This window comes from Pseudomonas anguilliseptica (assembly GCF_900105355.1).
In the GTDB taxonomy this organism is placed as follows: Bacteria; Pseudomonadota; Gammaproteobacteria; order Pseudomonadales; family Pseudomonadaceae; genus Aquipseudomonas; species Aquipseudomonas anguilliseptica.
In genome coordinates, this window is record NZ_FNSC01000001.1 from 971,111 (window position 1) to 1,425,970 (window position 454,860).

The 454,860-nt window shown below is 60.4% G+C and carries 429 protein-coding genes, 10 tRNA genes, 6 rRNA genes, 1 other RNA gene and 31 pseudogenes (2 of these 477 only partly in view); 224 read left to right on the forward strand and 253 right to left on the reverse strand.

Annotated elements, in window-relative coordinates:
• The 60 genes from BLW24_RS04635 to tyrS form a co-directional block, all read right to left on the reverse strand.
• Positions 1-448 carry the 5' end (the start) of an IS5 family transposase gene (locus BLW24_RS04635; protein ID WP_090375775.1) on the reverse strand. 533 nt of this gene lie to the left of the window's left edge, so only the first 448 of its 981 coding nucleotides appear in the window; it begins with the start codon at positions 446-448; the stop codon falls past the left edge of the window.
• Positions 449-661: 213 nt separating this feature from the next.
• Complete coding sequence (rplQ, locus tag BLW24_RS04640) at positions 662-1,048, reverse strand: 50S ribosomal protein L17 (protein WP_090377325.1); 387 nt, start codon at positions 1,046-1,048, stop codon at positions 662-664.
• A 42-nt stretch (positions 1,049-1,090) separates the two neighbouring features.
• Positions 1,091-2,092, reverse strand: coding sequence for a DNA-directed RNA polymerase subunit alpha (locus BLW24_RS04645; protein WP_090255780.1), 1,002 nt, complete (start codon positions 2,090-2,092; stop codon positions 1,091-1,093).
• 22 nt (positions 2,093-2,114) lie between these two features.
• Positions 2,115-2,735, reverse strand: coding sequence for a 30S ribosomal protein S4 (gene rpsD / locus BLW24_RS04650; RefSeq protein WP_090377329.1), 621 nt, complete (start codon positions 2,733-2,735; stop codon positions 2,115-2,117).
• 17 nt (positions 2,736-2,752) lie between these two features.
• Positions 2,753-3,142 carry a 30S ribosomal protein S11 gene (gene rpsK / locus BLW24_RS04655; RefSeq protein ID WP_013789773.1) on the reverse strand — a complete coding sequence of 130 codons (390 nt, stop codon included), beginning with the start codon at positions 3,140-3,142 and terminating at the stop codon, positions 2,753-2,755.
• Positions 3,143-3,172: 30 nt separating this feature from the next.
• Positions 3,173-3,529 (reverse strand): 30S ribosomal protein S13, encoded by a 357-nt coding sequence (gene rpsM / locus BLW24_RS04660; protein ID WP_090377333.1) that lies wholly within the window; start codon positions 3,527-3,529, stop codon positions 3,173-3,175.
• A 131-nt stretch (positions 3,530-3,660) separates the two neighbouring features.
• Entirely contained in the window at positions 3,661-3,777 is a 117-nt protein-coding gene (gene rpmJ / locus BLW24_RS04665) for a 50S ribosomal protein L36 (protein ID WP_002555468.1), read from the reverse strand.
• Positions 3,778-3,803: 26 nt separating this feature from the next.
• Complete coding sequence (gene secY / locus BLW24_RS04670; RefSeq protein WP_090377336.1) at positions 3,804-5,132, reverse strand: preprotein translocase subunit SecY; 1,329 nt, start codon at positions 5,130-5,132, stop codon at positions 3,804-3,806.
• Positions 5,133-5,567: a 50S ribosomal protein L15 gene (gene rplO / locus BLW24_RS04675; protein WP_090377339.1), complete on the reverse strand. Its 435-nt coding sequence runs from the start codon at positions 5,565-5,567 to the stop codon at positions 5,133-5,135.
• A gap of 3 nt (positions 5,568-5,570) precedes the next feature.
• Positions 5,571-5,750, reverse strand: coding sequence for a 50S ribosomal protein L30 (gene rpmD, locus BLW24_RS04680; protein ID WP_090377342.1), 180 nt, complete (start codon positions 5,748-5,750; stop codon positions 5,571-5,573).
• Between the two features lie 2 nt (positions 5,751-5,752).
• Positions 5,753-6,253, reverse strand: a complete 501-nt coding sequence (gene rpsE, locus BLW24_RS04685) for a 30S ribosomal protein S5 (protein WP_090377346.1) — start codon at positions 6,251-6,253, stop codon at positions 5,753-5,755.
• Between the two features lie 3 nt (positions 6,254-6,256).
• Positions 6,257-6,607, reverse strand: coding sequence for a 50S ribosomal protein L18 (gene rplR, locus BLW24_RS04690; protein ID WP_090377349.1), 351 nt, complete (start codon positions 6,605-6,607; stop codon positions 6,257-6,259).
• 10 nt (positions 6,608-6,617) lie between these two features.
• Positions 6,618-7,151 (reverse strand): 50S ribosomal protein L6, encoded by a 534-nt coding sequence (rplF, locus tag BLW24_RS04695; protein WP_090377352.1) that lies wholly within the window; start codon positions 7,149-7,151, stop codon positions 6,618-6,620.
• Between the two features lie 12 nt (positions 7,152-7,163).
• A complete protein-coding gene (gene rpsH, locus BLW24_RS04700; RefSeq protein ID WP_069519903.1) occupies positions 7,164-7,556 on the reverse strand; it encodes a 30S ribosomal protein S8 in 393 nt (130 codons plus the stop codon).
• A 182-nt stretch (positions 7,557-7,738) separates the two neighbouring features.
• On the reverse strand, positions 7,739-8,044 hold the full coding sequence (rpsN, locus tag BLW24_RS04705; RefSeq protein WP_090377355.1) for a 30S ribosomal protein S14: 306 nt from the start codon (positions 8,042-8,044) through the stop codon (positions 7,739-7,741).
• 13 nt (positions 8,045-8,057) lie between these two features.
• Positions 8,058-8,597, reverse strand: coding sequence for a 50S ribosomal protein L5 (gene rplE, locus BLW24_RS04710; RefSeq protein WP_090255796.1), 540 nt, complete (start codon positions 8,595-8,597; stop codon positions 8,058-8,060).
• A 20-nt stretch (positions 8,598-8,617) separates the two neighbouring features.
• Positions 8,618-8,932 carry a 50S ribosomal protein L24 gene (gene rplX, locus BLW24_RS04715; protein WP_009397501.1) on the reverse strand — a complete coding sequence of 105 codons (315 nt, stop codon included), beginning with the start codon at positions 8,930-8,932 and terminating at the stop codon, positions 8,618-8,620.
• Between the two features lie 11 nt (positions 8,933-8,943).
• Positions 8,944-9,312: a 50S ribosomal protein L14 gene (gene rplN, locus BLW24_RS04720; RefSeq protein ID WP_090377358.1), complete on the reverse strand. Its 369-nt coding sequence runs from the start codon at positions 9,310-9,312 to the stop codon at positions 8,944-8,946.
• Positions 9,313-9,335: 23 nt separating this feature from the next.
• The gene (gene rpsQ, locus BLW24_RS04725) at positions 9,336-9,602 is read right to left on the reverse strand and encodes a 30S ribosomal protein S17 (protein ID WP_090255823.1); all 267 of its coding nucleotides are present in this window, start codon (positions 9,600-9,602) and stop codon (positions 9,336-9,338) included.
• Positions 9,603-9,604: 2 nt separating this feature from the next.
• Positions 9,605-9,796, reverse strand: coding sequence for a 50S ribosomal protein L29 (gene rpmC / locus BLW24_RS04730; RefSeq protein ID WP_090377361.1), 192 nt, complete (start codon positions 9,794-9,796; stop codon positions 9,605-9,607).
• Positions 9,796-10,209: a 50S ribosomal protein L16 gene (gene rplP, locus BLW24_RS04735; protein WP_090255798.1), complete on the reverse strand. Its 414-nt coding sequence runs from the start codon at positions 10,207-10,209 to the stop codon at positions 9,796-9,798. The genes rpmC and rplP overlap by 1 nt, the downstream gene beginning before the upstream one ends.
• Positions 10,210-10,221: 12 nt before the next feature.
• Positions 10,222-10,908 carry a 30S ribosomal protein S3 gene (gene rpsC / locus BLW24_RS04740; RefSeq protein WP_069519907.1) on the reverse strand — a complete coding sequence of 229 codons (687 nt, stop codon included), beginning with the start codon at positions 10,906-10,908 and terminating at the stop codon, positions 10,222-10,224.
• Between the two features lie 13 nt (positions 10,909-10,921).
• Positions 10,922-11,254 carry a 50S ribosomal protein L22 gene (rplV, locus tag BLW24_RS04745; RefSeq protein ID WP_090377364.1) on the reverse strand — a complete coding sequence of 111 codons (333 nt, stop codon included), beginning with the start codon at positions 11,252-11,254 and terminating at the stop codon, positions 10,922-10,924.
• Between the two features lie 11 nt (positions 11,255-11,265).
• Positions 11,266-11,541, reverse strand: a complete 276-nt coding sequence (gene rpsS, locus BLW24_RS04750) for a 30S ribosomal protein S19 (RefSeq protein ID WP_010486981.1) — start codon at positions 11,539-11,541, stop codon at positions 11,266-11,268.
• A gap of 16 nt (positions 11,542-11,557) precedes the next feature.
• Positions 11,558-12,382, reverse strand: coding sequence for a 50S ribosomal protein L2 (gene rplB, locus BLW24_RS04755; RefSeq protein ID WP_090377367.1), 825 nt, complete (start codon positions 12,380-12,382; stop codon positions 11,558-11,560).
• 14 nt (positions 12,383-12,396) lie between these two features.
• On the reverse strand, positions 12,397-12,696 hold the full coding sequence (gene rplW / locus BLW24_RS04760; protein ID WP_090377370.1) for a 50S ribosomal protein L23: 300 nt from the start codon (positions 12,694-12,696) through the stop codon (positions 12,397-12,399).
• A complete protein-coding gene (gene rplD / locus BLW24_RS04765; RefSeq protein ID WP_090377373.1) occupies positions 12,693-13,295 on the reverse strand; it encodes a 50S ribosomal protein L4 in 603 nt (200 codons plus the stop codon). The genes rplW and rplD overlap by 4 nt, the downstream gene beginning before the upstream one ends.
• A 12-nt stretch (positions 13,296-13,307) precedes the next feature.
• The gene (gene rplC / locus BLW24_RS04770) at positions 13,308-13,943 is read right to left on the reverse strand and encodes a 50S ribosomal protein L3 (RefSeq protein WP_090377376.1); all 636 of its coding nucleotides are present in this window, start codon (positions 13,941-13,943) and stop codon (positions 13,308-13,310) included.
• 83 nt (positions 13,944-14,026) lie between these two features.
• Complete coding sequence (gene rpsJ, locus BLW24_RS04775; protein ID WP_010486970.1) at positions 14,027-14,338, reverse strand: 30S ribosomal protein S10; 312 nt, start codon at positions 14,336-14,338, stop codon at positions 14,027-14,029.
• A 140-nt stretch (positions 14,339-14,478) separates the two neighbouring features.
• Positions 14,479-15,672: an elongation factor Tu gene (gene tuf / locus BLW24_RS04780; protein ID WP_090377379.1), complete on the reverse strand. Its 1,194-nt coding sequence runs from the start codon at positions 15,670-15,672 to the stop codon at positions 14,479-14,481.
• 31 nt (positions 15,673-15,703) lie between these two features.
• Positions 15,704-17,809, reverse strand: a complete 2,106-nt coding sequence (fusA, locus tag BLW24_RS04785) for an elongation factor G (protein WP_090377382.1) — start codon at positions 17,807-17,809, stop codon at positions 15,704-15,706.
• A gap of 31 nt (positions 17,810-17,840) precedes the next feature.
• On the reverse strand, positions 17,841-18,311 hold the full coding sequence (gene rpsG, locus BLW24_RS04790) for a 30S ribosomal protein S7 (protein WP_010490886.1): 471 nt from the start codon (positions 18,309-18,311) through the stop codon (positions 17,841-17,843).
• 133 nt (positions 18,312-18,444) lie between these two features.
• A complete protein-coding gene (gene rpsL / locus BLW24_RS04795; protein WP_090377384.1) occupies positions 18,445-18,816 on the reverse strand; it encodes a 30S ribosomal protein S12 in 372 nt (123 codons plus the stop codon).
• Positions 18,817-18,967: 151 nt separating this feature from the next.
• Positions 18,968-23,167, reverse strand: coding sequence for a DNA-directed RNA polymerase subunit beta' (gene rpoC, locus BLW24_RS04800; protein ID WP_090377387.1), 4,200 nt, complete (start codon positions 23,165-23,167; stop codon positions 18,968-18,970).
• A gap of 64 nt (positions 23,168-23,231) precedes the next feature.
• Positions 23,232-27,305 (reverse strand): DNA-directed RNA polymerase subunit beta, encoded by a 4,074-nt coding sequence (gene rpoB, locus BLW24_RS04805; protein ID WP_090377390.1) that lies wholly within the window; start codon positions 27,303-27,305, stop codon positions 23,232-23,234.
• A gap of 219 nt (positions 27,306-27,524) precedes the next feature.
• Entirely contained in the window at positions 27,525-27,890 is a 366-nt protein-coding gene (rplL, locus tag BLW24_RS04810) for a 50S ribosomal protein L7/L12 (RefSeq protein WP_090377394.1), read from the reverse strand.
• Positions 27,891-27,969: 79 nt separating this feature from the next.
• Positions 27,970-28,470 (reverse strand): 50S ribosomal protein L10, encoded by a 501-nt coding sequence (gene rplJ / locus BLW24_RS04815; RefSeq protein ID WP_090377397.1) that lies wholly within the window; start codon positions 28,468-28,470, stop codon positions 27,970-27,972.
• A 200-nt stretch (positions 28,471-28,670) separates the two neighbouring features.
• Positions 28,671-29,366, reverse strand: a complete 696-nt coding sequence (gene rplA, locus BLW24_RS04820; RefSeq protein ID WP_090377400.1) for a 50S ribosomal protein L1 — start codon at positions 29,364-29,366, stop codon at positions 28,671-28,673.
• A complete protein-coding gene (gene rplK / locus BLW24_RS04825) occupies positions 29,366-29,797 on the reverse strand; it encodes a 50S ribosomal protein L11 (protein ID WP_090377404.1) in 432 nt (143 codons plus the stop codon). Before rplK ends, rplA begins: the two co-directional genes overlap by 1 nt.
• Positions 29,798-29,913: 116 nt before the next feature.
• Positions 29,914-30,447, reverse strand: coding sequence for a transcription termination/antitermination protein NusG (gene nusG, locus BLW24_RS04830; protein WP_090377407.1), 534 nt, complete (start codon positions 30,445-30,447; stop codon positions 29,914-29,916).
• A gap of 9 nt (positions 30,448-30,456) precedes the next feature.
• On the reverse strand, positions 30,457-30,825 hold the full coding sequence (gene secE, locus BLW24_RS04835; protein WP_090377410.1) for a preprotein translocase subunit SecE: 369 nt from the start codon (positions 30,823-30,825) through the stop codon (positions 30,457-30,459).
• 43 nt (positions 30,826-30,868) lie between these two features.
• A tRNA-Trp gene (locus tag BLW24_RS04840) sits at positions 30,869-30,944 on the reverse strand.
• Positions 30,945-30,998: 54 nt separating this feature from the next.
• The gene (gene tuf / locus BLW24_RS04845) at positions 30,999-32,192 is read right to left on the reverse strand and encodes an elongation factor Tu (RefSeq protein ID WP_090377413.1); all 1,194 of its coding nucleotides are present in this window, start codon (positions 32,190-32,192) and stop codon (positions 30,999-31,001) included.
• Positions 32,193-32,275: 83 nt separating this feature from the next.
• Positions 32,276-32,351, reverse strand: a tRNA-Thr gene (locus tag BLW24_RS04850).
• A gap of 26 nt (positions 32,352-32,377) precedes the next feature.
• Positions 32,378-32,451, reverse strand: a tRNA-Gly gene (locus BLW24_RS04855).
• Positions 32,452-32,475: 24 nt separating this feature from the next.
• Positions 32,476-32,560 (reverse strand) — tRNA-Tyr (locus tag BLW24_RS04860).
• A gap of 141 nt (positions 32,561-32,701) precedes the next feature.
• A complete protein-coding gene (locus BLW24_RS04865; RefSeq protein ID WP_090377417.1) occupies positions 32,702-33,373 on the reverse strand; it encodes an SPOR domain-containing protein in 672 nt (223 codons plus the stop codon).
• A gap of 8 nt (positions 33,374-33,381) precedes the next feature.
• Positions 33,382-34,128 carry a pantothenate kinase gene (locus BLW24_RS04870; protein ID WP_090377419.1) on the reverse strand — a complete coding sequence of 249 codons (747 nt, stop codon included), beginning with the start codon at positions 34,126-34,128 and terminating at the stop codon, positions 33,382-33,384.
• Positions 34,118-35,083 (reverse strand): bifunctional biotin--[acetyl-CoA-carboxylase] ligase/biotin operon repressor BirA, encoded by a 966-nt coding sequence (gene birA / locus BLW24_RS04875; RefSeq protein WP_090377422.1) that lies wholly within the window; start codon positions 35,081-35,083, stop codon positions 34,118-34,120. Before birA ends, BLW24_RS04870 begins: the two co-directional genes overlap by 11 nt.
• Before the next feature lie 143 nt (positions 35,084-35,226).
• Positions 35,227-35,342: ribosomal RNA gene (gene rrf, locus BLW24_RS04880) — 5S ribosomal RNA — on the reverse strand.
• Between the two features lie 133 nt (positions 35,343-35,475).
• Positions 35,476-38,366, reverse strand: a 23S ribosomal RNA gene (locus tag BLW24_RS04885).
• A 244-nt stretch (positions 38,367-38,610) separates the two neighbouring features.
• Positions 38,611-38,686: transfer RNA gene (locus tag BLW24_RS04890), tRNA-Ala, on the reverse strand.
• Between the two features lie 31 nt (positions 38,687-38,717).
• Positions 38,718-38,794, reverse strand: a tRNA-Ile gene (locus BLW24_RS04895).
• A 65-nt stretch (positions 38,795-38,859) separates the two neighbouring features.
• Positions 38,860-40,396, reverse strand: a 16S ribosomal RNA gene (locus tag BLW24_RS04900).
• Between the two features lie 372 nt (positions 40,397-40,768).
• A 5S ribosomal RNA gene (gene rrf / locus BLW24_RS04910) occupies positions 40,769-40,884 on the reverse strand.
• A gap of 133 nt (positions 40,885-41,017) precedes the next feature.
• Positions 41,018-43,908: ribosomal RNA gene (locus BLW24_RS04915) — 23S ribosomal RNA — on the reverse strand.
• Positions 43,909-44,152: 244 nt separating this feature from the next.
• Positions 44,153-44,228, reverse strand: a tRNA-Ala gene (locus tag BLW24_RS04920).
• Positions 44,229-44,259: 31 nt separating this feature from the next.
• Positions 44,260-44,336: transfer RNA gene (locus BLW24_RS04925), tRNA-Ile, on the reverse strand.
• Positions 44,337-44,401: 65 nt separating this feature from the next.
• Positions 44,402-45,938, reverse strand: a 16S ribosomal RNA gene (locus BLW24_RS04930).
• Together the 16S, 23S and 5S rRNA genes with 4 tRNA genes alongside form the textbook arrangement of a ribosomal RNA operon.
• Positions 45,939-46,603: 665 nt before the next feature.
• On the reverse strand, positions 46,604-47,806 hold the full coding sequence (gene tyrS, locus BLW24_RS04935) for a tyrosine--tRNA ligase (RefSeq protein ID WP_090377428.1): 1,203 nt from the start codon (positions 47,804-47,806) through the stop codon (positions 46,604-46,606).
• A 212-nt stretch (positions 47,807-48,018) separates the two neighbouring features.
• On the opposite strand from tyrS, the gene BLW24_RS04940 reads away from it, so the two are divergent.
• Positions 48,019-49,437, forward strand: coding sequence for a peptidoglycan DD-metalloendopeptidase family protein (locus BLW24_RS04940; protein WP_090387630.1), 1,419 nt, complete (start codon positions 48,019-48,021; stop codon positions 49,435-49,437).
• A gap of 3 nt (positions 49,438-49,440) precedes the next feature.
• Positions 49,441-50,532, forward strand: a complete 1,092-nt coding sequence (locus BLW24_RS04945; protein WP_090377433.1) for an anhydro-N-acetylmuramic acid kinase — start codon at positions 49,441-49,443, stop codon at positions 50,530-50,532.
• A 78-nt stretch (positions 50,533-50,610) separates the two neighbouring features.
• Here the strand turns inward: BLW24_RS04945 and erpA are convergent, their stop codons facing one another.
• The 4 genes from erpA to argC all read right to left on the reverse strand — a co-directional run bounded on the left by erpA (position 50,611) and on the right by argC (position 53,223).
• Complete coding sequence (gene erpA, locus BLW24_RS04950; protein ID WP_090256106.1) at positions 50,611-50,961, reverse strand: iron-sulfur cluster insertion protein ErpA; 351 nt, start codon at positions 50,959-50,961, stop codon at positions 50,611-50,613.
• Between the two features lie 76 nt (positions 50,962-51,037).
• The gene (locus BLW24_RS04955) at positions 51,038-51,448 is read right to left on the reverse strand and encodes a bactofilin family protein (RefSeq protein ID WP_090377436.1); all 411 of its coding nucleotides are present in this window, start codon (positions 51,446-51,448) and stop codon (positions 51,038-51,040) included.
• 9 nt (positions 51,449-51,457) lie between these two features.
• Positions 51,458-52,189 carry a DUF6776 family protein gene (locus BLW24_RS04960; protein ID WP_244161083.1) on the reverse strand — a complete coding sequence of 244 codons (732 nt, stop codon included), beginning with the start codon at positions 52,187-52,189 and terminating at the stop codon, positions 51,458-51,460.
• Entirely contained in the window at positions 52,189-53,223 is a 1,035-nt protein-coding gene (gene argC / locus BLW24_RS04965) for an N-acetyl-gamma-glutamyl-phosphate reductase (protein ID WP_090377439.1), read from the reverse strand. Before argC ends, BLW24_RS04960 begins: the two co-directional genes overlap by 1 nt.
• Before the next feature lie 146 nt (positions 53,224-53,369).
• On the opposite strand from argC, the gene hemJ reads away from it, so the two are divergent.
• The 4 genes and pseudogenes from hemJ to BLW24_RS04985 form a co-directional block, all read left to right on the forward strand.
• Positions 53,370-53,798 carry a protoporphyrinogen oxidase HemJ gene (hemJ, locus tag BLW24_RS04970; protein WP_090377442.1) on the forward strand — a complete coding sequence of 143 codons (429 nt, stop codon included), beginning with the start codon at positions 53,370-53,372 and terminating at the stop codon, positions 53,796-53,798.
• Positions 53,799-53,819: 21 nt separating this feature from the next.
• Positions 53,820-54,782 carry an NAD(P)H-dependent flavin oxidoreductase gene (locus tag BLW24_RS04975; protein WP_090377445.1) on the forward strand — a complete coding sequence of 321 codons (963 nt, stop codon included), beginning with the start codon at positions 53,820-53,822 and terminating at the stop codon, positions 54,780-54,782.
• A complete protein-coding gene (locus BLW24_RS04980; protein ID WP_090377448.1) occupies positions 54,779-56,074 on the forward strand; it encodes an alanine racemase in 1,296 nt (431 codons plus the stop codon). The genes BLW24_RS04975 and BLW24_RS04980 overlap by 4 nt, the downstream gene beginning before the upstream one ends.
• Before the next feature lie 107 nt (positions 56,075-56,181).
• Positions 56,182-56,688, forward strand: a pseudogene (locus tag BLW24_RS04985) (DUF805 domain-containing protein); the annotation flags it as partial.
• A gap of 141 nt (positions 56,689-56,829) precedes the next feature.
• Here the strand turns inward: BLW24_RS04985 and BLW24_RS04990 are convergent.
• Positions 56,830-57,153, reverse strand: a pseudogene (locus BLW24_RS04990) (transposase); the annotation flags it as partial.
• Positions 57,154-57,200: 47 nt separating this feature from the next.
• On the opposite strand from BLW24_RS04990, the gene tnpB (BLW24_RS04995) reads away from it, so the two are divergent.
• Positions 57,201-57,596 carry an IS66 family insertion sequence element accessory protein TnpB gene (tnpB, locus tag BLW24_RS04995; protein WP_244161054.1) on the forward strand — a complete coding sequence of 132 codons (396 nt, stop codon included), beginning with the start codon at positions 57,201-57,203 and terminating at the stop codon, positions 57,594-57,596.
• Positions 57,597-57,614: 18 nt separating this feature from the next.
• Complete coding sequence (gene tnpC, locus BLW24_RS05000; protein ID WP_090377453.1) at positions 57,615-59,171, forward strand: IS66 family transposase; 1,557 nt, start codon at positions 57,615-57,617, stop codon at positions 59,169-59,171.
• Positions 59,172-59,216: 45 nt separating this feature from the next.
• On the opposite strand, the pseudogene BLW24_RS05005 reads toward tnpC (BLW24_RS05000), so the two are convergent.
• Positions 59,217-59,882 (reverse strand): annotated as a pseudogene (locus tag BLW24_RS05005) (IS5-like element ISPst7 family transposase); the annotation flags it as partial.
• On the opposite strand from BLW24_RS05005, the gene BLW24_RS05010 reads away from it, so the two are divergent.
• Both BLW24_RS05010 and BLW24_RS05015 read left to right on the forward strand, forming a co-directional pair.
• A complete protein-coding gene (locus BLW24_RS05010; RefSeq protein WP_208600140.1) occupies positions 59,768-60,394 on the forward strand; it encodes a DUF805 domain-containing protein in 627 nt (208 codons plus the stop codon). The pseudogene BLW24_RS05005 and the gene BLW24_RS05010 overlap by 115 nt on opposite strands.
• 57 nt (positions 60,395-60,451) lie before the next feature.
• A pseudogene (locus BLW24_RS05015) lies at positions 60,452-61,223 on the forward strand (SDR family NAD(P)-dependent oxidoreductase).
• Here BLW24_RS05015 and BLW24_RS05020 read toward each other — a convergent pair.
• Positions 61,224-62,704: pseudogene (locus tag BLW24_RS05020) on the reverse strand (AAA family ATPase).
• A 57-nt stretch (positions 62,705-62,761) separates the two neighbouring features.
• Here BLW24_RS05020 and BLW24_RS05025 point away from each other — a divergent pair.
• The 3 genes from BLW24_RS05025 to coq7 all read left to right on the forward strand — a co-directional run bounded on the left by BLW24_RS05025 (position 62,762) and on the right by coq7 (position 64,665).
• A complete protein-coding gene (locus BLW24_RS05025; RefSeq protein ID WP_090377456.1) occupies positions 62,762-63,100 on the forward strand; it encodes a histidine triad nucleotide-binding protein in 339 nt (112 codons plus the stop codon).
• The gene (locus BLW24_RS05030; RefSeq protein ID WP_090377459.1) at positions 63,085-63,924 is read left to right on the forward strand and encodes a formylglycine-generating enzyme family protein; all 840 of its coding nucleotides are present in this window, start codon (positions 63,085-63,087) and stop codon (positions 63,922-63,924) included. The genes BLW24_RS05025 and BLW24_RS05030 overlap by 16 nt, the downstream gene beginning before the upstream one ends.
• Before the next feature lie 93 nt (positions 63,925-64,017).
• A complete protein-coding gene (coq7, locus tag BLW24_RS05035; RefSeq protein WP_090377462.1) occupies positions 64,018-64,665 on the forward strand; it encodes a 2-polyprenyl-3-methyl-6-methoxy-1,4-benzoquinone monooxygenase in 648 nt (215 codons plus the stop codon).
• A gap of 69 nt (positions 64,666-64,734) precedes the next feature.
• Here the strand turns inward: coq7 and BLW24_RS05040 are convergent, their stop codons facing one another.
• Entirely contained in the window at positions 64,735-65,160 is a 426-nt protein-coding gene (locus BLW24_RS05040; RefSeq protein WP_090377466.1) for an OsmC family protein, read from the reverse strand.
• Between the two features lie 232 nt (positions 65,161-65,392).
• Between BLW24_RS05040 and crp the strand changes: the two genes are divergently transcribed.
• Complete coding sequence (crp, locus tag BLW24_RS05045; RefSeq protein WP_090377469.1) at positions 65,393-66,037, forward strand: cAMP-activated global transcriptional regulator CRP; 645 nt, start codon at positions 65,393-65,395, stop codon at positions 66,035-66,037.
• Between the two features lie 61 nt (positions 66,038-66,098).
• Here crp and trpC read toward each other — a convergent pair whose 3' ends face one another.
• The 7 genes and pseudogenes from trpC to rpe form a co-directional block, all read right to left on the reverse strand.
• Entirely contained in the window at positions 66,099-66,935 is an 837-nt protein-coding gene (gene trpC / locus BLW24_RS05050) for an indole-3-glycerol phosphate synthase TrpC (RefSeq protein ID WP_090377473.1), read from the reverse strand.
• A complete protein-coding gene (gene trpD / locus BLW24_RS05055; RefSeq protein WP_090377476.1) occupies positions 66,932-67,981 on the reverse strand; it encodes an anthranilate phosphoribosyltransferase in 1,050 nt (349 codons plus the stop codon). The genes trpC and trpD overlap by 4 nt, the downstream gene beginning before the upstream one ends.
• Positions 67,981-68,574 carry an aminodeoxychorismate/anthranilate synthase component II gene (locus BLW24_RS05060; RefSeq protein ID WP_090377479.1) on the reverse strand — a complete coding sequence of 198 codons (594 nt, stop codon included), beginning with the start codon at positions 68,572-68,574 and terminating at the stop codon, positions 67,981-67,983. The genes trpD and BLW24_RS05060 overlap by 1 nt, the downstream gene beginning before the upstream one ends.
• An 11-nt stretch (positions 68,575-68,585) precedes the next feature.
• The gene (trpE, locus tag BLW24_RS05065; protein ID WP_090377482.1) at positions 68,586-70,079 is read right to left on the reverse strand and encodes an anthranilate synthase component I; all 1,494 of its coding nucleotides are present in this window, start codon (positions 70,077-70,079) and stop codon (positions 68,586-68,588) included.
• A gap of 214 nt (positions 70,080-70,293) precedes the next feature.
• A complete protein-coding gene (locus tag BLW24_RS27105) occupies positions 70,294-70,518 on the reverse strand; it encodes a hypothetical protein (RefSeq protein WP_420875027.1) in 225 nt (74 codons plus the stop codon).
• Positions 70,507-71,030 (reverse strand): annotated as a pseudogene (locus BLW24_RS05070) (HAD family hydrolase); the annotation flags it as partial. The pseudogene BLW24_RS05070 and the gene BLW24_RS27105, both read right to left, overlap by 12 nt.
• The gene (gene rpe, locus BLW24_RS05075) at positions 71,027-71,701 is read right to left on the reverse strand and encodes a ribulose-phosphate 3-epimerase (RefSeq protein ID WP_090377485.1); all 675 of its coding nucleotides are present in this window, start codon (positions 71,699-71,701) and stop codon (positions 71,027-71,029) included. The pseudogene BLW24_RS05070 and the gene rpe, both read right to left, overlap by 4 nt.
• Positions 71,702-71,837: 136 nt before the next feature.
• Between rpe and BLW24_RS05080 the strand changes: the two genes are divergently transcribed.
• Positions 71,838-72,872 (forward strand): alpha/beta hydrolase family protein, encoded by a 1,035-nt coding sequence (locus BLW24_RS05080; RefSeq protein ID WP_090377489.1) that lies wholly within the window; start codon positions 71,838-71,840, stop codon positions 72,870-72,872.
• 173 nt (positions 72,873-73,045) lie between these two features.
• Here the strand turns inward: BLW24_RS05080 and BLW24_RS05085 are convergent, their stop codons facing one another.
• The 4 genes from BLW24_RS05085 to BLW24_RS05100 form a co-directional block, all read right to left on the reverse strand.
• On the reverse strand, positions 73,046-74,026 hold the full coding sequence (locus tag BLW24_RS05085) for an IS5 family transposase (protein ID WP_090375570.1): 981 nt from the start codon (positions 74,024-74,026) through the stop codon (positions 73,046-73,048).
• Positions 74,027-74,254: 228 nt separating this feature from the next.
• A complete protein-coding gene (locus BLW24_RS05090; RefSeq protein ID WP_090377492.1) occupies positions 74,255-75,016 on the reverse strand; it encodes a DnaJ domain-containing protein in 762 nt (253 codons plus the stop codon).
• A gap of 1 nt (position 75,017) precedes the next feature.
• Positions 75,018-75,689 carry an N-acetylmuramate alpha-1-phosphate uridylyltransferase MurU gene (gene murU, locus BLW24_RS05095; protein WP_090377494.1) on the reverse strand — a complete coding sequence of 224 codons (672 nt, stop codon included), beginning with the start codon at positions 75,687-75,689 and terminating at the stop codon, positions 75,018-75,020.
• Positions 75,686-76,702 (reverse strand): aminoglycoside phosphotransferase family protein, encoded by a 1,017-nt coding sequence (locus BLW24_RS05100; protein ID WP_090377497.1) that lies wholly within the window; start codon positions 76,700-76,702, stop codon positions 75,686-75,688. Before BLW24_RS05100 ends, murU begins: the two co-directional genes overlap by 4 nt.
• 125 nt (positions 76,703-76,827) lie before the next feature.
• Between BLW24_RS05100 and BLW24_RS05105 the strand changes: the two genes are divergently transcribed.
• The 15 genes and pseudogenes from BLW24_RS05105 (at position 76,828) to yfiB (ending at position 94,204) form a co-directional block, all read left to right on the forward strand.
• Entirely contained in the window at positions 76,828-79,599 is a 2,772-nt protein-coding gene (locus BLW24_RS05105; protein ID WP_090377500.1) for an LPS-assembly protein LptD, read from the forward strand.
• Positions 79,574-80,872, forward strand: coding sequence for a peptidylprolyl isomerase (locus BLW24_RS05110; protein WP_090377503.1), 1,299 nt, complete (start codon positions 79,574-79,576; stop codon positions 80,870-80,872). Before BLW24_RS05105 ends, BLW24_RS05110 begins: the two co-directional genes overlap by 26 nt.
• A 172-nt stretch (positions 80,873-81,044) precedes the next feature.
• Positions 81,045-82,046, forward strand: coding sequence for a 4-hydroxythreonine-4-phosphate dehydrogenase PdxA (pdxA, locus tag BLW24_RS05115; RefSeq protein WP_090377506.1), 1,002 nt, complete (start codon positions 81,045-81,047; stop codon positions 82,044-82,046).
• Between the two features lie 108 nt (positions 82,047-82,154).
• Entirely contained in the window at positions 82,155-82,958 is an 804-nt protein-coding gene (gene rsmA / locus BLW24_RS05120; protein ID WP_090377509.1) for a 16S rRNA (adenine(1518)-N(6)/adenine(1519)-N(6))-dimethyltransferase RsmA, read from the forward strand.
• A gap of 41 nt (positions 82,959-82,999) precedes the next feature.
• Positions 83,000-83,380: a Co2+/Mg2+ efflux protein ApaG gene (gene apaG / locus BLW24_RS05125; RefSeq protein ID WP_090377512.1), complete on the forward strand. Its 381-nt coding sequence runs from the start codon at positions 83,000-83,002 to the stop codon at positions 83,378-83,380.
• A complete protein-coding gene (locus BLW24_RS05130; RefSeq protein ID WP_090377516.1) occupies positions 83,380-84,201 on the forward strand; it encodes a symmetrical bis(5'-nucleosyl)-tetraphosphatase in 822 nt (273 codons plus the stop codon). The genes apaG and BLW24_RS05130 overlap by 1 nt, the downstream gene beginning before the upstream one ends.
• Positions 84,198-84,527, forward strand: a complete 330-nt coding sequence (gene glpE / locus BLW24_RS05135; protein ID WP_090377519.1) for a thiosulfate sulfurtransferase GlpE — start codon at positions 84,198-84,200, stop codon at positions 84,525-84,527. Before BLW24_RS05130 ends, glpE begins: the two co-directional genes overlap by 4 nt.
• A 416-nt stretch (positions 84,528-84,943) precedes the next feature.
• Positions 84,944-86,866: a PrkA family serine protein kinase gene (locus tag BLW24_RS05140; protein ID WP_090377523.1), complete on the forward strand. Its 1,923-nt coding sequence runs from the start codon at positions 84,944-84,946 to the stop codon at positions 86,864-86,866.
• Between the two features lie 96 nt (positions 86,867-86,962).
• Positions 86,963-88,234: a YeaH/YhbH family protein gene (locus BLW24_RS05145; protein ID WP_090377526.1), complete on the forward strand. Its 1,272-nt coding sequence runs from the start codon at positions 86,963-86,965 to the stop codon at positions 88,232-88,234.
• A complete protein-coding gene (locus BLW24_RS05150; protein ID WP_090377528.1) occupies positions 88,231-89,799 on the forward strand; it encodes a SpoVR family protein in 1,569 nt (522 codons plus the stop codon). The genes BLW24_RS05145 and BLW24_RS05150 overlap by 4 nt, the downstream gene beginning before the upstream one ends.
• Positions 89,800-89,861: 62 nt before the next feature.
• Positions 89,862-90,374 carry a DUF4136 domain-containing protein gene (locus BLW24_RS05155; protein WP_090377530.1) on the forward strand — a complete coding sequence of 171 codons (513 nt, stop codon included), beginning with the start codon at positions 89,862-89,864 and terminating at the stop codon, positions 90,372-90,374.
• A 102-nt stretch (positions 90,375-90,476) separates the two neighbouring features.
• The gene (locus BLW24_RS05160) at positions 90,477-91,709 is read left to right on the forward strand and encodes a multifunctional CCA addition/repair protein (RefSeq protein ID WP_090377533.1); all 1,233 of its coding nucleotides are present in this window, start codon (positions 90,477-90,479) and stop codon (positions 91,707-91,709) included.
• A 203-nt stretch (positions 91,710-91,912) separates the two neighbouring features.
• Positions 91,913-92,455 (forward strand): regulatory sequestration protein YfiR, encoded by a 543-nt coding sequence (gene yfiR / locus BLW24_RS05165; RefSeq protein ID WP_090377537.1) that lies wholly within the window; start codon positions 91,913-91,915, stop codon positions 92,453-92,455.
• Positions 92,452-93,701 (forward strand): annotated as a pseudogene (gene dgcN, locus BLW24_RS05170) (diguanylate cyclase DgcN/YfiN). The gene yfiR and the pseudogene dgcN overlap by 4 nt, the downstream one beginning before the upstream one ends.
• 14 nt (positions 93,702-93,715) lie before the next feature.
• Positions 93,716-94,204, forward strand: a complete 489-nt coding sequence (gene yfiB / locus BLW24_RS05175; RefSeq protein WP_090377539.1) for an outer membrane lipoprotein YfiB — start codon at positions 93,716-93,718, stop codon at positions 94,202-94,204.
• Here the strand turns inward: yfiB and folK are convergent, their stop codons facing one another.
• The gene (gene folK, locus BLW24_RS05180) at positions 94,205-94,744 is read right to left on the reverse strand and encodes a 2-amino-4-hydroxy-6-hydroxymethyldihydropteridine diphosphokinase (RefSeq protein WP_090377542.1); all 540 of its coding nucleotides are present in this window, start codon (positions 94,742-94,744) and stop codon (positions 94,205-94,207) included.
• Positions 94,735-95,091, reverse strand: a complete 357-nt coding sequence (gene folB / locus BLW24_RS05185; RefSeq protein WP_090377545.1) for a dihydroneopterin aldolase — start codon at positions 95,089-95,091, stop codon at positions 94,735-94,737. Before folB ends, folK begins: the two co-directional genes overlap by 10 nt.
• A gap of 74 nt (positions 95,092-95,165) precedes the next feature.
• Here folB and plsY point away from each other — a divergent pair, with 74 nt between their 5' ends.
• Positions 95,166-95,735, forward strand: coding sequence for a glycerol-3-phosphate 1-O-acyltransferase PlsY (gene plsY / locus BLW24_RS05190; RefSeq protein ID WP_090377548.1), 570 nt, complete (start codon positions 95,166-95,168; stop codon positions 95,733-95,735).
• 24 nt (positions 95,736-95,759) lie between these two features.
• Here the strand turns inward: plsY and tsaD are convergent, their stop codons facing one another.
• A complete protein-coding gene (tsaD, locus tag BLW24_RS05195; protein ID WP_090377551.1) occupies positions 95,760-96,785 on the reverse strand; it encodes a tRNA (adenosine(37)-N6)-threonylcarbamoyltransferase complex transferase subunit TsaD in 1,026 nt (341 codons plus the stop codon).
• A 204-nt stretch (positions 96,786-96,989) separates the two neighbouring features.
• Between tsaD and rpsU the strand changes: the two genes are divergently transcribed.
• From rpsU to BLW24_RS05250, 10 genes and pseudogenes are all read left to right on the forward strand, one after another.
• The gene (gene rpsU / locus BLW24_RS05200) at positions 96,990-97,205 is read left to right on the forward strand and encodes a 30S ribosomal protein S21 (RefSeq protein WP_003296736.1); all 216 of its coding nucleotides are present in this window, start codon (positions 96,990-96,992) and stop codon (positions 97,203-97,205) included.
• A 140-nt stretch (positions 97,206-97,345) separates the two neighbouring features.
• Positions 97,346-99,328 carry a DNA primase gene (gene dnaG, locus BLW24_RS05205; RefSeq protein WP_090377554.1) on the forward strand — a complete coding sequence of 661 codons (1,983 nt, stop codon included), beginning with the start codon at positions 97,346-97,348 and terminating at the stop codon, positions 99,326-99,328.
• A 66-nt stretch (positions 99,329-99,394) separates the two neighbouring features.
• The gene (rpoD, locus tag BLW24_RS05210; protein ID WP_090377557.1) at positions 99,395-101,239 is read left to right on the forward strand and encodes an RNA polymerase sigma factor RpoD; all 1,845 of its coding nucleotides are present in this window, start codon (positions 99,395-99,397) and stop codon (positions 101,237-101,239) included.
• Positions 101,240-101,344: 105 nt separating this feature from the next.
• Positions 101,345-105,085 (forward strand): bifunctional diguanylate cyclase/phosphodiesterase, encoded by a 3,741-nt coding sequence (locus BLW24_RS05215; protein ID WP_090377561.1) that lies wholly within the window; start codon positions 101,345-101,347, stop codon positions 105,083-105,085.
• Positions 105,086-105,100: 15 nt separating this feature from the next.
• Positions 105,101-105,177: transfer RNA gene (locus BLW24_RS05220), tRNA-Ile, on the forward strand.
• Positions 105,178-105,354: 177 nt separating this feature from the next.
• Positions 105,355-105,672, forward strand: a pseudogene (locus BLW24_RS26360) (PAAR domain-containing protein); the annotation flags it as partial.
• Between the two features lie 1,130 nt (positions 105,673-106,802).
• Complete coding sequence (locus BLW24_RS05235) at positions 106,803-107,105, forward strand: putative Ig domain-containing protein (RefSeq protein WP_139272637.1); 303 nt, start codon at positions 106,803-106,805, stop codon at positions 107,103-107,105.
• A 295-nt stretch (positions 107,106-107,400) separates the two neighbouring features.
• Entirely contained in the window at positions 107,401-107,661 is a 261-nt protein-coding gene (locus BLW24_RS05240; RefSeq protein ID WP_090377567.1) for a helix-turn-helix transcriptional regulator, read from the forward strand.
• A gap of 2 nt (positions 107,662-107,663) precedes the next feature.
• Positions 107,664-108,998: a type II toxin-antitoxin system HipA family toxin gene (locus tag BLW24_RS05245; RefSeq protein ID WP_090377570.1), complete on the forward strand. Its 1,335-nt coding sequence runs from the start codon at positions 107,664-107,666 to the stop codon at positions 108,996-108,998.
• Positions 108,999-109,185: 187 nt separating this feature from the next.
• Complete coding sequence (locus BLW24_RS05250; RefSeq protein WP_090377573.1) at positions 109,186-109,956, forward strand: nuclease-related domain-containing protein; 771 nt, start codon at positions 109,186-109,188, stop codon at positions 109,954-109,956.
• 256 nt (positions 109,957-110,212) lie between these two features.
• Here the strand turns inward: BLW24_RS05250 and BLW24_RS05255 are convergent, their stop codons facing one another.
• Positions 110,213-111,193, reverse strand: a complete 981-nt coding sequence (locus tag BLW24_RS05255) for an IS5 family transposase (RefSeq protein ID WP_090375425.1) — start codon at positions 111,191-111,193, stop codon at positions 110,213-110,215.
• A 114-nt stretch (positions 111,194-111,307) separates the two neighbouring features.
• On the opposite strand from BLW24_RS05255, the gene BLW24_RS05260 reads away from it, so the two are divergent.
• The 3 genes from BLW24_RS05260 to BLW24_RS05270 all read left to right on the forward strand — a co-directional run bounded on the left by BLW24_RS05260 (position 111,308) and on the right by BLW24_RS05270 (position 112,550).
• Positions 111,308-111,853 carry a YfbU family protein gene (locus BLW24_RS05260; RefSeq protein ID WP_090377576.1) on the forward strand — a complete coding sequence of 182 codons (546 nt, stop codon included), beginning with the start codon at positions 111,308-111,310 and terminating at the stop codon, positions 111,851-111,853.
• A gap of 194 nt (positions 111,854-112,047) precedes the next feature.
• Entirely contained in the window at positions 112,048-112,293 is a 246-nt protein-coding gene (locus tag BLW24_RS05265; RefSeq protein ID WP_090377579.1) for a DUF1496 domain-containing protein, read from the forward strand.
• Between the two features lie 38 nt (positions 112,294-112,331).
• Positions 112,332-112,550, forward strand: a complete 219-nt coding sequence (locus BLW24_RS05270; protein ID WP_090377582.1) for a hypothetical protein — start codon at positions 112,332-112,334, stop codon at positions 112,548-112,550.
• A 220-nt stretch (positions 112,551-112,770) separates the two neighbouring features.
• Here the strand turns inward: BLW24_RS05270 and BLW24_RS05275 are convergent, their stop codons facing one another.
• A complete protein-coding gene (locus BLW24_RS05275; protein WP_090377585.1) occupies positions 112,771-113,751 on the reverse strand; it encodes an IS5 family transposase in 981 nt (326 codons plus the stop codon).
• 219 nt (positions 113,752-113,970) lie between these two features.
• Here BLW24_RS05275 and BLW24_RS05280 point away from each other — a divergent pair.
• The 3 genes and pseudogenes from BLW24_RS05280 to BLW24_RS05290 form a co-directional block, all read left to right on the forward strand.
• Positions 113,971-114,450 (forward strand): annotated as a pseudogene (locus tag BLW24_RS05280) (AAA-type ATPase lid domain-containing protein); the annotation flags it as partial.
• Positions 114,451-114,857: 407 nt separating this feature from the next.
• Positions 114,858-116,258 carry a GntP family permease gene (locus BLW24_RS05285; RefSeq protein WP_090377592.1) on the forward strand — a complete coding sequence of 467 codons (1,401 nt, stop codon included), beginning with the start codon at positions 114,858-114,860 and terminating at the stop codon, positions 116,256-116,258.
• A 106-nt stretch (positions 116,259-116,364) separates the two neighbouring features.
• Entirely contained in the window at positions 116,365-117,924 is a 1,560-nt protein-coding gene (locus tag BLW24_RS05290) for an acyl CoA:acetate/3-ketoacid CoA transferase (protein WP_090377595.1), read from the forward strand.
• 200 nt (positions 117,925-118,124) lie between these two features.
• Here BLW24_RS05290 and speB read toward each other — a convergent pair.
• Positions 118,125-119,092 (reverse strand): annotated as a pseudogene (gene speB / locus BLW24_RS05295) (agmatinase).
• Positions 119,093-119,102: 10 nt separating this feature from the next.
• Positions 119,103-120,182 (reverse strand): extracellular solute-binding protein, encoded by a 1,080-nt coding sequence (locus BLW24_RS05300; protein ID WP_090377598.1) that lies wholly within the window; start codon positions 120,180-120,182, stop codon positions 119,103-119,105.
• Between the two features lie 176 nt (positions 120,183-120,358).
• Here BLW24_RS05300 and BLW24_RS05305 point away from each other — a divergent pair, with 176 nt between their 5' ends.
• Together BLW24_RS05305 and BLW24_RS05310 are read left to right on the forward strand one after the other, a co-directional pair.
• Positions 120,359-121,288 (forward strand): ion channel, encoded by a 930-nt coding sequence (locus BLW24_RS05305; protein WP_090377601.1) that lies wholly within the window; start codon positions 120,359-120,361, stop codon positions 121,286-121,288.
• Positions 121,289-121,357: 69 nt separating this feature from the next.
• Complete coding sequence (locus BLW24_RS05310) at positions 121,358-122,263, forward strand: LysR family transcriptional regulator (protein WP_090377604.1); 906 nt, start codon at positions 121,358-121,360, stop codon at positions 122,261-122,263.
• 39 nt (positions 122,264-122,302) lie between these two features.
• On the opposite strand, the gene BLW24_RS05315 is transcribed toward BLW24_RS05310, so the two are convergent.
• From BLW24_RS05315 to BLW24_RS05325, 4 genes are all read right to left on the reverse strand, one after another.
• Positions 122,303-122,491 carry a hypothetical protein gene (locus tag BLW24_RS05315; RefSeq protein ID WP_090377607.1) on the reverse strand — a complete coding sequence of 63 codons (189 nt, stop codon included), beginning with the start codon at positions 122,489-122,491 and terminating at the stop codon, positions 122,303-122,305.
• A gap of 222 nt (positions 122,492-122,713) precedes the next feature.
• Positions 122,714-123,106 (reverse strand): hypothetical protein, encoded by a 393-nt coding sequence (locus tag BLW24_RS26950; protein ID WP_338062046.1) that lies wholly within the window; start codon positions 123,104-123,106, stop codon positions 122,714-122,716.
• Positions 123,039-124,637, reverse strand: coding sequence for a M48 family metallopeptidase (locus tag BLW24_RS05320; RefSeq protein ID WP_338062047.1), 1,599 nt, complete (start codon positions 124,635-124,637; stop codon positions 123,039-123,041). Before BLW24_RS05320 ends, BLW24_RS26950 begins: the two co-directional genes overlap by 68 nt.
• A gap of 17 nt (positions 124,638-124,654) precedes the next feature.
• A complete protein-coding gene (locus tag BLW24_RS05325) occupies positions 124,655-125,251 on the reverse strand; it encodes a LemA family protein (RefSeq protein WP_090377610.1) in 597 nt (198 codons plus the stop codon).
• 197 nt (positions 125,252-125,448) lie between these two features.
• On the opposite strand from BLW24_RS05325, the gene BLW24_RS05330 reads away from it, so the two are divergent.
• Genes BLW24_RS05330 through BLW24_RS05340 form a run of 3 tightly spaced genes read left to right on the forward strand, consistent with a single transcriptional unit; the run spans position 125,449 to position 127,350 of the window.
• Entirely contained in the window at positions 125,449-126,039 is a 591-nt protein-coding gene (locus BLW24_RS05330; RefSeq protein ID WP_090377613.1) for a TetR/AcrR family transcriptional regulator, read from the forward strand.
• Complete coding sequence (locus BLW24_RS05335; protein ID WP_090377616.1) at positions 126,036-126,914, forward strand: alpha/beta hydrolase family protein; 879 nt, start codon at positions 126,036-126,038, stop codon at positions 126,912-126,914. Before BLW24_RS05330 ends, BLW24_RS05335 begins: the two co-directional genes overlap by 4 nt.
• Positions 126,915-126,942: 28 nt before the next feature.
• The gene (locus BLW24_RS05340; RefSeq protein ID WP_090377619.1) at positions 126,943-127,350 is read left to right on the forward strand and encodes a PaaI family thioesterase; all 408 of its coding nucleotides are present in this window, start codon (positions 126,943-126,945) and stop codon (positions 127,348-127,350) included.
• Here BLW24_RS05340 and BLW24_RS05345 read toward each other — a convergent pair.
• Positions 127,339-127,584 carry a hypothetical protein gene (locus BLW24_RS05345; protein WP_090377621.1) on the reverse strand — a complete coding sequence of 82 codons (246 nt, stop codon included), beginning with the start codon at positions 127,582-127,584 and terminating at the stop codon, positions 127,339-127,341. The genes BLW24_RS05340 and BLW24_RS05345 overlap by 12 nt on opposite strands.
• A 198-nt stretch (positions 127,585-127,782) precedes the next feature.
• Between BLW24_RS05345 and BLW24_RS05350 the strand changes: the two genes are divergently transcribed.
• Positions 127,783-128,439, forward strand: coding sequence for an endonuclease I family protein (locus BLW24_RS05350; RefSeq protein ID WP_090377624.1), 657 nt, complete (start codon positions 127,783-127,785; stop codon positions 128,437-128,439).
• A 149-nt stretch (positions 128,440-128,588) separates the two neighbouring features.
• On the opposite strand, the gene hutC is transcribed toward BLW24_RS05350, so the two are convergent.
• The 6 genes from hutC to hutI form a co-directional block, all read right to left on the reverse strand.
• Positions 128,589-129,305 carry a histidine utilization repressor gene (gene hutC / locus BLW24_RS05355; protein WP_090377627.1) on the reverse strand — a complete coding sequence of 239 codons (717 nt, stop codon included), beginning with the start codon at positions 129,303-129,305 and terminating at the stop codon, positions 128,589-128,591.
• Positions 129,306-129,386: 81 nt separating this feature from the next.
• Entirely contained in the window at positions 129,387-130,922 is a 1,536-nt protein-coding gene (gene hutH / locus BLW24_RS05360; RefSeq protein WP_090377630.1) for a histidine ammonia-lyase, read from the reverse strand.
• Positions 130,919-132,601: a urocanate hydratase gene (hutU, locus tag BLW24_RS05365; RefSeq protein WP_090377633.1), complete on the reverse strand. Its 1,683-nt coding sequence runs from the start codon at positions 132,599-132,601 to the stop codon at positions 130,919-130,921. The genes hutH and hutU overlap by 4 nt, the downstream gene beginning before the upstream one ends.
• 52 nt (positions 132,602-132,653) lie before the next feature.
• The gene (locus BLW24_RS05370) at positions 132,654-133,979 is read right to left on the reverse strand and encodes a YjiH family protein (RefSeq protein WP_090377637.1); all 1,326 of its coding nucleotides are present in this window, start codon (positions 133,977-133,979) and stop codon (positions 132,654-132,656) included.
• Positions 133,980-134,099: 120 nt separating this feature from the next.
• A complete protein-coding gene (gene hutG, locus BLW24_RS05375) occupies positions 134,100-135,053 on the reverse strand; it encodes a formimidoylglutamase (RefSeq protein ID WP_090377642.1) in 954 nt (317 codons plus the stop codon).
• Positions 135,043-136,278: an imidazolonepropionase gene (hutI, locus tag BLW24_RS05380; protein WP_090377645.1), complete on the reverse strand. Its 1,236-nt coding sequence runs from the start codon at positions 136,276-136,278 to the stop codon at positions 135,043-135,045. Before hutI ends, hutG begins: the two co-directional genes overlap by 11 nt.
• 266 nt (positions 136,279-136,544) lie before the next feature.
• On the opposite strand from hutI, the gene BLW24_RS05385 reads away from it, so the two are divergent.
• Both BLW24_RS05385 and BLW24_RS27110 read left to right on the forward strand, forming a co-directional pair.
• A complete protein-coding gene (locus BLW24_RS05385; protein ID WP_090377649.1) occupies positions 136,545-137,138 on the forward strand; it encodes a HutD/Ves family protein in 594 nt (197 codons plus the stop codon).
• Between the two features lie 1,359 nt (positions 137,139-138,497).
• A complete protein-coding gene (locus BLW24_RS27110) occupies positions 138,498-139,202 on the forward strand; it encodes a methyl-accepting chemotaxis protein (RefSeq protein ID WP_420875028.1) in 705 nt (234 codons plus the stop codon).
• Between the two features lie 198 nt (positions 139,203-139,400).
• Here BLW24_RS27110 and BLW24_RS05395 read toward each other — a convergent pair whose 3' ends face one another.
• Entirely contained in the window at positions 139,401-141,179 is a 1,779-nt protein-coding gene (locus tag BLW24_RS05395; protein ID WP_090377655.1) for an acyl-CoA dehydrogenase C-terminal domain-containing protein, read from the reverse strand.
• Positions 141,180-141,621: 442 nt separating this feature from the next.
• On the opposite strand from BLW24_RS05395, the gene BLW24_RS05400 reads away from it, so the two are divergent.
• A complete protein-coding gene (locus BLW24_RS05400; protein ID WP_090377658.1) occupies positions 141,622-143,406 on the forward strand; it encodes a ShlB/FhaC/HecB family hemolysin secretion/activation protein in 1,785 nt (594 codons plus the stop codon).
• A gap of 93 nt (positions 143,407-143,499) precedes the next feature.
• Positions 143,500-148,489, forward strand: a pseudogene (locus BLW24_RS27380) (hemagglutinin repeat-containing protein).
• 4 nt (positions 148,490-148,493) lie between these two features.
• Here the strand turns inward: BLW24_RS27380 and BLW24_RS05410 are convergent.
• Positions 148,494-149,459: a LysR family transcriptional regulator gene (locus BLW24_RS05410; RefSeq protein WP_090377661.1), complete on the reverse strand. Its 966-nt coding sequence runs from the start codon at positions 149,457-149,459 to the stop codon at positions 148,494-148,496.
• 95 nt (positions 149,460-149,554) lie between these two features.
• On the opposite strand from BLW24_RS05410, the gene BLW24_RS05415 reads away from it, so the two are divergent.
• Together BLW24_RS05415 and BLW24_RS05420 are read left to right on the forward strand one after the other, a co-directional pair.
• The gene (locus BLW24_RS05415; protein ID WP_090377664.1) at positions 149,555-149,944 is read left to right on the forward strand and encodes a nuclear transport factor 2 family protein; all 390 of its coding nucleotides are present in this window, start codon (positions 149,555-149,557) and stop codon (positions 149,942-149,944) included.
• Between the two features lie 4 nt (positions 149,945-149,948).
• Positions 149,949-150,698, forward strand: coding sequence for an alpha/beta fold hydrolase (locus tag BLW24_RS05420; protein WP_090377667.1), 750 nt, complete (start codon positions 149,949-149,951; stop codon positions 150,696-150,698).
• A gap of 47 nt (positions 150,699-150,745) precedes the next feature.
• Here BLW24_RS05420 and BLW24_RS05425 read toward each other — a convergent pair.
• From BLW24_RS05425 to bioB, 9 genes and pseudogenes are all read right to left on the reverse strand, one after another.
• Positions 150,746-152,039 (reverse strand): annotated as a pseudogene (locus BLW24_RS05425) (GGDEF domain-containing protein).
• 324 nt (positions 152,040-152,363) lie between these two features.
• Entirely contained in the window at positions 152,364-154,169 is a 1,806-nt protein-coding gene (locus BLW24_RS05430; protein ID WP_090377670.1) for a phenylacyl-CoA dehydrogenase, read from the reverse strand.
• Between the two features lie 165 nt (positions 154,170-154,334).
• The gene (locus BLW24_RS05435) at positions 154,335-155,027 is read right to left on the reverse strand and encodes a putative metalloprotease CJM1_0395 family protein (RefSeq protein ID WP_338062048.1); all 693 of its coding nucleotides are present in this window, start codon (positions 155,025-155,027) and stop codon (positions 154,335-154,337) included.
• A gap of 153 nt (positions 155,028-155,180) precedes the next feature.
• On the reverse strand, positions 155,181-155,486 hold the full coding sequence (locus BLW24_RS05440; protein WP_090377676.1) for a hypothetical protein: 306 nt from the start codon (positions 155,484-155,486) through the stop codon (positions 155,181-155,183).
• A 96-nt stretch (positions 155,487-155,582) separates the two neighbouring features.
• A complete protein-coding gene (gene bioD, locus BLW24_RS05445) occupies positions 155,583-156,272 on the reverse strand; it encodes a dethiobiotin synthase (RefSeq protein WP_090377679.1) in 690 nt (229 codons plus the stop codon).
• 63 nt (positions 156,273-156,335) lie between these two features.
• Complete coding sequence (gene bioC / locus BLW24_RS05450) at positions 156,336-157,142, reverse strand: malonyl-ACP O-methyltransferase BioC (RefSeq protein WP_090377682.1); 807 nt, start codon at positions 157,140-157,142, stop codon at positions 156,336-156,338.
• Positions 157,135-157,866: an alpha/beta fold hydrolase gene (locus tag BLW24_RS05455; RefSeq protein WP_090377686.1), complete on the reverse strand. Its 732-nt coding sequence runs from the start codon at positions 157,864-157,866 to the stop codon at positions 157,135-157,137. The genes bioC and BLW24_RS05455 overlap by 8 nt, the downstream gene beginning before the upstream one ends.
• Positions 157,859-159,040: an 8-amino-7-oxononanoate synthase gene (bioF, locus tag BLW24_RS05460; RefSeq protein WP_090377690.1), complete on the reverse strand. Its 1,182-nt coding sequence runs from the start codon at positions 159,038-159,040 to the stop codon at positions 157,859-157,861. Before bioF ends, BLW24_RS05455 begins: the two co-directional genes overlap by 8 nt.
• Before the next feature lie 108 nt (positions 159,041-159,148).
• Positions 159,149-160,204 carry a biotin synthase BioB gene (gene bioB / locus BLW24_RS05465; protein ID WP_090377694.1) on the reverse strand — a complete coding sequence of 352 codons (1,056 nt, stop codon included), beginning with the start codon at positions 160,202-160,204 and terminating at the stop codon, positions 159,149-159,151.
• 80 nt (positions 160,205-160,284) lie between these two features.
• On the opposite strand from bioB, the gene BLW24_RS05470 reads away from it, so the two are divergent.
• The 5 genes and pseudogenes from BLW24_RS05470 (at position 160,285) to BLW24_RS05490 (ending at position 165,011) form a co-directional block, all read left to right on the forward strand.
• On the forward strand, positions 160,285-161,019 hold the full coding sequence (locus BLW24_RS05470) for a ComF family protein (RefSeq protein ID WP_090377697.1): 735 nt from the start codon (positions 160,285-160,287) through the stop codon (positions 161,017-161,019).
• A 55-nt stretch (positions 161,020-161,074) separates the two neighbouring features.
• Positions 161,075-162,049: a serine/threonine protein kinase gene (locus BLW24_RS05475; protein ID WP_090377701.1), complete on the forward strand. Its 975-nt coding sequence runs from the start codon at positions 161,075-161,077 to the stop codon at positions 162,047-162,049.
• Between the two features lie 35 nt (positions 162,050-162,084).
• The gene (locus BLW24_RS05480) at positions 162,085-162,657 is read left to right on the forward strand and encodes a DUF4166 domain-containing protein (RefSeq protein WP_167360324.1); all 573 of its coding nucleotides are present in this window, start codon (positions 162,085-162,087) and stop codon (positions 162,655-162,657) included.
• Between the two features lie 140 nt (positions 162,658-162,797).
• Positions 162,798-163,692 (forward strand): annotated as a pseudogene (rarD, locus tag BLW24_RS05485) (EamA family transporter RarD).
• A 227-nt stretch (positions 163,693-163,919) separates the two neighbouring features.
• Positions 163,920-165,011: an IS630 family transposase gene (locus BLW24_RS05490; protein WP_090376034.1), complete on the forward strand. Its 1,092-nt coding sequence runs from the start codon at positions 163,920-163,922 to the stop codon at positions 165,009-165,011.
• A 222-nt stretch (positions 165,012-165,233) separates the two neighbouring features.
• Here the strand turns inward: BLW24_RS05490 and BLW24_RS05495 are convergent, their stop codons facing one another.
• The gene (locus BLW24_RS05495; RefSeq protein WP_090377708.1) at positions 165,234-165,752 is read right to left on the reverse strand and encodes a glycine cleavage system transcriptional repressor; all 519 of its coding nucleotides are present in this window, start codon (positions 165,750-165,752) and stop codon (positions 165,234-165,236) included.
• A gap of 21 nt (positions 165,753-165,773) precedes the next feature.
• Positions 165,774-166,220, reverse strand: coding sequence for a GNAT family N-acetyltransferase (locus BLW24_RS05500; RefSeq protein WP_090377712.1), 447 nt, complete (start codon positions 166,218-166,220; stop codon positions 165,774-165,776).
• A gap of 297 nt (positions 166,221-166,517) precedes the next feature.
• Between BLW24_RS05500 and BLW24_RS05505 the strand changes: the two genes are divergently transcribed.
• Positions 166,518-168,716, forward strand: coding sequence for a malate synthase G (locus BLW24_RS05505; protein ID WP_090377715.1), 2,199 nt, complete (start codon positions 166,518-166,520; stop codon positions 168,714-168,716).
• 109 nt (positions 168,717-168,825) lie between these two features.
• Here BLW24_RS05505 and BLW24_RS05510 read toward each other — a convergent pair whose 3' ends face one another.
• Positions 168,826-169,854 carry an IS30 family transposase gene (locus BLW24_RS05510; RefSeq protein ID WP_090375993.1) on the reverse strand — a complete coding sequence of 343 codons (1,029 nt, stop codon included), beginning with the start codon at positions 169,852-169,854 and terminating at the stop codon, positions 168,826-168,828.
• A 319-nt stretch (positions 169,855-170,173) separates the two neighbouring features.
• Between BLW24_RS05510 and BLW24_RS05520 the strand changes: the two genes are divergently transcribed.
• Positions 170,174-171,766: a response regulator gene (locus BLW24_RS05520; protein ID WP_090377721.1), complete on the forward strand. Its 1,593-nt coding sequence runs from the start codon at positions 170,174-170,176 to the stop codon at positions 171,764-171,766.
• 13 nt (positions 171,767-171,779) lie between these two features.
• On the forward strand, positions 171,780-173,453 hold the full coding sequence (locus tag BLW24_RS05525; protein WP_090377724.1) for a sensor histidine kinase: 1,674 nt from the start codon (positions 171,780-171,782) through the stop codon (positions 173,451-173,453).
• Positions 173,454-174,001: 548 nt separating this feature from the next.
• Here BLW24_RS05525 and tnpC (BLW24_RS05535) read toward each other — a convergent pair.
• The 4 genes and pseudogenes from tnpC (BLW24_RS05535) to BLW24_RS05550 all read right to left on the reverse strand — a co-directional run bounded on the left by tnpC (BLW24_RS05535) (position 174,002) and on the right by BLW24_RS05550 (position 178,603).
• A complete protein-coding gene (gene tnpC / locus BLW24_RS05535) occupies positions 174,002-175,558 on the reverse strand; it encodes an IS66 family transposase (RefSeq protein WP_090375563.1) in 1,557 nt (518 codons plus the stop codon).
• 18 nt (positions 175,559-175,576) lie between these two features.
• Positions 175,577-175,972, reverse strand: coding sequence for an IS66 family insertion sequence element accessory protein TnpB (gene tnpB, locus BLW24_RS05540; RefSeq protein ID WP_244161054.1), 396 nt, complete (start codon positions 175,970-175,972; stop codon positions 175,577-175,579).
• Positions 175,973-176,018: 46 nt separating this feature from the next.
• A pseudogene (locus BLW24_RS05545) lies at positions 176,019-176,924 on the reverse strand (IS5 family transposase); the annotation flags it as partial.
• A gap of 251 nt (positions 176,925-177,175) precedes the next feature.
• Positions 177,176-178,603 carry an aspartate ammonia-lyase gene (locus BLW24_RS05550; RefSeq protein WP_090387633.1) on the reverse strand — a complete coding sequence of 476 codons (1,428 nt, stop codon included), beginning with the start codon at positions 178,601-178,603 and terminating at the stop codon, positions 177,176-177,178.
• 354 nt (positions 178,604-178,957) lie between these two features.
• On the opposite strand from BLW24_RS05550, the gene BLW24_RS05555 reads away from it, so the two are divergent.
• The 3 genes from BLW24_RS05555 (at position 178,958) to BLW24_RS05565 (ending at position 181,674) form a co-directional block, all read left to right on the forward strand.
• Entirely contained in the window at positions 178,958-179,863 is a 906-nt protein-coding gene (locus BLW24_RS05555; RefSeq protein ID WP_090377730.1) for a LysR substrate-binding domain-containing protein, read from the forward strand.
• A gap of 447 nt (positions 179,864-180,310) precedes the next feature.
• Positions 180,311-180,970 carry a tetratricopeptide repeat protein gene (locus BLW24_RS05560; protein ID WP_139272639.1) on the forward strand — a complete coding sequence of 220 codons (660 nt, stop codon included), beginning with the start codon at positions 180,311-180,313 and terminating at the stop codon, positions 180,968-180,970.
• Positions 180,922-181,674, forward strand: coding sequence for an SEL1-like repeat protein (locus BLW24_RS05565; protein WP_090377736.1), 753 nt, complete (start codon positions 180,922-180,924; stop codon positions 181,672-181,674). The genes BLW24_RS05560 and BLW24_RS05565 overlap by 49 nt, the downstream gene beginning before the upstream one ends.
• A gap of 129 nt (positions 181,675-181,803) precedes the next feature.
• Here BLW24_RS05565 and BLW24_RS05570 read toward each other — a convergent pair.
• Both BLW24_RS05570 and BLW24_RS05575 read right to left on the reverse strand, forming a co-directional pair.
• Positions 181,804-182,915 (reverse strand): annotated as a pseudogene (locus BLW24_RS05570) (polyamine ABC transporter substrate-binding protein).
• Between the two features lie 110 nt (positions 182,916-183,025).
• Complete coding sequence (locus BLW24_RS05575; RefSeq protein ID WP_090377739.1) at positions 183,026-184,060, reverse strand: histone deacetylase family protein; 1,035 nt, start codon at positions 184,058-184,060, stop codon at positions 183,026-183,028.
• A gap of 337 nt (positions 184,061-184,397) precedes the next feature.
• Here BLW24_RS05575 and BLW24_RS05580 point away from each other — a divergent pair, with 337 nt between their 5' ends.
• Complete coding sequence (locus BLW24_RS05580; RefSeq protein ID WP_090375778.1) at positions 184,398-185,489, forward strand: IS630 family transposase; 1,092 nt, start codon at positions 184,398-184,400, stop codon at positions 185,487-185,489.
• Positions 185,490-185,542: 53 nt separating this feature from the next.
• On the opposite strand, the gene BLW24_RS05585 is transcribed toward BLW24_RS05580, so the two are convergent.
• Complete coding sequence (locus tag BLW24_RS05585; RefSeq protein ID WP_090377741.1) at positions 185,543-186,535, reverse strand: AraC family transcriptional regulator; 993 nt, start codon at positions 186,533-186,535, stop codon at positions 185,543-185,545.
• Positions 186,536-186,636: 101 nt separating this feature from the next.
• Entirely contained in the window at positions 186,637-187,287 is a 651-nt protein-coding gene (locus tag BLW24_RS05590; protein WP_244161087.1) for a hypothetical protein, read from the reverse strand.
• Positions 187,288-187,736: 449 nt separating this feature from the next.
• On the opposite strand from BLW24_RS05590, the gene purE reads away from it, so the two are divergent.
• The 5 genes and pseudogenes from purE to BLW24_RS05615 all read left to right on the forward strand — a co-directional run bounded on the left by purE (position 187,737) and on the right by BLW24_RS05615 (position 191,011).
• A complete protein-coding gene (gene purE / locus BLW24_RS05595; RefSeq protein WP_090377747.1) occupies positions 187,737-188,228 on the forward strand; it encodes a 5-(carboxyamino)imidazole ribonucleotide mutase in 492 nt (163 codons plus the stop codon).
• Positions 188,229-188,231: 3 nt separating this feature from the next.
• Positions 188,232-189,317 (forward strand): 5-(carboxyamino)imidazole ribonucleotide synthase, encoded by a 1,086-nt coding sequence (locus BLW24_RS05600; RefSeq protein WP_090377750.1) that lies wholly within the window; start codon positions 188,232-188,234, stop codon positions 189,315-189,317.
• Between the two features lie 54 nt (positions 189,318-189,371).
• The gene (locus tag BLW24_RS05605; protein WP_090377752.1) at positions 189,372-190,130 is read left to right on the forward strand and encodes a substrate-binding periplasmic protein; all 759 of its coding nucleotides are present in this window, start codon (positions 189,372-189,374) and stop codon (positions 190,128-190,130) included.
• Positions 190,131-190,198: 68 nt separating this feature from the next.
• Positions 190,199-190,443 (forward strand): annotated as a pseudogene (locus BLW24_RS05610) (GlsB/YeaQ/YmgE family stress response membrane protein).
• Positions 190,444-190,477: 34 nt separating this feature from the next.
• Positions 190,478-191,011 (forward strand): DUF3299 domain-containing protein, encoded by a 534-nt coding sequence (locus BLW24_RS05615; RefSeq protein WP_090377755.1) that lies wholly within the window; start codon positions 190,478-190,480, stop codon positions 191,009-191,011.
• A gap of 47 nt (positions 191,012-191,058) precedes the next feature.
• On the opposite strand, the gene BLW24_RS05620 is transcribed toward BLW24_RS05615, so the two are convergent.
• A complete protein-coding gene (locus tag BLW24_RS05620) occupies positions 191,059-191,700 on the reverse strand; it encodes a hypothetical protein (protein ID WP_139272640.1) in 642 nt (213 codons plus the stop codon).
• 113 nt (positions 191,701-191,813) lie between these two features.
• Between BLW24_RS05620 and BLW24_RS05625 the strand changes: the two genes are divergently transcribed.
• Complete coding sequence (locus BLW24_RS05625; RefSeq protein ID WP_090375546.1) at positions 191,814-192,905, forward strand: IS630 family transposase; 1,092 nt, start codon at positions 191,814-191,816, stop codon at positions 192,903-192,905.
• Here BLW24_RS05625 and BLW24_RS05630 read toward each other — a convergent pair.
• Entirely contained in the window at positions 192,850-194,040 is a 1,191-nt protein-coding gene (locus BLW24_RS05630) for a hypothetical protein (protein ID WP_167360325.1), read from the reverse strand. The two genes, BLW24_RS05625 and BLW24_RS05630, sit on opposite strands and share 56 nt — an antisense overlap.
• 13 nt (positions 194,041-194,053) lie before the next feature.
• On the opposite strand from BLW24_RS05630, the gene BLW24_RS05635 reads away from it, so the two are divergent.
• On the forward strand, positions 194,054-195,097 hold the full coding sequence (locus BLW24_RS05635) for an IS110 family RNA-guided transposase (protein ID WP_090375479.1): 1,044 nt from the start codon (positions 194,054-194,056) through the stop codon (positions 195,095-195,097).
• Positions 195,098-195,336: 239 nt separating this feature from the next.
• Here BLW24_RS05635 and BLW24_RS05640 read toward each other — a convergent pair whose 3' ends face one another.
• Both BLW24_RS05640 and BLW24_RS05645 read right to left on the reverse strand, forming a co-directional pair.
• A complete protein-coding gene (locus BLW24_RS05640) occupies positions 195,337-195,699 on the reverse strand; it encodes a hypothetical protein (RefSeq protein ID WP_090377764.1) in 363 nt (120 codons plus the stop codon).
• Positions 195,700-195,749: 50 nt separating this feature from the next.
• The gene (locus tag BLW24_RS05645) at positions 195,750-196,202 is read right to left on the reverse strand and encodes a hypothetical protein (RefSeq protein WP_167360326.1); all 453 of its coding nucleotides are present in this window, start codon (positions 196,200-196,202) and stop codon (positions 195,750-195,752) included.
• 103 nt (positions 196,203-196,305) lie between these two features.
• Between BLW24_RS05645 and BLW24_RS05650 the strand changes: the two genes are divergently transcribed.
• From BLW24_RS05650 to BLW24_RS05660, 3 genes are all read left to right on the forward strand, one after another.
• Positions 196,306-197,286, forward strand: a complete 981-nt coding sequence (locus tag BLW24_RS05650) for an IS5 family transposase (protein ID WP_090375775.1) — start codon at positions 196,306-196,308, stop codon at positions 197,284-197,286.
• A 164-nt stretch (positions 197,287-197,450) separates the two neighbouring features.
• Entirely contained in the window at positions 197,451-198,662 is a 1,212-nt protein-coding gene (locus tag BLW24_RS05655; protein WP_090377770.1) for a dicarboxylate/amino acid:cation symporter, read from the forward strand.
• 292 nt (positions 198,663-198,954) lie between these two features.
• Positions 198,955-199,737, forward strand: coding sequence for a substrate-binding periplasmic protein (locus BLW24_RS05660; protein WP_090377774.1), 783 nt, complete (start codon positions 198,955-198,957; stop codon positions 199,735-199,737).
• Positions 199,738-199,756: 19 nt separating this feature from the next.
• On the opposite strand, the pseudogene pdxR reads toward BLW24_RS05660, so the two are convergent.
• Positions 199,757-201,158: pseudogene (pdxR, locus tag BLW24_RS05665) on the reverse strand (MocR-like pyridoxine biosynthesis transcription factor PdxR).
• 92 nt (positions 201,159-201,250) lie between these two features.
• Between pdxR and BLW24_RS05670 the strand changes: the two are divergent.
• Genes BLW24_RS05670 through BLW24_RS05680 form a run of 3 tightly spaced genes read left to right on the forward strand, consistent with a single transcriptional unit; the run spans position 201,251 to position 202,990 of the window.
• Positions 201,251-201,835, forward strand: coding sequence for an FMN-binding negative transcriptional regulator (locus BLW24_RS05670; protein ID WP_090377776.1), 585 nt, complete (start codon positions 201,251-201,253; stop codon positions 201,833-201,835).
• Between the two features lie 16 nt (positions 201,836-201,851).
• Positions 201,852-202,295, forward strand: a complete 444-nt coding sequence (locus BLW24_RS05675) for a GNAT family N-acetyltransferase (protein WP_090377779.1) — start codon at positions 201,852-201,854, stop codon at positions 202,293-202,295.
• A gap of 14 nt (positions 202,296-202,309) precedes the next feature.
• Complete coding sequence (locus BLW24_RS05680) at positions 202,310-202,990, forward strand: GNAT family N-acetyltransferase (RefSeq protein WP_090377783.1); 681 nt, start codon at positions 202,310-202,312, stop codon at positions 202,988-202,990.
• Positions 202,991-202,999: 9 nt separating this feature from the next.
• On the opposite strand, the gene BLW24_RS05685 is transcribed toward BLW24_RS05680, so the two are convergent.
• Entirely contained in the window at positions 203,000-203,818 is an 819-nt protein-coding gene (locus tag BLW24_RS05685) for a helix-turn-helix domain-containing protein (protein ID WP_090377786.1), read from the reverse strand.
• A 152-nt stretch (positions 203,819-203,970) separates the two neighbouring features.
• Between BLW24_RS05685 and BLW24_RS05690 the strand changes: the two genes are divergently transcribed.
• The 5 genes from BLW24_RS05690 (at position 203,971) to BLW24_RS05710 (ending at position 209,054) form a co-directional block, all read left to right on the forward strand.
• Positions 203,971-205,413, forward strand: coding sequence for an alanine/glycine:cation symporter family protein (locus tag BLW24_RS05690; protein ID WP_090377789.1), 1,443 nt, complete (start codon positions 203,971-203,973; stop codon positions 205,411-205,413).
• 88 nt (positions 205,414-205,501) lie between these two features.
• Entirely contained in the window at positions 205,502-206,488 is a 987-nt protein-coding gene (locus BLW24_RS05695; protein WP_090377792.1) for an asparaginase, read from the forward strand.
• 170 nt (positions 206,489-206,658) lie between these two features.
• The gene (locus BLW24_RS05700; RefSeq protein WP_244161088.1) at positions 206,659-206,985 is read left to right on the forward strand and encodes a hypothetical protein; all 327 of its coding nucleotides are present in this window, start codon (positions 206,659-206,661) and stop codon (positions 206,983-206,985) included.
• Positions 206,986-207,073: 88 nt separating this feature from the next.
• Positions 207,074-207,529: a GNAT family N-acetyltransferase gene (locus tag BLW24_RS05705; RefSeq protein WP_208600142.1), complete on the forward strand. Its 456-nt coding sequence runs from the start codon at positions 207,074-207,076 to the stop codon at positions 207,527-207,529.
• A 169-nt stretch (positions 207,530-207,698) separates the two neighbouring features.
• Positions 207,699-209,054, forward strand: coding sequence for an 8-oxoguanine deaminase (locus BLW24_RS05710; RefSeq protein WP_090377796.1), 1,356 nt, complete (start codon positions 207,699-207,701; stop codon positions 209,052-209,054).
• Between the two features lie 86 nt (positions 209,055-209,140).
• Here the strand turns inward: BLW24_RS05710 and BLW24_RS05715 are convergent, their stop codons facing one another.
• On the reverse strand, positions 209,141-209,545 hold the full coding sequence (locus BLW24_RS05715; RefSeq protein WP_090377800.1) for a hypothetical protein: 405 nt from the start codon (positions 209,543-209,545) through the stop codon (positions 209,141-209,143).
• 74 nt (positions 209,546-209,619) lie between these two features.
• Positions 209,620-210,681 carry a hypothetical protein gene (locus tag BLW24_RS05720; RefSeq protein WP_090377803.1) on the reverse strand — a complete coding sequence of 354 codons (1,062 nt, stop codon included), beginning with the start codon at positions 210,679-210,681 and terminating at the stop codon, positions 209,620-209,622.
• 251 nt (positions 210,682-210,932) lie between these two features.
• Here BLW24_RS05720 and BLW24_RS05725 point away from each other — a divergent pair, with 251 nt between their 5' ends.
• Together BLW24_RS05725 and BLW24_RS05730 are read left to right on the forward strand one after the other, a co-directional pair.
• Positions 210,933-211,436, forward strand: coding sequence for a response regulator transcription factor (locus tag BLW24_RS05725; protein WP_167360327.1), 504 nt, complete (start codon positions 210,933-210,935; stop codon positions 211,434-211,436).
• A gap of 59 nt (positions 211,437-211,495) precedes the next feature.
• Complete coding sequence (locus tag BLW24_RS05730; protein WP_090377810.1) at positions 211,496-211,834, forward strand: hypothetical protein; 339 nt, start codon at positions 211,496-211,498, stop codon at positions 211,832-211,834.
• Positions 211,835-211,913: 79 nt separating this feature from the next.
• Here the strand turns inward: BLW24_RS05730 and glsB are convergent, their stop codons facing one another.
• From glsB to BLW24_RS05755, 5 genes are all read right to left on the reverse strand, one after another.
• On the reverse strand, positions 211,914-212,822 hold the full coding sequence (gene glsB / locus BLW24_RS05735; protein WP_090377813.1) for a glutaminase B: 909 nt from the start codon (positions 212,820-212,822) through the stop codon (positions 211,914-211,916).
• Positions 212,823-213,037: 215 nt separating this feature from the next.
• Positions 213,038-213,340, reverse strand: coding sequence for a DUF3240 family protein (locus BLW24_RS05740; protein ID WP_090377816.1), 303 nt, complete (start codon positions 213,338-213,340; stop codon positions 213,038-213,040).
• Positions 213,341-214,282, reverse strand: coding sequence for a sodium-dependent bicarbonate transport family permease (locus tag BLW24_RS05745; protein WP_090377819.1), 942 nt, complete (start codon positions 214,280-214,282; stop codon positions 213,341-213,343).
• Between the two features lie 321 nt (positions 214,283-214,603).
• Positions 214,604-216,418 carry a sodium-extruding oxaloacetate decarboxylase subunit alpha gene (oadA, locus tag BLW24_RS05750; protein WP_090377823.1) on the reverse strand — a complete coding sequence of 605 codons (1,815 nt, stop codon included), beginning with the start codon at positions 216,416-216,418 and terminating at the stop codon, positions 214,604-214,606.
• Between the two features lie 16 nt (positions 216,419-216,434).
• Positions 216,435-217,856 carry an acetyl-CoA carboxylase biotin carboxylase subunit gene (locus tag BLW24_RS05755; protein ID WP_090377826.1) on the reverse strand — a complete coding sequence of 474 codons (1,422 nt, stop codon included), beginning with the start codon at positions 217,854-217,856 and terminating at the stop codon, positions 216,435-216,437.
• A gap of 205 nt (positions 217,857-218,061) precedes the next feature.
• On the opposite strand from BLW24_RS05755, the gene BLW24_RS05760 reads away from it, so the two are divergent.
• From BLW24_RS05760 to BLW24_RS05770, 3 genes are all read left to right on the forward strand, one after another.
• A complete protein-coding gene (locus BLW24_RS05760) occupies positions 218,062-219,042 on the forward strand; it encodes an IS5 family transposase (protein ID WP_090375326.1) in 981 nt (326 codons plus the stop codon).
• Between the two features lie 199 nt (positions 219,043-219,241).
• On the forward strand, positions 219,242-220,189 hold the full coding sequence (locus BLW24_RS05765) for a LysR family transcriptional regulator (protein ID WP_090387635.1): 948 nt from the start codon (positions 219,242-219,244) through the stop codon (positions 220,187-220,189).
• Positions 220,190-220,258: 69 nt separating this feature from the next.
• Positions 220,259-220,939: a GntR family transcriptional regulator gene (locus tag BLW24_RS05770; RefSeq protein WP_244161089.1), complete on the forward strand. Its 681-nt coding sequence runs from the start codon at positions 220,259-220,261 to the stop codon at positions 220,937-220,939.
• Between the two features lie 124 nt (positions 220,940-221,063).
• Here BLW24_RS05770 and BLW24_RS05775 read toward each other — a convergent pair whose 3' ends face one another.
• On the reverse strand, positions 221,064-222,071 hold the full coding sequence (locus tag BLW24_RS05775) for an acetoacetate decarboxylase (ADC) (RefSeq protein WP_090377830.1): 1,008 nt from the start codon (positions 222,069-222,071) through the stop codon (positions 221,064-221,066).
• Between the two features lie 420 nt (positions 222,072-222,491).
• On the opposite strand from BLW24_RS05775, the gene BLW24_RS05780 reads away from it, so the two are divergent.
• The 13 genes and pseudogenes from BLW24_RS05780 (at position 222,492) to BLW24_RS05840 (ending at position 235,309) form a co-directional block, all read left to right on the forward strand.
• The gene (locus BLW24_RS05780; protein WP_090377833.1) at positions 222,492-223,433 is read left to right on the forward strand and encodes a 4-hydroxyproline epimerase; all 942 of its coding nucleotides are present in this window, start codon (positions 222,492-222,494) and stop codon (positions 223,431-223,433) included.
• Positions 223,430-224,533: an NAD(P)/FAD-dependent oxidoreductase gene (locus BLW24_RS05785; RefSeq protein ID WP_090377836.1), complete on the forward strand. Its 1,104-nt coding sequence runs from the start codon at positions 223,430-223,432 to the stop codon at positions 224,531-224,533. The genes BLW24_RS05780 and BLW24_RS05785 overlap by 4 nt, the downstream gene beginning before the upstream one ends.
• On the forward strand, positions 224,526-224,762 hold the full coding sequence (locus BLW24_RS05790; RefSeq protein ID WP_090377839.1) for a (2Fe-2S)-binding protein: 237 nt from the start codon (positions 224,526-224,528) through the stop codon (positions 224,760-224,762). The genes BLW24_RS05785 and BLW24_RS05790 overlap by 8 nt, the downstream gene beginning before the upstream one ends.
• Positions 224,759-226,003: an NAD(P)/FAD-dependent oxidoreductase gene (locus tag BLW24_RS05795; RefSeq protein ID WP_090377842.1), complete on the forward strand. Its 1,245-nt coding sequence runs from the start codon at positions 224,759-224,761 to the stop codon at positions 226,001-226,003. Before BLW24_RS05790 ends, BLW24_RS05795 begins: the two co-directional genes overlap by 4 nt.
• Positions 226,004-226,068: 65 nt before the next feature.
• Positions 226,069-226,833, forward strand: a complete 765-nt coding sequence (locus BLW24_RS05800) for an AraC family transcriptional regulator (protein WP_090377845.1) — start codon at positions 226,069-226,071, stop codon at positions 226,831-226,833.
• Between the two features lie 265 nt (positions 226,834-227,098).
• Positions 227,099-227,917 (forward strand): ABC transporter substrate-binding protein, encoded by an 819-nt coding sequence (locus BLW24_RS05805; protein ID WP_090377848.1) that lies wholly within the window; start codon positions 227,099-227,101, stop codon positions 227,915-227,917.
• 25 nt (positions 227,918-227,942) lie between these two features.
• Positions 227,943-229,712, forward strand: a pseudogene (lhpI, locus tag BLW24_RS05810) (cis-3-hydroxy-L-proline dehydratase).
• Positions 229,712-230,377: an amino acid ABC transporter permease gene (locus tag BLW24_RS05815; protein WP_090377852.1), complete on the forward strand. Its 666-nt coding sequence runs from the start codon at positions 229,712-229,714 to the stop codon at positions 230,375-230,377. Before lhpI ends, BLW24_RS05815 begins: the two are co-directional and overlap by 1 nt.
• A 10-nt stretch (positions 230,378-230,387) precedes the next feature.
• Positions 230,388-231,038, forward strand: a complete 651-nt coding sequence (locus tag BLW24_RS05820; protein ID WP_090377855.1) for an amino acid ABC transporter permease — start codon at positions 230,388-230,390, stop codon at positions 231,036-231,038.
• Positions 231,031-231,753: an amino acid ABC transporter ATP-binding protein gene (locus BLW24_RS05825; RefSeq protein ID WP_090377858.1), complete on the forward strand. Its 723-nt coding sequence runs from the start codon at positions 231,031-231,033 to the stop codon at positions 231,751-231,753. The genes BLW24_RS05820 and BLW24_RS05825 overlap by 8 nt, the downstream gene beginning before the upstream one ends.
• Position 231,754: 1 nt before the next feature.
• Positions 231,755-232,696 (forward strand): proline racemase family protein, encoded by a 942-nt coding sequence (locus tag BLW24_RS05830; RefSeq protein ID WP_090377861.1) that lies wholly within the window; start codon positions 231,755-231,757, stop codon positions 232,694-232,696.
• Between the two features lie 121 nt (positions 232,697-232,817).
• Positions 232,818-233,753 carry a dihydrodipicolinate synthase family protein gene (locus tag BLW24_RS05835; protein ID WP_090377864.1) on the forward strand — a complete coding sequence of 312 codons (936 nt, stop codon included), beginning with the start codon at positions 232,818-232,820 and terminating at the stop codon, positions 233,751-233,753.
• Between the two features lie 80 nt (positions 233,754-233,833).
• A complete protein-coding gene (locus BLW24_RS05840; RefSeq protein ID WP_090377867.1) occupies positions 233,834-235,309 on the forward strand; it encodes an aldehyde dehydrogenase (NADP(+)) in 1,476 nt (491 codons plus the stop codon).
• Between the two features lie 72 nt (positions 235,310-235,381).
• Here BLW24_RS05840 and BLW24_RS05845 read toward each other — a convergent pair whose 3' ends face one another.
• Positions 235,382-236,389, reverse strand: coding sequence for an Ldh family oxidoreductase (locus BLW24_RS05845; RefSeq protein ID WP_090377871.1), 1,008 nt, complete (start codon positions 236,387-236,389; stop codon positions 235,382-235,384).
• A 134-nt stretch (positions 236,390-236,523) separates the two neighbouring features.
• On the reverse strand, positions 236,524-236,994 hold the full coding sequence (locus BLW24_RS05850; RefSeq protein WP_090377874.1) for a hypothetical protein: 471 nt from the start codon (positions 236,992-236,994) through the stop codon (positions 236,524-236,526).
• A 330-nt stretch (positions 236,995-237,324) separates the two neighbouring features.
• Between BLW24_RS05850 and BLW24_RS25870 the strand changes: the two genes are divergently transcribed.
• The 3 genes from BLW24_RS25870 to BLW24_RS05860 all read left to right on the forward strand — a co-directional run bounded on the left by BLW24_RS25870 (position 237,325) and on the right by BLW24_RS05860 (position 240,541).
• Positions 237,325-237,498: a hypothetical protein gene (locus tag BLW24_RS25870; RefSeq protein ID WP_167360328.1), complete on the forward strand. Its 174-nt coding sequence runs from the start codon at positions 237,325-237,327 to the stop codon at positions 237,496-237,498.
• A gap of 40 nt (positions 237,499-237,538) precedes the next feature.
• Positions 237,539-238,519: an IS5 family transposase gene (locus BLW24_RS05855; protein WP_090375425.1), complete on the forward strand. Its 981-nt coding sequence runs from the start codon at positions 237,539-237,541 to the stop codon at positions 238,517-238,519.
• 192 nt (positions 238,520-238,711) lie between these two features.
• Entirely contained in the window at positions 238,712-240,541 is a 1,830-nt protein-coding gene (locus BLW24_RS05860; RefSeq protein WP_208600144.1) for a M14 family zinc carboxypeptidase, read from the forward strand.
• Between the two features lie 59 nt (positions 240,542-240,600).
• On the opposite strand, the pseudogene BLW24_RS26370 reads toward BLW24_RS05860, so the two are convergent.
• Both BLW24_RS26370 and hexR read right to left on the reverse strand, forming a co-directional pair.
• A pseudogene (locus BLW24_RS26370) lies at positions 240,601-240,828 on the reverse strand (PA3496 family putative envelope integrity protein).
• Positions 240,829-241,070: 242 nt separating this feature from the next.
• Positions 241,071-241,937, reverse strand: a complete 867-nt coding sequence (hexR, locus tag BLW24_RS05870) for a transcriptional regulator HexR (RefSeq protein WP_090377877.1) — start codon at positions 241,935-241,937, stop codon at positions 241,071-241,073.
• 111 nt (positions 241,938-242,048) lie between these two features.
• On the opposite strand from hexR, the gene zwf reads away from it, so the two are divergent.
• Positions 242,049-243,536: a glucose-6-phosphate dehydrogenase gene (gene zwf / locus BLW24_RS05875; RefSeq protein ID WP_167360329.1), complete on the forward strand. Its 1,488-nt coding sequence runs from the start codon at positions 242,049-242,051 to the stop codon at positions 243,534-243,536.
• Here the strand turns inward: zwf and BLW24_RS05880 are convergent, their stop codons facing one another.
• Positions 243,537-243,947 (reverse strand): hypothetical protein, encoded by a 411-nt coding sequence (locus BLW24_RS05880; RefSeq protein WP_244161090.1) that lies wholly within the window; start codon positions 243,945-243,947, stop codon positions 243,537-243,539.
• Between the two features lie 108 nt (positions 243,948-244,055).
• Between BLW24_RS05880 and tnpB (BLW24_RS05885) the strand changes: the two genes are divergently transcribed.
• The 3 genes from tnpB (BLW24_RS05885) to BLW24_RS25530 all read left to right on the forward strand — a co-directional run bounded on the left by tnpB (BLW24_RS05885) (position 244,056) and on the right by BLW24_RS25530 (position 246,654).
• Complete coding sequence (gene tnpB, locus BLW24_RS05885; RefSeq protein WP_244161054.1) at positions 244,056-244,451, forward strand: IS66 family insertion sequence element accessory protein TnpB; 396 nt, start codon at positions 244,056-244,058, stop codon at positions 244,449-244,451.
• A gap of 18 nt (positions 244,452-244,469) precedes the next feature.
• On the forward strand, positions 244,470-246,026 hold the full coding sequence (gene tnpC / locus BLW24_RS05890) for an IS66 family transposase (protein ID WP_090375563.1): 1,557 nt from the start codon (positions 244,470-244,472) through the stop codon (positions 246,024-246,026).
• 202 nt (positions 246,027-246,228) lie between these two features.
• Positions 246,229-246,654: a hypothetical protein gene (locus BLW24_RS25530; RefSeq protein WP_139272642.1), complete on the forward strand. Its 426-nt coding sequence runs from the start codon at positions 246,229-246,231 to the stop codon at positions 246,652-246,654.
• Between the two features lie 277 nt (positions 246,655-246,931).
• Here the strand turns inward: BLW24_RS25530 and BLW24_RS05895 are convergent, their stop codons facing one another.
• The 3 genes from BLW24_RS05895 to BLW24_RS05905 form a co-directional block, all read right to left on the reverse strand.
• Positions 246,932-247,975: an IS110 family RNA-guided transposase gene (locus tag BLW24_RS05895; RefSeq protein WP_090377883.1), complete on the reverse strand. Its 1,044-nt coding sequence runs from the start codon at positions 247,973-247,975 to the stop codon at positions 246,932-246,934.
• A 488-nt stretch (positions 247,976-248,463) separates the two neighbouring features.
• Positions 248,464-249,069 (reverse strand): hypothetical protein, encoded by a 606-nt coding sequence (locus tag BLW24_RS26375; protein ID WP_244161091.1) that lies wholly within the window; start codon positions 249,067-249,069, stop codon positions 248,464-248,466.
• A 25-nt stretch (positions 249,070-249,094) separates the two neighbouring features.
• A complete protein-coding gene (locus BLW24_RS05905) occupies positions 249,095-249,319 on the reverse strand; it encodes a hypothetical protein (protein WP_090377886.1) in 225 nt (74 codons plus the stop codon).
• Positions 249,320-249,515: 196 nt separating this feature from the next.
• Between BLW24_RS05905 and BLW24_RS05910 the strand changes: the two genes are divergently transcribed.
• Positions 249,516-250,496, forward strand: coding sequence for an IS5 family transposase (locus BLW24_RS05910; RefSeq protein WP_090375326.1), 981 nt, complete (start codon positions 249,516-249,518; stop codon positions 250,494-250,496).
• A gap of 135 nt (positions 250,497-250,631) precedes the next feature.
• Here BLW24_RS05910 and BLW24_RS05915 read toward each other — a convergent pair whose 3' ends face one another.
• Complete coding sequence (locus tag BLW24_RS05915; RefSeq protein WP_139272643.1) at positions 250,632-251,219, reverse strand: hypothetical protein; 588 nt, start codon at positions 251,217-251,219, stop codon at positions 250,632-250,634.
• A 107-nt stretch (positions 251,220-251,326) separates the two neighbouring features.
• Here BLW24_RS05915 and BLW24_RS05920 point away from each other — a divergent pair, with 107 nt between their 5' ends.
• Positions 251,327-252,307, forward strand: a complete 981-nt coding sequence (locus tag BLW24_RS05920; RefSeq protein ID WP_090375775.1) for an IS5 family transposase — start codon at positions 251,327-251,329, stop codon at positions 252,305-252,307.
• Positions 252,308-252,525: 218 nt separating this feature from the next.
• Here BLW24_RS05920 and BLW24_RS05925 read toward each other — a convergent pair whose 3' ends face one another.
• The 5 genes from BLW24_RS05925 to BLW24_RS05940 all read right to left on the reverse strand — a co-directional run bounded on the left by BLW24_RS05925 (position 252,526) and on the right by BLW24_RS05940 (position 257,509).
• Positions 252,526-254,217 (reverse strand): DUF3987 domain-containing protein, encoded by a 1,692-nt coding sequence (locus BLW24_RS05925; RefSeq protein ID WP_090377892.1) that lies wholly within the window; start codon positions 254,215-254,217, stop codon positions 252,526-252,528.
• Positions 254,214-255,086 (reverse strand): toprim domain-containing protein, encoded by an 873-nt coding sequence (locus BLW24_RS05930; RefSeq protein WP_090377895.1) that lies wholly within the window; start codon positions 255,084-255,086, stop codon positions 254,214-254,216. The genes BLW24_RS05925 and BLW24_RS05930 overlap by 4 nt, the downstream gene beginning before the upstream one ends.
• The gene (locus BLW24_RS25875; RefSeq protein ID WP_167360330.1) at positions 255,074-255,214 is read right to left on the reverse strand and encodes a hypothetical protein; all 141 of its coding nucleotides are present in this window, start codon (positions 255,212-255,214) and stop codon (positions 255,074-255,076) included. Before BLW24_RS25875 ends, BLW24_RS05930 begins: the two co-directional genes overlap by 13 nt.
• Before the next feature lie 5 nt (positions 255,215-255,219).
• The gene (locus BLW24_RS05935) at positions 255,220-255,444 is read right to left on the reverse strand and encodes a helix-turn-helix transcriptional regulator (RefSeq protein WP_090377899.1); all 225 of its coding nucleotides are present in this window, start codon (positions 255,442-255,444) and stop codon (positions 255,220-255,222) included.
• A 553-nt stretch (positions 255,445-255,997) separates the two neighbouring features.
• Positions 255,998-257,509, reverse strand: coding sequence for a tyrosine-type recombinase/integrase (locus BLW24_RS05940; RefSeq protein WP_139272644.1), 1,512 nt, complete (start codon positions 257,507-257,509; stop codon positions 255,998-256,000).
• Between the two features lie 265 nt (positions 257,510-257,774).
• On the opposite strand from BLW24_RS05940, the gene rfbB reads away from it, so the two are divergent.
• From rfbB to rfbD, 4 genes are read left to right on the forward strand one after another with little or no spacing between them, the layout of a single operon-like run.
• A complete protein-coding gene (gene rfbB / locus BLW24_RS05945; RefSeq protein ID WP_090377907.1) occupies positions 257,775-258,842 on the forward strand; it encodes a dTDP-glucose 4,6-dehydratase in 1,068 nt (355 codons plus the stop codon).
• Positions 258,839-259,705 (forward strand): glucose-1-phosphate thymidylyltransferase RfbA, encoded by an 867-nt coding sequence (gene rfbA, locus BLW24_RS05950; RefSeq protein ID WP_090377910.1) that lies wholly within the window; start codon positions 258,839-258,841, stop codon positions 259,703-259,705. The genes rfbB and rfbA overlap by 4 nt, the downstream gene beginning before the upstream one ends.
• Positions 259,706-259,707: 2 nt before the next feature.
• Positions 259,708-260,253, forward strand: coding sequence for a dTDP-4-dehydrorhamnose 3,5-epimerase (gene rfbC, locus BLW24_RS05955; RefSeq protein WP_090377914.1), 546 nt, complete (start codon positions 259,708-259,710; stop codon positions 260,251-260,253).
• Positions 260,250-261,128, forward strand: a complete 879-nt coding sequence (gene rfbD / locus BLW24_RS05960) for a dTDP-4-dehydrorhamnose reductase (RefSeq protein WP_090377917.1) — start codon at positions 260,250-260,252, stop codon at positions 261,126-261,128. The genes rfbC and rfbD overlap by 4 nt, the downstream gene beginning before the upstream one ends.
• Here rfbD and BLW24_RS27125 read toward each other — a convergent pair.
• On the reverse strand, positions 261,125-261,988 hold the full coding sequence (locus tag BLW24_RS27125) for a methyl-accepting chemotaxis protein (protein WP_420875029.1): 864 nt from the start codon (positions 261,986-261,988) through the stop codon (positions 261,125-261,127). The genes rfbD and BLW24_RS27125 overlap by 4 nt on opposite strands.
• A pseudogene (locus BLW24_RS27130) lies at positions 261,989-262,933 on the reverse strand (MCP four helix bundle domain-containing protein); the annotation flags it as partial.
• Here BLW24_RS27130 and BLW24_RS05970 point away from each other — a divergent pair.
• The 5 genes from BLW24_RS05970 (at position 262,918) to dctM (ending at position 269,446) form a co-directional block, all read left to right on the forward strand.
• Entirely contained in the window at positions 262,918-264,732 is a 1,815-nt protein-coding gene (locus BLW24_RS05970) for a sensor histidine kinase (protein WP_090377923.1), read from the forward strand. The pseudogene BLW24_RS27130 and the gene BLW24_RS05970 sit on opposite strands and share 16 nt — an antisense overlap.
• Entirely contained in the window at positions 264,729-266,123 is a 1,395-nt protein-coding gene (locus tag BLW24_RS05975) for a sigma-54-dependent transcriptional regulator (protein ID WP_090377926.1), read from the forward strand. The genes BLW24_RS05970 and BLW24_RS05975 overlap by 4 nt, the downstream gene beginning before the upstream one ends.
• A 293-nt stretch (positions 266,124-266,416) precedes the next feature.
• Complete coding sequence (gene dctP, locus BLW24_RS05980; RefSeq protein ID WP_090377929.1) at positions 266,417-267,406, forward strand: C4-dicarboxylate TRAP substrate-binding protein DctP; 990 nt, start codon at positions 266,417-266,419, stop codon at positions 267,404-267,406.
• 127 nt (positions 267,407-267,533) lie between these two features.
• Positions 267,534-268,163 carry a TRAP transporter small permease gene (locus BLW24_RS05985; protein ID WP_090377931.1) on the forward strand — a complete coding sequence of 210 codons (630 nt, stop codon included), beginning with the start codon at positions 267,534-267,536 and terminating at the stop codon, positions 268,161-268,163.
• Positions 268,163-269,446, forward strand: coding sequence for a C4-dicarboxylate TRAP transporter large permease protein DctM (gene dctM / locus BLW24_RS05990; RefSeq protein ID WP_090377934.1), 1,284 nt, complete (start codon positions 268,163-268,165; stop codon positions 269,444-269,446). The genes BLW24_RS05985 and dctM overlap by 1 nt, the downstream gene beginning before the upstream one ends.
• 193 nt (positions 269,447-269,639) lie before the next feature.
• Here dctM and BLW24_RS05995 read toward each other — a convergent pair whose 3' ends face one another.
• The 5 genes from BLW24_RS05995 to BLW24_RS06015 are packed head-to-tail and all read right to left on the reverse strand — an operon-like array spanning position 269,640 to position 274,487.
• Positions 269,640-270,857 carry a 2-octaprenyl-3-methyl-6-methoxy-1,4-benzoquinol hydroxylase gene (locus tag BLW24_RS05995; RefSeq protein WP_090377937.1) on the reverse strand — a complete coding sequence of 406 codons (1,218 nt, stop codon included), beginning with the start codon at positions 270,855-270,857 and terminating at the stop codon, positions 269,640-269,642.
• Between the two features lie 14 nt (positions 270,858-270,871).
• A complete protein-coding gene (locus BLW24_RS06000) occupies positions 270,872-271,354 on the reverse strand; it encodes a DUF4442 domain-containing protein (RefSeq protein ID WP_090377940.1) in 483 nt (160 codons plus the stop codon).
• Between the two features lie 3 nt (positions 271,355-271,357).
• Entirely contained in the window at positions 271,358-272,545 is a 1,188-nt protein-coding gene (gene ubiH, locus BLW24_RS06005; protein ID WP_090377943.1) for a 2-octaprenyl-6-methoxyphenyl hydroxylase, read from the reverse strand.
• Positions 272,546-272,548: 3 nt separating this feature from the next.
• Positions 272,549-273,883: a Xaa-Pro aminopeptidase gene (pepP, locus tag BLW24_RS06010; protein WP_090377946.1), complete on the reverse strand. Its 1,335-nt coding sequence runs from the start codon at positions 273,881-273,883 to the stop codon at positions 272,549-272,551.
• Positions 273,884-273,932: 49 nt separating this feature from the next.
• On the reverse strand, positions 273,933-274,487 hold the full coding sequence (locus tag BLW24_RS06015) for a YecA/YgfB family protein (protein WP_090377949.1): 555 nt from the start codon (positions 274,485-274,487) through the stop codon (positions 273,933-273,935).
• A gap of 276 nt (positions 274,488-274,763) precedes the next feature.
• Between BLW24_RS06015 and BLW24_RS06020 the strand changes: the two genes are divergently transcribed.
• The 4 genes from BLW24_RS06020 to BLW24_RS06035 all read left to right on the forward strand — a co-directional run bounded on the left by BLW24_RS06020 (position 274,764) and on the right by BLW24_RS06035 (position 276,142).
• On the forward strand, positions 274,764-274,970 hold the full coding sequence (locus tag BLW24_RS06020) for a TIGR02449 family protein (RefSeq protein ID WP_090254694.1): 207 nt from the start codon (positions 274,764-274,766) through the stop codon (positions 274,968-274,970).
• Positions 274,970-275,284 (forward strand): cell division protein ZapA, encoded by a 315-nt coding sequence (locus tag BLW24_RS06025; protein WP_090254691.1) that lies wholly within the window; start codon positions 274,970-274,972, stop codon positions 275,282-275,284. The genes BLW24_RS06020 and BLW24_RS06025 overlap by 1 nt, the downstream gene beginning before the upstream one ends.
• A gap of 33 nt (positions 275,285-275,317) precedes the next feature.
• Positions 275,318-275,496, forward strand: a non-coding RNA gene (ssrS, locus tag BLW24_RS06030) — 6S RNA.
• A gap of 49 nt (positions 275,497-275,545) precedes the next feature.
• Positions 275,546-276,142, forward strand: a complete 597-nt coding sequence (locus BLW24_RS06035) for a 5-formyltetrahydrofolate cyclo-ligase (RefSeq protein WP_090377952.1) — start codon at positions 275,546-275,548, stop codon at positions 276,140-276,142.
• Positions 276,143-276,190: 48 nt separating this feature from the next.
• Here BLW24_RS06035 and BLW24_RS26790 read toward each other — a convergent pair whose 3' ends face one another.
• Positions 276,191-276,325: a hypothetical protein gene (locus BLW24_RS26790; protein WP_256665141.1), complete on the reverse strand. Its 135-nt coding sequence runs from the start codon at positions 276,323-276,325 to the stop codon at positions 276,191-276,193.
• 172 nt (positions 276,326-276,497) lie between these two features.
• Here BLW24_RS26790 and BLW24_RS06040 point away from each other — a divergent pair, with 172 nt between their 5' ends.
• Positions 276,498-276,947, forward strand: coding sequence for an EVE domain-containing protein (locus BLW24_RS06040; protein WP_090377957.1), 450 nt, complete (start codon positions 276,498-276,500; stop codon positions 276,945-276,947).
• Between the two features lie 28 nt (positions 276,948-276,975).
• On the opposite strand, the gene BLW24_RS06045 is transcribed toward BLW24_RS06040, so the two are convergent.
• On the reverse strand, positions 276,976-277,392 hold the full coding sequence (locus tag BLW24_RS06045) for a flagellar basal body-associated protein FliL (protein WP_090377959.1): 417 nt from the start codon (positions 277,390-277,392) through the stop codon (positions 276,976-276,978).
• A gap of 157 nt (positions 277,393-277,549) precedes the next feature.
• On the opposite strand from BLW24_RS06045, the gene BLW24_RS06050 reads away from it, so the two are divergent.
• From BLW24_RS06050 to BLW24_RS06120, 16 genes are all read left to right on the forward strand, one after another.
• Positions 277,550-278,527, forward strand: coding sequence for an NADPH:quinone oxidoreductase family protein (locus BLW24_RS06050; protein WP_090377961.1), 978 nt, complete (start codon positions 277,550-277,552; stop codon positions 278,525-278,527).
• 95 nt (positions 278,528-278,622) lie between these two features.
• Positions 278,623-278,928, forward strand: coding sequence for an EthD family reductase (locus BLW24_RS06055; RefSeq protein WP_090377964.1), 306 nt, complete (start codon positions 278,623-278,625; stop codon positions 278,926-278,928).
• 185 nt (positions 278,929-279,113) lie between these two features.
• Complete coding sequence (locus BLW24_RS06060; protein ID WP_090377967.1) at positions 279,114-279,737, forward strand: TetR/AcrR family transcriptional regulator; 624 nt, start codon at positions 279,114-279,116, stop codon at positions 279,735-279,737.
• Between the two features lie 252 nt (positions 279,738-279,989).
• The gene (locus BLW24_RS06065; protein WP_090377970.1) at positions 279,990-280,742 is read left to right on the forward strand and encodes an AfsA-related hotdog domain-containing protein; all 753 of its coding nucleotides are present in this window, start codon (positions 279,990-279,992) and stop codon (positions 280,740-280,742) included.
• Positions 280,726-281,412: an HAD family hydrolase gene (locus BLW24_RS06070; RefSeq protein ID WP_090377973.1), complete on the forward strand. Its 687-nt coding sequence runs from the start codon at positions 280,726-280,728 to the stop codon at positions 281,410-281,412. Before BLW24_RS06065 ends, BLW24_RS06070 begins: the two co-directional genes overlap by 17 nt.
• A 292-nt stretch (positions 281,413-281,704) precedes the next feature.
• Positions 281,705-282,709, forward strand: coding sequence for an aldo/keto reductase (locus BLW24_RS06075; protein ID WP_090377976.1), 1,005 nt, complete (start codon positions 281,705-281,707; stop codon positions 282,707-282,709).
• 65 nt (positions 282,710-282,774) lie between these two features.
• Positions 282,775-282,924 (forward strand): FAD-dependent oxidoreductase, encoded by a 150-nt coding sequence (locus BLW24_RS25535; RefSeq protein ID WP_139272645.1) that lies wholly within the window; start codon positions 282,775-282,777, stop codon positions 282,922-282,924.
• Positions 282,925-282,978: 54 nt separating this feature from the next.
• Positions 282,979-283,959, forward strand: a complete 981-nt coding sequence (locus tag BLW24_RS06080) for an IS5 family transposase (RefSeq protein ID WP_090375326.1) — start codon at positions 282,979-282,981, stop codon at positions 283,957-283,959.
• A 122-nt stretch (positions 283,960-284,081) separates the two neighbouring features.
• On the forward strand, positions 284,082-285,542 hold the full coding sequence (locus BLW24_RS06085) for an FAD-dependent monooxygenase (protein WP_090377979.1): 1,461 nt from the start codon (positions 284,082-284,084) through the stop codon (positions 285,540-285,542).
• 11 nt (positions 285,543-285,553) lie between these two features.
• A complete protein-coding gene (locus BLW24_RS06090) occupies positions 285,554-286,816 on the forward strand; it encodes a condensation domain-containing protein (RefSeq protein WP_167360331.1) in 1,263 nt (420 codons plus the stop codon).
• Positions 286,813-287,637: an alpha/beta fold hydrolase gene (locus BLW24_RS06095; RefSeq protein ID WP_090377985.1), complete on the forward strand. Its 825-nt coding sequence runs from the start codon at positions 286,813-286,815 to the stop codon at positions 287,635-287,637. The genes BLW24_RS06090 and BLW24_RS06095 overlap by 4 nt, the downstream gene beginning before the upstream one ends.
• On the forward strand, positions 287,634-288,626 hold the full coding sequence (locus BLW24_RS06100) for a zinc-dependent alcohol dehydrogenase family protein (RefSeq protein WP_090377988.1): 993 nt from the start codon (positions 287,634-287,636) through the stop codon (positions 288,624-288,626). Before BLW24_RS06095 ends, BLW24_RS06100 begins: the two co-directional genes overlap by 4 nt.
• A gap of 11 nt (positions 288,627-288,637) precedes the next feature.
• Positions 288,638-289,609 (forward strand): EamA family transporter RarD, encoded by a 972-nt coding sequence (gene rarD / locus BLW24_RS06105; protein WP_090377991.1) that lies wholly within the window; start codon positions 288,638-288,640, stop codon positions 289,607-289,609.
• A gap of 19 nt (positions 289,610-289,628) precedes the next feature.
• Positions 289,629-291,086, forward strand: coding sequence for a hypothetical protein (locus BLW24_RS06110; protein WP_090377994.1), 1,458 nt, complete (start codon positions 289,629-289,631; stop codon positions 291,084-291,086).
• A 12-nt stretch (positions 291,087-291,098) separates the two neighbouring features.
• Positions 291,099-291,782, forward strand: coding sequence for a hypothetical protein (locus BLW24_RS06115; RefSeq protein ID WP_090377996.1), 684 nt, complete (start codon positions 291,099-291,101; stop codon positions 291,780-291,782).
• A gap of 116 nt (positions 291,783-291,898) precedes the next feature.
• Positions 291,899-292,543, forward strand: coding sequence for an acyl-homoserine-lactone synthase (locus BLW24_RS06120; protein ID WP_090377999.1), 645 nt, complete (start codon positions 291,899-291,901; stop codon positions 292,541-292,543).
• Positions 292,544-292,573: 30 nt separating this feature from the next.
• On the opposite strand, the gene BLW24_RS06125 is transcribed toward BLW24_RS06120, so the two are convergent.
• On the reverse strand, positions 292,574-293,338 hold the full coding sequence (locus BLW24_RS06125) for a helix-turn-helix transcriptional regulator (RefSeq protein WP_167360332.1): 765 nt from the start codon (positions 293,336-293,338) through the stop codon (positions 292,574-292,576).
• A gap of 15 nt (positions 293,339-293,353) precedes the next feature.
• On the opposite strand from BLW24_RS06125, the gene BLW24_RS06130 reads away from it, so the two are divergent.
• On the forward strand, positions 293,354-294,445 hold the full coding sequence (locus BLW24_RS06130) for an IS630 family transposase (protein ID WP_090375546.1): 1,092 nt from the start codon (positions 293,354-293,356) through the stop codon (positions 294,443-294,445).
• A gap of 346 nt (positions 294,446-294,791) precedes the next feature.
• On the opposite strand, the gene BLW24_RS06135 is transcribed toward BLW24_RS06130, so the two are convergent.
• The 4 genes from BLW24_RS06135 to trxA form a co-directional block, all read right to left on the reverse strand.
• Complete coding sequence (locus tag BLW24_RS06135; protein ID WP_090378005.1) at positions 294,792-295,775, reverse strand: CDP-6-deoxy-delta-3,4-glucoseen reductase; 984 nt, start codon at positions 295,773-295,775, stop codon at positions 294,792-294,794.
• Positions 295,775-297,241, reverse strand: coding sequence for a 4-hydroxy-3-polyprenylbenzoate decarboxylase (ubiD, locus tag BLW24_RS06140; RefSeq protein ID WP_090378009.1), 1,467 nt, complete (start codon positions 297,239-297,241; stop codon positions 295,775-295,777). The genes BLW24_RS06135 and ubiD overlap by 1 nt, the downstream gene beginning before the upstream one ends.
• Before the next feature lie 135 nt (positions 297,242-297,376).
• Positions 297,377-298,636, reverse strand: coding sequence for a transcription termination factor Rho (gene rho / locus BLW24_RS06145; RefSeq protein WP_090378011.1), 1,260 nt, complete (start codon positions 298,634-298,636; stop codon positions 297,377-297,379).
• Positions 298,637-298,893: 257 nt separating this feature from the next.
• Positions 298,894-299,220, reverse strand: coding sequence for a thioredoxin TrxA (gene trxA / locus BLW24_RS06150; protein ID WP_090241426.1), 327 nt, complete (start codon positions 299,218-299,220; stop codon positions 298,894-298,896).
• Between the two features lie 279 nt (positions 299,221-299,499).
• Here trxA and ppx point away from each other — a divergent pair, with 279 nt between their 5' ends.
• The gene (ppx, locus tag BLW24_RS06155; protein ID WP_090378014.1) at positions 299,500-301,002 is read left to right on the forward strand and encodes an exopolyphosphatase; all 1,503 of its coding nucleotides are present in this window, start codon (positions 299,500-299,502) and stop codon (positions 301,000-301,002) included.
• 59 nt (positions 301,003-301,061) lie between these two features.
• Here ppx and ppk1 read toward each other — a convergent pair whose 3' ends face one another.
• The 3 genes from ppk1 to BLW24_RS06170 all read right to left on the reverse strand — a co-directional run bounded on the left by ppk1 (position 301,062) and on the right by BLW24_RS06170 (position 305,779).
• Positions 301,062-303,266, reverse strand: a complete 2,205-nt coding sequence (ppk1, locus tag BLW24_RS06160) for a polyphosphate kinase 1 (protein WP_090378017.1) — start codon at positions 303,264-303,266, stop codon at positions 301,062-301,064.
• 18 nt (positions 303,267-303,284) lie between these two features.
• Positions 303,285-304,298: a porphobilinogen synthase gene (gene hemB, locus BLW24_RS06165; RefSeq protein ID WP_090378020.1), complete on the reverse strand. Its 1,014-nt coding sequence runs from the start codon at positions 304,296-304,298 to the stop codon at positions 303,285-303,287.
• A 245-nt stretch (positions 304,299-304,543) separates the two neighbouring features.
• Positions 304,544-305,779 carry a sterol desaturase family protein gene (locus tag BLW24_RS06170; protein ID WP_090378023.1) on the reverse strand — a complete coding sequence of 412 codons (1,236 nt, stop codon included), beginning with the start codon at positions 305,777-305,779 and terminating at the stop codon, positions 304,544-304,546.
• Positions 305,780-305,974: 195 nt separating this feature from the next.
• Here BLW24_RS06170 and elbB point away from each other — a divergent pair, with 195 nt between their 5' ends.
• Both elbB and BLW24_RS06180 read left to right on the forward strand, forming a co-directional pair.
• Positions 305,975-306,637: an isoprenoid biosynthesis glyoxalase ElbB gene (gene elbB, locus BLW24_RS06175; protein ID WP_090378026.1), complete on the forward strand. Its 663-nt coding sequence runs from the start codon at positions 305,975-305,977 to the stop codon at positions 306,635-306,637.
• 129 nt (positions 306,638-306,766) lie between these two features.
• On the forward strand, positions 306,767-307,237 hold the full coding sequence (locus BLW24_RS06180) for a thioesterase family protein (protein ID WP_090378029.1): 471 nt from the start codon (positions 306,767-306,769) through the stop codon (positions 307,235-307,237).
• A 3-nt stretch (positions 307,238-307,240) separates the two neighbouring features.
• On the opposite strand, the gene BLW24_RS06185 is transcribed toward BLW24_RS06180, so the two are convergent.
• The gene (locus BLW24_RS06185; RefSeq protein ID WP_090378032.1) at positions 307,241-307,693 is read right to left on the reverse strand and encodes a YaiI/YqxD family protein; all 453 of its coding nucleotides are present in this window, start codon (positions 307,691-307,693) and stop codon (positions 307,241-307,243) included.
• A gap of 63 nt (positions 307,694-307,756) precedes the next feature.
• Positions 307,757-309,649, reverse strand: a pseudogene (locus BLW24_RS06190) (FTR1 family protein).
• A 121-nt stretch (positions 309,650-309,770) separates the two neighbouring features.
• Between BLW24_RS06190 and BLW24_RS06195 the strand changes: the two are divergent.
• Positions 309,771-310,544: an SDR family NAD(P)-dependent oxidoreductase gene (locus BLW24_RS06195; RefSeq protein WP_090378034.1), complete on the forward strand. Its 774-nt coding sequence runs from the start codon at positions 309,771-309,773 to the stop codon at positions 310,542-310,544.
• Between the two features lie 15 nt (positions 310,545-310,559).
• On the opposite strand, the gene rhtB is transcribed toward BLW24_RS06195, so the two are convergent.
• From rhtB to BLW24_RS06215, 4 genes are all read right to left on the reverse strand, one after another.
• Positions 310,560-311,189, reverse strand: a complete 630-nt coding sequence (gene rhtB / locus BLW24_RS06200; RefSeq protein WP_090378037.1) for a homoserine/homoserine lactone efflux protein — start codon at positions 311,187-311,189, stop codon at positions 310,560-310,562.
• Positions 311,190-311,268: 79 nt separating this feature from the next.
• Positions 311,269-312,036, reverse strand: coding sequence for a TerC family protein (locus BLW24_RS06205; RefSeq protein ID WP_090378040.1), 768 nt, complete (start codon positions 312,034-312,036; stop codon positions 311,269-311,271).
• A 6-nt stretch (positions 312,037-312,042) separates the two neighbouring features.
• The gene (locus BLW24_RS06210; protein ID WP_420875030.1) at positions 312,043-312,597 is read right to left on the reverse strand and encodes a mechanosensitive ion channel domain-containing protein; all 555 of its coding nucleotides are present in this window, start codon (positions 312,595-312,597) and stop codon (positions 312,043-312,045) included.
• 29 nt (positions 312,598-312,626) lie between these two features.
• Positions 312,627-314,537 (reverse strand): ATP-binding cassette domain-containing protein, encoded by a 1,911-nt coding sequence (locus BLW24_RS06215; RefSeq protein ID WP_090378044.1) that lies wholly within the window; start codon positions 314,535-314,537, stop codon positions 312,627-312,629.
• Between the two features lie 97 nt (positions 314,538-314,634).
• On the opposite strand from BLW24_RS06215, the gene BLW24_RS06220 reads away from it, so the two are divergent.
• Both BLW24_RS06220 and BLW24_RS06225 read left to right on the forward strand, forming a co-directional pair.
• Positions 314,635-315,615 (forward strand): IS5 family transposase, encoded by a 981-nt coding sequence (locus tag BLW24_RS06220; protein ID WP_090378047.1) that lies wholly within the window; start codon positions 314,635-314,637, stop codon positions 315,613-315,615.
• Between the two features lie 436 nt (positions 315,616-316,051).
• Positions 316,052-316,516 (forward strand): TIGR02444 family protein, encoded by a 465-nt coding sequence (locus BLW24_RS06225; protein ID WP_090378050.1) that lies wholly within the window; start codon positions 316,052-316,054, stop codon positions 316,514-316,516.
• Here BLW24_RS06225 and BLW24_RS06230 read toward each other — a convergent pair.
• The gene (locus tag BLW24_RS06230; RefSeq protein WP_090378053.1) at positions 316,513-317,388 is read right to left on the reverse strand and encodes an AlgP family protein; all 876 of its coding nucleotides are present in this window, start codon (positions 317,386-317,388) and stop codon (positions 316,513-316,515) included. The two genes, BLW24_RS06225 and BLW24_RS06230, sit on opposite strands and share 4 nt — an antisense overlap.
• Positions 317,389-317,513: 125 nt before the next feature.
• Here BLW24_RS06230 and BLW24_RS06235 point away from each other — a divergent pair, with 125 nt between their 5' ends.
• Positions 317,514-318,158: an FKBP-type peptidyl-prolyl cis-trans isomerase gene (locus BLW24_RS06235; RefSeq protein WP_090378056.1), complete on the forward strand. Its 645-nt coding sequence runs from the start codon at positions 317,514-317,516 to the stop codon at positions 318,156-318,158.
• A 12-nt stretch (positions 318,159-318,170) separates the two neighbouring features.
• On the opposite strand, the gene rsd is transcribed toward BLW24_RS06235, so the two are convergent.
• The 8 genes and pseudogenes from rsd to BLW24_RS06270 all read right to left on the reverse strand — a co-directional run bounded on the left by rsd (position 318,171) and on the right by BLW24_RS06270 (position 325,458).
• Complete coding sequence (rsd, locus tag BLW24_RS06240) at positions 318,171-318,644, reverse strand: sigma D regulator (protein ID WP_090378059.1); 474 nt, start codon at positions 318,642-318,644, stop codon at positions 318,171-318,173.
• A 196-nt stretch (positions 318,645-318,840) separates the two neighbouring features.
• Positions 318,841-319,383, reverse strand: coding sequence for a DUF3833 domain-containing protein (locus BLW24_RS06245; protein ID WP_090378062.1), 543 nt, complete (start codon positions 319,381-319,383; stop codon positions 318,841-318,843).
• Between the two features lie 23 nt (positions 319,384-319,406).
• Entirely contained in the window at positions 319,407-320,657 is a 1,251-nt protein-coding gene (locus BLW24_RS06250; RefSeq protein WP_090378065.1) for a heme biosynthesis HemY N-terminal domain-containing protein, read from the reverse strand.
• A complete protein-coding gene (locus BLW24_RS26380; RefSeq protein WP_420875031.1) occupies positions 320,654-321,817 on the reverse strand; it encodes a uroporphyrinogen-III C-methyltransferase in 1,164 nt (387 codons plus the stop codon). Before BLW24_RS26380 ends, BLW24_RS06250 begins: the two co-directional genes overlap by 4 nt.
• 33 nt (positions 321,818-321,850) lie before the next feature.
• A pseudogene (locus BLW24_RS26385) lies at positions 321,851-322,603 on the reverse strand (uroporphyrinogen-III synthase); the annotation flags it as partial.
• Positions 322,603-323,541 carry a hydroxymethylbilane synthase gene (hemC, locus tag BLW24_RS06260; protein WP_090378071.1) on the reverse strand — a complete coding sequence of 313 codons (939 nt, stop codon included), beginning with the start codon at positions 323,539-323,541 and terminating at the stop codon, positions 322,603-322,605. The pseudogene BLW24_RS26385 and the gene hemC, both read right to left, overlap by 1 nt.
• A 91-nt stretch (positions 323,542-323,632) precedes the next feature.
• A complete protein-coding gene (locus tag BLW24_RS06265; RefSeq protein WP_090378074.1) occupies positions 323,633-324,379 on the reverse strand; it encodes a LytR/AlgR family response regulator transcription factor in 747 nt (248 codons plus the stop codon).
• On the reverse strand, positions 324,376-325,458 hold the full coding sequence (locus BLW24_RS06270; protein WP_090378077.1) for a sensor histidine kinase: 1,083 nt from the start codon (positions 325,456-325,458) through the stop codon (positions 324,376-324,378). Before BLW24_RS06270 ends, BLW24_RS06265 begins: the two co-directional genes overlap by 4 nt.
• A 254-nt stretch (positions 325,459-325,712) precedes the next feature.
• Here BLW24_RS06270 and argH point away from each other — a divergent pair, with 254 nt between their 5' ends.
• From argH to BLW24_RS06300, 6 genes and pseudogenes are all read left to right on the forward strand, one after another.
• Entirely contained in the window at positions 325,713-327,107 is a 1,395-nt protein-coding gene (gene argH, locus BLW24_RS06275; RefSeq protein ID WP_090378080.1) for an argininosuccinate lyase, read from the forward strand.
• Positions 327,108-327,136: 29 nt separating this feature from the next.
• Entirely contained in the window at positions 327,137-327,379 is a 243-nt protein-coding gene (locus BLW24_RS06280) for a hypothetical protein (RefSeq protein WP_090378083.1), read from the forward strand.
• Between the two features lie 6 nt (positions 327,380-327,385).
• Positions 327,386-327,865, forward strand: coding sequence for a GNAT family N-acetyltransferase (locus BLW24_RS06285; protein ID WP_090378084.1), 480 nt, complete (start codon positions 327,386-327,388; stop codon positions 327,863-327,865).
• A 24-nt stretch (positions 327,866-327,889) separates the two neighbouring features.
• Positions 327,890-328,159, forward strand: coding sequence for a hypothetical protein (locus BLW24_RS06290; RefSeq protein WP_208600146.1), 270 nt, complete (start codon positions 327,890-327,892; stop codon positions 328,157-328,159).
• A 177-nt stretch (positions 328,160-328,336) separates the two neighbouring features.
• Complete coding sequence (locus BLW24_RS06295; protein ID WP_090254617.1) at positions 328,337-328,582, forward strand: TIGR02647 family protein; 246 nt, start codon at positions 328,337-328,339, stop codon at positions 328,580-328,582.
• Between the two features lie 177 nt (positions 328,583-328,759).
• A pseudogene (locus tag BLW24_RS06300) lies at positions 328,760-331,613 on the forward strand (class I adenylate cyclase).
• Positions 331,614-331,619: 6 nt separating this feature from the next.
• Here the strand turns inward: BLW24_RS06300 and BLW24_RS06305 are convergent.
• The 5 genes from BLW24_RS06305 to BLW24_RS06325 all read right to left on the reverse strand — a co-directional run bounded on the left by BLW24_RS06305 (position 331,620) and on the right by BLW24_RS06325 (position 334,765).
• A complete protein-coding gene (locus BLW24_RS06305) occupies positions 331,620-332,420 on the reverse strand; it encodes a lipase family protein (RefSeq protein ID WP_090378090.1) in 801 nt (266 codons plus the stop codon).
• Between the two features lie 39 nt (positions 332,421-332,459).
• Positions 332,460-332,870 (reverse strand): nucleoside diphosphate kinase regulator, encoded by a 411-nt coding sequence (rnk, locus tag BLW24_RS06310; protein ID WP_090378094.1) that lies wholly within the window; start codon positions 332,868-332,870, stop codon positions 332,460-332,462.
• Positions 332,871-332,988: 118 nt separating this feature from the next.
• On the reverse strand, positions 332,989-333,198 hold the full coding sequence (locus tag BLW24_RS06315) for a DUF1289 domain-containing protein (RefSeq protein ID WP_090387639.1): 210 nt from the start codon (positions 333,196-333,198) through the stop codon (positions 332,989-332,991).
• Positions 333,176-333,508, reverse strand: coding sequence for an iron donor protein CyaY (gene cyaY, locus BLW24_RS06320; RefSeq protein ID WP_090254611.1), 333 nt, complete (start codon positions 333,506-333,508; stop codon positions 333,176-333,178). Before cyaY ends, BLW24_RS06315 begins: the two co-directional genes overlap by 23 nt.
• A 216-nt stretch (positions 333,509-333,724) precedes the next feature.
• Positions 333,725-334,765 carry an AraC family transcriptional regulator gene (locus tag BLW24_RS06325; protein ID WP_090378097.1) on the reverse strand — a complete coding sequence of 347 codons (1,041 nt, stop codon included), beginning with the start codon at positions 334,763-334,765 and terminating at the stop codon, positions 333,725-333,727.
• A gap of 147 nt (positions 334,766-334,912) precedes the next feature.
• Between BLW24_RS06325 and lptM the strand changes: the two genes are divergently transcribed.
• From lptM to BLW24_RS06355, 6 genes are read left to right on the forward strand one after another with little or no spacing between them, the layout of a single operon-like run.
• Positions 334,913-335,038 carry an LPS translocon maturation chaperone LptM gene (gene lptM / locus BLW24_RS06330; RefSeq protein WP_090387640.1) on the forward strand — a complete coding sequence of 42 codons (126 nt, stop codon included), beginning with the start codon at positions 334,913-334,915 and terminating at the stop codon, positions 335,036-335,038.
• A 9-nt stretch (positions 335,039-335,047) separates the two neighbouring features.
• The gene (gene lysA / locus BLW24_RS06335; RefSeq protein WP_090378101.1) at positions 335,048-336,295 is read left to right on the forward strand and encodes a diaminopimelate decarboxylase; all 1,248 of its coding nucleotides are present in this window, start codon (positions 335,048-335,050) and stop codon (positions 336,293-336,295) included.
• 5 nt (positions 336,296-336,300) lie between these two features.
• Positions 336,301-337,131: a diaminopimelate epimerase gene (gene dapF / locus BLW24_RS06340; protein WP_090378104.1), complete on the forward strand. Its 831-nt coding sequence runs from the start codon at positions 336,301-336,303 to the stop codon at positions 337,129-337,131.
• A complete protein-coding gene (locus tag BLW24_RS06345) occupies positions 337,128-337,826 on the forward strand; it encodes a DUF484 family protein (protein ID WP_090378107.1) in 699 nt (232 codons plus the stop codon). The genes dapF and BLW24_RS06345 overlap by 4 nt, the downstream gene beginning before the upstream one ends.
• A gap of 41 nt (positions 337,827-337,867) precedes the next feature.
• Positions 337,868-338,764, forward strand: coding sequence for a tyrosine recombinase XerC (gene xerC, locus BLW24_RS06350; RefSeq protein ID WP_090378110.1), 897 nt, complete (start codon positions 337,868-337,870; stop codon positions 338,762-338,764).
• Complete coding sequence (locus BLW24_RS06355) at positions 338,761-339,456, forward strand: HAD family hydrolase (protein WP_090378113.1); 696 nt, start codon at positions 338,761-338,763, stop codon at positions 339,454-339,456. The genes xerC and BLW24_RS06355 overlap by 4 nt, the downstream gene beginning before the upstream one ends.
• A gap of 300 nt (positions 339,457-339,756) precedes the next feature.
• Here the strand turns inward: BLW24_RS06355 and sutA are convergent, their stop codons facing one another.
• The 4 genes from sutA to glnK all read right to left on the reverse strand — a co-directional run bounded on the left by sutA (position 339,757) and on the right by glnK (position 343,342).
• A complete protein-coding gene (gene sutA / locus BLW24_RS06360; protein WP_090378116.1) occupies positions 339,757-340,068 on the reverse strand; it encodes a transcriptional regulator SutA in 312 nt (103 codons plus the stop codon).
• 258 nt (positions 340,069-340,326) lie between these two features.
• Complete coding sequence (locus BLW24_RS06365; protein ID WP_090378120.1) at positions 340,327-341,577, reverse strand: ammonium transporter; 1,251 nt, start codon at positions 341,575-341,577, stop codon at positions 340,327-340,329.
• A gap of 77 nt (positions 341,578-341,654) precedes the next feature.
• Entirely contained in the window at positions 341,655-342,968 is a 1,314-nt protein-coding gene (locus tag BLW24_RS06370; protein ID WP_090378123.1) for an ammonium transporter, read from the reverse strand.
• A 35-nt stretch (positions 342,969-343,003) separates the two neighbouring features.
• Complete coding sequence (gene glnK / locus BLW24_RS06375; protein WP_021700071.1) at positions 343,004-343,342, reverse strand: P-II family nitrogen regulator; 339 nt, start codon at positions 343,340-343,342, stop codon at positions 343,004-343,006.
• Between the two features lie 427 nt (positions 343,343-343,769).
• Between glnK and BLW24_RS06380 the strand changes: the two genes are divergently transcribed.
• Together BLW24_RS06380 and BLW24_RS06385 are read left to right on the forward strand one after the other, a co-directional pair.
• Complete coding sequence (locus BLW24_RS06380) at positions 343,770-344,039, forward strand: accessory factor UbiK family protein (RefSeq protein WP_090378126.1); 270 nt, start codon at positions 343,770-343,772, stop codon at positions 344,037-344,039.
• A gap of 39 nt (positions 344,040-344,078) precedes the next feature.
• Positions 344,079-345,578, forward strand: coding sequence for a YifB family Mg chelatase-like AAA ATPase (locus BLW24_RS06385; RefSeq protein ID WP_090378129.1), 1,500 nt, complete (start codon positions 344,079-344,081; stop codon positions 345,576-345,578).
• A 57-nt stretch (positions 345,579-345,635) separates the two neighbouring features.
• Here BLW24_RS06385 and BLW24_RS06390 read toward each other — a convergent pair whose 3' ends face one another.
• Together BLW24_RS06390 and BLW24_RS06395 are read right to left on the reverse strand one after the other, a co-directional pair.
• On the reverse strand, positions 345,636-346,424 hold the full coding sequence (locus tag BLW24_RS06390; protein ID WP_090378132.1) for a gamma-glutamyl-gamma-aminobutyrate hydrolase family protein: 789 nt from the start codon (positions 346,422-346,424) through the stop codon (positions 345,636-345,638).
• A 325-nt stretch (positions 346,425-346,749) separates the two neighbouring features.
• Complete coding sequence (locus BLW24_RS06395) at positions 346,750-347,694, reverse strand: LysR substrate-binding domain-containing protein (RefSeq protein WP_090378135.1); 945 nt, start codon at positions 347,692-347,694, stop codon at positions 346,750-346,752.
• A gap of 138 nt (positions 347,695-347,832) precedes the next feature.
• On the opposite strand from BLW24_RS06395, the gene BLW24_RS06400 reads away from it, so the two are divergent.
• A complete protein-coding gene (locus tag BLW24_RS06400; protein ID WP_090378138.1) occupies positions 347,833-349,230 on the forward strand; it encodes a NorM family multidrug efflux MATE transporter in 1,398 nt (465 codons plus the stop codon).
• Here BLW24_RS06400 and BLW24_RS06405 read toward each other — a convergent pair.
• From BLW24_RS06405 to BLW24_RS06425, 6 genes are all read right to left on the reverse strand, one after another.
• On the reverse strand, positions 349,211-350,131 hold the full coding sequence (locus BLW24_RS06405; protein ID WP_090378141.1) for an SdiA-regulated domain-containing protein: 921 nt from the start codon (positions 350,129-350,131) through the stop codon (positions 349,211-349,213). The two genes, BLW24_RS06400 and BLW24_RS06405, sit on opposite strands and share 20 nt — an antisense overlap.
• An 88-nt stretch (positions 350,132-350,219) precedes the next feature.
• Positions 350,220-350,567, reverse strand: coding sequence for a NirD/YgiW/YdeI family stress tolerance protein (locus BLW24_RS06410; protein ID WP_090378143.1), 348 nt, complete (start codon positions 350,565-350,567; stop codon positions 350,220-350,222).
• Positions 350,568-350,650: 83 nt separating this feature from the next.
• Entirely contained in the window at positions 350,651-351,019 is a 369-nt protein-coding gene (locus tag BLW24_RS27135) for an SdiA-regulated domain-containing protein (protein WP_420874982.1), read from the reverse strand.
• Positions 350,929-351,573 carry an SdiA-regulated domain-containing protein gene (locus BLW24_RS06415; protein ID WP_420874983.1) on the reverse strand — a complete coding sequence of 215 codons (645 nt, stop codon included), beginning with the start codon at positions 351,571-351,573 and terminating at the stop codon, positions 350,929-350,931. Before BLW24_RS06415 ends, BLW24_RS27135 begins: the two co-directional genes overlap by 91 nt.
• A gap of 150 nt (positions 351,574-351,723) precedes the next feature.
• A complete protein-coding gene (locus BLW24_RS06420; RefSeq protein ID WP_090378146.1) occupies positions 351,724-352,389 on the reverse strand; it encodes a fumarylacetoacetate hydrolase family protein in 666 nt (221 codons plus the stop codon).
• Positions 352,390-352,549: 160 nt separating this feature from the next.
• Positions 352,550-353,944 carry an FAD-binding oxidoreductase gene (locus tag BLW24_RS06425; protein ID WP_090378149.1) on the reverse strand — a complete coding sequence of 465 codons (1,395 nt, stop codon included), beginning with the start codon at positions 353,942-353,944 and terminating at the stop codon, positions 352,550-352,552.
• 185 nt (positions 353,945-354,129) lie between these two features.
• Here BLW24_RS06425 and serA point away from each other — a divergent pair, with 185 nt between their 5' ends.
• Positions 354,130-355,359 carry a phosphoglycerate dehydrogenase gene (gene serA, locus BLW24_RS06430; protein ID WP_090378152.1) on the forward strand — a complete coding sequence of 410 codons (1,230 nt, stop codon included), beginning with the start codon at positions 354,130-354,132 and terminating at the stop codon, positions 355,357-355,359.
• A 166-nt stretch (positions 355,360-355,525) separates the two neighbouring features.
• Here serA and BLW24_RS06435 read toward each other — a convergent pair whose 3' ends face one another.
• Positions 355,526-356,026, reverse strand: a complete 501-nt coding sequence (locus BLW24_RS06435; RefSeq protein ID WP_090378156.1) for a 2-thiouracil desulfurase family protein — start codon at positions 356,024-356,026, stop codon at positions 355,526-355,528.
• A 221-nt stretch (positions 356,027-356,247) separates the two neighbouring features.
• Here BLW24_RS06435 and BLW24_RS06440 point away from each other — a divergent pair, with 221 nt between their 5' ends.
• On the forward strand, positions 356,248-356,805 hold the full coding sequence (locus BLW24_RS06440; RefSeq protein WP_090378159.1) for a DUF6160 family protein: 558 nt from the start codon (positions 356,248-356,250) through the stop codon (positions 356,803-356,805).
• A gap of 20 nt (positions 356,806-356,825) precedes the next feature.
• On the opposite strand, the gene BLW24_RS06445 is transcribed toward BLW24_RS06440, so the two are convergent.
• On the reverse strand, positions 356,826-357,449 hold the full coding sequence (locus tag BLW24_RS06445; RefSeq protein ID WP_090378162.1) for a 2OG-Fe(II) oxygenase: 624 nt from the start codon (positions 357,447-357,449) through the stop codon (positions 356,826-356,828).
• A gap of 104 nt (positions 357,450-357,553) precedes the next feature.
• Between BLW24_RS06445 and BLW24_RS06450 the strand changes: the two genes are divergently transcribed.
• Positions 357,554-358,321, forward strand: coding sequence for a hypothetical protein (locus BLW24_RS06450; protein ID WP_090378165.1), 768 nt, complete (start codon positions 357,554-357,556; stop codon positions 358,319-358,321).
• Positions 358,322-358,439: 118 nt separating this feature from the next.
• Here the strand turns inward: BLW24_RS06450 and bipL are convergent, their stop codons facing one another.
• The gene (gene bipL / locus BLW24_RS06455; protein ID WP_090378168.1) at positions 358,440-359,372 is read right to left on the reverse strand and encodes a phospholipase BipL; all 933 of its coding nucleotides are present in this window, start codon (positions 359,370-359,372) and stop codon (positions 358,440-358,442) included.
• 85 nt (positions 359,373-359,457) lie between these two features.
• On the opposite strand from bipL, the gene BLW24_RS06460 reads away from it, so the two are divergent.
• Positions 359,458-360,066 (forward strand): DUF6436 domain-containing protein, encoded by a 609-nt coding sequence (locus BLW24_RS06460; RefSeq protein ID WP_244161092.1) that lies wholly within the window; start codon positions 359,458-359,460, stop codon positions 360,064-360,066.
• Here the strand turns inward: BLW24_RS06460 and BLW24_RS06465 are convergent, their stop codons facing one another.
• Together BLW24_RS06465 and BLW24_RS06470 are read right to left on the reverse strand one after the other, a co-directional pair.
• The gene (locus tag BLW24_RS06465) at positions 360,067-360,843 is read right to left on the reverse strand and encodes a substrate-binding periplasmic protein (protein WP_090378174.1); all 777 of its coding nucleotides are present in this window, start codon (positions 360,841-360,843) and stop codon (positions 360,067-360,069) included.
• A gap of 34 nt (positions 360,844-360,877) precedes the next feature.
• Positions 360,878-361,919: pseudogene (locus tag BLW24_RS06470) on the reverse strand (AraC family transcriptional regulator).
• Positions 361,920-362,034: 115 nt separating this feature from the next.
• Between BLW24_RS06470 and BLW24_RS06475 the strand changes: the two are divergent.
• From BLW24_RS06475 to tnpC (BLW24_RS06490), 4 genes and pseudogenes are all read left to right on the forward strand, one after another.
• Positions 362,035-364,410: a penicillin acylase family protein gene (locus BLW24_RS06475; protein ID WP_090387641.1), complete on the forward strand. Its 2,376-nt coding sequence runs from the start codon at positions 362,035-362,037 to the stop codon at positions 364,408-364,410.
• Positions 364,411-364,426: 16 nt separating this feature from the next.
• Complete coding sequence (locus BLW24_RS06480; RefSeq protein ID WP_090378177.1) at positions 364,427-365,911, forward strand: M20 family peptidase; 1,485 nt, start codon at positions 364,427-364,429, stop codon at positions 365,909-365,911.
• A gap of 170 nt (positions 365,912-366,081) precedes the next feature.
• Positions 366,082-366,477 (forward strand): IS66 family insertion sequence element accessory protein TnpB, encoded by a 396-nt coding sequence (tnpB, locus tag BLW24_RS06485; RefSeq protein WP_244161054.1) that lies wholly within the window; start codon positions 366,082-366,084, stop codon positions 366,475-366,477.
• An 18-nt stretch (positions 366,478-366,495) separates the two neighbouring features.
• A pseudogene (gene tnpC, locus BLW24_RS06490) lies at positions 366,496-367,677 on the forward strand (IS66 family transposase); the annotation flags it as partial.
• Between the two features lie 45 nt (positions 367,678-367,722).
• On the opposite strand, the gene tnpC (BLW24_RS06495) reads toward tnpC (BLW24_RS06490), so the two are convergent.
• Together tnpC (BLW24_RS06495) and tnpB (BLW24_RS06500) are read right to left on the reverse strand one after the other, a co-directional pair.
• Complete coding sequence (gene tnpC / locus BLW24_RS06495) at positions 367,723-369,279, reverse strand: IS66 family transposase (RefSeq protein ID WP_090375474.1); 1,557 nt, start codon at positions 369,277-369,279, stop codon at positions 367,723-367,725.
• An 18-nt stretch (positions 369,280-369,297) separates the two neighbouring features.
• A complete protein-coding gene (tnpB, locus tag BLW24_RS06500) occupies positions 369,298-369,693 on the reverse strand; it encodes an IS66 family insertion sequence element accessory protein TnpB (protein WP_244161054.1) in 396 nt (131 codons plus the stop codon).
• A 50-nt stretch (positions 369,694-369,743) separates the two neighbouring features.
• Here tnpB (BLW24_RS06500) and BLW24_RS06505 point away from each other — a divergent pair.
• A pseudogene (locus BLW24_RS06505) lies at positions 369,744-370,125 on the forward strand (IS66 family transposase); the annotation flags it as partial.
• Between the two features lie 46 nt (positions 370,126-370,171).
• Positions 370,172-370,975 (forward strand): annotated as a pseudogene (tnpC, locus tag BLW24_RS06510) (IS66 family transposase); the annotation flags it as partial.
• 223 nt (positions 370,976-371,198) lie between these two features.
• On the opposite strand, the gene BLW24_RS06515 reads toward tnpC (BLW24_RS06510), so the two are convergent.
• The 5 genes from BLW24_RS06515 to BLW24_RS06530 all read right to left on the reverse strand — a co-directional run bounded on the left by BLW24_RS06515 (position 371,199) and on the right by BLW24_RS06530 (position 376,654).
• Entirely contained in the window at positions 371,199-371,753 is a 555-nt protein-coding gene (locus BLW24_RS06515) for a hypothetical protein (protein ID WP_090378181.1), read from the reverse strand.
• 199 nt (positions 371,754-371,952) lie between these two features.
• A complete protein-coding gene (locus BLW24_RS25540; RefSeq protein ID WP_139272647.1) occupies positions 371,953-372,447 on the reverse strand; it encodes a hypothetical protein in 495 nt (164 codons plus the stop codon).
• Positions 372,448-372,868: 421 nt separating this feature from the next.
• Positions 372,869-374,299: an IS1182 family transposase gene (locus BLW24_RS06520; protein WP_090387642.1), complete on the reverse strand. Its 1,431-nt coding sequence runs from the start codon at positions 374,297-374,299 to the stop codon at positions 372,869-372,871.
• A 391-nt stretch (positions 374,300-374,690) separates the two neighbouring features.
• Positions 374,691-375,275 (reverse strand): YceI family protein, encoded by a 585-nt coding sequence (locus tag BLW24_RS06525; RefSeq protein WP_090378184.1) that lies wholly within the window; start codon positions 375,273-375,275, stop codon positions 374,691-374,693.
• Positions 375,276-375,436: 161 nt separating this feature from the next.
• Entirely contained in the window at positions 375,437-376,654 is a 1,218-nt protein-coding gene (locus tag BLW24_RS06530) for a hypothetical protein (protein WP_090378187.1), read from the reverse strand.
• Between the two features lie 1,267 nt (positions 376,655-377,921).
• Between BLW24_RS06530 and BLW24_RS06540 the strand changes: the two genes are divergently transcribed.
• On the forward strand, positions 377,922-378,812 hold the full coding sequence (locus tag BLW24_RS06540) for a hypothetical protein (protein ID WP_090378193.1): 891 nt from the start codon (positions 377,922-377,924) through the stop codon (positions 378,810-378,812).
• 29 nt (positions 378,813-378,841) lie between these two features.
• The gene (locus BLW24_RS06545; RefSeq protein WP_090378196.1) at positions 378,842-379,519 is read left to right on the forward strand and encodes a hypothetical protein; all 678 of its coding nucleotides are present in this window, start codon (positions 378,842-378,844) and stop codon (positions 379,517-379,519) included.
• Between the two features lie 31 nt (positions 379,520-379,550).
• Here the strand turns inward: BLW24_RS06545 and BLW24_RS06550 are convergent, their stop codons facing one another.
• From BLW24_RS06550 to BLW24_RS26795, 14 genes are all read right to left on the reverse strand, one after another.
• Positions 379,551-380,699 (reverse strand): site-specific integrase, encoded by a 1,149-nt coding sequence (locus tag BLW24_RS06550; protein ID WP_090378199.1) that lies wholly within the window; start codon positions 380,697-380,699, stop codon positions 379,551-379,553.
• Positions 380,696-380,908 carry a DUF4224 domain-containing protein gene (locus BLW24_RS06555; RefSeq protein ID WP_090378202.1) on the reverse strand — a complete coding sequence of 71 codons (213 nt, stop codon included), beginning with the start codon at positions 380,906-380,908 and terminating at the stop codon, positions 380,696-380,698. The genes BLW24_RS06550 and BLW24_RS06555 overlap by 4 nt, the downstream gene beginning before the upstream one ends.
• Positions 380,909-380,923: 15 nt before the next feature.
• Complete coding sequence (locus BLW24_RS06560) at positions 380,924-381,382, reverse strand: hypothetical protein (protein WP_090378204.1); 459 nt, start codon at positions 381,380-381,382, stop codon at positions 380,924-380,926.
• Positions 381,379-381,969: a phosphohydrolase gene (locus BLW24_RS06565; RefSeq protein ID WP_090378209.1), complete on the reverse strand. Its 591-nt coding sequence runs from the start codon at positions 381,967-381,969 to the stop codon at positions 381,379-381,381. The genes BLW24_RS06560 and BLW24_RS06565 overlap by 4 nt, the downstream gene beginning before the upstream one ends.
• Positions 381,966-382,535: a 3'-5' exonuclease gene (locus BLW24_RS06570; protein ID WP_090378212.1), complete on the reverse strand. Its 570-nt coding sequence runs from the start codon at positions 382,533-382,535 to the stop codon at positions 381,966-381,968. The genes BLW24_RS06565 and BLW24_RS06570 overlap by 4 nt, the downstream gene beginning before the upstream one ends.
• Positions 382,532-383,020: a hypothetical protein gene (locus BLW24_RS06575; RefSeq protein WP_090378215.1), complete on the reverse strand. Its 489-nt coding sequence runs from the start codon at positions 383,018-383,020 to the stop codon at positions 382,532-382,534. Before BLW24_RS06575 ends, BLW24_RS06570 begins: the two co-directional genes overlap by 4 nt.
• Before the next feature lie 77 nt (positions 383,021-383,097).
• On the reverse strand, positions 383,098-383,919 hold the full coding sequence (locus BLW24_RS06580; protein WP_090378218.1) for a DUF2303 family protein: 822 nt from the start codon (positions 383,917-383,919) through the stop codon (positions 383,098-383,100).
• A 43-nt stretch (positions 383,920-383,962) separates the two neighbouring features.
• A complete protein-coding gene (locus tag BLW24_RS06585) occupies positions 383,963-384,307 on the reverse strand; it encodes a hypothetical protein (RefSeq protein ID WP_090378221.1) in 345 nt (114 codons plus the stop codon).
• A gap of 41 nt (positions 384,308-384,348) precedes the next feature.
• Positions 384,349-384,585 (reverse strand): pyocin activator PrtN family protein, encoded by a 237-nt coding sequence (locus BLW24_RS06590; RefSeq protein WP_090378224.1) that lies wholly within the window; start codon positions 384,583-384,585, stop codon positions 384,349-384,351.
• Positions 384,582-384,950 carry a hypothetical protein gene (locus BLW24_RS06595; protein ID WP_090378228.1) on the reverse strand — a complete coding sequence of 123 codons (369 nt, stop codon included), beginning with the start codon at positions 384,948-384,950 and terminating at the stop codon, positions 384,582-384,584. The genes BLW24_RS06590 and BLW24_RS06595 overlap by 4 nt, the downstream gene beginning before the upstream one ends.
• Positions 384,947-385,231, reverse strand: coding sequence for a phage antirepressor KilAC domain-containing protein (locus BLW24_RS06600; RefSeq protein ID WP_090378231.1), 285 nt, complete (start codon positions 385,229-385,231; stop codon positions 384,947-384,949). Before BLW24_RS06600 ends, BLW24_RS06595 begins: the two co-directional genes overlap by 4 nt.
• A gap of 11 nt (positions 385,232-385,242) precedes the next feature.
• Positions 385,243-385,809 (reverse strand): deoxynucleotide monophosphate kinase family protein, encoded by a 567-nt coding sequence (locus tag BLW24_RS06605; RefSeq protein WP_090378234.1) that lies wholly within the window; start codon positions 385,807-385,809, stop codon positions 385,243-385,245.
• Positions 385,806-385,985 (reverse strand): hypothetical protein, encoded by a 180-nt coding sequence (locus BLW24_RS06610; RefSeq protein WP_090378237.1) that lies wholly within the window; start codon positions 385,983-385,985, stop codon positions 385,806-385,808. Before BLW24_RS06610 ends, BLW24_RS06605 begins: the two co-directional genes overlap by 4 nt.
• A 103-nt stretch (positions 385,986-386,088) precedes the next feature.
• Positions 386,089-386,841: a S24 family peptidase gene (locus BLW24_RS26795; RefSeq protein WP_090378240.1), complete on the reverse strand. Its 753-nt coding sequence runs from the start codon at positions 386,839-386,841 to the stop codon at positions 386,089-386,091.
• Between the two features lie 111 nt (positions 386,842-386,952).
• On the opposite strand from BLW24_RS26795, the gene BLW24_RS06620 reads away from it, so the two are divergent.
• The 34 genes and pseudogenes from BLW24_RS06620 (at position 386,953) to BLW24_RS27385 (ending at position 412,034) form a co-directional block, all read left to right on the forward strand.
• Positions 386,953-387,201 carry a helix-turn-helix domain-containing protein gene (locus tag BLW24_RS06620; RefSeq protein WP_090378243.1) on the forward strand — a complete coding sequence of 83 codons (249 nt, stop codon included), beginning with the start codon at positions 386,953-386,955 and terminating at the stop codon, positions 387,199-387,201.
• A gap of 166 nt (positions 387,202-387,367) precedes the next feature.
• Positions 387,368-387,856 carry a phage regulatory CII family protein gene (locus tag BLW24_RS06625; protein WP_090378246.1) on the forward strand — a complete coding sequence of 163 codons (489 nt, stop codon included), beginning with the start codon at positions 387,368-387,370 and terminating at the stop codon, positions 387,854-387,856.
• On the forward strand, positions 387,849-388,052 hold the full coding sequence (locus BLW24_RS06630; protein ID WP_090378249.1) for a TraR/DksA C4-type zinc finger protein: 204 nt from the start codon (positions 387,849-387,851) through the stop codon (positions 388,050-388,052). Before BLW24_RS06625 ends, BLW24_RS06630 begins: the two co-directional genes overlap by 8 nt.
• Positions 388,049-388,240, forward strand: coding sequence for a hypothetical protein (locus BLW24_RS06635; RefSeq protein ID WP_090378252.1), 192 nt, complete (start codon positions 388,049-388,051; stop codon positions 388,238-388,240). Before BLW24_RS06630 ends, BLW24_RS06635 begins: the two co-directional genes overlap by 4 nt.
• A pseudogene (locus BLW24_RS06640) lies at positions 388,237-390,961 on the forward strand (bifunctional DNA primase/polymerase). Before BLW24_RS06635 ends, BLW24_RS06640 begins: the two are co-directional and overlap by 4 nt.
• Positions 390,962-391,041: 80 nt before the next feature.
• A complete protein-coding gene (locus tag BLW24_RS06645; protein WP_090378255.1) occupies positions 391,042-391,641 on the forward strand; it encodes a hypothetical protein in 600 nt (199 codons plus the stop codon).
• Between the two features lie 247 nt (positions 391,642-391,888).
• Positions 391,889-392,251: a phage holin, lambda family gene (locus BLW24_RS06650; RefSeq protein ID WP_090378258.1), complete on the forward strand. Its 363-nt coding sequence runs from the start codon at positions 391,889-391,891 to the stop codon at positions 392,249-392,251.
• A complete protein-coding gene (locus tag BLW24_RS06655) occupies positions 392,241-392,567 on the forward strand; it encodes an HNH endonuclease (RefSeq protein ID WP_090378261.1) in 327 nt (108 codons plus the stop codon). The genes BLW24_RS06650 and BLW24_RS06655 overlap by 11 nt, the downstream gene beginning before the upstream one ends.
• A gap of 117 nt (positions 392,568-392,684) precedes the next feature.
• Positions 392,685-393,215 carry a phage terminase small subunit P27 family gene (locus tag BLW24_RS06660; RefSeq protein ID WP_090378264.1) on the forward strand — a complete coding sequence of 177 codons (531 nt, stop codon included), beginning with the start codon at positions 392,685-392,687 and terminating at the stop codon, positions 393,213-393,215.
• Entirely contained in the window at positions 393,178-394,920 is a 1,743-nt protein-coding gene (locus BLW24_RS06665) for a terminase large subunit (protein WP_090378267.1), read from the forward strand. The genes BLW24_RS06660 and BLW24_RS06665 overlap by 38 nt, the downstream gene beginning before the upstream one ends.
• Positions 394,921-394,967: 47 nt before the next feature.
• Positions 394,968-396,191 (forward strand): phage portal protein, encoded by a 1,224-nt coding sequence (locus tag BLW24_RS06670; RefSeq protein ID WP_167360333.1) that lies wholly within the window; start codon positions 394,968-394,970, stop codon positions 396,189-396,191.
• The gene (locus BLW24_RS06675; RefSeq protein WP_090378273.1) at positions 396,163-396,873 is read left to right on the forward strand and encodes a head maturation protease, ClpP-related; all 711 of its coding nucleotides are present in this window, start codon (positions 396,163-396,165) and stop codon (positions 396,871-396,873) included. Before BLW24_RS06670 ends, BLW24_RS06675 begins: the two co-directional genes overlap by 29 nt.
• 66 nt (positions 396,874-396,939) lie before the next feature.
• Positions 396,940-398,154 carry a phage major capsid protein gene (locus BLW24_RS06680; protein WP_090378276.1) on the forward strand — a complete coding sequence of 405 codons (1,215 nt, stop codon included), beginning with the start codon at positions 396,940-396,942 and terminating at the stop codon, positions 398,152-398,154.
• A 59-nt stretch (positions 398,155-398,213) separates the two neighbouring features.
• Complete coding sequence (locus BLW24_RS06685) at positions 398,214-398,438, forward strand: hypothetical protein (protein ID WP_090378278.1); 225 nt, start codon at positions 398,214-398,216, stop codon at positions 398,436-398,438.
• Between the two features lie 2 nt (positions 398,439-398,440).
• Positions 398,441-399,022, forward strand: a complete 582-nt coding sequence (locus tag BLW24_RS06690) for a head-tail connector protein (RefSeq protein WP_167360334.1) — start codon at positions 398,441-398,443, stop codon at positions 399,020-399,022.
• Entirely contained in the window at positions 399,019-399,339 is a 321-nt protein-coding gene (locus BLW24_RS06695; RefSeq protein WP_090378285.1) for a phage head closure protein, read from the forward strand. The genes BLW24_RS06690 and BLW24_RS06695 overlap by 4 nt, the downstream gene beginning before the upstream one ends.
• Positions 399,336-399,797, forward strand: a complete 462-nt coding sequence (locus tag BLW24_RS06700) for a hypothetical protein (protein WP_090378289.1) — start codon at positions 399,336-399,338, stop codon at positions 399,795-399,797. Before BLW24_RS06695 ends, BLW24_RS06700 begins: the two co-directional genes overlap by 4 nt.
• Positions 399,794-400,411 (forward strand): phage tail terminator protein, encoded by a 618-nt coding sequence (locus BLW24_RS06705; protein WP_090378292.1) that lies wholly within the window; start codon positions 399,794-399,796, stop codon positions 400,409-400,411. The genes BLW24_RS06700 and BLW24_RS06705 overlap by 4 nt, the downstream gene beginning before the upstream one ends.
• Before the next feature lie 2 nt (positions 400,412-400,413).
• Positions 400,414-400,587: a DUF2635 domain-containing protein gene (locus BLW24_RS06710; RefSeq protein ID WP_090378295.1), complete on the forward strand. Its 174-nt coding sequence runs from the start codon at positions 400,414-400,416 to the stop codon at positions 400,585-400,587.
• 5 nt (positions 400,588-400,592) lie between these two features.
• The gene (locus tag BLW24_RS06715; RefSeq protein ID WP_244161093.1) at positions 400,593-402,068 is read left to right on the forward strand and encodes a phage tail sheath subtilisin-like domain-containing protein; all 1,476 of its coding nucleotides are present in this window, start codon (positions 400,593-400,595) and stop codon (positions 402,066-402,068) included.
• Between the two features lie 15 nt (positions 402,069-402,083).
• The gene (locus tag BLW24_RS06720) at positions 402,084-402,443 is read left to right on the forward strand and encodes a phage tail tube protein (protein WP_090378301.1); all 360 of its coding nucleotides are present in this window, start codon (positions 402,084-402,086) and stop codon (positions 402,441-402,443) included.
• Complete coding sequence (locus BLW24_RS06725) at positions 402,434-402,751, forward strand: hypothetical protein (RefSeq protein ID WP_090378304.1); 318 nt, start codon at positions 402,434-402,436, stop codon at positions 402,749-402,751. Before BLW24_RS06720 ends, BLW24_RS06725 begins: the two co-directional genes overlap by 10 nt.
• Positions 402,752-402,883: 132 nt before the next feature.
• On the forward strand, positions 402,884-404,473 hold the full coding sequence (locus tag BLW24_RS06730; RefSeq protein ID WP_090378306.1) for a tape measure protein: 1,590 nt from the start codon (positions 402,884-402,886) through the stop codon (positions 404,471-404,473).
• 158 nt (positions 404,474-404,631) lie between these two features.
• A complete protein-coding gene (locus tag BLW24_RS06735) occupies positions 404,632-404,868 on the forward strand; it encodes a hypothetical protein (protein WP_090378309.1) in 237 nt (78 codons plus the stop codon).
• Positions 404,869-404,923: 55 nt separating this feature from the next.
• Positions 404,924-406,042: a DNA circularization protein gene (locus BLW24_RS06740; RefSeq protein ID WP_090378313.1), complete on the forward strand. Its 1,119-nt coding sequence runs from the start codon at positions 404,924-404,926 to the stop codon at positions 406,040-406,042.
• A 13-nt stretch (positions 406,043-406,055) separates the two neighbouring features.
• Entirely contained in the window at positions 406,056-407,153 is a 1,098-nt protein-coding gene (locus tag BLW24_RS06745; RefSeq protein ID WP_090378316.1) for a phage baseplate assembly protein, read from the forward strand.
• Positions 407,153-407,671 carry a phage baseplate assembly protein V gene (locus BLW24_RS06750; protein WP_090378319.1) on the forward strand — a complete coding sequence of 173 codons (519 nt, stop codon included), beginning with the start codon at positions 407,153-407,155 and terminating at the stop codon, positions 407,669-407,671. The genes BLW24_RS06745 and BLW24_RS06750 overlap by 1 nt, the downstream gene beginning before the upstream one ends.
• Positions 407,668-408,108, forward strand: a complete 441-nt coding sequence (locus BLW24_RS06755; RefSeq protein WP_090378322.1) for a phage GP46 family protein — start codon at positions 407,668-407,670, stop codon at positions 408,106-408,108. Before BLW24_RS06750 ends, BLW24_RS06755 begins: the two co-directional genes overlap by 4 nt.
• A complete protein-coding gene (locus tag BLW24_RS06760; RefSeq protein WP_090378325.1) occupies positions 408,101-409,162 on the forward strand; it encodes a baseplate J/gp47 family protein in 1,062 nt (353 codons plus the stop codon). Before BLW24_RS06755 ends, BLW24_RS06760 begins: the two co-directional genes overlap by 8 nt.
• On the forward strand, positions 409,153-409,746 hold the full coding sequence (locus BLW24_RS06765) for a YmfQ family protein (RefSeq protein ID WP_090378327.1): 594 nt from the start codon (positions 409,153-409,155) through the stop codon (positions 409,744-409,746). Before BLW24_RS06760 ends, BLW24_RS06765 begins: the two co-directional genes overlap by 10 nt.
• Positions 409,746-410,996: a hypothetical protein gene (locus tag BLW24_RS06770; protein ID WP_090378330.1), complete on the forward strand. Its 1,251-nt coding sequence runs from the start codon at positions 409,746-409,748 to the stop codon at positions 410,994-410,996. Before BLW24_RS06765 ends, BLW24_RS06770 begins: the two co-directional genes overlap by 1 nt.
• Positions 410,997-411,008: 12 nt before the next feature.
• On the forward strand, positions 411,009-411,344 hold the full coding sequence (locus BLW24_RS06775) for a hypothetical protein (RefSeq protein ID WP_090378333.1): 336 nt from the start codon (positions 411,009-411,011) through the stop codon (positions 411,342-411,344).
• Between the two features lie 73 nt (positions 411,345-411,417).
• Positions 411,418-411,837, forward strand: a pseudogene (locus BLW24_RS06780) (DUF7338 family protein); the annotation flags it as partial.
• 74 nt (positions 411,838-411,911) lie between these two features.
• Complete coding sequence (locus BLW24_RS27385) at positions 411,912-412,034, forward strand: hypothetical protein (protein ID WP_477742884.1); 123 nt, start codon at positions 411,912-411,914, stop codon at positions 412,032-412,034.
• On the opposite strand, the gene BLW24_RS06785 is transcribed toward BLW24_RS27385, so the two are convergent.
• A complete protein-coding gene (locus tag BLW24_RS06785) occupies positions 412,031-412,480 on the reverse strand; it encodes a hypothetical protein (RefSeq protein ID WP_090378339.1) in 450 nt (149 codons plus the stop codon). The genes BLW24_RS27385 and BLW24_RS06785 overlap by 4 nt on opposite strands.
• Before the next feature lie 106 nt (positions 412,481-412,586).
• Between BLW24_RS06785 and BLW24_RS06790 the strand changes: the two genes are divergently transcribed.
• The 4 genes from BLW24_RS06790 to BLW24_RS25880 all read left to right on the forward strand — a co-directional run bounded on the left by BLW24_RS06790 (position 412,587) and on the right by BLW24_RS25880 (position 414,771).
• Positions 412,587-413,072, forward strand: coding sequence for a glycoside hydrolase family 24 protein (locus BLW24_RS06790; RefSeq protein ID WP_090378342.1), 486 nt, complete (start codon positions 412,587-412,589; stop codon positions 413,070-413,072).
• On the forward strand, positions 413,069-413,578 hold the full coding sequence (locus BLW24_RS06795; RefSeq protein ID WP_090378345.1) for a DUF2514 family protein: 510 nt from the start codon (positions 413,069-413,071) through the stop codon (positions 413,576-413,578). The genes BLW24_RS06790 and BLW24_RS06795 overlap by 4 nt, the downstream gene beginning before the upstream one ends.
• 147 nt (positions 413,579-413,725) lie before the next feature.
• Positions 413,726-414,529: a DNA adenine methylase gene (locus BLW24_RS06800; protein ID WP_090378348.1), complete on the forward strand. Its 804-nt coding sequence runs from the start codon at positions 413,726-413,728 to the stop codon at positions 414,527-414,529.
• Between the two features lie 65 nt (positions 414,530-414,594).
• Complete coding sequence (locus tag BLW24_RS25880; RefSeq protein WP_167360335.1) at positions 414,595-414,771, forward strand: hypothetical protein; 177 nt, start codon at positions 414,595-414,597, stop codon at positions 414,769-414,771.
• A gap of 86 nt (positions 414,772-414,857) precedes the next feature.
• On the opposite strand, the gene BLW24_RS06805 is transcribed toward BLW24_RS25880, so the two are convergent.
• From BLW24_RS06805 to BLW24_RS26400, 15 genes are all read right to left on the reverse strand, one after another.
• Positions 414,858-414,933: transfer RNA gene (locus BLW24_RS06805), tRNA-Thr, on the reverse strand.
• A gap of 293 nt (positions 414,934-415,226) precedes the next feature.
• A complete protein-coding gene (locus BLW24_RS06810) occupies positions 415,227-416,456 on the reverse strand; it encodes a methyltransferase (RefSeq protein ID WP_090378352.1) in 1,230 nt (409 codons plus the stop codon).
• Positions 416,457-416,491: 35 nt separating this feature from the next.
• The gene (locus BLW24_RS06815) at positions 416,492-417,259 is read right to left on the reverse strand and encodes an ABC transporter permease (protein WP_090378354.1); all 768 of its coding nucleotides are present in this window, start codon (positions 417,257-417,259) and stop codon (positions 416,492-416,494) included.
• On the reverse strand, positions 417,256-417,951 hold the full coding sequence (locus tag BLW24_RS06820; RefSeq protein ID WP_090378358.1) for an ABC transporter permease: 696 nt from the start codon (positions 417,949-417,951) through the stop codon (positions 417,256-417,258). The genes BLW24_RS06815 and BLW24_RS06820 overlap by 4 nt, the downstream gene beginning before the upstream one ends.
• 50 nt (positions 417,952-418,001) lie before the next feature.
• On the reverse strand, positions 418,002-418,760 hold the full coding sequence (locus tag BLW24_RS06825) for an ABC transporter substrate-binding protein (protein WP_090378363.1): 759 nt from the start codon (positions 418,758-418,760) through the stop codon (positions 418,002-418,004).
• 19 nt (positions 418,761-418,779) lie between these two features.
• Entirely contained in the window at positions 418,780-419,553 is a 774-nt protein-coding gene (locus BLW24_RS06830) for an ABC transporter ATP-binding protein (RefSeq protein ID WP_090378366.1), read from the reverse strand.
• A gap of 175 nt (positions 419,554-419,728) precedes the next feature.
• Positions 419,729-420,457, reverse strand: coding sequence for a M48 family metallopeptidase (locus BLW24_RS06835; protein ID WP_090378368.1), 729 nt, complete (start codon positions 420,455-420,457; stop codon positions 419,729-419,731).
• Positions 420,457-423,582 carry a type I restriction endonuclease subunit R gene (locus BLW24_RS06840; protein WP_244161094.1) on the reverse strand — a complete coding sequence of 1,042 codons (3,126 nt, stop codon included), beginning with the start codon at positions 423,580-423,582 and terminating at the stop codon, positions 420,457-420,459. The genes BLW24_RS06835 and BLW24_RS06840 overlap by 1 nt, the downstream gene beginning before the upstream one ends.
• A gap of 136 nt (positions 423,583-423,718) precedes the next feature.
• Positions 423,719-425,707: an ATP-binding protein gene (locus BLW24_RS06845; protein ID WP_090378371.1), complete on the reverse strand. Its 1,989-nt coding sequence runs from the start codon at positions 425,705-425,707 to the stop codon at positions 423,719-423,721.
• 426 nt (positions 425,708-426,133) lie between these two features.
• Complete coding sequence (locus BLW24_RS06850; RefSeq protein WP_090378373.1) at positions 426,134-426,799, reverse strand: YecA/YgfB family protein; 666 nt, start codon at positions 426,797-426,799, stop codon at positions 426,134-426,136.
• A 246-nt stretch (positions 426,800-427,045) separates the two neighbouring features.
• Entirely contained in the window at positions 427,046-428,311 is a 1,266-nt protein-coding gene (locus tag BLW24_RS06855) for a restriction endonuclease subunit S (protein ID WP_090378376.1), read from the reverse strand.
• Positions 428,301-429,815: a type I restriction-modification system subunit M gene (locus BLW24_RS06860; RefSeq protein ID WP_090378379.1), complete on the reverse strand. Its 1,515-nt coding sequence runs from the start codon at positions 429,813-429,815 to the stop codon at positions 428,301-428,303. Before BLW24_RS06860 ends, BLW24_RS06855 begins: the two co-directional genes overlap by 11 nt.
• A 19-nt stretch (positions 429,816-429,834) precedes the next feature.
• Positions 429,835-430,188: a virulence RhuM family protein gene (locus BLW24_RS06865; protein WP_090378383.1), complete on the reverse strand. Its 354-nt coding sequence runs from the start codon at positions 430,186-430,188 to the stop codon at positions 429,835-429,837.
• Positions 430,189-430,417: 229 nt separating this feature from the next.
• Positions 430,418-430,777 (reverse strand): NYN domain-containing protein, encoded by a 360-nt coding sequence (locus tag BLW24_RS26395; RefSeq protein ID WP_244161095.1) that lies wholly within the window; start codon positions 430,775-430,777, stop codon positions 430,418-430,420.
• Positions 430,778-430,917: 140 nt separating this feature from the next.
• Positions 430,918-431,151 carry a hypothetical protein gene (locus BLW24_RS26400; RefSeq protein WP_244161096.1) on the reverse strand — a complete coding sequence of 78 codons (234 nt, stop codon included), beginning with the start codon at positions 431,149-431,151 and terminating at the stop codon, positions 430,918-430,920.
• Between the two features lie 343 nt (positions 431,152-431,494).
• Here BLW24_RS26400 and BLW24_RS06875 point away from each other — a divergent pair, with 343 nt between their 5' ends.
• Complete coding sequence (locus tag BLW24_RS06875; RefSeq protein ID WP_090375570.1) at positions 431,495-432,475, forward strand: IS5 family transposase; 981 nt, start codon at positions 431,495-431,497, stop codon at positions 432,473-432,475.
• 328 nt (positions 432,476-432,803) lie between these two features.
• On the opposite strand, the gene BLW24_RS25885 is transcribed toward BLW24_RS06875, so the two are convergent.
• Positions 432,804-434,114, reverse strand: coding sequence for an N-6 DNA methylase (locus BLW24_RS25885; protein WP_167360336.1), 1,311 nt, complete (start codon positions 434,112-434,114; stop codon positions 432,804-432,806).
• A 28-nt stretch (positions 434,115-434,142) separates the two neighbouring features.
• Here BLW24_RS25885 and BLW24_RS06885 point away from each other — a divergent pair, with 28 nt between their 5' ends.
• Positions 434,143-435,171 (forward strand): IS30 family transposase, encoded by a 1,029-nt coding sequence (locus tag BLW24_RS06885; RefSeq protein WP_090375993.1) that lies wholly within the window; start codon positions 434,143-434,145, stop codon positions 435,169-435,171.
• Here BLW24_RS06885 and BLW24_RS06890 read toward each other — a convergent pair.
• The gene (locus tag BLW24_RS06890) at positions 435,137-435,532 is read right to left on the reverse strand and encodes a type I restriction-modification system subunit M N-terminal domain-containing protein (RefSeq protein WP_167360337.1); all 396 of its coding nucleotides are present in this window, start codon (positions 435,530-435,532) and stop codon (positions 435,137-435,139) included. The two genes, BLW24_RS06885 and BLW24_RS06890, sit on opposite strands and share 35 nt — an antisense overlap.
• A gap of 278 nt (positions 435,533-435,810) precedes the next feature.
• On the opposite strand from BLW24_RS06890, the gene tnpB (BLW24_RS06895) reads away from it, so the two are divergent.
• Positions 435,811-436,206, forward strand: coding sequence for an IS66 family insertion sequence element accessory protein TnpB (tnpB, locus tag BLW24_RS06895; protein WP_244161054.1), 396 nt, complete (start codon positions 435,811-435,813; stop codon positions 436,204-436,206).
• Positions 436,207-436,224: 18 nt separating this feature from the next.
• On the forward strand, positions 436,225-437,781 hold the full coding sequence (gene tnpC, locus BLW24_RS06900; protein ID WP_090378389.1) for an IS66 family transposase: 1,557 nt from the start codon (positions 436,225-436,227) through the stop codon (positions 437,779-437,781).
• Here the strand turns inward: tnpC (BLW24_RS06900) and BLW24_RS06905 are convergent.
• From BLW24_RS06905 to BLW24_RS06960, 13 genes and pseudogenes are all read right to left on the reverse strand, one after another.
• A complete protein-coding gene (locus BLW24_RS06905) occupies positions 437,733-438,038 on the reverse strand; it encodes a hypothetical protein (RefSeq protein ID WP_090378392.1) in 306 nt (101 codons plus the stop codon). The genes tnpC (BLW24_RS06900) and BLW24_RS06905 overlap by 49 nt on opposite strands.
• A gap of 149 nt (positions 438,039-438,187) precedes the next feature.
• Positions 438,188-439,444: an MFS transporter gene (locus tag BLW24_RS06910; RefSeq protein ID WP_090378395.1), complete on the reverse strand. Its 1,257-nt coding sequence runs from the start codon at positions 439,442-439,444 to the stop codon at positions 438,188-438,190.
• A gap of 66 nt (positions 439,445-439,510) precedes the next feature.
• Positions 439,511-439,918, reverse strand: coding sequence for a YbaN family protein (locus BLW24_RS06915; RefSeq protein ID WP_244161097.1), 408 nt, complete (start codon positions 439,916-439,918; stop codon positions 439,511-439,513).
• Positions 439,911-440,504, reverse strand: coding sequence for a biliverdin-producing heme oxygenase (locus BLW24_RS06920; RefSeq protein WP_090387644.1), 594 nt, complete (start codon positions 440,502-440,504; stop codon positions 439,911-439,913). The genes BLW24_RS06915 and BLW24_RS06920 overlap by 8 nt, the downstream gene beginning before the upstream one ends.
• Positions 440,505-440,589: 85 nt before the next feature.
• Positions 440,590-441,957 carry a TolC family outer membrane protein gene (locus tag BLW24_RS06925; protein WP_090378402.1) on the reverse strand — a complete coding sequence of 456 codons (1,368 nt, stop codon included), beginning with the start codon at positions 441,955-441,957 and terminating at the stop codon, positions 440,590-440,592.
• A 2-nt stretch (positions 441,958-441,959) separates the two neighbouring features.
• On the reverse strand, positions 441,960-443,321 hold the full coding sequence (locus tag BLW24_RS06930) for an HlyD family type I secretion periplasmic adaptor subunit (protein WP_090378405.1): 1,362 nt from the start codon (positions 443,319-443,321) through the stop codon (positions 441,960-441,962).
• A complete protein-coding gene (locus BLW24_RS06935; RefSeq protein ID WP_090378408.1) occupies positions 443,305-445,080 on the reverse strand; it encodes a type I secretion system permease/ATPase in 1,776 nt (591 codons plus the stop codon). Before BLW24_RS06935 ends, BLW24_RS06930 begins: the two co-directional genes overlap by 17 nt.
• 157 nt (positions 445,081-445,237) lie before the next feature.
• Positions 445,238-446,047 carry a heme acquisition protein HasA gene (locus BLW24_RS06940; RefSeq protein WP_090378411.1) on the reverse strand — a complete coding sequence of 270 codons (810 nt, stop codon included), beginning with the start codon at positions 446,045-446,047 and terminating at the stop codon, positions 445,238-445,240.
• A gap of 123 nt (positions 446,048-446,170) precedes the next feature.
• Positions 446,171-448,342 carry a TonB-dependent hemoglobin/transferrin/lactoferrin family receptor gene (locus tag BLW24_RS06945; protein WP_338062096.1) on the reverse strand — a complete coding sequence of 724 codons (2,172 nt, stop codon included), beginning with the start codon at positions 448,340-448,342 and terminating at the stop codon, positions 446,171-446,173.
• Positions 448,228-448,851 (reverse strand): STN domain-containing protein, encoded by a 624-nt coding sequence (locus tag BLW24_RS26405; RefSeq protein WP_244161098.1) that lies wholly within the window; start codon positions 448,849-448,851, stop codon positions 448,228-448,230. Before BLW24_RS26405 ends, BLW24_RS06945 begins: the two co-directional genes overlap by 115 nt.
• A gap of 97 nt (positions 448,852-448,948) precedes the next feature.
• Positions 448,949-449,926: pseudogene (locus BLW24_RS06950) on the reverse strand (FecR family protein).
• Positions 449,927-449,993: 67 nt separating this feature from the next.
• On the reverse strand, positions 449,994-450,506 hold the full coding sequence (locus BLW24_RS06955) for an RNA polymerase sigma factor (protein ID WP_090387645.1): 513 nt from the start codon (positions 450,504-450,506) through the stop codon (positions 449,994-449,996).
• A gap of 133 nt (positions 450,507-450,639) precedes the next feature.
• Positions 450,640-453,533 (reverse strand): annotated as a pseudogene (locus BLW24_RS06960) (EAL domain-containing protein).
• A 210-nt stretch (positions 453,534-453,743) separates the two neighbouring features.
• On the opposite strand from BLW24_RS06960, the gene uvrD reads away from it, so the two are divergent.
• Positions 453,744-454,860: the 5' portion of a DNA helicase II gene (uvrD, locus tag BLW24_RS06965; protein ID WP_090378417.1), read on the forward strand. The gene runs 1,088 nt beyond the window's last position; 1,117 of the gene's 2,205 nt are visible here — the first part of the coding sequence; it begins with the start codon at positions 453,744-453,746; its stop codon lies off the right edge, out of view.

Below are 454,860 nucleotides of genomic sequence, written 5' to 3' on the forward strand. Positions count from 1 at the left end.
AACTCGGCGCATTGATCAGCGTGGCATCGACGATGGTGCCTTGGCGCAATGACAAACCGCGGTCACCCAAATAGCCATTGATGACGGCCAAGATGCCCGCAGCCAGTTCGTGTTTCTCCAGCAATCGGCGGAAGTTGAGGATGGTGGTTTCGTCGGGAATGCGCTCCAGGCTCAGACCCGCAAACTGGCGCAGGATGGTGGTCTCGTACAGAGCCTCCTCCATCGCCGGGTCGCTGTAGCCGAACCAGTTCTGCATCAAATGAACCCGTAACATCGCCATCAGCGGATAGGCTGGACGTCCGCCTTCACCCTTGGGGTAATGCGGTTCGATCAAGGCAATCAAACCCTTCCACGGCACAACCTGATCCATCTCGATCAGGAACAGCTCTTTGCGGGTTTGCTTGCGCTTGCCGGCGTACTCGGCGTCGGCGAAGGTCATCTGCTTCATCGGAAAACTCGGCGGGTGGAGTTCAGGTATTTTGCCAAATTCAGGAAGTCTTCTTCAGGGTTTCCTTAGCAAGCGGCAAACATGAACAATGCTGGCGGCCCACAGCCGACGGGTCAAGCACAGCGCACAGACGCGCATGACAACGTCAAAATGGGCTTATTCCAACCATAAAAAAACCGGGCCAAGGCCCGGTTTTTTTATACAACCTACGACTTACTCAGCGTCTACAGCTGCACCAGCGACCGGACGGTCAACCAGCTCAACATAAGCCATTGGAGCATTGTCACCAGTGCGGAAGCCGCACTTGAGGATACGCAGGTAACCGCCCTGACGGGTGGCGTAGCGCTTGCCCAGGTCGTTGAACAGCTTGCCTACGATGGCTTTCGAACGAGTACGGTCGAAGGCCAGACGACGATTGGCAACGCTGTCTTCTTTAGCCAGAGTAATCAGCGGCTCGGCAACGCGACGCAGCTCTTTGGCTTTCGGCAGAGTAGTTTTTATCAGCTCATGCTCGAACAGCGATACCGCCATGTTCTGGAACATGGCCTTGCGGTGTGCGCTGTTGCGGCTGAGGTGACGGCCACTTTTACGATGACGCATGGTTCAATTCCTTACCAAACTCACGTTCGGTGATGATGACGATCAGGCAGTCGCCTTATCGTCTTTCTTCAGACTTGCCGGCGGCCAGTTGTCGAGGCGCATACCGAGGGACAGACCGCGAGAAGCCAGAACATCCTTGATTTCGGTCAGGGATTTCTTGCCCAGGTTCGGCGTTTTCAACAGTTCTACTTCGGTGCGCTGAATCAGATCGCCGATGTAGTAAATGTTCTCTGCCTTGAGGCAGTTGGCCGAACGTACAGTCAGCTCCAGGTCATCAACCGGACGGAGGAGGATCGGATCGATCTCATCTTCCTGCTCGATAACAACAGGCTCACTGTCACCCTTGAGGTCGACGAACGCAGCCAACTGCTGTTGCAGAATGGTCGCGGCGCGGCGAATAGCCTCTTCAGGATCCAGAGTACCGTTGGTCTCCAGGTCGATAACCAGTTTGTCCAGGTTGGTACGCTGCTCAACACGAGCGTTTTCCACCACGTACGACACACGGCGTACCGGGCTGAACGAAGCATCCAGCTGCAAGCGACCAATGCTGCGGCTTTCATCTTCATCGCTCTGACGCGCGTCAGCCGGCTCATAGCCGCGACCACGAGCTATGGTGAGCTTCATGTTCAGCGCGCCAGTGGAAGCCAGGTTGGCGATTACGTGGTCGCCATTGACGATTTCGACATCGTGATCCAGCTGAATATCGGCGGCGGTAACTACGCCCGAGCCCTTCTTCGCCAGAGTCAACGTCACTTCGTCACGACCGTGCAGTTTGACAGCCAGACCTTTCAGGTTGAGCAGGATTTCAATGACGTCTTCCTGAACACCTTCGATGGCGCTGTACTCATGGAGTACACCGTCAATCTCGGCCTCGACTACTGCACAGCCAGGCATGGAGGACAACAGGATGCGACGCAGCGCGTTGCCCAGGGTATGGCCAAAGCCACGCTCGAGAGGCTCGAGAGTGATCTTGGCGCGGGTCGAACTGACCACCTGCACATCAATGTGGCGGGGGGTCAGGAACTCATTTACCGAAATCTGCATGGATGCACCTATTTTCTAGCCCTTACTTGGAGTAGAGCTCGACAATCAGGCTTTCGTTGATGTCAGCGGAGAGATCACTGCGCGCCGGGACGTTTTTGAACACGCCAGACTTCTTCTCAGTGTCTACTTCTACCCATTCAACGCGGCCACGCTGGGCACACAGCTCAAGAGCTTGAACAATGCGCAGCTGATTCTTCGATTTCTCGCGAACTGCAACAACGTCACCAGCTTTAACCTGGCAGGACGGTACGTTGACAGTTTTACCGTTTACGCTGATCGACTTGTGCGATACCAGCTGACGGGATTCAGCGCGAGTAGCGCCGTAGCCCATGCGGTAAACCACGTTATCCAGGCGGCATTCGAGCAGTTGCAGCAGGTTCTCACCAGTAGCGCCTTTCTTGCCGGCAGCTTCTTTGTAATAACCGCTGAATTGACGCTCAAGCACACCGTAAATGCGACGAACTTTTTGCTTTTCACGCAGCTGGGTGCCGTAGCCGGACTGACGGCCACGGCGCTGACCGTGAATACCTGGGGCTGCTTCGATGTTGCACTTCGATTCCAGAGCGCGTACACCGCTTTTCAGGAAAAGATCTGTGCCTTCACGACGAGACAGTTTGCATTTGGGACCAATGTAACGAGCCATTTCTCACTGTCTCCTGATTACACGCGACGCTTTTTCGAAGGACGGCACCCGTTATGCGGGATTGGCGTCACATCGGTGATGCTGGCGATCTTATAGCCACAGCCGTTCAATGCACGGACAGCGGACTCACGACCTGGACCTGGACCCTTGACGTTAACGTCGAGGTTCTTCAGACCATATTCCAGCGCAGCTTGACCAGCACGTTCTGCAGCCACCTGGGCGGCGAACGGGGTGCTTTTACGCGAGCCGCGGAAACCCGAACCACCAGAGGTAGCCCAGGACAGAGCGTTGCCCTGACGGTCAGTAATGGTCACGATTGTGTTGTTGAAAGAGGCGTGGATGTGGGCGATGCCATCAACCACCGTCTTTTTGACTTTCTTACGAGTACGAGCAGCAGGTTTTGCCATGACTAGATTCCTGTCGATGCGCGAATGCGATTACTTGCGGATCGGCTTACGCGGGCCCTTACGGGTACGCGCGTTGGTCTTGGTACGCTGACCGCGAACCGGCAGACCACGACGATGACGCAGGCCGCGGTAGCAACCCAGGTCCATCAAGCGCTTGATTTTCATGTTCACTTCACGACGCAGGTCGCCTTCGGTATTCACCTTGGCTACTTCGCCACGCAGCTGCTCGATCTGCTCGTCAGAGAGATCTTTGATCTTTGCAGCCGGATTAACGCCGGCGGCAGCACAGACTTTCTGTGCAGTTGTGCGACCAACACCATAGATGTAGGTCAACGAGATAACAGTGTGCTTGTTATCCGGAATGTTAACGCCTGCAATACGGGCCATTCAGTGGAACTCCAATTGACAGCTACCTACGCCCCGGAAGCCAAGAAATAGGGCGCAAGATATTAACGCTGTAAAAACAAATAATCAACCCGGCAGCGCACTAGCTGCCGGGCTTGTCACTTCACTCACACTCAGCCTTGGCGCTGTTTGTGACGCGGCTCCGCGCTGCAAATGACGCGAACAACACCTTCGCGACGAATAATCTTGCAGTTGCGGCACAGCTTTTTCACCGATGCACGAACTTTCATCACCAACTCCTCGAACCTTATGGACTTCAGCGCAGCATGCCGCTGCCGTAGCCCTTCAGGTTGGCTTTCTTCATCAGGGATTCGTACTGGTGCGAAACGAGGTGCGATTGTACTTGCGACATAAAGTCCATCACAACCACTACCACGATCAGCAACGAGGTCCCGCCAAGATAGAACGGTACGTTGGCAGCCACCACCAGGAACTGGGGCAACAAGCATACGGCCGTCATGTACAGAGCACCGAACATGGTCAAGCGAGTCAACACGCCATCGATATAGCGCGCCGATTGCTCACCGGGACGGATACCCGGAATAAAGGCACCGGACTTCTTCAGGTTCTCCGCTACGTCTTTCGGGTTGAACATCAGCGCTGTATAGAAGAAGCAGAAGAAAACAATCCCCGCACTAAACAGCAAAATGTTCAACGGCTGACCAGGAGCGATAGCCTGTGAAATATCCTGCAGCCAGCCCATACCTTCAGACTGACCAAACCAGGCACCCAGCGAGGCCGGGAATAACAGAAGGCTGCTGGCGAAAATAGCCGGGATAACCCCCGCCATATTCACCTTCAACGGCAAGTGGCTGGTCTGCGCAGCAAAGACCTTGCGACCCTGCTGACGCTTGGCGTAGTGCACCGCAATGCGACGCTGACCACGCTCAATGAACACCACGAAACCGATAATCGCTACTGCCAGCAAACCGATGGCAATCAGGGCAAAGATATTGATATCACCCTGACGAGCAGACTCGAAAGACTGCCCAATCGCCGACGGCAGACCGGCCACGATGCCTGCAAAGATCAGCATCGAAATACCGTTGCCAACACCACGCTCAGTGATTTGCTCGCCCAGCCACATCATGAACATTGCACCCGCCACAAAGGTGGTGACTGCAACGAAGTGGAAGCCGAAATCAACTGTAAACGCTACGCCCTGACTCGCCAGGCCGACGGACATGCCGACTGCTTGGACAATAGCCAGGACGAGGGTGCCGTAGCGGGTGTACTGGCTAATCTTGCGACGGCCAGCCTCACCTTCCTTCTTCAACCGCTCCAGCTGCGGGCTGACAGCGGTCATGAGCTGCATGATGATCGACGCCGAAATGTACGGCATGATCCCCAGTGCAAAAATACTCATACGCTCCAGCGCGCCGCCGGAAAACATGTTGAACAAGCTAAGAATGGTCCCCTCATTCTGTCGAAACAGGTCCGCCAGCCGATCAGGGTTGATACCAGGAACCGGGATGTGTGCACCTATCCGATAGACGATGATCGCCATGAACAGAAAGCGCAAACGAGCCCAAAGCTCGGATAACCCGCCATTGCTGAGCGCTGAGAGAGCACCTTGCTTAGCCATTTATTCCTCGAACTTACCGCCAGCTGCTTCGATAGCCGCGCGCGCACCTTTGGTGGCGGCGATACCTTTAAGGGTGACTGCCTGAGTAACTTCACCGGACAGCATGACTTTCACACGCTGTACGTTTTGGTTGATCAGGTTGGCATCCTTCAGCGACTGCAGAGTAACAATGCCGCCTTCGATTTTATTCAGCTCGGAAGTACGCACTTCAGCGCGATCCATAGCCTTCAAAGAAACGAAACCGAACTTAGGCAGACGGCGGTGCAGAGGCTGCTGGCCGCCTTCGAAACCCGGAGCAATGGTGCCACCGGAACGGGAGGCCTGACCCTTGTGGCCACGACCACCAGTCTTACCCAAACCGCTACCGATACCACGGCCCGGACGGTGCTTCTCGCGACGGGAACCCGGCGCAGGACTCAAATCGTTCAGGTACATGAATTAACCCTCGACTCGCAGCATGTAGTAAGCCTTGTTGATCATCCCGCGATTCTCGGGAGTATCCAGCACTTCTACGGTGTGACCGATGCGACGCAGACCCAGCCCCTTAACGCAGAGCTTATGGCTGGGGATACGGCCGGTCATGCTTTTGATCAGCGTGACTTTTACGGTATTAGCCATGATTAGAGAATCTCCTCGACACTCTTGCCACGCTTAGCCGCAACAGAACCTGGCGACTGCATAGCTTTCAAACCTTTGAAAGTGGCGTACACCACGTTCACTGGGTTAGTCGAGCCGTAGCACTTAGCCAGAACGTTCTGCACGCCAGCCACTTCCAGAACAGCACGCATAGCGCCGCCAGCAATGATGCCGGTACCTTCAGAAGCAGGCTGCATGTACACCTTGGAGGCGCCATGAGCAGACTTCATTGCGTACTGCAGAGTGGTGCCGCTCAGATCAACCTGGATCATGTTGCGACGAGCAGCTTCCATCGCTTTCTGGATGGCAGCAGGCACTTCACGGGACTTGCCACGGCCGAAACCGACGCGACCCTTACCATCACCCACCACGGTCAACGCGGTGAAAGTGAAGATACGGCCACCCTTAACGGTCTTGGCAACGCGGTTAACCTGTACCAGCTTCTCGATATAGCCTTCGTCGCGCTTTTGGTCGTTATTTGCCATAACTTAGAACTCCAGCCCGCCTTCACGAGCAGCATCAGCCAGCGCCTTGACGCGGCCGTGGTACTTGAAGCCAGAACGGTCGAATGCAACCTGAGTTACACCAGCGGCTTTCGCACGCTCGGCAACCAGCTCACCAACTTTCTTGGCCGCGTCGACGTTGCCAGCGACGCCGTCACGCAGTGCTTTGTCCAAGGTAGAGGCGCTGGCCAGAACCTTGCTGCCGTCGGCCGAAATGACCTGGGCATAGATGTGCTGCGAAGAGCGATACACGCAGAGACGCACGGCTTCGAGCTCGTGCATTTTCAGGCGTGCTTTGCGAGCGCGACGCAGTCGAGTAACTTTTTTGTCGGTCATTTGCTATGCCCTACTTCTTCTTGGCTTCTTTACGGCGGACGACTTCGTCAGCGTAACGAACACCTTTGCCCTTGTAAGGTTCAGGACGACGGAAGTCACGAATCTCCGCAGCGACCTGACCAACCAGTTGTTTGTCGACACCCTTGATCAGGATCTCGGTCTGGTTCGGGGTTTCAGCAACGACACCGTCCGGCAACTCATAGTCGATCGGATGGGAGAAGCCGAGAGCGAGGTTCAGCACCTGACCTTTGGCTTGCGCTTTGTAACCAACGCCAACCAGCTGCAGCTTGCGCTCGAAGCCAGCGCTAACACCGATCACCATATTGTTGACCAGGGCGCGAGTGGTACCGGCCATTGCACGAGTCTGCTGATCGCCATTGCGAGCAGCGAAACGCAGCTCACCAGCTTCCCGCAGGACTTCAACGGACGAGTGAACGTTCAGTTCGAGAGTGCCCTTGGCACCCTTTACCGAAAGCTGTTGGCCGGCGAGTTTGATCTCAACACCAGCGGGCAGCTTTACGGGGTTCTTAGCAACGCGAGACATGCTTATCCCCCCTTAGAACACTGTGCAAAGCACTTCGCCGCCGACACCGGCAGCGCGCGCAGCGCGGTCCGTCATCACACCCTTGTTGGTGGAGACGATGGATACACCGAGACCGCCACGAACTTTCGGCAGATCATCGACGGATTTGTATTGGCGAAGGCCTGGACGGCTCACGCGCTTAACTTCTTCGATAACCGGACGGCCTTCGAAGTATTTCAGCTCGATGGACAGCTGCGGCTTAACTTCACCGCTGATCTGATAACCCGCAATATAACCTTCGTCTTTCAGAACTTTGGCTACAGCCACCTTCAACGTGGAAGACGGCATGCTTACGACGGACTTTTCAGCCATCTGGGCATTACGGATACGAGTTAGCATGTCCGCTAACGGGTCCTGCATACTCATGGGCTAGACGCTCCTGATACAAAAAGAATTAGCCTTGCGGCTACAGTCGCTGAGAATTCTGAGAAAAATTGAACCCAGGCTCAGGCGAGCCGAGCATTCTAGAGACTGATCAAAAATGAATCAAGCCCCAAAGGGGCCTGATTCACAGATAAGACAAAGCCGGCGCTAGGCCGGCTTTGTTTTTACCAGCTGGCTTTAACCAGACCTGGTACATCACCACGCATTGCAGCTTCACGCAGCTTGATACGCGACAGACCGAACTTGCGATAAACGCCGTGCGGACGACCGGTAACGCGGCAGCGGTTACGCAGACGCGAGGCGCTAGCGTCACGCGACTGCTTCTGCAGTGCAACTTGAGCTGCCCAACGCGCTTCTGGACTGGCGTTCAGATCGGCGATGGTAGCTTTCAGCTCAGCACGCTTTTTAGCGTACTTGGCTACCGTTTGCTGACGCTTCAGCTCGCGGTTTTTCATGCTGGTTTTGGCCATGATCCAACTCCAATCAGTTGCGGAACGGGAATTTGAAAGCACGCAGCAAGGCGCGACCTTCATCATCCGTACGGGCAGTGGTGGTCAGGGTAATGTCCAGACCACGCAGAGCATCGATCTTGTCGTAGTCGATTTCCGGGAAGATGATCTGCTCTTTAACGCCCATGCTGTAGTTGCCGCGACCATCGAAGGACTTGGCATTCAGGCCGCGGAAGTCACGCACGCGCGGCAGGGAGATGGACAGCAGACGATCCAGGAACTCGTACATACGCTCACGGCGCAGAGTTACTTTAACGCCGATCGGCCAGCCCTCACGAACCTTGAAGCCTGCAATCGACTTACGAGCATGAGTCACAACGACTTTCTGACCGGTAATCTTTTCCAGGTCGGCAACAGCGTGCTCGATGATTTTCTTGTCACCGATTGCTTCGCCCAGGCCCATGTTCAGGGTGATCTTGGTGATGCGCGGAACCTCCATCACGTTAGCAAGCTTAAGTTCTTCCTTAAGCTTGGGAGCGATTTCTTTCCGGTAAATCTCTTTTAGTCGTGCCATGGTCTTCTACCTAGCAGTGTTCAAGCATCAACCGCTTTTTGGGTCGACTTGAAGACACGAATTTTTTTACCGTCTTCTACTTTGAAACCAACACGGTCAGCCTTGTTGGTTTCGCCATTGAAGATGGCCACGTTAGAAGCGTGCAATGGCGCTTCTTTCTCGACGATACCGCCCTGAACGCCCGACATCGGGTTCGGCTTGGTATGGCGCTTTACCAGGTTGATCCCACCAACGACCAAACGGTCGTCAGCGAGAACCTTGAGCACCTTGCCACGCTTACCTTTGTCTTTACCGGCGATCACGATGATCTCGTCGTCACGACGAATCTTTTGCATGTCGGATCTCCTTAGAGCACTTCAGGGGCGAGCGAGACGATCTTCATGAACTTCTCAGTACGAAGTTCACGAGTCACTGGCCCAAAAATACGAGTGCCAATTGGCTCTTGCTTGTTGTTCAGCAGAACAGCAGCGCTGCCATCAAAGCGAATGATCGAGCCATCAGGACGACGAACGCCGTGACGAGTGCGGACTACAACAGCAGTCATCACCTGGCCTTTCTTCACTTTACCGCGCGGAATTGCTTCCTTAACGGTGACTTTGATGATGTCGCCGATGCCAGCATAACGGCGGTGCGAACCACCCAGCACCTTGATACACATAACGCGACGAGCACCGCTATTGTCAGCGACGTCGAGCATGGATTGAGTCTGAATCATATAATTTCTCCGACCCTTAGCCCTTAGACGTCCACTGCGCGTTCGAGGATCTCAACCAGCGCCCAAGACTTGGTCTTGGCAACGGGACGAGTTTCGCGAATGGAAACTTTGTCACCGATCTTGCTCTGGTTGGTTTCGTCGTGTGCGTGCAGCTTGGTCGAACGCTTGACATATTTGCCGTAGATAGGGTGCTTAACGCGACGCTCGATCAATACGGTGATGGTCTTGTCCATCTTGTCGCTGACGACACGGCCGGTCAGCGTACGGACTGTTTTTTCGGCTTCAGCCATGATCACTTACCTGCCTGCTGGTTGAGCACAGTTTTCACACGAGCGATGTCGCGCTTAACTTGCGAGAGCAGGTGAGACTGCCCCAACTGGCCAGTTGCTTTCTGCATACGCAGATTGAACTGGTCGCGCAGCAGGCCGAGCAGTTGCTCGTTCAGCTGCCGTGCTGATTTTTCACGAAGTTCATTCGCCTTCATCACATCACCGTCCGCTTAACAAAAGTGGTGGCGAGCGGCAGCTTTGCAGCAGCCAGGGCAAAAGCCTCACGCGCCAACTCTTCGGAAACGCCTTCGATCTCATACAGGACTTTGCCTGGCTGGATCTGGGCTACCCAATATTCAACGCTACCCTTCCCTTTACCCATCCGCACCTCAAGAGGCTTCTTGGAGATCGGCTTGTCCGGGAAAACGCGAATCCAGATTTTCCCGCCACGCTTAACGTGACGAGTCAGAGCACGACGAGCGGACTCAATCTGACGGGCGGTGAGACGACCACGGGCAACAGACTTCAGCGCAAACTCGCCGAAGCTGACTTTGCTACCGCGCTGAGCCAGACCACGGTTGTGGCCGGTCATCTGCTTACGGAACTTCGTACGCTTTGGTTGCAACATTTTGCGTACTCCTTACTTAGCAGCTTTTTTACGAGGCGCAGGCGCTTGAGGTTTCAGTTCTTCTTTAAGGCCACCGATTACTTCGCCTTTGAAGATCCAAACCTTGACACCGATCACACCGTAGGTGGTGTGCGCTTCGTACGTGGCATAGTCGATATCGGCACGCAGGGTGTGCAACGGCACACGACCTTCGCGATACCATTCGGTACGTGCAATTTCAGCACCACCGAGACGACCGCTCACTTGGATTTTGATGCCCTTGGCACCAATACGCATGGCGTTCTGTACAGCGCGCTTCATAGCGCGACGGAACATCACACGACGCTCCAGCTGCTGAGCTACGCTCTGCGCAACCAGCATACCGTCGAGCTCCGGCTTGCGGATCTCTTCGATATTGATGTGCACAGGCACACCCATTTGCTTGGTCAGGTCCTGACGCAGTTTCTCAACATCTTCACCTTTCTTACCGATAACGATACCGGGACGAGCGGTGTGGATGGTGATACGTGCAGTTTGAGCCGGACGAGCAATGTCGATACGGCTTACGGACGCGCTTTTTAGTTTGTCTTGGAGATACTCACGCACCTTCAGATCAGCGAACAAATAGTCCGCATAAGTCCGACCGCTGGCGTACCAGACGGAGGTGTGCTCCTTGACGATTCCCAGGCGAATGCCAATGGGATGTACTTTCTGACCCATCTGATCGACTCCGTTACTTGTCCGCAACCTTGACAGTGATATGGCAAGACCGCTTGACGATGCGATCAGCGCGGCCTTTGGCACGCGGCATGATGCGCTTCAGCGAACGCCCTTCGTTGACGAAAACGGTGCTGACCTTCAAGCCATCAACGTCTGCGCCTTCGTTGTGCTCGGCGTTGGCTACAGCCGACTCCAGCACTTTCTTGATGATCTCGGCGGCTTTCTTACTGCTGAAAGCCAGAAGGTTGAGCGCTTCGCCCACCTTCTTCCCGCGGATCTGGTCGGCGACCAAGCGGGCTTTCTGGGCGGAGATGCGAGCGCCCGACAACTTAGCGGCTACTTCCATTTCCTTACCCCTTAACGCTTGGCTTTCTTGTCAGCCACGTGCCCACGATAGGTACGAGTGCCGGCAAATTCGCCCAGTTTGTGACCGACCATGTCTTCGTTCACGAGAACTGGGACATGTTGACGACCGTTGTGTACAGCGATGGTCAGACCGACCATTTGTGGCAGGATCATCGAACGACGCGACCAGGTTTTCACCGGCTTGCGATCGTTCTTTTCCACCGCCACTTCGATCTTCTTCAGTAGGTGAAGATCAATAAAAGGACCTTTTTTCAGAGAACGTGGCACTGTCGTATCCCTCTATTTACTTGCGACGACGGACGATCATGTTGTCGGTGCGTTTGTTACCACGAGTCTTCGCGCCCTTCGTCGGGAAGCCCCATGGAGACACCGGATGACGACCACCAGAGGTACGACCTTCACCACCACCGTGTGGGTGGTCAACCGGGTTCATGGCAACACCACGAACGGTTGGGCGAACGCCACGCCAGCGTCTGGCACCAGCTTTACCCAGCGAACGCAGGCTGTGCTCGGAGTTCGAGACTTCACCCAGGGTCGCACGGCACTCAGCCAGGACTTTACGCATTTCACCGGAACGCAGACGCAGGGTCACGTAGACGCCTTCACGCGCAATCAGCTGAGCCGAAGCACCAGCGGAACGAGCGATCTGAGCACCTTTGCCCGGCTTCAGTTCGATACCGTGAACAGTGCTACCAACTGGAATGTTGCGTAGTTGCAGACTATTGCCCGGCTTGATCGGAGCCATGATGCCAGCTACCAGCTGATCGCCAGCACTCACGCCTTTAGGGGCGATGATGTAGCGACGCTCGCCGTCTGCATACATCAGCAGAGCGATGTGTGCGGTACGGTTCGGATCGTATTCAATACGCTCGACAGTGGCTGGAATGCCATCTTTGTCGTTGCGACGGAAATCGACCAGACGGTAATGCTGCTTATGGCCACCACCAATATGACGGGTGGTGATACGACCATTGTTGTTACGACCGCCAGTCTTCGACTTTTTCTCAAGCAGCGGAGCGTAAGGAGCGCCTTTATGCAGCTCCTGATTGACCACCTTGACCACAAAACGGCGGCCAGCGGAAGTCGGCTTGCATTTAACGATTGCCATGATGCACCCCTTCCTTACTCAGCACTGCTGGCGAAATCGAGATCTTGGCCTGGCTGAAGCGAAATGATCGCTTTCTTCCAGTCGTTACGCTTGCCCAGACCGCGAGCGTTGCGCTTGGTCTTACCGAGAACATTCACGGTATTCACAGCAGCAACATTCACGCCGAACAGGCTTTCGACAGCCTTCTTGATTTCCAGCTTGGTTGCATCGGTTGCAACCTTGAAAACGAACTGACTTTTCTTGTCAGCGAGAACCGTGGCCTTCTCGGAGATGTGCGGGCCCAGCAGCACTTTAAATACGCGTTCCTGGTTCATCCCAGCAGCTCCTCGAATTTCTTCACGGCAGAAACGGTGACCAGCACCTTTTCGTACGCGATCAGACTGACCGGATCGGAACCTTGCACGTCACGAACATCAACGTGTGGCAGGTTACGCGCAGCCAGGTACAGATTCTCATCAATAGCATCGGACACGATCAGCACATCGGTCAGACCCATGCCATCCAACTTGCCCAACAGTTCTTTGGTCTTCGGAGCTTCAACACTGAAGTCTTCGACGACGATCAGACGATCAGTACGAACCAGCTCAGCAAGAATCGAGCGGATGGCCGCGCGATACATCTTCTTGTTCAGCTTTTGATCGTGATTCTGCGGACGAGCCGCGAAGGTCACACCACCGCCACGCCAGATCGGACCACGACTGGTACCTGCACGGGCACGACCGGTACCCTTCTGACGCCACGGGCGCTTACCGCCACCGGATACGTCGGAACGAGTCTTCTGCTGTTTGCTGCCCTGACGGCCGCCGGCCATGTAGGCCACAACTGCTTGGTGAACCAGGGTCTCGTTGTATGCGCCGCCAAAAGTGGCTTCGGATACTTCGATTGCTTGAGCGCCATTTACATTTAATTGCATGTCAGCTTCCCCTTAACCGCGAGCCTTGGCCGCTGGACGTACAACCAGGTTGCCGCCAGTAGCGCCAGGAACAGCACCCTTGACCAGCAACAGATTGCGTTCAGCGTCAACCCGCACTACTTCCAGGGACTGCACGGTCACGCGCTCAGCGCCCATATGACCGGACATTTTTTTGCCCTTGAATACGCGACCCGGAGTCTGGCACTGGCCAATCGAACCCGGAACACGGTGGGACACGGAGTTACCGTGAGTGTTGTCTTGGCCGCGAAAGTTCCAACGCTTGATGGTACCGGCAAAGCCTTTACCTTTGGACTGACCGGTGACATCCACCAGTTGACCAGCTTGGAATATTTCAGCGTTGATCAGATCACCTGCTTGGTACTCGCCTTCTTCAAGACGGAATTCCATTACAGTGCGACCTGCCGCGACATTCGCCTTAGCGAAGTGACCGGCTTGCGCCTTGCTGACACGCGAAGCACGACGCTCACCGACAGTGACTTGCACTGCACGATAACCATCGGACTCTTCAGTTTTGAATTGAGTGACGCGATTCGGCTCGACCTCAATGACCGTGACCGGAACGGAGACACCTTCTTCGGTGAAAATGCGGGTCATACCGCACTTACGACCGACTACACCAATAGTCATGTTGTAACCTCATGAGTGTACGGGGCTTTCACCCGCTATGGCCGCCCATTTCAGAGCGTTACACGACTAAAACCTAAACGGTCTTAGCCGAGGCTGATCTGCACTTCCACACCAGCCGCAAGATCAAGCTTCATCAGCGCGTCAACGGTTTTATCCGTTGGCTGGACGATGTCCAGAACACGCTTATGAGTACGGATCTCGAACTGATCACGCGCGTCTTTATTGACGTGTGGCGAGGTCAGCACGGTGAACCGCTCTTTGCGGGTAGGCAGAGGAATAGGACCACGCACCTGAGCACCAGTACGCTTCGCGGTTTCCACGATTTCCTGGGTTGATTGATCGATCAGGCGATGGTCAAAAGCCTTCAACCGAATACGGATTTGTTGGTTTTGCATTTTGACCTCAGATTCCAAGCTGCTATTCCCAACGGACGCAATACGCCCGTTAAAAGGAGGCGTGATTCTATAGACGCCCCTAGCAGGTGTCAACCCAATAAAAAAGCCCCCGCAAGCGGGGGCTTTTCTCAAATCATCACTTACGCGATGATTTTGGCTACGACGCCGGCGCCGACGGTACGACCGCCTTCACGAATGGCGAAACGCAGACCTTCTTCCATTGCGATGGTCTTGATCAGAGTGACAGTCATCTGAATGTTGTCACCTGGCATTACCATCTCAACGCCTTCCGGCAGCTCGCAGTTACCAGTTACGTCAGTAGTACGGAAGTAGAACTGAGGACGGTAGCCCTTGAAGAACGGAGTGTGACGACCGCCTTCTTCTTTGCTCAACACATACACTTCTGCAGTGAAGGTGGTGTGCGGCTTAACCGAACCTGGCTTGACCAGAACCTGACCACGCTCTACGTCGTCACGCTTGGTGCCGCGCAGCAGAACGCCGCAGTTCTCGCCAGCACGACCTTCGTCGAGCAGCTTGCGGAACATTTCAACACCAGTACAGGTAGTCTTGGTGGTGTCACGCAGACCAACGATCTCGATTTCTTCCTGGATCTTGACGATACCGCGCTCGATACGGCCAGTTACCACGGTGCCACGACCGGAGATCGAGAACACGTCTTCGATTGGCATCAGGAACGGCTTGTCGATTGCACGAACTGGCTCTGGGATGTAGCTGTCCAGAGTTTCAACCAGCTTCTTAACAGCACTGGTGCCCATTTCGTTGTCGTCTTGGCCGTTCAGAGCCATCAGAGCGGAACCGATGATGATCGGAGTGTCGTCACCTGGGAAATCGTAAGTGCTGAGCAGGTCGCGCACTTCCATTTCAACCAGCTCCAGCAGCTCAGCGTCGTCAACCATGTCGGCCTTGTTCAGGAACACGACGATGTACGGAACACCTACCTGACGGGACAGCAGGATGTGCTCACGAGTTTGCGGCATCGGACCATCAGCGGCCGAGCAAACCAGGATAGCGCCATCCATCTGCGCAGCACCGGTGATCATGTTTTTTACGTAGTCCGCGTGACCTGGGCAGTCAACGTGTGCGTAGTGACGCACGGACGAATCGTATTCAACGTGAGCGGTGTTGATGGTGATACCGCGAGCTTTTTCTTCTGGGGCACTGTCGATCTTGTCGAAGTCAACCTTGGCCGAACCGAATACTTCGGAGCAGACGCGGGTCAGAGCAGCGGTCAGAGTGGTTTTACCGTGGTCAACGTGACCGATAGTGCCAACGTTGACGTGCGGCTTGTTACGTTCAAATTTTTCTTTAGCCACGACAATTAACTCCTAGCTTAAAGGGGCTGAATCAGCCTTGTTTTTTGGTTACCGACTCGACGATGTGCGACGGAGCCGTATTGTATTTTTTGAATTCCATGGAGTAGCTTGCGCGCCCCTGAGACATGGAACGGACGTCGGTCGCATAACCGAACATCTCACCCAGCGGAACTTCAGCACGAATCACCTTGCCGGAGATAGTGTCTTCCATACCCAGGATCATGCCACGACGACGGTTAAGGTCGCCCATCACATCACCCATGTAGTCTTCTGGGGTAACAACCTCTACCGCCATGATCGGCTCGAGCAACTCACCACCACCCTTCTGGGCCAGTTGCTTGGTCGCCATGGAAGCAGCCACTTTGAACGCCATCTCGTTAGAGTCGACGTCGTGGTAGGAACCATCGAACACGGTAGCCTTCAGGCCGATCAGCGGATAACCGGCAACAACGCCGCTCTTCATCTGCTCTTCGATACCCTTCTGGATAGCCGGGATGTATTCCTTCGGAATCACACCACCCACCACTTCGTTCACGAACTGCAGACCTTCCTGACCTTCGTCAGCAGGCGCAAAGCGAACCCAGCAGTGACCGAACTGACCACGACCACCGGACTGACGCACGAACTTGCCTTCGATTTCACAGTTCTTCGTGATGCGTTCACGATAGGAAACCTGAGGCTTACCGATGTTGGCTTCAACGTTGAACTCGCGGCGCATGCGGTCGACCAGGATGTCCAGGTGCAACTCGCCCATACCGGAGATGATCGTCTGACCAGTCTCTTCATCAGTTTTAACGCGGAAAGATGGATCTTCCTGAGCAAGCTTGCCCAGAGCGATGCCCATTTTTTCCTGGTCGTCCTTGGTCTTAGGCTCTACGGCAACCGAAATAACCGGCTCCGGGAAGTCCATGCGAACCAGGATGATTGGCTTGTCAGCGCTGCACAGAGTCTCACCAGTGGTGACGTCCTTCATGCCGATCAAGGCCGCGATGTCACCAGCGCGTACCTCCTTGATTTCTTCGCGGGCGTTTGCGTGCATTTGCACCATACGACCCACGCGCTCTTTTTTGCCTTTAACCGAGTTGATCACGCCGTCACCGGAGGCCAACACGCCCGAGTAAACGCGAACGAAGGTCAAGGTACCCACGAATGGGTCGGTAGCGATCTTGAACGCCAGAGCCGAGAACGGCTCGCTGTCGTCCGCATGACGCTCCATTTCCTCTTCCTCGTTATCCGGGTTGGTACCCTTGATAGCAGGAATGTCGGTTGGTGCAGGCAGGAAGTCGATAACGGCGTCGAGAACCAGGGGAACACCCTTGTTCTTGAAGGAGGAACCACAAACAGCCAAGACGATCTCACCCGCGATAGTACGCTGGCGCAGAGCAGCCTTGATTTCCTCATTGGTGAGCTCTTCACCTTCAAGGTACTTGTTCATCAGTTCTTCGCTGGCTTCGGCCGCAGCCTCAACCATGTTGCCGCGCCACTTCTCGGCCTCTTCCAGCAATTCAGCTGGAATGTCCTTGCGAACAGGGACCATGCCTTTGTCAGCATCGCTCCAATAGACAGCTTGCATGTTGATCAGATCGATCTGACCCTGGAAGTTGTCTTCAGCACCGATAGCCAACTGAATCGGCACCGGAGTGTGACCCAGACGCTGCTTGATCTGACCGATCACGCGCAGGAAGTCAGCACCGGCACGGTCCATCTTGTTGACGTAAACAAGACGCGGAACACCGTACTTGTTGGCCTGACGCCATACGGTTTCCGACTGAGGCTCAACGCCCGAGGTACCACAGAACACAACAACAGCGCCGTCGAGTACGCGCAGCGAACGCTCTACTTCAATAGTGAAGTCAACGTGGCCGGGGGTATCGATGACGTTGAAGCGGTGCTCGTCTTTGTACTGCTTCTCGGAACCTTTCCAGAAGGCGGTAATGGCAGCGGAAGTGATGGTAATACCACGCTCCTGCTCCTGCACCATCCAGTCTGTGGTCGCGGCGCCGTCATGCACCTCGCCCATCTTGTGGCTTTTACCGGTATAGAAAAGCACACGCTCGGTGGTCGTGGTTTTACCCGCGTCCACGTGAGCCACGATACCGATGTTACGGTAACGGTTAATCGGTGTAGTACGAGCCATAAAGCCCTCGCAAATTTAGAAGCGCGATAAGTTAGAAGCGGTAGTGCGAGAAAGCCTTGTTGGCTTCAGCCATACGGTGCACGTCTTCACGCTTCTTAACTGCAGCACCTTTGCCTTCAGCGGCATCCAGCAATTCGCCAGCCAAACGCAGAGCCATAGACTTTTCGCCACGCTTACGGGCGAAATCTACCAGCCAGCGCATGGCAAGAGCGTTACGGCGGGACGGACGAACTTCGACCGGAACCTGGTAAGTAGCACCGCCTACACGGCGCGACTTCACTTCGACCAGCGGAGCGATGGCGTCGAGAGCTTTCTCGAAGATTTCCAGGGGATCGCTGTTCTTACGCTCTTTAACCTTGTCCAGGGCGCCATAAACGATACGCTCGGCAACGGCTTTCTTGCCGCTTTCCATCACGTGGTTCATGAACTTGGCCAGGATTTGGCTTCCGTATTTTGGATCGTCAAGCACTTCGCGCTTGGCTGCTACACGACGTCTTGGCATTTGATAAGCCCTCAAACGGTCTTCAGGTTAGCCCGGGACTGCATCGCTAGATGGATGCCCGACCTTACTCTTATCGACTCAGATAAATAAAAAACTGTAATTCGGTGCACGCACCGGGCACTTCAGACGCCGATTACTTTGGACGCTTGGTACCGTACTTCGAACGACCCTGCTTACGGTCTTTAACGCCAGAGGTATCCAGCGAACCGCGCACGGTGTGGCAACGCACACCTGGCAAGTCTTTTACACGGCCGCCACGAATCAGAACGACGCTGTGCTCTTGCAGGTTGTGGCCTTCACCGCCGATGTACGAGGAAACCTCGAAACCGTTGGTCAGGCGTACACGGCATACTTTACGCAGTGCCGAGTTAGGTTTTTTCGGCGTAGTGGTATACACGCGAGTGCACACACCACGACGCTGCGGGCAGTTCTGCAGCGCAGGCACGTCGGATTTCTCGACGATACGCTTACGCGGCTGACGTACCAGCTGGTTGATAGTTGCCATCTTAAGCTCCACTGTTGTCTTGCGACGCTATTGCCCTACAAACAAAATGGCAGAGCACATGCCCTGCCAAATTTAGGGGTGCATGAGTCTAAAGAGACTCACGGCCCCAGTCAAGACAAAGCCCCGCTAGCAAGCTAGCGGGGCTTTGAACTTAATTGCTGCTGGAGTTCAGCGCTTCGGTCAGTGCGGCTTCCACTTCACTGGCGCTGACACGTACTGGCTGGGCCGCATCACGCTTGCGCTTGCGCTCGCTGTGATATGCCAGACCGGTACCGGCTGGGATCAGACGACCCACAACCACGTTTTCTTTCAGACCGCGCAAGTAGTCGCGCTTGCCAGTAACCGCCGCCTCGGTAAGAACGCGAGTGGTTTCCTGGAAAGAAGCCGCCGAGATAAACGACTCGGTGGACAACGACGCCTTAGTGATACCCAGCAGAACGCGGGTGTACTTGGCGACGAACTTGTCTTCTGCAGCCAGACGCTCGTTCTCACCCAGTACCGCAGTCAACTCCATCTGGTCGCCCTTGATGAAGGAGGAATCACCCGACTCAGCCACCTCAACCTTGCGCAGCATCTGGCGCAGGATGGTTTCAATGTGCTTGTCGTTGATCTTCACGCCCTGCAGGCGGTACACGTCCTGGATCTCGTTGACGATGTACTTGGCCAGCGCGCTGACACCCAGCAAACGCAGGATATCGTGCGGGTCGCTCGGACCGTCGGAGATAACTTCACCCTTGTTGACCTGTTCACCTTCGAACACGTTCAGGTGACGCCACTTCGGAATCAGCTCTTCGTACGGATCGCCACCGTCGTTCGGGGTAATGACCAGACGGCGCTTGCCCTTGGTCTCTTTACCGAACGCGATGGTGCCGCTGATTTCAGCCAGAATCGAGGCTTCTTTCGGACGACGCGCTTCGAACAAATCGGCAACGCGCGGCAGACCACCGGTGATGTCACGGGTCTTCGAGGTTTCCTGAGGAATACGGGCGATAACATCACCGACCGCAACCTGCGCACCGTTCGCCACACCTACCAAGGCGTTGGCCGGCAGGAAGTACTGAGCCGGCACGTCGGTACCTGGCAGCAGCAGATCCTTGCCATCTTCACCAACCATCTTCACTGCAGGACGGATGTCCTTGCCGGCAGCCGGACGATCTTTCGGATCGAGGACTTCGATGTTGGTCAAACCGGTCAATTCGTCCGTCTGACGTTTGATGGTGATGCCTTCTTCCATGCCCACGTAGGTCACGGTACCTTTCATTTCGGTAACGATCGGGTGGGTGTGCGGGTCCCACTTGGCGACGATTGCGCCAGCGTCGACCTTGTCGCCTTCCTTCACGGAAATCACGGCACCGTACGGCAGCTTGTAGCGCTCGCGCTCACGACCGAACTCGTCAGCAATCGCCAGCTCACCGGAACGCGATACCGCGATCAGATTGCCGTCGAGACGCTCAACGTGCTTCAGGTTGTGCAGGCGTACCGCACCGCCATTCTTCACCTGTACGCTGTCGGCAGCGGAGGTCCGGCTGGCCGCACCACCGATGTGGAACGTACGCATGGTCAGCTGGGTACCCGGCTCACCGATCGACTGGGCAGCAATAACCCCGACCGCTTCACCAATGTTGATCTGGTGACCACGCGCCAGGTCGCGACCGTAGCACTTGGCGCAGATGCCATAGCGGGTTTCACAAGTGATCGGCGAACGCACGATCACCTCATCGATACTGTTCAGTTCGATGAATTCAACCCACTGCTCGTCCACCAGGGTACCGGCTGGAACGATGACGTCCTCGGTGCCCGGCTTAAACACGTCACGGGCGATTACACGACCCAGTACACGCTCACCCAGCGGCTCAACCACGTCACCGCCTTCAATGTGCGGCGTCATCAGCAGGCCGTGCCCGGTGCCGCAATCGATCGCGGTAACCACCAGATCTTGCGCTACGTCTACCAGACGACGAGTCAGGTAACCGGAGTTAGCTGTTTTCAACGCGGTATCCGCAAGACCCTTACGAGCACCGTGCGTCGAGATGAAGTACTGCAGAACCGACAGACCTTCGCGGAAGTTCGCGGTGATCGGCGTTTCGATGATCGAACCGTCTGGCTTGGCCATCAGACCACGCATACCAGCGAGCTGACGGATCTGCGCAGCAGAACCCCGCGCACCGGAGTCGGCCATCATGTACATCGAGTTGAACGACTCTTGCTCAACGGTCTTGCCTTCGCGATCAACCACTTTCTCTTTCGAGAGGTTGGCCATCATCGCTTTGGACACTTCATCGTTAGCCTTGGACCAGAGGTCGATCACCTTGTTGTACTTCTCGCCCTGGGTTACCAGGCCGGAGGCGTACTGCGATTCGATCTCTTTAACTTCCTCGGTGGCGGCGTCAATGATGCGCGCCTTCTCATCCGGGATAACGAAGTCGTTCACACCGATCGACACACCAGAGATGGTCGAATAAGCGAAACCGGTATACATCAGCTGGTCAGCGAAGATCACGGTGTCTTTCAAGCCAACGGTGCGGTAGCACTGGTTGATCAGCTTGGAGATCGCCTTCTTCTTCATCGACTGGTTGACCACGTCATACGACAGGCCGTCCGGTACGATCTGGAACAGCAGCGCACGGCCGACAGTGGTGTCGACGATACGGGTGTTCTTGGTGATGGTGCCGTCGCGGTCTTTGATCACTTCGTTGATGCGCACTTTTACGCGAGCATGCAGCGAGGCTTCGCCACCACGGAAAACCCGGTCAACTTCCTGCAGGTCAGCGAATACGCGGCCTTCGCCCTTGGCGTTGATCGCTTCGCGGGTCATGTAATACAGACCCAGTACCACGTCCTGCGAAGGAACGATGATTGGCTCACCGTTGGCAGGCGACAGGATGTTGTTGGTCGACATCATCAGTGCGCGCGCTTCCAGCTGGGCTTCCAGCGTCAGCGGTACGTGCACGGCCATCTGGTCACCGTCGAAGTCGGCGTTGTACGCGGCGCAGACCAGCGGGTGCAGCTGAATCGCTTTACCTTCGATCAGAACCGGTTCAAACGCCTGGATGCCCAGACGGTGAAGGGTTGGTGCACGGTTGAGCAGCACGGGGTGTTCGCGAATCACTTCAGCGAGAACGTCCCAAACCTCTGGCAGCTCGCGCTCGACCATCTTCTTCGCAGCCTTGATGGTGGTCGCCAGACCACGCATTTCCAGCTTGCCGAAAATGAACGGCTTGAACAGCTCGAGCGCCATCTTCTTCGGCAGACCGCACTGGTGCAGACGCAGAGTCGGGCCCACGGTAATTACGGAACGACCGGAGTAGTCCACGCGCTTACCGAGCAAGTTCTGACGGAAACGACCTTGCTTACCCTTGATCATGTCAGCCAAGGATTTCAGCGGACGCTTGTTCGAGCCAGTGATGGCGCGACCGCGACGACCGTTGTCGAGCAAGGCGTCGACCGCTTCCTGCAGCATGCGCTTTTCGTTGCGCACGATGATGTCCGGTGCGGACAGATCGAGCAGGCGCTTCAAGCGGTTGTTACGGTTGATCACGCGGCGATACAGATCGTTGAGATCCGAAGTCGCGAAACGGCCACCGTCGAGCGGAACCAGCGGACGCAGATCTGGCGGCAGAACCGGCAGAACGGTCAACACCATCCACTCAGGCAGGTTGCCCGAGCCGAGGAAGGCTTCCATCAGCTTCAGACGCTTGGACAGCTTCTTGATCTTGGTTTCCGAGTTGGTTTGCGGAATTTCTTCGCGCAGACGGCCAATCTCGTGCTCCAGGTCGATCGCGTGCAGCAGTTCGCGAACGGCTTCAGCACCCATACGGGCGCCGAAGTCATCACCGAACTCTTCGAGGGCTTCGAAGTACTGCTCGTCGTTCAGCAGCTGGCCTTTTTCAAGGGTGGTCATGCCCGGGTCGATAACGACATAGCTCTCGAAGTAGAGCACGCGTTCGATATCGCGCAGGGTCATGTCCATCAGCAAACCGATACGGCTCGGCAGCGACTTCAGGAACCAGATGTGGGCAACCGGCGAAGCCAGTTCGATGTGCGCCATGCGCTCACGACGAACCTTGGCCAGTGCAACTTCAACGCCGCACTTCTCGCAGATCACGCCGCGATGCTTCAAGCGCTTGTACTTACCGCACAGGCACTCGTAATCCTTTACCGGGCCAAAGATCTTGGCGCAGAACAGGCCGTCACGCTCAGGTTTGAACGTACGGTAGTTGATGGTTTCCGGCTTTTTAACTTCACCGAACGACCACGAACGGATCATCTCAGGCGAAGCAAGACCGATGCGAATGGCATCGAACTCTTCGACTTGACCCTGGTTTTTCAGCAAATTCAGTAGGTCTTTCAAGGCCTTTCCTCCTGGCGGAGCAGAGAGCAGGCTAGGCAGCCCCGCTCTCGATTCGCGTCACGTGTTATTCGGTTTCCAGATCGATGTCGATACCCAGCGAACGGATCTCTTTGATCAGTACGTTGAAGGACTCGGGCATGCCCGGCTCCATACGGTGATCACCGTCCACGATGTTTTTGTACATCTTGGTACGGCCGCTCACGTCGTCCGACTTCACGGTCAGCATTTCCTGCAGGGTGTAGGCGGCGCCGTAGGCTTCCAGTGCCCAGACCTCCATCTCACCGAAGCGCTGACCACCGAACTGCGCCTTACCACCCAGCGGCTGCTGGGTAACCAGGCTGTAGGAACCCGTGGAACGCGCGTGCATCTTGTCGTCCACCAGGTGGTTCAATTTCAGCATGTACATGTAGCCAACGGTGGTCGGACGCTCGAACTGGTTACCCGTACGACCGTCGATCAGGCGCATCTGGCCGCTTTCTGGCAGGTCAGCCAGTTTCAGCATGGCCTTGATCTCGCTTTCCTTGGCACCGTCGAACACCGGAGTGGCCATCGGCACACCGCCTTTGAGGTTGTTCGCCAGCTTGAGGATTTCCTGATCGCTCAGCTCATCCAGGCTTTCCTGACGACCGCCGATCTCGTTGTATATCTGCTGCATAAACTTGCGCAGTTCGGCGACCTTGCGCTGCTCTTCGAGCATGCGGTTGATCTTCTCGCCCAGACCTTTGGCCGCGAGGCCCAGGTGGGTTTCGAGGATCTGCCCGACGTTCATACGCGACGGTACGCCCAGCGGGTTTAGTACGATGTCCACCGGCGTGCCGTGGATGTCGTGCGGCATGTCTTCGACCGGCATGATCACCGAGACCACACCCTTGTTACCGTGACGACCGGCCATCTTGTCGCCCGGCTGGATGCGACGACGGATTGCCAGGTAGACCTTGACGATCTTCAGCACGCCTGGAGCCAGGTCATCGCCCTGCTGCAGTTTGCGCTTCTTGTCTTCGAACTTGTCGTCGAGCAGCTGACGGCGATCGGAGATATAGGCCTGAGCCTTCTCCAACTGCTCGTTCAGCGCATCGTCAGCCATGCGCAGCTTGAACCACTGGCCGCGCTCGAGGCCGTCGAGGAACTCATCGGTAACTTCCGCGCCCTTCTTCAGGCCAGCGCCGCCTTCGGCTTTCTTGCCTACCAGAGCAGAACGCAGACGCTCGAAGGTTGCGCCTTCAACGATGCGGAACTCTTCGTTGAGGTCCTTGCGGATCTCGTCGAGCTGGCTCTTCTCGATCGACAGGGCACGCGCATCGCGCTCCACGCCATCACGAGTGAAGACCTGCACATCGATAACGGTACCTTTGGTGCCAGTCGGCACACGCAGGGAGGTGTCTTTAACGTCAGACGCCTTCTCACCGAAGATCGCACGCAGCAGCTTCTCTTCCGGAGTCAGCTGGGTTTCGCCTTTCGGCGTGACCTTGCCAACCAGAATGTCGCCAGGGCCGACTTCAGCACCGACATACACGATGCCTGCTTCGTCCAGCTTGTTCAGTGCCGATTCACCGACGTTCGGGATATCGGAAGTGATTTCTTCTGAGCCGAGCTTGGTGTCACGCGCCACACAGGTCAGTTCCTGAATGTGGATGGTGGTGAAGCGATCTTCTTGCACCACGCGCTCGGAGAGGCAGATGGAGTCTTCGAAGTTGAAACCGTTCCACGGCATGAACGCCACGCGCATGTTCTGACCCAATGCCAGCTCACCCATATCGGTGGACGGACCGTCGGCCAGGATGTCGCTGCGCTCAACCTTGTCACCTTTGCTGACCAGAGGACGCTGGTTGATGCAGGTGTTCTGGTTGGAGCGGGTGTATTTGGTCAGGTTGTAGATGTCGACACCGGCTTCGCCAGTTTCTACTTCGTCATCATTGACGCGAACCACGATACGGCTGGCGTCGACGGAATCGATCACACCACCGCGGCGAGCCACGACGCAGACACCGGAGTCACGGGCGACGTTACGCTCCATACCGGTACCGACCAGCGGCTTGTCAGCGCGCAGGGTTGGTACAGCCTGACGCTGCATGTTCGAACCCATCAACGCGCGGTTGGCGTCGTCGTGCTCGAGGAACGGAATCAACGAAGCGGCAACCGAAACTACCTGCTTCGGCGATACGTCCATCAGGGTGACGTCTTCAGGCGCTTTAACGGTGAATTCGTTGAGGTGACGTACGGCTACCAGCTCGTCGACCAGCTGACCTTTGTCGCTCATGGTCGCCGAAGCCTGGGCGATCACATGATCGGCCTCTTCGATGGCGGACAGGAACACGATCTCGTCGGTGACCAGGGTGTCCTTCACCACGCGGTACGGGCTTTCCAGGAAGCCGTACTGGTTGGTGCGAGCATAGGCCGCCAAGGAGTTGATCAGACCGATGTTCGGACCTTCAGGGGTCTCGATCGGGCACACACGGCCGTAGTGGGTCGGGTGTACGTCACGGACTTCGAAGCCTGCACGCTCACGGGTCAGACCGCCCAGGCCAAGAGCCGAAACACGGCGCTTGTGAGTGATCTCGGAGAGCGGGTTGTTCTGGTCCATAAACTGCGAAAGCTGGCTGGAACCGAAGAACTCCTTCACCGCCGCCGCTACCGGCTTGGCGTTGATCAGGTCCTGCGGCATCAGGCCTTCGCTTTCGGCCATCGACAGACGCTCTTTAACCGCACGCTCAACACGTACCAGACCAACGCGGAACTGGTTCTCGGCCATTTCGCCGACGCAACGCACACGACGGTTACCCAGGTGGTCGATGTCGTCGACGATGCCTTTGCCGTTACGGATATCAACGAGAGTCTTGAGCACCTCGACGATATCTTCCTTGCTCAGCACACCCGAACCTTCGATTTCGGCGCGACCGATACGACGGTTGAACTTCATGCGACCAACGGCCGACAGGTCGTAACGCTCGGCGCTGAAGAACAGGTTGTTGAACAGGGTCTCGGCAGCATCCTTGGTTGGCGGCTCGCCAGGACGCATCATGCGGTAGATCTCGACCAGCGCTTCCAACTGATTGGTGGTGCTGTCGATCTTCAGGGTATCGGAGATGAACGGACCGCAATCAATGTCGTTGGTGTACAGCGTTTCGATGCGCACAACCTGAGCCTTGACCACTTTGGCCAGGATCTCGACGTTCAGCTCGGTGTTGCACTCAGCGATAATTTCGCCGGTAGCCGGGTGCACGATTGCCTTGGCCGAGGTGCGACCGATTAGGTAGTCGATAGGCACTTGCAGCTCTTTGATGCCGGCCTTGTCCAACTGATTGATATGGCGCGCGGTAATCCGGCGGCCTTGCTCAACGATGACCTTGCCCTTGTCATCGAGGATATCGAGGACGGCAATTTCACCACGCAGACGCTGCGGAACCAGTTCCAGATTCAGGGTTTCGCCCTTAACGTGGAAAACGTTGGTCGCGTAGAACGCTTCCAGCACTTCTTCAGTGCTGTAGCCCAGCGCGCGCAGCAGTACGGAAGCCGGCAGCTTGCGACGACGGTCGATACGCACGAACACGGCGTCCTTCGGATCGAACTCGAAGTCCAACCAGGAACCGCGGTAAGGAATAATCCGCGCCGAGTACAGCAGCTTGCCCGAGCTATGTGTCTTGCCACGGTCGTGGTCGAAGAACACACCTGGGGAGCGGTGCAACTGGGAGACGATAACGCGCTCGGTACCGTTGATAACGAAGGTACCGTTCTCGGTCATGAGCGGAATTTCGCCCATGTACACTTCTTGCTCTTTGATGTCCTTGATCGCTTTGTTCGACGATTCTTTGTCGAAAATGATCAGACGGACTTTTACCCGCAGCGGTACGGCATAGGTTACGCCGCGCAGCGTACATTCCTTGACATCAAAAGCCGGCTCGCCCAAGCGATAACCGACATATTCCAGAGCAGCATTGCCGGAATAGCTGATAATCGGGAAAACAGACTTGAAGGCCGCATGCAGGCCAATGTCGCGGAACTGGTCCTTGGTCGCCCCTGCCTGCAGGAATTCGCGATACGAATCCAGCTGGATGGCCAGGAGATAAGGCACATCCATGACATCCGGCAACTTGCTAAAGTCCTTGCGGATACGTTTTTTCTCAGTATATGAGTAAGCCATCAGCGTTCCCCAGCTTGGTCACCTGCTTATTTGGCCCCTCCGACGGGAGTTGCCAGAAACTCTTGCAAACCCTAGGTTTGCGCCGCCACATCGGGCGGGTATTTCGCGCCCCAGGCCAGCTGATGATTCGCCGACCTAGAACGGAAAAAGGCCGGTGGCAAAAGCCACCAGCCATCAGCCTTTCGCTCAACGCTTGGGCTGTAGACGCAAGGTCGTCGCTTACTTGAGCTCGACTTTGGCGCCAGCTTCTTCCAAAGCAGCTTTGGCTTTGTCAGCTGCGTCTTTCGCAACAGCTTCCAGAACCATGGCAGGAGCGCCGTCAACCACAGCCTTGGCTTCTTTCAGGCCCAGACCGGTCAGTTCACGAACTGCCTTGATCACGTTAACTTTCTTCTCGCCAGCGTCGGTCAGCATGACGTTGAATTCAGTTTGCTCTTCAACAACAGCGGCGGCAGCAGCTGGGCCAGCAGCAGCAACAGCAGCGGTTACGCCGAAGGTTTCTTCCATTGCTTTGATCAGCTCAACAACTTCCAGAACGCTTTTCTGGCCAATTGCTTCGATGATTTGTTCGTTAGTCAGAGACATGACTTTAAATCCTGTATTGGGGTGACAGCCTACGCAGCCATCAAATTAAACATATGATTTTGAAAGAGTTTGCGATGCCTTAGGCAGCGGTAGCTTCTTTCTGGTCGCGAATGGCCGCCAGAGTACGAGCCAGCTTGCTGGTAGCGCCTTGGATCACGCTCATCAGCTTCGCAATGGCTTCGTCGCGAGTTGGCAGCGAAGCCAACACGTCGATCTCGTTTGCTGCGAGGAACTTGCCCTCGAACGCAGCTGCCTTGATCTCGAACTTGTCCTGACCCTTGGCGAACTCTTTGAAAATACGAGCAGCAGCGCCCGGATGTTCCTTGGAGAATGCAATCAGGGTCGGGCCTTTGAACACGTCGTTGAGGACCGAGTAATCGGTGCCTTCAACAGCGCGCTTGAGCAGGGTATTACGTACAACACGTACGTATACGCCAGCTTCGCGGGCCTCTTTACGGAGTCCGGTCATAGCGCCTACAGTCACACCGCGGGCATCAGCCACAACAGCGGACAGGGCGACTTTGGCAGCCTCGTTGACTTCAGCGACGATGGCCTTCTTGTCTTCGAGTTTAATTGCCACGGGTTTAACTCCTGCTTGTTACCGTTTCATCTGGCCGAAGCCGGATGTCGTTTTGGTGTCTGATTCGGTAAGGAACCGGGAGCACCATCTGCGTAGGCTGTTGGTTTAAGACTCGCGCCACCTACGGTCTTGGACAGCCCCCGCAAAGCAGGGACCCCAAAGTGTCGAAGCAGCGCAATCGCTTACGCCGCCTCTATGTATTACGCGTCGAGCGAGCTTTGATCGATGACCAGACCTGGGCCCATAGTGGTGCTCAGGGTTACGCGCTTGACGTAGATGCCTTTCGAAGTCGATGGCTTCAGACGCTTGAGGTCAGAAATCAGCGCTTCAACGTTCTGCTTCAGCTTCTCGGCGTCAAAACCAACTTTGCCGACTGAACCGTGGATGATGCCGTTCTTGTCAGTACGGAAACGTACTTGACCAGCTTTGGCGTTTTTCACAGCGGTAGCCACATCAGGGGTAACGGTACCGACTTTCGGGTTCGGCATCAGGCCACGCGGGCCGAGCACTTGACCCAACTGACCCACAACGCGCATTGCATCCGGGGAAGCAATTACTACGTCATAGTTCAGGTCGCCACCTTTCATTTCGGCAGCCAGATCGTCCATACCTACGCGATCAGCACCGGCAGCCAGAGCGGCTTCAGCAGCTGGGCCCTGGGTGAAAACTGCAACGCGAACGCTTTTGCCCGAGCCGTTCGGCAGAACGGTGGCGCCACGTACAACTTGGTCAGATTTACGCGGATCAACACCGAGGTTGACAGCGATATCTACGGACTCAGAGAACTTGACTGCAGACAGTTCAGCCAGCAGAGCGGCAGCTTCAACAAAGCTGTAAGCCTTACCAGCTTCAACTTTCTCAGCGATTGCCTTTTGACGCTTGGTCAACTTAGCCATTACACACCCTCCACGTTGAGGCCCATGCTACGAGCGGAGCCGGCGATAGTACGCACAGCTGCATCCATATCAGCGGCAGTCAGATCAGCCTGTTTGGTTTTGGCGATCTCTTCCAACTGAGCACGAGTCACGGCGCCAACCTTAACGGTGTTCGGACGAGCCGAACCGCTGGTCAGGCCAGCAGCCTTCTTCAGCAGAACCGAAGCAGGGGGGCTTTTGGTTTCAAAGGTGAAGCTACGGTCGCTATAAACAGTGATGATCACTGGAGTCGGCAGACCAGGCTCCATGCCCTGAGTACGGGCGTTGAACGCCTTGCAGAATTCCATGATGTTCACGCCATGCTGACCCAGAGCTGGGCCGACGGGTGGCGACGGGTTGGCTTGTGCAGCCTTTACTTGCAGCTTGATATAAGCCGTAATCTTCTTAGCCATGAGCTACTCCAGTTTTGGGTTCTAGCGCCTTTCGGCTCCCCAGTTATTGCCTATTTATCCCAGTGACGACAAAACCCCGCAGCCTATGGCTGCGGGGTAAGGGATGCGTATGTCAGTTATGCTTTTTCGACCTGACTGAACCCCAGCTCGACCGGTGTAGAGCGACCAAAAATAGTCACCGCCACCTGGATTCGGCTCTTCTCGTAATTAACTTCTTCAACAACACCACTGAAATCAGCGAACGGACCATCGGTCACGCGCACCATTTCGCCCGGCTCGAACAATGTTTTTGGCTTCGGCTTGTCACCGCTATCGGCAACACGACGCAGAATGGCATCAGCTTCTTTTTCAGTGATCGGCGCAGGCTTATCTGCAGTACCACCGATGAAGCCCATGACGCGCGGGGTATTCTTGATCAAATGCCAAGTCGCCTCACTCATCTCCATCTGCACCAGCACATAGCCAGGGAAGAACTTACGCTCACTCTTGCGCTTCTGACCGTTCCGCATCTCCACTACTTCTTCAGTGGGGACCAGAATCTCGCCAAAAACGTCTTCCATACCAGCGAGCTTCACGCGCTCGACCAACGAGCGCATAACATGCTTCTCGTAACCCGAGTAAGCATGCACGACGTACCAACGCTTAGCCACGGGACACCCTTAGCCGACAATCAACGAAACAAGCCAACCAAGCAGGGAATCTAAACCCCACAACAACAGCGCCATAACCAAAACAACAGCCACAACAATCAGAGTTGTCTGCGTGGTTTCCTGGCGAGTTGGCCAAACGACCTTACGAATTTCAACGCGAGCTTCTTTTGCCAACACCCAAAAAGCCTGACCTTTTGAGGCTTGCAGTGCAATTACACCAACCAATGCGGCAATAACCAGCAAAGCCAGAACACGATACAGAATAGGCTCAGCAGAGAAATACTGATTACCGACTACGCCTGCGATTACCAGAGCAGCAACTACGAGCCATTTAAGCAGATCGAAGCGAGAGTCTTTGGCTTCAGCCTTAACATTCATCTACTAGTATCCTGTAAAAAGACGCGCCAAATTCTAGGGAAAATGGCAGGTCAGGAGGGAATCGAACCCCCAACCTACGGTTTTGGAGACCGTCGCTCTGCCAATTGAGCTACTGACCTAAAAACTGAATCAGGCCGACCATTATGCCGGCCCGATCAAAACAGATCAATCGATTACGCGATGATCTTGGCTACGACGCCAGCGCCGACGGTACGACCGCCTTCACGAATGGCGAAACGCAGACCTTCTTCCATTGCGACGGTCTTGATCAGAGTGACAGTCATCTGAATGTTGTCACCCGGCATCACCATCTCAACGCCTTCCGGCAGTTCGCAGTTACCAGTTACGTCAGTAGTACGGAAGTAGAACTGAGGACGGTAGCCCTTGAAGAACGGAGTGTGACGACCGCCTTCTTCTTTGCTCAACACATACACTTCTGCAGTGAAGGTGGTGTGCGGCTTAACCGAACCTGGCTTGACCAGAACCTGACCACGCTCTACGTCGTCACGCTTGGTGCCCCGCAGCAGAACGCCGCAGTTCTCGCCAGCACGACCTTCGTCGAGCAGCTTGCGGAACATTTCAACACCAGTACAGGTAGTCTTGGTGGTGTCACGCAGACCAACGATCTCGATTTCTTCCTGGATCTTGACGATACCGCGCTCGATACGGCCAGTTACCACGGTGCCACGACCGGAGATCGAGAACACGTCTTCGATTGGCATCAGGAACGGCTTGTCGATTGCACGAACCGGCTCTGGGATGTAGCTGTCCAGAGTTTCAACCAGCTTCTTAACAGCGCCGGTGCCCATTTCGTTGTCGTCTTGGCCGTTCAGAGCCATCAGAGCGGAACCGATGATGATCGGAGTGTCGTCGCCTGGGAAATCGTAAGTGCTGAGCAGGTCGCGCACTTCCATTTCAACCAGCTCCAGCAGCTCAGCATCGTCAACCATGTCGGCCTTGTTCAGGAACACGACGATGTACGGAACACCTACCTGACGGGACAGCAGGATGTGCTCACGAGTCTGAGGCATCGGGCCATCAGCGGCCGAGCAAACCAGGATAGCGCCGTCCATCTGAGCAGCACCGGTGATCATGTTTTTTACGTAGTCGGCGTGACCCGGGCAGTCAACGTGTGCGTAGTGACGCACGGACGAATCGTATTCAACGTGAGCGGTATTGATGGTGATACCACGAGCTTTTTCTTCTGGGGCGCTGTCGATCTTGTCGAAGTCAACCTTGGCCGAACCGAATACTTCGGAGCAGACGCGGGTCAGAGCAGCGGTCAGAGTGGTTTTACCGTGGTCAACGTGACCGATAGTGCCAACGTTGACGTGCGGCTTGTTACGCTCAAACTTTTCTTTAGCCATTTTGACTGCCTCCCAGAGAAGAATTGACTCAGCATCACCGCCATAAAACAAAGGCAGATACTTGCATATCTGCCTTTATTAGATGGAGCTCACGAGCGGACTCGAACCGCTGACCTCACCCTTACCAAGGGTGTGCTCTACCAACTGAGCTACATGAGCGAAACACACTGCAAGAACAACAATACTGGAGCGGGTAGCGGGAATCGAACCCGCATCATCAGCTTGGAAGGCTGAGGTTCTACCACTGAACTATACCCGCGGAGCCTGCAACTCTCGCTAAATCTGGTGGAGGGAGAAGGATTCGAACCTTCGAAGTCGATGACGTCAGATTTACAGTCTGATCCCTTTGGCCACTCGGGAATCCCTCCAAACGGGGCGGCATTCTCATTCGATGCCGACCTACTGTCAAGCAATTTCTCATTAAAAAACCTGAGGTTAGCTACATTGACAGCAACTTCGCAGAACACTTGTAAGCGCCACCCTGCGAAGCGGGCGCCATTCTATGCATTCTACTGAGGGCTTGCAACCCCCTCGCACGGCATTAATTGCTGCTCTAAGCCTTTGAAGTCAAAAGCCAAACGCTGCAGCAAAGAATCATCCGCCAGACGTCGACTCTGCGGCGATATACGCACCCAGAAACTGCGGTGCGCGCGCGTTAGCTCACGCAAAGACGGCTCATACCCAGCATCACGCAAGCGCTGCATGACACTCTGCGCTGAATCACTACGCGGAAATATCCCCAAGGAAATCCCGTTGGCCAAATCTCCCTGGGTAATGATGTAGCTATCAATTTTTCTCGCCTGCAGCTCACGCAATTGGCGCAACGACGCTTGCCGAGAAGCTAAAGGCGGCAGGTATACCCAGTAATCGACGCCCGCCGCCGCATCCATACTCTGCACCCGCGACTGAATATCCAGGCTCAACAAACGCTGCTCGACGGCAGACGCATCAGCCATTAACTCAAAACTACCAAGAAACAGACAAACCGCCTCAACAGGCTGAACCTCTGCCACCTCTCGCCGCGGCGGCGCGCTCGACTCACTGAGCAGGCGAATATCGCGCTTACTGTCTTGCGCCATATTTAGCGGCGCAATTTCAGTAACCCGCAAAGGGGCCTGCTGCTGATGCCACACGTAATAGAGCAAATTCAGCACAACCAACCACAAGAACATCCAGCGCATGCATGACCTCAATCTATGGGGCAAGCGATTGCCAAGCCGATAAACACCAGATCTGGCACAACTCGCGCGCCCGGAATAACACCCATCACCAGGGGAGCATCCCCGCCGGTGAGGAAAACATCAAAGTCACTGCCCAGCAGCTCTGCCGCCATCGTTACCTGGCCACTTACAAAACCACGCAGCATTAACAAGCCCCCACGCTCAACAGCCTCAGCTGTCGCCCGCCCCGGCACCAAATCCTCTAGCGCCTTGGCCGCCTCATCGCTGTCATAGCGTGTTCTCCGGGTATGGGTTCGCAACTGCGTGCGCATCAACGGCACACCAGGACAGATAAACCCGCCCAAATGCGTACCATCTACCATTACAAAATCCGAAGTAACCGCGGAACCAAGGTCAATAACCAACACGGCCTTGCGCGATAGCTGGTAAGCCGCCACCACTGCCAGCCAGCGATCAAGTCCCAGACGCTCGTACTCCTCATAGCCGTTACGCACACCCAGCAAGGACACACCAGGACGAGCAGCACGACACCGGACAGTAAAAGTCTGCTCAATCAGTGAAATCAGCTGCGCAGTCTCATCGTCGCTACGCACACTCACCAGACGACAGGTGCGTAACTGCACAGCTTGCTCGCGGACAACATCCATAAGCAGTTGATCCGACTCAACAACGCCACCTGCGCTCGAGGTGGATTGGTTATCACTGAGCAAGCGCCACTTGATAAAGGTATTACCGCAATCGAGCTCAAGAATCATCACGCAACCTCAGGCTGAGCTCACCACCGCTAAAGCTTCGCTCAAGCCCATTAACACGAAGGCGAATGGCGCCAGAATGATCCACCCCTAAAACCTCACCCTCGATAGGCTCACCGCCAGCCGTTAACGCAACCGATCGCCCCTGCCAAAGGTGACAAGCCTGCCACTCATCCTGCAAAGCAGCGAATCCCTCACGCAGCTGTATATCCAGATAGCGTGATAACTGGCGGTTCAACTCGCCAGCCAGCTCATTGCGATTCAACAGACGACCCAGCTCCGCACGCATAGAAGTCCAAGGCTGACCGATAGCGCCAGACTCTGCTGCGAGCATATTTACATTCAGACCAATCCCGATGACCACATGGCAAACATCAGCCGGATCACCAGACAGCTCCAACAGGATGCCTGCCAACTTGCGCTCGCCAACCAGGACATCATTAGGCCACTTCAACCCGGCTGCAGCCACGCCAAAACCGCGAATAACCTGCAGCAGTGCCAAGCCGACAGCCAGACTCATGCCCTCAAGCTGGCGCATACCGCCTTCAACGCGAACAACCAGGCTGTAATACAGATTCTCCCCGAAAGGACTTACCCAGCTACGCCCCCGCCGCCCCCGACCACTGGTTTGTCGCTCAGCAAGCACGTAGTACGGCAACGATTGCGCAGCAGGCAAAAGCCGCAACGCCTCTGCGTTGGTCGAGTCCACACTGGGCATAACACACGCACGCCACCGCGGTGCATCCACTTGAGCATTCAGCCAATCCACATCCAACAACTGCAGTGGCGTCGCCAGGCGGTATCCACGCCCGCGCACCTTGTGCAACGGCAACGACAGCTCCGCCTGCAGAGCCTGCAGCTGCTTCCACACAGCAGAGCGACTGATGCCTAACGCGGCACCGAGCGCCTCACCGGAGTGGAAGCGCCCGTCCTGAAGAAGCTTTAACAATGCAAGCATGCGAGCCCCGCCTAGCAATAAGGCACGCATGATAACGACGCGCCGTTTAGCTGCCTATCAAAGGCGCACCTGCGCCTGGTTCGTTTTCGCGGCGCATAGTAAAACCCCCGACCAGTTTCCTGATCGGGGGTTTTGATGTAGGTGCTTGACGATGACCTACTCTCACATGGGGAAACCCCACACTACCATCGGCGATGCATCGTTTCACTACTGAGTTCGGGATGGGATCAGGTGGTTCCAATGCTCTATGGTCGTCAAGCGATTCAGCTGGGATGTCGCGGTTAGGCGCTATCCCGAATTGGGCATGTGATGTCTTAGTTTGTAGTTTCGCAAATTTTCGGCTGTTGCAGTCTTCATAGAGACACACAAACATCAAATTGTTTGGGTGTTATATGGTCAAGCCTCACGGGCAATTAGTATTGGTTAGCTCAACGCCTCACAGCGCTTACACACCCAACCTATCAACGTCGTAGTCTTCGACGGCCCTTTAGGGAACTCAAGGTTCCAGTGAGATCTCATCTCGAGGCAAGTTTCCCGCTTAGATGCTTTCAGCGGTTATCTTTTCCGAACATAGCTACCCGGCAATGCCACTGGCGTGACAACCGGAACACCAGAGGTTCGTCCACTCCGGTCCTCTCGTACTAGGAGCAGCCCCTCTCAAATCTCAAACGTCCACGGCAGATAGGGACCGAACTGTCTCACGACGTTCTAAACCCAGCTCGCGTACCACTTTAAATGGCGAACAGCCATACCCTTGGGACCGGCTTCAGCCCCAGGATGTGATGAGCCGACATCGAGGTGCCAAACACCGCCGTCGATATGAACTCTTGGGCGGTATCAGCCTGTTATCCCCGGAGTACCTTTTATCCGTTGAGCGATGGCCCTTCCATACAGAACCACCGGATCACTAAGACCTACTTTCGTACCTGCTCGACGTGTCTGTCTCGCAGTCAAGCGCGCTTTTGCCTTTATACTCTACGACCGATTTCCGACCGGTCTGAGCGCACCTTCGCACTCCTCCGTTACTCTTTAGGAGGAGACCGCCCCAGTCAAACTACCCACCATACACTGTCCTCGATCCGGATAACGGACCAGAGTTAGAACCTCAAGGTTACCAGGGTGGTATTTCAAGGATGGCTCCACGCGAACTGGCGTCCACGCTTCAAAGCCTCCCACCTATCCTACACAAGTAAACTCAAAGTCCAGTGCAAAGCTATAGTAAAGGTTCACGGGGTCTTTCCGTCTAGCCGCGGATACACTGCATCTTCACAGCGATTTCAATTTCACTGAGTCTCGGGTGGAGACAGCGCCGCCATCGTTACGCCATTCGTGCAGGTCGGAACTTACCCGACAAGGAATTTCGCTACCTTAGGACCGTTATAGTTACGGCCGCCGTTTACCGGGGCTTCGATCAAGAGCTTCGCGTTAGCTAACCCCATCAATTAACCTTCCGGCACCGGGCAGGCGTCACACCCTATACGTCCACTTTCGTGTTTGCAGAGTGCTGTGTTTTTAATAAACAGTCGCAGCGGCCTGGTATCTTCGACCGGCATGGGCTTACGTAGTAAATACTTCACCCTCACCGGCGCACCTTCTCCCGAAGTTACGGTGCCATTTTGCCTAGTTCCTTCACCCGAGTTCTCTCAAGCGCCTTGGTATTCTCTACCTAACCACCTGTGTCGGTTTGGGGTACGGTTCCTAATTACCTGAAGCTTAGAAGCTTTTCCTGGAAGCATGGCATCAACCACTTCGTCACCTAAAAGGTAACTCGTCATCAGTTCTCGGCCTTGATTTCCCGGATTTACCTAAGAAACCAGCCTACCACCTTAAACACGGACAACCAACGCCGTGCTGGCCTAGCCTTCTCCGTCCCTCCATCGCAGTAATTAGAAGTACGGGAATATTAACCCGTTTCCCATCGACTACGCATTTCTGCCTCGCCTTAGGGGCCGACTCACCCTGCGTCGATTAACGTTGCGCAGGAAACCTTGGTCTTTCGGCGTGGGAGTTTTTCACTCCCATTGTCGTTACTCATGTCAGCATTCGCACTTCTGATACCTCCAGCAAGCTTATCAACTCACCTTCACAGGCTTACAGAACGCTCCTCTACCGCTCAACTTACGTTGAACCCGTAGCTTCGGCGTATGGTTTGAGCCCCGTTACATCTTCCGCGCAGGCCGACTCGACTAGTGAGCTATTACGCTTTCTTTAAAGGGTGGCTGCTTCTAAGCCAACCTCCTAGCTGTCTAAGCCTTCCCACATCGTTTCCCACTTAACCATAACTTTGGGACCTTAGCTGACGGTCTGGGTTGTTTCCCTTTTCACGACGGACGTTAGCACCCGCCGTGTGTCTCCCGTGCTGACACTTGCTGGTATTCGGAGTTTGCATCGGTTTGGTAAGTCGGGATGACCCCCTAGCCGAAACAGTGCTCTACCCCCAGCAGTGATACACGAGGCGCTACCTAAATAGCTTTCGAGGAGAACCAGCTATCTCCGAGCTTGATTAGCCTTTCACTCCGATCCACAGGTCATCCGCTAACTTTTCAACGGTAGTCGGTTCGGTCCTCCAGTCAGTGTTACCTAACCTTCAACCTGCCCATGGATAGATCGCCCGGTTTCGGGTCTATACCCAGCGACTAAACGCCCTATTAAGACTCGCTTTCGCTACGCCTCCCCTATTCGGTTAAGCTCGCCACTGAATATAAGTCGCTGACCCATTATACAAAAGGTACGCAGTCACCCAACAAAGTGGGCTCCCACTGCTTGTACGCATACGGTTTCAGGATCTATTTCACTCCCCTCTCCGGGGTTCTTTTCGCCTTTCCCTCACGGTACTAGTTCACTATCGGTCAGTCAGTAGTATTTAGCCTTGGAGGATGGTCCCCCCATATTCAGACAAAGTTTCTCGTGCTCCGTCCTACTCGATTTCATTGATAAGAGAATTTCGTGTACGGGGCTATCACCCACTACGGCGGCACTTTCCAGAGCCTTCCACTATTCTCAAATCAACTTAAGGGCTAGTCCCCGTTCGCTCGCCACTACTAAGGGAATCTCGGTTGATTTCTATTCCTCAGGGTACTTAGATGTTTCAGTTCCCCTGGTTCGCCTTACACACCTATGTATTCAGTGTGTAATAACCAGCTTATGCTGGCTGGGTTCCCCCATTCAGAGATCTCCGGATCAAAGTCTGCTTGCCGACTCCCCGGAGCTTATCGCAGGCTACAACGTCTTTCATCGCCTCTGACTGCCAAGGCATCCACCGTATGCGCTTCTTCACTTGACCATATAACCCCAAGCAATCTGGTTATTGCCTCTAACGTGAAGACGACATTCGCCGAAAATTTGCAATTGAGAACTACAAATTTTACCTTGACCAGATTAATTACCAGTGAAAGTAATTAATCAGTCACTTCTATCACATACCCAAATTTTTAAAGAACGATTTGTTACTGATCAAAGACCAGAAATCAACATTCATCTACTTGCAGTAGGAACGTTCATTTCTGAACTCTCAACGAGGCTGTATATGGTGGAGCCAAGCGGGATCGAACCGCTGACCTCCTGCGTGCAAGGCAGGCGCTCTCCCAGCTGAGCTATGGCCCCATATTCTTACAAGGCCAAACCCCACAACAATTGGTGGGTCTGGGCAGATTCGAACTGCCGACCTCACCCTTATCAGGGGTGCGCTCTAACCAACTGAGCTACAGACCCAATCGTCTTTCGCAATGAATCAAGCAATTCGTGTGGGAACTTATGAAGAAGCTGAAGTCTTCGATTAAGGAGGTGATCCAGCCGCAGGTTCCCCTACGGCTACCTTGTTACGACTTCACCCCAGTCATGAATCACACCGTGGTAACCGTCCCCCTTGCGGTTAGACTAGCTACTTCTGGTGCAACCCACTCCCATGGTGTGACGGGCGGTGTGTACAAGGCCCGGGAACGTATTCACCGTGACATTCTGATTCACGATTACTAGCGATTCCGACTTCACGCAGTCGAGTTGCAGACTGCGATCCGGACTACGATCGGTTTTATGGGATTAGCTCCACCTCGCGGCTTGGCAACCCTTTGTGCCGACCATTGTAGCACGTGTGTAGCCCTGGCCGTGAGGGCCATGATGACTTGACGTCATCCCCACCTTCCTCCGGCTTGTCACCGGCAGTCTCCTTAGAGTTCCCACCATAACGTGCTGGTAACTAAGGACAAGGGTTGCGCTCGTTACGGGACTTAACCCAACATCTCACGACACGAGCTGACGACAGCCATGCAGCACCTGTGTCTGAGCTCCCGAAGGCACCAATCCATCTCTGGAAAGTTCTCAGCATGTCAAGGCCAGGTAAGGTTCTTCGCGTTGCTTCGAATTAAACCACATGCTCCACCGCTTGTGCGGGCCCCCGTCAATTCATTTGAGTTTTAACCTTGCGGCCGTACTCCCCAGGCGGTCAACTTAATGCGTTAGCTGCGCCACTAAAATCTCAAGGATTCCAACGGCTAGTTGACATCGTTTACGGCGTGGACTACCAGGGTATCTAATCCTGTTTGCTCCCCACGCTTTCGCACCTCAGTGTCAGTATCAGTCCAGGTGGTCGCCTTCGCCACTGGTGTTCCTTCCTATATCTACGCATTTCACCGCTACACAGGAAATTCCACCACCCTCTACCGTACTCTAGCTCAGGAGTTTTGAAAGCAGTTCCCAGGTTGAGCCCGGGGATTTCACTTCCAACTTACTGAACCACCTACGCGCGCTTTACGCCCAGTAATTCCGATTAACGCTTGCACCCTTCGTATTACCGCGGCTGCTGGCACGAAGTTAGCCGGTGCTTATTCTGCCGGTAACGTCAAAACAATAACGTATTAGGTTACTGCCCTTCCTCCCAACTTAAAGTGCTTTACAATCCGAAGACCTTCTTCACACACGCGGCATGGCTGGATCAGGCTTTCGCCCATTGTCCAATATTCCCCACTGCTGCCTCCCGTAGGAGTCTGGACCGTGTCTCAGTTCCAGTGTGACTGATCATCCTCTCAGACCAGTTACGGATCGTCGCCTTGGTGAGCCATTACCTCACCAACTAGCTAATCCGACCTAGGCTCATCTAATGGCGCGAGGTCCGAAGATCCCCCGCTTTCTCCCGTAGGACGTATGCGGTATTAGCGTCCGTTTCCGAACGTTATCCCCCACCACAAGGCAGATTCCCAGGCATTACTCACCCGTCCGCCGCTCTCAAGAGAAGCAAGCTTCTCTCTACCGCTCGACTTGCATGTGTTAGGCCTGCCGCCAGCGTTCAATCTGAGCCATGATCAAACTCTTCAGTTCAATACTGCTTGGGTTTTGAAAAAACCCTAAACTTAGCTCAGCAATCGCAAAAAACTCTCAAATTAACGAGTGTTACTTGTGATGCTGATAATCTTGCGACTAGCAGTCTTACCTCACAAGCACCCACACGAATTGCTTGATTCAGTTTTTAAAGAGCGGGTGGTTAAGTCTTTCACCTCAACCGAGGCGCGCATTCTACAGCAGCCTCATCTTGCGTCAAGCTATTTTTCGAAGTTCTTTTTAGAAAAGCTCTTTCTACTCAATCACTTGCATTACAACTTGTCAGCACTCGCTCTGATCGCTCAAAACTTCATGCTTGTACTAATAGTAAAACCCCCGACCGTTTTCACGGTCGGGGGTTTTGGTGTAGGTGCTTGACGATGACCTACTCTCACATGGGGAAACCCCACACTACCATCGGCGATGCATCGTTTCACTACTGAGTTCGGGATGGGATCAGGTGGTTCCAATGCTCTATAGTCGTCAAGCGATTCAGCTGGGATGTCGCGGTTAGGCGCTATCCCGAATTGGGTATGTGATGTCTTAGTTTGTAGTTTCGCAAATTTTCGGCTGTTGCAGTCTTCATAGAGACACACAAACATCAAATTGTTTGGGTGTTACATGGTCAAGCCTCACGGGCAATTAGTATTGGTTAGCTCAACGCCTCACAGCGCTTACACACCCAACCTATCAACGTCGTAGTCTTCGACGGCCCTTTAGGGAACTCAAGGTTCCAGTGAGATCTCATCTCGAGGCAAGTTTCCCGCTTAGATGCTTTCAGCGGTTATCTTTTCCGAACATAGCTACCCGGCAATGCCACTGGCGTGACAACCGGAACACCAGAGGTTCGTCCACTCCGGTCCTCTCGTACTAGGAGCAGCCCCTCTCAAATCTCAAACGTCCACGGCAGATAGGGACCGAACTGTCTCACGACGTTCTAAACCCAGCTCGCGTACCACTTTAAATGGCGAACAGCCATACCCTTGGGACCGGCTTCAGCCCCAGGATGTGATGAGCCGACATCGAGGTGCCAAACACCGCCGTCGATATGAACTCTTGGGCGGTATCAGCCTGTTATCCCCGGAGTACCTTTTATCCGTTGAGCGATGGCCCTTCCATACAGAACCACCGGATCACTAAGACCTACTTTCGTACCTGCTCGACGTGTCTGTCTCGCAGTCAAGCGCGCTTTTGCCTTTATACTCTACGACCGATTTCCGACCGGTCTGAGCGCACCTTCGTACTCCTCCGTTACTCTTTAGGAGGAGACCGCCCCAGTCAAACTACCCACCATACACTGTCCTCGATCCGGATAACGGACCAGAGTTAGAACCTCAAGGTTACCAGGGTGGTATTTCAAGGATGGCTCCACGCGAACTGGCGTCCACGCTTCAAAGCCTCCCACCTATCCTACACAAGTAAACTCAAAGTCCAGTGCAAAGCTATAGTAAAGGTTCACGGGGTCTTTCCGTCTAGCCGCGGATACACTGCATCTTCACAGCGATTTCAATTTCACTGAGTCTCGGGTGGAGACAGCGCCGCCATCGTTACGCCATTCGTGCAGGTCGGAACTTACCCGACAAGGAATTTCGCTACCTTAGGACCGTTATAGTTACGGCCGCCGTTTACCGGGGCTTCGATCAAGAGCTTCGCGTTAGCTAACCCCATCAATTAACCTTCCGGCACCGGGCAGGCGTCACACCCTATACGTCCACTTTCGTGTTTGCAGAGTGCTGTGTTTTTAATAAACAGTCGCAGCGGCCTGGTATCTTCGACCGGCATGGGCTTACGTAGTAAATACTTCACCCTCACCGGCGCACCTTCTCCCGAAGTTACGGTGCCATTTTGCCTAGTTCCTTCACCCGAGTTCTCTCAAGCGCCTTGGTATTCTCTACCTAACCACCTGTGTCGGTTTGGGGTACGGTTCCTAATTACCTGAAGCTTAGAAGCTTTTCCTGGAAGCATGGCATCAACCACTTCGTCACCTAAAAGGTAACTCGTCATCAGTTCTCGGCCTTGATTTCCCGGATTTACCTAAGAAACCAGCCTACCACCTTAAACACGGACAACCAACGCCGTGCTGGCCTAGCCTTCTCCGTCCCTCCATCGCAGTAATTAGAAGTACGGGAATATTAACCCGTTTCCCATCGACTACGCATTTCTGCCTCGCCTTAGGGGCCGACTCACCCTGCGTCGATTAACGTTGCGCAGGAAACCTTGGTCTTTCGGCGTGGGAGTTTTTCACTCCCATTGTCGTTACTCATGTCAGCATTCGCACTTCTGATACCTCCAGCAAGCTTCTCAACTCACCTTCACAGGCTTACAGAACGCTCCTCTACCGCTCAACTTACGTTGAACCCGTAGCTTCGGCGTATGGTTTGAGCCCCGTTACATCTTCCGCGCAGGCCGACTCGACTAGTGAGCTATTACGCTTTCTTTAAAGGGTGGCTGCTTCTAAGCCAACCTCCTAGCTGTCTAAGCCTTCCCACATCGTTTCCCACTTAACCATAACTTTGGGACCTTAGCTGACGGTCTGGGTTGTTTCCCTTTTCACGACGGACGTTAGCACCCGCCGTGTGTCTCCCGTGCTGACACTTGCTGGTATTCGGAGTTTGCATCGGTTTGGTAAGTCGGGATGACCCCCTAGCCGAAACAGTGCTCTACCCCCAGCAGTGATACACGAGGCGCTACCTAAATAGCTTTCGAGGAGAACCAGCTATCTCCGAGCTTGATTAGCCTTTCACTCCGATCCACAGGTCATCCGCTAACTTTTCAACGGTAGTCGGTTCGGTCCTCCAGTCAGTGTTACCTAACCTTCAACCTGCCCATGGATAGATCGCCCGGTTTCGGGTCTATACCCAGCGACTAAACGCCCTATTAAGACTCGCTTTCGCTACGCCTCCCCTATTCGGTTAAGCTCGCCACTGAATATAAGTCGCTGACCCATTATACAAAAGGTACGCAGTCACCCAACAAAGTGGGCTCCCACTGCTTGTACGCATACGGTTTCAGGATCTATTTCACTCCCCTCTCCGGGGTTCTTTTCGCCTTTCCCTCACGGTACTAGTTCACTATCGGTCAGTCAGTAGTATTTAGCCTTGGAGGATGGTCCCCCCATATTCAGACAAAGTTTCTCGTGCTCCGTCCTACTCGATTTCATTGATAAGAGAATTTCGTGTACGGGGCTATCACCCACTACGGCGGCACTTTCCAGAGCCTTCCACTATTCTCAAATCAACTTAAGGGCTAGTCCCCGTTCGCTCGCCACTACTAAGGGAATCTCGGTTGATTTCTATTCCTCAGGGTACTTAGATGTTTCAGTTCCCCTGGTTCGCCTTACACACCTATGTATTCAGTGTGTAATAACCAGCTTATGCTGGCTGGGTTCCCCCATTCAGAGATCTCCGGATCAAAGTCTGCTTGCCGACTCCCCGGAGCTTATCGCAGGCTACAACGTCTTTCATCGCCTCTGACTGCCAAGGCATCCACCGTATGCGCTTCTTCACTTGACCATATAACCCCAAGCAATCTGGTTATTGCCTCTAACGTGAAGACGACATTCGCCGAAAATTTGCAATTGAGAACTACAAATTTTACCTTGACCAGATTAATTACCAGTGAAAGTAATTAATCAGTCACTTCTATCACATACCCAAATTTTTAAAGAACGATTTGTTACTGATCAAAGACCAGAAATCAACATTCATCTACTTGCAGTAGGAACGTTCATTTCTGAACTCTCAACGAGGCTGTATATGGTGGAGCCAAGCGGGATCGAACCGCTGACCTCCTGCGTGCAAGGCAGGCGCTCTCCCAGCTGAGCTATGGCCCCATATTCTTACAAGACCAAACCCCACAACAATTGGTGGGTCTGGGCAGATTCGAACTGCCGACCTCACCCTTATCAGGGGTGCGCTCTAACCAACTGAGCTACAGACCCAATCGTCTTTCGCAATGAATCAAGCAATTCGTGTGGGAACTTATGAAGAAGCTGAAGTCTTCGATTAAGGAGGTGATCCAGCCGCAGGTTCCCCTACGGCTACCTTGTTACGACTTCACCCCAGTCATGAATCACACCGTGGTAACCGTCCCCCTTGCGGTTAGACTAGCTACTTCTGGTGCAACCCACTCCCATGGTGTGACGGGCGGTGTGTACAAGGCCCGGGAACGTATTCACCGTGACATTCTGATTCACGATTACTAGCGATTCCGACTTCACGCAGTCGAGTTGCAGACTGCGATCCGGACTACGATCGGTTTTATGGGATTAGCTCCACCTCGCGGCTTGGCAACCCTTTGTACCGACCATTGTAGCACGTGTGTAGCCCTGGCCGTGAGGGCCATGATGACTTGACGTCATCCCCACCTTCCTCCGGTTTGTCACCGGCAGTCTCCTTAGAGTTCCCACCATAACGTGCTGGTAACTAAGGACAAGGGTTGCGCTCGTTACGGGACTTAACCCAACATCTCACGACACGAGCTGACGACAGCCATGCAGCACCTGTGTCTGAGCTCCCGAAGGCACCAATCCATCTCTGGAAAGTTCTCAGCATGTCAAGGCCAGGTAAGGTTCTTCGCGTTGCTTCGAATTAAACCACATGCTCCACCGCTTGTGCGGGCCCCCGTCAATTCATTTGAGTTTTAACCTTGCGGCCGTACTCCCCAGGCGGTCAACTTAATGCGTTAGCTGCGCCACTAAAATCTCAAGGATTCCAACGGCTAGTTGACATCGTTTACGGCGTGGACTACCAGGGTATCTAATCCTGTTTGCTCCCCACGCTTTCGCACCTCAGTGTCAGTATCAGTCCAGGTGGTCGCCTTCGCCACTGGTGTTCCTTCCTATATCTACGCATTTCACCGCTACACAGGAAATTCCACCACCCTCTACCGTACTCTAGCTCAGCAGTTTTGAAAGCAGTTCCCAGGTTGAGCCCGGGGATTTCACTTCCAACTTACTGAACCACCTACGCGCGCTTTACGCCCAGTAATTCCGATTAACGCTTGCACCCTTCGTATTACCGCGGCTGCTGGCACGAAGTTAGCCGGTGCTTATTCTGTCGGTAACGTCAAAACAATAACGTATTAGGTTACTGCCCTTCCTCCCAACTTAAAGTGCTTTACAATCCGAAGACCTTCTTCACACACGCGGCATGGCTGGATCAGGCTTTCGCCCATTGTCCAATATTCCCCACTGCTGCCTCCCGTAGGAGTCTGGACCGTGTCTCAGTTCCAGTGTGACTGATCATCCTCTCAGACCAGTTACGGATCGTCGCCTTGGTGAGCCATTACCTCACCAACTAGCTAATCCGACCTAGGCTCATCTAATGGCGCGAGGTCCGAAGATCCCCCGCTTTCTCCCGTAGGACGTATGCGGTATTAGCGTCCGTTTCCGAACGTTATCCCCCACCACAAGGCAGATTCCCAGGCATTACTCACCCGTCCGCCGCTCTCAAGAGAAGCAAGCTTCTCTCTACCGCTCGACTTGCATGTGTTAGGCCTGCCGCCAGCGTTCAATCTGAGCCATGATCAAACTCTTCAGTTCAATACTGCTTGGGTTTTGAAAAAACCCTAAACCTAGCTCAGCAATCGCAAAAAACTCTCAAATTAACGAGTGTTACTTGTGATGCTGATAATCTTGCGACTAGCAGTCTTACCTCACAAGCACCCACACGAATTGCTTGATTCAGCTGTTAAAGAGCGGTTGGTTAAGCCTTTCGCCTCAACCGAGGTGCGCATTCTACAGCAACCTCATCTTCCGTCAAGTGATTTCGAAAATTTCTTTTCAATCTCAACCACTTGCGCTTTCGATCGACATCTAGCTTATCGTCAGCGGAAGGCGAATTCTACAGCGCTTCAAACCGCTGTCAACCGCCTCTTTTACCGCCCTCGATCACCTCGACCGAACCTCTCCAGCCTTAAACACTACCCCTGAAGAGGATGCGCATTCTACGCAGCTTTCGCTGCTTTGCAACCCCTTATTTAAATCTAACTTCTTGTTTTATAAGAAGCTTAAGGAGCCGCATACGCCTGAACAGCTGCGCATTATAGGGACTGGCAAAAGAAGATCAATCGATTGTTATGCTTTTGTTTCAAAAGCCGCTAATCAAGAGCCACGACTACTCCACACCCATGCGCCGACCGCAAAAACGACAAAGCCGTTGAAGCTGACGCTTCAACGGTTTTGTCGAACCTACTGCATCTAGCGCATCACGAATCGAGCTTAAGCGTAATACGTGCAAACGCCTTCTTGCCGGCCTGACAGACATGCACGGCTCCCATCTTATATATAAAGAAGCGATCCACCACCTCTCCATCCACACGCACACTGCCGGAACCCAACAGATCGCGCGCCATAGCAGCGTTCTTCACCAGACCTGCCTTATTAAGGAGCGCGGCAATCGGCATATCCCCAACAGACAACACCTCAATCCCTGGCAGATCATCAGGCAGCTCACCACCCTTCATTCGATTGCCCGCCGAGCGATGAGCACTGAGCGCCGCCTCTTCGCCATGAAAGCGCGCAACGATCTCTTCGGCCAGCTTGATTTTGATGTCACGGGGATTGGCGCCCTTCTCGACATCGCACCTGAACTGCTCGATCTCCTCCATGGAGCGGAAACTGAGCAGCTCAAAATAGCGCCACATCAAAGCATCGGGCATGGACACCAGCTTGTTGTACATGACACCAGGGGCTTCCTGGATACCTATATAGTTGCCCAATGATTTGGACATCTTCTTCACGCCATCCAACCCTTCAAGCAGCGGCATGGTGACGATGCACTGTGACGCCTGCCCATAGGAACGCTGCAACTCGCGCCCCATCAGCAGGTTGAATTTCTGATCAGTGCCACCCAGCTCAACATCTGCCTGCAGAGCGACCGAGTCATAACCCTGCACCAGCGGATAGAGGAACTCATGGATTGCGATCGGCTGATTGGTCGAGTAGCGCTTACTAAAATCATCTCGCTCAAGCATCCGCGCAACGGTGTACTGCGAAGTCAGACGAATAAAATCTGCCGGCCCCATCTTATCCATCCAGGTGGAGTTGAACGCGACTTCGGTTTTCGCCGGGTCGAGTATCTTGAACACCTGACTCTTGTAGGTCTCCGCGTTTTCCAGAACCTGCTCGCGGGTCAACGGCGGGCGAGTCGCGCTCTTGCCGCTGGGATCACCAATCATCCCTGTGAAGTCACCGATCAGGAAAATCACCTGATGCCCCAGCTCCTGGAACTGACGCAACTTATTAATAAGCACTGTGTGTCCGAGGTGCAGATCCGGTGCCGTTGGATCAAAACCGGCTTTGATACGCAGCGGCTGACCACGCTTGAGTTTCTCAACCAGCTCAGCCTCAACCAAAACCTCTTCCGCGCCACGCGCGATCAGCGCCAACTGCTCTTCAACCGACTTCATGACAGGACTCACGACCACTCAAAACAAAAGGGAACCAACCATACAAGATCGCAGACAAATCACAAGTTCTGCCCGCCACCCACCTACACTAAGACCACCTCGCGACAACCGGGGTTGCCTAGCTAGCGATTTGGTTATATTTTATACAGTTAATGCATATTCATCATTTCGTTTATCTATTTCTTTTCATTTTTAAAGTCAAAAAGCAGCCTATGACCTCTCCAGCTAAAGCGCCGCCCCTGTACCCGAAAAGCCATATTCTGGCGGCCAGTGGCGTCGCCGCCTTACTGAGCCTAGCCCTACTGGTATTTCCCTCCCGCGAAGTTGAAGCCCAAAAAACCTACATCAATCTTGAGCTAGACAACGGTTCCGAGTTCGCCGAGCTACAGGGCGAGCCGAACTTAGACGCCCTACCGTCGCCCAACAAAAGCCAGTCACCTTTCGCCAATACGGCAGCCACAGAACGCCCCACAGACGATGAGCTGAAGACTGCGCAGGTCGAAAAACCGCAGGAAGAAATCGACCCACTCAAGCACATCATTCGCGTGGAAAACGGCGATACGCTGTCCACGGTATTTGCCAAGGTCGGACTGAATGCCACCACGCTGCATGACGTGCTCAATAGCAGCAAGGAAGCCAAGCAGCTGACACGCCTCAAGGTAGGCCAAGCGCTCGAATTCAATCTGAACACAGACGGTCAACTCCAAAGCCTGCACAGTAAGCTCAGTGAGCTGGAAAGCATTGCCCTGACGAAAAGCGACAAGGGTTTCAGTTTCAAGCGCGAACTGGTCAAACCTGAAGTTCAGACCACCTACAGCCACGGCGTGATCAACAGCTCACTGTTTCTCTCAGCCAAGCGCGCTGGCCTGTCGCATAGTCTGACCATGGATCTGGCCAACGTATTCGGCTACGACATCGACTTCGCCATGGATATTCGCGAAGGTGACGAATTCGAGCTGATCTACGAGAAGAAAGTGGTCAACGGCAAGCAGGTCGGCACCGGCAATATCCTATCGGCACGCTTCACCAACCGCGGCAAGACCTACACCGCCGTGCGCTACACCAACAAGCAAGGCAACAGCAGCTATTACAACGCCAATGGCGAGAGCATGCGCAAAGCCTTTATTCGCACCCCGGTGGATTTTGCCCGCATCAGCTCGCGCTTCTCCACAGGCCGTCGCCACCCTGTTCTAAATAAGATTCGTGCACACAAGGGCGTCGATTACGCAGCCCCGCGCGGCACGCCAATCAAGGCCGCCGGCGATGGCCGCATCACTCTGGCAGGCCGTCACGGCGGTTACGGCAATGCAGTAATCATCCAGCATGGTCAACGCTACCGCACCCTGTATGCCCACATGAACGGCTTTGCCAAGGGCATCCGCAGCGGCGGCAACGTCAAACAGGGCCAAATCATCGGTTATATCGGCACCACCGGCCTGTCTACCGGGCCGCATCTACACTATGAGTTCCAGGTCAACGGCGTGCACGTCGACCCGCTGAGCCAGAAGCTGCCAATGGCCGACCCGATCCCCAGCAGTGAGAAAGCCCGCTTCATGCAGTTGAGCAAACCGCTGATGGCGCAAATGGACAAAGAGAAGTCCACGATGCTTGCCCTCAATAATCAGCGCTAAGCCATGCCCCTCTACCTCGGCGTGATGTCCGGTACCAGCCTGGATGGCCTGGACATCGCACTGATCGAGCAGGAACACAGCACCCGCCTGCTTGGCACCCGCTACCTGCCCATGCCAGACGAACTGCGTAGCAGCTTACTCAGCCTGTGTGCATCCGGCCCGGATGAACTGGCCCGCGCGGCAATAGCCGAACAGCAGTGGATCGCGCTCGCCGCGCAAGGCATCAATGAGCTGCTAATCCAGCACGACATACCCGCACGCAGCGTTCGCGCCATTGGCAGCCATGGCCAGACCATACGTCATGAGCCTGCACGCGGTTTCAGCATTCAAATCGGCAACCCCGCCCTGCTCGCGGAGCTGACCGCCATCAGCGTGGTCAGTGACTTTCGCCGCCGCGATGTAGCGGCAGGCGGTCAGGGCGCGCCACTGGTTCCAGCGTTTCACCAGGCATTATTCGCCAGCGAAGGCACTACCCGTGCGATCCTGAATATTGGCGGTTTCAGCAACCTCAGCCTGCTTGAGCCTGAGAGCCCGGTACATGGCTTCGACTGCGGCCCGGGCAATGTGCTGCTGGACGCCTGGATTCAACGCCACCAAGGCCTGCCATACGACCAGGATGGTCATTGGGCTGCCAGCGGCCAGGTACAGATGCAGCTTCTGCAAGCCTTGCTAAGCGATCCCTACTTCCAGACCCAGGGCCCGAAAAGCACCGGGCGTGAGCTGTTCAACCTTGCCTGGCTGGATCAACACCTGCACAACCTGCCGGCGTTTGCTAAGGCTGACGTGCAGGCAACCCTGCTGGAACTGACCGCTATCAGCATTACCGCAGCACTCAAGGCTGCTCAGCAGAACACCGAGATGCTACTGGTGTGTGGTGGTGGCGCGCATAACCACACACTGATGCGCCGCCTGGCGCAGCTGCTGCCTAATAGCCAGGTGAGCAGCACCGATGCGCATGGCGTGCCCGCCGACTGGGTCGAAGCTATGGCCTTTGCCTGGCTGGCGCACTGCTGCCTGGAAGGCATTCCCGCCAACCGGCCTAGCGTCACCGGCGCTCGCGGCCTGCGAGTACTTGGCGCGATCTACCCCGCCTGATCACCTGCTCAAATCTGCTGTACGCAGAAACGAAAACGCCGTGCACAGGGCACGGCGCTAGCTTGAACAGCCTGCAACTCAGATCGAGAACGAAGAACCGCAACCGCAGGTGGTGGTGGCGTTCGGGTTGTTGATGACAAATCGCGAACCTTCCAGACCTTCCTGATAATCCACCTCAGCACCCGCCAGGTACTGGAAGCTCATCGGGTCAACCACCAGACTCACGCCTTCGCGCTCGATGATGGTGTCATCCTCGGCCACTTCTTCATCGAAGGTGAAGCCATACTGGAAACCGGAACAGCCGCCTCCCGTTACAAACACGCGCAATTTCAGGCGCGGGTTGCCTTCCTCATCGACCAGGCTCTTCACCTTGTTCGCCGCGCCCTGCGTAAATTGCATAGCACTGGGGGTGAAGGTTTCGACGCTCATGCTGATTAACTCCCGGCGCTACGCGCCATACTGCATTCTGATCGGCATTATCCGCTTACCCGAGAAAAGCGGTCAACTATTGTGCGGCATCCAGCGTTTCTGGTAATTCCAAAGGCCGTGCCTCGTCCTGCAAGCGACAGAGACGACCTTCGATCTGCGCGCCCATGGCCATCTCCATCAGGGCGTAATACAGATTGCCACGTACCCGCGCCCGCGCGCCCAACTCAAGATGACCGCTGGCGTGCACATCGCCGACTACTTCGCCATCAATCACTATATGGGGGGCGCGTATCTCACCTTCAACCCTCCCCTGCACGCTCACGCGCACCATACCTTCGCTGGCCACCAGATTACCCATGACCTTGCCATCGACCTGCACCGCACCCTGAAAGCGCAAATCGCCATACAGTTCGGCACCCACCGCAATCAGGCTGGTCTTACCCGCGAAACGCTGCACGTCAGTGCGCGCCTTATCTTTATTCCACATAAGGAACAGCTACTCCTCTTTGTTCCATTTAAATGTGCGCAACAACGGCTTCTCGCCTTTTACATCGGCACGCACCTTGATCTCGCGCGGGATAAACCCTTCAGGCAACTTTAGCTCGGCAAATCGCCCAGCCTCGGGAATGGCCTGAAAGTGCTTGAAGGCAAAGGCAATCGGTTGCTCAGGCAGGGCAGCGGGCAAGTCTGCGCCCAATGCCGCCAGCTCAAGCGTGACATCCTGCTCGCCGTGCTTGCCGACAATCGACACCTGCAACTGGCCTTCCAGCGGCGTCTCACCTTTACCCACACGACTGAGGAGTATCTTGTAGCGGAAATGCTCAGGCCTGTCCGTGGCCTGTAGCTCAAAGGTCTTGATGCGCAAACCTTCACGACGGCTGGCGGGGGCCAACACGCCTTTGTAGAAGGCCAGATCCTGCTGTTGTTTATAGATTTGCTCTTCGAGCAGCTTGATAGTCAGACGGTTCTGCTCGTTGGCTTGCTGGCTGAGCTTTTCTGCACTGCTGAGCACGACCACACGCTGACGCAACTCATCGACCTCGCGCACCAATTGTTCATCACGCACTGGCGCGGCTGGCTGCCCCACCACCACTGCAGGCTGACTGTACTGCTGCCACCAACCACCAACATAGAAGGCCAACGGAATGCACAGCACCAGCAGCAACCCAAGCATGCGCCGCCGCCGCGTACGCCCCGGATCGCTTGGACGAACCTCCCAGCCCGCCATCAGGGCAACATGCCCGCGTGGGACAACCCCAGGCACTCATCGAGGCCGAAGAGAATATTCATATTCTGCACCGCCTGGCCCGACGCACCTTTGACCAGGTTGTCGATCACTGACAGCACTACCACCAGATCGCCGTCCTGCGGACGATGTACGGCAATCCGACACACATTGGCGCCGCGCACGCTGCGGGTTTCCGGGTGGCTGCCAGCGGGCATCACATCGACGAAGGGCTCGTTGGCGTAACGCTGCTCGAACAACGCCTGCAGATCCACCGAACGGTCGACCACAGTGGCATAAAGTGTGGCGTGAATACCGCGAATCATCGGTGTCAGGTGCGGCACAAAGGTCAGACCGACATCTTTACCGGCAGCCCGGCGCAGACCTTGGCGAATCTCGGGCAGATGCCGATGACCTTTGACCCCATAGGCTTTCATGCTTTCGCCGGCTTCACTGAACAGCGAACCCACGCTGGCACCACGCCCGGCGCCGCTGACACCCGACTTGCAGTCGGCGATCACTTGCGTGGTATCGGCCAGGCCGGCCTCCAGCAGCGGAATCAGCGCCAGCTGCGCGGCTGTCGGATAGCAGCCTGGTACGGCAATCAGACGCGCCTGCTTGATGGCTTCACGGTTGACTTCCGGCAGACCGTAGATCGCCTCAGGAAGTAAATCCGGCGCACCGTGGGGCTGGCCGTACCACTTGGCCCACTCATCCGCGTCCTGCAGGCGGAAGTCGGCAGACAGGTCGATCACCTTGGTGCCGGCGGCCAGCAGCTCACCGGCCAGGGCATGAGCAACACCATGCGGCGTGGCGAAGAACACCACATCACAGGCGCCCAGGGTAGCCACATCCGGCACGCTGAACGCCAGGCTGCCGTAATGACCGCGCAGGTTCGGGTACATCTCGTCGACACGCATGCCGGCCTCGGAGCGCGAGGTAATCACCTCGACCTGCGCTTGCGGATGTTGCGCCAACAAACGCAACAACTCGACACCGGTATACCCCGTGCCGCCGACGATTCCGACCTTGATCATCACTTGCCCCTTTGCAATACCAGCAGTGGAAAGCTGCCGATGATACGGCCGCTTCGGCCAGGGGCCAACACTTGAGCGCCGCGAGTGATGACGGAGACGGTCATGCCCACTACTATCGGGGCACTTTCCTGCAACGAGTGCGCACAATGCTCTACCTATGGCTCAAGGCCCTGCACATCATCGCCATGGTCTGCTGGTTCGCCGGCCTGTTCTACCTGCCGCGCCTGTTCGTCTACCACGCCATGAGCACCGACGAGATCAGCCGCGAGCGCTTCTGCATCATGGAGCGCAAGCTCTATCGCGGAATCATGTGGCCGTCGCTGATTCTTACCGTCGGACTGGGCCTGTGGCTACTCAGCCTCAACCCGAGCTACTACTTCAGCCAGGGCTGGATGCACGCCAAGCTAAGTCTGGTCGCACTGCTGGTGGTCTACCAGTTTATATGCGGCGCACAACTCAAAGCCTTTGCCCGCGGTGAGAACCAGCGCAGCCATGTGTTCTACCGCTGGTTCAATGAAGCGCCCGTGCTGGCTCTGCTTGGCATTGTCATTCTGGTCGTGGTGCGCCCTTTCTAAATACATCAAGAGGATTACTGCATGTCGCTGCCAACTTTGCTCGAACAACGCCTGCGCCTGCCTGTCGTCGCGGCGCCGATGTTTCTGGTATCCAACCCGCAACTAGTCTTGGCCTGCTGCAACAGCGGCATCGTCGGCAGCTTCCCCGCCCTGAACCAACGTGAGAGCAGCGGCTTCAAGGATTGGCTGCAGGAAATCGAAGCCGGCCTGACCAACGCAGCAGCACCTTATGCGGTTAACCTGATCGTACATGGCAGCAACCCACGCCTGCAGGCGGACCTGGCGATCTGCGTCGAGCAGCGCGTGCCTATCGTGATCACTAGCCTGGGTGCGGTGAAGGAAGTGGTCGATGCGGTACACAGTTACGGCGGCTTGGTGTTCCACGACGTAACCACCCGCCGGCATGCCGAGAAAGCCGCAGAAGCTGGCGTCGACGGCCTGATCGCGGTAGCCGCTGGCGCAGGCGGACATGCCGGCACCTGGAGCCCGTTTGCGCTGATCGCCGAAATCCGCCAGTTCTTCGACAAGACCCTGCTGCTGGCCGGCTGCCTTAACCAGGGCAACGAAGTGCTGGCCGCACAACTGCTTGGCGCCGACCTTGCGTATCTCGGCACCCGCCTGATCGCCACCCAGGAAAACGCCGCGTCCGCGGCTTACAAGCAGATGATCCTTGACGCCAAAGCCGCCGACATTATCCACACCCCAGCAGTCTCTGGCGTCCCAGCGAGCTTTATGCGCCAGAGCCTGGAGCTGGCCGGTTACGACCTCAAGCAGCTGCAGAACAAAGGCGAGGTCAACTACGGCGAAAAGCTCAAACCCATGGACGAAGAAGCCAAAGCTTGGAAAACCGTGTGGTCGGCCGGCCAAGGCGTCGGCAATATCCGCGACCTGCCCAGCGTCGAGCAACTGATCACCCGCCTCGACAACGAATACCGCGCCGCCCTCACGCACAGCCTGCAGCTGCAACAACGCTGGGCGCGATGAAGCGACGCAATCTGCTCGGCCTCGGCGCGCTGGGGTTATTGGGCGCTTGGGCGTTGCGCCCGAACGATCTAGGCCAGCCCCACGCGCCCTACTTTGGCGCACTAAACCAGTTACTGCGGCGTGCAGGAGCCGGACTGCCGCTGCTGGTAGTGGACCTAAAGCGTCTTGAGCAGAACGCCGAGCTGCTTGCCAGACAGCTCGGCAGCCAACTGCCGCTGCGCATAGTTGCCAAATCACTGGCCTCCACAGGCTTACTCGACTACCTGGCGAAGAAGCTCACCACCCAGCGGTTTATGGTGTTCCACCAGCCGCAGATTAATCAGCTCGCAGTGAACTTCCCCCAGTCAGACCTGCTGCTCGGCAAACCCTTGCCCAGTGCAGCGGCCCTGAGCTTCTACCAGCACCTGCCACAAGGCAGCGGCTTTGTCCCCGCCGAGCAGCTGACCTGGCTGATCGATAGCCAGACCCGCCTGCAGGAATACGCCGCCCTGGCCAACGCTCTCAACCAGCCGCTGCAGATTGCCTTTGAAATCGATATCGGCCTGGCCCGTGGCGGCTTTGCCACACCCGCCGAACTCGGGGCCGCACTTACCTGGCTGCGTAACACCCCGAACCGACTGCGCATTCGAGGCTTGATGGGTTATGACGCGCACCTTGCCCATACGCCGTTCTGGACAGACCCAACCAGCGCCTTTACCCAAAGCTCCGCACGCTACCGCGTATTTATCACCAGCGCCGCCTCATTCAGCGAGCTGTGGCCGCAACAACCGCTGCTCAATGGCGCAGGCAGCCTGACCTATGCCCTGCACGCTCAGCGCGATACGCCACTGAATGAAGTCGCGGTCGGTTCTGCACTGCTCAAGCCCAGCGACTTTGACAGCCCACTGCTCAGTGCCCAGCAAGCTGCGCTATGGATTGCCAGCCCGGTGCTAAAAGCATTGCCTGGGCAGCTTCCCTTTCTCGAGCGATCCCATCAGCTGCTGCAGCGCTGGAACCCCAATCGCCAACAGGTTTATTACCTGTATGGCGGGCAATGGCCAGCCACACCGGTATCACCCACAGGGCTCAGTTATGACACCCTGTACGGCCGCAGTGCCAACCAGGAACGCCTGATCGGCTCAGACGGCACAGGCTTACAGGTCGACGACTGGGTGTTTCTCCGCCCGCAACGCTCGGAGGGCCTGTTCGAGCTGTTCAACCAGCTCGTTCTTCTGCGCAACGGCCGCCTGGTCGGCAGCTGGTCGGCAGCTGGTCGGCAGCTGGTCGGCAGCTGGTCGGCCAGCGGAGCGTGAACCATCTCTAGGCCCGTACACATTTGCGCGTAGGCAGCTTGTTTACTGGCCTGCAGGCCGGCTAGCCTGTAGCGCAACTCCATTCTGGCACCGACAAGGACGCCGATATGACCCAAGCCCGCTTCAAGATTGTGTTCAACGGCGAGCTGATGCCCGACGTCAGCCTGGAAACAGCCAAAGAGAACCTCGCTCGCCTGTTCAAGAGCGACCTGACCCGGATCAACTCGCTGTTTAACGGCGGCAATGTTGATATCAAGCGCGACCTTAGCGAGAACGAGGCCGACCAGTACCTCAAGGCCTTGCAGAGCGCCGGCGCCAAAGTGCGCAAGGAACAGGATCTGACCGCCAGCCTGAGCCTGGTGGAAACCGATGATCACCGTACGGAAAGCAGCGAAGCTGAAAGCAACGTACCGATGACCTGCCCCAAGTGCGGCCACCAGCAAAGCAAAGCTATCGAATGCTCGGCCTGCGGCATCGTTATCGAGAAATTTATCGCCCGCCAGGCCATGCTCGCAGAAAGCCAGCCAGAAGTGGTTAGCGCTGCGGCCACCCCCTATGCCACGCCGAAAGCAGCCGTGGCGGAAACGCTGCCGGAGTTCGGCGAGCTAAGGATGGTCTGAAGTAGCCATGTATTTCTGGCTGACTTCAGCCCCCGCCGATTTTGAAAGCGGCAAATCGATCAAAAACGATCAGATTACCCATTCATTTCTGTGTTTTTAGCCGCCGCGAGTAGCTCGCGGCAGCCATTTCCCGCATTACAGGCGCACCTCTCCTGCATTGGTCAGTAAATGTCGGCGTGCCATCCACAGGTTCGACAGCGCGAACAGCGTCACCAGTTGCGCCGTGTTCTTGGCCAAGCCACGGAAGCGTGTCTTTACATAACTGAACTGACGCTTGATCACCCGGAACGGGTGCTCAACCTTGGCGCGCACCTGGGCCTTGGCCTTCTCGATCTTGCGTTTGGCTTTGTACAGCGGGCTGCTCTTACCCAGCTTCTTATAGGTGCTGCGGCGGGCAGCAACCTGCCAGATCACCTCGCGCCCATCATGTTCGGGGCGCTTTTCGACACCGGTATAACCGTAAGCGCTCCATAAACCTCATCTACAAATGATCCGCAGGCCAGCCAATGCTGAGCTCCAATTTCTTTCTGGAGCCAGCCGTCATGATGCGCCCCGACGCCAAAGTCGAAAAAGTCTATCTATACCCCAAGCCGGTGGATTTCCGAAAATCCATCGATGGCCTGGCCGCCCTGGTCGAGCTGGATATCAAGGTGGCGGTGTTCGACCCGGTGCTGTTCGTCTTCCTCAACCGCGCGCGCAGCCGGGTGAAGATTTTGTATTGGGAGCGCAACGGCTTTTGCCTGTGGCTCAAGCGATTGGAGGCTGAACGCTTCAAGTCGCATCCGGAACCTGGCGAAGATGCGATCGTGCTGACGGCCCAGGAGTTGAACTGGTTGTTGGACGGTATCGACCTGTGGCGCAACCGGCCGCACCAGGTTTTGACCCCTAGGTTCGTCACCTGAGCCGGTATAATCCACGGCATGATTTCTGTGCCCGAAACCCTTCCTGATGACCCCGCCGCGCTCAAGCAATTGCTCGCTGAGGTGTTGTCGTCGGCGCAGGAATTGGCCAAGGACAAGGATGGGCAGATCGAGCGCCTGCGCGAACAAAACGCGCTGTTGATCCAGCGCCTGTTCGGCCGTAAATCCGAGCAGAGCAGCGACCCGGATTCACCGCAGCTAGAGATGTTCAACGAAGCGGAAAGCCTGGCCGAAGCGGCGGCTGAAGCTCCGGCCGCTGAGGTCGAGGAAGAAGTCGTTGCGCCGACCAAGCGCCGCGGCAAGCGCAAGCCGTTACCGGCCGAACTACCGCGTGTCGAGGTCATCCACGAACTGCCCGAACACGAACTGACCTGCGAATGCGGTTGCCGCAAGCAGGCCATCGGCGAAGAAACCAGCGAGCAGCTGGAAATCATCCCGATGCAGGTTCAGGTGATCCGCCACATTCGCAAGACCTATGCCTGCAAGGCCTGCGAAAGCGCGCCGGTCACCGCTGACAAGCCGGCCCAACTGATCGAGAAAAGCCTGGCCAGCCCGAGCGTGCTGGCGATGCTGCTGACCAGCAAATACGCCGACGGCATCCCACTGTATCGCTTCGAAAAGATGCTCAGTCGCCATGGCATCGACATCCCCCGGCAGACCCTGGCGCGCTGGGTGATCCAGTGCGGCGAACTGCTACAACCGTTGCTCAACCTGATGCGCGACAGGCTGCTGGACAGTCCGGTGATCCACTGCGATGAAACCCGCGTGCAGGTGCTCAAGGAGCCTGGGCGCGATCCGAGCAGCCACTCCTGGATGTGGGTGCAGACCGGTGGCCCGCCTGGCAAACCGGTGATCCTCTTCGACTACACAACCAGCCGCGCGCAGGAGGTGCCGCTGCGCCTGCTCGACGGTTATCGCGGCTACCTGATGACCGACGATTACGCCGGCTACAACGCCGTGGCCGCACAACAAGGTGTTGAGCGCCTGGCCTGCTGGGCGCATGCGCGGCGCAAGTTCGTCGAAGCGCAAAAGGTGCAACCGAAGGGCAAAACCGGGCGTGCCGACATCGCGTTGGGGATGATCAACAAGCTCTACGGCATCGAGCGCGAACTTAAGGATGCCAGCGATGAACAGCGCTACCGGGGCCGCCAGCAGCACAGCCTACCGCTCCTCGATCAGCTCAAGACCTGGCTGGAGAAAACCCAGCCGCAGGTCACGGCGCAGAATGCCCTGGGCAAAGCAGTGAACTACCTGGCGAGCAACTGGAGCCGACTCGAACGCTACATCGAGGCTGGCCACCTGCCGATCGATAACAACGCTGCCGAGCGCGCGATCCGGCCCTTCGTCATAGGTCGCAAGAACTGGCTGTTGAGCGACACGCCGAAAGGCGCGACCGCCAGCGCCCAACTCTACAGCCTGGTGGAAACCGCCAAGACCAATGGCCAGGAGCCCTACGCCTGGCTGCGCCATGTCCTCGAACGCCTGCCGCTGGCCAACAGCGTTGAAGCCTACGAAGCGCTGCTGCCTTGGAACTGCCAACCAACGACGCCACTGTAAAACGCAAAACCTCTCCAGAGGGAGGTGGGGTCTATGGAGCGCTTACGTATAACCCGCATCGGCGCACACCACGTTTTCCTCGCCGTGCAGCAACTTGTCGACCTGAGTGACATCCGCCACGTTGGCCGCCGTGCCTACCACGCTGTGTACCAGCCCCGACTCGTCATCCACGCCAATGTGCGCCTTCATGCCGAAGTAGTATTGGTTGCCCTTCTTGGCCTGGTGCATCTCTGGGTCGCGTTTGCCGTCCTTGTTCTTGGTCGAACTCGGCGCATTGATCAGCGTGGCATCGACGATGGTGCCTTGGCGCAACGACAGGCCACGGTCGCCAAGATAGCCATTGATGACGGCCAGGATGCCGGCAGCCAACTCATGTTTCTCCAGCAGACGACGGAAGTTGAGGATGGTGGTTTCGTCGGGGATACGTTCCAGACTCAGCCCGGCGAACTGCCGCAGGATAGTGGTCTCGTACAGCGCTTCTTCCATCGCCGGGTCGCTGTAGCCGAACCAGTTCTGCATCAGGTGCACACGTAGCATCGCCATCAGCGGATAGGCCGGCCGACCGCCTTCACCCTTGGGGTAATACGGTTCGATCAGTGCGATCAAACCCTTCCACGGCACCACCCGATCCATCTCGATCAGGAACAACTCTTTGCGGGTCTGCTTGCGTTTGCCGGCGTACTCGGCATCGGCGAAGGTCATTTGCTTCATCGGAAAACTCGGCGGGTGGCGTCCGGGCATTTTGCCAAAATCAGGAAGTCTTATTCAGAGTTTCCCTAAAGGCTTTTGCCACCGACGGACGCATCGGCCGCTTGCGCTACCTGGCGTGGTCGATGGTGCTGATGCTGGCTTGCTTGCCGCTGTTCGGCATCGCCGGCGGTTTCTTCGCCGCGTCGGAAATTCTTGGCGGCCTGCTGATGGTCGTGGTGGGTATCGCCGTGGCGGTGGTCGGCATCATGTTCGGCGTGCAGCGCCTGCATGATATCGGCTGGTCGGGCTGGCTGCTGCTGGTCACCCTGGTGCCGATTGTTGGCGGGGTGTTCTCCCTGCTGATGTTTATCATCCCCGGCAGCACCGCCGCCAACCGCTTTGGTCCACCGCCACCACCGAACAGCCGTGCGGTGAAAATCCTCGCCCTGCTCTGGGTGGCGATCATCGTCCTCGGCATCGTGGCCGCCATCGCGATACCAGCCTATATGGGCTATTCCAACGCTGGTCTGTAACCCACTGGCAACCTTGCGCGGTACATGGGGTCGAAAGGCCCCATCACGGAGAACCCTATGACCCGTTACGCGCTTATCACCGGAGCCTCCAGTGGCATTGGCCTAGCCCTGGCCGAAGCCCTGGCCCGGCGCGGCCGCAATCTGATTCTGGTGGCGCGCCAGCGCGATGCGCTGGAAAGCATTGCCTGCGAACTGACTCAACGATTTTCCGTAGAGGTGCTATTTCGCATCTGCGACCTTAGCCAACCGCTGCAGGCCAGCGGTCTGCTGCATGAGCTGGAACAGGGTGAACGCAGTATCGACCTGCTGGTAAACAACGCCGGCATTGGTACCTCAGGCGCTTACGTGGCTCAGGACTGGCCGCGCGAACAACAACTGATCGAACTCAATATCCTGGCCCTAGCGCGCCTGTGCCACGCCATCGGCACCATCATGGCCGGCCAGGGCAGCGGGCAGATTCTTAATGTCGCCTCGGTTGCCGGCTTTCAGCCGGGGCCGGGCATGAGCAACTACTACGCGAGCAAGGCCTACGTGCTGCACTTCTCCGAAGGCCTGCGCGAAGAGCTTAAAGCGTACGGCGTCAAAGTATCCGTACTCTGCCCGGGGCCGACCCGCAGTGCGTTTTTCCGCACAGCCCAGATGGATGTGCAAGCCCTGCAGGGCAGCAAGCTGATGATGAGCGCCGAAGAAGTGGCGCTCATCACCCGCGATCATCATCCCTGGCTGGCGCAACCGCCTGATTGCCCTTAGCCCTCGGCTGGGACCGCGCTGGCTGGTACGGCGAATCAGCGCACGGCTTAATCGCCAATTCGGCAAGCCGGCCACCTAGCTAGCCGGCGTTGACCGTGCGTCCGTCCGCCCAGGCGCGCAGCGCGGCAAGGTCTTCAGCCATCACCACCGACAGCGGTGCGGTGCCTTGAATACTCTGAAGCAGCAAAGCCTGGTTGACCGTTTGCTGCTGAGCTTGCGCGGCATACAGGGCACTGACCACCGCCTGCTCGATCTCCGCACCGGAAAAGCCATCGCAAGCGGCGGCCAGCTGAGTCAGATCAAACGCCGTCACCTCCAGCTCACGCCGCGCCAAGTGAATACGGAAGATTTCGGCCCGCACTGCCGCGTCCGGCAAATCGACAAAGAACAGCTCATCGAAGCGCCCCTTGCGCATCAGCTCCGGCGGTAGCCGGGAAATCGCGTTGGCCGTGGCCACCATAAATACCGGCGCCTTGCGCTCGGCCATCCAGGTCAGCAAGGTGCCGAGTACACGCTGACTGACACCTCCATCATGGTCACCGCTGGCCAGCCCCTTCTCGATTTCGTCCATCCACAGCACACAGGGCGCCATCTGCTCGGCCAACTTGAGCGCTTCGCGCAGGTTGCGTTCGGTCTCGCCGAAGAACTTGTTGTACAGGCAGGCAAAGTCCAGACGCAGTAGAGGCAAGCCCACAGGCCGGCGATGGCCTTGGCGGCCAGGCTCTTGCCGCCGCCCTGTACGCCAACCAACAGCACCCCCTTGGGCAGATCGACGCCTTTGCCTTCGAGAAAGATGCTTTGCCGATCGCCCAGCCAGCGCTTGAGATTGCTCAGCCCGCCGACCTCGGCGAAACGTGCGGTGTCGTACTCGAAACTCAGCACGCCATCGAGATCGAGCAGCTTGAATTTGGTCTTGTTCAGCTCCGGCAGGTCTTCCTGGGTGATCGCGCCGTCATCGCAGATCACATTGCGCGCTAATGCACGCGCTTCGGCATGGCTGAGACCACGCAGGTTTTTCACCACCTGTTGCAAGGTGCGGTTATCGGTGCGCACTCGCGCGTTGCGGTTACGCGCGCTCCAGCCGGTGGCCTCGTCGCGCACGATGGCCAGCAGCTCTTCCTCGGAAGGTAGCGACAGACTGAAGCGCGAAGCGTAACGCTGCACCTCAGGCGGCAACTTGCAAGCATGGGACACCAGCACCAGCGTCGGCTTGCTGGGCAGCTCATTCATGGCGATTTCCTTGAGCAGGCGCACCAGCTTGGGGTTGTCGTCAAGAAACGGATGCAGGTCGCACATCACATACAGCGTCGGCTGCGTATCAGCCTTGATCAGACGCAGAGCAGTTTCAGGCTCCAAGGTTGTGCTGTCGACCGGCTCCTGAATGGAATAGCCCACACGCTGCAAGCCCTCGGTCACCGACCACACCTGCAGGCCAAGACTACGGCGCACCGCCAGGCTGGTCAGGGTTTCCAGCACTCGTGGCTCATCCCAGGACTCGATCAGCACCAGCTTGGTCTTGGAATCCAATACCAAGCCCAGGTCATGAATATCGTTTTTCACCCACGCTCCTTGTCCACTAAACTCGGGCCTCGTTAAATACCGGCCAGGAGACTGCCCATGGACTGTCTATTTTGCAAGATCGTCGCTGGTGCAATACCGGCGCGCAAGCTTTATGAAGACGATCAGGTGATTGCCTTTCACGATATTGGCCCGCAGGCACCGGTGCATTTTCTGGTTATCCCGAAAAAACACATCAGCACCCTCAATGACCTGACTGAGGCAGACAAGCCGTTGGCCGGGCATATTCTCTTTATCGCCCAGCGTCTGGCCAAGGCGCAAGGCTGTGAGGAAGGCTTTCGCGTGGTGATGAACTGCAGTGACCTGGGCGGCCAGACGGTGCACCACATCCATATGCACGTGCTGGGTCAAAGGCAGATGGCATGGCCACCGGGTTGAGTCGTTCATTACTCGGCACACTGACCTTGCTTGCTCTGTTGATTGGCAATCCAACGCAGGCGCATACGGTTGGTAGCGTATTCAGCGACGCCTTGCCCAAGGGCAAGCAAGGACCGCAGCTGGTTGTGCTGCCTGCCGGGCGCTATCTGTTGGGTGATCACAGTGGCCGCGGCAACCATAACGAACGCCCGCTGACGCCGATAAAAATCAACCGCCCCTTCGCCATAGGCCGCTACGAAGTCAGTTTCGCTGACTGGCAGCAGTATGCCGACGCCACCGCTACGGCCATGCCGGATAACGAGGGCTGGGGGCTGTCGGCGCAGCGACCGGTGATCCATGTGTCCTGGCATCAGGCCCAGGCCCAGGCCTATAGCCAATGGCTGTCGAAGGTCACCGGCCAGCGCTATCGCCTGCCCACCGAGGCCGAGTGGGAATACGCCGCCCGCGCCGGCAGCACCAGCTATTACTGGTGGGGCGAGCAGCTCGACAGCCCGGAAACCCGCCCGCGCGCGCATTGCCGCGGCTGCGCCACTTCGCGCCTGATCCAGAGCAAAACCGAGCGCGTCGGCCAGTTCACCGCCAATGCCTTCGGCCTGCATGACACCGCCGGCAACGTTTGGGAATGGACCGCCTCGCGCTTCGCTAGCCCCTTCGACGGCAGCGAGCAACAGGCGGCCAGCCTGCTCGACAACAGCCCGCGGGTCGTGCGCGGTGGCGCCAGGAACAGTGGCCCGAGTTACCTGCGCAGCAGCCAGCGCGATATGAAGCAGCCGCAACACAAGGATTACGCCCTGGGTTTTCGCGTGCTGCGTGAATTGCCTTGAGGTCAACGCGTGGCAAGGCTGCGACGAAACGTCAACAGACCTTCTCCCGCGCGTGGAGTAAACTGAGCGCCGTCATCATCGCCGGAGGTCCCTATGGCCAGCGAACGTCACTTCTCACCCGTTGATCGCCTGCTGCTGCAAGCCGATGCTGCCTTGCGCACCTTGCTGCCCTTCAGCGGCCAGCCGACGCGGCCCTCACCGGCCATCGTGCAACCGGAAGCCGAGCTGGATGAACAGCAGGCCCAGCATGTTGCGGGTTTGATGCGCATCAACCATACCGGCGAAGTCTGCGCCCAGGCGCTCTACCAGGGCCAGGCCCTTACCGCCAAGCTGCCGCAGGTGCGCCAGGCGATGGAACATGCGGCTGATGAGGAAATCGACCATCTGGCTTGGTGTGAGCAACGCATCCGTCAACTCGATAGCCAGCCCAGCATTCTCAACCCGCTGTTCTACGGCCTGTCATTCGGCGTTGGTGCAGCGGCCGGGCTGATCAGCGACAAGGTCAGCCTGGGGTTTGTCGCCGCCACCGAAGATCAGGTGGTCAAACACCTCGATGAACACCTGCAGCAGATCCCACTGGAAGACCAGAAGTCCCGGGCGATTCTTGAGCAGATGCGTGTCGATGAAGAGCAACACGCCTGCAACGCACTGGACGCCGGCGGCTTGCGCTTCCCGGCGCCAGTGAAGTTCGGCATGAGCCTGCTGGCCAAGGTGATGACCAGCACCACCTACCGCGTGTAAGACTGAATCGCAGGCACAGAAAAGGGCACCGAGGTGCCCTTTTTCATGTCGCCAGGTATCTACAACCGCTTACTCGCCCAACTCGACAATCTCGTAGTCGTGGGTGATTTCGACGCCGCCGCGGCCCAGCATGATCGAGGCCGAGCAGTACTTCTCGGCCGACAGCTCAACCGCACGCTTGACCTGAGCCTCCTTCAAACCACGGCCCTTGACCACGAAATGCAGGTGGATCTTGGTAAATACCTTGGGCTCTTCCGTAGCACGCTCCGCTTCCAGAAAAGCTTCACAGCTTTCTACCGCTTGGCGGGACTTATTCAGGATGCTGACCACATCGAAGTTGCTGCAGCCACCCAGACCAATCAGCACCATCTCCATCGGCCGCACACCCAGGTTGCGTCCACCGCTCTCTGGCGGGCCGTCCATTACCACCGCATGGCCGCTGCCCGATTCTCCGATAAACAGGGCTTCGCCTGCCCACTGAATACGCGCTTTCATTACTCGGGCTCCGCTGTTAAAAAGGAAGGCAGCTTAGCACAGCACCGTTACAACCTCTTTGGGTGCCAAGAGAGCCAAAAGCTCGTGCTGAGTGTTAGCCAGGTCGCAAAACAACACCTAGTCTTAGACTGGTGGTTAAGCTGATAGCTAATTACTGGCACACTTGTACAGATAACTATTATTAGAACTTCAGCCGCACAACGGCTTACCTTTATAAATTCGGGATTCAGGCATGGTAGCTATTACCCTCACACCTAAAATAAAAAATCTCGACAAGCTTCTCGCGCATTGCCACCGCCGTCGCTACACCGCCAAGAGCACCATCATCTATGCGGGCGATCGCTGCGAAACGCTGTTCTTCATCGTCAAAGGGTCGGTCACTATCCTAATCGAAGACGATGATGGTCGTGAAATGATCATCGCTTACCTCAACTCCGGCGACTTCTTCGGAGAAATGGGCCTGTTCGAAAAGGACGGTACCGAAAAAGAACGTAGCGCCTGGGTGCGCGCCAAGACCGAGTGCGAAGTGGCAGAGCTGAGCTACGCCAAATTCCGCGAGCTGACCCAACAAGACCCCGATATTCTCTATGCCCTGGGCAGCCAGATGGCTGAACGCCTGCGCAACACCACGCGCAAGGTCGGCGACCTGGCCTTCCTCGACGTCACCGGCCGTGTTGCCCGTACCCTGCTCGATCTGTGCAAGCAACCCGACGCCATGACCCACCCGGACGGCATGCAGATCAAGATCACCCGTCAGGAAATCGGTCGTATCGTTGGCTGCTCCCGCGAGATGGTCGGTCGTGTGCTCAAAGCACTGGAAGAACAAGGCCTGGTCAGCGTCAAAGGCAAAACCATGGTGGTGTTCGGCACGCGCTGAACCCCCAGCTGCAGCCATAAAAAAGCCGACGCATGCGTCGGCTTTTTTATGTGTCGTGGTTTCAGTCCACGTCAGGGGCAGCGATCACCCGCTTGCGCTCGGGAAAGAACAGTCGTTCCAGTTCAGCCCCTGGATTATCAGCACGCATAAACGCTTCGCCAACCAGAAAGGCATACACCTCGCTGATTTCCATCAGCTCGACATCGGCACGATTAAGGATGCCACTCTCGGTCACCACCAGGCGATCACGCGGAATGCGCGGCAGCAGGTCGAGGGTGGTTTCCAGGCTCAGTTCGAAGGTGTGCAGGTTACGGTTGTTGATCCCCACCAGCGGTGTATCCAGGGTCTTCAGCGCCCGCTCCAGTTCGTCGCCGTCGTGCACTTCCACCAGCACATCGAGATCGAATGCCTTGGCCGTCGCAGCCAGCTCGGCCATCTGTGCGTCTTCCAGCGCTGAGACAATCAACAACACGCAGTCGGCCCCCAGGGCACGAGCCTCCACGATCTGGTAAGGATCGATCATGAAATCCTTGCGAATCACCGGCAGCGAGCACGCAGCACGGGCTTCCTGCAGATAACGATCCGCACCCTGAAAGAAGTCGATATCGGTCAGCACTGACAGACAGGTGGCACCGCCGGCCTGATAGCTCTGGGCAATCTCGGCAGGCACGAAATGCTCGCGCAGCACACCCTTGCTTGGCGAGGCCTTTTTGATTTCGGCGATCACCGCCGGCTGCTTGCGCTTGGCCTGGCTGATCAGCGCCTCGGCAAAGCCGCGCACCGGATCGGCAGCACGGGCTTGCTGCTCAAGCTCGGCCAGCGAAACAACGGCGCGGCGAGCGGCGACTTCCTCAGCCTTGCGCGCAAGAATCTTCTCCAGAACGGTTGGAATACTCACCAGGCATTCTCCTCTTTGAATACAGCGGTAAAGGACACCAACTCCTGCAACTTCTCCCAGGCCAGGCCGGTGTGCAAGGCGTCATGGGCCAGCTGCACGCCCTGCTTGAGGCTGCTCGCCAGATCCGCCGCATACAGCGCCGCGCCGGCATTCAGGGCAATCATGTCGGCCGCTTTCTGCCCGGCGTCGGTCTTGCGTTTGCTCAGGGCATCACGAATCAGCGCCAGCGAAGCCTCCGGGCTTTCCACCGCCAAGCCGACCAGGCTCTGACTCTTCAGCCCGAGGTCTTCCGGCAACACCTCGTATTCGGTGATCTGCCCATCTTTCAGCTCGGCGACATGGGTCGCCGCCGCCAGACTGAATTCATCCAACCCATCGCGCGAGTGCACCACCAGGATGTGCTGACTGCCCAGGCGCTTGAGCACCTCGGCCAGCGGTCGGCACAGCGCCTGACTGAACACGCCCACCACCTGATGCTTGACCCCAGCCGGATTGGTCAACGGGCCAAGCATATTGAAGAGAGTACGCAGCCCCAGCTCACAACGCGGCACGGCGGCATATTTCATCGCCGAGTGATGCACCTGGGCAAACATAAAGCCGACACCGACGCTCTCGATGCAACGCGCCACCTGCACCGGCGTCAGACTCAGGTAGATCCCTGCGGCCTCCAGCAGGTCGGCGCTGCCGCTCTTGCCAGAAACGGCGCGATTGCCGTGTTTCGCCGCCTTGCCGCCCGCAGCCGCGACGACAAAACTCGCCGCGGTGGAGACGTTGAAGATGTTCGCGCCATCACCGCCAGTGCCGACCACATCCACCACATGGTCGAGGGTCTGCAGGTGCACATGGCTGGCCAGCTCACGCATGACCGAGACCGCCCCAACGATTTCGTCGATGGTCTCGCTTTTCATGCGCATGCCCATCAGAAAGGCGCCGATCTGCGTATCCGTACACTGGCCCGTCATGATTTCGCGCATGACGTCCTGCATTTCTTCGGTGCTCAGGTCGAGCTGATTGACCACTCGATTGAGGGCTTCCTTGATATTCATCAGCGCTGGCCTCCTTGTTGTTTGAGGAAGTTGGCAAACAGCTCATGGCCCTGTTCGGTAAGGATCGACTCAGGGTGGAACTGTACGCCCTCAATATGCAGAGTCTTGTGGCGCAGGCCCATGATCTCATCCACCGAACCGTCCTCATGCTGCGTCCACGCGGTGATTTCCAGGCAGTCCGGTAAGGTTTCGCGCTTGACCGCCAGGGAATGGTAGCGGGTCACGGTCAACGGGTTGTTCAGGCCGGCGAAAACGCCCAGATCGCGATGGAACACCGGGCTGGTCTTGCCGTGCATCACCTGTCGCGCGCGCACCACATCGCCGCCGAAAGCCTGGCCGATGCTCTGGTGGCCCAGGCACACGCCGAGAATCGGCAGTTTGCCGGCAAAGTGCAGGATGGACTCGATGGAAACCCCGGCTTCAGTCGGCGTGCACGGCCCCGGCGAGACCACAATACGCTCAGGCTTAAGCGCCTCGATCTCGGCAATCGACAGTTCATCATTGCGAATCACATGCACGTCAGCGCCCAGCTCGCCCAGGTACTGCACCACGTTGTAGGCAAAGGAGTCGTAGTTATCGATCATCAAAAGCATGGCGGGACTCCTCAGCGCGTGGACAGGTCAGGAGCGGTTTGCTCGGCAAGCGCCACAGCACGGAACATGGCGCGACGCTTGTTCAGCGTCTCCTCCCACTCCAGCGCTGGCACCGAGTCGGCCACGATGCCGGCACCGGCCTGCACGTGCAGTTCGCCATCTTTGATGACGGCAGTGCGAATGGCGATGGCGGTGTCCATATTGCCGTTCCAGGCCAGATAGCCCACAGCGCCACCGTAGACGCCGCGCTTGACTGGCTCCAGATCATCGATGATTTCCATGGCACGAATCTTCGGCGCGCCGGACAGGGTGCCGGCCGGCAGAATGGCGCGCAGCGCGTCCATTGCAGTGAGGCCTTCCTTCAGTTGGCCAGTAACGTTGGAGACGATGTGCATCACATTGGAATAACGCTCGATCACCATTTTCTCGGTGAGCTTGACGCTGCCGGTGCTGGCCACACGACCGACGTCGTTGCGCCCCAGGTCGATCAGCATCAGGTGCTCGGCGACCTCCTTGGCATCGGACAACAGATCCTCCTCCAGGGCCAGGTCAGCCTCTTCATTAGCACCACGCGGGCGCGTGCCGGCAATCGGGCGCACCGTGACCAAGCCATCTTCCAGGCGCACCAGCACCTCCGGCGAGCTGCCAACCACATGGAAGTCGCCGAAGTTGAAGAAATACATGTAGGGCGTCGGGTTGATGCAACGCAGCGCGCGGTACAGATCAATCGGCGCCGCCTTGAACGGAATCGACATGCGCTGCGAGATCACCACCTGCATGCAATCGCCGGCAAGGATGTACTCCTTGATCGCCTTGACCGCGTTTTCGTAGTCATCACGCTTGAAGCTGGAAACGAAGTCCGGCTCAGCACCAGCCGGCGCCGCCAGGTCCACGCCCAGGCGCGGAGTAATCGGCTGACGCAGCTTGTGCAAAATTTCCTGCAGGCGCGCCTGGCCCTGCTCCAGCGCATCGGCCGCACTCGGATCGACCAGCACAATGGCGTGCATCTTGCCGGCCAGGTTGTCGAACACCACCACGGCATCGGACACCATCAGCAGGATATCCGGCGTACCCAAGGCATCGGGGTTAACGCCCTTGGCCAGTTTGGGCTCGACGTAGCGCACGCTGTCATAGCCGAAATAACCGACCAGGCCACCGTTAAAGCGCGGCAGGCCGGCCAGGGTCGGCACCTTGTAGCGGTCCTTGAACTGCTCGACAAAGGCCAGCGGGTCTTCGCAGTGATGACGTTCCACTTCGACACCGTCGACGCTGATGGTCACCTCATGCTCGTAAGCACGCAGCACAGTGCGCGCCGGCAGGCCGATGATGGAGTAACGGCCCCACTTCTCACCGCCCTGTACGGATTCCAGCAGGTAGGTGTTGGCCTCATCGGCTAGCTTCAGATAAATGGACAGCGGGGTGTCGAAATCCACCAGGGTTTCGCAGGCAACAGGAATGCGGTTATAGCCGGCAGCGGCTAAACGCAGAAATTCTTCGCGGGTCATGAGCAGCCTCGTGGCTTGAGGTTAAAACGGTCGAATGCAGGCGCGCCGCCGTAGCGGCCAGGATCAGGTCAGAGGCGCCAGCGCCAACGGGCCAGGGCCTTGATGATTTTCATGTCGGTGCTTGCCGACCAGCGCGTGCAGGTGACCACCACAAAACTCTCTTAATTCAAGCGGGATTGAACTCCGGCCACACTAGCGCAGGGCCGGAGGCGAATCAACCCGCAAGGCCCGGCAAAAGCGCGGGCTCGGCAGGACGCAGCAGGCCGCTGAGGCAATCCAGCACATACGCCGGGTTTTCCTCGGCAATCGGCCGGCCGTGGTTGTAACCATAACTCAGCGCCACGCACGGCACCCCGGCGGCTTTGGCGGCTTTGGCGGCTTTGGCGGCAAGCACATCATTACGTGAATCACCGACAAACAACGCCTGCTCAGCCGTCACCCGTGCCAGCTTTAGTACATGCAGCAGCGCCGCCGGATCAGGCTTCTGCTGGGGCAAGGTGTCGCCGCCAACAATCCAGCGAAAATAGCCCCGAGGCCTTTTTCATCCAGCAGCGGCGCGACAAAGCGTTCGGGCTTGTTGGTGACAATCGCCAGCTCCACCTGTTGCTCGCGCAGCCAATCCAGCACCGGCCGCACACCGGGGTACACCTCGGTCAGCGCATGGTTTTCGGCGTAATGCTGCATAAACAGCTCCAGCGCCTGCTCGGTGAGGACCTCATCTATATGCTCATGGGCCAGCCCGCCCGCCAGGGCGCGGCGTACCAGCACCCGCGCACCATTGCCGACCCAGTCGCGTACCTGCGCCACACCCGCTGCCGGCCTCTCCAAATCGCGCAAAGTCTTGTCGATGGCTGCGGCCAGATCCGGCACCGAATCCACCAGGGTACCGTCCAGGTCAAACATCACCAGGCGCGGCACCTCACCCCGAAACAGCTCGCGCAGCAGACTCATCCGCGCGCCTGAGCCAGTTCGGCGCGCATGGCGTCGATCACGGTTTTGTAGTCCGGCTGATTGAAGATCGCCGAGCCGGCGACAAAGGTGTCGGCTCCAGCAGCGGCGATTTCGCGGATGTTCTGCACGTTCACCCCACCGTCGATCTCCAGACGGATTTCACGGCCAGAGGCGTCTATCAGCGCACGAGCCTCCTTGAGTTTCTCCAGGGTATGGGGAATGAACTTCTGCCCACCGAAACCTGGGTTAACGCTCATCAGCAGGATCATGTCCACCTTGTCCATCACATGCTTGAGCACATCCAGCGGGGTGGCCGGATTGAACACCAGACCGGCCTTGCAGCCGCCATCACGAATCAGCTGCAGGGAGCGATCGATGTGTTCGGACGCTTCCGGGTGGAAGGTGATATACGTGGCACCAGCCTCGATAAAGTCACCGATGATGCGGTCGACTGGCTTGACCATCAGGTGCGCGTCAATCGGCGCGGTGATGCCGTATTTACGCAGCGCCGCACAGACCATCGGTCCGATGGTCAGGTTGGGCACATAATGGTTGTCCATGACATCGAAGTGCACGATGTCGGCACCGGCGGCGAGCACCTTGTCCACTTCCTCGCCCAGACGGGCGAAATCGGCAGACAGAATCGACGGAGCAATGGCGAAGGGTTGCATAGCGCACCTCAGTGGCATTCACGGAAGGCGCGCATTGTACCAGCCCGATCCAAGGCCTGGCGCGCATGAGCGGCACCTGACAAAGCTGAGCGGAAAAGGCTAGGCTGCTGAAACCCGATGTTCACCGGAGAACCCCATGTTTTCGCGCCCTGTTGCCCTGGCCCTGAGCCTGCTGCTATCGATCAGCCCGCTACAGGCTGAAGAAGAAACTCCTGCAGAAGAAGCCCCCGCCGCTACGGACGCCTCAACCGAGACGACAGAGGAAGTACGTGCGCCCCTAGCCGAACGCAGTGAGGTCGAAGCCACGGCGCTGGAGCAGCAACTGGAGCAAAAGGAACAGCAGCAACTGCAGGCTGGCGATGAACGCTTCCTGGCCCTCTGGCTGCCGGCCAATGTCGGCGAACCCAGCGGCGCAGTGATCATTCTGCCAGGGGATGATGAAACCGCCGACTGGCCACAAAGTGTCGCCCCCTTGCGCCGCAAACTGCCAAACGGCGGCTGGCATAGTCTCAGCGTGACCCTGCCCGCCCCCAATAGCGATGCACCACCACTGCGCAGCGCCGAGCTACCCACTACAGAATCTGCAGAAGACGCTGCTGCCGACACCACAGAAGCACCGACAGAGGAAAGCGTCGAGAGCAGCCCAGCAACAGATGAAGCCGCGACGGAAAACCGCAATAGTCAGCTAGACAGTGCCGAAGCCGCGGCAAACAAAGTGAAAAACATTGAGGAGCAGCAGAAAGCCCATGCCGAACGCGTATTGGCACGCATCGAATCGGCCATCGCGTTCGCCGAACAACGGCAGGCCAACACCATTGTGTTGCTCGGCCACGGCAGCGGCGCCTACTGGGCCGCACGCTACCTGGCCGAACGCAAGCCAGCCAAGATTCAGAACCTGCTGCTGGTAGCCGCACAATTGCCCGCTGGCTATACACCGCCACTCGATGAGCTGATTTCGCAGCTGCAACTGGCCACTGGCGACTTCTATTACAAGGATCTGGCAGCCGACCGCCAGGCCGCCCTCAAGCGCTCGCAAGCCAGCAAACGACAGAAGCACCCCAGCTATATACAGATCGCCATGAAAGCCCTGCCAGGCAACCGCGAAGCCGAACAGGAGCAACTCTACCGCCGTATCCGTGGCTGGCTGACGCTGAAATTGCAGGCGAAATAGCCCTAGCAGGCCGTTGAAAAACGTTAGGGATGGTCTGAAGTAGCCCTGTATTTCCGGTCAACTTCAGCCTCCGCTGATTTTGAAAGCGGAAAACTGATCAAAAACGATCAAGTCATCCGCTCATTTCGGTGTTTCTGGCCGCCGCGAGCACCTCGCAGCGGTCATTTCCCACATTACAGGCGCACCTCTCCTGCATTCGTCAGCAAATGTCGACGGGCCATCCACAGGTTCGACAGGGCGAACAGCGTTACCAGTTGTGCGGTGTTTTTGGCCAGGCCACGGAAGCGCGTCTTCACATAACCGAACTGGCGCTTGATCACGCGAAACGGATGCTCGACCTTGGCGCGCACTTGGGCTTTGGCCTTCTCGATCTTGCGCTTGGCTTTGTATAACCCGCTGCGCTTATCGAGCTTCCTGTAGGTGCTGCGGCGTGCCGCCACCTGCCAGATTACCTTCCGACCTTCATGCTCCGGACGCTTTTCGACACCGGTGTAACCTGCGTCAGTACACACCACGTTTTCGTCGCCGTGCAGCAGTTTGTCTACCTGGGTGACATCCGCCACGTTGGCTGCCGTGCCTACTACGCTGTGCACCAGACCCGACTCGTCATCCACGCCGATGTGCGCCTTCATGCCGAAGTAGTACTGGTTGCCCTTCTTTGTTTGGTGCATTTCCGGATCGCGCTTACGGTCCTTGTTCTTGGTCGAACTCGGCGCATTGATCAACGTGGCATCGACGATGGTGCCCTGGCGCAGTGACAGACCACGGTCGCCCAGGTAGCCGTTAATCACGGCCAAGATGCCTGCAGCCAGCTCGTGTTTCTCCAGCAAGCGACGGAAGTTGAGGATGGTGGTTTCATCGGGAATGCGCTCCAGGCTTAAGCCGGCGAACTGGCGCAGGATGGTGGTCTCGTACAGCGTTTCCTCCATCGCCGGATCGCTGTAACCGAACCAGTTTTGCATCAGATGCACACGCAGCATCGCCATCAGCGCATAGGCGGGCCTGCCACCTTCGCCCTTCGGGTAGTGCGGATCGATCAGGGTGACCAATCCTTCCCACGGCACTACTCGATCCATCTCGATCAGGAACAACTCTTTGCGGGTCTGCTTGCGCTTGCCTGCGTACTCGGCGTCGGCGAAGGTCATCTGCTTCATCGGAAAACTCGACGGGTGGAATCCGGGTATTTTGCCAAAATCAGGAAGTCTTCTTCAGAGTTTCCTTAGCGAGACAGTCAGCGCAAGGCAAAAGCCAGCAAGGAAGCGAATGAGCATTACTCGTTTCACTCGCCCTTCGGGTCGCGCTAAAGCGCGTTAGCCGCAAGCGGCTTGCCGAGTTTGCTTTTAATGCCGCGATGGCAACGCAGGTAGTCTTTCTACAGCCTGCTAACGAAAGCAGTGACGCTGGCGAATCAGATCATAGGCCTGGTGCAACTCACGGGTACACTCAGTCGCCTCGCGCACACGCTCTGGCGTGGCGCCGCTGCCCGCCAGCTTGTCGGGGTGATGGCGACTCAATAAGCGTCGATACGCCTGCTTGATCTGCGCCGGCTCGGCATCGGCATTTACGTTCAACAGATTCAGGGCACGTTGATAGGCATTACTGGCCGTCGAAACCAGCGGCCCTTGCTGCGGTGCGTAGGCATCACTCAGCTGCGCCTGGGTTGCCGATGAAACCTGCAGCCATTTACCCCAGAGCATGATCAGTTCACGCTCGGCCTGGCCGACCTGACCATCAACCCAGGCCATCCGCCAGCACGCGCGCAGCAGCACCTCACTGCGCTCACGCTGACGATGCAGCGGCACACGCAAGCTGTCTCGTCCGGTCTTGCCCCGAGCAAAGGCCGCTATCGCCTGACGCTGCCCCTCGGCATCCAAACCCAGACGCTGCATTTCCGCTTGCGCCTGCTGGATATGCGCCGGCAGCACACGACCACCGCTTTTGGCCAAACGCCCCAGCAACACGAATAGCAGCCACTCATCACGCACCTCGGCGCGACCACCCAGGTGCTCACGCAAGGCGGCCCACGACTGCAGACGCAAACGCCGATCCAGCACCTGGCCCAGCAAACCACCGAGCATGGCACCCGGAATACTGGCAACCGCCAGCCCGGCAACCGCGCCGAGAAGGGTCACAGGCCAGATCATCCTAGCCGCGCGCCTCAAGCAGACGTTCGACCTGAGCCAGGCGCTCATGGGTACCCACATCCACCCAGCAACCGTCAAACTGCTCGCCCGTAACCTGCCCCGCCGCCATGGCCGCACGCAGCAATGGCGCAAGCGAGAACACACCAGCCTCACAGCCAGCAAAAAGCCCAGGCGATAACACGGCCATGCCGCTGTAGGTCAGACTGCCCTGCCCCTCCTGCGCGTCCGTCACCTGTCCATTCTGCAAACAGAAATCGCCCTTGACGTGATGGCCAGGGTTCTCGATCAACACCAGGTGCGCCAGGCCGGATAACGGACGGCGCAACTCGGCAAAGGGGTAGTCGGTAAAGATATCGCCATTGATCAATACAAACGGCTGATCACCCAACAACGGCAGGGCCTGAAAGATCCCACCGCCGGTTTCCAACGGTTCACCCTCGGCGGAATAGGCAATGCTGACGCCGAAGCGCGCTCCATCACCCAGGTAATCCTCAATCTGCTGCCCCAGCCAGGCATGATTGATCACCAGCTCGGTAAACCCGGCCGCCGCCAACGCGCGCACGCGGTATTCGATCAAGGGCACGCCGGCCGCGCGTACCAATGGTTTGGGTGTATGCAGGGTCAGCGGGCGCAGCCGCTCACCTTTACCGGCGGCCAGAATCATCGCTTTCATACCGGCTCCCGCCGCAGGCTGCCGAGTAGCTCAGCCAGCTCAGCCAGCTCCGGCCGCCGCGCCAACACCGCATCTATATAAGAGAAGAACCGCGGCACATCATCCAGGTACTTGGGCTTGCCATCGCGATGACAGATGCGCGCGAAGATACCGATCACCTTGAGATGGCGCTGCACGCCCATCAAGTCGCTGCCTCGCAGAAAATCTTCCAGCACCGGCTGAACCGGCACACCTGCCTCACGCGCCTGCTGCCAATACTGTTCCAACCAACTGCGTACGCGCGCCTCGGGCCAGCTGAGAAAGGCATCCTTGAACAGACAGGTGACGTCATAGGTCACAGGGCCGTAAACCGCATCCTGAAAATCCAGCACACCCGGGTTCGGCTCACTGAGCATCAGGTTGCGCGGCATATAGTCGCGATGCACCAGCACTTGGGGCTGGGCCAGGGCACTGTCGATCAACAGCTGACTGACGCGCTGCCATAGGGCCTGCTCCCGCTCGCTGAACTCGACGCCCAGGTGGCGTTGTACATACCACTCGGGAAATAGCTGCAACTCACGGCGCAGCAGGGCATCGTCATAACTGGGCAATGGCGTAGTCATCGGCAGTTGCTGAAACGCCAATAGCGCCTGCAGCGCATCGGCAAACAGCGCGTCAGCATTGCCTGCGTTAATCACATCCAGATAGGTCTGCCGACCTAAATCGTTGAGCAATAAAAAGCCTCGATCGAGATCAGCGGCAAGAATCTGCGGCACATTTAGACGTGCCTCGGCCAGCAAATGCGCCACCTTGACGAAGGGTGCGCAATCTTCCTGCGGCGGCGGTGCGTCCATCACGATCAGGCTACGCCCAGCGCCTTGCCAACGAAAATAGCGGCGAAAACTGGCATCACTGCTTGCAGAGGTAAGCGTGGCGGCGGGTACAGCGCCCCAACCCTGCTCGGCGAACAGCCCAGGCAGCTGCTGATCCAGCCAGTTTTCGAGGAGTTTTAAGCGTACATTTTCATCAGGCATTACAAGGTCTCCGACGGCGCTAGCCGTTGCGCGGGTCATGCTTTATTATCCAGCATCTTTTCAAGCCCATCGAGAGGCGTGCGGCCTCAGGGGCAATGGCGCGCAGGAAGCCCGGAAAAAATAAGATGGCAGTAAAATACCCCGCGTTTCGTAAAAAATTCCCTCTACTGGTCACTGGCAGCCTTCTGGCGCTACAACCTTTAGCCGTTCCTTATGCTATCGCTGCCGAGCAGTACGATTGCCAGGTTTCCGCCTCCGGCGGCTGGGCATGCGCCCCGAAGACCAGCAATGCTGCACTGCCAGCACGGCCAGTACAACGTGATTCGGTCGCCAGCAACAAAGCTGGCGAAAGTAGCTCCGAAGCACCTGAAGGGAAAACCGCGCAAGCGACCCTGGTGACTGAAAGCCGTGGCAAAGGCCTCGACTCGCGCAGCGCTGACTACAGCCACCTGGACTGGGTACCGCGAGAAAACCTCAGCGCCGCCCAGCTGGCTGAAGCCGGCCCTTATTGCGCAGGTGCTTATATAGAGCCGACGCGTCCGGGTATGGACGACAAGACGCCTATGGACGAAGCGCCGATGTTCGTATCGGCTAAAGCTTCGCGCTACGAGCAGGAAGAACAGGTCGCCACCCTCGCCGGCGATGTGGTTCTGCGCCAGGCCGGCATGCAGGTTGAAGCGGATGAAGCCAACCTGCGTCAGGCGGAAAACCGCGGTGAGCTGATCGGTAATGTGCGCCTGCGTGACCAGGGCATGCTGGTGGTGGGTGACCGCGCCGAGTTGCAACTGGACAACGGTGAAGCCAAAGTCGACAACGCCGAATATGTGCTGCACAAGAGCCATATTCGCGGTAACGCGCTTTACGCCAAGCGTGAAGAAAGCGCGATTATCCGCCTGAAAGACGGCACCTACACCAGCTGCGAACCGGGCAGCAACGCCTGGCACCTGAAGGGCAACAACATCACCCTGAACCCGGCCACCGGTTTCGGCACCGCGACCAACGTCACCTTGCGAGTGAAGAATATTCCGGTGTTTTACACACCTTATATCTACTTCCCGATTGATGACCGTCGCCAGTCCGGCTTCCTGCCACCAAGCATTGGCAGTTCGAGCGATAACGGCCTGACCCTGCAGACGCCTTACTACTTCAACCTGGCGCCGAACTACGACGCCACGCTGTACCCGACCTATATGAGCGATCGCGGCTTGATGATGGAAGGCGAATTTCGCTACCTCACCAAGAACAGCGAAGGTCAGGTGGGCGGCGCGTATCTCGATGACAGCAACGATGACCGCAAACTGCAGTCGGATTACGAAGATCAGCGCTGGATGTACAGCTGGCAGCACAAAACAGGCCTGACCTCGCGCTTGCTGGCTGAAGTCGACTACACCGACATCAGCGATCCGTATTATTTTCAAGATCTAGGCACTGACTTGGGAGTCAGCTCCACTAGCTACATCAACCAACGCGGAACCCTGACCTATCGCGGCAACGGCTATACCGCACGGCTGAATGCACACGCTTATGAGCTGGCCAATATCACGGACATCACCCCGTACAATCGTTTGCCACAACTGACCCTGGATGGCGTGCTGCCATTTAAACCAGCTGGGGTGAACTTCAGTTATGGCACGGAATATGTGCGTTTTGACCGCAACCTACGCAAAGGCAACTTCATCAATGAAGATGGGGTAGTTGAACAGCCCTGGTATGACACAGTCGTTCAAGGCCTGGCACGCGCCAATGGTGAGCGCCTGCATGTCGAGCCAGGCGTCAGCCTGCCGCTCAACTGGAGCTGGGGCTTTATCAAGCCGCAGGTCAAGTACCTGCAGACCAACTATGACCTGACCCTGGATCAGCAAGGCAAAAACACGCTGCTGGCCGAACAGGAATACAAAAGCAGCCAAAGCCGCGGCGTCGGCATGTTTAGCCTGGATAGCGGCCTGTACTTTGACCGCAATACCCAATGGTTCGGCAAGTCCTATCGGCAAACACTGGAGCCACGCCTGTTCTACCTCTATGCTCCCGAAGAAGACCAGACGGACATCCCAATCTTCGATACCGGCGAAAGCACATTCAGCTACTCCTCGCTGTGGCGTGAAAACCGCTTCTCCGGCAAGGATCGTATCGGCGACGAGAACAAGCTGTCTCTGGGTATAACCAACCGCTGGATTGAGCCCAACGGCTTTGAGCGCCAACGCTTTAGCATCGGCCAGGCCTTCTACTTTGAAGATCGCCAAGTGCAGCTACCAGGCATTGATTACCGCACCCGCAGCGACGCCACGGCATCAGTATCGCCTTATGCGCTTGAGTACCTGTATCGCTTTAACCGCGACTGGCGCTTCTCGTCGGACTTCAACTGGGATCCGGACAGCGGCAGCACCCGTTCAGGTAGCGCGATGTTCCATTACCAGCCAGAAGACAACCCGAACAAGGTGGTCAACGCCGGTTATCGCTACCGCAATGACACTGTGCGTTATGACGAGGCTACTGGTAACTGGGTAGTAGGCGGTGGCGACTACGGCACCCCCGGCAGCGCGAACTACATCAAGGACTACTACAAGATCAGTCAGCATGACTTCTCGGTGATCTGGCCGATCGTACCGCAATGGAGCGTGATCTCCCGCTGGCAGTATGACTACGGTCGCGACCGCACCCTGGAGGCCTTCGCTGGCTTCGAATACGACAGCTGCTGCTGGAAACTGCGCCTGTTCAACCGCTACTGGATCGACTACGACGAAGTCAGCCTGAACCCGTCGCTGAACGACCAGGCTGATCGCGGCATCTTCCTGCAGATCGTACTCAAAGGTCTGGGTGGTGTAGTCGGCAATAAAGTTGAGACTTTCCTCGACCAAGGCATTCAAGGTTATCGTGAACGTGAAGACAAAGCTTTCTGATTGCGTGCGCCCGCTGCTGTTGGGCGCGCTGTTTCTGGGTACTGCGGCACACGCTGAGGTACAGCCACTCAACCGTGTTGTAGCGATTGTCGATAACGATGTCGTCATGCAAAGCCAGCTCGATTCACGCCTGCGTGAAGTGCAGCAGACCATTGCCCAGCGCGGCGCCGCCCTGCCGCCTGAGCATGTGCTCAGCCAGCAGGTGTTGGAGCGCCTGATCATCGAAAACATTCAGCTGCAGATTGGTGAACGCTCCGGCATTCGGATTACCGATGAAGAGCTGAACCAGGCCATCGGCACCATCGCTCAGCGCAATGGCATGAGCATCGAGCAGTTCCGCGCCGCTCTAGCTGCAGACGGTTTGTCGTACACCGATGCGCGTGACCAGGTACGCCGCGAGATGATCATCAGCCGTGTGCGCCAGCGCCGTGTGGCTGAGCGCATCCAGGTCACCGACCAGGAAGTGCAGAACTTCCTCGCTTCGGACATGGGCAAGATGCAGCTTTCCGAAGAGTTCCGCCTGGCCAACATCCTGATTCCAGTACCCGAAGGTGCTTCCCCGGAAGACATCCAGGCCGCAGACCGCCAAGCTCGCGATCTGTACCAACAGCTGCAACAAGGCGCGGACTTCGCCCAACTAGCCATTGCCCGCTCAGCCAGTGAAACCGCGCTGGAAGGCGGCGAAATGGGCTGGCGTAAAGCCGGGCAGCTGCCACCGCCCTTCGACACCATGCTTAGCGCCTTGCCAGTTGGCCAGGTCACTGAGCCGCTGCGTACTCCCGGCGGTTTCATCATGCTCAAGCTGCTGGAAAAGCGCGGCGGCGACAGCCAGGTACGTGACGAAGTGAATGTTCGCCACATTCTGATCAAACCCAGCGAAATCCGCAGTGAAGCTGAAACCAAACGCCTGGTTGAACGTCTGCACCAGCGCATCCTGGCCGGGGAAGATTTCGCCGAACTGGCGAAGAGCTTCTCCGAAGACCCAGGCTCGGCGCTGAACGGCGGCACGCTGAGCTGGATCGACCCGAACGTGCTGGTGCCAGAGTTCCGTGAAGTAATGAACAGCACGCCGGCGGGCGAGTTGTCCAAACCGTTCAAGAGCCCTTACGGCTGGCATGTGCTGGAAGTCATGGGCCGTCGTGCCACTGACAGCAGCGCCCAGTTCCGCGAGCAGCAGGCCATGACCGTACTGCGTAATCGCAAGTACGATGAAGAGCTGCAAGCCTGGCTGCGCCAGATCCGCGACGAAGCCTACGTCGAGACCAAGCTCTGACAGGTGCCTCGCCCTAACGCGAGATAACAGACAAGCCCGGTTTATGCGCACGCAAACCGGGCTTTTTTGTGGCCGACCCTGCCTGGCGACTACTCGCCGGCCCGACGCATAATGACCCTAAACCCCGATCAACTGATGCACTGCCCCGTTGACGCATAGCGAGAGCCTACCGATGAGCCACGCCCGCCTTTTCGCGCTGACCCCTGGTGAGCCCGCCGGCATAGGTCCCGACCTGTGCCTGCTGCTGGCCCGCGAAGCGCAGCCACATGCCTTGATTGCTATTGCCAGCCGCGACCTGCTAGCTGAGCGCGCCCAGCTGCTGGGATTAAGCATTGATCTGATCAGCGTCAGCCCCGATGCCTGGCCAAGCCAGGCTGCACCCGCCGGCAGCCTGTATGTCTGGGACACCCTGCTGGCCGCCGCCGTAAACCCCGGCCAACTGAACGCAGACAATTCGCGCTATGTCCTAGAGACGCTTACCCGCGCGGGACAAAGCTGCCTCGACGGCCACTTCGCCGGGATGATTACCGCCCCCGTGCACAAGGGCGTGATCAACGAAGGCGGGATTGCCTTCTCCGGACACACCGAGTTTCTCGCCGAGCTGACCCACACCGAGCAGGTGGTGATGATGCTCGCTACCCACGGCCTACGCGTGGCGCTGGTGACTACGCACCTGCCACTCAAGGATGTGGCCGAAGCCATCACCCCCGAACGCCTCAGCCGGGTCACGCGCATCCTCGACCACGACCTGCGCACGAAATTCGGCATCGCCCGGCCGCGGATTCTGGTCTGCGGCCTCAATCCTCATGCTGGCGAGGGCGGCCATCTGGGCCGCGAGGAGATCGAGGTGATCGAGCCCACCCTGCAGCAGTTGCGCACAGAGGGCATCGAGCTGATCGGCCCCCTGCCGGCCGACACCCTGTTCACCCCCAAGCACCTCGAACATTGCGATGCAGTGCTGGCGATGTACCACGATCAGGGCTTGCCGGTGCTCAAATACAAGGGCTTTGGCGCTGCGGTAAACGTCACCCTGGGCCTGCCGATCATCCGCACCTCGGTCGACCACGGCACTGCGCTGGATCTGGCCGGCAGCGGCAAGATCGACTGCGGTAGCCTGCAGGTCGCCTTGCAAACCGCCTATGAAATGGCTGCCAGCCAGGTGAAAAGCCGCTGACGACTAAGCCCGGCACAGGGCGAACGCCGCCAATGCTGTTAAACTGCCGGGCTTTCTACCCGCGTTACATTCGCTTCAAGCCGATGCTTTGAAGCCTGGAGCTGCTGCATGTCCGATTACCAACACCGCGCGCGCAAGCGTTTCGGTCAGAACTTCCTGCATGACGCCGGAGTGATTCATCGCATCCTGCGCGCCATCAACGCCCGTGAAGGCGAGCACATGCTGGAAATTGGCCCAGGTCAGGGCGCGCTGACCGAAGGCCTGCTGAACAGCGGCGCGCAGCTCGACGTGATTGAACTTGACCGCGACCTGGTGCCAATCCTGCAACATCAGTTCGGCAGCAATCCGCGCTTTCGCCTGAATCAGGGTGACGCACTCAAGTTCGATTTCAACCAACTGCAGGCCGCGCCACGCAGCCTGCGCGTGGTCGGTAACCTGCCGTACAACATCTCCACGCCGCTAATCTTTCACCTGCTGAGCAATGCCGCACTGATTCGCGACATGCACTTTATGCTGCAGAAGGAAGTGGTCGAGCGCCTGGCCGCCGAACCCGGCGGTGGCGATTGGGGCCGCTTGTCGATCATGGTGCAGTACCACTGCCGCGTGGAGCACCTGTTCAATGTCGGCCCTGGCGCGTTCAATCCGCCGCCCAGGGTCGATTCAGCGATCGTCCGTCTGGTGCCGCACGAGGTGCTGCCACATCCGGCTAAAGACCACCACCTGCTCGAACGCGTGGTGCGCGAAGCCTTCAACCAGCGCCGCAAGACACTGCGCAACACCCTCAAGGCCTTGCTGCCGGCTGCTGCCATCGAAGAGGCCGGTGTGGATGGCAGCCTGCGCCCCGAACAACTGGACCTGGCGGCATTTGTACGCCTGGCAGACAAACTGGCTGAACAGCCCAACGCCGACTGACAGCGGCTAGACTGGGTACCTGCCCACTGAGTTAATTACGCATGAGCGATTCGCATTACAAGATCGACGTCAGCGTCGTCACCCGCTATCTGCCGGAGCAGTCACAGCCGGAGCAGAACCGCTTTGCCTTCGCCTACACCGTCACGGTAAGCAACAACGGCGAACTGTCGGCCAAGCTGCTCTCGCGGCACTGGGTAATTACCGATGGTGATGGTCGCGTGCAGGAAGTACGCGGTGCTGGCGTGATCGGCCAGCAGCCGCTGATCGAGGCTGGTTCCAGTCACACCTACAGCAGCGGCACCGTGATGACCACCCGCGTCGGTATCATGCAGGGTAGCTACCAGATGCTCGCCGAAGACGGCAAACGCTTTGACGCCGTGATCGCGCCCTTTCGTCTTGCGGTGCCGGGCTCGCTGCACTGATGGCCACTTACGCAGTCGGTGACCTGCAAGGTTGCCTGAAACCCCTGCAATGCCTGCTTGAGCGCGTAGCCTTTGATCCGTCACGCGACAAGCTGTGGCTGGTAGGTGATCTGGTCAACCGCGGCCCCGAATCCCTGGCGACGCTGCGTTTCCTCTACAACATCCGTGATGCGCTGACCTGCGTGCTGGGCAATCACGACCTGCACCTGCTGGCCGTGGCACACAATATCGAGCGCCTGAAGAAAGGCGACACCCTGCGCGAAATCATCGACGCACCAGATGCTGCTGACCTGCTCGACTGGCTGCGCCGGCAGAAGCTCCTGCATTACGATGAGGCCCGCGATATGGCACTCGTGCACGCGGGCATCCCACCGCAGTGGAACATGGACAAAGCCCTTCGCCGCGCTGCTGAAGTGGAAGAAGCCTTGCGTGATGACGCGCGCCTGCCGCTGTTTCTCGACGGCATGTATGGCAACGAGCCGGCCAAGTGGGACGGAGACCTGCACGGCGTAACGCGCCTGCGGGTAATCACCAACTACTTCACCCGCATGCGCTTCTGCAAAGCCGATGGCACCCTAGACCTGAAAAACAAGGAAGGCGTCGGCAGCGCACCACCGGGCTACGCCCCCTGGTTCAGCTGCAAACAGCGCAAGACCCGAGGTCAGCGCATCATCTTCGGCCACTGGGCAGCACTCGAAGGCCAGTCCCCAGAGCCCGACGTGATCGCCCTGGATACCGGCTGCGTATGGGGCGCAAGCATGACCCTGATGAATATCGATAGCGGCGAGAAATACAGCTGCGACTGTAAGGAGCAAGCATGAGCGAATTCAAACGCATCCCCCCCGAGCAGGCTCAGGCGTTGCGCCAACAAGGCGCCGTGGTGGTCGATATCCGCGACCCGCAAAGCTTTGCCGCCGGCCACATCAGCGGCTCGCAGCACCTCGACAACCACTCGCTGCACGCCTTTATCACCCAGGCCGATCTCGACGCACCGCTGATTGTCACCTGCTACCACGGCAACTCCAGCCAGAGCGCAGCGGCCTATCTGGTTGGCCAGGGTTTCAGTGAGGTCTACAGCCTCGATGGCGGCTTTGAACTGTGGCGCGCCACTTTCCCCAACGACACCGCGCACAGTTCGGAAGAATAATTTTTTCACCGCCCAGGCCGCACCAGCTGTGGCCTGCCGGGCATTGCCGACCAACGGTAATATCCTGTTATCGTTGCGCGGCCCTTGACCTCGCCGATTCCGAACTATCCTTTAGCTCAGGCCATCCAAAACAAGGTAGAGCCGGCCAAACGGCATCGGGCCATCGGTAAGAACCTGTTCAAGGTCTCGCGAGCTAGAGTCATGCAAGGCAAGAACAGGCGAGGAAGCGGAGTTTACTGATGTAAATGAGCATTCCGAGCCTGTTCTTAACGCAGCAGGATCGACGCGCAGCAGACGTTGGACAAGTTCTAAGATTATTAGGTGTTCTGGGGGTTTATCCCGGCGGCATCCGCACCGGGGCTACCAAGCGCCTGACCGAACCCGCACCGGCTCTGCGCATCGAGCGAGGTGAAGTCATGAGCATTTTCAGCCACTTCCAACAACGTTTCGAAGCGACTCGCCAGGAGGAGCTCTGCCTCCAGGAGTACCTCGAACTGTGCAAACAGGATCGCAGCGCCTACGCCTCGGCAGCCGAACGCCTGCTGCTGGCCATTGGCGAGCCTGAACTACTCGACACCTCAACCGACCCACGGCTTTCGCGGATCTTCTCCAACAAAGTGATCCGCCGTTACCCGGCCTTTGCCGACTTCCATGGCATGGAAGAATGCATCGACCAGATCGTCTCCTACTTCCGTCATGCCGCTCAGGGCCTGGAAGAGAAGAAACAGATCCTTTATCTACTCGGCCCAGTGGGCGGCGGTAAATCGTCCCTGGCGGAAAAGCTCAAGCACCTGATCGAGAAAGTACCGTTCTACGCGATCAAAGGCTCGCCAGTGTTCGAGTCACCGCTCGGTCTGTTCAGCGACGCCGAAGACGGCACCATCCTCGAAGAGGATTACGGCATTCCCCGGCGCTACCTCAACAGCATCATGTCGCCCTGGGCCACCAAGCGGCTGCAGGAATTCGGCGGCGACATCAGCCAGTTCCGCGTGGTCAAACTCTACCCGTCGATTCTCAACCAGATCGCAGTGGCCAAAACTGAGCCAGGCGATGAGAACAACCAGGACATCTCTGCCCTGGTCGGCAAGGTGGATATCCGCAAGCTGGAGGAATACCCACAGAACGACGCCGACGCCTACAGCTACTCGGGCGCACTGTGCCGGGCCAACCAGGGTCTGATGGAATTCGTCGAGATGTTCAAAGCGCCGATCAAGGTGCTGCATCCACTACTGACCGCCACTCAGGAAGGTAACTACAACAGCACCGAAGGTCTCGGCGCGATTCCCTATAGCGGCATCCTGCTGGCCCACTCCAACGAGTCGGAATGGCACAGCTTTCGCAACAACAAGAACAACGAAGCCTTTATCGACCGCATCTACATCGTCAAGGTGCCGTACTGCCTGCGCGTCTCCGACGAGATCAAGATCTACGACAAGCTGCTGTTCAACAGCTCCCTGGCCAAAGCCCATTGCTCGCCGGACACGCTGAAGATGCTTGCGCAGTTCTCAACCCTCAGCCGCCTGAAAGAGCCGGAAAACTCCAACGTTTACTCGAAGATGCGCGTCTACGACGGCGAAAACCTCAAAGACACCGATCCCAAGGCCAAGTCGATTCAGGAGTACCGCGACACCGCAGGTGTGGATGAAGGCATGAACGGTCTATCGACCCGCTTCGCCTTCAAGATCCTGTCCAAGGTGTTCAACTTCGACCCGCACGAAATCGCCGCTAACCCGGTGCACCTGCTCTACGTGCTGGAGCAGCAGATCGAGCAGGAACAGTTCCCTGCCGAAGTGCGCGAGCGTTACCTGCGCTTTATCAAGGAATACCTGGCGCCGCGCTATATCGAATTTATCGGCAAGGAAATCCAGACCGCCTACCTGGAGTCCTACAGCGAATACGGGCAGAACATCTTCGACCGCTACGTGCTGTACGCCGACTTCTGGATTCAGGACCAGGAATACCGCGACCCGGAAACCGGCGAGATCCTCAATCGAGTGGCCCTCAACGAGGAGCTGGAGAAGATCGAAAAACCGGCTGGGATCAGCAACCCGAAGGATTTCCGCAACGAGATCGTCAACTTCGTGCTGCGCGCCCGAGCCAACAACAATGGCAAAAATCCGACCTGGCTCAGTTACGAGAAGCTGCGCGTGGTGATCGAGAAGAAGATGTTCTCCAACACCGAAGACCTGCTGCCGGTCATCAGTTTCAACGCCAAGGCGAGCAAGGAGGATCAACAGAAACACAACGATTTCGTCACTCGCATGGTCGAGCGCGGCTACACCGACAAGCAGGTACGCCTGCTGTCCGAGTGGTATCTGCGGGTTCGTAAATCGCAATAGAACGGCCTGGCGCAACAGGCCACGCAGCAGCGCAGAGCGCGGGACAGCGCTCTGCCAGCGATTGCGCCTGATGTCTGCAGTGCACGGAGGGCAGTGATGAGCCATGTTATCGACCGACGCCTGAACGGCAAGAACAAGAGCACGGTAAACCGCCAGCGCTTCCTGCGGCGCTACCGCGACCACATCAAAAAGGCCGTGGAAGAAGCGGTCAGCCGCCGTTCTATTACCGATATGGAGCACGGCGAACAGATCAGCATCCCCGGCCGTGATATCGACGAGCCGGTATTGCACCACGGCCGTGGCGGGCGCCAGACCACCGTGCACCCCGGCAACCGTGAATTCACCACCGGCGAGAAGATTGCCCGCCCGCAAGGCGGTGGCAGCGGCCAAGGCGCCGGCAAGGCAAGCAACTCCGGCGAAGGCATGGATGACTTCGTCTTCCAGATCACTCAGGAAGAATTCCTCGACTTTATATTCGAGGACCTGGAACTGCCCAATTTGATCAAACGCCACCTGACCGGCAGCGACACCTTCAAGAGCGTACGCGCGGGTATCAGCAATGAAGGCAACCCGTCACGCATCAATATCGTGCGCACCCTGCGTTCAGCCCACGCCCGGCGCATCGCCCTGTCCGGCAGCAGCCGCAACAAACTCAAGAGCGCCCAGGCCGAACTGGAACGCCTGAAGCTGGAACAGCCAGACAACCTCGGCGATATCCAGGCGCTTGAAGAAGAAGTCAGCAAACTGCGCGCGCGGATCAAGCGCGTGCCCTTCCTCGACACCTTCGACCTCAAGTACAACCTGCTGGTCAAGCAACCCAACCCCAGCTCCAAGGCCGTGATGTTCTGCCTGATGGATGTGTCCGGGTCGATGACGCAGTCGACCAAGGACATCGCCAAACGCTTCTTTATCCTCTTGTACCTGTTTCTCAAGCGCAATTACGACAAGATCGAGGTGGTGTTTATCCGCCACCACACCAGCGCCAAGGAAGTGGATGAGGAGGAATTCTTCTACTCACGCGAGACCGGCGGCACCATCGTCTCCAGCGCGCTCAAGTTGATGCAGGAAATCATGGCTGAGCGCTACCCGATCAACGAATGGAATATCTACGCCGCCCAGGCGTCGGATGGCGACAACTGGAATGATGACTCGCCGATCTGCAGGGATATATTGATCAAGCAGATCATGCCGTTCGTGCAGTACTTCACCTACGTCGAGATCACCCCGCGCGAGCATCAGGCGCTGTGGTTCGAATACGAGCAGGTCAGCGAAGCTTTCGCCGACACCTTCGCCCAGCAGCAGCTGGTATCGGCCGGCGACATCTACCCGGTATTCCGCGACCTGTTCCAGCGGAGGCTAGCCACATGAGCACGAGCAAAGATAAGCGCCGTCAGCCGATTTCTACCGGCTCGGAGTGGACCTTCGAGCTGATCCGCCAGTACGACCGTGAAATCAGTCGACTCGCCGAACGCTATGCCCTGGACACCTACCCCAACCAGATCGAGGTGATCACCGCCGAGCAGATGATGGACGCCTACGCCTCGGTCGGCATGCCGCTGGGCTATCACCACTGGTCCTACGGCAAACACTTCCTCAGCACCGAAAAGGGCTACAAGCGCGGGCAGATGGGCTTAGCCTACGAGATCGTGATCAACTCCGACCCGTGCATCGCTTACCTGATGGAAGAAAACACCATCTGCATGCAGGCCCTGGTGATTGCCCACGCCTGCTACGGCCATAACAGCTTCTTCAAGGGCAACTACCTGTTCCGCACCTGGACCGACGCCAGTTCGATCATCGACTACCTGGTGTTTGCCAAGCAGTACATCATGCAATGTGAAGAGCGTTATGGCATTGACGCGGTGGAAGACCTGCTCGACTCCTGCCATGCCCTGATGAACTACGGTGTCGACCGGTACAAACGCCCCTACCCGATTTCCGCCGAGGAAGAACGGCGGCGCATGAAGGACCGCGAAGAACACCTGCAGAAGCAGATCAACGACCTCTGGCGCACCATCCCGAAAAACGCCAGCAAGGGCGGTGACAAGGACAACAAGCGCTTCCCCGCCGAGCCGCAGGAAAACATCCTGTACTTTCTGGAAAAGCACGCGCCGCTGCTGGAGCCCTGGCAGCGCGAGATCATCCGCATCGTGCGCAAGATCGCCCAGTACTTCTACCCGCAGCGCCAGACCCAGGTGATGAACGAAGGCTGGGCGACCTTCTGGCACTACACCCTGATGAACGACCTGTACGACGAAGGCCTGGTGACTGAAGGTTTTATGATGGAGTTCCTGCAGTCGCACACCAGCGTGGTCTACCAGCCGCCGTTCGACAGCCCCTACTACAGCGGCATCAACCCCTATGCCCTAGGCTTTGCCATGTACCGCGACATCCGCCGCATCTGCGAAGATCCGACGGAAGAGGATCGCCGCTGGTTCCCGGAGATTGCCGGCAGCGACTGGCTAAGTACCCTGAAATTCGCCATGAACAGCTTCAAGGACGAAAGCTTTATCCTGCAGTACCTGTCGCCCAAGGTGATCCGCGACCTCAAGCTGTTCAGCATTCTCGATGATGATCAGAAAGACGAGCTGGTTGTGCCGGCGATCCACGACGAACCCGGCTACCAGGCCATTCGCGAAACACTGGCCGCGCAATACAACCTGGGCAACCGCGAGCCCAACGTGCAGATCTGGAGCATCGACCGCCGCGGCGACCGCTCGCTGACCCTGCGCCACCAGCAGCACGACCGCAAACCGCTGGGCAGCTCCACCGAGGAGGTGCTGAAACACCTGCATCGCCTGTGGGGTTTCAATATCCATCTGGAGATGTACCAGGGCGAACAACTGATCGGCACCCAGCATGTACCGCCCAAGCATGAAACCGAACATGACAGCGACTACCCACGCCTCGATCTGATGATCCCGCCCATTTGATCGGTTGCGCGCCCAGGATGCCAAGCACCAGCATGCGCAGCAGACCAACCGGGAATCTTCCGATGCGCCTGTTTATCGTATTACTACTGTGCCTGGCACTGGCCACCTGTAGCAGCCAACTGCCCCGCGCCCAGGTACTGACACCCGCCAGCGCCGAACTGACGGGCAAACGCAGCTTCAGCCTGATCGCCGCCGAACAGGCCGTAGAAGGCGACGTCCCCTTTGCCGAGCGCTATGCGCAGCTTGAACAGTTGCTGCGCGCGGGCTTGAGCGCCCGTGGTTACCAAGCCAGTCCGCAGGCGCAGATTCAGGTGTATTACTGGCTGGCCGTGCAGGACAGTCCGCTGGACTTCAAGGTCGAGGCCGCCCCCCCCACCCCGCTCGGCCCTTACCAGGCGATCCACCGCCTGCGCGATGAAACCGGCACCCTACGCATCCGCCTGACAACCCCGGAGCAGCACATCCTCTGGGAAGGCTTGGTCAACACCGGCCTGAGCCCCGCCAAAGACAGTGCCGAACTACTCGAGCGCGCCACCCAAGCACTCTTGCAGCAAATTCCCCTAGCCAGCCCGTAACCCGGATGCAATCTGAGAACACGCCGCCCCCTCAGAACTGCATCCAGGCTACCCCTCGTCAGCGCCCAGCCGCTATTCTCCGCACTTAGCGGAGGAACCATGATGCAGATTTACAAAGTCGGCGGCGCAGTACGTGATCGCCTGTTAGGTCGTGAAGTCAGCGAGATCGACTGGGTAGTGGTCGGCGCCAGCGCCGAGCAAATGCTCGAATTGGGCTATCGCCCGGTGGGTGCTGACTTCCCGGTATTTCTGCATCCGCAGAGCGGCGAGGAATATGCCCTGGCCCGCACCGAGCGCAAAAGCGGGCGCGGCTACGGCGGCTTTACCTTCTTTGCCAGCCCCGAAGTCACCCTGGAAGAAGACCTGATCCGCCGCGACCTGACCGTCAATGCCATGGCCGAGGACGATCACGGCACGCAGATCGATCCCTACGGTGGCCAGCGCGACCTCGAAGCCCGACTGCTGCGCCACGTCTCTCCGGCCTTCGCCGAAGACCCGCTGCGCGTACTGCGCGTCGCCCGCTTTGCCGCCCGTTACGCGCCACTGGGCTTCAGCGTAGCGCCTGAAACCATGGTGCTGATGCGCGAGCTGAGCGAGTCCGGTGAACTCAACGCACTGACAGCGGAACGTAGCTGGAAGGAACTCTCCCGCGCCCTGATGGAGCCGCGCCCCGATGTATTTATCCAGGTGCTGCGCGACTGCGGCGCCCTGCGTGAACTGCTGCCCGAGGTCGACGCGCTGTTCGGCGTGCCACAACCCGCCGCCCATCATCCGGAGATCGACACCGGTGAGCATGTACTCAGCGTGCTGCGCCAGTGCGCCGAACACCAGCAACCGCTGACCGTACGCTGGGCCTGTCTGCTGCACGATGTTGGCAAAGGTCTGACGCCGGAGGCCGAATGGCCCCGACATATCGCCCACGAACACACCGGGCTGAAGCTCATCCGCGCGATCAACCAGCGTTGCAAGGCACCCAAGGATTGCCAGGAACTGGCCTTGCAGGTTGGTGAATTCCACACCCACGGCCACCGCGCTCTGGAGCTGAAGGCTTCGACCCTGCTCAAACTGCTACAGGGCTTCGACGTGTTCCGCCGCCCGCAACGCTTCGAAGAATTTATCGCGGCCTGTGAAATGGACGCCCGCGGCCGTCTCGGTCTGGAACAACGCGCCTACCCGCAGGCTGAGTACTTGCGGGCCGCCATGCACGCCGCCCGTGCAGTGGCTGTGCAACCGCTGCTCAAGCGAGGCCTGCAAGGGGCCGAACTGGGCAACGCACTGCAGGAAGAACGCCTGCAGGCGCTTCAGAAATTTCGCCAGAACCGTCCTCAAGCGTAGCGTTACGCTCAGCACACTGATAGGCTGAAGGCCTTGCAGCACTAGGCCTCCTAGCCATATCACGCATAAATTTTGACGCCAAAATATAAGCGCGTGAGCTTTACTTAAAAGAGCCTGCCTCGCCACGCGCCAACGCGCGTCGCCTCAGCGCCGAACAGGCCACGCCGGAGACCTATACCTTGTACCTGAATCGTCCAGTGTTTATGCGCGCCAACCGAAAAGCTCTCTGCTGCACCCTACTGGCACTCTTGCCGATACTGGCCCGCGCCGAATCAAGCGATGCGGACAGCGCCACGCTGCGTGCCACTCAGGTTGCCCATGTGGTACACGGCATCCTCAGTTATGCGCGCTGGCCGCAGCAGCCAGAAGCGCTGCGTCTATGTGTGATTGCACCAACCGAATACGCCGACCTGCTGTGGCAGAACCACGAACTGGAATCCAGCCAGCCAGTACAGGCCAAGCGCCTGCTGGTCGACAGCCCGCTGCTGGCAACCGACTGCGAAGCCGTCTACCTCGGGGTGATCGAGGAGAGCCAGCGCGTAACCTTGTTCAGTCGCCTGGTTGGCAAACCGATTCTGACCATCAGCGAAACCAGCCAGGCCTGCAGCGAGGGCAGCCTGTTCTGCCTCGATATCAGCGATGATCATGTGGCGTTCAAGGTCAACCTCGATGCCGTCGCACGCAGTGGCATTCGCATTCACCCGAATGTACTACAGCTGGGTAAGCGCGCAGGACCGCATCCATGAACCGCAGAAAGCCCGAAATCAGCCAGCAGCGCCCAAGCCTGCGCCGCCTGCTGCATAACGCCCATCTGCGCGTCGCCCTGCTGGCCATGAGCCTGACCAGCCTGTCGCTGACCCTGGTCAGCCTGCTCGCGCTCAGCACCTACGCCAGCCATAACCTGCAACTGATCGCCCGCTCCCTGGCCTATACCCTGGAAGCCGCGGTGGTCGCGCCGCGGTGCGCGATGCCCTGGAACAGATCTGCAAGACCGAAGAAATCGCCCAGGTGGCGGTCTTCGATAAAGACGGCGAATTGCTCGCCAGCCTCGACGCCCCCAATAACACCGTACTCAACAGCGCCGAACAATCGATCGCCCGCCTGTTGCTGCCCGAGGAGGTGATTCAACCCATCACCTACCAGGGCCAACAGATCGGCGCACTACATCTAAGCGGTCAAGGCACCACCCTGCTGCGCTTCCTGATCGGCGGCCTGCTTGGCCTGCTGGCTAGCCTGGCACTCAGTGCGCTGGGCGCCACCTATGGCTCCAAACGCATACAGCGGGCGATTACCCAACCGCTACGCAACCTGTCGCAAGTAGCGCACAACATTTCCATGGAGCGCACCTTCAACCAGCGCGTACCGGCCACCCATATCGCCGACCTCAACGAGCTGGCCGAAGACTTCAACGCCCTGCTCGATCAACTGGAGGCCTGGCAGCATCAGCTGGAACGCGAGAACGCCTCGCTGGCGCACCAGGCCAGCCACGATGCCTTGACCGGCCTGCCCAACCGCGCCTTCTTCGAATCGCGCCTGCTCGGCAGCATGCGCGAAGCCCGCGACAGCCAGACGCAAATGGCTGTGCTGTTTCTCGACAGCAACCGTTTCAAGGAAATCAACGATCAGCTCGGCCACGCCGCCGGTGATGCCGTGCTGATCGCCATTGCGCAGCGCCTGCGCGCCCAATTGCGTGAGGGCGACACCGTTGCGCGTCTGGGCGGCGACGAGTTTGCCGTGCTGCTCAAACCCATTCACCAGGAAGACGATGCCGTGCTGATCGCCGACAAGATCATCGACAGTATGCATCAGCCCATCGCCCTGCCCGAAGGTGGCAGCATCACCACCTCCCTAAGCATCGGCATCGCCCTCTACCCGGAGCACGCCGACAACCCCGAAGCCCTGGTGCACGAGGCGGACGTTGCCATGTACCACGCCAAGCGCAGCCAGGGCGGGCGAACCATGGCCAAAAGCCAGGACTCACTTACCAACTGAAAAGGAGCTTCATCTTGCACAGCTTAATGCGTTTGATCTTTATCGGCGTGCTCGGCGCGGCACTGCTCATCAGCGGCTGCCAGAGCACACCCAAAGGCCTCAGTGCCGAGCAGGTGGCCTTGCTCAAAAGCCATGGCTTCCAGTGGACCGAAGATCGCTGGGAACTCGGCCTCTCCGGCAAAGTGCTGTTCGATACCGACTCGGAAGTCGTCTCCAGCGCCAGCACCGCACAACTGACGCAAATCACCCAGGCACTGCTGGGCGTCGGCATTCAGCAGGTGCGCCTGGAAGGCCACACCGACAATGTCGGCCAGGCGGCTTATAACGAACAGCTGTCGCTGCGCCGCGCCAGGACAGTCGCGGCCGTAATGCAAGGCGCGGGAATGGATGCTCGATTGATCGCAGCATACGGCATGGGCCAGAGCAAGCCGATCGCAGACAACAACACCGCCGAAGGGCGCAGCGAAAATCGCCGCGTGGCGATTATCGTCAGCACGCCTTGATCAGTGCCTGGCCGGGTACTCGGTGCACAGAGCAGCCGGCGTCAGCTGTTGCTCGCGCCAGCTGAATGCCACCGGCCACAGCTGCTGGTCAATCTGCGCTAACTGCCAGAGCTCGGCAAAACTGCGCTGCTGCGCCGGGTGCAGAACATCCGGTACCAACAAGGCAAGCGGCCAGAGGACGAAAGCGTTCTTGAGGATTTCTGCACGCGGCAGGATCAAGCCGTCGAAGTTGCCGACCAGATCGCCATACAGCAGCACGTCGATATCCAGCGGCAATCCCTTACGCTCAGGCGCATAGCGGCCGTTGTCGGCTTCGATAAATTTCAGCCGTCGGTCCAGCTCACCCAGCGGCAGGTCGCTGTAGCCGGCCACCACCAGATTGAAGAACGGCCCGCTCTTGATGCCCACCGCCTGGCTTTCGAATACCGGCGAACAGCGCATCTCACTGAGCAGGCCAGCAAGCGCATCGAGGCCAGCACACAGGTGTGCTTCGCGGCCGATATTGCTGCCCAGACCGAGTAGTACGGGAGTTAGCGACATCCGCGCTCGATCTCCACGCCCACCCCACCACTGGCCGCCGGCACCGCGCCGGGCTTGGTCAGCTTGAGCCGCATCCAGGGAATCTGGAACTCAGCCATCAGCAACTCGACCAACCGCTCGGCAAAGGTTTCCACCAAGATAAACTGCGACTCGCTGGCAAACGCCTGAATCCGCTGCGAGACCTTGGCGTAATCCAGTGCCTTGTCCAGCTCGTCACCAGCGGCGGCCGGACGGTTATCCCAACCCAGGTACAGGTCCAGACGCAAACACTGGCGAATGGTGCGCTCCCAGTCGTAGGCGCCAATCACCGTATCGACCTCCAGACCCTCGATAAAAACTGTGTCCAAGCACGCTCTCCGTGGCACGACAAGGCTGCCGCACCTAGTTAGAATCAGGGCTCCCTTGCCCCGGAATGGATACCATGTTTTGGCTGTTGGCGTCCCTCGCCTACCTGCTCGGCTCGTTGTCCTTCGCCATTCTGCTCAGTCGCCTAAGCGGCGGGCCAGACCCGCGCGCCAGTGGCTCGGGCAACCCCGGCGCCACCAACATGTTCCGGGTCGCCGGCAAACGCCTGGCCATCCTCACGCTGATCGGCGACCTGCTCAAAGGCCTGCTGCCGGTACTGATCGCCAGCCTGCTCGACTTCAGCCTGCAGCAGCAGGCCTGGGTCGGTCTGGCAGCCGTTGTCGGCCACCTGTATCCGTTGTACTTCAACTTCCGTGGCGGCAAAGGTGTCGCCACGGCCGCCGGCATGCTCCTGGGCCTATACCCGCCGGCCGCCCTGCTGGCCGTTGCCGCCTGGTTACTGACGTTTGTCCTGACCCGCACCAGTTCGCTGGCCGCGCTGACCGCCACACCTCTGACCCTGCCATTACTGGCCTGGCAACAACCCGACGCACTGCTTCCCGTCTGTGCACTGACCGGGCTGATCGTCTGGCGCCATCGCGGCAATTTACGCGATCTGTTCGCCGGCAGTGAGCGGCATTTCTAAATCGAACGAGTGGATCCGGCCGGCTTACAGCGCCGGCAGTTGCTCCATAGGCCAACGCGCCTGCACCTTGATGCTCAAATCCTCATGCTGACCCGCCAGCAAACGCTGGCAGCCTGCATAGGCAATCATCGCGCCGTTATCGGTGCAGAACGCCGGGCGGGCGTAGAACACGCCGCCCTTCAGCTCAGCGAGCATCTTTTCCAGCGACTGACGCAACGCCTGGTTGGCACTCACCCCACCGGCGATCACCAGGTTATTCAACCCGGTTTGCTTAAGTGCGCGCTTGCATTTAATGGTGAGGGTATCGACCACCGCCTGCTGGAACGCCAGGGCGATGTCGCAACGGGTCTGCTCGGAGTTGTCGCCCGCAGCCTGGCACTGCTGCCAGGTGTTCAGGGTAAAGGTCTTCAGGCCGCTAAAGCTGAACTCCAGCCCAGGGCGATCGGTCATCGGCCGGGGGAACTTGAAGCGCCCCGGCGTGCCATTCAGCGCCAACCGGGCAATCTCCGGCCCGCCGGGGTACTGCAAGCCCATCAGTTTGGCCGTCTTGTCGAAGGCCTCGCCTGCCGCATCATCCAGAGACTCACCAAGCAGCTGGTACTGACCGATGCCATCTACGCGAACCAGCTGGGTATGCCCGCCCGACACCAACAAAGCGACGAACGGGAAAGCCGGTGGTTGTTCCTCCAGCATCGGCGCCAGCAGGTGGCCTTCCATATGATGCACACCGAGCGCCGGAATGTCCCAGGCAAAGGCCAGCGCCTGCGCACAGGACGCCCCCACCAGCAGCGCGCCAACCAGGCCAGGACCGGCGGTGTAGGCGATGGCGTCGATGTCAGTCGCAACGCAGTCGGCCTCGCTCAACACCTGACGGATCAACGGCAGCATGCGCTTGACGTGATCGCGAGAGGCCAGTTCCGGTACTACGCCGCCATACACACGGTGCAGATCAATCTGACTGAACAACGCATCGGCCAGCAGGCCACGCTCGCTGTCGTAAAGCGCGACACCGGTTTCGTCGCAGGAGGTTTCCAATCCCAGAACCAGCATGGGCAGTGCCTTGTAGTAGTGTGTGCAACTTCGAAGGCGCGCATGATAATGGCCGCTGACGCGAGCCGGCCAGCGCTTTTCGATCAGAGGCTTTGCATTCCGCGCGACGAGGCGGTAACATCCGCAACCCTTAAAAACCTACGTTCTCCAGCGCCATTTGCCAGGAGCAACGTTACCCCCGGTAATAAAGAAGGTACGCCCTGGATGCCAGCCGTCAAAGTTAAAGAGAACGAACCCTTCGACGTAGCTCTGCGTCGTTTCAAGCGCTCCTGCGAAAAAGCCGGTGTTCTGGCTGAAGTTCGCAGCCGTGAATTCTACGAAAAGCCGACTTCCGAGCGTAAGCGTAAAGCAGCAGCCGCTGTTAAGCGTCACGCCAAGAAAGTGCAGCGCGAGCAGCGCCGCAGCGTTCGCCTGTACTAATCAGTACAAGCAGCGCCTGATACCCGGCTTCGGCCGGGTTTCGCTTTTAGACTCCGCGCCACCTCCGGGTGACGATCGGAGTCTTTTAGTTTTTGCCCCGACCTGTTCTGCCTCAGTGCATGACAGTATTCTGAGTGCCTATGGCCGGCCTGATCCCACAGTCGTTTATCGATGACCTGCTCAACCGCACCGACATCGTCGACGTGGTCGCCTCGCGCATCCAGCTGAAAAAGGCCGGCAAAAACTACACCGCCTGCTGCCCCTTCCACAAAGAAAAAACCCCCTCGTTCAGCGTCAGCCCGGACAAACAGTTCTATTACTGCTTTGGCTGCGGCGCCGGCGGCAACGCCCTGGGTTTTGTCATGGACCACGACCAACTCGATTTCCCCCAGGCAATCGAGGACCTGGCCAAGCGCGCCGGCATGGAAGTGCCACGCGAGGAAGGCGGACGCAACAACAAGCCACGCCAACCCACCGACTCACCGCTGTACCCGCTGCTGACCGCCGCCGCCGAGTACTACAAACAAGCGCTGAAAAATCACCCGCAACGCAAAGCTGCCATCGACTACCTCAAGGGCCGCGGCCTGTCCGGCGAGATCGCCCGCGACTTCGGCATGGGCTTCGCCCCACCCGGCTGGGACAACCTGCTCAAACACCTGACCAGCGACAGCCTGCAGCAAAAGGCCATGATCGACGCCGGCCTGCTGGTGGAAAACGCCGAAAGCGGCAAGCGTTACGACCGCTTCCGTGATCGCATCATGTTTCCCATCCGCGACAGCCGCGGCCGGGTGATCGCCTTTGGCGGCAGGGTGTTAGGTGACGAGAAGCCGAAATACCTGAACTCCCCGGAAACCCCGGTGTTCCATAAGGGGCAAGAGCTTTACGGGCTGTTCGAGGCGCGCAAGCACAACCGCGACCTTGACGAAATCATGGTGGTCGAAGGCTACATGGACGTGATCGCCCTGGCCCAGCAAGGCCTGCGCAACGCCGTTGCCACCCTCGGCACCGCCACCAGCGAAGAACACCTCAAACGCCTGTTTCGCGTCGTGCCCAGCGTATTGTTCTGCTTCGATGGCGACGCCGCCGGGCGCAACGCGGCCTGGCGCGCCCTGGAGGCGACCCTGTCAAGCCTGCAGGACGGTCGCCGCGCACGCTTTCTGTTTCTACCCGACGGCGAAGACCCGGACACCCTGGTACGCAGCGAAGGCACCGACGCCTTCCGCGCCCGCATCAATCAGCACGCCCAGCCGCTGGCCGACTACTTCTTTCAGCAGCTCAGCGAAGAAGCCGACCCGCGCTCCCTGGAAGGCAAAGCACACCTGATGACCCTGGCCGCGCCGCTGATCGACAAGATACCCGGCAACAACCTGCGCGCCCTGATGCGTCAGCGCCTGAGCGAAATCACCGGACTGTCCGGCGAACCCCAGCAGCAGATGGCGCCAACTGCGCGCAGCAGCCAGCCAAGCCAGAACAGCGCACCGCCCAGCGACTACCCGGATTACCCCGAGATCCCCGACAGCGCCTATTACGATGTCGAGCCGAGCCGCAACGAATACGAAAACCCCAGCCCTGCGCCGCAATTCGAACACAACAGCGGAAAAGGCAAGGGCAACTGGAAGAAAGACGGCGGCAAGTGGAGCAAAAAGGGCCAGGGCGAATTCGCACCACGCGCACCGCGCACCGCCGTCAGCGTCGAATCGCCACACCTGAGCGCGCTGCGCACCCTGCTGCACCACCCGCAATTGGCGCAAAAGGTCGAAGATGTCAGCCACTTCGCCGCCGAAGACGATACATACGCCCAATTGCTGGTCGCCCTGCTTGGCGCCCTGCAGAAGAGTCCCAACCTGCGCTCACTGCAACTGATCGCACGCTGGCACGGCACCGAACAGGGCCGTCTATTGCGCGCCTTGGCTGAAAAGGAATGGTTGATTTCAGCCGACAACCTTGAACAACAGTTTTTCGACACTATAACTAGTTTAGTAGCCCGCCAACGCGAGCGCAGCCTGGAACATTTGCTGCGCAAAGCCCGTCAAAGTGAGCTGAGCGCAGAAGAGAAAGATCAGCTGCGCAGCTTGCTGAGCCGTAATGCATCACCGGTAATCCCGAGTCCAACTGGCGCTTAGGGGTGTTACTCGGGTATAATCCGCGGCTTGTTTTTGCCCGCCAAGACCTTCAGTGGATAGGGTGTTATGTCCGGAAAAGCGCAACAGCAGTCTCGTATCAAAGAGTTGATCACCCTGGGCCGTGAGCAGAAGTATCTGACTTACGCAGAGGTCAACGACCACCTACCGGAAGATATTTCTGATCCGGAGCAGGTGGAAGACATCATCCGCATGATCAATGACATGGGGATCCCCGTACACGAGAGTGCTCCGGATGCGGACGCCCTTATGTTGGCCGACGCCGATACCGACGAGGCAGCTGCTGAAGAAGCAGCTGCCGCGCTGGCAGCGGTAGAGACCGATATCGGCCGCACGACGGACCCAGTGCGCATGTACATGCGTGAAATGGGCACCGTGGAACTGCTGACCCGCGAAGGCGAGATCGAAATCGCCAAACGCATCGAGGAAGGCATCCGTGAAGTGATGGGCGCTATTGCCCATTTCCCCGGCACTGTCAACAGCATTCTGGCCGAGTACAACCGTGTGACCACCAATGGTGGCCGCCTGGTTGAGGTTCTCAGCGGCTATATCGACCCGGATGACGGCATTGTTCCCGCTGAAGCCGCGGCGCCTGTGCCAGTTAAAGACGGCGACGCTGCCGAAGAAACTGACGACGATGACGCCGAAGCCAGCGATGACGAGGAAGAAGAGGGCGACGGTGGTCCGGACCCTGAAGAGGCCCTGCGCCGCTTCACCGCGATCGGTGACGCCTTGGAGCTCGCCAAGAAAGCTCTGAAAAAGCACGGCCGCAACAGTAAGCAAGGCACTGCCGCGCTGAAAGAAATGGCCGAGCTGTTCATGCCAATCAAGCTCGTACCTAAACAGTACGATGCACTGGTTGTGCGTGTACGCAGCTCTCTGGAGCGCCTGCGCGCTCAGGAACGCGCCATCATGCAACTCTGCGTACGTGATGCACGTATGCCGCGCGCCGATTTCCTGCGCCTGTTCCCAGGCAATGAAATCGACGCCGAATGGTCTGCTGGCCTGGCCAAAGGCAAAGCCAAGTACGCCGAAGCCATTGGCAACCTGCAAGGCGACATCCAGCGCTGCCAGCAGAAGCTGTCCGCCCTGGAAGCCGAGTGCGAACTGACCCTGGCTGAAATCAAGGACATCAACCGTCGCATGTCGATCGGCGAGGCCAAGGCCCGTCGCGCGAAGAAAGAGATGGTTGAAGCGAACTTGCGCCTGGTGATCTCCATCGCCAAGAAGTACACCAACCGTGGCCTGCAGTTCCTCGACTTGATCCAGGAAGGCAACATCGGCCTGATGAAGGCGGTGGACAAGTTCGAATACCGTCGCGGTTACAAGTTCTCGACCTATGCCACCTGGTGGATCCGCCAGGCGATCACTCGCTCGATCGCCGACCAGGCGCGCACCATCCGTATCCCGGTGCACATGATCGAGACGATCAACAAGCTCAACCGTATTTCCCGGCAGATGCTGCAGGAAATGGGTCGCGAACCGACCCCGGAAGAGCTGGGTGAACGCATGGAGATGCCTGAGGACAAGATCCGCAAGGTACTCAAGATCGCTAAAGAGCCGATCTCCATGGAAACCCCGATCGGTGATGACGAGGACTCCCATCTGGGCGACTTCATCGAAGACTCGACCATGCAGTCGCCAATCGATGTCGCCACTGTTGAGAGCCTCAAAGAAGCCACTCGCGAAGTACTCTCCGGCCTCACCGCGCGTGAAGCCAAGGTGCTGCGCATGCGCTTCGGCATCGACATGAATACCGACCACACCCTTGAGGAAGTCGGTAAGCAGTTCGATGTAACCCGCGAGCGGATTCGTCAGATTGAAGCCAAGGCGTTGCGCAAGCTGCGCCACCCGACGAGAAGCGAACACCTGCGCTCCTTCCTCGACGAGTAACACCAGAACCCCCGGCCCTGTCGGGGGTTTTGCATTCTGGGCAACTACCAAGGCCTGCCTGGCGGGTCTACACTTTTCCCAATTGCCCAGCGAACGAGTCAGCTCATGCCGCGTGTTGCAGCCACCCTCCTACTGTGTCTGGCGTGCTGGGCCGTGCCCGCGCTGAGCCTTGAGCTGACGCCCGCCGAGCAAACATGGCTGGCCGAACATCCGCAACTGAGTCTGGGCGTTGACCGCGACTGGCACCCTTACGAATTTATCGATGACGACGGCCTCTACCAGGGCCTTGCCGCCGACTATGTGCGCCTGATTGAACAACGCCTGCCGATTACTCTGCGCCCAGCGCCCGCACAGAACTGGAGCGAAGTGCTGGCCGATGCCAGAACCGGCAAGCTGCACCTGCTGCCCAGCCTGATGGCCACCCCCGAACGCCAGCAGTACTTGACCTTCACCCGCCCCTACCTCGACTTCCCGATTGTTATTCTTAGCCAGGAACAAGGCCCGCAACCGCGCAGACTGCGCGAGCTACAAGGGCTGCGCGTGGCCGTGGTCGACAGTTACGCCACCCACGAACTGCTGCGCGACAAACACCCCGAGCTGCGTCTTTGGCCGCGTCCCAGTGTGGCCGCCGCCTTGCAGGCATTGGCATCCGGGCAAGCCGACGCGATGCTTGGGGACCTCGCCTCCAGCGTCTGGCATCTGCGCCAGCTCAAGCTCGATGGCATTGTCATCAGCGGCCAGACGCCCTATCGCTACCAACTGGCCATGGCCATGGCCGTACCCAAGGACCAAGCCATCCTGGCCGGCATTCTCGACAAGCTGTTGAGCGAACTCACCCCGAGCGAGATTGCAGAAATCCAGCAGCGCTGGGTGGGCGACCCGCTTGACGAGCGCCCGTTCTGGCGCAGCCTGCTGCTGTTTGGCCTGCCTGGGTTGTTGGCAGCCCTGCTGATCATCTTCAGCATCCTGCGCATCAATCACCGCCTGCGCAGTGAGATGCACAACCGCGCCCTACTGGAAGGCGAACTGCGCAATAGCGAGCAGCACTACCGCGGTCTGGTGGAAAGCCTCAACGCGGTTGCCTGGCAAATGGATCCCAGCGACTTCCGCTACACCTATGTCGCCCCCCAGGCGGAGCGCCTGCTCGGCTATCCGCCGCAGGACTGGCTGCAACCTGGCTTTATCGAACGCATCCTGCACCCCGACGACGCGCATCGCACCCTCGACTACTGCCGCAGCGAAACCCAGGCTGGCCGCGACCACAGCCTGGATTACCGCATGCTCGCCGCCGACGGCCGCGAGGTCTGGGTACGCGACATTGTCACGCTGTCGCCGCAGGATGGCGGCCCGATGCTGCGCGGCCTGCTGATCGACATCACCGAAACCAAGCGCACCGAACAGGCCCTGGCCCTGTCAGAGCAGAAATTCGCCTCAGTATTCCACAACTGCCCGGACATCATCGCCCTGCTCAACCTGCACGACGGTCGCCTGCTGGCGGTCAACAACACCTTCGAGCAACAGTTCGGCATCAGCGCCGCCGAAGCCATCGGCCACACCAGCTCGGAGCTGAACCTGTGGATCGAACAAGGCATCGGTCCACGCATTCTGGAAATGCTGCGCAAGGGTAATGCGCACAACATCGAAGTCACGTTCCGCCGCCGCGACGGCAGCCAGTTCACCGCACTGATTTCCGCACAACGTGTCAGCCTGGACGACAGCAGCACCCTGGTCGTAGCGGTACGTGACGTCAGCGAGCTGAAAGACACCCAGCAGCGCCTCAAGCTGTCCGAAGACAAATTCGCCAAGGCCTTCCACGCCTCTCCCGACGGTCTATTGATCACCCGCCTGAGCGACGGTCAGCTGCTGGACGTCAACGAAGGCTTCAGCCGCATCACCGGCTACAGCATCAATGAGGCGACCGACAGCTCCACCCTGCAGCTGGGCATCTGGGCCGACCCGGACGACCGCACCCGCATGTTCGAGCACGTGCAAAAACACGGTTCAGTGCGCGACTTCCGCGCCCTTATTCGCACCCGCAACGGCTCACTGCGCACTTGCGAGATGTCGGTGCAACCGATCCCCATCGAAGGCGACACCTGCATGCTGACCATCGCGCGCGACATTACTGAGCGCGAGCAGATGCAGGAAAACCTCAAGCAGGCTGCCACCGTCTTCGAAAGCACTGCCGAAGGCGTGATGATCACCGACCTGCAGCAGCGCATAACTGCGGTCAATCGTGCTTTCACCACCATCACCGGCTACAGCGAAGCCGAAGCCCTCGGCCAGTCGCCGCGCCTGCTCGCCTCCGGCAACCACGACAGCGCGTTCTACGCCGCCATGTGGCACAACCTCAGCGCCTCCGGGCACTGGCAAGGCGAGATATGGAACAAGCGCAAAAACGGCGAACTCTACCCGGAATGGCTGACCATCAGCGCCGTGCGCGACAGCGATCAGCAGATCACCCACTTTGTCGGCGTATTTGCCGATATCAGCTCGCTCAAGCACGCCCAGGCCAGCCTTGATCACCAGGCCCATCACGACCCGCTCACCGGCCTGCCCAACCGCATGCTGTTCGAAGCGCGCCTGCGCGCCGCCCTCGAAGACGCGCACATCGACAAACGCATGGGCGCCGTACTGTTTATCGACCTGGACCGCTTCAAACACATCAACGACAGCCTCGGCCACCCGGTCGGCGACGAACTACTCAAGAGCATTGCCGAACGTCTGAAGGCCCACCTGCGCGATATCGACACCGTGGCCCGCCTCGGCGGTGATGAATTCATCATCCTGCTGCCCGGCCTGCAACATGATGACGATGCCGAGCTGGTGGCGCACAAGCTACTCGACTGCTTCAGCCTGCCCTTCCGGTTCGACGAACAGGAGCTGTTTATCAGCGCCAGCATCGGCATCAGCCGCTACCCGGATGACGGCGATGATGTCGCCACCCTGGTGAAAAATGCCGACGCCGCCATGTACCGCTCCAAGGCGCGCGGGCGCAACCGCGTCGAGCTGTACACCCGCGACCTGACCTTCCAGGCCACCGAACGCATGGCCCTGGAGCGCGAACTGCGCCGCGCCATTGAGCTGGAACAACTGCAGCTCTACTACCAACCCAAACGCAGCCTCAGCAGCAACCGCCTGATCGGCGCCGAAGCGCTGGTGCGTTGGCATCACCCGCTTTTCGGCGAAATCCCGCCGGATCGCTTTATTCCCCTGGCCGAAGAAACCGGCCTGATCATCGCCCTCGGCGACTGGGTACTGCGCCAGGCCTGTTGGCAAATGCAGCAATGGCAACAACAGCACGCCCCATTCGGCCCGCTGTCGGTCAACCTGACCGGCGTGCAACTGCGCCAGCCGCACCTGCTGGTACGCATTTCCAGCCTGCTGGAAGACCACAAGCTGGCGCCGGAACTGCTGCAACTGGAAATCACCGAAAGCTTCATCATGAACCAGGCCGAAGAAGCCCTGAACCTGCTGCATCAACTGAAAGGCCTGGGTATTCAACTGGCTATCGACGACTTTGGCACCGGCTACTCCTCGCTCAGCTACCTCAAGCGCTTGCCGGTCGACACCCTGAAAATCGACCAATCCTTCGTGCGCGGCCTGCCCAATGACAGCAATGATATCGCCATCGTGCGCGCCATCATCGCCCTGGGTCGCAGCATGCAACTGACAGTGATCGCCGAAGGGGTAGAAACCAAAGACCAGGAGCTGTTCCTCGCCGCCGAAGGCTGCGAGCAAATCCAGGGTTTCGTCATCAGCCGTGCCATCCATGCGGACGCCTTCGCACAAAACTTCCTCACCCCGCGCCATTCGGTTGGCGCTGCCGAGAAGGCACCGGTATAATCCGCCGGCCTCTGAGGGCCCATAGCTCAGTTGGTTAGAGCAGAGGACTCATAATCCTTTGGTCCACGGTTCGAGTCCGTGTGGGCCCACCACCTTTAAAGCCGCGCACTGCGCGGCTTTTTCATGCCTGCTACAAGAGCCCTACTCGCCGCCCCGTAGCCAAGCCCGCTATACAATCCGTGACCCTTCGCTCAGATCAGCAAATGCACCAAGAGCACTTACGGAGACACGCGTAGGATCTACGCCTACGAAAACAAGGAGGTTTCACTATGAGCGGAAAACCGGCGGCGCGCCTAACTGACCCTACCTCTTGCCCATTACCTGGCCATGGCACTAACCCCATAGCCAAGGGCTCACCCAACGTCCTCTTTGACAACTTACCAGCAGCGCGGCTGACCGATACGTCGGCCTGCGGCAGCCCCATCGTGGGTGCAGTTGTTAGCACGGTGCTGATCAATGGTCTGCCAGCGGCGACATTGGGCAGTACGGGTGGCCACGGCAGTGTGGTCGTTGGCGGCTCAGGCAGCGTGATCATCGGTAACTCCGCAGTCGCTGCACCCTTTACCGCGCCAACGCCATTATCCATAGCCGCAGTCGCAGCGCCGGCAGCAGCAAAAGCGTCCGAGAACCAACCGCCAGCCACGGCTCCCGCTGCGCAGCCTGCCCAGCAAGCGGCAGCCACAACCGCAGCCGCGTCGGCTATCGCGCAACCGGTTCAGACCACGGATCGAGTTGCAGCGGCCAAGGAGATCGTGGACACCTTTGAGTGCTCGGCTTCTCAGAGTCGTGTTTTCAACGACCGCGATCATCCAATGGGCACGGCAAGTGATCCATTTGAGAAAAGCAAAGTCATAGAACAGCTGCGAGTACGCGTCGCTAGGTCCCAAGGCCAGCACGTTTCGACCAAGGAAAGAATCACTCCATTTCCCAACCAGCAAGAGACAAGCCTGTGCGGGCCAGCTGTTTTCTTCTACGCACTGCTGGTGGATCGCCCCGACCTTTACACCCAGGCGATCATCGACCTGTGGGAAACAGGTGAAACGACCATAGGGCAGCTGCATATCAAGCCAAGTTACGATTGCCGCAACCCAAAGAAATTCAGCCATACGGCGGCAGGGGATCGTATATCCGCGATTGACTGGATTTCCTTGGCCAGCCTGCGCGACAGCGAAAACGACCTCTTCGATTACGACTCGCCAGGTGATCAGATCCCTGGGATTACCCTACCGGGGAAAGTGAAGGCCTGGTTCACCAAAGCCGGCGCCACCGTGGTGTTCGACAACATCCAGTTCCTCGGGCATATCAATCAGGAGGAACTCGTGGAGCTGTTGGGCTATGCGGGCGGCCAGCATCATGTCACCTCGCTAATCTCCGCCTCGATGGTGGAAGGCGGCGCAGGGGTCGGGAAAAATCATTGGATCGCCTGGGAAAAGCCCCCGCACACTCAAGGCGGCCGAGTCGATCAAACCACCTTGCCTGTAGAAGTAATCGTCGACTCTAAGCTGTTCTCCTGGGGCCAATCCATGCACCAGGTAACGCGGGGCTACACGCTCAAACAGCTCCTCAAGGACGTATTCGGCGGGATCGTATTCAGCCGAATCCCATGACCAGGAAGGACTCTCATATGCTGCGGAAACTATTTTTTGCCCTCTGCTTAACGCTACCGCTTGCTGGCTGCGAAGCCGGTATCGTTGGCAACACGCTGGCGGGCTGTGCCATGCAGCCCGAGCCCACGCTACTACCCGAGAGCCTACCTGTAGCCGCAGTGGGCGAGCCCTATAGCGTGCAACTCGAAGTGATCAACACCTCGACGCCCGTGCATGGCATCTATGTGAATGATGCCTACGCCCTGCCTGAAGGGCTTTGGGTCGAGCACCAAGATCGCGACTCTCATGGACTGATCACCGGTACACCGCTCAAGGCCGGCACCTATGAAGTGCGCATGTCCGCTGGTACGTACGGCACCCAATGCACTGGGCGTAGAGCAAGCCGAGTCTACAACCTTGTGGTCACCGAATAACGAACCTCGCTTAACACCAGAGCCCCAAGCACGGGTCGATTCAGAGCAGCTCGGTAAGCAGACTGTCCTCAGTCCATGGACAGAGGACAGTCTGCTTACCGAGCTCAAACCCTAGGGCGCTGCCATGGGCCTCGTCATGCCGGCTGGTTTGTAGCCCTGAAGCCACAAATGATAACTAACACGTGCATTTTGTAGCCCACGAGCTACAGCTAAAGCCTGGCAGCACTTGTGAAAATGTAGCCCAAGAGCTACATTTTCAGGCATTAGATCTATTCTTGATGCCCGAGGGCTACAAATGACCTCTCTCTACGATGTTTCCGAAATGCTGAAACAGGCACGCAGTGATGCCAAGCTGAGCCAAGAGGCATTGGCCAGCAGCGCAGGGGTATCACGCTCCACGGTTGCACGCATGGAAACATTGGCCAAAGGCGATATGAGTGTCTCGGTGCTGGTTCGGCTGCTGGAAGCGGCAGGCTATGACTTGAAGCTGGTTAAGGCCGGGCACGAACGCACGGTTGAAGACATCCTCAACGAGCAGCGGTCAGGGAGCGCTTGAGCATGATCCTCGACGTCCACGTCAGCTCAAGGCTAGTGGCCAAGCTCTATCGGGAGCGCGATGAATACGTACTGAAATACCTGCCAGGAACAGCACCGGAGGACTTCATCAGCCTCACGATGCCCGTTCGCGAAGAAGCATGGCGCTGGCCCCGCGATCTGTTTCCATTTTTCCGGCAGAACCTACCCGAAGGGTATTTGCTGGGCGTCATTCGCGAAGAATTTGGCCCGCTGCTCGATGGCACCGACCTGTCGCTGCTGGGCGTGGTGGGGGGCACCGGCATCGGCAGAATCTCGGTCACGCCTGAAGGCATCAAGCCTGGCGTCGAAATGGCACCCTTAGAGATAAACCATCTGCTCAAGGCGGAAAACACCAGCGAACGGTTCGCCGCACTGGTACGGCAATATGCTCGGGTAGCCGTGTCGGGGGTCGTACCAAAGTTCATTGCCACCGACGCCGCCGAACCTCGGGAGCCGCTAGGCAAACCGACCCTGCGCACCGGCTTTCACATCATCAAAGGCTCCGACGACACTACCCCTTTTCTAGGTTTCAACGAGTTCTACACCATGCGCGTACTGGCGCGGCTTAATCTCGTGCCGGTCGCAGCCTGTCGCATGTCAGAGGACGGCAAAATCCTGGTAGTGGATCGTTTCGATGTGGACGAGCAAGGCATCCCCCGCTACGGAGTCGAAGACGCCTGTGGACTACTGGGTTTGCCGCCACATGAAAAATACGCCCCCACCACCGAGCGGGTGTGGAAGGCCACGCGGGCCTATATCCCCGCTGATCGTCTGCAAGCGCAACGCGAGCACCTAGGCTGGCAGCTGCTTACCAACTACGTATTGCGCAATGCGCGCTGCCACGCGAAGAACATCGCGCTGTTTTACACCTCGCGTGCTGACGTGGCCTTTACTCCGGTCTATGACTTGGTGACCACTCAGGCCTACCCGCGCTTCGCCAGCAACCCACCTGGCCTGTCCGTAGGCGGAAGACAAACCTGGACACCGGGCCGTTCGCTGGAAACCTTTTTCAAAGCCGTCCTAGGTATTCCGCCGCGCCAGTATGCCGCCATGGTCGAGCAACTCTGCGAGTCCGCCGTAGCGGTCGGCAGAGAAGTGATCGAAGCCGCGAAAAACGAGCCCGCCTGGCGCGATGTGGCCAAACACATGGTGCATGCCTGGAACGAGGGTATGGAGACCTTGCGCAGCCCCAAAGCAGCCCCGCACTTTCGCGGCTTGGATACCGCCATTGAAGACGCAGGCTTCTCAGGGCCGCGCAAACCAGAACGCAGCCGAGAGGTGATTGGCCGCTCTGAGTTGCTGGCAAAGAAGCGCTGAATTTATAGCGCAGGGCCAACGGCTGCAGATCACGCCCCCGAAACTGTGCGCTACGACGCCACAGTGAGCCGATTAGCCAGACTATTCGGCTCACTAAATGAGCCGAATACAGCCAACAAATATCATCGTGCCATTACGCCTAATTTCGGTACTATCCGGTTAACTCAGGATTACTGCAGGTTGGGAAATGGACTTCACCCCCGTCATCGCGCAGGTCTGGGGCATGCTGATCTGGTTCATTCCAGCTGCACTGCTGATCGGCCTGCTCAAATCACCTTGGGCCAAAGGCTACATTGGTGAACTCCTGGTGCAGCTGTTTGCCCATTGGCAGCTGGATAAGCAGACCTACCACCGCCTGCACAATGTCACGCTGAACACCCCAGACGGCACCACGCAGATCGACCACGTCTTCCTCTCGCCCTACGGCATCTTCGTGCTGGAAACGAAGAATATGAGCGGCTGGATCTTCGGCAGCGAAAAGCAGGCGCAGTGGACGCAGAAGCTCTACAAACGCACCTTCAAATTCCAGAACCCGCTGCGGCAGAACTACAAGCACCTCAAAGCCCTGGAAGCCACCCTTGGCGTTGATCCCGCGCACCTGCACTCGGTGATCACCTTTGTCGGCGGCAGCACCTTCAAAACCGAGGTGCCGGCCAACGTGACCCAGGGCATTGGCTTTATCCGCTATATCAAGTCATTCCAGCAGCCGCTATTCAGCGAGGCAGAAGTCGAAGCCATGCTGCAAGCCCTGCAAACCGGCCGCCACGCTCCAACCCGCGCCACCCACCGCAAGCATGTGCAAAACCTCAAACGCCGCAGTGATCCGACAGCCGAGCAGCAATGCCCGAAATGTGGCAGCGCACTGGTTATTCGCATCCGTAAAACTGGGGCCAATGCCGGTCAGCAGTTTTGGGGGTGCTCGACGTTCCCCAAGTGTCGAACAATTCAGAATCTTTAAGTGACAGAGCAATGAAAAGTTCAGAGCCCCCGGGCAAAAAATAGATCTGTCCCCTTTTTCTCTACTTTTTCTCTTTCTCTCGAGTACTACAAATGAGGGGATTCCCCCTAAGGATGGTCTGAAGTAGCCATGTATTTCTGGCTGACTTCAGCCCCGCCGATTTTGAAAGCGGCAAATCGATCAAAAACGATCAGATTACCCATTCATTTCTGTGTTTTTAGCCGCCGCGAGTAGCTCGCGGCAGCCATTTCCCGCATTACAGGCGCACCTCTCCTGCATTGGTCAGTAAATGTCGGCGTGCCATCCACAGGTTCGACAGCGCGAACAGCGTCACCAGTTGCGCCGTGTTCTTGGCCAAGCCACGGAAGCGTGTCTTTACATAACTGAACTGACGCTTGATCACCCGGAACGGGTGCTCAACCTTGGCGCGCACCTGGGCCTTGGCCTTCTCGATCTTGCGTTTGGCTTTGTACAGCGGGCTGCTCTTACCCAGCTTCTTATAGGTGCTGCGGCGGGCAGCAACCTGCCAGATCACCTCGCGCCCATCATGTTCGGGGCGCTTTTCGACGCCGGTATAACCCGCATCGGCGCACACCACGTTTTCCTCGCCGTGCAGCAACTTGTCGACCTGAGTGACATCCGCCACGTTGGCCGCCGTGCCTACCACGCTGTGTACCAGCCCCGACTCGTCATCCACGCCAATGTGCGCCTTCATGCCGAAGTAGTATTGGTTGCCCTTCTTGGCCTGGTGCATCTCTGGGTCCCGTTTGCCGTCCTTGTTCTTGGTCGAACTCGGCGCATTGATCAGCGTGGCATCGACGATGGTGCCTTGGCGCAACGACAGGCCACGGTCGCCAAGATAGCCATTGATGACGGCCAGGATGCCGGCAGCCAACTCATGTTTCTCCAGCAGACGACGGAAGTTGAGGATGGTGGTTTCGTCGGGGATACGTTCCAGACTCAGCCCGGCGAACTGCCGCAGGATAGTGGTCTCGTACAGCGCTTCTTCCATCGCCGGGTCGCTGTAGCCGAACCAGTTCTGCATCAGGTGCACACGTAGCATCGCCATCAGCGGATAGGCCGGCCGACCGCCTTCACCCTTGGGGTAATACGGTTCGATCAGTGCGATCAAACCCTTCCACGGCACCACCCGATCCATCTCGATCAGGAACAACTCTTTGCGGGTCTGCTTGCGTTTGCCGGCGTACTCGGCATCGGCGAAGGTCATTTGCTTCATCGGAAAACTCGGCGGGTGGCGTCCGGGCATTTTGCCAAAATCAGGAAGTCTTATTCAGAGTTTCCCTAAGCACTGCGTGCACTGAAAATTATCAACATAACCCTGAGGTAGAAAATGGAGTTCTCTAACGAGCAAAAATTGATTGTCACGCTTCTTACTGACATCCACGAAGCGCTGAAGATTCAAGATAGCGTTGACCCTCGCTTCGTACAGCGCATGGTTGTCGAGGATCAGACGTGGGCACTTGAGTGGAAGTATCCAGGTATGTTTCAAGAGTCTGAGGATGAAAAACCGCAAGTTCGGTTTGTTGCCAAAGTACTGGATATGTGGGAACGGCTTGAGTACCAGTTCAATAACTTCGATCCCGTCGAGAAGGCAGAGCTTGAGGAGAAGGCTGGAGTTTTCGGACGTGATGTCAGGTTTCGTGGTTTCGATGGAAATAACGAAACAGAAGAGCTGTCGATTACATCCATTTTTGTAGAGGATCTCGATCGTTGGTCTGACTTCAAAGGACGTAATTTCAACTCGCATATGAGATTGAGTGACGCTTATCGCCGGATGCTTGAGCGTTTTTCAGACCTACCACCGTACGACCGCGACCTCACAGTGGATGAAGTTGCGGAAGTGTTGTTTGAGCAGACTCACCCTGAGAATCGTTGAGGTTACTTGACTACCTTGTGCCACTTTCGGCACAGCAGCCAAAGAGTTTGAAGTTACGCCCTCAACACGACCAAGAAACCCAGCCATTGAGCTGGGTTTTTATCGCTCCCCCATTGGGTCGCCATAAAGCAGGCGCCATTGATTTGCCACTACACGATCAGTAGGATCGAGGCTCACACACAAGGAGCGTACCAATGCGTCTACCGTTCGCCGCTTTACTCGCAATGCTAGCCACCTCTGCACTCGCTGATGATGAGCAAAAGACCCAGCAGGTTATTGTTCAGCCGTTGGACACGATGAAAGCCTGTTACATGCAAAATGATGTCTACTCGAAGGGAATGATCGTCAACGTAGGTACAGCGACAATGCAGTGCCAACGGGGCAAGAATCATGGAATGAATGACGAGAGCCTGCCGCTTGAGTGGGTGAAGCTGGACTAAGCCAACGATCAAGTCGAACCAAAGATAAGGAGTGCGAGATGGGGGTAGAAATTGAACGGCGTCAGGGGCTGGACGTTCCTGAAGAGTGGCGGACCCTGCAAATCCCTGCCATTTGGATAGTCTCCATCAATGGCTACATGATGGGCGTATTCTTCAGCGCTGAAGAGGCAGGAGCTTACGCTGAGTTGCTTGAGTTGCGACTCGAGCAAGAACTCGAACTTGATGAGGATCAGGGTCCAGGCATACGTATTAACTAGAAGAGCCCCGCAATCAATGGGGCCCGAATAAATGGGGTCAGAGTGATTAATTTTTATTCACTCCGCCCCCTTAGGGATGGTCTGAAGTAGCCATGTATTTCTGGCTGACTTCAGCCCCCGCCGATTTTGAAAGCGGCAAATCGATCAAAAACGATCAGATTACCCATTCATTTCTGTGTTTTTAGCCGCCGCGAGTAGCTCGCGGCAGCCATTTCCCGCATTACAGGCGCACCTCTCCTGCATTGGTCAGTAAATGTCGGCGTGCCATCCACAGGTTCGACAGCGCGAACAGCGTCATCAGTTGCGCCGTGTTCTTGGCCAAGCCACGGAAGCGTGTCTTTACATAACTGAACTGACGCTTGAGCACCCGGAACGGGTGCTCAAGCTTGGCGCGCACCTGGGCCTTGGCCTTCTCGATCTTGCGTTTGGCTTTGTACAGCGGGCTGCTCTTACCCAGCTTCTTATAGGTGCTGCGGCGGGCAGCAACCTGCCAGATCACCTCGCGCCCATCATGTTCGGGGCGCTTTTCGACACCGGTATAACCCGCATCGGCGCACACCACGTTTTCCTCGCCGTGCAGCAACTTGTCGACCTGAGTGACATCCGCCACGTTGGCCGCCGTGCCTACCACGCTGTGTACCAGCCCCGACTCGTCATCCACGCCAATGTGCGCCTTCATGCCGAAGTAGTATTGGTTGCCCTTCTTGGCCTGGTGCATCTCTGGGTCGCGTTTGCCGTCCTTGTTCTTGGTCGAACTCGGCGCATTGATCAGCGTGGCATCGACGATGGTGCCTTGGCGCAACGACAGGCCACGGTCGCCAAGATAGCCATTGATGACGGCCAGGATGCCGGCAGCCAACTCATGTTTCTCCAGCAGACGACGGAAGTTGAGGATGGTGGTTTCGTCGGGGATACGTTCCAGACTCAGCCCGGCGAACTGCCGCAGGATAGTGGTCTCGTACAGCGCTTCTTCCATCGCCGGGTCGCTGTAGCCGAACCAGTTCTGCATCAGGTGCACACGTAGCATCGCCATCAGCGGATAGGCCGGCCGAGCGCCTTCACCCTTGGGGTAATACGGTTCGATCAGTGCGATCAAACCCTTCCACGGCACCACCCGATCCATCTCGATCAGGAACAACTCTTTGCGGGTCTGCTTGCGTTTGCCGGCGTGCTCGGCATCGGCGAAGGTCATTTGCTTCATCGGAAAACTCGGCGGGTGGCGTCCGGGCATTTTGCCAAAATCAGAAAGTCTTATTCAGAGTTTCCTTAGCGTTCTGTACGACCGTCGCCTATGTACACCCGCACCAACCGCATCTACTGCGCTCCCACTGTGGTCTGCACAGCATGAAAAGTACACCAGCGGTACAGCGCTAAGCTTCTAGCCCTTTCTCTAAATTACGCTCAACACCAGTAATCAAGCTACTGCCTCAACGTGCTGGCCCTACGCGTGCCGCCGCTGCGCGAGCGCCGCGAAGATATTCCGGCGCTGCTGGAACACCTGCTCGACGATATCGCCAACCGCTCGGCCCAGGCCCCGCTGGAAGTCGGCGACGACGCCCTCGCCCTGCTGAGCGCACAGCCCTGGCGCGGCAATGTGCGTGAGCTGCGCAACCTGCTGGAACGTGCGCAATTGGATGTCGACGTGTGCCTGGACGCACAAACCGTGCGGGCATTGTTGATCGATCCGGTGACGCCGGCGGTACACCCCCCTGCACCACCGCCAGCGGCCAGCGTGACGCAAACATTGGCGGAGCAACTGGCACAGGCCGAGCGCCAGGCGCTGATCGAAGCCCTGCACGCCACCGCAGGCAACCGCCAACAGGCTGCGGAACGTCTGGGCATTTCCCGCGCGGGGCTGTACGCCAAACTGGCGCTGCATGGGTTGGGTAAGCACGATTAAGCCAGGCTCAGCCCCGCCTAATGCGAACGCGATTCCCTGTAGGAGGCGCTTTAGCGGCGAGCTTTTAAATACTGTTATCGCGGCTAAAGCCCCTTCCCACGGTCTGTGCAGCACACAACATAAATCCAGATTCCTGGAATTTTTGCGACTCTATCAATCCATTTTCCTGGACTAATTCCAGAAATAAAGACACACCCTCTCCCCCGCAACCTCGCCAAATCACCCAGAATCCACGCCCCCCCCCTCAACTGCAAGCCTTTCACCCACCTCGACCAAAGTCGTAGGACTATCTGGCACAGCTTTCGCTCTAGTCTGCTTAACGCTTTGCCTCGCTGCCTGATTTCACGAGCAAGCTCATCAGCGTCGCCATAGAGCGCTGCTTAAAACAACAACAAAAGGAACCAGCCATGGGTACCCTCGGTATTCTGACTTCCCTCGCATTGTTGATGTACCTCGCCTATCGCAGCATCAACGTGCTGATCCTCGCCCCACTGCTGGCCCTGCTGGCATTGCTGTTTGCCGGCGATATTGGCCTGCTGCTGCCCACCTACACCCAGGTGTTTATGAAGGCCATGGGCGGCTATGTGATGCAGTTTTTCCCGCTGTTTCTGCTCGGCGCGCTGTTCGGCAAGCTGATGGATGATTCGGGCTCGGCCCGCGCCATCGCCCATGGCATCGTCGCCAAGGTCGGTAGCGAGCGAGCGATTCTGGCCATCGTGCTGGCGTGCGGCATCCTCACCTACGGCGGCGTGTCGCTGTTTGTCGTGGCATTCGCCGTGTACCCGATTGGCGCCGCGCTGTTCCGCGAGGCGGGCATTCCCAAGCGGCTGATCCCCGGCGCCATCGCTCTCGGCTCGTTCACCTTCACCATGACCGCCCTGCCCGGCACCCCGGCCATCCAGAACGCCATTCCCAACCCGTTTTTCGGCACCGATGCCTTTGCCGCACCGGGCCTGGGCGTGATTGCCGGGCTGATCATGTTCGGCCTCGGCACCTGGTGGCTCACCGCACAGTCGCGCAAGCTGATGGCTGCCGGTGAAGGCTACGGCGAGCACCGCGACGAGCCGGTGGCCGACAAATCGGTCGTCGAAGACCAGCGCACGATCCCCGGTTTCTGGCTGGCACTGCTGCCGATCTTTGTGGTGATCGGCCTGAACTTCCTGATGGCCAAGCAAATTCTGCCGAACCTCGACACCAGCTACCTGGCCAAACCGGAATTCGGCGGCCTGCAGGATGCAAAATCGCTGATCGGTATCTGGTCGATCATCGTCGCCCTGAGTGCGGCCATCCTGCTGTTGACCGCCATGCACTGGCAGCGCTGGATGGACCTGAAAAAGAGCGTCAACGACGGCGCGTTCGGCTCCATGCTGCCAATCCTCAACACTGCCGCCGAAGTGGGCTACGGCACGGTGATCGCCTCCCTGGCCGGCTTTGTGATCATCCGCGACCTGGTGCTCGGCGTCTCCGATAACCCACTGATCTCCGAAGCCGTAGCGGTGAATATTCTTGCCGGTATCACCGGTTCGGCGTCTGGCGGTATGTCGATTGCGCTGAAAACCCTCGGCGAGCAGTACCTGACCCTGGCCAACGCCGCCGGCATCAGCCCCGAGCTGCTGCACCGCGTTGCCGCCATGGCCTCCGGCTGCATGGACACCCTGCCGCATAACGGCGCGGTGATCTCGCTGCTGGCGATCTGCAAACTGACCCACCGCGAGTCGTACAAATTTATCTTCGTCAACACCGTGGCCTTCCCGATGGTGGCGCTCGTGGTCGTCATCACGCTCGGCACGATGTTTGGCAGTTTCTAAGTCACGACAACTGTAGGAGCGGGCCATGCCCGCGATAGATTTCGCGGGCATGGCCCGCTCCTACAGGGTGACGCCGTTTTCCCATCCCGCTTTATGAGTACCCGCAATGAGCAAGATCATGACCGCCGCAGCAGCTGTGGCGCGCATCCCCGATAACGCCAACCTGGCCACTGGCGGCTTTGTCGGCATCGGTTTCGCCGAGGAAATCGCCATCGCCCTGGAGCAGCGTTTTCTTGCTGAACAGGCGCCGCGCGACCTGACCCTGGTGTATGCCGCCGGCCAAGGCGACGGCAAAAGTCGCGGCCTCAACCACCTGGCCCATGAAGGCCTGGTGCGCCGGGTGATCGGCGGTCACTGGGGCCTGATACCGGGGCTGCAGAAGCTGGCGGTAGACAACCGCATTGAGGCCTACAACCTGCCGCAGGGGGTGATCTCCCAGCTGTTTCGCGACATAGCCGCCGGCAAGCCGGGACAGCTGTCGCGGGTCGGCCTAGGCACCTATGTCGATCCGCGCCACGGCGGCGGCAAGCTCAATGCGTGCACCACCATCGAGCTGGTACGGCTGATGCCGATCGACGGTGAGGACTACCTGTTCTACCCGACCTTCCCCATCCACGTGGCGGTGGTGCGCGCCACCAGCAGCGATGCCGACGGCAACCTGAGCTTCGAGCGCGAGGCGCTGACCATCGAGAGCCTGGCCATCGCCATGGCCGCGCGCAACTCAGGCGGGCTGGTGATCGCCCAGGTCGAGCGCCTGGGCGAACGCGGCTCGTTGAATGCCCGCGAAGTGAAAACCCCTGGGATTCTGGTCGACTGCGTGGTATTGGCCGAGCCGGCCAATCACCAGCAAACCTTTGCCACCGCCTACAACCCGGCCTTCGCCGGTGAAACCCGCGTACCGATGGACAGCCTCAAGGCCATGCCGCTGGATGTGCGCAAACTGATCGCCCGCCGCGCGGCGCTTGAGCTGAAAGCCGGTGCGGTGGTCAACCTGGGCATCGGCATGCCGGAAGGTGTGGCCGGGGTAGCGGCCGAAGAAGGCGTGATTGAGCGCCTGACCCTGACCGCCGAACCCGGTGTAATCGGCGGCATCCCCGCCTCGGGCCTGGATTTTGGCGCAGCCAGCAACCACAGCGCGCTGCTCGACCAGCCTTATCAGTTCGACTTCTACGACGGTGGCGGCCTGGATATCGCCTTTCTCGGCCTGGCCCAGGCTGATGCGGCGGGCAACCTCAACGTGTCCAAGTTCGGCTCACGCCTGGCCGGGGCCGGCGGTTTTATCAATATCAGCCAGAACGCCAAGCAGGTGGTATTCCTCGGCACCTTCAGCGCCGGGTCGCAGGATATCCGCATCGAGGACGGCCAGCTGCGCATCATCAAGGACGGCGAGCTGCGCAAGTTCGTTGCCGAGGTAGAACACCGCACCTTCGCCGGCCATCAGGCCGCCGAACGCGGCCAGCCGGTGCTCTATGTCACCGAGCGCTGCGTGCTCCGTCTGACCCTGGACGGTCTTGAGCTGATCGAAGTGGCGCCGGGCGTGGATATCCAGCGTGACATCCTCGACCGCATGGACTTCACCCCCATCGTGCATGCGCCACAGCTTATGGATGCGCGGCTGTTTCTGCCGGCAGCCATGGGCCTGAGCGAGCGATTGAATGCTGACTAGCGTTTGAGTGTGAGTTTACGGGCCCGCTGGGCCCGTTTTTTTGATCGCGAAGCCTGAATTGGCTTTAGTCGACATGCTCAGTTCTTGTAGGCCCCATCAGAATCGTAGGGTGGACCACGCTTCACCGGTCCACCATGGGCGGCCGAGGCGAATGCCAGTGGTGGAAATAAACAGCGATTTCCACCCTACGTATTTCCCTCTCAACGCTCGCCCACTTTGTGCCGCGCGGCATACAAGCACACCAATTCCATCGCCACGGTAGCGCCGGCCAGGGCAGTGACTTCGGCATGGTCGTAAGGCGGCGAAACTTCCACCACATCCATGCCGACCAGATTGATCCCACGCAGGGCACGGAGAATCTCCAGCGCCTGATGGCTGCTCAGGCCGCCGCACACCGGCGTGCCGGTGCCGGGGCAAAGGCCGGGTCGAGGCAGTCGATATCGAAGGTCAGGTACACCGGGTTATCGCCGACCCGCGCGCGGATCTGTGCGGCGATCTGTTCCGGTGTGCTGCGGTGCACCTGGCGCGCATCCAGCACCTGAAAACCCATCACGTCGTCATTGGTGGTGCGCAGGCCGATCTGCACCGAGCGAGACGGATCGACCAGCCCCTCGCGAGCGGCGTGGTAGAACATGGTGCCGTGGCTGACGCCCTGCTCGCTGTCATCGCTGTCCGGCCAGGTGTCGCTGTGCGCATCGAAGTGCACCAGCGACAGCGCGCCATATTTGCGCGCATGGGCCTTGAGCAGCGGGTAGCTGATGAAGTGGTCGCCGCCCAAGGTGAGCATGCCGCAGCCGGCGGCAACGATATGCTCGGCATGCGCCTCGATGGCCGCTGGAATCTTGTGCGGCAGAGCGTGATCGAAATTGCAGTCGCCGTAGTCGATCACCGCCAGGTGGTCGAAGGGGTCGAACTCCCAGGGGTAATGCCGCTCCCAGGCGCTGGTGATCGACGCCGCGCGAATCGCGCGCGGACCGAAGCGGGTGCCGGGCCGGTTGGTGGTGGCGGTGTCGAAGGGCACGCCGCTGACCACCAGGTCCACGCCCTGCAAGTCGCGGCTGTAGCGCCGGCGCATAAAGCTGGTGACGCCGGCATAGGTCGGCTCGGAGAAGGTGCCGTAGATGCTGTCGCGGGTAAAGGCCAGGTCGTTGCCGTTGAATGCTTCCATTGCCTTGTCCTCAATACTGACTGCGGAAAGTGGTCCAGATACGCGTGCGCTCACGCTGTTGGCGCAGCGGCATCAATTGCTCGGCAAACAGCCGCGCGCGCACCGCTTCACCTGGATAGATATCGGCATCGCCGCTGATCCCCGGGTCGACCAGCGCCGTGGCGGCCTGGTTGGCGTTGGCGAAGAACACGCTGTTGGTCAGCTCGGCGATGGCCTCGGGGCGCAGCATGTAGTCGATAAAGGCGTGGGCAGCCTTGGGGTGCGGCGCATCGGCCGGGATGGCCATGGTGTCGAACCACAGCAACGTGCCTTCACGCGGGATGCGGTACTGCACCTCGAACGGCTGCTTGGCCTCAGCGGCGTTGGCCGCCGCCATATAGGCGTCGCCGTTGTAGGTCAGCGCCAGGCAGATTTCGCCCTTGGCCAGGTCATTGATATGCCGTCCGGCGCCGACGTAGCGCAGGTTCGGTTGCAGCTGGGTGAGCAGCTGCGCCACCGCATCGAGGTCAGCGCGCGCGCTGCTGTAGGGGTCTTTGCCCAGGTAATTGAGAGCGATGCTGATCACTTCCTGTGGCGAGTCGATCACCGCGATGCCGCAATCCTTGAGCTTGCTGGCGTACTCGGGCTTGAACAGCAGATCCAGGCTGTTCAACGGCACGCCCGGCAAGCGTTGTTCCAACGCCTGACGGTTGAAACCGACGCCGACCGTGCCCCAGGTGTACGGCAGACCGTACTGGTTGCCGGGGTCGGCACTGGCGAGCTTGCTCAGCAGCGCCGGGTCGAGGTTCTCCAGATGTGGCAATTGCGTGCGGTCCAGCGCTTGCACGGCCTTGGCCTGAATCGCCCGGGCCAGGCCGCTGGAGGCCGGGAATACGACGTCATAACCGCTGCCGCCGGTCAGCAGTTTGCTGTCTAGGGCTTCGGCACTGTCAAAGATGTCGTATTTGACCGTGATCCCGGTTTCATCCTTAAAGCGCTGCAGGGCTTGCTCCGGTAGATAGGCGGACCAGCTGTACAGGTTCAAGGCTTTCTCTTCGGCCTGCGCGGCGACGGCGCAACACAGCAGTAACAGGGGCATGAGCGGACGCATGGCGAACAACCTCATCGGCGGTTAGTGGGCTGACGTCATCCTGTCGCGAGGTTTGCTTTGGATAAATATGAAGTGGCCTACGCTGGCATTGCCATTTATCAATGTTTAAGCGGATGAACGCGCTCGCTGCGCCAGCAGCCGACTAGTCTTGCTAGACCACCAAAGAGAACGGCGCGATGAGCGAGCTGCAGGTCGATGAACGCTTCTGGCTTGATGCCGACCAAGACAAACGTGACGCCGAAGGGCTCTGCGCCGCCCTGCACCAGCGCGCGCAAAGTGGCGCGCCAATGCGCGGCTTTCAGCTCAAGTACGCACAGCTGGCCGGCATCGATCTGGTCAACCACCACCAGCGCACGGGCTACGACCTGCGCGATTGCGATCTGTACCGTGCCGACCTGCAGAAAGCCCACCTGTTTGGCCTCGACCTGCGCGGCAGTTCGCTGATGAAAGCTGATCTGCGCGGCGCCAACCTACATTGCTGTGACCTGCGCGACTGCAACCTGCTCGGCGTGCAACTCGACGGCGCGCGCCTGGACAACGTGATCTGGGATCGGCGCCTGCGCCAGGAACGCCAGGGCAGTGCGCACCAGCGCCTCGGCGACACTGAAGCCGCCCGGCGCTGTTTTGAAGAGGCCGAGGAAACCTACCGCAACCTGCGCCTGCACCTGGAGAAAGCCGGGCTGTTCGAGCAGGCCGGGATATTTTTCCACCGCGAAATGGTCATGCGCCGTAGGCAACTGCCGCGCTACGGCGGTAGACGCCTGCTGTCCTGGCTGGTCGACCTGTTCAGCGGCTACGGCGAAAAGCCGCTGAACGTCGTGCTGTTCTCCATCGCACTGATCGTTTTCTGCGGCCTGCTGTACTTTCTGGTCGGCGTACAACACACCGGGCAAACCCTGGGCCTGGCTCTGGAACGCGGCTGGCTGGCCAACCTGGATGACCTCGGCGACTGCCTCTACTTCAGCGTGGTGACCTTCACCACTCTCGGCTACGGCGACATCACGCCCCACGGCCTGGCCCGCCCGATTGCCGCATTCGAGGCCTTTGCCGGCAGCTTTACCATGGCGCTGTTTGTCGTGGTGTTTGTAAAGAAGATGACCCGCTAGGCGAGTTGCATTGAGGAAAAATCAAGTGATCTACTGGCGCATCGACCATCAGCAATGTTTGGAGCCGGCATGCTCAGCCAGTTACGCGACCTTGACCTGCAGTTGCTGCGCCTGTTTGCCACCGTGGTGGAGTGCGGCGGTTTCAGTGCCGCGCAAGGCGAGCTGGGGATTGGTCAGTCGACCATCAGCACGCAGATGGCAAAGTTGGAAACCCGCCTGGGTTTTCGCCTGTGCGAGCGCGGCAAGGGCGGTTTTCGTCTGACGCCCAAAGGCGAGCAAGTGCTGAGCGCCACGCGCAAACTGTTCAGCGCCATCGACACCTTCAAGGGCGAAGCCCAGGGCATGGCCGACAAACTGTTGGGCGAGCTGCGTATCGGTTTGTCCGAAGGACTGGCAGCCAGCGTGCTGGAGCAGGTGGCCGAGGCCATTGGCCGCTTTCGCGGACGCAACCAGGCGGTGCAGATCGAGCTGCTCACGGCCATGCCGGCCGAGCTGGAACGGCGCCTGTTGCAGGGCCAGCTGCACCTGGCCATCGGCTATTTCTCCGGCAACCAGACCGCGCTGGATTATCAACCGCTGTTTCGTGAACGCCAGGTGCTGTTTTGCGCCAAAGGGCATGCGCTGTTCAGGCGCGCGCAGATCAGCCTGGACGATCTGCAGCAGGCCGACCGGGTGCAGCACCCCTACCGCTTTGTGCAGGTGCGCGAGCCGTTGCAAAGCTCACCCAGTTCGGCGCAGACCGAGCAACTCGACGGTGCGCTGGCATTTATCCTCTCTGGCCGGCATATCGGCTACCTCCCCGAACATATCGCCGCGCCCTGGTTGGCCAGCGGTCGCCTGCACGCATTACTGGCCGAGGAGCTGGGTTTTGAGGTGCAGTTTCTCCTGGCCAGCCATCGCGGCCAGCACCCCAGCGATGCGCAGCGGGCGTTTCGTGAGGATCTGATGCAGGCTTTTGTGACAGCGGAGAGCTAAAGCGCCAGGCGAGAGGCACACCGCCTGGCGCGGGACTGCTTAGCGCAACTGCGGTGGTTCAGGTGGCCGCTGCCAGTGTGCCGTCAGTTGGTCGATAGCGGCGATGGTGTGGATGATTTCCGCGTGGAGGGTGGCACCGCGTAACTCAGCCTCATGCGTATCAGGCTCTGCTTCGAGCTGTAGATGCGGATCAAACAGCCCGGCGGTGATCGGTTGCAACAGGTTCATGGCTCTCTCCTTGCCGCTCAACAGCGGCGTGACGGGGTCAGGAGGCAGTGCAATGAAGGGGCGAACGCCCTGAAGGTGGTTGTTATTGACCGGCGACAGAGTGACCGCGCATTCCATTGCGCAGGTTCAGGATTGCCCGGCTTGATGACCAGGGCATGACAGCGCGCCGCCGTTTTACAGTCTACCCGCAGCGGCGCAGGGTCAAGCGGCACCGCCAGGCGGTCAGCCGTGCGTGGCGAGCAAAGGCGGCATCGGGCAATCGAGAATATCCGCCACCGCACGCATCAGTTCAGCTTCGGCAGTGTTGATCTGGCCGTCATGCTCGATGCAACGCGCCATGGCCTTGAGCAACTGCGGCTTTTGCAACGGCCAGAGCAGGCTCAGGCGCCGCAGCGCTGGTTCAAGCGCCGATAAATTACTGGCGCTGGCCGGTAGCAGTTGCTCGAGCGGGAACGGCAGCTCACTGCTGGCATGCTTGAACGCGAGCTGCGCGGCTGACTCATCCACTCCGCCGGCACGGGCCAGCAATGACAGCACCACGCAGGTTTCATCGGCCAGCTCCGGCAGCTGATAGCGGCTGGTCTGCGCGCGCGCCTTCGACGTTGCGCTCGACAATGCGCAGCAGCGTCCACTCCAGCAGAGCAACCCGGCCATCGGCGCGAATCAACAGAGCCAGGTTGGCCTTGAGCGCGGTGAACTGATAGGCAGCCAGCTGCTTGAGGGCGGGCATGGCCAAGTCCAGCAGCGGCAAACGCATGCCAGGTGCCAGCTGACACAGCGGTTCGCGCAGCTGCTCAAGCTGCGCGGCAACCTCGGCAGCGATACGCGGCTGCAACAGCTGTAATTGCTGCGTCGCTTGCGCCTCGACTGGATCGAGCAGCAAGCCGTAAAGCAATGCCTGAGCGCCACTGCAGCAGTGCGCCGCCTCGCTCAGGGCAATATCCAGATGCGCCAGGGTGCTGCGCGCGGCCTGCAGATGGATTGCCAGCGGATCGCCAATGGCGCCAATCGCTTCGCTCGCCGAAGCTGCGCTCAAGCCCGCTGCAAAGGCGCTCAGATCATGCATCTCCACAGCTGAATCGCTGGCCACTGTCGCCGGCGTTACCGCGCTGATTTCTGCCACATGCGGATAACGACCATCCCAGCCCGGCGTAATACGGCGGATGCGCTGATCCAGGGGCGGGTGGGTGGCCAGCATGCCGTCCAGCGCCTGACGGACGCCGGCGGCAAAGTACATATGGCTGAATTCGGCTGCATGCCCGGCCTGCAGCTGCGAGCCGTACAGGTTGCAGCCAATCTTCTTTAACGCCCCGGCGATGCTGTCCGGATTGCGGGTGTACTGTACTGCCGAAGCATCGGCGAGAAACTCGCGCTGGCGACTCACGGCAGCCTTGATCAGGTTGCAAAAAAAGGTCCCGGCATAGCCCAGCACCCACAGCGTAACGCCGATGGCGAGCACAACTGCCACCGAGTTGTCGCGACTGGAGCGGCTACCGCGCCCGCTGCTGCGCAGCAGAAAACCGCCAATCAGCCCCAGCAGCAGAATGCCGTGCAGCACCGAGACCAGGCGCGTATTGAGGCGCATATCGCCGTGAAAGATATGACTGAACTCATGGGCGATCACCCCCTGCAACTCATCGCGACTGAGCTGACAGATCGCCCCTCGGGTAATTCCGATCACCGCATCCTGCGGCGTCAGGCCGGCGGCAAAGGCGTTGATCCCGGCATCATCAAGCACATACACCGGCGGCACCGAGGTGCCCGAGGCCAACGCCATTTCCTCCACCACATTGAGCAGCCGGCGCTCTTCGAGGTTCTGCGGCGACAGGTTGATCAAACGCCCACCAAGGCGCTCGGCAATCGCCTGGCCACCACGGCTCAGCTGCAGCTGCTTGTACAGGCTACCCAGCAGCACCACGCCGATCACCACCAGCGCGACGCAACCCACCAGTGGCCAACTGGGCAATACGCTGTTCGGTGTATCACTGGCCAACCACAGCGAGCTGTGACTCTGACCAAAGAGCTGCCAGACCAGCCCCAGCACCAGACTGGTCAGAGTGATCAGACTAAGTACCGCCAGCGCCATCAGAATCAGCAGACGCCCGCTGTTACGCCGGGCGCGATCCTGTTGCTCGAAGAAATTCATCGTGCCGAGCCCTTAACCTAGAACGACACCTTCGGCGCTTCCTGAATCGCCGCGCTGTCGGCGAACTCCAGCAGGCTGGCATCCTGGGCGTGGCCAAAGCTGGCGGCCAGCAATACCGGCGGGAACCCCTGCTTGTAGGTGTTGTAGGCCATCACCGCATCGTTGAAGGCCTGACGGGCAAAGGCCACCTTGTTCTCGGTGCTGCTCAGCTCTTCACTGAGTTGCTGCATATTCGCCGAGGCCTTGAGGTCGGGATAAGCCTCAAGCGTGACATTCAGGCGACCCAGGGCGCTATTGAGCAACCCTTCCGCCCCACCCAGCTGCGCCATGCTCTGCGCATTACCCGGCTGCGCCGCAGCGGCCTTGAGCCCGGTCACCGCGTTGTTACGCGCGGCAATCACCGCCTCTAGGGTTTCCCGCTCATGGGCCATATAACCCTTCGCGGTTTCCACCAGATTGGGGATCAGGTCATAACGGCGCTTGAGCTGCACCTCGATCTGCGCAAAGGCGTTCTGAAAGCGGTTACGCAAGGTCACCAGCTGGTTGTAGATGCCAATCACGTAAAAGATCAGCGCGGCAACAACCGCCAGGATAATCAGCGTGGAGATGGACATGAGGGGAAATCCTTATCGCATGCGGGAGAGGAGCAGATGGTAGCGGAAAAGTGCCGCAACGAATGCTCACCTGCGCACCCTAGCAACACGCCAGAGGCCGCTTTGGCGGTAAAGCCAACTTATGTCGCGTCATGCCGCCTGGCTATGACGGAAAAACCGCTTGGCAAAATAGACCGACCGGTCTATATATTTAGCCCATGAAAAAGACCTCGACCCGCGACAAGCTGATTCACGCCATGGCCGACGCCCTGCAACGCAAGGGGCTACACGGCGCTGGTCTGAGTGAGCTGCTGGAAATTGCCGGCGCGCCCAAGGGCAGCCTGTATCACCACTTCCCTGGCGGTAAAAGCGAGCTGGCAGTGGCGGCGATCGACCATATCAGCCGGCATATCGACAGCCTGTTCAGCCAGCTTTTTACTCAGCAAACCGATCCCCTCAAGGCGCTGCACAACTGGTTGCAAGGCGCGCTGCTGCAACTGGAGAACAGCCAGTTTGAACGCGGTTGCCCGCTGGCCACCATCGCCCTGGAAAGCGGCCCGGAAGATGTGGAAATTCGCGCTGCCCTGCAGCGCAGTTTCACCGCTGTGCGCCAGGCGTTGAGTGCGCAACTGCATGCCTACGGCTACCCCTGCGAACAGGCGGATAACCTCGCCGCGCTGTTTGTCGCGCTGTATGAGGGCGGGCTGCTGCAAGCCCGCGTGGCCGGTAGCAGCGAGCCACTAAAGCGTGCCGCCACTGCCCTGTTCAACCTGACCCGCGAACAGTTTCCGGGAGGAGTCCGCCCATGAATACCCCTGCCATTCTTAGCGAGACCGTGCAGTTGCCGGCGCTCGACGGTTATCCGCTGACCGCCACCCTGTATCACGCCCCGGAGCCGGTCGCGCAGCTGGTGATTGCCGGCGCCACTGGTGTACCCCAGGGTTTCTACCGACGCTTTGCCGAGTACGCAGCCCAGCGCGGTTACAGCACCCTGACCCTCGATTACCGCGGTATCGGTCAATCAAAACCGGCCAGCCTGCGCGGCTTCAAGATGGACTATCTGGATTGGGCCCATCTCGATCTGGCGGCAGCCGTTGATCAGCACCGTCATCCGCAGCGGCCGCTGTATATGGTTGGCCATTCCTTTGGCGGGCATGCCTTCGGTCTGCTGCCAAACCATGATCAGGTACAGGGTTTCTACACATTCGGCACCGGGGCCGGCTGGCATGGCTGGATGCCCAAAGCCGAGCAACTGCGCGTGCTGACCATGTGGCGGCTGATCGGCCCACTGCTGACCCGTTACAAAGGCTACCTGGCCTGGAGCAAGCTGGGCATGGGCGAAGATTTACCGCTGGGCGTGTACAAGCAGTGGAAACGCTGGTGCAGCTATCCGCGCTACTTCTTCGAAGACCCGCAGATGCCAGGCCTCGCCGAGCGTTTCGCTCAGGTCAGCACGCCGATCATTGCCGCTAACGCGCTGGACGACCTGTGGGCCCCGCCCGCCTCGCGCGATGCTTTTATGGCCGCTTACAGCGCCGCGCCCTATCAGGCGCGCACCATCGATTCAGCCACCAGCATCGGCGCGATTGGCCATATGGGCTACTTCCGTCCGTCGGCGCAGTCGCTATGGGAGGAAACGCTGAACTGGTTTGCCGAGCTACAGACCCAACGCCAGGCTGCCTGAACAGCCCCTAGCACAGGAGGTTTCGCTGATGAGCATGGTTCCCGCAGGCTTTAGCCCGCTATTCAGAAGCAGCCCCTTCCTTGATTTGCTCGGGCCGATCTACAACCAGCGCAGCGCCAAGGGCCTGGTTATTGGTCTGCGTGCCGAGGAGAAACACTGCAATGCGCGCGGCCTGGTACATGGCGGTGTACTCAGCAGCCTGGCCGATGTGGCCCTGGGCTATAACAGCGCTTTCGCCGAAGAGCCACCAACCCCGCTGGTCACCAGCAGCCTGACTATCGATTACGCCGGCACCGCCAAACTCGGCGACTGGATCAGCATCGAAACCGATGTGCAGAAGGTCGGCAAAAGCCTGGCGTTTGCCAATTGCTATTTTGTCGTCGAGTCGGTGCGTATTGCTCGGGCGAGCGCGGTATTCAGCGTGCTAACGCGATAACTTCGATATATCGAGAAGGGTGGCGGCCATGAAGGCAGGCCACAAAAACGCCGGGAGCGTTTTTGCGCGCAAGCCCCGGAGGGTGAGGCGCATGGATGCGCTGAGCACAAAAAAGAAAACCCCGCATTGCGGGGCCTTTGCAGACTGTTTGCTGACATCCTTGATCTGCTTGCCGTCCTGGCAGCTGTCCCACGTATCCTTGTTGCTAAAGTGCGCTTCCTGCGCGACGTCCATGGGAAGCAGATTAGTCGCCGGCCGGTACCCGGCATAGTGGCGATCTGCAGCACGCCGTGTAAGCCATAGCCTACAAAGCACCTTTGCGAGTAAAACCAAGCAAACGCTCGGCTTTATTTTGTGACGCAGGTCTTGTTAGACTCGATCTTGCCTTACAAAAACAACAGGCCCCGTCAACGGCGGTCATTGGGGCCACACATGCGCTCATTGCTTATTGCCATCGGCTGCCTGACAGCCAGCATCAGCCTACCCACCCTGGCCAACGGGCAGAACCAGCTTTCCGATCCCAAAGCCGCCGTGCAACTGTTCTGGAGCCAACTTTACGGCCAGGGCGGCAGCACGCTGTACTGCGGTAAAGAGTTCACTGAAGAAAGCGGCCAGCTCAAGGCCAGCCCGATCTACAGCAGCAAACAACTGAAAAGCGCGCTGCGCTGCGTCACTGACCGCCAGTGCGGGATCATGAATCCGCGCTACGTCTATATGGCCGCCGACCTGCACAACCTTTACCCGGCACTAACCCGCGTCGAGCTGGTGCGGCGCAATGCGCAGTTCGGCGATCTGGATGACAGCGTACCGAGCAAGTTCGCCGACATCGGCTGCGACATGAAAACCAGCTTCCAGCTAGTGGAACCGCGCGATGAGGCCAAGGGCAACGTGGCACGAGCGATCTTCTATATGCATGTCGAGTACGACCTGCCCATCGTCGGCCAGGTGCAGGTGTACAAGAAGTGGCACCAGATGGACCCGCCGGACGCCGAAGAAAAGGCGCGCAACGACAAGATTGCCGGCCTGCAAGGCACCCGCAACCGCTTTATCGACAACCCCGAACTGGCCGAGCAGCAGATCAATAACTGATCGATTTCATGCAGAGCCTGTTTAAGGTCTAGCGAGCTAGAGACATGCAAGGCAAAAACAGGCGAGGAAGCGGAGTGTACGAGTTGTACATGAGCATTCCGAGCCTGTTTTTAACGCCGCAGGGCCGACGCGCAGCAGGCCTTAACAGGCTATGAGCGGCGTGGCTTGTGCGATGAACGCAGCTTATAGCGATCGCCTGGATGGATCAGCCGGGCGTAGCTGATTAGATGCTCATCCGACCAGGTTCGCCGGATCACGCTCAGGCATGGCGCGGCCACTTCGATAGCCAGCCAGTCGGCCACCTGCTGATCGACCAACACCGCCTCGACCACATGCTCGACATCGGAAATCGGGCAGCTGCTGACCAGCACCTCGTTGGGTGTCTGCCGAGAGAAATCACTGTCCAGGTAATGCGGCACCCAGCGCGGATTGACGAAGCGGTCTTCCAGCTGGATCGGCACGCCATCCTCACGGTGCACCAGAATGCTGTGAAACACCTCCGCGCCCAGCCGCAGGCCCAGACGCAGCGCCACCTCATCATCCGCCGCCAGCGCCTCACAGCGAATGATGTCATTGCTGTAGGCATGCCCACGGCCGCGCACTTCATTGGCGATATTCAGCACTTCATGCAGCGATGATTCGGCCTTGCGGTCGGTGACGAAGGTGCCCAGCCCAGCCTGGCGCAGCAGGTAGCCCTTCTGCACCAGGTCGCGAATGGCCTTGTTAGCGGTCATCCGGCTGACCCCGAAATCCCGCGCAAGCTGCTCTTCCGGCGGAATCTGATGATTGACCGGATAAGCGCCGCTGTGGATGCGCTCCAGCAGGAACGCTTCAATCGCCTTGTAGCGCGGGGTTGTACTGCTCACAGCGGCTCCTTGGAGTGGTCCCGGTGCGCGGATAATAACCGGCTTACCTGCCCTCTCCCACCATGGAAAGGGCCGCACGGTTCACGCCAGCGATGGCAATACCCCGTTCGGCAACAACGGGGTCAACACACGCTCGGCGAGCAAGGCATTAGCCGCTTCGATATCCGGGGCGAAGAAGCGGTCTTCCACGTAATACGGCACCTGCGCACGCAGGGCCTGACGCGCCTGTTCCAGCAACGGCGAGCTTTTCAGCCCTTCGCGGAAGTCCAGGCCCTGGCAGGCGCCCAGCCATTCGATGGCCAGCACGCCCCGGGTGTTGGCGGCCATCTCCCACAGGCGCTTGCCGGCGGCCGGGGCCATGGACACGTGATCTTCCTGGTTGGCCGAAGTTGGCAGGCTGTCGACGCTGTGCGGATGGGCCAGGGCCTTGTTTTCGCTGGCCAGGGCGGCGGCGGTGACCTGGGCGATCATAAAGCCGGAATTCACCCCGCCATTGGCCACCAGAAACGGCGGCAGCTGCGACATATGTTTGTCCATCATCAGCGAAGTACGCCGTTCGCTCAGCGAGGCGATCTCGGCAATGGCCAGGGCGATATTGTCGGCGGCCATGGCCACCGGCTCGGCGTGGAAGTTGCCACCGGAAATCACCTCGCCTTCGGCAGCGAACACCAGCGGGTTATCCGAGACCGCGTTGGCTTCCACCGCCAGCACCTCAGCGGCCTGGCGCAACTGAGTCAGGCAGGCGCCCATCACCTGCGGCTGGCAACGCAACGAGTACGGATCCTGTACCTTGTCGCAGGCTTCGTGAGAGCGGCCCACTTCGCTGCTGTCACCCAGCAAATGACGATAAACCGCCGCCGCGTCGATCTGCCCGCGCTGACCACGCGCAGCATGGATGCGCGCATCAAACGGCGCACGCGAACCCAAGGCAGCCTCGACAGTCAGGCCGCCGCAGACGGTGGCCGCAGCGAACAAGTCTTCGGCCTCGAACAACCCGCGCAAGGCATAGGCCGTGGACACCTGGGTGCCGTTAAGCAGCGCCAGACCTTCCTTGGCGGCCAGGGTCATTGGCTGCAAACCGGCGATGGCCAGCGCTTCGGTGGCCGGCAGCCACTGGCCCTTGTGCCGCGCCTGGCTTTCGCCGAGCAGTACCAGCGACATATGCGCCAGTGGCGCGAGGTCGCCGGAGGCACCGACCGAGCCTTTGACGGGGATATGCGGGTAAACCTCGGCATTGATCAGGGCGATCAGCGCCTCGACCACCTGCCGGCGAATGCCAGAGAAACCGCGCGCCAGGCTGTTGACCTTCAGCAACATGATCAGCCGCACCATGGCGTCGTCCAGCGGCTCGCCGATGCCCGCGGCGTGCGACAGCACCAGGGAGCGCTGCAATTTTTCCAGGTCCTCGGTGGCGATGCGGGTCGAGGCCAGCAGGCCGAAACCGGTATTGATGCCGTAGGCGGTGCGGCCTTCGGCGATGATGCCGTTGACACAAGCCACACTGGCCTCAATGGCCGGGTAGGCCGACGCTGCCAGGTTCAGGCGCAGCGGTGCCTGGTAGGCGGCGCGCAGCTGGGCCAGGGTCAACTGGCCGGGGTGCAGGGTGAACAGGCTCATGCTTGGGCTCCTTGGGTAGCGGCGATCATTGGCAGGTCAAGGCCCTGCTCGCGAGCGCACTCTACGGCAATCTCATATCCGGCATCGGCGTGGCGCATCACCCCGGTGCCTGGGTCGTTGCGCAATACGCGGCCGAGACGGGCGCGGGCTTGCGGGGTGCCGTCGGCGACTATCACCACCCCGGAATGCTGCGAGTAGCCCATTCCGACGCCGCCACCATGATGCAGCGAGACCCAGGTCGCACCACCTGCGGTATTCAGCAGGGCGTTGAGCAGCGGCCAATCGGAGACGGCATCGGAACCATCCATCATCGACTCGGTTTCACGGTTGGGGCTGGCCACCGAGCCGGAGTCCAGGTGGTCGCGACCGATGACGATCGGCGCTTTCAGCTCGCCGCTGGCGACCATGTCGTTGAAGGCCTGGGCCAGGCGCGCGCGGTCCTTCAGACCGACCCAGCAGATCCGCGCCGGCAGGCCCTGGAAGCTGATGCGCTCGCGGGCCATGTCCAGCCAGTTGTGCAGGTGGGCGTCGTCCGGGATCAACTCTTTCACTTTCGCATCGGTCTTGTAGATGTCCTCAGGGTCGCCGGACAGCGCCACCCAGCGAAACGGGCCGATGCCCTGGCAGAACAGCGGACGGATATAGGCCGGGACGAAACCGGGGAAGTCGAAGGCGTTATCGACCCCCTCCTGCAGGGCCATCTGGCGGATATTGTTGCCGTAGTCGAAGGTCGGCACGCCCATCTGCTGGAAGGCCAGCATGGCGCGCACATGCACGGCCATGGACTGCTTGGCAGCCTTGACCACCACGGCCTCCTCGGTCTTGCCGCGGGCCACGTACTCGTCCCAGCTCCAGCCGATTGGCAGGTAGCCGTGGCGCGGATCGTGGGCGCTGGTCTGGTCGGTGACCATATCCGGGTGCACACCGCGCTTGACCAGCTCCGGCAGAATCTCCGCAGCATTGCCGCACAGAGCGATGGAGATGGCCTTACCTTCGCCGGTGTACTTGTCGATACGCGCCAGGGCGTCATTGAGGTCAGTGGCCTGCTCATCGACGTAGCGGGTCTTCAGGCGGAAATCGATGCGGCTCTGCTGACATTCGATATTCAGCGAGCAGGCGCCGGCCAGGGTTGCCGCCAGTGGCTGCGCGCCGCCCATGCCGCCCAGGCCCGCGGTCAGAACCCAACGGCCCTTGAGGTCGCCGCCGTAGTGCTGGCGACCGGCCTCGACGAAGGTTTCATAGGTGCCCTGGACGATGCCCTGGCTGCCGATATAGATCCAGCTGCCGGCGGTCATCTGGCCGTACATGGCCAGGCCCTTGGCATCCAGCTCGTTGAAGTGCTCCCAGGTGGCCCAGTGCGGCACCAAGTTGGAGTTGGCCAGCAGCACCCGCGGCGCGTCCTTGTGGGTCTCGAACACGCCCACCGGCTTGCCGGACTGGATCAGCAGGGTCTGGTTGTCTTCCAGGCGGGTCAGCACCTCGACGATCTTGTCATAGCATTCCCAGTTGCGCGCGGCGCGGCCGATGCCACCATACACCACCAGCTCCTTGGGGTTCTCGGCCACTTCCGGGTCGAGATTGTTCATCAGCATGCGCAGCGGCGCTTCGGTCAGCCAGCTCTTGGCGGTCAGCGTGGTGCCACGGGCGGCGCGGATTTCGGTATCGCGGAAACGGGTCATGGCAGGCTCCTGTAGTTCAGCCAGATGTGAGTCATGAACAACGGGCGGCTGCTTACAGCCAGCCCATATAGTGCGCCAGATAGCCCAGCGGAATGCTGAACAACAGGCTTAAGAACGTGCGCTGCAGCCAGACCAGCAACAGGTCGCGCAGACGTAGGGGTATTCGCGTGGCCAGCACGCAGGGAATCGAGGCGGAGAGAAACAGCACGCTGCTCACCGAGACGATGGCGGTGACGAACTTGACCAGCATGTCGGCGTCTTTCAGCAACATGGCGGGCAGGAACATCTCCGCCAGGCCGGAAGAAATGGCGCGGGCCACCTGCATCGGCTCGTTCAGGCCGAACAGCCAGGTCAGCGGGTAAAACAACACGCCAAGGGCATCGAAGACCGGGGTGTACTTGGCGGCAAGCAAACCAAGCAGGCCGACCGCGAGAATGCTCGGCAGGATCGCCGCAGTCATGCGCAGGCCGTCGACAAAGGTCTCGCGCAGCGCGCTGAGCAGCGAGGGCGCACTGGCCGCCTGGCTCAGCCCGGCACGCCAGGCACTGGCGATACGGCCTTCACCCAGTTGCAGCTGCGGCTCTGGACGGCTTTCACTGGGCAGGCGTGACAGCGGATAGATACGCGCGCTGACGGCGGTGACGCTGAAGGTCACCAGCATCGCGCTCCAGAAGTACAGGTTCCAGATTTCCATCAGGCCGAGGGTCTTGGCGATGATCACCATAAAAGGCGCCGACACCGTGGAGAAGCCGGTGGCGATGATCGCCGCCTCGCGCACGCTGTAGTGGCCCTGCTGGTACATGCGGTCGGTGATCAGCAGGCCCACCGAGTAGCTGCCGACGAACGAGGCCACCGCATCGATGGCCGACTTGCCCGGCATGCGCCAGATCGGCCGCATCACCGGCTGCATCAATACACCGACCAGCTCCAACAGGCCGAAGCCGATCAGAAACACCAGGGCCAGGGCACCCAGCGGCACGATCAGCGCCAGGCTGAGCACCAGCTTGTCGAATAGGAACGGCAGCATGCCCGGCTGGTACAAGGTCTCCGGCCCGACACGCAACAGATAGGCCACGCCAATCAGCAGACCGAACACTTTGAGCACGCTGAATACGATGCGCGTCAGGTCGCCGCGCCAGCTGCCGCTAAGCCAGGGCTGCAGCGCACCGTAGAGCATAAACAGCATGGCAATGGCGATCACCAGCGGCCGTGCATGGGTTTGCAGGGCGCTGGCGGCATGGTCGAGGAGGATGGTGCTGCGCTCACCGATCTCGAACGGCACAAAGAAGATCAACAGGCCAATAAGGCTGTAGCCGAGCAACCGGACCAGGGCACGGCCTTTGGACACGCTGGCGAACGCCGTAAGTTGTTCAGACATGACGGCTCTCCGCGCGCAACACACGGGCTGCCTGGCTGCCGCCGCGGCGGTGCTGGGTGAAAGGTGTCATCTGTGCATTCCTCTGTATTTATTGTTGTCAGGGAAGTGGCCAAGTAGCGCTTAGCCGGTCAGGGTCAACAGATGGATCAGCCGCGCCGCGACCTTGGCGGTGCGGCTGTCGATATCGTGTTCGGGATTGAGTTCGGCCAGGTCCATCAGGCGCAACTTGCCGCTGTCGCGCACGGTTTCCAGCAGCGGTTCGAGCAGCGCCAGCGGCACGCCACGGGCTGCCGGGGCGCTGACGCCGGGTGCCTCGCAGGCCGGCAGCACATCGATATCGATGGTCAGGTAGATGGCATCGCAGGCGGCGATAAAGGCCGACAGCTCGGCGCTGATGGCCGCCAGGCTGCCTTCGCGGATCTCGCGATCCTCGCGCACCTGCACGTCCAGTTCGGCGGCGCGCTGGAACAAGGCGCGGGTATTGCTGGCGCGGCTGACGCCGAGGCAGGCATAGGCGAACGGCCAGCCACGTACGGCGCACTGCTCGGCGATCTGCGCGAAAGGCGTGCCGGAAGAGCGGGCATGGGCCGGGTCGCGTAGATCGAAGTGCGCATCGAAGTTGATAATGCCGATACGTGGGGCGGCCATCCGTGGGGTTCCGCCAGCTAAGTGCTCGGCGATGCCCTGCCAGCTACCGAAAGCCACCTCGTGGCCGCCGCCAAGAACGACCGGCAGATGCCCGGCATCCAGCAGCGCACAGACGTTGTGGCCAAGGCGAGTCTGGGCGCTTTCCAGATCGCCATCGGCGCAAACCACATCACCAGCGTCATAAGCGGCACCCTGGCGATGCCAGGCCAGGTTGGCCAACGCCTTGCGCATGGCCAACGGCCCATTCACCGCGCCGACGCGGCCATGGTTGCGCCGCACGCCTTCGTCGCTGGCAAAACCGAGCAGCGCCACGCCAGGCAGGCTGTCGGCGCTCAGTTCCTGAATGCGCTGATGCCAGCGCGGGCTGTCAGCTTCCGGGTCGATCCGGCCCTGCCAGAGCTGCATGGAATTGCGATCAGCGTGCATAGGTGTTGGCCTCTTTGCGGTAGCTAATGGCGCCGTTGAAGATGCGCTGACGCAGCCGGCCCGGCTGGACCGCATAGGCCAGTTCGGCAGGTTGCTGCACATCCCACAGGCACAGATCGGCGGGGGCCCCAACCTCGATCCGCCCGAGATCTGGGCGGCCGAGGGCACGGGCGGCGTGGGCGGTCATACCGGCCAGTGCTTCGCGCGGGGTCAAACGGAACAGAGTGCAGGCCAGGTTGAGGCACAGGGTCGGAAAGCAGATCGGCGAGGTGCCGGGGTTGGCATCGCTGGCCAAGGCCATCGGCACCTTGTGCTGACGCAGCAGCTCGATGGGCGGCAACTGGGTCTCGCGCAGGCAGTGGAAGGCCCCGGGTAGCAGCACGGCCACCGTGCCGGCGGCGGCCATGGCCTGCACCCCGGCCTCGTCGAGAAACTCGATATGGTCGGCCGAGAGGCCCCGATAGCGCGCCACCAGGGCGCTGCCGCCCAGGTTGGACAACTGCTCGGCATGCGCCTTGAGCGCCAGGCCGTGGCGCTGCGCGGCCTGGAACACCAACTCGCACTGCGCCGGGCTAAAGCCTATATGTTCGCAGAACACATCCACCGCATCGGCCAGGCCCTCGGCGGCCGCAGCCGGGATTATCTGGTTGCACACCAGCTCGATATAGCCGTCGCTGTCACCGGCGAACTCCGGCGGCAGGGCGTGGGCCGCCAGCAGGGTGGTGGTGATACGCAGCGGCAGCAGCTCGCCAAGGCGGCGTGCCACTCGCAGCATCTTCAATTCATCGGCGAGGGTCAGGCCATAGCCGGATTTGATTTCCAGGGTGGTCACGCCGTCGTCCAACAGCGCCTGCAAGCGCGGCAGACTCTGCGCCAGCAACTCGTCCTCGCTGGCCGCACGGGTGGCGCGCACGGTGCTGAGGATGCCGCCACCGGCCTTGGCGATCTCGGCGTAGCTGACCCCTTCCAGGCGCTGCTCGAACTCGGCGGCGCGATTGCCGGCGTACACCAGATGGCTGTGGCAATCCACCAGACCCGGGGTCATTACTCCGCCGCGCCCGGCTTCCTGCGCGCCCTGGGCCAGTGCTTCGGGAAACGCCCTGGCCGGCCACAGGCCCGTCACCCTGCCCGCCTCGACCAGCAGCGTCATAGGCTCAGGCACGACCTGCAAGCCATCAAACACACAGAGATCGCGCCATAACAGGCGCGGGGCAGACATAGGCATGAGACTCTCCGCAAACAATTTGTATATACAATAGAAGTAGAGTCCCAGCCCGTCAACCCCAGACGACAGCTCACCTGCCCTGCTAGCGACAGTCATAAGCGACACAAATACGCCTGCAACTGACTGATTCAATTATATTTACTGAGCACTTATACGATTTACACTAAACCTTGCACGACTCTCAAATAAAAAACTTCTACCCTAACCCCTCAGGCTTCGCCCTAGATTATGTATATACAAATACACTGGATCCACTAGGAACCGCCATGAGCGTACGCATGATCGACAGCCGCACCGCCCGCCAACTGCCCTGGAAGAATGGCGCCGGGGTCACCCTGGAGTTGGCCATAGCCCCGCCAGGGGCCAGCGTGGAGGACTTCGACTGGCGCATCAGCAGTGCCCGGGTGGAGCAGGCCGGGGCCTTCTCCCTGTTTCCCGGCGTCGACCGCAGCCTGGCACTGCTCGAAGGCGCCGGCTTGCAGCTGAACCTGCCCGGACCGGAGAGCCTGCGCCTGGACCGCCACAACCCAGTGCTGGCCTTTGCCGGTGAACTGCAGGTCCAGGCCGAGCTGCTCGACGGCGCCGTGTACGACTTCAATCTGATGAGTCGGCGCGAGCGCTGGCGGCAGCACCTAGAGCAGTTGACGCTGCAGGGGGCACTACAGATCCAGGCAGCCGCTGTGCTGTTTATCTACTGTCAGCAGGGACAGGCGCTGCACTGCGGCCTGCCAAGCGGCAAGCAATGGCGGTTCGGCGCAGGCCAAGGCCTGCTGCTGGAGCAAGAGCCCGGCCCCTACCAACTGCGAACCGACGGCCAGTGCAACCTGCTGCTGGCCAGGTTGAGTCCGCTACCGCGCTAGCGACCAGAGGCCGGCCGTCTTTCGCCCAGCTACCTTGTCAGTCGCCGTAGCTAGGCTAGCCTCAACTAACAGGGAGCAACGGCCAGTCCATCGCCCCTGCCCTGCCGACGCCAACCACTACTGCGCAGCCAGGTAGACGAGTCACCATGGCACGAATCGGCTTCAACGCCGGCTCGGGAACCTTAGCCAGCTCTGACGGTAAGGCGACACAGCCACAACTATAAACAGGGACAGTGTACTAACCGCTGCACGCTCTACACCGCTTCGCGGCTGGCCTATGGCGCACCATGGCTCACCCATCCCAGAGGTCTGATGCCCATGAACAATGCCACCCTGTCTAAGGCCATTCCCGCCTTGCTGCTGGTTATAGCGGCCACCTTTCTGGCCCTGCTCTATACCTTCTTCGCGATGAAACAGGCGGCGTCCGAGCTGCGTCAGGTCGGCGACAACCGCTACGCCTCCTACCTGCTGGCCGATGAGTTGCGCCAGAGCTCCGACGACCTGACCCGCCTGGGTCGCACCTATGTGGTCAGCACCGACCCCGAGTACGAGCGTGAGTACTTGCAGATACTCGATATCCGCAACGGCAAGGCGCCGCGCCCGCAGAGCTACCACCGGATCTACTGGGACTTCGTCGCCGCCGGCAACAGCAAACCACGGCCGGACGGCGAAACCGTGGCCCTGGCCGACCTGATGCGCCAGGCCGGCTTTACCGAAGACGAGTTTGCCAAGTTGCAGCAGGCCCAGGCCAATTCCGACGGCCTGGTACAGCTCGAAGTCAAGGCGATGAACGCGGTCAAGGGCAAGTTCACAGATGCCCAGGGCAACTACAGCGTCGACGGTTCACCCGACCTGGAGCTGGCGCGCAACCTGGTGCATGGCAAGGACTACCACAACTACAAAGCCAAGATCATGCAGCCGGTGGATGACTTCTTCGCCCTGGTCGAAAAGCGCACCACCGCCGAAGTGCGCCAGGCCGATCAGGCCTTGAGCCAAGGGCAAAACTTGTTCGTCGCGGTATTGGTCGCCCTGATCGGCGAAATTATCCTGTTGATCCATCTCGGCCGTAGCCAGACCATCAACCAGCTGGGCGCCAAACCTGCGGTGCTGGACCAGGTGCTCAATGAACTGGCCGCCGGCAACCTCGGTGTAACCATCCCCCCAGCGCAGCCGGACAGCGCCTTGGGCAACGTGCAACGGATGACCGACCGGCTGAAAAAACTCATAGGTGACGCCCTCGACAGCAGCGCCCGTCTGCACAGCGCGGTGGCCGAGGTCTCCGAGATGGTCGACAACACGGTAAGCCGCGCCGCCCAGCAGAACCAGATGACCGACCTGGTGGCCACCGCCGTGCATGAGATGGGCCTGACCGTGCAGGAGATCGCGCACAACGCCAGCAGCGCGGCGCATGCCTCGAAGAGCGCCCAGGATGAGGCCCATCTGGCCGACCGGGTGGTCAACGACTCGGTGCAACACATCAAGCAAATGGCCGACGACATAGGCTCGGCGGCCCAGGCGGTGACCGAACTGGCCGCGCAGATCGGCTCCATCGACCAGGTGCTGTCGGTGATTCGCGGAATTTCCGAGCAGACCAACCTGCTGGCCCTGAACGCCGCCATCGAAGCGGCGCGCGCCGGTGAAATGGGTCGCGGCTTCGCCGTGGTGGCCGATGAGGTACGCACCCTGGCCGGACGCACTCAGGGCTCCACCGACGAGATCCAACAGATGATCGAGAGACTCAAACGTGGCGCGGAGACGGCGGTGGCCTCCATGCAGGCCGGGCAAACCGCGACCACTACCGGGGTCGAGGAAAGCCAGCACACCCAACAGTCGTTACAGACCATTTCCCAGCAGATCGAACACATCAGCGATATGAACACCCAGGTGGCTACCGCCACCGAGGAGCAGTCATCGGTGACCGAGGAAATCAACCGCAACGTCCAGGGCATTGCCGATATTGCCCACTCGACCACCGATGAGGCCAAGCACTGCCAGGAGGACTGCAAGACCCTGCGCAAGCTGTCCGACAACCTGGCCACGCAGATGGGCAGCTTCCGCCTATAAGCGGTGCGGCGTAGAGGGCACCAGGGCTATGTTGCGCTGGGCTTCGGCGCTTAAGCGTGATGGCGCGCGACGTCGTAGGGTGCGCCGCGCGCACGGCGCACCCGACCCACTGCGGCCAATACAACGCGGACTTGATACATAGTCAGAAAAAAGCCCCGACTGTTTAGGCCGGGGCTTTTTGTTTTTGCAGCGCCAGTTTTAGAACTGCGCAGCATCCAGCAGATACAGGCTCTCGCTACCGGCCTTGACCGATGCAGTCAGCGAGTGGATACGCGGCAGCAGGCGGGCGAAGAAGAAACGCGCGGTACCCAGTTTACTCACGTAGAACTCATCCTGGTCCTGCTTGGCCAGCGCGGTGCGCGCCATCAGGGCCCACATGTAGGCGTAGGCGGTGTAGCCGAACACCTGCAGGTACTCGACCGAGGCAGCGCCGACTTCGTTCGGGTTGGCCTTGGCGCGCTCCAGCAGGTCGCTGGTCATCAGCTCCAGGTTGGCGATGGCGTCTTTCAGCGGATTGACGAACTCGGCCAGGGAGGTGTCGGCGCTGTCGGTAAAGGCCTTGATCTCTTCGGCGAAGTGCTTGTAGAACGCACCGCCGCTGCCGACCACCTTGCGGCCGACCAGGTCGAGCGCCTGGATGCCGTTGGTGCCTTCGTAGATCTGGGTGATGCGGCAGTCGCGAATCAGCTGCTCCTGGCCCCACTCGCGGATAAAGCCGTGGCCGCCGAAGATCTGCTGGCCGTGTACGGTGGTTTCCAGCGCCATATCGGTGAGGAAGGCCTTGGCCACCGGGGTCAGCAGGGCAACCAGCTCTTCCGCACGCATGCGGGTGGCGGCGTCTTCACTGAACTTGGCAGTGTCCAGCTGCATGGCCACGTAGCTGGAGAAGGCACGGCCGCCCTCGTTCAGCGCTTTCATGGTCAGCAGCATGCGACGCACGTCCGGGTGCACGATGATCGGGTCGGCGGCTTTGTCTTTCGCCACCGGGCCGGTCGGCGCACGGCTCTGGATACGGTCGCGGGCGTATTCCACGGCGTTCTGGTAGCTGCGCTCACCCAGGGACAGGCCCTGGATGCCCACGCCCAGACGCTCGTAGTTCATCATGGTGAACATGGCAGCGAGGCCTTTGTTTGGCGCATCGACGATCCAACCGGTGGCGCCGTCGAAGTTCATCACGCAGGTGGCAGAGGCCTTGATGCCCATCTTGTGTTCGATGGAGCCGCAGGACAGCGAGTTTTTCTCGCCCAGCGAACCGTCGGCATTGACCATGACTTTCGGCACCAGGAACAGCGAGATGCCTTTCGGGCCAGCCGGTGCGTCCGGCAGCTTGGCCAATACCAAGTGGATGATGTTCTCGGTCAGGTCGTGCTCACCACCAGTGATAAAGATCTTGGTGCCGGTGATCTTGAAGCTGCCATCAGCTTGCGGCTCGGCTTTGGTGCGAATAATACCCAGGTCGGTGCCGGCATGCGGTTCGGTCAGGCACATGGAGCCGGCCCAAACACCGGAGTACATGTTCGGCAGGTATTTTTCTTTCAGCTCTTCGCTGGCGTGGGCGTTGATCGACAGACAGGCACCGGCGGTCAGCATCGGGTACAGGCCGAACGACAGGTTGGCCGAGTTGACCATTTCCTCGACCTGGGCAGAGATCACCTTGGGCATACCCATGCCACCGAATACCGGGTCGCCGCCCACGCCTACCCAGCCGCCTTCGGCATAGGTCTGATAGGCCTGCGGGAAGCCGGCTGGGGTTTTCACCCCGCCGTCAGTCCAGGAGCAGCCTTCTTCGTCGCCTCTGCGGTTCAGCGGGGCGATCACGCCGCCGGTGACCTTGCCGGCTTCTTCGAGAATCGCCGCTGCAGTGTCTTCATCGACCACTTCAGCCAGGGCCGGCAATTGCGCCCACAGCTTGGAAACTTCAAACACTTCATTGAGCACGAAGCGCATATCGCGCAGGGGAGCATTGTAGTCAGCCATGGGGCAATCCTCGAACGAACCAACAGGTATACAGAAGTGTTTTGAGTTTACCCGAACAACTTTTCAGACACATAGGGTCGCGTTGTGACCACTAATTCACAAGCAGTATCAAAACCCGCAGCACCGATACCTCACAGCCCCTGAGCTAACTACCGCTCGCCAGAAGCAACGCCACTCCACCGCCCCAATTCTGAGTTTGGCGACACATGTCGGCGAGGCCCGCTTAAGCCAGCGGGATAACTTCCCATAAGCAGGCCTGGAATACGCCAAACAGTTCTCATTTTTCAGGAATCCCCCCTCGAGCAGCTTTCGTGATGTAACAACCAGGCTCACGTCAACTCTACTTAAGCACGGGGTAATACTGGCCTAGTCCAGATTAGTGTTTGCCATCCATCAATTGTCAGCGTTTCGCCGCTTAACCAATTACGACAAGGATGTATGCGTGTTTAAAGCTTTTCTTGGCGCCTGCCGTTTGCGTTTGCACCTGCCTCTGCTCTGTAATTTGTGGCTAGCCGCCAGCCCACAGCTGTATGCGGCAGAAGCTCCTGCCCAGAACACTGAGGGCTTGCGTCAGCAGCAACTGCAACAGCACGAACTCAGACAACTGCAACAGCAGCAGCGCCAGCGCCAGCTCGAACGTGGCGCTTTTTCCACCGACAGCGCCGTACAGGCACAGCCAACGAACGCCGAGCAAGACAGCCAGTGCTGGCACTTGAGTGGTACCCGAATTGGCGGTGTCACCCTGCTTGAGCGCTCCGAGCTGGATGCGCGACTGCAACCGCTGATCGCCCCCTGCATGGGCGTCGGGCAGATCAACCAGTTGCTCAGTACCATCACACAGGCGTATGTCGAGGCCGGTTATATCGCCAGCCGCCCTTACCTCAGCAGCCCTCCGGCAGCCGGTCAGTCGCTGGATATTCTGGTCGAAGAGGGTTTCGTCGAATCCATCGAACTGGCCGACCAAACGCTAGCGGTGTCACTGCGTGGCGCCTTCCCCGGCATGCTCGGCAAGCCGCTGAATCTGCGCGATTTGGAACAGGGCCTCGACCAGCTCAATCGTCTGCGCGCCTTCGATCTCACAGCCGACATCGCCCCCGGCACGCTGCAAGGCGGCTCGCGCATCATCATCCGCCCACGCGCCCTGATGAAACGCTGGGGGCTGGATGTCGGTCTGGACAACCTCGGCAGCGCCAGCACCGGGCGCGACCGCGCCACGCTCAGTCTGAGCCTGGACAGCCCACTGGAGCTCAACGACTACTTCAATCTGAGCCTGAGCGACACGCTCAACAGCGACGCCCGCTTCAGTCGCAGTCGCAGTCGCAGTCGCAGTCGCAGTCGCAGTCGCAGTCGCAGTCGCAGTCGCAGTCGCAGTCGCAGTCGCAGCCTTTACTACAGCGTGCCTTATGGCTACTGGAACCTGGCTCTATTCGCCAGCCGCGCCGAATACTGGGCGCCGGTGCACCTGAGCCAGCAGACCGTGGACAGCGAGGGCCGCACCGACCAGTTCAGCCTGCGTCTGGACCGCGTTCTGTGGCGCGGCCAGCGCCATCAGTTGAGCGGCAACCTGCAGCTCGCGCACAAGCGTGTCGAAAGTCTGTTCCTCAACCAGCGCTTGCAGATCCAGAGCCCGACCCTGACCGTGGCCGAGGCCGGAGTCAGCCTATTCTGGCTCGACAACGCCACGTGGAACCTTGATCTCGGCTATGCCCAAGGCCTGACCTGGTTCGGTGCCGATCGCGACGATGAACGCCTGTTCGACGACCTGCCACGCCCGCAATTTCGCAAATGGCGCGCCAGCCTCGGTCAATGGCGCAATGGCCTGTTCGCCACTCAGCCCTGGCAGTGGCACAGCCAGTTATCGCTGCAGTACAGCCCCGACCCACTGCCGGCCATCGAGCAAGTCCTGGCCAGCGACGACTCGGCGGTACGGGGATTTCGCCGCAACTCGGCCTCCGGCGCCAGCGCGGCCATCTGGCGCAACACCCTGCGGCTGCCACGACAGCTCGAGCATGGGCTGCTGCTAACACCGCGCCTGGGCCTGGATGGCGGTTGGGTCAAGGCCGATCACGGCGTCGCTCCGGAGCAGCTGGCCGGCGCCAGTGCCGGCCTGAGCCTGAACTGGCACGACCTGCGGCTGGACCTGGATTACCAGCGCAGCCTGCGCCGCCCGCAAACCTTCTCTCACGAACCAGAAATCTGGCTGATGCGCCTGAGCCTGTCGCTCTAGCTCATCGCCCGACAGAACTGCGGGTCTACGCGCGAAGCCTGCGGCCATACGAAGACGCGCACTCCTATTCATCTCCACAAAATGAAGGTGTTTATGCCCAACAACACGGAAGTATTTCTGCTCTCGCCCAGAGGCAGGCTGCGCTGGTCCATCGCCGGCCTAATGCTGTTTCAATCGCTGCAACCGGCCTTCGCCGCCGGCCTGGCTGCCGCTAACGGCCCCGGCGGCACGCCGCAGATTCACAACCAGCAAGGCGTACCGGTGATCAACATCGTCGCCCCCAACGCCTCCGGGTTGTCGCACAACCAGTTCCTCGACTTTAACGTCGACCGTCAGGGGCTGGTGCTGAACAACGCCTTGAGCAATGGCCAATCAATCCTGGCCGGACAGCTGGCGGCCAACCCGCAACTGCAGAGCCAGGCCGCCAGCGTGATCCTCAACGAAGTGATCAGCCGCAACGCCTCGCAGATCAACGGTGCCCAGGAGATCTTCGGTCGCCCCGCTGACTATGTCCTGGCCAACCCCAATGGCATCAGCGTCAACGGTGCCAGCTTTATCAACGCGCCACGCGCCAGCCTGGTGGTGGGCAAGCCCGAACTGCAGGACGGTCAACTGCAAGGGCTGAACACGCAGAATGCCAACGGCAAGCTCACCATCCAGGCCGGGGGTCTGCGCAACGACGACGGTCGACTGGACCTGCTGGCTCCCCAAATTGATAGTCAGGGGCAAATTCGCGCCCGCGATGAGCTGAACCTGACCGCCGGACGTAACCAGGTCGGCTACACCGATGGCCAGGTGCACGCCAGTGCCACGGCCAGTGCTGGCACCGGCCAGCGCATCGATGCCAGCCTGTTCGGCGCCATGCAAGCCGGACGCATCAATATCGTCAGCACCGCTGAAGGCGCCGGGGTCAAGGTTGGCCCGACTCAGATCGACGGGCGCGACGGCGTCAGCATCAGCTCGGCTGGCGACCTGACCATCAGCGGCCAAGCGGCCCAGGACAACAGCCTCAACGGCCGCCTGGCCAACGTGCGCAGCAGCCAGGGCGACGTGGCCCTCAAGGCCGCCGCCGACCTCGGCCTAGCCGCCAGCGAGGTCAGCGGGCGCGACGTGCAACTCAGCGCCGGGCGCAACCTGACCTTGAGCAGCCTGGAGAGCAAGCAGCTACGCGAGTCGCGCAACAACTGGAACAACAAGTTCTGGGGCATCACCTACGAGACCTACGACCAGACCATCACCGACCGCGACTCCCGCCAACACGGCAGCACCATCAAGGCCAGTCGCGATGCCAGCCTGCAGGCCGGCGCCGACACCCGCCTGCAAGGCTCCAGCGTCACGGCCGGTAAACAGCTCAAAGTCGACAGTAGCGGCGACCTGACGCTTAGCGCAGCCAACGAGATCAGCGAACACCGTGACCGCGGCAACCATCGCAAGCACCTGTGGAAAGCCAACTGGGACAACAGCTCCCGCAGCGAGCGCAGCATCGCCAGCCAGCTCAAGGCCGGCGGCGACGCGGCAGTCCAGAGCGGCGCCAACCTGCGCCTGGAGGGTGCCGTGGTGCAAAACGGCGGCGACCTGATCCTCGGCAGCAAGCAGAAAATCGAGATCGACACGGCCACGCGCAGCCAGAGCAACAGCAACAGCAGCTACTCCGGCGACCTCACCGGCGGCAGCTTCTTTGGCAAGAATGGCAGCGGCGACAAGGCCCAGACCCTCAACCAGCGCAGCGAGGTCAATGCCCAGGGCAAACTGCTAATCGCCGCCGACGACGTGCGCATCAGCGGCAGCCAGGTGCGCGGCAAGACCGACGCCAGCGTGATCAGCCAACAGGGCAGCCTGACCATCGACGGTGTGCAGGACAGCTCCTTGAGCAATCAGCATGACAAGGACAGCAAGCTGTTCGGCCTGGTCAAGGATGAGCAACGCAGCCGGGTCGCCAGTAGCACCCTGGTGCTCAGTGAGCTGAGCTCCGACAGCAACCTGCAGCTCAAGAGTGCCGCCGATCTGTCCGTGGTCGGCGCCTTGGTCGAGGCCGCCGACAAGCTCAAGCTCGATGCGGTGGGCAACATCGATGTGCTGGCGGCGAAAAACACCGAACAAACCACCGTCACCACCGACAGCCACGGCTTCTCTGCCTACGCTAAGGAAACCCAGGTCGCGACCGACACGCAGAAGGGCTCGCGGCAGTATCGCGCTGGCATCCGCTATGAGCAGGTCGAGGAAACCCGCAACAGCGACACCACCAGCCATCAGGGCAGCGAGCTCAAGGGCGGTACGGTAGCGCTGGCGAGCCAGGCCGAGCTGACCTTGCAGGGTTCGCAGATCGGCGCCGGCCAAGGCGGCGCAGCCTGGCCGCCAAGGACGTCAACCTGCTAGCGGCCCAGGACAGCAGCCACAGCGACAGCAGCCAAACACCACTGGCGTGGGTTTCTACTACACCGGCGGACTGGATCGCGCCGGCAGCGGCTGGGAGGGTGGGCAACAGACGCTCGACAGCAGTGCCACGGGCAGCACGGCCAAGACCAGCGGCATTGCTTCCGCCGGGCAACTACGCATCGATGCCGGTAACGGCAGTGGCACCCTGACCAGCCAAGGAGCGCAACTCGTCGCTGGCGATAGCCTCCACATCAGCGCCGGAACGGTGGATAACCGGGCCGCACAAAATAGCCATAGCAGCACCCGCGACGAGCAAGGCTGGAGCGTCGATCTGGGGGCGAACATTGAGTACAAGGGTATTACGCGGCCCATCGAGAAAGCCGTAGAAGGCGTGGCTCAACGCAACTTCTATCAGCCAGGTCTGCTCGATGCCTTCGAGCAGCCCAACCTCGGCCTCGACCTTGACGTTGCCTACCAGAACAGCCATAGCCAGCAACAAGACAGCACGGCCGTGGTCAGCCAGTTTAGCGCCGCCCAGCTGCAGCTGGACGTCGCCGGACATGTACAGGACCAGGGCACCCAGTATCGCGCCGATCAAGGCCAGCTGCAGATCAATGCCGGTAGCCATACCCTGAACGCCGCCAGCGACAGCCACAGTACGAGCGCCGACAACCTCAGCGTGAAGACCACGCTGCGCGTCTACACCACTACCGGCAAGGACATCAACGGCCGCCTCAGCGGCATTGGTGGCTCTGCCGAGAGCAACAGCAGCAACAGTAAGGCAGTGCTCGGCAGCCTCAGCGGTAGCCAGGGTATTCAGATCCAGCTGGGCACCGACGGTGCCTACGAAGGCAGCCGTTTCAATGGCGGCCAGGGCGGCGTGCAGCTGCAAGCCGGCGGCGACCTGGTACTGAACCAGGCCAACGACCGACAAGCCAGCGACAGTCACAGCCTGAAGGGCGACGCCAGCCTGCAAGCTGGCATGAGCAAGGGTTCGGGCGGCAAGGGCGGCAGCGTTTCGGCCAGCTTCCTGGTCAACGACCAGCGTCTGAGTAGCCAGGACAGCCAGGCCCAGGTCGTCACGTTCGCCGGTAACGGCCCCAGCGTGCTGGACAGTGGTGGCGACCTGCACTTGCAAGGCAGCCAGTTCGGTAGCGCCGAGCAGCAGGTGGGGGACGTTCACCTGAACGCTGCCGGTCAGCTGGACTTCCAAGCAGCCACCAACAGCCACCGGGCCGAAGGCAGCAACCTCGGTGGTGGTCTGAGCCTCGGCGCGAGCAAGACCAAAGGGGCGGAGACCAGCAACTCAGGCGCCAGCGTCGGCGGCCAGTTCGCCATCGGCAGGGTGCAGGAAAACAGCCTGACAGCCAAAGGCGGCACGCTGTACAGCCAGGGTCGGGTCGAGCTGAGCGCGGCGGCCGCAGACGCCCAGGCACTGCATCTGCAAGGCACCCGGATCAACGCCCAGAGCGTCGACCTGAGTGCCAGCCAGGGTGACATCCTGCAAGAGTCGGCGCAGTCAACCGAGCACCGCAACACCTGGGGTCTTGGCCTCGGCCTGGGCGGTAGCGGCGGCAAGACCTATCAGAATCAGGGCGCCAGCAAGGACACTGACCAGGACAACTACGGCGTCTACGGTAGGGTCAAGATCGATGTCGACAAACTCGACAGCACCACCCAACACAACAGCCAGATCCAGGCCGAGCGGGTGACGCTGAACAGTCAGGGCGATACCCGCCTGGCCGGTGCGACCATCGAGGCGGATCGGGTCGGGGGCCAGATCGGCGGTAACCTGAGCGTCGAGAGCCGCAAAGACAGCGAGCAGCGCCTCAAACTGGGCATCGACCTGCGCCTCGCCGGCGAGAAGAACCAGCCCGGTCTGGTGGAGAAACTCGGCAAGACCACAGGCCCCCTCGCCGACCCGCTCAAGGAAAAGAGCCAAGCCGCCTTCGACCAGCATCGCGGAAAGCTGGAAAACGGAGTGGACAAGGTCGCCGGCAAGCTGGGTGACGCCAAGGATAGCCTGGTCAGCCAGGCCGGCATTGCCAAGGACAAGCTGACCGACGCGCTCTCGCGCAGCGGCAGCTACGACGTCCACCCAGAACCGCGCAGCAACCTGGGCAACAAGCCGGATCAGGCCAAGGGTTACCTGGCCGACAAGGCCGGCGCCGCCGCCAACGGTTTGGCCAAGCTCAAGGACAAACTCGGCGGCAGCAAGGAAGGCAGCTACGCGGTGAACGACAAAACCAGTACCGGCAAGACAGTGGCCGACAAGGTGGGCAACGTACTGTTCGGTGACAAGAGCAACACGGCAGCGCTCACTCCGACCCTGTATCTGGACGTCAGCCATGTCGACAAGGATGCCGTTACCTCGGCCTCGGGTATCAGCGCCAGCCAAGGGATCGAGCTACAGGTCGGCGGTACGACCCAACTGAATGGCGCAACCCTCAAAGCCAGTAACGGTACAGTCGACCTCGGCGGCTCGGCTGTCAGCAGCAGCGCCCTCGACAGCAAGGACTACCGCGCCGACCTCGGCCTCAACCTGTCCAAGTCACCGGTGGATTTGTTGTTCGGCATCAAGGACGAGCTGACCCAGCAGCAGGATGCCGCCACCCAGAAGGACCAACTGTTCAACCTCGGCGTGCTGCGCCTAGGCAGCCACAATGACCGCCATGTGGTACAGGCCGGCATCGAACAAAAGCCCTAAGCGGCTAGCCGAAGCGCTGGGGGATTAGGACCGCCCCAGCGCTCGACCGCAACGCCGGCCAGGCGGCGGCGCGCGCCACGCCCTGCAAGCGTGCCTTGAGCAGCGTGACGAAGTGGCGCAGGTGCGCCGGCAAGTTCGTCGCATAGGCATGCCGTACATAGATCGGCCGCGGCGACGCCTGCCACGCCGGCAACAGACGCTGCAAGCGCCCTTGCTGCAGCAGCGGTTGGGCCACCAACAGCGGCAACAACGCCACCCCCAAGCCTTGCTCGGCCATGGCCAGCACCGCCTGCAGACTGGATGCATAGGCCGTCTCGGCGATCGCCAGCTGACGCCGTTCGCCATGGACATCCACCAGGTGCCAGGCCCGGGCCTGCTGCTGCCAATGGGCGCAGATCAGTCGATGCTCATGCAACTGCTCCAGGTTGTCCGGCATGCCCTGGCGGGCCAGGTAGGCCGGCGCCACACAGAGCCACGCCCGCAACTCGCCGACCGGCAAGGCGCGCTCACTGCTATCGGGCAGCTCGCCCACCGAAATCGCCAGGTCGATACCCTGTTCTAGCAACGACAGACGCTCGTCGCTGACCAGCAACTGCGGCAGCAGCTGCGGAAAAGTCTGCAAGTACTCGGCGAGGATGCCCGGCAACACCTGCTCGAAAGCATGGGGCAGGCTCAGGGTCAGCTTGCCGCTGGGCGCACGCCCCTGCTCCTGCAGCTCGTCGATGGCCAACTGGGTCAGCTGCGCCAGTGCCCGGCAGCGTTCGGCGAACTGCTGTCCGGCCGGGGTCAGGCTCAGGCGTCGGGTGCTGCGCAGCAGCAGGCGTACCCCCAAGAGCGCCTCGAGTTGCGACACCTGCTGGCTGACCGCCGCCTTGCTCTGCCCCAACACCTGCGCGGCGCGGGTGAACGAGCCCTGGTTGACCACCTCGAGGAATGCCGGTGCACGCGTAACCACCGCCAGATTGTTCATTTTTACCAAACAGTTATTCAGAGATCGGCTGGATTATCAAATATAGCTTTACCCGTAACCTGTTGTCTGTGCCCTCAACCCCCAGGAGTTTCAGCATGCACAGCCATCACCTCGCCGCACTCGCGGTACTCGACGCCAGCCAGGCCTGGATCGACCAATTCAATCGCCAGGATGGCCAGGCCTGCGCCGCCGCCTATACCGCGGATGCCACGATGCACGCCGAGCCCTTGGCCCGCAGCAGCGGACGAGCCGAGATCGAGAAGTTCTGGTGCGAACTGATCGCCCAGGGCGCCCGCGAGCTGCGCTACCACAAGCTCAAGCTGCAGGTACTCAGCGCCACCGAGGTCGACCTCAGCGCCGAATGGACGATGAACATCGGCAGCGGCGTGATCACCCAGGAGCGCTGGCAGCTCGGCGAGGACGGCGTCTGGCGCCTGGCCGCCGACCAGTTCGCCCTGCTCGTCTCCAACGGCCAGGAGGGCTAAGGTCATGACTCCATCCAACCCGCTGAGCTATATCCTGGTTCATGGTGCCTGGACCGGCAGCTGGATCTGGCAACCGGTGCTGCAGCCGCTGCGCGATCACGGCCATGAAGTGCTCTGCGTCGAACTGCCCGGGCATGCGCAGGCATCTTCCCTCGCCGCCGCCGATATCCGCTTCGCCGACTACCTGGCCAGCATCGAGCAGGCCATCGACGCTGCCCAGTATCCGGTGGTGCTGGTCGGCCACAGCTTCGCCGGCCTGCTGATCAGCCAGGCCGGCGAGGACTATGCCGAACAGGTCTCTGGGTTGATCTACCTGTGCGCCTTCATGCTGCCGAGCGGTTGCTCCTTCCTCCAGGCCACCGCCGGGGCGCAAGGCTCGGTGGCGCTCGAGCATCTGCAGTTCGCCGCAGACGGACACAGCGTCAGCATCGCCGCCGAGCACCAGCACCGCGCCGTCGCCCAGGACCTGCCGGCGGCCAGCTTCGCCCAGGTGCAACCGCTGTTCGTCGCAGAACCCACCGCCCCCTTGGCGCAGGAGCTGCGCCTGAGTTCACGCTGGGCCGAGTTGCCCCGCGCCTACCTGGAATGCACCGCCGACCAGGCCCTGCCGCTGGCCGTACAACGCGCCATGCAGGAACAGCTACCGCCGCACTACCGTGCCAGTCTCGACAGTGGCCATAGCCCGCAGTTCAGCGCTACCCAGGCGCTGCTGCAGCACCTGCTGCAGGCCGCGGCCGCCCTCATCCGGAGCTAATCTGGGGCGACGTTAGGCCCAGGCCGAACGTCTGTCATGCAGCCTGCTCAGCCCAGCCTGGGGGTTACCCGCACGGCACCGCGACGGGTCGTGCCGTGTCGGGAAACCCGGTTGCGCCCGGCGTTCTTGGCCGCATACAGGGCCTGATCGGCGGCCTTGATCACCTGCTCGGGCGTGCGCGATGCCTCATCGCGCTCGGCCACGCCCATGCTCACCGTCACCGACACCTCGGCGGCGGCGGCACCGCCACGACGCTGGCGCCCCTGCTGGTCGTCCTTTGGGTCGTTGCTGCTTATCGCGCAGCTGCAGGCGATAGACCTCCACCGCCTGGCGTACCGCCTCCAGGTGCGGCAGGCACTCCTCCAGGGTGCGGCCGGGGAACACCAGTGTGAACTCCTCACCACCATAACGGTAGGCCTTGCCCCCACCGCCGATCTTGCGCAGCTGGGCGGCGACCAGACGCAGCACCTGATCGCCAACATCGTGACCGTGGGTGTCGTTGAATTTCTTGAAGTGATCGACGTCGGCCATGGCGATCACATAACTGCGGCCCAAGCGCTGCAGGCGTTCATTCAAGGCGCGGCGCCCCGGCAGACCAGTGAGTTCGTCGCGAAAGGCCATCTGGTAGGCCTCGTGCGCCATGGCAGCGACCAGAATCAGCATGATCTGGCTACTCATCACATTCAGCGCATTGGGCAGAATAAAAGTGTTCGGCAGCATCCACAGCAGGCCGCACAAACCCAGCAGCTGCGCCGCATGCAACGGCCGGGGCGTAAGCAGATACTGCACCAGCAGCAGAATCAGGCCGAGGATAAATACCGGGTAGGTCAGTTGCACCAGCGCCAGCCACTCGACCTGCAGCGCCGGCCAGCGCACCCGCAATAACCAATGCAGCAACGCTTGCGGAAAGCGCTGCGCCAGGCCCACCGCTACCGCAACGACTGCCAGCAGAACAGCAGCCCGGGCAATCAGATCCTGCAGCAGGTGGGTACGCTCCTGCCAGGCGGCATAGAGGCTGTAGAGCAGTGGCAGCAACAGGCTGCACAGATGAAAGATCAGCGCCGCATCACTGCGTACCTGCCCCGTGGCCCGGAAATGATCAACCTGGGTATCGAGGAGGAAGTAGCCGAGGTACAGCGTCAACAGCAGAAACACTTCGCGCTGGCGGCCATAGACCAGGCAGAACGCCCCTCCAAGCAACAGCAGAAGCGTCGGCAATACGTTGAACAGCGAGGTGAAAAACTCACTCAACACCGCCAACCGCGCCAACAGCAAACCGCCGAACAGAAGCAGCAGCGAAGGCAGGAAATGACTGAAGCGCACAGCAGCAAGACGCGACAAGACGGGCTCCACACAGCGATAAAAAGTGGGCAACGCCGCGCAGTTTGCCTGTAACGAACGCGTTGCGCACGGAACCTGACAGGCAAATCGACAAGCTACCTGGGACTTTTTATTCGCCCAACAAAACTGTCTGGAATAGTTGTTAACGTCGCGCAGCGACGGCCCGAAGGGAGGCTGCCAGCAATGGCGGGTCACAAAAGCGCCGGGAGCGCTTTTGCGCGCAAGCCCCAAAGGGCTGAGCACATGGATGCATGGATGGCAGGCCATAAAAAAAACCGCCACCCCATAGGGCAGCGGTTTTTGACCTGCGGTGGAACCTAAGGCTTAGTAGCCCAGAGCAAAGTGCTCTTCGTCCATTTCCATCAGGTTATTGGCGCCGGACAGCATGGCATCTACGTGGCCACGGGTACGCGGCAGAATGCGCGCGAAGTAGAAACGAGCGGTCTGCAGCTTGGCCTTGTAGAAGGCTTCGTCTTCAGCGCCAGCAGCCAGCTTCTCGGCAGCCAGTCGCGCCATATCGGCCCAGAAGTAAGCCAGGCAGACGTAGCCGGAGTACATCAGGTAATCCACCGAAGCGGCACCGACTTCTTCGCGGTCCTTCATCGCAGCCATGCCCACTTTCATGGTCAGGTCGCCCCACTCCTTGTTCAGCTTGGCCAGAGGCTCGACGAACGCTTTGACAGCGTCGTTGGCTTCGTTGGCCTGGCAGAACTTGTGCACGATCTTGGTGAAGCCTTTCAGCGCTTCGCCTTGAGTCTGCAGCACTTTACGGCCCAGCAGGTCGAGTGCCTGGATACCGGTGGTGCCTTCGTACAGCATGGAGATACGGCTGTCGCGAACGTTCTGCTCCATGCCCCACTCGGCGATAAAGCCGTGGCCGCCATAGATCTGGATACCGTGGTTGGCCGCTTCGAAGCCGACTTCGGTCATGAATGCTTTGGCGATCGGGGTAAGGAAAGCCAGCAGAGCGTCTGCTTGCTTCTTCTCGGCTTCGTCTTTGCTGTACTTGACGATATCTACCTGCTTGGCAGTGAAGTACACCATTGCACGGTTGCCTTCGGCGAAGGCTTTCATGGTCAGCAGCATGCGACGCACGTCCGGGTGGACGATGATCGGGTCAGCGGCTTTGTCCGGCGCTTTCGGGCCAGTCAGGGAACGCATCTGCAGACGCTCGCGAGCGTACTTCAGACCACCCTGGAAGCCGACTTCAGCGTGAGCCAGACCTTGCAGAGCAGTACCCAGGCGCGCCGTGTTCATAAAGGTGAACATGCAGTTCAGACCTTTGTTGGCTGGGCCGATCAGATAACCGGTGGCGCCGTCAAAGTTCATTACGCAAGTGGCGTTACCGTGGATACCCATCTTGTGCTCAATCGAGCCACAGGAAACAGCGTTACGCGCGCCTACGGTGCCGTCAGCGTTGACTGAGAACTTCGGCACGATAAACAGCGAGATGCCTTTGGTGCCTTGCGGCGCGTCGGGCAGACGGGCCAGCACGATGTGGACGATGTTATCGGCCATGTCGTGTTCGCCAGCAGAGATAAAGATCTTGGTACCGGAAACCTTGTACGAACCGTCAGCCTGAGGCTCGGCCTTGGTGCGCAGCATGCCCAGGTCGGTGCCGCAATGCGGCTCGGTCAGGCACATGGTGCCAGTCCACTCACCGGATACCAGCTTGGTCAGGTAGGTGTGCTTCTGCTCGTCGGTGCCGTGCTCGGAGATGGTGTTCATCGCGCCGTGCGACAGACCTGGGTACATACCCCACGACCAGTTGGAAGAACCGACCATTTCGCTCAGCACCAGACCCAGCGATTCAGGCAGACCTTGGCCGCCATGATCAACGTCGTGCGCCAGGCTCGGCCAGCCGCCTTCAACGTACTGCTGATAGGCTTCTTTAAAACCAGTAGGGGTTTTCACGCCTTCCGGAGACCAGGTGCAGCCTTCGGTGTCACCTACACGATTCAGTGGCGACAGCACTTGCTCACAGAACTTGGCGCCTTCTTCAAGGATGGCGTCGACCATGTCCGGAGTAGCGTCCTGGCAGCCAGGCAGGCTCTGATAATGCGCTTCGTAGCCGAGCAGTTCGTCGCGTACGAAACGGATATCACGCAAGGGGGCCTTGTAATCAGGCATAGCGGTTAACCTCTGCGGTGGATTCTTAGTGTGTAGGTGACCGGATATTCGGTCGTTTTCGGGAGCAATCCCGGCGCTCGCCTGCCCCTTGGCAACCGAGCTAATCAAACAAGCGTTTGAAACATACGTTTATGCCTATTTAATGTCAAGTACCCCAAGCGCCGTTCAGGTCACCAGATCGACAACCGGGGCGGGCGTCTGCAAACCGCTGAGCTGCCTGTACAGTTCAAGACTAGGTGGCGGTGGCAGATTCTGCTGGACAGCCTTGGTGGGTTTTTCCTCCTCATCAGGCTTCTCTTCGTCCTCTTTTTTACGCTGCTCGGCACGCGCTTCACTGGCGGCCTCCACCTCACTGCGCTGCTGTTGCGCCAGCTCGACACGGGCCTCGGCCATCTTTAACTGCGCTTGCGCGGCCACTTGCCGGTCCTGCGCCGAGGGCTCAGCAGGGGCCAGTGCAGCACGGATGACAATTTCCATCTTGCGCAGGGTCGCTTCGGGGTCATTCGGGATCGGGCTGGTGTCGATGCTCACCTCACCACCCACCGCGTAGCGCTTACCATCCGGACCGCGCTCATAGGTGTAGCTCGGCGCACCGGCATAGCGGCCACCGACAGCCACATGTGCCTGCTCGTGGGTGCGTACTTCCTGATCACGATTGACCAGCTTGGCGATTTCCAGTTGCTCAAGACGTTGCTGCTGCGGGCTGGACTCGCCTTCGCGGCTCTTGGCCTGCTCGGGATTGGCAGAGGAATCGGCTGGTTTATCCGCTTCTTCACGCGACGAGGCCGATTGCTCATCGGCCAGCGGCTGGGCAGCGGTTATCGGCGCCTGAGCGGCGCGAGTGATATCGGGGGACACATCAGGGGAAATATTGGACGCAAGAGGCCGGGCCGGCAGTAGGGTTGCTGCAGGCGCAGGATAAGACGTTGCGCCGCCAATCTGCATGCAATGACTCCTCGCCCCGCAACTACTGCCTCATTGCCAGGCATGAGTACGCTCGGGGCGGGCGACTCAGGCCGTTGTATCGATCAGGGTACCAAGCACTTCATCGGCGGTTTTCACCACCTTGGCACCTGCTTCTGCTTCTGCTTCATTCTGATCTTGGCGCAGAGCAACCAGGCTTTCCGCCAGATCAGGACGCGCCTGCTCGGCCGAACTCGGCGCAGGGTTGACCTGATTGGCCGGCGGCGTGGAGGTCGGCTGTTGTGGCTGGGTAACCGCATTGCTGGCGATATCCGCCGCAGCCTGATCGACCCGGCGCCGGCCGGACTGAATGGTGCTGATGCCCGAGTTGAAGGCGCTTCCTGAAATTTCCATGCCCAAGCTCCCGCTGTAGCAAACCACTAACGACTTCAATTGAAGCAGAATTTGCTCGAAAAACGTACAAGCAAAAGGCTATGGCACTAGGCCTGCTTATAGCGCGCGGTGCAATAGATCGAGATTGAGATAGCCAGAAACCGCAGCCGGCGTGGCTTCGGCCAGGCGCGGCAGATAACCCAGACAGGGCGCAGGCAGCCGCTCGGCCAGGGTCGCCAGATTGTCTTCAAGCCGCGAGGTGTGCGGGTCGACCAGATTGGCCACCCAGCCCGCCAACTGCAGGCCGTCACGCAGAATGGCCTCGGCGCTGAGCAGCGCCTGATTGATGCAGCCCAGACGCACGCCGACCACCAGGATCACCGGCAACTGCAGGGCAATCGCCAGATCCGACAGGGCTTCCTGACCAGCCAACGGCACCCGCCAACCGCCCGCCCCTTCGACCAGGGTAAAGTCCGCCTGCTTGTCCAGAATCGCCTGCACCGGCCCCTGCAGCGCGGCAACATCCAGCAATACACCAACCTCGCGCGCCGCCAGATGCGGGGCAATCGCCGGCTCGAAGGCCAGCGGGTTGACCTCTTCATAGCGCAACGCCAGGGTGCATTCGCCGAGCAATGCCAGAGCGTCGTCATTGCGCAGACCATCCACTGTGCGCACGCAGCCGGATGCCACCGGTTTGGCCGCCGCAGTCGACAGCCCCGTCATTCGTGCGGCGTGCAGCAGCCCGGCGGCGATGGTGGTTTTGCCGATTTCGGTGTCGGTGCCGGTCACGAAAAATGCTTGGCTCATAGCGATCTCTGGTGAGGAGTATTGACGTCTCTGTGAAGACTCTTAGGGCAGGCCGCGCTTATCTCAGCCCTTGCGCAATACGCCGTAAACCACCTGATAGGTCGCCGGCAGGCCTTGTGGCTGGCGGAACTGCTCATAGGCGTTAAGCAATGCCAGCATGCGCGCCCGCCCGGTTAAACCGCCGGGCCTGCCGGGGTTGAGGTTGTGCGCACCCAGGGCTTTCAGTTCATGGGTCAGGCTGCGCACATCGGGGTAATAAAGCGTCTCAGGCGTGGTTTGCAGGCAGAGCAGCGCCAGCCCGCTATCACCGCACAGGCGCTGGTAATCCTCGAAACGGCGGAAGCGGTTGACGTGGACAAAGCCATCCACGGCCTGCCAGCTGTCACGCAGCTCCTGCAGGGTGCCAACACACAGACTGCTAAACGCCAGCACACCGCCAGGGCGCAGCACCCGTGCGGCCTCACTGAGCACCGCGGAAAAATCCGCACACCATTGCAGCGCCAAACTGGAAAACAGCAGGTCGCAGGACGCCTCGCGCAACGGCAGGCGCTCGGCATCGCCGGCAATAAACTGCTGCGCGCCGCCCAGCGGCCGAGCGTGCTGCAGCATACCTTCGGCGATATCCACAGCCACGCCCTGACTGAGCGGAAAACGCTCGCTCAGCGCACGGCTGAAATAGCCGGTACCGCACCCCAGATCGAGCCAACGCGCCGGGCTGATCGCCGCCGGCAACTGCGCCAGCAGCTGCTGGCCCACGTTGCGCTGCAGAGCCGCCACGCTGTCGTAGCTTTGCGCTGCGCGGGAAAACGACGCCGCCACCTGACGTTTATCCGGCAGGCCGCCGAGTGGGTCATGGGCCAGATCAGTCATCACCGGCCTCATGCAGAAACGCCTGAATCGCCGCCGCAAGCTCATGCGGGCGCTCAAGGACAAAGGCGTGGCTGGTGTTATCAATCAGGCCGATATCGACATCCGGCAACAACTCCAGCAAGGCCTGCGCAGCGCTCGCAGGTACCAGCGCATCCTGGCCGGCAAACAGATGCAGTTGTGGGCCGACAAAGGCCTGCAGCGCTGCCCGCGTATCCAGGTTGGCGAGCAGATCCAGCCCGGCCAGCAGTACCTCGGGCTGCACCTGCGGAGCCGCCGCCAGCAACTGCCGCGACAGACCGCGAGCCTCCACCGCGCCCTGGGCGCAAAGCAGGGCAAACCGCTTCAGAGTGGCGGGCGCATCAGCGGCGCAGCCCTGACGGAAAGCACTAAAGGTTTCAGCCGACATAGCCGCAGGCCAATCTGACTGCGCCACAAAGCGCAGGTTGCTGGCCAGGGTCAGCAAGCCGCTGCAACGCTCGCCGCGGCGCGCCGCCAGCTCAGCGGCAAGCATGCCGCCGAGGGACCAGCCGCCGAGCCAGGCATCCTGAGGCAGCATGGCATCCAGTTCATCCAGCCAGTCGTCCGGATCACTGGAATCCAGCGTCGGCAAAGGCTCGATGTCGACATGCAAGCGCAGATCGAGGCCGCACAAGGCCTCGGCCAGCGGCTGCAAGGGCGCAGTACCCAAGCCCCAGCCGGGCAGCAGAATCAGTCGATCACGCATGCACGGCCACCTCGCCAGTCAGCAGCGGCCAGCACTCAGCCAGCGCTTCCAGCAGTAGCTCCAGCTGTTCCAGGCTGTGCGCGGCGGACAAGGTTACGCGCAAGCGCGCACTGCCGGCGGGCACGGTGGGCGGACGAATCGCGGTGACCAGCAGACCACGCTCACGCAGCATCTGCGACAACTGCAGGGCGCGGCCACTGTCGCCGATCAGGATCGGCTGAATCGGCGTAGCACTGTCCATCAGCTCCAGACCGATGGCCTGGGCACCTTCGCGAAAACGCTTGATCAGGGCATTCAGGTGTTCACGCCGCCAATGCTCGCTGCGTAGCAACTCCAGACTTTTCAGGGTGGCGCAGGCCAGCGCCGGCGGCTGGCTGGTGGTGTAGATATAGGGGCGGGCGAACTGCACCAGGGCCTCAATCAGGTCGTCACTGCCAGCAACAAAGGCACCGGCCGTACCGAAGGCTTTGCCCAGCGTGCCGACCAGCACCTGCACATCGTCCAGGCCCAGGCCGAAGTGCTCGACAATACCCCCGCCGGTTGCACCCAGCGGGCCGAAACCGTGGGCATCATCGACCATCACCCAGGCACCCGCGCGGCGCGCTTCAGCGCACAGCGATGGCAGGTCGGCCAGATCACCGTCCATGCTGAACACACCGTCGGTGACGATCAGGGTATTGCCGGTCACCTTACGCAAGCGATTGGCCAGGCTGACGCCATCGTTATGCAGGTAACGGGAAAAGCGCGCACCGCTGAGCAGGCCGGCATCCAACAGGGAGGCATGATTAAGGCGATCCTCCAGCACGCTATCGCCCTGCCCGACCAGCGCGGTGACCGCACCGAGGTTGGCCATATAGCCGGTGGAAAACAGCAGTGCGCGAGGGCGTCCGGTGAACTCGGCCAGTGCTTCTTCGAGTTGGTGATGCGGCGTGCTGTGGCCGATCACCAGATGCGAGGCGCCACCGCCCACGCCCCATTTCTGCGCACCGGCGCGCCAGGCTTCGATCACCTGCGGATGATTGGCCAGGCCGAGGTAATCGTTGGAACAGAAGGCCAGCAGCTGGCGACCATCGACCTGCACCAGCGGCCCCTGCGGAGACTCCAGCAGCGGGCGCTGACGATAGAGGTTGGCGGTGCGGCGCTCAGCGAGGCGAGCGGCAAGGTCGAAAGACATAGGCAACCTGGACAATAAGGACGCAATACCGTGGGAGGGGCTTTAGCCGCGACCGACCTTGCGCCGAATCGCGGCTAAAGCCCCTCCCACCGATTCAGAGCACGGCCATCAGACCGCGGCGTTATAGAACAGCTTGGAGTCACGCTGTTCGACCAGCGCCTGCTCAATGGCCGCCTGATGCACTTCATCGGCATGCTCTTCGCGCTCTTCCGGTTTGATGCCGAGGCGAGCAAACAGCTGCATGTCCTGGTTGGCTTGCGGGTTGGCAGTGGTCAGCAGCTTCTCACCGTAGAAGATCGAGTTGGCGCCGGCGAAGAACGCCAGGGCCTGCATCTGCTCGTTCATCGCCTCGCGGCCGGCGGACAGGCGCACGTGGGACTGCGGCATCATGATCCGCGCCACCGCGAGCATGCGGATAAAGTCAAACGGATCGACATCCTGCTCATCGGCCAGCGGTGTGCCTTTGACTTTTACCAGCATGTTGATCGGCACCGACTCAGGGTGCTCCGGCAGGTTGGCCAGCTGAATCAACAGGCCGGCACGATCGTCCAGCGACTCGCCCATGCCGAGGATGCCGCCGGAGCAGATCTTCATCCCCGAATCACGCACATAGGCCAGGGTTTCCAAGCGATCGGAGTAAGTGCGGGTGGTGATGATGTTGCCGTAGAACTCCGGCGAGGTGTCCAGGTTGTGGTTGTAATAGTCGAGGCCGGCAGCGGCCAGGGCCTGGGTCTGCTCTTTATCCAGCTTGCCCAGGGTCATGCAGGTTTCCAGGCCCAGGGCTTTGACGCCCTCGACCATTTTCAGCACGTAGGGCATGTCTTTGGCCGACGGATGCTTCCACGCCGCGCCCATGCAGAAACGCGTGGAACCGATGGCCTTGGCCTCGGCGGCAGCCTCCAGCACCTTCTGCACTTCCAGCAGTTTTTCCTTTTCCAGGCCGGTGTTGTAGTGGCCGGACTGCGGGCAGTACTTGCAGTCTTCCGGGCAGGCACCGGTTTTGATCGACAGCAGGGTCGAGACCTGCACGCGGTTCGGGTCGAAATGCGCGCGGTGCACAGTTTGCGCCTGGAACAGCAGGTCGTTGAACGGTTGATCGAAGAGCGCCTTGACCTCATTAAGAGTCCAGTCGTGACGCAGGTTGGCGGCGGTGGTGGCGCTCATCGGTAATTCCTTATTGTTGGCTGCGCCCTGCTAGATTCAGCGGACGCGACACGGATGTTCGGCATAGTTATGGAAGGCGTATACGCTGTCAACCCAACCCACAGCACCCGGTTTACAACTGGTTAAAAAGCAAGCAAGCCTGCCTGCTTTGCGATGAAGTCGCGGATGCCGCGCTGGCCATCTGCACCAGCTGCGAAGCCGAGCTGCCCTGGCTTGGCGGGCATTGCCAGGTCTGTGCCCTGCCGCTGCCCAGTCAAGGCCTGGTCTGCGGAGCCTGCCTGAACAAGCCGCCGAGCTTCAGCAAGGTTGAAGTGCCCTGGCGTTACGCCTTCCCCGTCGACAGCCTGATTACCCGCTTCAAGCATCAGGCCAAGTGGCCATTGGGACGTCTGCTCGGCGAGCTTTTGTCACACCATCTGCAGCATGCCTTCGATGAAGGGTTGCCGCGCCCCGACCTGCTGCTGCCCGTGCCCCTGGCGGACAAACGCCAACGCCAGCGCGGCTTTAATCAGGCTGGTTTGCTCGCTCAATGGCTGAGCACCAGCCTACAACTGCCGCTGCAGACGCACTGGCTACTACGGGTGATCGACACCCCGGCGCAACAGCAACTGGATGCCGCCACGCGTAAACGCAACCTGCGCAAGGCCTTTGCCCTGGCGCCGGGTAACGCAATCAGCGGCCTGCACGTGGCACTGGTCGATGATGTGCTGACCACCGGCGCCACCGCCGAAAGCCTGGCGCGGCTACTGAAAAAGGCCGGCGCTGCACGGATCGATGTGTACTGCCTGGCGCGCACGCCAAAGCCTGGCGACTGAGCTGCCAACAGCGGTTAAGGGTTACACTTTGCGACCAATTACCCCGGAGTCGCCCATGCCCCATCCATTTGCCGCACTCACACCCGACCTGGTGCTGGATGCCGTGGAGAGCATCGGCTATCTCAGCGACGCCCGCGTACTGGCGCTGAACAGCTATGAAAACCGCGTCTATCAAGTGGGCATCGAGGACGAAACGCCGCTGATCGCCAAGTTCTACCGCCCGGATCGCTGGACCGATGCAGCTATCCGCGAAGAGCACAGTTTCACCTTCGAGCTGGCCGAATGCGAAGTACCGGTGGTGGCGCCCCTGGTGCGCGATGGCGAAACCCTGTTCAGCTACGCCGGCTTTCGTCTTGCACTGTTCCCCCGGCGTGGCGGCCGCGCGCCGGAACCCGGCAACCTCGACCAACTGTACCGCCTCGGCCAACTGCTTGGCCGCCTGCACGCCGTCGGCTCACTCAAGCCGTTTGCCCACCGTGAAGCCTTGCAGGTCAGCAACTTCGGCCACGCCTCGCTGGCCACCCTGCTGGATGGCAACTTTATTCCGCGCAGCCTGCTGCCGGCGTACGAGTCGGTGGCGCGGGATCTGCTGGGGCGCCTGGATACGCTGTTCGCCGCCAATCCGGTGCAGGCGATCCGCCTGCACGGCGATTGCCACCCGGGCAACCTGCTGTGCCGCGACGACACCTTCCACATGGTCGACCTCGACGACTGCCGCATGGGCCCGGCCGTGCAAGACCTGTGGATGATGCTGGCCGGCGAACGCCATGAGCGCCTCGGCCAGTTGTCGGAGCTGATGGACGGTTATCAGGAGTTCCACGACTTCAACCCGCGCGAACTGCCACTGATCGAGGGCCTGCGCGCCCTGCGCCTGATGCACTACAGCGCCTGGCTGGCACGCCGCTGGGACGACCCGGCCTTCCCCATGAGCTTCCCCTGGTTTGGCAGCGAGCGTTACTGGGGCGATCAGATTCTGATCCTGCGTGAGCAGCTGTCCGCACTGGATGAAGAACCGCTAAAGCTGTTCTAAACCGGCAACACCTCTAATCGAGAATGGAGTTCTCTATGTCCATCGTCGAACGCTGGTTTGGTGCGGGCTTTGTTCAACTAAACCCTTTGCTACAACAGCTACACCAGCAGGGCGGCAAGCTGCATGGACAGGTCGATCTGCAACTAGGTCGCGGTCTTGCCGGAGTCGTCGGGGCACGCCTGGCGATGCGCCTGGGCATTCCAACGGAGCACACAGCTGTGGCATTCCAAGTGGATATCCATGGTACAGATGACTGCCTGCACTGGAACCGCTGCTTCGCCGACTCCGCCGTGCTCTACTCACGCTTTCAGCCCAGTGACAGCTGGCCGGACGGTTATTGGCTGGAATCCACCGGGGCACTGACACTGGCCTTGGCGGTAGATATTCGCCAAGGCGGCTGGTACTGGCGACCGCTCAAGGCCTGGCTGCACGGTGTGCGCATTCCACTATGGCTACTGCCACGTACCGAGGCCTACAAACGCATTGAAAATGGCCGCTATTACTTCTACGTCGGCTTCAGCCTGCCCCTGCTTGGCAACCTGCTCAGCTACAGCGGGGCGCTGCAACTGGAGAGCGCGACAGCCGAGTTGCGCGACCACGCGCCATAACAGCTGCCAAGGCCCTGTAAAGCCAGGCTTACGCTAATTAGTCATGTGGCGTTAATTACAAAGTTGAACGGCCAGACAAGTCCCTGCCACGCCGACTAGAATCGCAAGCCTCTCGTTAGCCGCCTAAGCAAGGACCCTGCATGGCCACCGCCAACCCGCGTCGCGCGGTATATTCTCGGCCTGACCGCCTACATCATCTGGGGCCTGTTCCCGCTCTACTTCAAAGCGATTCAGAGCGTGCCCGCGCTGGAAATCATCGTTCATCGCGCACTCTGGTCGGCGCTGTTCGGCGCGCTGTTGCTGCTGGTGTGGAAGCATCCCGGCTGGCTGCGCGAGCTGCTGAATAATCCCAAACGCTTTGCCGTGCTGGCCCTCAGCGGCGTGCTGATTGCCAGCAACTGGCTGGTGTATGTGTGGGCGGTGAATAACGAGCGCATGCTCGAAGCCAGCCTGGGCTACTACATCAACCCGCTGGTCAACGTGCTGCTGGGCATGTTGATTCTCGGTGAGCGCTTACGCCGCCTGCAGTGGCTGGCAGTGGCCCTGGCCGCGCTGGGTGTATTGCAGCAGCTGTGGCAGGTCGACAGCATTCCCTGGGTATCCCTGGTGCTGGCACTGACCTTTGGCTTCTACGGGATTATCCGCAAACAGGCGCCGGTGGCTGCACTGCCCGGCCTGGTGGTGGAAACCTGGCTACTGCTCCCGCTGGCTCTGGGTTGGTTAATGCTGCACCCGGCGGCAATGAGCACCCAGGCTGACTTCTGGAGTACCCCGGAAGCCCTTTGGCTGATCGCCGCAGGGCCGATCACCCTGGTGCCGCTGGTGTGTTTCAACGCCGCCGCCCGCCATCTGCCCTACACCACCCTGGGCTTTCTGCAGTACCTGGCACCGACCCTGGTGCTACTGCAGGCGATCTTTCTGTTTGATGAGCATTTCGACCCAAGCAAGTTGCTGGCCTTTATCTGCATCTGGGCGGGCCTGGCGATTTACAGCGTCGATGCCTGGCTCAGTTTGCGTAAACGCCAGGCTGATTAAAAAACAATCAGCGGACTGTAACGCCCGAGGCGGCAGGCCTGCAGCCAGTTGCCCCCGGCTTATCCACAGAAGCATCCCCGGCCTTTGTGCACAACCAGTTGCTAAGCGCTTAAAAAATAAGCACTTAGCAAAAAGCCCCGGGGCACTAGTGAACTGTCTGCAAAATTCGTTAATCCAATGCCGAGCCAGTATACTGCGCGCTCTATCGTCATGAATTGAGCCCCCATATGGCCCGGCCAGCAGCCCCATTCTTCTTGAGTCCCAGTGATGCCGACATGCTGCAAGGCTGGTTACGCATGGGATCGCTGCCTCAGAGCATCGGCCAGCGGGCCAGAATTCTGTTGCTGCTGGCCAACGGTCTCACGCCCAAGGAGATCAGCGAGCAGCTGCAAGTCTCTGCGCCAGTGGTCTTCAAATGGCGTAAACGCTACCAGGAGACCGGTCTGGAGGGGCTGAGTGACCTGCGGCGCAGTGGAGCGCCTCGCAAGCTCAACGAAGCGAAGATCAAGGAAATCCTGACGCTGACGACCCAGCGAGTCCCGCGCGAAGCTACCCACTGGAGCCTACGGTTGATGGCCAAGTACGCTGGGGTCAGCATCTGGCAGGTCGCACAGGTGTGGGCTGCTGCCGACCTCAAGCCGCACCGGTTGAAAACCTTCAAGATCAGTAACGACCCGCACTTTGCAGACAAAGTGGTCGATGTCGTCGGGCTCTATTTGAATCCGCCCGACAACGCCCTGGTGCTATCTGTTGACGAAAAAACACAGATCCAGGCGCTGGACCGCACACAGCCCATGCTGCCGCTCAAGCCCGGGCAGATTGAGCGGCGGACGCATGACTATAAGCGCCACGGTACGGCCAGTCTGTACGCAGACTTTGACATCCTGACGGGTAAGGTCATCGGCCGTATCACCCAGCGGCACAGGGCCAAGGAGTTTTTGGAGTTCCTTCGACAGATCGACCGCAGCACCCCCGCCGAGCTGGACCTGCATGTAATTCTGGACAACAGCTCGACTCACAAGACCGCTGCCGTCAGGGAATGGCTGGAGAAGCATCCCCGTTTCAAGCTGCACTTCACACCGACCAGCGCCTCGTGGCTGAACGCCGTGGAGGGCTGGTTTGCGCAACTGGAAAGACGGGCGCTTTATCGTGATGCCTTCAGCAGCGTGGCTGACCTGAGAGCGGCGATACGTCGCTTCATTGAGGCTCATAACGAACATTCGGCTAAGCCGTTCCGCTGGAGCAAAACGGCTGAGTCGATTATCAGCTCCGTGCATCGAGCAAAGCTGGCTGTAATTCGGAATGAGTTATTGGATTAACCAGACAAGCCACTAGGCAGTGCTCCGGGGCTCCTCATGCTACGCACAGAGTTATCCACATCGATCGTGGATAAATAGTGGCTCTAGCTGGCTGTTGAAACGTAGACGAGGCAGGCAAGACAAGGCAAAGACAGGCGAGGAAGCGGCGTTTGCTGGTGCAAATGAGCATTCCGAGCCTGTTTTTAACGCCGGATTGCCAACGCAGGTAGTTTCAACGGCCTGCTAGTCTTCGGCCTGCAGCTTTAGCTCAACCATCAGATCATCGGCCAGGGTTTCCAGGTGCGCCTGCAACTGTTCCAGACCCAGACTCTGCGGCACGCCCAGCACAGCCTGAGCCTGGAACAGCAGTTCGCCACTCATGGGCGCCGGCACCACTTCGGTGTTCAGGCTTTCCAGGTTGACCCCATGACTGCTGAGCAGGCGAGTGATATCGCGCACGATGCCCGGCCGATCATTGCCCACCAGCTCCAGGCGAATAGCCTGCCAAGCGCTTGCCGGCTCAATGCCGCCTGCGGCGACTTGCACGCGGATGCCCTGCGCCTGCAGGCCTTCCAGCGCGGTGACCAGGCCGGAATGTGCATCCAGAGGCACATCGACGCACAGGATCCCGGCGAACTGCCCGGCCATGCGCGACATGCGGCTTTCCAGCCAGTTGCCGCCGTGTTCGCTGATGCACTGGGCGATGCGTTCGACCAGCCCCGGCTGATCCTCGGCAATAACCGTCAATACCAGATGATCCATAAACAACTCCATTATACAGGCCTATTTGAGCGCCAGCCAGTAGGTATAGAACGCCTCATCACGCACATAGCCCAGGCGTTCGTAGAGGGCTTGTCCTGGCAGATTGCTCTTTGCCGTCTCCAACTGCAAACCGAAGGCTCCGGTGGCCACGGCATGGGCGCGGGCGGCGTTCATCAGCGCTTCGCCAACACCCTGGCGGCGCACCTGCTCGCTGACGTACAGGTCACTCAGCAGCCAGGCTGGCTGTAGTGCCAGCGAAGAGAAAAAGGCATAGAGCTGGACGAAGCCTTGCGCCACACCTTGCTTATCGCGCGCCAGCAGGATGATCGAATCCCTGTTGCGCAGGCGCGCAGCGAGAAAGTCCCGCACCTGCGGCTGAGGTTTGCCCACCTCATAGAAGCACAAATACGCGCAAAACAGCTCGGCCAGTTCATCCAGATCCACGGCAGTGGCTGCCTGTATATGCATGGTGATCGCACTCCATAAACGGTGGAGCAGCAGTATAGGCAGGCGCGCCTATAGCAGTAGATCGAGAAACATGCGCAATAAACTGTGTACTGTTTTTTAACTTTTATGAAACAATATTCAAAGTTAACCGCAACAATACGCCACACAGTGACTACAAAGTACTTCTTGGTCGCAGAGCGACGCGCACCCACTGATTTTCCCCGGATCTTGATGTAGTATGCCGCGCCTCGGACTACATGACGTATTTCCCATGTCCGACGCGGCTATTGAGTAGAGCTGAGCAGAGTGAGGCAAGTGATGATTGAACGCGTTCAAGTAGGCAGCCTGCAGGTTGCCAAAGTGCTGTTCGACTTCGTGAATAACGAAGCCATCCCCGGTACCGGCCTTGCTGCCGATACGTTCTGGGCGGGTGCCGAAGCGGTCATCAATGACCTGGCCCCGAAAAACCGTGCGCTGCTCGCCAAACGCGATGCGATTCAGGCGCAGATCGACGTCTGGCACCAGGCCCGCGCAGGCCAGGCCCATGACGCCGCTGCCTACAAAGCCTTCCTCGAGGAAATCGGATACCTGCTGCCAGAGCCGGCTGACTTCCAGGCCACCACGCAGAACGTCGACGAAGAAATCGCCCGTCTGGCCGGCCCGCAGCTGGTGGTCCCGGTGATGAACGCGCGTTTCGCCCTGAACGCCTCCAACGCCCGCTGGGGTTCGCTGTACGACGCGCTGTACGGCACCGACGTGATCAGCGAAGAAGGCGGCGCCGAGAAAGGCCGTGGCTACAACAAGGTGCGTGGCGACAAGGTGATTGCCTTCGCCCGCGCCTTCCTCGACGAAGCCGCGCCGCTGACTGCCGGCTCCCATGTCGATTCCACCGGTTACCGCATCGAAGCCGGCAAGCTGGTTGTCAGCCTCAAAGGCGGCAGCAACAGCGGCCTGCGTGACGACGCGCAGCTGATCGGCTTCCAGGGCGCAGCCGATGCGCCTGTCGCCGTCCTGCTCAAGCACAACGGCCTGCACTTCGAAATCCAGATCGACGCCAGCACCCCAGTCGGCCAGACCGACGCGGCCGGCTTTAAAGACGTGCTGATGGAAGCTGCGCTGACCACCATCATGGACTGCGAAGACTCCGTAGCCGCCGTCGATGCCGACGACAAAGTGGTCATCTACAAGAACTGGCTCGGCCTGATGAAGGGCGACCTGGCGGAAGAAGTGGTCAAGGGCGGCCAGACCTTCACCCGCACCATGAACCCGGATCGCGTTTACACCAAGACCGACGGTAGTGAGCTGACCCTGCACGGACGCAGCCTGCTGTTCGTGCGTAACGTTGGTCACCTGATGACCAACCCGGCGATTCTCGATGCCCAAGGCAACGAAGTTCCAGAAGGTATTCAGGACGCGCTGTTCACCAGCCTGATCGCCGTGCACAACCTGAATGGCAACACCAGCCGCAAGAACACCCGCACCGGATCGGTGTACATCGTTAAGCCGAAGATGCACGGTCCGGAAGAAGTCGCCTTCACCACCGAAATCTTCGGTCGCGTTGAAGACGTGCTGGGCCTGACTCGCAACACCCTGAAAGTCGGCATCATGGACGAAGAGCGCCGCACCACCGTCAACCTCAAGGCGTGCATCAAAGCAGCCAGCGAGCGCGTGGTGTTCATCAACACCGGCTTCCTCGACCGTACCGGTGACGAAATCCACACTTCCATGGAAGCTGGCGCCGTGGTGCGCAAAGCCGCCATGAAAGCCGAGAAGTGGATCAGCGCTTACGAGAACTGGAACGTCGACATCGGCCTGGCCACCGGCCTGCAAGGTCGCGCGCAGATCGGTAAAGGCATGTGGGCCATGCCCGACCTGATGGCTGGTATGTTGGAGCAGAAGATCGCTCACCCGCTGGCCGGTGCCAACACCGCCTGGGTGCCGTCGCCGACCGCCGCCGCGTTGCACGCACTGCACTACCACAAGGTCGACGTGTTCGCCCGTCAGGCCGAACTGGCCAAGCGTGAGCGCGCGTCCATCGACGATATCCTGAGCATCCCGCTGGCCAAGGACACCAACTGGTCGGCTGACGAGATCCAGAACGAACTGGACAACAACTCGCAGGGCATCCTCGGTTATGTCGTGCGCTGGATCGACCAGGGCGTCGGCTGCTCCAAGGTGCCGGATATCAATGACGTCGGCCTGATGGAAGACCGCGCTACCCTGCGCATCTCCAGCCAGCTGCTGGCCAACTGGCTGCGTCATGGCATCGCCACTGAAGAGCAGATCGTTGCCAGCCTCAAGCGCATGGCACCGGTGGTTGACCGTCAGAACGCAGCTGATCCGCTGTACCGTCCGCTGGCACCGAACTTCGACAGCAATATCGCCTTCCAGGCTGCCCTGGAGCTGGTAGTCGAAGGCGCCAAGCAGCCGAACGGCTACACCGAGCCGGTCCTGCACCGCCGCCGCCGCGAGTTCAAAGCGGCCAACGGCCTGGCCGCAAACTCGCCCAGCCAGTAACCGCCATCCCACGACCGAACGCAGACAATGCCTCTAGCCTCAGCCGGAGGCATTGTCGTTTGCAAAACTGAAAAATACATGGCGGTTGCAGGAGCTGAGTGCAACACGGTTATTGAATTGACGCTGGCGCATCATGCCGCATAGCCATGGCTTCTTGCATTACTTCGCTCATGACTTCGATCGGGCACTTGAAGTCGAAGCGCTTACGCGGCCGCATATTCAGTTGCAGTGCAATGGCATCCAACTGTTCTTGGCTGTGTCCCGACAAGTCTGTGCCCTTGGGCAGGTACTGGCGAATGAGGCCGTTGATGTTTTCGTTGCTGCCGCGCTGCCAGGGGCTGTGTGGGTCGCAGAAGTAGATCGCTATGCCGGTTCTCTGGGTGATCTCGGCGTGCCGCGCCATCTCCCGGCCCTGGTCGTAGGTCATGCTCTTACGCATCGCCAGCGGCATACGATTGAGTGCGGCGCTGAAACCTTCCATCGCCGAGGTCGCCGTCGCATCGTTCATCTTGATCAGCATCAGGTAGCCACTGGTGCGTTCTACCAAGGTGCCGACCGACGAGGCGTTGGCCTTGCCCTTGATAAGGTCGCCCTCCCAGTGGCCCGGCATCAGGCGGTCTTCAATCTCCGGCGGGCGCACGTGAATACTGACCAGCTCCGGGAGCTGGCCACGTCGATCCACGCCGCCAGAGCGCGGCCTGCGCGTCGTCTTGCTTTGGCGCAGGCAGATAATCAGCTCCTTACGCAGCTCGCCGACCGGCAAGGCATAGATCGCGGTATAGATCGTCTCGCGACAGACGTAGGCATCTCTGAGGCTGGGTATGTTCATGCTGCGCAGCTTGCCGGCAATCTGCTCGGGAGACAAACGCTCACGCAGCATATGGGTCACCAACTCGAAGCGTTCACTACCGGGCAGCAGCTTTCGCTTGGGCCGGCAGACTTGGCGCCGGGCTCTCATCTGCTGCTGCGCCGCACGGGCCGAGTAACGACCGCAGACCTCTCGATTACGGCGCAACTCGCGACTGATAGTCGAGGGGGATCGGTTGATCAGGTGGGCAATCTTGCGCAGGCTAAAGCCTTGGGCATGACCGATTTGAATAGTGGCGCGCTCTTCAACGCTGAGTTCGGAATAAGACATAGGGGCAGCACCGTATCGGAAAGATCAGGTGTTGCACTCAGTTTTTGCCGCCGCCCATCCAATCGCACCCCACCCTTGCCCCCAAAAAACCAGCGCCCTCTTCCTTTACACCCCACGCCAGTCAACTAGAGTTGAAATACGCCCCCCCCCGCACAGGGCGCTTTGCTCGGCTTGCCGAACAATCGCACAACCAACTTAGGCGTGGTAACGACAGCACATCGAGCTGCTTTAGAGAGCCTAAAATGAAAAGCGTGAAAAACTAACAACTCTAATCACCCGATTGCCGTTGAGTGGCTTGCCCACAGTGAGGCTTAGGTAAATGAGTGACTTTCTAGATAACTGGCTGACAGAGGACGTCACTGAAGCAACCGACAAGACCCAAAAGGCCTGGAACATATTGGTGGTTGATGATGAACCCGACATTGTCAATGTCACCAAGTTAACGCTCAGCAGCTTCAGCTATAAAAACAAAACACTTAACGTACAACATGCTTATTCGGCCGCCGCAGCAGCTGAAATTATAAGCAACACAACCGGCCTCGCCCTTATATTGCTCGACGTGGTGATGGAGACCGATGACGCCGGCCTTAAACTCGTCAAATGGATCAGAGAAGATCTAGGCAACCGCATGGTTCGCATCGTGCTGCGTACGGGTCAACCTGGGTATGCGCCCCAGAAAAACGTCATTATCGATTACGACATTAACGACTATAAGTTAAAAACCGACTTAACCGCAGAGATGCTGTTTACAGTCGTCATTTCCTCCCTGCGCGCCTATGAAAGTCTTTGGTCGCTTGAGGAAAATCGTATTGGCCTGATGAAAATATTGGAGAGCACGTCAAGCTTATATCGTATCGCCTCCCTTAAACAATTCGCTTCCGGGATACTGGAACAAATAAGCCTACTCCTAAAGTCGCCCCCCGAAAGCATTTTGGTAACGGCCATGGGCCTAAATCCAGAAGCCCCAGAACGGCTAACTATCGTCGCCGCCACAGGCGCGTATGAAACGCTTGAAGTAAATGACCACGGCCTTGTTAACCAGCTTGAGTTAACCCAGAACATTGCAATGGCTCATCAGAAACAAAAATCTGTTTTCCAGCACCCTTTTGACGTTTTGTGTATACCTGCGCACAACGGGCATATGTTCTTTATACACTTCGCACCCAGGTATGAAATAGATGCCACAGAGCAGGCACTGCTTGAAATATTTTGCGGGCGTATGTCGGCCGCTTACGATAACTTCCACTTATTTGGCCAAATTAAAAAGTCCCAAGAGGCGAGCGTTGTCGCCATGGCAGGACTGGCCGAACATAAAGACGACGACACCGGCAAGCATGTTCTGCGCGTGCGTGACTTAACCGAGGCGATTGCAGTAGAACTTGTGAACCAAGGCTTCTTTACAAATGAATTAACACCCGGATTCTTATCTAAAGTTGGCTGGGCAAGCATACTCCACGACATAGGCAAAATAGGGATTCCAGACTGCATTCTGCAAAAAAGAGGCAAACTTGACAGTGACGAACGCACCGTGATGGAAACTCATGCACAACTGGGTGAAGAAATATTATTTCACGCATCAAAACTCATACAGGGCCGCAATTACTTCTCTATCGCCGCCGAGATTTCCGGCGGTCACCATGAGCATTTTGATGGCAACGGCTATCCAAGAGGCCTGGCAGGAGAGAAAATACCCGTCGGCGCACGTATTGTCGCTGTCATTGATGTGTTTGACGCACTACTCAGTGATCGCCCATACAAAACTGCCTGGCCACTGAACCAAGCAATAGATTATATACTGGCCCGCAGCAACACCCAGTTTGACCCGCGCGTTGTACAAGCTCTCACGACCCTGCTCACAGATAGGCGCCTCCCCCAAGACCTGTGCGATTACTACGGCCTTATCAAACAGTAGAGGGGCAGTCCCCATGAGAAAGCCTTACCTGCTCACCTTATTCTATGGCGCATTAGCGACAGCATTTCTGTTGACTCTAACAATATGCGCAACATTTTACTTATACATAGAGTCAAGACGCTCAATTGAACACGGGCAGATCAACCGTGAGCAAATACTGCTTTTGGCTGACGAGCTTAGGCAGTCATCCGATGACCTGACCAGAATGGCTCGCTCATATGCGGTGACAGGCAACGTCATGTACAAGAGACAATTTCAGGAAGTGCTCGACATTCGTGATGGCTTAGCACCACGCCCAGAAAACTACGCGTACATATATTGGGACCTGATGCTTGAAGCAGATAAAAAGCCGAGCCCGGCAAGCACGCCAGCAAAACTAAATGACCTAATGCGCCAAGCCAACATCACCGAGGAAGAATTCCGCCTGCTCAGCAGCGCCAAAATAAACTCCGACGCCCTTGTAGAAATCGAACATCAAGCGATGGCTCTCCGTGAGAGAGCCGGGCCTGGCGACCTAACCACACAGCTTCAAGCCATTGCATTGCTCCACTCGCCAGCCTACCAAGAAACCAAGGCTGGCATTATGCAACCTATCCTGGAGCTCACAAAAGCGCTGGATGAACGCACACAACTTAGTGTGCAAGGCACTATTCAAGACGCAAGCAGGATACAGTATACCCTCACCATACAATCTACTTTATTGGCCATGATGATTGCCCTAGCGCTATGGATTGCGCATCGCATCCTCGGGGCCTCTTTAAGCACTTTAGAAGAGCATATATCCAGCCTTAGCAATGGCAATTTCACGGAGCCACTTGAAGTCAGTAACAGCCTTGGAAATAGCATTGCTGGCTGTGTTGCCCGCGCACAAAGTCGCTTTCTTGAACTCGAAATAGAACGCACGCAAAGGCGAGAGGAATTAAATAAGGCAGAACGTTCTTTAATGGAGTCCGAGCGCCTCTCATCGCTGGGCGCACTTGTCGCAGGCGTTGCACATGAACTGAACACCCCGATTGGCATTGCTGTAACTGCAGCCTCTGCGTTAGATGCCAACACCAAGGCAATAGCTGCAGAAATTAAAGACGGCAAAATGTTACGTTCAACTTTCGAATACTACATTGAACACTGCGGCGAAGGAGCGCCGATGATATTACGCGCCTGCCAGCGCGCAGCCAACCTCATTGCCAGCTTCAAAAACATAGCCATTGACCAAACATCTGAGCAACATCGCACATTCGAATTGCATGAACTCGTTAATGATCATATCAGTATGTTACGGACATCCTACAAGCATGTGAACTGGATATTTGAAAACACCGTCAGCCCTGATATTAACTGTGACAGTTATCCGGGCGCCCTCGGGCAGGTCATCTCAAACCTGCTTAACAACGCCGCCATACATGCATTCACCCCCTCCGACAGCGGCTCAATCAGCATAAGTGCGGATATAGAAAATGACCACGTCACTATCTGTATCTCAGACAATGGCAAGGGCATGAGTGAAGACATTTTAGCCCGTATCTGGCAGCCCTTTTTCACCACCAAACTGGGCACAGGTGGTTCAGGTCTTGGGCTTGCGATCTGCCGCAACATTACAACTGGCATATTGAAAGGAACACTGACGGCCACCTCAACTGAATGCAAGGGAACACGCTTCACTTTACGAATCCCGCTAGCAACCAACTAACAAAAATTAACTAATAAAATAGATTTAATGTTTAGCGGAAAAATTATAAAAACACAAGACAGACAGACAACGAAAAAACTTATACGCTTTCAATCCAGGAATGAAAATGAAAAAAATAACACATCCTCCTCACAGATTATTATCGTGAGCGTTCTCGCAAGCAGTATTTTATTGCTGTTTTATTCTTATTACAGCATCTGGGAGGGCGTGGAAGAATTCGAAAAAGCCAATGAACAACGTTTTGCCTCCTATTTATTAGCGGACGAACTAAGGGATGGCCTGAAGTAGCCCTGTATTTCCGGTCAACTTCAGCCTCCGCTGATTTTGAAAGCGGAAAACTGATCAAAAACGATCAAGTCATCCGCTCATTTCGGTGTTTCTGGCCGCCGCGAGCACCTCGCAGCGGTCATTTCCCACATTACAGGCGCACCTCTCCTGCATTCGTCAGCAAATGTCGACGGGCCATCCACAGGTTCGACAGGGCGAACAGCGTTACCAGTTGGTAAGCGCTCCATAGACCCCACCTCCCTCTGGAGAGGTTTTGCGTTTTACAGTGGCGTCGTTGGTTGGCAGTTCCAAGGCAGCAGCGCTTCGTAGGCTTCAACGCTGTTGGCCAGCGGCAGGCGTTCGAGGACATGGCGCAACCAGGCGTAGGGCTCCTGGCCATTGGTCTTGGCGGTTTCCACCAGGCTGTAGAGTTGGGCGCTGGCGGTCGCGCCTTTCGGCGTGTCGCTGAACAGCCAGTTCTTGCGACCTATGACGAAGGGCCGGATCGCGCGCTCGGCAGCGTTGTTATCGATCGGCAGGTGGCCAGCCTCGATGTAGCGTTCGAGTCGGCTCCAGTTGCTCGCCAGGTAGTTCACTGCTTTGCCCAGGGCATTCTGCGCCGTGACCTGCGGCTGGGTTTTCTCCAGCCAGGTCTTGAGCTGATCGAGGAGCGGTAGGCTGTGCTGCTGGCGGCCCCGGTAGCGCTGTTCATCGCTGGCATCCTTAAGTTCGCGCTCGATGCCGTAGAGCTTGTTGATCATCCCCAACGCGATGTCGGCACGCCCGGTTTTGCCCTTCGGTTGCACCTTTTGCGCTTCGACGAACTTGCGCCGCGCATGCGCCCAGCAGGCCAGGCGTTCAACACCTTGTTGTGCGGCCACGGCGTTGTAGCCGGCGTAATCGTCGGTCATCAGGTAGCCGCGATAACCGTCGAGCAGGCGCAGCGGCACCTCCTGCGCGCGGCTGGTTGTGTAGTCGAAGAGGATCACCGGTTTGCCAGGCGGGCCACCGGTCTGCACCCACATCCAGGAGTGGCTGCTCGGATCGCGCCCAGGCTCCTTGAGCACCTGCACGCGGGTTTCATCGCAGTGGATCACCGGACTGTCCAGCAGCCTGTCGCGCATCAGGTTGAGCAACGGTTGTAGCAGTTCGCCGCACTGGATCACCCAGCGCGCCAGGGTCTGCCGGGGGATGTCGATGCCATGGCGACTGAGCATCTTTTCGAAGCGATACAGTGGGATGCCGTCGGCGTATTTGCTGGTCAGCAGCATCGCCAGCACGCTCGGGCTGGCCAGCCTTTTCTCGATCAGTTGGGCCGGTTTGTCAGCGGTGACCGGCGCGCTTTCGCAGGCCTTGCAGGCATAGGTCTTGCGAATGTGGCGGATCACCTGAACCTGCATCGGGATGATTTCCAGCTGCTCGCTGGTTTCTTCGCCGATGGCCTGCTTGCGGCAACCGCATTCGCAGGTCAGTTCGTGTTCGGGCAGTTCGTGGATGACCTCGACACGCGGTAGTTCGGCCGGTAACGGCTTGCGCTTGCCGCGGCGCTTGGTCGGCGCAACGACTTCTTCCTCGACCTCAGCGGCCGGAGCTTCAGCCGCCGCTTCGGCCAGGCTTTCCGCTTCGTTGAACATCTCTAGCTGCGGTGAATCCGGGTCGCTGCTCTGCTCGGATTTACGGCCGAACAGGCGCTGGATCAACAGCGCGTTTTGTTCGCGCAGGCGCTCGATCTGCCCATCCTTGTCCTTGGCCAATTCCTGCGCCGACGACAACACCTCAGCGAGCAATTGCTTGAGCGCGGCGGGGTCATCAGGAAGGGTTTCGGGCACAGAAATCATGCCGTGGATTATACCGGCTCAGGTGACGAACCTAGGGGTCAAAACCTGGTGCGGCCGGTTGCGCCACAGGTCGATACCGTCCAACAACCAGTTCAACTCCTGGGCCGTCAGCACGATCGCATCTTCGCCAGGTTCCGGATGCGACTTGAAGCGTTCAGCCTCCAATCGCTTGAGCCACAGGCAAAAGCCGTTGCGCTCCCAATACAAAATCTTCACCCGGCTGCGCGCGCGGTTGAGGAAGACGAACAGCACCGGGTCGAACACCGCCACCTTGATATCCAGCTCGACCAGGGCGGCCAGGCCATCGATGGATTTTCGGAAATCCACCGGCTTGGGGTATAGATAGACTTTTTCGACTTTGGCGTCGGGGCGCATCATGACGGCTGGCTCCAGAAAGAAATTGGAGCTCAGCATTGGCTGGCCTGCGGATCATTTGTAGATGAGGTTTATGGAGCGCTTACACCAGTTGTGCGGTGTTTTTGGCCAGGCCACGGAAGCGCGTCTTCACATAGCCGAACTGCCGCTTGATCACCCGAAACGGGTGCTCGACCTTGGCGCGCACCTGGGCTTTGGCCTTCTCGATCTTGCGCTTGGCTTTGTATAGCGCGCTGCGCTTACTCAACGTGTTGTACGTACTGCGGCGGGCTGCGATCTGCCAGATCACTTCACGGCCTTCATGTTCTGGCCGCTTCTCTACGCCGGTGTAACCCGCGTCGGCACCCACCATGTTTTCTTTGCCGTGTAGCAGCTTGTCGACCTGAGTAACGTCTGCAACATTGGCTGCCGTGCCGACCACGCTATGCACTAAACCCGACTCGTCATCGACGCCGATGTGCGCCTTCATGCCGAAGTAATACTGGTTTCCCTTCTTGGTCTGGTGCATTTCCGGGTCACGCTTACCGTCCTTGTTCTTGGTCGAACTCGGCGCATTGATCAGCGTGGCATCGACGATGGTGCCTTGGCGCAATGACAAACCGCGGTCACCCAAATAGCCATTGATGACGGCCAAGATGCCCGCAGCCAGTTCGTGTTTCTCCAGCAATCGGCGGAAGTTGAGGATGGTGGTTTCGTCGGGAATGCGCTCCAGGCTCAGACCCGCAAACTGGCGCAGGATGGTGGTCTCGTACAGAGCCTCCTCCATCGCCGGGTCGCTGTAGCCGAACCAGTTCTGCATCAAATGAACCCGTAACATCGCCATCAGCGGATAGGCTGGACGTCCGCCTTCACCCTTGGGGTAATGCGGTTCGATCAAGGCAATCAAACCCTTCCACGGCACAACCTGATCCATCTCGATCAGGAACAGCTCTTTGCGGGTTTGCTTGCGCTTGCCGGCGTACTCGGCGTCGGCGAAGGTCATCTGCTTCATCGGAAAACTCGGCGGGTGGAGTTCAGGTATTTTGCCAAATTCAGGAAGTCTTCTTCAGGGTTTCCCTAGGGAGGAGGTGGTGCTCTGACTCATGGTTATCACCCGGATTATCGTTTTTGTGGGACCGTCTATGCGGCCTTGAGCGGTGCCGCCCGGCAGGCGAGGGCGGAAGGCCAGTTACCCATGACCTGGGCGCTGGTTACAAAAACGCGCCGTTCCTTGCGGAGACGGCGCGTGTAGTGCTCTGGGGATCAGCCAGCCAACAGGGGGACGAGGCGTGGGGCGATCATGTTCTCGGGGCGCAGGATGTCGGCCAGCTCGGCGTCGCCCAGCAGCTTCTCCTCGCGCACCAGTTCCAGTACGCCGCGGCCACTTTCCAGCGCCACCTTGGCGATGCGCGTGGCGTTTTCGTAGCCGATGTAGGGGTTGAGCGCGGTGATCAGGCCGATGGAGTTTTCCATCAGTTCACGGCAGCGCGCTTCGTTGGCGGTGATGCCGTCGATGCACAGCTCGCGCAGCATATCCATGGCGCGGGTCAGCAGGCGGATCGAATCGAAGATCTTGTAGGCGATCAGTGGCTCCATCACGTTCAGCTGCAGCTGGCCACCTTCGGCCGCCATGGTCAGGGCCAGGTCGTTGCCGATTACTTCGAAGGCCACCTGGTTGACCGCTTCCGGAATCACCGGATTGACCTTGCCCGGCATGATCGAGCTACCCGGCTGGCGCGGCGGCAGGTTGATTTCATTGATGCCGGTGCGTGGGCCGCTGGAGAGCAGGCGCAGGTCGTTACACATCTTCGACAGCTTCACCGCAGTGCGCTTGAGCATGCCGGAGAACAGCACAAAGGCGCCCATGTCCGAGGTGGCTTCAATCAGGTCGGCTGCCGGTGTCAGTGGGTGGCCGCTGATGATCGCCAGGCGTTTGACCGCCAGCAGTTGGTACTGCGGATCGGCGTTGATCCCGGTGCCAATCGCGGTGCCACCCAGGTTCACTTCGGTGAGCAGGGTCGGGGCGAGCAGCTTGAGGTGCTGCAGGTCTTCACTCAGGGTAGTGGCGAAGGCGCGGAACTCCTGACCGAGGGTCATCGGCACGGCATCCTGCAGCTGGGTGCGGCCCATCTTCAGTACGTGGCTGAATTCCAGCTGCTTTTTAGAGAGCGACTGGATCAGCTTGTCCAGAGCAGTGAGCAGGCTGTCGTGGCCGAGCAGCAGGCCCAGGCGGATGGCGGTGGGGTAGGCGTCGTTGGTCGACTGCGCCATGTTCACGTCGTTGTTCGGGTGCAGCTGCTTGTAGTCACCTTTCTCGAAACCCATGGCTTCGAGGGCGATGTTGGCGATGACTTCGTTGGCATTCATATTGGTCGAGGTGCCGGCCCCGCCCTGGATCATGTCGACCACGAACTGGTCGTGGAACTCGCCTTGAATGATGCGTGCGCAGGCAGTGCTGATCGCGGTGTGCTTGGCGGCAGACAGGTGGCCCAGCTCGCGGTTGGCGTCGGCGGCGGCCTGCTTGACCATGGCCAGGGCAACCACCAGTTTCGGGTAGTGCGACAGCGTCACGCCAGACAGGCGGAAGTTCTGCACGGCGCGCAGGGTCTGAATGCCGTAATAGGCGTCAGCAGGAACGTCGAGGGTGCCGAGCAGGTCTTTTTCAAGACGAGTAGATGCAGCAGGGGACATGATCAAGGTTATCTCAGGAAATACGGCATATGCCGCGATGGCCCGTAGATTAGGGGCTGCAGCTTGATAATGGCCAATGCTGTTAAGCACTGGGTCATGCATAATCGGCATAATGTTGGCGTGACCGCGGTGTGGCGGCAAACGTAGGGTGGGTTAGCCGCTTGCGCCATTGCCACCTCTCACGCCACTTGCGACGCGGCGTAACCCACCACCGGCGCAACGCAGTCGACCGTTTGCAGGGTTATGCCCTATAGGCCGTAGGGTGGATGACGCTTTACCCATCCACCACAACCGAATGCTGGCTGGGCGGTGGATTAAAAGAGCGTCATCCACCCTACAAAAACAGGAGTGACGATGAACCTCGAAAGCAAATGGCTGGAAGACTTTGTCACCCTGGCCGCCACTCGCAGCTTTTCCCAGGCGGCGCAGAAGCGCTTTGTCACTCAGCCGGCGTTTAGTCGGCGTATCCGCAGCCTGGAGAACATGCTCGGGCTGACCTTGGTCAACCGCGCCTGCACGCCCATCGAGCTGACCGAATCCGGCCAGCTGTTTCTGGTCACGGCACGCAGCATGGTCGAGCAGCTTGGCGAGGTGGTGCGTCACCTGCATAACCTCGAAGGCCAGCAGGGCGAGGTGATGCAGATTGCCGCTGCGCACTCGTTGACCCTGGGTTTTTTCCCGGAATGGATCGCCCGCCTGCGCCGTGAAGGGCTGCCGTTGACCACCCGCTTGGTGGCGACCAACGTTGGCGAAGCGGTGCATGCGCTGCGTGAAGGCGCCTGCGACCTGATCCTCGCCTACTACGACCCCGACGCCGCGTTGCAGATGGACCCGGAAATCTTCCCCTCGCTGCACCTGGGCCGCACGGAAATGCTGCCGGTGTGCGCGGTGGGCGAAAACGGTGCGCCGTTGTTCGACCTTAACAATGGCCAGAGCGTGCCGCTGCTGGCCTATAGCGCCGGGGCGTTTCTCGGTCGCTCGGTCAACCTGTTGCTGCGCCAACGCGCCTTGCGCTCGACCACGGTGTACGAAACGGCGATGGCCGACAGCCTGAAAAGCATGGCCCTGCAAGGCATGGGCGTGGCCTGGGTGCCGAGGCTGAGCGTGACCGCCGAACTGGCCCGGGGCGAGCTGGTGGTGTGCGGCGATGAACAGTGGCAGGCGCCGCTGGAGATTCGCCTGTACCGCTGCGCACTGGTACGCAAAGCCTCGGTACGCCTGTTGTGGCGCAAGCTAGAAAGCGGCGAAGTGGGCCGCTAGACGCGAGTTGTAGGGGCGAGTTTATTCGCGACATCTGTCATCAATGCGTAACTAGATAAGGAGGCGAGGTAGTGATTGGTCTGACAAGACAAATCAAGTTGAAAACAAATCACTCCTACCTCTTTAACGACCGTACCAGTCGGCCTCAGGGCTTGCTTCGATCGCCTAGGCTTTCCCCGTTCCACAGACTCTGAACTTCTGCAGTAAATCGTGAGCTACCAAGTGCTTAGTTCCCCTTGCTCGTTGAACGAGTCTGATCTACCGGGGCAGTGGCAAGTTGATGCCGAAGAAACTCACGATAGGTCGCAGTCCGTGACTCATCTATTTCTCCCAACACTTGGGTAGCTGTGTCTGCTTCCTGTCAAGTCGCGATATCTGTCGCACTGGCGCGGAGGCCTGGTGTGTATGATTGCGGGCCGGTTTTCTGCAGTTATCAAGGATGAATTCATGAAGCCAATTTTCCATCCTCTGATGCTGGCGATGTGCATTTCCGTCACCTGCTATGCCTCATCGCCACTGAAGTCGCTGTTCGAGAGGAAGGATTACGCGGCCTTTTTGCCACAAGCCGAGGCCAAGGCTTCGGCGGGCGATGCTGAGGCGCTATTTTTGCTGGGCAAGGCATATCACCTGGCGCGCGGGGTGGCCGAGGACCGCGAGCGCGCACGGGCGTATTACCAGGATGCTCGTAGCCTTGGCTCGGCAAGAGCCAGCCATAACCTTGGCTCTATGGCGCGGGAGCAGGGCGATGTGAAGATGGCGGTGGAGTTCTTCGAGGAGGCACTGGAGCGGGGTTTGAAGCTGCCGACCCTGTACAACCTGGCGCAGGTCAGCAGTCCTGAGGTGCCGACAAACTACTGGAGCATTCCGGAGTTTGTGCAGCAGGCCGGACGAGCCGGCGACTATCTCGCGCGGGCCTACGCTGAAGATGGCAAGGTCGAGACCCTGTTCGGGGCGTCGCGGCAGTACACGCAGGTGGCGCGGCAGGCACTCCCTCCGATCTCGAGCGGCTCGACCCAGTTGCGCTCCGGGCGCGCGCGATCGAGTGGTTGGAGAAGGGTATGGCCGAGGGCTTCGGACAGTCCTGGACGAATTACGGCGTGTTGTTGATGGACGAGGGTAAGTATGACGAGGCGCGGGCGGCCTTGCTCCGCGGGACCGAGAAGGGTATTGCGGTGGCGCACTATCATCTCGCCGGCATGGCGTCCAAAGGGCAGGGCCTCGAAGGGCGGGACGCGAAGCAGGCACTCCATCACTACGAGCAGGCGGCTTTGATGGGGATGAAGGAGGCGGTGCGGCCGGCTCATCAGGCGCTACTGGAGTATCTGGGCAGTGAGGAAGATCTGGACAGGCTGGAGGAAGGTCTGCGCCGGCTCGAGGCCTTGGGTGACACTGAGGCCTACGACGCCTATGCGGTCGACCAGGTCGTGTCTCGGGTGGAATGGGCTCGCAAGTTTCGAGCGCAGCAGGGCGAGGCCAGGTCGTTGCCCAGCCGACCGATGATATTGCAGGCGTGCGGGCTCGGTCTGGAGCATCCCTATGGCAGCGCCTACAACCTGGGGCACAATACCCACTGGCGTCTTGCCGCCTACCGTTCGCTCGAGCGTCCGCAGCGGTTGATGGAGGGGCAGGTCGATGCCGATGGCTGTGCCCGCTCGTCGGGGCTGCTGCCTGCGGACGTCCGCGAGTTGTTGGACCAGGGCGTGGTGTTCGCCTTGCAGTTCCCGAACTACACCCTGCCCCTGGTGGCGATCGAGGCGGGAGGGCAGATCGTTCTGGAGATGCAGCCTCAGGCAACGCCTATCCCGAACTGAGGTGAGCGAGGTGTACCGCAGCGTCCATGTAGCGTGTTGGAAAATGCAACAGGGCTCATCGGGGATTGGCCCTGTTGGTTCATGCGGTAATGATCGAGGTTCCGCCACACCTGCGGCTAGCCAGCGCATTCAGGTGCCCGACTTGATGGTGTTCCACGCCCGGGTGCGCACGCGTTCGATCTTCTGCGGCAGCGGCTGCAGCACGTAAAGGGTCTTCTGCGCTTCGGCGGTTGGGGTCAGGCCGGGGTTGTCGCGGATTTCTGCCCCCACCAGCGGCATGCCGTCCTTGTTCGGGTTGGGGTAGCCGAGGAAGTCGCTGATCGGTGCCACCACTTTCGGGTCGAGCAGGTTGTTGAGGAACTCATGGGCCTCGGCAACGTTCAGGGCGCTTTTCGGGATGGCGAAGGAGTCGACCACAGCGGCGCGCCTTCCTTCGGCAGACGCCAGTCGACCACCACGCCGTTACGGGCTTCCTTGGCGCGGTTGGCGAACTGGTAGAAGCTGCCCGAATAGCCGATGGCCACGCAGATGTCGCCGTTGGCGATATCGGTCATGTACTTGGCCGAGTGGAAGTAGGCGACGTGGGGGCGAATCTTCAGCATCAGCGCGCTGGCTTTCTCGTAGTCCTCAGGCTTGCTGCTGTTGGGGTCGAGGCCCAGGTAGTGCAGGGCAATCGGCAGGATATCGCCGGGTGAATCGAGCATGGTCACGCCGCATTGCTTGAGCTTGCTGATGTTCTCTTCCTTGAAGATCAGGTCCCAGCTGTCCACTGGCGCATCGGCACCGAGTACGGCCTTGACCTTGTCCGGGTTGAAGCCGATCAGCACGGTGCCGTACATGTAGGGCACGGCGTACTGGTTGCCGGGGTCGTTGGCGGTCATCAGCTGCAGCAGGCCGGGGTCGAGGTGCTGCCAGTTCGGTAGCTTGCTCTTGTCGAGCTTCTGGAACACGCCGGCCTTGATCTGGGTGTCGAGGAAGGTGTTGGTCGGCACCACCAGGTCGTAACCGGAGTTGCCGGTGAGCAGCTTGGCTTCCAGCGCTTCGTTGGTGTCGAACACGTCCCAGGTCAGCTTGATGCCGCTTTTATCCTGAAACTCTTTGGGCACCGCCGGCAGCATATAGTCGGCCCAGTTGTACACGCGCAGCTCACGCGGCTTCTCTGGCGTTTTCGCCTGGGCCGCAGTGGCCAGCAGGGTTGCGCCGCAGATGGCGACGGCGAGTAGGTGTTTCATTGTTGTCATTGTTTCGCACCCCTGTGTGATTGTTGATCTTGCGTAGGGTGGATGGCGCTTTATCCATCCACCTGGGTTATCTGGGTCGCTAGTGGTGGACGAAAACAGCGTCGTCCACCCTACGAATTGGCTGCTTCGAACCCTTCCAGCACGTTGACCGCGTTGACGCCGATGGCCTCAACCGCATATCCGCCTTCCATAACAAACAGTGTTGGCTTGCCGAGGGCGGCGATGCGTTTGCCCATGGCCAGGTAATCCGGGCTGTCGAGTTTGAACTGGGAAATCGGGTCGTCTTTGAAGGTGTCGACGCCCAGTGACACCACGATCACTTCAGCGCCGTATTCGGCAATCCGTTGGCAGGCTTCCTCCAGTGCGGCGCTCCACACTGCCCAGGGGCTGCCCATGGCCAGCGGGTAGTTGAAGTTGCAGCCTTCACCGGCGCCAATGCCGCGTTCATCGGCGTAGCCGAGGAAGAACGGGAACTCTTCGGCCGGGTCGCCGTGGATCGAGGCGAACAGCACATCACTCCCCGCATAGAAAATGTGCTGAGTACCATTGCCGTGGTGGTAGTCGACATCGAGGATCGCCACCTTCTTGTGGCCCTGATCGAGGAATGCCTGGGCGGCGATGGCAGCGTTGTTCAGGTAGCAGTAGCCGCCCATCAACTCACCGGCGGCGTGATGGCCAGGCGGACGGCACAGGGCGAAGGCGCTGTGGGCGCCGTTGGCGATCTCGGCCTGGGCGCTCAGCGCCACCTGCGCGGCACTGTAAGCCGCCTGCCAGGTGCCGGCGGTAATCGGTGCGCCGCCGTCGAAGCTGTAATAGCCGAGCTGGCCGTGCAAATCGATCGGGATGACCTGGCGCAGGGTGCGTGCCGGCCAGGTGAAGGGCAGCAGGTCGCCGTTGCCCTTCTGCGCCTGCCAGCGCTCCCAGGCACCCTTGAAGAAGTCCAGGTAGGCCGCGCTATGGATGCGCTCAACTGGCGCCAGGCCGAAGTCCTGCGGCGGGCGTACTTCGCCGAGCTGGCGGTCCTTGACCCGTTGCAGGATATGGTCGGCGCGTTGCGGTTTCTCGAAGCAGGGCATCAGCTGGCCGTCGATCAGCTCGCAGCTGCCGTGGTGCAGGTGATGGTCGTCGCTGTAAAAGGTCAGCATGCAGGTGGCTCCCAGGCTTGTTGTTCTGGTTGCCATTGTTCGCCCGTATGGCGCTGTGAAAGAACGCTGACAACGGCCAAAAGGGGATCGAAATGGCCAGATTTTACGGCCGGAGCGATTGTTATCCTCGCGCAGCGATGGCGCAGGGGGGCAGCCTTACATTGCGCGATCGCCGTGGTATGTCGTGGGAGGCGCATTAGCGGCGAGTTTTTCTCAGGTCGCGGCCGAAGCCCCTCCCACAAGCGCCATTCCCCCCCAGTGAGCTGTCTGTAAAATTCGTTAATCCAATGCCGAGCCAGTATACTGCGCGCTCTATCGTCATGAATTGAGCTCCCATATGGCCCGGCCAGCAGCCCCATTCTTCTTGAGTCCCAGTGATGCCGACATGCTGCAAGGCTGGTTACGCATGGGATCGCTGCCTCAGAGCATCGGCCAGCGGGCCAGAATTCTGTTGCTGCTGGCCAACGGTCTCACGCCCAAGGAGATCAGCGAGCAGCTGCAAGTCTCTGCGCCAGTGGTCTTCAAATGGCGTAAACGCTACCAGGAGACCGGTCTGGAGGGGCTGAGTGACCTGCGGCGCAGTGGAGCGCCTCGCAAGCTCAACGAAGCGAAGATCAAGGAAATCCTGACGCTGACGACCCAGCGAGTCCCGCGCGAAGCTACCCACTGGAGCCTACGGTTGATGGCCAAGTACGCTGGGGTCAGCATCTGGCAGGTCGCACAGGTGTGGGCTGCTGCCGACCTCAAGCCGCACCGGTTGAAAACCTTCAAGATCAGTAACGACCCGCACTTTGCAGACAAAGTGGTCGATGTCGTCGGGCTCTATTTGAATCCGCCCGACAACGCCCTGGTGCTATCTGTTGACGAAAAAACACAGATCCAGGCGCTGGACCGCACACAGCCCATGCTGCCGCTCAAGCCCGGGCAGATTGAGCGGCGGACGCATGACTATAAGCGCCACGGTACGGCCAGTCTGTACGCAGCCTTTGACATCCTGACGGGTAAGGTCATCGGCCGTATCACCCAGCGGCACAGGGCCAAGGAGTTTTTGGAGTTCCTTCGACAGATCGACCGCAGCACCCCCGTCGAGCTGGACCTGCATGTAATTCTGGACAACAGCTCGACTCACAAGACCGCTGCCGTCAGGGAATGGCTGGAGAAGCATCCCCGTTTCAAGCTGCACTTCACACCGACCAGCGCCTCGTGGCTGAACGCCGTGGAGGGCTGGTTTGCGCAACTGGAAAGACGGGCGCTTTATCGTGATGCCTTCAGCAGCGTGGCTGACCTGAGAGCGGCGATACGTCGCTTCATTGAGGCTCATAACGAACATTCGGCTAAGCCGTTCCGCTGGAGCAAAACGGCTGAGTCGATTATCAGCTCCGTGCATCGAGCAAAGCTGGCTGTAATTCGGAATGAGTTATTGGATTAACCAGACAGGCCACTAGTCTTGTTGGGCTTTGTCGCTTTGCTTCTCAACCCAACCTACGCGCGAAAGCGACTCGGCGGCACGCCGCTCCAGCGCTGGAAGGCATGGCGGAAGCTGGCCGTTTCGCTAAAACCGAGGTATTCGGCAATCCGATAAATTGGCCAATCCTCCTGGCCGAGCAGGGTTTTCGCCCGCTCGAAACGCAGCTCGTCGAGCACTTCCTGATAGTGGGTGCCCAGTTCCTGCAGGTGCCGGCGCAGAGTGCGCGGCGAGCAGTGCATCTGCTGCGCCAGCTGTTCCAGGCCTGGAGGTGCGGTCAGCTGTTCGGCCAGGAGCTGGCGGATGCGCGCGAGCCAGGCCTGACGGGTGTTGAACTCGCTATTCTGCTTGCGGCAGCGTTCGAGCATTTCGCGGTGGGTCACCGCATCGGCCAGCGGTAGAGGGTGTTGTAACCAGCTGGCGGGAAAGGCAAAGGCATTGCGCGCGGCATCGAATTGCAGCGGGCAGGCGAAGCTGTGCGGGTAGCGTGCGCTGTAGTCCGGCTCGCTGTAGCGAAACTGCGCCGCGCTGAGCGGCAGGGATTGGCCGAGCAGGTCGTCGCTGATCAGCTTGAGCGAGGCCAGGCACATTTCCAGGTTGAAGACTTCCAGTGCTGGCGTGTGCTGGTAGTCGCTGGCGCTGACCCAGGCCAGCTCGCCTTCGAGCTGCATATCCAGTTTGAAGTAGGTGCCGAGCAGCGCCGGGTACTGCAGCATCAGCCGCCAGGCGTCACCAAAGGTGGCACTGGAGAGCGCGGCGTAACCGACCATGCCATAGGCCGACACGTGCATGCGCCGGCCTAGCTCCAGGCCCAGATCACTGCGCAGCAGCAGGGCGTTGGCGCAGACCTGCAATTCCTGAGTGCGGGTGATGCGCGTGTCGGCGCAGGCCAGATCAGTCGCAGCAATGCCGCTGCCGGCCAGTAGCTGCTCGGTCAGTTCGGGTTGCGTGGCAAAGACTTCCAGGATCAGCGAAACCACATGCAGGGTGGTCAGGTGGGCGTGCAACATCGGGGCAACCGCAACAGTTCAGAATGCCTGAATGACGCAAGAACTATGCCGCGGCACCGCAGCAGTCCGGGGCTGTCCGGACCGCTGCGGTCTAGTCAGAGTTAGCGATTACGCAGGAAGGCGTTGATAAAGTCGCCCTGATTGGGTGCTTTCTCGTGGGTAGTGAAGAGCAGGCCGGCATCGCCCTCGCGCAATTTGAGTTCGGCGTCAAAGCTGCACTGCACGGTTTTCAGCTGCTCGGCCTGGGCTTTGAACTCCGTGCTGCTCTCGCACAAGCTGGCCATCTGGCGGACCACTTCACCGCAGAAGCTCGGCACGCCAAGACGTTTGAGTTTGTCGTCGTCGAGGGCTTTCCAGTCCACCGCGGTGGTCAGTGGTGTACCGCAGCTCTGCGATGCTTCCTGGTCAATCTGTTGCAGCTGCTGGGTGAAGTCGGCCACGCGCTTTTCCCGGTCGAAGCGGCTCAGCTTGTCCTGAATGCCTTTCTTCTTCTGCTGCTCATAGAGTGCCAGCAGATTGGCCGGCTTGGCTTCTTTGCTCTTGGCTTCATCGAAGCCCAGTTCGAAACCGTCGGTATTGGGCAGATAGAGCTGGAAGCGCTCGCCACCCCAGCCCTGACGCTTGACCAGCATGTTGTAGGCGCTGCCATTGAGGGTGGTGGTGTAATCGCGATCATCATTGCCACGGTCTTTGATCGTGGTCAGCAGTACCACTTCATCCAGTGGGTGATTGATGCCGCTGACCTGAACCAATGCCTGCGTGTCATCGCTGCTGGGCGCAACAGTGACGCTGATGCCGTTGCCGGCACCGAATACTTGCGGGTATTTGGCCAGTTCGAGGGCGCTGGCGTTGAGGGTGAACAGCGAAGCGGCGAGTAGCAGTTACAGCCTTGTCATGGTGGTGTCCTTGTTGGGTTAAAAGAACACCTAGTATAGCCGTGCCTCTGACAGCGATTTGTGCGCCAGGTCTGCCCGTGGTGTTCGCCTTGCGCTGCGTTGACCTGCCGCCTGACAGCGCGGCGAGCGGTCCGCGACAAACGGCGCGCCGGGGTGCACGCCAGCCCAGGCTTTACGGTATACTGCGCGGCCTTTGGCGGCCCGCACCGCCATAATTCATACACTAACAAGCCACGCCTGGTTTCCAGCGTGGCTTGTTAGTTTCTGCAGCGCCTACGGGCACTTGATGAAGAAGAGGCACGACGATGAGCGCACTGGTTGGCGTGATCATGGGCTCCAAGTCCGATTGGTCCACCCTTAGCCACACCGCCGAGATGCTGGACAAGCTGGGCATTGCGTACGAAGTGAAGGTGGTTTCCGCCCACCGCACCCCGGACCTGCTGTTCCAGTACGCCGAAGAAGCGGAAGGCCGTGGCATTCAGGTGATCATCGCCGGTGCCGGCGGCGCAGCGCATCTGCCGGGTATGTGTGCGGCCAAGACTCACCTGCCGGTACTCGGTGTGCCGGTGCAATCGGCCGTGCTCTCGGGCGTCGATTCGCTGCTGTCGATCGTGCAGATGCCCGCCGGTATTCCGGTCGCCACCCTGGCCATCGGCAAGGCCGGCGCCGTCAACGCCGCGCTGCTCGCCGCGAGTATCCTCGGTCACCAGCATCCGCAGTTCCATGCTGCGCTCAAGCAGTTCCGCCAGGAACAGACTGAAACCGTACTGGACAATCCGGACCCGCGTGAGGCCTAACCCATGAAAATCGGCGTAATTGGTGGCGGCCAGCTGGGCCGCATGTTGGCCCTGGCAGGCACACCGCTGGGGATGAACTTCGCCTTTCTCGACCCCGCGCCGGATGCCTGCGCGCAAGCGCTAGGCGAGCATATCCGCGCCGATTACGGCGATCAGGCTCACCTGCGCCAGCTGGCGGATGAAGTCGATCTGGTGACCTTCGAGTTCGAAAGCGTGCCGGCCGAGACCGTGGCCTTCCTCTCCCAGTTCGTGCCGGTCTATCCGAGCGCCGAAGCTTTGCGCATCGCCCGTGATCGCTGGTTTGAAAAATCCATGTTCAAGGACCTCGGCATTCCCACCCCGGATTTCGCCGATATCCAGTCGCAAGCCGACCTCGACGCCGCAGTAGCCAGCATCGGCTTGCCGGCGGTGATGAAGACCCGCACCCTGGGTTACGACGGCAAGGGCCAGAAGGTTCTGCGTAAGCCTGAGGACGTCACCGGCGCCTTCGCCGAACTGGGCAGCGTGCCGTGCATTCTTGAGGGTTTTGTACCGTTCACCGGCGAAGTCTCGTTGGTAGCGGTGCGCGCCCGTGATGGTGCAACGCGTTTCTACCCGCTGGTGCATAACCGTCACGACAGCGGTGTGCTGGCGCTGTCCATCGCCAGCACCGATCACCCGCTGCAGGCGCTGGCAGAAGATTACGTCGGCCGCGTGCTAACCAAGCTCGACTACGTCGGCGTGCTGGCCTTCGAGTTCTTTGAAGTCGATGGCGGCCTGAAAGCCAACGAAATCGCCCCGCGCGTGCACAACTCCGGGCACTGGACCATCGAAGGTGCCGAGTGCAGCCAGTTTGAGAACCACCTGCGCGCCGTCGCCGGCCTGCCGCTGGGCTCGACTGCCAAGATAGGTGAGAGCGCGATACTCAACTTTATCGGTGTGGTTCCGCCGGTGGAGCAGGTTATCGCCATCGACGATTGCCGTCTGCACCACTACGGCAAGGCCTTCAAGGCCGGCCGCAAGGTCGGCCACGCTACCCTGCGCTGCGCCGATCGCGCCACCCTGGACAAGCAGATTGCCGTGGTCGAGGCGCTGATCGCCAAGGCCTGACCTTCGCTTTGTGACTAAAGCTCTTGCGTACTGGCCATACACAGGAGCCTTGTCATGAAGTACCTGCTGCTGCTGTCTTTGTTCTACCTGCCGTTTTGCTATGCCGAACAGGTCTTGCGCGCCGATTACCGTGAGCGCCCGCCGGAGATGCAAGCCCTCGACTCACTCCCCGTCGGCCCGCTGATCGAAGTGCTGGACACGGCTGCGCAACGTGTCGGCGCGCGTATCGAATGGCGTTACGCGCCTTTTGTACGCAGCCTGGAAGATCTTAAATCCGGGCGTATCGACCTCGTGCCGCGTGTGCTCTTCACTGCCGAGCGCATGGACTACGTGCACTTTTTGCCGTCGATCGGCACTCAGCGCAAAAGCATCCGCTTTATCGTCAAGGCCGGGCAACAGGCCAGTCTGCGTAGCTATGCCGACCTGCAGGGCAAGGTGATCGGGGCCAAACGTGGCACCGCCTACTTCGATCAGTTCGACGGCGACAACAGCCTGCGAAAAAGCCTGGCGACTGACGACTACCTGCTGGCCGGGATGTTTCGCGCCGGGCGCTTGGATGTAATGGTGGTGCTGGACGCCGAAGCCATCGAAGCGCAGTTCCACAAAATCGACTTCCGCGACTACAGCTATGCCGAGTACCAGTACGATCAGTCCGTTGGTAACTATTACGGTGCGTCGATGCGCCACTATCGGGGCGCGAAAGCGCCCCTCTACGAACAGCTAGGTCAGGCGTTGCGTGGCATGCGCGAAAGCGGCGAGATTGCCCGCATCTACCATCGCTACGGCGTCGCACCGCCAGAGACCGAAGAGTAGCGAACTGCCAGCTTTTCCCGTGGTCAGATCAACGGTCGTGAATCCCACCGTCCATTCAGGAGGCTCGCATGAGCATTATTGGCATCATTTTTATCGGCCTGATCGTCGGTCTGATCGCGCGTTTTATCAAACCCGGCAACGACAGCATGGGCTGGATCATGACCATCCTGCTCGGCGTTGGCGGCTCGATTGCCGCCACCTATGGCGGCAGGCGCTGGGCATCTACAAGGTGGGTGAATCCGCCGGTTTTATCGGCGCAGTGATCGGTGCTGTGGTGCTGCTGGTAATCTACGGCGCAGTCAAAAAGGGCTAACACCCTTTCACTCCGCTGCTTGGTGAGCCTGCTCATGCGTTATCTGCTGTTACCCCTGCTGTTTATCAGCGCCCTGGCCTGCGCCGAACTGCCGGAAACCGACTGGCTTGAGCTGATGCCACCGGAAGATCGCCAGGCCCTGGAAGACATGCCCGAGATCAGCCACGACGGGCTGGAGATGGAAAGCGGTTTCTACAACCCCGGCGGCCTCAAACAGCAGGACCAGAACCTGCCAGCAGTGATGTACTCGACGAAAACCGTAGCCGCCTTCGACGGCAAACCCATCCGCCTCGGCGGCTACCCGGTGCCGCTGGAAACCGACAGCGAGGGCCACAGCACACTGTTCTTCCTGGTTCCCTACCCCGGGGCCTGCATCCACGTTCCGCCACCACCGCCGAACCAGCTGGTGCTAGTGCGCTACCCCAAAGGCATCGAACTCGAAGACATCTACGCCCCGCTGTGGGTCAGCGGCACGCTGAAGGTCGAACAGGTCAACAACGAGTTGGCGGATGCGGCGTATGCCCTGGAGGCGGAGTTAGTAAGGGTGGTTGAGGAAAGCGATCTGTAAGGGTCATGTGCCGGAGTCTTCCGGCACTTACTCACTCGCCCGGTAGCTCAGTTGGCCTCAATCGCGCGTAGCAGCTCCGTTGATGTCAGGCGTTTCAGCGTGTGCGTGGCGGGGTCTGTCTCTACATCCAGCACCAGTGGCGTGGTGCCGTCTGCGTCATACACGAAATAGGCATTGCCGCTGTTTACTTCATAAGTTTTTCCACTCGCAGTCGCTATGGTTTTCGGGGTCGCAGCCAGCAGTGCGTCGAGTGAGTCGTAACGCAGCGCCACGTCGACCTCGCCCATTCGGCCAAGGGGAGCGTCGGCCGCTTGAGAGGGTTCGTCCATCACGGACTGCAGAGACACGGTATTGGAGGCCTCGATCCACTTGTCCGAGTATTTCGAAATCAGATCCTGATACTCGCTCGACAGAGGTTTATCCAAGTTGCATACAGCCTTACGAATAGATGCGCCATTCTGTCCATTGCGGATATTGCCGTATACGCAATTGATCACCGGTACGTTGTCCTTGATCGTGAGGGTATAGAACACCTCAAAAGATGTGTTTGACCCGGCGTTTCTGTAAGTCAGCGTGGGAGCACCGTTGAACGAGAGCAGGGCTCTGGACGTCTGGCCGGCGTAGCCAACGATATCTGCAAATACTTTGGCTTCCGTTCCCCAACTGATCGTCAATTCACCGGTTTTCATATCCGCCCGGTAGGTTTCAGTGTTGCCACTTCTAGTGAGCTGTCTGTAAAATTCGTTAATCCAATGCCGGGCCAGTATACTGCGCGCTCTATCGTCATGAATTGAGCTCCCATATGGCCCGGCCAGCAGCCCCATTCTTCTTGAGTCCCAGTGATGCCGACATGCTGCAAGGCTGGTTACGCATGGGATCGCTGCCTCAGAGCATCGGCCAGCGGGCCAGAATTCTGTTGCTGCTGGCCAACGGTCTCACGCCCAAGGAGATCAGCGAGCAGCTGCAAGTCTCTGCGCCAGTGGTCTTCAAATGGCGTAAACGCTACCAGGAGACCGGTCTGGAGGGGCTGAGTGACCTGCGGCGCAGTGGAGCGCCTCGCAAGCTCAACGAAGCGAAGATCAAGGAAATCCTGACGCTGACGACCCAGCGAGTCCCGCGCGAAGCTACCCACTGGAGCCTACGGTTGATGGCCAAGTACGCTGGGGTCAGCATCTGGCAGGTCGCACAGGTGTGGGCTGCTGCCGACCTCAAGCCGCACCGGTTGAAAACCTTCAAGATCAGTAACGACCCGCACTTTGCAGACAAAGTGGTCGATGTCGTCGGGCTCTATTTGAATCCGCCCGACAACGCCCTGGTGCTATCTGTTGACGAAAAAACACAGATCCAGGCGCTGGACCGCACACAGCCCATGCTGCCGCTCAAGCCCGGGCAGATTGAGCGGCGGACGCATGACTATAAGCGCCACGGTACGGCCAGTCTGTACGCAGCCTTTGACATCCTGACGGGTAAGGTCATCGGCCGTATCACCCAGCGGCACAGGGCCAAGGAGTTTTTGGAGTTCCTTCGACAGATCGACCGCAGCACCCCCGCCGAGCTGGACCTGCATGTAATTCTGGACAACAGCTCGACTCACAAGACCGCTGCCGTCAGGGAATGGCTGGAGAAGCATCCCCGTTTCAAGCTGCACTTCACACCGACCAGCGCCTCGTGGCTGAACGCCGTGGAGGGCTGGTTTGCGCAACTGGAAAGACGGGCGCTTTATCGTGATGCCTTCAGCAGCGTGGCTGACCTGAGAGCGGCGATACGTCGCTTCATTGAGGCTCATAACGAACATTCGGCTAAGCCGTTCCGCTGGAGCAAAACGGCTGAGTCGATTATCAGCTCCGTGCATCGAGCAAAGCTGGCTGTAATTCGGAATGAGTTATTGGATTAACCAGACAGGCCACTAGTACGGTGCCAGTAAGGTTTGCTTCCTTGCGCACATTGCGGCCCTTGGCCTTTACCTTGAACCGGCGCTGACTCTCGCCATTCTGTAACGGGTAATGCTCAAAAGGCAGCAGATGCATATACAGGCTGAAGAATTCAAGTTTGTTGGTTTCTGGCTTCTTGTCTTCTGTTTTCGCTGGGGGCGCAGACGTTACATCCTTGAAGATGGCTTGCTTGTTTCGATCCTTGAGGATCACATCTTTCTTGTCGAATGCGGCGAACCAGATTTCGCTCGTTGCGGCACGAGTTACCGGATTACCAGCTCGATCTTTACCGGGCAATGCAGCCTTGATCGTGGCCAAGGCGAAACGCATATCTTTGGTGTCATGGATTTTGAGAATCTGCAGCTCTGTGCCTGCCGGCATAAGCGCTTCGAAGTTACCCGTATTACCCAGGACTGTGCTTGCGATATCGCGTCCATAGCGCGAGCTGGTAAGTTGTACTGTTTTACCTACCCACTCGATTTTGGCAACTGGTTTGCTCTCCGCCGGACGCTTCTGCGACTCATAGGTGTGGCGAACCAGGCAGAAAGACGTGGAGTAGCGCAGGTTGTCGCAGCTTTGTTCGCCCATGAATGTGGACGATAGATAATTCTTGTTCAGCCGGTAAGCGACCACTTCGCCATCTGCCATGCAGCGCACGGCCTGTTTGAGCTTAGCGTGTGGCACGCTGGAATCGCTGAAGTGGATGCCGCCATGCCAGAAGCCATGGTTGCCTAGCAAGTAGTGGCCTGAGGCTTCCTTTTCCAGTTCTTTGTAAAGTTCTTCTAGCTGATAGTGGCTGCCATCGGGTTTACGGATAGGGAATTGAAAGGGTGGTTCATTGCTTGAAGAGGCACCGGATGCTCCGGCGTTCGGGGTTATTGCCCCGCTGACGATATCTGCGATGTACTTTACGAACTGGCTTTTTTCCAGCTCGACGTGGGCGTGAATTGCATAGGTAACAGTGCCTGTAGCTCCGGTACCGGACTGAATACCCACTCGCTCGCCATACTCGATGAAGTCACCATCCTTGACTTTGAATGCTGTAATGGACTCTCCCCGCGCCACAGTTCTATACCCAGAACCGCGGTGACTGAACAAAGGGAGAGGCGCGATGAAACGAATTGCGGTTGATCTGGCCAAGTCCGTTTACCAAGTTGCCGAGAGTGTCCGTTCCGGCCAGGTGGTGCAGCGCAAGCGGCTGAACCGAGAGGCGTTCAGGCGATATATACAGGAGCAAACTGAGCCGGTCGAGTGGGTGATGGAGGCTTGCGGCACGGCCCATTACTGGGGGCGCGTGGCACAGGCACTGGGCCATTCGATAAAGCTGATCCACCCGCGCTATGTACGCCCGTATCGACGCCGCAACAAAACCGACCGTAATGACTGTGATGCGATGCTGGAGGCCGCGCGCTGCAAGGATATCTATCCGGTGCCGGTGAAAACCCATGAGCAACAACAGGTGCAGCAACTGCACGGGCTGCGCGAAACCTGGAAGAAAAGCCGTACCCAGCGGATCAACCTGCTGCGCGGCATCCTGCGCGAAGCGGGTATCGAAGCCCCGGTCGCCACCGCCGCGTTTATCCGTGCGGCCCACGAGTTGGTTGAGCGCCCAGAAGTCGCCCCCTTGAGCCATCAACTGCATATCGTCCTTGCGGAAATCAACCTGCACGAACAGTGCGTGGCCGAGTGTGAGCAGCAACTCAAACGCTGGCACGCCGACGATGAAGTGGTGCGCAAACTCGATGAAGTCAGCGGTATTGGCCTGCTGACCGCCAGCGCCCTGAAAAACGCAGTCGGCAAGCCCGAGCGCTTTGCCAGTGGTCGTCAACTCAGCGCCTGGCTGGGCCTGACACCACGCGAATTCAGTAGCGGCGACCGGCGCAAGTTGGGTCACATCAGCCGACAGGGCAACGTCTATGTGCGCACCTTGTTAATCCACGGCTCGCGAGCGGCCTTGCTGGCAGCACAGCGCTGTCAGGCTCGCTCACCGGAAAAACTGACCCAATTGCAACGCTGGGCCGTCGAGACGGCAGCCCGTATCGGCCACAACAAAGCGGCTGTAGCCCTGGCCAACAAGTTGGTCAGGATTTGCTGGGCCGTGTGGTGCCATGAGCGGCGTTTCAGTGGTAACTGGCAAAGCCTAAAGCCCGCCTGACGGCGGGGTAATCAGAAGGGAGAGATGGTTTTCTTGTGGTTGTGGTGAGCAGCAGCACTGTCGGAACAGGCGAGTCCTGCAGCGGAATAAGGCCGATAACAATCATGATCCGCGTGATCGATTGAACGCTTGGCCCCCGCTGCGCGAACTACAGAGTGGCCAGGGCGGTGAGCCCAAAACAGGCCGGATATACGAATGCAACCGCGCTGACGACAGGTGCAAAAGCAAAGCTTTGCTCACTACTTGTGGGGAGAGTCCATATACGCTGTGTTCAGATGGAGCACTTGTCCCAGTAGCTTTCCGCCGGGACTGTCGTAAATCGAAACGGTTCCATTTGCTACCTTCGTTTTAACGTAACCGGAAATAGGGCAAGGCACGGGGACCGACTTGTTGCTGCCATTGATCAAAAGCACGAAGTCTTTCTTAATCAGTGTGCGGCCATCTGAAGTTTTACGAGCTTCCTCAAAATCACCATCGATGGTCTCGTAGTCTCGGCCTGCCTCTTGTCCTGAAGATGGATGGTGCTTTTCCAAGTCATCAAAAGACGTGACTGACTGGATGGCACTGCCAACGCTTTCAACAATTGTGTATCGGTTAGACATGACTCTTCCTTGATTTCTTCAGACTGGCATGTGAGCGATTGCCAGCGAGATCAGATCCCACAACGGTTGCCGAATGTCTTCAAATGCTGTGTGCCTTCGGGTGTTTTTACCCACAGTTCGACATTGCGGTCATCTGACTCGTTGTACTCCGAAAAATTGAACTGCTTGATGATCGAGTAACCGGCCTCGATTCGTGCATCAGCGCTCGTGTAGTGGGCAGCCTTTTCGCTGATTTCCACTTGCCCCAGTTCCAACAAAACCCCATCACGTTTCAGATACAGCACGTCATCGATCACGATCGCCACAATTTGGGCATCTGTACTGGCTTTGTAGAGGTCGTCTGCAGTTTGGTGGATGCAACGGTAGTTTTCGTCGCGTGCGGCACTGCGATAGGCCTGCAATGCTTCGTCGTAGGAAAGGCTCTGTAACTGGATGGCAGGTTTCTCGGCCTGTGGTGCCACTGCACAGGCCGTGCAGAGGAATAACAGAGGCAGGTAAGTCATCAGGGAGGTCATGCTTCGTTTCATAAGGTTATCTCTAGGGAAACCCTGAAGAAGACTTCCTGAATTTGGCAAAATACCTGAACTCCACCCGCCGAGTTTTCCGATGAAGCAGATGACCTTCGCCGACGCCGAGTACGCCGGCAAGCGCAAGCAAACCCGCAAAGAGCTGTTCCTGATCGAGATGGATCAGGTTGTGCCGTGGAAGGGTTTGATTGCCTTGATCGAACCGCATTACCCCAAGGGTGAAGGCGGACGTCCAGCCTATCCGCTGATGGCGATGTTACGGGTTCATTTGATGCAGAACTGGTTCGGCTACAGCGACCCGGCGATGGAGGAGGCTCTGTACGAGACCACCATCCTGCGCCAGTTTGCGGGTCTGAGCCTGGAGCGCATTCCCGACGAAACCACCATCCTCAACTTCCGCCGATTGCTGGAGAAACACGAACTGGCTGCGGGCATCTTGGCCGTCATCAATGGCTATTTGGGTGACCGCGGTTTGTCATTGCGCCAAGGCACCATCGTCGATGCCACGCTGATCAATGCGCCGAGTTCGACCAAGAACAAGGACGGTAAGCGTGACCCGGAAATGCACCAGACCAAGAAGGGAAACCAGTATTACTTCGGCATGAAGGCGCACATCGGCGTCGATGACGAGTCGGGTTTAGTGCATAGCGTGGTCGGCACGGCAGCCAATGTTGCAGACGTTACTCAGGTCGACAAGCTGCTACACGGCAAAGAAAACATGGTGGGTGCCGACGCGGGTTACACCGGCGTAGAGAAGCGGCCAGAACATGAAGGCCGTGAAGTGATCTGGCAGATCGCAGCCCGCCGCAGTACGTACAACACGTTGAGTAAGCGCAGCGCGCTGTACAAAGCCAAGCGCAAGATCGAGAAGGCCAAGGCGCAAGTTCGCGCCAAGGTCGAGCACCCGTTCCGGGTGATCAAGCGTCAGTTCGGTTATGTGAAGACGCGTTTCCGTGGCCTGGCCAAAAACACCGCACAACTGGTAACGCTGTTCGCCCTGTCGAACCTGTGGATGGCCCGTCGACATTTGCTGACGAATGCAGGAGAGGTGCGCCTGTAATGTGGGAAATGACCGCTGCGAGGTGCTCGCGGCGGCCAGAAACACCGAAATGAGCGGATGACTTGATCGTTTTTGATCAGTTTTCCGCTTTCAAAATCAGCGGAGGCTGAAGTTGACCGGAAATACAGGGCTACTTCAGACCATCCCTAGGCTTTTTGCGGCGCATGCCGCTATGGCAACAAATCCTTATCGGCCTCGGCCTCGGCGTACTGACCGGCGTGCTGTTCAAAGCCGACGCCCTGGTACTGGCGCCCATCGGTACGCTGTTCCTCAACGCGATCAAGATGCTTATCGTGCCGCTGGTGTTCGTCTCCCTGGTGGCCGGTATCACGGCCATGAGCGACAGCGCCAAACTCGGCCGCATCAGCGTCAAGACCATCGCCATCTACCTGATCACCACCGCCTTTGCGGTGAGCATCGGCCTGCTGTTCGGCGCCCTGTTCTCCCCAGGCGAAGGCATGCACATGGTTGCCAGCGGCGTACAGGAAAGCAAGCAGGCACCCTCGCTGGTGCAGATCCTGGTCGGCCTGGTACCGACCAATCCGGTGGCGGCGTTTGCCGAGGGCAATATCCTGCAGATCATCGTGTTCGCCATCGCCCTGGGCGTGAGCATGAACCTGATCGGCGAAAAAGCTGCACCCGCCGTCAAGCTGTTCGACAGCCTGGCCGAGGTGTTCTACAAGCTCACCGACCTGGTGATGCGCTGTGCACCGATCGGTGTCTTTGCGCTGATCGCCGGCGTGGTGGCCTCCCACGGCATCGAAGTGCTTCTGCCATTGGCGAGTGTGATCGGGGTGATCTACCTGGCCAGCATCACCCATATGCTGCTGGTGTATGGCGGCCTGGTCAGCGTGCTGGCGCGGCTCAGCCCGCTGCGCTTTTTCAAGGGTGTGGCGCCGGCATTGGCCGTGGCCTTCAGCACTTCAAGCAGCGCCGGCACCCTGCCGGTATCGATTGAGTGCGCACGCAAGAACCTCGGTGTGTCGCAGGGCGTGGCCGGCTTCGTGCTACCGGTGGGGGCGACCATCAACATGGACGGCACCGCCATCTACCAAGGCGTACTGGCGCTGTTTATCGCCCAGGCCTTCGGCATTGACCTGAATACCGGTCAGTACCTGATGATCATCCTCACCGCCACCCTGGCCTCGGTCGGCACCGCCGGCGTGCCCGGCGCCGGGCTGATCATGCTCGGCCTGGTGCTGACTTCGGTCGGCCTGCCGCTGGAAGGCGTGGCGCTGATCGCCGGTATCGACCGCATCCTCGACATGGCGCGCACCACGGTCAACGTCGCTGGCGACCTGATGACCACCACCCTGGTCGGCAGCAGCGAGAAGGAGCTGGATCGCGACATCTACAACAGCGACAACGCGCAGTAATAGCAACCGAGCGAGCCCATGCCAGTGACTACAGCGGCTGAGCGTTTACCGACATCAGCCCGTAGTCAGGTTACAGCAGGCGGCAGCAGGCAACCCCTGCGCTCCCTGGCACCGAACAGCCCGCCTGGTCAGCGCCGTGACGACGTCCCGTGTCGGCACACACCCCTTCGCCACCGCGCTGACCAAGCGGGCTTCCTGATAGAAACAGCCGTGGCATTCGCCGGTCTCGCCTTACAAGGGCGGCCGGCGAATGCCACTCCCCTGACAACAATAAAAAGGGAGAACCTCCATCATGCAGACGTTAGAACATCTCCGGCGCCTAAGCCGCCACGGTTTAGCGGCGCTGCTGCTTGGCCTGCTATTCAGCCCCTTGAGTCAGGCTGCCTTGCCGCCCGGCTACAAGATGGTGCTGCTAACTGAAAACTTCCCACCCTTTAACATGGCCGTGAACGGCAAGAACTTCGCCCGCGACGCAAATATTCAGGGCATCAGTGCCGACATCGTGCGCGAGATGTTCAAGCGCGCGGGTATCGATTACAGCCTGACCCTGCGCTTCCCCTGGGACCGCATCTACCAACAGACCATGGCCAAGACCAACCACGGCCTGTTCTCCACCTCCATGAGCGAGGCGCGCAAGCCGTTGTTCAAGTGGGTCGGCCCCATCGCCGAGTACCAGAGCGTGCTGGTCGGCCGTAAAGGCAGCCACCCGCAACTGAGCACCCTGGAACAGGCCAAGGCCTACCGCGTCGGCGCCTATCAGAGTGCGGCGGTCAGCCAGCATCTGGAGCGCTTGGGTTTCACCCCGCAGAACGCCCTGCGTGACCAGGAAAATATCCGCAAGCTGCAACGCGGTCAGATCGACCTGTGGGCCACTTCCGACCCGGTGTGGCGCGTCTATGCCAAAGAGCAGGGCGTTGATGACCTGCAAACCGTACTCAGCTTTGAAACCTCACAGCTGTACCTGGCGTTGAACAAAGACACCCCGGACGAAGTGGTCGAACGCCTGCAGGCCGCCCTGGAACAGATGCGCAGCGAAGGCTACGGCAGCTGCGCGAAAAACCCCGAGCTGTGCTGAAGCCAACCGCGCCTGGCAGCTATAGCAGCCAGGCGCGACGCAACGCGGTCAATGCCTCGTCGATCTGCGCTTCGGGCACCGCAGCAAACCCCAGCACCAGCCCGGCGCGCTGATCTTCCGGCGTGCTGCTGTCGGGCAGCCAATAACTGCTTAACCCTGTCATCTCCACACCAACCCGCTCGGCGGCGCTGATCAGCTCGCGCTCGCGGGCCAGCCGGCCAACAGCGCATCGCGGCGACTGCGGGCGGCCGTGCGCATGCGGCGGATATGCCGCTGAAAGTGCCCGGCGGCGATAAATTCGGCCATCACCGCCTGGGTACCGATTTCCGAATGGCGCATATCCAGCGCGCGACGCTGGGCAAAGGCTTCGGCCAACGCCGGTGGCAATACCAGGTAGCCCAGGCGCAGCGCCGGAAAGGCGATCTTGCAGAAGGTGCCGACGTAGAGCACGCGGCCCTGGCGATCGAGCGCCGCCAGGGGTGCCAGCGGCGTGCCGCTGTAGCGGTACTCACCATCGTAGTCGTCCTCGATAATCAGGCCGTTATGCCGTTCGGCCCATTCCAATAACTGCAGACGCCGCGCCAACGACAGGGTGACGCCGGTCGGGTATTGGTGCGAGGGCGTGACATAGACCAGCCTACAGCCCTCAAGCTGCGTCAGTGCCGGAACATTCAAGCCTTCACCGTCCACCGCCACGCCACACAGCTGCGCCCCGGCAATCGCCAGCGCATGGCCGGCGGCGCGGTAGCCGGGGTTTTCCACGGCCACCCGTGCGCCCGGCGTCACCAGCAGCTGCGCGCACAGGCTGATGGCCTGCTGCGCGCCATTGGTGACGACGATCTGCGCCGGATCGCAGTGCAGGCCGCGACTGTTGCGCAGGTAGGCGGCGATCAACTCGCGCAGCTGCCAATCGCCCGCCGGGTCGCCGTAGCCCAGGCGGGCGGCGACGGTTTGCGCCAGAAGCGTGCGGACAAACGCGCCCAGGTCTCGAAGGGAAACAGATCAAAGGCCGGCACGCCGACGCGAAACGCTCTCGGCGCGCCACTCAGCGGCGGATTCAGATGATGGCTCTGCAACAGCTGCAAAGCCGCACTCTGCGGAGCATCGCTCGGCTGCGCCTGGGGCGCGGGCACCGGCCGCGTCGCCGCGCTCAACTCGGCCACGTAAGTGCCGGCACCGACGCGCCCCTCGATATAGCCCTCGGCATACAGCTGATCAAAGGCGCGGGTCACGGTGTTGCGCGAAATGCCCAGCAGGTTCGCCAGATCACGACTTGCAGGCAGGCGTGTGAGGCTTTGCAGGCGACCATCGAGGATGCGCTCGCGCAGCGCCTGATACAGCTGGCGCGCCAGGCCGCGCTGTGGGTCGAGGTGAATGCCAGACAGATCGACCGGCAGCGGCGCAGCGGACGAAATGGCCATGGCGATTGGCTCCATAAAAGTCGCAGAAAGTGGATATTACAACAGACCAATACGCAACCTAGCATGGGCACCATCAGCCTAGGAGCCCGCCCATGTACACGCCCGCCGCCTTCCGCCAGGACGACCTCGCCACCCTGCACCAGCAGATACGCGCCACGCGCCTGCCGACGCTGATCAGCCACGGCAAACAGGGGCTGCGCGCCAGCCATCTACCGTTGTTACTGGAAACCGATGAAGGCCCCTACGGCACGCTGTACGGCCACTTCGCCCGAGCTAATCCACAGTGGCGCGACCTGGCGGACGGCAACCCGGCGCTGGTGATCTTTCAAGGCGCGGAGGCCTATATCAGCCCGTCCTGGTACGCCGCCAAGGCCGAGCACGGCAAGGTGGTGCCGACCTGGAACTACATCAGCGTGCAGGCCCATGGCCGCGCCGAAGTATTCGATGACGCCGAGCGCCCGCAGCCCTGGGCGATTAGCGATGCACCGCGCGAGTATATCGACAGCATGCTGCGCGCCATCGTCGGCTTCGCCCTGCCGATCGAGCGCCTGGAGGGCAAGTGGAAGCTCGGGCAGAACCGCAGCCAGGCCGATCAAAACGGCGTGCGCGAGGGCCTGCACGCCAGCCATGACCCGCGCGACCGCGAGCTGGCCGCGTACATCAGCACTGATCACTAACCCAAGGAAGACCGTTATGAGCATCGAAATCCGCCCCGTCAGCCCTGCTGATCACGCCGCCTGGCTGCCGCTGTGGCAGAGCTACCTGCACTTCTACCAGAGCGAGCTGCCCAGCGAGGTCAGCGCCATGACCTGGCAGCGCTTTCTCGACCCGAGCGAGCCGACCCATGCCGCCCTCGCCTGGCGCGACGGTCAGGCCGTGGGGCTGGTGCAGTGGATCTTCCACCGCACTAATTGGTCGGTGGAACACAGCTGTTACCTGCAGGATCTGTTTGTCGGCGCCGATCAACGCGGCGGCGGCATCGGCCGCCTGCTGATCGAACATGTCTATGCTCAGGCCCAGGCGGCCGGCAGCAGCCGCGTGCACTGGCTGACCCAGGAGACCAACTACCCAGGCCGCCAGCTCTACGACCGCATGGCCGAGCGCTCGGGCTTTATCCAATACCGCAAACAGTTCTGAACAGGAGCCGCCGCATGCCCCAGCAACCGCTACACAACTGGCAGCCCGTGCCCACCCCGACCCATAGACCCCTGGACGGCCAGTATGTGCGCCTCGAACCGCTCGACCCGGCGCGCCATGGCGACGATCTGTGGCAGGCGTTGCAAGGCCCGGATAGCGACCCGGTGCTTTGGGAGTACCTGCCCTATGGCCCATTCAGCGAACGCACCGCGTTCGATACCTGGCTGAGCGGCCATGCCGCCAGTCGCGATCCACTGTTCTTCAGCGTGATCGACCTGCACCAGCAGCGCGCGGTCGGCCTGTTGAGCTATCTGCGTATTGCAGCCAAGGATGGCTGTATCGAGATCGGCCATATCGCTTTTGGCCGCGCCATGCAGCGCAGCCCTGCGTCGACCGAGGCGGTGTACCTGCTGGCCAAGCTGGTGCTCGGCACACTTGGCTATCGCCGCCTGGAATGGAAGTGCAACGCCGAAAATGCCCGCTCGATACGCGCGGCCAAACGTCTGGGTTTCAGCTATGAAGGGCTGTTTCGTCAGCATATGGTGGTCAAAGGACGTAACCGCGACACCGCCTGGTTTGCCATCCTCGACAGCGAGTGGCCAGGCTGCGAGGCGGCTTTCCAGCGCTGGCTGGCGGCGGACAACTTCAGCGCCGACGGCCAGCAGAAACAGGGCCTAGAGGACCTGCGGTCATAACACCGCGGCCTACTCGATCTCGAACAGGCCGTTCTTCAGCGGGGTTACCGACAGGCGCCGGCGCACATTGTCATCAATGCGCGGATCATCCGGGCGGTACAAGCGCACCTGGCGGTAAGCACTGATGCGGTTGATTTCGGTGCCCAGGTATTCCCAGACCACGCGGGTGCAGGCCGGGCTGCGCCGGTCACCGCTGGAGACGCCGGTTTTCAGGCCGTTAAGCCGGGTGATGCGGCTCTTGTAGCTGGGAATCAGGATGGTCTGGCTCATCTCGTTGAGGGTCAGCGATTCGTAGTCCATCAGAAACAGCCGATCCTGCAGCTGGAAAGCGGCGCCCAGGTAACGGCAACGAACCCAGTCCTCGCCCTGCACATCAGTGCTGGCGGAGCGCTCCTGACGCTCCTGGCGCTCAAAGAGAAAGTCACCGTCCTCCTCCCACAGATGCACCAGCGACAACAGCACAGTGCCCGGCACCGACATGCAGTTGGAGTATTCGAAGTAGTAGCCGCAGTAGCGCGACAGGTTGCCGGCATGCGCGCGCAGCGGCTTGAGCAGTTCCATCAGCGCGTCGCTTCGCGCACCTGCATCCTGACCCGGCGTGCGGGCGCCAATCAGGTCGGCAAATTGCTCGGCCGGCAGGCTCAGCTCGTAAGCTTCGACGCCGAAAAAGTCGCAGATGCGCTTGAGGTTATAGGCCGTTGGTCGGCTCTGTCCGCTCAGGTATTTGTTGAACTGGGCGCGATTGATCGCGAGCTTGCGGCAAACCTCGGCGATCGACCGGTAATGGCCGCACAACAGCTTTAGATTGGGCCCTAGATGGTCGGGCATGGCAGTTTTCCTGGTGATGCGAGCGGCGCGATTCTAGCATCAATTCGCATCAGTTCGCTGCCACCCGCGAAATTGCACCGCGCGCGCGTCTGCTCAACCATTCGGCCCCGCCCATATTTCCTTCACAAAACAACAAGAGAGACCTCACTGCCATGCTCGATATTCTCAACGACCTGATCTGGAGCAAGCTCCTGATCGTGATGCTGATCGGCCTGGGCCTGTACTTCACCCTCGCCTCGCGTTTCGTCCAGTTCCGTTACTTCGGCAGCATGTTCCGCATCTTCGCCGAAGCCTTCCAGCGCCAGCCTGGCCAGCTCAGCTCGTTCCAGGCGCTGATGCTGTCGGTAGCCGGCCGCGTCGGTGCCGGCAACATCGCCGGTGTCTCGGTGGCGATCATGCTCGGTGGCCCGGGCGCGATCTTCTGGATGTGGGTCGTAGCCCTGGTCGGTATGGCCACCAGCTACTTCGAATGTTCCCTGGCGCAGCTGTACAAGCGCCGTGAAGACGACGGCACCTACCGCGGTGGCCCGGCCTTCTACATCCAGCACGGCCTCGGCCAGCGCTGGCTGGGCATTGTGGTGTCGATCCTGCTGCTGGTGACCTTCGGCTTCGGCTTCAACGCCGTGCAGTCCTACACCGTGGCCAGTTCGATGCATGACACCTTCGGCCTGCCGACCTATGTCAGCGGCCTGATCCTCACCGTAGTGATCGGCCTGATCATCTTCGGCGGCATCAAGCGCATCGCCAAGTTCGCCGACGTACTGGTGCCGGTGATGGCCTTCTCCTACATCGCCATGGCGCTGTTCGTGATCGGCAGCAACGTCGACGCTATCCCGGCCACCCTGGCGCTGATTTTCAAGAGCGCTTTCGGTCTGGAGCCTGCCTTTGCCGGCGGTATCGGCGCGGCCATTCTGATGGGTGTTAAACGCGGCCTGTTCTCCAACGAAGCCGGTCTGGGTAGTGCACCGAACGTCGCCGCAGTGGCCGAGGTCAAGCACCCGGCCGCCCAGGGCATCGTGCAGTCGCTCAGCGTATTTATCGACACCATCATCCTGTGCAGCTGCACCGCGCTGATCATCCTGCTGTCGGGCGTGTATCAGCCAGGCACCGAGATGGCCGGCGTCGTGCTGACCCAGACCGCTGTCGCCAGCGTGGTCGGTGAGTGGGGCCGGGTGTTCGTCACCGTCGCGCTGCTGCTGTTTGTCTTCACCACCCTGATCTACAACTACTACCTGGGTGAAAACGCTCTGGGCTTCTTCAGCAAGAAGCGCGGCCCAGTGGTGGTCTACCGCCTGCTGGTGGTGGCTCTGGTACTCTGGGGTTCGGTACAGGATCTGGGCACGGTGTTCGCCTTTGCCGACGTGACCATGGGCCTGCTGGCCATCTGCAACCTGGTTGCCCTGGCGCTGCTGTTCAAGGTTGGTCTGCGTCTGATGCGCGACTACGACAGCCAGATCAAGGCGGGTGTAGAGTCGCCAGTGTTCGATGCGAAGAACTTCGCTGATCTGGACCTCGACCCAGCTGCATGGCCTAACGCGGCGCAAAACGCCCCGGCCAACCATGCGGAAATTGGCAACAGCGTGCATCAGCGCTAAGTCCCTGCTAAAGCTGCATCAGCTGTAATAAACAGGGGGCTTGGCCCCCTGTTTTCTTATAAGAACAATGAAAGTACGGAGACCCCTGATGGGTTGTAGCAATCTTCTGGTGCTCTACACCGGTGGCACCATCGGTATGCAAATGAGCGCCGCCGGCCTGGCCCCAGCGTCCGGCTTCGATGAGCGCCTGCGCCACCAGCAAGCGCTGGAGTCCCAGCCGCTGCCGCAATGGATCTTCCGCGAGCTGCTGCCGCCAATCGACAGCGCCAATATGAACCAGAGCAACTGGCTGGCGATGGTCGCGGCGATTCGCGCCGCTATCGAGCAGGACGGCTGCGACGGCGTGCTGCTGCTGCACGGCACCGATACCCTTGCCTACAGCGCTGCCGCCCTGAGCTTTCTGCTGTTGGGATTGCCCGTACCAGTGATTCTCAGCGGCTCGATGCTGCCGGCGGGTGCCGAGGGCAGCGATGCCTGGGGCAACCTGTTCGGCGCCATGCGCGCGCTGCAGGCCGGCGTCACTCCGGGCGTGCACCTGTATTTCAACGGTGAGCTGCTGCATGGTGCACGGGTCAGCAAGCTGCGCAGCGATGCCTTCGATGCCTTTCATGTGCTGCCGCGCCAGCGCCAGAGCCTACGTGCCGAGAGCACTCCGGCGAGCATCGACTACCGCCAGCCGCCTCAGCCGGTCAATCTGGCCGTACTGCCGTTCTATCCCGGTATCCAGGCCAGCCACCTGTGCGCCCTGCTCGACAGCGGCGTGCAAGGCCTGCTGCTGGAGTGCTACGGCAGCGGCACGGGCCCGGCTGCCGACACCGAACTGCTCGACGTACTCAAGGCCGCCCATGAACGTGGCGTGGTGCTGGCCGCAATCAGCCAGTGCCCGCACGGCCATGTCGAATTCGGCGTGTATGCCGCCGGCAGCCAACTGGCCAGCGCCGGGCTGATTTCCGCCGGCGGCATGACCCGCGAAGCGGCGCTGGGCAAGCTGTTCGCCTTGCTTGGCGCGGGCCTGAATCAGGCCGAGGTGGAGCACTGGTTTGCCTTGGATCTGTGCGGTGAACGGGCCGAATAAGTAGCTGCTTGCCGACGTGCAAGCCGCTATAGTCGCGCCCCCCGGCGAGCCCGCTCGCCAACCTACAGACCATCAACCATCCGACCTACAAGGACGTTCTGCATGTCGTCGTTTCGCCTCGCCACGTTTCTGCTGCTCGCGCTGACCATCACCGGCTGCTCCACCAAAGCTTGGTTCAGCTGCCGGAGCACAGCACCATCAGCGTCAACCAACGCACCGAACAGCACCCGCAAGGCCTGGTGAAAACCCGCCCGTTCTTCTGGAACCGCACCGCTGGCGTGCCGTATCGGCTAACCAGTGCCACCGGTGAAACCCTGTCCGAAGGCAAGCTGTGTACACGCTTTCGCGTGGTGTCGATCTTCTGGCCGCCCTACAGCATCATCTACTGGCCCATGGGCTTCGGTCAGCGCTGCTATGACCTGAGCAGCCACCTGCCGGCCGAATGCTCGCGTGAAGACCTGGTCAGCCTGATCAAGGACTACCGCGCTACACACTAATGGACTGAATGGCGGCAAACAGGGTCAAACCATCTACCCTGTTTGCAACACCTGTAACCCAGCTAATGACGCCAAGGAGGTTGCCGCCATGCCCGTGCGCATTCCCGTCGAGATCCGTCCGATCACCAGCGCCGACCATGCTGCCTGGCTCCCGCTGTGGCAGGGCTATCAACGCTTCTATATGACCGAGATTGCTGCCGCGACCAGCGACATCACCTGGCAGCGCTTCCTCGACCCGGCCGAGCCGATGCACGCCGCGCTGGCCTGGCATGACGGTCAGGCGATTGGCCTGGTGCACTGGATCTACCACCGATCGACCTGGACCAGCGGCGACTACTGCTACCTGCAGGACCTGTTTATCGCCAAGGACATCCGCAGCAGCGGTGCCGGCCGTCAGTTGATCGAGCATGCTTACCGCGAAGCCAAGGCCCACGGCTGCTCGCGCACCTACTGGCTGACCCACGAGAGCAACAACAAGGCCATGCTGCTGTATGAGCGCATCGCCGAGCGCTCCGGTTTTATCCAATACCGCAAGCTGTTCTAAGCACTGACCTTCTGGTCAGAAATTCTGTCCTGCAGTCTTGCCGCAGGCAGATTACGGCGCTATCTTCTGCGCCACGCCCGGCCACCTGCGCCGGCCGCGCACCTGGATCAGCAGACAGGGTAAACACTGAGCTGGCTAACCTGAACCCAACTTCAGAGGAGCCAACTCAATGGCTGCTACACGTATCTGGATCAAGAACCCCCTCGCCATCTTCACTGCCAACACCCTCGACGCCGCCGGCGGCCTGGTGATTGAAGATGGTGTGATCAGCGAACTGCTCAAGGCCGGCCAACAGCCGTCCCAGCCCTGCAACCGCACCTTCGATGCTCGCGAGCACGTGGTGCTGCCGGGCCTGATCAACACCCATCATCACTTCTACCAGACGCTCACCCGCGCCTGGGGCCCGGTGGTCAACCAGCCGCTGTTCCCCTGGCTGAAGACCCTGTACCCGGTATGGGCACGCCTGACCCCCGAGAAGCTCGCCCTGGCCAGTAAAGTGGCCCTGGCCGAACTGCTGCTGTCCGGTTGCAGCACCGCCGCCGACCACCACTACCTGTTCCCGGGTGGCCTGGAAAACGCCATCGACGTGCAAGTCGAAGCCGTGCGCGAACTGGGCATGCGCGCCATGCTCACCCGCGGCTCCATGAGCCTGGGCGAAGCCGATGGCGGCCTGCCGCCGCAGCAGACCGTACAGGAGGGTGAAGTGATCCTGGCCGACAGCCAACGGCTGATCCATGACTACCACCAGCGCGGCGACGGCGCCCAGGTGCAGATCGCCCTGGCGCCCTGCTCGCCGTTCTCGGTGACCCAGGAAATCATGCGCCAGAGCGCCGAGCTGGCCGAGGAACTGGACGTACGCCTGCACACCCACCTGGCCGAAACCCTCGACGAAGAGGACTTCTGCCTGCAGCGCTTCGGCCTGCGCACCGTGGACTACCTGGACAGCGTCGGCTGGCTCAGCTCGCGCACCTGGCTGGCCCACGGCATCCACTTCAACCCGGATGAAATCGCCCGTCTGGGCCAAGCCGGCACGGGCATCTGCCACTGCCCAAGCTCGAACATGCGCCTGGCTTCGGGCATCTGCCCGACCCTCGACCTGGAAGCCGCCGGCGCGCCGATCGGCATCGGCGTGGACGGCTCGGCATCCAACGATGCCTCGAACATGATCCTCGAAGCGCGCCAAGCCCTGTATATCCAGCGCCTGCGCTACGGTGCCGAAAAGATCACCCCGGAACTGGTGCTGGGCTGGGCCAGCAAGGGCTCGGCCAAGCTACTGGGGCGCAGCGATATTGGCGAGCTGGCCGTGGGCAAGCAGGCCGACCTGGCCTTCTTCAAACTGGACGAGCTGCGCTTCTCCGGCAGCCACGACCCGATATCCGCGCTGCTGCTGTGCGGCGCCGACAAGGCCGACCGGATGATGATCGGCGGCCAGTGGCGGGTGATTGACGGGCAGATCGAAGGCCTCGACGTGGCCAAGCTGATCGCCGATCACCGTCAGGCGGCCAAGGAGCTGATCGCCGGCTAAAACGCCGACTATTCCACCACGCTGCCAGGTGCCTAATACCAGGCAAAAAAAGACCGGCCTAGAGCCGGTCTTTTTTATCGCGCAGATCAGTGCCACATGCCCTTGATCTGACTCAACGTCAGGCCATTGATCAGGCAGTGGTTGGGATTACCGCGCAGTGGGTCCTTGACCACATGGCCACCGAAGTTGACCACGGTGGTGGTGTTGCCGCTCATATAAGCGCCCCAGACTCGGGTGGTATCCGTGGCTACCAGGGCGGCAGCCGTCTGGCTGCCGCTGCTGGCACAAAGGGCGGAGACCTGACGCAACCGGCCATTACTGTCCTGGTCTTCCTTGTCGTAGTTAGCGTTCGTGTTGGCGGCGCCGCCGCGCACGATCAGTACACCCTTGGCAACGTCTTCGGCCTGCGCCGGCGATACGCTGCCCGCGCACAGCGCGGCAAGCAGGATGCAGGCGGCGATATTTTTGTGGCTATTGAGGAAATTTTGCATGGTTGCTGCCCTCCATGGGCTAGGCAATTCGATTAATGCTGGGGCCTGGACGCCTGCCCTGGCCCCAGCCGATGTCACATCGCGATATCGTTGGCGTGGGTCTGGCCCGGCCAGACGCCGGTCATCTCGATCTCGCGCTGACCGGTCAGCCACTGGCCAAGCGGGTTCGGCCACTTGAAGCTGTACTTGTCGCTGTTGATCACACCTTTGAAGCTGATCTCGGCGGCGATGTTGGTGGCACTCAGCGGGATATTTCCGATGGTCTTGGACAGGCCACCGCTCAACGAGAACGACTCGTGCTGCGGCCCTTGTGGAGTGTCGTAGCTCAGCTTGATATCGGTGATATAGGTGCAGCCCGGTTTGTTGTTGAACAGGATCTGCAGCGCACCCAAGCGGGTAATCCAGTTGGGGATCAGCAGGTTGCCGTCGTAAGAGGCGAAGGTGTAAGCAATCGGCACCGAGCCATTGGCCAGGCTATTGGGGGTGGTGGGCCAAAGATGCTGATCGATCTGCTTGGTCTCCCTGGAGGAGACATACGAGCCTTTGCCGTTGGCGCCGGCCAACATGTCCTGCACAGCACCGGCCGAGCCGCTGATGGAGAAGGACGAGCTGTTGTCCTGAGAGCCGATATTCAGGCCGCTGTTGGCGTAGATCACGCTGGTGACCACACCGAAACCCTGAGCGATATTGCCGCTGCTACCCATGCTCACTGCGGACGCCTGCTGGGCCATCCAGCTCAGGGTTTCCGGCTTGCTCAGCACGGTGAGGTCACTGATAAAGCTCTCGCTGGAAATGCCGAACTCCGAGGCCATCGAGCCTACATTGGCGAACTCCCAGGTGATATCCGTGCCGGCGGTGATTTTGGTGCCGCTCTCCGGATCAGTGGCCGAACCATCAAGGTTGACGTTGGCCTGGCTGCGTTTGACGTTGCTGGAAGAAAGCTTCCACTGGTTAGGCACACCACGGCTGCTGATAGCGATGCCCGGCGTGGCTTCCTGCACCAGGGTGAAATCCCCGCTACCCGGAGAAACAATACCGACGGCACCGACCTTGAACTTGGGGTCGAGGGTCCAATTCCCCCAGTAAGCAGGACGGCCGGCGCGCAGAAGATCGGTAAACGTACGATTCCAATTCATGACTGTAATCCTTGCAGTTATCTAAATGGAGTGCACCGCAACTCATGTCGCGGCACGTACGCCGAATAAAGCAACTCGCCTGCAGCCCTGATGAGCCCCATGGAGTTAGTCGACGATTACACTCTGGCGACTAACCGAATAACTGGGTATTGGGCAAATTCGGTATATATGGGGAAGTCTTTCCATCTCGGTTTATTACTTGGCAAGCGCTAACTTCCGAACCTCTCTGCCGCATCAGAAGGATTGGCATTGTGCTTACGCCACGCGAGTTTCATGCCCTGTCACTTATCGCCCGCGGCTGCACCGACCGGGATATATCTGCACTGCTGTGTGTATCTCTGAGCACGTCCAGAAAATATCGAGAGCACTTACACACTAAACTTTCACTGAATAAGTCTGCGCAGCTGGCTATTTATTATCTAGAAGCTTTTCCGATACCTGATCCAACTAATAAAAACCAACTAACAAGTACAAAATTAAGTGACCGAGAATTGCAGATTGTGCAGCTATTTGCTCAAGGACTGAGCGATAAGGAAGTTGCCCGCAAACTTGGCATCAGCGACCTGACCGTGCGCAAACACCGCAGTAATATGCAAAGCAAGCTGGCCACTTCGAATATCTGCGGGTTGCTCTATGAGGCGGTGGCAAACGGTTGGCTGGCGTTGCCGCTGGGAGCGCTCGCAAAAACGGACAACGCAGCTGATCGGGCAACGGCCGCAGCAGTTGGACAAGGCCAAGGCCGGCTGCTTAGTTGATATTCAGGCCGCTGCTAACGGTAACGGCCTTTGCCCGTCGCCCTGCCTGGAGCCACAGCATGGACAGACTGCCAACCCTGATTGCCCTGTTAACCGCCAGCGGCATGGCCCATTCCGCCAACCTGCCGGCCGTTGAGGTCACGTGCCCAACCGACCTGAGCGTGCGCGCCGAGGCCGGTGGCCCGGTGTATGTCAACGACAAACAGCTTGTTCTGCACAAGCTCAGCGAGCAGTTCTTCGAGGCCAAGGGTGAGGGAATAACCCTCTCTATCAGCCTGAAGGCCGACGGCTCGCCGATGGTCTCCTACACCGGTAAACAGGGTGCCAATGGCATCTGTAAAAAGACCGCGGAAGAGGCACCCGCACCCGACGAATCTGCGGAACCAATGGCCGATTGATCAGCTGCAGGAGCGGCCGGGGCGCCTAGCCTATGCCCACGAAAGGCGATCGCGGGCATAGCCCGCTCCTACGTGCTCGTCAGAACACCGACCAGCCAATCCGCTCGCTAAGCAGTTCCAGGGCCTTGATTCCGGCCAGGGAGTTGCCAGCGGCGTTCAGCTCCGGTGACCACACGCACACGCTGAAACGCCCCGGCACCACGGCGACGATGCCGCCACCGACACCGCTCTTGCCCGGCAGACCGACGCGGTAGGCGAAATTACCGGCTTCGTCATACAGACCGCTGGTAGCCATGATCGCGTTGACCTGCTTGCTCTGCCGCGCGCTGAGGATCTGCTGGCCACTGTGCTTGCAGAAGCCATCGTTGGCCAGAAAGCAGAAGGCCCGCGCCAGGTCGACACAGCTCATGCGCAGCGCGCAGTAGCTGAAGTAGCTGCGCAGCACCGCTTCCACATCGTTGTGGAAATTGCCGAAAGATTGCATCAGATAGGCGGCAGCCGCGTTGCGCGCACGGTGCTGGTATTCCGACTCGGCCACCCGGTTATCCACCAGCACCTCGGGGTTGCCGGCCAATCGGCGCACGAAGTCGCGCATCGACAGCACCGGCGCGGCAAAGCGCGACTGGTTGATATCGCAGATCACCAGGGCGCCGGCATTGATAAACGGATTGCGCGGTTTGCCCCGCTCGAACTCCAGCTGCACCAGCGAATTGAACGGCTGGCCGGACGGCTCATGGCCCAGTCGCTGCCAGATATCCTCGCCGGAATGCTCGATGGCCTGCACCAGGCTGAACACCTTGGAAATGCTCTGCACGGAGAACGGCGTGTATGCATCACCGGCGCAATAAAGCTCGCCGTCGTTGCTGTACACCGCAATGCCCAGCTGGTTGGCCGGCACATCGGCCAGCGCCGGGATGTAATCGGCCACCTTGCCCTGGCCGATCAGCGGACGGACTTGATCGAGAATTTCATTCAACAGCGCTTGCATGTTCAGGCTCGCCACAAGGTCCGAGCGCGCCTCGGACGATGGCAGGTAGACGCCCACCCGGCACAGCGGATCACACCGCAATGGCTTCCCGGATGCCTGAACTCTCTGTCTAGGGCTCGTAGGGTGGATGACGCTTTTCTCTTCCACCGTCGCAGTTTGGTGGATGGATAAAGCGTCATCCACCCACAAAGCTGCGGCTTACCGCCGCGCGCCCGCTAGAACTTTTCCGCGCGCAGCACTTCCACCTGGGCCAGGTAGCAGACCATGGCGAAATTGGCGTAGTAACGCGCCTGCAGATGGCCAGCGATACGCTCGGCAACATCACGGGTGCAGATGATTTCCACGCGGATATTGCCTTCGGTGTCCCAGCCGGCGCTGCGCACGCCGCGCCCACCCCGGCCACGGGCATCGGAGATGGTCCAGCCCGGCGCGCCGAGCTGTTCCAGATCAGCCACCAGCTTTTTCTCCAGCGCGGCTTCGCAGATCACAGTAAGCAGAGTGCGGATATGCGCGTCCATCTAGAGCCCCCAGGCCATCAGCTGTTCGGCCAGCATCAGGTACAACGGGATGCCGACGATGATATTGAAGGGAAAAGTGATGCCCAATGAAGCCGTCAGCGACAGCGACGGGTTGGCTTCGGGCAAGGCCAGACGCAAGGCCGCCGGCACGGCAATGTAGGACGCCGACGCCGCCAGTGTAGCCAGCACGGCGGTGCCGCCCAGGCTCAGGCCCATAAAGCGGCCCAGCAGCGCGCCGATCAACGCACCGCACAACGGCATCAGCAGGGCAAAACCGAGCAGGCGCAGACCAAACTGCCTGAGCGAGCCAAGCTGACCGGAAGCGATCAGGCCCATCTCCAGCAGGAACAGCGCCAGCACCGGCTTGAACATGCTGGTGTAGAACGGCTCCAGCGGTTTGATCGCTTCCTTGCCGGCAATCGCACCGATGATCAGGCCGCCAAGCAGCAGCATGATGCTCTTGCCTAGGAAAATTTCCCGGCCCAGCTCGCCCCAGTCAGTATCGCGAGCAATACCCTTGGCCAACAGAATGCCGACCAGAATCGCCGGGATTTCCAGAATGGCGACAAACAGCGGCATATAGCTTTCGAACTCGATGCCTTTGGCCAGCATGTAGGCCACTACCACGGCGAAGGTACCGGCGCTGACCGAGCCATAGTGCGCCGCCACCGCCGCAGCGTTGACCCGATCGCAACCCAGGCCACGCAGCACGGCAAAGGCCAGCAACGGCAACGCCACACCCAGACCCAGCACCCAGGCCGCCTGGCCGAGCAACTGCCAGCTGGCCTGCACGGCCAGCTCCACGCCGCCGTGCAGACCAATCGCCAGCAGCAGAATGATCGATAGCGTTTCATACAACGCCGGCGGCAGTTTCAGTTCGCTTTTCAGCAGACCGGCCAACAGGCCGAAGACAAAGAACAGCACCACAGGATCCAGACTCACCGCGCATTGCTCCCGTATTGAACTGCTATTGAGACGCCTGCCGCGTCACCACCTGCTCGAATAAAAGGTCATGCCCCCACCACGCGTTGTGCTGATACCCGCAGTTTTGCCCAGTTTCCTGCTGAGAACAGCAGGCCCCTGCGCAGCGGGGCATAACCGAAAAAAAGGAGCCGTAAGGCTCCTAGGGGACTCAGGCAACAAGTACCTATGCACTTGGCCCAAAACCCTTGCCGGCGCAGCGAATGAGCCACGCCGGCGGTGTAAAAAGAAGCCCCAAAAAAGCCATTCAAATGCCTGTTCAAACAGCCGGGGCTTCCGAGGTTAACCTTCGATTTCCACCAGTACATCACCCGGGTTGACCCGGTCGCCCTTGGCCACGTGCACAGCCTTCACGGTGCCGGCAATCGGCGCCTGCACTTCGGTTTCCATCCTCATCGCTTCGCTGATCAGCACTGCCTGACCGGCTTTAACCGTGTCACCGACCTTGACCAGCACATCGACAATATTGCCCGGCATGCTGGTGCTGACATCGCCCGGCGCACTGGCCTGCTTGCGCTTGCGCTTGCCGCCGGCACCCGCAACAAAATCGTTCAGCGGCTCGAACACCACTTCTTCCGGCATACCGTCGATGGACAGGTAGAAGTGGCGCTTGCCATCGCTCTTCACGCCAACGCCGGTGATGTCGACGCGGTAGCTTTCGCCATGTACATCCACCACGAACTCGGTCGGCACGCCTTCACCACCCGCCGGGGCCACGCCGCCGGCTTCCGGGATCGGCAGCAGTACTTCTGGGGTCAAGGTGCCGGCGGCGCGCTCTTCAAGGAACTTGCGTCCGATATCCGGGAACATTGCGTAGGTCAGCACGTCTTCTTCGGATTGCGCCAGGCTGCCGATCTCTTCGCGCAGTTTGGCCATTTCCGGCTTGAGCAGATCAGCCGGACGCACTTCGATCACGTCTTCGCTGCCAATCGCCTGCTTGCGCAGCTGCTCGTTGACCTTGCCCGGCGCCAGGCCGTAGCGGCCTTGCAGGTAGAGCTTCACCTCGTTGGTAATGGTCTTGTAGCGCTCACCGGCGAGCACGTTGAACACTGCCTGGGTGCCGACGATCTGCGAGGTCGGTGTCACCAGCGGTGGGAAGCCGAGGTCTTCACGCACCCGCGGGATTTCCGCGAACACTTCATTGATGCGGCTCAGCGCGCCCTGCTCTTTCAACTGGTTGGCCAGGTTGGACATCATCCCGCCTGGCACCTGATTGACCTGCACGCGGGTGTCCACGGCGGTGAATTCGCTTTCAAACTGGTGGTACTTCTTGCGCACAGCATGGAAGTACAGGCCGATCTCCTGGATCAGCGCCAGATCCAGGCCGGTGTCGAACTCGCTGCCCTTGAGCGCCGCGACCATCGACTCGGTGCCGGGATGGCTGGTGCCCCAGGCGAAGCTGGAGATCGCCGTGTCTATATGATCGGCACCGGCTTCAATCGCCTTGAGCTGGCACATTGAGCCCATGCCGGCGGTGTCATGGCTATGGATAAACACCGGCAGATCGACGTCCGCTTTCAACGCGCGCACCAGATCAGCGGTGGCATACGGGGTCAGCAGACCAGCCATGTCCTTGATCGCGATGGAGTCGATGCCCATGGCCTGCATGGCCTTGGCCTGCTTCACGAACGCTTCGACGGTGTGCACTGGGCTGGTGGTGTAGGCGATGGTGCCCTGGGCGTGCTTGCCTGCAGCCTTCACCGCCTCGATGGAGACGCGCAGGTTACGCACATCGTTCATCGCATCGAAGATGCGGAACACGTCGATGCCATTGACCGCCGCCTTGGCCACGAAGGCGCGTACCACGTCGTCGCTGTAGTGGCGATAACCAAGCAGGTTCTGCCCACGCAGGAGCATCTGCAAACGGGTATTGGACAGGCCGGCCTTGAGTTTGCGCAGGCGCTCCCAGGGGTCTTCCTTGAGGAAACGCACGCAGGCATCGAAGGTCGCGCCGCCCCAGACTTCCAGCGACCAGTAACCGACCTGATCGAGCTTGGCGCAGATCGGCAACATGTCGTCCAGGCGCATGCGCGTGGCGATGATCGACTGGTGAGCGTCGCGCAGGATGGTATCGGTGACGGTAATTTTTTTACTCATGATCTGATTCCTTCCCCTACAGGCCGGCGTGGGCAGCAATGGCGGTGGCGGTGGCGATGGCGATGGCCAGGTGCGACGGGTTGCGCTTGATCGAGTACTCGGTCAGCTCCGGGTGCGCCTCGACAAAACTGGTGTTGAACTGACCGCTGCGAAATTCCGGGTTGCGCAGGATTTCTTGGTAATAGGCGGCGGTGGTCTTCACCCCCTGCACGCGCATGTCATCCAGGGCTCGCAGGCCACGGGCCAGGGCTTCTTCCCAGGTCAGCGCCCAGACGATCAGCTTCAGGCACATGGAGTCGTAATACGGCGGAATGGTGTAGCCGGTGTAGATCGCCGTGTCGGTGCGCACCCCAGGGCCGCCGGGGGCGTAGTAGCGGGTAATCTTGCCGAACGAGGGCAGGAAGTTGTTCTTCGGGTCTTCGGCGTTGATACGAAACTGCAGGGCATAGCCACGGTGGATGATGTCTTCCTGCTTGATCGACAGCTCCAGGCCCGAGGCAATGCGGATCTGCTCGCGGACGATATCGATGCCGGTGATTTCTTCGGTGATGGTGTGTTCCACCTGCACCCGGGTGTTCATCTCCATGAAATACACCTCGCCCTCGGCGAGCAGAAACTCCACGGTACCGGCATTCTCGTAGCCCACCGCCTTGGCGGCGCGCACGGCCAGATCGCCGATATAGGCGCGCTGCTCGGGGGTCAGCTGCGGGCTGGGGGCGATTTCGATAAGTTTCTGGTTGCGTCGCTGGATCGAGCAATCGCGCTCGAACAGGTGCACCACATTGCCGAAGCTGTCACCAAGAATCTGCGCCTCGATGTGCTTGGGGTTGACGATGCACTTCTCGAGAAACACCTCGGCACGGCCGAAGGCCTTGGTCGCCTCGGAGATCACTCGCGGGAACGCCTGCTCCAGTTCCTCACGGCTGTTGCAGCGACGAATACCGCGACCGCCGCCACCGGAAGTGGCCTTGAGCATCACCGGGTAACCGATGCGGTCACCCTCGCTCAGTGCCTCGGCAATATCGGCCACGTTGCCTTCAGTGCCTGGGGTGACCGGCACACCAGCCTTGATCATGCTGCGCCGTGCTTCGGTCTTGTCGCCCATGCGGCGGATCACTTCCGCGCTCGGGCCGATAAACTTGATCCCACGTTCGGCGCAGATGTCCGCCAGTTCGGCGTTTTCCGAGAGAAAGCCATAGCCGGGATGCAGCGCATCACAGCCGGTTTCCACCGCCAGATTGACCAGTTTGCGCGGGTTCAGATAACCGGCCAGCGGATCGGCACCAATGCCGTGGGCCTCGTCCGCACGCTTGACGTGCAGCGCCTGACGATCGGCATCGGAATACACCGCGACCGAACGAATGCCCATTTCGGCACAGGCCCGCACGATACGCACGGCAATCTCACCGCGGTTGGCTATCAGAATTTCCTTGATCACGAGCCAGCATCCTCGATCACGTGAGCAGGCAACCGACAAAAACGGTCGACGTGTGACCGCAGCAGCTGAAGCGGTCAGGCACTCACGCTACGCCGGCTTGGCGATTAACCAAAATCAATAATTATTGGGTTAGTCATTAGGGATGGTCTGAAAAAGACTTCCTGATTTTGGCAAAATATCCGCACTCCACCCGCCGAGTTTTCCGATGAAGCAGATGACCTTCGCCGACGCCGAGTACGCCGGCAAGCGCAAGCAGACCCGCAAAGAATTGTTCCTGATCGAGATGGATCGGGTAGTGCCGTGGAAAGGGTTGATCGCTTTGATCGAGCCGCATTATCCAAAGGGTGAAGGCGGCCGACCGTCCTATCCGCTGATGGCGATGCTGCGAGTGCATCTGATGCAAAACTGGTTCGGTTACAGCGATCCGGCGATGGAAGAGGCGCTGTACGAGACCACCATCCTACGCCAGTTTGCCGGGCTGACTCTGGAGCGCATTCCTGACGAAACCACCATCCTCAACTTCCGCCGCTTGCTGGAAAAACACGAACTGGCTGCCGGCATCCTGGCCGTGATCAATGGCTACCTGGGTGACCGTGGTTTGTCGCTGCGCCAAGGCACCATCGTCGATGCCACGCTGATCAACGCGCCGAGTTCAACCAAGAACAAGAACGGTAAGCGTGACCCTGAGATGCACTCAACCAAGAAAGGCAATCAGTATTACTTCGGCATGAAGGCGCACATCGGGGTGGATGACGAGTCTGGCTTGGTGCACAGCGTGGTGGGTACTGCCGCCAACGTGGCGGATGTCACCCAGGTCGATAAGCTGCTGCACGGCGAGGAAAACATGGTGGGGGCCGATGCCGGATATACCGGTGTCGAGAAGCGCCCCGAGCATGAGGGCCGTCAAGTGATCTGGCAGGTTGCAGCACGGCGTAGCACTTACAAGAAACTCGGTAAGCGCAGCGCGCTGTACAAAGCCAAGCGCAAAATCGAGAAGGCCAAGGCCCAAGTGCGAGCCAAGGTCGAGCATCCGTTTCGGGTGATCAAGCGTCAGTTCGGTTATGTGAAGACGCGCTTCCGTGGCCTGGTCAAAAACACGGCGCAACTGGTGACTTTATTCGCGCTGTCAAATCTGTGGATGGCGCGCCGACATTTACTGACGAATGCAGGAGAGGTGCGCCCGTAATGCTGGAAATGGCTGCCGCGAGGTGCTCGCGGCGGCTAAAAACACAGAAATGAGCCGGTAATCTGATCGTTTTTGATCGATTTATCACTTTCGAAATCAGCAGAGGCTGACGTCAGCCAGAAATGCATTGCTACTTCAGAGGATCCTTAGCTAAAGCTTATAGTTGGATTTGATCGACTCCGCCACACAGGTACTAATCGTGCGTAAGTCTTTGTTACGTATGACATTTCGTCAGATTCAGGTGTTTCGCTCGGTGTGCAGCCACCTCTCCTACAGCCGCGCAGCAGAGGAAATGGCCCTGACCCAGCCGGCGGTCAGCCTGCAGATTCGTCAGCTGGAGGAGCTGATTGGCCAGCCGCTGTTCGACTATGTTGGCAAAAAGCTCTACCTGACCGAGGCTGCTGAAACGCTGCAACGCGCCAGTGCGGATATTTTCGGCCGCCTGGAGAGCCTCGACATGCAGCTGGCCGACCTGCAAGGCTCGCTGCAGGGACAACTGAGCCTGGCCATCGAGTCCAGCGCCAAGTACTTCGTTCCGCACCTGTTCGCCGCTTTTCGCCAGCAATACCCGGAAGTCAACTTACAGCTGGTGGTCACCAATCACACCCAGGCGCTCAAGCGCCTGAACGCCAACCGCGATGACCTGCTGATCATGTCGCGCGTGCCGACGGATATGAATCTGGAGTTTCTGCCCTTCCTTAATAACCCGATCATCGCCGTGGCACCGCCCGATCACCCGCTGTGCACGCAGGGGCCACTGAGCCTGCAGGACCTCACCGCCTTTCCGCTGCTGATCCGCGAAGCCGGCTCCGGCACACGCCAGGCCTGCGAGGAGTATTGCCATCAGAAACGTGCGCACTTCGCCCAGACCCTGGAAGTCGGCTCCATGGAAGGCCAATGCGAAGGGGTGATCGCCGGCCTTGGCCTGGCTTTGCTGCCGCGTCACGCGGTGCGCCGCGAACTGGAATGCGGCGCCCTGCGCGAACTGCCAGTGGCCGAGCTGCCGCTGCTGCGCAGCTGGTGCCTGGTGCACCCGCGCAGCAAATACCTGTCACCGGTGGCGCAGGCGTTTTTCGCCTTCGTGCGCGATCAGCGCAGCCTGATCAATGCCCTGGCTGAGCGTTTTGTCGAGCCGGCAGGGCGATAAGCCCCTGCCATGCCGGCAGGGAATTGCGTATATGATATTCGCGCCCGTCCAGCCGCCCGGTACACCAGCGTGCCCCTACCCAAGTTCAATGCGCCCAACCTCGGCATTACCCCTACCGCCTCGGAGGTAATCGCCACCCACCTGCGCGAGGCCATAGTCTCCGGGCACTTCGCCGAGGACGAGCCGATTCGCCAGGACGATATCGCCAAGCTGTTCAACGTCAGCAAGATCCCCGTGCGCGAGGCGCTCAAACGCCTGGAAGCCGAAGGCCTGGTGCTGTTTCAGCGCAACAAGGGCGCGGTGGTGACGCGCATCTCCGAGCCGGAACTGGCGCAGATGTTCGAGGTGCGGGTGCTGCTGGAAGTGCAAGCCATTCGCCTGGCCGTACCGAACATGAACGAGGCCACCTTCAGCGAAGCCGAGCGCATCTGCGCCGCCTTTCTCGGCGAGAACAATGTCGGCCGCTGGGCCGAACTCAACTGGCAATTGCACGCCTGCCTCTACGAGCCGGCGCAGCGGCCCTTCCTGCTCAACCTGATCCGCTCTATTCACGACAAGCTGGAGCGCTACCTGCGTATGCAGATGAGCCTGTCCGAGGGCAAACAGCGCGCCGATCAGGAGCACCGCGAGATCATCGCCGCCTGCCGCGCCGGGGATGCCGACCGCGCCTCCACGCTGATCGCCGAGCATATCAATGGCGTATGCCAAACCCTCTATGCACACCTGCCCAACCGGCTAACGCCGGGCTAAGCAGGGCGGGGCATGACTGCTAACTGCCAGCAGCATACGCACGCCAAGTGAAACCAAGGTCGCCCTGGCGGCTTGGGAAAGCCTGCATCGAGAATGACCCTGGCCCTTGGTTCTGCTCCGAAAATCAATCGTTATCCAAGATGGATTTCAGTGGGGCGGGCGCATATAGCGCACCTTGGAACTCCGGCACGTACTCGTACTTCAGCATTTCGCCCAGCTCCAATGACTTGATATACGTCGACAGGCTACCGTCGCTCAGGGTGAGCTTGACCGAGTTTTCGTTGGTACTCGAGGCATGGCTCAGCTGGCGAGAAACCGCATAGCCGTAGCTCAGCTCGCCGTTGTGGCCGATGTTGGTAAAGCTGTTGGCGACAAGCTGAGGCTCGATAGAGAGATCGCTCAGCTTCTCCGTTTCGAGAGTGACGTCGACTTTCCCTGTCTGGCTGTCGAGTATCTCGAAGACAACCGACTGGTCGGTTTCCCTGAGGTTGATAGCAGTCAACCACTTGGGCAAGTTGTAACCAACCACACCTCTGACCTTGGCGAGCTCCGTGTTGACCGGCAGCTTGAGCACATAGCCCCAGAAATCCTTCGACATCGATTGACCGATGAGAGACACCGGACCCAGGTTGGCATTTCCGGGCTTGTTGGTGACGATGGACAGTGCGATCTCGTTGTAGCTGTCGTTGTCGCAATATTCGTATGCGTAGGCGGTCAACGCGACCAGAGCTCTACCAGGCCACACCTGCAGCGGTTGGATATGTTCCAGAACCTCGGCCGGCATCAGCGCTTTCAGCCGGGCCAGATCCGCCGTGAAGACTGCCGTGACCCGGCTGTTCTTGTAATAGAAGTTTGGTGAGTAGGACTCAAAGCCCATGTCGACCTTGGTTTTCTTAAGTTCCTTGAACCAGCTCAGATCGATGTCCGATGCTTCGGTGGCGATGACGGAGAGAGGTGGATTGGAGTGGTAACGGTCGTACAGTCCGCCGGCCACTACAGGAATATCCTGCCCCGCAATACTGGTGGTCACAGTCCTGACCGGTTCAGACTCAGGTAAGCCCGCTGCCCATGAAGGAAAGGCCAGGGCATTCAGGAGTACTCCCGCCATTACTAAAAGGTTGCTGAATTTCATCTCTGTTCGTGCTCCGCGCGTGACAAGGTTCCTGCCCATGGAACCTACATGTACAGCCTCCAAGTCATGCGCTTGAGAGGCCGGGCACGGAAACCCTAACGTTTAACTTAACTTTAAGGTCAAGCACCACATACATCCAAGAAGCCGGCTAGGACGCTACATTGACCGGCTGAATCCTCAGCCATAACTGTCACTCGACCGCTTTGGCCAACAACTGTCGGGCGGCACAGGCTAGAGTCGCCCCTGCCTACCCATCGCCCACTAACATCCGCATACAGCGCATCGCCAGCCTGCCGAGCCGTTCTGCGAGCTTACAACTGTGCCGATTTCGTCATTTCCATAAGCTAAATCCATCAAGCCGCCAGCCCGCAGTCGGCGGCACCCTTGCAGCATCTTCAGTGGTTCAGGGAGCACCACCCGATGCAGCGCATGCAGATTCTCGACTCGCACACCGGCGGCGAACCGACCCGCCTGGTTCTCGACGGTTTTCCCGATCTTGGCCACGGCAGCATGGCCGAGCGCCGACGGGTGCTGGCTGAGCGCTTCGACCAGTGGCGTAGCGCCTGCATGCTGGAGCCACGGGGCAGCGAGGTGCTGGTCGGGGCCCTGCTGTGCGAGCCGGTCGATCCCGACGCCTGTGCCGGTGTGATCTTCTTCAATAACAGCGGCTACCTGGGTATGTGCGGCCACGGCACCATCGGCCTGGTGGCGTCCCTGGTGTATCTGGGGCGGATCGGCCCCGGCCTGCACAAGATCGAGACACCCGTCGGAACAGTCGAGGCGACGCTGCATGAGGACCGCTCGGTGAGCGTGCGCAATGTGCCGGCCTACCGTTATCGCCAGGCGGTCGAGGTGCAGGTGCCGGGCTATGGCCGGGTGGTCGGCGATATCGCCTGGGGCGGCAACTGGTTCTTTCTGATCAGCGAACACGGCCTGCGCGTAGCCGGCGACAACTTGCCAGCCCTGACCGCTTATGCCGCGGCCGTGCAGCAGGCCCTTGAGGATCAAGGCCTGCGCGGTGATGACGGCGGTCTGATCGACCATATCGAACTGTTCGCCGATGACGATGTGGCGGATAGCCGTAACTTCGTGCTCTGCCCCGGCCTGGCCTACGACCGCTCGCCCTGCGGCACCGGCACCGGCACCAGCGCCAAGCTGGCCTGCCTGGCCGCCGACGGCAAGCTGCAGCCCGGACAGATCTGGCGTCAGGCCAGTGTGATCGGCAGCCAGTTTGAGGCCAGCTTCCAGTGGGCCGATGGCGGTCGCATCATCCCGACCATTCGCGGCCGCGCCCATCTGAGTGCCGAAGCCACCCTGCTGATCGAGGCCGACGACCCCTTCGCCTGGGGCATTCGCCTGTGAGCGATGGCGGCGACGTTATCGTTATCGGTGCCGGCATAGTCGGTGCCGCCTGCGCCCGCGAGCTGGCCCGGCGCGGCCAGCGCGTACTGGTGCTGGACGCCGGTTTGCCGGCCGCCACTGCCGCTGGCATGGGCCACCTGATCGTGCTGGACGACAACCCGGCCGAGCTGGCGCTGTGCCAATACTCGCTGCAGCGCTGGCGCGACTGGGCTGGCGAAATGCCCGAAGACTGCGCCTACCGGCAGAACGGCACGCTGTGGCTGGCGGCCAATGCCGAGGAAATGGCCGAGGCCAAGTGCCTGGCGCTGAGCGAACATGGCCTGGACTGCCAGCTGCTCGGTTCCAGCGCCCTGCAGGCGACCGAACCCGAGCTGCGCAAGGGCCTGCACGGCGCGCTCAAGGTCAGTGGCGACGGCATTCTTTACGCGCCCAATGCGGCGCGCTGGCTGCTCGACCACCCACTGATCGAGCGCCGCCAGGGCCATGCGGTCGAGATCGACGACAACCGCGTGCGTCTTGCCAGCGGCGCCTGGTTGCGCGCCGAGGCGGTGATCCTGGCCGCAGGCAATCAGGCCGGCGCACTCTGCCCGGAGCTGCCGATCACGCCAAAGAAAGGTCACCTGCTGATCACCGACCGCTACCCCGGGCGGATCAGCCATACCCTGGTGGAGCTCGGTTATGTCAGCAGCGCGCACAACAGCAGTGGCCCCTCGGTGGCCGCCAATATCCAGCCGCGACCAACCGGCCAGTTGCTGATCGGGGCCTCGCGCCAGTTCGACAGCACAGACTCGGAGGTGGAGCCGCAGATGCTGGCCAGGATGCTGCGCCGCGCGGTGGACTATATGCCCGGCTTGGCCAGCCTCAATGCCATCCGCGCCTGGACCGGCCTGCGCGCCGCCAGCCCGGACGGCCTGCCACTACTCGGCGAACACCCGCAACGTGCGGGCCTGTGGCTGGCGGTCGGTCATGAGGGCCTGGGCGTCACCACGGCACCGGGCAGCGCCGCTCTGCTGGTCGCCCAGCTGTTTGGCGAGACGCCGCCGCTGGCAGCCCACGCCTATCTGCCGCAACGTTTTCTCGGAGCCGCCGCGCATGCCTGAACTGATCCTCGATGGAAAACCACTCAAGGTCTGCGCCGGCACCACGGTGGCCGCCGCACTGCTGCTCGGTGGCGACGGCAGCAGCCGCACCTCGATCAGCGGTCAGCGCCGCGCCCCCGTCTGCGGCATGGGCGTGTGCCAGGAATGCCGGGTGCTGATCGACGGCCAACGCAGCCTGGCCTGCCAGACCCTGTGCCACGACGGCATGCGCGTGGAGAGCCGGCCATGAAGGTGGATATTCTGATTATCGGTGCCGGTCCAGCCGGCATGGCCGCCGCCCTGGCGGCTGCGCCGAGTGGCGCGCGTATCGCCCTGCTCGATGACAATCCCTTGCCCGGCGGGCAGATCTGGCGTGACGGCGCCCAGGCCCAGCTGCCGGATGGGGCCAAGCGTTATCGCCAGCGCATCGCCGCCCAGAGCAATATCGAGCTGCTCAGCAGCGCCCGGGTAATAGCCCAGGCCGGGCCCAAGGCGCTGCTGGTGGAAGCCCCCCAGCGCGGCTGGGTGATCGAATATCACAAGCTGATTCTCTGCACCGGTGCCCGCGAACTGCTGCTGCCGTTCCCCGGCTGGACCCTGCCCGGGGTAACCGGCGACGGCGGCTTGCAGGCGCTGATCAAGGGCGGCCTGCCGGTGGCCGGCGAGCGTGTGGTGATTGCCGGTAGCGGCCCGCTGCTGCTGGCCAGCGCCGCCACCGCGCAAAAGAACGGCGCCCGTGTGCTGCATATCGCCGAGCAGACCGGCTGGGCCGCCTTGGCCGGCTTTGCCGCGCAACTGCCGCGCTGGCCGCACAAGCTGCTGCAGGCGTTTAGCCTGTGGCATCGCGGCTATCGGGCCAACAGCCATGTCATCGAGGCCCGGGGCGATAACCACTTGCAAGCGGTGCGCCTAAGCATCAACGGGCGGATCAAAGAAATCGCCTGCGAGCGCCTGGCCTGTGGCTTCGGCCTGATCCCTAACACCCAGCTGGGCCAGGCCCTGGGCTGCCAGATTACGGCGAACGCCATCGCCGTGGATGCCTGGCAGGCCAGCAGCCTGGAGGGCGTCTATGCCGCCGGCGAATGCACGGGATTCGGCGGCAGCGAAAAGGCCCTGGTGGAAGGCGCCATCGCCGGACATGCCGCGGTCGATGAACAGGCGGCGGCGCAGCGTCTATGGCCCCAGCGCGAACGCTGGCAGAGCTTTGCCACGGCGCTGAGCGATGCCTTCGCCCTGGGCGAAGAGGTGCAGCAACTGGCCCGCCCGGACACCCTGATCTGCCGCTGCGAGGACGTGCCGCTGGCCGCCCTGGCCGAGCATGAAAGCTGGAGCCAGGCCAAACTGGCCAGCCGCTGCGGCATGGGGGCCTGCCAGGGTCGCATCTGTGGCGCCGCCAGTCAGGTACTGTTCGGTTGGCAGCCGCCGGCACCCCGCCCGCCCTTTAGCCCCGCGCGTATCGACAGCCTGCTGCAACTGGGGCAACGCGAGTAACGCCGACCGCTGCCTGTTCAGGGCAGCGGTCAGGCCTTATCCTCCGGCAACCGCGGAGCCTGCCCATGCCCAGTAACCCCTTGCACCTGCTGCCCTCTGCCAATGCCGTCGATATCACCAGCCTGGTGACCAGCCTGCACGCCATCGAACCGTTGCTGGATGCCCTGGCCGGGGTGGTGTTCTTTATCAAGGATCGCCAGGCCCGTTACCTGCTGCTCAACCAGACGCTGGTGCAACGTCTGGGCTGCAAGGACAAGCAGCAACTGCTCGGACGCACGGCTGAAGAAGTCTTCCCCACCCGCCTGGGCACGCTCTACACCGTTCAGGATTTGCAGGTGCTCAGCGCCGGCCAGCGGCTCGACAACCAGCTGGAACTGCACCTCTACCCCGGCCGCCAGCCCGGCTGGTGCCTGACCCACAAGCTGCCCCTGCGCGATACCCAGGGCGCCATCATCGGCATGGCCGGGGTGTCCTGCGATCTGCCCCACGCCAACGCTCAGCACCCGGCCTACCCCAAGGTCGCGGCGGTTGACGCGCATATCCGCCAGCACTTCGCGCAACCGATCAGCCTGGATCAACTAACCGCCATCGCCGGACTGTCCGTGGCACAACTGGAACGTCACTGCCAGCGCATCTTCCAGCTCAGCCCGCGGCAGATGATCCACAAGGCCCGTCTCGGTGCCGCCACCCAGCTGCTGGAAGAGGACCTGGCCATCACCGAGATCGCCCTGCGCTGCGGCTACACCGACCACAGCGCCTTCAGCCGTCAGTTCAAGGCGCACACCGGGCTGTCCCCCAGCCAGTACCGCGAGTCCCTTCAGCAGCGTTGAGTGCCTCAGCATTGTGCAATCTCGCCACGGCCCGCTCCCTTAGGTAACACCCGCATCACCCCAATCCACAGCCACGCCCCTGCGGCAGTTCGGCCACGCGCCTTATCAAGGCCGCACACACCGCGAGTTAAACGCCTTGCAGCTCAACGCCAGGGCCAACCTGGAGAAATGGCACGCCATTCGCATATTTAATTTCGTATACGAAATCCGTAATACCAAAGCATCACTCCTAATCTGCCACACGCACGAGAGAAGAGAGATACCCATGAAAAACCAGCTTATTTCCGCAGCAGCCTGCGCCCTTCTGAGCAGCGTCCTGATCAGTAACGCCCATGCCGACAAGCTCGACGACATAGTCGGCTCCGGCAAGCTGCGTTGCGCCGTGACCCTGGACTTCCCGCCGATGGGCTTTCGCGACGAACAGAACCAGCCCGCCGGCTTCGATGTGGATTACTGCAACGACCTGGCCGGCGTGCTCGGGGTCAAGGCCGAAGTGGTCGAAACGCCCTTCCCCGACCGCATCCCGGCCCTGGTATCGGGCCGCGCCGATGTGATCGTCGCCTCCACCTCCGACACCCTGGAGCGGGCCAAGACCGTGGGCATGACCATGCCCTACTTCGCCTTCCAGATGGTGGTGCTGACCCGTGAGGACACCGGCATCAACGGCTACGCCGATCTCAAGGGACGCCCGGTGGGCAATACCAGCGGCACCTACGAAGCCATTGCCCTGGAGAAGGACGTCAAGGGCTGGGGCGGCGGCAGCTTCCGCGCCTACCAGAACCAGAACGACACCATCCTCGCCGTAGCCCAGGGCCATATCGACGCCACCGTGGTGACCAACACCGTGGCCGCCGCCACCCTCAAGTCCGGCAAGTACAAGGGGCTGAAGGTCGTCGGTGACGCGCCCTATGTGGTCGATTACGTATCCCTGGCGGCCAAGCGCAACGAATACGGCCTGCTCAACTACCTCAACCTGTTCGTCAACCAGCAGGTGCGCAACGGCCGTTACCACGAACTGTGGGCCAAGTGGGTGGGCGATGAGATCAGCCCGGCCAGCCTGACCGTGCCTGGCGTGTACTACTGATCGAGCGCGCCCGGGGGCGATCTATATGACGATGACAAGAATCAAGGGCCGCAGTCTGGTGGAGGGTCGCGGTCGGGGCAACCTGCTCTGGGCCGACCAGGGCCTGAGTTTCTGGGGTGGCGTCGACCCGTTCAGCGCGGAGGTGATCGATCGACACCACCCGCTGAGCGGGCAATCCCTGGCCGGGCGCGTACTGGCCATTCCCAGCGGACGCGGCTCCTGCACCGGCAGCAGCGTCCTGCTGGAACTGATCCTCAACGGCCCGGCACCGACGGCGCTGGTGCTGGCCGAACCCGATGAAATTCTCACCCTCGGCGCGCTGGTCGCCGAGCAGGTATTTAACGTGCAACTGCCGGTGCTGTGCATCGGCCACGCCGCCTTCGCCGACCTTGAGCCACATGCCGGGGCCAGCGTGCGCATCGATGGCGAGCAGCTGCTGCTGGCTGCCGACGCGCCGGATAGCCCCTGGAGCGCCGAGCCCATGGCGAGCACCGATGGACCTCGCACTTCGCTGTCGCTGAATGCGCGCGACCGTGCCCTGCTCGCCGGCGAATACGGCCAGGCGGCCCAGGTGGCCATGCAGTTGGTGTTGCGCATGGCCGAACTGATGGGCGCCAGCGAGTTGCTGGATATCAGCCAGGCGCATATCGACGGCTGCATCTACACCGGCCCGGCCTGCCTGCGCTTCGCCGAGCAACTGCGCGACTGGGGTGCGCAAGTCTGCGTACCCACCACCCTCAACGCCATCTCGGTAGACCAGCGGCGCTGGCGCGCCCTGGGCATCGAGCCGGACTTCGGCGAGCCAGCCAGCGCGCTGGGCGATGTCTATATGGCCATGGGTGCCCAACTCAGTTTCACCTGCGCGCCCTATCTGCTGGACAGCGCGCCGGCACTGGGCGAACAGATCGTCTGGGCCGAGTCCAACGCCGTGGTGTACGCCAACAGCGTGCTGGGTGCGCGCACCCTGAAGTACCCGGACTACCTGGATATCTGCATCGCCCTGACCGGCCGCGCGCCGCGCTGCGGAGCGCATCTGGACGAGGGGCGGCGCGCAACCCTGCTGGTCGAGGTGCAATACCCGCAGGAGCCCGACGACAGCTTCTGGCCCCTGCTCGGCTACCACGTGGGCCTGCTCGCCGCCCGCAACATCCCGCTGCTCACGGGCCTGGAGCACAGCGCCGCCAGCAGCGACGACCTCAAAGCCTTTGGCGCCGCCTTTGCCACCACCTCGGCAGCGCCCATGTTCCATATCGCCGGGGTCACCCCCGAGGCACCGGATGAGGCCAGCGCGCTCGGCGGCCAGGCGCCGGCCCGGCAGCTGCGGGTGACCCTCGATGAACTGCTGGAAAGCTGGCGGGGGCTCAACAGCGCCGAGTCGGCTGAGGTCAGCCTGGTGGCCCTGGGCAACCCGCACTGCTCGGCCACCGAACTGGCGCGCCTGGCCGAGCTCTGCTAAGGCCACCACAGCCATCCGGACACCACCCTGGTGGTGACCTGCGGCCGCGCCGTGCAGCAACAGGCCGAGACTGCCGGGCACCTGGCCGTGCTGCGCGAATTCGGTGCCGAACTGCTCACCGACACTTGCTGGTGCATGCTCGGCGAGCCGGTGGTGCCGCCCGGCGCCCGCACCCTGATGACCAACTCCGGAAAGTACGCCCATTACGCCCCAGGCCTGGTGGGCCGCCAGGTGCACTTCGGCAGCCTCGCCGCATGCGTGGGAGCGGCCTGTAGCGGTCGCAACGCCAGGGCGGTGCCTGCCTGGCTGGTCAACCCTCAACCCCACGGGAGTCACTGATGTTCGATTACAGCTTCCACTGGCGCATCGCCTTCAAGGCCCTGCCGGATATGCTCAATGGCGCCTGGGTAACCCTGGAAACCGCCGCCCTGTCGATGCTGCTGGGCACCCTGATCGCCCTGCTGCTGACGTTGCTGCGCCAGCAGCAGAACCGGCTGCTGCGCGGTTTCGCCGAAACCTGGGTGTCGATTGCGCGCAACACCCCTTCGCTGTTCCAGATCTACGTCCTCTACTTCGGTCTGGGCGCCTTCGGCCTGCATGTCAGCTCCTGGCTGGCGCTGCTGGCCGGCATCACCTTCAACAATGCCGGCTACCTGGCGGAAAACTTCCGTGGCGGCCTCAAGGCCGTGCCCGATACACAGATGCGCGCGGCGCGCTCGCTGGGCATGAATGCCTGGCAGGCCTACCGCCTGATCATCATCCCGCAGCTGCTGCGCATCGTCTTCCACCCGCTGTCCAACCAGATGGTCTGGGCGGTGCTGATGACCTCGCTGGGCGTGATAGTCGGCCTGAACGACGACCTCACCGGGGTGACCCAGGACTACAATGTCAAGACCTTCCGCACCTTCGAGTACTTCGCCCTGGCGGCGGTGCTCTATTACCTGATCGCCAAGACCATTGTGCTCAGCGCCCGGCCGATGGCCTGGCGGCTGTTCCGCTACTGAGGGCCACAGCATGTTTTCCACCAGTCTGACCGCCAGCGACCTGCTGTTTATGCTCCAGGGCGCCTGGGTGACCCTGCAACTGACCGCCGCCGCCATGCTTATCGGCACCCTGTCCGGCGTGCTCTGCGGCCTGCTGCGCGCCGCCCTTCCGCGCGCCAGCATGCCCCTGGCCTGGGTGCTGGATGTGTTTCGCAGCGTGCCGCTGCTGATTCAGTTTGTCCTGTTCAACTCGCTGAAAAGCATCGCCGGCCTGGATATCAGCGCCTTCGCCGTCGGCTGCCTGGTGCTCGGCATCTACGCCGCGGCCTTCTGCAGCGAGATCGTGCGCAGCGGTATCCAGGCGGTGCCGGCCAACCTGCGCCGCGCTGCCCGCTCCCTGGGCATGAGCTACTGGCAGGACCTGCGCTTCGTGGTCCTACCCCTGGCCACCCGGGTGGCCTTTCCCGGCTGGTTGAACCTGGTGCTGAGCGTGATGAAGGACACCGCCCTGGTCATGTGGATCGGCATCTTCGAACTGTTGCGCACCTCGCAAAGCGTGGTCACGCGCATCCAGGAACCGCTGCTGGTGCTCTGCATCGCCGGCCTTATCTATTACCTCATGAGTCTGATGGTGGCCCAGCTGGGCAACCGCCTGGAAAAAAGGTGGCAGGAAAATGATTGAAATCGACAAGGTGCATAAATCCTTCGGCGACCTGGAAGTGGTCAAGGGCGTCAGCCTGACGGTGAATAAGGGCGAGGTGGTGTCGATCATCGGCGGCTCCGGCTCCGGCAAGTCCACCCTGCTGATGTGCATTAATGGCCTGGAGCCGATCCAGCGCGGCAGCATCCGCGTCGACGGCACCGAGGTGCATGCCCCGGGCACCGACCTGAACAAGCTGCGGCAGAAGATCGGCATCGTGTTCCAGCAGTGGAACGCCTTTCCCCACCTGACCGTGCTGGAGAACGTCATGCTGGCACCGCGCAAGGTGCTCGGCCTGAGCAAGCAGGACGCCGAGGCCATGGCGGTCAAACAGCTCACCCACGTCGGCCTGGCGGACAAGCTCAAGGTGTTCCCCGGCAAGCTTTCCGGCGGCCAGCAGCAACGCATGGCCATCGCCCGCGCGCTGGCCATGAGCCCGGATTACATGCTGTTCGACGAGGCCACCAGCGCCCTCGACCCGCAGCTGGTGGGTGAGGTACTGGACACCATGCGCCTGCTCGCCGAAGAGGGCATGACCATGATCCTGGTGACCCATGAGATCCGCTTCGCCCGTGATGTATCGGATCGCATGGCCTTCTTCCGCAATGGCCTGGTGCACGAGATCGGCTCGCCCGACCAGGTGATCGGCAACCCGCAGATGGCGGAAACCGCCGACTTCCTCAGATCGGTACTCTGATATGCGCTCGAGCAAGGTCATTCATATAGTCAGCTGCCACGCCGAAGGTGAAGTGGGCGACGTGATAGTCGGCGGCGTGGCGTCGCCGCCCGGCGACACGCTGTGGGCCCAGTCGCGCTGGATCGCCGAGGACCAACGCCTGCGCAACTTCGTGCTGAACGAGCCGCGCGGTGGCGTGTTCCGCCACGTCAACCTGCTGCTGCCGGCCAAGGACCCACAGGCGCAGATGGCCTGGATCATCATGGAACCGGCCGACACGCCGCCGATGTCCGGCTCCAACTCGCTGTGCGTGGCCACGGTGCTGCTGGAAACCGGCATCCTGCCGATGCAGGAACCCGTCACCCGGCTGTGCCTGGAGGCCCCGGGCGGGCTGATCGAGGTGCTGGCCGAGTGTCACGATGGCAAGGTGCAGCAGGTGCAGGTGCGCAACCTGCCGTCCTTCGCCGACCGCCTGGACGCCATGCTCGAAGTCGAAGGCCTGGGCACGCTCAAGGTCGACACCGCCTACGGCGGCGACAGCTTTGTGATCGCCGATGCCCAGGCCCTGGGTTTTGCCCTGAGCGCCGACGAGGCCGCCGACCTGGCCGCCAGCGGACTGAAGATCACCCGTGCGGCCAACGAGCAGCTGGGCTTCGTCCATCCACTGAACTCGGACTGGGCGCATGTCTCCTTCTGCCAGCTGGCCGGCCCGCTGGAGCGCCTGAACGGCGTGCTGACGGCGGCCAGCGCGGTGGTGATCCGCCCCGGCAAGGTCGACCGCTCGCCCACCGGCACCGGTTGCTCGGCGCGCATGGCGGTTCTGCAGAGGCGAGGCCAGTTGCAGGTCGGCGAGGCCTTTGTCGGCCGCGCCTGGATCACCGGCACCCATCAGCACCTGCTCGACCCGGACGATCCCTGGCCCGAGGGCTATCGCCTCAGCGATACCTGGCCGGTCGAGGCCTGACAGCCCTTTTTTACGCTTAGACGATAAACAGGGCCCAGGCCCACCTCATGGAAACAAGGGCTGATTACGGCCATTTATCTTCGTATACGAAATACGTTTAATCTGCCCAGGAGGCAACAGCATGAGCAGCAACATCTTCACCGGCACCATCCCCGCCCTGATGACCCCTTGCACCGCCGAGCGCAAGCCGGACTTCGACGCCCTGGTGCGCAAGGGCCGAGAGCTGATCCAGACCGGCATGAGCGCCGTGGTCTACTGCGGTTCCATGGGCGACTGGCCGTTGCTGACCGAGGCCGAGCGCCAGGAAGGGGTGGCGCGCCTGGTCGCCGCCGGCATCCCGACCATCGTCGGCACCGGCGCGGTAAACAGTCGCGAAGCCGTGTCCCACACCGCCCACGCCGCCAAGGTCGGCGCCCACGGCCTGATGGTCATCCCCCGCGTGCTGTCCCGGGGTGCTTCGCCGGCCGCCCAGGAGGCGCACTTCGCTGCCATTCTCGAAGCGGCGCCGACGCTGCCGGCGGTGATCTACAACAGCCCCTACTACGGCTTTGCCACCCGCGCCGAGCTGTTCTTCAAGCTGCGCCGCCAGTACCCCAACCTGATCGGCTTCAAGGAGTTCGGTGGTGCCGCCGACATGCGCTACGCCGCCGAGCACATCACCTCGCAGGATGATCAGGTGATTCTCATGGCCGGGGTCGATACCCAGGTGATGCATGGTTTCGTCAATTGCGGCGCGACCGGCGCCATCACCGGCATCGGCAACGTCCTGCCGCGCGAAGTGCTGCAGTTGGTGGAGCTGAGCAAGCAGGCCGCCCAGGGCGATGCCGTTGCCCGCCGCCGCGCCCTGGAGCTGTCAGAGGCGCTCAACGTGCTGTCGTCTTTCGACGAGGGCTGCGACCTGGTTCTTTATTACAAGCACCTGATGGTGCTGGGCGGCGACGCGGAATACAGCCTGCACTTCAATCCAAGCGATGCCCAGCGCCACTACGCCGAGACCCAGTACCGGCTGTTCCGCCAGTGGTATGCCAATTGGTCGGCCGAGCACAACCTCGCCTGATACCGTGCTGCGGCCGGGTGCTCACCTGCATCCGGCCGATCTGCCGCATTCAACCGAACAGCCCCCAACAGGAGCTAGCAATGCCCGCCATCACCGGCCACAACTTTATCGCCGGCGGCCGCAGCGCCACCGGCGAGATCATCCTGCAGAGTTTCGACGCCAGCAGCGGCGAGGCCCTGCCCTACAGTTTCCACCAGGCCAGCGAAGCCGAGGTGGACGCCGCCGCGCGCGCCGCCGAGGCCGCCTACCCGGCCTACCGCCAGCTGAGCCCGGAACAGCGCGCCCAGTTCCTCGACGCCATCGCCGAGGAGATCGATGCCCTCGGCGATGACTTCGTGGCCATCGTCTGCCGCGAAACCGCCCTGCCGCCGGCACGCATCCAGGGCGAACGGGCGCGCACCAGCGGCCAGCTGCGCCTGTTCGCCCAGGTGCTGCGCCGCGGCGACTTCCTCGGCGCGCGCATCGACCGCGCCCAGCCCGAGCGCCAGCCACTGGCCCGGGCCGATCTGCGCCAATGGCAGATCGGAGTCGGCCCCGTGGCAGTGTTCGGCGCCAGCAACTTTCCCCTGGCCTTCTCCACCGCCGGTGGCGACAGTGCCGCGGCCCTGGCCGCCGGCTGCCCGGTGGTGTTCAAGGCCCACAGCGGCCATATGGCCACCGCCGAGCTGGTGGCGCAGGCGATCATCCGTGCCGCCGAGACCACCGGCATGCCAGCCGGGGTGTTCAACATGGTCTACGGCGGCGGGGTTGGCGAGTGGCTGGTCAAACACCCGGCGATCCAGGCGGTGGGCTTTACCGGCTCGCTCAAGGCCCGCGGCGAGCAGATCGCCAGCGAACTGAGCGCCTCGGTGATCTTGGGCTGCGGCCAGTTCTGCACCAATCCTGGCCTGATCATTGGCCTGAGTTCGCCGGCATTCGGCGCCTTTACCCGCGAACTCGCCGCGCATATGGCGGATCAAGCGGCGCAGACCATGCTTAACGCTGGCACCTTGAGCAGCTACGAACACGGCGTGTCTGCACTGCACCGCCACCCCGCCGTGCGTCATCTGGCCGGCCAGCCGCAGCAGGGGCGCCAGGCCTGGCCGCAACTGTTCCAGGCCGATGTCGGCCTGCTGCTGGGGGGCGACCCACTGCTCCAGGAGGAGGTCTTCGGCCCCTGCACGGTGCTGGTCGAGGTGGCCGATCTGCATGAGCTGCAACTCGCCGTGCAGGCCCTGCACGGCCAGCTCAGCGCCAGCCTGATCGCCGAGCCGGAAGACCTCAGCCTGTGTGCGGCGCTACTGCCACTGCTGGAGCACAAGGCCGGGCGCCTGTTGCTCAATGGCTACCCTACCGGCGTGGAAGTCTGCGATGCCATGGTGCACGGCGGCCCCTACCCGGCCACCTCGGATGCCCGCGGCAGCTCGGTAGGCAGCCTGGCCATCGAGCGCTTTCTGCGCCCTGTGTGCTACCAGAACTATCCGGACCAGCTGCTGCCCAAGGCCCTGCAAAACGCCAACCCCCTGGGCATCGAACGCCTAGTGGACGGGCAACACACACGGGCGCCGCTGCTCTGATTTCGTGCCGGCACGGATAGGCGGTGCCTGTGATTTCAACCCGGCCTCGGCCGGGTTTTTTATGGCGATCTGCTAATCCAGCAACGCCTGCAGGTCGTCATACAGCGTCTGCGTGATCTCCACCCCATGGGTCAGGCTGTGCGCCCGGGCGGCATAGCGACGCTGCGAGGGCAGGCGTGCGCCTTGTTCCTGCATGGCCATAAACAGGGCCTCGGCGCGGGCCAGGTGCCGGGCGGCCTGATCACCCAGAAAGCGCTGCGGATCCAGGGCGATCAGCAATTCCCCGTGGTAGGGCAAAGCCTTGCTACCGGCGTCATGGGCGCTGGATTCGAGGCTGGTCAGATCGCCGATCAAGGGCCCCGCGATCAGCTCGATCATGGCGGACAGGGCCGAGCCCTTGTGCCCGCCGAAGGTCAGCATGGCGCCCTGATCGAGTACTTCGCCAGCATCACTACAAGGCTGGCCATGGCGATCGATCCCCCACCCGGGCGGCAAGGGTTCGCCCGAACGGCGGTGCCGTTCGATATCGCCGCGGGCGATGGCACTGGTGGCAAAGTCGAAGATAAAGGGCGCCTGGCCAGCGCGCGGCCAGCCAAAGGCGATGGGGTTGGTACCAAATAACGGACGGCTGCCACCGGCCGGGGCCACATAGGCCTGGGTCGGGTTGCAGGCCAGGGCCACCAGCCCCAGCTCGGTCAGCGCCTCCAGTTCGACCCAGAGGGCGGAAAAGTGCACGCAGTGGTTAATCGCCAAAGCCGCGATACCGTTGGCCCGGGCCTTGTCCGCCAGCAACGGCAGGCCGGCGGCAAAGGCCAGCTGGGAAAACCCGCCCCGGGCATCCACCCGCACCACACCCGGTGCCTGGTCATGCACCTGCGGCTCGGCGCAAGGCTCGACCTTACCAGCCCTGAGCGCCTGCACTATGCCGAGCAGACGCCACAGGCCATGGGAAGTGCAGCCATCACGCTCGCCGGCCAGCAGCGTAGCGCCGATGGCCCGTACATAGGCCTCGCTGAAGCCGTGCCGGCGCAGAATGGCCTGCGCCAGCTCCTCGGCCTGTTCCAGGGTCAATCGCAACATCCGTAGCCTCCTCCGGGTCAATTAAGCCCAGGGTGGCCCAGCGCGTTGTCGGTGACTTGATCGCTTTGCCCGCGCCCTATGCCGAATACAGCACAGCCCACTACAACCCAGGCTGCAGATAATTGGCGGCGACGCTACTCCCAGGCATATAACCAGCCCACCGCACTGACCCGCCCTTCGCTGAAGGCCACCAGCAGCTGATCATGCTGGCCGCGCCAGTGATAACTCCACAGCAGCGGCCCTGGGCTGCCCTGCCACTCCGTGCGGCGCTGCCAGTCGGCGTAATCCGCCTGCTCGATCGTGACTTTGGCATCAGGCTCACCCAACAGCGCCAGCACCGCCGGCGTATCGCTATGCGCAGCCAGCACCTCTGCGGCCAGCGTCTGCATCAGCTGGTGCTTGCGCCCCTGCCAGGCATCCAGATCCTGCCGCCACTCGCCACCGGCAAAATTCCCCTTGGCTTGACGCAGCTGCGTCCACTCGGCCGCCATCGTGGGCCCCTTATCAGCGCCTGCCTGCTGCTGGGCTCCGCCTGAAGCACAGCCCAAGGCCAACCCGAGGGTCAGCAGCAACATGCCGATCCGCAATCCATTGATTCCTTGCATAAATCCCTCCTTACACGGTTGCCATACATAGCCAGCAGCCATCATTTTTACGAACATCGTGTCGACTATATGTCGTGAAAATACGAAAAACGACAGCGATCTACGAAGAAATTGACAGCCAGCCAAGCGCCTTCTAAGTTCCTTTGCACTCTTGTACCAGATCGGCCAGCCTCCCATAACAAGATGTTCAGGGGCATGCAGTAGCGCCAACGCATTCGGCATCAAGAGCTTCCACTGCCAAACATCCCTCGCCCTCCACAAGGGGGCAAAAAACACACCGTTCCTTACCAGGGGCGGACAAACAATAAGTGAAGGATAGGAATCTCAAGAATGAGAAAGCGGAAGTTAACCCTCGCCATCAGTGCCAGCATCACCGCGCTTTGCATGCTCACCGCGGTTCAGGCCAACCCCCAAGAAGACTTTATGTTGCTGGAGCAGGAAAAAGCCGCCAACCAGGTGTACAAGGCGTTTTTCCCTAAGGATGGTCTGAAAAAGACTTCCTGATTTTGGCAAAATATCCGCACTCCACCCGCCGAGTTTTCCGATGAAGCAAATGACCTTCGCCGATGCCGAGTACGCCGGCAAACGCAAGCAGACCCGCAAAGAGTTGTTCCTGATCGAGATGGATCGGGTGGTGCCGTGGAAGGGTTTGATCGCACTGATCGAACCGTATTACCCCAAGGGTGAAGGCGGTCGGCCGGCCTATCCGCTGATGGCGATGCTACGTGTGCACCTGATGCAGAACTGGTTCGGCTACAGCGACCCGGCGATGGAAGAAGCGCTGTACGAGACCACTATCCTGCGGCAGTTCGCCGGGCTGAGTCTGGAACGTATCCCCGACGAAACCACCATCCTCAACTTCCGTCGTCTGCTGGAGAAACATGAGTTGGCTGCCGGCATCCTGGCCGTCATCAATGGCTATCTTGGCGACCGTGGCCTGTCGTTGCGCCAAGGCACCATCGTCGATGCCACGCTGATCAATGCGCCGAGTTCGACCAAGAACAAGGACGGCAAACGCGACCCAGAGATGCACCAGGCCAAGAAGGGCAACCAATACTACTTCGGCATGAAGGCGCACATTGGCGTGGATGACGAGTCGGGGCTGGTACACAGCGTGGTAGGCACGGCGGCCAACGTGGCGGATGTCACTCAGGTCGACAAGTTGCTGCACGGCGAGGAAAACGTGGTGTGCGCCGATGCGGGTTATACCGGCGTCGAAAAGCGCCCCGAACATGATGGGCGCGAGGTGATCTGGCAGGTTGCTGCCCGCCGCAGCACCTATAAGAAGCTGGGTAAGAGCAGCCCGCTGTACAAAGCCAAACGCAAGATCGAGAAGGCCAAGGCCCAGGTGCGCGCCAAGGTTGAGCACCCGTTCCGGGTGATCAAGCGTCAGTTCAGTTATGTAAAGACACGCTTCCGTGGCTTGGCCAAGAACACGGCGCAACTGGTGACGCTGTTCGCGCTGTCGAACCTGTGGATGGCACGCCGACATTTACTGACCAATGCAGGAGAGGTGCGCCTGTAATGCGGGAAATGGCTGCCGCGAGCTACTCGCGGCGGCTAAAAACACAGAAATGAATGGGTAATCTGATCGTTTTTGATCGATTTGCCGCTTTCAAAATCGGCGGGGCTGAAGTCAGCCAGAAATACATGGCTACTTCAGACCATCCCAAACGAAGACATTGCCCGCAAAGCGGCCATCAGCTTCCACGGTCAGTTGCTTGAGTCGCACTACAAGCAAGGCTACCTGATCATGGAGCTGACCGAGGAAGAACAGGAGAAACTCACGGCCTTCGGTTTTACCTTCGCACCGGCCACCGAGTTTATTGCCAAGCGCAATGAAGTCCTCACGCAGATCCAGAATCGCCTGCAACAGCGCAGCCTGAAAAGCGCCACGGCGATGAGCGACGCAAGCCTGGCCAGCATCCCCGGTTATGCCTGCTATGAAACCCTGGAGAGTACTTACAGCGTGGCCAGCGGCATGGCCAGTCAGTTCCCCGGCATTGCCGAATGGCTGCTGGTTGGTCAGACGTGGGAGAAGCTCAACGGCCAGGGCGGGCACGACATCGGCGTGCTCAAGCTGACCAACAAAGCCATTACCGGCAATAAGCCCAAGCTGTTTATCAACAGCGCCATCCATGCCCGCGAATACACCACGGCACCGCTGGTGCTGGATTTCGCCCGCTGGCTGGTCAACGGCTACGGCACCGATGCCGACGCCACCTGGATTCTCGATCACCACGAAGTCCATCTGATGCTGCAGACCAACCCGGACGGTCGCAAGAAAGCCGAAACCGGGCTGTCCTGGCGCAAGAATGCCAACCAGAACTATTGCGGCGCCAACAGCAACAGCCGCGGCGCCGACCTCAACCGCAACTTCACCTTCGGCTGGAACAGCACCAACGGCCAAGGCTCCAGCGGCAGTGCCTGCAATGACACCTACCGTGGCCCAAGCGCCGGCTCCGAGCCGGAAATCCAGACTCTGGAAGCTTATGTGCGCAGCCTCTGGCCGGACCGTCGCGGCCCCGGCAAGAATGACGCAGCGCCAAGCGATATCAGCGGCATCCACCTGGATATCCACAGCTACAGCGAACTAGTGCTATGGCCGTGGGGCGATACCAGCCAGGCCGCGCCGAATGGCACCGCGCTGCAGACCCTGGGACGCAAATTCGCCCTGTTCAATGGCTATTCGCCACAGCAGTCCATCGGCCTCTACCCGACCGACGGCACCCCGGGCGGCCCGGATATCAGCAACCTTGCGCTGAGTGGTAATGCGTCCAGCGGCGTGCCGGCCGGCACTCTGGTTACGCTGAGTGCCACCGCGAGTGACCTGCGCTTCAGCACCCGCAACGGCACCGAGCCGACGCAGAACGTCACCGCCGCCGAGTACTACATCGACAAGGCGCCCTGGGAGTCAGGCGCTCAGGCGATGCCATTGCAACCCTTGGACGGCAGCTTCAACGGCAAGACCGAAGGCCTGACCGGCAGCATCGCCACCACCGGGCTGCAGCCAGGCAAGCACACCGCATATGTCCGCGCGCGGGATGCGTCCGGCACCTGGGGTGCGGTCTCGGCGGCATTTCTGGTGATCGGCAGCGGTACGCCGCAGCCAAACTACTGCAGTGCGGCCAGCGGCAACGCCAACGATGAGTGGATCAGCCAGGTCAGCTTCGGCAGCTTTACCCGCAGCTCAGCCGCCAGCACCTACAGCGACTTCACCGAACCGCGGATCGGCCAGGTGGTGAACCTGCAACGGGGCAGCAACAGCCTGCGCCTGACGCCGCAATTTGCCGGCACGGCGTACAACGAGTACTGGAAGGTCTGGATCGACCTGAACAAGGACGGCGACGTCACCGATGCGGGTGAAGAACTGTTCACCTCCGCACGCGCGCTCAGAACGGTGGTGAATGGCAACCTGGTGATCCCTGCAGGCGCCGCCACCGGGAAAACCCGCCTGCGGGTAGCCATGCGCTACAACACCGCGCCCGTGCCGTGTGGCACCTTCAATTACGGCGAAGTGGAGGATTACACCGTCAATATCGAGTAAGACCTGGCAGCCTGGAGCCGTCTTATACGGCCCCAGGTTCGCTTCCAGCCCTAACGCATTTAGCGCGCCGTCGCTGATGCATCCTTCTTCGATCCCACCTGCAGACTGTGCAGGTAGCTGGTCGCGATCAACTCCGGAAAATCGATCAACTCATGCTGCAGCTGACGCTGCTCGGCATAGCTTTCAATCGCGCGGCGGTATTACATGCGACGCTGATCCAGCAGCTTGCGCCGGGCCTTGGCGTCGCTGCTTTCGTGGGACTGCGGTTTATCCAGATAGCCAGACATAGGGGGTAACTCCCAAGCTGAATAAGGGGAGTACCAGCATCGACCCTGGATATGACGCTTTGATGGCCACGCGATAACGTGGCGATGAAATTAGCGGCGCAGAAACCTGATTCAAGATCTCGCGAGCTAGAGCGAGACAAGGCAAAAACGGCCGAGGACGCGGAGTTTACGGTTTGTAAATGAGCAGTCCGAGGCCGTTTTTAACGCAGGATCGCCGACGCGCAGCAGATCCTGAACAGGTTTCAGTCTTCGCTGCTCTTATGCGCTTTTGGCGACAGCCGCAGGCTACGCAGACTGCGCTTGACGCTCTTGAGGTGGTTAACCAGGCCTGGGCCACGGGCCATGGCCACACCCATGGCGAGCACGTCGATCACCACCAGGTGAGCGATACGCGAGGTCAGCGGGGTGTAGATTTCGGTGTCTTCCTGCACGTCGATGGCCAGATTGACCGTGGCCAGGTCGGCCAACGGCGTCTGGCTCGGGCACAGAGTGATCAAGGTCGCACCGGTTTCACGCACCAGGTTGGCGGTGATCAGCAAATCCTTGGAGCGCCCGGACTGGGAGATGCAGATGGCCACGTCGGTGGGCTTCAAGGTCACCGCGCTCATCGCCTGCATATGCGGGTCGGAATAGGCTGCGGCCGTGAGCAGCAGGCGGAAGAACTTGTGCTGGGCATCCGCCGCCACTGCGCCGGATGCGCCAAAGCCGTAGAACTCCACGCGCTGGGCATTGGCGATGGCAGCAATGGCCTGCTGCAGGGCCTGGGTGTCGAGTTTCTCGCGCACCTCAATCAAGGTGTGCAGGGTGGTGTCGAAGATCTTCAGGCTGAAGTCCGCCACCGAATCGTCTTCATGAATCGCGAACTGGCCGAAACTGGCACCGGCAGCCAGGCTCTGCGCCAGTTTCAGCTTGAGATCCTGAAAACCGGTGCAGCCAATCGCCCGGCAGAAACGCACAATGGTCGGCTCACTGATACCAACGCTGTGCGCCAGCTCGGCCATGGAGCTGTGCATGACCGAGGCCGGGTCGAGCAGAACATGGTCGGCGACCTTGAGTTCCGATTTGCGGAGTAGATGACGCGACTGGGCAATGTGCTGCAACAGGTTCACAGGTTTAGGCTCGGCATTTGGCTAACGAATCCATCTAGCACGCCGCATTGGAGTCATGACTCGGTTATGATCGGCGTAAGACGGGTTGTAGTGGTCTTGTAGTTATACTACATGGCCGCCGCCCTCGCACGGTTAAACCGAGTCGGAGTTCCCACCTTGAGCATTCCCTGCGACATGCTGGTGTTTGGCGGCACCGGCGACCTGGCCCTGCATAAACTGCTGCCAGCGCTCTACCACCTGCATCGCGCGGGTCGTCTGCATGGTGACACGCGGATTCTCGCCCTGGCCCGCAGCGCCCATAGCCGCACAGCCTTTCAGGCCCTGGCCGAACGCCATTGCCGAGCCCAGGTGGCGCGCAACGACTTCGACAACGACACCTGGGCCGGTTTTGCTGCGCGCCTCGACTACTTCGCCATGGACGCCAGCCAGAGCGCCGATTTCGGCCGCCTGGGCAAACGCCTGGGCGACGACCCCGAGCGCGTGCGCATCTATTACCTGGCCACCGCGCCGGATCTGTTCGAAGACATCGCCTCGCACCTGAAGATCGCCAGCCTGGCCGGCCCCAAGGCGCGCATCGTGCTGGAAAAGCCCATCGGCCATTCGCTGCAGTCGGCGCAGGCGATCAACGCCGCCATCGGCGCGGTATTCGATGAGTCACGGGTGTTCCGCATCGACCATTACCTGGGCAAGGAGACGGTGCAGAACCTGATGGCCCTGCGTTTCGCCAACGCGCTGTTCGAGCCGATCTGGCGCGCCGGGCATATCGATCACGTGCAAATCAGCGTGTGCGAAACCCTTGGCGTGGAAAATCGCGGCGCCTACTACGAAAAAGCCGGCGCCATGCGCGACATGATCCAGAACCACCTGCTGCAGCTACTCTGCCTGGTGGCCATGGAAGCGCCGGTACGTTTCGACGCCGAGGCAGTGCGTAACGAGAAGGTAAAGATCCTCGAAGCCCTGAAACCCATCACCGGCCTCGACGTGCAGGACAAGACCGTGCGCGGCCAGTACACCGCCGGCAAGATCGGCGGCCAGGAAGTGCCGGCCTATTACTTCGAGAAGAACGTCGACAACGACAGCGACACCGAAACCTTTGTCGCCGTGCAGGCCGAGATCGACAACTGGCGCTGGGCCGGCGTGCCGTTCTACCTGCGCACCGGCAAACGCCTGGGGCACAAGACGTCGGAAATCCTTATTCAGTTCAAACCGGTACCGCACCAGCTGTTCGGCGGCGGCGAAGCCAACCGCCTGCTGATTCGCCTGCAGCCGGAAGAACGCATCAGCCTGCAACTGATGGGCAAGAGCCCAGGCAAGGGCATGCACCTGCAGCCGGTAGAGCTCGACCTCAACCTGGCCGACGCCTTCCACAAACAGCGCCGCTGGGACGCCTACGAACGCCTGCTGCTCGACGTGATCGAAGGCGATTCGACGCTGTTTATGCGCCGCGACGAAGTCGAAGCGGCCTGGAGCTGGATCGACCCGATCATCAAGGGCTGGCACCAGCACTACCAGAGCCCGCGGCCCTACCCGGCCGGCAGCGACGGCCCCGAGCAGGCCAGCAACCTGCTGGAGCGCCATGAACGGCAGTGGATGGAATAACTAAGCCAACTGCTGCTCAAACACCTGCAGCACGGCCTCCGGCAACTGCTTGCGCAAGCCATCGCCGCTGATCAACAGCAGCAACGGCAACAGCTTGCGCAGGGTCGCCGGCTGCAATCCGGCGCAAACATCCGCCTGCCGCGCCAGTGACAAGCCACCCAGCACCTGGGCGGCCACCGGCAGATTGCGATCCGCCACCGCCGCTTCGGTCAGTTTGCACAGGTAACCGGTGGAGAAACTGCGCAGGCTTTCGCTGATCAGCGGCATATCGACAATATGCCGGGCAATCTGCAGCACATGGTCGACATCGTTGATGCCGTATATCAGCACCTTGATCTGCTTGGCCGACAGGCACTCGGCATACAGCGCCGCCGTGGCAAAGGCACCATCGGCGCAGAGCTGGCGCGCCACCTCAAGATGCAGGCTGTCGGGCAGGCTCAGGTAGGTATCGAGGATCAGCCGCGGGTCGAGGGTAAGCGCTCCATAAACCTCATCTACAAATGATCCGCAGGCCAGCCAATGCTGAGCTCCAATTTCTTTCTGGAGCCAGCCGTCATGATGCGCCCCGACGCCAAAGTCGAAAAAGTCTATCTATACCCCAAGCCGGTGGATTTCCGAAAATCCATCGATGGCCTGGCCGCCCTGGTCGAGCTGGATATCAAGGTGGCGGTGTTCGACCCGGTGCTGTTCGTCTTCCTCAACCGCGCGCGCAGCCGGGTGAAGATTTTGTATTGGGAGCGCAACGGCTTTTGCCTGTGGCTCAAGCGATTGGAGGCTGAACGCTTCAAGTCGCATCCGGAACCTGGCGAAGATGCGATCGTGCTGACGGCCCAGGAGTTGAACTGGTTGTTGGACGGTATCGACCTGTGGCGCAACCGGCCGCACCAGGTTTTGACCCCTAGGTTCGTCACCTGAGCCGGTATAATCCACGGCATGATTTCTGTGCCCGAAACCCTTCCTGATGACCCCGCCGCGCTCAAGCAATTGCTCGCTGAGGTGTTGTCGTCGGCGCAGGAATTGGCCAAGGACAAGGATGGGCAGATCGAGCGCCTGCGCGAACAAAACGCGCTGTTGATCCAGCGCCTGTTCGGCCGTAAATCCGAGCAGAGCAGCGACCCGGATTCACCGCAGCTAGAGATGTTCAACGAAGCGGAAAGCCTGGCCGAAGCGGCGGCTGAAGCTCCGGCCGCTGAGGTCGAGGAAGAAGTCGTTGCGCCGACCAAGCGCCGCGGCAAGCGCAAGCCGTTACCGGCCGAACTACCGCGTGTCGAGGTCATCCACGAACTGCCCGAACACGAACTGACCTGCGAATGCGGTTGCCGCAAGCAGGCCATCGGCGAAGAAACCAGCGAGCAGCTGGAAATCATCCCGATGCAGGTTCAGGTGATCCGCCACATTCGCAAGACCTATGCCTGCAAGGCCTGCGAAAGCGCGCCGGTCACCGCTGACAAACCGGCCCAACTGATCGAGAAAAGGCTGGCCAGCCCGAGCGTGCTGGCGATGCTGCTGACCAGCAAATACGCCGACGGCATCCCACTGTATCGCTTCGAAAAGATGCTCAGTCGCCATGGCATCGACATCCCCCGGCAGACCCTGGCGCGCTGGGTGATCCAGTGCGGCGAACTGCTACAACCGTTGCTCAACCTGATGCGCGACAGGCTGCTGGACAGTCCGGTGATCCACTGCGATGAAACCCGCGTGCAGGTGCTCAAGGAGCCTGGGCGCGATCCGAGCAGCCACTCCTGGATGTGGGTGCAGACCGGTGGCCCGCCTGGCAAACCGGTGATCCTCTTCGACTACACAACCAGCCGCGCGCAGGAGGTGCCGCTGCGCCTGCTCGACGGTTATCGCGGCTACCTGATGACCGACGATTACGCCGGCTACAACGCCGTGGCCGCACAACAAGGTGTTGAGCGCCTGGCCTGCTGGGCGCATGCGCGGCGCAAGTTCGTCGAAGCGCAAAAGGTGCAACCGAAGGGCAAAACCGGGCGTGCCGACATCGCGTTGGGGATGATCAACAAGCTCTACGGCATCGAGCGCGAACTTAAGGATGCCAGCGATGAACAGCGCTACCGGGGCCGCCAGCAGCACAGCCTACCGCTCCTCGATCAGCTCAAGACCTGGCTGGAGAAAACCCAGCCGCAGGTCACGGCGCAGAATGCCCTGGGCAAAGCAGTGAACTACCTGGCGAGCAACTGGAGCCGACTCGAACGCTACATCGAGGCTGGCCACCTGCCGATCGATAACAACGCTGCCGAGCGCGCGATCCGGCCCTTCGTCATAGGTCGCAAGAACTGGCTGTTCAGCGACACGCCGAAAGGCGCGACCGCCAGCGCCCAACTCTACAGCCTGGTGGAAACCGCCAAGACCAATGGCCAGGAGCCCTACGCCTGGCTGCGCCATGTCCTCGAACGCCTGCCGCTGGCCAACAGCGTTGAAGCCTACGAAGCGCTGCTGCCTTGGAACTGCCAACCAACGACGCCACTGTAAAACGCAAAACCTCTCCAGAGGGAGGTGGGGTCTATGGAGCGTTTACGTTTCATCGCGCCTCTCCCTTTGTTCAGTCACCGCGGTTCTGGGTATAGAACTGTGGCGCGGGGAGAGTCCATTACAGCATTCAAATCGTTCGCTGCGCTCACTGGGACGGGCTAAAGCCCGCCCCTTAACCAAACGTTATGCACAGTAGGACGTTATGATCTACGTTATCGAAAAGGACTTTGATCGTCAGTTGGAATTGCTCATATTTCTCGCGAGCATAGAAAATTATTCGTTCTGTGGCTGGCTATATCCAGAGTCAAAAATCTCAACCTACTCCGGGCATTCCGTAACGCCAAATTCAACAAACTTAATCCCTGTTACAACCTACGGGGACGGCCACCAACCAAAATGCACCGAAACAATATCTGCAACAAAAAACAACATCATTGAATTTTGTGCTAATAAATCAACAATTGCACAGCACTTCGACAGCTTGGCAATGTATAAAGCCAATGAAAAATCTTGGTCTGTAGTAACTATCGGCCATGAGGGTATTAGTCTAGTACAGGATGATAATCTGCTGGTTAAAATCACTGATGCCGGGTTTACTGGTTCGTTACAGGCTCCAGAATGGTGGTAGCGCATAACAAGCGGTATATGGACTCTCCCCACAAGTAGTGAGCAAAGCTTTGCTTTTGCACCTGTCGTCAGCGCGGTTGCATTCGTATATCCGGCCTGTTTTGGGCTCACCGCCCTGGCCACTCTGTAGTTCGCGCAGCGGGGGCCAAGCGTTCAATCGATCACGCGGATCATGATTGTTATCGGCCTTATTCCGCTGCAGGACTCGCCTGTTCCGACAGTGCTGCTGCTCACCACAACCACAAGAAAACCATCTCTCCCTTCTGATTACCCCGCCGTCAGGCGGGCTTTAGGCTTTGCCAGTTACCACTGAAACGCCGCTCATGGCACCACACGGCCCAGCAAATCCTGACCAACTTGTTGGCCAGGGCTACAGCCGCTTTGTTGTGGCCGATACGGGCTGCCGTCTCGACGGCCCAGCGTTGCAATTGGGTCAGTTTTTCCGGTGAGCGAGCCTGACAGCGCTGTGCTGCCAGCAAGGCCGCTCGCGAGCCGTGGATTAACAAGGTGCGCACATAGACGTTGCCCTGTCGGCTGATGTGACCCAACTTGCGCCGGTCGCCGCTACTGAATTCGCGTGGTGTCAGGCCCAGCCAGGCGCTGAGTTGACGACCACTGGCAAAGCGCTCGGGCTTGCCGACTGCGTTTTTCAGGGCGCTGGCGGTCAGCAGGCCAATACCGCTGACTTCATCGAGTTTGCGCACCACTTCATCGTCGGCGTGCCAGCGTTTGAGTTGCTGCTCACACTCGGCCACGCACTGTTCGTGCAGGTTGATTTCCGCCAGGACGATATGCAGTTGATGGCTCAAGGGGGCGACTTCTGGGCGCTCAACCAACTCGTGGGCCGCACGGATAAACGCGGCGGTGGCGACCGGGGCTTCGATACCCGCTTCGCGCAGGATGCCGCGCAGCAGGTTGATCCGCTGGGTACGGCTTTTCTTCCAGGTTTCGCGCAGCCCGTGCAGTTGCTGCACCTGTTGTTGCTCATGGGTTTTCACCGGCACCGGATAGATATCCTTGCAGCGCGCGGCCTCCAGCATCGCATCACAGTCATTACGGTCGGTTTTGTTGCGGCGTCGATACGGGCGTACATAGCGCGGGTGGATCAGCTTTATCGAATGGCCCAGTGCCTGTGCCACGCGCCCCCAGTAATGGGCCGTGCCGCAAGCCTCCATCACCCACTCGACCGGCTCAGTTTGCTCCTGTATATATCGCCTGAACGCCTCTCGGTTCAGCCGCTTGCGCTGCACCACCTGGCCGGAACGGACACTCTCGGCAACTTGGCAAACGGACTTGGCCAGATCAACCGCAATTCGTTTCATCGCGCCTCTCCCTTTGTTCAGTCACCGCGGTTCTGGGTATAGAAGTGTGGCGCGGGGAGAGTCCATTACAGCATTCAAATCGTTCGCTACGCTCTCTGGGACGGGCAGAGCCCGCCCCTTAACCAAACGTTAGCGACTGGCTGCTATGGGTCGGTAGCGGCCCTTGGTGAGCGACCTGAAGCTGCCAGAAACAGTCATTTAATACGTCTACAAGAGTAGGGCCGATTCAAACATGCGCGCACGCGAGACTGCCAGCGTGTTGCTTCCAACACACTCGGCAGTGGCTCCGATTAATTCGGGTGCTCAGTTAGCGGGTGGACCTGTGTGCGCCAGACAAACAAAAGCCCAGCGATTAGGCCGGGCTTCGGGTGTTGCATGCTCAATCTGTCAGCGTGCGTCTGGCTTTTTCCTGCTCTCTGATTTGCTGGCGCAGCTCACGAAACAATGCCCGATAACCGCCAGCCCAAGCATTGCCCGCCGATGCTGTCTTACCTTCGGCGCTGCGTGGCCCGGTGCTTTTCTCCCACGGCTTCCAGCGTCGAATCATTGCTGCTTGCTTTGCCCTGCGCTCGGGTGTCCAACCGTTGCCCATGCTCCACCTCCAATAGTTCGGTTTGCTTGTTTTTAGTTTTCCGTGTGCGCAAGGGTTGCGGTGCTACGCCGTTGTTTACTTGTACCTGATTGCCGATGTTCGCCTGTTTCACAAAGGCTATTTGCTTCGGCGCCTTGAGTTCGCCAAGGGTTTGCAGGGTGGCCCGGCACTGGCCTTGCGCTTTGAGTGCGAGGCGCAGCAGGGTGTCTAGCTGGTCTAGATTTTTTGCCCCCATGGCGCGGCTGGCCAGATTGGAGAATAGAGCCTCGAGGGTGTGCGCCTGAGAGGCCAGCATGTTCTCGGCTCTGGTCATGTCGCCCGCGTTTATTGCCTTGGTCTGGTGTTTAAGTTCTTTGGCCAGCTCGTTGATATGCGTTTCGTCTGTAAACGCGCAGCTAGTCAACACAATGGCGCTCAGATTCTCGGGCGTCACCGATGCTCTAACCCTAGCCTGCAATGGAGTTTCGCCTTCTTGCTTGGTTGCAGTGAGGTGCAAGGTCATAGCTTTACTCTCCCGCTCTAGGTGCTCAGTGCGTGGTTGTCGAGGCTGGGTGAACGGCGGCAAGGTCGCGCACCATGATGATCGGGCTGCGTTCAACGTCGGCCAAGACTTCACCGAACATGCCGAAAATAGACGCCAGCGCTTTTGCCCGTTCGGCGTCTTGCTCATTGTCGATATAGGCCCAGACGTCGAATGACATTGCCGTCAGCTCGTTGAGTGCTTCCTTGTCGATAGAGAATTGGTTGCTCATTGCTTGTGCCCCTTGGTCTTTAGTTTTCACTTGGTCGACTCCATTGCTGTCGAGTTGTACCGCTGGCGCAGCTCGGCACCAGCAGCGCAATAGCGGCTCTTTGGCGCGTAGCAGGCTTTGCAGGCGGTTAGGGATGGTCTGAAAAAGACTTCCTGATTTTGGCAAAATATCCGCACTCCACCCGCCGAGTTTTCCGATGAAGCAGATGACCTTCGCCGACGCCGAGTATGCCGGCAAGCGCAAGCAGACCCGCAAAGAATTGTTCCTGATCGAGATGGATCGGGTAGTGCCATGGAAAGGGTTGATCGCTTTGATCGAGCCGCATTATCCAAAGGGTGAAGGCGGCCGACCGTCCTATCCGCTGATGGCGATGCTGCGAGTGCATCTGATGCAAAACTGGTTCGGTTACAGCGATCCGGCGATGGAAGAGGCGCTGTACGAGACCACCATCCTACGCCAGTTTGCCGGGCTGACTCTGGAGCGCATTCCTGACGAAACCACCATCCTCAACTTCCGCCGCTTGCTGGAAAAACACGAACTGGCTGCCGGCATCCTGGCCGTGATCAATGGCTACCTGGGTGACCGTGGTTTGTCGCTGCGCCAAGGCACCATCGTCGATGCCACGCTGATCAACGCGCCGAGTTCAACCAAGAACAAGAACGGTAAGCGTGACCCTGAGATGCACTCAACCAAGAAAGGCAATCAGTATTACTTCGGCATGAAGGCGCACATCGGGGTGGATGACGAGTCTGGCTTGGTGCACAGCGTGGTGGGTACTGCCGCCAACGTGGCGGATGTCACCCAGGTCGATAAGCTGCTGCACGGCGAGGAAAACATGGTGGGGGCCGATGCCGGATATACCGGTGTCGAGAAGCGCCCCGAGCATGAGGGCCGTCAAGTGATCTGGCAGGTTGCAGCACGGCGTAGCACTTACAAGAAACTCGGTAAGCGCAGCGCGCTGTACAAAGCCAAGCGCAAAATCGAGAAGGCCAAGGCCCAAGTGCGAGCCAAGGTCGAGCATCCGTTTCGGGTGATCAAGCGTCAGTTCGGTTATGTGAAGACGCGCTTCCGTGGCCTGGTCAAAAACACGGCGCAACTGGTGACTTTATTCGCGCTGTCAAATCTGTGGATGGCGCGCCGACATTTACTGACGAATGCAGGAGAGGTGCGCCCGTAATGCTGGAAATGGCTGCCGCGAGGTGCTCGCGGCGGCTAAAAACACAGAAATGAGCCGGTAATCTGATCGTTTTTGATCGATTTATCACTTTCGAAATCAGCAGAGGCTGACGTCAGCCAGAAATGCATGGCTACTTCAGAGGATCCTTAGGTGATTGACGTACTGGTCACGGGCTGCGATCCATTCAGGCGAGGCCGTGGCGGCGGTGTGGATGGGGCGTTGTGGCTCGCCGTCGTGCTGCTCGACCATTTGGAGCGGTTGCGCCAGATGGTCAGCCGTCTCTGCTCGATTGATCCATGCCGGGTTGCTGCGAATCAATGCGGCCACCTCGGCAGGATCGGCCCCGGCGCACTCGGTCACGTCGTCGTCAGTCAGTAAGCCCATTTGCATCAGCTCGGCAGGTCGAACGCCAAGATGGCGAGCCACACGCGCCAGCCATAGGTTGGCCGGCGCTGGTGCTGGTGCGTGGACTATCGACAGACCAGCCCGGTAGCGCTCCAGCTCAACGCCAGTTAAACGCCGGGTTAGTCCAGGCATTGGCACCACTTGCGCCAGCGCGTCGCCGTGGTCGCGCTTGGCGAGCCTTTCCACGCTGCGTTGATCCATGCCGGTGACGGTGCGCTGAATTATCTCGCCGCCATCCATCAGCAGCAGCCATAGCCACGCACTGACCGGCAAAGGTTCGGCAGCCTCAGCCAGTAACTCGGGTTTATGGTCACGCACGAACACACGCACAGCGTCGGTGATTCGATCAACAGGGCTTAGGGAAACCCTGAAGAAGACTTCCTGAATTTGGCAAAATACCTGAACTCCACCCGCCGAGTTTTCCGATGAAGCAGATGACCTTCGCCGACGCCGAGTACGCCGGCAAGCGCAAGCAAACCCGCAAAGAGCTGTTCCTGATCGAGATGGATCAGGTTGTGCCGTGGAAGGGTTTGATTGCCTTGATCGAACCGCATTACCCCAAGGGTGAAGGCGGACGTCCAGCCTATCCGCTGATGGCGATGTTACGGGTTCATTTGATGCAGAACTGGTTCGGCTACAGCGACCCGGCGATGGAGGAGGCTCTGTACGAGACCACCATCCTGCGCCAGTTTGCGGGTCTGAGCCTGGAGCGCATTCCCGACGAAACCACCATCCTCAACTTCCGCCGATTGCTGGAGAAACACGAACTGGCTGCGGGCATCTTGGCCGTCATCAATGGCTATTTGGGTGACCGCGGTTTGTCATTGCGCCAAGGCACCATCGTCGATGCCACGCTGATCAATGCGCCGAGTTCGACCAAGAACAAGGACGGTAAGCGTGACCCGGAAATGCACCAGACCAAGAAGGGAAACCAGTATTACTTCGGCATGAAGGCGCACATCGGCGTCGATGACGAGTCGGGTTTAGTGCATAGCGTGGTCGGCACGGCAGCCAATGTTGCAGACGTTACTCAGGTCGACAAGCTGCTACACGGCAAAGAAAACATGGTGGGTGCCGACGCGGGTTACACCGGCGTAGAGAAGCGGCCAGAACATGAAGGCCGTGAAGTGATCTGGCAGATCGCAGCCCGCCGCAGTACGTACAACACGTTGAGTAAGCGCAGCGCGCTGTACAAAGCCAAGCGCAAGATCGAGAAGGCCAAGGCGCAAGTTCGCGCCAAGGTCGAGCACCCGTTCCGGGTGATCAAGCGTCAGTTCGGTTATGTGAAGACGCGTTTCCGTGGCCTGGCCAAAAACACCGCACAACTGGTAACGCTGTTCGCCCTGTCGAACCTGTGGATGGCCCGTCGACATTTGCTGACGAATGCAGGAGAGGTGCGCCTGTAATGTGGGAAATGACCGCTGCGAGGTGCTCGCGGCGGCCAGAAACACCGAAATGAGCGGATGACTTGATCGTTTTTGATCAGTTTTCCGCTTTCAAAATCAGCGGAGGCTGAAGTTGACCGGAAATACAGGGCTACTTCAGACCATCCTTAGGCGCAGATTGCCGCCGATAACTTCAACGGCAAGGCCGGCACGCTGTAAATATTCCATAGCGGCCATGTTCAAAACTCCTCGAAGTCGGCAGACACGCTATTTACCGGCTCAGGTAGTGGCGAATTTGGCGAATGCGGCGAATGCCCCCGGTTTTGCTGGGTTTCGATGTGGCGAATGGGTGGCGAATCGTGGCGAATTTCAACAGCAAGGCACTGCTCGCCATTTTTGTTCGCCGCTAATTCGCCATCGTTCGCCACTGATTCGCCACTGGCAAACGCCCTAACTGCTTGGACTTTCGCCGCTTTCGCCAGATTCGCCACGCCTTCGGGTAGTGAATGCGGATTGACCTCAAACGCTTGCTGATTGCCGCCGGGGAATACCAGCCAGCCGGCGGCAACCAAAGTCGATAACGCGCTACGTGCCTTGGTAGCAGAGCGAAACTTGCGCGGGCCACCCTTGAGCACGCTCGTTACCGTCCGAGCTTCAGCGTGCGCAGTCAGCCAGCCCAACAGCTCTAGAGCCTCCCTGTTACTGCTCGACTCTGCGGCGTTGCTGCCTAGGTAGCGCGCCCACTCACCGAGCGAATGACCGGCAACTTCACAAGCGGCGGTCATGGTCTTGGCACTTATCGCTGGCTCGCCGTCGAACAATGCAAAGCCGGCGGCTAATCGGCGCGCTAACTCTCCACTGCGGCTAGCGAAGGGTTTAAGCGGCCCGCCATACTCCCCGAGACTTCTCATCTCGCCTTCAACGCGGTTATAAAATGCAATCCAGACTTCCAGCCCCTCGGGTGTCAAGCCGATAACCGGCGGCTTAACTGCGCCGTCGATACCGGCGAACGATTCGAGTAAGGCGATCTCTTTGCAGCGCTCCCAATAGCGTTGCACTGCCGCGCTTTGATAAGCGTTGGTTTTGAGGCTGTCCGTACTGATAAATCGCGTGCCGGCGATTGACGGTGCGCTGCTCATCAGGAACCTTGGCAAGAAACCTTGTCCTTGCAGTAGCGGATTATTCAACGCCTCTCGAACAGTCGGTTCTTGCGCCATCATATGCACGCTGAATCGACGGTCGTAGGCGATCCCGCTAGAAGCATCAGCGCCCATACGGTCGCGCTCGGCTTGGCCGTTATCGAACAGCTTAACCAAGCCACCGAGGGTTGCCGTCACGGTGTCAGCTTTCATGCTGTGGCCACCAAAGATGGTGCCGCATTCGTCGGTGAACCATGCGCCGCTGGGCATACCTTGAATGAAGTCCCCGGCGATTTTCTCGAAGGTCGCATCGGTGTAAAGCGCGCGCGGATTGAATGGCGCGGTGTGGCTGGCGAGAAACTCTTTCAAGGCCTTAGCGCTCAAGCCTTCCTGCATACTGCGAAACTCTGCGGCCTCGACGGCGTAACCATCGCGAGCCACGCGTTCGGCCTCGGTGATTGTCTTGAAGGCCAGCCGGTAACACTCACTCTTTCGGTCACCAGAGTCAGCCAGCGCCAACTGAAACAATGAACAGGGCATTCCTGCCGGATTACTTACATGGGGTGCGTTAACTCGCGTCTGCGCCAGATAAGCAACCGCTGCAATAAAGCACTGAGCTGCTAATGCCTCGGGCGCGGCCACGTAACGCGCCGTCGCACGCACAGCGTCGCGCATGGTTGCCGGTAGGCTGTCGGTCGGGTACGCCTTGCCCGGCGGCTCAGTCAGCAGCACGTCAGGTGTGCGCCATTCGATGGCAGGTGCTTGCATAGCAGTCATAAACGGCGCGTTCATTGATTAGCCTCCCGCCATTGGCGCAGGTCGTTAAAGTCCGAGCATGTCAGCGGCGCATTGGCTGGCCAGTCGGGCAGCACCAGCCCGCAACCGAGTGCGGCGGCGGCCTTGATTGCAGCCGTGCGGCCCGGATTGCCCTCGGTCATGCGGTCGTCGTCACCGGCAACGATCAACACAGCGTCGGGGTGCTGGCGCTGTAGTCGCTGGCCGGCCGGTAGCAGGTTGCCGGCATTCATGGCGCAGGCTACAGCGGCCCCGGTTTCCTCATGGATGGTCACGCCAGTGGCCATGCCCTCGCACAAATACAGCGGCTTACCGCTGGTGATGATGCCCAGCACTGAGCACGCGCCCTTGACCATGCCGCCGAACAGAAAACGCTTGTCGCCGTCGGGCTTGATGCGCTGCAAGTTCACCAGGTGGCCGTCACGGGTAAGCGGCACCAGCAGTACGTCACCCGACTGGCGCAAGGCGTGCGGCCTTATGCCCTTGGCGACTAGATACGGGTGTGCAGGATCGGCGCGGCGAGCGTCACGCCATAGCCGTTTGGCATTCTCGGCTGCGGCTTGCTGGCGCTGGTGCTGCTCAGCTTCGCGCTGGTTGCGTGCCTGCTCGATGCGCTGGCTAATCAGCTGCGCTTCTAGGTGGTCGAGAGGTTTGCGGCTGCTCCAGGTATGCGAAGTGCCGGCCTTCCAACTGCCGAAACAGCCCGACGCGATGCCGTCTGCGTGCAAGACGTACCAGCCGTTCAAGCTGCCTTGCTTGTCGCCGTCAAGGTGTACGCGGTGAATGCCGCCATCAGGAATAGGCAGCCAATCAAGCGGCCCGTAGGCGGCCTGTAGCGCGTCGCGGAACTGAATCACGCAATCCATAGCAGCACCTCCAGACCGAACAGCAGCACTAGGTCAGCACCAGCCGGCGCGATGGCGAACAGGTAGCGCTGGGCTGAATTTTTTGCAGCCGGGTAAGCTACCCGCTGTTTGCAGGTTGAGTTATCCATAAGGGCTAGCCTTCCTGTTTGGTCAGGAAAGAATCGACAGCCTCGGGCGACCAGCGCACCGAGCGGCCAAAGCGCATAGGCGCAGGAAAGCCGGGCGACTGAGACCAGCGCCACCAAGTGGTTCGGCTAACTTGGTATTTCGTACAGAGTTGCGCAGCAGTAGCGCGTGCGCCTTGGATCGGCAGGTTGGGTGCGGCGTTTACGGTGTTGCGGGCGGCAATCTGAGCCATGGTTTGGTTCTCCAAAAATGTAATGGAAAACCCTCGGGGGCGAAACGTAATCCACCATCTCTGGTGAAGGGGCTGCTTAATCACGTTCGTCTGGTTTCTGCGTGAAATGCAGAAATTGCGTTTGCGCAATATCAGTAACCCTAATACATTCCGTAACGTGCTTAGCAAATTGCTAACACATTGAAGCCGTCTCAAATGCTTCATACCCCCCTCGGGGTTGTTTACTGGCCTAGCCGGTTTGCAAAAAGGACGTTCCACCGTCCCCTCGAACGAACCTCGGTATTCCACTACCGGGGTTTTTTTTCGTCTGCATTCCAGCCTTACAGCAACGTTTCATCCCATAATGTAGGTGGTGAAACGTGTAGTCATCTTAGCGAACTACCTGAACCGATCAAAGCCAGCGGTTTAAGAACGGTAAGACTCAAACGTTTTACTACCTATAAGCATGCAAAGCCCCTAGCGCCGGGGCCTGCATCGTGGCTGTATATGCATACACGCATAGAACCGCAGACAACCGCAGACAACCGCAGACAACCGTCCGTCGGATTCCACCTCAAACCATCCGACTCGATAGCAGCACCACGTTATCAGCCCGCTCCTTGACCTCTCCCAGCACCAGCGCCAGCGCGCCGTCGAACAGCTCAACAGCTCGCCGCTTCTCGGGCAATGCCGCCTCGGGATTGTTGCGGTAGTGCGAGGCCACCACGCCGGTCTGCCCGTGCGCTTGCAGCAGGTCAGACAGGCGATCATCGACGCCGTGTTTCTGCATTAGCTGGGTACAGGTGCGGCGCAGGTCACGCGGGGAAAAGTTCGGCACTTGTTGCTGCTCGATAACGGCGTGTTTTGAGTCAAGCCAGTCAGCCACGGCATGGGTCGGGCTGCTGATAACAATGTGCTGCTTACCGTTGGTAGTCCAAGGCCAAGCGAAGTCGCCATTGATGACGCGCACCTGCTCGATTATCTGAATGGCACGCGGGGTCAGCGGCACCAGATGCACTCGGCTTTGTGTTTGCCCACCACGGCCCTTGCGATGCATTAGCCGCACGGTGCCGGCCTCAAGGTTGTAATCGGCCCATGTGGTTTCCATGATGTTCTTGATGCGCTGGCCACCTGTAGCGACGACGAATTGAAACAGCAGCGCCATAACCGGCCCGACGCCTTCGGTGCTGCCGATGGTTTCCCAGAACGTGCGCAGCTCGGTATCTGACAAGGCGCGCACAACGGGTGCCGATACCTTTTCAACCTTGACCATTGCAGCGGGGTTCAACTCCAAGCTGTAAACCTTGGCATTGGCACGGCCCACCACGCTCTCGGCTGTCAGCCCATGATTGAAGGCGGCAACCAAAAAAGAGCGCATACGTTCGGCTTGCACCTTGGAGCCGCGCTCCCAGATCGGATTAAGCACCGCCAAGATGTGATCGGTGCGCACGTCCCGCGCCTTCATAGCCATGATGACGGTGTGGTGCTGCATGTTGGTTTTGAATAACCGCTCTAGCTCTTTGACGACGCCGGGAGTGGCCTTGCCGCGCCGCGCCTCGATGTAGTCCAAGAACAGATCGGCAAAGCTCCCGCGTGCGGCGGTAATCTCGGCTACCCGCGCCAACTCTGCGGCGGCTAGTTCTGCATCTAGACGCGCAGCATCGGCGGCGGTCTGTGTTTCGGCTGCCTGTTCGGCCCTCAGCTCTAGGTATTTGCCCAGCCCGCCAGCTTTGCCAACCTCACCAGCGACTCGCAATGCTTCAGCGCGCATGCCGTCAAGGTCGCTCTCTTCCGTGCCGGGTTTCGGTTTCTTGGCGAGGATACCCAACGGCAGGCGGTTGTCACTGCTGGGGGTTCGCTCTCGGTAATACGCATTGATTGCCCCGGATGCTTTGCGCTCCAGTAACAAAGTCCCCTTGCCACGGGAACTAACCGGCTCAGACTGCCGGGTCTTAACTGCGTAGGCTTCCATCTCTGTCATTCGCGTGCGCTTAACCATTTCGCTCCCCGATTCCCTTCCGCTTTCCCCGTTCGCTCCCCGTTTCTCATGCAAAGTCAGGGTATCCGGTGAAACGTAGAAAAACAACGAATAGGCTACAAGCCCCGTAAATACTGCACAACCATGAGAAAACGAAAACTAACGATACGCCGAAAAACACCAAAGCTAACCGCTTGTAATCAGTAGCTCCCGGGTTCGATTCCTGGTGCCGGCACCATATAAAGAAAGCCCCGCAGCGATGCGGGGTTTTTTATGCATGTTGAAAGTGCCATGACTTGCCCGCCTAGACTCAGCTTGCAACACTGCCAGGCACAACACTTACCGTCCGCCTCTTTAAAAAAGGTATAGGCCCGTGCACATCCTTATTACCGGCGGCGCCGGCTTTATTGGTTCGGCGCTGATTCGCCATCTGCTAAATCACACCGAACACCAAGTACTCAACCTCGACAAGCTGACCTATGCCGGCAACCTTGAGTCGTTGGCCGGTGTGGCCACTCATCCCGGCTATCGCTTTGTGCAGGCCGATATTGCCGACAGTGCAGCCGTCAGCCAGGCACTGGCTGAATTTCAGCCGGACGCGATCATGCACCTGGCGGCCGAGTCGCATGTCGACCGCTCCATCGACGGCCCAGCGGCGTTTATCCAGACCAATATCGTCGGCACCTATGCGTTGCTCGAAACCACACGCAGCTACTGGTTGCAGCTGGAGCCAGCGCGCAAGGCAGCGTTTCGCTTTCACCATATCTCCACTGACGAGGTATATGGCGATCTGCATGGCGTGGACGACCTGTTCAGCGAGACCACGCCCTACGCACCCAGCTCGCCCTACTCGGCGAGCAAGGCCGCGTCGGATCATCTGGTGCGCGCCTGGCAGCGCACCTATGGCCTGCCGGTGCTAATCACCAACTGCTCGAACAATTACGGCCCCTACCACTTCCCAGAAAAACTCATCCCGCTGGTGATCCTCAATGCCCTGAATGGTAAGCCGCTACCGGTCTACGGCAATGGCCAGCAGGTGCGTGACTGGCTGTATGTGGAAGACCATGCTCGCGCGCTACTAAAGGTAGTGAGCGAAGGCAAGGTCGGCGAAACCTACAATATCGGCGGACATAACGAGCAGAAGAACTTGGATGTGGTGGAAAGCATTTGCGCGTTATTGGACGAGCTATCCCCCCGCCAGAGTGCCTCCTATAAAGAGCAGATCCGCTTCGTCACTGACCGCCCAGGCCATGACCTGCGCTATGCCATCGATGCCAGCAAGATCGAACGCGAGCTCGGCTGGAAACCCGAGGAAACCTTCGCCAGCGGCCTGCGCAAGACCGTGCTCTGGTACCTGAACAATCTCGACTGGTGCCGCCGCGTGCAGGATGGCAGCTACCACCGCGAACGCCTCGGCACACTGCAAGGAGCAGCACAATGAAAGGCATCATTCTCGCCGGCGGCTCCGGCAGCCGCCTGCATCCGATTACCCTGGGCGTGTCCAAGCAACTGCTGCCGATCTATGACAAGCCGATGATCTACTACCCGATCTCGGTGCTGATGCTCGCCGGCGTGCGCGAGATTCTGATCATATCCACCCCGCAGGACCTGCCCAACTTTCAGAAGATGCTCGGTGACGGCAGCCAATTTGGCGTGCACTTCGAATACATCGAGCAGCCCTCACCCGACGGCCTGGCGCAGGCCTTTATTTTGGGCGAAGGTTTTATCGGTAAGGACTCGCTGTGCCTGATCCTTGGCGACAATATCTTCCATGGCCAGCACTTCACCGAGAAACTCCTGCGCGCCGCCGCCGAACCTTCGGGCGCTACGGTCTTTGGCTATTGGGTCAATGATCCGCAGCGCTTTGGCGTGGTCGAGTTCGACGCCCAAGGCAAGGCCATCTCCATCGAGGAGAAACCCGCCGAACCGAAGTCTAGCTACGCGGTGACCGGCCTATACTTCTACGACAACGATGTGGTCAAAATCGCCAAAGCGGTCAAACCTTCGGCGCGCGGCGAGCTGGAAATCACCGACGTCAACAACGCTTACCTGCAGCGCGGCGATTTGCGTGTAGAGCGCTTCGGCCGTGGCTTTGCCTGGCTCGACACCGGTACCCACGACAGCCTGCTAGAAGCATCGCAATACGTGCAGACCATCGAGCACCGCCAGGGCCTGAAAGTTGCCTGCCTGGAAGAAATCGCCTATCAGCAGGGCTGGATCGATCGCCAGCAACTGCTGGCCCAAGCCAAGGCTTTTGGCAAAACCGGCTACGGCCAGTACTTGTTCAAACTGGCCGAGGAGTAAGCATGCAGGCAATCAAGACTGAGCTGCCCGGTGTGCTCATTCTCGAGCCCAAGGTGTTCGGCGATCAGCGCGGCTTTTTCTTCGAAAGCTTCAACGCCCGCAGCTTCGCTGAAACCACAGGTCTGCAGCGCGAGTTTGTCCAGGACAACCATTCGCGCTCGCAACGCGGCGTATTGCGCGGCCTGCATTACCAAGTACAACAGGCGCAGGGCAAACTGGTGCGGGTCACCGCCGGCGAAGTTTATGACGTAGCCGTGGATCTACGCCGCAGCTCGCCGACCTTCGGCCACTGGGTCGGCGCGCACCTGTCCGCCGAAAACAAGCGACAAATGTGGGTGCCGGAAGGTTTTGCCCATGGCTTTGTCGTACTCAGCGAATTCGCCGAATTTCTCTACAAAACCACCGACTACTACGCCCCCGAACATGAGCGCTGTATCCGCTGGGATGATCCGACCCTAGCTATCGATTGGCCGCTGGATGGCGCTCCGCAGCTCTCGGCCAAGGATCAGTCCGGCCTCAGCTTCGCTGATGCGCAGGTTTTCCCATGAAGATTCTCCTGCTCGGCCAGCATGGCCAGGTCAGCCAGGAACTACAGCGCGCTCTGCCAGGCACAGACGAGCTGACGGTACTGGGTCGCGAGCAGCTGGATCTGGCTCAGCCCGAGCTGATTCGCCAGCAGGTACAAAACCTCCGTCCCGAGTTGATCATCAATGCCGCCGCGCATACTGCTGTGGATCAGGCCGAGCACGAATCGCAGCTGGCCTTCGCGATCAATGCAACGGCGCCCGGCATCCTCGCCGAGCTAGCAGCCGAACTGGGCGCTCCGCTGGTCCATTACTCCACCGATTATGTGTTCGGCGGTAGCCACACTGAGCCGTACCGCGAAAGCGATAACACAAACCCGCTAAGTGTTTACGGACGCAGCAAACTGGCTGGGGAGCAAGAGATTCAGGCCGTCGGTGGTATGCACCTGATTCTGCGCACCAGCTGGGTCTACTCGCAGCATGGCAAAAACTTTCTGCTGACCATGCAACGCCTGCTGCAGGAGCGCGAAAGCCTGTCCGTGGTGGACGACCAGATCGGCGCACCAACCTGGGCTGGCACTATTGCCCAGACCACAGCACAGCTGATCGAGCAGTGGCGCAGCGGCCATGCCGGCCCCTGGGGCGTGTATCACCTGACCGCGCAGGGCGAAACCAGCTGGTTCGGCTTCGCCAGCGCGATTGCCACGCACCTGCGCAGCCAGGGCAAAAACGTGGCGACACTGCAGCCCATTCCCAGCAGCGCCTATCCAACCCCCGCGCAGCGCCCACTTAATTCGCGCCTGGACTGCAGCCGCATGCAGCAGGACTGGCACGTTCAACTGCCGACCTGGCAACAGGCACTATCCGACTGCCTAGCGACTCAATCACTAAACAGCTAAGCCCTGAAGCGCTGAATCTGTTGCTGCAAACCCGTGGCCAGCTGCGCCAGATCGCGACTGGCAATCGAGCTCTGCTCAGCGCCATTGACCACTTCACCAATACTGTCGTTGAGACTACTGATGTTCTGGCTGATCTCATTGGCCACCGCCGTCTGCTCCTCGGTAGCGGCAGAAATCTGCACATTACCGTCGGCAATGCCTTCGATGGCATGGGCAATATGATTGAGCACTTCACCCGCTTCACGGGCATGGCTGACGCTGTTCTGCGCCTGTTCGCGCGAGAGCTGCATGGCGCTGACCGCACTGCGCGCACCGCACTGCAGGGCATCGATCATGCTGCGGATCGACTCGGTGGCCTTCTGCGTATTACTCGCCAGACTGCGTACCTCATCAGCCACCACGGCAAAGCCGCGCCCCGCCTCACCTGCGCGCGCAGCCTCGATAGCCGCGTTGAGCGCCAACAGGTTGGTCTGCTCGGCAATACTCTGAATCACCCCTAGCACCTTGCTGATCTCATCACTCTGGTTGTGCAGGGTGTCGATCACCTCGCCGGCTTTTTCCACCGACACCGACAGCCCCTGAATCGACGTGAGATTGGACTGCACCAGCTCACTGCCCTGGCGCGCTTCTTTGTTCGCGTCCGCCGCATTACTGGCGGTGGACTGTGCATTGCGCGCCACTTCCTGCACCGCCACGCTCACCTGGTGCACGGCGGTTGCAACCATACTGGTCTGGTCGCCCTGGGCCGTGGCGGCCTGACTGACCTGAGCACTGATCGCACTCATTTCCTCGGACGCCGCCGCCAGCTGAGTCGCGGTATCAGCCAGATGGCGAATCAGCGCCTGCTGGTGTTCGAGCATGGTGTTGAAAGCCCGCGCGGCATCGGACACCTCGTCGCGACCGCTGGCATCAGCGCGCAAAGTCAGGTTAGAGGACTGCTGCACCTCGCTGATCAGGCTGCGCAGCCCCGCCAGCGGACGAATGATCGACAGGCTGATTAACAATGCAGCTACCAACACCAGAATCAGCGCCACGGCACCAATCAGCAGAAAGGAGGTGCGCATCGACTGGTACTGAGTCGTGGTCTCGACGTTAAGCCGCTCGCCTTCGCTTAATTGCAGGCTGATCAACCCCTCCAACTCGCCACCCAGCGGATCGAAGGTGTCGTACAGAGTGCGGTTGAATGGGCCAGCCTCGGCTGCCAATAGCTGGCCATTACCGACCTGCCCCAGGTACTGATCGGCCAGTTGCTGCACCCTTAGTAAATACGGTTTGGTGCGCTCGACCCGACTGCTTTCATCGGCGGTCAGGCGAGTGGCGGTGTACTCGGCCCAGGCCTTGTCACCACGGCTGCGCGCATCGCTGAATGCCTTGCGCAGCGTGGACTCATCAAACACTCCGCCACGGTATTTATGCAGTGCATCAACCATCGCCACCGCGTAGGCATCGGAGACCACCTTGAGCTGACTGATCGGCCGCATGCGGTCGGTATACAACTCATGAAAACTGTCGTTAATCTTGCTGGCTCTGGACAACGCCATGCCGATGACCACAATCAGCATCAGCAGCGGCACCACCGCCAACAACAGCAACCTCGTCCTTACCGTCAATTGAGCCAACATCGGACACCTCCAGGGACTAAAGCGCAGCCGTCCATGCAAGGCGCAAGCGGGCGGCACCATTACTCCAGGGCGATGCCGAACGATCTGAGTATTGACCCATATCGGCGAACTTGCCCACTTATTGCATAACCGCCACTCTGAACTGATCACCCTGCCCGAGTAAGCGCATGTCCACCCCGTCATCCCACCCTCGTCGCCCACGCTGGAGAAGCCTGGCAGTCCTTGTGTTACTGCTGGTGCCGCTGCTGTGGCCACTGCAACACCTGACGGAGCGCTATTACCGCGGCGTGCTGAGCGAACAGAACCGGCAGACCCTCGATCTCTATGTGGCCAACCTGCTGGGCACCTTGCGCCGCTACGAAGTCCTGCCGCCCATTCTTGCGGACTTACCCGACGTGCGTAGCGCCCTGCAAAACCCCGAGCAACCGGCACAACGCACAGCGGCCAACCACCTGCTCAGCCAGATTCGCCAGCAAACCGGGGCCGATGTCATCTATCTGATGGCCGCAGACGGCACCACCCTGGCAGCCTCGAACTGGGCGCAGGAAGACTCTTTTGTAGGTCGCAACTTTTCCTATCGCCCCTACTTTCGCGAAGCCATGCAAGGCCGCCCCGGGCATTTCTTCGGGCTGGGCACCACCTCGGGTAAACGCGGCTACTTCTTCGCGGCGGCGATTCGCGATGGCGAGCAGATTCTCGGCGTCATGGTGGTCAAGGTCGACCTCGACCACACCGAAACCCTGTGGGGCAAACGCCCCGAGCAGTTGCTGGTTACCGATAACTACGGCGTGGTGATTCTCACCTCAAACGCCGAGTGGCGCTTTCACGCCACCCGCGAACTGGACAATGCCGAGCGGGCAGCCATTGCCGACACCCAGCCCTATCGCATCCAGTCGCCACCACCGCTACAGCTCAACGCTGACGCCTGGTTACGCCAGGGGCAAAAACTCGATGAAATCGGCTGGACGGTGAGCATCCTCACGCCACGCTCACAGCTCGACCAGCCGGTGCGTACCACCATGGCAGTCGGCGGCAGCACCTTGCTGGCGCTGATCCTGTTGTTCGGCCTGCTGATGCAGCGCCGCCGTCACTACCTGGAACGTATCGCCCTCGACAGCCAGGCCCGCCAGCAGCTGGAACAGCGCGTACTGGAGCGCACCCTCGATCTGGAACGCCTCAATAGCCGGCTGAAGCAGGAAGTGCTGGAGCGCGAACAGGCCCAGCAGGAGCTGGTACAGGCCCAGGATGAGCTGGTGCAGGCCAGCAAACTCTCGGCCCTGGGCACCATGAGTGCGAGCATCAGCCATGAACTCAATCAGCCCCTGGCGGCCATTCGCAGTTACGCCGACAACGCCTGTGTGCTGCTCGACCACCAGCGCGGCGATGATGCTCGCGCCAATCTCAAGCTGATCAGCCAGCTCACCGAGCGCATGGCCTCGATCATCGCGCACCTGCGCGCCTTCGCCCGCCGTGACCGTCACGCCCCGGAAAGCGTGGCCCTGCAGCCGGCCATCGACGATGCCCTGGCCCTGCTGGCCAAGCGCCGCCAGGCCATGCAGGTCGAGCTGATCCGCGACCTGCCGAACGCCACCCTGTGGGTGCAGGCCGGAGAAACCCGCCTGCGCCAAGTGCTCGGCAACCTGCTGGCCAACGCCCTCGATGCCTTGAGCGAAGTACCGCAGCCGCGCCGTCTATGGCTGAGTGCCGAACTGACCGCCGAAGGCGTCGATCTACACCTTAGGGACAATGGTCCCGGCTTTAGCCAGGAGGCGCTGCAACGCGCCCGCGAGCCATTCTTCACCACCAAGACCAGCGCTCAGGGCCTCGGCCTCGGCCTGGCCATTTGCGATACCCTGATGCGCGCCCTGGGCGGCGAACTGCTGTTCGCCAACCACCCTGACGGCGGCGCCCAGCTGACCCTGCGCCTGCGCGCCGTGGATCAGGGCATCAAAACCCAGTCGCCAGAGGACTTTGTTGTATGAGCATGATCGACTCCCGCACCCAGGTGCTGCTGATCGACGATGACCCACATCTGCGTCAGGCGCTGAGCCAGACTCTCGACCTGGCGGGGCTCAAGGTCAGTAGCCTGGCCGACGCCCATGGTGTCGCCGCGCGCATCGAACGCGACTGGCCGGGGGTGGTGGTCAGTGATATCCGCATGCCCGGCATCGACGGCCTGCAGCTGCTGCAACAACTACAGGAACAGGACCCGGAACTGCCGGTACTGCTGATCACCGGCCATGGCGATGTGCCCCTGGCCGTGCAAGCTATGCGCGCTGGCGCCTACGACTTTCTGGAAAAGCCCTTTGCCAGCGGCGACCTGCTCGACAGCGTACGCCGCGCCCTGTCTCTGCGCCGCCTGGTGGTGGATAACCGCAGCCTGCGCATGGCCCTGACGGATCGCCACACCCTGTCGGCACGTCTGGTCGGCCAATCGCCGGCCATGCTGCGCCTGCGCGAACAGATCGGCGCCCTGGCCGGGATCAACAGCGACGTGCTGATCCTCGGCGAAACCGGTGCCGGCAAGGAAGTGGTGGCGCGCGCGCTGCACGACCTGTCCAACCGCCGCGCCGGGCCGTTTGTGGCAATCAACGCCGGCGCCCTTGCCGAATCGGTGGTGGAAAGCGAGTTGTTCGGCCATGAACAAGGCGCCTTTACCGGCGCGCAAAAGCGCCGCATCGGCAAATTCGAATTCGCCAATGGCGGCACCCTGTTCCTCGATGAAATCGAAAGCATGAGCCTGGAAGTGCAGGTCAAGTTGCTGCGCCTGTTGCAGGAGCGGGTGGTCGAACGCCTCGGTGGCAACCAACTGATTCCCCTGGATATCCGGGTGATCGCGGCGACCAAGGAAGACCTGCGCCAGGCCGCCGATCAGGGCCGCTTCCGCGCCGACCTGTATTACCGCCTGAACGTCGCACCGCTGCGTATCCCGGCCCTGCGCGAGCGCGGCGAAGATGCCCTGTTGCTGTTCCAGCATTTTGCCGAAGCCGCCAGCAGCCGTCATGGCCTGGCCGAGCGCAGCCTGCAACCGGGCCAGCGCGCGGCGCTGCTGCGCCACCCCTGGCCGGGCAACGTGCGCGAGTTGCAAAACGCCGCCGAACGCTTTGCCCTGGGCCTGGAACTGGACCTCGATCTGCAGGCCCAGGCTGCGGCGCCACAGCCCGATGAGGACGGCAATAGCGGCGGTTTGAATGCCCAGGTGGAAGCCTTCGAGCGCAGCCTGATCAGCGCCGAACTGAGCCGCGCACACAGCTCGCTGCGCAGCCTGGCCGAAGCGCTGGGCGTGCCGCGCAAAACCCTGCACGACAAACTGCGTAAACACGGCCTGAGCTTTGCCGGCGCTGGCGGAAGCCCGCCAGACAGCCTCGACTAGCAGGCGGGTTTCCGCCAAAAGCTGCGCAAGCGGCCTGCGCAGCAGCGCGCGAAATTTCCTGCAACAACCTGCCAGGCCTTGTCGCTGCTGCGTTTCACATTGCTCACAGCAGCCAAATCAGTGCCTGGCATGGCGGTTGCTCTAGCCTCCTGCAGGCGACTTCACAACGCACAGTTCTAGGCAATCTGCCCGACGCCCGTCACTTTCTGACAGGCCGCCTAGACTTGAGCCTGTTCGCCCGACTTGTAGCGCTGCGGCGCATCACGCTATACAAAAACAAGAGGAAAGACTCCATGTTCAAACTGACTGCCAAGGCGCTCGCGTGCGCCCTGTCGCTGAGCATCGCCGGCATGGCCCAAGCGGCCGACCCGATCGTGATCAAGTTCTCCCACGTGGTCGCCGACCACACCCCTAAAGGCCAGGGTGCCGCGCTGTTCAAGAAGCTCGCCGAAGAGCGTCTGGGCGACAAGGTCAAGGTCGAGGTTTACCCGAACTCCTCGCTGTTCGGTGACGGCAAGGAAATGGAAGCCCTGTTGCTCGGTGACGTGCAGCTGATCGCCCCATCGCTGGCCAAATTCGAGCAGTACACCAAGCAAATCCAGGTATTCGACCTGCCGTTCCTGTTCAAGGACATGGCCGCCGTCGACCGCTTCCAGCTCAGCCCGGAAGGTCAGGCGCTGCTGAAGTCCATGGAAGAGAAAAACATCACCGGTCTGGCCTACTGGCACAACGGCCTCAAGCAGCTGTCCGCCAACAAGGCGCTGCGTGAACCGAAGGATGCCCGCGGCCTGAAATTCCGCGTACAGGCGTCCGCCGTACTGGAAGAGCAGTTCAAGGCTGTGCGCGCCAACCCGCGCAAGATGAGCTTCGCCGAGGTTTACCAGGGTCTGCAGACTGGCGTGGTAAACGGTGCCGAGAACCCCTACTCGAACATCTACAGCCAGAAGATGCATGAAGTGCAGAAGTTCATCACCGAATCCAACCACGGTGTACTGGACTACATGCTGATCACCAACACCAAGTTCTGGGACGGCCTGCCGGAAGACGTACGCAGCGAGCTGGACAAGATCATCGTGGAAGTGACCGCCGAAGTGAACAAGCAAGCTGGCGCGCTGAACGATGGCGACAAGCAGCGCATCATCGACGCAAAAACCACCGAAATCATTACCCTGACCCCAGAGCAGCGTAATGAATGGCGCGATGCCATGAAGCCGGTGTGGAGCAAGTTCGAAGCTGAAATCGGTGCTGACCTGATCAAAGCTGCCGACGCCGCCAACCAGTAAGGCGGAGCAGACCTCTGCCTGCACCCAACTACAGCGCAGCCATGCCGCTGCGCGATTGGCCGAATACCCAGGTACCCCCTCGCGGGTTGCCTGGGTACGCCGCCCCTAACCACTGGAGACTCTATTGATGAACGCCTTGCGGCGCGCCTGGGACCACTTCGAGGAAGGCTTTATCGCGTTCCTGCTGGCCGCCATGACGCTGGTGACCTTCGTCTACGTGATCCTCAACAACCTCTACACACTGTTCTACAACCTGGCGGATCGTTGGGAAGGCAGCAGTGAGTTTTTCTTCGCCATTGGCGACAGCATTCTCGGCATGGCCCAGTCGATGACCTGGAGCATTGCCCTGACCAAGGCGTTATTCGCCTGGTTGATTTTCTTCGGCCTGGCCTACGGTGTGCGCACCGCCGGGCATATCGGCGTCGATGCACTGGTCAAGCTGGCCAGCAAACCGGTGCAAAGGGTTATCGGCCTGATCGCCTGCCTGGCCTGCCTGGGCTATGCCGGGCTGATCACCGTCGCCAGCTTCGACTGGGTGAAAACCCTGTTCACCGCCGGCATCGGTGCTGAAGACCTCGGTCGCTACGGCATCATGCAATGGCATATCACCCTGATCGTGCCGTTCGGCTACGCCATGGTTTTTATCCGTTTCTTTGAAATCTTCGTACGCATTCTGCGCAACCAGCAGACCGGCCTGGGGCTGGCTGATGAAGCCGCCGACGCACTGAAGATCAATGAGCACGGGGAGCACAAGTAATGACCATCCTGTTCCTCTTTATTCTGCTGTTTCTGCTGATGTTTATCGGCGTGCCGATTGCTGCCTCGCTGGGCCTGGCCGGCTCGGTGACCATCATGCTGTTCAGCCCGGACTCGGTACGTTCGCTGGCGATCAAGCTGTTCGAAACCAGCGAACACTACACCCTGCTGGCTATCCCGTTCTTCCTGCTGTCCGGTGCGTTTATGACCACTGGCGGCGTGGCCAAGCGCCTGATCGACTTCGCCAACGCCTGCGTCGGGCATATCCGTGGCGGCCTGGCCATCTCGGCGGTATTGGCGTGCATGCTGTTTGCCGCGCTGTCCGGTTCGTCGCCTGCCACTGTGGCGGCCGTCGGCTCGATTGCCATCGCTGGCATGGTGCGTTCGGGTTACCCGCAGGCATTCGGCGCCGGGATCGTGTGTAACGCCGGCACCCTGGGCATCCTGATTCCACCGTCGATCGTCATGGTGGTGTACGCCGCCGCGACCGAGCAGTCGGTGGGCAAGCTGTTTATGGCTGGTGTCGTACCCGGCCTGCTGCTGGGCGTGGCACTGATGGTGGCGATCTATATCGTCGCGCGGAAGATGAATCTGCCGGCCATGCCGCGTGCCAGCTTCCGTGAGTTCATCACTGCGGCACGCAAGGCCATCTGGGGTCTGCTGCTGATGGTGATCATCCTCGGCGGCATCTACTCAGGCATGTTCACTCCAACCGAAGCTGCTGCAGTGGCAGCAGTCTACGCCGGCTTTGTGGCGCTGTTCGTGTACAAGGACATGACCATCCGCGAGTGCCCCAAGGTACTGCTGGAGTCCGGCAAGCTGACCATCATGCTGATGTTCATCATCGCCAACGCCATGCTCTTCGCCCACGTGCTGACCACCGAGCAGATCCCGCAAACCATCACCGCCTGGGTGATCGAGATGGGCCTGCAGCCTTGGCAGTTCCTGCTGGTGGTAAACATCGTGCTGCTGGTGGCGGGCGCCTTTATGGAGCCATCGGCGATCATCCTGATCCTCGCACCGATCCTCTTCCCGATTGCCGTGCAACTGGGCATCGACCCGATCCACCTGGGCATCATCATGGTGGTGAACATGGAAATCGGCCTGATCACACCACCCGTGGGGCTCAACCTGTTCGTCACCTCGGCGGTGACCGGTATGCCGCTGACCTCGGTGATCAAAGCCGCCTGGCCGTGGCTGATGCTGCTACTCAGCTTCCTGATGATCATCACGTACGTGCCTGCCGTATCCATGGCGCTGCCCACTTGGCTGGGCATGACCTGACAGCGACTCCGTGTGTACTTCCCTACACACTTTTAGCCCGGCCTTAGTGCCGGGCTTTTTTTGCCTGTGGCTTTTGCAGGGAGGGTCGGACCGCGCAGGTTAGCCGCATACCTCTATTACCTGGTATCACGCCGCTCGAAACGCGGCCTAAGCCACCATCGGCGCAGCACACTTCACTGAGTTAGATAGCCCGTTAAACCCGCGCCAATTCCGGCAAGTCACCGGACAGCCCCAACGCCTGACGGACAAAAAGTGCCTTGGCTTCCGGCAAATCATCCACCCAGTTAAGGCCGCTGTTGCGCAACCAACGCAGCGGTAGCGAATCAGCCTGGAACAGCCGCTCGAAGCCTTCCATCGCCGCCATCATTGCCAGGTTGTGCGGCATGCGCCAGCGCTCGTAACGGCTGAGCACCTTCACATCAGCCAAGCGTTCGCCACGCTGCGTCGCGTGTAGCAACACCTCTGCCAGCACCGCGACATCGAGAAAGCCCAAATTGACCCCCTGCCCGGCTAGCGGATGGATGCTGTGCGCGGCATCGCCGATCAGCGCCAGGCCGTCTTCGACATAACGCTTGGCGTGACGTTGGCGCAACGGGATACACACGCGCGCATCGGCGTGTAGCACCTCGCCCAGGCGATGCTCGAAGGCAAAGCCCAGCGCCCGCCGGAAACCCGCATCATCCAACGCCATCAATCGCTCGGCTTCAGTTGGGGTAACCGACCAGACAATCGAGCACCAATGTTCGCCTGCCGGGCCTGCCAGCGGCAGAAAGGCCAGCGGGCCGTCATCGGTAAAGCGCTGCCAGGCGGTGGCCTGGTGTGGCTTGGCGCAACGCACACTGGTGACGATGACGTGGTGCAGATAATCCCACTCACGGGTGGCGCAGCCGGCCAAGCGCCGTACTGCCGAGTTGGCGCCGTCGGCGGCAATCAGCAGCGGCGCTCGTAACTCACGGCCATCGCTCAGGCTGAGCAGCCAGCCATCACCGGAGCGGCGCAGCTGCTCCAGGCGGGCGCCCGGTAGCAAACCAATCGAGCTGTCGTGCAAGCGTTCAAGCAGGGCGTCCTGCACCACGCGGTTCTCGACGATATGGCCGAGCGACTCGGCATGTACGCTGGCCGCGCTGAAATGAATCTGCCCGGTACCGGAACCATCCCAGACTTGCATCTCGCCATAGGGGCAGGCGCGCCGTGCGGCGATTCCGTCCCACACACCAAGTCGCTCGAGAATACGCTGACTAGCCGCCGACAACGCGCTAACCCGTGGCTCGAATGCGGCCTGCGGATCAAAGGGCTTGACGCTCAGCGGGCCGCCATCGACCAGCAAAATCTCCAACCCCTGATCCTGCAGGGCAAGTGCCAGGGCACTGCCCACCATGCCTGCGCCAACGATGATCAGATCCGCTTGCATCACATATTCCTTGTTCAGGCTGCCTGCCGAGCGCGCGGTTTAAGGCGCACGTAGAGGGTTTTATGCACCCGCGCTACCAAGGTGCCGCTGCCATCGCGCACTTCTACATGCAGCTCGAGCAGGTATTTATCACCATCTGCGGTGTGCTGGCGGATGTCGTTGAGCAACTGCTCATCGATGCTGAAGTCTGCGTACACCGGGCCTTTGCCAGGCGCGATAAAGTCGATGCGCGCGGCCTTGTCCCAGACAATGAAATCACGCCCGAGGTTTTCCATGATCATCAGCATGAAGAACGGGTCGGTCATCGAGTACAGACTGCCGCCGAACTGGGTACCGACATAGTTGCGGTTATACCAGCCGAGGCCCATCTTGACCTGCACCTGACGGAAGTCCGCGCTGATCTGCCGCACCCGCACGCCAGCGCCCAGATAGGGCGGATATAGATTCATCGCCCAGCGCAGCAGCCGCGCCTTGCGCGCCAGTTTGTTTGCCGGCATGGCTCAGGGCTCCGAACGAGTGCCGAGACCCATGGCCTGGCGGGCAAACCAGCGTTTCGCCGGAGGTAATAGATCAAGGCCGAGCAAACCGAGATTGCGCCCGGCCGCCAGCAGCGGCTGGCCGGTACTGAACAGGCGGGTGACCTGGTCGGAGAAACCGACGGTAAGTTGCTGGTCCACCTGCTGGCTGCTCAGATAACGCTGCAGAGTTGCCAGATCGCCCAAAGGCGCGCTGCTCGCCAGCAGGGTTTCAGCCAGCACCAGGGTGTCGCGCAGTGACAGGTTGTAACCCTGCCCAGCAATCGGATGCAGGCTGTGCGCGGCATTGCCGAGCACCACCAGATGCTGGCGCACCTGTTCCTTGGCGGCGGTCAGGGCCAACGGGTAGAGGTACCGCGTACCAACCTGACACAAGCCGCCCAAGCGAAAGCCGAAGGCCTGCTGCAACTCGGCGAGAAACGCCGCATCGCTCAGCGCAAACAGGCGTTCAGCTTCCAGCGTTGCACGGGTCCAGACCAGTGCGCAGCGGTTATCCGCCAGCGGCAGCATGGCCATCGGCCCTTCTTCGGTAAAGCGCTCAAAGGCCAGACCGTTGTGCGCCTCCTGCGGGCTGACGTTGGCGATCAGTGCGCTCTGCCCGTATGGCGTAGTGCTAACGGCAATGCCCAGCTGCTCACGCAAACCGGAGCGGCCACCTTCGGCGAGAATCGCCAGGCTGCACTCAAGCTCGCAGCCATCGTCCAGGGTCAGACGGTAGCCATCGGCCAAGGCCTGCATGCGGGTAACCTGCGCCGGGCTGCGCCAGCTCACCACCTGCTGATCCAGCGCCTGCCACAGGCATTCGCCAAGCCAGGCGTTTTCCACCACATAGCCCAGTGCCGGCACGCCTTCTTCTTCGGAGCTCAGGCGCGCGGCGGCAAAGCGGCCACGGTCGGAAACATGAATCTGTTTGATCGGCTCGGCGCGCTGGCTGATCTGCTGCCACAGGCCGAGACGCTGATAAATCTGCTGCGAACCAAACGACAGCGCAGTGGAGCGAGCGTCATAGCTTGGCTGATAGCCGTTGCCCGGGGTGAATGGCTCGATCAGGCAGATGTGCCAGCCACGCTGTTTGGCTTCGGCCTGCAACGCCACGGCCAAACTCGCGCCGACCAGGCCGCCGCCAATAATCGCAATGTCGACGCGTGGCATGCTCTAGGCCGCCACGCTGCGTGCGGCGGCCATCAGCGCTTCGATCTCGGCGACAGTTTTCGGTACGCCGCTGGTGAGAATCTCGCAGCCGGTTTTGGTCACCACCACGTCGTCCTCGATGCGCACACCGATGCCGCGCCATTTCTTCGCCACATCCTGATTGTCCACGGCGATGTAGATGCCCGGCTCGACGGTCATGGCCATGCCGACTTCCAGCTCGCGCCATTCGCCGCCGACCTTGTACTCGCCGACATCGTGCACATCCATGCCCAGCCAGTGGCCGGCGCGGTGCATATAGAAGGGCTTGTAGGCTTCGCTGGCGATCAGCTCGGCCACATCGCCCTGCAGCAAGCCGAGGTCCACCAGCCCAGCGGTAATCACCTGCACCGTGGCCTCGTGCGCCTGGTTCCAGTGCTTGCCGGGGCCGATCTCCTTGAACGCGGCTTCCTGCGAAGCCAGCACCAGCTCGTAGATGGCTTTCTGCTCAGGGGAGAATTTGCCACTGACCGGGAAGGTGCGGGTGATGTCGCTGGCGTAGCAGTCGATCTCGCAGCCGGCATCGATCAGCACCAGATCGCCGTCTTTCAACTGTGCGTCGTTCTCACGGTAATGCAGGATGCAGGCGTTCTTGCCGGCCGCGACGATGCTGCCGTAGGCCGGCATCTTCGCCCCGCCCTTGCGAAACTCGTAGTCCAGCTCGGCTTCCAGGTGATACTCGAACAAGCCGGCACGGCTGGCCTGCATGGCGCGCACGTGGGCGCGGCAGGAAATATCCGCCGCTTCCTTCATGACTTTGACTTCGGCTGCAGACTTGTACAGGCGCAGGTCGTGCAGCAGGTGTTCGAGGGTGATGAATTCGTTCGGCGGCGTGGCCCCCTGGCGCGCCTTGGAGCGAATCACATTGATCCACTCCATCAGCTGGCGATCGAACTCATGGTTGGTGCCCATGGAGGAATAGACCCGATCACGGCCTTCGATCAACCCCGGCAGAATGTCGTCGATATCACCAATCGGGAACGCGTCATCGGCGCCGTACTGGCTGATCGCGCCATCCTGACCGGCACGCAGGCCGTCCCACAGTTCGCGCAGCGGGTCACGCTCACGGCAGAACAATACGTACTCGCCATGCTCGCGGCCTGGAATCAGCGCAATCACCGCCTCCGGCTCGGGAAAGCCGGAGAGGTACTGGAAGTCGCTGTCCTGACGGTAGATGTGCTCGACATCGCGGTTGCGGATATACACCGGCGCGGCCGGCAGAATCGCGATGCTGTTGGGTTCCATCTGCGCCATCAGCGCCTTGCGCCGACGGGCGTATTCCGACTTGGGGATGCTGATCATGGGCAGATTGAGTCCACTTCTGGTTACCTGAGAACAGGTGACATGAAAATCAATGCAGCGACGGCTTCGCCGCGGCGACCACAGGCTTGGCACACTCGCTGAACAGCAGCAGCGGCGCAACGCGCAGGTACTCCATCACTTCCATATAGTCGTTCTCGCCATCATCGGATTCGTCCAGGGCGTTCTGCACCTGGGCAATCGCCGAGAGGTCCTGCAGCACTTCCATGGCTTCAGCGCTCAGGGCGCTGTCACGGGCAGTCAGACCGAAGCCGCCAAGGAAGCCCTGACACCATTGTCCCAGAGCCACGGCGCGCTCGCTAAGCGGCGCATCGTCGCTGGGCAGCAACAGCACCACAGTGACGTCATTGCTGGACAGCTCGTTCTTGACCATTTCCTGCAGACCGATCAACGCCTGGCGCACGGTGTCTTCCGGTGCCGCGCCGAGCAGCTCGGCGGCATCCACCAGCCAGGAGTCGATATCAAAGCCCGCACCAGCACAGCTGCGACCGAGCAACAGACCATGCAACTCGGCAGGGGAAATGGTATGACCGCTGCTGGCTAGCAGGGCGGCAAACGCGGAGTACGGAGAATTTGAAGTTGGCATAGATAACTAGGCGCAAAGCTGCGCGATCACTAGAATGGAGGCCTTGTATCCTAGCACCGGCAGACGTGCCAAGACTATGCAGGCGGCTCGACGGAGCCCGTCTGCCAGCGCAAAAATTGCCGCACGTGATCCGCGGGTGAAATACATCAACCTCTGGCGTGCTGATCTGCTCCACACTGGCAAACAAGCACCGCGCACCGCCCGACACTGTCGAAGTCGCCTTAAAGACGCTATTTTTCACCTGCCAGCCCACTCACCAAGTACGAGTAGAGAACCATGGAAGACGTCGACCTGCAGGCTCTTACGACCAAGCTGGACTTGCTGATCCAGCGGGTCGAACAGCTCAAGGCGCAAAACCGACAGCTTCTGACGAGCGAAAAGGCCTGGCGCGAAGAACGTGCCCATCTGATTGAAAAGAACGAAATGGCCCGGCACAAGGTCGAATCCATGATTTCGCGCCTCAAAGCCCTGGAGCAGGATTAATGACCCAGTCGAATACCTTGACCGTCCAGATTCTGGACAAAGAATATTGCATCGCCTGCCCGAGCGATGAACGCAGCAACCTGGAAAGCGCTGCGCGCTATCTGGATGGCAAGATGCGGGAGATCCGCTCAAGCGGCAAAGTGATTGGTGCCGACCGCGTTGCCGTGATGGCTGCACTGAACATCACCCACGACCTGCTACACAAACAGCAACACCTTGATCAACAGGCCGGCGCTAACCGCGATCAGGTGCGTAGCCTGCTCAATCGGGTCGACAGCGCTCTGGCTCGGGATGCCGATGAGCAAGGCAGTTGATTGCGTGCCGACGCTTTCGGGTATACTGGCCACCGCTCCCTGGAGTGTGCGCCAGTTGGTGATGTCCCTGAGCCGATTCGCACAACCCCGGAGGTTGCACGTTGAAGCCGGTGTGCATGTCCGCTTGACGGAAAGCCTTAACGCCTCCTGCAACCTCCACCTTGAACTTTCGGGTTCAAGGGCTAAGCCGACAGCGGCACGTCGGGGAGTCATTCTTTCCAGCCGGTTGCCCTTCTGCGGCGACCGATACAGCAACAACCCATGCTCGATACCTCAGTACTAAGCCGCGCGCAATTGCGTCGCCATCTACGCGTACAGCGCCGCGCACTCAGTCGCCACGCCCAACACCAAGCCGCCCAGGGCCTGTATAAACAGCTAGCGCAGCACCCGCTGTTTCGCCGCGCGCGGCACATTGCCCTGTACCTGCCCAATGACGGCGAGATTGACCCAAGGCCTTTACTGCGCACGGCACAGATGCGAGGCAAAGCGGCCTATTTACCGGTGCTCAGCCCCTGGCCGCGCAGCAAGATGGTGTTTCAACGCATCCGTATGGGTGAGCGCTTGCAGAAGAATCGCTTCGGTATTTACGAGCCTCGGCGCAACTGCAAACAGCAACGCAAGGTCTGGACGCTGGATCTCGTCTTGCTGCCGCTGGTCGGCTTTGACCGCCACGGCGCTCGCCTAGGCATGGGCGGCGGATTCTATGACCGCAGCCTGGCGTATCGCGCATTGCGCAAAAATTGGCACAAACCGACGTTACTGGGCTTGGCACATGAGTGTCAGCAGGTCGATCGGCTGACCATGGCCAGCCGGGATGTGCCACTGCAAGGCACAGTGACTGACAAGGCGTGGTATTGAGTCAGCCACTTAAAGGCTGTACCGCACTCCCTGCGGTACGTACCAGGTTCAACCCGCCGCTTGCGACTGGGTGACTGGTGTATCAGCCTGGCGATCCCACAAACTCTGGGTATAACCGGTAGTGACCACACCCAGGCTGAACAGTATTACCAAAATCAACAACACATCGGGTTTACGTTTCATCGAATGCCTCCCCCTTAAAGGCATAGCGCACGCTGTATTCGCGGCAATTATTTTTATAGATCCAACAGCGGCTGCCATCCACACGCGCCGGCTGCAACACTGCAATACGCCGGGCACTACCAGTGTAAATAGCACCTGCCCGCTAACGGACTGAATCACAGGAGCAAAGTTCATGCCTTATTGGCTGATGAAGTCAGAACCCGACGAACTCTCGATTCACGACCTCCAGCGCTTGGATCAGGCACGCTGGGATGGCGTACGCAATTACCAGGCGCGCAACTTCCTGCGCAGCATGCAGCCGGGTGATCTGTTCTTCTTCTATCACTCCAGCTGTCCAGAGCCGGGCATTGCTGGAATCGCCCGTATCGCCTCGGCGCACTACCCCGATCCCACAGCGTTAGAGCCTGGCAGCCATTACTTCGACGCCAAGGCCAGCGCAGACAAGAATCCCTGGAGCGCGGTCGATGTGGCGTTTGTCGAGGCGTTCAAGCGGGTGATCCCGCTGGCACAGCTGAAAGCGCAGGGTGCGCTGCTGGAGTTGCCGCTGGTGCAGAAGGGCAGCCGCCTCTCGGTGATGCCTGTCAGCGCCGAGGAATGGGCAGCCGTACTGGCGCTGCGCTGAAATGGCGCAGTGCCTGCACCATGCCGGCTTATTGAATAATCAGGTTATTGAATAGCAGGTCTTCCACCAGCGGCTTGCCTTCTTCCTGGGTGAGCACTTCCTGCACCTGCTTGAGCGCCTCGGCACGCAAGGTTTCGCGAGCGCCCGGAGCCGACATGGCCTCTTCGGTCTGCTGGGAGAACAACATAACCAGTTGATTGCGAATCAGCGGATCATGGTGCTTGACCTTAGCCTCGACATCCGCGCCAGTTACCCGCAGGGATATATCGGCCTTGAAGAACTTCAGCTTCGGCCCCTCACCAAAATTCCCTACCAGCGCAGGAAACAGAGAGACATAAGCCACCACCGGAGCGGCCCCTTCCCCCTCCTTAGCCTCTTTATCTTCCGAGGCGTACGCCGCCAAGGGCAGGGACAGAGCCAACAACAATGCGATCCAGGCTTTCACAGGCGGTATTCCTCAAGAGTTCAGCCCCTAGCATAGCCACAGTCAGGCGACGGCCCAAGCCCCAAGCTTATGCATAGCCATCAGGCACAGGCATGCTCGTTGACCGGTCACCACCCGCACCTACACTGCATGGCCATCAACCGCAGAGGAAAGCCCGATGAAAGCCATGCTGTGCAAAGCCTTCGGACCCGCCGAAACCCTGGTACTGGAAGAAATCGCCAGCCCCGAAGCGAAGAAGAATGAAGTACTGCTTCAAGTTCATGCGGCCGGGGTCAACTTCCCCGACACCCCGATCATCGAGGGCAAATACCAGTTCAAGCCGCCCTTCCCCTTCTCTCCGGGTGGCGAAGCGGCTGGCGTGGTCACCGCTGTCGGTGAGAAAGTCAGCCACCTTAAAGTCGGCGATCGGGTGATGGCCCTGACCGGCTGGGGCAGCTTTGCCGAAGAAGTGGCAGTGCCTGGCTACAACGTCATGCCGATCCCGGCGAGCATGGATTTCGCCAGCGCCGCCGCATTCGGCATGACCTACGGCACCTCGATGCACGCCCTCAAGCAGCGCGCCAACCTGCAACCAGGTGAAACCCTGCTGGTACTCGGCGCCTCCGGCGGTGTCGGCCTGGCCGCGGTGGAAATCGGCAAGGCCATGGGCGCCAAGGTGATTGCCGCCGCCAGCAGCGCGGAAAAGCTTGAAGTGGCCAAAGCTGCCGGTGCGGATGAACTGATCAACTACAGCGAAAGCAATCTGAAGGACGAAGTGAAACGTCTGACCGGCGGCCAGGGCGCGGACGTGATCTATGACCCGGTGGGTGGTGATCTGTTCGATGCCGCAATCCGCAGCATCGCCTGGAACGGCCGCCTGCTGGTGGTGGGCTTTGCCAGCGGGCGCATTCCCGAGCTGCCGGTCAACCTCACCCTGCTCAAGGGCGCGGCCGTGGTCGGGGTATTCTGGGGTTCCTTCGCCCAGCGCCAGCCGCAGGACAACGCCGCCAACTTCCAGCAACTGTTTGCCTGGCACGCCGAAGGCAAGCTCAAGCCGCTGGTGTCGCACACCTTCCCGCTGGAGCAGGCGGCAGAGGCGATCAACACCCTAGGTCAGCGCAAGGCGGTCGGCAAGGTAGTGGTGCTGATGCGATAGCCAACCCAGTCATTTCGCCAGCTGCCCATTCGGACACTGGCGAATCTTTTCAAATTTTCTTCACACTCCTGCATCCTCTCTTCTAGGTGCCTACCATGTACTGCGTTACTGTGCTCTATCCGAATCAGCCAGGTGCTCGTTTTGACTTCACCTACTATCGCGAACGCCATATCCCCATGATGCTTGAGTTGCTCGGCAACAACGTACTCAGCACCCAGGTACGTCGCGGCATCCAGGCAATTGATGGCTCAAGCGCGCCTTATCTATGCCTGCTCAATACCCATATCCGCTCCCCGGAACAGTTTGCCCAGGTGATGGCCGAACATAGCCCACGGGTACTCGGCGACATCCCCAATTACACCAACCTACAACCTATTATCCAGATCGACGAAATCCTCTGAGTGAAGCATGGCGTGCCCGCACGCCATGCCGAAAGCCCGCCAGCCCACAGCCCAGCCCCGCGGATGCTCAAGCGCGATGCTGCGCCACTCGACTTTGCCCGCCCACATCAAACTACCTGCAGAACAACCAGCGCAGCGGGGCCCAAGCGCCGTGGCCTTGACGAGCCATATCCGTGGTTTAAATAATGACCGCTATGAAAAAAACCAACGAAAAAAGCAGGCGTGGCCGCCCCCTTAGCTTCAACCGCGAACAGGCGCTGCACACTGCATTGCAGCTGTTCTGGCAACAAGGTTACGAAGGGACGTCGATCGCCGATCTGGTGGCTGCCATGGGTATTGCACCACCGAGCCTGTACACCGCCTTCGGCTCCAAGGAACAGCTCTATCTCGAAGTCATCGACCTTTATCTAAAGGGGCCAGGCAACTTCATCAACCATGCCCTTGAGCAGTCACCCGATGCGCAAAGCTTTACCCGGCAGATCCTCAGCAATGCCGCGCATGAATTCACCGCGCATAACCACCCACCTGGCTGCATCGTTTCCACCGGCCTGGTGGCGAGTGCCACCTTGCACCATCGTATGGCGCACAACATGCGCGAACTGCGCAGCGCCACCCTGGGCCTGATCAGCAAACGCTTCGAAGAAGCCAAAGACAATGGCGAACTCCCAGCGCATATCAACTGCCAGACGCTGGCGCGTTTCTTCGGTGCAGTGATCCAAGGTATGTCGATCCAGGCCCGTGACGGCGCTCTAGCCAGCGAACTGCTGGCCATGGCCGACCAGGCCATGGCTAGCTGGCCGCAGACCTGACCAACCCCTCTCTCCCGCGTACACCCGAGTCGCTGATATGCGCTGATATGCGCTGATATGCGCTGAAATATACAGCGACCGATTGGGACACTTACTTTAGCGATCACCAGCCAATGCCTTGCAGCTCCCGCTAGTGCCGTGCGCGCCTAGCGCTTGCCCACAGAGGCGAGCCGATCCGCACGGTTTCTTGACTGCCGCTTTAAACCATCCGGCACCAATGCTTTTCAAGTCATCAGCTAAAGGGAATCCGCCATGTCTGTGGAAAGAATTTTTATCGTGGGCGACAAGTTTGCACAGTTCGCCGAAAACGCCCATGTAATGGCAGCTAGTAAACTAGAGGCCATCCTCGATGGCGACCTGCTGCACCAACACAACCTGCGCTTCCAATTGGGCCAGGGTGTCTCCGAAGAGCTAGTTGCCCGCCTCCTGGAGAAGGCCGCTAGCTTAAAGAAACCCTGGCTCACTGACTTTTCCAAACTGCTCAAGGCTGGCCGCCAACACGCGCATAAGCATCAACAACACAATTCGATGATCAGCATGCCGCCTCGCCTGAGCCACGACAGCTTCGAGGTGGATGTGCTACTCGATGATCGCTGCGCCGAGATGAGCGACCACATGACCGGCCAACACATCCAGGGCATGGTGCTTACCGAAGCGGCGCGGCAGACCTTCCTGGCCGTCAGCGAAGAGTTCTACCTGCACAACGAGCCCCATAGCAGCTATTTCGTAATTAACAACATGGATGTCGAGTACCTGCGCTTCGTCTTCCCCCTGCCTATGACCATTCTGTATCAGGTGCTCGATCACAAGATTAGCGAGCGCAGCCGCTCACAGCGCTTTGAGGTGCGCATGTCAGTAATCCAGGCGCAACAAATTTGCTGCGTAGTGAAAACCAAGTTCTCTACCTACCCCGACGCCTTGATCGCGGAAAAGGAAGCCGGCCTGGCCAAGCAGGCAATTCTCAGCGAACTGAACCCGGAGATCGTCCATGAAAAAAGCGCCTGACAACGCCGGTAACTGGTCAGCGTTCTTCGATGTGGACGGCACCCTGATCAGCATCAAGAGTATGTTCAGCTTCCTCGATTACCTGATCGAAGCGCTGCTCATCACCGACTCGCCACGGGTCAAGGAGTATCAAACAGCGCTGCGCCAGATGATCGCCAATGAGCAGCCGCGCGAGGCAATCAACAGTTTCTACTACAGCATTTACGAAGGCCTCGATGTTGAGCGGGTACGCGAACTGGGACGTGACTGGTATGCCCAGGTCAGTCGCGATAACAGCCTGTTCTTCGCCCGCATGCGTGAAGAAATTAGCTGGCACCAGCGTCAGGGGGCCAGCATCGTACTGGTCTCTGGCTCCTTTGCGGCGATTCTCGAGCCCTTGGCCGAGGAGCTCGGCGCGGACTTTCTGATTACCGCGCCGCTGGAGATTCTCAACGGCCGTTATACCGGGCACCTGACCGGCCACCCGAGCATCGGTCAGGGCAAGGCTGACGGCGTGCAGGCGTTTATCCGCGAACACCAGTTGCTGGCGCAGCGCTGCTATGCCTACGGCGACGATATTTCCGATATTCCGATGCTCGAACAGGTCGGTTATCCGGTCATGGTCAACCCCGACGCCAATAGCCGCAGTCTCTGCCAGCAGCGCAACTGGAACATTATCGAGGCGGCCTAACCGCGCCCAGTCTCTTGCCCCTCTTGAAGGGGGCATTGCCTCACTTATTTTTCTGCCAAGCAATGCAGCAGGTCAGCGCTGCTTGCGGCCGTGCCATTGGCGGCCCGCACACCATGCCCAGGAACTCCCGACACGTAGCGGCGCGTAGCCGAAGGCTGTGGCTTTTCAAGCCGAGGTGAAACCGACCTGTCCGTTCGAACAGTGATGCCCGCGCAGCCGGCTGAGTAACGTGCAGCCTCAATCATTGGCCGCAGATAGCGCGGCTTGTATCCACCGTTTTTTGGAGAGCGACATGAACAGAACCCTGGCGAACAAAAGCGTCCCGGCAGTAGGCTTGGGCTGCATGGGTATGAGCGAGTTCTATGGCGAGACCGACGACGCGCAATCCTTGGAAACCCTGCATGCCGCATTCGACCTCGGCTACCGCCACTTCGACACGTCGGACATGTACGGCCGCGGCCACAACGAGGAGCTGCTGGGCAAATTTGTCAGCGAACTCGGCAGCCGTCGCGACGAGATCCTTCTGGCCAGCAAATTTGGCATCTACCGCGACCCTGCCGACAAGTACAACCTGCTGATCGACGGCTCCCGTGACTACGTCAAGAAAGCCTGCGAAGCCTCGCTGCAGCGCCTGAAAACCGACTGCATTGATCTGTATTACGTGCACCGCCGTGATCCAAACACTCCAATCGAGGAAACCATCGAAGCCCTTGCAGAGCTGGTACAAGAGGGCAAGATCAAGGCCATCGGTCTCTCCGAAGTGTCCCTGGAGACCCTGCGTAAAGCCCACGCGGTACACCCGATCGCCGCCCTGCAGAGCGAGTACTCGCTATGGAGCCGCGATCTCGAAGAGCACACCCTGCCAGCCCTCGAAGAGCTGGATATTGCGCTGGTCGCTTATAGCCCGCTGGGGCGTGGCTTCCTCACCGGCGCCATCACCAAGCAGCACATCGAACAGGCCAGCGCCGAGAGCGACTTCCGCGCCAAGCTGCCGCGCTTCCAGGGCGACAACCTAGACAGCAACCTGCAACTGGTCAAAGCCCTGGAACAGCTCAGCAGTCAACTGGATTGCACCCCGGCGCAACTGGCTCTGGCCTGGTTGCTGGGGCAGTACGAGAACCTGCATGTAATTCCCGGCACCAAGCGCATCAAGTACCTGGCCGGCAACTTCGCGGCCCAGGAGCTGGAGCTGGAGCTGGACGTTGCCGCCTCGGCCATGCTCGGCCAGATCTTTGCGCCTCAGGCGATCGCCGGCAAACGCTACCCGGACGCCATCCTCAAAGGCACCAACATCTGAGTCACAGGGAGTCCGCGGCTCAGTTCGAGCCGCCGGCCACCTATTGGCAATGAGGAATAGCGCAGATGAAACCGCACGTACTGATAGTCGGTGGCGGCCCCACCGGCATGACCCTGGCCTTGCAACTGCAACGCTTCGGCATCGGCATCGGCTTTCGCCTTATCGAGAAACGCCCAAAGCAAGCTTCCGGCTCCAAGGCCCTAAGGATGGTCTGAAAAAGACTTCCTGATTTTGGCAAAATATCCGCACTCCACCCGCCGAGTTTTCCGATGAAGCAGATGACCTTCGCCGACGCCGAGTACGCCGGCAAGCGCAAGCAGACCCGCAAAGAATTGTTCCTGATCGAGATGGATCGGGTAGTGCCGTGGAAAGGGTTGATCGCTTTGATCGAGCCGCATTATCCAAAGGGTGAAGGCGGCCGACCGTCCTATCCGCTGATGGCGATGCTGCGAGTGCATCTGATGCAAAACTGGTTCGGTTACAGCGATCCGGCGATGGAAGAGGCGCTGTACGAGACCACCATCCTACGCCAGTTTGCCGGGCTGACTCTGGAGCGCATTCCTGACGAAACCACCATCCTCAACTTCCGCCGCTTGCTGGAAAAACACGAACTGGCTGCCGGCATCCTGGCCGTGATCAATGGCTACCTGGGTGACCGTGGTTTGTCGCTGCGCCAAGGCACCATCGTCGATGCCACGCTGATCAACGCGCCGAGTTCAACCAAGAACAAGAACGGTAAGCGTGACCCTGAGATGCACTCAACCAAGAAAGGCAATCAGTATTACTTCGGCATGAAGGCGCACATCGGGGTGGATGACGAGTCTGGCTTGGTGCACAGCGTGGTGGGTACTGCCGCCAACGTGGCGGATGTCACCCAGGTCGATAAGCTGCTGCACGGCGAGGAAAACATGGTGGGGGCCGATGCCGGATATACCGGTGTCGAGAAGCGCCCCGAGCATGAGGGCCGTCAAGTGATCTGGCAGGTTGCAGCACGGCGTAGCACTTACAAGAAACTCGGTAAGCGCAGCGCGCTGTACAAAGCCAAGCGCAAAATCGAGAAGGCCAAGGCCCAAGTGCGAGCCAAGGTCGAGCATCCGTTTCGGGTGATCAAGCGTCAGTTCGGTTATGTGAAGACGCGCTTCCGTGGCCTGGTCAAAAACACGGCGCAACTGGTGACTTTATTCGCGCTGTCAAATCTGTGGATGGCGCGCCGACATTTACTGACGAATGCAGGAGAGGTGCGCCCGTAATGCTGGAAATGGCTGCCGCGAGGTGCTCGCGGCGGCTAAAAACACAGAAATGAGCCGGTAATCTGATCGTTTTTGATCGATTTATCACTTTCGAAATCAGCAGAGGCTGACGTCAGCCAGAAATGCATGGCTACTTCAGAGGATCCCTAAGCATCAACCCGGCCTCGCTGAACCTGCTCGACGACCTGGGCGTCGCCGACAGCCTGATCGAAATGGGCCATAAAACTGAAGTGATCAACCTGGTATATGACAACCAGACGCTGATGCGCGCCCGTTTCGCCAGCCTACCCAGCAAGTTTCCATTCTTTCTGATGCTGCCGCAGCCAGAAACCGAAGCGGTGTTGGAACAGCGCCTAAGTCACCTGGGCCATGAGATCGAGCGCGAATGCGAACTGATCGGCCTGCGCCAGTTCGATGGCCATGTAGAGGCCGAGTTGCGTACCAGCAAAGGCCTTGAGCGCCAGCGCTTCGACTATGTCGTGGGCTGTGATGGTGGCCTGAGCAAGGTGCGTAGCGAGCTAGGGCTGGACTTCAGCGGTTATGACTACAACATGCATTTCATCCTCGCCGACCTGCGCATCCAGTGGCAGGGCGCCAAGGAACAAGGCTTCTACTTTATTCGCGACGATGGTTTCCTGATTTTGCTGCCGCTCAAGGACGGCTTTCACCGGATCGTTATCAAGGTCAACGAACAATGTCCGCCAGGCTACAAGCCGAGCCTGGAAGAAATCCGTGGCTATATCGAGCGCTACGAGATTTCCGGTTTACAGGTCAGCGACCCCATCTGGTTGTCCAGCGCGCCATTCTACAACCGTTCGGCGAGCACCATTCGCCGGGGACGGGTATTTCTCGCCGGGGACGCTGCCCATCTGTTCAGCCCGATCGGCGGTTTTGGCATGAACTCCGGCATCGCCGATGCCTTCAACCTCGGCTGGAAACTCGGCTACAGCCTCAACGGCCTGAGCAACGACCATCTGCTGCAGTCTTACGCCGACGAGCGCGAGCAAACCACCCGCACGCTGCTGGCCAAGACCGACAAGTCCACCTCGTTGATCGCCCGCCTCCACCGTCACCTGCCGGCCGAAGAGCAAGCCTACCTGCCGCGCTTGTGCAACCGCGGATTCATCCGCCGTTTCCCCCTGGAAACCGCCGGTTTGACCTTGCGCTACGGCACCCCGCTGCATGAGTTGCAGGCCGGTTGCCAGTTGCCCTACGTGGCTACCCTGGCGCAGCTACCGCAAGCACTTGGCCAGGCCAAGCACAGCCTACTGATGGTGCCGTCGAGTGAGACCAACCCTGCGGCAGTCAAACGCTTGCTCGTCCTGCTCGAGCCCTTGCGCGCGCACTTACGCATTCACTGGCTGGGCGAGCATAGCCAGGGCCTGCCCGCCGCCAACCACTTAGCCGACCCGCAGCAGCGGCTGCGCCAAACCTGGCAGTTGGGTGAGGGCGAGTTTCTGCTGGTGCGCCCCGATCTGTTTATCGATTGCCGAGGCCGTCTGGATGATCCATCCAGCCTCGCCAATTTGATTGAACGCTTTTATCTGCATGACCTTGTCACTGCCGAGCAGTTGGCCGGATGAAGGATGCCGTGATGTTAAAGAACCAGGGCCGGCCACTCGGCCAGATCGAAACCAATATGGCCTTGATGCATGAGCTCAACGGCAGCACGCAAACCGCCAGCCTATTGAGCTTTGCCGGCCCGCTATCGGCATCCACCCTGCTGCACGCAGCGGAAAAGTTACATTGGCGCCATCCACTGTTGCACAGTCGCATCGTCGAGCGGGCGGGTGCCTTGCACTTTAAGTGCGATGTGAGTTTTGCGCAGATCAAGGTGCATAACCACCCATTGCTTTCCGGGCAAACACCAGCGCAGATGTTGCAGCATCAGCTCGACAGCGTGCTCGATCCCCAGCGTCAGTTGTGGCGCGTGTTGCTGCTATCAACCGCAGATCGCAGCCAGCACCATCTGCTGTTGACCTGTCATCACGCGATCGCCGATGCCATCAGCCTCACACAATTGCTTGGCGAGCTGCTTAGCCTGTGCGAAAGCCAACAGATCGGCGGCCCCTCCCAGGTTCAGCAAGCCCCACTGGCCGCAGCCCTGGAAACCTACCTGACTCCGGAAACAGCGCCCCAGCCGCTCTGCGAAAACCCAGCGCCCGTACGTTTCTTGCAAAGCATGCCGTTGGCGCGGCGACGCACCGGAATACGCCGCTTGCTGCTCGACAGCAAGATCAGCAGCAAGCTGAAGCACCTGGCCAAAGCCCAGGGTTTGACGCTCAATTCACTGCTGGCAGCCGCCTTGCTCAAGGCCTCAGGCGAGTTGGCACTGGGCTCCCAGATCCGTATCAGCACCGCAGTGTCGTTGCGCCAGCGTGCGGCTACACCAATCGATAAGAGTGCTATTGGCTGCTTTATCGGCGTGGCCAACCACTGCCTGCCGGTGACCGCACGCAGCCTTGGCAGCATCGCCATCGATTACCAGCGTCAGCTCCAGGCCAGTCTGCCGCACCTAGTCAAGTGCCTGCCAGCGCAGGAGCTCGACAGCATGCGCACGCGCATCCACTCGCTACGCTCGCACCAAAGTTTCGTTCATGGCATCGCGTTGACCAACCACGGCGTCATCGAATTTCCCCAATACCGGCATTTCAAACTACTCGATTACGCCAACGCGGCCTCGCGGGTAGCCGGCAATTTCGCCGTGGCTTTGCACGTCACCGGATTCGCCACCGCGCTATCGCTGTGCTTCACCTTCCCGGATCCCCTGATGGACGAGACGCGTATCCGGCAGCTCCAGAACAAGTTGCACCAGGCCTTGCTCGACTTCATATCAGCCTCAGAGGTGGATCAATGAACGCCCTACATATCCAGTTAGCCAACGGCCCTGTGCACTGTTTCGACAGCCAAGGCTCGGGCATCACGGTCCTGCTGCTGCATGGCAACTCATCAGCCGCAGAGGCTTTCGGCGCTCAGTTCGCCGCACTCGGCAGGCGCCACCGCCTACTGGCCCTGGACTTACCCGGCCATGGACAGTCGGCGGCGGCAACGCCCGAGCACTACAGCTTCGCCGGCTATGCCGATGCCTTGGTGCAGGCTATCGAAAACCTGCAGCTAGAGGATTACCTGATAGTCGGCCATAGCCTGGGCGGCCATGCTGCACTCGAAGCGCTGCCGCGCTTACCCGGCTTGCGCGGGCTTTGCCTGATCGGCGCACCGCCGTTCAACTCTGGCAATGCCGGCCAGCTGTTCTGCACCGAACCCACCGGCGGCCTAGTGTTCCAGGCCGAACTGGACGATCAGCAGGTCACCCGTTTAGCCAACGCCTTTGTCAACCCGGAACACCTGGAGCAAAGGCAGCTCGCTAGCCTGGCAAGTTATATCCGCGCCACCGACCCGCAGGTTCGTGCCGCCCTGGGTGCAAGCCTGAGCAGCGGAGCCTTCGCCGACGAGGTGGCGTTGCTGGCTGCCAGCGGCGTACCAACGCTGCTGGTGCAAGGCACTGCCGACGCGTTTATCGACGCTCGGGCCTGCACGCAAGCCGCCGTCTTCGCCCCGGCCAAGCTGTCGGTGGTGCTGTTCGACGATTGCGGTCACTGCCCACATCTGGAAGACCCCGCCCGGTTCAACGACCTGCTGGACACCTTCATCACCCACACCTGTGAGAACACGCTATGAAAGCTTTTGTGATCAATGCCTTCGGACCCGCCGACGTCTTCGAAGAAGTCGAAATGCCAACGCCCCAGGCCGCTGCTGGCCAGTTGCTGATCCAGGTTGCGGCAACTGCCATCAATCCGTTGGACTATAAACTGCGGCGCGGCGACATCCCCGCCTTCACCCATGATTTCCCGGCGATTCTGCATGGCGACTTCGCTGGCACCGTCAGCGCCGTAGGTACGGGTGTGCAGGGGTTTGCCGTGGGCGATGCGGTTTATGGTTGCGCCGGTGGGGTACGCGGCCGACAAGGTGCGCTGGCCGACTATATGCTCGCCGATGCCGCCCTGGTGGCGCATAAGCCGCAGAACCTGAGCATGGCCGAGGCCGCGGCAATGCCATTGGTGCTGCTCACCGCCTGGGAAGGCTTGATCGACACAGCGGCGATCAAACCAGGTGATCGCGTCCTGGTACACGGTGGCACTGGCGGGGTCGGCCATATCGCCGCGCAGTTGGCAAAATGGCAGGGTGCAAAGGTCTACACCACGGTCGGCACGGCAGAAAAAGCCGAGCTGTCGCGTGAATACGGTGCCGACCAGGTCATCAACTACCGCGAGCAGGACGTCGCCAGCTACGTCGAGCGTTGCACCGATTGTGTCGGCTTCGATGTGGTGGTCGATACCGTTGGCGGCGAGACCTTCGAACAGAGCCTACTGGCGACCCGCGTAGGCGGCTGCATCATTACAGTGCTGGCCATGGGCAAGCTGGATATGACTGTCGCCTGGGCGCGCAAGCAGACCGTGCATTGCGTCAACATGACCTGGCCGATGGCTACCAGCGTCGGCATGGAGCATCACGGCTTTATCCTGCGCGAAGGTGCCAAGCTGGCCGAAAGTGGCAAGCTACGTCCGCTGCTCGACAGCCAGCGTTTCAGTTTCAGCGAAGTCGCCGCCGCCCACGTCTATGCCGAATCCGGCCAGGCGCTGGGCAAGGTCAGCCTGACCCGCGACTGAGTGAGCCGAGCATGCCCAGAACCCCCTTCGCCGCCCCCTTATGCCCACGACAGGCATTGCTGCTGAATATCAGTGCCTTTGCCCTCTGGGCCTCGGCCACCCTGCTGTTCAAGCTGCTCACGCACTTGCCAGTATGGGAGGTATTTGCCTACCGGGTAATCGGCTCGCTGGGCTGGTGCATGCTCTTTCTCGCCCTCAGCGGCGTACTGGGCCAGGCCTGGCAGATCCTGCGTTCGCCCCGTCAGTTGGGCCTGTTGCTGCTCAGTAGCGGCTTGATCGCCTGCAATTGGTTTCTGGTGATCTGGGCCGTAGCCAACGATCGCCTGCTCGACGCCAGCCTCGGTTACTACCTATCGCCGCTGCTCAGTGTGTTGCTGGCCCATTGGCTGTTTCGCGAAGCCAGCGGCCGCCGCGAGTGGCTCGCCAGCGCCCTGTGCCTGGCCGGGGTGATGCTGATAATGGCGGGTGAACAGAACCTGCAGATTCCCTGGATCGGCCTGACCATCGCCGCCACTTTCGCGCTCTACAGCGCGGTAAAGAAACGCTCGACTGTGTCGCCGCTGCTTGGCCTGGGGCTGGGGCTGGGGCTGGGGCTGGGGCTGGGGCTGGAGACCACGCTGGCCGCCATCCCCGCCAGCGCCTTGCTGCTTTATAGCAGCTTCAATGCCGGCGCTGTGGTCAGCTATAGCCGCTTGGATTGGGTACTGCTGCTTGTCCTCGGACTGATAACCACCTTGCCCATGTGGCTGTATATCGCCTCGGCAAAAGTCCTGTCACTGACCACGCTGGGCTTCCTTCAATACCTCAACCCGACCCTGATGTTTCTACTCGCCGTACTGCTCTTCGGCGAAACCGTCAGCACACTCAAACTGACAGGATTCAGCCTGATTTGGTGTGCCCTACTCGGCCTGTTGTTGAGCAGAGCCCTGAGCACTTGGCAGCACAAGCCGCAAGCTCTGCCACAAACCACCCGTGCTGTCTGACTCGCCCAAAGGAGACGGTATGAACCAGCAAACCGCCCCCACGCCCCCACTGGTCGCCTCCAGCGACTGGAACCGCTTTCCGCTGCCCGCCTCGTTTCGCGGCTGTGTGGATCACACCCCCTGCCTGCTGGAAGATGAAAACGGCAGCCAGGCCTGGAAACGCTATATCGAGCAACTGGCGCAGACGCCCTTCGGCGATATCTGCTTGGGCCGGCTACATGCCGACGAACGCGTGCTGGATGCAGCCCTGGCGGAGCTGCGCGCCTGCGCTCCGCAACTGCGCCCCTGGCTGGACGCCCAACAGCCCGCCGACATTGACCCGCTAACCCGACTAATCTCGCGGCATCCGCAGTGCGGTATCCAGCTACGCGTGCAACTCGGCGGGCATACCTGCGAACAGATTGGCGAACAGCTGATCGCGCTGATTGAGGTGGTCGAAGCACTACGGGGCGCGCCGCTGTGCCTGGTGCTGCAGGACGCGCCTGGCGCCTCGCCCGCACAATTGCAGGCCTGCATCGAGTTCGCCCAGCATTTCGCCATCGAACGCATCACCCTCTGCGACCAGCAGGCGCGCCTGACACCGTTAGGCGTGCGTAACCTGCTGACCCACCTGCTTGAGCAGTTTCCAGAATTGCCAAGCAGCGGCCCGGCCCTGGCATTCAAGGGCAACGACAGACACGGTTTCGCCCTGGCTAATAGCATGTCGGCGATCGCCAATGGCATACACTTCGTGCATGGCGCGATTCTGGGACGAGCAACCCAGGAAAGCCCACTGGCGCTCAATCAGCTGCTGAACAACTATGCCATCCCCCAGGCGCAGCAAGCCAACCACTATGCCGAGCTTATCGGCCAGCTTACCGGTCTGCCCATCGAGAGTAGCCAGCCGCAGCCTAGTCAAGCGTTCGACAAACTCATCCCGCTTAATCAACAGCGTTTGCACACAGCGGAAGGCTCAGCCAGGCCAAGTGGTAGCCGCAACGAGACACCACGCTTCATCTTTAAAGTCAGCGCCGACGACTGGCATGTGCAGCTGCTGATCGAAGTAGGCAATCAACAGCTCGACCTCGGCGAACGTGTACACCACTACGTTTTACTGCTGCTAGCCCGCGAGTTCTGCCAGCAACTGCAGGCACGCCAAACCGCCAGCAGCCCTGCCACGACAGACCCGATGAGCCTCGGCTGGATTGAGCGCGAGCACCTGCACAAGATGATCGGCGACAGCCAGGCACAGCTCAACGTCAAGGTTTTCCGCGCTATCAAGCAAATCAACTGCGCTTTCAGCAGTGTCGGACTACCGAGCTACAAGCCCGTCCTTACCAGGGTCGGCAGCATTCGCTTCGCCTGCCCGGATTTCACTATTTACAAAGAATCCAGCCTTGAGCAGGACGTGCGCGGCTGGGCCCAGCGTGTTGCTGAGCCAGTCACCGCCAGTACCAGCCCACCCACGTCTGCCCATTCACCTACAACACAACCATAAGAAGGAGACACCATGCACAAGACACTGCGCGCCACCCTAGTACTCTTAGCCGTTGGCCTGGGTAGCCACTCGCTGGCCCAAGCCAAACCGCTACAGGCAAACCCACCACTGCTGGAACAACTGGCCAACCTGACATTCGTCAGTTCCAGCCTGATCAAGCAAAGCGCTTATTTCGAAGCCAATCAGGTGGTGCGCCGTTTCTTCCTGTGCATTCCGGAAGCCTCGAATCACAAGCTCGAACCTGGCGTGTTGGAGAACGTGGAGAAGTGCTTTAACGAAACCGTCGACGACAAAATCCATATCAATATCGGCGGCAATCTCTCCAACGGCCGAGCTGCGGCCCTGGCCATCGCCACCCAAGGCCTGGCGAGCATCCGCGATAGCGCATCGTTTTCCCTGAGCGCGCCCTATATGAGCCAATACCAAGGCGGCCGCCTGGCTGGCACCGGCACCATCGAGTTGAACTTCAATGTCATGGTGCATCAGAACATCACCGCAGTTTCCGGTGACCCCAAGCCGTTCGACCCAACCCCCGGCCCACAGCTGTTCGTTAGCAACAACACCCTAGGACTGAAAGCCGTGCGGCCCGGCGTTTGGCGCATCACCCTGCTCAAGGTCAACCCGCTGCTGACCCAGTTAAGCCCGAACATCCAGTTCAAAGACCCCTTCCCGCACTACCCCATCGACCGACCTTAACCCCGCAATAGTGTCATCGGGAACAATCCGGCAACTGCCCAATAAGACAGCTGCCGGATCGCCAATCACACTTCTACAGTCCCCTCCCAAGCACAGTCGCTCCGGGAGAAACACCGATGCACGCATCTACGCAAACCGACAACACGCGGGATTTCCGCCTGATTGTCGATCCACATCTGAGCCAGTTAACCGCCTGCTTGGAACTGCGCGAGGCGGTTTTCGCTCGTGAATTGCGTTGGGTAGCGACTAGCGTTGACGGCCAGGAGCGCGATGTTTTCGATCCGTTCAGCGTGCATGTGGCAGTCATCCATCGCTGGCGGCCAGCCGGTTACCTACGTATTACGCCTTACGGCTCACCCTGGATGCTCAGCGCATGCTTCGACTTTCTGCTCGAGCCAGGAGTATCTGAGCGTTTCGAACCCGACAGCCTGGAAGTTTCGCGCCTGGCGGTCGAACGCCAATATCGAGGGCACAAACAGCTGGGCGCGTTTGGCGTCTTCGATCTACTGATCAAAGGCATAATTGAGCATTCGTTAAACACTGCGACGCGCTATTGGTACGTGGTGGTCGCCGAACCCATCTATCGTTTATTGCTGAGCAAGGGCCTACCCTGCGAACGCCTCGGCCCATTGGTGCAGATGCCCGATGGTGTACAGACCCTAGCGGTGCGTATCGACCTGACAGCCTTTCTCGCAGTGGCTCCGCAATTCTTCACCCGCGAACTGGATCGCCCGGTGTTGGCGAAGGCCCTGGCCATCTAAACCGCTGCGGCCTCACACAGCCCCGCCAGGCTAAACCGCGATCACGCCAAAATGAATGGCCTTGGCAATCGCCTGAGAGCGGTTGAGCACGTCTAACTTGCGGAAGATATTGCCGAAATGGAATTTCACCGTCCGCTCGGAAATGCTCAGGATATTGGAAATGTCCCAGGTGCTCTTGCCTTCTTTGGCCCAGTGCAGCACCTCTATCTCGCGTTGTGAGATCTCCGGCGCCATCAGACTATGACGATTCAAACTACCCTGCCGATTGAATATCTCGTGCAGGTGCGGGGCCAGATAATCTAGGGCATCGACATAATCCTGCGCCTGTTCACGCTCCGGCAGTGTCATGGAGATCAGCGTAGTACTGGTACGCGAGCGACCACTGACGCAGCAGGCGATGCCATTGTTGCCAACAAACTGCCGTGACAGATGGAGAAACTCCTTGCTCGGCGCTTCGTTGGCATAACCCGCCCCCCAGGAAAATGCATGGGTTTCGTGCTCGGCAAGCTTGAGGACCGGATCTTGCAAATGAAAGGATTTGCGAAAGTAGATGTCGACCCACTCACTGCTATAGCCATAGTTGAGCAGTCGTCGGCTGGCCTGGGGGTCGAGCGTGGTGAAGTTGTCGAGACAGATGACCAGAGACGTGAACGGGATGATGCTCTTGGCAAGCTCGATAACGTAATCGACCTCTTCTTTGTCGCTACTGGACTTGATGCAGCACTGTGCTAGTGAACTGTCTGTAAAATTCGTTAATCCAATGCCGGGCCAGTATACTGCGCGCTCTATCGTCATGAATTGAGCTCCCATATGGCCCGGCCAGCAGCCCCATTCTTCTTGAGTCCCAGTGATGCCGACATGCTGCAAGGCTGGTTACGCATGGGATCGCTGCCTCAGAGCATCGGCCAGCGGGCCAGAATTCTGTTGCTGCTGGCCAACGGTCTCACGCCCAAGGAGATCAGCGAGCAGCTGCAAGTCTCTGCGCCAGTGGTCTTCAAATGGCGTAAACGCTACCAGGAGACCGGTCTGGAGGGGCTGAGTGACCTGCGGCGCAGTGGAGCGCCTCGCAAGCTCAACGAAGCGAAGATCAAGGAAATCCTGACGCTGACGACCCAGCGAGTCCCGCGCGAAGCTACCCACTGGAGCCTACGGTTGATGGCCAAGTACGCTGGGGTCAGCATCTGGCAGGTCGCACAGGTGTGGGCTGCTGCCGACCTCAAGCCGCACCGGTTGAAAACCTTCAAGATCAGTAACGACCCGCACTTTGCAGACAAAGTGGTCGATGTCGTCGGGCTCTATTTGAATCCGCCCGACAACGCCCTGGTGCTATCTGTTGACGAAAAAACACAGATCCAGGCGCTGGACCGCACACAGCCCATGCTGCCGCTCAAGCCCGGGCAGATTGAGCGGCGGACGCATGACTATAAGCGCCACGGTACGGCCAGTCTGTACGCAGCCTTTGACATCCTGACGGGTAAGGTCATCGGCCGTATCACCCAGCGGCACAGGGCCAAGGAGTTTTTGGAGTTCCTTCGACAGATCGACCGCAGCACCCCCGCCGAGCTGGACCTGCATGTAATTCTGGACAACAGCTCGACTCACAAGACCGCTGCCGTCAGGGAATGGCTGGAGAAGCATCCCCGTTTCAAGCTGCACTTCACACCGACCAGCGCCTCGTGGCTGAACGCCGTGGAGGGCTGGTTTGCGCAACTGGAAAGACGGGCGCTTTATCGTGATGCCTTCAGCAGCGTGGCTGACCTGAGAGCGGCGATACGTCGCTTCATTGAGGCTCATAACGAACATTCGGCTAAGCCGTTCCGCTGGAGCAAAACGGCTGAGTCGATTATCAGCTCCGTGCATCGAGCAAAGCTGGCTGTAATTCGGAATGAGTTATTGGATTAACCAGACAGGCCACTAGTTCGAGCAGTTTTACCAGGTCGCTACGCGAATGAAACATGCTAGCCATGACGCATTTGCCTCCCTGCTATCCAATCGATATTCGCTGTTCATCGAAAAAATAAGCCGACATGCCGCACCCGAAGGCTGCGCAAATTCGCCGAACGAGCCGATGCTAGCGCAGGATTGTCTGCAGGCTCAATAATTTAGTATCGATCACTAATAAATAATTCGCAAACAACTGACACGCACCACCCTTTAGCCGAATAGCGGGCAGCACACCGGGCGAACGCCCTAAAATGGGGCGCCCGTATCAGTTAGAAAAATAAGACCGTGACTACCCGAAGGGCGATTATGACTTTTCAGCGGGCACGCGCGGCGCGTAGGCGAATACATCCGCGCGCATCTGGTGGGCATCCATACCCGCCTCGACCAATGCATCCAGAGTCGCGTAGACCATCGCCGGTGAGCCGCTGGCGTAGACATGCAGCGCCTTGAGGTCAGGAAAATCTTCGCGCACCGCTTCGTGCAGCAGGCCGCAACGGCCCTGCCAGCCGCACTGGTCGCTGACCACCTGATGCAGCAACAGGTTGGGCACTTGCTGCCACTGCGCCCAATGCTCCAGCTCGTAGAAATCTTCCGGACGACGCGCGCCCCAGTACAGGTGCACCGGGTGGGCGAAACCGGCAGCGCGGCAGTGTTCGATCAGGCTGTGCATCTGCGCCATACCGGTACCGGCGGCGATCAGCACCAGCGGCCCATTCGGCAGCTCGGCCAGATGGGTATCACCGAAGGGCATTATCACTCGCGCCAGGCCGGCACGGCGCAACTGGGCAATCAGTTCGACAGTGGCGTCATCACGAGCCAGTACATGCAGCTCCAGCTCGCGTCCGCGATGCGGTGCCGAAGCCAGGGAGAACGCCGCGTAATCATCGCCATCACGCTGCAGCAGCAGGTATTGCCCGGCGTGGTAGCGCGGCGCCTTGCCGGCCGGCGCCTGCAGGCGCAGACGAAACACATCGCCGCCCAGCTCATCACACGCAGCAACCTGGCAAGCCAGTTCACGCACCGGCAGCTCGCCCGGCGCGAGCACGCCATCCCAGTGCAGCACGCAGTCCTGCAGCGGCTCGGCCAGACAGGTGAACAGCTCACCGTGAGTCAGCTCAACCCCACCCTGCTGCACACGCCCTTCAACCAGCAGCGCCGCACAGATATGACAATTGCCATTGCGGCAGCTCTGCGGACAGTCGTAACCCAGCCGCCGCGCGGCATCGAGAATGCGTTCGCGGGGCTGCACGTCCAGTACGGCACCTGACGGGTTCAGGGTGACTTTCATCAATCAATTCCCAGCTCAGACCACAGCGCATCGACGCGCTGTTTGACCGCTTCATCCTGAACGATAGCCCGGCCCCACTCGCGGTTGGTTTCCCCAGGCCATTTATGGGTGGCATCCAGCCCCATCTTCGAGCCGAGGCCGGAGATCGGCGAGGCAAAGTCGAGGTAGTCGATTGGCGTGTTGTCGATCATCACCGTGTCACGCTTGGGGTCCATGCGCGTGGTAATTGCCCAGATCACGTCGTTCCAGTCCCGTGCGTTGATATCGTCGTCGGTGACGATAACAAACTTGGTGTACATGAACTGTCGCAGGAACGACCACACACCGAGCATTACGCGCTTGGCGTGGCCAGGGTACTGCTTCTTGATGGTCACCACCGCCATGCGATAGGAACAGCCTTCCGGCGGCAGGTAGAAGTCGGTGATCTCGGGGAACTGCTTCTGCAGGATCGGCACGAACACTTCATTCAGCGCCACGCCGAGGATCGCCGGTTCATCTGGCGGCCGACCGGTGTAGGTGCTGTGATAGATCGGCTTTTGTCGACGGGTTATGCGCTCAACGGTAAACACCGGGAAGGTATCGACCTCGTTGTAATAGCCGGTGTGGTCGCCGTACGGCCCTTCCGGCGCGGTCTCGCCCGGATGGATCACCCCTTCGAGAACGATTTCGGCGCTGGCTGGCACCTGCAGATCACTGCCACGGGCCTTGACCAGTTCGGTGCGGTGGCCGCGCAGCAGGCCGGCAAAAGCGTATTCAGATAGGCTGTCGGGCACCGGAGTAACCGCGCCAAGAATGGTCGCCGGATCGGCGCCTAGCGCCACGCACACCGGGTAGGGGCGATCCGGGTACTTCTGGCACCACTCGCGGTAGTCCAGCGCACCGCCACGGTGGCTGAGCCAGCGCATGATCACCTTGTTGCGCCCGATCACCTGCTGGCGGTAGATGCCGAGGTTCTGCCGTTCTTTATTCGGGCCTTTGGTGATAGTCAAACCCCAGGTAATCAGCGGGCCAACATCGCCGGGCCAGCAGGTCTGCACGGGCAGTTTGCCGAGGTCGACTTCGTCGCCCTCCTCGACCACTTCCTGGCACGGCGCATCCTTCAACACCTTGGGTGCCATGCTCAGCACCTTCTTGTAGATCGGCAACTTATTCCAGGCATCCTTGAGGCCCTTCGGCGGCTCGGGCTCCTTGAGGAAGGCCAGCAGCTTGCCGATTTCACGCAGCTCGCTGACTTCTTCCGCGCCCATGCCCAAGGCCACGCGCTTCGGCGTGCCGAACAGGTTGCCGAGCACCGGCACATCGAAGCCTGTGGGGTTCTCGAACAACAATGCCGGCCCAGCTTTACGCAGGGTGCGGTCGCAGATTTCGGTCATTTCCAGTACAGGGGAAACCGGCGTTTGGATGCGCTTGAGTTCGCCGCGCGTCTCCAGACCGCGAATAAAATCGCGCAGGTCACAATACTGCATGCAGATGCCTCGTTTCGGGCCGAGCAATAGGGGCGCAAAGTTTAGCGCCGAACTGGGTCTTTCAGAAGGGAAAGCCAGCCTTCAGACACACAAAAGCCGGGCTTACCCGGCTTTTGTTGTAGGGCGAAGAACGCCTTACTTACGCTTCATCGACTGGAAGAACTCGTCGTTAGTCTTGGTCGCTTTCAGCTTGTCGGTGAGGAACTCGATGGCAGCAATCTCATCCATCGGGTGCAGCAGCTTGCGCAGAATCCACATGCGCTGCAGTTCGTCATCGGCGGTCAGCAACTCTTCGCGACGGGTACCGGCGCGGTTGATGTTGATCGCAGGGAACACACGTTTCTCAGCGATACGACGGTCCAGCGGCAGTTCCATGTTGCCGGTGCCTTTGAACTCTTCGTAGATCACTTCATCCATCTTCGAGCCGGTTTCCACCAGCGCGGTGGCGATGATGGTCAGCGAGCCGCCTTCCTCGATGTTACGCGCGGCGCCGAAGAAGCGTTTCGGCTTCTCCAGGGCGTGGGCGTCGACACCACCGGTAAGCACCTTGCCGGAGCTCGGGATTACGGTGTTGTAGGCGCGGGCCAGGCGAGTGATGGAGTCGAGCAGGATGACCACGTCCTTCTTGTGCTCGACCAGGCGCTTGGCCTTCTCGATCACCATTTCAGCAACCTGCACGTGGCGGGTTGGCGGCTCGTCGAAGGTCGAAGCCACCACTTCGCCGCGCACAGTGCGCTGCATTTCGGTCACTTCTTCCGGGCGCTCGTCGATCAGCAGCACGATCAGGTGGCACTCGGGGTTGTTACGTGCAATGTTCGCCGCGATGTTCTGCAGCATGATGGTCTTACCGGCTTTCGGCGGTGCAACGATCAGCCCGCGCTGACCTTTGCCGATGGGGGCGCAGAGGTCGATCACCCGGCCGGTGATGTCCTCGGTGGAGCCGTTACCGGCTTCCATGACCAGACGCTGGTTAGGGAACAACGGCGTCAGGTTTTCAAACAGGATCTTGTTCTTGGCGTTTTCCGGGCGGTCGTAGTTGATCGTGTCAACCTTGAGCAGCGCGAAGTAACGCTCGCCTTCTTTCGGCGGGCGAATCTTGCCGACGATGGTATCGCCGGTACGCAGGTTGAAGCGGCGGATCTGGCTCGGCGAGACGTAGATGTCATCGGGGCCAGCGAGGTACGAGGCATCCGCAGAGCGGAGAAAGCCGAAACCGTCCTGGAGAATCTCCAGCACGCCATCACCGGAGATTTCCTCACCGCTTTTAGCGTGTTTTTTCAACAGGGAGAAAATCACGTCCTGCTTGCGCGAACGGGCCATGTTTTCCAGGCCTTGTTGTTCAGCGAGTTCCAGCAGTTCGGTAATCGGCTTTTGCTTGAGTTCGGTCAGATTCATAGGAATGACGTAATCATGAAGGAGGGGAATAAGCTATTTAGCTTGGGAGGCCGCGCCGCTGAGAAGGCGACTTGATCGCCTGCTTGTATATCTAAAGATTCGAATAGGAATGCGTCGGCGACGGCTTGCAGGGGGCTGCATAGAAAATGCAGCGAGGCCGAATGTAACACCGGGTTTATTCATACGTCCAGCGCCCAGACAGAAAAAAGCCCCGCAATGTGCAGGGCTTCGAGGGCTTGTTGCCGGCTCAGCGCAACTTAGATGTTGCTGTCGAGGAAGGCTGCCAGCTGCGACTTGGACAGTGCGCCCACTTTGGTGGCTTCAACATTGCCGTTCTTGAACAGCATCAGCGTCGGGATGCCACGCACGCCGAACTTCGGCGGAGTGTCCTGGTTTTCATCGATGTTCAGCTTGCAGACTTTCAGTTTGCCCTGATAAGTCTGAGCGATCTCATCGAGCACCGGGGCGATCATTTTGCACGGGCCGCACCACTCAGCCCAGTAGTCGACCAGCACCGGGCCTTCGGCCTGGAGAACATCCTGGTCGAAACTGGCATCGCTGACATTGGTGATGAATTCGCTCATGGAAAGTCTCCGAGTTCGTAAGCAAAAGATGGCCGACATCATAGCCCGGCTTTTCCCTCACAGGAAGGCGATGGCAATTGAGCTTCTCTATGGCCTGACCACAAGCCAGCCACGCAACTGCCTGCGTCACAATTTATTCAGACGGCCGGCAAACCCTGGCCAGCCACCGGACGAACCAGAGAACAGCCGGTTTGGCCGGTACCTGCGACATCAGTATGCGTTGGCGGGGCCAGCCTATCGTGGCACGATGACGCGGTTCCGCATTGAGATGGTTCTGCCATGCCGCATACCCCTGCCGAGTCTTTTCCCTTGATTGCAGCTATCGACCTGGGCTCCAACAGCTTCCATATGGTGCTGGCCAAAGCCGATCACGGCGAGATCCGCATCCTCGAACGCCTCGGCGACAAGGTCCAGTTGGCCGCCGGTATCGACGAGCAGCGCCTGCTTAGCGAAGAGGCCATACAGCGCGGGCTCGATTGCCTGCGGCGTTTCGCCCAGCTGACCGCCAGCCTGCCGGAAGGCGCGGTGCGCGTGGTGGGCACCAATGCCCTGCGTGAGGCGCGCAATCGTGGCGAATTTATCCGCCGCGCCGAGGAAATTCTCGGCCACCCGGTTGAGGTCATCTCCGGGCGCGAAGAGGCGCGGCTGATCTACCTCGGCGTGTCGCACAGCATTGCCGACACCCCAGGCAAGCGCCTGGTCGCCGATATTGGCGGCGGCAGTACCGAATTCATCATCGGCCAGCGCTTCGAGCCGCTGCTGCGTGAAAGCCTGCAGATGGGCTGTGTGAGCTTCACCCAGCGCTTCTTCAAGGATGGCAAGATCACCCCGGCGCGTTACGCCCAGGCCTACACGGCGGCGCGCCTGGAGATCATGGGTATCGAGCACGCCCTGCGCCGCCTGGGCTGGGAAGATGCGGTGGGCGCATCCGGCACCATCAAGGCCATCGGCCTGACCATTCAAGCCGCCGGCTTGGGCACGGGCGAGGTCAACGCCGAGGGCCTGGCCTGGCTCAAGCGCAAAGTCTTCAAGATCGGCGAGGTGGAAAAGCTCGACCTCGACGGCATCAAGCCGGATCGCCGGGGGATTTTCCCGGCGGGCTTGGCGATTCTCGAAGCGATCTTCGACGCCTGCGACATCCAGCGTATGAGCCATTCCGAAGGCGCGCTGCGCGAAGGCGTGCTGTATGACCTGCTCGGCCGTCATCAGCATGAGGACGTGCGTGAACGCACCCTGAGCTCGCTGATGGAGCGCTACCACGTCGATCTGGAGCAGGCCGCACGGGTCGAGAGCAAGGCGCTCGCGGCGCTGGAGAAAGTCGCCAACGACTGGCAACTGGAAGACGACTGGCACCGCGAGCTGCTCAGCTGGGCGGCCAAGGTGCACGAAGTGGGCCTGGACATCGCCCACTACCAGTACCACAAGCACGGCGCTTACCTGGTTGAGCACTCGGACCTGTCCGGGTTCTCGCGTCAGGATCAGCAGATGCTCGCCCTACTGGTGCGCGGCCACCGGCGCAATATTCCCAAGGACAAGTTTGCCGAGTTCGGCGCCGAAGGCATCAAGTTGATCCGCCTCTGTGTGCTGCTGCGCTTTGCCATCCTGTTCCACCACATCCGTGGCAGCCAGGAAATGCCCAACGTGCTGCTCAAAGCGGCCGAACAGCGCCTGGAGATTCAGTTCCCTGAAGGCTGGCTGGAGAGCAACCCGCTAACCCAGGCCGACTTCACTCAGGAAGCGGAGTGGCTCAAGCGTATCGGGATTGAACTGAGTGTGAGCTGATGCTCACGCCCTCCCCCAAATTGGCAGAGGGCAATTCAGCGAGATGTCAGCAGCCCAGCTTAGCGGGCGCTGATCAGCGGTGCGGTGAGCTTCTCCAGCAGGCCAGCCTGCGCGCTGCGCGGGTTCTGGTTGCCGCTTGGGCTGACACGCAGATAACGCCCGTCCGGCTGCAGCACCCAGGCCTGGGTGTTGTCGGTCAGGTAGCTTTCCAGCTCCTTCTTCACCCGCAGAATCAGCTTCTTGCCTTCCACCGGGAAACAGGTCTCGACCCTCTTGTCGAGGTTGCGCTCCATCCAGTCGGCACTCGATAGGTAGATCTTCTCCTCGCCGCCATTGGAGAAATAGAACACCCGCGTGTGTTCGAGGAAGCGGCCAATGATCGAGCGCACCTGAATATTGTGCGAGACGCCGGCAATGCCCGGACGCAGGCAGCACATGCCACGCACCACCAGGTCGATCTTCACTCCGGTCTGACTGGCCTTGTACAGCGCGCGGATGATCTTCGGATCGGTCAGCGAGTTGAACTTGGCGATGATATGCGCCGGTTTGCCCTCAGCTGCCAGCGCGGTTTCGCGGGCAATCATGTCGAGCAGGGTCTTCTTCAGGGTGAATGGCGCATGCAGCAGCTTTTTCATGCGCAGGGTCTTACCCATGCCGATCAGCTGACTGAACAGCTTGGACACGTCCTCACACAACGCCACATCGGCGGTCAGCAGGCTGTAGTCGGTGTACAGCTTGGCGTTGCCGGCGTGGTAGTTGCCGGTGCCAAGGTGAGCGTAGCGGACGATCTCGCCGTTCTCACGACGCAGGATCAGCATCATCTTGGCGTGGGTCTTGAAACCCACCACGCCGTAGATCACCACCGCGCCGGCGGCCTGCAGGCGACTGGCCAGTTGCAGGTTGGACTCTTCATCGAAGCGCGCACGCAGCTCGATCACTGCGGTGACTTCCTTGCCGTTACGTGCGGCTTCCACCAGTGCATCGACAATTTCCGAGTTGGCCCCGGAGCGGTACAGGGTCTGTTTGATGGCCAGAACGTGCGGGTCTTTCGCGGCCTGGCGCAGCAGGTCGACCACCGGGGTGAACGACTCGAAGGGATGCAGCAGGAGGATGTCCTGCTTGCTGACCACGCTGAAAATGTTCTCGGCGTTCTGCAGCAACTTGGGAATCACCGGAGTGAACGGCGTGTACTGCAGCTCCGGATGGCTTTCCAGACCCGTGATGCTGAACAGCCGGGTCAGGTTGACCGGACCATTGACCCGGTACAACTCGGCCTCGGTCAGGCTGAACTGCTTGAGCAGGTAATCAAGCAGCGGCCGTGGGCAGGTGTCGACCACTTCCAGGCGCACCGCATCGCCGTAACGGCGGCTGAACAGCTCGCCACGCAGGGCGCGGGCCAGGTCTTCGACGTCCTCGGTGTCCACCGACAGATCGGCGTTACGGGTCAGGCGGAACTGGTAGCAGCCCTTGACCTTCATGCCCTGAAACAGGTCATCGGCGTGGGCGTGAATCATCGACGAGAGAAACACATAGTTGTCGCCAGGGCCGCCGACATCCTCCGGCACCTTGATGATCCGCGGCAGCAGACGCGGCGCCGGGATGATCGCCAGACCGGAGTCGCGGCCGAAGGCGTCGATACCTTCCAGCTCGACGATAAAGTTCAGGCTCTTGTTCACCAGCAACGGGAACGGGTGCGTCGGGTCGAGGCCGATCGGAGTGATGATCGGCGCGATCTCGTCGCGGAAATAGCGGCGTACCCAGGCCTTGTGCTTGGCCGTCCAGAAGCGCCGACGGATAAAGTTGATGTTGTGCTTGGCCAGTGCCGGGAACAGGGTGTCGTTGAGGATCGCGTACTGGCGATCCACCTGCTCGTGAACCAGCTCGGCAATCCGCGCCAGCGCCTGATGCGGCTGCAGGCCATCGGCACCCGCCTGTTCGCGGGCGAAGTTGATCTGCTTCTTCAGCCCGGCAACACGGATCTCGAAGAACTCATCCAGGTTGCTGGAGAAGATCAGCAGGAACTTCAGCCGCTCCAGCAGCGGGTAGGACTCGTCCAGCGCCTGCTCTAGCACGCGGATATTGAATTGCAGCTGGGACAGCTCGCGGTGGATATACAGGCTGCTGTCATCCAGGTTATGGATCACCACAGGCGCTGGAGCGACCGGCGCGGGGGCTTCGATGACAGGCACTTCCACGGCTACAACCTCGTCGACGACCGGCTGGGCGTCTTGCAATTCAGGGGTACTGAGTCCTTCGGTGTTCATTACCAAGTCCTGGCGGGGCTATTGCCCCTGCTTCAGCAGTTCTGCCGCGCGCACGGCGAAATAAGTCAGGATGCCATCGGCACCCGCACGTTTGAAGGCAGTCAGTGATTCAAGAATCACCGCCTCGCCCAACCAACCATTCTGAATAGCCGCCATATGCATGGCGTACTCACCGCTGACCTGATAGACAAAGGTCGGCACTTTGAATTCCGCTTTGACCCGCCAGAGGATGTCCAGGTAGGGCATGCCCGGCTTGACCATCACCATATCCGCGCCTTCGGCCAGATCGGCGGCCACTTCATGCAGCGCTTCATCGCCATTGGCCGGGTCCATCTGGTAGCTGGCCTTATTGGCCTTGCCCAGATTGGCTGCCGAACCCACCGCATCGCGGAACGGGCCGTAGTAGGCGCTGGCGTATTTGGCCGAGTAGGCCATGATCCGCACATTGCTGTGGTCGGCCAGTTCCAGCGCCTCGCGGATCGCCTGCACGCGGCCATCCATCATGTCCGACGGCGCGACCACCTGGGCACCGGCGTCGGCATGCGACAGCGCCTGTTTGACCAGGGCATCGACGGTGATGTCGTTCTGCACATAGCCCGACTCATCGAGGATGCCGTCCTGACCATGGGTGGTGAACGGGTCCAGCGCCACGTCGCTGATCACCCCCAGCTCGGGGAACTTGGCGCGCAGGGCACGGATTGCACGCTGGGCGATGCCGTCCGGGTTCCAGGCCTCTTCGGCCAGCAAGGATTTCTTCTCCTGCGGCGTTACCGGGAACAGCGCCAACGCCGGAATGCCCAGGGCCACCCAGTGCTCGGCTTCCTTGAGCAGCAGGTCGATGGACAGGCGCTCGACACCCGGCATCGAGGCAATCGCTTCGCGGCGGTTTTCGCCGTCGAGGACGAACACCGGCAGAATCAGGTCATCGACACTCAGGCGGTTTTCCCGCACCAGACGTCGGGAAAAGTCATCACGGCGGTTGCGACGCAGGCGAGTGGCGGGAAACAGGCGATTGGCGGGGGTAAAGCTCACGGCAGGCTCCGAAGCCCGTAGCAACGGGCAAGTGTGACAGTTATAAGCGGCCATTATGACCAAAGTATGACAACGCACGACAGCGCTGCGACCGCTTGCCGCAAGCCCAGCAAGCATAGCGCCACGACCGACGCGAGGATATGCCGGAAAAGCAGGCAGGTAGCCCGAATCGCCAGGCTTAAACGCATAACGGTGGAGCAGGCCTGCGCCTGTCCACCGTTATCGAGCCCAGCTGCTGTCTCTACCTAAGCAGGCACGGGAGTATGTCCGCGCGGGGTCCAGAACAGCGCACCGGCACTGAGCAGGCTGTAACCGAGCAGCAGCGCCCAGAGCAGTGGCTGAGCGGTCAGCAGGCCAAGCTGCAGGGCCAGCCAGACCGCGGGCAGGTTGAGCAGCAGACGCAGCATTTCCCAACGCCTGGCCGTTGGCCGGTTTTCCAGCCAGCTGCCGATGACCGTCAGCCCCACGGCCATCCAGACGATGCCCAGCAGCGCCTGCGTCAGGTTAAGTTCTTCGCCCATGCCCAGCAGCACAGTGCCCGCCACTACGTAGAGGCTGAACTGCACACCGGCATAGAGTTTCTGCGCCAGGCTCAGCGGCACGTCGAATTTGACGAACTGGCTGAGGTCCGGCTTGCTCTGCGGGTACTTGGCCGCAACATCGGCCGGGCGCCAGCCGGTACGCATAAACCAGATGCGCAGCTTGTCCCACCAGGACTCGGCCCGCACCGCGTCACGCCACAGCGCGACATAGAACTGCGCATTGGCCCACAGCGGATTCCAGCTGGCCAGCGGCGTGGTCACACCAAAGATCACCGGATATTCATCCAGCTCCTCCTGAAAGGTGCCGAACAGGCGATCCCAGAGAATGAACACACCGCCGTAATTGCGATCCATATACACAGCATTCTGCGCATGGTGCACGCGGTGGTTAGACGGAGTGATAAAGAACCACTCGAACCAGCCCAGTTTGGGAATGTGCCGGGTATGCACCCAGAACTGATAAAGCAGGTTCAGCGCTGCCACGGTAAGGAATACCAGCGGCGGCACACCGATCAGCGCCATCGGCAGGTAGAAGATCCAGCCGAAGATGAAACCGGCACTGGTCTGCCGCAACGCCGTGGAGAGGTTGTAGTCCTCGCTCTGGTGATGCACCGAGTGCGCCGCCCAGAGTACGTTGCGCTCGTGGCCCAGACGATGGTTCCAGTAGTAGCAGAAGTCGTAGAGGACGAAGGCGAACAGCCAGACCCACAGGCTGCAGGCCGACAACTCGAACAGGCCGATGTGCTGCCAGGCCAGGGTGTAGGTGAGCAGCCCGACGGCCTTGGTCAGCAGGCCCACGGTGGTCGACAGCACCCCGGCACTGAGGCTGTTGACGGCATCGGAGAAACGGTAAGTGCTGACCCCGCGCCAGCGGTCGAGCAGCAGCTCCAGGGCGATCAAGGCAAAGAAGAACGGTACGGCATAGAGGATGTAATTCATGGTTTCACCGGTTGCATAGAATCGCCATATCGCTGCACGAGGCTAACGGCTAGGATTGCTCAATAAATCCTAGCCCAGCGCCAAATCCGCCTCGCGGCGCGCCATGCCAACCTGGGTGGCATATGGCGACATTAGGGTTCAGGCGACGACAAGACACGACTCAATTCGGTACAGCTGGTTATTCAGGAGAACTTGATGAACAAGAAAGTCGCGGTGATTCTTTCCGGCTGTGGCGTCTATGACGGCGCGGAAATCCATGAAAGCGTGATCACCCTGCTACGCCTCGATCAGCGCGGCGCGCAGGTGCAGTGCTTTGCCCCCAACGTGCCGCAGCTGCATGTGGTCGACCACTACAGCGGCGACGAGACAGATGAAACGCGCAACGTTCTGGTGGAGTCGGCGCGCATTGCCCGCGGCCAGATCAAGGACGTCAAGGACCTACATGTCGGCGACTTCGATGCGCTGATCCTGCCCGGCGGCTTCGGTGCAGCGAAAAACCTCTCCGACTTCGCCATCAGCGGCGCCAACTGCACGGTGCAGCCGGATGTGTTGACGGCCGCCCAGGCCTTCGTCAAGGCGGGCAAACCGGTCGGCCTGATCTGCATCGCCCCGGCGCTGGCGGCGAAAATCTTCGGCCCAGGCGTGGTCTGCACCATCGGCAACGATCACGACACCGCCGCCGCACTGACCCAGATGGGCGCGGTGCATCACGAGTGCGAAGTCAGCGAAATTGTCGAAGATACTCAACGCAAGCTGGTGACCACCCCGGCCTATATGCTCGCCCAATCGATCAGTGAAGCCGCATCGGGGATCAACAAGCTGGTGGATCGGGTGCTGGAGCTTAGCCACCCGGCCTAACTCTGCGGCCTGATCAGCCGGCCGATAGCACGCCAATCACGCCAATGCGCGCGGCACTCCAGCCGCGCCACTGGTCACAGCGGCCCCAGTGCGGCAGGTTGATCATCCATCCGCCCAGGCACGACTCCCATGAGCAACTCCCCTTTCGAGCTGACCGCCGAGCTGCAACAAGCAGTGAGCAGCTTCTTCCAGCGCATTCCGTTCAATCAGGTACTCGGTATCGAGCTGGATGAGCTAAGCGCCCAGCGCGTAACCATGCACCTGCCGATGAAGCCCGAACTGATCGGCAATTTCGTTCACGGCATTCTGCATGGTGGGGTGATTTCCTCGCTGCTGGATGTAGCCGGCGGGGCCATGGCGCTGATCGGCGCATTCGACAAACACCAGCACCTGTCCAGTGCCGAACGCATGACGCGGCTGTCCAAACTCGGCACCATCGACTTGCGCATCGACTACCTGCGCCCCGGCCGTGGCCAGCGCTTTACCGCCAGCGCCGTGCTGCTGCGTACCGGCAACAAGGTGGCGGTGGTGCGCAGCGAACTGCACAGCGACGACGGCACCCTGGTGGCTGTCGGCACTGGCACTTATCTGTGCGGCTAATGGCTAAGCCCGCTGCAAACGGGTGAGGATGCGATCCAGTGAATTGGCAAACGCCTGCTTGTCGCGCTCGCCATACGGCGGCTGACCGCCGCCGACCTGGCCCAGTTCGCGCAGCTCGGTAAACAGGTTACGCACGGCCAGTTTGTCGCCCATGTTGCGCTCATCGAACTCGCGACCACGCGGATCAAGCGCGGCCACGCCCTTCTTCACCAGGCGATCGGCCAGCGGCACGTCGCTGCAGATCACCAGCTCCCCCGGCAGCGCATGCTCCACCAGGTAATCATCGGCCGCATCCGGGCCGCTGGGCACCACGATCAGCCGTACGCAGCTGTAGGCCGGCTTGATTTGCGCCTGGCCCGCCACCAGCAGCACCTCGAAGCGCCGCTTCAAGGCGAACTTCACCACCTGATCCTTGGCCGCCTTGGGGCAGGCATCAGCATCAATCCAGACTCGCATCACCCGGTACTCTCCAGACGCAACAAAGCCGGCATGGTAAGCCATGCCGGCAGCCGCTGTGCGTCAAGCCTGCATCAGACGGCGACGCTCGCCCAACCAGCTACGCCCATACAGCAGCGTAATGGCCACCAGGGCCGTGGCCTGCGCCGCCAGGCTGTAGGCGTCATCATGGATGCCCAGCCAGTCGAACTCGAAGAAGGCTACCGGTTGCGTGCCGAGCACCCCGGCTTCCTGCAACGCCGCTACACCGTGGCCAGCGAACGCCACCGAAAGCACACAGAGCAGCACGGCATTGGCGCCGAAGAAGGTCGCCAGCCGCAGTTTGCGTGAGCCGCGCAGGATCACCCAGGCCAAGCCAAGCAGCAGCACCAGCGCGGCCGCCGCGCCGGCCAGGACCATACCGTGGCCTTGCGGGCCGGCCTGCAGCCAGAGGGTTTCATAGAACAGGATGACTTCGAACAACTCGCGATACACCGAGAAAAACGCCAGCACGGCAAAACCGAAACACCCACCGCCACCGACCAGGCTGCTCTTGATGTAGTCCTGCCAGGCCGCCGCATGCCGGCGGTCATGCATCCACACCCCGAGCCAGAGCACCATCACGCTGGCAAACAGCGCAGTCACGCCTTCCAGCAGTTCACGCTGCGCGCCGCTGACGTCGATCAGGTAGGCCGCCAGCGCCCAGGTGGCCACCCCGGCTAACAGTGCCAGGCCCCAACCGATGTGCACACTGCGCACCGCCTGCTGCTGACCGGTGTTGCGCAGGAAGGCGAGAATCGCCGCCAACACCAGAATCGCCTCCAGTCCTTCACGCAGCAGGATCAGCAGGCTGGAAAAGAAGCTCAGCGAACTCGACAGGCCGTCGCTATCGAGCAAGGCGGCCGAGGTCGCCAGCTCGGCCTTGGCCAGCTCCAGCCGTTGCGCCGCCTGCGGCACCGACAAGCCATCCTGCAATGCCTGGCGGTAAGCCATCAGCGCACGCTCGGTGGTCTTGCGTTGCACCGAGTCGAGGTTATCCAGGGCGCTTTCGACCAGCTCGAAGCCCTCCAGATAAGCGCCGACGGACAAGTCATAGGCCTGCTCATGATCGCCTGCCCGGTAGGCAGCCAGGCTCTGCTCCAGGGTCGCGCGAGTGTGTTCGATCAACTGCAGCGGGCCGCGCTGCTACACCGGTGGCTGAGCCCGCTGGACGCGAAAGCGCGCAGCCGCTTCCTCGCCCTGCGCGGCGAGAACTTCATCCGGGGTTGTACCGGCCAACACCGCCATCGTAAACGGCGAACCGGCAGCAACCGGCTCGGCACTGAAGCCGGCAATATAACTGGCCAGGTCCCAGCGCTTACGCTCATCCAGCTGATCGGCAAAAGCCGCCATATCGGTGCCGTCGATGCCCAAGCCGATGGTGTTGAACAGGTCATACAGGCTCAATCGATTCAGCCGCGCCAAGGCGCGCAGATTGGCCGGTGGCGGCTCCAGGCTGATGCCCGCCGGCCCATCACCCGCACCGCTGTCGCCATGGCAGACGCTGCAGTGCTGGGCGAACAGCGGCGCGCCACGGCTGGGGTCGGGGGTGATGGCCGGGGTCTGGCTGACGCCATAAGCGCTGGCCAGGGTTGCGGCCAACTGCCGTGCCTGCTGAGCAACCTGGCTACCCTCGACACGCCGCTCAATGCCCTGGCGCAGACTGGCAACGCCCTGCTCCAGCTCGACCTGTTCGCTACGCGCCGGCAGCGCAACGATCAGCCCTTGCAGTACAGTAAGAAACTCAAGCTGTTCACGGTACTCGCTGGAGTCGATCACCTGACCATTGGCCACGGTGGCCGGGTAGTCAGCGCCCAGGTAACCGAGCAGATGCAACGCTTGCGCCGCGCCCTCGATGGGCTCGGCCATAACAGCCAGGCTGCACAGTGCCAGCACGGGCACCAGCAACCAGCTGCAGAAACGCAATACGGAAGACATATAGGAGTTGATCCCAAATACGAATGGATGACATTCGATTGTTACCCTCCTAACGACTTTCCTCAACCACTGATCGACCATGGCCCGCGACGGATCGTCGCAACAGCACAGGAGTGATGCGATGAGTTTTTGGCAACGCCTGGATGAACCGGCGCATGTTGCGGTTTGCGGCGCCAGCCGGGGGATCGGCCTGGCATTGACCGCACAATTGCTCGCCCGTGCCGATGTCGCCGGGGTCTGGGCCATCGCCCGCCAGGCCAGTCAGACGCCCGGCCTGACTGAGCTGCAAGCGCAATATAGTCAACGCCTGCACTGTCTGGATGTGGATGTATGCGATGAACAGGCGCTGAGCGAGCTGGCCGCGCATTTGCGCACCGCCATCCCGCGCCTGCATCTGCTGCTGTGCACGGTTGGCGTGCTGCAGGACGGCGCGGCGAAAGCCGAGAAGGGCCTTAGCCAGATCACGCTTGAGGGATTGCTGGCAACCTTTCAGCGCAACAGCTTTGCACCGATTCTGCTGCTCAAGCACCTGTTGCCACTGCTACGCGGCCAGCATGCCTGCACGGTGGCGGCGCTGTCGGCGCGGGTAGGTTCGATTGGCGACAACCGCCTCGGCGGTTGGTACAGCTACCGCGCCAGCAAGGCCGCGCTGAACCAGTTGCTACACACCGCGAGCATCGAGTTGAGCCGGATGAACCCCAACAGCTGCGTACTCAGCCTGCACCCTGGTACGACTGACACCGCCCTGTCGAAACCCTTTCAGGCCAATGTGCCCGCTGACAAGCTGTTTAGCCCGAGCTATTCAGCCGAATGCCTGCTGGCGCAGATCGAACAGCACGGCCCGGCGCAGACCGGCACGTTCTGGGGCTGGGACGGCCAGCCGATTCCCTGGTAGCGATACCCGCGCAGTTCAGACCGGCGCGCGGCGCACGCTGGCCAGCAATGCCGCCGCGCCGACAAACAGCGCACCAAAGGTGCGGTTCATCAGCTTCTGCTGGCGAGGCAAACGCAGCGCGCCCAACACCCGGGCAGCCAGACCGGTATAGCCGGCCATGACGATCAGGTCGACGCAGATCATGGTCACACCCATCACCAGGTACTGCATCAGCAGCGGCGCCTGCGGGTTGAGGAACTGTGGCAGCACCGCGAGCATAAAGACAATCGCCTTGGGGTTGCTGAAGTTGACCAGAAAACCGCGCAGCACCAGGGTCAGCGGGCGACCGATGGGGCGCTCGGTCTGCGTGGTCATATCGCTGGGCAGCGCCTGCCACTGGCGATAACCGAGGTACACCAGATAGACCACGCCAAACCACTTGATCAGGCTGAAGGCCAATTCCGACGCCGCCAGAATCGCCCCGACACCAGCGGCGACGATGGCGATCTGCAAAGCCAGGCCCAGCTGCAGACCCAGGGCATTCCAGTAACCGCGCACAAACCCGTATTGCAGCCCGGCCGACATCGAGGCAATCGCCCCGGCGCCCGGCGACAGGCTGATGACCCAACAGGCCACAAAGAACGCAAGCCAGGTTTCCAGGGCCATGGCAGATACCTCAAACAGAAAATAAAAAGGGGTAGGCCGCTAGCCTACCCCTTGTTGGGTTACTCGCCCAGCCGGCTCATCAGTCCGGCGAACCCTTACGCAGCTGTACCGGTTCCAGCTCTTCTTCCTTGCGCGCGCGGGCACGCGCCGTACGCATACGGATGTTGACGGCTTCCACCGCCAGCGAGAAGGCCATGGCGAAGTACACATAACCCTTCGGCACATGCACCTCGAAGGCTTCGGCGATCAACACGGTACCGACCACGATCAGGAACGACAGGGCGAGGATTTTCAGGCTCGGGTGCTTGTCGATGAAATCACTGATGGTGCCAGCCGACAGCATCATCACGAACACCGAAATCACAATGGCCGCAACCATCACCGGCACGTTGTCGACCAGGCCGACCGCGGTGATCACCGAGTCCAGGGAGAAGACGATGTCGCTGATCGCGATCTGCACGATGATGCCCATAAAGCCATAGGTCTTGCCGCCAACGGCTTGGGCTTCTTCTTCGCCCTCCAGGCTGTGGAAGATCTCCGCCGTGCTCTTCCACAACAGGAACAGACCACCGAAGAACAGGATCAGATCACGCCCGGAGAAGCCCTGGTCGAACACATGGAACAGATCGGCCGTCAGGCGCATCACCCAGCTGATCGACAGCAGCAGGAGAATCCGTGTGCCCATCGCCAGCGCCAGGCCGAAGAAGCGCGCTTTGGGTTGCTGATGCTTGGGCAGGCGGCTGACCAGAATCGAGATAAAGATGATGTTGTCGATACCCAGGACAATTTCCAAGGCAGTCAGGGTCAGAAACGCGACCCAGAGTTCAGGGCTGGCCAACCATTCCATAATTGCTTAACCCTCGGAATTACGCGGCGTAGGGAGTTCGCCATTGCGCCAGCGGCGCACGGCTTTTTGGAAAAACAGGCTATTGGGAATCTGTACCCAGGCTCCCGGCGCATCACCGCTGAGGTCTTCCAGGGTGGTGTAGAACAGATTGATCGCCACCACTCGACCGCGCACGCCAGGCTTATCGGCACTTTCCAGCACCTCGACGCAATCGCCAAGGCGAAACGGCCCCATAGCGAAGATCAACAGCGCGCAGAACATGTTCGACAACACGCTCCAGATGGCGAAAAAGGCAATCGCTGCCACAGCTGCAAAACCCGTGAGTGCCGTCCACAGCACCTGCGCCGAAACACCCAGGCGCTCCAGCACCAGCATAAATGCGCTACCCAGCACCAACCAGCGCAGCAGGCCGCGCAGCGGCATCAGCAATTCGGCCGGCAACTGCGGGTAGCGGTTGCCGAGGCGAGTGATGCCACGGGTGAGGATGCGCTGAAACAGCCAGGCCAGCAGCACAATCAGGATCACCTGGCCGGCGCGCAGCAACGGCTCTTGCCAGGTCATCAGCCACTCCAGGGTCGGCAGGGTGATGTTCAACTGGCGGCCTCCAGCTCAGCTTGCAGGGCTTCGAGGGTTTCCAGCGCGAGCATCCAGCGCTCTTCCAGGTCGGCTTCACGGCTTTTCAGCTTGGCCTGTTCGGCCAGGGCGTCACGCAGCTCGTCCTTGCGCGCGGCTTCGTAGATGCCGCTGTCGCCCAGGCGCGCTTCGACGGCGGCGAGCTTCTCGTGCAACTGGCCCAGCTCTTTCTCCAGTTTGTCGGCTTCACGCTTGTGCGGCGCCAACTGCTGACGCAAGGCCGCTGCGGCCTGGCGCTGCACACGCTTGTCGGATTTGTCCGGATTGCTTTCGCCACTGCTCGCCGGTGCTTGCCGCGTGCGGTAATCCACCAGCAAGCGGGCGTAGTCTTCCAGATCGCCATCGAACGGCTGCACCTGACCATCGGCGACCAGCAGGAACTCGTCAGTGGTGCTCTTGAGCAAGTGGCGATCGTGGGACACCACTACCACTGCGCCGCTGAACTCCTGCAGGGCCATGGTCAGCGCCAGGCGCATTTCCAGGTCGAGGTGGTTGGTCGGCTCATCGAGTAGCAGCAGGTTGGGCTTGCCCCAGGCAATCAGCGCCAGGGCCAGACGGGCTTTCTCACCGCCGGAGAAATTCAGCACCGGCTCGTCACAGCGCGGGCCGCGGAAATCGAAGCCACCGAGGAAATCGCGCAGGGTCTGCTCGCGTTCGGTCGGCGCCAGGCGCTGGAAGTGCAGCAGCGGGCTGGCCTTGTCATCCAGGGCGTCGAGCTGATGCTGGGCAAAATAGCCGACCACCAAGTTCTCGCCGCGCTGCAGATGGCCGCTGATCGGTTGCAACTCGTTCGCCAGGTTCTTGATCAGGGTCGATTTGCCCGCGCCGTTCGGCCCGAGCAGGCCCAGGCGCGCACCAGGCGCCAGACTCAGTTTGACCTTCTCCAGCACTACCTTGTCGCCGTAGCCCAGGCGACCTTCGCTAAGACTGAGCAGCGGGCTGGAGATCTTGTCCGCCTCACGGAAGCTGAAGTCGAAGGGCGAATCGACGTGCGCTGCCGACAGCTCTTCCATGCGCTCCAGCGCCTTGATCCGGCTCTGCGCCTGGCGCGCCTTGGTGGCCTGGGCCTTGAAGCGGGCGATGTATTTTTCCATGTGCGCGCGCTGCGCCTGCTGCTTCTCGTACGCCTGTTGCTGCTGCGCCAGACGCTCGGCACGGGTGCGCTCGAAGGCCGAGTAGCCACCGCGATAGAGGGTCAGTTTCTGCTGATCGAGGTGGGCAACGTGGTCCACTACGGCATCCAGGAAATCGCGGTCATGGGAGATCAGCAGCAAGGTACCGGGGTAACCTTTCAGCCAGCTTTCCAGCCAGAGAATCGCGTCGAGGTCGAGGTGGTTGGTCGGCTCGTCGAGCAACAACAAGTCAGACGGGCACATCAACGCCTGCGCCAGGTTCAGACGCATGCGCCAACCACCGGAAAAATCACCGACGCGGCGATCCATCTGCGCGCTGTCAAAACCCAGGCCGGCGAGCAACTTGCGCGCACGGGCATCGGCGCTGTAGCCGTCGAGGGTATCGAGTTCGGTGTGCAACCGCGCCACGGCGGCGCCGTCATGGGCGGCTTCGGCTTGCACCAACTCGGCCTGCACGCGGCGCAGCCGTACGTCGCCATCGAGCACATAGTCCACCGCCTGGCGCTCGACCGCGTCGATCTCCTGACGCATATGCGCCACGCGCCAATCGGCGGGAATCAGGCAATCGCCCGCGTCGGCACTCAGCTCGCCACGCAACAGGGCAAACAGGCTGGATTTGCCGGCACCGTTGGCGCCGATCAGGCCGGCTTTGTGGCCGGGGTGCAGGGTCATCTCGGCGTCTTCTAGCAGACGCTGAGGACCACGCTGTAAAGTCAGGTTCTGGAGTCGGATCATAATGGCGGCGGAGTCTACCAGAGTCCCTTTAGGGAAACTCTGAATAAGTCTTCCTGATTTTGGCAAAATGCCCGGACGCCACCCACCGAGTTTTCCGATGAAGCAGATGACCTTCGCCGATGCCGAGTACGCCGGCAAGCGCAAGCAGACCCGCAAAGAGTTGTTCCTGATCGAGATGGATCGGGTGGTGCCGTGGAAGGGCTTGATTGCCCTGATCGATCCACATTACCCCAAGGGTGAAGGCGGTCGCCCGGCGTACCCGTTGATGGCGATGCTGCGTGTTCATCTGATGCAAAACTGGCTCGGTTACAGCGATCCTGCGATGGAAGAGGCGCTGTACGAAACGACCATTCTGCGGCAGTTCGCCGGGTTGAGCCTGGAGCGTATCCCTGACGAAACCACCATCCTCAACTTCCGTCGCGTACTGGAAAAAAACGAACTGGCGGCTGGCATCTTGGCTGTGATCAACGGCTACCTGGGGGATCGCGGCCTGTCCCTGCGCCAGGGCACCATCGTCGATGCGACGTTGATCAATGCGCCCAGCTCGACCAAAAACAAAGACGGTAAACGCGACCCGGAGATGCACCAGACCAAGAAGGGCAACCAGTACTACTTCGGCATGAAGGCCCACATCGGTGTGGATGACAAGTCTGGACTGGTGCACAGCGTGGTGGGCACGGCGGCCAACGTGGCGGACGTCACCCAGGTGGATAAGCTGCTGCATGGCGACGAGAACGTGGTTTGTACCGACGCAGGTTACACCGGTGTGGAAAAGCGTCCGGAGTATGAGGGTCGGAAGGTTATCTGGCAGGTGGCGGCACGCCGCAGCACCTACAAGAAACTCGATAAGCGCAGCGCGCTATACAAAGCCAAGCGCAAGATCGAGAAGGCCAAAGCCCAGGTGCGCGCCAAGGTCGAGCACCCGTTTCGGGTGATCAAGCGGCAGTTCGGCTATGTGAAGACGCGCTTCCGCGGCCTGGCCAAGAACACGGCGCAGTTGGTCACGCTGTTTGCGCTGTCGAACCTGTGGATGGCACGCAGACATTTACTGGCAACTGCAGGAGAGGTGCGCCCGTAATATGGGCAATAGCCGCCGCGAGGTGCTCGCGGCGGCTAAAAACACAAAAATAAGCGGATGATATGATCGTTTTTGATCGATTTTCCGCTTTCAAAATCAGCGGAGGCTGAAGTCGGCCTGAAACGCATGGCTACTTCAGAGGATCCTTAGGGTCTGTTCCCGTTTCATCGCGAGCCGCGTTGCTGCGGAAAATGGCCCCCGGTTAGGCGCAGGACGCAAGTAATGCGTCATTCCCTTGCCAAGTCCTGCAACAACAGCGGGGGCCATTTCCCACGCAACCCAAAGGGCCGGGCCTGTTTTTGCGCGATACTGCGTTTCTCGACACTCATTTGGAACAACCAAACTTCGTGTCTCGTGCCTTGCCTCGCGTAAAAACAGGCTCCGGCGCGGCCGTGAATGAAAGGGGAATAGACCCTAGTGAAACCCGGAAAGCACCATGCCTACTGACCTGTGGCGATTCGCCGAAGCACTGTATCAACGCCCTGGCGTCGAGGCCGCGTGCCTGCTGCTGCAAACGCAGGGAGCTGATGTGTGCCTGCTGCTCTGCGCTGCCTGGCTGGAACGCCGGCAGATTATCTGCAGTAACGAGCGCAGCGAAGCGTTGCGCAATATCGCGCAGCCCTGGCAACAGCAGGTGGTGGTGCCGCTGCGCCAATTGCGGCAGAGCTGGCGTGAGCCGGCGCAGCGCGATAACGCCCTGGTGCAATTACGTGAGCAGGTCAAACAGCTGGAGCTGGCCGCAGAACGCGAGCAGCTGGAGCGCCTGGCGGCCTGTACTCAAGACTGGCCGAGCAACGCGGAGAACGCACCGCTGAATTGGCTGGAAAGCCTGGCTCCCCAGCCGAGCAACCACGATGCGCTGCAAACGCTGCGCATCGCGGCGGCACAGCTCAGCGCTTAAACAGCACTTGGCGGGGTACTACCATTGCTGCCGGCAGATGTAGCAGGCGCATCGGCAACCGGGGCGTTAGCCACTACTGGCTTGGCGGCAGCCGGTTTAGCGGCAGCTTTCTTCACAACCGGCTTGGCCGCAGGTTTTGCAGCTGGCTTGGCCGCAGGCTTGCTGGTGGGCTTAGCCGCTGGAGCCTTTTTCACCGCAGGTTTAGCCGCTGCCTTGGCAGGCTGCGCCACCGGCTTGCTAGCTGCAGGCTTGGCTGCGCTGGCTGCTGGTTTCTTCGCCGCCGGCATGGCTGCTGGCTTGGCCGCGACGGGAGCCTTGCTGACAGCTTTGGCCGGAGCCTTGGCGGCTGGCGCAGCAGCTTTAGTGGCAGGTTTAGCCGCTGGCTTGCTGGCAGCGGGTTTGGCCGGGGCCTTCGTTGCGGCTGGCTTGGCAGCCGGTTTGACCGCAGCGGCCTTGGCCGAACGGCTGTCCAGCGCTTTGCCTACGGCTTCTTTAACTTTGCCGACGCCCTGGGCCAGCTTCAGGCTTTCCTGTGCATCGCGCTTGAGGTTGGCGATATAGCTGCGGGTTTCACTCTGACGGTCTTTCAGGGTATCGAGCAGCTGCTCCAGTTCTGCCACGGCATCTTTGCTTTTGGCCTGGGCCTTGGCTTTGCCGGCGACTGCGGCATCCTGCATTTTGCTGCGGGCTTTGTGCAACTTTTCCTGGGCCTTGCCGCGTTGCTTTTCCAGCTTGGCGAGCAGCTTCTCGGCATCAACCAAAGCGCGTGTGCAAGCATCTTCAAGATGCTCAAGCAGGCTGCTGGAAAGTTGCTGCAGCAGATGCAGCGGAGTACTCACTGATTTCTTCTTTGCATTCTTTGTAGCCGACATGACTCGCCTCCTGGCGGATGAAGATGGCGTCATACTAGACCTCCTTTTGCCCGCCTTGCCACCTCACGCATTGAGCTTGCGAGCCTGGCTGGCATAATCGGCGCACCTTAGGCCGGAGAACACCCATGCCACGTTTCGCCTTGCTACTACTCTGCCTGCTCGCGCCTCTGTCTCAAGCGCATGAGCATTCCCACGACCTGGCCTATAGCCTGGGGGTAAAACTCGGTGAGCGGCTGCGTGACGAAGTACCGGATCTGGAGCTGCAAGCCCTGCTCGACGGTCTGCGCCAGGCCTACCGCAACGGGCCGCTGGCGCTGGATGCCAAGCGCATCGAAAGCCTGCTGGCCGAACATGAAGCGCAGTTGGCCAGCGCCCCGGAACGCATTGAAAAAGCCAAGGCAGCCGAGCAGCGTTTTCTCGCCACGGAGAAGGCCAAGGCCGGCGTACGTGTACTGCAGGATGGCGTGCTGATGCAGGAGCTGCGCGCAGGCAGCGGCCGCAAGCCCGGCGCGAAGAGCCGCATTCAGGTGCGCTATATAGGTTTTCTGGCAGATGGCAGTCAGTTTGACGAAAGCCAGACCGCGCAGTGGTTTCGCCTGGACAGTGTGATCGCCGGATGGCGCAGTGCGCTGCAGCAGATGCCAGTGGGCGCGCAGTGGCGCTTGGTGATTCCGTCGGCTCATGCGTATGGCGAAGAAGGGGCGGGGGATTTGATTCCACCCTACTCGTCCCTGGTGTTCGAGCTGGAATTGCTCGACACCAAGGAGTAACGAGTCAGTTCATCAGAGAGCCGGGGCTGCCTGTTCCTGATGGGCGTTATGCAGGACTTCGATCAGGCAGTCCTCCAGCTCGAAGCGCTCGTGCAGCAACTGGCCGAGGCGTTTCAGCTCATCCAGCAGGGATACCGAGTCGTGGCAATCGCCATTGTCGCAGCGGTCATTGAAGGCCAGCGCCACTTCGGTAATCACCTCGATGCGCGGGTAGATCTGCTTGGCCAGATCAAGACCACGCTGATCACCAAAGGCCTTGGCTTCGCTGGTCAACTGTTCGTAGACCTCGAAGTGGCCAGCGGATACGTAATCGACAAGGATCTCGCAGAAACGCTGCAATGCCTCGGCATTAGCGCTCGGTGCTTGCGGTGAATTGTTGATGGCGGCATACGCATGAACCAGCTCTTTGCGCTCTTGCAGCCAACGGTCGATCAGCAGGTGAACTCCACCCCAACGCTCCTGGGCGTTCTGACAACTCTCGAGCATGATGACCTCTACTTCCCTATTGCTATTAGTGTTGTACGCCCGCATCGAGACAGATTTTTGTCAGCCCGTGCAAGGTCTGGGAAGACAACCGTGAAACGGCAACTTTCCGGCGGTATCTGAGGGCCAGATTATTCCCGCTGGCTTAGGCCTTCAAGGTAGCGTTGGAGAAAATTTCATACAAGCGTTTAACCGGCGCCTACTCAGCCTTCTCAGCCGCCGCAGGCTTGTAAAAGCTCAGGGTGACCTGGCCAAGGTCAATGCCCCACTTCGACATACGCGCCCGATTGAGCATCACCTGGCCATCCATCAGGAACATCCAGTCATCAAAATCAACCACATAGGTTGAGTCATCGACCTTCAGCCGTAGCTGGTAACGCCAGTGCAAGGCGTTACCGGCAACTTCACCGACGGCTTCCCCAACCACATCACCCGCAGTACCACGCCAACTGCCGTCGGCCTGCTTGGTCAGGGTCCAGACGCGCCGTTCGGTGCTGCCATCGCTGTAGGTAAAGCGTTCGTCGAGCACGCCTACATCACCGCCCCAGGTGCCGGTCATGGCCACATGGAAACGCTTGACCACCTCGCCGGAGCGATTCTGGAACATGCCCCAAGCCTGCAACTCTCCATTGAAGTAATCGCTCAACTCCAGGCGAGGCTGCTCGCTGACATACTCATTCACCTGCGGGCCGGCACAACCCGCCAGCAGCGCTACCAGACAACAGATCAACAGTGTCCGCATAAGCACCTCAAGAAGCGGCTAAATCAAATCGCTGCTGGCAAAACTGGCGTACACAACCGCGCATCAAGCAGGCGCAGGCCTTCCTGACACAGGCTGTTGCTACGCTCCAGCTCGCCCAGTTGTGCCAACAAACGCGCCAGCTCGGCACAGGTTTCTGGATGACGCTGAAAAACCAGACTGCTTTCCAGGTAATCCTTGGCTTTTCCCCACAACTGACTGTGCAGACACAGCCGCCCCAGCGTCAGCAGCAAGCCGGCATCTTGTGGATGTTGCTTCAACCAGCCCTCGGCCGCCTGTAACTGCTTACCCAGATCACGCCCATGCAGCAAGCCGTATAGACGCACCAGAGCGGTGTCGTAATGCTGCTTCACGAAATGCCGCAGCAGCTCTTCCGCCTCGCCTTCGGCACCCAGTTGACGCAGTTGCTCGGCATACACCGCCAGTAGCTCGGGCACCTGATGCTGCGCCGTCGACATGGCCTGCCAGACTTGCTGCAACGCCAGCAGCGCCGCCTGCGCGTCGCCGTCAATCGGTTGAGCAGCCTGCAGCAAGCGTCCACGCCACGCCTGACGCTCAAGCTCGCTCAGCTCGGCATTGCCCAGAGCTTTCTCCTTGCGCAGATCAGGTAGCAACCCAAGCAGTGCCGACCAATCGCCCGACTGCAGGTAGAGCTGCTGCAGCTGACGCAACACCAGGTGATGGTGTGGATGACGCGAACGCATGGCTTGCAGAGTCTCCAGCGCCGCATCGGTCTGTCCGCGCGCCAGTTGCAGTTCGGCATGTTGCAGGGCAATTGCCAGTTCCGCCTGCGGCTGTCGGTTGAGTGCCTGCTCCAGCAGGTCGTCGCTGTCGTTGTGATGCCCCAACTGATGTGCAGCGCGTGCGGCGCCCAGGTAATAACTCAAGGGCTGCGGCGAGCTGCTGGCCGCCTGTTTGAGATGACGCAGGGCGCGCGCCCAACGACCCTCAGCAAGGTCGAGAAAGCCTTGCTCGGACGCCAGCCGTACGCGGCGACGGTTGTGCAGACGTGACCAGGGATTGAGCAGGCCGCCGGATGTGACCAACAGCCGGACGCTCAAACGCACTAGATAAACCAGCAGCCAGAGCACCAGCACCAAGGCGACAAAGGCCCACAGGCTGGATTCATAACGAAAGCCTTGGAAGGCAATCAGCACATAGCCCTTGTGCTCGGCCAACGGCAGACCGAACAGCACCAGGCTGGCGACGCCGGCAACGATCGCCAGAACCAACAGCAACCAGTAGATGCGCTTCATTGCAGCGCCTCCTGCAGTTGCGCCTCGACATCATCGCTGGGCGCGGCGGCAGGTTCAGCCTCGACCTTCTGCTGGCTGCGCGCGGTCTGTTTGGCTTGTATGTATGCCTGCACGGCATTCAGCGTCGGGCTGAGGTCCGGCGGCGTCACCGCAATCGGCCGCTCGGCCAGCTCATCAATGCGCGCACTCAGGGCGCGGCTATTGGGGTTATCCACATCGAAGTGTGCATCCAGCACTTCACGTGCCTGCTGCAAGGCCTGGCAATAGACCTCGCTCTTACCATGCAACGCCCCCCACTGGGCCTGCTCCAGCGCCAGACTGAGGGACAGCCGCACCTGGGTCAGGCTCTGGCCGGCGAGCACGGGGCGGATATTGCGGTCGGCGTTGAAATCAATGCGGAAGTATTCCGACAAGGTCTGCAGACCACGCTGCCACCATTGCTGCTCAACCACTCCTGAATCGGCCAGCTCGCTGAGTACGCCACCGTCAGCGCTGAAGCTAGGCGCCTGGGCATTGAGTTGCGCCACCTGCTCACGCAATGCGCCGAGCTGCAGAAACAGCCCGGTACGGTCCGGGTTGGCGGTCGAACGCAGTGCCTGCAGGCTCATGGCCAATTGCTCGCGGGCGGCAAATGCGGCGGGGTCATCCTGCTCATGTAGGATTTCATCGGCGGCCTGCACCAGTGCGGTGGCGCTGTTGATGTCCTGCAAAGCAGATAGACGCAAGCTGGCCAGGCGCAGCAGATGCTCGGCCTCGGCCAGGCGCCAGTCCTGACGACTGGCACCCAGTACGGTTTCCAGACGCTGATTGAGCAGTTGCTGCTGGCCCTGCAGCTGGGCCAGCAGACGACGACGGGTTTCCAACTCCTCGACACTTGGCAGCTGATCGAGGCGCACCTCTAATTTCTTGCCAGTCTGCGCCAGGCTTTGCGCTTCACTGCGCGCCTCCTGCAACTGCCAAAGCCCCCAACCACCCGCACCGGCGCCAGCAGCAGCGACCAACAAGGCCAGCAGAGCCAGACCGTTGCCACGCGAAGCCGGTTGGCTCGCGACAGGCGGCGTAGCCGGCAGCGCAGCGGCGGTATCCAGCGGTGCCTGTTCGGGTTGTTTTACGGCGTGATCGTTCGGGCCTTGCTCTTTCGGAGTAGTTGCTTCGCTCACGTATCCATCCTTTGCGTCAGAGATCGGGGCAGGTTGCGTCTGCAAGGCCGCCAGCAACGCCGCGGCACTCGCGCCACGACAGTCCACAACAAATTGCGCACCGGCCGCACGGGCCATTTCGGCAACTCGCGGGCTGGGTACAAATAAGGGTAGTTGAGCCAGTTCGGCCCAGGACTCAGCGGCCAGCTCGCGCAAATGCACAAAGCCCTGTCCACTGCTGACCACCAGAGCGTTCAGGCGTTCCGCCTGAATCCGCTCGATCAGTGCTGCGGACGGGTAATCCGGCAGTACCCGGCGATACAGTGGCAGATAGTCCACCTGCACGCCTTGGCCGCGCAAGCGCTCGGCCAGTAACTCTCGGCCACTCTCACCGCGCAGGATCAATACCCGTGGGCTGGCGGCCGCCGTCAGTGCCTGCTGTAACTGCGGCAGGGCGAGCAGCGCCTCGCTGTCATCAGCCTCTTCCGGGTAATACACCTGCAGATCATGCCCACGGAGAATCTGCGCCGTGGCCGCGCCGACGCTGAACCAGGGTTGTTCGGTAGGCACTGGGGTTTGGTAGCGATCCAGCAGATCAAGCGCCAGCCGCGCCGCCGGCTTGCTCACCACGATCACCGCGCAGTAGCGCTGCAGATCAGCAAGCGCGGCGCGTTGCTCGGCACTTTCGCTCAGGGCTTCAATAGCCAGCAGCGGCAAGCTGCTGCTGTAGATGCCGTGCTCGGCCAAGGTTGCTGCCAGCGCCGCCGATTCCTGGGCCGGTCGCGTCAGCAGCAAACGCCAACCCATCACTCGGCAGCGGCCTCGCCGTATACGGCTTGCAGAATGGCCGCAGCGCCCTGGGCCAGCAGGGCTTCAGCGACCTGCACCCCCAACTGCTCAGCCTGTGCTGACGGAGCACGGTTTTCCGCCCGCAGCAGCAAACCGCCATCCGGCTGACCGACCAAGCCGCGTAACCATAGCTGCTCGCCCTCAAGCACTGCGTAACAGGCAATTGGTACCTGGCAGCCGCCATTCAGGTGCTTGTTCAAGGCGCGCTCGGCGGTCACCCGCAGCGCGGTATCGTGATGATGCAGAGGTGCCAGCAGAGCATGGATCTCACTGTCGGCTGTGCGGCATTCGATACCCACCGCGCCCTGACCACCGGCCGGCAGGCTGTCTTCAGCGCTGATCGACGAGCGAATGCGCTCGGCAAAACCGAGGCGAATCAGCCCGGCGGCGGCAAGGATGATGGCGTCGTAGTCACCGGCATCCAGCTTGGCCAGGCGGGTGTTGACGTTGCCACGCAGGAACTGGATTTTCAGATCTGGCCGGCGCGCCAGCAGCTGGGCCTGACGGCGCAGACTGGAAGTGCCGACCACGCTACCGGCAGGCAAGGCATCGAGGCTGGCATAGGTGTTGGACACAAAGGCATCGCGCGGATCTTCCCGCTCACAGATGCAGTACAGGCCCAGGCCTTCGGGGAAGTCCATCGGCACATCCTTCATCGAATGCACGGCGATGTCGGCCTGATTCTCCAGCATCGCGGTTTCCAGCTCTTTGACAAACAGCCCCTTGCCGCCAATCTTCGCCAGCGGCGCGTCGAGCAGCTTGTCACCGCGACTGACCATAGGCACCAGGCTGACTTTGAGACCAGGGTGCGCCTGCTCCAGGCGGGCTTTGACGTGTTCGGCCTGCCACAGGGCCAGGGCACTTTTACGGGTGGCGATGCGGATTTCGCGAGACATGGGCAATTCCAGAAAACGAACTGCCGGGGATAATAACAGGCTGACCCGGATCAGGCCTGCAACCCGGAGTCATCCGGGCTGCCCGAGAGCCTTAAAGGTTGTGCATCAGCTTGCGCACGCCGGCCACATGCCGACGGCTGACAATCAATGCTTCCTCGTTCATACCCTTGAGGAACAGCTGGAAATGCCCGAGCGGCGTGCGCTGCAGGCGCTCGATACGCTCACGAGCAACCAACGCATTGCGGTGAATGCGCACAAAGCGATCACCAAATTCGTCTTCCAGGGCTTTCAGCGGCTCATCCAGCAGCACTTCGCCGCCAGCGTGGCGCAAGGTTACGTACTTGTGGTCGGCAATAAAGTAGATCACCTGATCCAGCGGAATCAGCTCGATGCCTTTGCGGGTGCGTGCACTGATATGGCTGCGTGGGCCGCCAACGCTGTCTACGGCAGGACGGGTCAGGGCGGCGAGTTGCACACGGTTGGGCCGCTCGGCTTTCTTCAGCGCCTCACTGAGGCTTTCTGCACGCACCGGCTTGACCAGATAACCCACAGCGCTGACCTGGAAGGCCTCCAGGGCAAACTCATCATGGGCGGTGCAGAAAATCACGGCTGGCGGCGCCTCGCGCTCACACAGCCTGGCTGCCACCTGCAGGCCATCAAGGCCCGGCATGCGGATATCCAGCAGCACCACATCCGGCTTCAGGCTGTCGATCAGGCTCAAGGCCTCCTCGCCGTTGCTGGCTGCAGGTTCAAGCACACGATAGCCATCGAGTTCGCCCACCATGCGGCTCAGGCGCTCTCGGGCCAGGGGTTCATCATCGACAATCAGGACATTCATAATGCACGGGCTTCCTGCTTGGGTCTCGCACAAGGATAGCGTAGACAAGTGAAGTGGCGTCCGTCACGGCGCTCTACGCTGAGACTGGCACGCGGCCCGAAAAGTGCCACCAGCCGCGCATCGATATTGGTCAGCGCCTGATGCGTACCGCGCGAGGGCGGTTCCTCGCCTAGTTGTTCGTATGGATTGCTCACGCACAGCTGAAATACCCCCTCGTGATAACTCGCCTCGACCCGCACCAGACCACCCTCAATGCGCGGCTGAATGCCATAGATCAAAGCGTTTTCCAGTAAGGGTTGCAGCGTCAGTTGTGGAATCGGCAGATCGTCCGGCACATCGACAATCTCCCACTGCAACTGTAGACGCTCGCCGAGCCGATAGCGCTCAATCGATAAATATCGTTGTGCCAGCTCCAGCTCTTCGCGCCAGGGCACCAGGCTACCGGGCTTGGCCAGGCTGGCGCGGAACAGGTCGGAGAGATCCAGCACTGCCTGCTCGGCCTTGTACGGGTCGACCACCACCAGGCTGGCGATGCTGTTCAGACTGTTGAACAGGAAGTGCGGACGGATACGCGCCTGCAGCGATTCGATGCGCGCACGCAATTCAGCCTGCTCCTGCTTGCGCCACTGGCTCTGCAAGTAGAAATAGCGCAACAACAACGCCGACATGATCAAACTGATCAAGGCATGTCGCAGGTACAGGTTGACCTCGCCAGTACGCGGCAGCGGCCCGCCCAGCTCGTAATAATCCGCCACAGCAGTACAGATCAGGCTCAGGGTAACCACAATCGCGCAGCACAAGGCGCCGGCCGTCGCTGCGGGCATGCGCGCCATCAACGGGCGCAGGCGGCACAGCACGGCGGCCGAGAGCAGTACGATCCACTGCACGAATAATGAGGTCAGTGCCAGACGTACCCAGTCGAAGCCCGGCAGCATGGGTTCGGACAGCACCAGCACCAGCACCAGCAGCTCAGCCAGCAGGACCATGCTCAACAGGGCTTCTGGCTGGCAGAGTTCGGGCACGAAGAAGTCATCGACCAGTGGTGGTTGTTTTTCTGATAAAGCGCTTTTTATTTTCATCGCCGCAGTTTCCGCGTGACCCGCGCCAGTAGCAAGATAGACAGCTGCGACCGGGCAAAATAAAGCACCGAAATGCGCCCGCCGCGATAAATCTGTGAACGGCGCAACATTGCTCTACTGCAGCCTAGCTGCGCCCACCGACAAAGCGACGCGGCGAATTTGCCGGCCAGCCTGTTATTATCGGCGCACTTTTCCGTCTTGCCGGCCGCCCCAGCGCGGCCAGCCCGTTTTAGCGCACCAGCCGAGCGAAGCCCATGAGCACTGAAAAAACCAACCAATCCTGGGGCGGCCGCTTCAGCGAGCCAGTCGATACCTTTGTTGCCCGCTTTACCGCCTCCGTCGAATTCGACAAGCGCCTGTATCGCCACGACATCATGGGCTCCATTGCCCACGCCACCATGCTGGCCAAGGTTGGCGTGCTCAGCGACGCCGAGCGCGATAGCATCATCGCCGGCCTGACGCAGATTCAGAGCGAGATCGAAGCGGGCCAGTTCGACTGGCGCGTCGATCTGGAAGACGTGCATATGAACATCGAGGCCAGACTCACGGATCGCATTGGCGTCACCGGCAAGAAGCTGCACACCGGCCGCTCGCGTAACGACCAGGTGGCCACCGATATCCGCCTGTGGCTGCGCGACGAGATCGACCTGATCCTGGCCGAGATCACCCGCCTGCAGCAGGGCCTGCTGGAGCAGGCCGAACGTGAAGCGGAAACCATCATGCCCGGCTTCACCCACCTGCAAACCGCGCAGCCGGTGACCTTCGGGCATCACCTTCTGGCCTGGTTCGAAATGCTCTCGCGCGATTACGAGCGCCTGGTCGACTGCCGCAAACGCACCAACCGCATGCCACTGGGCTCGGCGGCCCTGGCCGGCACCACCTACCCGATTCAGCGTGAAATCACCGCACAACTGCTGGGTTTCGACGCAGTAGGCGGCAACTCGCTGGATGGCGTATCGGATCGCGACTTCGCTATCGAATTCTGCGCCGCCGCCTCGATTGCCATGATGCACCTGTCGCGTTTCTCCGAAGAACTGGTGCTGTGGACCAGCGCGCAGTTCCAGTTTATCGACCTGCCGGACCGTTTCTGCACCGGCTCCTCGATCATGCCGCAGAAGAAGAACCCGGACGTACCAGAGCTGGTACGCGGCAAGACCGGCCGGGTATTCGGCGCGCTGATGGGCCTGCTGACCCTGATGAAAGGCCAGCCGCTGGCCTATAACAAAGACAATCAGGAAGACAAAGAGCCGCTGTTCGACGCCGCCGACACCCTACGCGACTCGCTGCGCGCCTTTGCCGACATGATCCCGGCGATCAAGCCCAAGCACGCAATCATGCGTGAAGCGGCGCTGCGCGGTTTCTCCACCGCCACCGACCTGGCCGACTACCTGGTGCGCAAGGGGCTGCCCTTCCGCGATTGCCACGAGATCGTCGGCCATGCGGTGAAGTACGGCGTCGAGTCCGGCAAGGACCTGGCCGAGATGAGCCTGGAAGAACTGCGCCAGTTCAGCGACCAGATCGAGCAGGACGTGTTCGCCGTACTGACCCTGGAAGGCTCGGTCAACGCCCGCGACCATATCGGCGGCACCGCACCGAACCAAGTACGCGCAGCGGTTGTACGCGGCAAAGAACTGCTGGCGACGCGCTGATCATCAACTCACAAGGGAAAGGACGTCCCATGTTCGAGCTGCTACTACGCGGCCTGGCTGTCCTGGCGGAGGTCGTACTGGAGCTGGTGTTTGGCTACCTCTTCTACGCCAGCGGCTGGCTGGTGCTGCGCCTACTGACGCTGGGCCGCTATCCGCGCCTGCCATTGCGCGTGGCCGATCCACTGGGCCCGCGCTGCAGCTGGGTCAGCGTCTTCGGTTTTCTCTGTGTAGTCGGCCTGCCGCTGACTGCTCTGGTTTTTCTCTACGGCTAAGTACCCATGTCCCTGAATATCCGCCCCGCCACCGCCGCTGACGCTGCTCTGATCCTGCGCTTTATCACCGACCTGGCGATCTACGAGAAAGCCGAGCATGAAGTGCAGACCGGCGCTGCCGGCATCGAGGCAAGCCTGTTCGGCCCAGAGAGCAGCACCCGCGCCCTGATCTGCGAGCATGACGGCCAACCCATTGGCTATGCCGTTTACTTTTTCAACTACTCGACCTGGCTGGGCAAGCACGGGCTGTACCTTGAAGATCTTTACGTCAGCCCGGAAAAGCGCGGCGTGGGCGCCGGCAAAGCGCTGCTGCGCCACCTTGCGCAGCTGGCCGTGGACAAAGGCTGTGGCCGTTTCGAGTGGGCCGTGCTGGACTGGAACCAGCCAGCCATTGATTTCTACCAGGCGTTCGGCGCCCGCCCGCAGGACGAATGGACCACCTACCGCCTTACCGGCCAGGCTTTGCTGGACTTTGCCCAAGGCTGAAGCCGCACTCTTTTGGAGCAGCATATGAGCGAGCAAGACGACGAAGATTTCGCCCAGGGCACCCTGACCCAGGCCATCGAAAACCAGCTGGAGGCCGGCGAGCCGGCCTTTGTCCAAGCTGTACTGAACAAGCTGACGCTGGTCGGTTACGAGCGCGAAGAGATCATCGAGCTGATGGCCCTGGTGCTGTCTGATGAAATCGAGGTCATGTTGCGCGATGAGCGTCCGTTTGATCTCGCCCGCTATGAGCAAGGCCTGCGCGCCCTGCCCGAGCTGCCCGAACAGGCGCCGTAAACGGCGCGGAAAAATTTACCCCGCAGCACGCCAACTTCTGGCAGCATCAAGTCACAGCAGACTGCCTGGCGCTTCACTACACTGCCTTCGCAGGCTGCCTGTTGTTTCAGCCGATTTACCGCAGCGGGTGCTGCCGCCGCCGGCCGCAGCTCACTAAAACAAGAAGCTGGAGTACTTATGGCCTTTACCCCTGAACTGATTGCCGAACTGGAAATCCTCGCGCTGTTCAACCTGGGCACCACTCAGGAAGGAATCAAGGTTCACCACACTGCCACCCCCTCGGCGATTGCCGCCGCCCAACGCCTGCACGACAAAGGACTGATCAACCAGCCAGACGGCGGTTATCTGACCAGCCTGGGGCTCGACGCCGCCGAACACGCGCAAGTTCTGCTGACCATTCTCAATGTGACCGAAGCGGCCTGAGAAGCGCCCGCAAATCTCGCCAACTAGTGCGCGATCGAAACCGTTTCCAAGCCAACCTAGCCTGCGTTGCAGCGGCATCCTCAAGCTGTCCGCGACGCAGGCGATAACCCTGTATTCGCAGCCGTCCGCCAGCCACCTGGCAAGGCATGATCACGCACCGCCCTGCAGAGCCTGAGCATGAGTCGTACTGAGGAAATTCGCCCGGACATTGAAGACGGTATCGACCGCAAGGTACTGACGCAGCTGCGTGCGCGCTTCCTCACACTCAACCAGAGCCGTCTGCAACGAGCCATGCAGGCACTGTCGACACGCCAGCAGCTGGTCCTCAAGCTGTTGCCGCTACTGTTTCACGTCAATCATCCGCTGCTGCCGGGCTACGTTTCCGGGCTGACTCCGGCCGGCCTCAGCGGCTTCGAACCGGACGACGAACTGTTGTCCGAAGTGCAACGCCTGACCCGCTCGTTCGCCTACAAACCCTATCGCGGCAAGCAGGCGCTGCCGATCCACGGCCTGTTTCTGATGGGCAGCCTGGGCACCGTGGCCCAGGCTGAACAGAGCGACATGGACTTCTGGGTCTGCCACGCCAGCGACCTGAGCCCGCAACAGCTGCATGAACTGAACAAGAAATGCGCACTGCTGGAAAACTGGGCGGCCACCTTCGGTGCCGAGGCGCATTTCTTTCTGATCGACCCGGCGCGCTTCACCCAGGGCGAACGCGAGGCGCAGCTGACCTCGGACGACTGCGGCACCACCCAGCATTACCTGCTGCTCGACGAGTTCTACCGCACCGCCATCTGGCTCGGCGGGCGCACGCCACTGTGGTGGCTGGTGCCTGTGTATGAAGAGCAGCGCTACCAGCACTACACCAGCACCTTGCTGGCCAAGCGTTTTATCCGCGCCGAGGACGTGCTCGACCTCGGCCACCTGGCGCGCATCCCGCCGGAAGAATTTATCGGCGCCGGTATGTGGCAACTGTTCAAGGGCATCGAGTCACCCTACAAGTCGGTGCTCAAGTTGCTGCTTACCGAGGTCTACGCCAGTGAACACCCCAAGGTCGAATGCCTATCGCTGCGCTTCAAGCAGGCGGTGTTCGCCAATCGCCTGGACGTCGATGAGCTCGACCCCTATATCGTGGTCTACCGGCGCCTGGAGGAGTACCTCAATGCCCGCGGCGAGCACGAGCGCCTGGAGCTGATCCGCCGCTGCCTGTACCTCAAGGTCGACAAGAAGCTCAGCCGCCCGCCGCGCAACAACCGCAAGAGCTGGCAGCGCTTGCTGCTGGAGCGCCTGACCCGCGACTGGAACTGGGACAGCCGCCAGCTGGCGATGCTCGACAGCCGCAGCCAATGGAAGGTGCGCCAGGTCAGTGCCGAACGACGCATGCTGGTCAACGAGCTGACCTACAGCTATCGCTTTCTCTCCGAATTCGCCCGCAGCGAACATGCCGGCAGCTCGCTCAATAGCCGCGACCTGGGCATCCTCGGCCGCCGCCTGTACGCCGCCTTCGAGCGCAAGGCCGGGAAGATCGAATTTATCAACCCGGGCATCGCCCCGGACCTCGCCGAAGACACCCTGACGCTGGCGCAAAGCCCCAGCCCGGATGAACCCGATGAAACGCTGTGGGCGCTCTACAGCGGCAGCGTCAACGCTCAGGATCTGGAAGACTTCTCGCCGCTCAAGCGCTCGCGCGAGCTGATCGAGCTGCTCGCCTGGTGCCAGCGCAACGGCGTAATCGACAACAGCACGCGGCTGTCGTTGCACCCAGGCAGCAGCGACCTGAGCGAATACGAGTTATCCAATCTGCTCAGCAGCCTGCAGCAGGTGGTGCCGCTGCCTCTGCCGGCAGTTGACGAAGCGGCGCTGCTCAGCGCCAGCGTGCCCGGTGAAGTGATGCTACTGGTCAATGTCGGCATCGATCCGCTCAAGCAGTTCAGCCAGATGAACATGCACATGACCACCGAGCGCACCGATGCCCTGGGTTATTCCGGGGTACGCGAAAACCTGATTCTGACCATTGACCAGGTCACCCTGAACAGCTGGAACGAACTGCTGGTGACCCGCTATGACGGCCCGCATGCACTGCTCGACTGCCTGCGCGACTTTCTCAACAGCCTGCCCGCCAGCGGCAAGAAGCCCAACCTGCGGGTGCGTTGCTTCTGTCGCAACCGCGCCACGGCGATTGCCGAGCGGGTTGAAGAGCTGTTCCGCGAAACCCTCGGCAGCTTCAGCAGCGAACAGGCCAACCGCTACCTGCTGCAGATCAAACAGCACTACCACCTGCTCGAACTGAAACCCGGCCACGTCAGCCACACCAGCCTGAAAGACCTGCCCACACTGATTGACCACCTGGGCGAGGTGTTGCCCGGCTACAGCGAGCTGCATCTGGACCGCAGCGCCCTGGAAGGCGAAGACCTGGCGCTGATCCTGCCCGTGGGGCGGCCGCAGTGCATTCAGGTGTTCTACCGGCTGAACGAAGCCAGCGCCACGGCCGAGCTGAGTGTGCTCGACGAGCACAACGCGCTGTGGCGCCAGCAGATGCCGTTCCGTGATGAACAGAGCCTGCTGACCCCATTGCAACGCTTTCTGCAGTCGGTGCTGTACCGGCGCAATGCCCTGCTGCCACTGGATAATCTGCCGGCGCATCAGCCGCTGGAGGTGCTGTATTATCAGGTGCTGCCGGACGCGCCCCAGCGCGCTCAGCGCCTGGAGCGCCGGCCACCGCCGCTGTCACCGATCAGCCACCCGTTCTATGACGTGCAGGCCATCGTCGAGCCGGCAGATGGCAAGCGCTCACATGTCACCCTGTACTGCAATCACCGCGAATTTTCCGAGCTGGAATACGCCGGCGACCTGTTCGCCGCGGTCGCCCAGCACATCCTCGCGCAACGCCGCGATGGCGCGCTACCCCTGCTATATCACCGACCTCGACCTGTCGGGGGTACTCGGCGAAGGGCATATGCAGAGCGTGCATTACCTGCGCTACAAGAGCCGCCTGGAAGCAGCGCTTAATCAAGCGCTGCAGAAGGCCTGACAGCTGTCAGCCACGCATAGGCGCCTGTGGGTTCTGCAACGCATACAGGTAGCAGTCGGCCAGGCTGTGATTGTCGCCCACCGAGGCGTAACTGGCCGTGAAGGTCACCGCCAGCCCCAGGTGTTGGTACAGCCACGTGCCGGTAACGCCCGGCGGCACCTGCGGCACCAGATCACTGTCATTCACCACGCGGAAGGTTGGTACCTGCAGCCCGTTGTAATGTGCAGCGAAATCCGGGGCAGCCAGGCGCGGGCTGGCAAAGCTGTAGTGCTGCAGCGGCAAGTCCGGCCAGCGTTCACGCAAATCCAGCACGGTCAGGCTGGAGAGTGCACCGCCCAGGCTGTGCGCGCACACCCACAGCGGCCCGTTGGGCTGCTGAGTATCTACGGCCTGCAAGGCCTGGTCGCGCAGTGACGTATAGAGCTTGAGAAAGCCGTCATGCACATTGCCCAGGCCAGCTTGCCAGGGGTACGCGCGCTGATCGGCATCCAGATCGTCCAGCCAGTCCTGCACCGTATCGGTGCCACGAAACACCAGATAGACCTCGCCCTGCGGGTCACGCGCGGCAAAGCCAAAGGGCTCCGATTCGTTAAGAAAGCGCAGCTCGCTGAGCACACTCCAGATTGGTGCGGAAAAGCCCCAGCCGGGCAACGCAGGCGGCTGCCAGGTGAAATCCTGGGGCCGTCGCGGACGCTGCTGAGCTTGCCACTGGCTGTATTGGTCGTAGGCGAAACCGACCAACTGCGCGCATTGCAGCGCGCGCGAGAGGTCAAACCCCTGGGGAAAGTACATAGGCAGACTGGACATACGGCCTCCATGCCGAGATTGGCGTAGCTCTACTCTAGACTAGGCACGGCTGTATTCGCCCGCCGCTTCCGGCTGATATTCCACCGCCAGCAGGGTCAGCTTGAGCACCTTGCCGCCAGGCGCAGCCCAGTCGATATGCTGACCCACGGACAGCCCCAGCAAGGCCGTGCCCACTGGCGCCAATACCGACACACAGCCATCACCACGGGCATCCTGCGGGTAGACCAGGGTCAGGTGGTAATCCTTGCCGCTGCTTTCCTCACGGCAATGCACCCGCGAATTCATGGTCACCACACCGGCCGGCACCTCGTCATGGCCGACCACGTCGGCGCGGTCCAGTTCGGCCTGCAACGCGATGGCACTGGTACCAAAGTCGTCCAGGCTGTCGAGCATATGCTCCAGACGCTGCAGGTCAAGACGGGTGATGGTGAGCGAAGGTGCGCTGGTCATGGTGCGGGTATGTCCCCTTTACGGATCGTGAAAAAAGCAAAACCCCATCACTAAGACGGGGTTTTACAAGGCTTGGGCTGACCGTACCACAGCTAGTCAAATAAACAAGACCGCCCGGTCAAGGTGCCGCGCGACGCTGTTGCAAGCGCGCTTCGGCAGCCGCGCAGATGCTGCGTTTGCCCGCCATATCGGCTTTGCCCCAGTCGAGAATTTCCTGCAGCGTGCGGCCGCAGCCCAGGCAGATATCCTGATCATCCAGACAACACTGACGTCGACAGGGCGAGGCGACCTCCTGGCCCGCGCTGTCAGAGCTCTTCGAACTCAAGATCGGCACCGGATTGTTCCAGGGTGATACGCGCCAGCATTTCGCCCAGCTGCTCGTCGCTGCTGTCGCAGATCCAACGCTCGCTGGCCTGGTCATAATCGAAGTGGAAACCACCCGAACGCGCCGCCAGCCATAGCTGACGCAGCGGTTCCTGACGGCTGAAGATCAGCTGGGTGCCGTTTTCAAAACGCACAGTCAGCACCCCAGCGGAATTTTCCAGATCGAGGTCCAGGTCGCTGTCATCGAAAATATCTTCCACCGCCTGCTGGGTGGCATCGACCAGATCGTGAAAGCGGGCTTCGGTCAAACTCATTACGACTTACCTCAAAAAAGTCAGCGACTGCAAAAGTATAGGAACCTGTCGGGCTTGACCGTTCGTGACGAGGGAAAGTCCGGACCGAGTCAGTTTTGTTGGTCTTTCGAGGCGAATAGCGAGCTATTTAACGAGAAAGAACAGCAAAAATGGCCAAATCCGGCTTCTTCGCAGCAGAACAGTGTTATGTCCGACAGGCTCCCAGGGCTGCAGTGATTAATGTTCTTTCAAACTACGGCGATAGTCGCCCGGGCTCTGCCCGGTCCAGCGGCGAAACGCGCGGGCCAGCGAGCCAGGCTCGCTGAAGCCAACCAGGAAGGCAATTTCCGCCAATTCCAGCGCCGGGTCGCGCAGGTAATGCAACACCAGCTGCTGGCGCGTTTCATCCACCAACTGATTGAAGGATAACCCGGCTTCGCGCAAACGCCGCTGCAGGGTACGCGGACTGAGCGCCAAACGCGCGGCGATTTGCTGCAGGTCGGCGCCGACTTCCGGCAGCTGACGGGACAACTCCAGGCGCGCGCGATCGAGCACGCTATGGCCCTGCTGGATCTCGCCCAGCAGGCGATCAGCATAGGCATCGAGCGTCAGGCGCACCTGAGCATCAGCCTGGCCAAGCGGCGTGGCGAGCAGGCGATTGGGGAATACCAGAGCGTTATCGGCCTGATCGAACAGCACCGGACAGCGAAAGATCCGCTGATATTCGGACGTATCCGCCGGGGCAGCATGCTGAAAGCGCACCTCGGTCGGTGGAATATCCAGGCCGCTGATCCAGTGGCCGAAGGTTACCCAGCCGGCCAATGTCTCCTCACTGAGCTGACGCTTCTGCTGCGGCAACAACGGCTGCCAACTGTGCGCCACCTGCGGCTCCAGCCCTGGGCGCGGTGGCTCATCGGCAAGATCGACCTGGCCCAGATTACCCACCAACGCGGCGTAACGCGCCTGACGATGCAACGCGTCGGCGAGAGTCGCGCAGCTCATGATCAGATAACCGAGCACGCCGTAATAACCGGGGCGTACCGCCTCGCCCAGATGCAGGCCCAGCTGCTCATCGCCGGTCAGCCTTACGCCATGGCCGAGCAGCTCCAGATAGGTGCTGGCGGCGATGCGCTGATCTCGCTGGGCGAGAAGCTGCGGACTGAGCTCCACCCGCTCAAGCAGTTCAGCGCTGTCGACGCCCTGGCGCGCCAGGTAATCGAGCAAACCTTGCAGATAGGCAACGGAAACCGAGCTACTCACGGGTACGGGGTTGTCCATCCAGTCTCCTGATCACTGGCAATGGGTACGAAGACATCGCCAAAGATACAGGCAAAGCCCCGCCAGACGGGAACCCCGGCGCATAGGCAAGGCGCCAGGGGGCCGGTATACTCCGGCGCAATCATGCTTTATTACAAGGATTTCACCATGAAGCGGTTGTTTACTGCCTTTGTCGCGATGCTTGCCGTCAGCGCCCTGCTCGCTGGCTGCGGCCAGAAAGGCCCGCTGTACCTGCCGGAAGAAAGCCAGCCAGCGCCTGCGCAAACCGAATAGGGACAGCTTATGAACGCCTTCAACTACCGCGACGGTGCGCTGTTCGCGGAAGGCGTGGCGTTGTCCGCCATCGCCCAACGCTTCGGTACGCCGACCTACGTCTACTCGCGTGCGCACATCGAGGCGCAGTACCGCGCCTATGCCGATGCCCTGCAGGGCATGCCGCATCTGGTGTGTTTTGCCGTTAAAGCCAACTCCAATATCGGTGTACTGAATGTCCTGGCGCGCCTCGGTGCTGGCTTCGACATCGTCTCCCGTGGCGAGCTGGAACGCGTACTCAGCGCCGGTGGCGAGCCGAGCAAGATCGTCTTCTCCGGCGTCGGCAAAAGCCGTGACGATATGCGCCGCGCCCTGGAAGTGGGCGTGCACTGCTTTAACGTCGAATCCACCGACGAGCTGGAGCGCCTGCAAATCGTCGCTGCCGAACTGGGCAAGACGGCGGCGATCTCGCTGCGAGTCAACCCGGACGTCGACGCAGGCACTCACCCGTATATCTCCACGGGCCTGAAAGAAAACAAATTCGGCATCGATATCGAGCAGGCACCAGCTGTTTACGCCCGCGCCGCGGCCCTGCCGAACCTGCAGGTCGTTGGTGTCGATTGCCATATCGGCTCGCAGCTGACCACATTGCCGCCGTTCCTCGATGCCCTCGACCGCCTGCTCGCGCTGATCGATCAACTTGCCGCCGACGGCATCCGCATCAAGCACCTGGATCTGGGTGGCGGTCTCGGCGTGCAGTACCGCGATGAACAACCGCCACTGGCCGGCGACTACATAAAGGCCGTGCGTGAGCGCATTGCTGGCCGCGATCTGGCTCTGGTGTTCGAGCCGGGCCGTTCGATCATCGCCAACGCCGGCGTGCTGCTGACCCAGGTCGAGTACCTCAAGCACACCGAGCACAAGGACTTCGCCATCGTCGATGCGGCGATGAACGACTTGATCCGTCCGGCCCTGTACCAGGCCTGGATGGAAGTGGTGGCCGTGCAACCGCGCGATGGCGCAACGCGCAACTACGACATCGTCGGGCCGATCTGCGAGACCGGCGACTTCCTCGCCAAGGATCGCCAGCTGGCCCTGGCAGAGGGCGATCTGCTGGCCGTGCGCTCGGCCGGTGCCTATGGCTTTGTCATGAGCTCCAACTACAACACCCGCGGCCGCGCCGCCGAGGTGATGGTAGATGGCGAACAGACTTTCGAAGTGCGTCGCCGTGAGACGCTCAGCGAACTCTTTGCGGGCGAAAGCCGCCTGCCGGAGTAAGTCTGATGCTATTGCGCTTTACCAAGATGCACGGCCTCGGCAATGACTTTATGGTCCTCGACCTAGTCAGCCAGCATGCGCATATCCAGCCGAAGAACGCCAAGGCCTGGGGCGATCGCCACACCGGCGTGGGCTTCGATCAGCTGCTGCTGGTCGAGCCGCCCAGCAACCCGGACGTGGATTTCCGCTACCGCATCTTCAATGCCGACGGCTCGGAAGTGGAGCAGTGTGGTAACGGCGCGCGCTGCTTTGCCCGCTTTGTGCTGGACAAGCGCCTGACCGTGAAGAAGCAGATGCGCGTGGAAACCAAGGGCGGCATCATCGAGCTCGACGTGCGCAACGACGGGCAGATCAGCGTCAACATGGGCGCGCCGCGCCTGGTGCCTGCGGATATCCCGTTTCAGGCCGAGCAGCAGGCACTGAGTTACAGCGTGGCCGTCGACGGTCAGACCGTTGAGCTGGCTGCCGTGTCCATGGGCAATCCGCATGCCGTGCTGCGCGTCGACAACGTCGACAATGCACCGGTGCACAGCCTCGGAGCAACACTCGAACACCATTCGCGCTTTCCGCAGCGGGTGAACGTCGGTTTCCTGCAAGTGCTCGATCGCCAACGCGCCAAGCTGCGCGTCTGGGAACGCGGTGCCGGGGAAACTCAGGCCTGCGGTACCGGCGCCTGCGCAGCGGCAGTGGCGGCAATCAGTCAGGGCTGGATGGACTCACCGGTGCAGATCGAACTGCCCGGCGGCAAACTGAGCATCGAGTGGGCAGGCCCCGGCCAGCCCGTTATGATGACCGGACCCGCAGTACGTGTGTACGAAGGACAGGTTCGCCTATGACCGACAAGCAGGATTCACCCAAGCCACTGGATTCAGAAACGGTTGCCGCTTATCTGCGCCTGCATCCGGAATTCTTTATTGACCACGATGAGTTGATCCCCGAGCTGCGTATTCCGCACCAGCGCGGCGATACCGTGTCGCTGGTCGAGCGCCAGGTGAAACTGCTGCGCGAGCGCAATATCGAGATGCGTCACCGCCTCTCACAACTGATGGACGTGGCCCGCGACAACGACCGCCTGTTCGACAAGACCCGTCGCCTGGTGCTCGATCTGCTCGATGCCAGCAGCCTGGAAGAAGTGGTCAGCTGCGTCGAAGACAGCCTGCGCCGCGAGTTTCAGGTGCCCTTCGTCAGCCTTATTCTGTTCAGCGAAGCGCCACTGCCGGTTGGCCGCTCGGTCAGCAGCGCCGAAGCGCACCAAGCCATTGGTGGCCTGCTGGCCGGCGGCAAGACCATCTGCGGCGTATTGCGCGAGCATGAGCTGAACTTCCTCTTCGGCAGCGAAGATGGTGCTCAAGTCGGTTCGGCGGCGGTGGTCAGCATCAGCCATCAGGGCCTGCATGGCGTGCTGGCGATTGGCAGTGCCGATTCGCAGCATTACAAGAGCTCGCTGGGCACGCTGTTCCTCGGTTATATCGCCGAAGTGCTGGCACGCGTTGTACCGGGCTTTGCCACACCTTTGCGCTCGGTGCGTTAATCGTTGCAAGCATCGCACCGACTGCACCGCAGGGAGCTTCCATGCAAGACCTCCTGGACGCCTACCTCGAACACCTGCGCAGTGAGCGCCAGCTTTCCTCCCATACCCTGATCGGCTACCGCCACGACCTGAGCACGCTGCTGGCACTCTGCAACCAGGAGCAGATCGACAGCTGGAACGCGCTCGATACCGTACGCCTGCGTCGCATGGTCGGCCGCTTGCATGTGCAGGGTCAGTCCAGCCGCAGCCTGGCCCGCCTGCTCTCGGCCACCCGTGGCCTCTATCGTTATCTGATTCGTGAAGGCCACTGCCAGAGCGATCCGGCCAGCGGCCTGACGCCGCCCAAGGGCGAACGTCGCCTGCCGAAAACCCTGGACGCCGACCGTACCGCACAGCTGCTCGACGGCGCCCTAGAAGACGACTTTATCGCCCGTCGCGATCAGGCCATGCTGGAGCTGTTCTACTCCTCAGGCTTGCGCCTGTCCGAACTGGTCAGCCTCAACCTCGATGGCCTCGACCTGCCCGCCGGCCTGGTACGCGTCATCGGTAAAGGCAACAAGACTCGTGAACTGCCGCTTGGGCGCATGGCACGTGAAGCGATGCAGCAGTGGCTGCCACTGCGTGCGCTAGCGAACCCGAGCGACGGCGCGGTATTTATCAGCCAGCAGGGCCGACGCATCGGCCCGCGCGCGGTGCAACTGCGCGTGCGCCAGGCCGGCGTGCGTGAGCTGGGGCAGCACCTGCACCCACATATGCTGCGCCACAGCTTCGCCAGCCATATGCTCGAATCCTCGCAGGACCTGCGCGCGGTGCAGGAGCTGCTTGGCCACGCCGATATCGCCACCACCCAAGTTTACACCCACCTGGATTTCCAGCACCTGGCCACGGTCTATGACAAGGCTCATCCACGGGCCAAACGCAAAGGCAGCACAGAATGAGCATTCAGCTGATTACCTTCGACCTCGACGACACCCTGTGGGATGTTACCCCGGTGATGCAGGACGCCGAAGCCGCGCTGCGCAACTGGCTGGCCATGCATGCGCCGCGCCTGGGTGCGGTGCCGGTGGAACACCTGTGGTCGATTCGCGCCACCCTGCTTCAGGCCGAGCCAATGCTCAAGCATCGCCTCAGCGAGCTGCGTCGGCGCATTCTTTTCCACGCCCTGTCAGATGCAGGCTATGCACACGCGGATGCACAAGCGTTGGCCGAGGCCGGCTTTCAGGTGTTTCTCGCCGCGCGCCATCAGGTCGAGCTGTTTGCCGAGGTGCACCCAACCCTTGAAACCCTGGCCAATCGCTTCCAGCTCGGGGTCATTACCAACGGCAATGCCGATGTGCGCCGCCTGGGCCTGGCCGACTACTTCCAGTTCGCCCTGTGCGCCGAGGAACTGGGCGTCGGCAAACCCGACCCGAAACCCTTTACCGAAGCGCTGAAACGCGCGGGCATCGCCGCCGAGCACGCGGTGCATATCGGCGACCACCCCAGCGACGATATTGCCGGGGCGCAGGCTGCAGGGCTACGGGCGATCTGGCTCAACCCCCAGGGCAAAGCCTGGGAGGCGGACAACACCCCGGATGGGCAGATCCGCAGCCTGGCCGAGCTGCCAGCACTACTGCATAGCTGGACGTAACCAGCGCTTAACCGCCACGAGTAGCGGCCACAAAAAATCGTCGGGAGCGATTTTTGACGTCGCGCAGCGACGGCCCCGAAGGGGTGGCCGCCATGGATGGCAGACCACAAAAAAGCCCGCAGGCTTCGGCCTGCGGGCTTTTTTATTCGTACAGTCACCTAGGAGCTGTTTACGATCTCGCGAGCTAGAGTCTTGCAAGGCAAAAACCGGTGAGGAAGCGGAGTGTACTGTTGTACATGAACATTCCGAGCCGGTTTTTAACGCCGCAGGGCCGACGCGCAGCAGATCGTAAATGGGCCCTTAGATAGGGCGGCTACCGTACTTGCTGTCCGGCTTTTTGGGCGGATCAGAGACCACATTCGGCTCGACTTCCTGCACTTTACCCCCACGGGAGAGGAACTCTTCCATGGCGCGAGCCAGAGCATCACGCTCTTTCTGCTTGGCTTCGATGCTCGGCAGTTCTTCTACGTCGACGGCGGCTTTGGCTTTTTTGCCTTTGCTGGCGGGTACGACTTCGTCGTCACCGTCGCCATCATCGGCGGCAGCCAGCTCCTCGCCTTCGTCTTCGTCAGCGCCTTCTAATTCGTCGTGTTCCAGATATTCGTCGCTCATGTTCCAACCTCATGACTTGCGAAAAGCAGAGTAGTTATAGCCCAGCTGCGTCAGCTTTCTAACGTCGCTGATAAAAATTCCAGTGGCCTTGCCTTGGGCTGAGCGCTGCGCATCGGCGAACTGCGCTCAACGGCGCGCATTCTAGGGTCTGTTGCCGCTCCATCACAACCGCGCACATGCTGAAAAACCACAACCTTCAATTGGTGTTCAGAAAAAACAAAGGGCGCCCTTAGGCGCCCTTGTTGAAACCAGAGGAAATCAACGCTTGGTGAATTCCGGATAGGCTTCCATACCGCATTCAGCGATATCCACGCCTTCGTACTCTTCTTCCTCGGTAACGCGCAGGCCGATCACCAGTTTGATGATGGACCAGACGATCAGGCTGGCCACGAAGACCCAGGCGAAGATCGAACCGATACCCAGCAGCTGTGCGCCGAGGTTGGCGTCGCTATTGGTCAGGCAGACAGCCAGCAGGCCCCAGATACCGACCACACCGTGAACGGAGATGGCACCGACTGGATCGTCGAGCTTCAGCTTGTCCAGACCGAGGATCGAGAACACCACCAGCACGCCGCCCACGCCACCGATCAGGGTTGCTTGCAGGGCAGTCGGAGTCAGCGGCTCGGCAGTGATGGCCACCAGGCCAGCCAGGGCACCGTTGAGGGCCATGGTCAGGTCAGCCTTGCCGAACAGAATGCGCGCCACGATCAGCGCAGCGATCAAGCCACCGGCAGCCGCCATGTTGGTGTTCACAAACACGTTGGCTACGGCGTTGGCGTCTTCGATGGTGCTCATCTTCAGCTGCGAACCACCGTTAAAGCCGAACCAGCCCATCCACAGGATGAAGGTACCCAGCGCTGCCATCGGCAGGTTGGCACCCGGAATGGCGTTGACCTGGCCATTCGGGCCGTACTTGCCTTTACGTGCGCCGAGCAGCAGTACGCCAGCCAGAGCAGCAGTAGCACCAGCCATGTGCACCACGCCGGAACCGGCGAAGTCGAGGAAGCCAGCTTCGTTAAGGAAGCCCGAACCCCATTTCCAGAAGCCTTGTACCGGGTAGATGAAACCGGTCATGACCACGGCGAAAGCCAGGAAGGCAAACAGCTTCATGCGCTCAGCAACGGCACCGGAAACGATCGACATGCAGGTCGCGGCAAACACCACCTGAAAGAAGAAGTCCGAACGCGCCGAGTAGTAAGGGGCATCGTCACCGCCGGCGAGAACCGCCTCAACGCTGTTCTCTTCACCCAGCAGGAAACCCAGGCTTGGCAGGATGCCGCCTTCCGGGCTGGAGTACATGATGTGGTAGCCGATCACCAGGTACATGATGCTCGCCACTGCATACAGGGCGATGTTCTTGGTGAGAATTTCAGTGGTGTTCTTGGCTCGCACCAGACCGGATTCGAGCATGGCAAAACCCGCTGCCATCCACATTACCAGGGCGCCGCAAACCAAAAAGTAGAAGGTATCAAAACCGTACTGCAATGCAGTCAATGCTGTGTTGTCCATGGTTCACCTCTTGCCGTGCGCTTTTTAGCGCTATTCGGTTAAGACGTCCGGGTTGGCTCCGGACGCGCTCCGTGTGCTTACAGGTTGTAGCCGCGCTCGTTATGCAGGGCGAGATCGAGACCGATGGTCTCTTCCTCTTCGCTGACACGCAGGCCCATTACTAGGTCGATCACTTTCAGAATCACGAAGGTCACCACCGCGGTGTACACCACTGTGAAGGCCACCCCCTCGAACTGGATCCACAACTGCGCCGGAATGTCCTCCACCGTACCGAAGCCACCCAAGGCCGGTGCGGCGAACGCCCCGGTGAGAATGGCACCGACAATCCCGCCCACGGCATGCACGCCGAACACGTCGAGGGAATCGTCATAACCCAGCTTGCGTTTCAGGCTGGTGGCGCAGAAGAAGCAGATCACCCCACTTGCCAGACCAATCGCCAGAGCGCCCATCGGCCCCGCCGTACCAGACGCTGGGGTGATCGCCACCAGACCCGCCACAGCACCCGAAGCAATGCCCAGAACGCTTGGTTTGCGGTGCGTGATCCACTCGGCGAACATCCAGCTCAGCGCCGCGGTAGCGGTGGCAATCTGGGTGACCAGCATGGCCATACCGGCGCTGCCGTTGGCTGCCAGCGCAGAACCTGCGTTGAAGCCAAACCAGCCGACCCAGAGCATGCTTGCGCCGATCAGGGTGTAGCCGAGGTTGTGCGGCGGCATCGCGGTCGTTGGGAAACCCTTGCGCTTGCCCAGCACCAGACAGGCCACCAGACCGGCGATACCGGCGTTGATGTGCACCACGGTGCCGCCCGCGAAGTCGAGCACGCCCCAGTCCCACATCAGCGCCCCGTTACCGCCCCAGACCATGTGCGCGATAGGCGCATAAACCAGGGTGAACCACACCGCCATAAAGATCAGCATGGCCGAGAACTTCATGCGTTCGGCAAAGGCACCGACAATCAGCGCCGGGGTGATGATGGCGAAGGTCATCTGAAAGGTGATGAACACGCTCTCTGGAATCCCAGCCACCAGGCTGTCCAGGGTCAAACCAGATAGGAAGGCTTTGGAGAAACCGCCGACGAAGGAGTTGAAGTTGACGACTCCCTGCTCCATGCCAGTGGTATCAAAGGCCAGGCTGTAGCCGTAAACGACCCACAGAATGCTGATCAACCCGGTTACTGCAAAACACTGCATCAACACCGACAGCACGTTCTTCGAACGCACCATGCCAGCGTAGAAAAGCGCCAGACCGGGGATGGTCATAAACAGCACCAGTACAGTGGCGACCAACATCCAAGCGGTGTCGCCGCTGTTCAGGCTTGCCTCTTCGGCCATGGCAAAGCCAGGAACGAGAGACAAAAGGGCTCCTAGCCCTGCGATTTTTCGCAGAGTCATGGTTTAACTCCTGGGGCATGGGTTCGTTCGGAGGCTTAAACTGCGTCGGTGCCGGTTTCGCCGGTACGGATGCGGATCGCCTGTTCCAGGTTTACAACGAAAATCTTGCCGTCACCGATCTTGCCGGTGTTAGCAGCCTTGGTGATGGCCTCGATCACGCGATCGAGTTGATCGTCAGCGATGGCCACGTCGATTTTCACTTTTGGCAAGAAATCGACCACGTATTCAGCACCGCGGTACAGTTCGGTATGGCCCTTCTGGCGACCGAAGCCTTTGACTTCAGTGACAGTGATGCCCTGCACGCCGATCTCCGACAGTGACTCACGGACGTCGTCCAGCTTGAACGGCTTGATGATGGCAGTGACTAGCTTCATGTAACTCTCTCCCGTGTATGGTGGACTTGCCCCAGGAATTACGAACCCGGCCCAAGTCTAAGCGCAGTGCCTGGCTTTTGTAATGCATCGCAGCCCTGACCCAGCGGCACCGATGCTCACCAACCGCTCCCGACGAAACACTTCCCCGCTTCGCCTGACGCACCGGAACTGCATCGGTGCATGCGTCGCAGGAGACAAAGCAGAAAGCTTGCCAGAACAGCTAAACCCGATTTATTTCATGCAGTTACCCGGCAAACGGGCGTTCTAGCCCGGTACTAGCCAACCGCCAGCGCACAACAACGGTGCAACGGCCCGCCAAGCAGCGCGCGAAAACTGTGCAGAACCTGCCAACGCCGTTCCGGACCCGCCCGGCAAGCCAGATAAAGCTGCGTGCTACACTGCCGCCACCTGTAAACGGAACCTCACCATGCTGCCACCTAAAGCCCTGCTAGACGCCCTGACCACCCATGCCTCGCGCCTGTTCAACGGTGACGCGCCCTTGCCGCGCGGCGAGTTCGAAGCCCAGTTCAAAGTGCTACTGCAAAGCGCCTTCAGCAAACTCGACTTGGTCAGCCGCGACGAATTCGACAGCCAGATGGTCGTGCTGGCCCGCACCCGTGCGCGCCTGGAAGCCCTCGAAGCCAAGGTCGCCGAGATGGAAGCGCGCAGCGCAGACGCGCCAGCTACCAACGAGTAACGCCCGCAGCGGATGCATCAGCCGATCAAGGAGTGATCGATGTCCCTGGCCATAGTCCACAGCCGCGCCCAGGTGGGAGTTGAAGCCCCCGCCGTCACCGTCGAAGCCCACCTGGCCAACGGACTGCCCTCGCTGGCCCTGGTCGGCTTGCCGGAAACCGCCGTCAAGGAAAGCAAGGATCGCGTACGCAGCGCCATCCTCAATTGCGCCTTCGAGTTCCCGCCCAGACGGATTACCTTGAACCTGGCCCCGGCTGATCTGCCGAAAGATGGCGGGCGCTTCGACCTGGCGATTGCCCTGGGCATTCTCGCCGCCAGCGGACAGGTGCCAAGCAGCGCGCTGGAGCCGCTTGAGTGCCTGGGTGAACTGGCGTTGTCCGGGGCGATTCGCCCAGTACAGGGCGTCTTGCCCGCAGCACTGGCTGCCCGCGCTGCCGGACGCACCTTAGTAGTGCCCAAGGCCAATGCCGAGGAAGCCAGCCTGGCGTCCGGACTGACGGTGATTGCCGTCGAGCACTTACTGGAAGTCGCCGCCCACCTCAATGGCCAAACGCCGATTGCGCCTTATCAGGCTCAGGGCTTGCTGCGCCACGTGCTGCCCTATCCCGATCTGGCCGAGGTACAGGGCCAGATCGCCGCCAAACGCGCGCTGCTGGTGGCGGCAGCTGGCTCGCACAACCTGCTGTTTACCGGGCCGCCCGGCACCGGCAAAACCCTTCTGGCCAGCCGCCTGCCGGGGCTGCTGCCGCCGCTGGATGAGGCCGAAGCGCTGGAAGTAGCGGCGATTCATTCTGTCGCCAGCCATACGCCGCTAAGTGCCTGGCCGCAAAGGCCCTTTAGAACGCCTCATCACAGCGCATCCGGCCCGGCGCTGGTTGGCGGAGGCAGCCGCCCGCAACCGGGGGAAATCACCTTGGCTCATCACGGCGTTTTATTCCTCGATGAACTCCCCGAGTTTGACCGCAAGGTTTTGGAGGTGCTGCGTGAGCCCCTGGAAAGCGGGCAGATCGTGATTGCCCGCACCCGCGACAAGGTGCGCTTTCCCGCGCGGTTTCAATTGGTTGCAGCAATGAACCCCTGCCCCTGCGGGCACCTGGGCGATCCATCCGGGCGCTGCCGCTGTTCCAGCGAGCAGATCCAGCGCTACCGCGGAAAACTCTCCGGCCCGCTGCTCGACCGCATCGACCTGCACCTCAGCGTGCCGCGGGAAACCACGCGGCTGGATGCCAACGCCGAACCCGGCCCAAGTAGCGCCGAACTGGCCGCCCAGGTCGTACAGGCTCGCCAGCAGCAACAGGCACGCCAGGGCTGCGCCAATGCCCACCTCGATCTCAATGGCGTGCAGCAGCATTGCAGCCTGCAGGGCGAAGACCGTCAATGGCTGGAAAACGCCTGCGAGCGCCTGGGCCTGAGCCTACGCGCGGCCCACCGGGTGTTGAAGGTGGCGCGTACCCTGGCCGACCTGGACAGTGCCGCGCATATCCACCGCAGCCACCTGGGTGAAGCCTTGCAATACCGCCCCAGCATCAGCGGCGCTTGAATCGCAGCCATAAAAAAGCCCCGTATGCGGGGCTTTTTTTATAGGGAGCTAGAACCCTTACTGCTCGCGGCGAGCGGCCTGCTCACGACAGGCATCACCAAATGCCTTGAAGATTTTCACCGAATGCGGGTTCTGCGCCGCCTGCCACTCCGGGTGCCATTGCACCGCCAGGGTAAACTGCTCGGCGCCCGGCAGGTGAATCGCCTCAACCAGACCATCCTCGGCATGGGCCAGCGCCTCGACGCCCTCACCCAGTTGATCCAACGCCTGGCCGTGAAGCGAGTTAACCGCAAACGGCGCATCACCCATCAACTCGGCAAACCAACTGCCGGGCAACGCCTGTACGGTATGACTGTCGGCGTACTGCACATCGACCGGATCGTCTGAATCCTCGCGGTGGTCATCAATGCCGTCGACCTCGTAAGCCTTCTGGTGAATATCGCCGCCCAGGGCCACGTTGATTTCCTGCATGCCACGGCAGATCGCAAACAGCGGCAGACCACGGGCCAATGCGCCGCGAATCAGTGGAATATCAAACAGATCACGATCCTTATCCTGGCCCTTGGTCGGAGTCAGGTTTTCCTGGCCATAGAGGGCCGGATCGATATTGCTGCCCGCGCCGGTCAGGTACACGCCATCGACCATCGACAGGTACTGTTCGATGTCATCGGCGCCGCAGCAACTGGGCGCCAGCAGCGGCACACAGCCCGACAGCTCGACCAGCGGGGTTATGTATTTGTGAGTCATGACTTGATAGGCATGCCCTTTGCGCTCTTGCGCGCCCATGGACATCAGGACAACCGGTTTACGCGCGCCTGGGCGCTGTTTCGTATTGTTGTTGGACATACATCACCTTGGGGCAGCCGGAATTGGCTGCCGTTGTTGTGCAGAAGGGCTGACGGCTGTCGCGCGCCTTCTGTTTTACGGCTGATTGCGCCTGTCTAAATGCCCGCCGCAGCGGCATCAGATGCGCGAGAAACGCTCATCTGGCAGTCACAACACTGAAGCCAGTCTGCCAAAGCCGTAAAATATGTCAAACAAATACGCTCGGATTGTTAAGAAACCAGACCACAAACAGCAGGCAATTCAACCTAAACATCGCAGCAAGCTTATGTTTTAAAAGTATTAATCTGGATAAGCTAACAAACGATAGTCCAATATTTTTTACGCTCTACACGCCACTGCGCTTACGTGCCCGATTTTCCACCCGCTCGACCATAGGCAGCTGCATCGCCGCCACATCGGCTACCAGATAATCACGCAAGCGGCGAAAGCGCTCCTGGCCTCGGCGCGCCTTTGGCCATACCAGGTAGTAGCTGCAACCGCTGTGCACCGCGCTGGGCCATGGCAGGCCGAGCCGACCCTGGGCGACATCCTCGGCGACCATCACCAGATCACCGATCGACACGCCATAGCCACGCGCCGCCGCCACCATGCCCAGTTCCAAGGTGTCGAATACCTGACCGCCCTTGAGCGGCACCTGATCGGCCAGGCCCATCGCTTGCAGCCATTGCCGCCAGTCACGGCGGTCTGGCGTCGGGTGCAGCAATTCGGCGGCCTGCAGACGTGGCAGATCCCAGGGCTGTTCGCTCAAGGATTCAGGCGCACAGACCGGAATCAACCATTCGGCAAACAGCTCGGTGCTCTCCCACTCCTCCGGGAAGTCGCCCTGACTGAGCAGCACGGCGCAGTCGAACGGCTCATGCAGAAAGTCCACCTTATCCACGTCCATCCAGGCGCTGGTCAATTGCACCTCACTGGCGCTGCTCAGGCGATAGCGCGACAGGCGCGCCAGCAGCCAACGCATGGTCAGGGTCGACGGGGCCTTCAGGCGCAGCACCGTGTCGTCGACACGCAGGGTGTTGCAGGCCCGCTCCAACGCCTCGAAACCATCGCGCAGCCCGGGTAGCAGCATGCGCGCTGTCTCAGTGAGCTGCAGGCTGCGGCCACGGCGCTCGAACAGGCGGCAAGCAAAGTGCTCCTCCAAAGTGCGCACATGCCGGCTGACCGCACTCTGGGTGATCGCCAGCTCTTCGGCGGCGCGGGTAAAGGAGCTGTGCCGCGCCGCGGCTTCAAAGGCGCGCAGGGCATAGAGCGGCGGCAAGCGCTGGCTCATGCACGCAAGCCATGAGTAATAGTCATGCCTGTCATCGCTATTATCCTTTTGTGCTGCCGCAGTTGGCTTATGAGAATAGGCGCATTCTCTGCTTGTTCGGACTACCCGGGCAAGCCTTCTGCCTGAGTAGAACTCATCATGCCGCAATCCCTTCGCAGCGAGCTACGCGCCATTCTGAAACTCGCCGGGCCGTTGATTGCTGCGCAACTGGCACATGTGCTGATGGTGTTTACCGACACCATGATGATGGGCCTGCTTGGCCCTGCGACTCTGGCGGCCGGCGGCCTGGGCGCGGCCAGCTATTCCTTTGTGTCGATCTTCTGCGTTGGGGTGATTGCCTCGGTCGGCAATCTGGTGGCGATCCGTCACGGCGCGCAAGACGCCGCCGGAGTGACCCGGCTGACGCAGAACGGCCTGTGGCTCGGCTGGGGTCTGGCGCTGCTGGCCGGCCTGGCGCTGTGGAACCTCGGCCCGGCGCTGCTGTATTTCGGCCAGCAGCCGGAGAACGTCAGAGGCGGCATGCAGTTTCTTTCAACCCTGGTGTTTGCCCTGCCCGGCTATATGAGCTTTATGGCCCTGCGCGGCTTTACCAGCGCCATCGGCCACCCTGGCCCGGTGATGGCCATCAGCATTGGCGGCGCGCTAGCCAACTTCATCCTCAACTATGCGCTGATCAAGGGCTGGTTCGGCCTGCCTCCGCTGGGTCTGGCCGGCATCGGCCTGGTCACCGCCCTGGTGATGAATGTCATGGCGCTGCTGCTGGCCTGGCATGTGCTGCACCACAGCGCCTACAGCCCTTATCCGCTGTGGCGCGGCTTGTTGCGGCCAGTCTGGACCGAGCTGAAAGAGCTGCTGCGCCTGGGCCTGCCGATTGGCGGCACCTATGCGGTGGAGTCCGGGCTGTTTGCCTTTGCCGCGTTGTGCATGGGCGCACTGGGCAGCACCCAGCTGGCGGCGCACCAGATCGCGATCATGTCGGTGTACGTGGCCTTTATGGTGCCGGTGGGGATTTCCTACGCAGTGACCTTCCGTATCGGTCAGCACTTCGGCGCCGGCCGCCTGCTGCAGGCACGCCAGGCCGGTCGCCTGGGCCTGGGATTGGGCGCGCTGTGCATGCTGGGTTTCGCCTGCCTGTTCTGGCTGGCGCCGCACTGGGTGGTCGGGCTGTTCCTCGACCACAGTGACAGCGCCTATGCCGAGGTAGTGGGCATGGCCGTGGCGCTGCTGGCGATTGCCGCCTGGTTCGAGTTCTTCGATGGCATCCAGACCATCGCCATGGGCGCAATTCGCGGCCTCAAGGACGCCAAGACCACCTTCTGGGTCGGCCTCGGCTGCTACTGGGCCGTTGGCGCGCCGCTGGCCTGGACGCTGGCCTTCCCGCTGGGCTGGGGCGCAGAAGGCGTATGGTGGGGGCTGGCCGGCGGCCTGGCCTGCGCCGCTATCGGCCTGACCTTGGGTTTTGAGTGGAAAACCGCGCGCCTGCTGCAACCGACGGCCGCAGCCTTCACGCCACAACCTAAGCGCCTGGCTTCTTGAAGCGATAGAACAGGTTGGGCTCGCTGACCAGATAAAGCACGCCCTGGTTATCCATGGCGATGCCCTCGCCCTGGGGCACGCTGCGGGTCAGGCCATTGCGCCCACCGAGCAGTGACAGGCTGCTGATCGGCTTACCCTCGACATTCAGCTCCAGCACCAGGCGCGACTCATCGGACAACGCCAGCAGATGACCGCTGCGCTCATCAAACTGCAGGCTGGAGAGATCGCGCACAAACAACCCGGCATCGCGCTTCTGATCATCCACCACGTGCACCGCGAAAGGGCGCTGCGGATCACTCTGAGGGAAGCCGTGAATCTCGTAGATACGCATCGGGTCGCGTTCCTTGGCGACAAACAGGCGCTGCCCGGCCGAGTCATAGGCCAGACCCTCGAAGCCCTTGTTGCCATTCAGGCCGATGCCTAGCGAAAACTGCTGCGCCTGATCGGCATGCAGTTCCGTGGTGGCATCATCCACCCGCACCTTGATCAAGCGCTGCAAACGCTCGTCGGTGATCACGTACAAGCCAGGGCTGATGTACTCGACTGCCTCGGCGTCGCCAAAACCATGCAAGTCAATCCGTCGCAGCAGCTCGCCATCCAGCGACAGCTCGATCAGCTGCGACTTGTGGTTGGTTACACTAAACAGGCTGTTGCGATCCGGGTCGTAGGTCAGCGCCGAGACGTCATCATTCAGGCCTTCGATCACTTTGGCCTCAAGGTCCACCTGATAATCCGACAACAGCATTGAGCCCTGCTGCCCGTTACCCGCCAACTGCCATTGCTGCACATTGAACCAGGCCCGTTCAAACAGGCGGTACTCCTGAGCAAACAGACCAAGCAGCAGCAACGCCAGCACAACAAGGCTCAGCAACAGGCGCTTCAGGGTGAAATGATCTCGCATGGCGCTTCACTCTCAATAGTTACGGTTGGCACAACGGCGTCAGCCCGAAGCAGAGCCTCGGGCTGACGCGGGCGCATGATGAGGCGATTTAATTGACCAGTTCGAGGTACTCGACATCGATTTCGCGGCTGGTCAGGTCACGGTCGACTTCGCCACTGATCTTGACCACGGCCTTCTCGGAGATGGCCTGAGCGGGCCAATGCTCATCGTCGATCTCGACATTGATGGTGCCGCTGGCGTCCTTGAACTCATACAACTCATCCTGCAGGCGCTTGACGATCTGCCCTTGCAGTACCACTTGAGTGTCATCGGCGGCATCCAGCGCGGCAGCCACAGTGGTGACCTGAGCCGTGGCACCTGGGCCGGTATAACCGGTGGCCATGGCAGCAGTGGAAAACAGTGGCGCCAGCAACAGAGCAATAGTCAGACGTTTCATGGGGTAGCCCTCTAATCAGTTGGTGATGGCTCCAGAGTAGAGGGCGTAGCTGAAGCCAGGCTTAATCGGCGCTTAAGCCAAGCTTAATCCGCCGCCACCGGTTCCTTGCGCAACACGTAGAACAGATTGGGCTCGCTGACGATGTAGATATTGCCGGCCGAATCCATGGTCACCCCCTCGCCCTGGCCGATTCCCTGATGAAAACCATTCATGCCACGCGCCAGGCTGATAAAGCTGACCGGCTCGCCCTGCTCGTCAACCTCCAGCAGCAGCCGCGACTCATCGGAGAGCACCAGGGCATGGCCGGTGCGGGCGTCGTAACTCAGCGAGGAAATATCACGCAGAAACAGATGCCCGGAACTCAGCGGCTCAAGGGTTCCGGCTGCGCCATCCTCTCCGGGAAACGGCAGGCTGAACAGCCCCAGCGGGCCGCGCTCCTTGCCCAGCAGCACACTCTATATTGCGCGAGTCCCAGGCAATGCCTTCGAAACCTTTGTTGCCGGCATCGATAGATGCCAAGATCGAAGGAAGCCAGATCGTCAAACTCCAGGCTGCGGGTCAGCGCGCCCAGTGTGAAGGTGGTCAGGGTGCGCTTACGCTCATCGATAATCGCCAGGCGACCATCAGCGAGCATTTCCACCCCTTCCGGGTTAGAAAAGCCATGCAGATCGATGCGCCGCATCACCTGGCCATCCAGGGCCAGCTCGATCAGCTGCGGGGGTTTACCGGTTACGGTGAACAGCGTGTCGCTCTCGGAGCTGTAGGTCAGCCCGGACACCTCGTCACCTTCCAGCCCCTGTAGCGGTTTGCCCTGCAGCACGGCCTTATAGCCCGGCAACCAGATGCTTGCTTGCTGCTCGGCAGGCCCCACCTGTTGCTGTTGGGACCAGAAGGACACACGGTCATCCCAGTGGCGATAGCTCGCCACCAGAACAACGATCAACGACAGGCACAGCAGCACAATCAGCCAGCGCAGACGCACCAGTCGGGCAATCCAGATCGACATCGCACACAACTCAGCAGAACGATGGCTTTCAGACTAGAGAGCAACCCTTAAGTTTCTGTTAAGCCGCCGGGCCAGCAGGCACCTCCAGGTGCCCATTAGCCAAGCCTGACGGCTCAAATCGTGATTCACAGGTAGTGCTTCAACGGCCGGTTAGAGCGCGCGACTGGCGAAGCGGCTGTGACCAAGCAGCTCCAGCACCAGCTCATCGCCCTTGTGCAGCGGGCCGACGCCCACTGGCGTGCCGGTGAGGATCACATCGCCCGGCTGCAGGCTGAAGTGCCCGCAGATATGCTGGATCATCGGCAGGATCGGGTTGAGCATGTCGCGGCTGTTGCCGTTCTGGCGCACTTCACCGTTGATCGCCAGGCGGATGCCGATATCGGTAAGGTCTTCGACAGCATCACCGGGCACGAACGGCGCCAGCACGCAGGCACCGTCGAAGGATTTGGCGGTTTCCCAGGGGTAACCCTTGGCCTTGAGCGTGGCCTGCAGGTCGCGCAGAGTCAGGTCCAGCGCCGGAGCGAAACCGGAAATGGCATCACGTACTTCTTCAGCGTTCGGCGTGCGCGACAGCGGCTTGCCGATCAGCACGGCGATTTCCGCCTCGTAATGCACATCCCCCTTACCTTCAACCAGGGTAAAACCGTCATCCAGCGGCACCACACAGCTGCCGGCCTTGATAAACAGCAGCGATTCAGTCGGCACCGGGTTGTTCAGTTCCTTGGCATGCTCGGCGTAGTTGCGGCCGATGCACACCACCTTGCCCATGGGAAAGTGGATATGGGTGCCATCGACATACTGATGCTGGTAGCTCATAAGCAACTCCTGATGGGAATGCATAACGCCGCTCGTTGTGCGAGCAGGCGGCGTAGAGCGGTAACCCCGCCCTACGATCTGAATCGTTGATCGCCCATGGTGGACGAACCTTCACGGGCTGTCGTTGCGACCAAAGGTGCAGGCAACAGCCGCCACGCCATCAGAGCGGGAAGATCTTGCCTGGGTTCATGATGCCGTTCGGGTCAAACACCGCCTTGATCGCCTTCATATAACCAATCTCGGCTTCCGAGCGGCTGTAGGTCAGGTAATCGCGCTTGGTCATGCCCACGCCGTGCTCGGCGCTGATCGAGCCGTTGTACTTCTGCACGGTCTCGAACACCCACTTGTTGACGGTGGCGCACTTGGCGAAGAACTCGTCCTTGGACAGGTTCTCTGGCTTCAGGATATTCAGGTGCAGGTTGCCGTCACCGATATGGCCGAACCAGACGATTTCGAAGTCCGGGTAGTGTTCGCCGACAATACGGTCAATGTCGTGCAGGAAGGCCGGCACCTTGGAGACGGTGACCGAGATGTCGTTCTTGTAAGGCGTCCAGTGGCTGATGGTTTCCGAGATGTACTCGCGCAGCTTCCACAGGTTCTGCAGCTGTTGCTCGCTCTGACTCATCACGCCGTCCAGCACCCAGCCCTGCTCGACGCAATGCTCGAAGGTGGCCAGGGCAGCCTCGGCGACTTCCTCGGTGGTGGCTTCGAATTCCAGCAGGGCGTAGAACGGGCAATCGGTTTCAAACGCCGGTGGCACGTCGCCACGGGCCATGATCTTGGCCAGGGCCTTGTCGGAGAAGAACTCGAAGGCGGTCAGGTCCAGCTTGTTCTGGAAGGCATGCAGCACCGGCATGATCGAGTCGAAGTCCGGGGTGCCGAGCACCATCGCGGTGAGGTTCTTCGGCGCGCGGTCCAGGCGCATGGTGGCCTCGACGACAAAACCCAGCGTGCCTTCGGCACCGATAAACAGCTGGCGCATGTCATAACCGGTGGCGTTCTTGATCAGGTCCTTGTTCAGCTCCAGCAGCTCGCCGGTACCGGTAACGACCTTGAGGCCGGCCACCCAGTTACGGGTCATGCCGTAGCGAATCACCTTGATGCCGCCGGCATTGGTGCCGATATTGCCGCCGATCTGGCTGGAACCGGCCGAGGCGAAATCCACCGGGTAATACAGCCCTTTGTCCTCGGCGAACATCTGCAGCTGCTTGGTCACTACGCCCGGCTGGCACACGGCGGTGCGGTCGAATTCGTTGAAGTCGAGAATCTGGTTCATGTAGTCGAAGGCCACGACCACTTCACCATTGGCTGCCACCGCGCCGGCGGACAACCCGGTGCGGCCGCCCGACGGCACCAGCGCGACCTTGTGCTGATTGGCCCAGCGGACGATGGCCTGGACCTGCTCGATGCTCTTGGGGAAGGCAATTGCCAGCGGCGCTGGGGCGAAGTGCTTGGTCCAGTCCTTGCCGTAGGCGTTGAGGGAATCGGCATCGGTGAGCACTTTGCCGGGCTCAACCAGGGCCTTCAGCTCTTCGATCAGCGCAGGGTTGGTCATCTACGGAACTCTCAAACGATTCATGGTCACCCTGAGCACGCTTCATCTGCCAGGGTAGGTGTTTCGCGGGGCTCGTATGCTAGCATACGCACCCCGTGAATCGTGCCCCCGCGCCGATCTGCGGGCTGCGGCCGGCGGCGCTCGGCCTCTTCCCTGACACTATTTGTGGGACAACAGGTACTCCGATGAGCAAGACCTCTCTCGACAAGAGCAAGATCAAGTTCCTTCTTCTTGAAGGCGTCCACCAGAATGCAGTGGACACCCTGAAGGCCGCTGGTTACACCAACATCGAGTACCTCAAGGGCGCACTCTCCGACGACGAGCTAAAAGAAAAGATCGCCGACGCGCACTTTATCGGTATCCGCTCGCGCACCCAGCTGACCGCCGAAGTCTTTGACTGCGCCAAGCGCCTGGTGGCTGTGGGCTGCTTCTGCATCGGCACCAACCAGGTTGACCTCGACGCCGCCCGCGAGCGCGGTATCGCCGTATTCAACGCCCCCTACTCGAACACCCGCTCGGTGGCCGAACTGGTGCTGGCCCAGGCCATCCTGCTGCTGCGCGGCATCCCCGAGAAGAACGCTTCCTGCCACCGTGGCGGCTGGATCAAATCGGCGGCCAACTCCTTCGAAATCCGCGGCAAGAAGCTGGGTATCGTCGGTTACGGCTCGATCGGCACCCAACTCTCGGTACTCGCCGAAGCCATGGGCATGCAGGTGTTTTTCTACGACACCGTGACCAAGCTGCCACTGGGCAACGCCACGCAGATCGCCAAGCTGCACGATCTGCTGGGCATGTGCGACATCGTGTCGCTGCACGTGCCTGAGCTGCCATCCACCCAGTGGATGATCGGCGAGCAGGAAATCCGCGCGATGAAAAAGGGCGGCATCCTGATCAACGCCGCACGCGGCACAGTGGTTGAGCTGGAGCACCTGGCTGCCGCGATCAAGGACGAGCACCTGATCGGCGCCGCAATCGACGTGTTCCCGGTCGAACCGAAGTCCAACGACGAAGAGTTCGAAAGCCCGCTGCGTGGCCTAGATCGCGTGATCCTGACCCCGCACATCGGTGGTTCCACCGCCGAAGCCCAGGCCAACATCGGCCTGGAAGTGGCCGAGAAGCTGGTCAAGTACAGCGACAACGGTACTTCGGTGTCTTCGGTCAACTTCCCCGAAGTGGCCCTGCCGGCGCACCCGGGCAAGCACCGCCTGCTGCACATCCACGCCAACATCCCGGGAGTGATGAGCGAGATCAACAACGTGTTCGCCGAAAACGGCATCAACATCTCCGGCCAGTTCCTGCAGACCAACGACAAGGTCGGCTACGTGGTCATCGACGTCGACGCCGATTACTCCGATCTGGCGCTGGAGAAGCTGCAGCACGTTAAAGGCACGATCCGTAGCCGCGTACTGTTCTAAGCACGGCAGCAATAAGAAAAAGGGAAGCTTCGGCTTCCTTTTTTATACCCGGCAATCGGATGCAACCGTAGGTTGGGTTAGCGGCGTCTGGTGTTTATCTACAGACGACGCAAATCTTCCGCGCCGCGTAACCCAACAGCACGGGTATCGCTGCGCTCAATCCATCCTACGCACGCGGCCGCTCTTCTCGCTCACGCAACGCCGCTTCAGCAGCCGGTAGCTCCTCTTCGCTAAACACCTGCACACCAGCACGATGCAAGGCTGCAGCGGTCACCCCTTCACCGGCGACCTTGATGCCACTGAAGCTGCCGTCATAGTTCTCCCGGTGACCGCACGAGGGGCTGCGCGCCTTGAGCAGGGCAATACGGATGCCATGCTGCGCCACCAGGGCCAGAGCCTGCTGGGCGCCATCCACAAAAGCCGCCGTGACATCCTCGCCGTCCACCGTCAGCACCGGTAGCAGTCCATCAAGTACCTGCGCACCCTGACCACTGGCAATTTCAGCCGACGCACGCGGCGTCGGCAAGCCGCCGGCAACTTTCGGGCACAGCGGCACAATACGGCCGTCCTGCTGCCAGCGCTCCAACAGGCTGAAAGGGCCGTGGGCACCACCGTCATAACGTACGCGCTGGCCTAACAGGCAACGGCTCACCAGAATCTTCTGCATCACTCACACTCATTGGTCACTTGCCGTAACACGGTCAGGTTACCGCCTTGCATGGCCGCCGATCAAAGGGACGGGCTACCGGACAGATTGCCAAGCGCATCACGTGGGCAGCACCATGCGCGCACAACACTGGCCTATCCTTCGACGGGAAGCACCCTGGCCCGATGGCGCGCGCGTTAGGCCCGGCACAGACTCTCGGCACTCTAGTCGAGGACACTTCCATGCATCGCCCACTTCGCACTCTTGCCCTATCACTCGCTGCCAGCCTTGCGATCTGCACCCTGCCGAGCCAGGCGGCCCTGTTGCCGATGGACAACCAGAGCCTGAGCGAGATCAGCGGTCAAGCTGGCATTAGCATCCGCGCCGACGTGCTGGCGACGATCAACCGGGTCAGCTGGAATGACGATGGCGGTAGCGCCTCGTTGCGCAACGTGAAAATCGACAATGGCTGCCTCACCCCGGCCAGCTGCCCGAATGGCTCCGGCGGCAGCTTCGCCTTCGGTGCCGCGCAACTGGGCCTGACCTTGCCGATTTTCGGCGTCAACCTGCCAACGCTGAAGATCGATGTGGTGACCAATGGCAGCGGCCAGCAGCAACTGCAGCTGACCCTGCCCGACCTCACCACCATCAACGAACAGTTGGTGGCCAGCGGTATCCCGGCCCAGCGCATTCGCGTGCGAGTGGCAGCCGATATGTATGTGGGTGAAAGCCGTCTGGGCAGCATCGAGATGCGCGATATCACCGATCTGCGCGGGACTTTTAAGGTCTGGGGCCACTAAGAGCAAATCTCACAGACCTGCTACAACGGCCCATTGCCCCGGCGGCGAAACCAGCCGGTCAGCGACAATCGATCACGGTTGGCCGGCAAGACCTCATGGGGCATGTCGGCGGATAGAAACACCAGCAGACTGCCCGCTTGCGGCAACACATCACGCGCTTCGCCGTTCGGCAGATACAAGCGCAGCGCGCCGCCCTGTTCGGCCTGCCAATTCTCATTGAGATAGAACGCCGCTGACACCGCGCGGCGATCATCATCGCGAAAGCGATCCACGTGCTTCTGGTAGAACGCCCCCGGCGGATACAGGGCAAAGTGCCCCTCGAAATCCTCCAGCCCCAGGTACAAGCCCTGGTTCAGCGCCACCCGCAGCTCGTCAACTACCCGCAGGTACTGATCACAGGCCTTAGCCTGTCCGGCTTCCAGCCACTGAATATGGTCGCCGCGCACCCCTTCGCGGATCTGCTGCTGCGCGCCACGGCCGACGCCAGCGGGGGCCAACGCACCTTGTGCGGCACGCTTACGGCACTCTTCGGCCAGTTCAAGGGTCAGAGAGGAGGCAATAAACTGCGGCTGCAGCGACCAACCCTGTTCGGCCAGGTCGTCAACGATGCGGGTCAGAAGTGCGCTGTGGGTATCGGTCGTCATGCCGGCGATTCTACCAGCCTGTCGACGTTTGATTCACAACAACAGCGAGCCTCGACAAGCATCGGCATGCCGCCGAAAATAGCCGCCCCTGAATGGAGCCCCTAATGCGCGCCCTTTCCGTTGTACTGACCCTGCTGCTCAGCCTGCCCGCCCTGGCTGACGATTACCTGCAGCTGTATCAGGCGGCCGGCTGGCCGCAGCAACGCATGCACTTCAGCGATGCCCTGCAGGCCGCTCAGGAACGCTACCGCAGCAGCCTGCCGCCAGCGGTGCATCAGGCGCTGGTGAATAACAGCAACCAGCGCTTTGCCGCTGCGTCTGTGGATCAACGCGCCCAACAGGGGCTGCGCAGCAACCTCGGCAACCCGAGCAACGCGCTGCAGTTTTTCCAGTCGCCACTGGGGCGCAAGATTGTCGATGCCGAGCTGCTCGCTACCCGCAGTGATCAACTGGCGCGCTACGCCAACGGCCTGCCGCGCAGCGAAGCCAGCGCCACTCGCCGCCTGCTGATTCGCCACCTGGCCCAGGCGCTGCCGGCGCGGGAAGCCGGTGCGGAAGTCAGCCTGGCGCTAGCCGGAGTGGCAGCCGACAGCCTTAGTCAGATGCTCCCCGGCCTGCTTGGTGGCGACAGCGCCCAGGCCATGTTCAATGGCCAACGCCAGCGCCTGATGGAGCAGATCGGTGCGGATCTGGACAACACTCTGCTGCACGTCTACCGCGAGCTGAGTGATCCGGAACTGGAAGAATTTGTCAGCTTTGCCCAGTCAGAAAGCGGCAAGAACTACTACCAGGCAGCGCTGGCAGCCATCCGCAGTGGCCTGGCCGTTGGCCAGAGCAGCGCAGCACTGGCTCCAGCCCCGCAAGGTATCTGAAGACGAACCCGCGTAGGTTGGTGTTGAGAGCAGCGAAGCCCAACATGGAGCGCATGACACTGCGCTCGACGATCCGTTGCAGTCGTTGGGCTTCGTCGCGTTGCTCCTCAACACCAACCTACGCCAGACGTTCGGTCAAAAACTCGAAATAGCGCTGGCGCAGTGCCGGCGCTTCGTTGGCCAGGTGGTGTCGCGCCTCGGGCAGACGCAGAATCTGCGGCGCGGCAAATTTATTCTGCAGCACTTCAAGGTTGTGCTGCCAGGCCACCGTCATGTCCGCCTCACCCTGAATGATCAGCGGGCTGCGTGCACTGCGCGGCGCCGCCTCGATACGCGGCACCCACTGGCTAAGCGCACCGACCCAGGCGGTCGGCAGGTTGCGCGGCTGCAGCGGGTCCTGGTGATGGATGAAGTCGATAAACTCGGCATCGCTGGAATTGACGCTGAAACGCCGGGGAATCTCGCTGACAAAGCGCTTCATGATCCGGTAACTGAACTGCGACCAGCCCCAGGCACGCGGCCGCACCAGCGGCGCCAAGAGAATGGTTTCGCCGATTTGCGCACCTGGTGCACCGGTCAGCAGGTGGTCGATCAGAATCGCCCCGCCAGTGCTTTGCCCGCACAGGTGCCAGGGTTGCGGCAGCTCTAGCACCGCGGCTTCAGCCAGCACCGCCTGCAACACCGTCTGGTACTCAGCAAAATCGCCGATGCTGGCACGCGCACCGCTGGACAGGCCATGCCCAGGCAGGTCGAAAGACAGCACGGCAAAGCCCATGCCCAGCGCCCACTCGATCACATGGCGGTACAGGCCAACGTGGTCGTAGTAACCATGCAGTAGCACCAACGTGGCGCGCGGCTGCTCAGGCCGCCAGGCCTGTAGCGCAATCTGGTAACCGCCCGCCTGAAGCGTGCCCATACAACTGTGCGTAGCCGACGTATTGCTGAAACCGTAGAACTGCCGGTATGCCTGTTCGGCCGGTGATAGGGCAACGGCTGCGGCCAAGGGTCGCAGACTGGCAAGCAGGTTTTCCGGCTGAAACGGCTCTGGCATAAGGCTTCCATCAAACTTACGGGGTAGTCACAGACCACCCAGGGCTGTGCAATCAGGTTGCGGATATTCAGCTGTCGCGCCAGTCATGGCAAGCTGCGCGCCTGTTTGCCGAAGACCGCCGATGACTCGACCCACGCGCAAGACCCTACTCGCCAGCCTGCTGATTCTGCTCTGGGGCGCTGCCATGCTGGCCGCCTACTGGTGGTATGAAGCGCGCTACCTGCGTAGTTTCAGCGAGCAGACCGCGCTGTTCTACGGCGAACAGCTGCGTCTGCCGGATGAGCTGGCCGGCCCCGGGCCAATCCGCCTGGTGCATTTCTGGGACCCGGCCTGCCCGTGCAATGTCGGCAACCAGCAACACCTGGCCGAGCTGATCGAACGTTTCAGCCCCCAGGGCGTGCGCTTCTATGCCGTGCAAAAACCTGGCAGCAGCGGCCAACTGCCCAGCACCCTGAGCGCCCTGCAACCGCTGGCTGAACTGGCCGGCAGCGCGCAGATTCCCGCCAGCCCGGCGGTAGCAATCTGGGATCGCCAGGGTCAGCTGGCCTACTTCGGCCCCTACAGTGAAGGCGCCGTATGCACCTCCAGCAACAGCTTTATCGAGCCGATTCTGGAGGCGCTGATTGCAGAGCGCCCGGTCAACGCCAGCAACACTCTAGCGGTAGGCTGTTTCTGCGACTGGCAGAGCCACTGACTATCTCAGGCCATCCGGGGTAAAGCGCTGAAAGATCTGCTGCGCCTCACCACTGGCCTGCAGCTGTTCGAGCTGCCGATCAAATTGCCTTACCAGACTTTCACAGCGCGGCGAACCCTTGCTGACCAGTAGAAAGAACGCCTTGGTGGCGACCAGCGGCACATGGCGCAGCTGCTCATGGCCCTGATAGATGCCCAGCGCCAAACCGCCATATAACGGCTCAATTTCGCTGGGGAAAAAATCGCAACGCTGACGCTGCAACATGTCCAGGTTCTGCTGGATGCTGGGAAAGCGCTTGATCGGCTCACCCAGGCCAAACGGCTGGTAGTTGTAGCCAATCACCCCGCACACCCGATAGGGCTGCAGGTTCTGCTGCAAGGCAGGCAACGGCACTTCGGCAAAGCGCTGAGCGGAATAGAACAGCCCAAGGCGCGTTTCGTAGAGGCGCGCACTGTAATGCGCGTAGGCCGCGCGCTCGGCGTTGTAGCTGGCATCCCAGGTCAGTTCGCAGCGGCCCTTTTCAGCAAAGTCCGCCAGCTCCTGCTGCACCCGCGCCCAGGGCATATAGTGCACCTCATAAGGCAACTGCAAACGCTGCAGAATCTCCAGCACCAGGGTACTGGCCGCCCCGGTCAGACGGCTGCGATCCACCTCGCCATCGGTACGCTGCCAATAGGTGTAGGGCGGCCACTCGTTGCTGTCGCCCAGGCAGATCTGCACCGGCGGCGCTGCCAGGCAGGGCAGCGCCAACACTCCACTCGCCATCATTCGCCACATAACCGCTACCTCAGGCCTGTGTAGAAAGGCTAGATCAGCCTGACGCCGTTATGCCCACAGCCGACTGCCGGCGAAAGCCCTGTGGCGTCGCACCCTGCCAGCGCTTGAACGCGCGGTAAAACGGCGACAGCTCGGCAAAGCCGCAGGCGCGGGCCACTTCACGGATGGCCAGGCCGTTGTCGAGCAGGGTCTGCGCGCGCAGGCGACGCACCTCATCGTGCAGCTGGCGAAAGCTCTGCTGCTGGTCGGCCAGCGCCCGCTGCAGCCCGCCGACGCTGTAACCCAGCGCCGTGGCGCAGCGCGGCAGGTCGCACAGCTGCACGCCCAGGTTGACCTCCAGCCAGTAACGCACGCGGTTGAGCAACTGGTTTTCCTCAAGCTCGGCCAGCTCCACTTCCGCCTGCGCCCAGAGCACCGCGAACAGCCGCGGGTTGGCGCTGCGCGAGGGCCGACTGAGCCAGGCACGCGGGAAGATCAGCGCATCATGCGCCTGGGCAAAACGCGGCAGCAGGCCGAACAGCCGGCGGTGTTCACTCAGCCGGCGCGGGGCCGGGTGGCGAAACTCCACGCCGTCGAGCGCAAAGCCGCCGTCGTTGACGCTGGCCAGCATCTTCTGCAACAGCAGCGCCAGGCACTCCATCTGTTGGCGCAACGACCCCACGCCACGGTAATTGAGATCGAAGATCAGGCGCGCCTGCTCGCCCTCCAGCTCCAGGCGCGCGGCAAACCCGCCGGAGAGGATGTGCTGAAAGCGCACAAAGCTCTCCAGCGCCTGACCCAGGTCGCGGCTGGCCAGCAGCAGGTAACCCACTACATCCATCGGCCGTGGCTGCATGGTTTCCCCCAGGTGCAGGCCGATGTCGGCATCACCACTGATGCCCGCCAGCGCCAGCCAGAAGCGCGGCGCATTGTCGTGATCCTCGCGGGCATTGAACAGCGGCGGCGCCAGCACCACGCCCTGATAGGCCTGGCGATAGGTGTCGGCCCAGCGCCGCCAGGGCCTCGTAAAGCAGGCGGCGCAGGGTCGAGGAATGGGTCAGTGCGCTGGCGATGCTGTTGTGCGGGTCGTGTTGCATAAAGGCCTCTTGGATTGACCAAAGACTTTCACTCTTGCTGTATTCGGTCAATGCCTGCACAGCCGGCAGTGCGCACAATGGCCAGACTGATAAAACCTATAACAAGGAAAACCCCATGAAACGCACCCTGACTGCCCTGGCCCTGATCGTCGCGGCCTCTGCCGCCGGCGCTTACTGGTATATCGACAGCAAGCAGCCGCAACGCGCCGGCGAGCTGCAACTGAGCAATCTGCAGGGCGCAGTCACGGTGGATTACGACGAGCGCGGCGTGCCGCATATCCAGGCGCAGAACGAGGCCGATATGTACCGTGTGCTGGGCTATGTGCACGCCCAGGATCGGCTGTTCCAGATGGAAATCCTGCGTCGCCTGGCCCGCGGCGAGCTGGCCGAGATACTCGGCAGCAAGCTGGCCGACACCGACCGCCTGTTCCGCACCCTGGGCATCCGCGAACACGCCGACCGTTACGCCGCCAAGCTGGACACGAATGCCCCGGCCGGCCAGGCGCTGCAGGCTTATCTGGATGGCGTAAACCAATATCAGGCCAGCCACCCGGCGCCGATCGAGTTCGATGTATTGGGCATCGAAAAACGTCCGTTCAATGTCGCCGACACCCTCAGCGTCGCCGGCTATATGGCCTACAGCTTTGCCGCCGCCTTCCGCACCGAGCCGGTGCTGACGCATATTCGCGATCAGCTGGGCGCCGATTACCTCAAGGCCTTTGACCTCGACTGGCACCCGCAGGGCGTGGTCGGTCAACACCTCGCCGCTGACGACTGGCAGGACCTCAACGCCATCGCCGAGCTGAGCCATGCCGCGCTGCTGGATGCCGGCCTGCCGCAGTTCGAGGGCAGTAACGCCTGGGCCATCTCCGGCAGCCGCACCGCCAGCGGCAAGCCGCTGCTGGCCGGCGACCCGCATATCCGCTTCGCCGTGCCGTCGGTGTGGTACGAGGCCAACCTGAGTTACCCCGGCTTCAGCCTGTACGGCCACCATCAGGCGCTCAATCCGGTGGCATCACTGGGCCACAACCGCGACTTTGCCTGGAGCATCACCATGTTCCAGAACGACGACCTCGACCTGATTGCCGAGAAAACCAACCCGGACAACCCCAACCAGGTCTGGTATCGCGGCCAGTGGGTCGAGCTGCAAAGCCGCGAGGAGCTGATCAGCGTCAAGGATGCTGAGCCGGTGCGCCTAACCATCCGCCGCTCGCCGCACGGCCCGATCATCAACAGCGCCCTCGGCGAAACCGTCGGCAGCACGCCGATTGCCATGTGGTGGGCCTTCCTCGAGACCGACAACCCGATCCTCGATGGCTTCTACCAGCTCAACCGCGCCGCCACGCTGGAGCAAGCCCGCGTCGCCGCCGAGCACATCGAAGCGCCGGGGCTGAACGTGGTGTGGGCCAACGCCACGGGGGATATCGGCTGGTGGGCCGCAGCGAAACTGCCGCGCCGCCCGGCCGGGGTCAACCCGAGCTTTATCCTCGACGGCAGCAACGGCGAAGCGGAAAAAGACGGCTACTACCCGTTCAGCGCCAACCCGCAGGAAGAGAACCCCACGCGCGGCTATATCCTCTCCGCCAACTACCAGCCCGTATCGCCGACTGGCATGGAAGTGCCGGGCTACTACAACCTGGCCGATCGCGGCCAGCGCCTGGACGAGCGCCTGCGCGACGACAGCGTAAAGTGGGATGTGCAGAACAGCCAGGCCCTGCAACTGGAGCCCGGCACCGGCTACCCGCAACGCCTGCTCGCGCCGCTGGCGGCTGATCTGCGGGCTGCCGCCACTGGCAGCGAAGAGCAGGCACTGGTCGAGCAGCTGCTGAGCTGGGATGGCCAGCACCAGATCGAGAACACCGCCGCCACGCTGTTCAACCAGCTGGTTTACCAGTTGGCGCGCGAAGCCATGGCCGACGAGCTGAGCGAAGCCTTCTTCACCAACCTGCTGCAAACCCGCGTGCTCGACAGCGCCCTGCCGCGTCTGGCCGCCGATGCCAGTTCACCCTGGTGGGACAAGCGCGGCAGCGATGCCGTGGAAAGCCGTGCCGACGCCGTCAAGGCCGCCTGGCAGGCCAGCCTTACCCACCTGCGCAGCACCCTCGGTGACGACAGCGCGAAATGGGCCTGGGGCAGCGCGCACACCCTCACCCACAGCCACCCGCTGGGCCAGCAGAAGCCGCTGGATAAACTGTTCAACGTTGGCGCCTTTGCCGCGCCGGGCGGCCATGAGACACCAAACAACCTCTCGCAACCGGTCGGCCCAGCGCCCTGGTCGGTGGTGTACGGCCCATCGACCCGCCGCCTGATCGACCTGGCCGATGCCGGCAGCGCCCTGGGCATCAACCCAGTCGGCCAGAGCGGCGTGCTGTTTGATCAGCACTACAAGGACCAGGCCGAACGCTATATTCGTGGCGAATACGTGCCGATGCACCTGGATGCCGAGGCGATCAAAGCCAACAGCCGCAGCCAGCTGATTCTGCGCCCATAAGCCAAGGAGATCGGCGATGAAACGTCTGTTACTGCTTCTGCTGATTGCTCTGCTCGGCCTGGTGGCCGTGGTGGTCGGCCGTACCCTGCTACTGCCGGCTGCCGCGTACAACCGCGCGCCGGTCAATCTGCCCGAAGGGCTGGATGGCCAGCGCGCTGCCGAGAGCCTGGCGGCCGCCATTCGCCTGCCGACCCTGTCGCACCAGGTCGGCGCACCGACCAGCCAACTGGCGGCCAGCAACGCCGCCTTCGCCGGCCTGCGTGAGTGGCTGGCGCAGCACTACCCACGGGTTACAGCTGGCACTGAGTCACTCGCCACCGGCAGCCCGAGCATCCTGCTGCGCTGGCCGGGCAAGGACGCTCAATTGCCTGCTGCTCTGCTGATGGCGCATCAGGACGTAGTACCCGTCGCGCCCGGCACCGAAGAGCTGTGGAGCCACCCGCCATTCTCCGGGGCGATTGCCGAGGGCTTTGTCTGGGGCCGTGGCGCCATCGACAGCAAGGGCTCGATGGTGGCGATCCTCGAAGCGGTGGAAACCCTAATCGCCCAAGGCTTCCAGCCACAACGCGATGTACTGCTGGCCTTCGGTCACGATGAAGAAATCGGCGGCCACCAGGGCAACCGGCGCATCGCCGCGCAGTTGCAGGAACAGGGCAAACGCCTGGCCTGGGTCAGCGATGAAGGCGGCTTTGTGGTACGCGGGCAGATCCCTGGCGTCAGCCAGGATGTCGCCGTGGTCGGTATCGCGGAAAAGGGCTACGTCAGCCTGACCCTCACCACCAGCGCCCAGGGTGGCCATTCCTCGCAGCCACCGGCCTTTGATGAAACCGCCATCGGCCGCTTGAGCCAGGCCCTGCAACGGGTCGGCGATGCGCCCTTCCAGCGCGGCTTCGACGGCCCCACCGGCGACCTGCTGGCGAGCTTTACCCCGGCGCAAGCCTTCGGCTACCGGTTGATCTTCGCCAACCTCTGGCTGTTCGGCCCGCTGGTGGAACAGCAACTGGCCGCCTCGCCAGCCGGTGCCGCGCAACTGCAAACCTCGCTGTCGCCAACCCTGCTGCGCGCCGGGATCAAGGAAAACGTCCTGCCGCCCAGCGCCCGCGCCACCCTCAACCTGCGCATCCACCCGCGCGACAGCATCGACAGCGTGGCCGCCCATGTGCGCAATACCGTAGCGGATGAGCAGGTTCAGGTCAAAGTCATGCCCGGCGGGCGCGAGCCTTCAGCGGTATCCGATGTCAGGGGCGTGGCCTACCAGCAGTTCGCCGAGGTAATCCGCCAGAGCTTCAGCAACACCCTGGTCAGCCCCAACCTCACCGTCGGCGGCACCGACTCGCATTACTACGAGCCGCTCACCGACAACGTCTTCCGCTTCAGCCCCCTGCTGATGGAGCGCGACGACCTGCCACGCATGCACGGCACCAATGAGCGCGTAGCGGTCGATACGTTGGCCAATGCCAGTGGGTTTTACTACCGCCTGCTGCAGAGCCTGGCGGACTGACTACGGTATCGCGCAGCTCCGCCACATGCCGCATGGCGGCACTGCGCAGAAGCGCCAGCAAACCAACGAGCAGCGGTGCTAAACAGGCCCGCTGCTCGCTCAGAATCGGAAGCTCAGTTCTCTGTAAGCGCTCCATAAACCTCATCTACAAATGATCCGCAGGCCAGCCAATGCTGAGCTCCAATTTCTTTCTGGAGCCAGCCGTCATGATGCGCCCCGACGCCAAAGTCGAAAAAGTCTATCTATACCCCAAGCCGGTGGATTTCCGAAAATCCATCGATGGCCTGGCCGCCCTGGTCGAGCTGGATATCAAGGTGGCGGTGTTCGACCCGGTGCTGTTCGTCTTCCTCAACCGCGCGCGCAGCCGGGTGAAGATTTTGTATTGGGAGCGCAACGGCTTTTGCCTGTGGCTCAAGCGATTGGAGGCTGAACGCTTCAAGTCGCATCCGGAACCTGGCGAAGATGCGATCGTGCTGACGGCCCAGGAGTTGAACTGGTTGTTGGACGGTATCGACCTGTGGCGCAACCGGCCGCACCAGGTTTTGACCCCTAGGTTCGTCACCTGAGCCGGTATAATCCACGGCATGATTTCTGTGCCCGAAACCCTTCCTGATGACCCCGCCGCGCTCAAGCAATTGCTCGCTGAGGTGTTGTCGTCGGCGCAGGAATTGGCCAAGGACAAGGATGGGCAGATCGAGCGCCTGCGCGAACAAAACGCGCTGTTGATCCAGCGCCTGTTCGGCCGTAAATCCGAGCAGAGCAGCGACCCGGATTCACCGCAGCTAGAGATGTTCAACGAAGCGGAAAGCCTGGCCGAAGCGGCGGCTGAAGCTCCGGCCGCTGAGGTCGAGGAAGAAGTCGTTGCGCCGACCAAGCGCCGCGGCAAGCGCAAGCCGTTACCGGCCGAACTACCGCGTGTCGAGGTCATCCACGAACTGCCCGAACACGAACTGACCTGCGAATGCGGTTGCCGCAAGCAGGCCATCGGCGAAGAAACCAGCGAGCAGCTGGAAATCATCCCGATGCAGGTTCAGGTGATCCGCCACGTTCGCAAGACCTATGCCTGCAAGGCCTGCGAAAGCGCGCCGGTCACCGCTGACAAACCGGCCCAACTGATCGAGAAAAGCCTGGCCAGCCCGAGCGTGCTGGCGATGCTGCTGACCAGCAAATACGCCGACGGCATCCCACTGTATCGCTTCGAAAAGATGCTCAGTCGCCATGGCATCGACATCCCCCGGCAGACCCTGGCGCGCTGGGTGATCCAGTGCGGCGAACTGCTACAACCGTTGCTCAACCTGATGCGCGACAGGCTGCTGGACAGTCCGGTGATCCACTGCGATGAAACCCGCGTGCAGGTGCTCAAGGAGCCTGGGCGCGATCCGAGCAGCCACTCCTGGATGTGGGTGCAGACCGGTGGCCCGCCTGGCAAACCGGTGATCCTCTTCGACTACACAACCAGCCGCGCGCAGGAGGTGCCGCTGCGCCTGCTCGACGGTTATCGCGGCTACCTGATGACCGACGATTACGCCGGCTACAACGCCGTGGCCGCACAACAAGGTGTTGAACGCCTGGCCTGCTGGGCGCATGCGCGGCGCAAGTTCGTCGAAGCGCAAAAGGTGCAACCGAAGGGCAAAACCGGGCGTGCCGACATCGCGTTGGGGATGATCAACAAGCTCTACGGCATCGAGCGCGAACTTAAGGATGCCAGCGATGAACAGCGCTACCGGGGCCGCCAGCAGCACAGCCTACCGCTCCTCGATCAGCTGTAAGCGCTCCATAGACCCCACCTCCCTCTGGAGAGGTTTTGCGTTTTACAGTGGCGTCGTTGGTTGGCAGTTCCAAGGCAGCAGCGCTTCGTAGGCTTCAACGCTGTTGGCCAGCGGCAGGCGTTCGAGGACATGGCGCAACCAGGCGTAGGGCTCCTGGCCATTGGTCTTGGCGGTTTCCACCAGGCTGTAGAGTTGGGCGCTGGCGGTCGCGCCTTTCGGCGTGTCGCTGAACAGCCAGTTCTTGCGACCTATGACGAAGGGCCGGATCGCGCGCTCGGCAGCGTTGTTATCGATCGGCAGGTGGCCAGCCTCGATGTAGCGTTCGAGTCGGCTCCAGTTGCTCGCCAGGTAGTTCACTGCTTTGCCCAGGGCATTCTGCGCCGTGACCTGCGGCTGGGTTTTCTCCAGCCAGGTCTTGAGCTGATCGAGGAGCGGTAGGCTGTGCTGCTGGCGGCCCCGGTAGCGCTGTTCATCGCTGGCATCCTTAAGTTCGCGCTCGATGCCGTAGAGCTTGTTGATCATCCCCAACGCGATGTCGGCACGCCCGGTTTTGCCCTTCGGTTGCACCTTTTGCGCTTCGACGAACTTGCGCCGCGCATGCGCCCAGCAGGCCAGGCGTTCAACACCTTGTTGTGCGGCCACGGCGTTGTAGCCGGCGTAATCGTCGGTCATCAGGTAGCCGCGATAACCGTCGAGCAGGCGCAGCGGCACCTCCTGCGCGCGGCTGGTTGTGTAGTCGAAGAGGATCACCGGTTTGCCAGGCGGGCCACCGGTCTGCACCCACATCCAGGAGTGGCTGCTCGGATCGCGCCCAGGCTCCTTGAGCACCTGCACGCGGGTTTCATCGCAGTGGATCACCGGACTGTCCAGCAGCCTGTCGCGCATCAGGTTGAGCAACGGTTGTAGCAGTTCGCCGCACTGGATCACCCAGCGCGCCAGGGTCTGCCGGGGGATGTCGATGCCATGGCGACTGAGCATCTTTTCGAAGCGATACAGTGGGATGCCGTCGGCGTATTTGCTGGTCAGCAGCATCGCCAGCACGCTCGGGCTGGCCAGGCTTTTCTCGATCAGTTGGGCCGGCTTGTCAGCGGTGACCGGCGCGCTTTCGCAGGCCTTGCAGGCATAGGTCTTGCGAATGTGGCGGATCACCTGAACCTGCATCGGGATGATTTCCAGCTGCTCGCTGGTTTCTTCGCCGATGGCCTGCTTGCGGCAACCGCATTCGCAGGTCAGTTCGTGTTCGGGCAGTTCGTGGATGACCTCGACACGCGGTAGTTCGGCCGGTAACGGCTTGCGCTTGCCGCGGCGCTTGGTCGGCGCAACGACTTCTTCCTCGACCTCAGCGGCCGGAGCTTCAGCCGCCGCTTCGGCCAGGCTTTCCGCTTCGTTGAACATCTCTAGCTGCGGTGAATCCGGGTCGCTGCTCTGCTCGGATTTACGGCCGAACAGGCGCTGGATCAACAGCGCGTTTTGTTCGCGCAGGCGCTCGATCTGCCCATCCTTGTCCTTGGCCAATTCCTGCGCCGACGACAACACCTCAGCGAGCAATTGCTTGAGCGCGGCGGGGTCATCAGGAAGGGTTTCGGGCACAGAAATCATGCCGTGGATTATACCGGCTCAGGTGACGAACCTAGGGGTCAAAACCTGGTGCGGCCGGTTGCGCCACAGGTCGATACCGTCCAACAACCAGTTCAACTCCTGGGCCGTCAGCACGATCGCATCTTCGCCAGGTTCCGGATGCGACTTGAAGCGTTCAGCCTCCAATCGCTTGAGCCACAGGCAAAAGCCGTTGCGCTCCCAATACAAAATCTTCACCCGGCTGCGCGCGCGGTTGAGGAAGACGAACAGCACCGGGTCGAACACCGCCACCTTGATATCCAGCTCGACCAGGGCGGCCAGGCCATCGATGGATTTTCGGAAATCCACCGGCTTGGGGTATAGATAGACTTTTTCGACTTTGGCGTCGGGGCGCATCATGACGGCTGGCTCCAGAAAGAAATTGGAGCTCAGCATTGGCTGGCCTGCGGATCATTTGTAGATGAGGTTTATGGAGCGCTTACGATCAGCTCAAGACCTGGCTGGAGAAAACCCAGCCGCAGGTCACGGCGCAGAATGCCCTGGGCAAAGCAGTGAACTACCTGGCGAGCAACTGGAGCCGACTCGAACGCTACATCGAGGCTGGCCACCTGCCGATCGATAACAACGCTGCCGAGCGCGCGATCCGGCCCTTCGTCAATAGGTCGCAAGAACTGGCTGTTCAGCGACACGCCGAAAGGCGCGACCGCCAGCGCCCAACTCTACAGCCTGGTGGAAACCGCCAAGACCAATGGCCAGGAGCCCTACGCCTGGTTGCGCCATGTCCTCGAACGCCTGCCGCTGGCCAACAGCGTTGAAGCCTACGAAGCGCTGCTGCCTTGGAACTGCCAACCAACGACGCCACTGTAAAACGCAAAACCTCTCCAGAGGGAGGTGGGGTCTATGGGGCGCTTACGATGAAACCCGCGTGCAGGTGCTCAAGGAGCCTGGGCGCGATCCGAGCAGCCACTCCTGGATGTGGGTGCAGACCGGTGGCCCGCCTGGCAAACCGGTGATCCTCTTCGACTACACAACCAGCCGCGCGCAGGAGGTGCCGCTGCGCCTGCTCGACGGTTATCGCGGCTACCTGATGACCGACGATTACGCCGGCTACAACGCCGTGGCCGCACAACAAGGTGTTGAGCGCCTGGCCTGCTGGGCGCATGCGCGGCGCAAGTTCGTCGAAGCGCAAAAGGTGCAACCGAAGGGCAAAACCGGGCGTGCCGACATCGCGTTGGGGATGATCAACAAGCTCTACGGCATCGAGCGCGAACTTAAGGATGCCAGCGATGAACAGCGCTACCGGGGCCGCCAGCAGCACAGCCTACCGCTCCTCGATCAGCTCAAGACCTGGCTGGAGAAAACCCAGCCGCAGGTCACGGCGCAGAATGCCCTGGGCAAAGCAGTGAACTACCTGGCGAGCAACTGGAGCCGACTCGAACGCTACATCGAGGCTGGCCACCTGCCGATCGATAACAACGCTGCCGAGCGCGCGATCCGGCCCTTCGTCATAGGTCGCAAGAACTGGCTGTTGAGCGACACGCCGAAAGGCGCGACCGCCAGCGCCCAACTCTACAGCCTGGTGGAAACCGCCAAGACCAATGGCCAGGAGCCCTACGCCTGGCTGCGCCATGTCCTCGAACGCCTGCCGCTGGCCAACAGCGTTGAAGCCTACGAAGCGCTGCTGCCTTGGAACTGCCAACCAACGACGCCACTGTAAAACGCAAAACCTCTCCAGAGGGAGGTGGGGTCTATGGAGCGCTTACCGATAACAATCATGATCCGCGTGATCGATTGAACGCTTGGCCCCCGCTGCGCGAACTACAGAGTGGCCAGGGCGGTGAGCCCAAAACAGGCCGGATATACGAATGCAACCGCGCTGACGACAGGTGCAAAAGCAAAGCTTTGCTCACTACTTGTGGGGAGAGTCCATATACCGCTTGTTAGGCCTCACTCGATTTCAGGTCTTGCAGGCGTGCAGCAATTTTGTACTGTTCGATGGCTTGAGGATTATTTTGCGCGAAATGAAAGAAAAATTCCGCTAAATCTGAAATCAATTTTCTTAAGAGTAACTCCAGTTCTTGAAGTTCTGACTTTTCCAAATGCAGCGTTTCATTGAATTGCATGTGTGGAAAATTTATCTGCCCATCGAACACTTTGAATGTACTTGATCTAAAATGCATTTCATTTTCATCTGAGTGTGCAAATACTTTCTTGCGCAAGTTCGAAATTTTTTCTACGAGTTGTTTTTCTTCCTTGCTCAGCTTTATGCCTACAGCGCCGAGATTCAGAGTGGAGCCGCCTCGAGATTGCTCGAGTGGGCGAGCCATAGAAACTATGGCAGTTGTTTCATAACAGCGAAAACGCCGCAGCTCTATCTTTGAGTGGTTTTTATCAAAGTCACAGTCTTCTAAGAGAAATGTCAGCGCTGATAATGCTTGCTGAAAATCCCAAAGTGAATAGATGGCTCTGACTAACTGCGGTTCAGTAATTTGCATGATGCCTAACGATTAAGCTAAGGGGCTGGCTTTAGCCCGTCCCAGTGAGCGCAGCGAACGAATTGAACCAGTAGTTATAGGAGCTAACTACTTTTCTTCTGGTTCACGACTGCCTCTTTAGATTTTTTGACGTATTCAGTGGTTGGTGGAGCAGGTGGTGGAGTTTTAGTGTTATTTTGACTTTTCTTCTCAGAGTCACTCATTTTGCAATCTCCATATATATAGTTAATGAAGCAGCTACAGCTAACCCCCAAGCGCTTATAGCAAGTTCTTGGTAGGCCAATTCAAGATTTTTTGATTTTTCATCAATTACTTTTGCAAGCTGTTCTACTGTGTCCACATAGCAGTTGTAGAGATATGTTGAGTGGGTTTCTGCATCAACGGCTGCAAGGTATTCAGCAGCTAATCTGCTGCGAGGAAGAACAGGGCAATCGCCAATACGTAGTGCCAGCAAGGAGTGCCCCCATGCACAAGCTATGGAAAACGCTCCTATTAGAAATGCTATGAGAACAACCCAATTCGCAGGGTCTTCTGGGTGAAATATAACCCCTTTGTTTATTCCTGATATTGCGGTAATTGCTCCTATTAGTATGGTGACAAACGTTAGAAGTTTTGTGCACTTATTTTCAAAGTGGTCAAATCGGGATTGCTCTTCGCAGTAACGATCTTTTAGGTATTCCAGTGTCGTCAGCATATTATTTTTGAAGGAATCCTATAACTATAAATAGACACCAAATGGTGTGATTACGATTTATCAGTCATGGTGGATAACATTCCTTGTCCTCTTTGCCATCCCTGTCTTGGCTGGGGTTTGTAGCGTTGTGCTGACGGTATAAGAGGGAGTTATACGCCACCAAACTGCTCGATCATGTGTGCGTGCAAAGTCGCCTGCGACATTACTCGATTCGCCCCACGCGGGTCTATGGCGAATGGCTGTACTTGGCCCAGACCGTGTAAAAACGCAGCAAGCAATGGCAATCAACTGCCGGGGGATTTTCTAAGTGTCCAGAAGGCCGCCGGAGGCACCAATCAGGCGTATTCGGTGATTCCTGGTTGTGTGGCACTTTAGGCTTCGGTGCGCCTGCTGGAGGACGGCAGGACTCGTAAAACAGGTCTCAGGCCTTCATCGCTGCCATTAGGGCACCGCTGCCCAGCAAGCTCAACACGCGCTTGAGGTTGTAGGCGAGCACATGCAGGCCCATCTCTGTGCTCACCCGGTCGAGCGTTCTGGTGAGGAAATGGGTGGCACCCATCCAGGATTTCAGCGTGCCGAATGGGTGCTCGACCGTTTGGCGACGGATCCGCATCATCTCGGGCGCTTGATCCAGGCGGGTCTGCATCGCCTCAAGTACAGCCTCATGCTCCCAGCGGCTCACCCGGCGCTGTGGACTCGGCGTACAGTGCTCTTTCAGCGCACAACCCTGGCAGTGCGAACTCCAGTAGCGGTGCAACTTCAGTCCTTTCTCGACGCTTGAGTACCGCCAGATCAGGTTTTCCCCTGCCGGGCATCGGTACTCGTTCTTGGCTGCGTCATAGATGAAATCACCTTTGCCGAAGCGGCCAGCCGCTGTCGCTCCCGAGGTCAGCGTCTTGGGTACGAAAACGGTGATGCCAGCCTCATGGCACGCAAGGGTTTCTTCGCCTTTGAAATACCCTCTGTCTGCGACCGCCGATAGCTTCTCAACACCCATGGCCTCTCGCGCCTGTTTGGCCATGGCGCTCAGTTGGTCTCGATCGACTCCGTCGTTCGTGACCTCATGCGTCACGATCAGGTGGTGCTTCGCGTCGACCGCCGCCTGCACGTTGTAGCCGACCATGCCGGTGCCACGAGTCTTCATTGAGCGGGCATCGGGATCGGTCAGGGAGATCTGTTTGTCCGATGTTTCGTTGAGCTGTACTTCGATTTCCTTGAGTTCCTTCAGCTTAGTTTTCAAGGTCGCGATCTTTTCGTGGAGGCGTTCTGCTTTGACCTGCGCCACGGCAGGTTCCTGGCGATCAGCGGTATCCAGTGCAGTCAGGTAACGGTTGATGCTGGACTCGATTTCCTCCATTCGCCGCTGAAGCTTGGCACTGGTGAAGTTGCGGTCGCGGTTGTTGACCGCCTTGAACTTGCTGCCATCGATGGCCACAAGCGCTTCAGAGAACAGGCCAAGCTGCTGGCACAGCACCACGAACTGCCGACAGACACCGCGGATTGCCTTGCCGTTATCCTTGCGAAAGTTGGCGATGGTCTTGAAGTCCGGCATCAACCGTCCGGTCAGCCACATCAACTCAACGTTGCGCTGAGCCTCGCGTTCGAGACGGCGACTGGACTGGATGCGGTTGAGGTAACCGTAGATATAGATCTTCAGGAGATCGGCAGGATGGTAGGCGGGCCGACCTGTTTCCGCCGGGACGACACCGTCGAAACCCAGCTGGACAAGGTCGAGTTCATCGACGAAAACATCGACCACCCGCACCGGGTTGGTGTCCGCCACGTAGTCATCCAGGCTCTCGGGAAGCAGCGCGCTTTGGCCTCGATGCTCTCCTTGGATAAAACGCTTCATCGGCATCCCCCGCTGATTTGAATCCATCAAATCACAGCAAGGTCGATGCCAACGTTTTTACACAGCCTGGGCCGTTTTCTGCCAGTCAATCGGTACAGCCTACTGGTCTGGACCAATGCAACTGACTGGTCAGTTGGGTGCAATTACGCACAGACTTCAAAACGGCAAATGCGTTTTTACACAGCCTGGGCCGATTTCTGCCCGTCGTATCGAGCGGATCAACATCTATGCCGAAAAGATTAAACGGTGGAAAACGCTTCGCGGTTTTCCACCCTACGATCCGATTATCAAATCTCGATAGCCCTGTAGGGCGGGTGAAACCCGCATCCCCAGCATAATATTCATGCGTAATAATTCGCGCTAATCATCGATAACGCGGATTTCAGCCGCCCTACAAGCCTTGTGCGCTGGGTACAAAGCGCAGGCGGAAGGTAACCGGTACTGCGCTGGCGATGTTTTTCAGGCCCGCCAACTCCATCAGCTTGAGCAGGCCGCTCTGCATGCCGAACTCATGGGCGTTGATGATTAATGGCTGCGAGGTGGAAACCTCCACCACATCCGGGCGCAGTTGCAGCACATAGAGTTCAGTGCGCACGACCCGGTTGTTCCCGTGCAGATCCAGGCGCACGTTCATTTCCCGAGTGAAGCTTTCGCCGACTTGCAATTGCTCGTACAGCTTGGCAGGCAGCCTTAGGCTGGCAATGGCTTCAGGATATTGGGCGACTTCGAACAGGTAATCACGGATGCGCTCGTTACGCTTGTCGATATTCGACTCGACGCTGGCCAAGCCAATCCGCAGCCAAGCCTTGCCGTCTTCGTCGACCGCGCCTGTAAGCGTGCTGAAGCTGTGGTGGTCGCTGATGCTGGCGTCCTTGGTGGTGGTAAAGCTGAGGAACGAGTGTTGCGGGTCGAGGGTCCAGCTTTGGGCTGGGGCCAGCGAACTGACAAAGAGTAAAAGCAAGGCGAGATAGTGCATGGAATTCTCCTGTGGTTTGTTGTTTTGCTTGGTCGTGAGAAAAGCGGGCAGATTTATTTTCCCAACGCTAAAAAAGCCGCTGTTGGCCGACTCCAGCCTGTTGCGGCCTGGCAACTCCCGGCTAGGAGCAGTCACTCATCGCCTACAAAACCAGGGGCGATTCATTCAGCAGTAACCATTTCAAACAGGAACTGATCAGCGCGCTTCCCAGTTGCCAGGTGTGGGGCTGAAAGCTCAACTAGAAGTAAATTGCTTTGAGTTGAGAAAAACTCACTGGCGATATCGTCTAAGTCGCTGCCGGCAGCTTGAACATGCAAATCGATGAGGGATCGACGAGTCGACAGCAAGACCATCGGCCCCCTACCGTCGCGAGAGTGGGTATCCAGTGCCCACTTGCCTTTCGCCTGACTGTTGAGCTTGTCGCACAAAGCTACTAGGTAGCTACGGGCCTCTTGCCTGATTTCCTCATTGAACCACAAGCCAATACCGACGGAGAGATCCGGTATTCCGTCGGTGCAAGGCCCTAGGTACTCGTAAACTTTTCCGGCAAGTGTACCACTCCACAAAATGAGTTGAGCGTCATGACATTTGGAGCCGTCATTGGTGAGCGTCAAGCCACAAAAAATTGGCCAGATGAAGTCTCCACCACTTCCCCCGCGAGGAGCTCGAAGTTGCTCCAGACTCGTTCCCTGAAGCTCGATTCTAAGACAGTTATCCGCAACTTTACCCAGCCCGGTCAGCCCTTGCGTGAGTCTTTGATCGGCGGGGTAGGCAGTAATATCCGCCAGATCGATACGGGTTCCGTTCATACCATTGCCTCCAAGGAATCTTGTCAATTGTTTAGTGAGGTAATTCAATGCACTTGTGGATGAGCTATGGTCCGTAAAAGCGCGTAAGTACTTTTCAACAGCACGCCAATACAAAGTTTTATGGACCCAGTCTGATGGAGGCAAAGTGGAGTGTGTAATCAGAACAAGGCCGCCAAACGTCTCTTTCCGACTTGTCCGGTATGACTGGTACATGGAGAGTTGATCGACTCGCCCCAGCTCATCTTGGTATTGGGTAAATCCAGCTGCGATTTTGCTCTCGATGATCAGAAAAAAATCAGTGCATCGTCCAATCAGGTCCGGGCGTTTACCCTCCGCCCCGTGGTCGCCTGGGCCGATGACGTGCTGAGTTTCCCAGGCAATTGAATTGAGATTGCTTAATTCTCCGAGCTGGTCCGGTGCCAGTTTGAAGAGGTCGGTCAGCACCTCTGCGACTCGACCAGCAAGCGTCACTTGGCGCAGCCACTCTGCAAAGAGTTCGGTGAGAAAGTCCTCAAGGGGTGTCCGAACTTCGTTCTGTCGGAACGCAAACAAACGGTCGAAAAAACTCATACCTTTCCTTGGCAGTTGGGGGCAAGCGGAGATTCTGGCACAGTCAGAAGCTCATAAGCAGGCTAAATGCCGTTACGGCCTTTGGAAGCGCGCCTATGTTGCCCCCCAAAAAAACCGACTTCCAAGAGTAAAAACGGGAGATAGACAGAGCGCCTGCTTTTGGCCGGTAGTTGTCGGTCACGCTGACACATGCCCCAGACTGTTTGCCCCGGTAATCCCCCCTTAAGCATGGCCTTCCCGGCACGGCTTCGACATTTCAAAGCAAGTAAGTGACGCAAGCTACGCAAGCAAAAGACCATTATGGCTGCGCCGTGGCCTGCGTCAGTGCGTGCGAGACGTACAGCTGCCATCGCTGAGTGCCGGCACTGGTACGCAAAGAGTTGGTACGCAGCGAGGTACGCACGCAAAGCACAGCAACAGAGCGAGCGGCGTAGTTAGTGCTCAATGGTTAGCGCCGAGGTTAGTGCTAAAACCAAGACCCAAAAAAGCCGCATTTTCGATCTGGCTGTGGTTAACAGTGCGATGATTAACAGGGAGTTGACATGGAAAACGCATGGTTACCAAGCTGGTTACCACGAAAACGTATGGTATCCAAAGCGGCGGTTTCCAGGCTGGTTTCCATGGAAACTAGTGTTTCTGAGCGCCATAGTTACGGAGAAGGTTACGCCGTAACCGACAATCCTAGACCTGTCATTTGAGTGTCGTGGCAAAGGTTCTGGCAGTGAGCAGCCTGAATTTAGTAACAGGTACGCGCACGCACGCGAGGGCTGACGACTTCGACAATCAATCAAGCCTGACGCTGGTCTGGTGTGACTGGGAGGGGGAGGCAAAACTAGACGCTCAAGGTATGCCCGAACGACGGGGGGGGGGCTTTTTTACGTTTCCGCAAAACTCAGGTTTTGGGCCGGACTTTTAGCGGCTGGGATGGGTAGCTGGCTGGAGGTCGGATAATGAAACGGGGAACGAACGGGGAAAATCAGAGGGTAAATTGCCCAGAAACAAAAAAGGCCCATCGTGAGATGAGCCTAAGTCGTTGTTTCGTATGGTGCCGGCACCAAGAGTCGAACTCGGGAGCTACTGATTACAAGTTACCGCGTTTATATATTTATTTCAATCACTTACGAGATTAGATATTACGTCAACGCTGCTCGTAAGCCGCCTTTCTACGTGTGTCTAGCTTCCTTTTTTACGTAGCGTTTCCGGAGATCCTTGAAAGGTCGCGGTTCTGCCCTCATCTTGATAAGAGGGCAATGGAGAGGTTCGGTTGATGACTTTGGGTGCGTATGTCGAGCAGCAGTTTGGTAAAGACCAGGCAAAGAAGCTTGCAAACATCAGGCGTGGTGGGGATAACAACAGCAAGGGGGCTTCGTTTGAGACCTACTATGCCGCCGCCAAGGTGTGCGAGGTCGCAGCCAACCAGGTTGATTTGGATGATTTTGTCCTATCTTCGCAGGAGCTAGCCTTTGTTGATGACCTTTGTCTCCGGCAGCAATCCACGGCGCACAAAGAAAATTATCAAGCCAAGAACTCGGACGGCAGCGCCGCTGCGTGGGATGCTGAGATGGAGGAGCGATTCCGTATGCAGATGCAGATCGATACGGAGTTCCATAGCAGCCAGAAAAACCGCCAGATACTGCTTGTCTCTTGCCCGAGTATGGCTGCCGCTAATGATGGAAAGATACCTGCCGACCTTAAGGAGAATTGCTTCTCAGAGTTTTTCCCTTACGATCCTGGTGCGACTAAATTGCTATACGCTTCCCCGCAGCTAAGGGAGAATCTTAAGGCGATATGTAATACCGATAATCTTGCAATGCTTGACGTTGCGTTTAGATGTGTGGTATCGGCTTGGTCGTGTGAAGATAAAGCGCGTTCTGTTGGGGATGTGATTGGTAGGGCTAAGGCTGACTCGAGGCCAAACGTCTTTCGAGAGTCCCTTCCAGAGCGGCCTGGCATCCCTGATTGGCTGCATCGTCTCTGTTTGGCTTTCCATGGTCTCGAAGCGCGTGTAGAATTCGGCAATTTTAAAGTCGGCTACAATGGGTTTGAGGTAGGTTTGGGGTCAGCCCCGACCGAGTCAGAGTCCGGGGTTCTGGAAAGCTTTGGAAGTATTGGGGACGTTTTCGCGTTCTTCATGTCCCAAGCCCAGAAGGAACTATAAGGTGCAGACAATAACTAGGGGGACTTGCGATGATTGCTGAGCGTGCGTATAGCCGTTTTGCTAATGAAGTCGCCAAAATCGCACTGGGTGAGCTGCTGAGCTCTACTCATGCTCCCGTCCAGTATCAGTCCACCATGAAAACTCTGGGCCGATGCTTAGGCGATGTCCTTAATGACGTCATTCCTGGTCGCGACAGGTGCCTAGTGGCGTCTACTGCGGAGGATGCCGACTACCTGTCTTCTGGTGTGCTTGAATCTCTGCAATCCAAGCATGAAACCATGGCGGCCATTTTCTGGAATAACCACTATTCCCTCAAAAGCGGCAGCGTCGCGCCAATCGTGCATAAGTACGTGCAGCCCGGCTACGAGGGTGCCGACTCGCTCGTTGTAGTGAAGTCAGTCATTTCTGGAAGTTGTGTGGTTCGTACAAACATTTTGGCGCTGATTGAGCGGCTTAGTGTTTCGAAGATTTATATTGTCTCGCCGGTAATGCACATCAAATCTGAAGAGGCTCTTCGGTCTGAATTTCCCGATGAAATTTCTTCTAAGTTTGTCTTCATCTACTTTGCTCAAGACTCGCAAAAAGATGAAAGTGGCGAAGTTATCCCTGGTATCGGCGGGCAGATTTATCAGCTTCTCGGTATCGGTAAGCAGCCAGCCCAAACTGGTTACATGCCAAGTCTCGTAAGACGATTGGCCGCTATATGAATAAAGCCCGGGATATCCCGGGCTTTTTGTTTTACTCCCCCGCCGGGCTCACTACCGGCACGCTGTGATCGTAGACATCGAGCATCCCCTCGCTGCGGTGGCCTGAGGCCTGCTGCTTGTCGGCGCGGGTGCCTTCCGTGTCGGTGATTCCTCTCCTCTTGAAGTCGTGCAGGCCAAAGCGTTGCTCGGTGGTCATGACTTTCTTCTCGATTGCCTGGGTCACCAGGCGCTGCCAGGCCGTGTCCAGGCTTGTCTTCTGCAGGGCGCCGCCGTGGGCGGCGACGATCAGCCAGCGCTGCTCGGCCGCGATCGGCACCGGCATTTTTTTCTTCTCCCAGATATCGGCGCGCACCTTTTTGGCCGCGTCCCAGGCTGCGCGCAGACGTGGCGTCCAGCGCACGATGTTGTCGCGGCTGCCCTTGCGGCGGTTGGTGAGTACGCCTTCGGGGGTCTCGTTCGCATCGGTGAGGGTAACGGTCTCGATGCCGCGCAGGCGGCACAGGTAGCTGATCTCCATCACGTACCAGAGGTATGGCGCACAGGCTCCCTTTTCGCCGCGGGTCAACTTGCCTTGCTGTTGGGCGAACTGGATCAGCGCGGCCATCGCAGTAGGCTCTGGAAGTCGGCGTAGCTTGCGCTCCTTCGGCGCTTCGATGCCTTGGGCCGGGTTCACGTCGACATAGCCCCGGTTGCGGCCCCACTGCATCAGCCGGCGTAGATAGCGCAGAGCGTGGGCGGCTTTGGATGGGGTGCCGTCCTCGGCGATCCGATCCACTACGCGTTGCACCAGGGGCGGGGTGAACTTGCGCACGGCCAGCTCGCCCAGCGGCTTGCCCAGCTTCGTCGGGATGCCCAGCAGCACGTCGCGGGAGTAGCAGTAATCGTCCTGGGTCTTCTTGGCCAGGCGCTTGAACTGGTCGCTCTTGTGGAACTGCTCGGCGAGGAAGGCCAGGCTGTCGCGGTCAATGCCGGCGCGCTCTTCCATGATCCGGTGCAGCTCGGACATGGTTGCATCCCGGCTGGCGAGGTTGGTGCGGCGCTGTTTGCCTGCCTCGTCCAAATAGAGGGTGTACCACACGCCAGATCCACGATGGTCGAAGTAAACGGCCGCTGGGAGAGCGGCCTGGTCGATGTGCTTGGGAATGTGCGGGCTGTGCTGCCGCTTGCGTCCACGTCTCATACGATGCTCGGGTCGTAGTGTTCTTGGTTGCCGGCCTTGAGGCCGCCGGCCTGGTTGATCAGATCGGTGGTGGTCCACGGGCCGAGGCGGCCGTGGAATATCCTGATGCCTTGCTGGCGCAGCGTGCGCTCGACGTCGGCGCGGCGCTGGTAGCCGGTCACTTTCTGCAAGTCTTGGAAGTCTAGGATGCCGGCGACATTGCTGCTCATATCCGCTACTTCCTGTCAGGCTGCAGCCGGCGCCGGCCAGGCGCCAACTGCGTCGAAGAGTCGCGCAGCCTGGGCTTCGTCCAGGGTCACGCTGTTGGGAATGGCGATCCAGCCCGAGCCGACGATGTGTTGCGGGTTGCAGTCGGAAAGGTGCTGCCGGTAGCAGGCCTCGATGACTTCAGTCAGCTGGCCGGCGAGGTAGACGCCTTGCGGCGCTGCCTCGATGCTCTTGATGTAGCGCTGGCCGAGTTGGTCGATGCACAGGGCGCTGATGTAGATGCACCAGGGGTGGGCGAAGTCGCACACCGCGTCGACCATTGGACGGGACTTGATCAGCGTGCCAGTTTTCCAGTTCACCAGGTGCTGCGCGCCCGCCGGATCGATGTTGATCACGGCGGCGTGGTTGGTGCGCACCAGTGCCCGGCAGTTGCGTTCCAGGCGGGCGTACATATTGTGAGGCTTGCGGGTGCTCATGCTGCGCCGCCTTCGGCCTGGGCCCTTCGGCGATGCGTAGTACTGAGCAGCTGCAGTAGGCGCGCGTGGTAGTGGATGGCGGCATAGCTGGGCTGCCACGGGTCGATGTAGGCAGCGTGGGGCTGGATGCCGTCGAGGCAGGGCCATGGCTCTGGGTGGCTGGGCATTAGGTCGCGCTTTTCGGTGGCCAGTGCAACCAGATCGGCGTGCTTTACGCTGGCGGGCAAAACCGGCGACAGGTTAAAGCGCTCACAGATGGCCTCCCATACGCGTTGCTCGGTCACTTCATAGGTGCATGCCAATCCGTGGCAGTGGGCCCAGTCGCGCATGCCTTCTTTCAGCGGGCGTACCAGGTCGCCCACGTAGGCTTCGGTGGCGTCGTGCAACAGAGCGGCCAAATGGTGCTCGGCCGGTACCAGATCAGCCACCAGGTAGCAGTGTTGGGCCACGCTGTAGAAGCTGCTGGTGTGGCCGTTGAAGCGGCACTGCATGCTCAGGCTGTGGGCGATATCGGTCGGGTCCACCATGTCGGCGGTGGGGGTGGCCAGGTCGAACTTGCGGCCGCTGCGGGTGATTATCCAGCTCATACCAGTGCCCCCACCTGTAGGGTCTGATGGAGATTCAGCGCCATCAGCAGTTGCTTGGCCTCGTGCATGGCGTCATCGAGGGCGTGGTGCTTGGTGCCCTCGAACGGCAGTGCCTTGGCCTCGGGGTAGAGGGCCAGCAGGGTGCGCAGGTCGCGGTCGTTCCAGAACATCCAAGGGCGCTGGATGCCGCAGGCGTCGAAGGCGTTGCCGACGATAACGTTGTCGAAGCTGCTGCCGTTGCCCCACAACAGGGCCTTGGGGTTTGGCTTGTGAAGGTGGTTGCAGCCCATGAACTCCGCCAGCTGGGCCAGGGCCGACTCGAGGCGGATCGCGCCGGGCTTGTGGATCTCTTCCCGGGCGGCTTCGTCCTGCTGCAGCCACCACTCGATGGTGCTGGCGTCCACCTGCAGGCCTGCCAGCAGGGAGGTTTCCAGGCTGACGCGGCGGTAGACGCTGCCGGTGATGGCGCCTTGCTCGATGCGTACGCAGCCGATGGCTACGATGGCGGCGTGCGGACCTTTGCCCATGGTTTCAAGGTCGAGCACGTAGTGGGTGGCGTTGATCATGCTGCCTTCTCCTGCTCGGTGGTCTCGGCAGTCGGCAGCGTGGCGACTAGGCGGCGGTCCATGTCCTGAACCAGGTTCATCAGGTCGCGGGCGCGTACAGCCGAGTCATTGGCCTGCAGTCCGGCGAAGGTGTTTGCGGCCAGTTTCAGCATTGCGTGGATGTCCGCCAGCGCTAGGCGGTCGGCGATGCCGAATGGGCTCGCGCGGCGGGCATAGATGGCAATGCGCGCGTCGCAGTCCTGCATGATCGCATCACGCTCCAGGCGGTGTTCGGCTATCAGGTTGGTGTGCTTGCGGTGAAGGCGCTCGATGTCTTCGTGCAGCGCTGCGATGCGGTCGTCGTGGCCGTGCTTGGCGTCGTCGTAGCCTTCGTCGTAGCCATCTGCTCGGGCGCTTTCGGCGGTGCGGCGGGAGTAGATGGCCAGGCCGATCAGGGCCAGCACCAGTCCGGCGATGATCAGGGTGAGCAAGGTAGTGGTTTGCATGTGCTGTGTCCTCGTAGAGCCCGCCGCCGGGAATTGCTGTCAGAGTCCGGCAGCGGGGTGTTGCAACGGGTTGAGGGTTACTTGCCTTGCTGGTAGGTGCCGATGGTCAGGGGTACCAGACCGCCCACAGCGCTATCCAGCACACGCTTGAACTCATCCGCGAAGCCTTCGCGCTGGGCTTCTTCGCCGACCCAGCGCAACTTCAGCTGCGGATCGTCGCGGCCGGTGATGACCGACACGCGCAGGGTGATGCTGGCCGGCTCCAGCGGCTCGTAGGGGCGGGTGGTGAAGATGAACGTGGTCGGCATGGTCTCCAGGCTGCGCGCCTCGATCTCGTCCATGGCGCTGCGGCGGGCCGAGAGGTCACCCACTTCGCTGTCGCGGGTGCTGGATGCCTTGATGCTCATGCGGCGCACGGCGTTGATGGCGGCGAGCATGGGCAGCGATTCATCACCAGCGCCGGCCACTAGGTGCGGCATCCAGTCCTCGAGGAACTCGGCCAGGGCCTGCTGGCTCAGCGGCTTGCCGACGATGCCTTGCAGGGCGACGTAGGCGGCGGTGGGCTTGAGTGTGAGAGTGGCGGTGTCATCACCGTGGCCCGGCTGTGCGTCGGTGCCCAGGTTAAAGATCACCGTGGCGCTCATCGCGTCTTGATCCACGAAGCCGGCTGGCTTGGGCTCGTTGGTGGTGTGGCGCTCCACGTAGCCGGCGAAGTCAGCCAGGGAGTGGGTGCGCAGCGTGCCGCGGAAGCGGTCGCGGTTGGCCTGGTACTGCTCAAGGTTGAGCGGGCGGATGGTCTCGGGCAGCAGAGCCAGTTTGTGGCCACCGGTCTCGAGGGTTTGGTTGGCGCCCGCCAGTGCGGTGGCGATCAGGAGTTGCAGTGCGTCTTTGTCGAACATGGATCAGTTCCTTGTAGTGTCAGAGGGGAACGTGGGTTGAGGGTCAGCTGCGTGCCAGAACGGGTGTGTCGCTCTTCTGGAATAGCTGGCTCGTGGGGTTTTCCAGGAACAGCTGGAGGCCGTCCGGGGTGACGTACAGCGGTGTATCGAGCGTGGTGTCCTCGCGGCGCTTGCCGCGCTTGGTGGGCTCGACGAAGTCCAGGGTGTGGGTGACGTTCACCTGGTGGCTCTGGGCGATCTGCTTGAGCTTGAAGGTGACAGTCACCTGGCCCTGCTTGCCGTATTCCACGCAGCCGGCGGCGACGTCGGAGAGGGCCTTGCCCAGCTGTTGGGCAAACACCCCGGCGTTGAGGGATTGGAGGAACTCGGATGCGTCAGTGGCTTTCATGTGCTGTGCCTCTTGGATTGGTGTTGGGCGTTGTGCCCGGTTTAAGCCGCTGCCTCGGCCCGAGAGTCGAGGTAGGCGGCTAGATCCGTCAGGCGCACGTAGAGCGGCGCCAGGCGGGAATCGGTGTGCTTGAAGGTGGGCAGCTGGACTTCCCCGGAACGGAGCAGGGCGCGCAGGCGCTTGTCCGTCTTGATGTGGGGGAAGTAGTGCTCGCGCACTTCGCTCAGCGAGAGGCTGTTGGCCTTCCAGCGCTGCTGCAGTAGTTCCAGCGTTGTCATGCCCGGGCCACCCCGCACCCCGCCGGCAGCCGGGGCCGCAACAGCGCGACGAGACTGTCGACAGTCTTGCCCTTGTCGCGGGCGGCGATGTTGCCGGCTTCATCAGTAATCACGGCGCCGAAGGGGCGCACCGGGTCAGTGGTGAGGGTGACGTGCGGCAACCAGCCAGCCGGTGTGATCGCCAGCAGGGCGGTGTAAAGCGCCACCAGGTGCAGCGCCTCCGGCTGGATGGCCTCCAGGCGTTGCAGAACCTCGGCTGATGCATCGCGCACAACGGCGGCGGGCACGGCAGTCGGGTTCTGGAAGTGCATGCCGGCCAGCTTGACCACGCCGATAGCGTCGGTGATGGGGTTGGGCTTGCTCATGCGGCGGTGTCCTTCTGCGGGATTTCCTTGATCTCGATGCCCATCTGCGCGGCCAGCCAGTCGATGCCGCGCTCCGTCACCATCAGCACCGCGTAGTGCTTGCGGTGCCCGAGTTGCTTGGGCTGGGTGACGCGGGGCTCCATGAACAGCTTGCCGGCGCCGACGTGTTTGGCCGCCAGGGTGCCGTCCTTGTTCAGGTGGCCTTGGTCACGCAGCCAGACGCGCAGCGCGGTCTCGCGGATGCCCAGTACCTGGGCGGCCTGATTCAGGGTGCGATTCATGGCTGCGGGCCTCAGGCTGCACGCTGGTTGCGCATGAGGTGCGAGGTGGCGCGGTCAAGCTGGTCGTACAGCTCCTCCAGCGTGCCGTCGTTCTCGATCACGTAGTCGCCACGGTAGTGGCGCACGCCGTACTCGCTGACGTGGTCATTGGCTGGGCGGATGCCGCGGCGGCTGATGTGGAAGATCACGCCGCCCTTGCTGCGCACCCAGTCCGCCTCGTTGTCGAAGCGCACGTCGCGGATCACCACGCCTTTCATGGCTTGGTCATGCTCAGCCAGTAGCTGCAGGTTCTGCTCGGCGAGCAGCAGCCAGAGCTGCGGGTGGACGAGGTCGCGGCCCCATTCGGTGCCGAGTAGCTGCATCAGCTCGCGCGGGGACTTGCCCAGCCAGGGCAGGGGCTGCTCCTTCTCGGCGCCTTCCAGTTGGGCGGCGGTGAGGTGGAACATGCTGACCAGCGCCTGCTTGAGCGGGTCGGCGAAGGCGTAGCTGATGAGGGTGAGGTGTGCCGCCAGGTAGCGGGCGACGGTGTCCTTGCCCACGCGGGCGTGGCCGGCGAGGCCGATCAGGAGCTGGCTCATGCTGCGTCACCTCCGAACGGGCCGGTGCTGCTCGGCTGAGCGCGGCGGCGTTGCTCGCGGGTGACGTACTGGCAGCCAGCGTCACGCGCCAAGCGGCGCACTTCAAAGATGTGGCTGGGGTTGAGGGCCGGGTGCGAATGCACCTGGCAGGTAGAAGCGTGCTGTGTCGTATTCATGTCGCGTACTCCAGAGGTCAGAGTGTGGGTATGCGATCAAGTTACCTAATGGTAATTGGTTGGGTCAATACCTTTTGGTAAATACGGGTAAAAAAGTTTCCCTTTAGAGAAGTACGGAGTACCAGAACACCTTGCCGATGATCCTGATGTGCTCGCTGACGTAGTCGCCTTCGTAGCGCTCGTCTGGGTGCTCCTCGGCGTTGTAGCTTCTGAGGCGTAAGCCGCCGCCGGGGAGCTTGTAGAGCAGCTTAACCCTGAGCTGGCCAGCATGGTCGATGGCGTACATCTTGCCATCCTGTACCTGGGTGGCGACGGTATCGATACCGGCAGTGCTCCCATCGGGGAGGACTGGTTCCATACTGTTGCCTGTAACGGGCACGCAGGCTGCGGCCTCGGGGATTACGCCTTTGCGCTGCAGTGTGCGGCGGCCAAAGCGGAGTTTCCGTCCTCCGGTTTCCAGCATTACTTCTGATCCCTTGCCAGCTGATAGTTCGACTTCCTGGAAGAAGGGCAGCTCGACCTCGTCGGGTCCGAGCGGTGTTTCGTCATCCCACACTTCTATGGGGAACAGGTGCGGGGAATGGGTCGGTGCGCCAGTCTCTAACAGACTTCGCCTTTCCGGGGTGTCGTGACCTGACAGGGTATCTAGCGCGCCGGGGGCTAGGTCGAGGGACGTTTCTATATGGCGCGCAAACTTTTCTCCAATGGGTTTGGAGTGCTTCCCAGTGGAGGCGAGGCAGCGGCTTATGTAGCTGGCTTGTCGGTCAACGGCAATTGCTAGGGCGCTCTGATTGCCTTGAAAGCGGGTTTGCACCAGGGCGGCGAGGTTGGCTCGCCTGATCTCTTGAATGTCCATGGTGCGATGATTCCCTTCTAATACTTTAAAGTAAATTACCGCAAGGTGTTGATCGCAGCTACCAAAGGGTAAATAATCCGGGCGTACTAAGTCCCTCGCTTGAGAGCGCTTATGAAACTGCTGGATTACATCAAGCCCCTTACAAAGGAGCAGCTGGAAGTATTTGCAACCAGCTGTGGCTCAACAGTGGGGCAGATAAAACAGGTCGCTTATGGCCGGCCTGCCAGTGCGGAGCTTGCAATCCGAATCGATATCGCGAGCGTCGGGCAAGTGAGCTGTGAAGACATTCGCGACGATATCAATTGGGAGTATTTGCGCCGCGGGACGGCTTCTGACGACAGCCACCCTAAGGCCGCTTGAAGAAATTGCCGGCGCGGGACTCTGACCTCCCGCGCCGGCGGGGTGCCGGGCAAGGACTCTGACCTCCTTGCTTCGGCTTACGACGACACAGCACTGCATCGGTCGTGGTTATAGAGTAGGGCTTGCCCTGCGCTGTGACTAGGCCGTAAAGGAGTCATTTACGGTTATGAGTCGCACAGACCTTTTGCCGGACGCGGGTCCGGTTCTCTCACTCCGCCAGGCGCTTTACCGCGCTGGGCGCGACTACAAAGGGGGCATCACGTCCCTTGCCCATGATCTGGGCATGGATCTGGATGCTCTGCAGAAGAAGCTCAAGCTGGACGAGGAGCGGCGCTGGCCAACCCCGGACGAGCTTGAGGAGATCATCACCTTCACCCAAGACAGCCGTTTGCTGGATGCGCTGCTGCGCCCAGCCGGGGCTGTGTGGTACCGCCCGATGCCTGTGCCTGCTACCCAAGATGCACTCAAGGCCGTGGGCGAGCTGCTGCAGAAGGAAGGCCAGTTCGTGGGAAGCCTGCACACCGGCGCCGCCGACAATGTGTGGCAACCGCACGAGGTGGCGCTGCTCGAGCACACCGGCAACGAAGTGATCCGTGCAGTGCTCGGCATCATGGCCGGGGCCCGCGAAGCGATGGAGGGCCGCCAGGATGGATGAGGCCCAGTTCGAGTTGGCGCAGCGGGTTCAAGAAGAACGGCTGCAGCAGGCGATCGCCAATCGCGTGCAGTACCAAGGCGAGAGCGCTGAGGATTGCGACTCCTGCGGCGTGGATATTCCCCAGGCTCGCCGCCTGGCCGTGCCAGGCTGCCAGTTCTGCGTGGATTGCCAGGGATTGCGGGAGGTTCGCCGATGAGTAGCGAGGAGAAGATCCAGCCCTGCAAGTGCGGGTATGAGGGCGCTCTACTTGGCACTGACCACGGGGCGTTCTACAGCCTGCAATGCCCTGAGTGCAGCGAGTCCGTGGAAGCTTTCACTGTTCGCGGGCTTGGTGAGGCCTGGAACAAAGCCCAGCAGGGCAAGGAGCAGGGGGCTGGTGAATGACCAAGCCTGCCTCCCCGAAGAATATGGCCGCGTGGGCGCGGCGCTATATCGAAGTGTTCAACCTTGCCCTGGTGTCCATCGACCCGGGCGAGAAAGCCCCGAAGGGTAACGGCTGGAACAAGCCGGGCGGGTACATCACCGATGCTGACCAAGCCGAAGCTTGGTGGACGAAGCACCCGAACCACAATATGGGCGTGGTGCTTGGCCCGAGCCGGGTGTGCTTGCTGGACGTTGACCATGTGGAGTACTGCCGCGATGTGATGCGGGATGTGCTGGGCATCGACCTGGATGCGCTGGCGGTTGCCTACCCGACGCTGGTGGGTAACCCGGCGCGCTTTCGCATCATGTTCAAGATGCCCGAGGGGTTGGACTTCAGCCGGCATTCGCTGAGTTGGCCCAACCCGCTGGACCCGGACGGCAGCAAGCACAAGCTGGCCACGGCGGCGCTGAAACAGGCGCGGGAAACGAACGACAAGCCGCAGATCGAGGCCATGCAAGCGCGGCAGAAGGAGTTCTCGCCGGTTACGGTGTTCGAGCTGCGTGCCGGAGCGGTGCAGGATGTGCTGCCGCCCTCGATCCACCCTGACACCGGCCAGCCCTACCACTGGCGCAACCCGCCCACCGATGGCCTGCGGGAATTGCCCAGCGACCTGGTGAAGACCTGGCAGAACTGGGACATCTTCAAGCGCACGGCGCTGGAGGCCTGCCCGTGGGCGCCGGCTGCGACCAAGCCGCCGGCCAAGGTGAAGAAGACCTCGCCGCCCAGGCTGGCGGCCGGCGATCACCCTTCGGTGATTGACTCCTTCAACCGTGGCACGGACATCGAGAGCCTGCTGCAGCGGCATGGGTACATCAAGCGCGGGCGTAAGTGGCTCGCGCCGCAGAGTTCCACCGGCTTGCCGGGGGTGAATGTGGTGGAAGAGCAGGGCGAACAGCGCCTGTTCTCGCACCATGGTTCCGATCCGCTGGCCAACGGGCACATGAACGATGCCTTCGATGTGTTTTGCATCCTGGAGCACAACGGTGACACCCCTGCGGCGATCAAGGCGGCGGCGCGTGAGTTGGGGATGGAGCACAAGCGCTCTGCGCCTCGGCCACCTGAGCCGCCACCTGTGGGTGATCTTCCCCCGGCCCCAACTGAAACAGAGGCCGGCGTCGAGCCCGGCAGCTCCGACAACGGGGGGGCGGGGGAGGGGCTGAGCCTCAAGGGCCTGTTACGGCGGTATGCGCTGATCGAAGGCACCACGCATGTGTGGGATATCGACAAGGCCAAGAAGATGAAGCGGGCGGCCTTCGAGGCGCACGTGGGCAAGGAGAAGTTCAAGGAATGGAGCGCAGTCACCGACTCGACCAAGAAGCGGGTCAGTGAGGAGTGGGTGCGCGATATCGAGCAGGCGCGGGCAATGGCCGGCAAGGCGGTGGGTGATACCACCATGCCGCCTCTGGTGCGGTACGTGTATATCGACGGCACCAAGGACGTGTGGGACTACGCGAAGAAGCGCCGGATCGCCGAGGGTGCTGTGAAGATGGCGCTGGGCGATGCGTACAGCCTGTGGCTGAACAGCCCGGAGCGGCGCGTGGTGGACATGAACCACATCGTGTTCGACCCCTGCATGCGGCATGACCCGAAGGTGTACATCAATACGTTCGAGGGTTTGCCGCTTGAGCCGGCAGGCGATGCTGCTGCGTGCGAGAACCTGATCTGGTTGATCTCCTTCCTGTGCAACCACGACGCGAAAGCGACCGAGTGGCTTGTGCGCTGGCTGGCGTACCCGCTGCAGCACACGGGCGCGAAGATGGACACGGCGGTGCTGATGCACTCGATCATCGAGGGCTCGGGCAAGAGCCTGCTGTTTTCGGTGGTGATGGGGATGCTCTACGGGCAGTACTCGGCCACGGTTGGCCAGACTCAGCTCGAGGGCAACTTTAACGCCTGGCAGAGCGGCAAGCTGTGGGCGGTGTTCGAGGAAGTGGTGAGCCGCGACCAGCGTTACAACCAGGTGGGCAAGATCAAGCAGTTGATCACTGGGCAGACGGTGCGCATCGAGAGCAAGTTCGTGAACGGCTGGGAAGAGGCCAGCCACATGAATGCGGTGTTCCTCTCGAACGAGATCATGCCGTGGCCGATCAGCGACAGCGACCGGCGCTTTCTGGTGATGTGGCCTGAGGAAAAGCTGCCGGCCGAGCGCCAGGTGGCAATCAAGCGTGAGTTGGAGAACGGTGGGGTTGAGGCCCTGTACGGCTGGCTGCTGGCTGCTGGCCGCTGACCTGGGCGACTTCGACCCGCAAACCAAGCCGCCGGTAACGCCAGCGCGTGAGCGGTTGGTGGCGCTGAGCAGGGCGACCTGGCAGACCTTCCTGCACTTGTGGCAGTGCGGCGAGTTGGGCGCGAAGTTGTGGGGCGCGTGTTTGAGCACGGACTTGTATTCGTTGTTTCTGGAGTGGTGCCACCGCAACAAAGAGCACTCGATGAGCCAGACGAAGTTCTCGCTGTTCATCAGTACGGCGCCCGGGTTGGAGAAGACGCGACCGACACCCTGGACGTGCGGGACGAGTAGACGCTTCGGGGCGTTCTTCTTCCCGGATGCCGAGCACGCCTTCCTGCCACCTTCCACTTCATCGGCCGATCTGGGCAAGCACGTCAGCGCCTGGCGCGATGCGGCGCGGGCAGCGGGCTGGAGCGTGGACGCCTGGGACCACGTGAAGGGGGCTGCGGCATGAATACGCCTGTTTGTGTGTTGGGTGTGTGTTGGGTTTGGCCTTTTTGTGTTGGGTTGGTTCGGGCGAGGGGGAGCAGGGCCATGATTGAGGCGATTGAGGTAGTGCTGAAGCATTGGGGCCGTGCGCTGCGCGAGGGTTGCCCAAGTGGTGGCTTGGCTAGCCCGGCCGGGACGCTGGTGGAGTGGAAGGGCTGCCCGCCGCGCACAGGCTCGGGAGGTTCGCGCATCCTGCTGGCAGGTGCTGGGCCTGATTACCTGGCTGCCGAGGTGGATGCGGCGCTGGGCGCCATCGAGCGGCAGGAGGGTGGCGCGGTGCTCGGCAAGCTGGCTGAGTGGCGGTATTCCTTCGAGCCTGCGTTGACCGTTGCCGAGCAGGTGCGCGATCTGCAGTTGGGGCATGGTGATGCTGGCCGCAAGGCGTATACGCGCCTGGTGCAGCGGCTGCACCAGTTGGTGGAGGCGGAGTTGAAGGCGCGCCATGCCCAGTGCGCGAACCAGCAGCGTGAGGCGAAGCGGGCCGGGGATCGCATGCGCAAGGCTTCGCTGCAGCAGGCGGCAAGGGCGCATTCGGCGCGCGGTGCTGAGCTACACGGGCGGGCATCTGCCGACCGCTCGTCGGGTGACTCGTCGCCGGTCGGCTCCGTAGCGCCCCGGCAAGCCCCCGTCAGGAACAACCGTTAACAGGGGGTTTTCGGTTTGTCCTTTCACCGGTACAAAGGCCCCACGATTCGATAGGTACGCCTACCGAGCAACAGAGCGCACGTGCTGTGCCGTCAAGCCCCAAGCCACCCCGCTTGGGCACCTGCAAACCCCGCCCCGGCGGGGTTTTCTTTTTCCTCTCCCCGGGCGCTTCGGTGCCTGGGCTTTGCCCGCGGCAGGCGGGCGTTTTCTTCCAGCCGCCGTCGGTGGCCCAACCGAGAGCTGAACGATGGATGCGAAAGATCCGGGGCTGTGGGCTGCGGTCCTCGAGTGGCTTGGTCAACCGTCGCCGACGGTGCAGGGGTTTCTCATGGCAATGGTGATTGCAGTGCTCCGGGTGATGTACGACCGGAAGGAGAAGGCCTGGCAGCGGATTCTGCTGGAGGGGCTGCTGTGTGGTGTGCTGGCTGTGGCCGGTACTGCTCTGGCCGCCCTGGTGCTTGGCTTCTTCTGGCCGGAGTTCGAGGCGCCGCTGGGCCGCTTGGCTGTCGCCATCGGCGGCGCCCTTGGCTTCTTCGGTGTTGAAGCGGTGCGCCGGCTGGCCATCAGGATGCTGCGGATCAAGCTGACGGACATCGAGAGTGGCAGCTGAGCGGCGTGGCAACAGCGCCGAGCGGGGCTATGGCTACAAGTGGCAGCAGGCCAGGGCCGGCTACCTGCGTAAACATCCGCTCTGCGTCGAGTGCCAGAGCCGGGGGCGCACGGTGGCGGCGACAGTCGTCGACCACAAGGTGGCACATCGCGGCGACATGACGGTGTTCTGGGACAAGGCCAACTGGCAGTCCCTCTGCAAGCACTGCCACGACAGTTGGAAGCAGCGCATGGAGAAGTCGGGCCGCGGTGCAGGGTGCTCGGTCGACGGAATCCCGAGCGCGCCCGGGCACCACTGGCACCAGGGGGGAGGGTGAAAGTCTGGAGCCTTTCGCTTCTAGACCGCCCGTAACCCTTTCTGTGCAGAACCGGGAAAAATGGGGGGGTACTCCTTTCCGGGAGTAGGTGACGGTACGTGAAATCTGAGGTGGTTCATGGCTGGTAATGGAAATTCAGGCCGCCCGGCAAAGCCTGCGGTGGTCCACCTGGTCAGCGGAAACCCCAGCAAGAAGAACGCGAAGGATCTGCTGCGCGAAGTTACCCAGCCTGTCATCCCCGTCGCTGCTCCGGATATGCCGGACTGGCTCGTCGAAGATGCCGCCATCGAGTGGAACCGCGTGGTGCCCGACCTGCTGAAGTTGGGGCTGATCTCCGTGCTCGACCGCCAGGCACTGGCGCAGTACTGCGAGGCGGTCTCCGATTACCGGCGCTGGACCCTGATGATTCAGGAGAAGAACGCCAGCCTGGCCAGTCCTGGTGGCGGCGACGTCAAGACATACCGGACGGGTGCCAAGGATCTTTCGGTCTGGCGCAAGTTGCGCAATGACGCGGAGCGCCGCGCCGATGCCGCCGGAGCCAAGTTCGGCTTCTCGCCTATGGCCAGGCGGACGCTCAAGGCGCCGGCCCCACAAGGTGAGCTGTTCCCCAATGAGCAAAAGCAGATCGCAGACAAGTACTTCAACTGATCGCGTCACTGCGTATGCAAAGGCAGTGGTAGCCCGGAAGATCGTTGCCGGGCCTGATATCCGCAACGCCGCCCAGCGGCACCTCAACGATCGGAAGCACGGCCCGAAGCGCGGCCTGGTGTGGGATTTGGAGGCGGCGCGCCGCGCCATTGGCTTCTGCGAAGAAGTACTTTGCCTGAATGGCGGGGAGTTCGAGGGGGAGCCGTTCCTGCTGCATCCCTGGCAGGCCTTCATCATCGGCTCGCTGTTCGGCTGGAAAACGAAGGACGGCTGGCGCCGGTTCCGCACTGCCTACATCGAGACGGCGAAGGGCTCTGGCAAGTCGCCGCTGGCTGCAGCAATCGGGCTGTACGGCCTGGTGGCAGACGGCGAGGCGCGGGCCGAGGTTTACGCCGCGGCAACGAAGAAAGACCAGGCCATGATCCTGTTCCGGGATGCGGTGGCGATGGTTGACCAGTCGCCGATCCTGGCAGAGCGCATCGAGAAGTCCGGGCGCGGCGAGAAGGTATGGAACCTGGCGCACCACGGCTCCGGCAGTTTCTTCCGGCCGATCAGCGCTGACGACGGCCAGTCGGGCCCGCGCCCGCATGTGGCACTGCTCGACGAGATCCACGAGCACAAGACCCGCATGGTGGTGGACATGATGCGGGCCGGCACCAAAAGCCGGCGTCAGGCGCTGATCGTCATGATCACGAACAGCGGGTACGACCGCACCACCATCTGCTACGAGTACCACGAGTACGGCATTGCGGTGTGCAAGGAGGCCAAGCTCGACGACGCGTTCTTCGCCTTCGTCTGCTCGCTCGATGAGGGCGACGACCCGTTCAAGAGCGAAGACTGCTGGCCCAAGGTCAACCCCAGCCTTGTCTATGGCAAGAAGGGTGACAAGAACGGTGGTGTGCCGGGCTACAAGTACCTGCGCGAGCAGGTGACTGAGGCCCATGGCATGCCTGCCAAGGAATCAACGGTACGCCGGCTCAACTTCTGCCAGTGGGTGGATGCGGCGAACCCGTGGATATCCGCCGAGATGTGGATGGGGTGCGAGCGCCAGTTCAGCCTAGACGATTTGCCCATGGGTGAGCCTTGCTTCGGTGGTCTCGACCTCTCGGGCTCACGCGACCTGACGGCGCTGGCTCTGTATTTCCCGCGCCTGCGTCGCGCCCTGGTGGAGTTCTGGACGCCCAAGACTTCGCTGCATGACCGGGTGCGCACCGACAAGGTGCCCTATGACGTGTGGCTGCGCGAGGGTTACATCCATGCGCCGGAGGGGATGGCGGTCGACTACGCGGCGGTGGCCATCCGCCTGGGCGAGCTTGCAGTGCGCTTCCAGATCGAGGCGGTCGCCTTCGACCCCTATCGCATCAAGTACTTCCAGCCCGAGCTAGAAGCCGAGGGCATCGCCGTGCCGCTCATCTCGCACGGCCAGGGGTACTACAAGGCGAGTGAATCGGGCCTGTGGATGCCGCGCTCCATCGAGGTGATGGAAAAGGCGCTCACCGAGCGGACCCTGGAAATCATGGCCAACCCCTGCCTGCGTTGGAACGCGGCCAGCGCGGTGCTGGAGGCCGACCAGAAAGACAACCGCATCTTCGCCAAACGCAAAAGCACCGGCCGAATCGACGGTGTTGTGGCGCTGGCGATGGCCTTCGGTGCGGCTGACATGCCGCTGCCTGAGACGATCAACGAAATATTCATGGTGCTCTGATGCTAGGTTTCGGGAAAGCAAAGCGGCTGGAGCAAGAGCTGGCCAGCATGCGCGAAGAGCTGGGCCAGCTGCGCAACCAGGCCAACAGCTGGAACGACATGGGGCGCGAGCAGTGGGCCGATTTGTTCGGTGCAGTGCCCACGTCTGCGGCAGTAGCTGTCACCAGCGAGTCAGCCAAACGCAGCGCGGCGGTGTATGCCTGTGCTCGCCTCATCGCGGGTGCTATTGCTCTGCTGCCGTTGCCGATCTACGAGCGGCGCAACGGAAGCCGCGAGGTCATCGACCACGATTACTGGTGGATGCTCAATGAGTCGCCCTATCCGACCATCACGGCCTGTTCCTGGTGGGAATGGATGGGCAGCTCCCTGCTGATGCGCGGTGATGGCATCACACAGATATTGCGCAACCGGGCGGGGGTTCCGACTGGATTCATGCCGTTGCCGCGGGAGTGCGTTCAGCCGGAGGTGCGAGACGGCCGCCTGGCCTACTTCATCTACGACGGCACCAAGCCATACGGGTTGGACCAGGATGACGTGCTGCACTTCCCCGGTTACGGCTTCGACGGCATCCGTGGTGAGTCAGTGATTCGCTACGCCGCCCGCCAGGCGGTCGGCACGGCCCTGGCTGCGGATCAGTACAGCGGTGAGTTCTTTGCCAACGGCGCAACGCCTAGCGTGGTGATCACCTACCCGCAGGGCGTAGCCCCGACCGAGGCCCAGCAGGGTGAGCTGCGCAGCCAGTTCGACGAACGCTATGTTGGCCAGGGCAAGCGGCACCGTCCACTGCTGTTGGTAAATGGCGGCAAGGCCGAGGCGGTGAGCCTGAGCGCTGAGGATGCCCAGTTGCTGGAAACCCGCAAGTTCCAGGTGATCGAGATCGCCAGAGCTTTCGGCGTACCGCCGCACATGATCGGTGAGACCTCTGCATCCACCAGCTGGGGCAGCGGCATCGAGCAGATGTCCATCGGCTTCGTGCGCTACACCCTCGGGCCGCACCTGCGGCGCATCGAGCAGGAATTGAACCGCAAGCTCTGGCCGCGCAGTGGTAAGTACTTCACCGAGTACAACCGCGAGGGCCTGCTGGCCGGCGACTCGAAGACTGAGGCCGAAGTGCTCGGCAAGGGCCTGGGCGGCCCAGGTGCACAGGGCTGGATGACAGTCAACGAAGTACGCCGCATCAAGAACCTGCCGCCCATTGAGGGTGGCGACAAGGTTGTTTTCCAGACTCAAAAGGCCGCGAAGAATGAAACTTCTCCAGCTGTTCCAGAGTAATCAGAAGGCCAAGCGCGACTTTCGCATCGTCAATGAAGGCGGCGAGGCCACTATCTACATCTACGACATCATCGGCGAAGACTGGTACGGCGGCGTGGCCGCCAAGGACTTCGTGATGCAGCTCACCGCTCTGGATGTCGAGGTCATCCACCTGCGCATCAACTCGCCGGGCGGTGACGTGTTCGAAGCCCGCGCCATGGCCACTGCTTTGAAGCAGCACAGCGCCAAGGTGATCGCCCACATCGACGGACAGGCCGTGTCCGCTGCCACTTATGTGGCACTGGCGGCGGATGAGGTGGAGATCGCTGCTGGCGGCTTCTTCATGATCCACAACGCCTGGACCATCCAGATGGGCAACGCCAGCGAGTTCCGCTCGGCAGCGGTTCTGCTCGACAAGGTAGACGCCAGCATCAGTGCGGACTACGAGCAAAAGACCGGTAAGTCCGCCGAGGAGATCGCCAAGCTGATGGCGGCCACCACCTGGATGACTGCCGAGGAAGCGCTGGCCGAAGGCTTCGTCGACCGCATCACCGAGGATAAGAAAGCGGCCAAAAACCACTGGAACCTGGCCGCCTACGGCAACGCGCCGAAGGCGCTCACCGAACCGGAAGAACCCGAACCCCAAGTAGACCGGGAGGCGCTTGAGCGTCGCCTGTCCCTGCTGGAAAAAATCGCAGCGTAGGCGCTCCCGCCCGTCGCGTACCCAAGCCCGCCCTGAGCGGGCTTTTTCATACCTGGAGATAAGTGAATGTCTATCCAAGCACTCCGTGAGCGCCGCACTGGTCTGGCCATCGAGGCGCGCAAACTGCTCGACGAAACCAAGGACAAGAAATGGTCGGCCGAGGACGACGCCAAATACAACCAGCTGACGGGCGAGATCACCGATCTCGATAAGTCCATCGAGCGCCACCAGAAGGTACTCGACCTGGAAGCCGAGCAGCGCATCGAAAACCGCGACCCGAAGAAGGGCGGCAAGCGCGATACCGAAGATCTGCTCGGCGAGATCGGCATCTTCGACACCTGGATGCGGCGCGGTGAGAAGGGCATGAACGCCGAGCAGGCAGCCAAGCACTTCAACACCATGAGCACCACCACCAGCTCCGAAGGTGGTTACACCGTTCCGACCACGGTCGGCGCTAGCCTGATCGAATCCCTCAAGGACTTCGGTGGCATGCGCAGCGTGGCGGAAGTGCTGGCCACCGCGACCGGCAACCCGATGAGCTTCCCGTCGACTGACGGCACCACCGAGGTGGGCGAGATCCTCGCGGAGAACACCCAGGCGACCAACCTGGACACCAGCTTCGGTACCGTGGGTCTGAACGTCTTCAAGTACAGCTCGAAGATCATCACCGTGCCTATCGAGCTGCTGCAGGATAGCAGCGTCGATATCGAGGCCTTCGTGCGCCGCCGCATCGTCGAGCGTATCGGGCGCATCACCAACCAGCACTTCACCACCGGTAGCGGCGCTGGCCAGCCGCGCGGCATCGTCACTGCTGCCGGCGCTGGCAAGGTCGGCCAGACCGGCCAGACCCTGACCGTCATCTATGACGACCTGGTTGATCTGCTGGAGTCGGTGGATGCCGCCTATCAGGCCACCAACTGCAAGTTCATGTTCGCTCAGGCGCTGCGCAAGGTTCTGCGCAAGCTGAAGGACACCGCCGGTCGCCCGATCTGGACCCCCGGCTACGAGGCTGGCATCACCGCCGGTGCGCCGGACCTGCTGCTGGGTCAGGAAGTCGCGATCAACAACGACATGGCGGCCCCGGCTGCCAACGCGAAGTCGATCATCTACGGCGACCTGAGCAAGTACATGATTCGTGATGCGCTCAACGTCAGCCTGATGCGCTTCGACGACTCGGCCTTCGCCTCCAAAGGCCAGGTCGGCTTCCTGGCGTTCTGCCGCTCAGGCGGCAACCTCACCGACGCTGGTGCGGTGAAGTACTACCAGCACTCGGCCACCTGATCCTGGGTACATCGCGCGGTCGCAAGGCCGCGCCTTATCAATTTCTGGAGTGAAAGCTCATGGCTGCTGCTAAAACAACGCCGTGCCGCATCCTTTCAGCCTGCAAGCTGGATGGTGTGGGCTACGCGCCTAACCAAGTGGTGGAATTTCCCACTGTGATGCTGGGCCCGCTGAAAGAGCATGGTTTGGTAGATCCGAACAAGGCCTCGGTTGAGTACTGCTTGAAAGAGCTTGGCGCTGTTGCTGTGGTGCATAGCGCCGCAGAAGAAAGCGACCAAGCCTGACGGTGGGGCTGCTTCTGTTACAGGCGCCTGCAGGGGCGCCTGTTTCGGTTGAGGATGCCAAGCTGCACCTGCGTATCGACGGTGATGCGGAAAACGCGACCGTCGAGCGACTCGTGAAGGCAGCCGCCAGCAATGCTGAGCGGCTTACCAGTCGGGCATTCGTGACACAGCGCTGGGCGTTGACGTTGGATCGATTCCCCTGCGCGAATCAGCCGGTGAAGCTGCCATTGCCGCCACTGCAATCGGTTGAGGCTATCAAGTACTTCGATAGCAACGACATCGAGCAGACCCTGCCTGCATCGGATTATGTGGTGGATCCCAGCGGCCTCCTCGGCAAGGTTCAGCCGGCCTGGCGCAAGTCTTGGCCTGCCACCAGTGGTCGCCCCATGGGGGTGCGCATTGAGTTCACCGCCGGATATGGCGCCGCCGCTTCCGTTCCTGCGGATATCGTCTCGGCGATCCTGCTACTCGTGGGCAGCTTGGACCAAAACCGGGAAGCGGTGGTTATCGGCACCATCGTGAATGAGTTGCCGATGGGCGTGGAATATCTCCTCTCACCCTATGTGATACCGAGTACACCATGAGACTAGGCCCGCTGCGTCATCGCATAACCGTGGCTTTACGCCAGGACGTGCCTGATTCCTTCACCGACCTGGACACGACATTTGTCGAGCCCGAGCCGCGATGGGCTGATATCCAGCCAGTCAAGGGCGGGATCTGGATCGGCGCACGCCAGGTAGGGGCGGATGTCACGCACACCATTCGCGTGCGCTATATCGACGGTGTCACTAGCGATCACGAGGTGAGTGAGGGCAGCCGTCGGTTCCGTATCCGACGGGCGTACAACCTCCAAGAGCGCGGTGCCTGGTTGATCATGGACTGCGAGGAGCTGCAGCGATGAGCCTGGCGAGGCATCCCTTCGTTCGTGTTGCCGTCAGTGGTTATCTTGGCTGGCGTTTCGATCTGGACGCAATCCGCCGCATCGTGGTGGACACCTCCGAGGACGTGGCGCAGGAAATTCAGGCGCTGCTGGGTGCCGGCGGTGGCGGTAGGCAATACCCGCTTCAAGGGGGCAGTGCTTACCAGGCCTCCTCGCCCGGTGACCTACCGGCCAAGCGCACCGGCAAATTGGCCGAGAGCGTGTTGGCGCGGCGTAGCCAGAACGACCTGGCCGCCTGGATCGGCCCCTCGACCAAGAAGGGGCTCAAGAGCCCTTTCTATCCGGCCTTCCTGGTGTATGGCACCGCGACCATGGCCAAGCGTAAGAACGCAACGACCATGGCCATGCGGCGCTACCGGGCACGGTTTAACCGGCAGCTGTCCCGAGCCATGGCTACTTCGCTCAAGGTGAAACGATGAACCTGGACAACGTGATCGAGCGGATACGCGCCACCTGTCCGAGCTTCGCTCAGCGGGTAGCCGGCGCGGCCGAGTTCGCGGCGCTTCCGCAGAACGCCAAGGTTGCTCTGCCTGCTGCCTTCGTCATCCCCATGGATGACCGGGCAGGCGAGCAGGAAAGCATGAATCGCTACCGCCAGTCGCTGATCGATCGAGTGGCTGTCGTAATGGTGCTGGACAACGCAGCAGACCGGCGTGGTCAGGCAGCAGTCACCACGGTCGATAACCTGCGCCGTGAACTGTGGCGATCGCTGCTGCTCTGGCCGCCTGGGCCGGAGTACGACGGTCTGATGTACGAGGGCGGGCAAGGGCTGTTGATGGACGGCGCCAGGCTCTACTACCAGCTGGAGTTCGCGGCCGAGACGGAGCTTGGTGTCGAGGACACCGCCCAGCCCGGCATGAAGGCAGACCTGCCGCGATTGGCCGGTATTGACGTGCGGACGGATGTGCTCAACCCCATGGTCGACCCGAACAATGTCCCAGGCCAGCAGTACGACCCCGAGCAACCCAACCCGCGCACGATCGGGCCGGATGGCCGAGCCGAAGCCGGCGCGACCATCGACCTTCCGGAGTAGCCATGCACCTCAAGCCACAACCTGGCCGCGTCGTAACCGACCCGGCCACCGGCCAGCCTTTGCCCGAAAAAGGGGCGAGGGTTGAACCCAGCCAGTACTGGTTCCGCCGTCTGCAGGACGGTGACGTGACCGAAGTCAAACCCCAGCAGCAGAAGCCGAGGACGAGCGCCAAATGAGCAGCATGACTTTCTCCCAAATTCCCTCGGGGCTTCGCGTCCCGTTCTTCTACGTCGAGCTGGACAACAGCAAGGCCAACAGCTTCAACCCGGACATGCGTGCCCTGCTGCTCGGTCTCAAGTCCGACGGCGCGGCCGAGGCGAACGTGCCGGTGTTGTGCTCTAGCGCCGACCAGGCCCGCGCCATGTTCGGCCAGGACTCCATGCTGGCGGCCATGGTCGAGCAGTTCCGCGCCGGTAACCTGTTCACTGAGCTGTGGTGTGCGCCGCTTGCGGAGCCGGCTGCCGGCGTGGCAGCGGTGCAGACCATCACCTTCACCGGGGTGGCAGCCGAGGCCAGGGTGGCGGCGATCTATATTGGGCTCACCCGTTTGCCGGTGGCGATCGCTTCCGGCGATAGCGCCGCCCAGGTAGCCACGGCCCTGGCGGCGGCGATTACTGCCAACACCCGTCTGCCGGTCACTGCTGCGGCAGCAGCTGGCGTGCTGACCATCACCGCCAAGTTTAAGGGCGATGCAGGCAATAGCATTGCCATCAGCCTTAACCGCCGCGGTGTGATCGGCGGCGAGCAGCTGCCGGCGGGCATCACAGCCGGCGCTGTCGTGACGGCGACCGCCGGTGCCGGTGCGCCGGAGCTGGCCGGGGTGATCGCCAACCTGGGCGACAACGAATACGATTTCATCGGCACGCCCTTCGCGGATGCCACCAGCCTGGATGCGCTCAAGGCTGAGATGAACGATATCGCTGGCCGCTGGAGCTGGGCGCGGCAGATCTACGGCCACGTCTACAGTGCCAAGCGCGACAGCCTCGGTGGCCTGCAGGCCTTCGGCGTGACGCGCAACGACCAGCACGCGACCGTGTTCGGCCTGGAACCGAGCATCGGTGCCTGTGACTTCGAGTACATCGCCGCCCGTGTCGCCCGCGAGGCGGCGCTGCTTTCTGCGCATGTGGCGCGCCCGACCCAGACCGGCGAGATTCTCAACGTTCTGGCGCCGCCGACCAACAAGCGGCACACCATCACCGAGAAGCAGACCCTGCTCTCCAGTGGTATCGCCACCCACTACCACGGCAAGGATGGCGTGGTGCGCATCGAGCGCTCCATCACCACGTACCAGAAGAACGCCTGGGGCAGCCCCGACACCAGCTACCTCAATAGCGAGAACATCCACCAGCTGGCCTACGTGATGCGCTACCTCCGTACCGGCGTGACCAGTCGCTTCGGGCGGCATGCCTTGCGCTCGGACGGCCAGCGCGTGCCGGAGGGTGTGGCCACGCCGAGCATGATCAAGGCGCAACTGGTGGCCGACTACGTGGCGCTGGAGAAGCTCGGCATCGTCGAGCGTTCCGATCTGTTCGCGGCCAACCTGATCGTCGAAATCGACGAGACCAACCCGGACCGCGTCAACGTGCTGTATCCGCCAGACCTGGTGAACCAGCTGCGTATCTTCGCGGTACTCAACCAGTTCCGCCTCAACTACTGATAACGGGAGCCCCCAATGAAAAACCGAATCGCAGGCACCTGCTTCATCAGTGTCGACGGCGACCAACTGGAGCTGGCCGGCAAGCTCACCTGCTCCCTGGACCTCAGCGAGAAGGAGGGGCTTGCCGGCCTCTCCGGCGTGGCGGGTTACAAGGAAACACCGCGGGTGCCCTTCATCGACATCGAGGTGTTCGTGCCGAAAGGCTTCCCCATGGACAAGCTCAGCTCGGCCGATGACATGGTGGTCACCGCCGAGCTGGCCAACGGCATGACTGGCGTGCTCTCGCAGGCCTGGGTCGCGGGCGCCAAGGAGTTGGATGCTGCCGAGGGCAAGATGAATCTCAAGTTTGAAGGGAAGGACGGCAAATGGATCTGAGCGTCGTTCTGAAAAAGCCCGTCGAGGCGCATGGCCGCCTGGTGGAGGTGCTTCACCTGGCGGAGCCGACCGGCAAGCTGGTGGTCGAGCTGGGTGAGCCGTTCATTCTGATGGGCGCCTCTGGCGGAGGCATCAAGGAACTGCCTGCGGTCACCCTCAGCTACATCGTCAAGCTATGCAAGATCCCCCGCAGCGCGGCTGAGTCGATGTCTCCGGGTGATCGCAAGGCGGTCTTCATCAAGCTGCTCCCTTTTTTGATGCCTTCGGATCCGGAGGAGGAGACGGAGCTGGAGGCGGAGAGCGAATAGTCGAGGCCTGCTTCAACCTGGCCCGCTTCTACGGGGTATCCCCGGAAGTGACTCTGCGTTTGCCGCACTCCCAGCGACAGCTGTGGGAGCGGCAGGCCCTGCGAATCATCAGCGAAGAAAAGGAGGCGGCCAGTGGCTAAGGCGTCCTACACGGCGGTGCTCTCGGTTATCGACCGGGTGACGGCGCCATTGAAAAAGCTGGAACGCCAGCTTCGGCCGTTCAAGCGGGCGATGTCCGATATCGGCAACGCCAGCGCCGGCCTGCAGAGTGCGCTTACCGGTGTGATCGCGCCGTTGGGGGCGATCTTCGGCGCGGCGGGGCTTGGCAGCATCGGCGCCGTGGGCTCCAAGGTCATCGGCACCTCTGCCGAGTTCGAGAAATTCCAGACGGTGTTGGAGACCCTGGAGGGCAGTTCGGCAAAGGCCAAGCTGTCCATGGACTGGGTGGCGGGCTTTGCGGCCAAGACGCCCTATGAGCTGGCCGGTGTCACCGATGCATTCGTCAAGCTCAAGGCCTACGGTATCGACCCGCAGGCCGGCGCGCTGAAGTCTGCCGGTGATGCAGCCGCAGCCATGGGTAAGCCGCTTGAGCAGGCCGTTGAGGCGCTGGCCGATGCCATGACCGGCGAGAACGAGCGCCTCAAGGAGTTCGGGATCACGGCGGAGACGGCGGGCGACAAGATCGTCTATCGCTGGCAGGAGAACGGCAAAGCTATGGTGGCCACCGCGAAGAAGAATTCGCGGGAGCAGATCCAGGCCACCATCGAAGGCATCTGGAACGGTCGCTATGGTGGTGCGATGGACAAGTTGTCCAGCACCTGGGATGGCATGTGGTCGAACCTGCAGGACACCTTCACCCGTGTGTTCAAGATGATCGGTGACGCCGGCATCTTCGACGAACTCAAGGGCGAGCTGAAAGGTGTGCTCGATAGCCTGGCTGCGATGGAAGCAGACGGCTCGCTCAAGGCATTTGCCCAGACCGTATCGGATGAGTTGGTGAGCGCATTCCGCGAGCTGAAAAGCTGGGTCATGGCTGTCGATTGGAAGGCTGTCTGGGCAGACGTCAAGGCATTTGCCGGAGGCGTTGGATCGGTGGTCGATGCCCTGGGCGGGCTCAAGGGTGTGGCGATCGCTGTCGCAGCAGTGTTCAGCATCAACGTGCTGGCCTCACTGGTTAGTTTGGGTTCCGGTTTCCTTTCGCTGGCGGTGGCCATGGGCCCGGTTGGCTGGGGTATCGCGGCCATCGCCGCCGGTGCGGCGCTGATCTATGCCAATTGGGATGGCATCGTGAAGTACTTCACCGACAAGTTCGATGCGGTGCTGGCGGCCTTTGACGAGGGCTTCCTGCAGGGCATGTTCCGTCTGTGGCAGGAGTTCAACCCGGTCACTCTGATCATGGAAGCCTTTGATGGGCTGGTGAAGTATCTGTTCGGTATCGACCTGGGCAAGATCATCGGCGACCAAGTGAAGAGGGTAACCGAGATGATGCCTGACTGGATGATCGAGGGACTTGGGCTCGAAGGCGGGCAGGGCGAAGCAGCGCCGGCCACGGTGGCCCCGAAGGGTGCGCTAGCGGGTGCCAATAAGCAGAACCTGAGCGGTCAGATGGTGGTGAAGTTCGAGAACACGCCGCCAGGCACCCTGGTGAAACCCATGCCGACCAGTCAGCCCGGGGTCACTATGGAGGCCGATGTTGGGTATCGCTCTCTGGCGATGCCTTAGCGCTGCGGGGTAGAGTCCCCGTTTTCAATGGAGAAGGGGACTCTCATGCGCATGGCATTTTTTGGTGGACTGATGTTTTTGGCCGGCGCCGCGGTAGCGGCGCCTTCGGCTGAGCAGGATGCTTTCAGGCCTATCTGCTCAGCGGTAAGGAGCCAAAGGTGAAGGACGCCACCTGGATGACCGATACCAACCTTTATGTCGCCGTCATGGATGACGGTAGCCGCCGCGATGGATTTGCTGAGTACCTGTGCATAGAGGCAGCCGGCCAGGGTGTGAGTCCGGCGTTGATCAAGGTGGTCGATATGGCCAAGGTCATTCGGGATAAGGAGTTCGTCGAATTGGGTAAGGCTTACTGCGCCAAACCCGGAGAGGAAACCGAGGTCAAGTTCTACTGATCTCGGCTCACTGGAAACCCCGCCTAGGCGGGGTTTTTTATTGCCTGGAGAAACCATGACCTGGCGCGACAGACTGCAGCCTGCCTCGTTCCGGGGCGTGGCGTTTGAGTACCTGGCTGACGATGTGTCCGGCATCGGCCGACGCAACCAGCTGCACGAATACCCCAAGCGCGACCAGGGCTATGTCGAGGACATGGGGCGCAGTACCGAGTCCATCGATATCGAGGCCCGCTTGGTCGGGGCTGATTACCTGGCGCGGCTCGACGAGCTGCTCAAGGCGTTGCGCGCAGAAGGCCCCGGCGAGCTGGTGCACCCCTTCTACGGGCGCCTGCAGGTAGTCGCCAACCCGGCGTGCCGAGTACGTCACTCCATGGAGGATGGCGGGCTCTGCCAGATCAGCCTGAGCTTCACCGAGTCCGGCGAGAATCAGTACCCCAGCGCGCAGGAGGTGCCATCGCTGCGAGTGCTGTCCCTCGCGGATCGCCTGCAGCAGGTATCCACGGCGCGCTTCACCGATGTGTTCCAGGTGGATGGCTTGCCCGAGTGGGTCAGCACTGAGGCGATCACCGATATCGGCCGCATCGTCAGCTCGGCGCAAACCATTTACCGCCGCGTGGCGACGGCTCAGTGGAGTGATCTGCTGGGCAGTGCGGGTGGTCTGGCTTCGGCTCTGCTGGGCATGTTCCAGGGCGGTACCGGGCTTTCCGGTCTGCAGGCAGCCCGGCTGTACAGCACCACGCCGAGGCCGGTTACACCCAGCGCTGCTGCGGGCGTGGGTCGGCAGCAGTCGGTGGCCAACAGCCAGGCACTGCTCGATCTGGTGACCTCGGCGAGCATTGCCCAGGCGGCGCAGCAGATCGTCGCGGTTGAGTCCCCGGTGTTCGATGACCTGGAGGCCTGGCGTGGGCAGCTCACCGCCGTGATCGATCGTGAGGTCGAGCGGCCTGGGCTGCCGCAGGCCAGTTTCGAGGCGCTGGCTGATCTGCGCTCTGGCGTCAGCCGCTATGTGTTGGCCGAGTCGGCCACCGCGTCCCGGCTGCGCACCTATACGCCGCGCGCCACGCTGCCGGCCGCCGTGCTGGCGTATGACCTGTATGGCGATGCCAGCCGCAGCGATGAGCTGGTCGCCCGTAACGGCCTGCGCATCCGTCCTTTGTTCCACCCGATCCTTTGAAGGTGCTCTCGGCATGACCAAAGAGCGAGTGCAGCTGCGGGTCAATGGCGCCGGCCACGAGGGCTGGAAAGAGGTGCGCGTGACGGCCGGCATCGAGCGGCAGGCGCGCGACTTCTCGCTGGAGGTGACTGACCGCTGGCCCGGTAGCAGTGTGGCGCGGCGCGTGGCGCCGGGTGACCTTTGCGAAGTCTGGCTCGGCAACGACAAGGTGCTCACCGGCTACATCGACGCCACGCCGATCAGCTACGACGGCCAGCAGGTGACGGTGGGAGTAAATGGCCGCAGCAAGACGGCTGACCTGGTCGATTGCTCGGCTGTGCATTCGCCCGGGCAGTGGCGGGGTGTAAGCGTCGAGCACATCGCCCGGGCGCTGGCCGAGCCCTACGGCATCAAGGTGCAGGCGGCGCTTGCCACCGGCACGGTGCTCGAGCACCAGATAGATCCCGGTGAGTCGGTATTCGAGAGCATCGATCGCCTGCTCACGCAGAAGGCGCTGCTCGCCACGGACGATGCCGACGGCAATCAGCTGCTGATCCGCGCAGGCCTGTTGCAGGCGGACACGGCGCTGGAGGTGGGGGTGAATGTGCTCTCGTGCTCGGCCGGGCTGGACTTCAAGGAGCGGTATTCCGAGTACCGCTGTCGTGGCCAGCGTGCCGGCAATGACGACGACTTCGGGGCCTCTGTGGCGGGCCAGTTGGCCACGGTCGGTGACTCCGGCATCCGGCGCCGCCGCATCCTCGACCTGCGCACCGATGGCCAGGGCGACCTGGCAGCCTACCGCGAGCGGGTGCGCTGGGAGGCCGCTTGCCGTGCCGGCAAGAGCTACCAGGCCACCTACGTGGTGCAGGGCTGGCGGCAGCGTAACGGCCAGCTCTGGCTGCCCAACATGCGGGTGCAGGTGCGCGACCCGATCATCGGCTTTGACATGGAGATGCTCATTGCCGAGGTGGAGTACCTGCAGGGCGAGACGGGAACCACGGCCACGCTGACGGTGGCGCCGGTGGCGGCCTTCGAGCTGCTGCCCGAGGTACCCAAGGCGCAGGGCAAGAACAAGACCGGCAGCAAAGGCTTTTCGGTGGGCGAAGGTGAAACCCTGGTGGAGTTCAAGTGATGAATAAAGCGCTGGCAGGTGTGGCGCGCGGGCTGGGCAACCTGCTGGCCCGCGCGGTGCTCACGGCGGTGCCCCGGCAGGGCAAGTTGCAGAGCCTGCAGGTGGCGCTGCTGGAAGGCGAGGCCAAGGAAGGTGTGGAGTTATTCGAACCCTACAGACTCACCGGTGTTGCCTTGCCGGGTGCCGAAGGGCTGATCGCCTTTCTCGGTGGGCACCGAACCCACGGCGTGGCCCTGGTGCAGACCGATCGCCGCTACCGGCCCGTCGATCTACAGCCCGGCGAGGTGGCCTTGTTCAACCATGAAGGCACCCGGGTGGTGCTACGCAACGGCGGCAAGGTGGAAGTGCTAGCCGCCACAGAGGTCAAGGTGATGACTACCAAGGTCATCCTGCAGGCCGACGTGGAGGTGATCGGCAACACCACCTTCACCGGCACCGTGACGGCCAATGGCAAGCGCATCGATGACGCCCATAGCCACCACCTGCCGGGCGGTGGTCAGACGCTGGAGGTCGTATGAGTTTCGATTTTCCGCTGATCCTCGATGGCGCCGGTCGCGTGGCGACAGGCGAGCGCGAGAGCCGGCTGGGCCGTGCAGTGATCAGCAGCCTGTTCACCTGGGCCCGCGCCCGCGAAGGCGATGAGCTGCCAACCCCGGAGAGCCCGCGCATGGGCTTTTGGGGGGACACCTACTCACCGGTGACGGGTGACCGCTGGGGCTCGCGGCTGTGGCTGCTGGCCCGCGAGACCCTGACCGCCAGCACGGTAGCCAAGGCCCGCGACCTGGCCAAGGAGGCCTTGGAGTGGATGGTGGTGGACAAGGTGGCCGAGCGCATCCAGGTGGAAGCCACGCGCAACGGCGTCGACCGGCTGGACATGCGCATTCTGGTGGACGAGCCCAGTGGGGCGCGTCTGGACATTCGCTTCGCTGACATCTGGGGTGCCATCCGTGGCTGAGTCGCAATTCTCCCGGCCGGCGCTGCCGGCGCTGATCAACCGCCTGCGCACCGACCTGCTCACCCGCCTCGGCGAGGCCGATGAGCTTAGGCGGTCTGATGCCGAGGTCTATGCCCGGGTGCTGGGTGAGGGCATCAACGGGCTCTATGGCTATCTGGACTGGCAGGCTCGGCAGTACCTGCCCGACCTGGGCGATCAAGAAAGCGTCGAGCGCTGGGGCAACATGCTCGGCGAGTGGTACGCGCCAGCCGAGGCGGCGAGCGGCAGTGTGCCGGTGGTCGGTAGCGTCGGGGCAAGCATCCCGCTCTCGGCGCGCTGGCAGAGCCAGGCCGGATTGCTCTACAAGCCGGTCGCCAGCGTGGTGATCGATGCTAGTCCCAAGCTGGTCGAGATCGTCTGCGAGCAAACCGGCAGTGCCGGCAACCTGGCCGAGGGCGAGCTGCTTACGCTGATCTCACCGATTGCCGGTGTGCAGTCGCAGACGGCCGTGCCGGTGGGCGGCGTTGCCGGCGGTGCCGAGCAGGAAGATATCGAGGGGCTGCGGGCCAAGGTGCTGCGCCGCCTCAGCCAGCCGCCGCAGGGCGGCAGTCGGGTGGACTACGAGTCCTGGGCGCTGGCCGCCCACCCGTCGGTCACGCGGGCTTGGGTTTATCCGCAGGAGCAGGGCTCCAACACGGTGGTGGTGCGCATTGTCTGCGATCGCCTGGCCAACCCGATCCCGACCCCGCAAGTGATCGCGGCCGTGCAGGCCTACATCGAAGCACGCTGCCCGGTAACCACCGCTGTGTTTGTGTTGGCGCCGGTGGCTGAGTTGATCGCCTTCAGCATCGATCTGACGCCGGATACCCCCGAAGTGCGGGCGCAGGTGCAGAGCCAGCTGGCCGATCTGCTGCGCCGCGAGGGCGAGCCGGGCGGCACGCTGCTGCGCAGCCGCATGACCGAGGCCATCAGCCTGGCCGCAGGTGAAACCAACCACGTGCTGGCGGTGCCGGGGGCTGATCTGGTGCTCGCGGTTGGCCACTTCCCCGTCATGGGGGTGATCACATGGCTATAAGCGCAGATGACTATGGCCGGCAGCTGCAGGCCCTGCTGCCGCCTGGCCCTGCCTGGGAGGCAGACCTAGATCCCTTCCACGAGCAACTGCTGGGGGCTGGTGGAGTAGGTCTGGCGGGCGTGCATGGCCGGGCGGATGACCTGTTGCACGAGAGCGACCCGCGCAGCACCTATGAGTTGCTGGCCCGCTGGGAGGCGGTGCTCGGCCTGCCGGATGAATGCACGCTGCCCGGCGGCGCCCTCGCGGAGCGCCGGGCAGCCGTGGTGGCCAAGTTCCTGGCCCAAGGCGGCATGAGCCGCAGCTACTACATCGGCGTGGCCGAGGGCCTGGGCTACCCGGGCGCGACCATCACCGAGTTCCGCCCGATGACCTGCGAGAGCGCCTGCGATGCCGGCCTCGACCCGGACCCGTGGAGCTCTGTCTGGATACTTAACCTGCCCGGCGGCGAGCGGCGCCGCGACATGGAAGCCGAGTCGGACTGCGACGAGGCGCTCTCCACCTGGGGCGACACCACGGTGGAGTGCGTGGTCAGCAAGCAGGCCCCGGCCCACACCATCCTTCACTTTGCTTATGGAGATGCCTGATGCGTCGAATCAGTACACCCACCGCTGCACAGGACCTGTTCGGGCCCGGCAAGCATGGTTTCCGCAATGGCGATCCAGCTAACGCCATTCTCGCCACCCGGCTCCAGGCTGAGTGGTTCAATGCGTTGCAGGAGGAGTTGGCTGCAGTTATTGAAGTGGATGGCACCTTACTCGACAGCAATAACAATCAGCAGTTATTGAAGGCTATTCGGCGGCTTGGGAGTACCTATCTAGCCAAGAGCGTTGCGGGTGGCGCCGATGTGGTTCTCACCGAGGTAGAGGCACAGAACGCCGTTATTGCTCTTACTGGAGCGATTACTGCGAACATCAATGTGATCGTCCCTGCAACAGGTCGTGATTGGGTGTTCATCAACGCCACGACCGGCGCCTTTACCGTGACGGTGAAAACCCAGCTTGGCGGCGGGGTGGCTGTTACGCCGGCGGCGCCGCTGCACCTGTACTGTGACGGCGCTGCAGTCGGCGCCGTGGGTGCTTCGGGCACGCAAAAGCAAATTCAGCCGGTCAGTGCCTTGGCGGCCGCCAATGCCATGACCTTGACCCTGGGCGCCACGTCGCTCGATTTCCGTTCTTCGTCGCTCAATAGCGGCACGGTGAACACGCGGGCCATTTCGGCGCCGCTGTCGCTGGTGATCCCCTCCGGGGCGACCTTGGGCACGGCCAGCGGTGTCGCGGCTCGCCTTGCCCTGCTGGCGATTGATAACGACGGCACGGTCGAGCTGGCTGTCGTCAACATAGCCGGCAGCGTCAATCTGGACGAATCAACCCTGATTAGTACCACGGCGATCAGCGCCGGCGCTGGCAGTGCTGGGGTGATCTACTCGGCGGCTGCGCGTGCCTCTGTGCCGTTCCGCGTGGTGGGTTATTTCGACGTGACGCAGGCGGCGGCGGGAACCTGGGCGTCGGCGCCGACGACCACGCAGGGGCGCGGCGGATTGGCGGCCAACTTGGCTAACTTCGGCTCGGGTTACGCCTACCAGAATAATGGCCGCTCTAGCGGCGTGACCTATTGGAATACCAGTGGCCGAACCATTTGGATATTGGCGACATCTTCCGGCCAGCCGTATCACGTCATCAGCGGTTTTGTGAACGGAAGTGGCATTCTCACAACGAATACGGGCGGTGCGTCTTATTCGCAGGTGGGCAGCGTGTGTTTTCCGGTTCCGCACGGGGCTTCGTATCGAGTCGATGTGTCGGCCGGCTCGCCGGGCAGCTATCTAGAGTTTCGTTAAGGGGAATGTACGATGCACAAGTTTTTCTATTGCCCTGAAACGGGACAGGTTCACGCCCTGGAGGCGGACGGGTCGCAAGATTACATCATCCAGTCATCGTGGCAGCCGAAGACGCCCGCCGAGGCCGAGGCGCTGTGCGCCGAACGGCTCAAGCCGGTGGCGAGCGTTCGACGCGCCGAGTTGCTAGCCGAGCTTGCCGCCATCGACGCAGCCAGCGCCCGCCCGCTGCGCGCCATTCTGGTCGGCAGCGCGACCGAGGAAGACCGCGCCAGGCTGACCGAGCTGGACGAACAGGCCGCCGCTTTGCGCAGGGAGCTGGCCACCCTGGAGCCGCCGCCGGCGGCATAACCTAAACCCGCAACCCCTGAAGAGCCCCGCCCCGTGCGGGGCTTTTTCGTTTCTGACCCCGAGGAAATACCCGATGCTGACCCATGTATTCCGGGCGGCCCTGCAATGGGCTGGCCTGCTGCCGCTGCGCGTGGTGTTAATTGTTGCCGGCCTGTTTGTGGTGCCGATCGCACTGCCGTTTCGCCGCGTGCAAGGCCCGCCGCAGCCATTCAGCCAGGCGCCCGGCGATTGGCTACTGATCCTGCTGCCCGCCTGGGCCTGGCTGTGGAGCAATGATCGCGACGGAGCCGCCGGCGACAAGCGCGGCTGGTGGCACCTGAACGCGCCGTTCGGCCTGGGCGCCTTTCACTGGTTCTCGATGTTCTGGTGGCTGGCGATCCGCAACCCGGCGAACAACCCGCGATTTTCGCCACTGTTCGGCTGCCCGGTAACCGAGTGCGACTACCGCTACTGGGGCAAGGCTGAGGTAGAGGATGACACCGGCGCAGGCGGCTGGCCACTCACCGCCGCACCGGGCGGCGCTATTACGGCTTCTACTGGGTCTGGCAGTGGTCTGCGACACGTGCTCTGGTGGTGCAGTTCGGCTTCAAGCCGGAGCCGAGCGACTTCGCCGAGGATTACAGCGGGGATATGTCGCGCCAGTGGAAGGGGTTCACCTTCGAGGTGAACCCGATCAAGGCCATTGATTAGGCAGCCGCGGCGCGTAGGACGGCGTTGATGATGCTGGTGAACAGCTTGTAGCTTGCGTAGTCGTCGTGATTAGCCAGCAACTTCTCGCCGCTCGTGCTGAATAGCTCGGACTCCCGGTCTATCAGCATTCTGCCCAGCTCTACCGTCTCACCGTTCTTGGTATTTGGAGTGGTGATAACCAGCTCGGCGTAGATCTTGGGGGACTCATTGTCACCCAGCACGAGGGGAGTGGCTTGAACGCTGAACAGCTTGTCGAGGACTTTCCCGTCCATCTGCCATATCGACGCCTTCACTTTTTGGATGGATGCAGCCTGAGCAAAGTTTTTCTCACAAAGCCCAGGCCAATGCTCTGCGAAATGATCGAGTTGTTCCCCGATGGACTTCCATGCGGTTTTGAAGCGAGCGATCTGATACGGAAGTTCGTTTACGTTATGAAGAATTTCCATTGATGAGTTCCCTGTTGTGATGTGACGTTGCCCCGTAAATATCGGGGCGTGTGAACTACTTCTCAAGCCCGCCTGTGCGCGGGCTATTTTGTGCCCGGAGAATCCCATGGCTCGAATCACGGCTGCCCAAGCGGGCGGCAAGAACGTGCTCGCCTTTCTGGACATGATCGCCTGGAGCGAGGGTACCGATAACGGCCGCCAGCCGACGCTGGACCACGGTTATGACGTGCTTGTGGGGGGCGGCCTGTTCCGAGGCTATGCCGACCACCCGCGGCAAGTAATCGATCTGCCTAAGCTACGCATCAAGTCCACGGCGGCAGGCCGGTACCAGATCCTGTCGCGCTACTACGACCACTACAGAGAGCAGCTCAGGCTTCCGGACTTTGCGCCGGTGAGCCAGGACCTGATTGCCCTGCAACTGATCCGAGAGTGTCGAGCCCTGGACGACATCAAGGCCGGCCGGGCAGCCGAGGCAGCGCGCAAGTGTCGCTCGCGCTGGGCAAGCCTGCCCGGTGCTGGATACGGGCAGCACGAGCACAAGATCGATGATCTGCTGGCGGTCTATGTCGCTGCTGGCGGGGGGATGTCATGAGTTGGCTGAGAGTGATCCCTGCGTGGGGGTGGTTGCTTTTGGCCTTAGCTCTGGTCGGTGGCGTTCAGCAGATCCGAGTTGTTGCCGCCGGGCTGGAGACCACCGAGGTGCTGGCTGAGTTAGCGAACTATCGCACCGAGGTGGCAGAGCGAGACCGGCGCGCAGCCATGGCTGCACTCACTGAAACGAAGCGCCGCCAGCAGGCGGCCGAGGGGGTAGAGAAAGATGCGCAAGGGAAACTTGGGCAGGCACAAGGTGATGCTGCTCGGGCTGGCGATGCTCTGCAGCGCCTGCAGCAGCGATACGCAGAGGCTGAGCAGCGAGCCCGCCAGTGCGGCAATACCATCACTGACCAGCTCAGCGCGGCAGCAGAAGCCGAAGCCAGAATGCGTGCCGAGTTGCTCGGCCGGCTTGGAGCGGCTGCTGGACTCTATGCTGCAACCGCCGACGACAACCGAGTGAGGGGGCAGGCCTGCGAGGCCTCCTACGATTCGCTCACGCAATGAAGAGAGCAGCCGGCCCAGGTGCGACAACACCTGGGCCGGCTGCCGAACCCGCAGACCGTACCTGCAAGCCCAGCCAAGGCTCCCGCCTCGTGCACGAAGCGGGCGAGAGCCTAGCACTGTTCATTCATACAGTAAAAAGGTTTGCACATGACTCAACCCATCATCCCCTGGATGGGCGGCAAGCGCCGCCTAGCCGACCGCCTCATTCCGCTGTTCCCGCCCCACGAGTGCTACGTCGAGGTCTTCGCCGGAGGCGCCGCGCTCTTCTTCCTTCGCCCCCAGCCGGCGCCCGTCGAGGTGCTGAACGACATCAACGGCGACCTGGTGTCGCTCTATCGAGTGGTGCAGAACCACGTCGAGGAGTTCGTGCGCCAGTTCAAGTGGGCGCTGTCCAGCCGGCAGTTGTTCGAGTGGCAGAAGATCGCTCGGCCGGAGACCCTCACCGATATCCAGCGCGCTGCGCGCTTCTTCTACCTGCAGCACCATGCCTTCGGTGGCAAGGTGTCCGGGCAAAACTTCGGCACGGCTACCACCGGCCCGGCGCCCAACATCATGCGCATCGAGGAGAACCTCTCAGCGGCGTGGCAGCGGCTGTCTGGGGTGTATGTCGAGAACCTGCCCTGGCTGGAGTGCGCCGAGCGCTACGACCGCGCCCACACCTTTCTCTACATGGACCCGCCGTACTGGCAGACCGAGGGCTATGGCGTGGACTTCCCCTTTGATCAGTACCTGGCGATGGCCGACTTCATGCGGCGCTGCAAGGGCAAGGTGATGGTCAGCATCAACGATCACCCTGATATCCGCGAGGCGTTTGCCGGCTTCCACATGGAGCGCTTGGATATCCGTTACAGCGTGACCAATCAGCGGCAGTGCATGGCGGACGCAACCGGCGAGCTGGTGATCATGAACTGGAAGCCGGCCGAGCTGGGCGGCCTGTTCGATGGGCTCTGAAGCGCTTGCTACGTGTTGGCACCAGAGCGTTACTGGTCCCAACCAAGCCACGAAGGAGCACCCGCATGAACCTGCTCGAACACCTCCAGCCGCTGCCTACCGAACTGCTGCTCGCCATGGCGAAGGGGGAGGTCGATGTGGAAGCGATCGCCGCGCGCCTGGTGGCAGATCGGGGGGTGGATAAGCGAGGGAAGTGGATCGGCTTTGAGGCGTCGGCCAGGGAGTGGGGCGTAGACCGGTAGGGCCATGTCCTGCCGTTTTATTACGTCGAATATTACGCAAGCCACAAAAAACAAAGGCCTGCATCGCTGCAAGCCTTTGATTTATATGGTGCCGGCACCAGGAATCGAACCCGGGACCTACTGATTACAAGTCAGTTGCTCTACCAGCTGAGCTATACCGGCCTTTGAGGGTCGCCATTATATCCATTCATTTGGCTGAGTAAAGCCGTCTGAGCGTAGTTCTGTGCAGGCATTGTTATCAGCAGCCAAATCGTTATGCACATAAGCAGGGCATCTGGTATGAGCGTGCGCAGACTTTGTGCGCTGGTTCGCGGTATTAGCTAAGTGTCTGTTTTTACAAACTATATTTACAGGCTGAAAAATGCGCAGATCAGCGATCTGCAGCTGGGGCGGGCTTTTGCGCGGTTTGCTCAGATTCTGTCAACAGAGTTATCCACAGACTCTGTGGGCAACTTTCATGGGCGTTCGGCCAGTAGCAGCAGATTTCGTGGGCTCTGTTGGTGGCTGCAGAAGCGGCCAAGGCGCGTGCTGTAGCCTTGCTCTTGCAGGAAAAGTGCGCGGTCGAGTAATAGCCAGAGCTCCAGTGGGCGGCGAAACAGGTTGCGCAGCAGTTCCAGGTTGCGGACTTCGGCCAGACGTTGCCAGCCTTGTTGTTCAAGCTGCTGCCAATTTTGCGCGGTAGGTGTGGGCAGCTGCTTGAGTGCAGCGAGGTCTTTGCAGTAGTCGGCAAAGGGCTTGTTCAGCCAGGCCGCAGGTAGAGATGGGGTGGGCAGGTATTCATTAATGCCGCGCAACTGGCGCAGCAGCAAGTCGAAGCCCAGGCGTCTGGCCATGGACTGGTCGCGCTGGCGGCGCACCCTCGCGCCAGCGGTGACGGTTTCACTCAGAGGGAGGCCAAGATCGTCGATGGACAGCTGCAGTGTCGAGGCCTGGGCGCTTACCGAGAGTGGCTGATAGGTCGCTGTGCTGATGCGGTTGTAGCAGCAGGGCGCCACGGCCAGTTGCTGGCAGCCGACATGGTTGGCGAGTTGCAGCAGGCGTATATGCAGCTCACCGCAGGCATGCAGGGCCACGGGGGTGTGTTGTGCCTGGAGTTGCTGCGAGGCGTCGGCGGCGAGTACATCCTGTTCAATATGTTGCGCTGCGATGCCGAGTTTATGGCTGAGCTGTTGGCCGTTGCTGACCAGTTGTGGGTTGTACTCCAGGCAGGTCAGGCTGCCGCCGCCGTGTGCGAGCATCCGGCCAAGGTGGCCTTTGCCGGCGCACCAGTCCAGCCAGTGTTGCGGTTTCTGGCTAAAGCTCAGGCTGCGGGCAAAAGCGTCTATCTGCTGCCACTTGCGGCCTGGCACATCGCTGCTAAAACGTGGGGGCAGAGCTGTCGCGGGTAACCGTGGCAGTTCGCCAATCAGGCTTAGCTCGTCAGCCTGAGCGGCCAGTTGTGGGAAGGGCGCGGGTGCTGGCAGCAGGTACGGTTGGTTATGCGCGGCTTCGGCATGCTCCAGGCTTTGTGCTCTGAGCCAGGCGGCCAGCTGTGGGTGCTCGGCTTCCCAGGGCAATACCGGGTAATGCACAAAGGGCCGTGGTCGCCACAGCGCCTGATGCTCGATAAGAAAACTGTCGAGTGCTTGAAAACGCTGCAGCAAGGCAGCGTCTTGCAGGATCTGGGCAGGTAAGGTGGTTGGCATGATGGCGGTGCCTGAGGGTGCGAGCCCTCAGGCAATCAGCGGCCCTGGCAGGCGTCGACGCGCAGCCAGCGTTCCAGCAGCTTGAAGCCGCGAACCAGCAGGAAGGCGATCAGAAGATAGAACATCCCGGCCGCGAAGAAGATCTCCACCGGCAGATAGGTGCGGGCGATGATGGTGCGGGCCATACCAGTGAGTTCCAGCAGGGTCACGGTACTGGCCAGGGCGCTGGCCTTGAGCATCAAGATCACTTCATTGCTGTAAGCCGGCAAGCCGATACGCGCGGCGCGTGGCAGGACGATATAGAACATAGTCTTGGCCCGCGACATGCCTAGCGCACGAGCGGCTTCGATCTCGCCTGGTGGTACGGCCTGAATGGCGCCACGCAGAATTTCGGCGATATAGGCAGCGGTGTGCATGGTCATGGTCAGCACTGCGCACCAGTACGGGGAGCGCAGATAGGGCCAGAGCGGGCCTTCGCGCACCGCATCGAACTGCGCCAGGCCGTAATACACCAGGAACAGCTGCACCAGCAGTGGTGTGCCACGGAAGAAGATGTAGCCGTAGGGCAGGGCGCGCACATACCAGTGTCGTGAGGCGCGGGCGATGCCCATCGGCAGGGCGAGAATCAACCCAGCGAGAACCGCGATGGCTACCAGCTCCAGGGTCAGCAGGGGGCCTTCAGACAGGCGCGGCAGCCATTTGATGATCACGTCCCAGTTAAGGGCGGTCAGGCCGCCCCACAGCGCATAGGCAATCAGCGCAACGGCAACCGACCAGGCCGCGATTTCAGAGATCTTTCTCATGACGCGCTCCTGACAAAGCCACGGCTGGAGCGTTTTTCAAGGAAGTGCATGCCGATCATCGCCAGCACGGTCAGGCCCAGGTAAATAAAGGCCGCCACCATATAAAAGGTGAAGGGCTCCTTGCTGGCGGTCACGGCGATTTGCGAGCGGCGCATGATTTCTTCCAGGCCGATCACCGAGACCAGTGCGGTGTCCTTCATCAGAATCATAAACAGGTTGCCCAGACCGGGCAGGGCGATGCGCCACATCTGCGGCAGGATCAGCCGCCAGAATATCCGTGGTTTGGACATGCCCAAGGCTTGGCCGGCTTCTCGGTGGCCCTTGGGGATGGCCAGGATGGCGCCGCGAAACACCTCGGTGGCATATGCGCCGAAGCAGATGCCGAGGGCAATGGTGCCGGCGGCGAAGGCGTTCAGCTCAAGGCTTTCGATGCCGAGCAGGTCCGCCAGGTTGTGCATCAGCTGTACGGTGCCGAAATAGATCAGCAGCACCCAGAGCAGCTCGGGAATCCCGCGCACGATGGTCGAGTAAGTGCCGCCAAGCCATTGCAGCGGCTTGTACGGGGAAGTCTTGGCGAGGGCGCCGAGCAAGCCGAGCACCAGACCCAGGCACAGCGCGGTGAGCGCCAGCTTGATGGTCATCAGGGTGCCAGCAGCCAGGGCCGGGCCGAATCCGTAGAGGTCGAAATTCATAGGGGCTCAGAAGCCTGCGCCGCCCGGGCGGGCGACGCAGTGCCGGCAGCTTAGTAGATGCTGAACGGGAAGTACTTGTCGTTGATCTTCTTGTAGGTGCCGTCAGCCACGATCTCGGCCAGTGCGGCGTTCAACTTCTCGCGCAGCGCGTCACCTTTGCGTACGGCGATGCCGATCTTGTCGTTGTCGAATACCGGGTCGCCCTTGAATTCGAAGCTCTTGCCGGCGTCGCTCTTCAGCCATTCCCAGTTGACGAAGGTATCAGCCAGCACGCCATCGAGGCGGCCCGAGGCCAGGTCAAGGTAGGCGTTTTCCTGGGTGTCGTACAGTTTGATGTCGACCACGCCATTGAGGTTGTCTTCCAGCCAGGTGCCGGCGATGGTGGCGCGCTGAGCGCCGATTACTTTGCCTTTGAGGCTGGCTTTATCGGTTTTGAAATCGCCGCCTTTGGGCGCGATGAACTGCAGCTTGTTGGTGTAGTAAGGCTCGCTGAAATCCACTGCAGCCTTGCGCTCTTCGGTGATCGACATGGAGGCGATCAGGAAGTCGAACTTCTTCGCGTTCAGGGCTGGGATGATGCCGTCCCAATCGGAGGTGACTACTTCGCACTCGGCCTTCATCTTGGCGCACAGGGCTTGGCCGATTTCCACGTCAAAACCGCCGACCTGGCCGCTGGCGTCAATCAGGTTGAATGGCGGGTAAGCGCCTTCGGTACCCAGTTTCAGCTTGTCCGCCGCGACGGCGCTGGTGCCGAAGGCCAGGGTGGCGGCCGCGGCCGCGGCCAGCAAGATCTTCTTATAGTTCTGCATGCGTAGTTGCTCCGTGTTTTCAGTGATTACTGGACATGAATTGTTTGCAGCGCGCCGAGTTCGGGTTGTCGAACACCTGCTCTGGGGAGCCCTGTTCTTCAACCAGGCCCTGATGCAGAAACACCACTTCGCTGGACACCTGACGGGCAAAGCCCATTTCATGGGTAACCAGCAACATGGTGCGGCCTTCCTCGGCGAGTGCGCGGATCACATTAAGCACTTCTTGTACCATCTCCGGGTCGAGAGCCGAAGTGGGCTCATCGAACAGGATGACTTTCGGCTGCATGGCCAGGGTGCGGGCAATTGCCGCGCGCTGCTGTTGGCCGCCGGAAAGCTGATTCGGGTAAACGTGGCGCTTGTCGGCGATACCGACCTTGGCCAGCAGCGCTTCGGCCACCTCAATGGCCTCAGCTTTGCTCTGCCCCAATACGCGGCGTGGTGCCTCGATAATGTTATCGAGCACGCTCATGTGCGGCCACAGATTGAAATTCTGGAAGACAAAGCCGATCTCGCTGCGCAGGCGATTGATCTGGCGGCTGTCGGCGGCGACCAAGTCGCCATTCTTCGCGGCTTTGAGTTTTAGCTCTTCGCCCGAGAGGATGATCTGCCCCTTGTGCGGGTTTTCCAGCAGGTTGATGCAGCGCAGAAAGGTCGACTTGCCGGAGCCGGAAGAGCCGAGGATGGAAATCACATCGCCGTCGCGAGCGGTGAGGGAGATGCCCTTGAGCACCTCAAGGTCGCCGTAGCGTTTATGCAGGTCGCGTATTTCCAGCGCGGGCGTGGCCTCGGCCATGGAGTGTCCTCTTATTCTTCGGTTGCGCTCAGGCGTTGCGTGGCCTTCCTGGCGAGGCGCCAAGCTAGCATAGCGTTTCGCTGACCGCCAAGCCGTTTACCGGCCGTGCTGGGCTTGGCTGGTCACGGTGTCGCCTGGTTACAGTTGGCTGTCGCGCAGATGCAAAAAAGTCGTCTCAGCGCACATCATTCAAATACAACTCCACCATCTCATCCAAACGCGCCTTGATTGGCTGCCAGTCCGGCATCAACTGATCTAGCAAGCGCCAGAAGGCTTCCGAGTGATTGTGTTCAGCCAGGTGGCAAAGCTCGTGCAGCAACACATAGTCGATGCACTCCGGCGGGGCTTTGACCAGGTGTGGGTTGAGCGTCAGGGTGCCGGAATGCGAGCAGCTGCCCCACTGCGTCTGCATGGTCAGCAGGCGCAGTGTGGGTTGTTGCGTCAGCCAGAGCGCTTGGGGCATAAGGCGCTCTAGGCGCTGCTTGAACTGCTCGCGGGCGCGGGTCTTGTACCAGGCGAACAGCAGCTCGCGAACCTTCTCCGGCCTGTTCTGCCGCACACTGATGCACAGCATGCCGCGCAGCAGCTTGACCTGCTGCGGCGCGCTGCTGCTCTCGCTGACCTTCAGCGGGTAGCGCTTGCCCAGGTAAAAATGCGTTTCACCGCTGATGTACTGGCGCGGGCGCACATGCAGCAGGCGCTCGCGGATCGGTTGCAGCTGCTCCCAGATCCAGCGTGCGCGCTTGTTCACCCCGGCGCTGATCTGCTCGGCGCTGGCATCGACCGGGGCCAGCACCAGTACCTGGCCATCCGGCTGCACCTTGATGGTCAGCTTGCGCGCCGGGCGTGGCAGCAGCTGGACCCGATAGGCAATCGCCTCGCCGCCGTAATGCAGGCTGGCCATCAGGCTTTGCGCGTTCCGGCGCGGATGATCTGCACCACTTGCTCCACCAGCGCCTGCACCTGATCCATCCCCAGGCCCAGGGCTTTCAGCGCCATAAAGTACAGCGGCAGCAGCTGCTGGCGTACGGCAGCCTCGATGTTCAGCGGGTTGATGGAAAACTCGCGCACCGCCTGGCTAACGATGGCGTCGGTCTGCTCGGCCAGCAGAACCCACTGCGGCGTGTCGACCGTGTCTGGCGCTACGTGCTGTTCATCCAGCAGCAGCTTGAAGGCGCCGAAATACGCCTGCACATGCGGGTTGCTGCGCACTGCATCGGGCAGCTCGTCGAGCTGGCGCTGCTGCAGTTGCTCGTCGAATGACTTGAACAGCAGGTACTGCTTGAGCGGGTTGTCGAACAGCGCATCGGCCTCGGCAATCACCTGGCGCAGCAGCTCGGAGAAGCGTTTCTGCGCATAAGGGTCGTCCAGCAGTTGGTCGATTTCCTTGGTCAAGCGGGTCTGGATGATGTCCTTCTCGTTGCGGGTTTTTTCTTCGCTCCAGGCCTCGGGTTTATGCGCGCCCATATCCCCCACCACATAAGCGCCCTTGGATTCCTGCACGCCAATGCCCAGCACGTGCTTGTCCATCAGCTTTTTCACCTGCACCGCGTACTCGTCGTAATCCACGGTGTCGCCAGTGGCCTGCTTGAGGCGCTGGCGCAGGTTGGACAGCTGCTTGACCGTCTCCTTGTACTGGCGACGGGTCTGCTCGCTGACGCTTTTGTCCTGAAAGAACGCCTGGGACTGCAAGGCAATCGCCAGGCACCCGGCAAACTCGCTGAGCAGCGCGTAGAAGTCATCGCGGGCCTTCTGCCGGGTATCCACCTGCTCGCCGTCCAGCTCCTGCAGGCGCGGCAGCAGCACCGCCAGCATCTGCTCGATATCCTGGGTGTTCTTCACCTCGGCGAAGATCGCCCACAGCTGCTGGTGCAGGCCCGGCAGTTTTTTGTATTCGGTGCTCATCGGACTGTACAAGCCGTCCAGGTCTTCGATGCTGTAACCGCCCTGGGTGCGCGTGGCCAGGTCCTGGTACTGGGCGATGGTGATGTCCAGCTCGCCGAGAATGCCGCGATAGTCGATCAGCAGGCCGTGTTTCTTATTCGGGTGCAGGCGATTGACCCGCGCAATGGCCTGGATCAGGTTGTGCTGCTTGAGGTTCTTGTCGATATACAGCACCGCGTTGCGCGGCTCGTCGAAGCCGGTCAGCAACTGGTCGATGACGATCAGCAGGTCCGGCCCGTCGTCCTCGGCAAAGGCGTCGATCATGCGCTGCTTGTAGACGGTGCCGTCTTCTTTGCCGACATGTTTGTCCCACCAGGCCTGCACCACCGACTTGCTGTCCTCGTCGCTGTCGCTATTGCCCTCGCGGCTATCTGGGGCGGACATCACCAGCGCCGAACTGACCTTGCCGATCTCATCGAGAAAGCCCTTCAGGCGAATCGCCGACACCCGGCTGTCACACGCCACCTGGCCTTTCAGACCATCGGGGATATTGCCGAAGTGCTCGCTGATGTCATGGGCGATCAGCTCCAAGCGGCCCAGGGCCTTGTACAGCTCGCCCTTCTTGGCGAATTTCTTTTTCAGGTCGGCCTGCTGCGCTTCGCTCAGGCCCTGGGTGTGGCGCTCGAACCAACTGTCGATGGCGCGGTCGTTCACATCCAGCTCCAGGCGGCGTTCTTCGTACAGCAGCGGCGTCACCGTGCCGTCTTCCACGGCGCGCTGCATGGTGTAGGCGTGCACGATGGGGCCGAACTTGTTCTGGGTTTTCTCGTTCTGCAGCAGTGGCGTGCCGGTAAAAGCCACGAAGGCGGCGTTGGGCAGGGCCAGGCGCATCTGCACATGGTTTTCGCCGCCTTGCGAGCGATGGCCTTCGTCCACCAACACGATGAAATCGCTGCTGTCGTTGCGACATTCCGGCAGCTTGGCCGCCGAGTTGAATTTCTGGATCAGGCTAAACATCACCCGCGCCGTGCCCTTGCCGATCTGCTGGGCCAGATGCCGGCCAGACTGGCTCAGGGCCTCCTGCTGGTCGCGCTCGGTCAACACCCCGGCGCTGGCGAAGGTCTTGCTCAGCTGCGCCTCCAGGTCGGTGCGGTCGGTGATCACCAGCACCCGGCAATTCTGCAGCTGCGGGTGGAAGATCAGCGCCTTGGCGAGCAGCAGCATGGTGATCGACTTGCCCGAGCCGGTGGTGTGCCAGATCACCCCGCCCTGGCGTGCGCCGCGCACATCGCGCTGCTGGATGCGCGCAAGCAGCGCGCGGATGCCAAACACTTGCTGGTAACGGGCGACGATCTTGCCGTGCTTGTTGTCGCTGTAGGTGTAAAAGCGCACCAGCTCCAGCAAACGCTCCGGCCGGCACAGGCTGGCCAGCAGTTTATCCTGCTGGCTGGCCAGCAACCCGCCGGCCAGCCAACTGCGGTACCAGGCCAGGCTCGCGGCGGGGCGCTGGGCGAAAATCGCCTGCTCCTGGGCGGCTGCCAGTGGGCGGTTTTTCAGCTCGGCGAATTCCACCTCGCCGATCTCTTCCTCGCGCCAGGCGGCCCAGAACGTCTCGGTGGTGCCCACCGTGCCGTAGCGCCCGCCGCTGCCATCGACCACCAGCAGCAACTGGCTAAAGGCGAACAGCTGGGGGATTTCATCGGCGCGCTGGTTGCGCAGCATCTGCGAGATGCCCTGCTTGATCAGATCCTTGCCACTGTTGGCGTCCGGCCGCTTGGCCTCGATCACCACCAGCGGCAGGCCGTTCACGTACAGCACGATATCCGGGATGCGCTGGCCAATGCCGCTGGTGCAGCCCACGCCCAACTCCTCGGTGAGGTGGAAGCTGTTATTGCTCGGCGTGTTCCAGTCGATCAGCGCGATGGTCGGGTTGACCTTGGCCCCGGCGACAAAGTCGGCCACGCTCACCCCGTACAGCAACTGGTCGGACAGGCGCTGGTTGGCCGCCTGCAAGCCCTCATTGAGCGGCGGATGGCTGATCTCGGCCACCAGCTTGTTAAGCGCCGCCTCGCTCAGGCCGTGTTCCACGCCATTGCTGCAAAAGCGCCGCTTGGCCAATTCGGCGCGCAGCACCGGTGCCAGCACCACGCGCTCCTTGCTGCCGCGTAGCGCCAGCGCATCGCTCGGGCTCGGTAGGTAAAACCCAGGTTGGCCAGCAGGGCCAGGGCGGGGATCTTGGCGCTGAATTCTTCCTGAAACTTGGGGCAGGCAACGGCAGTGGTCACAGCACTATTCCTTGTTCGGCCAACCATAGGCGACCGGCAGCACTGGTCACATAGGCTTGTTGCGGATGATTGATTACTTCGGGGTGCAGGTATTCCAGCAGGCCTTGCTGCTCGCGCAGCGGGTTCAAATGGCCTGTCTTCAGCGCCACCACCTGGCGATTCAACTGCCGGGCCAGTTGCTCAGCATTCTGCGGGCGCAGGCTGCATAGCCACAGAATCAACGGCCAGAGTGTGTGCCTGCGCGCCTTGGGCGAAAGCGCCGCCAGCGCCATGCGCAATGGCTCTGGCAGGTCACCTGTATTGGCGCCGAGGTCACTCGTATTTGCGTCGAGGTCACTCGTATTTGCCCTGAGGTCACTCGTATTTGCGTCGAGGTCACTCGTATTTGCGTCGAGGTCACTCGTATTTGCCCTGAGGTCACTCGTATTTGCGTCGAGCTTGCTGCCATCCGGGCCTTCTGCCGGGAACAGCGGCAGGCCCGGCAACTCCGCCAGTTGGTAGTAGGTTGCCGGCCCCGCGCCGCCTTTCACCAGCAGGCCGCGTTGATGGTGCAGTCGGCCCAATAGCTGGCTGGCAGCCAGCGTATCCAAGTCGCTGATGGCCCGCAGCGCGGCGTTGTCCACCGCGCCGGTTTCTGCCGCCAGGATCAGTGCCTTGGCTTCGTCGCCACTCAGTTGCAGATGGCTGAATTGCTGCAGCCAGCGCAGTTGTGCTTCACCCAGTAACTGGTGCAGCAGGTAGATGGCGGTGAACTGGTTTTCCAGCTGATGGCTGCTGAACACTGGCGCGGTTAGCCCCAACTCTTGCAGCAGGCGGCGCATGGTGCGAATGCCAGTGCCTTTGGTCTCGGCAAAGTCCAAGTCATACAGCACGCCGGCAATGATCGGGTTGCGCAGCAGCGAACCCATTTCGCCAAGCAGGGCGGTGGGCTTGAGCGAATAGCCGGCATTGCGGATTTCCAGGCGATTGCTGTAACGCACCACCAGGGTCGGCTGGTTGACCTGATAGTCGCGGTGCATCAGGGCATTGACCACCGCCTCGCGGATCACCTTCTGCGGCAGCAAGGGTTGATCGGAACGCTGGGTCTCGCCTTCACGCAGGCGAAAATGCCGGGGCATATCGTCCAGAATGGTCGCCTCCAGGCGGACGATCAGGCGCAGCAGTGGCTCGCGAAAATCCTGGGTGGTGGCGAAGCGTTGCTCGGGGTTTTCGACCCATTGCGTGCCCTGGATACGCACATAATCGACCCGCACGGCCGGCAGCAGGCGGCGCAGCGCCAGCGGCTTGCCCAGTAACAACAACCCCGCCACATTCGGCCGCCAGCGCCCGTCGAGGTGTTTGACCAGGTTGAGCGCGCGCAGCATCTCCTCGTCGCCGGCCAGCAACTCCTCGGCTTGGGGACGCACGCGGGCGCGCAATTGCCGATAGAGGGCAATGACCCCGCTGTCGAGGTCGTCCCACTCGGCATCCGGCAAAATGACCTGCTCAAAGCTCAGGCCAGACTTGGCCAGTAGCAGGGGCTCCAGTTCCTGCTGCGAACACTCGTAATCGCCATTCAGCCCGCGCCGCCAGACGCCGGTCTTGCGTTTGTGCTTGCTGTCGAACTTGCCCTTGAACACGCACGGCTTGGCCGCGGCATCCAGCTCCGGCACATACAGCGCCACCAATCGCTGGCCATCGACCAGCGCCGTTTGGCTGTGCACCGGGATCGCTGTTTCGAATTGTTCGCGGCAGTTGCCCTGAATCTCGTTGAGCAACTTGTCTACATCAGTCACGCCTTGCGGCCAGAACTCCGCATGCTGCTCGTCCGGCTCGCACACCCCGAGCAGCAGGTAGCCGCCGCCCAGCCCCGGCTCATTGGCGAAGGCACAGATGCTTTGCATCACTGAACTGCCCATCTGCGAAGCGCGCTTGGCTTCGATGCGCGGGTGTTCGTCGAGGGCGCGCAACTCGTTCAGTAAGGATTCGACGGATTGCATCAGCATGAGACGCCTCCAACGCTGGGTGCGTGGGCGAAGGCACTGTTGGTTGGCGGAGCGCTGGCGAGCGGCATGGAGCTTCCTTGCGTGGGCATGGGCAGACGATACCAGAGGCCGCCAGTCAGGCCGAGTGTGGCGGTGTTGCCGCTATTGCCGTGGTAGCCCGGATGTAATCCGGGGTGCTTCACGCGTGCGGTCCCGGATTGCATCCGGGCTACGGGCTGCTGAGGCTTTTGTGGGAGGGGCTTTAGAAATTGTAGGGTGGGTTAGCGGCGCAGGGCAGGGTTGTGGGTAGCGCTGCAGACGTTGGACGCCGCGTAACCCACCGTTGCGATTTGCCGGTCAGCCGCCATGGTGGGTTACGGCGCGCTTGGGTTTTGCGTTGTTTGCATAACCGTGGGCGCGCCTAACCCACCCTACGTTTGGCCGCGCTTAGTGCAGGCAGCACTGCTTGAATTTTTTGCCGCTGCCGCACGGGCAGGGGTCGTTGCGCCCGGCCTTGGGCGCTGCCTGCAGCGGAGTTTGTGCCGGGCTGGGCGATTGGCTGCGTTGTGCCAGCCAATACGCATGCAGGGCACGCACGGCGGGTTCGATGGCGGTGACCGATTGCTGGTGCTCAGCCTGGCTCATGTGCTCCAGCTGGGCGAAGTTGGCTTCGCTGCCATGCAGCTCGATGGCCGCCAGGTGCGTGGCCTCGCTTTCCGGCAGCGCCGGCCATTGGCCCAGGCTTACCCCGCGCATATAGCCGAAGCACCACTCCTCAACGATGGTCAGGGTTTCGCCTTGGTACTCGCGGGTGCTGAACAGCGCAGCGAACTCGGCCGGGTATTCCATCAGCATCAATACGCAGTTGTTGATGTGCTGGATCAGCAGGTTCATAAAGCGCTGCAGTTCGGCGTCCTTGGCGAATTTGGGCGTTACGCCGCCCCACAGCGCCGGCAGCCAGCGGCTGGGCGGCAGCACCTCGGGGCCGGAGATCAGCGCGGTGAAAAAGCCGTCCAGCTCGCTGGCGTCCAGAATCGAGTCATCGTTGCCGTACTTGAGCAGGATGCTCTCGACATAATCCAGTTCGGCATCGTTGAGCGGGTCGGTTTTCATACAGGGCTCTCGTGGTTCGGTTGCATCAGATTTTTCGTAGGGTGGATGGCGCTTCACCCATCCACCGTGGCGATTATAGGGTGGATGAAAACAGCGTCATCCACCGATGCAAGTTCAGGCCGCTGCTTCGGCGTTCGGCTTGACCCGACGTTGGCCGGTGAAGTTGTTGCGTAGGGTGGATGGCGCCTCACCCATCCACCGTGGCGATTATAGGGTGGATGAAAACAGCGTCATCCACCCTACGCGTTAGGCCGCTGTTTCGGCGTCCAGTTTGACCCGGCGCTGACCGGTGAGCAGTTGTTGCATCAGGGCTTTTTTCTCCAGCTTGAGCTTGGCCAGTTGCGCTTGCAGATTGGCGATTTCGGCGTCGGCTGTGGAGAGTACCTGGGCGATTTTTTGTTGTTCGGCCAGTGGTGGTAGTGGCACCTGAATTTTGCTGAATTCTTTCCAGCGCAGGCTTCCGCGTCGATCTACCGAGGCGCTGGTGGCCGCTGAGAATATTTGACGGTACTTGTCAGTTTTCAAGGTCCGATACAAGAAGTAGTCATCAACTGCGTCGGTCGTTCTGAATACGGTGTAAATCGGGCTGACGATGCCGGCTGGGTAAACATCCTGATAACCAATCGAACCTTCTTCGATATGGTTGGACGGGTAGGCGAAGTCGCCGAATTCAACGACCCGATATTTTGACGTGTCGTCGCTGTAAACCTTCTTTTTGAAGTATTTGAGCGAGTCCACAAGGCCGTCATATTTGGAGCATGACAGTACGGGTAAGTCGGCTTGTGTTGAGTTTGCTTTGGACTGCTGGTTGGCTATATCCGCGATAGGCACGTAGCTCCAGTCGCTTGGGATCGGACCGTGAAATGTGTGCTGGTAATCCTTGGACGTAACGAATTCGCTAAAGCGCTGTTGGCCGGTCAATAGCTGATTGGTGAGCATGTCTTTCTGCTGCTGGCTATTGGCAAGCAGACGCTCGGTGATAGCGATGGCTTTGTCCCAGGAGGAGAGGACTTGGGCGATCTTGGTTTGTTCGGCTATTGGTGGAATTAGGGCCGGAAGATTCAGAATTTGCTTTGCGGACAAGTTTGCTTGCTTTGTTCCTCCGGGAAATGAATAGAGGGCGCATAGCGTCAGCTCACTTCTTAAAAGGTTGAGCAAGAAAACAGGGTCTGCATCCTTCTTGGTTATGAATTTTATTACGCGCTGGTTGAGTAATGAGTCTGATGCGCCGTCGGGAATTTGTACGGTGAAACCGTAGTCGCGCTTGCCCATAGTTCCGGTCATAGACATCACCAAGTCACCTTCTTTGACGAGGAACTTGGAGTATTGGGTTTTGAATGAATCAGGCAGAAAAACTGGGCTTCTATCTAGATCAAGCTGGTTCTGGTAGAGATTACCCATGCGCAGTAATGGAATGCCCGATAGGACAAAATCTGTACTTTTAAAGGCGTAGCCCATAACCGTGTCGGATAAGTCTCCCAGCGTTCCTGACTGCCAACCCTTAGGCACCATAACCAAGCTCCCGCAAATACCCATCCATCTCCCGCTTTAACTCCACCAACTCCCGCTCCAGCCCTTCACGCTCAGCCTTGATCGCCAGCAGATCAATCTCGTCCTCGGCCTCAAAGGTGTCCACATAGCGCGGGATATTGAGGTTGTAGTCGTTATCGCGGATGGCCTGCAGACTCACCGGTTCGGCGTAGCGGCTTTGGTGCTGGCGGGCGCGGTAGGCGCTGACGATACGTTCCAACTGCTGCGGACCAAGCTGGTTCTGGTTTTTGCCGGCCATAAAGTCGCGGGAGGCGTCGATAAAGATCACGTCGTCGCTGCTCTTGGTTTTGCGGAACAGCAAAATCGCCGCCGGGATGCCGGTGCCGAAGAACAGTTTTTCCGGCAGGCCGATCACCGCGTCCAGCAGGTTTTCCTCAATCAGTGCCTGGCGGATTTTGCCTTCGCTGCCGCCGCGGAACAGCACGCCGTGGGGTACGACTACGCCCATGCGGCCTGTGCCGGGTTTTAGGGTTTCGATCATATGCAGGATAAAGGCGTAGTCGCCCTTGGTTTTCGGCGGGATGCCGCGCTGGAAGCGGCCGAACTTGTCGTGTTCGGCCTGTTCGATGCCCCATTTCTCCAGGGAGAAGGGCGGGTTGGCGGTGACCACGTCGAAGTGCATCAGGCCGCCGCTGGCGTCGAGCAGTTGCGGGTGGCGGATACTGTCGCCCCAGCGCAGGTCGTGGTTTTCTTCGCCGTGCAGAAACAGGTTCATTTTGGCCAGGGCCCAGGTGGCGCCGATGGATTCCTGGCCGAACAGGGCATAGTTGCGCGAGCCGGTTTTCTCCAGCACTTTGCGCCCGCACTTCATCAGCAGCGATGCCGAGCCGCAGGCCGGGTCGCAAATCTGCTCGCCGGGTTGCGGGTCGAGCAGTTCGGCCAGCAGGTCGCTGACCTGGGCTGGGGTGTAGAACTCGCCTGCGGTTTTGCCAGCGCCGGCGGCAAAGCGCGAAATCAGGAATTCGTAGGCGTTGCCGATGATGTCCTGGCTGCCGATGCGCGAGGGGCGCAGGTTCATGTCCGCCTGGGCGAAGTCTTCCAGCAGGTGGCGCAGCAGGTTGTTTTTGCTTTTTTCTTCGCCGAGCTTGTTGGCGTTAAAGCTGATGTCCTGGAACACGCCGCGCAGCTTGGCGCTGTTGGCGTCTTCGATGGCATGCAGGGCTTCGTCGATGCGCTCGCCGTTGCCGGGCAGGTGGCGCTGCTCGTGCAAGGCATAGAAGTTGGCCTTGGGCGGGAGCACAAAGCGCTCGGTCTTCATCATGGCGGCGATCAGCGCCGGCTCATTGCCGTACTTGGCCTGGTAGCCCTCGTAGTGGTCCTGCCAGACGTCGCTCAGGTACTTCAAGAACAGCATGGTCAGCACGTAGTTCTTGTAGTCGCTGGCATCCACGCTGCCACGGAAGGTGTCGCAGGACTTCCAGATGATGGCGTTGATTTCGTCCTGGCTGATGGGGCTATGGCTCATGGGCTTCTTCTTGGCTGAATCAGGGTTGACGGACGGCGAGTGCCGCATCGCACTGAGGGCTGCGGCTGATCTGGCGGCTGGCCACGGGCTGAACTGTCAAGGATTGCTTGATAGTTGCCGGGCTGGGTGCGCCTCGGTAGGGCGCGCTGCGGATAGGCAGGCTGATAAGCCGCTTGGCGAATGCCTGCTGGTTCGCCCAGACGCAGGCACGCAGTTGCAGCGTAAGCATGCCGTCGTCGGTGCTGTAGAGAATCAGATCATGCATGGCAGCGGGCGTCCCTGTTGGCTGACGGTGCTGAACATGGCGCAGGACGAGCGAGGTCGCCAGCTTTTTCTGCAGATTGCTTTCTGTAGAAAAAGAAAAGGCCCACATCGCTGTGAGCCTTTCTCTGTATTTGGTGCCGGGGACGGAATCATAAAATTTAACAAAGTGGCTATCTAGACTAGATCTTCGTGTGGTGTTGTTTGATCGTACCCCTATTCGTACCCCTAAAACAATATTTACCCCACTGCATAGTCGCATGCGCGATGCCTTTGTGAGGGGGAGTCGCTAAATCTGGGTGGTGTTGTACTCGCCGGAGTTTTTCTGCGCAGGGTAGCTCTCAGTCAGCAGTGCTGACGGTGCGACTAGCTCTAGGTTGAGGCTTTGGGCATGTCGAACGAAGGCCATCTATGTGCTCCATAAGACCGTCGGGGATGGTCTGCCACATTGGGTCAAGGATGAAATCTATTCCCTCGCGACGTGCCATTTTGGCGGCGGGGACAAAATCAGCGTCACCAGCAATGAGAACAATCTGGTCAACCTGCTTTTTGAAGGAGAGTGAAGCCACATCAACACCGATTCTCATATCGACACCCTTCTGTTTGGTGTCAATCCGAACATCATCGCCCGTCAGGTCAGAGATCTGGATCTGCCCTTTCAGGAGCATGGTGATTTTATCGGGCTTGATTGTCCACTTCACATCCTTGGAGAGATGGCCCAGTCGCAACGCTAGCTTGCGTTTACTGCGCAAGCGGTTGTGGAGCTCGGTTCTGAAAAGAGCTTCCTTAGACTTGGAAAAATCAACCAGTTGCCGAGTGATCGGATTGTGTTGCTTGTTTGCTAGCGGCGGGCAATCGTAAAAAAAGATTCTGTAAAGCTCGCGGCGGTGTGATTTTGTGCGGCTTTCAGGTCTGTTGCCGCCATTAGTTGCTGGTTTTGGCGAGGAGATGAGGTGGCGGTGGCCCAGCGGTGGATCAGGTCGGCAGCGCGCTCCGCGTTATAGGCATTGTTAGACTCTATCTGCCTGAAACGTTTGATGAAATAAGCACCATCTACAAGAATCGCTGTCGTCATCCTAAACTCCAGAATGCAAAACGCCCAAGGGTTCGGCACGTCCTGGATGTGTTGGACGGCGTACTGCCATGGGCGGGATGTGCGGAGATTAGTCGGGCATGACGGTCAGGTCAAGGCCTCGCAAACATTGGATAGGGCGGGACCTTGCGGTGTTTCTGGGCTAGCCCCCCCTGGCTATGTCGTGCACGCTTGCCTGTTTTGGTCGGCATTTGGGGCGTCAGGTTGTGTCGGCGCCCTCCATGCTTTCTGGTTGGACTGACGAAAAAGTGTGCGGCTAGGGAAACTCTGAAGAAGACTTCCTGATTTTGGCAAAATACCCGGATTCCACCCGTCGAGTTTTCCGATGAAGCAGATGACCTTCGCCGACGCCGAGTACGCAGGCAAGCGCAAGCAGACCCGCAAAGAGTTGTTCCTGATCGAGATGGATCGAGTAGTGCCGTGGGAAGGATTGGTCACCCTGATCGATCCGCACTACCCGAAGGGCGAAGGTGGCAGGCCCGCCTATGCGCTGATGGCGATGCTGCGTGTGCATCTGATGCAAAACTGGTTCGGTTACAGCGATCCGGCGATGGAGGAAACGCTGTACGAGACCACCATCCTGCGCCAGTTCGCCGGCTTAAGCCTGGAGCGCATTCCCGATGAAACCACCATCCTCAACTTCCGTCGCTTGCTGGAGAAACACGAGCTGGCTGCAGGCATCTTGGCCGTGATTAACGGCTACCTGGGCGACCGTGGTCTGTCACTGCGCCAGGGCACCATCGTCGATGCCACGTTGATCAATGCGCCGAGTTCGACCAAGAACAAGGACCGTAAGCGCGATCCGGAAATGCACCAAACAAAGAAGGGCAACCAGTACTACTTCGGCATGAAGGCGCACATCGGCGTGGATGACGAGTCGGGTCTGGTGCACAGCGTAGTAGGCACGGCAGCCAACGTGGCGGATGTCACCCAGGTAGACAAACTGCTGCACGGCGACGAAAACGTGGTGTGTACTGACGCAGGTTACACCGGTGTCGAAAAGCGTCCGGAGCATGAAGGTCGGAAGGTAATCTGGCAGGTGGCGGCACGCCGCAGCACCTACAGGAAGCTCGATAAGCGCAGCGGGTTATACAAAGCCAAGCGCAAGATCGAGAAGGCCAAAGCCCAAGTGCGCGCCAAGGTCGAGCATCCGTTTCGCGTGATCAAGCGCCAGTTCGGTTATGTGAAGACGCGCTTCCGTGGCCTGGCCAAAAACACCGCACAACTGGTAACGCTGTTCGCCCTGTCGAACCTGTGGATGGCCCGTCGACATTTGCTGACGAATGCAGGAGAGGTGCGCCTGTAATGTGGGAAATGACCGCTGCGAGGTGCTCGCGGCGGCCAGAAACACCGAAATGAGCGGATGACTTGATCGTTTTTGATCAGTTTTCCGCTTTCAAAATCAGCGGAGGCTGAAGTTGACCGGAAATACAGGGCTACTTCAGACCATCCCTAGAGGCTGGGTGCTAGTGCACTTATGGCTCCAGGTCTCAAAATGTCAGCGCCAGTCCGTACCAGTTAGCAGCTGCCGAAGCTTAGTTGCAAGCATCAGCTGCCAAGTCTTGTTGAGTAAGGTTGTATTGGTTTCGATTAAAATAGACAGCATGATTTTAATTGGCCTGTCATGAGTATTATCATTCACTGGCTTGGCAGTTAAGCCATTTTATATGGGCGCTTGTTCCATCAAGTCCTGGGTAGATGGTGCCCCGGTGAATGCCGTAGCGATAGAGCTGCTGCTTCAGTTTTTTTCTTATCTTGCTGGGGATCACGATTTTATAAATGTGTTCAGACGTAAAGCCTTGTGTAACGTTTTGGTGGATCGTGAACAATCCGCTTTGTGCAATAATTCTGGGTGTTAGATGTGCTGGTGTATAACGAAGAACTGGCTGATCGCTTGGGAAAAGTAGGGGGTTAGCGTACTCGCTAAGCTCCAAATTAACTGGTGGCTGATCATCTATGTAGATGTATACCGCTGAGTCACAGTTGCAATCCTCTTCTACTGCAAAATATAAGGCTATGAGAGGGTTGACTGTCCAATCCAAGAGGCGAGTTGGCAAGCCATGATGCTGAGCGAGTGCTAGCCACTCCCAATCATTTCTTGGTGTGAAATTTAGATGTGGCAGCGCCTGTTCTTTGAATTGCTTGAAGATGGTTTCTTCAGCTTGTTCAATTTTTGTGCTGTCTATTGGTAGGCGCCCAATAGATGGGGTTATTTCGAATCTGGAGTCTTTTACTCCACGAAATACTACATTATCGCCCAAGTGTCTTTCGACTAGGTTGTGAAAATCCACAAAGCTTTGAATGGTCTCTTTTCGGTATTCGTCAACATATAGTTGTATATTAAGGTTGAAGTTATTTTTGCGAATGCTGTCTAAGGCTACTACTTCTGAGTAAAGCTCGATGCTTTTGCGTTCTATTGTCGTGGCTAAAATATTTTCTAGGTCTTGATCGCGAAAGTAGTTGTACCAGCGCTCTTTTCCATATTGGTTGCTGGCGTCAATAAAAAGAATGTTGTCAGCTTGCTGTCGTTGCTTCTTGAAAATAAGAATGCATGCTGGAATTGCTGTGCCATAAAAAAGGTTTGGTGGGAGGCCTATTACAGTGTCTAGGCAGTTCAATTCTTGTATTAGATATTTGCGGATTTTTTGTTCTGAGTTTCCACGAAATAGCACTCCGAGAGGCAGTACAACTGCCATTATGCCGTCATCTGCAAGCTGTCGAAGCATGTGCTGTACAAAAGCAAAATCAGCTTTTGATCGTGTCGGTTCTGGGCCGTAATCGTGGAGCGGCGTTTTTTTGCTGTATGAGCGGGAGGGCTCCCAGCTTGCGCCAAATGGCGGGACAGAAAGCACTACTTCGAAGCGTTGGTCTAAGTGCTTGGGGTCTTCCAGAACATTTCCTAGTTGTAGATTTACGAGGGCGGCGGCAAAAACTGAGTGCAACACCTGATCTTTCCGATACGGTGCTGCCCCTATGTCTTATTCCGAACTCAGCGTTGAAGAGCGCGCCACTATTCAAATCGGTCATGCCCAAGGCTTTAGCCTGCGCAAGATTGCCCACCTGATCAACCGATCCCCCTCGACTATCAGTCGCGAGTTGCGCCGTAATCGAGAGGTCTGCGGTCGTTACTCGGCCCGTGCGGCGCAGCAGCAGATGAGAGCCCGGCGCCAAGTCTGCCGGCCCAAGCGAAAGCTGCTGCCCGGTAGTGAACGCTTCGAGTTGGTGACCCATATGCTGCGTGAGCGTTTGTCTCCCGAGCAGATTGCCGGCAAGCTGCGCAGCATGAACATACCCAGCCTCAGAGATGCCTACGTCTGTCGCGAGACGATCTATACCGCGATCTATGCCTTGCCGGTCGGCGAGCTGCGCAAGGAGCTGATTATCTGCCTGCGCCAAAGCAAGACGACGCGCAGGCCGCGCTCTGGCGGCGTGGATCGACGTGGCCAGCTCCCGGAGCTGGTCAGTATTCACGTGCGCCCGCCGGAGATTGAAGACCGCCTGATGCCGGGCCACTGGGAGGGCGACCTTATCAAGGGCAAGGCCAACGCCTCGTCGGTCGGCACCTTGGTAGAACGCACCAGTGGCTACCTGATGCTGATCAAGATGAACGATGCGACGGCGACCTCGGCGATGGAAGGTTTCAGCGCCGCACTCAATCGTATGCCGCTGGCGATGCGTAAGAGCATGACCTACGACCAGGGCCGGGAGATGGCGCGGCACGCCGAGATCACCCAGAGAACCGGCATAGCGATCTACTTCTGCGACCCACACAGCCCCTGGCAGCGCGGCAGCAACGAAAACATCAACGGCCTCATTCGCCAGTACCTGCCCAAGGGCACAGACTTGTCGGGACACAGCCAAGAACAGTTGGATGCCATTGCACTGCAACTGAATATGCGGCCGCGTAAGCGCTTCGACTTCAAGTGCCCGATCGAAGTCATGAGCGAAGTAATGCAAGAAGCCATGGCTATGCGGCATGATGCGCCAGCGTCAATTCAATAACCGTGTTGCACTCAGCTCCTGCAACCGCCACCTCTTGGAGATATTTATCTTCAACTAGGAGGCGTGAGTGCCTGTCTACTAATATCCCTTCTAACTGAGGGTTTGCAGTTTCGATTGCTATTAGTGCGGGTTCTAGTTTTTGGCTTATGTCGTATCTTGTGGTTAGTATTTCGTACCAAGAGCAGTTTATAGGTATTGTGTAGCGGTGCGGATTTTCAAGACCTGTGAAGGCGTTTTTTGCTATCTCGTCATGGTATGTGTCTGATATTCTTTTAAATATAATTATGGGGAGTAAGATGTTTTTGTAGTCGACGTGGGGCATGGCGCTGCGTAGTATTTTTGCGCAGCGAATGAGTGCCATGTTTATGGCTGTCGAACGGTCGTCGAACGACTCGCTATGAGTCATTATGGTCTTCCTCTAATTTCTGCTGAGTTCAGACTGGGGGCTGAGTTTTTAAAGCAGATGCTGTGGGCGCGCAGTGCCTCATAAAGCCGCGCCGGCCCCAGCAGCAGATTGATCACCTCGCGCTGGATTTGCTCTGAGTTCAGAGCCTGTAAACTCAGATTGCTCTGTGCCGAATGGCTGTCGATCGTAAGCGCTCCATAAACCTCATCTACAAATGATCCGCAGGCCAGCCAATGCTGAGCTCCAATTTCTTTCTGGAGCCAGCCGTCATGATGCGCCCCGACGCCAAAGTCGAAAAAGTCTATCTATACCCCAAGCCGGTGGATTTCCGAAAATCCATCGATGGCCTGGCCGCCCTGGTCGAGCTGGATATCAAGGTGGCGGTGTTCGACCCGGTGCTGTTCGTCTTCCTCAACCGCGCGCGCAGCCGGGTGAAGATTTTGTATTGGGAGCGCAACGGCTTTTGCCTGTGGCTCAAGCGATTGGAGGCTGAACGCTTCAAGTCGCATCCGGAACCTGGCGAAGATGCGATCGTGCTGACGGCCCAGGAGTTGAACTGGTTGTTGGACGGTATCGACCTGTGGCGCAACCGGCCGCACCAGGTTTTGACCCCTAGGTTCGTCACCTGAGCCGGTATAATCCACGGCATGATTTCTGTGCCCGAAACCCTTCCTGATGACCCCGCCGCGCTCAAGCAATTGCTCGCTGAGGTGTTGTCGTCGGCGCAGGAATTGGCCAAGGACAAGGATGGGCAGATCGAGCGCCTGCGCGAACAAAACGCGCTGTTGATCCAGCGCCTGTTCGGCCGTAAATCCGAGCAGAGCAGCGACCCGGATTCACCGCAGCTAGAGATGTTCAACGAAGCGGAAAGCCTGGCCGAAGCGGCGGCTGAAGCTCCGGCCGCTGAGGTCGAGGAAGAAGTCGTTGCGCCGACCAAGCGCCGCGGCAAGCGCAAGCCGTTACCGGCCGAACTACCGCGTGTCGAGGTCATCCACGAACTGCCCGAACACGAACTGACCTGCGAATGCGGTTGCCGCAAGCAGGCCATCGGCGAAGAAACCAGCGAGCAGCTGGAAATCATCCCGATGCAGGTTCAGGTGATCCGCCACATTCGCAAGACCTATGCCTGCAAGGCCTGCGAAAGCGCGCCGGTCACCGCTGACAAACCGGCCCAACTGATCGAGAAAAGGCTGGCCAGCCCGAGCGTGCTGGCGATGCTGCTGACCAGCAAATACGCCGACGGCATCCCACTGTATCGCTTCGAAAAGATGCTCAGTCGCCATGGCATCGACATCCCCCGGCAGACCCTGGCGCGCTGGGTGATCCAGTGCGGCGAACTGCTACAACCGTTGCTCAACCTGATGCGCGACAGGCTGCTGGACAGTCCGGTGATCCACTGCGATGAAACCCGCGTGCAGGTGCTCAAGGAGCCTGGGCGCGATCCGAGCAGCCACTCCTGGATGTGGGTGCAGACCGGTGGCCCGCCTGGCAAACCGGTGATCCTCTTCGACTACACAACCAGCCGCGCGCAGGAGGTGCCGCTGCGCCTGCTCGACGGTTATCGCGGCTACCTGATGACCGACGATTACGCCGGCTACAACGCCGTGGCCGCACAACAAGGTGTTGAGCGCCTGGCCTGCTGGGCGCATGCGCGGCGCAAGTTCGTCGAAGCGCAAAAGGTGCAACCGAAGGGCAAAACCGGGCGTGCCGACATCGCGTTGGGGATGATCAACAAGCTCTACGGCATCGAGCGCGAACTTAAGGATGCCAGCGATGAACAGCGCTACCGGGGCCGCCAGCAGCACAGCCTACCGCTCCTCGATCAGCTCAAGACCTGGCTGGAGAAAACCCAGCCGCAGGTCACGGCGCAGAATGCCCTGGGCAAAGCAGTGAACTACCTGGCGAGCAACTGGAGCCGACTCGAACGCTACATCGAGGCTGGCCACCTGCCGATCGATAACAACGCTGCCGAGCGCGCGATCCGGCCCTTCGTCATAGGTCGCAAGAACTGGCTGTTGAGCGACACGCCGAAAGGCGCGACCGCCAGCGCCCAACTCTACAGCCTGGTGGAAACCGCCAAGACCAATGGCCAGGAGCCCTACGCCTGGCTGCGCCATGTCCTCGAACGCCTGCCGCTGGCCAACAGCGTTGAAGCCTACGAAGCGCTGCTGCCTTGGAACTGCCAACCAACGACGCCACTGTAAAACGCAAAACCTCTCCAGAGGGAGGTGGGGTCTATGGAGCGCTTACGGTCGAGGTGGGTGGTCACCTTGGCGGCAAACTCGATGGGCATGGCCATGATCAGCTCACGCAATTGCCCCGGCGGCATATGCGGCGCCAACAGCGCGGCCTTCTCCGCGCCCAGTTGCTGCACCAGCCCCAGCTTGACGCTCAACGGGGCCATGGCCTGGGACGCCAACAGCAGGCGCAGGCCGACACTCAGGCTCGCGGGTTTGCGCATACGCACCTCTATTCAATCCGGACGGGCCCGCAGGATTGCCCGCGCGCAGCACAAAGGCAGCCATCTTTGATCCAGTTGAACGCCTGCCGGGCGAGCAGCGCCCGGCACAGGTGGGAATAGAGGAAACACCCCGGCGAAAAACCGGCGATTTATACCGCGCTGACCGCCGGCCGAGCGCCACGCCAGAAGTACAGCAGCACAATGGGCAGCGCCAGCAGCCCCAACACACCAGCACTGACAAACAGCGTGGCAAAGCCCAGCTGCTCGGCCAACCAGCCGCTGGTGGCACCCACCAGCCCGGCCAGCAGCAGCTGCACACTGGCCTGCAGGGTAAAGTCCGCGCCCTCATGCTCGGGCCGACACTGACGCATCATCACGGCGAACAGCGCCACCGTGGACATGCCATCGGCGGCCTGCTCAAACAACGCCACCAGATAGACCAGACCGATGCTGCCGCCGGGATTTACCAGCACAGCCATGGCCGCGATCCCGCACGCCTGCAACAGACCGAACAGCAGCAACGCGCGCAACGCGCCGATACGCGCATACAACAGGCCGCCGAGAAACGCCCCGGCGATCCCGGCCAGGCTGCTGATCAGAGTCAGCTGACCCAGCTCGGCATTGCTCCAGCCCTGATCCACCAGCATCGGTTTGATCATCGGCGAACCCAGCGCATCACCCAGCTTGAAGCTCAGCAGCACCGCCAGCCAGAACAGCATGCCGGGCTGCAGCAGCAGGCCGCGGTAATGCCGCAGCAACAGCCCAGGCCCGGCCGGCTCCGCCTGCGCTGGCTGGAACGGCAGCTCACGCCGCTCGTTAAAGCGCCAGATCGGCAGCGTCATCAGCACCAGCAGCCCCGCTACCAGTGCCACACTCAGGTTCCAGCCCAGCGCATCCATCGCCAGCAGCAAACCACTGCCGCTGACCAGCATGCCGACCTTGTAACCGCCCACCTGCAGACTGTTGCCCAGTCCGCGCCAGCGCTCGGGCAGCAAGCGTACGGCCAGGCCATCAGTGGCAATGTCCTGAGTCGAGGCTGCCAGATTGACCAGCAGTAACAGGCCAATCAGCAAGAAAAAATGACTGTCGAACAACCGCTCGGGACTCATCAGCGCCAGCGTCGCAATCACCGTAATGACGCCAAGCTGCAACGGCAGAATCCAACCGCGGTGATGACCCAAGCGCGGCGAAGCCAGCCGATCCACCCAGGGCGCCCAGAGCACCTTGAGCAACCAGGGCAAGGCCAACAACTTGAGCAAGCCGATCAGCGCCAGATCAACGCCGTGCTGACGCAGCAACACCGGCAGCGAATGGGCCAACAGTCCCGAGGGCAAACCCTGGGCGCAATACAGCGAGGCCAGCAACACCACAGTGGTTCTGGAAGGGCGAGCAGCGGGCAATAACATGGCAGGCTCTCGGGAAAAGAGCGCAAGCCTAGGCCGACTTGCCGACCCAGAGCAACGCCATTGCGTTTATTGATTGGGGGGCGTTTGCGTTTTTTCCGGACGTGACCAGATCCACAGCGCACCACAACCCATGCCCGTCGCAGCGAACACCACCGAGGGCCAGTGGTTGACCGTCAGCAGCAGAATGCTCAATGCCAACAGCATGCTCAGGCTGGCCACCCACTTGGTGCGCCGGGCGATTAGGCCGCCATTCTGCCAATCCCGCAACAGCGGGCCAAACAGACGGTGGCTCTCCAGCCAAGCTGCCAGGCGCGGTGAGCTGCGCGACGCCGCCCAGGCCGCCAACAGCACAAATTCGGTGGTAGGCAAACCGGGCAACAACACCCCGAGCATGGCCATGCCGATGCTCAGATAGGCGACCACCAGCCATAACCAGCGCTGCCAGGCGGGACGCTGGAGCAACACCTCAGGCAAAGCAACGCTCCAGGTGGTCAGTGAAGCGATTGAAGGCAGCAATCGCTGCAGCCTCGGCCTGTCGCTCCTGCTCGGCATCCAGCTCGACACCATCCAGCACGGAGATAAACGACTTCCAACCCTGAGCACGACCGCCCTCCGGTTCGCCCAGATGCCGTGCGCCGAACGCCTCACTCAATCCCAGTGCCGGCATGCGCTTGAGCAGAAAGGCGGCACCGAGCGTGGAACCTTCCGAAACGAACAACCAGGCCAGCGCTGCACCGACACCCATCTGCTGCGAACGGATGGTTTCATCCGTTTCGGGTACGGAACGGCCAAGATCAGCCAGATCCAACCTGGCCTGCTCAACACGGCAGCGCTGGGGCAGGTCGGCAATCAACTCGATCAGTTCGGGGTTGTTGTAGAGGTTCTCCAGATCACGCTGAAACAGGTACTGGGCGGCCACGAAACGGGCAAAACGCTCCGGGGTGGCGAACGGATCATGACTCTTCACCAGTGCATCCAGCCGGCTGTGCGGCTCATGGGTGATCTGATTGAAGCGCTGGGAACGCAGGGCGTGGCCGAGAGGCGAATTTACCGCAGTCATATGCATAGTCTCGAATGGTCTGAACAAAACGGACGACCATCGGGCCGTCACCATTAATAACGAATCAGCAGCCCGGATACCGTAATCAACCCTGCGCCGGGGCAACTCGCGCCGCTACCGGCGAGCGCGAAAAATGCAGCGCAAGCTGCTGCAGGTCATGCTCCTCCAGTACTCCGGCAAGCTGACGCAACTGCAGCCAGCTGCGCAGATAGGCATGCCGTGCTTCTGCCAGGTCACGGCGTGCGGTGTAGAAACCCTGCTCGGCATCCAGCACATCCAGGTTGACCCGCTCGCCGCCAGACACGCTGCGCCGGGTTGCCTCAATCAGACTGCGCGATGACGTTACTGCCAGCTGATAGGCACGGATCTTGGCCTGGCTGCTGGCACAGAGGTTGTACTGCCTGCGCAGCTCATTGAGCGTTGTTGCGCTCTGCGCATCCAGCTCATGGCTGGCCTGCTCCAACTGATAAGAAGCCTGGCGACGACCGGCAGAGGTTGCACCGCCGGTAAACAGCGGCAGGTTGAGCTGAATGCCGATGCTGTCCGTGTCATAGCGCTGGTTGTAGGCGCTTTCCGAATCGGAACGGGTCAGACGGCTGCTGGCCACCAAGCTGAGCGTCGGCAAATGGCCGGCGCGTGCTCGCTCGACCTGCTGTTCGGCCACCGTCATGGCATGCCGCTGGGCCGCCAGTTCAGCGTTACCCGCCAGGGCCAGATCACGCCAAGCTTCGAACGAGCGCGGCTGCAGCGGCTCGATCTGCACGTGCTCGGCCAGTGGCTGCAGATCGGCAAGCAACAGCGGCTCACCGACTATCGCCTGCAGCTCACGCAAGGCGGCGTCCAGGGCATCACTCACCTCAATCTCCTGAGCCAGGGCCAGATCATGACGGGCCTGGGTTTCCAGCAGATCGGTGCGAGTTCCCTCACCCCCTTCGAACAGCCGCCGGTTCAGTTGCAGACGCTCGGCGAAGGCACTGCGCTGCGCCCGCGCCAGGGCGATACGCCCGCCCGCCAGCAAGGCCTCGCTATAGGCCAGGAACAGACGTACCAGCAACGCCTGACTGCGCGCGCGAAAACGCTGATCGGCCAGCAGAGCACGGGCTTCACCCTGGCGGTATTCAGCCCAGGCGGCGTAGTCGAACAGCGGCTGCTGCAGGCTGAGCACGGAGGCATAACCGCGATAATCGCGCTGACTGCTGATATCGCCAAACTGGCTTTGCTGGGTCACCTGCGACTCGTTGCGCGAGTTGCTGTAGCTGTAATTCAACTTCGGCAATAGCGCCGCACGACCGAGGTTACGGTGCTCCTGGTCGGCCTGATGCTCCTTGATCGCCGCCTGGAACAGCGGGTCGTTACGCAGCGCCAGCGCATAGGCATCGGCCAGCTCCAGCGCCCGCAAAGGCAGGCTGAAACAGCACAGTAAGGCCAGCAGGGTGAATGCACGCAGCGGCATGCTCACTCCTCCACCATGGCCATGTGGCCACGATCCAGCAGGGGTTTGAACAGGTAGTTCAACAACGAGCGCTCACCGGTACGGACAAAGGCTTCCACTGGCATGCCGGGGCGCAAGACCAGCCCATCAAGCTGTCGCGTGCCTTCATCACTGACACGAGCGCGTACTTGGTAATAGGGCTGCCCGGTTTGCTCATCGAGCAGCCGATCAGCCGATACCAGGCTGACCTCGCCAGTGACCCGCGGTGTGCTGCTCTGGTTGAACGCGACGAACATCAGCTCGACCTCCAGTCCCGGCTTGAGCTGGTCCACCAGGCTTACCGGGGCTCGCGCATCAACCAGCAAGGGCCTGTCACGCGGGACGATCTCCATCAGTTGCTGGCCGGGGGCGATCACCCCTCCTTCGGTAAATACGCTTAAAGCCACAACAGTACCGCTGGTCGGCGCACGAATTTGGCTGTTGGCCAGGTCGAACTCGGCGCTGCGCAGGCGCTGCCCGAGGTCTTCAGCCTGTAGACGCATATCGCTCAGTTGCTGTGCCACCTCCTTGCGGTATTCCTCCTGGCGCTGACTACGACGCAGGTTGAGCTCCAGTGTCTGACGCTGTAACTGGCCAATACTGCCAATGCCCTCGGCAATTGCACTGTTCAGCTGGGCGTAAAGGCGTTCCTGCTCCAGCAGCCGGTTGCGTGGAATGTAACCATCACGAGCCAGTTCGCGCAGGCTGTGCAACTGCTGTTGCAGGCTGGCGCTCTGCTCCTGCTGGTGGCTCAGCGCCTGGCGCAACCCCTGCAGCCGCGCTTCGGCCCCGGCGACGTTCTGCGCCAGGGCATCCAACTCCATGCGCAGCGCTTGGCGACGGCTGTCCAGCAGGTGTCGCTGCAGCGTCAGGGCCGCCTCCACCCCGGGCTCACTGCGACGGGCGAACACGTCTTCAGCAAAGGCTATCTGCTGCGCGCCCTCCTGCTCGGCAGTGAGCCGCGCTTCACTGGCGCGGGCCGCCACATATTGCGCCAGTAGGGACTGCTGCTGGGCATAGGCCAGCGTTGCGTCAACCTGCACCAGTAACTGGCCAGCCTGTACCTGCTCGCCATCGCGCACCAGAATGCGCTCGATTACCCCGCCGCCGGGGTGCTGCACCGCCTGGCGATTGCCGGCCACCACCAGCGAGCCGGACAACGCCACCCCTTTGTCCAGTGGGGCCAGAGCGGCCCAGACCAGAAAACCACCAAACCCGAGCAACACCAGCCAGTGCCCGAGACGGGTGTGGCGACGCTCATCGAGATGACGAACCGACTCGGCCCCCCCTGGGAATGGGTTAGTGCACTGTGTAGAGCTATCTTGGCCATCAGCGTTGCGCCGTATCCAGTTGGTAGTTGAGACTGAAAGCCGTCACGGGCGCTCTAGCTACAGCAGTACGAGGGGTTGCCGCAGATTTCTTGCTGAGCGGCATGTCCTGCAAAACCCTGGCTGCCGGGCCAAACGCCAGGGCGCGGCCACCGCGCAGAATCAGCAACTGATCAGCAACCTCCAACAATGTGGGCTTGTGACTGACCAGCACCAGCGTGCGCTTGAGGCGTTTGAGCTGGGCGATGGCATCAAGCAGTGCCTGTTCACCCTCTTCATCCAGATTGGCATTGGGCTCATCCAGCACCACCAGCGCCGGCAGTCCATAGAGCGCGCGTGCCAGGCCAACGCGCTGCTTCTGCCCTCCGGAAAGGCCGGCACCACCCTCGCCTAGCACAGTGTCGTAGCCTTGCGGCAAGCGCAGGATCAATTCGTGCACGCCGGCCATACGCGCGGCGGCCACCACCTTTTCGGCGTCCACCTCGGCGAAACGCGCGATGTTCTCCGCCACGCTGCCGGCGAACAGCTGCACGTCCTGCGGCAGATAACCGATATGTGCGCCCAGCTGGGTGCGATCCCAACCCTGCAGATCCGCACCATCGAGCCGGACCTTGCCCAACTGCGGCACCCAGGCACCGACCAGCAAACGCGCCAGGCTGGACTTGCCCGAACCAGACGCCCCGACAATCCCCAATGTGTCGCCCGCCGGCAGGGTAAAGCCCAGCCCGCTCAACACCGGCTGACGGCTACCCGGGGCACAGGCACTGATGCCGTCCACCGCGAGCTGACCACGGGGCAGCGGCAAGGGCATGCCCACCGGCCGCTGTGGATGATTGCTGAGCAGCGCGCTGAGACGCTGGAACGCCAGGCGGGCCTCAGCCCAGTGTTTCCAGGCCCCGATCAGTTGATCCAGAGGAGCCAGCACCCGCCCCATCAGAATCGAGCCGGCGATCATCATGCCCGGACTGATCCGCTGCTCCAGCACCAGCCAGGCACCCAGCCCCAGCACCAACGACTGCAGCGCCACCCGGGCGATCTTGGCCGCCGCAGCGACCAGCGCCGTGCGTTCGCTGGCCTGCCCCTGCCGCCGCAGGAACTCACCGTGCCCGGCGAACCAGCGCTCGCGCAAAGCCCCAAGCATGCCCATGGACTCAATGACTTCGGCATTGCGCAACGTGCCGCTGGCCTGCTGGGCACAGCGGATAGATTGTCGGCTGGCTTCGGCCAGAGGCGCAGCAGACACCCGCTCATTCAGCCAGGCCAACGCCAGCAGCAGGATCGAGCCCGCCAGGGCGAACAGCCCCAACCAGGTGTCGAAGAGAAAGATCACCGCCAGGTAGATGGGAAACCAGGGCGCGTCGAACAGAGCGAACAATGACGGCCCGGTAACAAACTGGCGCAGCTGGGCAAGGTCGTTGAACGCCTGCCCGGTGGTCTGCTCACCACTCTTCAGGCTGGCCTCGAACGCCGCGTTGTAGACCCGCTGGTTGAGTTGCAGATCGAGTTGGCTGCCGATGCGAATCACCACCAGACTGCGGACGAACTCAAGCGATCCCATGAATACCAGCAACCCCAGCGTCATCAACGTGAGCATCAACAACGTCATACCGTTGCCGGAGGCCAGCACCCGATCGTAAACCTGCAGCATGTATAGCGCCGGGGCCAGCATCAGCAGATTCACCACGGCGGTGAATAGCCCTACGCTGCACAGGCTGGAGCGGAACAGAGCGAGCGCGGCAATGATTTCATTGCCCGGCCTGCGAGGTGGATGGCTCATTTACGACCTGCCTATGACTACCGCCTGGCGGCGGCGATTGACGCCCCCAGGGGCACCTTGCAAAATTTCTGACCGTCACGACCCGGCCTGCAAGCAAAGGCCGTGACGGTGTTGTTGTGGAGCGGATGCAAGAGCGATCTTGCGTCCGCTTTTTGCATCAAACGAACTGCAGATCGGCCAGGTCGAAGCTGGTCACCCCGGCAAGGGTGATAGTGCCGTGACCATTGGTGTCGATGATGGTGTTGCCGGCCGACTCACTGACGCTGCCACCTGCGCTGCTAAAGGCGCTGTAGTCGGCATAGATCGCGTTGGACACCTGGATCTTCTCGCCGGCGGCATAGTCGCTGACGGTGTCATTGCCGAAACTGGTGGCACTGCCATACAGACCGAAATAGAAGGTGTCGACGCCAGTGCCGCCAGTCAGCACGTCGTTCTGGCTGTAACCCTGCAGGGTGTCGTTACCGGCACCGGCAACCAGGTTCAACTGGTTGCTGTTGAGGTAATCCAGAAGATGGCTGATGCCACCGCTGGCACTGTCCTGTGGTTTCATCAGGCCATAAACGATTTCATGCACGTCACCAGCGCGCCCTTCGCTCTTGGCCGAACTCAGGCCCAGGTTGCTGATGACGATGTCCGACTGGACGAAACTGCGCGGCGAAACGCCTTGCAGGCCGTGACCGAACTCCAGGGTGTTCAGGGTGCCGTAGAAGGTGTGGGACGGAGCGCTGAACAAGGTGTACTGCAGATCGCCACCAGCGATAAAACCTTGCAGGTCGGTATTACCCGAATTGAACACCGAACCCTCACCCTGGGCGTACTGACTGCCGCTGGTGGCAAAGGGGTTCCAGCTGTTGAAACCACCCCACTGACCGGAGCTGGCCGCGAAGCTGGACTGATAGTCGGCCAGATAACCGGCAAAGCTCAGGTCCTTGCCCACTGCGCTGTTGAGCTGTATTGAAATTGCCATGTGTCGCACTCCTTGATGAGCTGAGTTATGCGCTACACGGAGTCCTTTCCACGTGGCGCCCAACGGCCGTCAGGCCGCATGTTGGAGAGCCCGTCCTGGGCTCCTCTGAAGACGTGATTGCCCTCAGAATTTCAGGTTCACGCTGGCCACGCTGGTACGCCCGGCACCCACTCGCACACCACCCAGGCCCAACGGCGTGGCATAGAGGCTGTCACGCAGGTTCTCCACCGACAGGCGCAGGGTCAGCGCGTCGGTTGCCTCATAGGAGGCATACAGGTCGTAGATCCGTGCGCTGGTGAATTCCAGCTCAGCGGTAGGCCCGCTGGCACCACGGGTGGCGGAGTTGTAACGAACGCGGCCACCGAGGGTCAGGCTCTGTTCGAATAACCGAACACCGCTGTCCAGAGCGGCTCGATGGCGAGCCGGGGCGACGAAGAACAGCGATTCCTTGCCGGGAATACCGTCCCTGGCCAGTTCGCCGCGAAACAGGGGGTGGGCACCACGCTGCAGCGGGTCGTAGTCACCCAAGTAATGCAGATCAGTGCGGGTGTAACTGCCCTTCAGATAGAAGCCGCCACTGTCGTAATCCAGGCTGGCTTCATAACCGCGGAAACGTACCGGCATGGTCAGATTGACCCAACCCGACGCCACCGTATGCGGCTGGTTGACCCCCAGCCAGGGCAATCCCTGGCCCGTCAGTGAGGGATAGACAACCACACCGTTGACCACATAATCGTCAACCTTGTTGCTGTAGTAGGCGAGCTTGCCGCGCAACTTGTCGCCCGTGACGATCAGGTCGTCGAGCAGCAGGTTGCCGCCTACCTCCCAGTTGGTCGATCGTTCGGGAGCAAGCTCCGGGTTGGGCGTGAACGGTGCTCCAAAGCCACCCACGTGCACGCCATGCATCAGGGTTTCGGTGATCGCCGGTGGCCGCCAACCCTTGCCAAAATTGGCGAACAGTTGCACCGCCTCGATAGGTTTGACCGCCAGGCCGAGAGTCGGCGAAAACTGCCCCTGACGCTGTTCGGCAGCGATGTCCTGATAGACATCCTTCTGCGTGTAGCAGAGTTCCATACCCTGCCCGAACGGCGTGTTGCAGAATGGGATTTCGGTCATCAGCCGGCCACGGCCTTTACCCATGTAGTAAGAGCTGTCGCCCCACAGGTGGTAATAGTCGTAACGCAGACCGACATTGGCTTCCAGCCAGTGCGCATACTCCATTCGCACCTGACTGAACAGACTGCCCAGCCAGCGTTCGCCTTTCGGCGTGGCACCATCGAACGCGGCGGTATAGTCCTCTTCGTCGGGCTGACGCTTGGCCTGAGTGGCTTCAGGATCGGTCCAGTCGTAGTAGTACTCGCCACCATAGTTCCAGCTCAGGTGCGCATCACCCAGAGTAAAGCGGCTGGTGTTGGCCAGGCTGGCACCCAGGGTGTTGGTCTGATAACGCACATCGAAGGCACCATAAGTGCCTCGCGCCGGGCGTTCGTGCTGGTTGACCACCTCGGCGTAACTCAGCTTGGTTTGCAGATCAAGCAGATCGCTGGCCGGGCTCCAGTTGTGATCCAGCACCCAGGTCCGACTAGTCACTTCGTCAAAACTGCGCATATCGCTGGCCGAACTGCTTTCGAAATCCGCCTTGAGTTCGGTATAGCCCAACTGCACGCGCTGATCTTCGCTGAGATTGACACCTAGCTTGGCCAGGCGGCTGTCCTGGTCCTGACGGGTGAACTGGGTCACCCACTTGCGCATGGCAGTGCCATCACCGTCTGGGGCGAACTCACCACGCCGACCTGGCTCGAACTGCCCCAGACTTTTGCTGCCGAGCGCCAGTAGCAGGTCGTAGCGATCGAGCGCATTCACCCCCACGGCGGCGCTGCCAGAAAAATGCATGCCGTTGCGGTAACCACCAAAGCCGCTGGAAGCGTTGATCTGACCGCCGATACTACGACCATCGGTCAGCAGGTCAGCCGCCTCGATAGTACGGAAATTGACCATGCCACCGATTACACCGGCTCCACCGACTCCGGAATTGGGCCCTTTCTCGATTTCCACGGAACGCAGCAGCTCAGGGTAGACATACGCCTGACCATTGGCCCCGTGGCCACTCTGCTGATAGTTCTGCCGGGCACCGTCGATCATCATGTTGACCCGGCCAAAATCCTGCAGGCCGCGCACGTTTACGGCCACTCCTGGGTTGCGCCGGTCTTCGGCCACCTGCACGCCCGGCGTGCCGACAAAGAGATCGGCGGCATGCCGCGGTGGCAGTTTCTCGATGGTTTCGCGCTCAACCAGGTCCGCCGAACTGGCCCGTCGAAAGATCCTCTCACGCTCCGATAGACGCTGCCCCGTACCGTCGTGGGTGACAGCTGCAGAGTGACATCACCTTCTGCGCGACGCGTCAGCGTGACCTGAGCAGGCCCCGTGAAGCGATAATCAACCGGTACACCGCGCAACAGTTGCTGCAAGCCCTCATCAAGTAGATAGCGACCACGCAGAGGCGACGCTTGCAGCCCCTGCAAACGCTCGCTGTCGAAGAACACCTGGATGCCTGCCTGCTCGGCAAAAGCCAGCGCTGCCCTATCCAGCGCCTGAGCGGCAATATCGAAATCCACCTGGCGGATGGCAGTCACCTGGCCACCGGGCTCAACCGACTGCCCCCCGACAGTCATGCTGCTGGCTAACGCCAGCGTCATACCCAATACCAAGCCGCCAGCCAGCCGTACGGACTGGAGCCTACTGCAGTAGCCCATTGCTGTTACTCCCTGGTTATGCTGCATCTTTTTATTGAGAATAAAAATCACTCTCGATAAAGACGCCCAACCCAGGGAAACTCAGTAAGGTTTTTTGCAGATTTTTTCAGTCGTACCTATGCGGCTATCGCCAGCAGGCTCGGAGAGCTCAGTAAATCAGGCTGAGCAGCGGCAAATCGGTGCGCTGAACATGCAGCTCTGCAGTCAGCGTGGCCAACGCATCATCCAATGAGTCGAGGCGAAACACGCCGCTCACCTGCCGCTGACCCAATTGCGCGTTGGTGAGCAGAATACGCCCCTGGCGGTAGCGATTGAGTTCTTCGATCACCTGCGCCAACGGCACCCGATCGAATACCAGCAAACCGCGCTGCCAACTGGTAGCACGGCGCAGGTCGAGCTGCTGCCGCTCGATGCCAGTATGATCGTAACGCACGCTATCACCCGCCTCGAGTACCAGCGGCTCGCCTCCCGCGCTAACGGCAACCCGATGTTCCAGCACGCCCACCCAGGCCTGCTCAGCGTCTTCGCGGCCGACCACAAAACGCGTACCCAATGCCTGGGCACGCCCGCCTGCACTGGTCACGACAAAAGGCCTGGGCTCACGCTGATTCAGCGGTGCGACCTGAAAAACCGCAGACCCTGCCAGCAATTCAACCTGGCGGGTATCGGCTGAGTAGTTCAGGCCAATGGCGCTGTGGCTGTCGAGAATCGCCTCGCTGCCATCGGGCAACACAAAACTGCGCACCTCACCTCGCGCGGTGTAGTGATCGGCCTGTAACGGCAGCAGCCATTGCGGCCCCTGCAACAGCCCGATCACCGCCACCAGCAACACCAGGCTGGCACTGGCCAGTCACCGCCGCAATCTGGGACGCTGGCGGCGTATCGGCAGTGCAGCGGCAACCGGCACGCTGCGGCGCTGCGGGCTACGCACAGGCTGCGGCAGGTTGGCCAGCGCTACCCAGGTCTGCTGGGCCAGCGCCAAGGCGGGAGCGTGTCGAGAGTCCGCCTGCAACCACTGCTGCAGCAGGCGCTGTTGCTCATCGTCAAGGCACGCGCCATCCAGGCGTACCGCCCACTCGGCAGCGTCCTGGCGAATCTGCTGATTCTGCAGGTCGTGACTAATCACGTTTAACTCTCGATTATCGCTATAAAAGTTATGACGTTCGAGCCACTGATAGTCCGTAATACATCGTTCATCTTCCGTCCTGAACCTCGGCCAACCGCTCCATCACATGGGCCAATGCCTTGGCCAGGTGCTTCTGCACGGAACTGTCGGAAATGCCCAGCTCACAGGCCACCTGGGCATGGGTCAAGCCATCGACCCGGTTCAGCTGGAAGATCTGTTGCGTACGCTCTGGTAACTCGGCCAGAGCCCACTGCATACGCTCGACCTGCTGCAATGCTGCGGTCCGATCCTCCAGACTAGTGTCCTGACTTTCGATATCGGCCAGCATGTCATGGGACACCAGGTCGGTTCTGCGGCGCATTTGTTGGCGCTGGTGATCAATCAGCAAGTTGCTCGCCGTACGGTAGAGATAGGCCGGAGAATTATCGATCCCTTCGCCGCCCCCTTGCGCAACCAGTCGTAGAAAACTCTCCTGAGTCAGATCGGCAGCCAGCTGCGGGTCGCGGCTCTTGCGCAACAGAAAGTTCTGCAGGGTTTTGGCGTGTTGCTGGAACAGGCCTTTGATGTCCAAGTCCGACAAGCGGATATCCTGGTCTTGGGCGAAAGGAAGCGGCATCTTATTTTTATTGAGAACCACTTTCAATTAGATGATGACAGACACCTGTTCGCATCAAGTGTCCAGGCGCTGCAAAAGAACTCGCTCGCCGCAGACCTTAAGTCGACAAACTGCCGGCCTGCTCGCGCAGCAACTGGGCGAACTGCTCGACCGGCACCGGTTTACTGATCAGGTAGCCCTGGATCTCGTCGCAGCGCTGGCTCTTGAGGAAGTCCATCTGCGCCTGGGTTTCCACGCCCTCGGCGACCACCTTGAGCTCCAGGCTGTGGGCCATGGCGATGATCGCGCGGGTGATGGCGGCGTCTTCGCTGCCGGGGGTGAGGTCGCGGATAAAGGTCTGGTCGATCTTCACGTAATCCACCGGGAAGCGCTTGAGGTAGCTGAGCGAAGAATAGCCGGTGCCGAAATCATCGATTGCCAGTTTGACGCCCAGCTCGCGCAATTGCTGGAAGGTGCTGATCACGCTTTCGACGTTGTCCAGCAGCTGGCTTTCGGTCAGCTCCAGCTCAAGGAACTGCGGGGCCAGGCCGGTTTCATCGAGCACCTGGCGCACCAGGCTGAGCAGGTTGCCCTGACGCAGCTGATGCACCGAGAGGTTCACCGATACGCGAATCTGCGCCAGACCCTGCTCCTGCCAGGCGCGCGCCTGCAGGCAGGCCTGACGCAGAACGAATTCGCCGATGGCGCCGATCAGTCCGGTTTCTTCGGCCAGGCCGATAAAGTCGCTCGGCGGCACCAGGCCCAGTTCCGGGTGGCGCCAACGCACCAGTGCCTCGGCGGCGTTGAGGCTGTCGGAGGCCAGGCACAGCTTGGGCTGGTAGAACACTTCCAGTTGGCCTTCGTTGATGCCTTTGCGCAGCTGGTTTTCCAGCTGCAGGCGCTCCAGGGTGCAGGCCTGCAGGTTGTCGGTGAAGAACTGGAAGGTGTTGCCGCCCAGATGCTTGGCGTGCTGCATGGCCATATTGGCCTGGCTGACCAGGGCGGAAATCTCCCGCGCATTGTCCGGTAGCAGGCTTATGCCCAGGGAGGCGCTGACCACCAGCTCATGGCCGCCCACCGTCATCGGCACGCGCAGCTTGCTCAGCAGACGGCTGGCCAGGCGCGCCAGGCTGGAGAGGCTGCCGTAGGAATCGATAAGGATGGCGAATTCGTCACCGGACAGGCGCGCCAGGGTATCGGCCTCCGGCACGGCCTGGGTCAGACGGCGGCTGACCTGACGCAGCAGCTGGTCGGCCACTTCATGGCCGAGGCTGTCGTTAAGCAGCTTGAAGCGGTCCAGGTCGACATGCAGCAGGGCAATGCTGCGTCCGCCCTGTCGCGCGCGCTGACTGGCCTCATGCAGGCGCTCCTTGAACAGGCTGCGGTTGGCCAGACCGGTCAGCTCATCGTAATGCGACAGGTAGCGCAGGCGCTCTTCGGCCTCGCGGCGCGACGACAGATCGGCGAAGAAGCCTACGATATGGCTGACACTGCCCCGCGCATCGCGCACCACATTGAGCTGCAGCCACTGCGGATACAGCTCGCCGTTCTTGCGCGTTTCGATCAATTCGCCGCGCCAGGTGCCACTGTGCTCCAGCTCCAGGCGAATCAGCTGGTACTGCCGGCGGCTGTCGCCGCTGCTGATCAGGCTGATCACACTTTTGCCGACCACTTCGTCCTGGCGATAACCGGTGACGTCGCTGAAGGCCTGGTTGACCGACAGCAGACGGTAGTCCGGGTCGAGAATCACGATGCCTTCACTGGCAGCCTCGAACACCGTGGCGGCCAGCTGTTGCTGCTGCTCCTGCACCTTGCGCGCGCTGATGTCGCGGCGGGTGCCGAGCATGCGCAGCACGCGACCCTCGGCGTCGCGCTCGACCGCACGACCACGGTCTTCAATCCATACCCAGTGGCCAGCCGCGTGCTTGATACGGTACTCGACCTGATAGTCGTCGCTGCGCCCCTTCATATGCTCGACCAGCGCGCGGCGTAGTACCGGCAGATCATCGGGGTGCAGGCGCGGCTTGAGGTCACGCAGCATCACCTTTACCTCGTCCGGCTCCAGGCCGAAGATTTCCTTGAGGCGCGAGTGATGCACTTCATCGCTCTGCAGGTCCCAGTCCCACAGACCCAGTTCGCTGGCTTCGATGGCCAGGGTCAGGCGCGCGCGGCTCTTGCTCAGGGCGTAGGTGGTTTCATCCAGTTCCAGGGTGCGCTCGGCCACACGCATTTCCAGCTCGCCATGGGCCAGGCGCAATTCGCGCTCGGCGCGGCGGCGCTGTTCCACCTCATGCGCCAGCTCGCCATTAAGCCCTTCGGCCTGCATCTTGGCGTGCTCCAGGTTGCTGATCAGCGCCTGGTTATGAAAACGCTGCAGCAGGCTGCGCTGCACCAGCCGATTGACCTGCCAGGCCACCACCAGCAAGGCCAGCAGCAGAATACTGCCGAGCAGGCCCCAGCCGCGCTGCAGCGGGTTATCACTGAGCAGCAGATAGCCCACCGAAGGCAGCAGGCAGGGCAAGGCAAGGCAAAACTGAGGAAGGCGGTAAAGCTGATGGCATAGGCCACGCTGGCCGAGAGAATCGCCGCAGCAATCAGGCCATAGACCACTGCCTGCAGGTAGAACACATCCGCCGGCACCAGGGCGATGGCGGCAAACGCCAAGGTCAACCCGGAAGCTCCTGCGCCGAGCAGAAATAGACGACGCCAATGGCGTTCGGCCTGACGGCTGGGCAAGGCATTGTTGAAGGCGCGCACCTGCACCAGGCGCAGCACGGCGAGGACCACCAGCCAGATCGACCAACCGATCAGCAATGCATGTGGCAGCCCACTCCATAACAGGAAGGCACACACCACGCCGCTGAGCAGCATAAACAGGGTCGGCACCTGCGAGCCCTGGTAGAGCATGCGGGTGCGTTCGGCGGCGATGTCTGTGGCGAATAGCTGAGCCACTTCCCGCCCGGAAGTCGGCTTGAAGCCGTTGGCGCCAGCGGATGAAGTCGATGCGGTCATAGGCGATTTTCTTATAGTGGTTGCCTAAACGTCGGCGCAGCATACGCGAGCTAGACGCTTCGCCCAAGCCAGACGTGCGCTAATTCACAGTACAAATACCCAACTTTCGGTGAGCGCGGCCACAGCCCGTCTACGCTGCTGAGCTGACTCACCAGTCGTCCACTAACCCCCTGGTTTGCCCTGCCTGGCGCAGCCCCCTAGAATGCCGCGATGCAAAATGACCCTGAACTCCTGATTGCCTCTCTTAACGATGCCCAGCGCCAGGCCGTCGCCGCGCGCGTGGGCCGCCAACTGGTGCTGGCCGGTGCTGGCTCTGGTAAAACCCGCGTGCTGGTGCACCGTATCGCCTGGTTGATCCAGATCGAGAATGCCTCGCCGCACAGCATTCTATCGGTGACCTTTACCAACAAGGCCGCCGCCGAGATGCGCCACCGCATCGAGCAGATGCTCGGCCATAACCCGGCCGGCATGTGGGTGGGCACCTTCCACGGCCTGGCCCACCGCCTGCTGCGCGCGCACTGGCAGGAAGCCGGCCTGGCCGAGAACTTCCAGATTCTTGATTCCGACGATCAGCAGCGCATCGTCAAACGGGTGATCCGCGACCTCGGCCTGGACGAACAACGCTGGCCGCCGAAACAGGCGCAGTGGTTTATCAACGGGCAGAAGGATGAAGGCCTGCGGCCGAAGAACATCCAGCCCGGCGGCGACCTGTTCCTCGCCACCATGCTGAAGATCTACGAAGCCTACGAAGCCGCCTGCGCCCGCGCCGGGGTGATCGACTTCTCCGAGCTGCTGCTGCGAGCGCTGGATCTGTGGCGGGACAAACCAGGCCTGCTGGAGCATTACCAACGGCGTTTCCGGCATATCCTGGTCGACGAATTCCAGGACACCAACGCCGTGCAATACGCCTGGCTGCGCCTGCTCGCCAAGGGCGGCGACAGCCTGATGGTAGTCGGTGACGACGATCAGTCGATCTACGGCTGGCGCGGGGCGAAGATCGAGAACATCCAACAATTCTCCGATGACTTTGCCGACGCCGAAGTGATCCGCCTGGAGCAGAACTACCGCTCCACCGCCGGTATCCTCAAGGCCGCCAACGCGCTGATCGCCAATAACCAGGGGCGTCTGGGCAAGGAACTGTGGACCGAAGACGGCGACGGCGAGCCTATCAACCTGTACTCGGCGTTCAACGAGCACGACGAAGCGCGTTATGTCGTGGAGTCGATCGAGGACGCCCTGCGCAAGGACGGCCTCAAGCGCAGCGAAATCGCCATCCTGTATCGCTCCAACGCCCAGTCGCGGGTGCTGGAAGAAGCCCTGCTGCGCG

Coding starts and splice junctions, on each gene's coding strand:
- BLW24_RS06365 (WP_090378120.1), bottom strand. CDS start 341,577: ATGGACAACACAGCATTGACTGCATTGCAGTACGGTTTTGATACCTTC.
- rsmA (WP_090377509.1), top strand. CDS start 82,155: ATGTCCGATTACCAACACCGCGCGCGCAAGCGTTTCGGTCAGAACTTC.
- rfbC (WP_090377914.1), top strand. CDS start 259,708: ATGCAGGCAATCAAGACTGAGCTGCCCGGTGTGCTCATTCTCGAGCCC.
- BLW24_RS06195 (WP_090378034.1), top strand. CDS start 309,771: ATGAGTTTTTGGCAACGCCTGGATGAACCGGCGCATGTTGCGGTTTGC.
- BLW24_RS06290 (WP_208600146.1), top strand. CDS start 327,890: ATGAGCGAGCAAGACGACGAAGATTTCGCCCAGGGCACCCTGACCCAG.
- BLW24_RS25870 (WP_167360328.1), top strand. CDS start 237,325: ATGAGAAAGCGGAAGTTAACCCTCGCCATCAGTGCCAGCATCACCGCG.
- BLW24_RS06295 (WP_090254617.1), top strand. CDS start 328,337: ATGGCCTTTACCCCTGAACTGATTGCCGAACTGGAAATCCTCGCGCTG.
- BLW24_RS05420 (WP_090377667.1), top strand. CDS start 149,949: ATGACTCCATCCAACCCGCTGAGCTATATCCTGGTTCATGGTGCCTGG.
- ppx (WP_090378014.1), top strand. CDS start 299,500: ATGCCGCATACCCCTGCCGAGTCTTTTCCCTTGATTGCAGCTATCGAC.
- BLW24_RS06560 (WP_090378204.1), bottom strand. CDS start 381,382: ATGAGCACCCGCAAGCCTCACAATATGTACGCCCGCCTGGAACGCAAC.
- BLW24_RS25540 (WP_139272647.1), bottom strand. CDS start 372,447: ATGCTGACGACACTGGAATACCTAAAAGATCGTTACTGCGAAGAGCAA.
- BLW24_RS06370 (WP_090378123.1), bottom strand. CDS start 342,968: ATGACTCTGCGAAAAATCGCAGGGCTAGGAGCCCTTTTGTCTCTCGTT.
- BLW24_RS05550 (WP_090387633.1), bottom strand. CDS start 178,603: ATGTCCCCTGCTGCATCTACTCGTCTTGAAAAAGACCTGCTCGGCACC.
- rfbD (WP_090377917.1), top strand. CDS start 260,250: ATGAAGATTCTCCTGCTCGGCCAGCATGGCCAGGTCAGCCAGGAACTA.
- BLW24_RS06860 (WP_090378379.1), bottom strand. CDS start 429,815: ATGAGCCATAGCCCCATCAGCCAGGACGAAATCAACGCCATCATCTGG.
- tnpB (WP_244161054.1), top strand. CDS start 57,201: ATGCTGAGCTCCAATTTCTTTCTGGAGCCAGCCGTCATGATGCGCCCC.
- zwf (WP_167360329.1), top strand. CDS start 242,049: ATGGCCGCCGCCCTCGCACGGTTAAACCGAGTCGGAGTTCCCACCTTG.
- BLW24_RS06050 (WP_090377961.1), top strand. CDS start 277,550: ATGAAAGCCATGCTGTGCAAAGCCTTCGGACCCGCCGAAACCCTGGTA.
- pepP (WP_090377946.1), bottom strand. CDS start 273,883: ATGATCAGCATCCCCAAGTCGGAATACGCCCGTCGGCGCAAGGCGCTG.
- BLW24_RS05825 (WP_090377858.1), top strand. CDS start 231,031: ATGATTGAAATCGACAAGGTGCATAAATCCTTCGGCGACCTGGAAGTG.
- BLW24_RS06015 (WP_090377949.1), bottom strand. CDS start 274,487: ATGCCAACTTCAAATTCTCCGTACTCCGCGTTTGCCGCCCTGCTAGCC.
- BLW24_RS06380 (WP_090378126.1), top strand. CDS start 343,770: ATGCTGCCACCTAAAGCCCTGCTAGACGCCCTGACCACCCATGCCTCG.
- tyrS (WP_090377428.1), bottom strand. CDS start 47,806: ATGAAGTCGGTTGAAGAGCAGTTGGCGCTGATCGCGCGTGGCGCGGAA.
- folK (WP_090377542.1), bottom strand. CDS start 94,744: ATGTCGCTAACTCCCGTACTACTCGGTCTGGGCAGCAATATCGGCCGC.
- BLW24_RS06390 (WP_090378132.1), bottom strand. CDS start 346,424: ATGTCCAACAACAATACGAAACAGCGCCCAGGCGCGCGTAAACCGGTT.
- rplE (WP_090255796.1), bottom strand. CDS start 8,597: ATGGCACGACTAAAAGAGATTTACCGGAAAGAAATCGCTCCCAAGCTT.
- rfbA (WP_090377910.1), top strand. CDS start 258,839: ATGAAAGGCATCATTCTCGCCGGCGGCTCCGGCAGCCGCCTGCATCCG.
- rpsE (WP_090377346.1), bottom strand. CDS start 6,253: ATGGCAAATAACGACCAAAAGCGCGACGAAGGCTATATCGAGAAGCTG.
- BLW24_RS06605 (WP_090378234.1), bottom strand. CDS start 385,809: ATGAGCCAGCTCCTGATCGGCCTCGCCGGCCACGCCCGCGTGGGCAAG.
- rpe (WP_090377485.1), bottom strand. CDS start 71,701: ATGCAACCCTTCGCCATTGCTCCGTCGATTCTGTCTGCCGATTTCGCC.
- BLW24_RS06110 (WP_090377994.1), top strand. CDS start 289,629: ATGAACCAGCAAACCGCCCCCACGCCCCCACTGGTCGCCTCCAGCGAC.
- BLW24_RS06085 (WP_090377979.1), top strand. CDS start 284,082: ATGCATGGCTACTTCAGAGGATCCCTAAGCATCAACCCGGCCTCGCTG.
- BLW24_RS06115 (WP_090377996.1), top strand. CDS start 291,099: ATGCACAAGACACTGCGCGCCACCCTAGTACTCTTAGCCGTTGGCCTG.
- BLW24_RS06095 (WP_090377985.1), top strand. CDS start 286,813: ATGAACGCCCTACATATCCAGTTAGCCAACGGCCCTGTGCACTGTTTC.
- BLW24_RS06410 (WP_090378143.1), bottom strand. CDS start 350,567: ATGAAACGTCTGACTATTGCTCTGTTGCTGGCGCCACTGTTTTCCACT.
- BLW24_RS06210 (WP_420875030.1), bottom strand. CDS start 312,597: ATGACCTGGCAAGAGCCGTTGCTGCGCGCCGGCCAGGTGATCCTGATT.
- BLW24_RS05085 (WP_090375570.1), bottom strand. CDS start 74,026: ATGAAGCAGATGACCTTCGCCGACGCCGAGTACGCAGGCAAGCGCAAG.
- birA (WP_090377422.1), bottom strand. CDS start 35,083: ATGCTTGCATTGTTAAAGCTTCTTCAGGACGGGCGCTTCCACTCCGGT.
- BLW24_RS05285 (WP_090377592.1), top strand. CDS start 114,858: ATGGGTACCCTCGGTATTCTGACTTCCCTCGCATTGTTGATGTACCTC.
- BLW24_RS06775 (WP_090378333.1), top strand. CDS start 411,009: ATGCACAAGTTTTTCTATTGCCCTGAAACGGGACAGGTTCACGCCCTG.
- rpoB (WP_090377390.1), bottom strand. CDS start 27,305: ATGGCTTACTCATATACTGAGAAAAAACGTATCCGCAAGGACTTTAGC.
- BLW24_RS26795 (WP_090378240.1), bottom strand. CDS start 386,841: ATGGACATTCAAGAGATCAGGCGAGCCAACCTCGCCGCCCTGGTGCAA.
- BLW24_RS05350 (WP_090377624.1), top strand. CDS start 127,783: ATGCGCTCATTGCTTATTGCCATCGGCTGCCTGACAGCCAGCATCAGC.
- BLW24_RS04865 (WP_090377417.1), bottom strand. CDS start 33,373: ATGCGCTGGATGTTCTTGTGGTTGGTTGTGCTGAATTTGCTCTATTAC.
- BLW24_RS06230 (WP_090378053.1), bottom strand. CDS start 317,388: ATGTCGGCTACAAAGAATGCAAAGAAGAAATCAGTGAGTACTCCGCTG.
- BLW24_RS05150 (WP_090377528.1), top strand. CDS start 88,231: ATGAGCACGAGCAAAGATAAGCGCCGTCAGCCGATTTCTACCGGCTCG.
- BLW24_RS05525 (WP_090377724.1), top strand. CDS start 171,780: ATGAGAAAGCCTTACCTGCTCACCTTATTCTATGGCGCATTAGCGACA.
- BLW24_RS06705 (WP_090378292.1), top strand. CDS start 399,794: ATGAACCTGGACAACGTGATCGAGCGGATACGCGCCACCTGTCCGAGC.
- BLW24_RS05705 (WP_208600142.1), top strand. CDS start 207,074: ATGCCCGTGCGCATTCCCGTCGAGATCCGTCCGATCACCAGCGCCGAC.
- BLW24_RS06475 (WP_090387641.1), top strand. CDS start 362,035: ATGAAACGCACCCTGACTGCCCTGGCCCTGATCGTCGCGGCCTCTGCC.
- apaG (WP_090377512.1), top strand. CDS start 83,000: ATGAGCGATTCGCATTACAAGATCGACGTCAGCGTCGTCACCCGCTAT.
- dctM (WP_090377934.1), top strand. CDS start 268,163: ATGACCATCCTGTTCCTCTTTATTCTGCTGTTTCTGCTGATGTTTATC.
- glnK (WP_021700071.1), bottom strand. CDS start 343,342: ATGAAGCTAGTCACTGCCATCATCAAGCCGTTCAAGCTGGACGACGTC.
- rplR (WP_090377349.1), bottom strand. CDS start 6,607: ATGACCGACAAAAAAGTTACTCGACTGCGTCGCGCTCGCAAAGCACGC.
- crp (WP_090377469.1), top strand. CDS start 65,393: ATGGTAGCTATTACCCTCACACCTAAAATAAAAAATCTCGACAAGCTT.
- rpsN (WP_090377355.1), bottom strand. CDS start 8,044: ATGGCCAAAACCAGCATGAAAAACCGCGAGCTGAAGCGTCAGCAAACG.
- erpA (WP_090256106.1), bottom strand. CDS start 50,961: ATGAGCGTCGAAACCTTCACCCCCAGTGCTATGCAATTTACGCAGGGC.
- BLW24_RS05290 (WP_090377595.1), top strand. CDS start 116,365: ATGAGCAAGATCATGACCGCCGCAGCAGCTGTGGCGCGCATCCCCGAT.
- glpE (WP_090377519.1), top strand. CDS start 84,198: ATGAGCGAATTCAAACGCATCCCCCCCGAGCAGGCTCAGGCGTTGCGC.
- BLW24_RS06080 (WP_090375326.1), top strand. CDS start 282,979: ATGAAGCAGATGACCTTCGCCGACGCCGAGTACGCCGGCAAGCGCAAG.
- BLW24_RS06545 (WP_090378196.1), top strand. CDS start 378,842: ATGATTGCTGAGCGTGCGTATAGCCGTTTTGCTAATGAAGTCGCCAAA.
- BLW24_RS06075 (WP_090377976.1), top strand. CDS start 281,705: ATGAACAGAACCCTGGCGAACAAAAGCGTCCCGGCAGTAGGCTTGGGC.
- bioF (WP_090377690.1), bottom strand. CDS start 159,040: ATGTCTTTCGACCTTGCCGCTCGCCTCGCTGAGCGCCGCACCGCCAAC.
- rpsU (WP_003296736.1), top strand. CDS start 96,990: ATGCCAGCCGTCAAAGTTAAAGAGAACGAACCCTTCGACGTAGCTCTG.
- BLW24_RS05790 (WP_090377839.1), top strand. CDS start 224,526: ATGCCTGAACTGATCCTCGATGGAAAACCACTCAAGGTCTGCGCCGGC.
- BLW24_RS05520 (WP_090377721.1), top strand. CDS start 170,174: ATGAGTGACTTTCTAGATAACTGGCTGACAGAGGACGTCACTGAAGCA.
- BLW24_RS05030 (WP_090377459.1), top strand. CDS start 63,085: ATGGCCACCGGGTTGAGTCGTTCATTACTCGGCACACTGACCTTGCTT.
- BLW24_RS06065 (WP_090377970.1), top strand. CDS start 279,990: ATGTCTGTGGAAAGAATTTTTATCGTGGGCGACAAGTTTGCACAGTTC.
- BLW24_RS06070 (WP_090377973.1), top strand. CDS start 280,726: ATGAAAAAAGCGCCTGACAACGCCGGTAACTGGTCAGCGTTCTTCGAT.
- BLW24_RS06920 (WP_090387644.1), bottom strand. CDS start 440,504: ATGACTGCGGTAAATTCGCCTCTCGGCCACGCCCTGCGTTCCCAGCGC.
- BLW24_RS04645 (WP_090255780.1), bottom strand. CDS start 2,092: ATGCAGATTTCGGTAAATGAGTTCCTGACCCCCCGCCACATTGATGTG.
- BLW24_RS06525 (WP_090378184.1), bottom strand. CDS start 375,275: ATGCACTATCTCGCCTTGCTTTTACTCTTTGTCAGTTCGCTGGCCCCA.
- tnpB (WP_244161054.1), bottom strand. CDS start 369,693: ATGCTGAGCTCCAATTTCTTTCTGGAGCCAGCCGTCATGATGCGCCCC.
- BLW24_RS06635 (WP_090378252.1), top strand. CDS start 388,049: ATGAGTAGCGAGGAGAAGATCCAGCCCTGCAAGTGCGGGTATGAGGGC.
- BLW24_RS06790 (WP_090378342.1), top strand. CDS start 412,587: ATGGCTCGAATCACGGCTGCCCAAGCGGGCGGCAAGAACGTGCTCGCC.
- BLW24_RS05145 (WP_090377526.1), top strand. CDS start 86,963: ATGAGCCATGTTATCGACCGACGCCTGAACGGCAAGAACAAGAGCACG.
- BLW24_RS06665 (WP_090378267.1), top strand. CDS start 393,178: ATGAGCAAAAGCAGATCGCAGACAAGTACTTCAACTGATCGCGTCACT.
- BLW24_RS05660 (WP_090377774.1), top strand. CDS start 198,955: ATGCAGACGTTAGAACATCTCCGGCGCCTAAGCCGCCACGGTTTAGCG.
- BLW24_RS06100 (WP_090377988.1), top strand. CDS start 287,634: ATGAAAGCTTTTGTGATCAATGCCTTCGGACCCGCCGACGTCTTCGAA.
- BLW24_RS05760 (WP_090375326.1), top strand. CDS start 218,062: ATGAAGCAGATGACCTTCGCCGACGCCGAGTACGCCGGCAAGCGCAAG.
- BLW24_RS05555 (WP_090377730.1), top strand. CDS start 178,958: ATGAACCTCGAAAGCAAATGGCTGGAAGACTTTGTCACCCTGGCCGCC.
- BLW24_RS06830 (WP_090378366.1), bottom strand. CDS start 419,553: ATGGCCGAGGCCACGCCCGCGCTGGAAATACGCGACCTGCATAAACGC.
- BLW24_RS05650 (WP_090375775.1), top strand. CDS start 196,306: ATGAAGCAGATGACCTTCGCCGACGCCGAGTACGCCGGCAAGCGCAAG.
- tuf (WP_090377413.1), bottom strand. CDS start 32,192: ATGGCTAAAGAAAAGTTTGAGCGTAACAAGCCGCACGTCAACGTTGGC.
- oadA (WP_090377823.1), bottom strand. CDS start 216,418: ATGAGTAAAAAAATTACCGTCACCGATACCATCCTGCGCGACGCTCAC.
- BLW24_RS06685 (WP_090378278.1), top strand. CDS start 398,214: ATGGCTGCTGCTAAAACAACGCCGTGCCGCATCCTTTCAGCCTGCAAG.
- trxA (WP_090241426.1), bottom strand. CDS start 299,220: ATGAGCGAATTCATCACCAATGTCAGCGATGCCAGTTTCGACCAGGAT.
- BLW24_RS06575 (WP_090378215.1), bottom strand. CDS start 383,020: ATGCAAACCACTACCTTGCTCACCCTGATCATCGCCGGACTGGTGCTG.
- tnpB (WP_244161054.1), top strand. CDS start 244,056: ATGCTGAGCTCCAATTTCTTTCTGGAGCCAGCCGTCATGATGCGCCCC.
- BLW24_RS04975 (WP_090377445.1), top strand. CDS start 53,820: ATGTCGCTGCCAACTTTGCTCGAACAACGCCTGCGCCTGCCTGTCGTC.
- BLW24_RS05800 (WP_090377845.1), top strand. CDS start 226,069: ATGCCCAGTAACCCCTTGCACCTGCTGCCCTCTGCCAATGCCGTCGAT.
- BLW24_RS05415 (WP_090377664.1), top strand. CDS start 149,555: ATGCACAGCCATCACCTCGCCGCACTCGCGGTACTCGACGCCAGCCAG.
- BLW24_RS06530 (WP_090378187.1), bottom strand. CDS start 376,654: ATGAGTTTTTTCGACCGTTTGTTTGCGTTCCGACAGAACGAAGTTCGG.
- BLW24_RS05025 (WP_090377456.1), top strand. CDS start 62,762: ATGGACTGTCTATTTTGCAAGATCGTCGCTGGTGCAATACCGGCGCGC.
- BLW24_RS05255 (WP_090375425.1), bottom strand. CDS start 111,193: ATGAAGCAAATGACCTTCGCCGATGCCGAGTACGCCGGCAAACGCAAG.
- BLW24_RS06270 (WP_090378077.1), bottom strand. CDS start 325,458: ATGAAAATAAAAAGCGCTTTATCAGAAAAACAACCACCACTGGTCGAT.
- BLW24_RS06445 (WP_090378162.1), bottom strand. CDS start 357,449: ATGACGACCGATACCCACAGCGCACTTCTGACCCGCATCGTTGACGAC.
- BLW24_RS05655 (WP_090377770.1), top strand. CDS start 197,451: ATGCCGCTATGGCAACAAATCCTTATCGGCCTCGGCCTCGGCGTACTG.
- BLW24_RS05930 (WP_090377895.1), bottom strand. CDS start 255,086: ATGGATTGCGTGATTCAGTTCCGCGACGCGCTACAGGCCGCCTACGGG.
- BLW24_RS05080 (WP_090377489.1), top strand. CDS start 71,838: ATGTTTTCGCGCCCTGTTGCCCTGGCCCTGAGCCTGCTGCTATCGATC.
- BLW24_RS06585 (WP_090378221.1), bottom strand. CDS start 384,307: ATGAAAGCCACTGACGCATCCGAGTTCCTCCAATCCCTCAACGCCGGG.
- BLW24_RS06865 (WP_090378383.1), bottom strand. CDS start 430,188: ATGTGGGCCTTTTCTTTTTCTACAGAAAGCAATCTGCAGAAAAAGCTG.
- tnpC (WP_090375563.1), bottom strand. CDS start 175,558: ATGATTTCTGTGCCCGAAACCCTTCCTGATGACCCCGCCGCGCTCAAG.
- rpsM (WP_090377333.1), bottom strand. CDS start 3,529: ATGGCCCGTATTGCAGGCGTTAACATTCCGGATAACAAGCACACTGTT.
- tnpC (WP_090375474.1), bottom strand. CDS start 369,279: ATGATTTCTGTGCCCGAAACCCTTCCTGATGACCCCGCCGCGCTCAAG.
- BLW24_RS06250 (WP_090378065.1), bottom strand. CDS start 320,657: ATGAAGCGCATCTACTGGTTGCTGTTGGTTCTGGCGATCGTTGCCGGC.
- BLW24_RS04870 (WP_090377419.1), bottom strand. CDS start 34,128: ATGATTCTTGAGCTCGATTGCGGTAATACCTTTATCAAGTGGCGCTTG.
- BLW24_RS06815 (WP_090378354.1), bottom strand. CDS start 417,259: ATGAGAAAGATCTCTGAAATCGCGGCCTGGTCGGTTGCCGTTGCGCTG.
- rplL (WP_090377394.1), bottom strand. CDS start 27,890: ATGTCTCTGACTAACGAACAAATCATCGAAGCAATTGGCCAGAAAAGC.
- rsd (WP_090378059.1), bottom strand. CDS start 318,644: ATGCTCGAGAGTTGTCAGAACGCCCAGGAGCGTTGGGGTGGAGTTCAC.
- BLW24_RS06620 (WP_090378243.1), top strand. CDS start 386,953: ATGAAACTGCTGGATTACATCAAGCCCCTTACAAAGGAGCAGCTGGAA.
- hemC (WP_090378071.1), bottom strand. CDS start 323,541: ATGTCTCGCGAAATCCGCATCGCCACCCGTAAAAGTGCCCTGGCCCTG.
- BLW24_RS06940 (WP_090378411.1), bottom strand. CDS start 446,047: ATGGCAATTTCAATACAGCTCAACAGCGCAGTGGGCAAGGACCTGAGC.
- BLW24_RS06550 (WP_090378199.1), bottom strand. CDS start 380,699: ATGAGACGTGGACGCAAGCGGCAGCACAGCCCGCACATTCCCAAGCAC.
- BLW24_RS05670 (WP_090377776.1), top strand. CDS start 201,251: ATGTACACGCCCGCCGCCTTCCGCCAGGACGACCTCGCCACCCTGCAC.
- BLW24_RS06765 (WP_090378327.1), top strand. CDS start 409,153: ATGGCTATAAGCGCAGATGACTATGGCCGGCAGCTGCAGGCCCTGCTG.
- BLW24_RS05805 (WP_090377848.1), top strand. CDS start 227,099: ATGAAAAACCAGCTTATTTCCGCAGCAGCCTGCGCCCTTCTGAGCAGC.
- bioB (WP_090377694.1), bottom strand. CDS start 160,204: ATGAGCGCCACCACCGCCGCCAACCTGCGTCACGACTGGACTCTTAAT.
- BLW24_RS05160 (WP_090377533.1), top strand. CDS start 90,477: ATGCAGATTTACAAAGTCGGCGGCGCAGTACGTGATCGCCTGTTAGGT.
- BLW24_RS06905 (WP_090378392.1), bottom strand. CDS start 438,038: ATGCGCAAACCCGCGAGCCTGAGTGTCGGCCTGCGCCTGCTGTTGGCG.
- BLW24_RS06465 (WP_090378174.1), bottom strand. CDS start 360,843: ATGTGGCGAATGATGGCGAGTGGAGTGTTGGCGCTGCCCTGCCTGGCA.
- BLW24_RS06715 (WP_244161093.1), top strand. CDS start 400,593: ATGACTTTCTCCCAAATTCCCTCGGGGCTTCGCGTCCCGTTCTTCTAC.
- BLW24_RS04960 (WP_244161083.1), bottom strand. CDS start 52,189: ATGGCGGGCTGGGAGGTTCGTCCAAGCGATCCGGGGCGTACGCGGCGG.
- BLW24_RS06650 (WP_090378258.1), top strand. CDS start 391,889: ATGGATGCGAAAGATCCGGGGCTGTGGGCTGCGGTCCTCGAGTGGCTT.
- BLW24_RS05410 (WP_090377661.1), bottom strand. CDS start 149,459: ATGAACAATCTGGCGGTGGTTACGCGTGCACCGGCATTCCTCGAGGTG.
- BLW24_RS04945 (WP_090377433.1), top strand. CDS start 49,441: ATGCCCCTCTACCTCGGCGTGATGTCCGGTACCAGCCTGGATGGCCTG.
- rpmC (WP_090377361.1), bottom strand. CDS start 9,796: ATGAAGGCGAATGAACTTCGTGAAAAATCAGCACGGCAGCTGAACGAG.
- BLW24_RS06395 (WP_090378135.1), bottom strand. CDS start 347,694: ATGAGCCAGCGCTTGCCGCCGCTCTATGCCCTGCGCGCCTTTGAAGCC.
- BLW24_RS06835 (WP_090378368.1), bottom strand. CDS start 420,457: ATGGCCAGCCTGCATTACGGCGGCGAGGCGATTGCCTATCGGGTCCAG.
- rplA (WP_090377400.1), bottom strand. CDS start 29,366: ATGGCTAAGTTGACCAAGCGTCAAAAGGCAATCGCTGAGAAAGTTGAA.
- BLW24_RS06415 (WP_420874983.1), bottom strand. CDS start 351,573: ATGTCGATCTGGATTGCCCGACTGGTGCGTCTGCGCTGGCTGATTGTG.
- BLW24_RS06935 (WP_090378408.1), bottom strand. CDS start 445,080: ATGAGCCATCCACCTCGCAGGCCGGGCAATGAAATCATTGCCGCGCTC.
- BLW24_RS06425 (WP_090378149.1), bottom strand. CDS start 353,944: ATGACCAACCCTGCGCTGATCGAAGAGCTGAAGGCCCTGGTTGAGCCC.
- BLW24_RS06745 (WP_090378316.1), top strand. CDS start 406,056: ATGACCAAAGAGCGAGTGCAGCTGCGGGTCAATGGCGCCGGCCACGAG.
- rpsH (WP_069519903.1), bottom strand. CDS start 7,556: ATGAGTATGCAGGACCCGTTAGCGGACATGCTAACTCGTATCCGTAAT.
- BLW24_RS06675 (WP_090378273.1), top strand. CDS start 396,163: ATGAAACTTCTCCAGCTGTTCCAGAGTAATCAGAAGGCCAAGCGCGAC.
- rnk (WP_090378094.1), bottom strand. CDS start 332,870: ATGACCAGCGCACCTTCGCTCACCATCACCCGTCTTGACCTGCAGCGT.
- hutU (WP_090377633.1), bottom strand. CDS start 132,601: ATGACCCGTTTCCGCGATACCGAAATCCGCGCCGCCCGTGGCACCACG.
- BLW24_RS05690 (WP_090377789.1), top strand. CDS start 203,971: ATGCTCGATATTCTCAACGACCTGATCTGGAGCAAGCTCCTGATCGTG.
- rpoD (WP_090377557.1), top strand. CDS start 99,395: ATGTCCGGAAAAGCGCAACAGCAGTCTCGTATCAAAGAGTTGATCACC.
- BLW24_RS05820 (WP_090377855.1), top strand. CDS start 230,388: ATGTTTTCCACCAGTCTGACCGCCAGCGACCTGCTGTTTATGCTCCAG.
- BLW24_RS05685 (WP_090377786.1), bottom strand. CDS start 203,818: ATGCCCGACCATCTAGGGCCCAATCTAAAGCTGTTGTGCGGCCATTAC.
- trpE (WP_090377482.1), bottom strand. CDS start 70,079: ATGACCCGCGAAGAATTTCTGCGTTTAGCCGCTGCCGGCTATAACCGC.
- BLW24_RS06225 (WP_090378050.1), top strand. CDS start 316,052: ATGCCTACTGACCTGTGGCGATTCGCCGAAGCACTGTATCAACGCCCT.
- BLW24_RS05385 (WP_090377649.1), top strand. CDS start 136,545: ATGAGCGTACGCATGATCGACAGCCGCACCGCCCGCCAACTGCCCTGG.
- BLW24_RS05320 (WP_338062047.1), bottom strand. CDS start 124,637: ATGAATTTCTTCGAGCAACAGGATCGCGCCCGGCGTAACAGCGGGCGT.
- BLW24_RS05505 (WP_090377715.1), top strand. CDS start 166,518: ATGATTGAACGCGTTCAAGTAGGCAGCCTGCAGGTTGCCAAAGTGCTG.
- argC (WP_090377439.1), bottom strand. CDS start 53,223: ATGATCAAGGTCGGAATCGTCGGCGGCACGGGGTATACCGGTGTCGAG.
- BLW24_RS05845 (WP_090377871.1), bottom strand. CDS start 236,389: ATGTTGCGATTGACCCTGGAACAGGCCGAGGAGCTGGCGCAGGCCATT.
- BLW24_RS06205 (WP_090378040.1), bottom strand. CDS start 312,036: ATGGAATGGTTGGCCAGCCCTGAACTCTGGGTCGCGTTTCTGACCCTG.
- tnpB (WP_244161054.1), bottom strand. CDS start 175,972: ATGCTGAGCTCCAATTTCTTTCTGGAGCCAGCCGTCATGATGCGCCCC.
- BLW24_RS05275 (WP_090377585.1), bottom strand. CDS start 113,751: ATGAAGCAAATGACCTTCGCCGATGCCGAGCACGCCGGCAAACGCAAG.
- BLW24_RS06385 (WP_090378129.1), top strand. CDS start 344,079: ATGTCCCTGGCCATAGTCCACAGCCGCGCCCAGGTGGGAGTTGAAGCC.
- BLW24_RS06345 (WP_090378107.1), top strand. CDS start 337,128: ATGACCGACAAGCAGGATTCACCCAAGCCACTGGATTCAGAAACGGTT.
- rpsJ (WP_010486970.1), bottom strand. CDS start 14,338: ATGCAAAACCAACAAATCCGTATTCGGTTGAAGGCTTTTGACCATCGC.
- BLW24_RS06120 (WP_090377999.1), top strand. CDS start 291,899: ATGCACGCATCTACGCAAACCGACAACACGCGGGATTTCCGCCTGATT.
- tnpB (WP_244161054.1), top strand. CDS start 366,082: ATGCTGAGCTCCAATTTCTTTCTGGAGCCAGCCGTCATGATGCGCCCC.
- BLW24_RS05920 (WP_090375775.1), top strand. CDS start 251,327: ATGAAGCAGATGACCTTCGCCGACGCCGAGTACGCCGGCAAGCGCAAG.
- coq7 (WP_090377462.1), top strand. CDS start 64,018: ATGGCCAGCGAACGTCACTTCTCACCCGTTGATCGCCTGCTGCTGCAA.
- BLW24_RS05155 (WP_090377530.1), top strand. CDS start 89,862: ATGCGCCTGTTTATCGTATTACTACTGTGCCTGGCACTGGCCACCTGT.
- rplB (WP_090377367.1), bottom strand. CDS start 12,382: ATGGCAATCGTTAAATGCAAGCCGACTTCCGCTGGCCGCCGTTTTGTG.
- BLW24_RS04980 (WP_090377448.1), top strand. CDS start 54,779: ATGAAGCGACGCAATCTGCTCGGCCTCGGCGCGCTGGGGTTATTGGGC.
- BLW24_RS06680 (WP_090378276.1), top strand. CDS start 396,940: ATGTCTATCCAAGCACTCCGTGAGCGCCGCACTGGTCTGGCCATCGAG.
- BLW24_RS05335 (WP_090377616.1), top strand. CDS start 126,036: ATGAATACCCCTGCCATTCTTAGCGAGACCGTGCAGTTGCCGGCGCTC.
- BLW24_RS06305 (WP_090378090.1), bottom strand. CDS start 332,420: ATGTCCAGTCTGCCTATGTACTTTCCCCAGGGGTTTGACCTCTCGCGC.
- rpmD (WP_090377342.1), bottom strand. CDS start 5,750: ATGGCTAATACCGTAAAAGTCACGCTGATCAAAAGCATGACCGGCCGT.
- BLW24_RS06555 (WP_090378202.1), bottom strand. CDS start 380,908: ATGAGCAGCAATGTCGCCGGCATCCTAGACTTCCAAGACTTGCAGAAA.
- BLW24_RS06285 (WP_090378084.1), top strand. CDS start 327,386: ATGTCCCTGAATATCCGCCCCGCCACCGCCGCTGACGCTGCTCTGATC.
- BLW24_RS06850 (WP_090378373.1), bottom strand. CDS start 426,799: ATGAAAACCGACCCGCTCAACGATGCCGAACTGGATTATGTCGAGAGC.
- BLW24_RS05600 (WP_090377750.1), top strand. CDS start 188,232: ATGAAAATCGGCGTAATTGGTGGCGGCCAGCTGGGCCGCATGTTGGCC.
- BLW24_RS06040 (WP_090377957.1), top strand. CDS start 276,498: ATGCCTTATTGGCTGATGAAGTCAGAACCCGACGAACTCTCGATTCAC.
- BLW24_RS05305 (WP_090377601.1), top strand. CDS start 120,359: ATGAGCGAGCTGCAGGTCGATGAACGCTTCTGGCTTGATGCCGACCAA.
- tsaD (WP_090377551.1), bottom strand. CDS start 96,785: ATGCTGGTTCTGGGATTGGAAACCTCCTGCGACGAAACCGGTGTCGCG.
- BLW24_RS05490 (WP_090376034.1), top strand. CDS start 163,920: ATGGCCCGGCCAGCAGCCCCATTCTTCTTGAGTCCCAGTGATGCCGAC.
- BLW24_RS05300 (WP_090377598.1), bottom strand. CDS start 120,182: ATGCGTCCGCTCATGCCCCTGTTACTGCTGTGTTGCGCCGTCGCCGCG.
- BLW24_RS04940 (WP_090387630.1), top strand. CDS start 48,019: ATGACCTCTCCAGCTAAAGCGCCGCCCCTGTACCCGAAAAGCCATATT.
- rhtB (WP_090378037.1), bottom strand. CDS start 311,189: ATGGCCCTGGAAACCTGGCTTGCGTTCTTTGTGGCCTGTTGGGTCATC.
- rplF (WP_090377352.1), bottom strand. CDS start 7,151: ATGTCTCGCGTTGCTAAGAACCCCGTAAAGCTGCCCGCTGGTGTTGAG.
- BLW24_RS06910 (WP_090378395.1), bottom strand. CDS start 439,444: ATGTTATTGCCCGCTGCTCGCCCTTCCAGAACCACTGTGGTGTTGCTG.
- BLW24_RS06420 (WP_090378146.1), bottom strand. CDS start 352,389: ATGAGCTACCAGCATCAGTATGTCGATGGCACCCATATCCACTTTCCC.
- rplO (WP_090377339.1), bottom strand. CDS start 5,567: ATGTACCTGAACGATTTGAGTCCTGCGCCGGGTTCCCGTCGCGAGAAG.
- BLW24_RS05620 (WP_139272640.1), bottom strand. CDS start 191,700: ATGAAAACCGGTGAATTGACGATCAGTTGGGGAACGGAAGCCAAAGTA.
- rplX (WP_009397501.1), bottom strand. CDS start 8,932: ATGCAAAAGATTCGTCGTGACGACGAGATCATCGTGATCGCCGGTAAA.
- BLW24_RS06215 (WP_090378044.1), bottom strand. CDS start 314,537: ATGATCCGACTCCAGAACCTGACTTTACAGCGTGGTCCTCAGCGTCTG.
- BLW24_RS26400 (WP_244161096.1), bottom strand. CDS start 431,151: ATGACGACAGCGATTCTTGTAGATGGTGCTTATTTCATCAAACGTTTC.
- tnpC (WP_090378389.1), top strand. CDS start 436,225: ATGATTTCTGTGCCCGAAACCCTTCCTGATGACCCCGCCGCGCTCAAG.
- ppk1 (WP_090378017.1), bottom strand. CDS start 303,266: ATGAACACCGAAGGACTCAGTACCCCTGAATTGCAAGACGCCCAGCCG.
- BLW24_RS06590 (WP_090378224.1), bottom strand. CDS start 384,585: ATGACAACGCTGGAACTACTGCAGCAGCGCTGGAAGGCCAACAGCCTC.
- BLW24_RS05910 (WP_090375326.1), top strand. CDS start 249,516: ATGAAGCAGATGACCTTCGCCGACGCCGAGTATGCCGGCAAGCGCAAG.
- BLW24_RS06600 (WP_090378231.1), bottom strand. CDS start 385,231: ATGAATCGCACCCTGAATCAGGCCGCCCAGGTACTGGGCATCCGCGAG.
- BLW24_RS05310 (WP_090377604.1), top strand. CDS start 121,358: ATGCTCAGCCAGTTACGCGACCTTGACCTGCAGTTGCTGCGCCTGTTT.
- BLW24_RS06090 (WP_167360331.1), top strand. CDS start 285,554: ATGTTAAAGAACCAGGGCCGGCCACTCGGCCAGATCGAAACCAATATG.
- BLW24_RS05140 (WP_090377523.1), top strand. CDS start 84,944: ATGAGCATTTTCAGCCACTTCCAACAACGTTTCGAAGCGACTCGCCAG.
- BLW24_RS06125 (WP_167360332.1), bottom strand. CDS start 293,338: ATGACGATAGAGCGCGCAGTATACTGGCCCGGCATTGGATTAACGAAT.
- BLW24_RS06700 (WP_090378289.1), top strand. CDS start 399,336: ATGAGCCTGGCGAGGCATCCCTTCGTTCGTGTTGCCGTCAGTGGTTAT.
- BLW24_RS05635 (WP_090375479.1), top strand. CDS start 194,054: ATGAAACGAATTGCGGTTGATCTGGCCAAGTCCGTTTACCAAGTTGCC.
- BLW24_RS06130 (WP_090375546.1), top strand. CDS start 293,354: ATGGCCCGGCCAGCAGCCCCATTCTTCTTGAGTCCCAGTGATGCCGAC.
- BLW24_RS05245 (WP_090377570.1), top strand. CDS start 107,664: ATGATCCTCGACGTCCACGTCAGCTCAAGGCTAGTGGCCAAGCTCTAT.
- BLW24_RS05240 (WP_090377567.1), top strand. CDS start 107,401: ATGACCTCTCTCTACGATGTTTCCGAAATGCTGAAACAGGCACGCAGT.
- BLW24_RS05675 (WP_090377779.1), top strand. CDS start 201,852: ATGAGCATCGAAATCCGCCCCGTCAGCCCTGCTGATCACGCCGCCTGG.
- cyaY (WP_090254611.1), bottom strand. CDS start 333,508: ATGAGTTTGACCGAAGCCCGCTTTCACGATCTGGTCGATGCCACCCAG.
- rpsQ (WP_090255823.1), bottom strand. CDS start 9,602: ATGGCTGAAGCCGAAAAAACAGTCCGTACGCTGACCGGCCGTGTCGTC.
- BLW24_RS05775 (WP_090377830.1), bottom strand. CDS start 222,071: ATGAAATTCAGCAACCTTTTAGTAATGGCGGGAGTACTCCTGAATGCC.
- BLW24_RS06035 (WP_090377952.1), top strand. CDS start 275,546: ATGCTCGATACCTCAGTACTAAGCCGCGCGCAATTGCGTCGCCATCTA.
- BLW24_RS05995 (WP_090377937.1), bottom strand. CDS start 270,857: ATGCAAGCGGATCTGATCATCGTTGGCGCAGGCATGGTGGGCAGTGCC.
- BLW24_RS06460 (WP_244161092.1), top strand. CDS start 359,458: ATGGCAAGCTGCGCGCCTGTTTGCCGAAGACCGCCGATGACTCGACCC.
- glsB (WP_090377813.1), bottom strand. CDS start 212,822: ATGCAAGCGCTGTTGAATGAAATTCTCGATCAAGTCCGTCCGCTGATC.
- BLW24_RS05645 (WP_167360326.1), bottom strand. CDS start 196,202: ATGACTTACCTGCCTCTGTTATTCCTCTGCACGGCCTGTGCAGTGGCA.
- BLW24_RS25530 (WP_139272642.1), top strand. CDS start 246,229: ATGATCTACGTTATCGAAAAGGACTTTGATCGTCAGTTGGAATTGCTC.
- BLW24_RS06810 (WP_090378352.1), bottom strand. CDS start 416,456: ATGCCAACCACCTTACCTGCCCAGATCCTGCAAGACGCTGCCTTGCTG.
- trpD (WP_090377476.1), bottom strand. CDS start 67,981: ATGAATATCAAGGAAGCCCTCAATCGAGTGGTCAATCAGCTCGACCTG.
- BLW24_RS27125 (WP_420875029.1), bottom strand. CDS start 261,988: ATGCTCGAACACCAGCAGGCGCTGATTCGCCATCTGGCTGATACCGCG.
- rplK (WP_090377404.1), bottom strand. CDS start 29,797: ATGGCTAAGAAGATTACGGCTTATATCAAGCTGCAAGTAAAGGCTGCA.
- BLW24_RS05605 (WP_090377752.1), top strand. CDS start 189,372: ATGAAGTACCTGCTGCTGCTGTCTTTGTTCTACCTGCCGTTTTGCTAT.
- BLW24_RS05625 (WP_090375546.1), top strand. CDS start 191,814: ATGGCCCGGCCAGCAGCCCCATTCTTCTTGAGTCCCAGTGATGCCGAC.
- BLW24_RS05640 (WP_090377764.1), bottom strand. CDS start 195,699: ATGTCTAACCGATACACAATTGTTGAAAGCGTTGGCAGTGCCATCCAG.
- BLW24_RS06170 (WP_090378023.1), bottom strand. CDS start 305,779: ATGAATTACATCCTCTATGCCGTACCGTTCTTCTTTGCCTTGATCGCC.
- BLW24_RS04955 (WP_090377436.1), bottom strand. CDS start 51,448: ATGTGGAATAAAGATAAGGCGCGCACTGACGTGCAGCGTTTCGCGGGT.
- BLW24_RS06755 (WP_090378322.1), top strand. CDS start 407,668: ATGAGTTTCGATTTTCCGCTGATCCTCGATGGCGCCGGTCGCGTGGCG.
- BLW24_RS25880 (WP_167360335.1), top strand. CDS start 414,595: ATGAACCTGCTCGAACACCTCCAGCCGCTGCCTACCGAACTGCTGCTC.
- BLW24_RS05905 (WP_090377886.1), bottom strand. CDS start 249,319: ATGAGCAACCAATTCTCTATCGACAAGGAAGCACTCAACGAGCTGACG.
- BLW24_RS06795 (WP_090378345.1), top strand. CDS start 413,069: ATGAGTTGGCTGAGAGTGATCCCTGCGTGGGGGTGGTTGCTTTTGGCC.
- ubiD (WP_090378009.1), bottom strand. CDS start 297,241: ATGCAGTATTGTGACCTGCGCGATTTTATTCGCGGTCTGGAGACGCGC.
- BLW24_RS06925 (WP_090378402.1), bottom strand. CDS start 441,957: ATGCCGCTGCGTGCATTCACCCTGCTGGCCTTACTGTGCTGTTTCAGC.
- BLW24_RS06710 (WP_090378295.1), top strand. CDS start 400,414: ATGCACCTCAAGCCACAACCTGGCCGCGTCGTAACCGACCCGGCCACC.
- BLW24_RS06325 (WP_090378097.1), bottom strand. CDS start 334,765: ATGGACAACCCCGTACCCGTGAGTAGCTCGGTTTCCGTTGCCTATCTG.
- BLW24_RS06660 (WP_090378264.1), top strand. CDS start 392,685: ATGGCTGGTAATGGAAATTCAGGCCGCCCGGCAAAGCCTGCGGTGGTC.
- BLW24_RS06185 (WP_090378032.1), bottom strand. CDS start 307,693: ATGCGAGTCTGGATTGATGCTGATGCCTGCCCCAAGGCGGCCAAGGAT.
- BLW24_RS06025 (WP_090254691.1), top strand. CDS start 274,970: ATGACCCAGTCGAATACCTTGACCGTCCAGATTCTGGACAAAGAATAT.
- BLW24_RS05510 (WP_090375993.1), bottom strand. CDS start 169,854: ATGTCTTATTCCGAACTCAGCGTTGAAGAGCGCGCCACTATTCAAATC.
- BLW24_RS06450 (WP_090378165.1), top strand. CDS start 357,554: ATGCGCGCCCTTTCCGTTGTACTGACCCTGCTGCTCAGCCTGCCCGCC.
- tnpB (WP_244161054.1), top strand. CDS start 435,811: ATGCTGAGCTCCAATTTCTTTCTGGAGCCAGCCGTCATGATGCGCCCC.
- dctP (WP_090377929.1), top strand. CDS start 266,417: ATGTTCAAACTGACTGCCAAGGCGCTCGCGTGCGCCCTGTCGCTGAGC.
- BLW24_RS05395 (WP_090377655.1), bottom strand. CDS start 141,179: ATGGCTGACTACAATGCTCCCCTGCGCGATATGCGCTTCGTGCTCAAT.
- BLW24_RS06890 (WP_167360337.1), bottom strand. CDS start 435,532: ATGGCACTCATTCGCTGCGCAAAAATACTACGCAGCGCCATGCCCCAC.
- BLW24_RS06725 (WP_090378304.1), top strand. CDS start 402,434: ATGGATCTGAGCGTCGTTCTGAAAAAGCCCGTCGAGGCGCATGGCCGC.
- BLW24_RS05475 (WP_090377701.1), top strand. CDS start 161,075: ATGCCCCATCCATTTGCCGCACTCACACCCGACCTGGTGCTGGATGCC.
- BLW24_RS06670 (WP_167360333.1), top strand. CDS start 394,968: ATGCGCGAAGAGCTGGGCCAGCTGCGCAACCAGGCCAACAGCTGGAAC.
- BLW24_RS05615 (WP_090377755.1), top strand. CDS start 190,478: ATGCGTTATCTGCTGTTACCCCTGCTGTTTATCAGCGCCCTGGCCTGC.
- BLW24_RS05250 (WP_090377573.1), top strand. CDS start 109,186: ATGGACTTCACCCCCGTCATCGCGCAGGTCTGGGGCATGCTGATCTGG.
- BLW24_RS06180 (WP_090378029.1), top strand. CDS start 306,767: ATGAGCAACTCCCCTTTCGAGCTGACCGCCGAGCTGCAACAAGCAGTG.
- BLW24_RS05970 (WP_090377923.1), top strand. CDS start 262,918: ATGTCCACCCCGTCATCCCACCCTCGTCGCCCACGCTGGAGAAGCCTG.
- xerC (WP_090378110.1), top strand. CDS start 337,868: ATGCAAGACCTCCTGGACGCCTACCTCGAACACCTGCGCAGTGAGCGC.
- bioC (WP_090377682.1), bottom strand. CDS start 157,142: ATGACTGATCTGGCCCATGACCCACTCGGCGGCCTGCCGGATAAACGT.
- BLW24_RS06695 (WP_090378285.1), top strand. CDS start 399,019: ATGAGACTAGGCCCGCTGCGTCATCGCATAACCGTGGCTTTACGCCAG.
- BLW24_RS05895 (WP_090377883.1), bottom strand. CDS start 247,975: ATGAAACGAATTGCGGTTGATCTGGCCAAGTCCGTTTGCCAAGTTGCC.
- BLW24_RS06885 (WP_090375993.1), top strand. CDS start 434,143: ATGTCTTATTCCGAACTCAGCGTTGAAGAGCGCGCCACTATTCAAATC.
- rplC (WP_090377376.1), bottom strand. CDS start 13,943: ATGACTATTGGTGTAGTCGGTCGTAAGTGCGGTATGACCCGCATTTTC.
- rpsD (WP_090377329.1), bottom strand. CDS start 2,735: ATGGCTCGTTACATTGGTCCCAAATGCAAACTGTCTCGTCGTGAAGGC.
- BLW24_RS05455 (WP_090377686.1), bottom strand. CDS start 157,866: ATGCGTGATCGACTGATTCTGCTGCCCGGCTGGGGCTTGGGTACTGCG.
- rpsC (WP_069519907.1), bottom strand. CDS start 10,908: ATGGGTCAGAAAGTACATCCCATTGGCATTCGCCTGGGAATCGTCAAG.
- argH (WP_090378080.1), top strand. CDS start 325,713: ATGAGCACTGAAAAAACCAACCAATCCTGGGGCGGCCGCTTCAGCGAG.
- serA (WP_090378152.1), top strand. CDS start 354,130: ATGAGCAAGACCTCTCTCGACAAGAGCAAGATCAAGTTCCTTCTTCTT.
- BLW24_RS06245 (WP_090378062.1), bottom strand. CDS start 319,383: ATGCGGACACTGTTGATCTGTTGTCTGGTAGCGCTGCTGGCGGGTTGT.
- bioD (WP_090377679.1), bottom strand. CDS start 156,272: ATGAGCCAAGCATTTTTCGTGACCGGCACCGACACCGAAATCGGCAAA.
- BLW24_RS06435 (WP_090378156.1), bottom strand. CDS start 356,026: ATGCAGAAGATTCTGGTGAGCCGTTGCCTGTTAGGCCAGCGCGTACGT.
- BLW24_RS06055 (WP_090377964.1), top strand. CDS start 278,623: ATGTACTGCGTTACTGTGCTCTATCCGAATCAGCCAGGTGCTCGTTTT.
- BLW24_RS06610 (WP_090378237.1), bottom strand. CDS start 385,985: ATGAATACGACACAGCACGCTTCTACCTGCCAGGTGCATTCGCACCCG.
- BLW24_RS06645 (WP_090378255.1), top strand. CDS start 391,042: ATGATTGAGGCGATTGAGGTAGTGCTGAAGCATTGGGGCCGTGCGCTG.
- BLW24_RS05315 (WP_090377607.1), bottom strand. CDS start 122,491: ATGAACCTGTTGCAACCGATCACCGCCGGGCTGTTTGATCCGCATCTA.
- plsY (WP_090377548.1), top strand. CDS start 95,166: ATGTTTTGGCTGTTGGCGTCCCTCGCCTACCTGCTCGGCTCGTTGTCC.
- BLW24_RS06440 (WP_090378159.1), top strand. CDS start 356,248: ATGCATCGCCCACTTCGCACTCTTGCCCTATCACTCGCTGCCAGCCTT.
- rho (WP_090378011.1), bottom strand. CDS start 298,636: ATGAATCTGACCGAACTCAAGCAAAAGCCGATTACCGAACTGCTGGAA.
- BLW24_RS06820 (WP_090378358.1), bottom strand. CDS start 417,951: ATGAATTTCGACCTCTACGGATTCGGCCCGGCCCTGGCTGCTGGCACC.
- BLW24_RS05480 (WP_167360324.1), top strand. CDS start 162,085: ATGTCCATCGTCGAACGCTGGTTTGGTGCGGGCTTTGTTCAACTAAAC.
- BLW24_RS05060 (WP_090377479.1), bottom strand. CDS start 68,574: ATGCTTTTGATGATCGATAACTACGACTCCTTTGCCTACAACGTGGTG.
- rplP (WP_090255798.1), bottom strand. CDS start 10,209: ATGTTGCAACCAAAGCGTACGAAGTTCCGTAAGCAGATGACCGGCCAC.
- secE (WP_090377410.1), bottom strand. CDS start 30,825: ATGAATGTTAAGGCTGAAGCCAAAGACTCTCGCTTCGATCTGCTTAAA.
- rplQ (WP_090377325.1), bottom strand. CDS start 1,048: ATGCGTCATCGTAAAAGTGGCCGTCACCTCAGCCGCAACAGCGCACAC.
- murU (WP_090377494.1), bottom strand. CDS start 75,689: ATGAAAGCGATGATTCTGGCCGCCGGTAAAGGTGAGCGGCTGCGCCCG.
- BLW24_RS06630 (WP_090378249.1), top strand. CDS start 387,849: ATGGATGAGGCCCAGTTCGAGTTGGCGCAGCGGGTTCAAGAAGAACGG.
- ubiH (WP_090377943.1), bottom strand. CDS start 272,545: ATGCCACGCGTCGACATTGCGATTATTGGCGGCGGCCTGGTCGGCGCG.
- BLW24_RS05265 (WP_090377579.1), top strand. CDS start 112,048: ATGCGTCTACCGTTCGCCGCTTTACTCGCAATGCTAGCCACCTCTGCA.
- rplW (WP_090377370.1), bottom strand. CDS start 12,696: ATGAACCAGGAACGCGTATTTAAAGTGCTGCTGGGCCCGCACATCTCC.
- BLW24_RS06280 (WP_090378083.1), top strand. CDS start 327,137: ATGTTCGAGCTGCTACTACGCGGCCTGGCTGTCCTGGCGGAGGTCGTA.
- BLW24_RS05090 (WP_090377492.1), bottom strand. CDS start 75,016: ATGATCTGGCCTGTGACCCTTCTCGGCGCGGTTGCCGGGCTGGCGGTT.
- BLW24_RS05740 (WP_090377816.1), bottom strand. CDS start 213,340: ATGGACGCGCATATCCGCACTCTGCTTACTGTGATCTGCGAAGCCGCG.
- BLW24_RS06265 (WP_090378074.1), bottom strand. CDS start 324,379: ATGAATGTCCTGATTGTCGATGATGAACCCCTGGCCCGAGAGCGCCTG.
- BLW24_RS06515 (WP_090378181.1), bottom strand. CDS start 371,753: ATGCAAATTACTGAACCGCAGTTAGTCAGAGCCATCTATTCACTTTGG.
- BLW24_RS05575 (WP_090377739.1), bottom strand. CDS start 184,060: ATGCTGACCTTTTACAGCGACGACCATCACCTGCACCACGGCAGCTGC.
- BLW24_RS25535 (WP_139272645.1), top strand. CDS start 282,775: ATGAAACCGCACGTACTGATAGTCGGTGGCGGCCCCACCGGCATGACC.
- BLW24_RS06355 (WP_090378113.1), top strand. CDS start 338,761: ATGAGCATTCAGCTGATTACCTTCGACCTCGACGACACCCTGTGGGAT.
- BLW24_RS05730 (WP_090377810.1), top strand. CDS start 211,496: ATGGACAGACTGCCAACCCTGATTGCCCTGTTAACCGCCAGCGGCATG.
- BLW24_RS05580 (WP_090375778.1), top strand. CDS start 184,398: ATGGCCCGGCCAGCAGCCCCATTCTTCTTGAGTCCCAGTGATGCCGAC.
- BLW24_RS06000 (WP_090377940.1), bottom strand. CDS start 271,354: ATGCCGGCAAACAAACTGGCGCGCAAGGCGCGGCTGCTGCGCTGGGCG.
- BLW24_RS05560 (WP_139272639.1), top strand. CDS start 180,311: ATGAAGCCAATTTTCCATCCTCTGATGCTGGCGATGTGCATTTCCGTC.
- BLW24_RS05500 (WP_090377712.1), bottom strand. CDS start 166,220: ATGCATATACAGGCAGCCACTGCCGTGGATCTGGATGAACTGGCCGAG.
- rpsG (WP_010490886.1), bottom strand. CDS start 18,311: ATGCCAAGACGTCGTGTAGCAGCCAAGCGCGAAGTGCTTGACGATCCA.
- hemJ (WP_090377442.1), top strand. CDS start 53,370: ATGCTCTACCTATGGCTCAAGGCCCTGCACATCATCGCCATGGTCTGC.
- BLW24_RS05715 (WP_090377800.1), bottom strand. CDS start 209,545: ATGCAAAATTTCCTCAATAGCCACAAAAATATCGCCGCCTGCATCCTG.
- BLW24_RS05850 (WP_090377874.1), bottom strand. CDS start 236,994: ATGCAAGGAATCAATGGATTGCGGATCGGCATGTTGCTGCTGACCCTC.
- fusA (WP_090377382.1), bottom strand. CDS start 17,809: ATGGCTCGTACTACACCGATTAACCGTTACCGTAACATCGGTATCGTG.
- rplD (WP_090377373.1), bottom strand. CDS start 13,295: ATGCAATTAAATGTAAATGGCGCTCAAGCAATCGAAGTATCCGAAGCC.
- dnaG (WP_090377554.1), top strand. CDS start 97,346: ATGGCCGGCCTGATCCCACAGTCGTTTATCGATGACCTGCTCAACCGC.
- BLW24_RS27110 (WP_420875028.1), top strand. CDS start 138,498: ATGGGCCTGACCGTGCAGGAGATCGCGCACAACGCCAGCAGCGCGGCG.
- BLW24_RS05440 (WP_090377676.1), bottom strand. CDS start 155,486: ATGGAAATTTCAGGAAGCGCCTTCAACTCGGGCATCAGCACCATTCAG.
- BLW24_RS06625 (WP_090378246.1), top strand. CDS start 387,368: ATGAGTCGCACAGACCTTTTGCCGGACGCGGGTCCGGTTCTCTCACTC.
- BLW24_RS06565 (WP_090378209.1), bottom strand. CDS start 381,969: ATGAGCTGGATAATCACCCGCAGCGGCCGCAAGTTCGACCTGGCCACC.
- BLW24_RS06235 (WP_090378056.1), top strand. CDS start 317,514: ATGCCACGTTTCGCCTTGCTACTACTCTGCCTGCTCGCGCCTCTGTCT.
- BLW24_RS05780 (WP_090377833.1), top strand. CDS start 222,492: ATGCAGCGCATGCAGATTCTCGACTCGCACACCGGCGGCGAACCGACC.
- BLW24_RS26790 (WP_256665141.1), bottom strand. CDS start 276,325: ATGAAACGTAAACCCGATGTGTTGTTGATTTTGGTAATACTGTTCAGC.
- elbB (WP_090378026.1), top strand. CDS start 305,975: ATGAACAAGAAAGTCGCGGTGATTCTTTCCGGCTGTGGCGTCTATGAC.
- BLW24_RS05935 (WP_090377899.1), bottom strand. CDS start 255,444: ATGGCTCAGATTGCCGCCCGCAACACCGTAAACGCCGCACCCAACCTG.
- BLW24_RS05835 (WP_090377864.1), top strand. CDS start 232,818: ATGAGCAGCAACATCTTCACCGGCACCATCCCCGCCCTGATGACCCCT.
- BLW24_RS05105 (WP_090377500.1), top strand. CDS start 76,828: ATGGCAGTAAAATACCCCGCGTTTCGTAAAAAATTCCCTCTACTGGTC.
- dapF (WP_090378104.1), top strand. CDS start 336,301: ATGCTATTGCGCTTTACCAAGATGCACGGCCTCGGCAATGACTTTATG.
- BLW24_RS06825 (WP_090378363.1), bottom strand. CDS start 418,760: ATGCAGAACTATAAGAAGATCTTGCTGGCCGCGGCCGCGGCCGCCACC.
- BLW24_RS05325 (WP_090377610.1), bottom strand. CDS start 125,251: ATGTCCATCTCCACGCTGATTATCCTGGCGGTTGTTGCCGCGCTGATC.
- bipL (WP_090378168.1), bottom strand. CDS start 359,372: ATGCCAGAGCCGTTTCAGCCGGAAAACCTGCTTGCCAGTCTGCGACCC.
- BLW24_RS06740 (WP_090378313.1), top strand. CDS start 404,924: ATGACCTGGCGCGACAGACTGCAGCCTGCCTCGTTCCGGGGCGTGGCG.
- BLW24_RS06220 (WP_090378047.1), top strand. CDS start 314,635: ATGAAGCAGATGACCTTCGCCGATGCCGAGTACGCCGGCAAGCGCAAG.
- hutH (WP_090377630.1), bottom strand. CDS start 130,922: ATGAGCCTGTTCACCCTGCACCCCGGCCAGTTGACCCTGGCCCAGCTG.
- BLW24_RS06580 (WP_090378218.1), bottom strand. CDS start 383,919: ATGTTCGACAAAGACGCACTGCAACTCCTGATCGCCACCGCACTGGCG.
- BLW24_RS05270 (WP_090377582.1), top strand. CDS start 112,332: ATGGGGGTAGAAATTGAACGGCGTCAGGGGCTGGACGTTCCTGAAGAG.
- BLW24_RS05260 (WP_090377576.1), top strand. CDS start 111,308: ATGGAGTTCTCTAACGAGCAAAAATTGATTGTCACGCTTCTTACTGAC.
- BLW24_RS06520 (WP_090387642.1), bottom strand. CDS start 374,299: ATGAAGCGTTTTATCCAAGGAGAGCATCGAGGCCAAAGCGCGCTGCTT.
- BLW24_RS06855 (WP_090378376.1), bottom strand. CDS start 428,311: ATGGTGCCTAAGGGTTGGCAGTCAGGAACGCTGGGAGACTTATCCGAC.
- sutA (WP_090378116.1), bottom strand. CDS start 340,068: ATGAGCGACGAATATCTGGAACACGACGAATTAGAAGGCGCTGACGAA.
- BLW24_RS05975 (WP_090377926.1), top strand. CDS start 264,729: ATGAGCATGATCGACTCCCGCACCCAGGTGCTGCTGATCGACGATGAC.
- BLW24_RS05495 (WP_090377708.1), bottom strand. CDS start 165,752: ATGGATCATCTGGTATTGACGGTTATTGCCGAGGATCAGCCGGGGCTG.
- pdxA (WP_090377506.1), top strand. CDS start 81,045: ATGAGCCACGCCCGCCTTTTCGCGCTGACCCCTGGTGAGCCCGCCGGC.
- BLW24_RS05040 (WP_090377466.1), bottom strand. CDS start 65,160: ATGAAAGCGCGTATTCAGTGGGCAGGCGAAGCCCTGTTTATCGGAGAA.
- lptM (WP_090387640.1), top strand. CDS start 334,913: ATGAAGCGGTTGTTTACTGCCTTTGTCGCGATGCTTGCCGTCAGCGCC.
- tnpC (WP_090377453.1), top strand. CDS start 57,615: ATGATTTCTGTGCCCGAAACCCTTCCTGATGACCCCGCCGCGCTCAAG.
- BLW24_RS05100 (WP_090377497.1), bottom strand. CDS start 76,702: ATGCCTGATGAAAATGTACGCTTAAAACTCCTCGAAAACTGGCTGGAT.
- BLW24_RS05795 (WP_090377842.1), top strand. CDS start 224,759: ATGAAGGTGGATATTCTGATTATCGGTGCCGGTCCAGCCGGCATGGCC.
- BLW24_RS06770 (WP_090378330.1), top strand. CDS start 409,746: ATGCGTCGAATCAGTACACCCACCGCTGCACAGGACCTGTTCGGGCCC.
- BLW24_RS06800 (WP_090378348.1), top strand. CDS start 413,726: ATGACTCAACCCATCATCCCCTGGATGGGCGGCAAGCGCCGCCTAGCC.
- BLW24_RS05710 (WP_090377796.1), top strand. CDS start 207,699: ATGGCTGCTACACGTATCTGGATCAAGAACCCCCTCGCCATCTTCACT.
- BLW24_RS05680 (WP_090377783.1), top strand. CDS start 202,310: ATGCCCCAGCAACCGCTACACAACTGGCAGCCCGTGCCCACCCCGACC.
- BLW24_RS06785 (WP_090378339.1), bottom strand. CDS start 412,480: ATGGAAATTCTTCATAACGTAAACGAACTTCCGTATCAGATCGCTCGC.
- BLW24_RS06750 (WP_090378319.1), top strand. CDS start 407,153: ATGAATAAAGCGCTGGCAGGTGTGGCGCGCGGGCTGGGCAACCTGCTG.
- BLW24_RS05340 (WP_090377619.1), top strand. CDS start 126,943: ATGAGCATGGTTCCCGCAGGCTTTAGCCCGCTATTCAGAAGCAGCCCC.
- BLW24_RS05215 (WP_090377561.1), top strand. CDS start 101,345: ATGCCGCGTGTTGCAGCCACCCTCCTACTGTGTCTGGCGTGCTGGGCC.
- BLW24_RS06720 (WP_090378301.1), top strand. CDS start 402,084: ATGAAAAACCGAATCGCAGGCACCTGCTTCATCAGTGTCGACGGCGAC.
- BLW24_RS05370 (WP_090377637.1), bottom strand. CDS start 133,979: ATGTCTGAACAACTTACGGCGTTCGCCAGCGTGTCCAAAGGCCGTGCC.
- BLW24_RS06060 (WP_090377967.1), top strand. CDS start 279,114: ATGACCGCTATGAAAAAAACCAACGAAAAAAGCAGGCGTGGCCGCCCC.
- BLW24_RS06595 (WP_090378228.1), bottom strand. CDS start 384,950: ATGAGCAAGCCCAACCCCATCACCGACGCTATCGGCGTGGTCAAGCTG.
- BLW24_RS05235 (WP_139272637.1), top strand. CDS start 106,803: ATGCAGCCCGAGCCCACGCTACTACCCGAGAGCCTACCTGTAGCCGCA.
- BLW24_RS05695 (WP_090377792.1), top strand. CDS start 205,502: ATGGGTTGTAGCAATCTTCTGGTGCTCTACACCGGTGGCACCATCGGT.
- BLW24_RS05565 (WP_090377736.1), top strand. CDS start 180,922: ATGGCCGAGGGCTTCGGACAGTCCTGGACGAATTACGGCGTGTTGTTG.
- BLW24_RS05815 (WP_090377852.1), top strand. CDS start 229,712: ATGTTCGATTACAGCTTCCACTGGCGCATCGCCTTCAAGGCCCTGCCG.
- BLW24_RS06875 (WP_090375570.1), top strand. CDS start 431,495: ATGAAGCAGATGACCTTCGCCGACGCCGAGTACGCAGGCAAGCGCAAG.
- rpmJ (WP_002555468.1), bottom strand. CDS start 3,777: ATGAAAGTTCGTGCATCGGTGAAAAAGCTGTGCCGCAACTGCAAGATT.
- hutG (WP_090377642.1), bottom strand. CDS start 135,053: ATGCACGCTGATCGCAATTCCATGCAGCTCTGGCAGGGCCGGATCGAC.
- BLW24_RS05830 (WP_090377861.1), top strand. CDS start 231,755: ATGCGCTCGAGCAAGGTCATTCATATAGTCAGCTGCCACGCCGAAGGT.
- BLW24_RS05130 (WP_090377516.1), top strand. CDS start 83,380: ATGGCCACTTACGCAGTCGGTGACCTGCAAGGTTGCCTGAAACCCCTG.
- rarD (WP_090377991.1), top strand. CDS start 288,638: ATGCCCAGAACCCCCTTCGCCGCCCCCTTATGCCCACGACAGGCATTG.
- BLW24_RS05330 (WP_090377613.1), top strand. CDS start 125,449: ATGAAAAAGACCTCGACCCGCGACAAGCTGATTCACGCCATGGCCGAC.
- BLW24_RS05840 (WP_090377867.1), top strand. CDS start 233,834: ATGCCCGCCATCACCGGCCACAACTTTATCGCCGGCGGCCGCAGCGCC.
- BLW24_RS05345 (WP_090377621.1), bottom strand. CDS start 127,584: ATGGACGTCGCGCAGGAAGCGCACTTTAGCAACAAGGATACGTGGGAC.
- BLW24_RS06540 (WP_090378193.1), top strand. CDS start 377,922: ATGACTTTGGGTGCGTATGTCGAGCAGCAGTTTGGTAAAGACCAGGCA.
- BLW24_RS05430 (WP_090377670.1), bottom strand. CDS start 154,169: ATGCCTGATTACAAGGCCCCCTTGCGTGATATCCGTTTCGTACGCGAC.
- lysA (WP_090378101.1), top strand. CDS start 335,048: ATGAACGCCTTCAACTACCGCGACGGTGCGCTGTTCGCGGAAGGCGTG.
- purE (WP_090377747.1), top strand. CDS start 187,737: ATGAGCGCACTGGTTGGCGTGATCATGGGCTCCAAGTCCGATTGGTCC.
- rpsL (WP_090377384.1), bottom strand. CDS start 18,816: ATGGCAACTATCAACCAGCTGGTACGTCAGCCGCGTAAGCGTATCGTC.
- BLW24_RS06020 (WP_090254694.1), top strand. CDS start 274,764: ATGGAAGACGTCGACCTGCAGGCTCTTACGACCAAGCTGGACTTGCTG.
- BLW24_RS26375 (WP_244161091.1), bottom strand. CDS start 249,069: ATGACCTTGCACCTCACTGCAACCAAGCAAGAAGGCGAAACTCCATTG.
- BLW24_RS05855 (WP_090375425.1), top strand. CDS start 237,539: ATGAAGCAAATGACCTTCGCCGATGCCGAGTACGCCGGCAAACGCAAG.
- BLW24_RS06845 (WP_090378371.1), bottom strand. CDS start 425,707: ATGCTGATGCAATCCGTCGAATCCTTACTGAACGAGTTGCGCGCCCTC.
- hutI (WP_090377645.1), bottom strand. CDS start 136,278: ATGCCTATGTCTGCCCCGCGCCTGTTATGGCGCGATCTCTGTGTGTTT.
- BLW24_RS05720 (WP_090377803.1), bottom strand. CDS start 210,681: ATGAATTGGAATCGTACGTTTACCGATCTTCTGCGCGCCGGCCGTCCT.
- tnpC (WP_090375563.1), top strand. CDS start 244,470: ATGATTTCTGTGCCCGAAACCCTTCCTGATGACCCCGCCGCGCTCAAG.
- BLW24_RS06570 (WP_090378212.1), bottom strand. CDS start 382,535: ATGATCAACGCCACCCACTACGTGCTCGACCTTGAAACCATGGGCAAA.
- rplN (WP_090377358.1), bottom strand. CDS start 9,312: ATGATTCAGACTCAATCCATGCTCGACGTCGCTGACAATAGCGGTGCT.
- BLW24_RS06400 (WP_090378138.1), top strand. CDS start 347,833: ATGCCGCAATCCCTTCGCAGCGAGCTACGCGCCATTCTGAAACTCGCC.
- BLW24_RS05585 (WP_090377741.1), bottom strand. CDS start 186,535: ATGTTGCACGCCCACCTGACCACCCTGCATGTGGTTTCGCTGATCCTG.
- BLW24_RS06405 (WP_090378141.1), bottom strand. CDS start 350,131: ATGCGAGATCATTTCACCCTGAAGCGCCTGTTGCTGAGCCTTGTTGTG.
- secY (WP_090377336.1), bottom strand. CDS start 5,132: ATGGCTAAGCAAGGTGCTCTCTCAGCGCTCAGCAATGGCGGGTTATCC.
- BLW24_RS05925 (WP_090377892.1), bottom strand. CDS start 254,217: ATGAACGCGCCGTTTATGACTGCTATGCAAGCACCTGCCATCGAATGG.
- rplV (WP_090377364.1), bottom strand. CDS start 11,254: ATGGAAGTAGCCGCTAAGTTGTCGGGCGCTCGCATCTCCGCCCAGAAA.
- BLW24_RS25875 (WP_167360330.1), bottom strand. CDS start 255,214: ATGGATAACTCAACCTGCAAACAGCGGGTAGCTTACCCGGCTGCAAAA.
- yfiR (WP_090377537.1), top strand. CDS start 91,913: ATGCGCGCCAACCGAAAAGCTCTCTGCTGCACCCTACTGGCACTCTTG.
- BLW24_RS05985 (WP_090377931.1), top strand. CDS start 267,534: ATGAACGCCTTGCGGCGCGCCTGGGACCACTTCGAGGAAGGCTTTATC.
- rpsK (WP_013789773.1), bottom strand. CDS start 3,142: ATGGCAAAACCTGCTGCTCGTACTCGTAAGAAAGTCAAAAAGACGGTG.
- BLW24_RS06480 (WP_090378177.1), top strand. CDS start 364,427: ATGAAACGTCTGTTACTGCTTCTGCTGATTGCTCTGCTCGGCCTGGTG.
- BLW24_RS06135 (WP_090378005.1), bottom strand. CDS start 295,775: ATGAAAGTCACCCTGAACCCGTCAGGTGCCGTACTGGACGTGCAGCCC.